The following is a 450,851-nucleotide window of genomic DNA, read 5'->3' as shown; positions in this document are numbered from 1 at the left end:
AATACGCGCGCCGCACCCATCCGATCCGCTTCGGTTCGCTGGCGGCCGCCAATTACCGCGAACGCGCCCGCCAGGAACACTGGGCCATGATCCACGCCCTGCGCGACGGCGACCGCGCCGCGCTGATGACGCTGTGCCGCGAGCACCTGCTGCCCTCGCGCGACGCCTACCTGGCGTCGGAACAGGCGCGCCGCGGCGCCTGACACCATACCCGCCGCGACCTCACCGCGCCTCTTCAGCCAGATACTGCCGCAGCATCGCCACCAGCGCCGCGGCCGCCGGCGGCAGGCTGCGGTTGCGCGCCGTCACCAGCCCGATCGAGCGTTCGGCCACGGGGCCGGTCAGCGGCCGCTGCACGATGCCGTTCTGCGCCACCGCGCCGGCCGCGATTTCCGGCAATGCCGCCACCCCGAAACCGCACTCCACCATCGCCACGATGGTGGTCAGGTGTTCGGCCTCGAAGGCCGGCGTGAAGCGGATGCGGTTCTGCAGGAAGGCCCATTCGGTGTACTGGCGCACGCTGCTCGGATGCACCATCGACACGTGCGCCGCGCCGGCCGTGTCGGCCCAGCGCAGCGGCCCCGTGGATCGCGCCAGCGGATGCGCCTCGGGGATCAGCAGCAGGAAGCTGTCGGACATCAGCGGCTGGTAATGCAGGTCGGCGTGCTGCGGATCGGCGGCGGTCAGCGCGAAGTCCACGTCGCCGGCGCGCACCAGGTCGAAGGCCGGCCCCGACAGCGTGTCGCGCACCTTCAGTGCCACCTGCGGATGCGCCTGGCGGTAGGCCATCAACACCCGCGGCAACAGGCGCGCGGCCAGCGACGGCAGCGCCGCCACCGACACCTGGCCGTGCTCGGCGCTGGCGATGCCGCTGACCGCGGCAATGGCGTCGCGGAAGGCCACCTGCAGGGCGGCGGCCTGCTGCATGAAAACCTCGCCCGCCGCCGTCAACCGCACGGTGCGGGTGGTGCGGTCGAACAGCCGCACGCCCAGCGCCTCCTCGATGCGCTGGATCTGCGTCGACAGGGCCGACTGCGACAGGTGCAACTGCGCCGCCGCCTGGCGGAAGTTGAGGGTGCGGCCCAGCACCAGGGTGGTGTCGATGTCGCGCATCGAAAGATTGATCTGCATGCCGTCCTGCGCCTGGCTCATTGATCCGATTTGTCGATCATTCTATCCAAAAAATCTGATTCATCAATCAAACAAGCTTCTCTACACTCGGCGCCCAATACAGTCATGCGCGCCGACACAAGCGCGGGCACAGACGAGAGATGCAACAGCGGGTTCAGAACAAGGAGCAAACCATGCAGACGGACGCGAAGGCCCTGCCCAATCCGGGCGCGGCGCATGCGGTGGTGGTGGGCGGCGGCACCATGGGCGCCGACGTGGCGGTGGTGCTGACGCGCGCCGCCTGCCGCACGACGGTGATCGAGCCGGACGCGGCGCGCGCGGCCGCATTGCCGGCGCGGGTGGCGGAGAACCTCAAGACCATTGGCCGCGAGGCCCAGGTGGCGCAACTGGCCACGGCGGCCAGCCTGGACCAGGTGGACTGGGCCAGCGTCGACCTGGTGATCGAATGCGTGCCGGAGCGGCTGGACATCAAGCAGGCGCTGTTCGCCGAGCTGGTGCGCCGCGCACGGCCCGACGCCATCCTGGCGAGCAACAGTTCCAGTTTCCCGATCAGCGCCATCGGCCAGGGCCTGGCCACGCGCGAGCGCATGCTGGGCCTGCACTTCTTCATGCCGGCGCACCTGGTGCCGCTGGTCGAGGTGGTGATGGCCGAGACCAGCGACGAGGCCCGCGCCGACGCGCTGATCGCCTTCATGCGCCGCTGCGGCAGCGTGCCGGTGAAGGTGCGGCAGGACCTGCCGGGTTTCCTGGCCAACCGCCTGCAGCACGCGCTGTCGCGCGAGGCCTTCAACCTGATCGACCGCGGCATCGCCTCGCCCGAGGACGTGGACGCGGCGGTGCGCTTCGGTTTCGGTTTCCGCTTCCTGGCGGCCGGCCCGGTGATGCAGCGCGACCACGCCGGCATCGACGTGCACGCGGCGGCGGGCGCGACCATGTACCCGACGTTCTGCAATGACGACCATCCGGCGCGCTGCCTGACCGAGCGCGCCGCCGACGGCCGCCACGGCATGAAGGCGGGCGAAGGCTTCTATGCCTGGACGCCGGAAACCATCGCCGCCGAGCGCGCGCGCTATGACCGCCTGTTGCGCGCGGGCCTGGACCTGATCGCGCCGGAACTGCCGGAGATCCAGCCGTGAACGCCGTGAACATTCCCCGTCCGGCCCTGGCCGAGTCGCCCGTCATCGTGACGGTGGCGCCCAACGGCGCCTACAAGAAAGCCGCCGACCACCCCGCCGTGCCGCTGACGGCCGAGGCCCTGGCGCAGGAAGCCCGCGCCTGCCTGGACGCGGGCGCGGCAATGATGCACATGCACGTGCGCAAGCCGGACGGCAGCCATCTGCTGGACGCGCAGGCCTACCGCGATGCGCTGGCGGCGGTGCGCCGCGCGGTCGGCGACGAGCTGCTGGTGCAGGTGACGAGCGAGGCGGCCGGCGTGTACAAGGCGGCCGAGCAGATGGCGCTGGTGCGCGAGCTGCAGCCGGAAGCGGTGTCGATCGGCCTGCGCGAGATCGCCGTGCCGGAGATTCCGGAAGACGAGCTTGCGGCGTTCCTGGCCTGGGTGGCCGAGCGGCGCATCATGACGCAGATCATTCTGTACGACGAGGGCGATGTGCGGCGCTGGCTATCGCTGCGCGCGCGGGGGCTGGTGCCGCCGGGCGCGTGGTCGGTGCTGTTCGTGCTGGGGCGCTACAGCGTGGGACAGACGTCGTCGGCCTATGACCTGCTGCCGTTCCTGGCGGCCTACGATCATTCGCTGCCGTGGGCGGTGTGCGCGTTCGGGGCGCAGGAGAATGCCTGCGTGACGACGGCAGCGGCGTTCGGGGGGCATATGCGAGTGGGGTTCGAGAATAATCTGAAGCTGCGGGATGGTTCGGTGGCTTCGGGAAATGGCGAGTTGGTGCGGCAGGCGGTGGAAGGGGCGATTGCTTTGGGGCGGCCGGTGGCGGATGCCGCCGAGGCGCGGCGGATCTATGGGGCGATTGGTTAGCGGTTGATTGATACGGCCTGTATTTGATTGCTGGCCATGGACATCTTGCTTGGGCCGCCCTGCGCGGCCTGCATGGACATACGCGATCCGTTCGCGGTCGCGGGTCCGGGGGCTGGGTTCGCGTTCAGTCGCTTATTGAGTGGGGATGAGTGGGGAGTGCGCTGTTCCTCTCGTTATATATATCAGCACATAATGCCACCGCGAATTATTGCGCTGTGGTGCAACATTGACGCGTCTGAAACGCATCTGCTAAAAACTTCGACATCCGCACGTTAAACGCAATACCCCGACTGTCTGGTGAGGTGGTGTGTGTCAAACGAGTCTGATGGCTACACGAAGCCGCAGGAACTGCGAAGTTTTCTGTTCCTGACGGCGGTCATGGCCCCCGTTCTTACGGTGATCATCGTCGCGGGCTACGGTTTCATGGTTTGGTTCTATCAGTTGTTTGCCGGTCCGCCGGGCAGCTGATGCGTACCGACGGAACCGACCCCATGTCCGTGCATCCTTCCCCGGCCGCCGCGCCGGCTTCCCCCGAATTGCATATCGCCAGCCTGGTCGTGCATGCCACGCCGCGGCGGCTGGACGAGGTGCGCCTTGCGGTGCTCGCGATCGCGGGCGCCGAGATCCATGGCGCGTCCGAGACGGGCAAGCTGGTGGTGACGCTGGAAGCCCCCTCCACTGACGACATGATGGCGCGGATCTCGCAGATCCAGCGACTGGATGGCGTGCTGGCGTCGGCGCTGGTGTACCAGCACGCCGACACGCTGGCCGCGATGAACGAGGAGATCGACGATGGCAATGGCCCGTAGGGATTTCATCAAGCAGTCCGCCGCCGCCGCGGCCGCCACGGTGGCGGGGATTCCGGTGGTGGGCTACACGCAGAACATCGTGACCGAGTCGGAGGCGGCCAAGCTCAAGTGGTCCAAGGCGCCCTGTAGGTTCTGCGGGACCGGCTGCGGCGTGAACGTCGCGGTCAAGGACAACCAGGTGGTGGCCACGCATGGCGACTTCAATGCCGAGGTCAACAAGGGGCTGAACTGCGTCAAGGGCTATTTCCTGTCCAAGATCATGTACGGCAACGACCGGCTGACGCAGCCGCTGCTGCGCATGAAGGACGGCAAGTACGCCAAGGATGGCGAGTTCGCGCCGGTGTCGTGGGACCAGGCCTTCGACGTGATGGCCGAGCAGTTCAAGCGCGTGCTCAAGGACAAGGGGCCGGAGGCCGTCGGCATGTTCGGCTCGGGCCAGTGGACGGTGTGGGAAGGCTATGCCGCGCTCAAGCTGATGAAGGCGGGGTTCCGCTCCAACAACCTGGACCCGAACGCGCGCCACTGCATGGCGTCGGCGGCGGTGGGGTTCATGCGGACCTTCGGCGCCGACGAGCCGATGGGCTGTTATGACGATATCGAGAACGCCGACGTGTTCGTCCTGTGGGGCTCGAACATGGCGGAGATGCATCCGATCCTGTGGACCCGCGTCACCGACCGGCGGCTGTCGGCACCCAAGACCAAGGTGGCGGTGCTGTCGACCTTCGAGCACCGCTCCTACGAGCTGGCCGACCTGACGCTGACCTTCACGCCGCAGACCGACCTGGCGATCCTGAACTACATCGCCAACCACATCATCCAGACCAAGCGCGTGAACCGCGAGTTCGTCGACAAGCACACGGTGTTCCGCGAGGGCAATACCGATATCGGCTACGGGCTGCGGCCCGACCATCCGCTGCAGAAGGCGGCCAAGAACGCCAACGACGCGGGCGGCTCCAAGCCGATGACGTTCGACGAGTTCGCCAAGTTCGTGTCGCGCTACGACCTGGACTACACCGCCAAGCTGACGGGCGTGCCGAAGAAGTCGCTGCAGGACCTGGCCGAAATGTACGCCGACCCCAAGCTGCGGGTGACGTCGTTCTGGACCATGGGCTTTAACCAGCACACGCGCGGGGTGTGGGCCAACAACATGGTCTACAACATCCACCTGCTGACCGGCAAGATCTCGACGCCGGGCAACAGCCCGTTCTCGCTGACCGGCCAGCCCTCGGCCTGTGGCACGGCGCGCGAGGTTGGCACGTTCTCGCATCGCCTGCCGGCCGACCTGGTGGTGACCAACCCCAAGCACCGCGCCCACGCCGAGGAAATCTGGCAGCTGCCGGCCGGCACCATCCCGGAGAAGGTCGGGGCGCACGCGGTGCTGCAGAACCGCATGCTGAAAGACGGCAAGATCAACGCCTACTGGGTGATGGTCAACAACAACATGCAGGCGGCCGCCAACCTGATGAACGAGGGGCTGCCGGGCTACCGCAATCCGGACAACTTCATCGTCGTGTCCGACGCCTACCCGACCGTCACCACCATCTCGGCCGACCTGATCCTGCCGGCCGCCATGTGGGTGGAGAAGGAAGGCGCCTACGGCAACGCCGAGCGCCGCACGCAGTTCTGGCACCAGTTGGTCAACGCGCCGGGCCAGGCGCGTTCCGACCTGTGGCAGCTGATGGAGTTTTCCAAGCGCTTCAAGGTCGAGGAAGTCTGGCCGGCCGACCTGCTGGCCAAGAAACCCGAATACCGCGACAAGACCCTGTTCGACGTGCTGTTCGCCAACGGCAAGGTCAACCGCTATCCCAACACCGAGCGCGACAAGGACTACGCCAACCAGGAGGCCGATGCCTTCGGCTTCTATGCGCAGAAGGGGCTGTTCGAGGAATATGCCGAATTCGGCCGCGGCCACGGCCACGACCTGGCGCCCTTCGACACCTACCACGAGGTGCGCGGGTTGCGCTGGCCGGTGGTCAAGGGCAAGGAAACGCTGTGGCGCTACCGCGAGGGCAGCGATCCGTACGTCAAGCCGGGCGCCGGCTTCGAGTTCTACGGCAACCCGGACGGCCGCGCCATCATCTATGCCCTGCCCTACGAGCCGCCCCCCGAATCGCCGGACAAGGAATATCCGTTCTGGCTGTCGACCGGACGGGTGCTGGAACACTGGCACTCCGGCTCGATGACGCGGCGGGTGCCCGAGCTGTACCGGGCCTTTCCCAACGCGGTCTGTTTCATGCACCCGGACGACGCGCAGGCCATGGGCCTGCGGCGCGGGGTCGAGGTCGAGATCATCTCGCGGCGCGGCAAGATGCGCACCCGGCTGGAAACGCGCGGGCGCGACAAGCCGCCGCGCGGCCTGGTGTTCGTGCCGTGGTTCGATGCCGGCCAGCTGATCAACAAGGTCACGCTGGACGCCACCGACCCGATCTCGTTCCAGACCGACTTCAAGAAGTGCGCGGTCAAGATCGTCAAGGTCTGACGCACCGGAGACAGCCATGAATCGACGCGCCCTCGCTTTCGTATTGTGCGCAGCCTGTAGCATCGCGGCCTGGGCCGCGCCGCCGTTCGAGGTACAGGACCCGATGCGCGGCCCCACGCCCATCGCCGACGAGACCGACCCGCCGCTGATCAGCCCGATCGAGAACAAGGACATCAAGCGGATGCGCACCTATTCGATGCAACCGCCCACCATCCCGCACAGCATCGACGGCTACCAGATCGACAAGAACTTCAACCGCTGCCTGGCCTGCCACGCCCGCGTCAACACCGAGGAGACCCAGGCGCCGCCGCTGAGCGTGACCCACTACATGGATCGCGACAGCAACGTGCTGGCCGAGGTGTCGCCGCGGCGCTACTTCTGCGTGCAGTGCCACGTGCCGCAGGCCGAGGCCAAACCGCTGGTGTCCAACACCTACCAGGACATCGACGTGATCCTCAAGCGCCTGACCGCCCCGGCGTCCGACAAGAAGTAAGGCACGGGGAACCGCCATGGTCAAACTCATCAAGCGCTACTGGAACATCATCCGCCGGCCCAGCGTGCACTTCAGCCTGGGTTTCCTGACGGTGGGCGGCTTCATCGGCGGCATCCTGTTCTGGGGCGCCTTCAACACCGCCATGGAATTCACCAACACCGAGAAGTTCTGCACCGGCTGCCACGAGATGCGCGACAACGTCTACGCCGAACTCAAGGGCACCATCCACTTCACCAACCGCTCGGGCGTGCGCGCCCTGTGTTCCGACTGCCACGTGCCGCACAACTGGACCGACAAGATCGCCCGCAAGATGCAAGCGTCCAAGGAGGTCTGGGGCAAGATCTTCGGCACCATCGACACGCGCGAGAAATTCGTCGACAAGCGGCTGGAGCTGGCCAGGCACGAATGGGCCCGCTTCAAGGCCAACGATTCGCTGGAATGCCGCAACTGCCACAACTACGACTACATGGACTTCACGCGCCAGAGCGTGCGGGCGCAGAACATGCACTCGACCTACCTGGCCGACAAGAGCAAGACCTGCATCGACTGCCACAAGGGCATCGCCCACAAGCTGCCCAACATTCCGCCCGGCGAACTATCGTCGGTGCCCGGCCTGAACGGAACGGAAAGCCCGCATGCGGCCCGCTGATCCACCCTTCGCCGCCCTGGCCGGCGCCGGGACGGACAGCGCCAACGCCGCGGCGGACGCCGGCCTGCGCGCGTTCGGCCTGGTCGGCCGGCGCGGCGCGGCGGCCCCTATCGACCTGGCGCTGGCTCCCGGCCAGCTGCTGCGGGTGCGCGGCGCCAACGGCAGCGGCAAGACCAGCCTGTTGCGCATGCTGGCCGGCCTGCTGCGGCCGCTGGCGGGCGGCGTGCAATGGCGCGGCCGCGACATCCGCCGCGATCCGGCCGCCTACTATGCGCAGATGGCGTTCCTGTCGCACGGCAACGGGCTGTGCGGCGAACTGAGCGCGGCCGACAACCTGCGCTATGCGCTGGCGATCGCCGGCGCGCCCGCGGTCGACGCCGGCCCGGCGCTGCGCGCCTGGCGCCTGCAGGCCTGCGCCGACCAGCCGGCGGCGCGCCTGTCGCAAGGCCAGGGCCGACGGCTGGCGCTGGCCGCCACGGTGCTGGCGCGCAAGCCCCTGTGGCTGCTGGACGAGCCCGACGCGGGGCTGGACGCCGCCAGCCTCGCGCTGCTGGACCAGGCGCTGGCCGCGCACCTGGCCGGCGGCGGCCTGGCCGTGGTGGCCTCGCACCGCCCCCCGGACCTGGCCTTGGCCGACACGCAAACCCTGGACATGGACGACTACGCCGATGCTGGCAACGCTGTGGCAGTTGGCGCGCCGTGAACTGCGGCTGGCCTGGAGGCGGCCGGCGGAAACGCTGGGCGCGACGCTGTTCTTCGTGGTGGCGGGTTCGCTGTTCCCGCTGGCCATCGGCCCCGACCCGGCGCTGCTGGCGGCCATTGGCCCGGGCGTGCTGTGGGTCTGCGCCCTGCTCGGCATCCTGCTGACGCTGCAACGCCCCTTCGCCCAGGACTACGACAACGGCGCGCTGGAACAGCTGCTGGTGTCGCCCCATCCCCTGCCCGTGCTGGTGGCCACCAAGCTGGCCGCGCACTGGTTCAGCAGCTGCCTGCCGCTGATCCTGGCCAGCCCGGTGCTGGCGCTGCAATTCGGCCTGACGCCGGGCGCCATCGGCGTGCTGGCGTTGTCGCTGCTGCTGGGCACGCCGACGCTGGCGCTGGTCGGCGGGCTGGGCGCGGCGCTGACGCTGGGCCTGCGCGGCGGCGCGCTGCTGCCGCTGCTGGTGCTGCCGCTGTACGTGCCGGTGCTGATCTTCGGCAGCGGCGCGGTGGCGGCCGTCCACGCCGGCCTGGGCGCCGGCCCGCAATTGTCGTTGCTGGGCGCCGGCCTGTGCCTGGCGCTGCTGCTGTGCCCGTGGAGCGCCTCGGCCGCGCTGCGCGTGGCGTTGGACTGAGGACCGGCCATCATGCATTCGCCCCCGCATCTCACCCTGCTGCCGACCCCGCCCGCGCGTCCCGGCTGGCTGCGCTACGCCGCGCCGCAGCGCTTCTATCCTCTGGCCGGCAAGCTGATCCCGTGGCTGGGGCTGGCCGCGGCGCTGTTCGCCGCCGCCGGCCTCTACGTGGGCCTGGTCAAGGCCCCGGTCGACAGCCAGCAGGGCGAGGTCTACCGCATCCTCTTCATCCACGTGGCGGCGGCCTGGATGTCGATGTTCCTGTACCTGGTGATGGCGCTGTACGCCGCGCTCGGCCTGATCCTGCAGACGCGACTGTCGTTCATGATGATGCGGGCGCTGGCGCCCACCGGCGCCCTGTTCACGTTCCTGACGCTGTGGACCGGCGCGCTGTGGGGCAAGCCGACCTGGGGCGCCTGGTGGGTGTGGGACGCGCGCCTGACCTCGGAACTGATCCTGCTGTTCCTGTACCTGGGCTTCATGGCGCTGCAGGCGGCCAGCGACGATCCGCGCCGCGGCGACCGCGGCGGCGCCATCCTGCTGCTGGCCGGCGTGGTCAACGTGCCCATCATCTATTTCTCGGTGCGCTGGTGGAGCACGCTGCACCAGGGCGCCTCGATCAACCTGACCACCGCCCCCAGCATGGCCCGCGTCATGCTGGCGGCCATGCTGCTGATGGTGGCGGCGTTCTGGCTGTACAGCGCGGCCGCGTCGCTGGCGCGGGTGCGCGGCATCATCGCCGAACGCGAGCCGGCCTCGGCCGAACCGCCCCGGGAGCGCCGATGAGCTGGGACGCGCTGTTCTCGTTGCAGGGCCATGGCCCCTACCTGCTGGGCGCCTACGGCGTCACACTCGCCCTGATCGCCTGGGAAGCCGGCACGCTGTGGCGCCGGGCGCGGGCGCGCCGCCGCGCCGCCCGCCTGCGCGCCGGGGACGGCCGATGAGCCCGCGCCGGCGCCGCGTGCTGGCGCTGCTGGGCGGCCTGGGCCTGCTGGCCGCGGCCGTCGCGCTGGTGCTCAATGCGCTGCAATCGAACCTGGTGTTCTTCTTCACGCCAACCCAGGTGGCGGCGCGCGAGGCGCCCGCCAGCGGCAGTTTCCGCGTCGGCGGCCTGGTGCAGGAAGGCTCGGTTCAACGCGATGGCCTGCGGCTGCGCTTCATCGTCACCGACACCGCGCACGCGGTTCCCGTCACCTACCAGGGCCTGCTGCCCGACCTGTTCCGCGAGGGCAAGGGCGTGGTGGCCGCAGGCAAGCTCGACGCCGACGGTGTGTTCCATGCCTCGGAGGTGCTGGCCAAGCACGACGAGAACTACATGCCGCCCGAGGCCGCCGACGCGCTCAAGCGGGCCGCCGCTGGCGCCACCAGCAACACGGCGCGGGCGGACGCGCGATGATCCCGGAGATCGGCCTTTTCAGCCTGATCCTGGCGCTGCTGGCGGCGCTGGTGCAAGGCACGCTGCCGCTGGTCGGCGCCGCCACGGCCTGGCGGCCGGGCATGGCGGTGGCGCGGCCGGCGGCCGTGGCGCAGTTCGGCCTGGCCACCGTGGCCATGGGCTGCCTGGCCTGGTCGTTCCTGCAAAACGACTATTCGGTGCTGTACGTGGCGGCCAACTCGCACGCCGACCTGCCCGCCGCCTACCGCTTCGCTGCTGTCTGGGGCGGCCACGAAGGCTCGCTGCTGCTGTGGCTGTACCTGCTCAGCGCCTGGACCCTGGCGGTGGCGCTGCGCAGCGCGCGCCTGCCGCCGGCCTTCGTCGCCCGGGTGCTGGCGGTGATGGGCTGGATCAGCGCCGGCTTCCTGCTGTTCCTGCTGTTCCTGTCCAATCCCTTCGAACGCCTGATGCCGCCGGCCATGGCCGGCCGTGATCTCAACCCGCTGCTGCAGGACCCGGGCATGATCGTGCACCCGCCCATGCTGTACATGGGCTATGTCGGCTTCTCGGTGGCGTTCGCCTTCGCCATCGCGGCGCTGCTGTCGGGCGAGCTGGACGCCCTGTGGGCGCGCTGGGTGCGGCCGTGGACGCTGGCGGCCTGGACCTTCCTGACCATCGGCATCCTGCTCGGCAGCGCCTGGGCCTACTACGTGCTGGGCTGGGGCGGCTGGTGGTTCTGGGACCCGGTCGAGAACGCCTCCTTCATGCCGTGGCTGGCGGGCACCGCGCTGATCCATTCGCTCATCGTCACCGAGCGGCGCGGCGCCTTCCGCAGCTGGACGGTGCTGCTGGCCATCTGCGCGTTCTCGCTCAGCCTGCTGGGTACCTTCCTGGTGCGCTCCGGCGTGCTGACCTCGGTGCACGCCTTCGCGGTCGATCCGGGCCGCGGCCTGTACATCCTGGGTTTCATGACCCTGGTGGTCGGCGGCTCGCTCGCGCTGTACGCCTGGCGCGCGCCCAAGGTCGGCCTGGGCGGCGGTTTCGCCCTGCTGTCGCGCGAATCGCTGCTGCTGGCCAACAACGTGGTGCTGACCGTGGCGGCCGCCTCGGTGCTGCTGGGCACGCTGTATCCAGTGGTGCTGGACGTGCTGGACTGGGGCAAGATCTCGATCGGCCCGCCCTACTTCGAGGCCGTGTTCGTGCCGCTGATGACGCCGGCCATCTTCCTGATGGGCGTCGGCCCGGTGGCGCGCTGGAAGCAGGCCAAGGTGCCCGAGCTGGGCCGGCGCCTGGGCATCGCATTCGCGGTCAGCGTGGCCACGGCGGTGCTGCTGCCGCTGGCCATGCCCGGCCCGGCGCGGCTGGGCTCGCCGCTGGTGGTCCTGGGCCTGTGGCTGGCGGCCTGGTCGGTCGCCAGCGCGGCGGCGCACGCCTGGCAGCGCCTGACCGACGGCGACGGCCACTGGCCGCGGCGGCTGGCGCGCCAGCCGCGCGCCTGGTACGGCATGCTGCTGGCCCACGCCGGCATCGGCGTCTTCATCGCCGGCGCCACCCTGGCCAACGGCTACGAGGTCAAGCAGGAACTGCGGCTGGAGCTGGGCGCCGAGCAGGAGGCTGGCGGCTACCGCTTCACCTTCACCGCGCTGGCGCCCGCCAGCGGCCCCAACTACAGCGCGCAGCGCGCCGAGTTCCGCGTCACCCGCGCCGACGGCCAGCCCGTGACCACGCTGTACCCGGAAAAGCGCCACTACACGGTGCAGGACATGCCGCTGAGCCAGGCCGCGATCGACAGCGGCTTCTCCCGCGACCTGTTCGTGGCGCTGGGCGAACCGGCCGGCGCCACGGCCTGGACGGTGCGCATCCAGGTCAAGCCGTTCATGGCGTGGATCTGGTCGGGCTGCCTGCTGATGGCGCTCGGCGGCCTGCTGGCGGCGGGCGACAGGCGCTACCGCCAGGAAACGGTGCGCGCGCCCCATCCCCGCGCCGGCGCCATGCCGGCCGCCTCGCGCGAGGGCTACTGACATGCTGCGCTACCTGGTGCCGCTCGCCGTCTTCCTGGCCATGGCCGTGTTCCTGGCCATGGGCCTGTCGCGCGATCCGCGCGCCGTGCCCTCGGCCATGATCGACAAGCCCGCTCCCGCCATCGGCCTGCCGCTGCTGCAGGCGCCGGGCGAGCGGCTGGAGGTGCAATCGATGCGCGGCAAGGTCTGGCTGCTGAACGTGTGGGCCTCGTGGTGCGCGCCGTGCCGCGAGGAATTGCCGGTGCTGCGGGAAGTTGCGCAGCGCCACGGCGTGCCGCTGTACGGCCTGAACTACAAGGACAAGCCGGAAGACGCGCGTGCCTGGCTGGCACGCCATGGCAATCCGTACCAGGCCTCCGCCAGCGACGTCGACGGCCGCGTCGGCATCGAATACGGTGTGTACGGCGTGCCCGAGACCTTCGTCATCGATGGCGCCGGCCGTATCCGCTACCGGCAACTGGGCCTGATCACGCCGGAGATCTGGCGCACGCGGTTGCAACCGATGATCGAGGCGCTGCAATGAGGCAGCGGCCAACCCCTCGCGCTGGCGCCTGGCGCCCGCCTCGATCTCCCGGCAAGACCGGCGGCCGGGCCGCGGGACGCCCTGGCCGCCACCCGTTGCGCTGGTTGGCCGCGCCCTTGCTGGCGCTGTGGCTGGCGGCGTGGCTGGCCGCGCCGGTCCAGGCCCAGTCGCCATCTCCCCCGCTGCCACCCGCGCTGGAGCAACGCGCCGAACGACTGGCGCACGGCCTGCGCTGCCTGGTGTGCCAGAACCAGTCGCTGGCCGAATCCAACGCGCCGCTGGCGCACGACATGCGCAACCTGATCCGCAGCCAGCTGGCCGAGGGCCGCAGCGACGCCCAGATCATGCGTTTCTTCGAAGACCGCTACGGCGATTTCGTGCGCTACGAGCCGCCCTTCAAGCCGATCACCTGGCTGCTGTGGCTGGGCCCGTTCGCGCTGCTGGCGCTGGGCTTCGCGGTGCTGTGGCGCACCGTGGCGCGACGGCCCCGCAGCCGCGCGCCGCTGACCGCCGATGAACGCGCCCGCGCGGCCCGCTACCTGGATACCGGATCATGACGCCGCTCTGGCTTGCCGTGCTGGGCTTGCTGCTGGCCACCCTGCTGTGCCTGGTGCCGCCGCTGTTGCGGCGCCCGCCACCGACGCGCGACGACGCGGCCGACAGCGGCCTGCGCGCCTTCTATCTGGCGCAGCGCGAACAATTGCGGCGCGACCAGCGCGACGGCGCCCTGAGCGCGGATGCGGCCATGCGCGCCGACGAGGAACTGCAACGCGACCTGCTGCAGGACCTGGCCCAACGCCACCCCGGCCGCGCGGCGGTCGGCGGCCAACGCGCCGGCATCGCCGCCGCCTGCCTGCTGAGCCTGGCGCTGCCGCTGGCGGCGGCCCTGCTCTACAACCACCTGGGCAACCCGCGCGCCGCCGCCAGCGCCGCCACGGCCGTCACCGCCGAACCCCATGCCGGCGACGACGGCGACACCATGGCGCTGGCCATCAACGCGCTGGCCCAGCGCCTGCGCGCCACGCCCGACGACGCCGACGGCTGGTACACGCTGGCGCGCTCCTACGAAACGCTGGGCCGCTACGGCGACGCGGCCGCCGCCTATCGCGAAGTGCTGCGGCTGGTCCCGGCGCAGCCGCAGGTGCTGGCCGACCTGGCGGACGCGCTGCTATCGGCCAACCAGGGCGCGCCGGACGCCGCCTCGATCGCGGCGGTGGCGCAGGCGCTGGCCGCCAATCCGGACCAGCCCAAGGCCCTGGCGCTGGCCGGCATGATGGCCCTGCGCCGTGGCGACGCCGCCCAGGCGCTGGAATACTGGCAACGCCTGCAGGCGCTGCTGCCGCCGGACTCCGAAGCCGCGCGCCAGATCGAATCCAATATCGCGCAGGCGCGCGCGGTCGCATCGGCAGGCGGCGCGCCGCCTGCGACGCCAGGCCGGATGCCCGGCCAGATGCCAGGCCAAACTCAGGCGGCGGCAACGGCAGCCGCGCAATCCTCGCCTCCTCAAACGTCCGCCATCAAGCCGCCCGCGAGCCTGGCCGCCGCCCCGGGCAGCGTCAGCGGCCAGGCGCGCATCGCGCCCGCCTTGATGGCCCAGGTGCAAGCGACCGACACCGTCTTCATCCTGGCGCGCCCCGCCTCGGGGTCGCGCATGCCGCTGGCCGTGTTGCGGCTGCGCGCCGCCGATCTGCCGCGCGCCTTCACGCTCGACGACAGCAATGCCATGTCGCCGCAGGCGCTGCTGTCCAGCGCCGGCCGCGTGCGCGTCGAGATCCGCGTCAGCCGCTCGGGCACGGCCATGCCGCAGCCCGGCGACCTGGGCGGCACGCCGGTGGCAACCGACGTGCCGGCCGGCGGGCTGGAACTGGTGGCCGACACCGTGCTGCGCTAGCGCGCCGGGGCCGCTCGCCGCCGCCAGCGGCGGCGTCGTCCCGGCATCACCGCGCGGCCTCAGGCCCGCTCGATGCGCGCCGGCAACCCTTGCCGCACCGCCGCGCCCGAGACCCAGTCGATCCAGACGTTGGCATGATCGCCGCGCGTCGCGTCGCCGAAGCCCAGGTCGTTCAGGTTCACGCCCGCCGCCAGCGCCGGATCGTGCGGCATCGGCTTGCCATCGACCAGGTGGGCGCGCGCGCCCAGTTCGGTGTGGCCATAGCCGTGCTCGATGCCGACCGCGCCCGGCTGGATGCCGTCGCGCAGCAGCGCCAGCCCGGTCACCGCGCCGCCCGGCGTGACGATGCGCACCCGGTCGCCGTTGCGCAGGCCCAGCCGCTCGCCGTCCTGCCGATTGATCGACACCGGATTGTGCGGATGCACCTGGCGCAGCCGGTCCACGCCGATCGACATCGAACTCATCAGGTTGGACTTGAACGAACTCAACAGGAACGGCCAGTCCGCCCGCGGATACTGCTGGCGCACGTCGCGTCCGTCGGCCAGCCGCGCCGGATACCAGGTGGGGCAGCCGCTGTAGCGCTCGCCCGTCATGGCATGGCGGAACCCGGCCAATTCCTCGCTCCACACCTGCAAGGGCTTGGCCCAGGCCTGGCGGGTCTGGCCGGCATCGGTCCAGGCGTCGCGCACGCGATCGAAACGTCCGCCGCGGCTCATCACCATGGCCACACGGCGCCACTCCTCGGGCTTGAGCTTGCCTTGCAGCGCATCGCGGTAGCGCGCCACGCCGGTCAGCTCAAGATCGTCGTCGCTGGCCTCGGGCACCGGCCGCCCGGCGCCGAAGGCGATGTTGGCGATGCCGCGCAGGAAGAAGTCCTCGGCCGTGTCCAGCGGATAGCGGTTGCCGTCCGCATCGGCGATGGCGTGGGCGCCGAAGCCCGGCATGCCGATGCGCTTGGCGCAGGCGATCAGGAACGACTCCAGGCACACCGGCGCGCCGTCGGCGGTGCGCGCCACGCGGGGTTCGACCGCCGGCCAGCGCACCGTCGACGCCTTGGCCACCACGTCGGCCCACGGCGCCGACACGCCCCAGCTTTCGTAGGTGACGGTGTCGGGAACGATGTAGTCGGCCAGCGCGTTGGTCTCGTTGATGAACGGATTGATCGACACCGCCAGCGGCAGGATCTTCGGATCCTTCAGCTTGTCCAGCAGCACGTTCCTGAACCCGGCAATGCCGTAGATCGGGTTGCTCATGTGGTTGAACCAGACCTTGGCGCGATACGGATAGCCCGCCAGCGCCGACGCCAGCATCTCGGAGCTCAGGCCGCCCGTGGCCGGATACCAGGGCGCGGCGGCCGGATAGACCGGCTGGCCGGCGGCCTGCTTGCGCTTGAACTCGCTCGACTTCTCATACGGAAAGCGGTTGCGCGACAGGGCCACGCCCTTGGGCGTGGCGCGGTTGGCGAAGCCCGCGATGTTGTAGCGCGGCCCGGCGCCATAGGGCGGGAACGGGCCGGCGTCCAGCACCAGGCCGCCCTCGACGTTGAGGTTGCCCACCAGCGTGTTGAGCATGGCGATGGCGTAGGCGGTGTAGAAGCCCGCCCCGCTCATGGTGCCGCCATGCGCATCCGCCACCGCGCGCTTGCCGTGGCTGGTGAAGCGCTCGGCCAGTTCGGCGATCTTGGCCGCCGGCACGCCGCACAGGGCGGCGTATTCGTCCAGCGACTTGCGATGCGCCTCCTGGCGCAGCAGCGACAGCGCGCTGCACACGCGCAGCGCGGCCGGCGCGCCCGCCAGGCCCGGCGCCGCCACCGCCTCGTCCACGAACAGCGTGGCCGGCATGGCGCCGGTATGCGGCGCCAGCTTGCCGTCCTCCAGGCGCACCACGTACACGTCCTCCCACTTTTCACCGGCATCGACCGGCTTGGCCCAGCCCAGGTCCGCGCCGCGCAGGAAACTGCCCTGGCGCGGATGGCCGGGCTCGGCGATCACCAGGTGCGTGGCGTTGGTCCATGCCGCCTCGCCCGCCGCCTTCATGGCCGCCGGGCCGGGCTGCGCCAGCGCGCGCGCGTCGAAGCGCTCGTGGTCCAGGATCCAGCGGATCAGGCCCATCGCCAGCGCCAGGTCGCTGGCCGGATTGACCGGAACCCATTCATTGCCCGAGCCGGCCGACAGGCTGGAGGACGCGGGCAGCATCGGCGACACCACCACATAGGTGAAGCCGGCCTCCTCGGGCCGGGTGCGGGCCTCGGCCAGCTGGCGCGCCTGGCGCTGGAACGGGTTGCCGGCCTGCGCCGGAGCCGCGCCGATGAACAGGCCGAAGCGGGCGTTGTCCCAATCCGGCTTGCCGTGCGGCATGCCCTTCAGGTCGCCCAGCGCCGCGCCCGCGCCGACGCGGAAGCTCTGCCCGCAATAGGAACCATGGTTGCTGAAATTGACGGTGCCGAACGACTGGCCGGCAAAGCGCTGGATGAGCGGCGTGCGGCCTTCGTTGGAGGCATCGGTGAACAGGAACTGGTTGACCTTGGCGCCGTACTCCGGATTGGCCGGATCCAGCGGCGTGTCGCGGTCGAAGATGGCGCGCAGGCCATCGACGTGGCCCTCGCCGAACAGGTCGCCGCCTTCGCACACCTCCTGCACCAACTGCTCGAAGGAAATCGTCTGCCACTTGCCTTCGCCGCGGCCGCCGACGCGCTTGAGCGGCTGGAGCACGCGGTACGGGCTGTGCATCTGCTCCAGCATGGCCGAACCGCGCGCACAGGACGTGGCGCGGCCTTCCAGGCCGTTGTCGCCGCCCAGTTGCGCATAGGTCTCGCGCACCGGCGCGTCCATCGCGGCCGGGCGCGTGGTGGCCAGCGGGTGATACGGGTTGCCGGCCACCCGCAGGATGCGGTTGGCCTTGGTATCGACGCGCAGCCGCACGCCGCACTGCGTCCAGCAGCCCAGGCAGCTGGAGGGGCTGACGGTCTGGCCCGGCTGGGTCGACAGCAGGCCCGTGACCGGGTCGATGCGGAATTCGGGCGTCAGCGAATTGCCGCGCACCGCATGCGCGGTGGGCACGCCGGCGGTGCCCTGCGCCAGGCCCTTGACGGCCTTGGCGACGGTCTCGCCGTAGCCGGCCGCGAAGGCGGCCATGCCGCCGGCGACCACGCCGCCGCGCGCGATCAGCTTGCGGCGCGCGGCGTTGTCGGGTTGATCGGGCCCGTCGGCATGGGCGGGGATATCGTCTTGGTGAGGCTTGTCCATGGTCATCTCGATGCGAATTCTTGTCGGGCCGGCGGCATCAGGCCGCCAGGCCGCGGGTGCGGGCCGGGAACAGTTCCAGCGCATAGGTCACGGCGGCCACCAGCGCGACGCACAGGCCCAGCACGCCGATCATGCCGAGCAGACCGTCGCTGCCCCAGGGCATGTCGTACAGGTACAGGCCGGCGCCGTACTTGGGCACGCCCTGCACGCTCATGAACACGACCCAGCGGAAGATCCACGCAGCCGCCAGCATGGTCAGCGCCAGCGCGGCCGACGGCAACGGCGCCGCCAGGGTGCGCGGCGCGCGCTGCAGCAGCGCGATCATGCAGAACGCGGTGGCCACGGCGCCGGCCAGGCTGGCGCGCCACACGGGGAACTCGCCGAACAGCCGCAACGCCGCGTCGAACGAGGCATCCACGCCCAGCAGTCCCAGCAGGATCCAGGCGCCCGCGCCGATGGCCATCATCACCACCGACGTCACGCCGAGGCGGCGCAGCAGCTCGACGGGCAAGGCCGCCATGCCGCCGGGCAGCCAGCGCCCCACCAGGAACATCGCCCCCAGCGCGCCCAGCCAGGCGGTCAGCGCGAAGTTCAGCGGCAGGAACGGCGTGTGCCACAGCGGACGGGCGCGCAGCACCATGACCTCGGCCCCGGTGTAGACCAGGATCGACACGGCCGACAGCGCCAACGCCAGCGCCAGCAGGCGCACCCAGACCATGCGCCCCCACCACCAGGCGGCGCAGAACAGCACGGCCAGCCCGGTGAAGAGCGGCAGCAGCAGCGCCCCCAGCCACATCCACGACCACGGCGTGAGCCGGGTATAGAAGTGCCAGAAGCGGCCCGGCTGGTGCAGGTCGGCCAGCAGCGAGACCGGCGCGGCAATGGCGCACACCAGCAGCACGGTCACGGCGGCCGGCAGCAACCGGCGGGCCGGCGATCCCGCCTCGCCAAAGGCGGCGCCGGCGGCCGTCAGCGCGGCGGTGGCGGCGATGCCGATAAGAAAGAAATACTGCACCGCCCAGGGCAGCCAGGCGGCGTCGTAGACCGGGGTCAACAATTCGGTGATCTGCATGAGGCTCCCCTTCTCAATGGCCGCCGGCCAGGCGCACGCCGGCCTGGCCGTCGATGTGGTGCACGAAGGCATCGGGCAGGCCGATGTAATAGACGTGGGGATCGGTCTTCATCTCGGGCTTGAGCACCTTGATGTCGGCGCGATGCTCGGCCATCAGCCGCGAGATCGCGCTGTCGGGGTCGTTCAGGTCGCCGATGATGCGCGCGCCGCCCACGCAGCTTTCGACACAGGCCGGCAGCAGGCCGGCTTCGAGCCGGTGCTCGCAGAAGGTGCACTTGTCGGCGGTCTGGGTGTCGTGATTGATGAAACGGGCGTCGTACGGACAGGCCTGCACGCAATAGCCGCAGCCGACGCAGCGCTCGTTGTCGACCAGCACGATGCCGTCCTCGCGCTGGAAGGTGGCCTGCACCGGGCAGACGGGCACGCAGGGCGGGTTGTCGCAGTGGTTGCACAGGCGCGGCAGCATCACCATGGCGCAGGGGCTGCCGTTGTCGGGCTGGACTTCGTATTGCAGGACGGTGGTGCGGAACTGGCCGACGGGCGGCAGGTTTTCCAGCGAACAGCTGACCGTACAGGACTGGCAGCCGATGCATTTGCGCAGGTCGACCAACATGCCGTAGCGCTTGCCGGGAATGCCGGGACGACGGGGAGGTTGCTGGTTGATGCCGGTGCCGGCTTCGGCACGGATGGGGATGATGGTGGCCGCGGCGCTCAGGCCGAGCAGGTTCTTCAGGAAACCGCGTTTGCCCGGGAGGGGGACTTCGGGTGGGGGGTGAGGCACAGACTTCTCCGCGAATTATGTCGTTGTGCCATTAACTTATCGCTTTTGGTTATATAGAGAGTTGATGCCGATCAATAGGGGACGGGTTTATTTAAGACCTTTCTTACCCACCTGCCTCGAAAGACCGCAGATAGTCCCGATCCAGGTGAAGAAACGCGACCAACAGCCCCGCGACCGCCGGATAGAAGCGGAAGGCCAGGGTGTCCACGCCGTCCACCAGGGCCTGCCAGTGCGCGACCCAGGGCATCAGCGCGGCGTCCAGATAGGCCGCCTGCTCCCCCGCGCAGGCGGCGACGTCATTCGCCCGCCCGCCCTCCCGGCTCCAGCGCGCCAGCGCCGCCAGGATGACGGCAATGTGGTCTTCGGGCTCCTTGAACTGCGCATCCAGCCGCAACTGGCTGGACTCCAGGAACGCGCGCATCAGCCGCGCCGGCTCGCCGTACAGCTGCCCACCTTCCTCCAGGTAATGCGAGGCGTAGGGAATGGGCGCCGCCCGCCCCTCCAGCAGGAACAGCGCGGCGAAGTCGGCCGCGTTTTCCAACGGCGCGTCGGGGTGCCCCGCCCATGCCTTGAACACGGCGGCCACGGCATCGGCCTGCCGGCCAAGCCCAAGCGCCTTGAACACCGCCAGCAAATGATCGGCCCCGCCGCCCTGGCACAAGGCCATGGCGGCGGGTTCCATTTCCCTGGCAAAAACCGTGGAAAACCACCCATACAGCTGCGAACGCAGCTGGCAGGCCGCGCCCCAGTCCGGGTCGGATAATGCAAGGTTCAACGCATGCTCCATGAAATCACAGGATCCACACCGGCCGGCGTCCCGCGCCGGCCGAGACCTCAATGCCGGGCCAGCGCCTTGCCATCGATATCCACCTCGGTCGGGCCGCCGAACGCGGTCACCGGTGGCGCCACGCCCTTGTACGGTTCGATTTCCACCAGGCAGGTGTTGGGGCTTGGCCCCTGCGCCAGCTCGGAGGTGCCGACGTCCAGCGTCAGCGTGTTGGGATCGCCATAGGTGTCCAGCGCGCCGATCTCCGGCCCGGTCGGCCCATACCAGGCGCCCTCCTGGATGCGCACCACCCCGGGGGGGAAGTTGGCCGAAAGCGACGCGCCGGCCAGCAATTGCCCACGGTCGTTGAACACCCGCACCAGGTCGCCATGCTTGATGCCGCGCTGACGGGCATCGTCGGGATTGAGGTAGACCGGTTCGCGCCCCTGGATGGTGTAGGTGGCGCGCCGCGAGGGCGATTCGCAGGTTTGTGAATGCAGGCGGGTATCCGGATGCGCCGACTGCAGCCAGAGCGGGAATTTGTCCGATCGCGGACCGTTGTGGGAGCGTTCGGCCTTTTCCATCCAGACCGGATGCCCTTTGCAATCGCGGTAGCCAAAGCCGGCAATCTTGCGGCTGTAGATCTCGATGAACCCGGACGGCGTGCCCAGCGCGTTGACCTCGGGGTCTTCGCGGAAATCGGCGTGGCGCACCCACGGTTTGCCCTCCGGGAACAGCACGTAGCCCTGCTCCCAGAATTGCGCGAACGGCGGCATGTCGAAGCCCTTGCCGGCATTTTCCTTGCGGCAATCCTCGTACAGCGACTCGACCCACTGCATCTCGTTCATGTTGCGCGTGTATTCCACGTCGCGTCCCATGCGCTTGCAGAAGTCCGTCCAGATATCGAAGTCCGAGCGCGAGTGGTACAGCGGATCGACCAGTTTGTGCATGGCGATCACGCCGCGGTTCGAATAGGAACCGTAGGCGTCGATGTCATTGCGCTCGTAGGGGGTGCAGGCCGGCAGCACGATATCGGCAAAGCGGCAGGTGGCGGTCCAGTTGTAGTCGATGGCCACCACCGTTTCCAGCTTCTGGTACGCGCGCTTCATGCGATTGCGGTCCTGTTGCCGGTGCCACTGGTTGCAGCCCGAGAAGATCGCCACCTTGTACGGCGGCAGCTTGACCTTGTGGCCATTGAAGTTGATTTCCTTGCCCGGTTCCAGCAAGGCGTCGATCACCCGCGACACCGGCACGACGGCGCTGTACCCCTGGTAGTCGTCGTTCTCGTGCCGGGGTTTGCGGCCGGTATCCAGGTTCAGCGGAAACGCGCCCGGCATCGACGCGCCCGAGGCCGACACGCCCACCGAACTGTAGTGGTGCGAATAACTGATGCCGCCGCCGGGCAGCCCGATCTGGCCCAGCATCGCGGCCAGGATCGCGCCCATCCAGTAAGGCTGCTCGCCATGCTGCTGGCGCTGGATCGCCCAACCGAACATCAGTTGCGTGCGATTGGCCGCCATCAGGCGCGCCAGCTCGCGGATGCGCTGCGCCGGCACGCCGCAGATCGACGCGGCCCATTCCGGGGTGCGTTCGATCTTGTCCTCGGTCTTGCCCTCGACGTAGGCGATGAACTCGTCGAAGCCGACCGCATAGGTCTCGAGGAACTTGGCGTCGTACAGGTTCTCTTTCCACAAGGTGTGGGCAATGCCCAGCATGAAGGCCACGTCGGTCAGCGGATTGACGTACTGGTGCTCGCAGTCCAGGTAGTTGCGCGTCTTGCTTTTCACCGGATCGACGCAGATCACCGTGATTTCACGCTTCGCGACCTTCTGCCTGAGCTGCTCGAAATAGGCATAGGCCTCGTGCGTTTCGGTGTTCCAGCCGACCTGCAGGTTCTTGATCGGATCGCTGGCCCAGAACACCAGCACCCGCGTTTCCTTGAGGATGATGTCCCAGGACGTGCCCTGCGAATACACCTCGGTCGAACCCAGCACGTAGGGCAGGATGGTCTGGCCGGCCCCGGTCGAGTAGTCGCCCGCGGTGCCGACGCTATAGCCGTGCATGCCCATGGCGCGCAGCATGTGGTTGCCGCAGCTGTGCATCAGCCCCACCGAGCGCCAGCCGACGTTGCCCACATGCAGCGCCCAGGGGCCATGGTCGCGCTGCACCCGCTCGAGCTCGTCGTAGACCAGGTCCAGCGCCTCATCCCAACCGACCCGGATGAAGCGGTTGTCGCCGCGCAGCGCCTGGCCCGCGGCGCCGCGCTTGCGATACCAGTCGAGCCGCACCATCGGATAGCGCACCCGCGAGGCGCTGTACAGCACGTCCAGCGTGCCATCGAGGATCGGCGTCGGATGCTTGTCGAACTCGAAAGGCTTGATTTCCACGACGCGGCCGGCCACGACCCGGGCGCGGAATGCGCCCCAGTGCGCGCCGGAGAACCGCCAGCGGCCCGGGCCGGCGTCCTCATCGCCAAGCGTGGCGGCGCGCAGCACGCGGCCATTGCGCAACAGCGGCGGCACCACCATGGAGCCCAGCGAGGCGGCGACACCACCCAGGAAACGACGACGGGAGAGTTTCATGTCTTTCTCAGTGGGCCGCGGCCACACTGTCCTTTGCAGCAAAATCGGAGGAATGCAGTTGCAGGTATTTCAGGACCAGCTTGGCGGTCTGGTCGTCCATGTTGGTGAAGCCGACCATGCCGCCGAACAGCCCGGGCCATTGGTTGGCGTCGTGCGAGGCCTCGTTCGGCTGCCGGTGGCAGACGCTGCAGCTCTGCGAATAGCTCTTCCTGGCCGCCGTCCAGATCGGCGCGACGTCAGCCACCAGGCCGCCGCCGCGCAGCCAGACCGTGGCGGCGATCTTCTGCCATTGCAGGCCGGTCACATCGTCGATCCGGCTTTCGATGACATGGACCACGCCGTCGTCGCGCGACACCTCCTGGCTCAGCACGGCGCTGGTGATGTTCAGGCCGAACTGGCCGTACAGCACCCGGGCGTAACCCTTGTTCTTCCTCCAGAGTTGCAATTCGACCTGCACCGCGTCCTTTTTCTTCTGCAGCACCTTCACGCCGGTGGCGATCTCGATGGCGCCGATCTCGCGGTCCAGGCCCTCGTCCGCGTAGATCGGCTGCGGCATGACGCTGTAGTACTCGCGGCCGGCGTCGATGGCCGCGCCGCGCGCGTCGGCCGTGAGCGCCGCCAGCGCCGGGTTGCCCTGTGACTTGACCTCGGGCAATCGGTGCGCGATGCCCTTGTGGCAGTCGACGCAACTGGCATTGCGCTCGGCCGCGCCGTGCATGGTGGTCTGCGAGGTCACCCGCATCTTGTCGAAATCCATGCTGGCGTAATCGTGGCAGTTGCGGCATTCCTTGGAATTGTTGGCCTTGAAGCGGGCCCACTCGCGCGTGGCCAGCACGATGCGGTGTTCCTGGAATTTCTCGGGCGTGCCGATCGTGCCCATCAGGTGTCCCAGCACTTCGCGCGAGGCCTGCATCTTGCGCGCGACCTTCGAGGTGAAGTCATGCGGCACGTGGCAGTCCGGACAGTGGGCGCGCACGCCAGAACGGTTTTTCCAATGCACGCTCTGCTGCAGTTCCGGCAGCACGGTGTCGCGCATCGAGTGGCAGGAAATACAGAACGCCTCGGTGTTGGTGGCGTTCATGCCGGTGTTGAACAGCGCCAGGAACGTGACGCCGCCCAGGAACCCGCCGATGACCAGCACGCCCAGGCCGATGCGGGTGGCGGGGCGCAGCAACAGCGCGCCCATCCATTGGATGATGGATTTGGCGATCTTGAAGGGATTTTTCATGTCGGTGGCTCAGGCTGCGTTTTTCTCGGACGGCGCATTCATGTCGGCGGCCCCCAGAACAGGATTTGACCGAACCAGACGATGAATCCGTACACGCAGATCATCAGAAACGCCACGACGGGACACGCTACAAAGGCCAGCGACAGGAACTTTGCCCACTCGGCCCCACCACCATTGCTGCTGTGCTTGGGTTTGCTTTTCACGGAGTACAACTATTTGGATATGAACGGCTACTACGTCGAACCGCGCCGCGGCACAAGCAAGGCCGGCGGTCCCCGCGAGGGCCGTTGGCGGTTCGATGCCTTTTCATGATCGACGCGCGGCCGGCCCCCGCATATTGATCTCCGTCAAGCGCCGCGGGTCACACGCGCCATCGCGCCCATTACTCAGACCGATCTGAAGCCACGGCCCGCCAGCGCTCGAAAACGCATACGGTCGCGTGGCGATCGGCGCCATGATGCGGCCAACGGTAAACGCGTCCGACATAAATCCAAATGCGCCACGGCCACGCAAAACCGCGGCCTGGATTCATTAATATCCCATCCCGTTATCGGCTTCGCGCCGCCCTTGATGCAGCGGGGATTGTTGTCATGAGTATCTGGATGGGCGCCGGCCATGCTTGAAGCGGAAGGGCTCACCTGTTCGAAAGGAACCCGTCTGCTGTTCGAAGACGTGTCGTTCCAGCTGCGCGCCGGGCAATTGCTGCGCGTGACCGCGCCCAACGGCCATGGCAAGACCAGCCTGCTGCGCATCCTGTGCGGCCTGGCGCGCGCCGACGCCGGCACGGTGTGCTGGCGCGGGGCCGACATCCACCGCCTGGGGCCGGCCTACCGCCAGCACCTGCTCTACCTGGGCCATGCCGACGCCCTCGCCGATTCCCTCACCCCCCTCGAGAACCTGCGCTTCCTGTGCCAGGCCCAGGCCGATGCCGTCAGCACGGCAGCCTGTCGCGACGCCCTCTGCCGGATGGACCTGGCGGCGCTGCTGGACCTGCCGGCGCGTGTGCTGTCGCGCGGCCAGCGGCGCCGCGTGATGCTGGCGCGGCTGTCGCTGCGCCCGGCGCGGCCGCTGTGGATCCTGGACGAACCCTTCAACCTGCTCGACGCGACCACGGTGGCGGCGCTGACACGGACGCTGGCAAGCCATTGCGACAACGGCGGACGCGTCCTGCTGACCACGCACCAGGAGGTTGCCTTCGACCGGCCGGTGCGCACCCTCGACCTTGGCCCGCACACGCCATGACGTGGCAGGACAGCCCCTTCTTCGCCGTCCTGCGGCGCGACCTGCTGCTGCTTGGCCGCGGCCGGGCCGACGCCATTGTCTCGCTGCTTTTCTTCGTGCTGGTCGCCTGCCTGTTCCCGCTGGGCGTGGGCGCCGATGCGTCCTTGCTGCGCGCGCTCGGACCCGGCGTTCTATGGGTCGCCGCGCTGCTCGCCACGCTGCTGTCGCAGCATCGACTGTTCGCGCAGGACCACGCCGACGGCACGCTCGAACAACTGCTGCTTTCGCCGGGCGCCGCCACGCTCTGGGTGCTGGCCAAGATCACGGCGCACTGGATCGGAACCGGTCTGCCTTTGGTGGCCGTGGCGCCCCTCATGGGCCTGCTGTTTGACCTGGGTCAGTGTTCGCGCCTGACCCTGTCGCTATCTTTCGCGCTGGGAACGCCGGTACTGGCCCTGGTCGGCGCGATCGGCGCCGCGCTGGCCCTCGGGATGCGCGGCGGCGGCGTGCTGCAGGCCCTGTTGCTGCTGCCCTGGTTCGTGCCGGTGCTGATCTTCGGCGCGGGCTCCGTGTCCGCCTGCGCCACGGGCCAGCCGCCCACGACCGCGTTCCTGCTGCTTGGCGGCGCGCTGCTGGCGGCGCTGGCGCTGGCCCCGCCCGCCTGTGTCCTGGCGCTGCGCTTCGCCGTCGAAGAATGAAGATGCCTTCCATGCCCACTCCCCCCGCCCGCCACGCCACCCGCCTGCTGCGGTTCGCCGCGCCGCAAGCCTTCTATCCGCTGGCGGGCAGGCTGGTTCCCTGGTGCGCCGGAATCGCGATCGTGCTTGGCGCCTGCGCCCTGGCGATCGGCTTTTTCGTCGCGCCCACCGACGCCACGCAGGGCGAGGTCTACCGCATCATTTTCATCCACGTCGCGGCCGCGTGGATGTCGCTGTTCATCTATCTTCTGATGGCGTTCTGGTCCGCGCTCGGCCTGGTCCTGCGCACCCGCCTGTCGTTCATCATGGCGCGCGCGCTGGCTCCCACCGGCACGCTGTTCTGCTTCGTCGCGCTCTGGAGCGGCGCGCTGTGGGGCCGGCCCACCTGGGGCGCCTGGTGGGTCTGGGACGCGCGGCTCACCTCGCAACTGATCCTGGGGTTCCTGTACCTGGGCTACCTGGCTCTGACCGCCCTGACCGTCGATCCCCATCGCGGCGACCGCGCCGGGGCGCTGGTGGCGCTGGTGGGCGCCATCAACGTCCCCATCATCTATTTCTCGGTGTCATGGTGGAGCACGCTGCACCAGGGCGCTTCGGTCAGCCTGACGCGCGCGCCGTCCATGGCGGCGACCATGCTGGCCGCCATGCTGTTGATGGCGCTGGCCGCGTGGGCCTACACCGCCGCCGTCGCGCTGGCGCGCGCGCGCGTCATGGTGCTGGAACGGGAATGGCCGGCCGGCTGGGTGCGCGACCTGGCGCGCCGCGAGGCCGCAACACGCAAGGAGCCGGCATGATGCACTGGGAATCCTGGGCCGCGTTCTGGCACATGGGCGGGCGCGCCGGCTACGTCTGGGGCAGCTATGGCGCGCTGGCCCTGCTGGTGCTGGCCGAATGCGCGTCGCTGGCGCGGCGGCGGCGCCGCGCGCTGCGACGCCTGGCCGCGCTCGATCGCGCCAGCCGCCCGGCGGCCAGGCGGCAACGGCGGGACGCGGAACCGGCATGACGACACCCCGCCGCCGGCGCCTGCTCCTGCTGCTCTGTGCGGTCGCGCTGTTGAGCGCGGCGGCCGCCCTGATCCTGACGGCCATGCGCCAGAACCTGGTGTTCTTCCACACGCCCAGCGAAATCGCGCGCGGCGAGGCGCCGCGACAGCGGCTGTTCCGCGTCGGCGGCATGGTGCTGGCCGGCTCGCTGCAACGCGAGGCCGACGGCCTGGGCGTGCGCTTCATCGTCACCGACACCGCCCACGAGGTGCCCGTGGTGTATCGCGGCGCCCTGCCCGACCTGTTCCGCGAAGGCACGGGCGTGGTGGCCCAGGGCACGCTGGACGCCGACGGCGTGTTCACCGCCACCAGCGTGCTGGCCCGCCATGACGAGAACTACACGCCGATCGAAGCGCGCGACGCCATCGAGCGCGCCCACGATGCCGGCAGGACGGTACAGCCATGATCGCCGAGGTCGGCCACTTTTCCCTGATGCTCGGCTTCGCGCTGGCGCTGGCGCAGGCCATCGTGCCGCTGTATGGCGCCTGGCGCGGCCGCGCGGCGCTGATGGCGGTCGGCCGCGCTGCCGCGCGCGGGCAACTGCTGTTCGTGCTGTTGTCATACGCCTGCCTGCACCTGCTGTTCATCGCCAATGATTTCTCCGTGCGGCTGGTGGCGGACAACAGCCACACCCGCACGCCGCTGATCTACCGCATCACCGCGGTCTGGGGCAACCACGAGGGCTCCATGCTGCTGTGGATCGTCTCGCTGTCGCTCTGGACGGCGGCGGTGACGCGCTGGAGCCGCGGGCTGCCGGAGGCCTTCACGGCGCGGGTCCTGGGCGTGCTGGGCGCGGTCAGCGCGGGATTCACCGCCTTCACGCTGCTGACCTCCAACCCCTTTTCCCGCCTGTTGCCAGCGGCGCCGGAAGGCCGCGACCTCAACCCGCTGTTGCAGGACCCCGGCATGATCATCCACCCGCCCTTGCTGTACCTGGGCTACGTGGGCTTCAGCATCGCCTTCGCCTTCGCCATCGCGGCCCTGATGACGGGGCGCCTGGACGCCGCCTGGGCGCGCTGGTCGCGGCCCTGGACCGTGGCCGCGTGGGTCCTGCTGACCGCCGGCATCGCGGTGGGATCGAGTTGGGCCTATTACGAGCTGGGCTGGGGCGGCTGGTGGTTCTGGGATCCGGTCGAGAACGCCTCGTTCATGCCGTGGCTGCTGGGCACCGCGCTGATCCATTCGCTGGCCGTGACGGAAAAGCGCGGCGCGTTCCGCGGCTGGACCGTGCTGCTGGCGATCGGCACCTTCTCGCTGTCGCTGCTGGGCACGTTCCTGGTGCGGTCCGGCGTCGTCACCTCGGTACATGCCTTCGCCACCGACCCGGCGCGCGGCCTGTTCATCCTGTGCCTGCTGGTGGCGGTGGTCGGCGCATCGCTGCTGCTGTACGCCTGGCGCGCGCCGCGGCTGCAGGGTGGCGGCCGCTTCGAGCTCGTGTCGCGCGACGCCGCCTTGCTGGCCAACAACGCGCTGCTGTCGGTGGCCTGCGCGGCGGTCCTGCTCGGCACCCTGTATCCGTTGTTGCTCGACGCCCTGGGCCTCGGCAAGATTTCGGTCGGCCCGCCCTACTTCGACACCACCTTCGTGCCGTTGATGACGCCAGTGCTCATCCTGCTGGTGCCCGGCGCCCTGGCGCGCTGGAAGGCCGACACCTGGCAACGGCTGGCGCGCCGCCTGCGGCCGGCCACGCTCGCCAGCGTGCTGCTGGGCCCGGCGCTGGGCTACGGGCTCGGACACTTCACCTGGCGCACCTGCCTGGGCCTGTCGCTGGCGGCCTGGATCGTGCTGGGCAGCCTGCAATTGCTGGGCGAGCGCCTGCGCGGCGGCGGCCGGGCCGGCATCGCCACCCGCCTGCGCGGCATTCCCGGAAGCTGGTGGGGCATGTGGCTGGCCCATCTCGGCCTGGGCGTGTTCATCATCGGCGTCACCATGGTCAACAGCTTCCAGTCGCAACTGGACGTGCGCATGCTGCCCGGCCAGACCGCCCGCCTGGCCGGGTACACCTTCACCTTCGGCGGCGTGGAGCAGGTCGCCGGTCCCAACTGGATCGCCGCGCGCGCCACCCTCGATGTCGCGCGCGGCGACAAGCACGTCGCCACGCTGCGACCCGAGACCCGCCGCTACGTGGCGCAGGCAATGCCGATGACGCAGTCGGCCATTGACGTCGGCCCCTTGCGCGACCTCTACACCGCCCTGGGCGAAGGCCTGCCCGACGGCAGCTGGATCGTGAACCTGTTCCACAAACCGTTCATCAGCTGGATCTGGGCCGGCTGCGCGTTGATGATGCTGGGAGGCCTGGCCGCCGCCGGCGACCGCCGTTATCGCAAGCAGACGTCGCGGCGCGACGCCGCGCCCCCGCAACACACCCGGCGACCGCACAGCGAACAGCCATGAAACTCCGATCCCTCCTGCCCCTGCTGTTGTTCATCGGCCTGACGGCCCTGCTCGCCATTGGCCTGGGGCTGGACCCACGCGAGCTGCCCTCGCCCTTGCTGCGTCAGCCCGCGCCGCCTTTCACGCTGGCGCGGCTGGACGCGCCCGGACGCCAGTTCGGGCTGGACGACATGCGCGGCCAGGTCTGGCTGCTCAACGTCTGGGCCAGCTGGTGCGTCGCCTGCCGCGCCGAACACCCCGTGCTGCTGCGCGCCGCCCGCGAAGGCCGCATCGCCATCGTCGGGCTGGACTACAAGGACGAAGACAGCGCCGCCCGCGAATGGCTGGCGCGCCTGGGCGACCCCTACACCGCCACGGTGGTCGACCCCGGCGGCAAACTCGGCATCGACTATGGCGTGTACGGCGTGCCCGAGACCTTTCTCATCGACGCCCAAGGCGTGATCCGCTACAAGCACGTCGGGCCGGTCACGCAGGACGTGCTCGACAACATCCTGATCCCCCGGGCGCGGGAGGCGCTGAATGAACCCTGACATCCTCCGCGCGCCCCGCCCCGCGCCCCGGCGCGCCGCCTTGGCCGCCGGCTTGCGCGCGGCCTGCGGCGGCGTCGCGCTGGCGCTGGCCATCGCGGCCCGCGCCACGGCCGGCGAGGCGCCCGCCGCCGCGCCCGACCCGGCCCTGGAAGCGCGCGTCCAGGCCTTCACGCGCGACCTGCGCTGCCTGGTGTGCCAGAACGAATCGCTGGCGGACTCGCGCGCGCCGCTGGCACGCGACCTGCGCGACGAAGTGCGCCGCCTGTTCCAGGCGGGCCAGGACGACGCCCAGGTGCGCCAGTTCCTGGTGTCGCGGTATGGCGACTACGTGCTCTATCGCCCCCCGCTGAAAACCCGCACCGCGCTGCTCTGGATCGGGCCCGGCGTGCTGCTTGCCGGCGCCATGGGCGGCCTGCTGTGGCGCTTGCGACGCCATGCCCGCACGCCGGAGCCGCCCCTGCCTGCGCCGCAAGCGCAAGCGGCCCGTGCCCTGCTGGCCGACCTCTCGGAAGACGCCGGTCCGTCCGCTGCCGGCGGGGAGCGCGCCCCGTGACCCTGTTCTGGCTCCTCGCGGCCGGCATGATCGCCGTCGCCCTGCTGTTCGTGCTGCCGCCCCTGCTGGCGCCGGGGGCCACCGGCCGCCGCGACGGCCCGCCCCAGGCGCAGGCATCCCTGGCGGTATTGCGCGAACAACTGGCGCAATTGCAGGCCGACCAGGCCTGCGGGCGCATCGCCCCGGACCAGTATGCCCAGGCGCTCGCGGAGATCGAACGGCGCGCCCTGCGCGAAGGCTGCGCAGCGCCGGATCCCCTGGATACCCGGCCCGCGCCGCGCTGGGCCCTGGCCGTGGCCCTGGGACTGGGCGCGATCAGCGTCGGCCTGTATGCCGTGCTTGGCACGCCGTCGGCCCTGGCGCCGGCGCACGCCAGCCTGGACGCGGCGATCCCCGCCAGCGCCGGCCACGACGCCAACGATCCCATGGCCGACCGGCTGGCCGGCTTGATCCAACACCTGCAAGCCCATCCGGACGACGCCGCGGCCTGGACGACATTGGCCCACACCTACGCAACGCTGGGAGATTTCGCCGACGGCGCGGCAACCTGGGCGCGCATCGGCGCCCGGGCGCCGCAAGATCCCGGCGTATTGGCGGAGTGGGCCGACCTCCTGGCCACGGCGGCGGACGGCGATTTTTCCGGCGAACCCGACCGCCTGATCGCCCTGCTGCTGACGCTCGCGCCCGACGACGTGAAAGGCCTGGCCCTGGCCGGCACCAGCGCATTTTTCCGGGGCGACTTCCAGCAGGCCATTGACGACTGGGAGCGCCTGCTGCCCCTGGTCGACCCCGACGGTCCCGTCCACGAGCAGGTCCAGGCCAGCCTGGCGCAGGCCCGCCGGGCGGCCGGTCTTGCGGCGGCGTCCGGCGCCGCAGGCGCCGCCTTCCTGCCAGCCCCCCCGATCGTAGGCGCTGAAGGTCGCGGCCGGCGGGACTGACCGGCCGCCTCGCGCACGGCCAAGCGCCGCTCGTATTCCGCTTTTCACCTTCCGCTTTCCGCGCTTCGTCTCCGGCCGCATGTCGCGGCACCCGCGCCGCCAACGCCCCAACGCGCAGGCTCAGGCCGGCATCGTCAACGCCTCGCGCCAGGCGGCCAGTTTCTTCTCGAACGATGCGGCCGCGTGGGCCGGGCTGGTGGATGGCAGGTCGACATATTGCAACGGTCGCTGCGGCAGGCGCGGCAGCACATGGCGGCGGTAGAGGCTGGCCGCCTTGGCGCCGTTGAAGCAGACCCGCGCCAGGCGTGGATGGGCCCCAAGGAACGCCGCGAAGTCGTTGGGCACCAGGGTGTCGACACGGATGTCCGCATCCAGGCTGCCCGGCCGTTCGCAGGCCTGCAGCACGTCCCAGAGCGCGACGCCGGCGGATCGCAGCGCTTGCAGGCGCCGCGCGTAATCGGCGGCGGGATCGAAGCCGAGCACCTGGGCCGCGATGGGCCAGAAGGCGTTGCGCGGGTGGGCGTAGTAGCGTGCCTGCCGCAGCGACGCCACGCCGGGCATGGAGCCCAGCACCAGGATGCGGGCGTCGGCGGCGGCCACCGGGGCGAAGCCCTGGACTTGGGGAGATCGGTCAGCCACGGCTGTGTCGGCTTGTCGTTGCATGGCGCAAGAATACCCGGGTTTACAGGCCCTTCGTCGCGGGTCGCGCCGGCCGCCGGCACCGCGCCAAGCCCGGAATTCCTCCCCCCGCCCTCGCCGCACTGGCAACGCTGGCCCGCCTTGGGGCCGTCAGCGTCCTATTGCTGGAACGGTGCTTATCAATGGAGGGGACTACCGCAACCGCCGTCCCGCCCTTATCTTGATAGGTATGACGAACGGCCCCGCAGGGGCCGCGCAACAGGAATGACGATCATGAAGAAGATTCTGGGTGTGCATGCCAGTCCCCGTCCCCACTGGGTGGGCGACGGCTTTCCGGTGCGCTCGATGTTCTCGTACAACGACAAGGGCAAGAACGTCAGCCCGTTCCTGCTCCTGGACTACGCCGGCCCGGCGCAATTCACGCCGGCCACGCAACCGCGCGGCGTCGGCCAGCATCCGCACCGCGGCTTCGAAACCGTGACCATCGTCTACAGCGGCGAGGTCGAGCACCGTGACTCCACCGGCAACGGCGGCGTCATCGGGCCCGGCGACGTCCAGTGGATGACGGCCGCCTCGGGCATCCTGCATGAAGAGTTCCACTCCCCCGCGTTCACCCGCAAGGGCGGCGAGCTGGAGATGGTGCAGCTGTGGGTCAACCTGCCGGCCAAGGACAAGAAGGCCCCGGCCGGCTACCAGAGCCTGCTGAACGCGGATATCCCGGTCGTGTCGTTGCCCGACGATGCCGGCTCGCTGCGCGTCATCGCCGGCAGCTATGGCGGCCAGACCGGCCCGGCGCGCACCTTCACGCCGATCGACGTGTGGGACGTGCGCCTGTCCGCGGGCAAGGCCACGACCTTCGCGATCCCGGCGGGCCGCAACAGCATGCTGGTGATGCTGCGCGGCACGGTGCTGGTCAACGGCGAAGCCGTGGCGCGCGACGCGCAGCTGACGCTGTTCTCGCAGGACGGCGACGAGATCACGGTCGAAGCCAACAACGACGCCGTGTTCCTGGTGCTGAGCGGCGAGCCGATCGACGAGCCGGTGGTGGGGTACGGGCCGTTCGTGATGAACTCCCAAGCGGAGATCGTCGAGGCGATCCAGGACTTCAACGCCGGCAAGTACGGGCAGATGCATTGAAGGATGGGACCGGCGTCGACGCGCCGGTCCTGAATGGAGCCGCGTTTCCTGTTGGGGAAGCGCGGCTTTTTGCTTTGATCGGCGGGAAGTGCGAGGGGCTCGTTACGACCCGAAACGGACGGTCGCCGCTGCACGGTTGCGGCCACAGCTTCCGAAATACAGCGGTCATTCAGCATTTCGTCACAGCGAACAAATCATCTAGCGACACACATAGGGCAAGGTACGGGGCGATGTCCGAAGGCCCCCGTGGTCCGCTTGGCAGCTTCGTCGCAGTACAAGGATAGTGCTCCCTTCAGGGAGTGTCCTTTCGATGTCCGGCATGGGCTTCCGCCCAGTACAACGGGTCCGAGAATGAGATGGCCGTTTCCGTGGTCGAACTCCTAGGTAAGCATTCCATCATTTGTAATTTCCCGGTACATTTGTGGTCACTCAAGAATGACACGGCAGAGACGATGGAATATCAACACTACCCGATCCGGAAGATTTTGGATGCAGTTGTCAGCGGGGAAATTCGGATTCCCGCGTTCCAGCGGGGATTCGTTTGGGAGATGGATCGAGTAGCTTACCTGCTGGATAGCATTTATAAGGGCTTCCCGTTTGGCTCCTTGTTGTTCTGGCGTACAAAGCAGAAGCTAGCGACCGAACGCAATTTGGGCACCTTCACGCTACCTGACCCGCAGGCTGACTATCCGATTGACTACGTTCTCGATGGACAGCAGCGGCTTACGTCAATTTTCACCGTCTTCCAGACTGAGTTAAAGCCGGAGCCGAACCCTGAGTGGGCCGACATCTACTTCGATCTGGAGGCGAATCACAACGCCCAAGACAGTGCATTCGTTCCGATTTCGCCTGGAGATGAGTACGACAAGAGCCGATATTTCCCCGTGAGTGTCCTCTTCGATTCGGTCAAGTACCGGGAGAACACTGAACATCTGGGCAAAGAGCAAATCGGACGAATCGACAGGCTTCAGGAAAAGTTCAAAGAAGTACAGATTCCTGTACAAATTCTGAAGAGTGAAGATCGCTCAATTGTTGCTATCGTATTCGAGAGGATCAACCACCTTGGCATTGCTCTCGATACGCTCCAACTTCTCTCGGCATGGACATGGAGTGATGATTTTGACCTTCTCGAAAAATTCAGGGAGCTTCGCGAAGAGCTTTCCGAGTTCGGCTTTGCGGGAGTAGGGGATGACGCCGATCTTTTATTGAGTTGCGTCGCTGGAATTCTGACCAATGAGCCAGGGCCAGAGAAATTACTCGACCTAAACGGTGCGGAGGTCCGCGCGCAGTTTCCGAAGGTTGAAAATGGAATCCGTGGTGCAATTGATTTTTTGAGAACGCAACTCAATGTTGTTCACTTGAAGTTACTTCCGTACCCAGCGATGCTCATTCCGCTGGCGGCATTCTTTGCTGAGCCGGACGGCAAGGAGGTTTTGTATGGAGGTCCGACTTACCAGACGATCAAGCGATGGTTCTGGCGCACGTGCTTTTCTAGCAGATACACGAGCCAAACGCGAAAGACCACGATTCACGATATCGAGCAGATGATTAGGTTGAAGACGGGGCAGGCGAATACGCTAGACGCAATCGAGGTTGTGGTGACGCCGGACTTCTTCAAAGGCACGTTCCGGGTGGGCGCGGCAGCCACCAAGACTTTTGTTCTTCTGCTGGGGAACAATGGCCCCCGCAGCCTTCTGTCTGGAAAGAGTATCGACTTGGACAAGGTGCTGCAACGCTACAACCGTTCTGAGTTCCATCATATCTACCCTCGCGCCTTCCTGCGCGACATCGGCCGCTCCGAAATTGAAATCAATTCGCTTGGGAATTTTTGCTTCCTCAGTGCGGCGGAGAACAAGCACATCGGAAGAAAGAAGCCATCGATCTACATTAATGATCTTGTGGTCGGTCACGAGGAAGAGCAGGCTGCAACCCTCACTTCTGCATTCTGCCGGAAGGACGATTTCAACGATGACTTTAGTGCCTTCCTTACCAACAGATGCAACCGGCTGGCGGAATTCGCCAACGTGCTGATCACGTGAATCCTGTTCTTTGAGCGATTGATAGTCCGCTTGCCGAGTGGAAGTGCCACGTGAAGGTCCCGACGGTGAATCGGGCGGAAGGCCATTCGTGGCCGCATCGCGGCGCTCGGGTTGGCTTGCGAAGGGGAGGATGCTCCAAGCATTTGCAGACGCTTCCGGCTCGTGCTGTTGCCCGTTTGAACACCGGCACATTGCAAATCGGCCTTCCAGTAGTGTGCAGCAGCTCGGGAACCCATAAGACCGCTCCGTGTAGAGCTCGGACAAGCACGAAAATGAATCGCACCGAGAATGTTCGATGTCCCCTCTATGGATCATTTTCGCTCGCCACACGGGCCAATACTCTTCCTCACCGCCCGACAGACGAGGAATCATCTAATTTAGATGCAACCCTGGTGCACTGCGGCAATGAATGCTAACGCTAGACTGTCGCGTGCTTAAAAAGGAATTAGGGATAGGTAGTGGGCATTCTCGCGAAAGCTACACAATTGCGCGGCCACAAAACGATTGCGGCCATCACCGCTGCTGCGGTGGCGAGCGGGCCGGTATTGGCCACCAAAGACGAGGCGAAAGCTGCACTTGACGCTTTTAAGGTCTACTTGGAAAAAAACGACCACCAGTGGTCTGTCGCGGTATTGCTTGCATTGCTTTTGTGGGATGCGGACAGCGCGGTTGCGCGGCTTCGACGCGACGGTCTGTTGCGGGCATCGCGGTACAAGTTCCAGTCTGGTGCGATTATCAAAGCAGTGGAAGCCGGCTTGGCACTCTTGCCAAAGGTCACAATCCGCCCAGACCGGCTGGAGTTCTTGCGCTCAGTTCGGCTACTTCTCAATCTCGCGCCTGCTGCACGGCAGCTTCGTGAAGGCCTGATACTGCGCCTCAGATCTCGGCGCAAGGTCGCTCAGAAGAGCCTGCTGGTTATTGTCAACGAAGCCTTCGCCAATGGGTGGAGGGGAGGCGACCGGCTCCAGGACTCTTCAAAATTCGAACATTGGACGACTGAGGAAATCACGCAGGCCCTGTCCTTCATTTTGCACCTGATGCGTGAGGAAGTTGGCACCGTACCCAAAGACTGGCAACTCGTTGACGAATTGCTCGTATCTCCATACCAGAGCGTCTATCCGGAGTTGCTGATGGACGCAGCTCGGCTCAATGAGCTCTTTGAGGTTGAGGCGATGCTCGATGGCCTGCCCTACAAGATTGAGCAGAGCGGCAAAGAACTCAAGGTGCTGTCCATAGATGAAGCCTTTGAAAAGTCCATTCGCTTGGGCTACATCCAAAGCAGCTTGCAAGGAGAAATTCGCGCCAGCGATGTTGCCAGGGAGTTTCACGAGAACAACGAGCAGCTTCCTACCATGGAGTCGTTCATCGATGCGGCTTTCGCGCATGGGGGGCTGGGTGAGTGCGTCGAGTTGCGCACCGAACCCATCGAGCGGCTTGTTTTTCGAGTGCACCAAGATCCTGGATTCTTTGCACCTATAGCCGCGAACCAATTCTTCGCGGAGGAAGTCGCGGTGCTAATTGGTCTAGGGATCGACAACTTCCGCCAGAGCGATCCGCTGTCGCTTCAGGTCACGGAGACACTCACCGCAGGCGACATCATGAAAGTGCAACGCATGTTCGCATTCTTTAGTGCCGTCTTCCAGCAAGCGCTTAAGGAGATTCAGCCAGACGAGCATCAGCAACGCCTGCGGGCACGTTCCGTCCTACCGGTGATGCGCCTCAAAGATATTGTGACGACAATCGGCCAGATCCTGCCGCCCGCGAAAGCACAAGAGGTTGTCAACATCCTCACATTACGAGCAGACCAGAAGTTCATTGACCTACAGTACCGACCACTCATCGAAGCTGCGGGCTACTTAGTCCTCGCGCCAGCAATGATCGCGCGGTCGAGTCTCGTGCGAAACGTCGTAGTGGCTAACGATCTACGACGTGTTCAGCTTGACGGCAAGGATCCGATGGAGCAGGCCGTAGTGGCCGCTCTGAAAGACGCGGGATTCAAGGTACGAAGCAACTTCAAGTTCGATATCGAAGGAAAGCGAGAGACAGACATAGTCGCGTCGCGAGACGGGCATCTCTTCATTTTCGAGTGTAAGAACTCATTCCTGCCGGTGTCGGCTCACGAATTGCGAACGAGCTACGAGCACCTGAAGAAAGCTCGCGACCAACTGGATCTCCGCTTGCGTTGGATGAAGGTTCCACCAAACCAGGAACGTCTGCTCAAGTGGCTGGGTTGGGATGTTGCCGTCACAACGGATATCCATACCGGCATCATCACTGCCAACCGGGTGTTCAACGGGTACACCATGGGAACACACCCGGTGCGACAAGTGCATGAACTTACCAATGTAGTAGCCCGCGGTTTCGTTCGGCTCTCGTCTGGGGGGGAAATGCGCTTCTGGCGTGATGAAACCTTCCAGGCGCTTGACTTGGTGGATTACCTTCAAGGCGGCAGCATTATCAGGAAGCAGTTTGACCTCCTGCGACCATTTGATCGTCGGGTGCAGTTCGAAGGCATGACGCTTACGTTGCAGAACTACTTTATGGATATGAGGGAAGCCACGGCGCAGTTTCAAGGTGAGGTGACTGGCTTGAACCTTGAGTTTGCAGGCCAAGAAAAACCATAGGACCGCGGGCCTGGTTAGTTCTCAGATTCTATGGGCTTCGGCGGGGCGAGATCATCATATCGAAGTCAGAAGGAATGCCCGTTATTGGCCGGAAGCGGACCTTGGTAGCCGTCCGCTTCCGGCAAGCATTCGTAGCCCCGCGTCAAACGCCTGAAGCGATTGCCCAACCGAAGCTGCACCCGACCACCGAACGGCGCGGCAGCGGCACAAAACCTTTCTTGCAATCAACGACATAGGAATCTGTTCCACGAGGCGCACGCCAACATGCGAGCAAAAACGCCGCGCGCGGCCGAGCTTGTGGCCGCGCCAAAGCCCGGCTAGGATCGGCTCAACCGCATTCCCGTTCCGCCCCCGCATCCGTGATGGAAGCCTCCGTGACCGAATCCAGCGCCATTGAAGTTTCAGCCGACGCCGCATCCCATAAGGGCGAATTTTTCCTGATCGACGCCGGCGTCTTGGAAAACGGCAGGGTTCCCGGCATAGAAATCGCCAACGAAGTGAAGCTGATCGATCCGGGGATGAATGTCGTCTCGCGTCCTGATGGAATGCCAGGCCAGTATCCGGAGCGTCCCCACCTGGTTCATGTACCGGCGAAGGGCGCAATGCCACGCGATCTGGAAGAGCTCGCCGGCATATGGATTGTGTCGGAGCCGTTGAAGCAACTGTTTGAGCAGTTGGACGCCGAGGCGTTTGCATTTGTGGCATGCGACTTCAGCCTTGCCGACGGCAGCCCTGCCCCTCCGTACTATCTGGGCGATGTGCTGCGCAGACTCGATGCCCTGGATGAAGCCTCTTCTCGCGTGAGAATCAAGCTCGACCACAATTATCAGACCGGCGAGAACGAGAAACTTTACAGCCTCGTCGGCGGGGCCAGCTTGGTGTTCAAACAGGATGTTGTGGGAGCTGCCCATATCTTCCGCCAGGATCGCATGGGAGCGCCTCCCATCTGCGACCGCGCCATGTTCGATGCATTGCGCGCGGCCAACTTCTCCGGCGTACGGCTGCGCGATGTCGCCGATATCTAGAGCGGGGCCACCAGGTCCCGAATGTAAGCCTCCAGCGTGGTCGATCCGCGCAGCGGGGTGTCCGACAAGTCGAAGCCGCTATCGACGCTCACCTCGGTCATACGGGCATAGGATTCAGCGGCGGCTTCAGAAAATCCCTGGCTGACGAACGTCTGCCGCCATGCCGCTCGCGGTACGACGCGGACCTCGACAGGCCGGCCCAAGGTCTCGGCGAACGCTCGCGCTACGTCGCTGGGTGTATACCGCCTCGGGCCTTCTACGTAGCGGACGCCGCGGTCGTCGAGAGACGTCATTAAACGGGCGGCCGCGACTTCGCCCAGATCTTTCGGCGCGACCATCGGGATGGCGAGATCCGCCGGGAAAAGACTGGGCAACACGCCGGTGTTGCGCACCGTTTCGAGGAACCCGTCCCAGTTGCTCATGTAGTAAGCAGCACGGTTCACGGCCGCCGGCAACGCCTGGGCCCGTAGCCCTTCTTCCAGCTCCCACAGCACGTTCAAATCGCCAATGCGGCTGCCCGGCCGGGCGCCGCCCGTCGATTCGGCAACGACTTTTTCAAGCCCGGATCCCTCGAGCGCGGAGAGTATGTTCGCAACGGTATGTCTTTCGACGACGTCGGTGTCGGTGGTGGTGTCCGCCGGAGGATTCAGTAGAAAAGCGCGTCGGCCACGCCGGAACGCGGCGCGTAATGACGCCACGTCTTCCACATTGGCCTGGACAATGTCGGCGCCCCGAGCGCGCCAGTGCGCGGCGCGAGCCGCCGAGCGGGTGACTATGGTTACCTCCGCGCCAAGCGCGAGCAAAGCGCGCGCGGTTGCCGCCCCGACGTGGCCGGTCCCCCCCATGATGATGTACATGTGTATGTCCTCCGGTTGATGCGGGTTGCGCGCGTCCCGGCATCCGGGCCGCGCCTCACCGAGTCAAACAGATTTCCCGGCTATCGCTGGCCACATTGTGTAACGGCGGTACCCCTCGGAGTAAAGGACGCCCGCTGAGACTTGGCGCAAAACGCAGTGCGCCGAATGCCGGCCATCGCGCCGACACAGCCAAACCGAAACCGCGAGGCTTGCGAGCGCTCATGCAGACGAACTGGAATATGAAGCCTCGCAATAGCAACGAGGCATCCCTACGTTGCCTTCATCTCCTTCTCTTTCTCCTTCGCCAGCTTTTCCTTGTCCTTTTTTGCCCCGTCGTAATGGGACTTGATGGCCAGAAACATGCCCGTGCCCAACACGAGGATCTTGAACGTACCGAAGATTACAGGGACCCAAAAATTCATCATTTCCTCAAAACGCTACGTCAGCAGCTGCAAGCGGGAGTGGGACGAGTGAGCGCCACGAGTCCCATGGACAGGTCGAATCTTACCGTCACACCCATACACATGGCTGAATTGTACGGCTTTTGTAGCAGGCATAATTCTCATAAAAACCATACATAAGAAGAAGACATGCTTCGGACATTGCCTTAAAAAACCATACACGCGACTACCGGCTGCGTTGCAACAGGCTCTGGTTCACCTCTCGCAGGTCGACGATACCGAGCAGGCCCATGTTGCGCCGGATCTCTTCGACGATCAGCGCGATGGCATGGGCCACGCCGCGCTGGCCGGCCACCGTCGCCGCGTAGTTGAACGGACGGCCCACGAACACGCAGCGCGCGCCAAGCGCCATCGCTTTCAGCGCGTCCGTGCCTCGCCGCACGCCGCTGTCGAGCATGACGTCCATGCCGCCCGCGGCGTCCACGATGGCGGGCAAGGCATGCAAGGGAGAAACGCTGCCATCGAGCTGCCGGCCGCCATGGTTGGACACGATGACCGCGTCCATGCCGTGCGCGCGCGCGGCCCGCGCGTCATCCGGGTGCAGGATGCCCTTCAGGACCATCCTGCCCTTCCAGGTCTTGCGTATGGCGGCCACGTGTTGCCAGTTCAGGTGGCCGCGATCGGAAAAGTCTCGCAGCACATTCCCGGACAGGATGGGCGCGCCGCGCGTCGCATAGTTGTTTTCGAAGTGCGGCATGCCGTGGCGGGCCAGCGTGCGCAGAAAGGTGCCGATCAACCAGCGGGGGTGCGTGACGCCCTGCCAGGCCAGGCCGACGCTGGGCCGCAGCGGCGTGGAAAAGCCCGCCCGCACGTTGTTCTCGCGGTTGGCGGCGACCGGCGTATCGACGGTCAGCACCAGTGTGTCCACCCCGGCTGCGGCGACGCGATCGATCAGCGCGGCGATCTGCGCGCCGTCGCCGGGAAGGTAGGCCTGGAACCAGGTCCCGGGCGCCGCCTCCATCACGGTTTCCAGGCGGATCAGCGAAGATCCGCTCATGATGCAGGGCACGCCCGCCTCGGCCGCGGCGCGGGCCAGCATGACGTCCCCGCGATAGCTGGTCAGCGCGGCAATGCCCATGGGCGCCACGCCAACGGGCGCCGCGTACTCGCGGCCCAGCACCGTGCAGCGCGTGCTGCGGCGGGACACGTCCACCAGCACCTTGGGCCGGAACCCGTAATCGTCGTAGGCCTGCCGATTGCCGCGTTCGGACTGTCCGTCTTCCACCGCGCCCGACACATAGGCATACAGGGGCTTGGGCAGTATCCGCCGGGCGGCGGCTTCGAAGTCGTGCAGGCTGAGCATGCGGCGCAGCGGATCTGACATGATGGGATTCCTGGCGGCGCTCGGCGGCCGATCCGCCGTGCAAGGGTCTTGACGGCGAAAGACTATAGGCCGGGCCGAGAGTTGAATAAAGTGACTTTATTGAAGACCTTTATTACACTTTTCGTCGCCCTCAATCGGTTCGCTGCCGGCCCGATCCTCCGCCCCCATGACGCTCAAGCAACTCGAGGCCTTTTACTGGGCCGCCACCTGCAAGAACTTTGCCATCGCCGCGAATCGGCTGAATATCTCGGTGTCGTCGTTGTCCAAGCGGATCGGCGAGCTGGAATCCTCGATCGGCGCCGCGCTGTTCAGCCGCAGCGCCCGTAGCGCGACCCTGACCGCGCTTGGCGAGCAACTGGTGCCCCATGCCAAGGATTTGCTGCGCAATGCGGACCAGTTCATGCAGCAAGCCAGCAACAACCTCAGCTACTCCGGCCGTTGCCGCTTCGGCGCCGGCGAGCTGACCGCCATGACCTGGATGGCCGGGCTGATCGACGTCATCCAGCAGGCGCACCCCAACCTCCTGGTCGAGCCCTTCGTGGGCGTGGGCGAACTGGTCGAGCGCGGGCTGGAGGAAGGCGAGCTCGACTTCGCGGTGATCGCGGGGCCCTCGTCCCGGTCTTCGCTGGCCTCGCGCGTGATTGGCAGCGCCCATTTCGAATGGGTGGTGTCGGCCAGGGCCGTGCCCGATGCGGCCTCGCTCGAAGTGGCCGACCTGCCTGGCCTGACGCTCATCACCCTGCCGCAAAGCTCGGGCGCGATCCGTATTCTCGACGACTGGCTGACCGAGCAGCGCGTATCGCCAGGCCGCAATCAATGCTGCAACAGCTGGCCCGGCATTGCCGCCATGCTGCGGCAGGGACTGGGGCTGGGTTTCCTGCCCGCCGCCTGGGCCCAGGTTCTCATCCAGCGCGGCGACCTGCGGCGGCTGCCGCGCTTTCCGCCATTGCCGCCCCTGGCCTACACCTTCCAATGGCGCCGCGACGATACGCGGCCCATGCTGGAGAGCCTGCGCTCGCACGCGCAGGCGTGCCTGGATTTCCACGCGCCCGCCGGGATGATCTAGCCCCTCTGCGCGTACGCCCCTGGCGACGCTTTCCAAAAAGCGTTGTTTTCGACATCAAATTATTCGCTTTAAACCGCCGTGAGCCCGGCGTAGAGTCGCCTCGGACAATCCATCCAAGGAGACAAGACGCCATGTCGGAGTTCGGATTCACGCTGCAGGAATGTCCTGCCGGCCCCAGCCGCGAGACACTCGCGGCATATGAAGCATTGGCGGTCGCCAACATCAGCGATGCGATGAGCCGCGCGACCGGAACCTCGGCCTTGCGCCCGATGCATCGCACCCGCCGCATCCTGGGCCGCGCCTACACCGTGCGCACGCGGCCCGGCGACAACCTGATGGTCCACAAGGCGATCGATTCCGCCGAGCCGGGGGATGTGATCGTGGTCGATGCGGGCGGCGACATGAGCAACGCCATCATCGGCGAGATCATGGCGGGATGGGCCGCCAGGCGCGGGCTGGCGGGCTTCGTGATCGACGGCGCCATCCGCGACAGCGAGACGATCGGCGCCGGCGACTTTCCCGTCTACGCGCGCGGCGTCGCCCATCGCGGACCCTACAAGGACGGCCCGGGCGCCATCAACGTGCCGGTGGCGATCGACGGCATGGTGGTGCTGCCGGGCGACCTGCTGGTGGGCGATGCCGACGGACTGCTGGCGATCCGCGCCGACGAAGCGCCCGCCATCGCGGCGCGCGTGCGCGCGATCGCCGCAGCGGAAACCCGCGTGCTGGAGGACATCGCGCGCGGAACGCTGGATCGCGCCTGGGTCGACGCCACGCTCACGGCGCGAGGCGTGCTGTGAGCGTGGCGGCACATTCCAAACCCGCCCGGCTCTGCCGCCTGGACCTCTGGCTCGATCCGGTGTTCGACGAGATCATCGGCGGCACGCCCGGCATCTCGCTGTCGGTGCTGCCGGCAAGGGGCGACGATGCCCGCACGCTGGCCGGCCTGAAGTCGGCCCATGCGTATCACGTTTCCGCGGCCAAGGACGAACTGCCGCGGCAATGGTTCGTCAATGCCGAACTGATCGCGCAATGCCCAGACCTGGTATGCGTTTCGTCCGGCGGCGCGGGCTACGACACAATCGACGTGGCGGCCTGCACCGCGGCGGGCATCGCCGTGGTCAACCAGGCGGGAGGCAACGCGGAGTCGGTGGCCGAGCACACGTACGCGTTGTTGCTGGCCGTGCAGCGGCGGGTGGTGGAATCCCACCATCGCCTGCGCCACGACGCCGGCTTCACGCGCGAAGATCTGATGGGCCACGAAATCCATGGCCGCGTCCTCGGCCTGGTCGGCATCGGCAAGATCGGCACCTGTGTCGCCCGCATCGCGCGCGGCTTCGGCCTGCGCGTGATCGCGCACGATCCGCTGCTGTCCGCCGACGTCATCCGCAGCCGCGGCGCGGAACCGGTGTCGCTGGACGAATTGCTGGCGCGGTCCGACGTGGTGTCGCTGCATTGCCCGCTGGACGCCTCCACGCGCGGCCTGTTCGGCGCAAAGGCCTTCGCGGCCATGAAAGGCGGAGCGGTGTTCATCACGACGGCGCGCGGCGGCATCCATGACGAAGCGGCGCTGCACGACGCGCTGCGCGCGGGGCATCTGCGCGGCGCGGGGCTGGACGTCTGGGACCAGGAGCCGCCCGAGCGCGGCGCGCCGCTGCTGGGCCTGCCCAACGTCGTCGCCACCTTCCATACCGCCGGCGTCACGCACGAAGCCCGGCGCAACGTCGCCCGTTCATCGGCCACGCAGCTCGCCGCGATGCTGCGTGGCGAACGCCCACCACAACTCATCAATCCGCAGGCCTGGCCGCTGGCGGCCAAACGCATCGCAAACCTGACATAACAACGCGGCGGGGCCGCTGCCCGCGCCGCAAGGCGCGACGCAGGCCGGACCCCGCCAAAATACCAAGGAGACAATTCATGCAAAGACAAGACAAACGCTGGACGCGGCGCGCCCTTGCGACCCTGCTGGCGGGCGCCGCCCTGTTGACCGGCGGCGCGCAAGCGGCCGGCTATCCCGAACACCCGATCAACCTGATCGTGTCGTACGGGCCGGGCGGAGGCACCGACCTGGTGGCCCGCATGATGGCGCCCTATCTGCAGAAATACCTGGGCGGCGATGCCCGCATCGTCGTGCTGAACCGCCCAGGCGCGGGCGGCGCGATTGGATTCTCGGAGCTGGCCCGGGCCCAGCCCGACGGCTACACCATCGGCTTCATCAACACGCCGAACCTGTTGACGATTCCCATCGAGCGCAAGACCAGTTTCACCTGGCGCAGCTTCGATCTGCTGGGCAACCTGATCGATGATCCCGGCGCATTCTCGGTGCTGAACGACAACCCGATCAAGACCCTGGCCGACCTGTCCGCCTACGCCAAGAAGAACCCGGGCAAGGTGACGGTAGGCACCACGGGCACGGGCTCCGATGACCACCTGGCCATGCTGCGCTTTGAGCGGGTGTCCGGCAGCAAGCTCAGCCACATCCCCTACAAGGGAGCCGGGGAGGTACGCGGCGCGCTGGCGAGCGGCGAGATCACGATCGGCGCCATCAACGTGGGCGAAGCGCTGCAATACCAGAAAGGCGGAACGCCGCTGAGCATGCTGGGCCAGATGGGCAAGACGCGGTCGGCGGCGCTGCCGGACGTGCCCACCTTCAAGGAACAGGGCTTCGATTTCGAGCTGGCATCGCTGCGCGGCTTGGCCGCGCCCAAGGGCCTGCCCGACGATGTGCGCGCCAAGCTCGTCTCCGCCCTGAAACGCACGGTGGACGATCCAGAGTTCCAGGCCAAGGCCAGGGACATGTTCGCCCCGCTGCGCTATCTGCCGCCCCCGGAGTACGCCAAGGAACTGGCGGCCGGCGAAGCGGAGTTCCAGGCGCTCTGGAAGGAAGCGCCGTGGCTGGATAAGTAGCGGATCAGCGGCGTCCGCGCAGCACGCATGCCAGCGCGCCGCCCGCCAGCGCCAGCACGGCCAGCGTCGTCGCCTGCGGGTGCATCGCGCTGCAGGAATACGCGCTGAACCTGCGTCCGGGGCGCCGCACCGCCGCATGTTCTCCGCCGGCGTCGTACAGCGAATCCTGCCCCATTTCCTCGTAGGTCCGCGGACCTCGCTGGTGGCGAAACAGCCAACCCGCCATACGGTCCGCCAACCCCGGCATGTTCTGGCCAAAGGCCGAAATCGCCCTGGCGGCGCCGCCCACGAAAAGATCACGCACCGGCGTCTGCGCGGCATGCAGGATGGCCTCGGCCACCAGCTCGGGCGCATAGATGGGCGGAGGCAGGTCCGGCTGGGCGTCCATGTAGTTGCGCGCGTGTTCGGTGAACTTGGTGGCGATCGAGGCCGGTTTGATCAGGGTGACCGAAATCGGCGCGCCCAGTTGCCGCAGCTCCATGCGCAAGGCATCGGTGTAGCCCTTGACCGCATGCTTTGCCGCCGAATAGGCGCCCTGCAGCGGAACCGCGCGATCGGACACTTCGCTGCCCAGATTGATGATCGCGCCGCCGGTGGCCTTCATGTGCCGCACGGCGGCCAGCGAGCCATACACCACGCCCCAGTAGTCGGTGTCGAACAACTTGCGCTGGTCTTCGATCGGCACCTGCTCCAGCGTGCCGTAGATCGACACACCGGCGTTGTTCACCCAGGTGTCCACGCGTCCGAACCGCTCCACGGCAAGCGCGAGGATGCGCTCATGATCTTCCTGCACGCCAACGTCGGCCACCACGGTGGCGGCGGCGCCGCCTTCCTGCGTAATGTCCCGCGCCACCTGTTCCAGCGCCGCCTCCTGGCGGCCCGCAAGCACCACCCTGGCCCCCTTGGCGGCCGCCATGCGCGCGGTCACGGCGCCGATGCCGCTGCCGGCGCCCGTGATCACGATGACCTGGTCACGCAACGGTTTCAGATTCACTTTCATGCAATTCTCCCGAGCGAGGCGCCCCATGCGCCTGGTCCGCGGGAGCAGCAAGCGCAATGCCTGGGCGCTCGACCAAGGTGGACACGCTGATCCCTGTTCGCCGAGCAAAACCTGTCCGTCCGCGATAAGTTCACAAGACAAATAAGCGCTCTGTGCAAACCGCCTCGCAGGGAGACCTGGAGGACATCCCTTGGCCCGTCCTGCAACTCAGACGAAAGCCGCCAGAAAACGGAGGCATTGACAATATAAAACATACCCGTATCGGGTATAGTACGGAGGTAGAAATGAAGCGCGTCCTGAAGCGAAAACACTTCGCCCGATGGCAAGCAAGCGAACGGTTACCCGATACTGCCCTTTGCATGGCGGTGAGGGAAATGGAAAGCGGCTTGGTCGACGCCAACCTTGGCGGCCTGCTCTACAAACAACGAGTCGCACGTCCTGGCGGCGGAAAAAGCCATGGCTACCGTACTTTGATTTCCGCCCGAGTAGGCCACTGCTACGTATTCCTGCATGGATTTTCCAAAAACAGCCAGGAAAACATCACACAGGATGAGCAGAAGGCGCTGCGATTCGCCGGGAAGATGTTTCTCGAGCTATCGCCGGAGGCATTGTCGAAGGCGCTGGGGGCCGGCATATTGTTGGAGATTCATTGTGAGCAAGATCATTGAGTCGGTGCGTGGCGACCTGGCGGCGCTGCAGGAAGCGGGCGCCATCACCAAGGTCACCATGCGCGAGTTCGACAGCCTCTGCCCGCCCCCCGTACGGACCTTTGGCGCAGCCGACATCCGCCGGCTGCGTGAAGCCTTGAATTTCAGTCAACCCGTATTCGCGCTGCACCTGCACACCACGGCCTCGACCGTGCGCAAATGGGAACAGGGCGAAACCCGCCCCACCGGCCCTGCGCTCAAGCTGCTCAACCTGATCGCCGACAAGGGACTGCAGGCCATTCTCTGAGCGCAGGCGTCGCCCATTGGCGCCGATGGCGATTTTTCGCAGTCCCCGGACAGGCGCGGCGAAAAACGGATAGTTCCGCGGTCGGCGGGACGGGTTTTCCAGCAGTCCCGTCACAGGCCCGGCGCTTTATTATGAGGACCATCATAAAGGCGCGCCGCAACCGTGCGGCCGCCAGGGGAACCGGTGGCCGCTGCCCGCCGGACATCAGGACAGAGCAAGGAATCCCGGCCATGCTGAACATGACGCAGTCCGATGCCGAGGCATCATGGCACCCCGCCGAGCCGCGCTCGGCGGGAGCGGGAATGGCCGGCGCCGCCGGCTGGCGCGCCGACACCATCCTGGCGACGCCCGCGCACCAGTTGTTCGCCTCGGGCGACCTGGACGAGGCGCGTGCCATGGTGGGCCGGGTGATGCGGCCCCACCACCTGGGGGTGGTGGGTTCGACGCAGCGCCTGAACGCGCGCATGCACCACCAGCCGCTGGGCGAGGTGTCGCTGAACCGGCTGCGCTACGGGGCGCACGTCGAGATCCGGCCGGGACCGCTGGAGGACTTCTTCCTGGTGCAGATGCCGCTGGCGGGCACCGCCCTGATCGAAAGCGGGCCGCAGCGGGTGGATTCGACGCCGGACGTGGCCTCGGTGGTCAGCCCGGACGACGACCTGGCGATGCACTGGGCCGACGACAACGACCAGTTCATGCTGCGCGTGGGCCGCTCGCTGCTGGAGCGCACGCTGGTGGGCCACCTGGGCTGTACCCTGGAGCGGCCGTTGCGCTTCCAGCTGGGGTTCCGCTGGCGCGAGTGTCCGGCCTGGCGCTGCCTGATGGCGTATCTGCTGGACTGTTCCTCGCAGCACGCCGACCTGGCCGAGCACAAGCTGATCGTGCACCAGATGGAACAGCTGGTGGCGGCGACGCTGTTGTCCACCCTGCCCCACAACTACAGCGCCACCCCGGCGGGCCGCCGCGGCGCGGTGCTGCCGCGCCACGTGCGCTGCGTGCAGGATTACCTGCAGGCGCATGCGCACGAACCGGTCAGCGCCGAGCAGCTGGCGCGCATCGCGGGAGTCAGCGTGCGCAGCCTGTATGCCGGCTTCAAGGAATTCCTGGGAATCAGCCCCATGCACTATCTGCGCGACCTGCGCATGGAGCGGGCGCGCGCCGAGCTGGTGTCCGGCGAATGCCAGAACGTCGCCGGCGTGGCGCTGCGCTGGGGCTTTGCCCACCTGGGGCGCTTCAGCGCCAGCTACAAGGCGCGCTACGGCGAAAGCCCCAGCCAGAGCGTGCGCCGGCACGGTTGAAGCGGCAACGTCGACAAGACGGGCGGGGCCTGCCGTTCAGGCTGCCGTGGCGCTGGTCCATCGCACACGGCTCCCTGCCTAGCGTCGCGCGCATCAGCGCGGCTTCCAGGTCAGCCCGTCGGTCGAGCGGTATTCCGGGATGCCGGCGCAGCAGCCGCCAGCGCCGAACGCCTGGCGGCCAATGAACGCCTTCACGAAGCCCTTGCCCGCGGTCAGTTCCTGGCGCACGCAGCGCGTGGGCAACAGGGAGAAATCGCCCTCCAGCACCAACGTCCAGGCGACATTGCCGCCCTCCGCCGAGTCCACCTTGTAAACCTTGCATTCATGCATGAGCAGGTGGATGGGCTTGCCCGCCAGCTCTCCCCTGAACTGGAGTTCGGGTGGCGTTTCCTGGGTGGCCAGGGTTTCGGCCGTGAACCTGGACCCCGCGGGCGGCGGCGGCGGCGACGAATCGCAGCCCGCCAGCGCGACGGCCGCGCACACGGTCAGCAAGGCAAGACGGGCGGCGCGTGCCAATGGCGCGGCTCCGTCAGGCCACGTTCGCGTAGCGTTGTTCAAGGTAGGCGATGATGTCGCTGGACTCGTACATCCAGCGTGTGCCTCCCGCTTCCTCGATGCGCAGGCAAGGCACCTTGACCTTGCCGCCGCCGGCCTGCAATTCGGCGCGCGCCCGGGGATCCCCCTTGGCATCGCGCAGCGCAACCGGCACGTTCAAACGATGGATGGCGCGCCGCGTCTTGACGCAGAACGGGCAGGCATGGAATTGGTAGAGCGACAGCGCGGCCGCCTCGCTATCGACGGCGGCCTGGCCTTGCGCCGAGCGTTGCTGCGGGCGGGGCCGCGTAAGCGCATCGCCCAGCACAATCAGCTGGCCCAAACCGACACGCAAGGCTTTGACAATCATGGATGGCAACTTGAAACGAAAAGGAGCCTTGAGTCTAGCCCATTCGCGGCGACAGGCGGTTTGCGCCCCGCCTTGCCAGCCCCCTTCCTCCTGCCGGGCCGGCGAGGCCACCGCCTTTGGACCAGGCGCTGCATGCCCCCGCTAGAACGGAATGGCCAGCTTGACGTAAAGCTGCGCGCCTTCCGGCCGGTTCTTGACCTGGAATTCCTGCTGCCACTTGGCGGTGAACAGCCAGCCGCGGTCGTTCATGTAGCGCACCGAGGGGCCGACGCCGTAGGCGCGGGCGCGGCCGGCGGCGCTGTTGGGGCCGCTGTCGTCGGTGACCTGCTGGAAGGCGTGGCCGCCCACGCCCAGCACCCAGCCCTTGCCCACGCCCCAGCCGAAGGCGTAGTCGGCGTGGATGGCCTGGCCGGAACGGGTGTCGGTGGCCGAGTTGCGGAAGTTGAAGTCGTACATCAGCTTCAGATCGGCATTGAAGCCGTCCGGGCTGATGCGGCTGAGCGCGAAGACCGGCTGGGCGGTCCAGTAGTTCTTGCCCAGACTGGACGGGTCCTTGCGATCGTATTCGCCGGTGGGCGCGTACATGTCCAGGCCGACCACGTAGTGCAGCGATTCGGACAGGTGATAGCCCAGCGCCACGCCCAGCGTCATGTCGCCCAGGCCGGTGCTGCGGTAGCGCCGGCCGCCGGCCTTGAAGGTCACGTCCAGCAGCGGCGCGATGGCATGGAAGGCCAGCTGGCCGCCCAGCACCTGCTGCGGCGTGACCCAGATCAGGCGCGGGGCCAGCACGTTGACGTCGACCTTGAAGTCCGGCACCGGCAGGCGTTCGCCGTCGTTGCCGCGCAGCTTGTCGTAGCGGGCGCCGCCGGCGTAGACCAGCATATGCACGCCAGGCGGCGGCAGCGCGCCCGACATGAAGTTCTCCAGGCCGTCCGGATAGATGCCCAGGCCGCCGCCTTCGGTGGCTTGCGCCACGCCGCCGGCCAGCGCCAATGCCGCGGCGCAAGCCAGCCGGCGTGTCAGGTGTCTCTTCATGTTCCGCTCCTGCCCCCGCGGGGCGCGAGATGTTGCGCGACAAGATAGCCGGAGCCGCCGCCCAGTCCGGGGCCCGGATGGGTGGCGGCGCCGATGTGGAAAAGGTTGCGCAGCGGCGTGCGGTGGCCGCTCGCGCCATGGCTGCCGGCGAAGGGGCGCAGCCAGAAGAACTGGTCGGGCGAACAGACGCCCGCGTAGGGATCGCCGCCCACCAGGTTGCAGTTCAACGCCTCCAGGTCGGCCGGCGAGTAGCTGCGGCGGCCGACGATGCGTTGCGCCAGGCCGGGCATGACCGGCTCCAGCCGCGCCTGCACGCGGTCGGCCACGGCTTCGCGCAAGGTCTCGGTCCAGCGGCCGTCGGCGGGCGTGTCGATCAGGCCGGCGGCATCGCCCTTGACGCGCGCCGGCAGCTCCTGCATCTGCACCCACAGGATCCAGCCGCCGGCCGGCGCGCGCGACGGATCGACGGCCACAGGCTGGCCGATGGCCAGCGTCGGCCGCGCCGGCAACAGGCCGTTGTCGGCTTCGGTGACCGAGGCGCAGACCTGCTCCATGCTTTCGGTCAGGTGTACCAGCGGCACCTGGCGCAGTTCCGGCGTGCGCCAGTCGGGCGGCGCGTCGAGCGCGAAATGGATCTGCATGCCGCCGCGGCCGTGGCGGTAGCCGGCGGCGCGGCGCCGCACTGGCTCGGGCGCATCGGGCAGCAGCGTGCCGTACAGTTGGCCAGGCGTGACGTTGCAGACCACGGCTTCGGTGGCGTGGTATTCGCGGCCGGCGGCCACGACGCCGACGGCGCGGCGGCGGCGGCCCGCGCCGCGCGTCAGGATGCGTTCGACGGCGTTGCCGGTCAGCAGCCGGCCACCGTGGTGCTCAATCACCTTGGCCAGCGCATCCACCACGCCCTGGCTGCCGCCCTTGACCACCGGCATGCCACCGGCCACCACCGCGGCGAAGGTCAGCTTGCCGATCAGCGCCGAACAGGCGTCGTCGGGTCCCAGGCCGGTGTGCAGCACCCACGGCGCGATCAACGCGCGCACGGCGTCGGATCGCAGTTCACGGTCCGACCAGCGGCGAAAGCTCTCCAGCGAATCGGCGGCGAACGCCATCAGGCCGTCCAGGCCGCGCCGGCGCCACTCGCCGAACAGCAGCTTGAGCATGCCGGCGCCATACGGGTTCTGCCCCAGCAGGCCGAAGGTCAGCGCGGCGTCTTCGCCGAACAGGCGTTGCGCCATGGCGCCGAAGGCCTGGCCGTCGCCGGGCGCCCAGGCGTCCAGGCGCCGCGCGCTGTCCGCGATGTCCTGCCTGAGCGCGATGCCGCTGCCGTCGGGCAGCGCCAGGCCGGTGCTGTAGTCGCACTGGGCGAATTCCAGGCCGGCGGTCTGCAACGCCGGCTTGAGGGCCGCGTAGGCGGGGCCGCCGACGAACAGCGGGTACCAGCTGGACAGCACGTCGTGACGGTAGCCGGGAAACAGTTCCTCGGTGCGGATGCAGCCGCCCAGGCGGTCGTTGCGCTCCAGCACCAGCACCGATTTGCCGCGCTGCGCCAGCAGCGCCGCGCACACCAGCGAATTCATGCCGCTGCCCACCACGATGATCTGGGCGTCGGACGTCGATGAAACAGGCATCACAGGCTCCGGCCGGCCACGCGGACCGGGAAGGTTGATGAAGCGATGGCGCATGCGCCCCCATGCCGGCGCGGGCCGACCTGGCGCCGCGCGCTACGTCAGCGCCGTGAAGCGCCCCGCGTGGAACACCAGCGGCGTGGCCGCCATCGCCGGCGCGGTGGCCACGCGCAACACCCGGCCGAACAGCAGCAGGTGGTCGCCGGCCGGGCTCTGCTGGTCGTTGGCGCAGACCAGCGTGGCCACGGCGCCGGCGATGGCGGGCACGCCCTCGGGCACCTCGTGCAGTTCGGCGCCCTCGAACTTGTCCGGCACGGCCGGGTCGGCGAAGCGGCGCGCCAGCGCTTCCTGGCCGCAGGCCAGCACGCTGATGGTGAAGTGGTCGCAATCGCGGAACGCCGCCAGGTTGGGCGAACGGTTCACCAGGCTCCACAGCACCAGCGGCGGATCGAGCGACAGCGAGGCGAACGAGTTGATGGTCAGCCCGACCTTGCGGCCGTCCGGACAGCGCGTGGCGACGATGGCCACGCCCGTCGGATAGCTGCCCAGCACGCCGCGCAGGACCTTGGGGTGCAGGTCGGTGCTGCCCCAGTCCAGGGCCGCCATCACGCCGCCGCCCGGGTGGATTTGTCGGCGATGAAGGCATCGCAGGCCGTGGCGTCGGTCCACCACGGGAAGAAGTTGGGCGGATGGTTGAAGCCGTTGGCGACGGCGCTGGCCAGCGCGGGCGCGTCGCCGGCGGCCTGCAGCAGCCGCAGCAGGTGCGGCGGCGGCGGCAGCAGCATCGAGTTGGTCCAGTCGACCACGGCGCTGGCGTAGTCCCAGAAGCGCTCGAAGGTCCGCCGCATCCAGTCGGCGGTGAAGGCCTGGTCGCCACGCGCCAGGATCGCTTCCAGGTAGACGGCGCAGGCCTTGGTGGCGTTGTTCGAGCCCTGGCCGGTGATGGGGTCGTTGGTGACCACGGCGTCGCCCAGGCCCAGCACCAGGCGGCCGGATGGCAGCGTCATGATCGGCTTGCGCACGGTGGGCGCGAAGCTGCCGGCCAGGATGCCGTTGGCGTCGGTCAGCTCGACGGCCGCGCAGCGCTCGGCCTCCCAGGGCAGGAAGGTGCGCAGGATGTCCAGGCTCCTGGCCAGGTGATCCTGCGGCGTCCTGATGTCGCGCCAGCAGTCCATCGGGCCGCCCGGCACGCCTTCGAACACCATGATTTCGCAGGGACCGCTGCGAGTCAGCGCGGGGAACACGAAGTATTCGCCGACGCCGGGAATCAGGTTGAAGGCGACCCGCGAGAACACCGGCGCCGGGTGCATGCCGTGCACATACGTCAGCGCCAGCGCGCGCTGCGGCTTGTCGAAGCGCGAGCGCGCCGCGTCGCGTTCGAACAGCTTGACCACGTCGCCCTTGCCGGCGGCCAGCAGCACCAGGTCGTGCGAGGCGGCCAGCAGCTCCAGTTCGGCCACGCCGCCATCCTGGATCAGCAGGCGGCCGCCGCGGGCGGCGAACAATTCCATCCAGGCCGGCATCTTGATGCGCTGGTCCACTGCCTGCGCCGGGCGGTCCAGGCGCGCGGCCCAGTCGATCAGCTTGTGGCCGGGGCGCTCGGGATGCGGCACGGCCAGGCCGATGCCCTCGACCGGCGGACACGCGGCCTCCCACTGGTTCAGCCCCAGGTCGCGCTCGATCCGCAGCGAGGCATCGAACATGCATTGGCTGGACATGACCTTGCCGCGGCGGATGTCGTCCGGCTCGCGGTTGGTGACCACGGTCACCTCGTAGCCCTTGTCCAGCAGGCCCAGTGCCAACGGCAGGCCGGCCTGCCCTCCCCCGACGATTGCGATTCGACGCATGATGGTTCTCCTGTTTGGTGTGCGCGGCCGCCGCATGCGCGGCGGGCCGGGATGCGGCAAGACCGGGCTTATTCGGCCAGGCGCGGGATGGCGGGACGGGCCTGCTCGGGCCCCATGGCGGAATAACCGCCGTCCACGGCGTAGTCGGCGCCGGTAACGAAGCTGGCGTGGTCCGACAGCAGGAAGGCGACCACCTCGGCCACTTCGGCCGGATCCCCGGCGCGGCCCAGCAGGTGGAAGTCGGCCGCGACGCGGTCGGTCTTGGCGCGGTCGCCGTGGGTCAGTTCGTCCATGACGCGCGACCAGGTCCAGCCGGGCGACACGGAATTGACGCGGATGCGGTCGCCGGCATAGTCCATCGCCAGGCTGCGGGTGACCTGCAGCAGCGCGGCCTTGGAGACCGGGTAGAGCCAGCGGCCGGTCTGCGCCACGCGCGACGAGATGCTGGTGAAGTTGACGATGGCGCCGCCGCCCGCGGCCACCAGGTGCGGATGCACGGCGCGGGCCGCCATGACGGCGCTGACGACGTTGATGTCCAGGGCGCGCAGCCAGTCGGCGCGGCCGGAGGCGGCGCCGTCGTCGAGGTAGGTGGCGGCGAGGTTGACCAAGTAGTCGATGCGGCCGAAGTGGGCAGCGACCTCAGTGACGGCGCGGGCCAGCCGGGCGTCGTCGGTGATGTCGAGCGGCCACGCGCGGATGCCGTCGGGGTCGCTGGCGGCGACGCGGGCGGCGCCTTCGGCGTCGATATCGAAGATGGCGACGCGCACGCCCCCGGCGCGCAGCGCGGCGACGACGCCGGCGCCGATCAGCGTGGCGCCGCCGGTGACGATGGCGGTTTTATCGGCCAGTCCCTTCATTTTGTTTGCCTCCTGGGTTGCTGAGATCGTGAGGCGGATGTTGCGGGCGGGCGCTGGCGGGGCGGTAGCCGGATTTGGCGGCGGGTATCCGGGGAGTGCGGGTATTGTGGGGTGGCTTGATGCCCGTCAGGGGGGGATGGCCGGTGGCTGCGGTGGGTATCCGGTTTGTGCTTCGTATGTATGCGGGCGGGGGAGTTGTGGCTTTGGGAGGAGGTGCTTCGTAGGTCGCCCCTCGGGCAGGCGGCCTCCCGATCTGTCGCGCTGCTGGACCCGTGTGCAGGGAATGGAACTTTCAGGGCTGCCAATCTTGGCCGCGCGGGCGGCCAAGATTGGCGTCCAGGCGTTTGATGGGGTGGCGAATGCGCTGCGCGCCGGTGACGCGTGTATCGCGTCGTGCGGTCAGTCCACCCTTCTCCACACACTGGCGAGCCAGGGTTGTTGTTCGCGGGGCAGGCCGTCGGGGCGGTAGTAGTGTTCGAGTTCTTCGAAGCCTGCCGCTTGCAGCAGAGCGCGCCAGCCGTCCAGGTCGTGGTAGGCGCCGTAGCGGCCGCGGTTCCAGCCTTCCTGGTTGCCGCCGCGGGGGTTGGAGCTGAACAGGACGCCGCGGGGTTTGAGGGCGGCGCGCAGGTCACGCAGGACGCGGGGCAGTTCCTGCGTGGGGACGTGGAACAGGACGGCGTTGGCGAAGATGCCGTCGAAGCGGGCGGCGGGCAGTTGCAGGCGCAGGAAGTCCTGGTGCCAGACCTCGCAGCCGCTGGCGGCGCGGGCCATGGCGACGAAGCTGGGGGTGCCGTCCAGGCCGACGGCGCGGTGGCCGAGGGCGGTAAAGGTCTTGAGATCGCGGCCGGGGCCGCAGCCCAGGTCGAGGATGTCGCAGGGCGGCTTGCCCTCGATGTGGCGCAGCAACGCGGCGATGTTCTGGCTGACGTCGTGATCGCGCGTGCCTTCCTCGAAGGACCGGGCGCTTTCTTCGTAGTGGGCCAGCGTCAGCGTGGTGATCTTGGCGAGGTCTTCGGCGTCGAGTTTCATGGGACGATTGTGCCGTAAAAAAAACCCGCGCACGTCACCGTGCACGGGTTTGGGATCGGGCGCGGCCGGCTTAGGCGCGGCCGGCTTGGTCTGCCCAGCCTCAGGCGGCCAGGCGCCCTTCGATCCTGGCCTTGGTGGCGGGCAGGTCTTCCGGCAGGCCCTGGGCCAGCTGGCCGAACAGTTCGTCGTGCAACGCCAGTTCGTCGCGCCAGGCGCCGTCGTCGACCGACATGACCTGTTCGAACTTGTCGGGGCTGAATTCCAGGCCGGTCCAGTCGATGTCCTGGTAGCTGGGCGAGATGCCGAACACCTGGTCCACGCCGCCGGCCTGGCCGTCGATGCGGCCCAGCATCCAGCGCAACACGCGCATGTTCTCGCCGAAGCCGGGCCAGACGAATTTGCCGTCCGGGCCCTTGCGGAACCAGTTGACGCAGTAGATGCGCGGCAGCGTGGCGCCGGCGGCTTCGAGCTGCTTGCCGAGCTTGAGCCAGTGCGTGAAGTAGTCGCTCATGTTGTAGCCGCAGAACGGCAGCATGGCGAACGGATCGCGCCGCACCACGCCCTGCTGGCCGACGGCGGCGGCCGTGGTTTCCGAGCCCATGGTGGCGGCCATGTAGACGCCTTCGACCCAGTTGCGCGCCTCGGTCACCAGCGGCACGGTGGTGGAGCGGCGGCCGCCGAAGATGAAGGCGTCGATCACCACGCCCTGCGGGTTTTCCCATTCGGGGTCGATCGACGGACACTGCGCCGCCGGAGCGGTGAAGCGCGCGTTGGGGTGGGCGGCCTTGCGGCCGGTCTCGCGGGCGATGGCGGGCGTCCAGTCCTGGCCCTGCCAGTCGATCAGGTGCGCGGGCGGCGTGTCGGTCATGCCTTCCCACCAGACGTCGCCGTCGTCGGTCAGGGCGACGTTGGTGAAGATGACGTTGGCCTTGAGCGTGGCCATGGCGTTGAAGTTGGTCTGCTCGCTGGTGCCCGGGGCCACGCCGAAATAGCCGGCCTCGGGGTTGATGGCGTGCAGGCGGCCGTCGGCGCCCGGTTTGATCCAGGCGATATCGTCGCCGATGGTGGTGACCTTCCAGCCGTCCATGCCCTGCGGCGGGATCAGCATGGCGAAGTTGGTCTTGCCGCAGGCCGACGGGAAGGCGGCGGCGACGTGGTACTTGCGGTCCTTGGGCGAGGTCACGCCCAGGATCAGCATGTGTTCGGCCAGCCAGCCCTGGTCGCGGCCCATGGTGGAGGCGATGCGCAGCGCGAAGCACTTCTTGCCCAGCAGCGCGTTGCCGCCGTAGCCCGAGCCGAAACTCCAGATCTCGCGGCTCTTGGGAAAATGCACGATGTACTTGGTGGCGTTGCAGGGCCAGGCCACGTCGGCCTCGCCGGCGGCCAGGGGCTTGCCGACCGAATGCACGCAGGGAACGAAGTCGCCGTCGGCGCCGAGCACGTCGTAGACCTGCTTGCCCATGCGCGTCATGATGCGCATGTTGACCACGACGTAGGGACTGTCGGACAGTTCGACGCCGATGTGGGCGATGTCCGAACCCAGCGGGCCCATCGAGAACGGCACCACGTACAGCGTGCGGCCGCGCATGGCGCCGTCGAACAGGCCGTTCAAGGTCGCGCGCATCTCGGCCGGGTCGGCCCAGTTGTTGGTGGGGCCGGCGTCCTCGGCGCGATCGGAGCAGATGAAGGTGCGGTCCTCGACGCGCGCCACATCGGACGGGTCCGAACAGGCCAGGAATGAATTGGGCCGCTTGGCCGGGTTGAGGCGGCGCATGGTGCCGGCCTGGACCATCTGTTCGCAGAGGCGATCGTATTCCTCCTGCGAACCATCGCACCATTCGACGCGGTCCGGCTTGGCCAGCGCCACGACGCTGGCGACCCAGTCGATCAGGCCGCGGTGCTTGACGTACGCGGGTACGTTCAAGGCCGCCAGGCCCCCGTCCAAGGGCTTATTCATTAGGGTTATCTCCATACTAAGGCTAATGGCGATACGGCCCCGTTTGACTGGGGCCGTATACATGTTTGCGCCATCATACTTGCAGCGCCGGGCAGGCCGTCAACCCGACCAAACGGACGAGTTTGTCACCGGGTTTGTCACTGTTTCATTGGCGCTTGTCGCGTCCGCCGCCCTCATGCGTGGCTACCGTCGCGCAGCGAGCGGCGGATGATCTTGCCGGTGGCCGTGGTCGGCAAACTGGTTACAAAGCGGATGCGGCGCGGGTACTCGTGGGCCGCGAGCCGGGTGCGCACGTGCGCTTGCAACGCCTTGACCAGCGCCTCGTCGCCGGCCACGCCGTCGTGCAGCACCACGTAGGCCATCACCACCTCGGTGCGCTCGGCATCGGGCACGCCCACCACGGCCGCCATGCGCACCGCGGGGTGGCCGAGCAGGCAGTCTTCGATGGGGCCGGGGCCGATGCGGTAGCCGGCGCTGGTGATGACGTCGTCGTTGCGGCCGACGAAGCGGATGAAGCCGTCGGCGTCGCACACGCCCATGTCGCCGGTCAGCAGGTAATCGCCGGCGAATTTCTCGGCGGTGGCCTGCGGGTTGTTCCAGTAGCCCAGGAACATCACCGGATCGGGCCGCAATACGCCGATATTGCCTTCCTGGCCATCGGCCATTTCGGCGCCCTGCTCGTCCACGATGGCGACCCGGTGTCCGGGCGCGGCGCGGCCGATGCTGCCGATGCGCGGCTCGAACAGGGATGAGCACGACGACACCAGCATGTTGCATTCAGTCTGGCCGTAGAACTCGTTGATGGTCACGCCCAGCACGCGGCGGCCCCAGTCGATCAGTTCGGCGCCAAGCGATTCGCCGCCGCTGGCCACCGAGCGCAGCGCCAGCGCATCCGGCGCCGGCGGATTGGCCACGCCGCGCATCATCTTGAGCGCGGTGGGCGGCAGGAAGGTGTGCGTGACGCCATGGCGCGCCATCAGGTCGAAGGCCGCGGCGCCGTCGAATTTCTCGAAGCGCCGCGCCAGCACCGGCACGCCGTGGTGCCAGGCCGGCAGCAGCACGTCCAGCAGGCCGCCGATCCAGGCCCAGTCGGCCGGCGTCCACATCAGCGTGGCGCGCTCGGGGAAGAATTCGTGCGACATCTCCACGCCCGGCAGGTGGCCGAGCAGCACGCGATGGGCGTGCAGCGCGCCCTTGGGCTTGCCGGTGGTGCCCGACGTGTAGATGATGACGGCCGGATCGTCTGCCGCGGTGGGTTCGGCTTCGAACTGCTCGGATTCGGCGTCCAGCGAGGCGTGCAGCGGCAGCGCCTCGCCCTCGCCCGGGCCGTCGATGCAATAGACCGTCTTCAGGGCCGGCAGCGTGGCGCGGATCTCCTGCAGGCGGCGGCAGCCCTCGGCGTCGGTGATGAGGGCGGCGGCGCCGCTGTCGGCCAGGCGGTACTGGATCGCGTCGACGCCGAACAAGGTGAACAGCGGCACCGCCACCGCGCCCATCTTGTAGACGGCGATGTGGGTCACGGCGGTCTCGGGCGCCTGCGGCAGGTACACCGCCACCCGGTCGCCGCGCCGCACGCCCTGGCGCCGCAGCGCGTTGGCCAGCTGGTTGGCGCGCGCCTTGATCTGGTCGAAGCTGTAGCGCGTCTGGCTGCCGTCGCTTTTCTCGTGGATCAGCGCCAGGCGGCCGCTGCCGTCGGCCCACTTGTCGCAGGCGTCCACGCCGATGTTGTAGGCCGCCGGCACCCGCCATTGGAAGGAGGACGCCAACTGCGCGTAGGTTTCGGTTCTGGACAGCATGATGAATCGGTCTCCGTGTCGTTGTTCTTTTGGTCGCGGTCCTGGCCGCTATTTTGGTCGCTATTTTGGTCGGTATGATAGTAAGCCCTGGCCACTTCCCATCGCCCCGCCGTACCCATGGAAAAATCCGCCGCCGTCCCGATGCGCCGCCCGCCGGCCAGCGCCAAGTCCGAGCAACGGATACGGGACATCCTGCGGGTGGCGCGGCAGGTGTTCTCCGAGGCCGGCTTCCAGGCCGCCACCACCACCGAGATCGCGCAGCGGCTGGGCGTGTCCGAAGGCACGGTGTTCACCTACTTCGGCGGCAAGCGCGAGCTGTGCGTGCGCGTCATCAGCGACTGGTACGACGAGATCATCGCCAAGGTCGAGGACTACCTGCCGCACGTGCAGGGCGCGCGGGCCCAACTGCATTACCTGGTGCATGCGCACCTGCGCCACCTGCTGGCCGAGGGCACCGGGCTGTGCGCCTTCATCCTGTCCGAGGGCCGCGCCCGCAATGACGATTTCGGCGAAATCTACGCCGGCCTGCAGCGGCGCTACACCGCGCCGTTGATGCGCATCCTGGCGCAGGGCCAGGCCGACGGCCACGTGCGCCAGGACATGCCGCTGCGCCTGTTGCGATCGGCAGTCTATGGCCCGATGGAGCACGTGCTGTGGGACGCCATCCTGCGCGGCACGCGGGTCGACGTGGCGGCCACCGCCGACCAGTTGGTCGACTTCCTGTGGCAGGCGCTGCAGCCGCCGCGCCGCGACGCGCTGGCGCTGGCGCAATTCCGGGGCGAGGTGCAAGACGCCCTGCATCGGCTTCAGTCCGCCGAGAACAAGGACGGCGGCGCGTACTGAGGAAAGCCGTCGTAGGTCTCGCCGCGCGCGGCCGGCGGCAGGGTCCAGGAGTGGCGCGCGTTGGGCACGCCGCCATCCACGCGGATGACACTGCCGTTGATGAAGGCCGCCGCCGGCGACAGCAGGAACACCACCGCCGCCGCCAGTTCGGCTTCGGTGCCGAAGCGCTGCAACGGCACCTTGGCGGCCAGCCCGCGCAACACCGCGCGGTAGTCCTCGTCGTAGCTGTCCATGCCGCTTGAGGCGATCCAGCCGGGCGCCACCGCGTTCACGCGCACGCCGGCATGGGCCCATTCGCAGGCCGCCGTTTCGGTCAAGTTCCAGACGCCGGCGCGGGCCGCGCCGGAGTGTCCCATGCCGGGCATGCCGCCCCAGATGTCGGCCAGCATGTTGACGATGGCGCCGCCGTGCTGGCGCATGTGCTGGGTGTAGACCTCGCGCGCCATCAGGAAGGTGCCGTGCAGGTTGTTCTGCACCACCGCGTTCCAGCCATTGAAGCTGATCTGCTCCAGCGGCGCCGGAAACTGGCCCCCGGCGCAATTGAACAGGCCGTCGATGGCGCCATGCGCGGCCAGCGCGTCGGCCACCGCGCCGCGCACGCCGGTTTCGCCGCGGATGTCGCAGGCGTGCAGCGTGATGCGGTCGGCGGCCTCGGGATAGATGCGCGCCAGTTCATCGCGCGCGGCCTCCAGCTTTTCCGGCTTGCGGCCCACCAGCGCCAGGCGCGCGCCCAGCGAGGCCAGCTCGTGCGCGGTGCAGCGCCCCAGGCCGCTGCCGCCGCCGGTGACCATGACGGTCTTGCCGTCGAACAGGCCCGGCCGGAAGACCGACGCGTAGCGCGCCGTCGCGGCGGCGCCGTCGGGGGGATGGTGCATGTCTCGCTCCGTTGTCATTTTTTTGAGGATAACTCAATATCCGACCCGAAAACACGCGTGACTCGCGTATTACCCTATGGAAACAATACGCAGTATCAGGTTATTAATTGAGCACCAATCAATAATCTGGAGACCCGCATGAGCACCCCGCCCCCGCTGCTGGTGGACCGCGACGGCCCCATCGCCCGACTGACGCTGAACCGCCCGGACATGCGCAACGCCTTCGACGAGACGCTGATCGCGGCGCTGACCACGGCCGTGCGCGAGGCGGCGGACGATCCGGCCGTGCGGGTGCTGCTGCTGACTGGCGCGGGCAAGGCGTTCTGCGCGGGCGGCGACCTGAACTGGATGCGCAAGATGGCCACGCTGAGCGACGCCGACAATCGCGCCGACGCCGGCCGCCTGGCGCGGATGCTGCGCGCCATCTGGTCCTGCGCCAAGCCCGTGGTGGCGGCGGTCAACGGCGACGCCTACGCGGGCGGCATGGGCCTGGTGGCGGCCTGCGACGTCGCCATCGCCGCCGATCACGCGCAGTTCTGCCTGTCGGAAACCCGCCTGGGCCTGCTGCCGGCCACCATCAGCCCGTACGTGATCCGCGCCATGGGCGAACGCGCGGCCAACCGCTACTTCCTGACGGCTGAACGCTTCGACGCCGCCGCCGCATACCGCATGGGCCTGCTGCACGGCGTCGTGCCGCTGGCGCGGTTGCAGGACGAGGCCGGCGCCGTCTGCCGCGCGCTGTGCGATAACGGCCCGCAGGCGGTGCAGGCCAGCAAACGGCTGGTGCGGGATTTCGCCGGCCAGCCGCTGGATGACGCGCTGGTGGCCGATTCGGTCGAGCGCATCGCCGCGGCGCGCGCCTCCGAGGAAGCGCGCGAAGGCGTGAGCGCCTTCCTGGAAAAGCGCCCGCCGGCCTGGCGCGCGCCCTGACGCGCGGCATGAGCCCCGCGCGTGGACGCGTCAACGCGATGTCCCGCGCGGACCAGGGGAAATATCCGGGTTAACCCCGAACGACGTTTAAGATGCGGGCTTCGTCCACAAGAGAAGCCGCATGCCCGCCCTTCGCCGCGCCGCCTGGAAACGTGAAATCACCGCCACCCTGCTGCTCAGCCTGCCGCTGGTGCTGACCAACCTGGCGCAGATCGCGATGACGGTGACGGACGTGATGTTCATCGGCCACCTGGGCTCGCAGCCGCTGGCGGCCAGCGCGCTGGGCGCCAACCTGTATTCGGCGATCGCGTTCTTCGCGCTGGGCCTGGTCAGCGCCACCGCGCCCATGGCCGCGCATGCCGAGGGCGCGCGCCGCAATTCGGTGCGCGAGGTGCGCCGCACGGTGCGCCAGGGCTTCTGGAGCGCGGTGCTGATCTCGGTGCCGGGCTGCCTGGCGCTGTGGTTCGGCGAGCATATCCTGCTGCTGTTGCGCCAGCCGCCCGAGCTGGCCGCGCCGGCGGGCCAGTACCTGCGGGCGCTGCTGTGGGCGATGCCGCCGTTCCTGGGCTTCCTGGTGCTGCGCTCATTCGTGGCCGCGCTGCAGCAGCCGCGCTGGGCCTTCATCGTGGCAGTGGGCGCGATCCTCTTTAACGTCTTCGGCAACTGGGTGCTGGTGTTCGGCAACCTGGGCGCGCCGGCCCTGGGCCTGATCGGCGCCGGCGTGGCCAGCGCGCTGGCCAGCCTGTCGCTGTTCGTGGGCATGGTGATCGTGGTGCTGCGCGACCGGCGCTTTCGCCGTTACCGGCTGTTCAGCGGCCTGCTCCAACCCGACTGGCAGCGCTTGCGGGCGTTCTGGAAGCTGGGCCTGCCGATCGCCGTGGCGACCGCGTTCGAAGTCACCATCTTCAACGCCGCCGCCTTCCTCATCGGCTGGCTGGGCGAGGCCGAGCTGGCGGCGCACGCCATCGCCATCCAGATCGCCAGCGTGACCTTCATGATCCCCTACGGCGTGGCGCAGGCGGCCACGGTGCGGGTCGGCTATGCCCAGGGCGCGGGCGACGGCGTCGGCGTGACGCGCGCCGGCTGGAGCGCATTCGGCCTGGGCATCGGCTCGATGGTGATCGCCGCGGCCCTGATGGTGACCGTGCCGTACGCGCTGGTGTCGGTGTTCATGGATGTGCACGATCCGGCCAACGCCAAGGTGCTGGCCTTCGCGGTCAGCTACCTGGCGGTGGCGGCGGTGTTCCAGATCGTCGATGGCGCGCAGGTGCTGGGCGCCGGCATGCTGCGCGGCCTGCACGACACCCGCGTGCCGATGATCTACGCGGCGATCGGCTATTGGGGCGTGGGCCTGCCTTGCGGCGCCTGGCTGGCCTTCCAGGCCGGCTGGCGCGGGGTCGGCATCTGGAGCGGACTGGCCATCGGGCTGGCGGTGGTGGCGGTGCTGATGATGCAGCGCTGGGCCCGGCGCGCCTCGCTGGGATTGGTGGGGCGGCGCGTGTCCCACATGCCATAATCGCCGATGCAATTCCTGGAACCTCCATGCCCACCGCCTCACCCGTTTTCCCCCCCCTGAACGCCGCGCGCCTCTGGCAGCGCGTCGAGACCCTGTCACGCTACACCCTGCCCGACCAGCCCTGGACCCGGCGCGCCTTTTCGCCGCTGTTCCTCGAAGCGCGCGACTGGCTGCGCGGTGAATTCGAGGCCGCGGGTTTGACCACCCGCCTGGACGCCGGCGGCAACCTCATCGGCGCCCGCGCCGGCCGCAACGCGCAACGCCAGCCCATCGCCACCGGCTCGCACTGCGACACCGTCATGAGCGGCGGCCGCTTCGACGGCATCATCGGCGTGCTGGCCGGCATCGAGGTCGCCCACACGATGCACGAACACGGCATCGAACTGGAGCATCCCTTCGAGGTCATCGACTTCCTGTCGGAAGAACCCAGCGACTACGGCATCTCCTGCGTCGGCAGCCGCGCCCTGAGCGGCCAACTCAGCGCCGACATGCTGGCCGCGCGCAACGCCGACGGCGAGACGCTGGCGCAGGGCATCGCCCGCATCGGCGGCGATCCGACCGCGCTGACCCAGCCCCTGCGCGGCCCGGACGGCACGGCCGCCTTCGTCGAACTGCACATCGAGCAAGGCCCGGTGCTGGAAAGCCGCCAGCTGCCCATCGGCGTGGTCACCAACATCGTCGGCATCCGCCGCGTGCTGATCACGGTCGAAGGCCAGCCCGACCACGCCGGCACCACGCCCATGGACATCCGCCGCGACGCCCTGGTGGGCGCGGCCCGCATCATCGACGCCGCCAGCCGCCAGGCCAGCGCCGCCAGCGGCAACCCGCACTACGTGGTCGCCACCGTCGGCAAGCTCGCCATGACGCCCAACGCCGCCAACGCCGTGCCCGGCCGCGTCGAACTAACGCTGGAAATGCGCAGCGACAGCAACGCCGTGCTGGACGCTTTCCCCGAAACGCTGATGGCTGGCGTGGCCGCCGACCTGAAGGCGCTGCGCCTGACCGCCGGCTTCGTGCAACTGAGCCGGGCCCAGCCCACCGACTGCACGCCGCTGGTGATGGACGCGGTGCAGGCCGCCGCCGACCAGCTCGGCTACGCCAGCATGCGGCTGCCCAGCGGCGCCGGCCACGACGCCGTCTACATGGCGCCCACCGGCCCCATCGGCATGATCTTCATCCCCTGCCTGAACGGGCGCAGCCACTGCCCCGAGGAGTGGATCGAGCCGGCGCAGCTACTGGACGGCACCCGCGTGCTGTACCAGACCGTGCTGGAACTGGATCGCGTGTTGTCCCGATAACTACCCCGACGCCGCCATGGAAGAAATAGAACTGAACGACAGCACCGCCGACCGCTACCTGCTGGACACGCCTGGCCTCACGCTGCTGGTGTTCCACAGCCGCACCTGCGGCACCTGCCGCATCGCGCGCGAACAACTGCCCAAGCTGGACCTGCCGGTGCAGCGGGTGTGCTGGGTCGACGCCGGCGAGAACGGCGGCCTGGTGGAACGCTACGAAGTCTTCCACCTGCCGGCCATGTTCGTGACCCGTGACGGCGCCTTCTTCGGCCCGGTGCAGGCCAGCCTGGCCGAATGGGATCTGCGCCAGCAGATCGGGCTGGCGCTGGACAGCTACCCGGCCGAACTGCCATGAGCGCCGTCGCCGCCGCCATGGCCCCTTCCCGCCGGGCGTTGGACACGCTGGCCACCAGCGTGATGCTGCTGTTGTGCGTGTGCTGGGGTTTCCAGCAGATCGCCATCAAGCTGGTGGCGGCCGACATCTCGCCCATCATGCAGGTCGGCCTGCGCTCGGCCTTCGCCGCGCTGGTGCTGGGCGCGGTGGTGTGGCGCGCCGAAGGTTCGCGCGCGCTGCGCGACGGCACGCTGGGCGCCGGCGTGCTGGTGGGCCTGCTGTTCGGCTTCGAGTTCCTGGCGATCGCGCAGGGGCTGGTCTACACCACCGCCTCGCACATGTCGGTGTTCCTGTACACCGCGCCGATCTTCACGGCGCTGGGCCTGCATTGGCGCGTTCCCGAGGAACGCATGGCGCCGCTGCAATGGCTGGGCGTGGCGGTGGCCTTTGGCGGCATCGCCGTGGCCTTCCTGGGCAACGGCCAGCCGCAAGCGGCCAACGCCGCCAGCAACATGCTGCTGGGCGACGCGCTCGGGCTGCTGGGCGGGCTGCTGTGGGGCGCCACCACGGTCGCGATCCGCCGCACCGCGCTGTCGGAAGCGGCGCCTTCCAAGACCCTGTTCTACCAGATGGCGATCGCCGCGCTGGTGCTGCTGGTCTATGCGGCGGCCACCGGCAACGCCGGCATCCGCTACACGCCTGCGGCCATGCTGAGCGTGGCGTTCCAGTCGGTGGTGGTGGCGCTGTCGAGCTACCTGGCGTGGTTCTGGCTGCTGCGGCGCTACCTGGCCTCGCGCCTGTCGATCCTGTCGTTCATGACGCCGCTGTTCGGGGTGTCGTTCGGCGTGCTGATCCTGGACGAGCCGCTGGACGGGGCCTTCGTCGTCGGCGCGCTGATGGTGCTGGCCGGCATCTCGCTGGTGAGCGGCGCCGGTCTGCTGCGCGAGAAGCTGCGGCGCGGCAAGCGCGCCTGAATTGCGCGGATCGGCGCGCGGGCTGGCACGCCGGCCGGTGCGCCGGTTGTGGTCCGGGGCATGCCCGGGCCGAAGCGCGGATCGATGCGCCGGCCCTCAGGCCCGGCGCCCGCCGCCCAGGTTCAACACGATCAACGCCGCGCCCGCCAGCACCAGCGCGAAGCCCCACCAGTCGGCGGCATCGGGGCGGTCCCCCACCAGCGCCATCGCGCCCAGCACCCCGACCACCGGCACCATCAACGTGGTCAAGGCCGCCACCGTCGCGCTGACCCGTTCGCTCAGCACGAACCACAGCCAGTACGCCACGGCCGTGCCAAGCACGATGTGGAACGCCAGCGCACCCGCCACGCGCGGGCTCCAGCCCTGCGTCGGAAAGGCTTCGCCCGCCAGCAGTACGCCACCCAGCGCGCAGGCCGCGCCCACCGCCAGCTGCCAGGCCGTCACCACGATGCGATGCCCCATCACCGGCCAGCGCTTCAGGTAGACCGTGCCGGCGGCCCACCCGAAGGCGGCGGTGAGCGGGAACACCAGGCCGCGCGCGGCGGCCAGGTCATGATCGGCAAAGATGGCGCGCAGCACCGGCCAGGCCAGCACCGCCACGCCGGCGGCGCCCAGCAGCAAGGCCAGGCCGCGGCGGCGGTCCAGCCGTTCGCCCAGCACCGCCCAGGCCAGCAATGCCGACATCATCGGCATGGTGAACGTGAGCACGGCGGCGCGCGACGTGCTGGTGCTGAGCTGGGCCCAGGCCACCGCCAGGTTGAACACCGCGACAGCCAGGATGCCGCCGACCACGATGCCCGGCCACGAGGCGCGCGGCGGCAGCAGCGCCAGCCTTTTCATGCGCGCCAGCGCCAGCAGCAGCAAGGCGCCGCTGCCCAGCCCCAGCAGGCGCAGGGTGAACGGCGGGCAGATCGACAACACGATCTTGACCGCCGGCCAGTTCAGGCCCCAGAACAGCGCCAACGCAACCGGGATCAGGCGCACGCGGCCTTTTCCCGGGCGATCAGCTCCGCCAGGCCCTGGCGCTGGTTGCCCTCGGCGTCGAAATTGTCGGGGCTCAACCAGCTCTCGTAGGCCGCGCGCAGGGCCGGCCATTCGCTGTCGATGATCGAGAACCAGGCGGTGTCGCGGCTGCGGCCCTTGTAGACGGTGGCCTGGCGGAAGATGCCTTCGAACTGGAAGCCCAGGCGGGCCGCGGCGGCGCGCGACGGCGCGTTCAGGCTGTCGCACTTCCATTCATAGCGACGGTAGCCCAGCTCGTCGAAGGCGCGGCGCATCAGCAGGAACTGCGCCTCGGTGGCGATGCGGGTGCGCTTGAGCAGCGGCGAGAACGCCACGAAACCGACCTCGATGACGCCGTTGGCGGGGTCGATGCGCATCAGCGACAACGAGCCGATCGCGCGGCCGCTGGCCAGGTCGATGACCGCATGGTGCATGGGATCGCTGGCGGCATGGGCCTGCGCCTGCTCGGCGAACTGGCGGTAGGCGGCCGCGTCGGCGAAGGGGCCGACGCTCATGTAGGTCCAGTCGCGGCCATCGGGCGCCTGGCTGAAGGCGGCGTGCAGGTCCGCCGCGTGGCGTTCGGCCGACAGCGGCTCCAGGCGGCAGTAGCGGCCCTGCGCCGGCGCCACCGGCGGACGCGGGCGCGGCGTCCAGCCGGACAGGTCAGGGCCGATGGGTTGTTGATATGCATTGACGCGCGGTTGCATGCTGCGAGGCCTCTCCAGGTTGGGGGAACGCCGCCGCCAATGGCGGACGCCCGCCAGGGGAATTTCCGTCACGGCGGACCCTGGCACGCTCTCACGATAGCCAAACCGTGGCATGATAAAAAGCACCACGGTCCGTAAATTTAATAGAGCCATGACAGAACCCGCCGCCCTGCTCTCCAGCCCGCTGGCGCGCGGCCCGGGCGCCCTGCCGCGCCAGCGCCAGCTGATCCAGCGGCTCAAGCAGGCCATCCTGGCGGGCCAGTTGCCGGCGGGCGGCAAGCTGCCGGCCTCGCGCGTGCTGGCCGACGAACTGCGCATCTCGCGCAACACCGTGCTGATCGCCTACGAACAGTTGACCGCCGAAGGCTACGTCATCGCCGACCGCCAGGGCACGCGCGTGGCGCCGCTGTCGGCCGCCGCCGCCAGCGCGGCGAAGCAGGCCACCCGGCGCGCCGCCGAGCAGGCGGCCAGACCGGCCCCCGGGCCGGCCGCGGGACAGGCGTCCCGGCCCGAGGCGCCCGTCTTTCGCACCGCCGCCCGCCTGTCGCGCATCATCGCGACGCGCGCCCCCAACGATGGCTCGCTGCCGCTCACGCCCGGCACCCCCGCGCTGACCCAGTTTCCCATCAGCGCGTGGCGCCGGGCCCAGGACCGGGCGCTGCAGGCGGCGCCCGCCGCCACGCTGGGCTACGGCCCGCCGGTGGGCGAACCCGCGCTGCGCGAAGCCATCGCCCAGTACCTGCGGGTGTCGCGCGGGGTCAATTGCGATGCCTCGCGCATCGTCATCACGGAAGGCGCCCAGGGCGCGCTGGCACTGTGCGTGCAACTGCTGACCAATCCCGGCGACACCGCCTGGCTGGAGGAACCCGGCTACCGCGGCGCGAAGTCGGCCTTCCACGCGGGCGACCTGAACGTGGTGGCGATGCGGGTCGACGCAGACGGCCTGGCCATCAGCGAGGACGACTGGCGCACCCGGCCGCCGCGCCTGATCCAGGCCACGCCCACGCACCAGTACCCGACCGGCGCCGTGCTGTCGCTGGCGCGCCGGCTCGACCTGCTGGAACGGGCGCGCCGCGCCGGCGCCTGGATCATCGAGGACGACTACGACAGCGAATTCCGCCACCAGGGCGAGCCGATCGCCGCGATGCAGGGCCTGCTGCCCGACGCGCCGGTGCTGTACGTGGGCACGTTCAGCAAGACCATGTTCCCGGCGCTGCGGCTGGGCTTCCTGGTGCTGCCGCAGGCGATCGCCGGGCCGGCCATGCCTTCGATCGTGGAAATGCTGCGCGGCGGGCATCGGCTGGAACAGCTGACGATGGCCGCCTTCATCGAAAACGGCCAGTTCTCGCGTCACCTGGGCCGCATGCGGCGGCTGTACCGCGAGCGCCAGGCGGCGCTGCGCGAGGCGCTGGCGCAACACCTGGGCATCGACCATGAAGTGCTGGGCGGCCACAGCGGCCTGCACCTAACGGTGCGGCTGCCGCCCGATGTGCCCGACCGCGCCGTCGTCGAGCAGGCGCGCCGGCTGGGCATGAATCCGAACGCGCTGTCGACTTTCGCCATCACGCCGCAGCCGCAGGACAACGGCCTGGTGATCGGCTACGGCAACACCAGCGCCGACCGCTACCCGGCGCTGGTCAGGCAATTGGGCAAGCTGGCGGCGGCGCTGCGCCACTGAAACGCTGAATCTCAGCGGCGCGAATCGAGCGCCATGCGCAGCGCCAGGCCGGCCAGCACCGTGCCCATCAGCCAGCGCTGGATCGCGATCCACAGCGGCCGGCCGGCCAGGAAGCCGGCGATCGAACCCGCCATGATCGCGATGACGGCGTTGACCGACAGGCTGATGGCAACCTGCGTCAATCCCAGCGCGATCGACTGGCTGAACACGCTGCCATGGTCGGGCTGGATGAACTGCGGCAGCAGCGACACGTACAGCACGGCGATCTTGGGATTGAGCAGGTTGGTCAAAAGCCCCATCGTGAACAGCGTGCGCGGGCTGCTGGCCGGCAGCTCGCGCACCTGGAACGGCGAACGCCCGCCCGGGCGCACCGCCTGCCAGGCCAGGTACAGCAGATAGAGCGCGCCGCCGAAGCGCAGCGCGTCGTAGGCGTACGGCACCGACATCAGCAGCACCGTCAGGCCGAATGCCGCGCACAGCACGTAGAAGATGAAGCCCACCGCCACGCCGGACAACGAGATCAGCCCCGCCTTGGGCCCCTGCGAAATCGAGCGGGACACCAGGTAGATCATGTTGGGCCCGGGCGTGAGCACCATGCCCAGGGCGACCAGGGCGAACGTCAGGAGATTGGCGATGTCAGGCATGATGCGCCGGCGCGGGCCGGTCGGTAGTGGGAAGATGAACAGCCACGTTATCTGAAATCTGTATCGGAACAGCGGATTTTTTCGCGCGGCGTGGCGGCCTGGAAACAACACACCGGCGGCGATTAAATGTCGCCGGATGGGCCGCGGCGGCCGCGAGGTATACAGTGATCGGCTAGGGCCTGCTCACACTAAAAGGAGCCTCGCATGAGTACCCAAATGAGTGACTATCAAGGCGCGAAGCGCAGTCGTGGCAGGTCCCCGGCGAGCATTCGCAACGCTGAGAGGCGCTCATTTGGGTACTCACCCTTCGGGCAGGCCGGTAATCGGGCGCCAGGCGTCGTTGCGCTCACCTTGCGTGGCACAGCCACGCGGCGGCGACCGCGCCTAGCCTGGCGCCCGATTACCGGCCTGTGCGAGGCTCCTTTTAGTGTGAACAGGCCCTAAGGCCGCAAGCCCCGGGAGGATCCACGCATGCCACCACGATCATCACCCGCCACGCCCGGCGCCGGCCGTGCCGGCGCCATCCGCGTCGGCGTGGGCGGCTGGACCTACGCGCCCTGGCGCGGCGCCTTCTACCCCGACGACCTGCCGCACGCGCGCGAACTCGAATACGCCAGCCGCCAGCTCACCGCCATCGAGGTCAACGGCACCTACTACAGCAGCCAGAAGCCGGCCACCTTCGCCAAGTGGCGCAACGAGACGCCAGATGATTTCGTGTTCTCGCTCAAGGCCTCGCGCTATGCCACCAACCGACGCGAACTGGCCGGCGCCGGGGAATCGGTGCATCGCTTCGTGCACGGCGGCATCGCCGAGCTGGGCCCCAAGCTGGGGCCGATCGTGTGGCAGTTCGCGCCCACCAAGGTGTTCAACGCCGACGACTTCGGCGCCTTCCTGGCGCTGTTGCCGGACGCGGTGGACGGGCTGCCGCTGCGCCACGTGATGGACGTGCGCCACGCCAGCTTCGCCTGCGAAGAATACTTGGCCCTGGCGCGCCGCCACGCCGTGGCCACGGTCTACACCGACAGCGAAGACTACCCCTCGCTGGCCGATGCCACCGGCGATTTCATCTATGCGCGGCTGATGCGCGCCAGCACCGCCTTCAAGGCCGGCTATGCGCCCAAGGTGCTGGACGCCTGGGCCGACCGCCTGCGCACCTGGGCGCGCGGCGCCGATCCGGACGACCTGCCACGGGTGGGCACGCGCAAGCCGTCGGGCGCGACGCGCCCGCGCGACGTCTTCGCCTTCTTCATCAATGGCGCCAAGGAGCGCGCGCCGGCGGCGGCGCGCGCGATGATCGAGCGGCTGTAGCCGGCGCGGCCGCGCCGGGCCGCCTGGCGCGGCTGTGCTGGCCGTCAAAGGATGCCGGCCCCGGGGACCGGCGACGGCGTCAATTCGCGACCGGCGTGCGCAGCGTCACGAATTCCTCGGCGGCGGTGGGGTGGATGCCGATGGTGTCGTCGAACACGCGCTTGGTGGCGCCTGCCTTGAGCGCGATGGCGATGCCCTGCACGATCTCGCCGGCGTCAGGGCCGACCATGTGCACGCCCAGCACCTTGTCGGTGTCGGCGTCGACGATCAGCTTCATCAGGGTCTTTTCCTGCGATTCGGTCAGCGTCAGCTTCATGGGACGGAAGCGGCTTTCGAACAGCTTGACCGGATGGCCGGCGGCGCGCACCTCTTCGGTGGTCATGCCGACGGTGCCGATGTTGGGCAGGCTGAACACGGCGGTGGGGATCAGCTTGTAGTCGACCTTGCGGTATTCCTCCGGGCGGAACAGGCGGCGCGCCACCGCCATGCCCTCGGCCAGCGCCACCGGCGTCAACGGCACGCGGCCAATGACGTCGCCGATCGCCAGGATCGAGGATTCGCTGGTGCGGTATTCGTCGTCCACCGCGATGAAGCCCTTGTCGTCGAGCTTGACGCCGGTGTTCTCCAGGCCCAGGTTGTCCAGCATCGGCCGGCGGCCGGTGGCGTAGAACACGCAATCGGCCTCGATCACGCCGCCGTCCTTGAGCGTGGCGGCCAGGGTGCCGTCGGCGCGCTTGTCGATGCGCGCCACCTCGGCGTTGAACTTCAGGTCGATGCCCTTCTTGGCGAGTTCGTCGCGCAGGTGCTCGCGCACCGCCTGGTCGAAGCCGCGCAGGAACAGCGGACCGCGGTAGACCTGGGTGGTCTGCGCGCCCATGCCGTTGAAGATCGAGGCGAACTCGACCGCGATGTAGCCGCCGCCCACCACCAGCACCCGGCGCGGCAGCGTCTTCAGGAAGAAGGCCTCGTTCGAGGTGATGGCGTGTTCCTTGCCGGGAATGTCCGGCACCTGGGGCCAGCCGCCGGTGGCCACCAGGATGTTGGCGGCGGTATAGGACTTGCCGTCGACCTCGACGGTGTGCGGGTCCTTGATGCGGGCGTGGGCTTCGAGCAGCGTCACGCCGCTATTGACAAGCAAGTTGCGGTAAATGCCGTTAAGACGCTCGATCTCGCGGTTCTTGTTGGCGATCAGCGTGGGCCAGTCGAAGCTGGGCTGGCCGGCGTTCCAGCCAAAGCCGTGGGCCTGTTCGAAGTCTTCGCTGTAGTGGGCGCCGTAGACCAGCAGCTTCTTGGGCACGCAGCCCACGTTGACGCAGGTGCCGCCCAGGTAGCGGCTTTCGGCCACCGCCACGCGGGCGCCGAAACCGGCCGCGAAGCGGGCCGCGCGCACGCCGCCGGAGCCCGCGCCGATCACAAACAGGTCGAAATCGAATGCCATGGTGTTTCCTTCGCCGTCCCGCTGCCGGGACGCATTTCACTGTCGGGAGAAGCGCTATTTTGCACCAGTGCGGCCCCGTCGGCCGCCATGCCCCCAGCCCCGGCCCGGTCACACCGTCGGAGATCCGGCGCGGATCCGGACCAGCGGCCCGTCACCGCGCCGGCGCGCCCCGGTGACAGGATGCCGGCGTCGCGGCCCGGCCGCCCGCGCGCCCTACGGCAAGGCCGCCGACACCGCCTCCGGATCCAGCCCGTAGCGCCGGATCGCCTCGGCCGCCCGCTCCGCCGGCAGCACGCCGTCGTCGGCCAGCGCCTTGAGCGTGGCCAGCGCGATGTGGTGCCGGTCCACTTCAAAGAACGCCCGCAGCGCCTGGCGCGTATCCGAACGGCCGAAGCCGTCGGTGCCCAGCGTCACGTAGCGGCGCCCCACGAAAGGACGGATCTGCTCGGCCACCGTCTTCATGTAGTCGGTGGCCGCGATCACGGGCCCCGAGGTGTCGGCCAGGCGCGTTTCGACGAACCCCTGGCGCGCCGCGTCCAGCGGATGCAGGCGGTTCCAGCGCTCGGTCTCCTGGCCGTCGCGGCGCAGCTCGGAATAGCTGGTGACGCTCCAGACGTCGGCCGCCACGCCGAAGTCCTGTTGCAGCAAGTCGGCGGCGGCCAGGGTCTCGCCCAGGATGGCGCCGCTGCCCAGCAGTTGCGCGCGGACCTCGCCCGGAGCGCCCTCGCGCAGGCGGTACATGCCCTTCAGGATGCCGGCCTCGGCGCCTTCCGGCATCGGCGGATGGGCGGTCTTCTCGTTGATCAGCGTCAGGTAGTAGAAGACGTCTTCCTGCTCCTGGTACATGCGGCGCATGCCGTCCTGCACGATCACGGCGATCTCGTAGGCGTAGGCCGGGTCGTAGGCGATGCACGACGGGATCACCGAGGCCAGCACGTGGCTGTGGCCGTCGTCATGCTGCAGGCCCTCGCCTTCCAGCGTGGTGCGGCCCGAAGTCGCGCCCAGCAGGAAGCCGCGCGCGCGGATGTCGCCCGCCGCCCAGGCCAGGTCGCCCACGCGCTGGAAACCGAACATCGAATAGAAGATGTAGAACGGGATCGTGGCCACGCCATGGGTGCTGTGGGCGGTGGCGGCGGCGATCCATGAAGCCATGGCGCCCGATTCATTGATGCCTTCCTGCAGGATCTGGCCGCGCCGGTCCTCGCGGTAGACGCTGAGCTGGTCGGCGTCCTGCGGCGTGTACAGCTGGCCCACGTGCGAGTAGATGCCGACCTGGCGGAACATGCCGTCCATGCCGAAGGTGCGCGATTCATCGGGCACGATGGGCACCACGCGCGCGCCGATCTGCGGATCCTTGAGCAACTGCGCCAGGATGCGCACGAACGCCATGGTGGTGGAGAATTCGCGGCCGTCGCTGCCCTTCAGGTGCGCGGCGAAGGCTTCCAGCGCGGGCGTGGCCTGCGGGCCCGGGCCGGCCGGACGCAGCGGCAGGTGGCCGCCGGCGCGCCGGGTGGCGGCTTCCAGGTAGGCCTGTTCCGGGCTGCCGGGTTCCGGCTTGAGGTACGGAATGTCCGCCAGGCGCTCGTCCGGCACCGGCAGGTCGAAGCGATCGCGGTACGCGCGCACCGCCGGGTCGGCCATCTTCTTCTGCTGGTGGTTGGTGTTGGCGGCTTCGCCGGCCGCGCCCATGCCGTAGCCCTTGACGGTCTTGGCCAGGATCACCGTGGGCTGGCCGCGATGCGCCAGGGCCGCGGCGTAGGCCGCGTGCATCTTGACCGGGTCGTGGCCGCCGCGGTTGAGCGCGCCGATCTCGTCGTCGGTCAGGTGCGCCACGCGCTCGAGCAGCACCGGGTCGGCGCCGAAGAAATGTTCGCGCACGTAGGCGCCGCCGCGCGCCTTGAACACCTGGTATTCGCCGTCCACGCATTCCATCATGCGGCGCCGCAGGCGGCCGTCGTGGTCCTGCGCCAGCAGCGCGTCCCAGCCGCCGCCCCAGATCACCTTGATGACGTTCCAGCCGGCGCCGCGATAGACGCTTTCCAGTTCCTGGATGATCTTGGCGTTGCCGCGCACCGGGCCGTCCAGGCGCTGCAGGTTGCAGTTGACCACGAAGATCAGGTTGTCGAGTTTTTCGCGGCCGGCCATGGCGACTGCCGCCAGCGTCTCGGGCTGGTCCTGCTCGCCGTCGCCCAGGAAGCCCCACACGCGCCGGTCCTGCGCCGCGATCAGGCCGCGGTCTTCCAGGTAGCGCATGTAGCGCGCCTGGTAGGCCGCCATCAGCGGCCCCAGGCCCATCGACACGGTCGGGAACTGCCAGAAGCCGGGCATGGTGCGCGGATGCGGATACGACGCCAGCCCGCCGCCGCCGATTTCGCGACGGAAGCGGTCCAGCTCCGCTTCGGACAGGCGCCCTTCCAGGTAGGCGCGGGCGTAGATGCCGGGCGCCGAATGGCCCTGGATGTAGAGCATGTCGCCCAGGTAGTCCGGCGTGGCGGCGCGGAAGAAATGGCGGTAGCCGGTTTCGTACAGGGTGGTGGCCGAGGCATAGGTGGCGATGTGCCCGCCCACGCCGGAATGCTTGCCGGCGCGCAGCACCATGGCCATGGCGTTCCAGCGCAGATAGGCGTCCAGCCGCGCCTCGATGCGGGTGTCGCCGGGGAACGGCGCCTGGGCCGGCAGGCCGATCGTGTTGACGTAGGGCGTGACGCCGGCCGCGGCATAGCCGCCGCTGCGGGCGCGGTCCTGGTCGATCAGGCGGTCCAGCAGGTAATGCGTGCGCGGCAGGCCTTCGTGCGCCAGCACAGCCTGCATCGCGTCCAGCCACTCGCTGGTTTCTTCGGGGTCGATGTCGACGCAGTCGATCTCGGGTTCCATGGGCATCCTCCTTGTGGTGCGCAAGCGGCGCCCGGACACGAAAGGTCGGCGCCATCGTTTCACATCGTGAATTGCATTTGCATAATGTGCAATTGCAATCGTATGGAGGTTTTTGAACAATTGCAAGTGCAACTATTTGAGCGAATGGGCGGCACCCACGGGACCAGGCCCGACGGCGGGAACCTTGGAGGCGGCCGCGCCAACCTGCGGGCGGGACAACGGCGAGGCGGGAAGGAAGGAAGGAAGGAAGGAAGCGGCCCGGCCATCGCGGCCGGGCTCCTGTCCGCGCCTAGCGCGCGGCGTCCATCATGTACGCCACGGCGGCGCGCAGCGTGGCCTCGTCGGCGGCGGTGCCGCCGCGCGGCGGCATGGCGCCCTTGCCCTTGAGCACCGTGGCCAGCAGCGCGTCGGCGCCCTGCGCCAGGAACGGCGCCCAGGCCTGCTTGTCGCCCAGCTTGGGCGCGTTGGCCACGCCGCTGGCGTGGCATACCACACAGGCCGAGCGGTACAGCTTTTCACCGGCCGGGTCGAGCTGCGCCGGCGCGTCGGCCGCGGCATGGGCGAACCCGCCCACGGCCAGGCCGGCCGCCAGTGCCAATCTGATTGCGAGGGACATGGCGGGCTCCTGGTCAGCGCAGAATCGGCGCGGGCGCCTTGATCTGCTTCATCAGGTCGTCGTTCCACTTGCCCTCGACCTTGATGTGGCCGGCCGCGCCCAGTTCGAAGGCCTCGATCAGGTTGTGGTTCAGGTAGGCATACACGCCAGGCTGCTTGAAGGTGTAGAGCGCGGCGCCGGCCGACCCGCCGCGGATGAACCAGGTTTCCAGGTCGCGCTGCGGCGGGTTGGCGAACTTGCCGGTCTCCCAGACCCAGTCGCCATGGCCGCCGATCAGGTGCGGGCGGGTGTCGCGATTGGCCTGCGAGTGGATCAGCAGCACGGTCTCGCCGACCTTGGCGGTGAGCGCGTTGGCGCCGGTCAGCGCGCCGACCTTGCCATTGAAGACGATGTGCGACGGCGTCAGCGTGCGCATCACCTGCACCGTGTCGCCATAGCTTTCGGCCAGCGTGGCGTAGTCCTTGTACTTGCCGTCCGGGCCCTTGGGGATGTACAGGTCGAACTCGCCGATGGTGTAGGCGCGGTCGTAATGCAGCGGCTTGCCCTGCGGATCCTTCAGGCCGTCTCGCGGCAGCACCATCAGCGTGCCGCTCATGCCCGACACCACGTGCCAGGGCACCATGCCTTCGGGCGCGCAGTGGTAGACGAAGGTGCCGCTGCGGTCGGCCTTGAAGCGCAGCGTGGCCTGCTCGCCAGGGTTGACGTTGGTGAGCTTGGCGCCGCCCAGCGCGCCGGTGGCGCCGTGGAAGTCGACGTTGTGCGGCATGGCGTTGGTGGCCGGGTTGACCAGCGTCAGCTGGACGTAGTCGCCCTCGTGCACCACCAGCGTGGGGCCGGGCATGGAGCCGTTGAACGTCATGGCCTGCAGCGTCGTGCCCTTGTCGTCGATCACCATCTTCTTTTCCTCGATGGTCATGGTGAATTCGACGACTTTGGGGCCCGACTTGGTCGCCTGCTCGTGCGGATGCACCTGGGGCGGAGCGACCAGCGTGACCTTGGTATGGGGCAGCTTGTCGGCGTCCTGCGCCCAGGCGGTCCCGGCGGCCATCGTAAAAGCCAGCGCCGCCGCCAGCAAAGTGGGCCGTAATGCGTTCATGTCCAGCTCCTTATCGGGTTTTCAACTGCCGTGTAGGTCGGCAACCCTATTGAATGGCGCATGCCCTTCCCGTTCTTTGCTGTAGCGCAAACTCGGCGCCAGCCTGGCGCCGCGCGCGCATTGCCTCGGCCGGGTGGCGGTGCCACCATGAAAGCGCAATCCCCCCATGCCAGGAGCCCGTGATGCCGTCGCCCCTTTGTCATGCCCTGCTGCGCAATCTGGATCTCTTCAAGCCCTTGTCCGATGCGCAGCTGGAATCCGCGCTGCGCGGCGCGCAGCCCTGCCGGCTCGAAGTTGGCGCCGTGGTCTACCACCAGGGCGCCAGCGCCGCGCATTTCTTCGTGCTGCTCAGCGGCTGCCTGAAAGTGGCGCAGGTCACGCCCGAAGGCGGCCAGGTGGTGGTGCGCTACGTCAATCCCGGCGATCTTTTCGGCCTGGCGTGCGCCATGCGCCAGCCGCGTTATCCCGCCACCGTGCTGGCGGTGCAGGAAAGCGTCTGCCTGGCCTGGCCCGATGCGCTCTGGGAGCATTTCACCAATCACCACCCGCAGCTGGCCGCGCAGGCCCTGCAGACCATGGGCCGGCGGCTGCAGGACGCGCACCTGCGCATCCAGGAACTGTCCAACGACGAGGTCGAGCAGCGCGTGGCCCGCGCCATCCTGCGGCTGGTGGACAGTGCCGGCGAACCCACGGCCGACGGCATCGGCATCGCCTTTCCCATCACGCGCCAGGACATCGCCGAGATGACCGGCACCACCCTGCACACCGTCAGCCGCCTGCTCAGCGGCTGGAAACAGCGCGGCATCGTCGACAGCGGCCGCAAGCGCATCGTGCTGCGCTCGCCCGCCGCGCTGGCGCGGGTGGGCGCGCACGCGGCGGCGCCGACCTGTGCGGGCTGCACATCCTGTATCGACGGGCCGCCGCCTCAGGCCGGGCCGTCCTCCCGCACCAGCCTCAGCCCCAGGTTGGCCGGCGGCACGCCGACCGAGCAGGCGCCGCCCTTGGGGTCGCGGATGAAGTCGGGCAGATAGGCGATGTGCCGCCCCGCCGCGACGCGGATGCCGCAGTTGCGGTCGGCGCCGTCGTCAGGGCCGGCTGTCACGGCCTCGCCGCCCTGCGTGAGCGCCAGGATGCGCCGCGTGTAGCAGTCATCGGTCCATTCCCACACGCTGCCCGCCATGTCCATCAGCCCGGTGGCATTGGTGCCATAGGCGCCGAACGGGCGCACCTCGGTGGCTTCCTGGCCGCGGCGGGTCTGCGCGTCGTACTCGGCCAGCCAGCGCTGCGCCGGATCGGCGTCCGAGGCGGGCAGCGGCGTTTCCTCGCGGTAGGCCTCGCCGGCCGCATAGACCCATTCGGCATACGTCGGCAGGCGCCAGCGCTGCCCGCTGCGGTCCGACAGCCAGGCGGCGTAGGCCGAGGCGTCGCTCCAGCTCAGGCCGATCGCGGGCAGGTCCGGCGCATCCAGGTCCCGGAAGCCGGGATCCAGCGGCTTGCAGGCGCCGGCGCGGACACAGGCCGCATACTCGGCCTGGCTGACCTGGCGCGTCATGATGACGACGCCGCGCGCCAGCTCCGCGCGCAGCGGCGCCGGCGACACCGGATAGCCGTTGCGCAGCGTCTCGCCCGGCGGCAGGTAGGCTACCTGCCCCGGCGGCAGCCGCGACACGTCGGGGGAAAGGGAACGGGCCCGCTCGGCGGGCCCGCAGGCGGTCAACAGGACCAGGAAGACAGCGGCCAGCGGGCGGCGCATGGATGGCGCTCCGGTTGCGCCCGGGGTCACGATGCCCCGGGATACGCTGTCATTGGAACGCCGCCCGGCCTGGTCCTCTTTGCGCTGGCGCAATGAGCGCAATGGACCGGGCGCAAACAGCAGGCCGCCGCCCCGTGGATGCGCCTGCCACGCGCATCCACGCCGGACCCGCAAGCTAGCGGCGCGCGGGCTCGGCCCGCAGCACCGGCTCGGCCGCGGCGGGTTTGCCGCTGAGCAGGCCCAGGATGACCTGCACCACCATCGCCAGCGCCCCCAGCAGGAACACCACGTCGCCGAAGGTGCGGCCCCAGCGCAGGGTCTTGAGGATGTCCTGCTGCATGAAGGCCTCGCTGCGCGCGTACCACATGCCTTCGCTGACGCTGGCATGGAACTGGATCAGGCCGATCGGCAGCAGGCTGGTGAAGATCATCAGCGCCAGGCCCAGGTTCAGGCCCCAGAAGGCCAGCTTCATCAGGCCGGGGCTGAGCGCGTACTGCGGCCGGATGTAGCGCAGCACCAGCAGCGTGAAGCCCAGCGCCAGGAAGCCGTAGACCCCGAACAGCGCGGCGTGCGCGTGCACCGGCGTGGTGTTCAGGCCCTGGATGTAGTACAGCGACACCGGCGGGTTGATCATGAAGCCGAACACGCCCGCGCCCAGCATGTTCCAGAAGGCCACCGCCACGAAGCACATCAGCGGCCACTTCAGGTTTTCCATCCACGGCGCGCGCGTCTTCAGGCGCCAGTTCTCCCAGGCTTCGTGGCCCAGCACGATCAGCGGCACCACTTCCAGCGCCGAGAAGCTGGCGCCCACCGCCATCACCGGCGTGGTGGTGCCGGCGAAGTACAGGTGGTGGAAGGTGCCGGGAATGCCGCCCAACATGAACAGCGAGGCCGAGGCCAGGCTGGCGGTGGTGGCCATGCGGCGCGACACCAGGCCCAGCGTCGAGAAGATGAAGGCCAGCGCGGTGGTGGCGAACACTTCGAAGAAGCCTTCGACCCACAGGTGCACGATCCACCAGCGCCAGTACTCCATCACGGTCAGGTGGGTGCGCTCGCCGTAGAAGAAGCCGGCGCCGTAGAACAGCCCGATGGCGCCGACCGACGCGGTCAGCAGCGCCAGCAGGTTCTTGTCGCCGCCCGGCGTGCGCAGCGCCGGCACGATGCCGCGCAGCATCAGCACCAGCCAGAAGCAGATGCCGGCGAACTTGCCGATCTGCCACAAGCGGCCCAGGTCGACGTATTCATAACCCTGGTGGCCCAGCCAGAAATTCAGGTCCGGCGGCATGATCTGCGCGATCGCCAGGTAGTTGCCGGCGAACGAACCGACCACCACCAGCACCAGCGCCCAGAACAGGATGTCGACCCCGGCCTTCTGGTACTTTGGATCGCGCCCGCCATTGATCAGCGGCGCCAGGAACAGGCCAGCGGCCAGGAAGCCGGTGGCGATCCAGAACAACGCGCTCTGGATGTGCCAGGTGCGCACCAGCGAATAAGGGAACCACTGCGACAGGTCGATGCCATAGAACTTCTGCCCCTCGACCGTGTAGTGCGCGGTGAAGCCGCCCAGCAGCACCTGAAAGCCGAACAGCGCCACCACCAGGAACAGGTATTTGCCCAGCGCCCGCTGCGAGGGCGTGAGCGCGAAGGTGGTGAGCGGGTCGCGCGCGGGGGCCGGCGGCTCGTCCTCTTCCTTGCCGCGCAGGAAGGCCCAGGCCCAGATCAGCAGGCCGATGCCGGCCAGCAGCACCACCACGCTGATGATCGACCACATCACGTTTTCACTGCTGGGGTGGTTGCCGATCAGCGGTTCGTGCGGCCAGTTGTTGGTGTAGGTGACCGAGGTGCCCTCGCGCTCGGTGGCGGCGGCCCAGGCGGTCCAGAAGAAGAAGTGCGTCATCTGCCGGCGACGGTTGGCGTCCGGCAGGGTGTTCTCCTTCATGGCGTAGTTTTCGCGGCTGCGATGCAGCGCCGGCGCGTCCGAGAACAACTGGTCGTAGTAGGCCTCGGTCTGCGCCACGGCCTGCGCCCGGCGCGGGCTGAGCGTGAGCTTGCCGCCGGCCGCGTCCGCGCGGTTGGCGCGGTACTCGGCCTTGAGCTGCTCGCGCAGCGCGGCCTGGGCCGGCGCGTCGAGCTGGCCGTAGTCGCGGCCGTGCGCATCGCGCGCCGCCAGATCGAGCCAGGCCATCAGCTCGCGGTGCAGCCAATCGGCGGTCCAGTCGGGCGCCTGGTAGGCGCCATGGCCCCAGATCGAGCCCAGCTGCATGCCGCCGATGGACTGCCAGGCGGTCTGGCCATCGAGAATGTCGTCGCGGCCGAACAGGCGCGTGCCGTCGGCGCTGGCGACCTCCTCTGGAATGGGCGGCGCCTGTCGGTAGACTTCACCGCCATAGAAGCCGAGCAATGCGAACGTGACCGCCAACACGGCGATCAACGCGAACCATAACCTTCGATACGGGCCCATGATGGGAACACCCTCCTGTGTTGCGTTGTGGGGTATGCCCTCCCATGCGAAATTCGTGCCAGGGAAAAAACCAGGAAAATCAGCAACTTGAAACAAGGCCGGTGCTTTCTACCCGAACCTGGCAGGGTATAAAGAACCGGCATGCGGTGATTTCCACCCTGCCAGCGGCGGTCCGGGCCTCTACAATCCGGGCTGCGAAATCTCTAGACAAAAGGAAGCGACCGCATGGCCACGGGCAAGCCCGACGCGTGGAGCCTCTTCCTGACCGCGCATGCGCTGGTGGTGGAAGAGATCGAGAAACGACTGTCCGCCGCCGGCCTGCCGCCGCTGGCGTGGTATGACGCGCTGTGGGCGCTGGAGCGCGCGCCGCAAGGCACCGCGCGCATGTTCGAGGTGGCCGAGCGCATGGTCATCGCGCGCTACAACCTGACGCGCCTGATGGACCGCATCGAGGCCGCCGGACTGGTCGAGCGCTTCCGTTCCGACGAGGACCGCCGCGCCACCTATGCCCGCATCACGCCGGACGGCCTGGCGCTGCGGCGCAAGATGTGGAAGGTCTACGGCCCGGCCATCGACGAATTGTTCCTGTCGCAACTGCCGCAAGCGCAGCAGGACGCCATGGCCGAACAATTCCGCCAGATCGCCCGCCATGCGCGGGCCTTGTCCAAACCCGCCGCCTGACCCGGCCGCCACGGAGTCCGCATGCCCGCCCGTCCGCCCCTGCACATCGGCATCGTCGCCTGCTCGGCGGAAGGCGCCGCGCTCTGCTACCGCACGATCTGCGCCGAGGGCGCCCAACGCCTGGGGCCGCACGCGCACCCCGAGGTGTCGTTGCACAGCCTGTCGCTGGCGGACTACGTCGCTTGCCTGGAACGCAATGACCTGGCCGGCGTGGGCGCGCTGATGCTGACCTCCGCGAACCGGTTGGCGCTCGCCGGCGCGGATTTCCTGGTCTGCCCCGACAACACCATCCACCAGGCGCTGGACCACGTGCTGCCGCGCTCGCCCCTGCCCTGGCTGCACATCGCCGAGGAAGTCGCCGCCGTGGCGGCCGCGCGCGGCCTGCGCCGCATCGGCCTGCTCGGCACCCGCTGGCTGGTCGACAGCGCGGTCTACCCCGACAAGCTGCGGGCGCGCGGGCTGGACTACGTGCGCCCGGCGCCAGACGACCGCGACCTGCTGGCGCGCGTCATCATGGACGAACTGGTCTACGGCGTCTTCAAGCCCGAATCGGTGGCCTTGCTGCAAGGCGTGGTGGCGCGGCTGCGCGACGCCGGTTGCGACGCGGTGGTGCTGGGCTGCACCGAATTGCCGCTGGTGCTGGACGACGCCAACTGCGCGCTGCCGACGCTGGACTCCACCCGCATCCTGGCGCGCGCGGCCCTGGATCACGCCCTGAACGCGCCTACGCCGCCGCGCGCGGCGGCCTGAGGCGCGCGCGCGTTCAGAGCTGGTCCAGCCCGTACTGGCGCAGACGATCCAGCGCCAGCACCTTGATCTGGTTGTACGACAGCGCCAGCACGCCCTGGTCCGCCAGCGTCTGCAAGGCCTGGTTGACGCGCTGGCGCGACAGGCCCGTCAGGTAGCCCAATTCTTCCTGTGAAATCGCCAGCGTCAGGTCGGTGGACGGATACAGCTGCGGGTTGAACAACTGCGCCAGCGACTGCGCCACGCGCGCATCGGCGTCCAGCAGGCGATGGTTCTGGATCGAGGCGATGAACTCGCCCATGCGGTCGTTCAGCTGGCCGATGACGAAATGCGAGAACGGCAGGCTGGCCGCCAGCAGCGCATGAAAGGTGGCGGCCGGCACCAGCAGCACCAGCGACGGCTGGATCGCCACCACGTCGTACTTGCGCAGCTCGCGCTTGATGACGCTGCCCTCGCCGAACCAGCCGCCCGGCGGCACCCCCGAGAACGTGCAGCTGCGCCCCGACTCGTTGTAGATCGCCAGCTTCAGCAGGCCGCTGTGCACCCCCAGCCAGTAATCCGACGGCGCGTTGCGGCGCGCGATCCAGGCGCCGCTGGCCACGTGTTCGGCGCGCGCCGTGGCCAGCACCAAATCCTGGTGCGGCGCGTCCAGCGCGGTGAACCAGGCGCAGCCGCGCAACAGCGCGGCCAGCTCGGTCCGGGAAACATCGTTTGAAACGTCGGACATGGAAAGAACCGTGTAAAACTGCGGGTTGGGCGCCTGGAAAAAGGTCTGTCATGCAGGCGACAGACACCATTTTCCGGCGGCCGATAAGCTCTAGCAAGCAGCGGGATTCGCATCAGCATCAAACCCGGCGATCCAGATCAAGTTTCCCGCACAAAAGCATATCCGGGCGTCCCCGCGCCCCACAGGAGACAAGCATGAGCAGCATGTTCGACCACGGCCTGGCACGCCGTGACGCCAACTACGAGCCCCTGACCCCGGTCGACTTCATCGCCCGCGCCGCGCAGGTCTATGGCAACCGCCTGGCCGTGGTGCACGGCGCCGTGCGCCGCACCTGGGCCCAGACCTACGAACGCGCGCAACGCCTGGCCGGCGCGCTGGCCGCCGCCGGCATCCAGCGCGGCGACACGGTGGCGGTGATGCTGCCGAACATCCCCGCCATGGTCGAGGCGCATTTCGGCGTGCCGATGCTGGGCGCCGTGCTCAACACCCTCAACACCCGCCTGGACACGCCCAGCGTGCTGTTCATGCTGGGCCACGGCGAAGCCCGCGCGCTGATCGTCGACACCGAATACGCCGAGGTCGCGCAACGCGCCCGCGCCGAATTCCCGCACCTGAAAGTGATCTCGGTGCACGACCTGGACGGCGCCCCGGCCACCCTGCCCGGCGCCACCGACTACGAGGCCTTCCTGGCCGCCGCCCCCGCCACCTTCGACTGGCGCCCGCCGGCCGACGAATGGGACGCGATCGCGCTGAACTACACCTCGGGTACCACCGGCGATCCCAAGGGCGTGGTCTACCACTACCGCGGCGCGTACCTGAACGCCGTCAGCAACATCCTCGAATGGGACATGCCCAAGCACCCGGTCTACCTGTGGACGTTGCCGCTGTTCCACTGCAACGGCTGGTGCTTCGCCTGGACCGTGGCGGCGCGCGCCGGCGTCAACGTCTGCCTGCGCAAGTTCGACCCCAAGACCGTGTTCGACCTGATCCGCGCCGAGGGCGTGACCCACTACTGCGGCGCGCCCATCGTGCAAAGCGCGCTGGCCAACGCGCCGGCCGAGCTGCGCGCCGGCATCACCCATACCGTGCGCACCATGGTGGCCGGCGCCGCGCCCGCGCCGGCGGTGATCGCCAAGATGAAGGAAATCGGCTTCGAACTGACCCACGTCTATGGCCTGACCGAGGTCTACGGCCCGGCCGCCGTGTGCGCCCCGCAGGACGCCTGGAACGACCTGGAAGACGAACAGCGCGCCCTGCTGACCGCGCGCCAGGGCGTGCGCTACCACCTGCAGGCCGGCGTCTCGGTGCGCAACCCCGACACCATGGAGGAAGTGCCGGCCGACGAGCAGACCGTGGGCGAAATCATGTTCCGCGGCAACATCTGCATGAAGGGCTACCTGAAGAACGAGCGCGCCACCGACGAGGCCTTCGGCGGCGGCTGGTTCCACACCGGCGACCTGGGCGTGATGACGCCCGACGGCTACATCCGCATCAAGGACCGCAGCAAGGACATCATCATCTCGGGCGGCGAGAACATCTCCAGCATCGAGGTCGAGGATGCCCTCTACCGCCATCCGGCCGTGGCCGCCGTGGCGGTGGTGGCCATGCCCGACCCGAAATGGGGCGAGACGCCCTGCGCCTTCGTCGAACTCAAGCCCGGCCACAGCGCCACCGCCGAAGAGATCATCGCCCACTGCAAGCTGCTGCTGCCCGGCTTCAAGGTGCCGCGCGCGGTGCGCTTCGGCGAACTGCCCAAGACCTCGACCGGCAAGATCCAGAAATTCGAACTGCGCGCCGCGGTGGGTTCCACCCGCGCCATCGACGCCACCTGATTCCCTCTCATCCAGACCTCGGAGCTCCGACGCCATGACGTACCAAGCCCCCGTGAAAGACATGCTGTTCGTGCTGAACCACCTGGCCGGCCTGCCGCAGGTGGCCGCGTTGCCGCAGTTTGCCGAAGCCACGCCCGACACCGCCCAGGCCGTGCTGGAGGAAGCCGCCACCTTCGCCGCCGACGTGCTGGCGCCGTTGAACCATCCCGCCGACCGCGAGCCCAGCGCCTGGCGCGATGGCGCCGTCACCACCTCGCCCGGCTTCAAGCAGGCCTTCCGCCAGTACGCCGAGGCCGGCTGGCAGGGCATGACGCATCCGGCCGAATACGGCGGCCAGGGCCTGCCCGGCCTCCTGGGCGCGCCCTGCTCCGAAATGCTCAACGCCGCCAACCTGTCGTTCGCCCTGTGTCCGCTGCTGACCAACGGCGCCGTCGAGGCGCTGCTGACGGCCGGTTCGCCCGAACTGCGCGAACGCTTCATCGGCCCGATGCTGTCGGGCCAGTGGACCGGCACCATGAACCTGACCGAGCCGCAGGCCGGCTCCGACCTGGCGCTGCTGCGCAGCCGCGCGCAGCCGGTCGGCGACGGCACCTACCGCATCTCGGGCACCAAGATCTTCATCACCTACGGCGAGCACGACCTGGCCGAGAACATCATCCACCTGGTGCTGGCGCGCCTGCCCGACGCGCCCGAGGGCGTCAAGGGCATCTCGCTGTTCCTGGTGCCCAAGTTCCTGGTCAATGACGATGGCTCGCTGGGCGCGCGCAACGACGTTACCTGCGTGTCGATCGAGCACAAGCTGGGCATCAAGGCCAGCCCCACCGCCACGCTGCAGTTCGGCGACGCGGGCGGCGCCATCGGCTACCTGGTGGGCCAGGAAAACCGCGGCCTGGACGCCATGTTCATCATGATGAACGCGGCCCGCTTCGCTGTCGGCGTGCAGGGCATCGCGGTGGCCGACCGCGCCTACCAGCACGCCCTGGCCTATGCCGCCGAACGCGTGCAGAGCCGCCCGGTGGACGGCTCCTCGCGCGACGCCGTGCCCATCATCCAGCACCCGGATGTGCGCCGCATGCTGGGCACCATGCGCGCCCTGACCGAGGCCGGCCGCGCGCTGGCCTACTACACCGCCGGCCACGCCGACCTGGCCCACGCCAGCGCCGACCCGGCGGCGCGCGCCCGCCACCTGGCGGTGCAGGAATTCCTGGTGCCGATCGTCAAGGGCTGGTGCACCGAAGCCTCCATCGACGTCGCCAGCCTGGGCGTGCAGGTGCACGGCGGCATGGGCTTCATCGAAGAGACCGGCGCGGCCCAGTACTACCGCGACGCCCGCATCCTCACCATCTACGAAGGCACCACCGCGATCCAGGCCAACGACCTGGTCGGCCGCAAGACGCTGCGCGACGGCGGCGCGGTGGCGCAGGCGCTGATCGAGGAAATCCGCAAGACCGAGGAAGCGCTGCAGGCGCGCAGCGAGCCGGCCGCGCGCCTGGTGCTGACGCCGCTGCGCCAGGGCCGCCTGGCGCTGGCCAACACGGTCGACTTCGTGGTGGCCAACGCCGCCGCGCATCCCAACGCGGTGTTCGGCTCGGGCGTGCCCTACCTGCTGCTGGCCGGCACGGTGCTGGCCGGCTGGCAGATGGCGCGCGCGCTGCTCGCGTCGCTGGACCGCCTGGGCGAAGACCCGGCCTTCCACCAGGCCAAGATCGCCACGGCCCAGACCTACGCGCTGCACAAGCTGACCCAGGCGCCGGGGCTGGCGGCGGTGGTGGCCGGCTCGATCGAGTATGCCGTGCAGCCCTGAAGCCGCGCCGGTCGCCGCGACGGCGACCCTGGCCTCCTTTCTGAAAGACCGCCACGGCGGTCTTTTTTCATGGAACACGGCCCCCGTTAAGCATATAACCAGAAAGAATAATGAAAAGACATAAACATATCTAAAATTATTAAGCGGATCCGGGAAACCCGGCCCCGCGGGCAAGCCGCCAGCCGCACCAAGGCGCCGTCGTTCAGGACATTTCCCTCATGCTCCGCAAGCTGTTCACCGCCGCGCTCGTCGCCGCCGCCACATCCTTCGCCCCCGTCCACGCCGCGCCGCCCGCGCTCGAAATCGGCTACCTGCCGATCCTGCCGGACGCGCAATTGTTCGTGGCGCTGGAAGAAGGCAGCTTGCAGGCCAAGGGCGCGCCGGCCCCCAAGCTGGTGTCGTTCCAGAGCGGTCCGGCGCTGACCCAGGCGCTGCTGGCCGGGCAACTGGACGTCGCCTACGTCGGCATCGGCCCGGCGCTGGTGGCCAGCGCCAAGGGCGCCGGCATCAAGGTGGTGGCCTCCAACATCGTCGAGCAGGTCAACGTGGTCGCGCTGGGCGCGCTGGCGCCGTATTTCGCCTCGGGCGATCCGGCCACGGCGTTCGCCCGCTTTGCCAAGGACAAGGGCAGGAAACCCGTCATCGCCAGCTACCCCAAGGGCGCCGTGCCCGAGGCCGCGCTGCAATACTGGCTGCGCAACCGCCTGAAGGCGGACCCCGCCAGCCTGGACCTGATCTACCAGGGCGAGGCGCAGATCCAGCAATCGCTGCTGACCGGCGCCATTGACGGCGCCGCCATCCTCGAACCCACCGTCACCACCGTGCTGACCCGCGCCCCCGAATCGCGCGTGGTGGCGCGCGGCTCCCAACTGTTCCCGAACCAGCCCGGCGCCGTGCTGCTGGTGCGCGACAAGCTGATCGCCGAGCACCCCGAGGCCGTGCAGCAACTGGTCGACGCCCAACTGGCCGCCACCGCCCTGCTGCGCGATGACCCGGCGCGCGCCGCGGCGCACGTGCAGAAATACGTCGGCGGCGGCCGTCTGGACCGCGCGCTGGTGGAAAAGGCCATTCGCAATTCGCATGACCAGTTCGTGGCCGACCCGCACGCCATCGTCGACGCCACCGCCGAGCTGCAGACCTTCCAGGCCAGCCTGGGCACGGTCGAGGCCGCCAAGGTCGACGTCAGGCAGCTGTTCGACACCCGCTTCTACGACAAGGCCAAGAAACAATGAGCCAGACCGCCCCGGCCCTGGCCGCCCCCGCGCCGCGCGCGCGCAAGGGCACGCCGCCCTGGTTCGCCGCCGCGCGCCGGGCGGCGTACGGCATCGGCGGGCTGGCCATCTTCATCGCCATCTGGAAGGCCGCGTTGATCTGGCAATGGGCGCCCCCGGGCACCCTGCCCGACCCATTCGCGCTACCCGCCACGCTGGTCCAGGAATGGCAATCGGGCCGCCTGCTGCCGGCCATCGGCTCGAGCCTCGTGCACTACTTCTGGGGCCTGGCCGCGGGCACCGCGCTGGGTTTTGCCGCCGGCCTGGCGGCCGCCACGCTGCCGCGCTTCGACCTGGCGCAAGCCTACCTGGCGCGCATCCTGCGGCCGATCCCGCCGCTGGCCTGGGTGGTGTTCGCCATCGCCTGGTTCAAGGTCAGCCACGCCGGCGCCGCCTTCGTCATCGCCATCGGCGTGTTCTGGGTCAACTATTTCGCCACCTACGGCGCGGTGCGCAACGTCGACCCGCGCTACTACGAACTGGCGCGCGCCTTCGGCCATGGCGGCTACCTGGCGCGCGCGCTGGGCGTGACGCTGCCGGCCATCGCCCCCGGCGCGCTGGCGGGCGTGCGCACCGGCATCGGCCAGGCCTGGATGACGCTGATCGCGGCCGAACTGCTGGGCGTGCCGGGCATGGGCCAGGAAATGAACGCCGCCGCCGGCGTCGGCGCCTACGACGCGGTGGTGGTCTACATGCTGATCATCTCGCTGGTCTACACGCTCTGCGACCTGGCGTTCTCGGCGGTCGAAAACAAGGTGCTGCAATGGCGTCCGTGATCGAATTCTCGAAACTCTCGTACCGGCATCCGGGCGCCGACGCGCCCGTGATCCAGGGCCTGTCGCTGGCGATCGAGGCGGGCAGCTTCGTGGCCGTGGTGGGCGGTTCGGGCGTGGGCAAGTCCACGCTGCTGCGCGCGGCGGCCGGCCTGGCCGATCCCGCCGGCGGCGAGGTCCGCTTCCAGGCGCCCGCGCGCCCCGGCCGCCGCAGCCGCGCCGTGGTGTTCCAGGACAGCCGCCTGATGCCGTGGCGCACGGTCGGCGGCAACGTCGGCTACGGCCTCGAAGGCCTGGGCCTGGATCGGCAGGAACGGCAGCAGCGCATCGACGCCGCGCTGCAATTGACCGGCCTGGGCGACTACGGCCGCCGCTGGCCGCACCAGTTGTCCGGCGGCCAGGCGCAACGCGTCGGCATCGCCCGCGCGCTGGCGGTCAAGCCCGACCTGCTGCTGATGGACGAGCCCTTCAGCGCCGTCGATGCCATCACGCGGCGCAACCTGCAACAGGAACTGATCCGCGTCTGGCAGGCATCGGGCGCGGCGGTGCTGTTCGTCACCCACGACATCGAGGAAGCCGTGTTCCTGGCCGACAAGGTGGTGGTGCTGGGGGGCCGCCCGGCCAATATCGCCGGCAACTACGACATCGACCTGCCGCGCCCGCGCGACCGGGCGGACCCGGCCTTCGCGCGGCAAGTGGCGGCAATCGCCCACACGCTGGAACATCACTGAACCCGGGGGACGCGCCGGCTCAGGCCCGGCGCGGCGCCACGCCGCCCGGCGCCGTCCTGCGCGGCAGCGTCAAGGCCCAGAACGCCGCCGCCACCAGGCTCAGGCCGGCGCCCAGCGCGCACACGCCCAACCAGCCGGCCCGCGCATACACGAACGTCGAGGCAATCGACCCGAGGCCGCTGCCGGCCGCGTAGAACATCATGTAGCCGCCCACCAGCCGGCTGTGCGCCTGCGCGCCAATGGCGAAAATCATGGTCTGGTTGGTGACGTGCAGCGCCTGCGCGGCGATGTCCAGCAGCAGCACGCCCAGCGCCAGCGCCCACAGGCTCTGGTCCAGGAAGGCGATCGGCACCCAGGCCAGGCACAGCAGCGCCAGCCCCGCCCCCGTGGTGCGCTGGCCATGGCCACGGTCGGCCAGGCGCCCGGCGCGCGCGGCCACCAGCACCCCCGCCACCCCCACCAGGCCGAAGGCCCCCACCGCCGTATGCGTCAGCGAATGCGGCGGCGCGCTCAGCGGCAGCACCAGCGCGGTCCAGAAGGCGCTGAAGACGGCGAACATCAACAGCGCGATCATGCCGCGCACCTGCAATACCCGTTCGGTCGCCAGCAGCGTGAACAGCGAACGCAGCAGCGCGCCATAGCGCAGGTTGGCCGTCGGCAACGCGCGGCGCGGCAGCCACAGGTTCAGCGCCAGCGCCAGCGCCGCCGCCAGGCCGGCGGACACCAGGTAGACCGCGCGCCAGCCCCACAGGTCGGCCACGGCGCCGGCCAGCGTGCGCGCCAGCAGCAGGCCGATCACCACCCCGCCCTGCGCCGCGCCCACCACGCGCCCGCGTTCGGCCGGGGCCGCCAGCGCCGCCGACAGGGCCAGCAGGCCCTGCGTCATGGCGGTGCCGAGCAGGCCCAGCCCCAGCATGCCGGCCAACAGCCAGGGCGCGGCGGACGCCGCCGCCACCACCACCAGCGCCATGACCAGCAGCCCCAACTGCGCCAGCATCAGGCGGCGGCGGTCCAGCAGGTCGCCCAGCGGCACCACCAGCAACAGCGCCAGCGCGCTGCCGAGCTGGGTGGCGGTGACGATGATGCCCACCGCGGCCTCGTCCAGGCCGAACTCGCGCCCCATGGCGTCGAGCAGGGGCTGCGCGTAGTACACGTTGGCCACGCTCACCGCGCAGGCCACGGCCAGCAGCAGCACCACGGCGGTGGGCAGGGGCGCGGCGGATTCGGTTGGAGCAATGGCGGCGGCAGGCGCCGCGGATGAATCGGATCGGTCAGGCATGACGGCCTAAAATGGTTTTATAACGAAACCAGAATGCTAGGCGCACAGGTTTTATAATGCAACCACAAATTCGCAATTTCCCCCCGCCGCGAACGTCGGCAAAGGTCAGGACGATATGGTCAAACGCACCAGTCTCGAAGGCGCCGCCTGCCCGGTGGCGCGCGCCCTGGACGCCATCGGCGACTGGTGGTCGCTATTGATCGTGCGCGACGCGTTCGACGGCGTGCGCCGCTTCGGTGAATTCCAGAAAAGCCTCGGCGTGGCCAAGAACATCCTCAGCGACCGCCTGCGCACCCTGGTGGCGCACGACATCCTGGCGGCCGTGCCGGCGTCCGACGGCAGCGCCTACCAGGAATACGTGCTGACGCAAAAGGGCCAGGCGCTGTTTCCCGTCATCGTCGGCCTGCGCCAGTGGGGCGAAGACCACTACTACGGCCCCGCCGAGCCGCACTCCACGCTCATCGACCGCAAGCGCGGGCAAGCGGTGCAACGCCTGGAAATCCGGGCGCAGGACGGCCGCGTGCTGGCGCCGGACGACACGGTCGTGCGCCGCGTCGGCGGCGACCGCGCCTAGCCCGGCGCCCTATGGCGCGCCTGGGCGCGGCGTCTTTGAATGCCGCTTCGTCCTAGGAACGCCCCTGCCCCGAAGCGCCCGGCCATTGCCCCGTGGCCAGCGCGGTCGGCGCATAGTTGCCGAAGCGCCAGCGCAGGGCCAGCGCCCCCGGCCGCGACCGCACCCGCCGCACGTGTACCCGCCACAGGCGTTCGGCCCCGGCGAACGTCTCGATCTCCGGGCTGTCCAGCACCACTTCGGCGCGGCCCGACACCTGCAGCACGTCGCCGCGCTCGAAGTCGATGAACAGCAGCCCCGCGCGCGGATTGAGCACCATGTTGCCGAGCGTGTTGAAAAAGCGGTTGCCGGAAAAATCCGGGATCGTCAGCGTGTCGCCGTCGATGCGCACGAACCCCGGCATGCCGCCCCGGTGCGAGACGTCGACGCGACGCCCGGCCACGTCCGTGTCGGCGTACGTCGCCACGAACAGCGTATCGGCGCGCGCGATCAACGCCCTGTCGGCCTCGCCCAGTCCCGTGCGCTCGCGCGGCGGCCCGGGAAAACGCAACGCCGGCGATCGCGAAAAATGGAAATCGCGCGCCTGGATGTACTGCGGACAGTTGCCGAACGATTCCGCCACCGCCACGTCGAAGCGCTTGCCATCCCAGGCGGCGATGCGTCCGTTCATGCGGTTGCGCCGGCGCGTGTGCAGTTCGATTCCCAGCAGGCCCAGCGGCCGGTCCGGCCCCAGGCCATCGGCCAGCGGATCGTCGGCGTCCGGCATGGCGGCCACGCGCAGCGTCACGGGGTCCGGCGACAGGGCGAAACCGGGTTCGCCTTCCAGCGCCCCGGCCCAGGGATCGCCGCGCCCGTCGACGGCGCCGACCACCAGGAACGGCAGTTGCGCGAAAAAGAGGCGATGCTGGTCCGGCATGTAGTCGCGGATCACCTTGGCGCCGACCTGCGCCATGCGCTCGGCCATGCCGATGTGCGCCTGCAACTGGCGTTCGCCCGCGTGCCAGGGCGCGGCCGGGGCCGCGGGGGTGTCGAGAGGGGGAAGGCTCATGGCCGGCTCCTTGCGCAGCGTGGCGCCGCGGGCATTCAGGCGGCGCGCAGGCCGACCGGCGACTGGACCATCGGCACGAAGCGCGGCCAGGCCTCGATCCGTGCCAGCCATTCGCGCACTTGCGGATACGCCGCCAGCGACACATTGCCCTCGGGCGCGTGCGCCACGTAGGTGTAGCAGGCCACGTCGGCGATGGTCGGCGCCGCGCCGGCCAGGTAAGCGGTGGCGGCCAGTTCGCGCTCCATCACCGCCAGCAGGGCATGGGCGCGCGCCAGCGTGGCGGGCACGTCGTACGGAGCGCCGAACAGCGTCACCAGCCGCGCCGCGGCCGGGCCGCCGGCCAGCGGACCGGACGCGGCCGACAGCCAGCGCTGCACCGCCGCCGCGCCAACCGCGTCCTCGGGCAGCCAGGCCTGGCCACCGTAACGCTTGCACAGGTACACCAGGATGGCGGTCGAGTCGGCCACCACCACGCCGTTGTCGTCGATGACGGGCACCTGGCCGAAGGCGTTCAGCGCCAGGAATTCAGGCCGCTTCTGCGCGCCGCCGCGCAGGTCGACCTCGACATGGCGGTGCGGCACGTCCAGCAGGGACAGCATCAGGGCCACGCGGTGCGAATGGCCGGACAGGGGAAAACCGTAGAACGTCAGGGGAGCGGCGGACATGGCGGCATCTCGGAAGCGGAAACAGGCCCTCATGTTGGACCCTCGCCGCGCGCCCGTGAACAGCCACGCCGCGCAAGACACCATTGCCGCCGGTGAAAGAATTCACGCCGGCAGCGCGGCCAGGTCGCGGCGCAGCGCCTGGACGCAGAAATCGACGAAGCTGCGCACCTTGGCCGAGCTTTTGCGCCCCTCCGGAAACACCACGTGCACCGGCAGCGGCGGGGTTTCATAGTCGCGCAGCACCACCCGCAGGGCGCCGCTGGCCAGGTCGCGCGCCACCTGGTACGACACCACCTGGGTCAGGCCCCAGCCTTCGCACGCCGCCGCCACCGCGGCCTGGAACGACGTCACGGTCAATTGCGATTCCAGCGGCACGCGCCGCAACTGGCCGTCCTGCAGGAAACGCCATTGGGAGCCGCGCCCCTCCATCGCCGCGGTGATGGTGCAAAAACGGGCCAGGGCGTCGGGGTTGTCGGGCGTGCCGTGGCGCCGCAGGAACTCGGGCGAGGCGCACACCACGCGCCGCACCTGCCCCACCGGCACCGCCGTCAGCGAGGAATCGGGCAGCGCGCCGATGCGCACCGCCACGTCCACGCCTTCGTCCAGCAGGTTCACCACGCGGTCCACCAGCAAGGCGCGCACCGACACCTCGCGATGCTGGCGCAGGTAGCCCAGCACCGCCGGCATCACATGCAGCTCACCAAAGCGCGCCGGCGCGGTAATGTGCAGCGACCCGCGCGGCGCGGCCATCGCGCCTGCGGCGGCATCATCGGCCTGCTCCACGGCCTCGAGGATGCGGCGGCAATCGGCCGCGTAGCGCTCGCCGGCTTCGGTCAGGCGCAGGCTGCGGGTGGTGCGCACCAGCAGCAGCGTGCCCAGCCGCCGCTCCAGCGCCGCGACGCTGCGCGTCACCGTGGGGGCCGACATCGCCAGCCTGCGGGCGGCGGCGGCAAACCCTTGCGCCTCGGCCACCGCCAGGAAAACGCTCATTTCATGGAACCGGTTCACGATGCGCGTCCCTCCGTGTCGCGTATGCCCGCCACGCTCTTCCACATGTCGATACCCCCTATTTGAATTCCTGCCGCAGCCATGCCAGGAACGCCTTGACCGGAGGATGGCGCTCGCGCCCCGGCGCGCACAGGGCAGTGTAGGCCGCGCCCGCCACGCTGACCTCGGGGCGCAGCGGCACCAGCGTGCCGGCCGCGACGCTGTCGGAGACCATCACGGAGCTGGCCAGCACCAGCCCCTGCCCCGCGATGGCCGCCTGCAAGGCGTAGTGTTCTTCCGCATAGGCGTGCACCGCCGCCGGCTTGCGCCAGGCCGGCAACGCCGCCGCCGCGCACCACTGCTGCCAGCCCTCGTCGTAGAGCGCCGAATCGCGCCAGCGCACGGTCACCAGCGCGGGCCGGGCGCGCCGCGCCTGCGCCACCACGGCGGGCGCCCCGTAGACGCCGAAACGCTCGTGCAGGGTGCAGGCCGCGTGCAGCATGGGATAGCGCTGGCGGCTGTAGCGGATCGCCACGTCGACGCTGGCGTCCTGCAACAGGTCGATCGTCTCGGCCTGCGCCTGCAGGCGCAACTGGTACTGCGGATACGCCTGGTAGAAGCGGCCGAGCCGCGGCACCAGCCACAGCGCCGCGAAGGAATGGGTGGTGGACAGGGTCAGGGCCCCGGCCGCGCTGGCCGGCCGCAACGCGTCCAGCGTCTGGGCGATGTCGAGCAAGGCGCCGTGCGCGCTGGCGAACAGCCGGGCGCCGGCGTCGGTCAGGCGCACGCCCTGCGGCACGCGATCGAACAGCGCCACGCCGGCGTGGCGCTCCAGCGCCTTGATCTGGTGCGAAACGGCGGTCGGCGTCACCGACAGTTCGGCCGCGGCCGCCTTGAAGCTTCGCAAGCGCGCGGCCGCCTCGAAGGCACGCAAGGCGGTAACCGGCAGGGAGGCGAACATGGCAGGCCATCCAGATGAATTGAACTCATCTTAGCCAAGAAATCATCGTTTGTCCCGATGCCTATGGGTGCGTAAATTTTCCTTTGTTCGTTCCACATGTTCCACCCACCGAGGCATCCATACATGAATTCAGATCATCAATCCAAGCGCCTGCTGATCCTGGCCGGCAGCCCCCGCCGCGACGGCAACAGCGCCGCGCTCGGCGCGGCGGCCCAACGCGGCGCGCAGGCCGCCGGCAGCAACGCCACCCTGCTGTTCCTGGACGACTACATCAAGGGATTCCTGCCCGACCTGCGCCATGCGTCCGCGCCGGACGACCGCTACGCCGAGCTGTTCCTGGAACACTTCCTGCCGGCCGACGGCGTGCTGTTCTGCACCCCCCTCTACTGGTACGGCATGTCGGCGCAGACCAAGGCGTTCTTCGATCGCTCGTTCACGCATTACGCCGGCAGCGGCCCCGAGCCCGAGGCGGTCAAGGCCCGCATGGCCGGCAAGCGGCTGGCCCTGGCCGTGGCCTCCGAAGAAACCTATCCCGGCGCGATCCTGGGCGTGGTGCACCAGGTGCAGGAATTCGCCCGCTACACCCACGCCGATTTCGTCGGCGTGGTCCATGGCGCCGGCAACAGCCGCGGCGAAATCGCGGCGGATCCGCGCAACCCGCTGCGGGCGGCCGAGACGCTGGGCGCCGAGTTCTTCACGCGGAAATACTCGGACTATCGGCTAGAGACGCCACGCAGTCACAACGTATGGGCGTCGCCCCCGCCAGACGACGCTCGCCGCGACTGAGCCAGCCCAGCGCGATCGGCCACAGCGTGTCGCGAAAACGCTCGTGGAAAAAAGCGAAGTGGCCGATCCCGTCCAATCCCAGCGCAGCCGGCGCCAGGCGCAGATGGGTGCGGGCGCTGCCGGTGAAGTACGCCAGCAGCCGGCCGACGGCGGCCTCGGTGCCGAATTCGTCATCGGTGACGCTGAGCGCCAGGATCGGCGCCGTCACCGCCGCCATGGCGGCCACGCGGTGATCCGGCCCGCCCCGGCCCTCGAAGCGCGGGCCCATGAAGCTCCAGTCGCGCACCACGCCGCGCGGCGTGTCTTCCAGCCACCCCAGCCGGCGCCCCGGAAAATAACCCAGGCACGCCGCCAGCAGCGGCATCACGACATGCCATTTGGCCAGCATGCGCAGGCGCTTCCCGGCGGCGTAGTCGCGCCAGTAGGCGTATTGGGCGCCCATGGTGAAAATGCGGCGCAGCCCGCGCGCCGAGGGCGCCAGGCCGGTGACGAAACCGCCGATGCTGTGCGCCACCACGTCCACCGGCTGGCCGGGGAAATGGCTGCGCACATAACCCAGCACCGCCTCGAAGTCCTTTTCTCCCCAGTCCATCCACGATGCCTGGAAACCGCGCAGGGACGCGGGACGCGATTCGCCGATGCCACGGTAGTCGTAGGTCAGCACGTCGAAGCCGTGCTGGTGCAGGTAGGCCGCGAAACGCGCGTAGTAGCGGCAGCGCACCGACGTGGCGGCGTTGATGACCACCACGGGCCGCGGCCCGGCCGGATCGGGAGCGGCGTGCCGCCATGCATATCCCCCCAGCGCCACCCCGTCCGCGGCGCGCAGCGCGATGCGTTGCGAATCCATTTCACATTCCTCCCGATCAATCAACATGGCGCGAACAGCCGCCGCATGAGTCGATTAAATCCCGCCAAATCGGCCGATTCAACCGATCATTCATCGCCCATTACATGATCCATAGGAATGTCATTGCGCCCGCTTGCGGGCCGCGGACCGGCGCAGCACGCCGGGCGGGCTGCCATACACCTGCTTGAATACCCGCGTCAGGTGGGCCTGGTCGGCAAAGCCTACGGCCAGCGCCGCCTCGGCCAGCGGCAGGCCGCCGCGCAGCAGCGCGCGGGCGCGCGCCACCCGCCAGTTGCGCAGCCACGCCTGCGGCGGCAGGCCATAGCGGCGCGCGAACTGCTTGACCAGCGTGCTGCGATGGCGGCCATCGGCCCGCGCCAGCGCCTCAAGATCAGGCGCGCAGGCGGGATCGGCGCGCATGCGCTGCAGCAACAGCTCGCAGACGTCGGCAACGGCCCGGGCCGGCGGGGCCGCGGGATCGGAGCCGCTCGAGCGGGCCGGCATCGGCCCGGCATCATCGGCTGCTTCGGCCGCCCCGCCCGCCGGCGCGCCATGCGCCGCCAGCAGCCGGAACAGGGCCGCCGACAACTGGGCGCGGCGCACCGCGTCATCGGTGTCGTCGGGGGCCAGCGCCGCCAGCCATTGCGCGCACAAGGCCGCGTCGCCGATGACCGGCCCTGGCAGGCCCAGTCCGTCCTCGCGCAGGGCCAGCGCATGCTGCTGGAACCAGGCCGGCTCGATATATGCCATGCGGTAGGCGAGCAGGCCGGCCGAGGTGCCGCCGGTGTGCACCTGACCCGGGGCGATCACCACCAGGTCGCCCTCTCCCGCCTCGAACGGACGGCCGTGCACCGTGAAGGCGCAGCGCCCGCGCGCGATCGCGCCGATCGACCAGGCGTCGTGGAAATGCGCGTCGTACCGGTAGGCGCGCAGGTCGGCGATCAGCACGTCGCCGGGCAGCTCCGCGCCGCAATGCCAGATATGTTGGGAAACCGCCATGGAAAAACCGCCCGTCCGGAACGCTCGGGGTGCCGCCTCGGCACGCCCGGCCAATACGACAGGCTACCCGAAATACTCGCCGTCCGCGGCCAGCGAGCGCGCCAGCAACCAGGCGTTGCGTGGATTTTCGCCCACGCGGCGGACCGCGTAGGGCCACCAGTCGGCCCCGAACGGCAGGTACACCCTGACCGCGTAGCCCAGGCGCCGCAGCGCCAGCTGCCAATCGGGCCGCACGCCGTAAAGCATCTCGAATTCGAACTCATCGGGGGCCCAACCCTGCTCGCGCGCCAGCGCCATCACGGCACCGGCCAGGCGGTCGTCATGGGTGCCGAACACCGGCAGGAAGCCGGCGTCGCGCGCCCGCGGCGTCAGCATGAGGGTGGCCGCGTCCAGGTAGGCCTGGTCGATACGGGCCCGGCCCGCGTGATCCAGCGCGCGTTCCGGGAACGCCCCCTTGACCAGCCGCAACGAGGTGCGCTGGCCGACGACCTGGGCCAGGTCGACCAGGGTGCGGCGGCGGCGCGCCTGTAGCGTCAGGCCGGCCGGCAGCCCGTCCCGCAGCAGTTCGGCGTGCAGCGCGCAGGTGCGCTCGCGCAGGCCCGAATCCTCCATGTCCAGCACCACCCAGTCACGCCCGCCGCCCGCGGCCTGGCGCGCCGCCGCCGCGATGCGCCGGGCGTTCTCGCGCCCCAGCGCATCGTCGCGCATGTAGCCGATGGCGGTAGGGTCGATCGAGACATGCACGTCCAGCCCCGCGCCGCCCAGCGCGGCGCAGGCCTGCATCGCCTGCCGCGTGTTGTGCTCGATGGCCTCGGGGTCCGCCACGTACTCGCCCAGGTAGAACAGCGACGCGCGGATGCCGTGGACCTCGCGCAGCCGGGTGGCGGTGCGCACCGCCTCGGCGATATCCGCGCCGCCGACGAAGCGGCGCGCCAGCGAGCTGCGCGTGGCCAGGGCGCGCATGGCGCGGCCCGCGCCCGGACTGCGCGCCAGCGCAATGGCGGTTTTCTGGAAAAGGCTCATGGGCTCTCCGGTCAAAGAGAGCCACTATGCGGCGCCGCCCCCGCCCCGTCTTGAACGGGAGTGAACCGCGCCGGCGCCCGTCACGCCTTGCCGCAGGCCTGCGCGGCGGCGCGGCCATGGCCGAACAGCGGCCGCTGCACCGTCTGCGCCAACAGCACGCCCGCCAGTGTCACGGCGCCGCCCAGCAGGTGATACGAACGCAGCTGCTCGCGCAGCAGCACGAACGCGGCCAGCGCGGTGAACAGCGGCAGCAGGTTGATGAAGATGCTGCAGCGGTTCGGCCCCAGGCGATGCACGCCCTCGATCCACAGGAACGACAGCAGCACCGACGAAAAAATGCCGGCGTACAGGATCAGCGGAATCGTCTTCATGTCCAGCGCCGCCTGCGCGGCCGGCACCCGCAGGTACAACGGCAGCATGTACAGCAGCGCGAAGATCGACTGCACGAAGGTCGATTGCCAGGCCGGCACCGGCACCTTCCAGTGGCGCAGCAGCACGCCATAGAGCGCGTAGGAGAAGGCCGCCATCAGCATCAGGCCGTCGCCGACGTGGATGCCATGCTGGAAGACGCTCAGCATGTCGCCCTGCCCCACCAGATACAGCAGGCCCAGGAACGACAGCGCGCCGCCGGCCGCCATGCCCAGGGTCAGCGGATCGCGCAGGATGACCACGCTCAGCAGCATGCTGAGCAGCGGGATCAGCGCGGTCAGGATGGCCATGTTGGTGGCGGTGGTGGTTTCGGCGGCGCGGTACGACAGCGCCTGGAACACCGCCGACGACAGGGCGCCATACAGCGCCAGCTTGGGCCAGTGGCGCAGGATGGTCTTGCGGTTGCGCCACACCGGCACGGCCGTGAGCAGCCCCATGATCGCCAGCGCCAGGATCAGGCGGTAGAACGTGATGGCGGTGGGCGAGATGGCGCTGGCCGCCATCTTGGAAACGATGACATTGCCCGCCCAGAACAGAATGGCGAACAATGGAAACAGGTAGGACATGATGGGGTCACTCGCGGAAATGGGAATCGGCCACCGCCCGCGCGCGGGGCGCAGGGGCGGATGGCCGATATCCTATTGAGCGGTGAAGCGCCCGTCTGCCGATGAACAGGCAGCGACTATCGCAAAAGGGACAGCCCGCGATCAGGGCCGGAAGGGCAGCGCGTCCAGCGGCGCCTCCAGGCCGTCCATCTGCGCGGTCAGGAGCGCGGCGCTGCCGCAGGCCAGCGTGAATCCCAGCGCGCCCTGGCCGATATTGAGCCACAGGTTGTCGGCCGCCGGGCTGGGCCCGATCAGCGGCTTGCCGGTGGGCGTGGCCGGGCGCAGTCCGGCCCAGGGAATGGCCTGCTCCAGGTCCAGCGCCGGAAAGGCCTCGCGCACCTGGCGCTTGAGCAGCGCGATGCGGGCCGGATCGATCTGCGCGCCTTCGCTGCCGATGTCCACCATGGCGGCAATGCGCAACACGCCGCCGACCCGCGCGTAGACGATGCGGCGTTCGTAGTCGGTGACGCTGATGCGCGGCGCCACGGCATCGTCATCGGCCAGCGGCACGGTCAGGCTGTAGCCCTTGAGCGGATAGAGCGGCACATCGTGTCCCAGCGGCCGCAGCAGCGCGCGCGTGCCGATGCCGGTGGCCAGCACCACGGCGTCGGCGCCGATATCGCCCTCTTGCGTGCGCACGGCGACGATGCGGCGGCCTTCGCGTTGCAGGCCGGCGACGGGGTTGGACATGGCGCACTGCACGTTGGACAGGCCGCGCAGCCGCTCGAACAGCGCCTGCGTGAACTGGCGGCAGTCGCCCGCCTCTTCGCTGGGGGTGTAGATGGCGCCGGCCAGGCTGGCGCCCATGCCGGCCAGCGCCGGCTCGCGCGCCAGCGTCTGGGCGGCGTCCAGCACCTGTTGCTCGGCGCCATGGGCGGCCTGGTACGCCACCAGCGCGCGCGCCTTGTCCAGCAAGGCCGGGCTGCGGTAGGCGATCAGCTTGCCGTTCCTGAGATGGCCGAATTCCAGGTTTTCCTGCTCCAGCAACGCATGCATGGCATCGCGGCTGAGGAACGACAGCGCCTGCAATTGCGCGGTGGACTCGCGCGCCACCGATGCGCGGCAGGCCAGCGCGAAACTCAGGCACCAGCGCCATTGGTGGGGATCGAGCCGCGGCCGGAAGCGCAGCGGCGAATCCTCGCGCAGCAGCCAGCCTGGCACGCTGGGCAGCACGCCCGGCCCGGCCAGCGGCGCGACATAGCTGTAGCTGAGCTGGCCGCCATTGGCGTAGCTGGACACCTCGGCCGGATGGGCGTGGCTGTCGACCAGCACGACGTCATGGCCCTGGCGCGCCAGGAAGTACGCGGAGGTGACGCCCACGACTCCGGCACCGATTACGCAAACGCGCATACCCTGCATCCAAATAAGAAAATGGCAACGGTCTTATTCTGAGGCGGGGGACGGATGATCGCAAATCACCAAAGGCCCAGCACCCATAACCCGCCCTCATGGTCCGGCGTCATGGCCCCGACCCTCGGGGGCTGGCGTCACGGCCGGGCTACGCCGGCCGGCGCCGAAGTCGGCGCGGCCGTCAGGCGGCGCGGTGCAGCTTGATGATGGCGGCGGCGGTCGGATCGCGCACCAGGTCGGCCAGGGAATAGCCGTTGAGCGCCTCGTAGAACGCCTGCAGGGTCTGCGCCAGCACCCCCGACAGGCGGCAGGCGCCGTCCAGCGCACAGGGCGGTTCGCGGCAGTCGATCAGCGGCCCCTGCTGCTCCAGTTCACGCACCAGGTCGCCCAGGCGGTAATCAGCGGCCGGGCGCGCCAGCGCCAGCCCGCCGCCCTTGCCGCGCGCCGTGCTGACCCAGCCGCGCTGCGACATGAAGTGCACCACCTTGACTAGGTGGTTGCGCGACAGGTCGAAGCGCGCGGCGATCTCCGGGATGGTGACCGCCGCGGGCCGGTCGCGGCACTGCGTCAGGTACATCAGTACCCGCAGGCCGAAGTCGGTGAATCGGGTCAGTTGCATGGCCGCCAGGATACACCGGTCAGGCCGGCGCGCCGCCGCTGCCGAAGGCCTCGGCGTGGATCCGCTCGGGCGCCACGCCCAGCGCCAGCAGCGTTTCGCGCTGGGCCCGCATGAAGCCCGACGGGCCGCACAGGTAGTAGTCGGCGCCCGGCACGATGGCCTCGTCGCGGATGGCGTTCAGGTCGACGCGGCCGCTGTGGTCGTAATCGTGGCCCTTGCGGTCGCCGCTGCCGACCTCTTCGTAGAACACCGCCTTGCGCACGTTGCCGCGGCTCGCGGCGATGGTGTTGACGTGGTCTTTCATGGCGTGCACCGCGTTGTTGCGACAGCCGTGCACGAAGCGGATCTGGCGGGGATCGTCGGTTGCCACCAGGTGGTTCAGGATGGAAACCATGGGGGTCAGCCCCACTCCGCCGCTGAGCAGCACCACGGGCGCGTCACTGTCCTCGCGCAGGTGGAAATCGCCCTGCGGCGGCGCCACGTCCAGCACCCCGCCTTCCTGCAGATGGTCGTGCAGCGCGTTGGACACGCGCCCGGCCGGGTTCTGCGCGCCGCCCGCCTCGCGCTTGACGGAAATCCGCAGCCGGCCCTGGCCGGGCGCGTCCGACAGGCTGTACTGGCGCGGCTGCATCAGGCCCAGTTCGGGCACGTAGACCCGCACCGACACATATTGGCCGGGGCGATACGCCGGGACCTCGCCGCCATCGGCGGGCGCCAGGTAGAACGAGGTGATCTCGGCGCTTTCGGGCTGCTTGCCGACCACGCGAAAGGCGCGCCAGCCGGTCCAGCCACCCGGCTTGGTGGCCGAGTCCACATACAGGCGCGCCTCTTCGGCTATCAACATGTCGGCCAGCTGTCCATAAGCGGCGGCCCAGGCGTCGACCAGCTCATCGGTGGCGGCCTCGCCCAGCACCTCGCGGATCGACGCCAGCAGGTGCTTGCCCACGATCGGGTAGTGTTCGGGCCGGATGCCCAGGCTGACATGCTTGTGGACGATGCGCGTCACCACCGGCGCCAGCACCGAGGGATCGTCGATGTGCTCGGCGTAGGCCGCGACCGCGCCGGCCAGCGCCTGCTGCTGCTCGCCGCCCGCCTGGTGGCCCTGGTTGAAGACGTGCTTGAGTTCCGGATTGTGCTGGAACATGCGGGCATAGAAATGGCGGGTCAGCGCCACGCCATGGGTTTTCAGGACCGGGGCCGTGGCTTTGACCAGGGCGCGGATTTGCGGGCTCAACATCGACTGCTCCTTGCGCTGCGGATGGCGCCGAAGCCATCCTTTTTTAAACATGCATTAATAATACATGTTTAAGTGCGGCGCACAAAATCCGCCCCGGCATTCAGCCGCCCTGCCCCGTCCATTCACCCACCAGGCGCCGCCCCGGCCAGGTACAACGGGCGGCCGCGCGCCAGCCGATACGGGCCGGTGCCGGACCGGCGCCGCGCCACACCGTGGCCATCACCCAATCGCGGCCCAGCCCCCAGCACATCGCCTGCCAGTAGCCCGCCGGCGGGTGTAGCGCTAGCCGGCCCGAAGCATCCGGCGCCATGCCGATCGACGCCATGTCCGCGGGGAAATCCAGCCCGGCCGCCTTGACGAAGGCTTCCTTGAGCGTCCACAGCATATAGAAACGCTCGAGCCGCGCGGCCGCGCCGGCCGCCCGCAGCAGCCAGTCGCGTTCCGGCTCGCTGCAGACCCAGGCGGCCAAGGCGGCGGTATCGCGCGGTCGCACCCGCTCCAGATCCACGCCCACGGCCCAGTCCGCCGGCGCCTGCGCGCACAGCGCGTGGCCGCCGCTGTGGCTGAGCGAGAGGGTGTGAGCCGCGGGCGCCTCCGCCCGCACCTGCTGCAGCAAGGCGCGGCTGACCTGCCAATCATCGCGCGCCCTGGCCGAGCGCAGCGCCACGGCGCGGCGCCTTTCCGCCGCCGACAGCAGATCCGGCCGATAATCGCCGGCCGCGCGTTGGTCCGCCCACCACAAGGAAAGTTCCCGAAAAATCATGCGTTCACGTAACGATTTGGTAAAACAAAATGTAAAATATCAGGCGTTTTCATTGTTTTAGTAACGTCTAAAAACAATTCATGAATTTGCGATCAGTGTAAGATCGCGCGCTATGCTGACCTTTTCCATTGCGCAATGGCAGGGTTGGACATCGGGTATGCAAGACGCGAGCAGCTGGTCGTATTGGGCTGAACATCCTTATTGTCCCGTTGGAGAACCCAGCCCCCCGCGCCTCGAATTCCTGCCCCCGATGCAGCGCCGCCGTCTCAGCCCGATGGCGCGCGCGGTGTTCGAATGCGCGTGGCCGGTCGCCGAAGGCCAGCCGCCCATGCCCCTGGTATACGCCTCGCGCCATGGCGAAACCACACGCAATTTCGGCCTGCTGCAATCGCTGGCCGCTGGCGAACCGCTGTCACCCACCGCGTTCGGCCTGTCGGTGCACAATGCCGTCGGCGGCCAGTGGTCGATCATACGCCGCGAAACCACCGAATCCATCGCACTATCGGCCGAAGACGACGGCCTGGAGCACGCCTTCCTCGAAGCCGGGCTGCTGCTGGCCGATGGCCACGACAACGTGCTGGTGGTGCTGGCCGAGGAACAGCCGCCCGCGCCCTACTCGCCCTGGATCGACGACGTGCCCTTTACCTACGCGGCGGCATTCCGCCTGCGCGCCGGCGCTGACTGGCGGCTCGAGACCGCGGCCGACACCGGCGTCGCCCCGCAACCCTGGCCCAACGCGCTGAACCTGCTGCGCCACCTGAACCTGCAAACGCCCAGCTGGCGACACGCCAACCGCGCCCGCCAATGGCTCTGGACCCGCTCGACATGACGCCTTCCAGCACCACCCCCGCCGCTCCCCAGGCTCGCCAGGACTTCTGGCTATGGCGCCTGGTCGCCACCGGCATGGCCTTCACCATGTTCGGCGTCGGCGGACTGCTGCTGCGCCTGCTGGTGTTCCCGCCGCAGCGCCTGATCCCCGGCAATGCCGCCGATCGCCAGCGGCGCGCGCGGTGGGCGCTGAACGGCACCTTCCGCTTCTTCATCCGCTTCATGGTGCGCGTCGGCATCCTGACGGTGGACTTCAAAGGCGCCGAACGCCTGGGCCGGCCCGGCCAGATGATCCTGGCCAACCACCCGTCGCTACTGGACGTGGTGTTCCTGGTGGGCCACGTCAAGAACGCCAACTGCATCGTCAAGCATGGCCTGGCGCGCAATCCGTTCACGCGCGGGCCGGTCAGCAACGCCGGCTACATCACCAACGATGAAAGCTTCGACATGTTCGACCGCGCCGCCGAAGTGCTGCGCAAGGGAGAAACCCTGATCGTGTTTCCGGAAGGCACGCGCACCCCACAGGACAGCCTGCCGCGTTTCCATCGCGGCGCTTGCGCCATCGCGCTGCGCGGCGCCCGCGTGGTCACGCCGGTGGTCATCCGCATGAACCCGCGCAGCCTGACCAAAGGCGAACCCTGGTATCGCATTCCGCCGTGCCGCATGCGCTATGTGATCCAGGTCGGCGAGGACATCGATCCCGCGACGTGGTCCAATGCGCACCCGCTGCCGATCGCCGGCCGCCGCATGAACGATTACCTGCATGCCTATTTCGATGCCGAGCTGACGCGCCACGCGCCGGCCGGCACCCCGGCGCCCGTCGCCGGCCCCGACAACGAACAAGCGCGAATCGCGCCGCAAGTGGAGTCCAAGCTGGATGAATCAACTGGAAACTGAGCTCAAGACGCTCGTCATCGAATCCCTTGGCCTGGAAGACATCGCCCCCGACGACATCGATCGCGAGGCCAGCCTGTTCGGCGACGGACTGGGCCTGGACTCTGTAGACGCGCTGGAACTCGGCCTGGCGCTGCAAAAGCGCTACGGCATCACCATCGATCCCGAAACGCGCAACATGCGGGAGCACTTCGCCAGCATCGCCAACCTGGCCGAATTCGTCGCGGCCCAGCGCCGCAACTGAGGCAATGGAGTTGACCATGCAGACCCGCGATGAAATCTTCAATACGCTGCGCGACACGCTGAGCGAATTGTTCGAGATCGAACCCGAACGCATCACCCCCGAGGCCAACCTCTACACCGATCTCGAGATCGACAGCATCGACGCCATCGACCTGATCGACCACGTGCGCCGCCAGACCGGCCGCAAGCTCGACGCCAACGATTTCCGCAGCGTGCGCACCGTCGAGGACGTGGTGCAGGCCATGTGCCAGAAACAGCAGGACATCGGCGCATGAAACGCGGCCTGGCGCCCGCGCTGGCCGTGGCCGGCCTGGCCTACCCCTTCGTCGTCTACGCGACGCTGGGCCGGGTCGGCGCGGCCTGGCTGGCCCTGCCGCTGGCTGTGCTGTGGCTGGCTCGCGGGCTGGCCGAGCGCGACGGGCAGCCCAGCGCGCGCCTGCTGCCGCTGGCTGCAGTGGCGTTCTGCCTGGTCCTGGCCGTCTCCAATTCCACTGATTGGCTGCGCTGGTACCCCGTGATGGTCAACGCCATGCTGCTGGCCATCTTCGGGGCCAGCCTGCATCGCGGCCGCCCGGTCGTCGAACGGCTGGCGCGCCTGCGCAACCCCGATCTGCCGGCCGCCGGCGTGCGCTACACGCGCAACGTCACCCGTGTCTGGTGCGGTTTCTTCGCCATCAACGGCGCGATCGCGACCGCACTGGCCGCGTGGGGCCCGTGGAGCTGGTGGACCGCCTACAACGGCGCCATCAGCTACGTGCTGATGGGCCTGTTGATGGGCGGCGAATGGCTGCTGCGGCCGGCCGCTGCAAAGGCAGCCTGAGCGGTGGCCTGGACCGATCTGACGCATCTGCTGCTGCCGCGCGCCGAGGGCGCCAAAAGCGCGTCCGTTGCCGTCGCCCCCGCGCTGCCGCACGCCGATTTCAGCGCGCACTGCCTGGCTACCGCCAGTGCGCTGCGGGCGCGCGCCACCCGCCGCGCCGCGCTCTGGTTCGACGATGCCGCCGCCCTCGCCATCGCCCTGTTTGCGTGCTGGCGCGCTGGCGTGACCGCGGTCCTGCCGGGCGACGCGCGCCCCGACACCTGCACCCTGCTCGATGCCGACGTCGATGCCTGGCTCACCGACACCGACCTGCCACCCACTATCCGCCCCTGCTGGCGCCTGGACGCGCTGCGCGACGCGCCGCCGCTGGCGCCCGCGGCGCTCGATCCGGACCAGGCTCTGATGCTGTGCACTTCCGGCTCCAGCGGCACACCCAAGCGCATCGCCAAGCGCTGGGGCCAGCTGGCGCGCGAGGTCCAGGCCCTGCAGGCGCAATGGCCCGACGCTACTGGCGCGGTGCTTGGCAGCGTGTCGGCCCAGCACATGTACGGCCTGCCCTTCCGCGTGCTGTGGCCGCTGTGCGCCGGCCGTCCGTTCGACCGGCGCCAGCGGCTCTACCCCGAAGACTTGCAGCAGGCCAGCCTGCATCATCCCGTCTTCACCTGGATCGCCAGCCCGGCGCTGCTGCGCCGCCTGGGCGACCGTCTGGACTGGGCGCAACTGCGCGGCAGGCTCGGCCGCATCTATTCATCGGGCGGCGCGCTGCCGCCCGAGGTATCCGACGACATCGCGCGCCACCTTGGCCTGCGTCCCACGGAAATCTACGGCAGTTCCGAAACCGGTGCAGTAGCCTGGCGCGGTGGGGCAGACCTGTGGCAGCCCCTGCCCGGCGTGGAGGTCAGCCTGAACGCGCTCGGCGCGCTGCGCGTGGATTCTCCCTGGGTCGAAGCCGTCGACGCGCAAACCGCCGACGGCGCCACGCTGTCTGGCGGCCGCTTCCAGCTACTGGGGCGCCAGGACCGCATCGTCAAAATCGAAGAAAAGCGCATCGCGCTGCCCATGTTGGAACAGGCGCTGGCGCGCCATGCCCATGTGGCCGAGGCCCGCGTCGGCCGCGCCGCCAGCGACACCCGCCTGACCGCGCTGGTCGCGCTGAACACGGCCGGCCTGCACGCGCTGCGCAATCAGGGCCGACGCGCCGTGGTGGACGCGTTGCGCCAGCACCTGGCGGCGGGCTTCGAATCGCTGGCGATTCCGCGCGGCTGGCGGCTCTCGCGCCAGCTACCCTGGAACAGCCAGGGCAAGATGACCCAGGCCGATTTCGAGACGGCCGCCGGCCCGCGTCCGCTGCGACCCATGGTCGAACCGCTGCCGGCCGCCAGCGCCGACGAGCGCCGCTACCGCCTGGAGATCCCGTACGACCTGGCCTACTTCGGCGGCCACTTCCCCACCGCCCCGGTCGTGCCCGGCGTGGCTCAGATCGGCTGGGCGCTGGCGCTGGCGCAACGCGACCTGCTGCCGGACCTGCGTTTTGCAGGCATGGAGGCGCTCAAGTTCCAACGCCTGCTGCGTCCCGGCGACGTGGCAGAATTGGCATTGCGCTGGGATGCCGGCAAGCGCAAGCTGTATTTCACCTACACCCTGGGCGACGCGCCCTGCTCGTCCGGCCGCGTGCTGCACGGAGACCGCGATGGCGCCGCATAGGCTGTGCGCGCTCATCCCCGTCTACAACCACGGCGCCACCGTGGCCGCTGTGCATGCGCGGCTGGCGGCCCTGGACCTGCCCTGCGTACTGGTCGACGACGGCTCGGCCGCGGATTGCGCCGCCGTCCTGGACACGCTGGCGGCACTGCCCCGCACCCACCTGGTGCGCCGCGCCGCCAACGGCGGCAAGGGCGCCGCGGTGCAGGACGGGCTGCGCGCCGCGCGCGACCTGGGCTACAGCCATGCCCTGCAGGTCGACGCCGACGGCCAGCACGCCCTGGACGACGTCGCCAGCTTCGCGCAGGCCTCGCTGGCGCGGCCGGAGGCGGTCATCTGCGGCGCGCCGCTATACGGCGACGACGTGCCGCGCAGCCGCCTCTACGGCCGCTGGCTGACGCGCGTGTGGGTCTGGATCAACACGCTGTCGCTCGACATTCCGGATGCCATGTGCGGCTTCCGCGTCTATCCGCTCGCCCCTGTGCTGCGGGTGATCGACGCCACGCAGGTGGGCCGCCGCATGGACTTCGACATCGCCATCCTGGTGCGCCTGCACTGGCTCGGGGTGCCCATGGCCTGGCTGCCCACGCGCGTGGTCTACCCCAAAGACGGCGTCTCGCATTTCAAGGCGCTGCGCGACAACCTGCTGATCAGCCGCATGCACGCGCGCCTGTTCTTCGGCATGCTGGCGCGCTCGCCGGCGCTGCTGCTGCGCCGCATCACCTCGGGCACTCGCTCATGAGCGCGACCGATTCCCATTGGGCCGACCAGCCCGAGCGCGGCAGCCCCCTGCTGCTGCGGCTGACCGCCTGGGCCGCGCGCCGCGTCGGCCGGCGCGCGGTGGCGCCGGTGGTGTGGCTGGTGGTGCTGTATTTCTATGTGTTCGGCCCGCGCGCCAGGCGCGCCATCGGCGCCTACCAGCGCCGGCTGGCGCGCGCCAGCGGCCCGGCCACGCCGCTGCCGCGCTCGTTCCCGGTCTACCGTCAATACCTGGCGTTCGCGCAGGCGTTGCTGGACAAGCTCGACGTCTGGCAGGGCAAGATCACGCTGGCGGACCTGGACATCGACGATCCCGACGGCTTGCACGCGCAGATGGGCAAGGGCCGCGGCCAGATCCTGGTGGGCTCGCACCTGGGCAATATCGAGGTCTGCCGGGCACTGGCGGAACAGTCCGGGCTACTCAAGCTCAACGTGCTGGTGCACACCAAGCACGCGGCGCAGTTCGGCCGCTTGCTCGACGAGGCCGGCGGAGGCCTGCGCATGATCCAGGTCAGCGAACTGGACGCTGGCGTCATGCTCGACCTGGCCCAGCGCCTGGAGCGCGGCGAATGGCTGGCTATCGCCGGCGACCGCGTGCCGCTCAAAGGCGACCGCAGCACCGAGGTAACGCTGCTGGGCGACCCCGCCCCGCTGCCGCAAGGCCCCTGGCTGCTGGCCGGCCTGCTGCGCTGCCCGGTCAACCTGCTGTTCTGCACCCGCCACGGCAAACGCTACCGCGTGTCGATGCAGCGCCTGAGCGACGGCATCGAATGGAGCCGCGCCACGCGCCAGGCGCAGATCGCGCAATGGACGCAGCGCTACGCCGACCGCCTGGGCGCGCACTGCCGCCAGGCGCCGCTGCAATGGTTCAACTTCTACCCTTTCTGGAAAGACGATGCGTAAACGCGGCGCGCTTGGCGCGCAAGTCGAGATCCGCGTGCCCTTCTACGACGTCGATTCGATCAACGTCGTCTGGCACGGCCACTACGTCAAGTACCTGGAAGAAGCCCGCTGCGCGCTGCTCGACAGCCTCGGCTACGGCTATGACGCGATGCGCGCCAGCGGCTACGTCTGGCCGGTGATCGACCTGCAACTGCGCTACGCCCAGGCGGCGCAGTTCGGCCAGCGCCTGGTGGTGCGCGCCGAGCTGGTCGAATGGGAGAACCGCCTCAAGATCAACTACCTCATCCGCGAGGCCACCAGCGGCCAGCGCGTGACGCGGGCCAGTTCCGTGCAGGTGGCGGTCTGCATGCGCACCCGCGAGATGCAGCTGGCCTCGCCGGCCGTGCTGCTGGATGCGGTGCGACGCAAGCTCGACACTCCGGAGGACGCCTCGTGAAACGCCTGCTGATCTGCCTGGCCCTGGCCATCCTGCCCTGGAGCGCGCAGGCCTTCGACCTCGACGACCTGCAACAGCAACTGCGCGCCACGCCGATCGTGCGCGGCCATTTCGTGCAGCAGAAATTCCTGCGCTCATTGCCGCAGCCGCTGACCAGCCGTGGAGACTTCACCCTGGCCGCCGGCCGCGGCCTGCTATGGCTGCTGCGCAGCCCCATCGCCCAGGACCTGCGCATCAGCGCCAACGGCATCGCCCGCCGCGGCCCCGACGGTGCCTGGCAGGCACTGCCGCAGCAAACCGGCGCCGGCCGCGAGAACCGACTGTTCCTGTCGGTGCTGGCGGGCGACACCAGCGGCCTGCGCGAAAACTTCGACCTGAGCCTGTCGGGCGGCCCGGACGCCTGGCAACTGACGCTGCTGCCGCGTTCGGTGTTGCTACGCCAGATTTTTGAGAACATCCAGATCAACGGCGGCAGGCTGGTCGACCGCATCGAGCTGCGCGAGGTCCAGGGCGACCGCAGCGTGCTGCAGATGACCGATGCCGCCGCGGCCGAGGCCCTGACCCCCGAGGAGCAACGTGCCTTCGCCGATTGAACACTGGCTGCCGCGGCTGTTCAAGCTTGGACTGCTGCTGTTGCTGGGCCTGGGCGCCTGGCAGTGCCGCGATGGCTGGCCGGTGTCGGCCAACCTGATGGAGCTGGTGCCACACGCGCGTACCGACGCCACCCGGCAACTTGCCGAAGCCCGCATCCAGGAGCCGCTCAGCCGCCAGCTGGTGGCGCTGGTAGCCGCCCCGGCCGGCGGCGACAGCGCCGCGGCCGCGCGCCAGCTGGCGCGGCGCTGGCAGCACAGCAGCCTGTTCGACACCGCGCAGGTCGACGTCGAGGTCGACCTGGCCGACCTGCGCGCCCGCCTGCTGGCCAACCGCCTGGCGCTGCTGCCTGCCGCGCAGCGCCAGCAGTTGCTGGACGCCCCCGCCGCCTACGCCCAGCGCCGCGCGCGTGAACTGGTCGATCCGTTCTCGTCCTCCAGCGTGGTGCCGGTCGACCAGGACCTGCTCGGCCTGGCCCGCCTGGCCGAGCAAGCCCTGCGCCCCGGCGGCGCGGTGCAATACGACGTGGGCAGCGGCACGCTGCAGGCCGAAAGCGCAGGCCGCGTCTGGGTGCTGGTCCGCGCGACGACCCGCGACGACGCCTTCGACAGCGCCGCGCCGGCGCGCATCGCCGCGCAGATCGACAGCGACCGCCAGGCCTTGGCCGCCAGCGGCGCCGACCTGCTGGTGGCCGGCGGCGCCCTCTACGCGGCGGCCGGCCGCGCCCAGGCCGTCGCCGAAAGCGGCTGGATCGGCGGTATCGCCATGGCCGGCATCGTGCTGGTACTGTTGCTTGCGCTACGCCGCTGGCGCGCACTGCTGGCGCTGGCGCCGGTGGCCGTGGGCCTGCTGGCTGGTACGGTCGCCTGCGTCGCGGTCTTCGGTTCCATCCACGTGCTGACGCTGGTGATCGGCGCCAGCCTGATCGGCGTCGCGGTGGATTTTCCGATGCACTGGCTCGGCAAGAGTTACGGCATGCCCGACTGGCGCGCCTGGCCTGCCCTGCGCCGCGTGCTGCCGGGCCTGACCATCAGCCTGGCGGCCAGCCTGGTCGGCTACGTGGCGCTGGCGTTCACCCCCTTCCCCGCCCTGACGCAGACGGCGGTGTTCTCCGCCGCCGGCCTGCTCGGCGCCTACGCCTGCACGATCTGCCAGTTGCCGGCCTGGATGGAACGCTTCCGGCCGCGTCCGTGGCCGCCACTGCTGCGTTTCGCCGAGGGCGCGCTGCGCGTGCGCGAGCGCCTGGCCGGCCGCAGCGCCATCCTGTGGATGGGCGGCGTGCTGCTGGCGGCCGTCACCGCCGGCGGCATCGGCCGTCTCAGTATCCAGGACGACCTGCGCCAATGGCTGAGCCTGCCCGCGCCGCTGCTGCAACAGGCGCGCCAGATCGGCGAGATCACCGGCTTCATGCCGACCAGCCAATTCTTCCTGGTGCGCGCGCCGGATCCGGACGAGCTGTTGCGCCGCCAGGCACGCATCAGCCAGGCGCTGGACGCGCAGGTCGCCGCCGGCAACCTGCAGGCCTACACTGCCCTGAGCCAGCGCGTGACACCGCAGGCCGATCAGCGTGCCCTGGCCGCCACGCTCGGCGCCCTGGCCGAACGGCCCGAGGCCTGGCGCGCCATGACCAACATCGGCCTGCCATTCGAGGCGCTGCGCCAGGAACTGCGCACGCTGGCGGCCCTGCCGCCCGTCACCCTCGACGCCGCCATGCAGGGCCAGGCCGGCGAGCGCTGGCGTCCGCTGTGGTTGGGGCAGCACGACGGCGAGGCCGCCGGCATGGTCACGCTGCTGGGCCTGCGCGATCCCGCCGCGCTGGCCGCCATCGCCCAGGCCGTGCCCGGCGTCACGCTGGTGGATCGCAGCGGCGAACTGAACCGTATGTTCACCTCCACCCGTGTCGAGGCCGCCGAACTCAAGCTGCTGTCCTACCTGGTGGCGGCGGCGCTGCTGTGCCTGACGCTGGGGCGCGCCGCCACTTGGCGCATCCTGGCGGTGCCGCTGGCGGCCACCGCGTGCAGCCTGGCTGCGTTGGGCTACCTCGGCCAGCCGCTGACCCTGTTCAGCCTCTTCGGCCTGCTGCTGGTGTCGGCCATCGGCGTGGACTACGCCATCTTCATGTACGAACGGGTCGCCGGCGCGGCGGCCAGCCTGGTGGGCATCGTGCTGGGCGCGCTCACCACCCTGCTGTCTTTCGGCCTGCTGGCCGCCAGCCAAACCCCGGCCATCGCCAACTTCGGCATGGCAGTGGCGCTGGGCGTGGGCTTTTCCCTGTTGTGGGCGCCGTGGATCCGGCCCCCGCGCCAGGCCTGATTCTGCAGTCTTGCCATTGATCATCATTCGAGGAAACATCCAGCATGGAATATCGGGAAGTCGTCGTCATCGGGGCGGGCCCCGCCGGAGCCGTGGCCGCGGCGCTGCTCAAGCGCCAGGGGCATGACGTCCTGGTGCTTGAGCGCCAGCAGTTCCCGCGCTTCTCGATCGGTGAAAGCCTGCTGGCCCATTGCCTGGAATTCATCGAAGAGGCCGGCATGATGCCCGCGGTGCGGGCCGCCGGCTTCCAGACCAAGAACGGCGCCGCTTTCGCGCGTGGCGATGAATACACCTACTTCGACTTTCGCGACAAATTCAGCCCCGGCCCCGGCAGCACCTTCCAGGTGCAGCGCGCCCAATTCGACAAGGTGCTGGCCGACGACGCCGCGCGCCAGGGGGTGGAGGTGCGTTACCAGCAGGAAGTCATCGCCGCCGATTTCACCGGCGCGGATGGCCCCTTGCTCACTGTGCGCGGCCCCCAGGGCCAGCCCTACCAGGTGCGCGGCAGGTTCGTGCTGGACGCCAGCGGCTATGGCCGCGTGCTGGCGCGCCTGCTCGACCTGGAACGGCCGTCGTCGATGCCGCCGCGCAAGGCCATCTTCACCCACATCGAGGACCGCATCGACGATGCCGGCTTCGACCGCGACAAGATCCTGATCAGTGTGCATCCGGAGCAAAGCGGCATCTGGTACTGGCTGATCCCGTTCTCCAATGGCCGCAGCTCGTTCGGCGTGGTGGGCGGCCAGGACCTGTTCGGCGGCGCCGACCAAGACTTGATGACCACCCTGCGCGCCATGGCCGACGCCGCCCCCAACCTCAGGCGGGTACTGCGCAACGCCGTCTGGGATACGCCGGCCAACACCATCGGCGGCTATTCCGCCAGCGTCACCCGGTTGCACGGGCCGGGCTACGCGCTGCTGGGCAACGCCGCCGAATTCCTGGACCCGGTGTTCTCTTCCGGCGTCACCATCGCGCTGCGCTCGTCCAAGCTGGCTGCCGACGCCCTGCACCGGCAGCTGGGTGGCGAAACGGTCGACTGGCAACTCGATTTCGCCGACCCGCTGATGCTTGGCGTGGAAACCTTCCGCGCCTATGTGCAGGGCTGGTATAGCGGAGAATTCCAGGATGTGGTCTTCTACCAGAACGCCCAGCCGGATATCCGCCGCATGATCAGTTCGATCCTGGCCGGCTACGCCTGGGACACCGACAACCCGTTCGTCGCCAGTCCGCAGCGCCGCCTGCGCATGCTGAGCGAACTGTGCCGCGCGCCAGCGGCTCAGGCACACCCGGCCCGATGAGCCACTCATGATGTCCGTTCTGCCCTCGCTCCCGCCCGCCCTGCGCGCCGCCTGCGTCGCGCTGGCGCTGGCGGTGCTGGCCGGTTGCGCCAGCGCCCCGCCGGTGCCGGCGCGGCCGGGCGGCTTCGCGCTGCCGCGCCAGTTGCACGTGATCCAGGCCAGCCCCGGTCAGCCGACACAGGACACGCTGTTGGTGGTGCAACGCGAAGCGGCCGCCATGCGCTGGTCGCTGTTCGACCCGATGGGCGTGCCGCAGGCCCGCCAGATGCTGGAAGACGGCCGCTGGCGCAACGACGGCTTCCTGCGACCCAACGGTCAGGCGCGCGACCTGTTCGCGGCGCTGCTGTTCGCCTGGACTGCGCCGGCCGACCTGGATGCGGCCTACGGCGCCGGCGTCTGGCGCGCCACCCGCGCCGCCGACGGCTCGGCGCAGCGCGAGCTGCTGCAACACGGCCAGCCGCGCTGGACCGTGCGCTGGCCGGCGGACGCTCCGGACGGCACGCTGGAAATCCGCGACGCCGCCGGCACCTTGTGGCGCGTTGCGCCATTGAAGGAGCAACCATGACCACCACCTGGCTGAGCCGCCCCGGCATAGTCTGCGCGCTCGGCGCCGGCATCGATGCCGTGGCCGATGCCGCCTTCGCCGGCTCCACCCAGGGCATGCGACCGCTGGCCGGCTGGGTAGCCGACCGCGCGCTCACGCTCGGCGCCGTCGCCGCTCCGCTGCCGGCCATCCCCGACACTTTCGCCGCGCGCCACCGCAGCCGCAACAACCAGCTGCTGCTGGCCGCCGCCAGCCAGATCGAGCCCCAGCTGCGCGGCGCCATCGCCCGCCACGGCGCCCACCGCGTGGCGGTGGTGCTGGGCACCAGCACCTCTGGCGTGAACGACAACGCGACGGCGTTCCGCGCCCTGGCCGCCGATGGCGTCTGGCCCGCCGACTACGACTACCGCCGCCAGGCGCTGTCGGCGCCGGCCCAGTTCCTGGCCGAGTGGCTGGGCGCGACCGGTCCGGCCTACACCCTGTCCACCGCCTGCACCTCCAGCGCCCGCGCGCTGCTGTCCGCGCGCCGCCTGCTGGCGCTGGGGCTGTGCGACGCGGTAGTCTGCGGCGGCGCCGACACGTTGTGCCGCCTGACCATCAACGGCTTCGCCACCCTGGAAGCGGTGGACGAGACCCTTTGCCTGCCGTTCTCGGCCAATCGCCGCGGCATCAACATCGGCGAGGCCGGCGTGCTGTTCCTGATGCAGCGCGAGCCCGCCGACGCGGCCAGTGTGGCCCTGCTGGGTGGGGGCGCCAGTTCCGACGCCTGGCACATGTCGGCGCCCGAGCCGAGCGGCGCCGGCGCCCTGCTGGCGATGCGCGCCGCCCTGCGCGGCGCCGGCCTCGATCCCGCCGACATTGGCTGGATCAACCTGCACGGCACCGGCACCGCGCACAACGACGCCATGGAAAGCCTGGCCGTGCACGCGCTGTTCCCGCGGGGCGTGCCGTGCGCCTCGACCAAGCCGCTGACAGGCCACGCACTGGGCGCGGCCGGCGCGCTAGAGGCGGCGCTCGCCTGGATCACCCTGGCGCCCACCAACGCCGACGGCCGGCTGCTGCCGCACGTGTGGGACGGCCAGCCCGACCCGACCTTGCCTACGCTCGACTTCAGTACCCACGCGCACCGTTATGCCGCGGGCGGCCGCCGCATCGCCATGAGCAATTCGTTCGCCTTCGGCGGCAACAACGCCAGCCTGATCCTCGGGGGGACGACATGAGCCCGTGGCCCATCGCCAGCCTGCTGCCGCACGCCGGCGACATGATCCTGATCGACGACGTGCTGGCGCACGACGCCGACAGCCTGACGGCGCGCGCCGTAGTGCGGCCCGGTCCCTACTCCCTGCCCGACGGCGCGCTGCCGCCCTGGCTCGGCCTGGAACTGATGGCCCAGGCGATCGGTGCCTGGGCCGGCTGCCAGGCGCGCCTGGCCGGCGCCGAGGTCAAGCTCGGCTTCCTGCTGGGCACGCGCCGCTACCACTGCCAGGCCGACGCGCTGCCGGCCGGCGCCGTTCTCACCATCCACGTGCAACGCGGGTTCATCGACGACAGTGGCATGAGCGTATTCGAATGCGAACTGCGCGACGGCGAACGCCAACTGGCCAACGCCCGCCTCAACGTCTACCAACCCAAGGACCCCAACGTTTTCATCCAGGAAGATACGCCCCAATGAGCGCCGCTCCCATTCTCGTCACCGGCTCCAGCCGTGGCATTGGCCGCGCCATCGCGCTGGCCCTGGCCGATGCCGGCCATGACCTGGTGCTGCACTGCCGCCAGCAACGCGCCCAGGCCGAGGCCGTGCAGGCCGACATTTCCGCCCGCGGCCGCCAGGCGCGCGTGCTGCAGTTCGACGTGGCCGACCGCGCGCAATGCGCCGCCGTGCTGCAAGCCGACGTCGAGGCCCACGGCGCCTACTACGGCGTCGTGCTCAACGCCGGCCTGACCCGCGATGGCGCCTTTCCCGCGCTGAGCGGCGACGACTGGGACCAGGTGCTGCGCACCAACCTGGACGGCTTCTACAACGTCCTCGGCCCGCTGGCGATGCCCATGATCCGGCGCCGCGCGCCGGGCCGGGTGGTCTGCATGGCATCGGTCTCGGGGCTGGTCGGCAATCGCGGCCAGGTCAACTACAGCGCCTCCAAGGCCGGTCTGATCGGCGCCGCCAAGGCCCTGGCGGTGGAACTGGCCAAGCGCCAGATCACCGTCAACTGCGTGGCGCCCGGTCTGATCGACACCGACATGATCGACGAGCACGTCCCGGTCCAGGAAATCCTCAAGGCCATCCCGGCCCAGCGCATGGGCCGGCCCGAGGAAGTGGCGGCCACCGTGGCCTTCCTGATGTCGCCCGGCGCCGCCTACATCACGCGCCAGGTCATCGCGGTCAACGGAGGGCTGTGCTGATGCAACGTGTCGTCATTACCGGCATGGCCGGCATCAGCGCGCTCGGCACCGACTGGGCCACCATCCGGCAAGCGTTCGAAGACGGTCGCAGCGCCATCCGCGTCATGCCGGACTGGGCTCGCTACAAGGAACTGAACACGCGCCTGGCCGGACCGATCGAGGACTTCCGCGTCCCCGCGCACTGGACCCGCAAGCAATTGCGCAGCATGGGTCGCGTCTCGCAGCTGAGCGTGCGCGCCGCCGAACTGGCGCTGGACGACGCCGGCCTGCTGGGCGACCCGAGCATCCGCGACGGCCGCATGGGCGTGGCCTGCGGTTCGTCGGTCGGCAGCACCGCCGAGATCCGCGCCTTCGGCAACATGCTGCTCAACGGCGTCACCGACGACCTCAACGCCAATTCGTACGTGCGCATGATGCCGCACACCACCGCGGCCAACGTCGGCATCTTTTTCGAGTTGAAGGGCCGCATCATTCCCACCTCCAGCGCCTGCACCTCGGGCAGCCAGGGCATCGGCTATGCCTACGAGGCCATCCGCTACGGCCGCCAGGCCCTGATGCTGGCCGGCGGCGCCGAGGAACTGTGCCCGAGCGAAGCGCTGGTATTCGACGCCCTGTATGCCACCAGCCAGAAGAACGACACGCCCGAACTGACGCCGCGCCCCTACGACCGCGACCGCGACGGCCTGGTCATCGGCGAAGGCGGCGGTATGCTGGTGCTGGAATCATTGGACCACGCGCAAGCGCGCGGCGCCCGCATCTACGCCGAGATCGTCGGCTTCGGCAGCAACTCGGACGGCACCCACATTACCCGTCCCGAGGCCGCCACCATGCGCATCGCCATGGAAATGGCGCTGGCCGACGCCGGCCTGCCACCCGAGGCCATCGGCTACGTCAACGGCCACGGCACCGCCACGGAACAGGGCGACATCGCCGAGACCCAGGCCACGCACAGCCTGTTCGGCAGCCGCATGCCGATAAGCTCGCAAAAGAGCTACCTCGGTCACACTCTGGGCGCATGCGGGGTGCTGGAGTCATGGTTCAGCATCGAGATGCTGCGCGGCGACTGGTACGCGCCAACGCTCAACCTGGAGCACGTGGACCCGCGCTGCGGCGAACTGGACTACCTGCGCCAAGGCCAGCGCATGAGCCACGAATACGTCATGAACAACAATTTCGCCTTCGGCGGCATCAACACCTCGCTAGTGTTCCGGCGCTGGCCCTGAAGACATTTTCAACCCGTCATTTGGAACGCACCCATGAACGTCTCCCATAAGCTGTTTGGCACCCTGGTCCTTTCGTTCGCCTGCTCGGCCCCAGCCCTGGCCGCGGACCGTACTGTCTACCTGCCTCTGCAGCCGGCCATCGAGGCCGCCCAGGCCGCCGGCAAGATCGACGGCAGCGTCAAGTTCTACCTGGCGGGCACCGGCCCCAAGGGCAAGGTCCTGGAGGCCAGCGTGGTCACGAACCGCAAGACCAATGCCTTCGCCAAGAAGGATGCCGAGGCCTGCCTGTGGGTAGCGCAATCGGCCGTGATCGCCCTGCACGAGGCGGCCAAAAAAGCCGGCGCCAACGCAGTCACTAACATTGTCAGCTACTACCGCAAGAACGAATACAGCAGCAAGACCGATTACGAATGCCACGCCGGCGCCATGGTGGCCGGCGTCGCCCTGCGCGGCGACCTGAGCCTCATCAAGTAAGTCGAGCCGCACGATCGCTCGCCGGGACGGCCGCTGGGCAGGTCGCCCCCGGGAAGGCCCGGCCACGGTTACACTGCCGTTTTGACGCAACAACACAAAGGTTTCCCCATGAGCACCGCTACGCTCAAGACCCGCCTCTCCGACGCCGTCAAGGACGCCATGCGCGCCAAGGCCACCGAGCGTCTCGCCACCCTGCGCTTCCTGCTGGCCGCGGTCAAGCAGAAGGAAGTGGACGAGCGCCGCGACCTGAGCGACGCCGAGATCACCGCCATCATCGAAAAGCAGGTCAAGCAACGCCGCGAGTCCATCGCCGCGTTCGAACAGGCCGGCCGCACCGAAACCGCGGAACAGGAAAAGGCCGAACTGGTGGTGTTGCAGGAGTTCCTGCCGCAGGCCGCCACGCCCGAGGAAGTGGCCGCCGCCATCGACGCGGCGCTGGCCGAAGTGGCCGCCCAGGGCGTCACCGGCGCGCCCGCGATGGGCAAGGTCATGGCCTTGCTCAAGCAGTCGCTGGCCGGCCGCGCCGACATGACCGCGCTGTCGCAGCAGGTCAAGGCCAGGCTCGCCTGAAGTCAGAACGCCCCGCCGAACAGGTCCGGCTGGCGTGATTGTTCCTGGGGATCGGCGAAATTGCTCATGCCGACCCCCGCCAGCCGGTACAGCGTCTGCGCCGGCAGGTCGACCCGCTCGCACAGCAGCCGGGCCATGGTCGCCAGCTCGGCGGCCGAGGCCGGCGGATTGGGATTGGTCTGGCTGCGCGTCAGGATGCGGAAGCGGTCGGTCTTGAGCTTGAGCACCACCGTGCGGCCCAGCGCGCCCTTCTTCAAGGCCTGGCTCCAGACCTTGTCGGCCATGCGGTCCAGGGCCTCGCCGACCGCCTCCAGCCGCACATCTTCCGAAAACGTGGTTTCCGCCGACACCTGCTGCAACGGCTGGTCGGTCTGCACCTCGCGGTCGTCGATGCCGCGCGCCAGCTCGTACAGGCGCCGGCCGTAACGGCCGAAGTAATGCTCCAGTTCCTGCGCGGCGTGCGTGGCCAGGTCGCCCACCGTATGGATACCCAACTGCTCCAGGCGCGCCTGCATCACCTTGCCCACGCCGGGCACCTTGCGCACGGGCAGCGGCTGCAGGAACTCCAGCACCCGTGACGGGCGGATCACATATTGCCCGTCGGGCTTGTTCCAGTCGGACGCGATCTTGGCCAGGAACTTGTTGGGCGCCACGCCGGCCGAGGCGGTCAGGCCGGTTTCGGCGCGGATCTGCTGGCGGATCACCTGCGCCACTTCGGTGGCCGACGGCAGCCCGAGCTTGTTGACGGTCACGTCCAGGTAGGCCTCGTCCAGCGACAGCGGCTCGATCAGGTCCGTATGGCGGCCGAAGATCTGGCGGATCTGGCGCGAAACCTCGCGGTAGCGGTTGAAGTCGGGCGGCACGTAGACCGCCTGCGGACAGAGGCGCTGGGCGCGCACCGCCGACATGGCCGAATGCACGCCGAAGCGGCGCGCCTCGTACGACGCCGCGCACACCACCGAGCGCGGCCCGGTCCACGCCACCACCACCGGCTTGCCGCGCAGCTCGGGGTTGTCGCGCTGTTCCACGGATGCATAGAAGGCATCCATGTCGATGTGTACGATCTTGCGGCTGGCGTCGCTCATGGCGGTGGAAAACGGGTGCCCGGATGGCGCATCGGCGCGCAAGCGGGCGCGAAATGTACGGTCACCGGAAAAATCGCCCTGGCGCGGGGGCCGGGCCCGGCGAACGGCGTAAAAGTGGATATTATGACCGGCAAATCCCCATCTTTCCCCTTCCCCGCGTGACCGCTTCCATGACTGCAACCGCAACTCCCGCTCCGGGCGAGTATTTCGGCCTGGCGATTCCCTTCATGAGTTTCCTGGGCCTGGTGCCCGAACAGATCGCGCCGGCCTATGCCCGCACGTCGCTGCCGTGGCGCCAGGACCTGACCAACAGCCGCGGCGACGTCCACGGCGGCACCCTGATGAGCGTGCTGGACTTCACCCTGAGCGCCGCGGCGCGCGGCTCGGCCGATGCCACCGAGGGCATGGCCACCATCGACATGAACACCACCTTCCTGTCGCCCGGCACCGGCGACCTGGTGATCGAGGCGCGCTGCCTGCGCCGCGGCGCGTCGATCGCCTTCTGTGAAGGCGACATCCGCCGCGCCGACGGCGAACTGGTGGCCCGCGCCACCGCCACCTTCAAGATCATCCGCCGCCGTCCGGGCGGCGACTGAACGGGCGGCGGGCCTTGCGGCCGCCGTCGCCCGATGCGGCCGCAAGGCCCGCCATTGCCCTTACTTGGGCAGATCGCGCGACGGCTTGACCGGCGGCCGCGGGTCCAGCGGCATGTAGCTGGAGCACGAACTCATGCCATAGACGATCGCGTCCTGCATGGCGCGCATCGCCGCTGCGTCCCAGGTGCCCTTGCCCCACATCACGATGCGGGTGTCGGTGGCCTTGGGACCGGCCGCCTTCAGGTCGACCCGGGTCATTTCGCTGTCGCTGTACGGCGCCAGCACCCGCACCACGGCGGACTGGGCGCTTTCGTCCAGGCTCGACACCACGCGATAGGCGTCGTCGGTGCTGCGCAGGCAGGCGTTGGCCTGGCGCAGCGTGGTGGCGTAGGCGTCCTTGAACGCGACGGGCGCCTTGAATTCGCTGTGCGGCGACGAGCCGTTCTGCGAAATACCCAGCGAGCAGCCCGCCAGGCCCAGGGCCAGCGCCGAGGCCGCGACCAGATTCCGAACCATGTGTTTCTCCAGATTGATAGCCGCGATTATCCCGCAAACGGACTACCGGCATAAGTGGCCCGGCCGGTTCGACACCCCGGCCGCGGCTATGGCATTATCGACCGGTAGTCCGGCGGCGCCCGCGGCCGGGTGGAATCGTCGGAGGTATGCCTTGCTCTCATTCATGAAACACACCATCCTGGCCGCCGGTATCGTCGGCGCCTCGCTGGGCGCCAGCGCCGCGGCGCAGCCGCCCCGGGCCTACCCCCTGAAGGACTTTTTCCGCAATCCGGAACGCGGTTTCTTCCGCCTGGCCGACGACGGCAAGACCCTCGGCTTCATGCAGCCCACCAGCGTCGACGGCAAGCCGCCGCGCATGAACATCTACGTCCAGCCCCTGGAAGGCAGCAAGCCGGTGGGCGAACCGCGCAAGCTGACCAGCGAGTCGGCCCGCGACATCAGCAATTTCTTCTGGAAGGGCGCCGACGTGGTGCTCTACCAGAAGGACTTCGGCGGCGACGAGAACTTCCACGTGCTGGCGGTGGACGCCAAGACCGGCAAGGTCACCGACCTGACCCCGTACGACGGCGTGCGCGCCAGCATCGAGGACGACCTCGAAGACGACCCCGACCACATCCTCATCAGCCACAACCAGCGCGACCCGCAGGTGTTCGACGTCTACCGCGTCAACGTGCACACCGGCGCCGGCGTGCTGGTGGCGCAGAACCCCGGCAACATCGTCGGCTGGCAGACCGACCACGCCGGCAAGGTGCGCGCCGCCGTCACCAGCGACGGCCTGAACACCACCCTGCTCTACCGCGACGACGAAGCCTCGGAATTCCGTCCGCTCTTCACCACCGACTACCGCACCAGCGTCAGCCCGGCCTTCTTCACCTTCGACGACAAGAAGTTCTACGCCCTGTCCAACCGCGGCCGCGACAAGCTCGCGCTGGTGGTGATCGACCCGGCCAGCCCCGACAAGGAAGACGAGATCTTCACCCCGGACACGGTCGACCTGGACGCCGCCGGCTTCTCGCGCAAGCGCCGCGTGCTGACGGTGGCCTCGTACCAGACCGACAAGCCGCAATACAAGTTCTTCGACGCCGAGACCGAAACCCTGTTCAAGAAACTGTCAGCCCAGCTCGAGGGCTACCAGTTCGCCATCCAGGGCGCCAACCGCGACGAAGACAAGTTCATCGTCGCCGCCTACAACGACCGCACGCCGGGCTCGCGCTACATCTACGACGCGCGCGCCGACACCCTCAGCAAGCTGGCCGACATCAACCCGGCCATCCCCGAGGCCGACATGTCGCGTGTGCAGCCCATCAGCTACCAGAGCCGCGACGGCCTGACCATCCATGGCTACCTGACGCTGCCGGCCGGGCGCGATCCCAAGAACCTGGCGTGCATCGTCAACCCGCACGGCGGCCCGTGGGCGCGCGACGGCTGGGGCTACAACCCCGAGGTGCAGTTCCTGGCCAACCGCGGCTTCTGCGTGCTGCAGATGAATTTCCGCGGCTCCACCGGCTACGGCCGCGCCTTCTGGGAAGCCAGCTTCGGCCAATGGGGCCTGAAAATGCAGGACGACATCACCGACGGCGTCCAGTGGCTGGTCAAGCAGGGCATCGCCGACCCCAAGCGCATCGGCATCTACGGCGCCAGCTACGGCGGCTACGCCACGCTGGCCGGCGTGACCTTCACGCCCGACCTGTACGCGGCCGCGGTCGACTACGTCGGCGTGTCCAACCTGTTCACGTTCATGAAGTCGATTCCGCCCTACTGGAAGCCGATGCTGGACAAGATGCAGGACATGGTCGGCGACCCGGTGCGCGACAAGGACCGCCTGGCGGCGACCTCGCCGGCCCTGCACGCCGACAGGATCAAGACGCCGCTGTTCATCGCCCAGGGCGCCAAGGACCCGCGCGTCAACAAGGACGAGAGCGACCAGATGGTCAAGGCGTTGAAGGCCCGCGGCGTCGAGGTGGAATACATGGTCAAGGACAACGAAGGCCACGGCTTCCACAACGACGAGAACAAATTCGAGTTCTACGCGGCCATGGAAAAGTTCTTCATCGAACATCTCAAGCCGTAAGCTTGGCGGGTTCGGCGGCCTCGGCGGCCGCCTCTTCCTCCCGGGCCGCCTGCGGGCGGCCCGACGCACGTGCGCTCCAGGCCATTTCGACCCGGTCGCGCCCCAGCTCCTTGGCCTTGTAGAGCGCCAGGTCGGCGCGAGCCAGGATGCCATCGGCCGAATCGCCCGGCTGCAGCGTGGCCACGCCGCCGCTGGTGGTCATGCGCAATTCCTGCCCCTGCAGGTACAGCGGCGAATCGCGCAGGGCGTCGCAGACCCGCTGCGCCTGCACCAGCGCGTGCGCGGCATCACAGCCGTACATCAGCAAGACGAACTCCTCCCCCCCCAGGCGGCCAAAGCGATCGCTGGCCCGCACGGCCTTGGGCACCACCTGCGCGAAATGGCGCAAGGCGGCATCGCCGGCCGCGTGGCCGTGGCGGTCGTTGATGGACTTGAAATGGTCGATGTCCAGCACCAGCACCGCCAGCCTGCCGCCGCTGCGCGCGCAGCGCTGCAGCTCGTGCTCCAGTTCATCCAGGATGCTGCGGCGCGAATAGGCGCCGGTGAGGCTGTCGAAGGTCAGCGCGGCCTGCATCTGTTCGGACAGCGACGTCTGGATCAGCAGCAGCAAAGCCAGGAACAGCGCCGGCACCGTCACCGAGCCGCAGACGATGAAGAACAGGCCCCACGGCGCCGGTTCCAGCAACGACGCGGCCTGCGCCCAGCCGCTGCCATAGACGCCGGCGCGCAAGGCATGCAGCACCACCAGGGCGGACAGCGACAACAGCACATACAGGATCACGCCAGGCGTGCGGATACCGCGGCGCTGGCGGAACACCACGGCGCCGGTGGCCGCCATCAGCACACCGGTGTAGCCCGAAAACAGCATCATGCGGCCCACCAGGTCATGCGTGACGTACAGCATCAGCGCCATCGCCGCGATGCCGACCGCGGCCGCGGCGCCCACGCGCAGGACCTGCGGCCGCAAGCCGAAGAACTGCCGCACGCCCACGTACACCAGGCTCACCGCGACCAGCCACGACGTATTCGACACCATCACATAGACGGCCGGCGGCAGGATCTCGGCCGAGGCGTAGGCCAGCAGCGACAGCACCGCCAACGCGTTGGCGATGGTGAACGCGCGCACGCCCGGCACCCGGCGCGCATTGAACGGCAGCAGCAGGGGCAGCGCCAGGGCCGTGGCCAGGCCCCACACCAGGAAAAATAGTGAAGTCGTCATGTTTTTGCCGGCTTGCGCCCTCCTGGGCGGTCGCCGTCGCTTGGAACAACTGTTGCACCGGATGCGGGCCCGAGGACACGTTACAGACCCGCACTTTTGACGTTTTTTGTTACTTGCACGGCGCACCATCGCGCCATTTCCGTCGCGCGCACAACGTTCCGTACCGGGATCCGTCCCAATGCCGGCCATACCGCCACGACGGTTGTGCGGTACGCCCGCAGAGAATACGCCAAGGCCTGCGGCCGCGGTCCCTCCTTTGCACTAATTGACAGTTGATTTCGCCGAAAAGCCATAAAGTTCGGCCTGTTGACGGCGCCATCAGAAGTGCCGCAACCACGCCCCACGGGCGTGGCGCGTACTAGCCATGCACTCCCTCGCGCGAGTGCGAAGGTCCCCGCAGCGGGCGCCGCGCAGTGAATACCCAAACGCTCTCCCCTTCGCCGCCGGCGCCTTCCCGCGTCCGCGCCGCGCCTTCGGCAACGCCCACCCGCGTCCGGCCGGCGGAGCCACGAGCGCCCTCATCGCAACTGCGGAAGTATTTACAGATGCTGAAAAGAACAACGCCCCCCAGGGGCCGGGCAGGCCGCCAGGCGCCGCCCGCCTTGATGACGGACCCGCGACGGCGGATCACCGGGCCGAGACTGCAGGCCCTCACCGCGTGCGCGCTGCTCGCTCCCGTCCTGGCGCTGGCGGCGCCGGGCGCCGACTATGACGCGCTGATCACGCGCGCCCGCGCCGGCGACTACGAACCGGCGCTGGCCATGCTGCGCCAGCAAGGCGCGGCGGCCGGCCGCCAGGCGGTGTACGACCACATCGTGATCGCCAGCTGGGCCGGCCGCCCCGCCGAAGCCGTGGCCGCCTACGAAACGCTGTCGCCCTCCCTCGCCCTGCCCGCCGATATCCAGCTGGCGGTGGCGCGCGCCTATCGCGACCTGCGCCGCTGGCCCGAGGCCCTGTCGGCCTATCGCGCCGGCCTGCGGCGCCATCCCGACCAGTCCGCCTTTGCCGCGGGCGAAATCATGACCCTGGCCGACGCCGGCCAGACCGAAGCCGCCCTGGCCGCCGGCAGGGCCTGGAGCAGGCGCGCGCCGCGCGATGCCGATGCCCGCCTGGCGCTGAGCTACGTCCACGTCCGCCTGCGCCAGCCCTACGAGGCGTTGCACCAGGCCGACCAGGCGCTGGCGATCGCGCCCGGCACGCCCTACGTGCTGCGCGAATACATCGCCGCGCTGAGCCGCGCCCGGCTGGCGCAGCCGGCGCTGGATCTGGCGCGCCAGCATCCGGACCTGTTCGACGCCGCGCAGTTGCGCCGCCTGGAAGGCGACGCGCTGGCCCAGCAGGTGCGGCTGGCGGCCATGCCGACGCGGACCGAGGCCGAACGCTTCGTCATCGCCGACCGCGCGCTGGCGCGCTACGAGGCGCTGATCCCGGCCTGGGAAGCCCTGGGCGATGCCGCCCGCGACGACGTGCTGCGCGCCCGCATCGACCGCCTGCATGCGCTGCACGCCCGCGCCCGCATGGCCGACGTGGTCAGCGAATACGAGGCCTTGCGGGCGCGGGACGTCACGGTGCCGCGCTACGCGCTCAATGACGTCGCCTCCGCCTATCTGTATCTGCGCCAGCCCGAGAAGGCGCGCGACCTGTATCGCCAGGTCGGCGCCGATGGCGCCAACCGCGACGACGACGCGCAAGACCGCCTCAGCACCGAGACCGGCCTGTACTACGCGCTGGCCGAGGCCGAGGAATTCGACCAGACCGGCGCGGTCACCGACGCCATCGACGCCGGCTACAGCCCCTGGCTGTATTTCAAGGGGCAGGCCACCCGCAACCCCAACGACCTGAAGCTGGAAGGCGCGCAGACGGTGGCGGCCGCGCGCCTGCAGGCCGACGACACCGCCGCCGCCGAGCAGCAACTGCGCGGCATGGTCGAAAACGCCCCCAACAATTCCTCCCTGCGCGCCGACCTGGCCTCGGTCTACCGCCGCCGCGACCTGCCGCGCGCCGCGGAACGCGAACTGAAGATGGCCGAAACCCTGGCGCCGCGCGCGCTGCAGGTCGAAAACGGCCAGGGCTTCACCGCCATGGACCTGCAGGAATGGCGCCAGGCCGAGGCGCTGTCGGCAGACACCCTGGCGCGCGCGCCCGAGAACCTCACCAGCCGCCGCCTGGCGCGCGAATGGGAGGTCCACAACAAGGCCGAGCTGCGCATCAGCGGCTACCGCGGCCTGGCCTCGGACAGCCCGGTCAACGGCAACGGCGACTTCGGCATCGACGCGGTGCTGTATTCGCCGCCCATCGACTACAACTGGCGCGCCTTCGGCGGCGGCGGCTACGCCACCGGCGACTTCGAGGAGGGGCGCGGCAACTACCGCTGGCTGCGCACCGGCGTGCAATGGCGCGGCCGCGACCTGACGGTCGAAGGCGAAGTCTCGACCCACAGCTACGGCCACGGCGTCAAGCCCGGCCTGCGGCTGTCGGCCGCCTATGACATCGACGACCACTGGCAGGTGGGCGGTTCGGGCGAAGTGCTGTCGCGCGAAACCCCGCTGCGGGCGCTGACCAACGACATCAAGGCCAACCGCCTGACCGGCTTCGTGCGCTGGCGCGCCAACGAGCGGCGCGAATGGACCCTGTCGCTGTCGCCGTCGCGCTTTTCCGACGGCAACCAGCGCTGGGAACTGGGGCTGGACGGGCGCGAGCGCGTCTACACCGCGCCGCACCTGAAGGCCGACCTGACGCTGGACCTGTCGACCCAGCGCAACAGCCGCGACGACGCGCCCTACTACAACCCGCGCTCGGACCTGATGGTGCTGCCCGGCGCGCGCGTCACGCACACGCTGTACCGCCGCTACGAAACCGCCTGGGAACAAATCGGCACGATCGGCGCCGGCACCTACACCCAGCAGGGCTACGGCACCGGCGGCGTCATCGCCCTGGGCTATGGCCAGCGCTACCGCGCCAACGACGTGCTGGACTTGGGCGCGATAGTCACCGGCATCAGCCGCCCGTACGACGGCCAGCGCGAGCGCGAACTGCGCATCGTGTTCGACCTTGCCTACCGCTTCTGAGACCGCCATGTTGCTCAAGCTACCCACCCGACTCCTGCTGGCGGCCCTGCTGCTGCTGGCCATCCTGGCTCTGACCGCCTGCGCCAAGGACATCCCGGTCTACACGCCGCCGTCCGAACGGCCCGTGGCGCCCGCCGAACAACCCTGGGCACAGGGAAATTTCCTGGCCCTGGCCTACCACGACGTCGAAGACGAAGACCCCGACCAGGCCTTTCTGAGCGTGCGCACCGACCGCCTGGTCGACCAACTGGCCTGGCTGCGCGAAAACGGCTACCAGGCCGTCTCGGTCGACCAGATCCTGGCCGCGCGCCAGGGCGGCAAGCCGCTGCCCGAACGCGCCGTGCTGCTGTCCTTCGACGACGGCTACCGCAGCTTCTACACCCGCGTCCTGCCGATCCTGAAGGCCTATCGCTGGCCGGCGTTGCTGGCGCCGGTGGGCACCTGGATGGACACCCCCGCCGACAAGCAGGTGGATTTCGGCGGCAGCCCGCAGCCGCGCCAACGCTTCCTGAACTGGGCTGAAGTACGCGCGATTTCGCAGTCCGGCCTGGTCGAGATCGCCGCGCACACCGACGCCTCGCACTACGGCGCGCTGGCCAACCCGCAAGGCAATACCGAACCGGCCGCGGCGATCCGCGCCTACGACGCCAAGACCGGCCGCTACGAAAGCGAAGCGCAGTTCGAAGCCCGCATGGGCGGCGACGTGCGCGCCATCAGCCGCAAGATCGAACAGGTCACCGGTAAAAAGCCGCGCGTCTGGGTCTGGCCCTATGGCGCCGAGGGCGGCAGCACCTTGCGCATCGCCGCCGACAACGGCTACCAGCTGGCGCTCACGCTGGAAGACGGCCCTGGCCGGCTGGCGCGCCTGATGTCCACGCCGCGCATGCTGCTGGCCAGCGATCCGCCGCTCAAGCCGTTCGCCAACAGCGTCGTCGGCATGGAGGCCACGCCCTTCATGCGGATCGCCCACATCGACCTGGACTACGTCTACGACCCCGATCCGGCGCAGACCGACCGCAACCTGGGCGAGCTGGTGCAGCGCATCCTGGACATGCAGATCAACACCGTGTTCCTGCAGGCGTATTCGGATCCCACCGGCGACGGGCTGGTGCGTTCGGTGTACTTCCCCAACCGCTGGCTGCCGGTGCGCGCCGACCTGTTCAACCGCGCCGCCTGGCAGTTGCACAACCGCGCCAACGTCATGGTGTATGCCTGGATGCCGGTGCTGGCCTATGACCTGGACGCCTCGATCCCGCGCGTCACGCGCTGGCAGCCCGGCCAGGCCCAGGCGCGGCCCGATCCGGACCAGTACCGCCGCCTGTCGCCGTTCGACGCCACCGCGCGCGCCCGCATCGGCGACCTGTACGAGGACCTGGCGCGCCATGCCATCTTCGATGGCATCCTGTTCCACGATGACGCCGTGCTGTCCGACTTCGAGGACGCCAGCCCCGGCGCGCTGGCCGCCTACCGCGCCGCCGGCCTGCCCGGCGATATCGGCCAGTTGCGCGCCGACCCGGACACGCTGCAGCGCTGGACGCGCTTGAAGAGCCGCGCCCTGGTCGATTTCACGGCCGAACTGACCGAGCGCGTGCGCGCCGTGCGCGGGCCCCAGATCAAGACCGCCCGCAACATCTTCGCCATGCCGATCCTGGAGCCGCAGTCTGAGACCTGGTTCGCGCAGAACCTGGACGACTTCCTGGCCGCCTACGACTGGACCGCCCCCATGGCCATGCCGCTGATGGAGAACGTGCCCAAGGGCCAGGAAAACGCCTGGCTCGACCGGTTGGTCGACGCCGTGGCGCGGCGCCCCGGCGCGCTCGACCGGACTGTATTCGAACTGCAGGCGCGCGACTGGCGCACCGGCCCCGGCCGCCCCGAGGCCACGCCCGTCGACACCGCGGTACTGGCCGGCTGGATGCAACGCCTGCAACTGCGCGGCGCCCGCAGCTTCGGCTACTACCCCGACGACTTCTCGCAAGACCAGCCCCGGTTGCAAGGCATCCGGCCCGCCATCTCCGAAGCCTGGTATCCCCTCCGATGATCGACCGTCTGATTGCCCTGATTATCCTGCTGGCGGTGCTGGGCGCGCCGTTCGGCTTCACCATGATGCTGACCGGCCAGGCGCTGCTGGGCTTCGTGTTCTTCTACCCGCTGTTCATGTCCGGCATGTGGATGGCCGGCGGCCTGTACTTCTGGTGGCATTGGGAACGGCGCTGGCAGTGGGGCCTCGGATCGGCGCCGCCGGCGCTGGCCGGCGATCCGCTGGTGTCGATCCTGGTGCCCTGCTACAACGAGGCCGACAACGGCGAAGAGACCCTGCTGGCCGCGCTCAACCAGCGCTATCCGAACATCGAGGTCATCGCCATCAACGATGGTTCCAGCGATGGCACCGGGGCCATGCTGGACCGCCTGGCCGAACAGCACCCGCGCCTGCGCGTGGTGCACCTGGCGCAGAACCAGGGCAAGGCCATGGCGCTGCGCATGGGCGCGCTGGCCGCGCGCAGCGAATACCTGGTCTGCATCGACGGCGACGCGGTGCTCGATCCGGACGCCGCCGCCTACCTGGTGGCGCCGCTGATCGACAACCCGCGCGTGGGCGCCGTCACCGGCAACCCGCGCATCCGCACCCGTTCGACCCTGATCGGCCGCGTCCAGGTGGGCGAGTTCTCCTCCATCATCGGCCTGATCAAGCGCACCCAGCGCGTCTACGGCCAGGTCTTCACCGTGTCGGGCGTGGTCGCCGCCTTCCGCCGCGCCGCGCTCGACCGGGTCGGTTACTGGAGCCTGGACATGATCACGGAAGACATCGACATCAGCTGGAAGCTGCAGCGCGACCACTGGTCGATCTTCTACGAGCCACGCGGCCTGTGCTGGATCCTGATGCCCGAGACGCTGCGCGGCATCTGGAAGCAGCGCCTGCGCTGGGCGCAGGGCGGCGCCGAGGTGTTCCTGAAGAACCTGCGCTCGATCTGGAGCTGGCGCCATCGCCGCCTGTGGCCGCTGATGCTGGAGTTCTGCCTGTCCACCGCCTGGGCCTTCGCCTTCGGCGTGTCGGTGCTGTTGTGGGTGATCAGCCAGTTCGTCACGCTGCCCAACAACATGCACATCGCCAGCCTGATGCCGCCCGCCTTCACCGGCATGATGCTGGCGATGGTGTGCCTGCTGCAGTTCGCCATCAGCATCCTGATCGACCGCCGCTACGAGCCGGGCCTGTGGCGCGCGCTCTACTGGGTCATCTGGTATCCCCTGGCCTACTGGATGGTGAGCCTGCTCACCACCCTGGTCAGTTTCCCCAAAGTCATGCTGCGCAAGCAGGCCGAGCGCGCGCGCTGGACCAGCCCCGACCGCGGCATCAAATCACCGGACGCATCATGATCATCACGACCAAACGCTCGCGCGCGGGCTATCTGTTCGACCTGCTGCTGACCGCGGTCGGCTGGCTCGCCTTCGTCTACCTGTTCGGCGCCGGCATCGTCGCCATCCTGCGTGGCGCGGCCAGCGGGCCGCAGGCGCCGCTCTGGCCGACCTTCCTGCCGACGCTGCAGACGCTCGGCAGCTACGCCGTGCTGGCCCTGCTGAATACGGCGGTGCTGGTGCTGTGGGCGGCCTACAACCACCTGCGCTTCGGCGGCAAGGACCGCCGCCAGCCCATCGCGCCGCTGGACGATCACCGGCTGGCGCTGAGCTTCGCCGTCACGCCGCGCCAGATCGCCCAACTGCGCGCCGCCCGCGTCGCCGTCATCCATCATGGCGGCGACGGCGAGATCCAGGCCATCGAGGCGGCCCGCCCGCGCCTGGCCGCCGTGCCGGCGGCCTGAGGGCGGATAGCGCCCGGAGCGCGCGGGCGGCCGTCACGGGCCGTCGCGCGCCCCCGCTCCTCAGGCGCGCTTGCGCTCCACGTCCGGCAGCAGCACCGCGACGATGCCCAACAACGGCAGATAGGCGCAGACCTGGTACACATAGCCGATGCTGGTGGCATCGGCCAGCTTGCCAAGCGCGGCCGCGCCCAGCCCGCCCATGCCGAAGGCGAAACCGAAGAACAGGCCGGCGATCATGCCGACCTTGCCCGGCACCAGTTCCTGCGCATACACCACGATGGCCGAAAACGCGGACGCCAGCACCACACCGATGACCACCACCAGCACGCCGGTCCAGAACAGGTTGGCGTACGGCAACAGCAGCGTGAACGGCGCCACGCCCAGGATCGACACCCAGATCACGATCTTGCGGCCGATGCGGTCGCCCACCGGGCCGCCCACCACCGTGCCCACCGCCACCGCGGCCAGGAACAGGAACAGGTACAACTGCGCCTCGCGCACCGACAGCGCGAACTTGTCGATCAGGTAGAAGGTGAAATAGCTGTTCAGGCTGGCCAGGTAGAAGTACTTGGAAAACACCAGCAGCCCCAGCACGCCCAACGCGCCCAGCACCTGGTTGCGCGTCAGCCCGTTGCCGGCGCCTTCGCGCCTCGCGCGGGGCTTGAGGCGCGCGCGGTTGGCGGCGTACCAGCGGCCGATGCCGGTCAGCACCACCATGCCGAACAGCGCCGCCAGCGAAAACCACGCCACGCTGCGCTGGCCGTGCGGAATGATGAACAGCGCCGCCAGCAGCGGCCCCAGCGCCGAGCCCACGTTGCCGCCCACCTGGAACAGCGACTGCGCCAGCCCATGGCGCCCGCCCGAGGCCATGCGCGCCACCCGCGACGACTCGGGGTGGAACACCGACGATCCCGTGCCCACCAGCACCGCCGCCACCAGCAGCCAGCCGAACGACGGCGCCACCGACAGCAGCAGCAGGCCGGCCAGCGTGAAGCCCATGCCCACCGGCAGCGAATACGGCTTGGGGTTGCGGTCGGTGTAGAAACCGATGAACGGTTGCAGCAGCGAGGCCGCCAGCTGGTACACCAGCGTGATCAGGCCGATCTGCGCGAACGACAGGCTGAACGAATCCTTCAGCATGGGATAGATGGCCAACAGGATCGACTGGATCATGTCGTTCATCAGGTGCGCCACGCTGATGGCGCCCAATACCGCGAACGCGGTCGAAGGGTCGGCAACGGCGGGCTGCGGCGCGGCGGCCGGCGCGGCGTCATCGGGCAGCGCGACAGCGGGGGTCTGGGATGGGTTCATGGCTTGGACGGGACGGGGGAAACAAAGAAAAGCCCGGCGCAGCGCCGGACCTTGCCAGTGTAGGAAGCATGCCCGCCCTCCGACTGACAATTTTCGTCGGGAAAGTGACAAAATAGGGCCATTCCCCCATGAATTCGGCCTCCTCCATTTGTCGGAAGTGACAACATGCCCACCCGGCCCGCGCGCCTCGACCCGGCCCGCAGCATCGACGCCCAGGACTATCAACACCGTCCCCGCGGCGTGACCGCGATGGCCAAGGAATTTCCCGCCGGCGCGCGCACCGGCGCCCACTCGCATCCGCGCGCCCAACTCATCTATGCCATCGAAGGCGTGATGCGCGTCACCACGCCCAGCGGCTTCTGGGCGCTGCCGCCGCTGCGCGCGCTATGGGTCCCGGCGGGCGTGTCGCATGGCGTCGACATGGTCGGCGCGGTCTCGATGCGCTCGCTCTACATCCAGGCCGACGCCGCGCAAGCGTACTGGCCGCAATGCCAGGTGATCGAGGTCAGCGGCCTGTTGCGCGAGCTGATCCTGGCCCTGACCGCCGAGCCCATCGACTATCCGTTGGGCGGCCGCGCCGAACAGGTGGCCGCGCTGATCCTGTCCGAACTGGCCGCCGCGCGGGTCGTGCCCATCCAGATCCCATGGCCGCGCGACCGCCGCCTGCAGATCATCTGCGAGGCGATTCTCGACCGGCCCGGGCTGCAGCGCGGCATCGAGGACTGGGGCAGCGAGGTCGGCGCCAGCGCGCGCACGCTCATCCGTCTGTTCCAGGCTGAATTGGGACTGAATTACCGGCAGTGGGTGCAACAGGTGCGCCTGGCCGACGCCGTCTGCCGCCTGTCGCTGGGCGTGCCGGTGGCGCGCATCGCCGCCGACCTCGGCTACCGCAGCGCCAGCGCCTTCAGCGCCATGTTTCACCGTGCCCTGGGCGCGCCGCCGCAACGGTATCTGCACCGACAGGCCGCATGACACCTGCAACCGGCCTTGCCGTTTGTCACGGCGCGCAATACATTTCAGCGCGCGCTTGCCACGCGGCGCTGCGCGAAACCCGCGTGGCGCGTATCCTCAACCCCGTCCCTAAATCCCCTGCCCCCGATCCGAACCGTCCCTGCGGGCAAGTTTGGTTACTGAAACCTTCCGGCGCGGTGGCCGGTCTATAGCGTTCTGCCCTAGAATCGCCAGCAATGAGCACCCCCCAGCAATCCTCCGCCACCCCGGGCGGCAAATCGGGCTTTCCCTGGAAACGACTCCTGATCAAGGCCGGCGTCGCCGTCGCCGGCCTCGGTGTCTGCGGGGCGCTGTTGGTCGGCCTGGCGCTGGCGATCGCCTGGCCCAGCCTGCCCGACCTGCACGCCATGACCGACTACCGGCCGCGGGTGCCGCTGCGCATCTATACCGCCGACAAGGTCCTGATCGGCGAATACGGCGAAGAACACCGCAACGTGCTGCGCTTCGACGAGATCCCGGCGGTGATGCGCCAGGCGGTGCTGGCGGCCGAGGACGACCGCTTCTATCAGCATGGCGGCGTCGACTGGATGGGCATGGTGCGCGCCGTGCTCGTGAACCTCGTCAAGCAATCCAAGACCCAGGGCGGCAGCACGATCACCATGCAGGTGGCGCGCAACTTCTACCTGTCGTCCGAAAAGACCTATTCGCGCAAGTTCTACGAACTGCTGCTGACCTACAAGATTGAATCCGAGCTCACCAAGGACCAGATCCTCGAGCTCTACATGAACCAGATCTACCTGGGTCACCGCGCCTATGGCTTCGCCGCCGCCTCGCGCACCTACCTGGGCAAGCCGCTGTCCGAAGTCACGCCGGCCGAGGCCGCGATGCTGGCCGGCATTCCCAAGGCGCCTTCGCGCTTCAACCCCATCACCAATTTCCCGCGCGCCGAGATCCGCCAGCACTACGTGCTGGGCCGCATGAAGACGCTGGGCTACCTGACGCCGGAACAGACCGAAGAAGCCCTCAAGCAGCACGTAGTGATCCGCGGCGCCGACGGCGCCAGCCTGCGCGGCTTCGCCATCCACGGCGAATACCCGGCCGAACTGGCGCGCCAGCTGATGTACGGCGTGTTCCAGGAGCAGACCTACTCCAAGGGCATCGACGTCTACACCACGATCGACTCCAAGGACCAGGAAGCGGCCTACCGCGCCGTGCGCGACGGCGTGCTGGACTACACCCGGCGCGCGCCCTACCCCGGCCCGGAAGACCAGATCGACCTGCCCGACGGCGTCGAAAAGGACGCCGCGGCGTTCGACGACATCCTCGACGGCGTGCAGGAAAAGACGCCCGACAGCGAAGACCTGCTGACCGCCGTGGTGCTGGCCGCCAGCCCGCAGGAAGTGACCGTGGCGCGCAGCGCGCGCGAGATCATCACCATCTCCGACAAGAAGGCGCTGGCGGTGGTGGCGCGCGCCCTCAACCCCAAGGCCAGCGACAGCCAGCGCATCCAGCGCGGCTCGGTGGTCTACATCCACAAGAACGGCGACGGCTGGGAAATCATCAACATGCCGGCGCTGCAGGCGGCGCTGGTGTCGATGGTGCCGCAGGACGGCGCCATCCGCGCCATGATCGGCGGCTTCGACTACAACCGCGGCACCTTCAACCGCGTCACGCAGGCCTGGCGCCAGCCGGGCTCGAACATCAAGCCGTTCGTGTACGCCGCGGCCCTCGAACGCGGCCTGACGCCGGCCACCCAGGTGTCCGACCAGCCCTTCATGCTGACCGCCGCGCAGACCGGCTCGAAGGACTGGCAGCCCAAGAACGACGGCAACCGCTATGAGCCCATGCTGACCCTGCGGCAGGGCCTGTACAAGTCCAAGAACATGGTCACCATCCGCATCCTGCAGGCCATCGGCCCGCAGTACGCGCAGGACTACCTGACCCGCTTCGGCTTCGACAAGGCCCGCTGGCCGGCGGTGCTGCCGCTGGGCCTGGGCGCCGGCGGCGCCACGCCGCTGCAGGTGGTCAACGGCTACAGCGTGTTCGCCAACGGCGGCTACCGCGTCACGCCCTACCTGATCGACAAGGTCACCGACCGCTCGGGCAACGTGCTGATGCAGGCGCAGCCGGTGGTGGCGGGCGACGCCGCCGCGCGCGCCATCGACCCGCGCACCGCCTGGGTCATGGATGACATCCTGCGCGGCGTCACCACCAGCGGCACCGCGGCGCGCGCGCACCAGGTGCTCAAGCGCAACGACATCGGCGGCAAGACCGGCACCACCAACGAGGCGGTCGACGTCTGGTTCTCCGGCTTCACCCCCAGCCTGGCCACCACGGTCTGGATGGGCTTTGACCAGCCCAAGTCACTGGGCACCAACGAATTCGGCAGCGGCCTGGCCCTGACCACCTGGCTCGACTACATGCAGCCGGCGCTCAAGGGCGTGCCCGAGGCCAAGCCGGCGCCGCGTCCCGACGGCCTGCTGGTGGACAACGGCGAATACTATTTCAACGAATTCCCGCCGGGCCAGGCGGTGGCCTCGCTCGACCTGTCCAGCGGCGACCCGCTGACCGACTTCCTCAACAACAACCGCTCCACCGACGGCGTCGACAACTCGGTGCGGCCCCTGCCCGCGCCCGGCGCGGCGCTGCCGCCAGCCACCCCACCGCAGGCGGGCGCGCCGCAACCGGCCCGGCAGGTGCCGACGCAACAGGTGCCGGCCCAGCAGGCGCCGGTGGCGCAGCCGATTCCCGTGCCGGCCGCCGGCGGCGGCGCGCTGGGAGGCACGCTGGGCGGCGGCGCCGGCAATGCCCCCCCGATCCCGCCGATTCCGGTGCCACGCGTCGAGGCCGACCCGGTGGCCGGCCCCCGCGCCAACGTCGTCAGCGGCGGCGACGGGCCGTTGGCGGCGCGGCCGCTCTAGCGTGCTGTCCGGCCGATACCCCCGCGAGAAATCCACGGAACGGCACTAGCGGCCTGGCACCGCAATGCAGACGGGGCGCCCATGGGCGCCCCGTTTCATTTTCCCGCTCCGGTCCCGGCCAGCCCGGCTAACCCGGCTCGACCACCGGGGGCTCGGTCACCACCGCGCGCGGCCAGGCCTGCAGCGTTTCCAGGTCGAGGAAGGTGAAGTAGCCATCCTTCCAGCCCTCGGTATCGATGTGATAGACGTTGCCCAGCGCCAGCGGCTCGGCCACCGGCGTGTGGCCCGCCACCACCGCGCGCACCCCGCGCACGCCGGTGCGGTCCAGTTGCCGCAGTCGCTCGCGCGACCACTGGCAGGCGGCGCTGGTGCGCTTGTAGCGGTCCTGCAACGCCGATTCCAGGCGCGGCCAGAACAACACCGGGCAATCGGCATGCAGCAATCCCACCGCGCCCGACGAGGTCTCGACCTCGATCGCGATAGGCAATTGCCCGAAGGCCTCGGCGTAGACCTGCTGGCGCTCGGCCGGCAGGTCCAGGAACCAGCCGCCGCCGTAGCCGCGCCAGTTCACCACGTCCACCTGGCCGGTGCGGACATGGCGCACCGCATAGTCCTCGTGGTTGCCCTGCACCGCGTAGAACCAGGGCTGCGCCAGCCACTCCAGCGCGGCCTCGCTCTCCGGCCCCCGGTCGACCAGGTCGCCGACGGAAAACAGCCGGTCGCGGCTGGCGTCGAAGCCCATCCGCGCCAGGCTGTCGCGCAGGCGCGTAAAACAGCCATGCACGTCGCCCACCGCGAAATCGCGGCCCAGCTCGTTGCGCGGCACTTTCAGAAAACGTTGCTGCATGATGATCCAGCCCGCCCAATCGGGCCCAGGCTTCCTTTTAACCCGCTTTCATCTGCCCCCAATTACACCTCGCTTGCAAGACGCAACACAAATCGCGTGACGAGAATAGCTATTATTCGTGATAATGTTCCGTCCTTTCCCGAATCTCCATTGAAGGGGGCCGCGCGAGCCGCCCCGCCGTCGCCATGACCGCCGCCTCCACCATCAAAACCTGGTACCTGGTCCACAAGTGGACCAGCCTGGTCTGTACGATCTTCCTGCTCATCATCTGCCTGACCGGCTTGCCGCTGGTGTTCCACCACGAGATCGAGCACTGGCTGGACGACGCCAAGCCCCTGTCCGACGTGCCCGCCTCGACCCCGCCGGCCAACCTCGACACGCTGGTCGAGCGCGCCAAGTCCATGTACCCCGGCGAAGTGGTCGACTACCTGTTCTTCGACCCCGACGAGCCCCAGGTCTACGTTGGCATGGCCAAGAAGCCCGGCGACGGCATGGTGTCCGGCCACGCGGTGCGCATGGACGGCCGCACCGGCGACGTGCTGCTCGACGGCCCGCTCTACACCGAAGACAAGTTCTCTTTCATGGGCATCATGCTGGCCCTGCACGTGGATCTGTTCGCCGGCCTGCCGGGCGAGCTGTTCCTGGGCTTCATGGGCCTGCTGTTCTGCGTCGCCATCGTCTCCGGGGTGGTGCTGTACGGGCCCTTCATGAAGAAGCTGGAATTTGGCACCGTGCGCGCCGGCCGCTCCACCCGCCTCAAATGGCTCGACCTGCACAACCTGCTCGGCATCGTGACGCTGGTGTGGGCCTTCGTGGTGGGCGTGACCGGCGTCATCAACGAGCTGTCCACGCCGCTGTTCCGCCTGTGGCAATCGACCGAGCTGGTGCGCATCCTCGAACCCTACAAGGGCCAGGGCGTGCCCGCCGAACTGTCTTCGGCCCAGTCCGCCGCCGATACCGCGCGCAAGGCCCTGCCAGGCAACGAAGTGTCGTTCATCGCCTTCCCCGGCAACGCCTTCGGCAGCCCCCACCACTACATCACCTGGATGCGCGGCGCCACGCCGCTGACCTCCAAGATGAACACGCCCGTCCTGATCGACGGCCGCAGCGGCGAACTGACCACGATCGCGAAAATGCCGTGGTACCTGACCGCGCTGGAACTGTCGCGTCCGCTGCACTTCGGCGACTACGCCGGCCTGCCCCTGAAGATCATCTGGGCCGTGCTCGACCTGATCACCATCGTGGTGCTGGTCAGCGGCCTCTACCTGTGGCTGGCGCGGCGCCGTGCCACCGAAGCCCGCATCGCCGAACTGGTGCGCAAGCACCAGGCCGCCGCCACCGCGCAACGGAGTCCCGCATGAGCAAGCAGAAATCCTCGCGCGGCTTCCTGTTCGTCTGGGGCGTGCCGACCCTGCTGGGCGTGCTCAGCATCTTCGGCCTGCTGGCGGCGCTGCTGGGCACCGGCGCCTGGCACTGGGCCTCATGGACGGCGCTGACCATCCTGCTGGTGGTCATCGTGCGCTACTGGTTCTTCCCGCCCAGGCAACCCGAGGCCTAGAGCCCGGCTGGCACTGAAAGAAGCCTCGCGCAGGCCCTGGGCACGCCGGCGGCGCCCGCCGCTCGCGGGCGCCCTACTTGCCGAACTTTTCCGGATCGGGTCCCAGGCGGGGCCCTTCCTCGATGGCGTCGATCGCCGCCATCTCCGCGCCCGACAGCTCGAAATCGAACACGTCGATGTTCTCGCGGATGCGCGCCGGCGTCACGGACTTCGGGATCACGATCAGGCCATGCTGCAAGTGCCAGCGCAGCGTCACCTGGGCCGGCGACTTGCCATGCTTGCGCGCCAGTTCCAGGATGGTCTTGTCCTGGGTGATCTTGCCCTGCGCCAGCGGACTCCACGACTCGGTGGCGATGCCGTGCTTATCGTGAAAAGCCCGCAGTTCGCGCTGCGCGAAGCCCGGATGCAGCTCGATCTGGTTGACCGCCGGCGTGACGCCGGTGGCGTCGATCAGGCGCTCCAGGTTGGCCTGGGTGAAATTGGACACACCGATCGAGCGGGCACGGCCGTCTTCCTTCATCTCGATCATGGCGCGCCAGGCGTCGACGAACTTCTCGCTGCCCGCCACCGGCCAGTGGATCAGGTACAGATCCACGTAGGCCAGGCCGAGCTTTTCCAGGCTTTCGTCCATGGCCTGGTGGGCCTGGTCGAAACCGTGCCTGTCATTCCACAGCTTGGTGGTGATGAACAGATCCTTGCGCGCCACCCCTGCCGCGCGCAGCCCGGCGCCCACGCCGGATTCATTGCCGTAGATCGCGGCGGTGTCCACCGAACGGTAGCCGGCCGCCAGCGCTTCCTTGACGCTGGCCGCGGCCTGCTCGTCCGGCACCTGCCACACGCCCAGGCCCAATTGCGGAATCTTGCCGCCGTCGTTCAGTTTCACTGTGGGTACCTTCGCCATAACACCCTCCCAAGCTTGCGACGCGACGCTCGCATGGCGAAATCGCGCCAGGTCGCGCAGCCAGGGATGTTGCCGGGCGGTACCCCCTGGCCTACCGTTGATGACGGGCCCGCCCCGCTGCGCCCGTATGGAAAAAACAATGCGAAAACTGGATGGAAAACCCCCGGGAGTGGTGCTTTCATCCCAGGGGTTTTCAACTAGATCATAGCGCTGGTGCCGGATAATGGGCCTTTTCGGGGCCTTTCACCCCCGTGGAACCCTGGGCCGTCCCCCCGCCTGAACAACTTCCGTCCCCATGACCGCACCAGATTCCCGCCCCGCCGGACGCGGTGGTTTCGCCACCCTGCGCACCCTCTTTCCCTACCTCTGGCCGCCCGGCCAGGCGGGGTTGAAGGCCCGGGTGGTGGCCGCCCTGCTGTGCCTGTTCGCCGCCAAGGCGGCCACCGTCTACGTGCCGGTGCTGTACAAGCACGCCATCGACGCCCTGGGCGAAGGCGCGCCGGGCGCGGTGACGGTGCCGCTGGGCCTGATCTTGGCCTACGGCGGCGCGCGGGTCCTGTCGCTGCTGTTCTCCGAATTGCGCGACGCCCTCTTCGCCCGCGTCGGCCAGCACGCCATCCGTTCGGTCGGCCTGCGCATCTTCCGCCACCTGCACGGCCTGGCGCTGCGTTTCCACCTGACACGCCAGACCGGCGGCCTGACCCGCGCCATCGAGCGCGGCACCAAGGGCATCCAGACACTGCTGTCGTTCCTGCTGTTCAACATCCTGCCGACCTTCTTCGAGATCGGCCTGGTCTGCATCGTGCTGTGGCGCATGTTCGACGCCTGGCTGGCGCTGGCCACCGGCGCCACGGTGATCCTGTACATGGCCTACACGCTGGCCGTCACCGAATGGCGCGCCAAGTTCCGCCGGCTCATGAACGAAACCGATTCCGAGGCCAACACCAAGGCCATCGAGAGCCTGCTGAACTACGAAACGGTCAAGTACTTCGGCAACGAAGAACACGAAGCGCGCCGCTACGACGCCTCGCTCACCCGCTACGAACGCGCGGCGGTGCGCAGCCAGGTCAGCCTGTCGATCCTCAACGTCGGCCAGGCCGTCATCATCTCCGCGGGCCTGACGCTGGTGATGTGGATGGCCGCCCGCGGCATCGCCGCGGGCCGCTACACCCTGGGCGACTTCGTGCTGGTCAACACCTACCTGCTGCAGCTGTACTCGCCGCTCAGCTTCTTCGGTTTCATCTACCGCGAGATCAAGCAGGCCATGATCGACATGGAGCGCATGTTCGAGCTGCTCGGCCAGGACCGCGAAGTGGCCGACCGCCCCGAGGCGCAGCCGCTGCGCGTGGCCGGCGGCGCGGTCGAGTTCCGCGACGTGCGCTTCGGCTACGACGAACGCCGGCCCATCCTCAAGGGCGTGAACTTCACCCTGCCGGCCGGCAAGACCCTGGCCGTGGTGGGCACCTCGGGCGCGGGCAAGTCCACCATCGCGCGGCTGCTGTTCCGCTTCTACGATGCCGACGCCGGCGCCATCCTGGTCGACGGCCAGGACATCCGCGACGTCACCCAGGCCAGCCTGCGCGCCGCCATCGGCGTGGTGCCGCAGGACACCGTGCTGTTCAACGACACCATCCGCTACAACATCGGCTACGGCCGTCCCGGCGCCTCGGATGCCGAGATCGAGCACGCGGCCCGGCTGGCGCACATCCACGACCTGATCATGGCCATGCCCGACGGCTACCAGACCATGGTGGGCGAGCGCGGGCTCAAGCTGTCCGGCGGCGAAAAGCAGCGCGTGGCCATCGCCCGCACCCTGCTCAAGGACCCGGCCATCTTCCTGTTCGACGAAGCCACCAGCGCGCTCGACACCCGCACCGAACGGGAGATCCAGGCCAACCTGCGCGAAGTCAGCCGCGGCCGCAGCACGCTCATCATCGCCCACCGCCTGTCCACCGTGGCCGATGCCGACGAGATCCTCGTGCTCGAGGACGGCCGCGTGGCCGAACGCGGGCGCCACGCGCAGCTGCTGGCCGCGGGCGGCCTGTATGCCGCCATGTGGGCGCGGCAGCAGGAAAACACCGCCGCGCCGGCGGATTGACAAGCCCCGCCCCCTGTCCGAAGATCGCACCCTTTGCTTCCAAGGCCATCCATGCAGGATTCCCGCATCGCCCCCGAAGTCCGCGTCTGCGCCGCCACCGACCTGGTCAACGGCGGGCTCGGCGTCAAACTGCCGGTCACCGACAGCGCGGGCCGCACCACCGCCTTCTTCGTGCGCTACCAGGACCGGGTGCACGGCTACCTGAACCGCTGCGCCCACGTCGGCGTCGAACTCGACTGGGAAGGCAGCTTCTTCACCCGCGCGGGCGACCTGATCATGTGCGCCCGCCACGGCGCCACCTACCAGCCCGACACCGGCCTGTGCGTGGGCGGCCCCTGTAAGAACGGCCGTCTCACCGTGCTGGCGGTCGAGGAACGCGACGGCGCCGTCTACTGGCAGCCCAGCGGCAAGATCCAGCCGCTGGCCGCCGAAGGCTGAGGCCTCAGGCGCGGGCCGGCTCGGCCGCCTGCGTCGGCTCGGCCCGGTCGGCGTAGCGGCGCGCCAGCACCGCGCAGACCATCAGCTGCATCTGGTGGAAGATCATCAGCGGCAGCACCACGATGCCCATCTGCGAGGTGCCGAACAGCACCGTGGCCAACGGAATGCCGGATGCCAGCGACTTCTTCGACCCGCAGAACACCAGCGTGATCTCGTTCTCCTTGGACAGCCCGAGCTTGCGGCTGCCCCAGGTCGTGACCAGCAGCACCGACCCCAGCAACAACGCATTGACCAGCACCATGGTCGCCAGGTCGATCGCCGGGAACGCATGCCAGATGCCCTGCGCCACCGCCTCGCTGAACGCGGTGTAGACCGCCAGCAGGATCGAACTGCGATCCACCTTCGACAGCACCCGGCTGTTGCGCTGCGCCCAGGCGCCGATCCACGGCCGCAACAGGCTGCCCACCGCGAACGGCAGCAGCAGTTGCAGCAGGATGCGGCCGGCATCGGCCAGGCCGTGGCCGCCGCCCTGGCGATGCAGCAGCACCGCCACCAGCAGCGGCGTCAGCACGGTGCCCAGCAGGTTGGACGCGGTCGCCGCGCAGATCGCGCCCGGCACATTGCCGCGGGCCATCGACGTGAAGGCGATCGACGACTGCACCGTCGACGACAACGTGCACACGAAGATCACGCCCAGCCACAGCGACGGCGTCAGCAGCCCGGGAAACACGGCCCGCAACGCCAGCCCCAGCGCCGGGAACAGGATGAAGGTGCACCCGAGGATCAGCGCATGCAGCCGCACGTCCTTGACCCCCGCCACGATCGCGTCCGTGGACAAACGCGCGCCGTGCAGGAAGAACAACAGCGAAATCGCCACATTGCTGGCCACCATCATGAACGACGCGCCCTTGCCCACGGCCGGGAAAAAGCTGGCGAACGCCACGGTGGCGATCAGGATGAGGGTGAACTGGTCGGGCAGGAAGCGGCGCATGGCGGGAGGTTTCCAGGAAGGTTGCGGAAACTATAGGCGCGCGGCTTGCTATCGTGAAGGCCACTGGTTACTTTAACTGCTATCGAACTTTCCTATAGGCAGGCCGCCATGCTCAACCCGCTCTGGCTCAAGACCTTCGCCACCGCCGCGGGCGCGCCCAGCTTCAGCGAGGCGGCGCGCCGCCTCGGCCTGACCCAGCCCACCGTCAGCGAACACATCCGCCAGCTGGAGCTGGCACTGGAGCGCCGCCTGTTCCTGCGCGACACCCACTCACTGGCCCTGACCAGCGACGGCCGCAGCCTGCTGGTGCACGCCGAAATCATCCTCGACGCGCACGAACGCGCCGAGCGGCTGTTCGACGCCCCGCGCCTGCGCGGGCGCGTGCGGCTCGGCACCTCCGACGACCTGGCGATGGGCCCGCTGCCCGACGTGCTGGCCGCGTTCCGCCAGGCGCATCCCGAAGTCGAGCTGGACATCACCATCGGCGTCACCAGCGACCTCTACCGGCTGCTCGACGACAACGGGCTGGACGTCATGATCGGCAAGCGCCGCCGCGGCGACCGCCGCGGCCAGACCCTGCACAAGGAAGCGCTCCTGTGGCGCGTCCGCGAAGGCCTGCGCCTGGCGCCCGACGCGCCGCTGCCGCTGATCCTGCTGCGCGAGCCCAGCGTCACCCGGACCCTGGCGCTGGATGCGCTGGCGCGCGCCGGCCGCAGCTGGCAGATCGTCTGTACCAGCACCAGCTACGCCGGCTGCCAGGCGGCCGCCCGCGCCGGCCTGGGCATCACGGTGCAGCCCTCGCACCTGTCCACCGCCGGCCTGGCGGCGCCCGCCGGCGCACTGGCCCTGCCGGCGCTGCCGCAGGTGGAATTCATCGTGATCTCGGCGCCCGCGCCCAACCAGCCGACCCGCGCGCTCACCGAAATCCTGATGCGCAGCTCGTTGACCTGAGACTTTCAACCGGACGACCGCGCGGGCGCGGGCCCCGGCCGCTCAGGCCCGTGACCGCGTGTGCCGCACGCTGCCTTCCAGCGGCTGCGGCTGCTTGAGCAGGTTCAGGATCGGGCACCACTGCTCCACCGCCTCATGCACGGCCCGCACCGCGTCCTCGTCGGCCGGCGACACGATGTGCGCGGTGTAGCGGATGTTGTGCGGAAAGAACGGCACCTGCTCGTAGCCCGGCTTGCCGCCGCGCGGATCCAGGTCGCCTTCGATCTCCACCTGCAGCGATTCCAGCGGCAGTTCCAGCTCGGCCGCCTTGATCAGGAAGATGTGCGTCAGGCAGCTGCCCAGCGATCCCAACAGCAGTTCCGGCGAACTCGGCCCAAGGTCATAACCGGCGAAATCCGCCGGGCTGTCGCTCACCACCTGGTGATCGCGGATGCGGATGCGGCGCACGCCGCTGCGACCTTCCGCGCTGACCTGCGCGCGCAGCTTCACCGGCGTCACCGTGCGCGGGTCTCGCGCAATGCGCGCCAGCACCGCCTCGCGCTTCTGGCCCAGGTATTCATTCAACGTGCTCATCTTGCCTGCCTCGCGTATGTGAAAAGTGGAAGGGAAATGTGCCCGGATGGCGAGTCGCCATGCCGCCCGAACATGCGCTACCGCCTGCGGCGCGAATCCGGAATCCCGATGGGGGCACGATCCATCGCCAGCAGCAGCGCGCCCAACCCCTGCGCCGTGGTGTTCTCCATGCGGCCGCCCGGCCCGCAGACGTTGTCCGCGCTGGTCCAGGCCGGCGCCGCGCCCGGCAGGCGCCGCGCCCGCAGCCAGCCGCGGCGATCGACCATGAACTGCGCGCCCGCCAGCCCCTGCGGCGCCAGCCCGGCGGCCAGCGCATAGGCATTCCAGGCGTCCTCGTCCACCGCCGCGCAATCGGCATCCCCGGGCAGCGGACCGCCGCGCGTCAACGCCACGGTCAACAGGCGCGGATCCTGCGGTTCCGGCGGCGCGCCCGGCATCGCCGCCACCACGCGTAGCGGCAGGCCGCGCAGGCCGGCCAGCGTGACCGCGCGCCCGTCGCGGCACGACAACGCCACCACCGGCGCGGGAACCGCCGGCATGCCCGCGCCACCGTTGACGCCATAGGCGTGCACGCGCAGGTAGTCCAGCACCTGCCAGATCTCGTCGGCCGTCAAGGCCTGCGGCGGACCGGCAACGCGCGCCGCGGCGGACTGCCTGTCGCCAGGCAGTCCGCTGCCGGAGCGACCGTCCCCGCCCTGCGCGCCAACGGCATGCCCGTGGCCGCCTTGCGCCAGGCGCCAGTGCAACTCCCCTTCGAGCCGGTTCTCGAACAACGCCGCGCCCAGCACGCTCGGCCAGGTCGGCAGCCCCGGCGCGAGCGGCCCCCGGCCATCCGCCCGCTCGCCATGGCAGGCCGCGCAGTGGCTCTGGTACAGGCGCGCGCCTTGCAGCAGATTGCGATCCGAAAACACCAGGGGCGAACGCTGGTACGACGTGGCCGTCGCTTCCGTCAGCAGCATGCGCGGCGCGGGCCAGCTGGCGCTGGCCAGCAGGCCCGCGGCGGCCGTCAGCCATACCAGCCGGCCCCGCCGCGCAAACAGCGCGCCCACCAGCAGCGCCAGCGCCGCCGCCGTCAATCCCGCCGCCAGTCCCAGGCGCCGCCAGGTATGCGTGCCGACCGGCAGATCCGGGTCGTAGCGCCAGGTGAACGGCCAGTGCGCGATCGCCAGCGCCTCCTCCGGCTGCCAGGCAATCGCCAACGCCAGCAGCGTCGCCAGCAACGCCAACGCTGCCAATACCGTGGCGCCGGCGCGGCGCCACGCCTGCCCCGCCCGTTCCGGCGCGCGGCTGTGCAGCCAGCAAGCCACCAGCGCCGCCAGCAGCAACACAGCGGCGACGGCCAGGGCCAGGTGCCCCAGCCGCGATCCCAGCAGGCCGGGCGCGCCCTGCACCCGTTGCCAGCCCAGCGCAAGCACGCCGCCCACCGCCGCCAACGCCAGGGCCGCCAGCCACGGCAGCGGCAGGCCGGCCGTGATCGCATCGCCCCGCCGGCGCGCGGCGGCCAGGCACGCCAGCATGCCCGCCGGCGCCACCAGGGCCGCCAGCGCCAATGCCGCGTTGCTCACCACGTTGCATCCAGCCCCAGCAAGGCCAGCGCCTGGCGCCGCAACTCGGCCAGGCGCGGGTCGCCGCGATGGCGCGGATACGGCAGGTCGTTGACGATCTCATCCTTGATCCGCGCCGGCCGTTCGCTCAACACAATGATGCGCGAGGCCATGAACAGGGCCTCCTCGACGTCGTGCGTCACCAGCAAGGCGGTGAAGCCGCTGCGCTGCCACAGCTCCACCAGCTCGGACTGCATCGCGATCCGCGTCAGCGAATCGAGCTTGCCGAGCGGCTCGTCCAGGATCAGGATGCGCGGATCGTTCACCAGCGCGCGTGCCAGCGCGGCGCGCTGCGCCATGCCGCCGGACAGCTGGTGCGGGTAGGCCTGGCCAAAGGCCGCCAGCCCCACGCGCTGCAACGCGTCGTCGACCCGGGCGCGCTGCGTCTTCAACAGTCCGCGCGCCTGCAGGCCCAGCGCCACGTTGTGCCATACGGTCCGCCACGGATACAGCGTCGGATCCTGGAACACCACGATGCGCGATGGCGACGGTCCGTCGATCGGTTCGTCGTCGGCCAGCAGGTCGCCCTGGGCCGGCGGCTCCAGCCCCGCCACCAGCCGCAGCAAAGTCGACTTGCCGCAACCGCTCGGGCCCAGCAGCGCCACGAACTCGCCGGGCCGCACCTCCAGGTCGATATCGTCCAGCACCGGCAACGCCGCGCCGTCCAGCTCGAAGCGGTGGTTCACGCCCCGCACCGCCAGCGCCGCGCCGCGCGCCGCCGCTTCCTGTGCCGCCGCTACCATTTCACCACCCCCTTCTGCCAGGCCAGCAAGCGATCACGCCCCGCGAACAGCAGCGTGATCAGCCCCGAGAACACCAGCGCCATCACGATCAGCGCGCCGTACATATTGGCGTACGACGCCCAGCCCTGCGCCCACGACAGATACCAGCCCAGTCCCGATTTCACGCCCATCATCTCGGCCGCCACCAGCACCGAAAACGAGGCGCCCAGGCCCATGAACAGGCCCACGAACACCTGCGGCAAGGCCGCCGGTATCGCCACCCGCAGCACCAGGAACCACTCGCTCGCCCCCATCGTCCGCGCCACGTCGTAGTAGGCGCGGTTCACGCCCGCCACGCCCGACCAGGTCAGCACCGTGACCGGGAACCAGGTCGCCAGCGCGATCAGGAACACCGCCGCCGACCAGCTCGACGGGAAAAAGAAGAACGCCATCGGCAGCAGCGCCGTCGACGGCACCGGCCCCAGGAAGCGCAGCACCGGATGCACCCAGTAACCCAGGCCGCGCGACCAGCCGATCGCCACGCCGGTCAGGAAACCCGCCGCCGCGCCCAGCCCGAAGCCATTGGCCAGCAGCCAGAGCGAGTTGGCCAGGCTGTCGGCCAACCGCTTGTAGTCGCTGACGTAGACCTCGATCAGCGACTGCGGCGGCGCGAAGAACGGGCTGGGCAGCAGCGCCAGCTTGGCCGTGGCGACCTCCCACAGGCCCACCGCCACGGCCAATGCCAGCAGCCACGGCCCGGCCCGGTGCAGTGCCCGCACCGGACGGCGGTGGGCGGCGCCGGCCACCGCCGCCAGCAGCAGCAAGGCCGCCAGCACCAACGCCGCCACGCCGAATTCACGCGTGTAGCCCCATGACGTGAAGCCCACCTCCACGTTGGGCCAGCGCAGCGTCACCGCGCCCACCGCCGCCCACAGGGCGGCGGCGGCCACGCCGGTCTTCCACAGGCGCCAGGGTTGCGCCGCGGCCGGCGCGCCGCGCAACGCGCCAACCGCCAGCGTGTCAGCCGAGGACATTGGGCACCACCGCTTGCGCGTACTTGTTGATATCGAGATTGGAGCTGAGCACCTTGATGGTCTTCAGATCCTTGGCATAGCCCACGATCTCTTCGCGCAGCGCCCCGCCGGTCGACGCGTGGCCATGGCTGTGGCTGCGCAGGATCGCCGCCACGCGCTCGGCCGGCACCTTGCCCGGCACGTAGGGCGCGAAGATGCGGGCGGTCTCGTCGGGATTGGACGCGGTCCAGCGCTGCGCGTCGATCACCGCCCGGGTGATGGCCGCGGCCGACTCGGGATCGTTGCGCACCAGGTCGCCGCGCAGCCCGAGCACGCAGCAGGTGCGGTTCTCGTAATCGCCTTCGATGTTGGTGGCGATCTCGCGCAGCTTGTTGTCCTCGCGCAGCGTGTAGATCAGCGGATCGTCGCCGGCGATGGCATCGACCTCGCCCTTTCTCAGCACTTCGCCGAACAGGTCCTGCGGATACTGGCGCCAGTCCACCGACTCCGGATCGATGCCCAGCTGAGCCACGCGGATCGCGAAGAAGTTCTTCACCGGGCTGGCCTGGTCGGACACCGCCACGCGGCGGCCCTTCAGGTCCTGCACGCTCTTGATCGGCGAGTCCGCCGCGGTCAGCAGGCGCATGCAGCCACCGTGCGTGCCCACCGCCAGCTTCACGTCAAAGCCCTGCTCCAGCGGCTTGAGCCAGCGCAGCGCCATGCCGATGCCGCCATCGGCATGGCCGGTGGCGATGGCTTCGAGCAACTGGTCGGTCGAGCCGCTGAAATTGATGCGCTCGACCTTGAGGTTGTACTTGTCGAAAAAACCGCGCTCCAGCGCCACCGACACCGGCGACTGGCACACCGCGGTCTGGCTCCACGCGATCTTGTAGGTGCGAGGCGCGCCATTGGCCGCCAGCACGCGCGAACCGAGCATGCCCAGCGGCGCCGCAAGGCCCGCCGCGGTTGCCGCGCGCAGCAATGCGCGTCGCGAAATGCCGCGCGCCGCATGGGCGCGCGTTTGGACGTTCGTATTCATCAACCTTCCTTTTGAGCAGACTGTGAATGGCGATGCTTGCCATGCGGCATCATCGGCCCGCGCTCAGGCGTTCGACAAATACAAAGTGGGGATAACAATATGTGGGCGGCGGCCGCGCCGCCGGATCCCGCGGCAGGCGGCGCGCGGCCCTAGTCCGGCAGGTGGTCGGGAACGCCGTGCTCGTCGACGGACTTGACGCGGTCCAGCGCGTTGCGCGCGGCCGACATCGCTTCGACCGTGCCGCGGAAACGACGCGTCACGAAGATCTCGAACGCCAGGCTTTCGGCTTCTTCCTCGACATCGGGCGTCTCACAGGGCGGCTGCGCGTCCGGGGCGCAGGGGGCCTTGGCCGCCGCATCCGCTTTCACCGGCAAGCGCCGCGTTTCCAGAAAGGCGCGCGCCGGAATGCGCCCCTCGGGTTGCGTCGCGTACGCCACGACGGAAAAACCATTGATGATCTTCTCGGCCATACCGGTTCCCTGTAGGCCGCGCCAATGATCGACGCAGCACGTTGTTAGCGACAACGGCCGCCCGCCGGGAAACTTAAGCGCAAGCACGACGGCCCCGATTGGCTTGCGTCAACCGGGGCCGCGGGATCGCGACGATGAACGCGCGTCTATTTTGTCGATAATATTGCCGGCATGCGCGCGCGCACGTATTGCGCCACCTGCGCCAGCACCTGCGACAGGTCGGCGCGCAGCGATTCGAAGCCCGCGTTGCGCTCGCGGGTCGCCTCGTCCATGTACAGCGGACGCCGGATCTCCACCTGCAGACTGTGCCGGTTCAATGCCGGCTGGCCGATCTGCGCGATCAGCTGCACGCCCTTGTAGGGATCGTTGCGCGCCACGGTATAGCCGCGGTCGCGCAGCGCCGTCTCGATCAGGGCGATGAACTCCGGCTCACAGGTGGTGCCGTCGCGGTCGCCAAGCACGAAATCGGCCAGCGGATGCGCGCTCTCGCGGCCCAGCCGCTCATAGGCATCGTTCGGCATCGAGTGCAGGTTCAAGTGCCAGACCGCGCCGAAATCGCGTTGCGCGCTTTCGATGGCCTGCGCCAGCGCCGCGTGATACGGCTCGTAGTACGCCTGGATGCGGTGGCGCACTTCGGCCAGCGACAGCTTGCGGTCATAGATCGGCGTGGCCTTGTCCATGCGGCGCCAGATCAGGCCCTTGCCCAGCCGGGTCTTCTCGCCGGGATCGAGCGGTTCCGGCCAGGGTTCGGCCAGCAACTCCGGATCCAGGTCGCGCAGCGTGCGGTTGGGATCGATGTAGACGCGCGGAAAGTGCGCCGCCACCAGCGTGGCGCCCAATGCCGGCGCCGCCGACCACAAGGCGTCCACGTGCGTGTCCTCGCCCTGGCGCAACTGCGCCAGGCTGGCCGCGGCGCCGAAATCGGCGGGGTATTGCTCGCCACTGTGCGGCGAGTCACACACCAGCGGCAGGGCCGGCGCGGTCGGGGCATGCACGGAAACGGCTTGGAAGTCGGCGTTCGTCATCGTCAGTCAGCCTGGATGTTGGCGGCCTTGGCGACTTTGGCGTAGCGCGCCAGGGCCTGTTCGATCTGCGTCTTGAATTCCTGCGGCGTGGTCGGCATCAGCGTACCACCGACGTCCTCGGCCTTCTTGCGGAACTCCGGATCCTGCATCGCCGCGCGCACCGCCTGGTTCAGGCGCTCGATCACCGCCGGCGGCGTGCCGGCCGGCGCCACCAGGCCGAACCAGCCGCCCGTGCCCATGTCGGGGTAGCCCAGTTCGATATAGGTCGGCACATCCGGCAGCAGCGGCGAGCGTTCGGCGCCCAGCACCGCCAGCGGCCGCAGCTTGCCGCCCAGCACCTGCGGCAGGGTCGAGGACAGGTTGTCGGTGATGGCGTCCACCTGCCCGCCCATCACGTCATTGAGCGCCGGACCGGCGCCGCGGTACGGCACGTGCAGCAGCTTGATGCCGGCCAGCATCATGAAGTTCTCGATGTTCACGTGGCCCAGCGAGCCCACGCCCGGCGAGGCAAAGCTGTACTTGTCCGCCTGCCCCTTGGCCAGCGCGACGAACTCGGCCATGTTCTTGGCGGGGACCTGCGGATTGATCGCGAAGATACTGGGCACGGCCAGCACGTTGGCCACCGGCTCGAAGTCCTTGAGCGGGTCATAGTTCATCTTGCGATAGACCGCCGGATTCGACCCGTGCGTGCTCATCGTCGCCATGCCGATGGTGTAGCCGTCGGGGGTCGAGCGCGCCACCTGTTCCATGCCAAGCGAACCGCCCGCGCCGGCCTTGTTCTCGACCACGATGGTCTGCTTCAGGTCGCGGCCGGCGTACTCGGCCACCAGGCGCGCCACAATGTCGGTCGAACCGCCCGCGGCGAACGGCACCACCAGCTTGATGGGGCGGGAGGGATAGTCGGCGGCTTGCGCCGGGCCGGCAAAGGACAGCGCGGCGCAGACGCCGGCGAGCGCGATGCGCGCGGAACAGCCGAAAAAGCGGCGGGACATGGAGCGACTCCGGAAAAAGGTGCAGGTCTTGCTGCGAGGCCGCCAGTGTCCGAACTTTACGATCCCCTTTCAAACGACTATATTGCACGCCTTCATTACCAACGCTCATGCTGAGGGGCCTGTCGCCTGGCCCCGGGGACCGCCGCGCCATGCGCCTGCACTCGCCGTCCATGTCCGAGCTGCACGCCTTCATGACGGCCGCGCGGCTGGGCAGTTTCACCCTGGCGGCCGAGACCCTGTGCGTGACCCAGGGCGCCGTCAGCCGCGCCATCGCGCGGCTAGAAGCGCATTTCGGCCAGCCGCTGATGCGCCGCAACGCCCACGGCCTGACCCTGACCGAGACCGGCCGCAAGCTCTATGAAGGCGGCCAGGCGCCGCTACAGGCCATCGAGGCGCTCAGCGCCGAACTGCGCGCCGATGACCGCCGCCTGCGGTTGACCCTGTCCAGCGTGCCGACCCTGGCCAGCGCCTGGCTGGTGCCGCGCCTGCCCGACTTCCACCGGCGCCATCCCGACATCCAGCTGGGCTTCGCGGCCTATCGCCGCAACGAGGATTTTTCCGGTGCCACGCCCGACGCCAGCATCCTTTCCGGAGAAACCGGCCAATGGCCCGGTTGGCAGGCGGACTACGTGATCGGCCGGGAAATGATCGCCATCTGCAGCCCCGCCCGGCTGGCGGCGCGGCGCGCTGCCGGCCTGTGGGACACCCCCGCGGGGCTGCTCGGCGAACCATTGCTGTACCACTCCAACGGCATGGACAACTGGACCCGCTGGTTCGAGGCCGCCGGCGTGCGCCGCGACGGCCTCAAGCTGGCCGGCGGTTTCGACCAGGTCAGCATCCTGGTCCGCGCCGTCATGGCCGACATGGGCATCGCCGTGCTGCAGCGCTGCCTGCTGCAGGACGACCTGCAGAGCGGCCGCGTCGCCGCGCCCTTCCCCGACCTGCGCATCGCCATCTCGCGCGGCTACCATCTGTGCGCGCCGCCCCAGCGTCGCGACCACTACGCACTGGCCTGTTTCCGGCAATGGTTGCTGGACACCGCCCGCCAGGATCCCGACAACACCGCGCCGGCCGCCGGCACAGCCGTGTAACGGCCAGGAAACAAAACGGGCCCCGAAACGGGGCCCGACAGTAACAAGCAATTGCAGCGACCTTGCGGCGCCACCCTATATCGACGCCCTCAGGGCGCCAATTTGAAGCCCAGGTCCACGCCCCACTTGTCCGTTTCGCGCAGCCACTTGGCGCCGCAGTTCAAGCAACGGAAATGGTCTTCGCGGCTTTCCTCGCGGCCTTTCTGTGTCGGGTTGGTGAATCCCTGGTGCCCCAGATGCGAATGCGGCGCGACGCCTGCAAGCCCGGGGTTGATGCGTTGGCAAGCCAAGCACATAACGCTCATTGATGCTTCCCCACAAACATAGTTACTAAATTGTAAGGGATTTCACCAATGTTTTTCTATTAAAACCTATCCTCGATTAAACAAAAATTGTTAACGGCGCAATTAAACAACGCCAGGCAGCGCCGCCAGGCAGGTCGCCAGGTGGTACGGCGAAGTCGACGGCATGTCCGGACGCACCACCGCCCCGGCGGCGTCCAGGCATTCATACCAACCGCCGGGATGCAGGAAACGGGCACGGAACGCCGCCAACGCCTGGTTCAGGGCCGCCTGCTCGCCCAACACCGCCAGCACCCGCAGATGCTCCGTCTGCGCCCATATGCGGCGGGTATCGTCCAGCACCGCGCCCTGCTCGTCCAGCGCCGCCGCCACGCCGCCCGCATCGACGCCATGGCCTCGGGCCCAATGCACGCCGCGTGGCAGGGACTCGGCCAGGTCCAGCCCATCGAACACCTCGGCCGACTCGCGCACCAGAGACAACCACTCGAATTGATGGCCCGGTTCGATACGATTGCCCGGCGTGCCCTGCGGCAGCTCCGCAATGCACTGCGTCGACGCGCTCAGGAACGATTGGGTCATGACCTGCGCCAACCCGCGCAACCGCTTGGCGAACAACGCCGGTTCCGCCACCTGGGCGGCGGCCAGATAGGCCTCGGTCAGATGCATCATGGGGTTCTGCGCGGGGCCGCGCAGCACCTGCTTCCAGTCCGCGCTCAAGGCGGCGTGATAAAGGCCGTCGGCCGATTTGAAGCGCGACTCGATGACCTCCGCCGTGGCCAGCATCAGTTTGCGCGCTTGCGCGTTGCGCGAGCGCCGGAAATGCGCGGCGCAGGCAAACACGATGAAAGCGTGGGTGTACAGATCCTGCGTCAGGTCCAGCGGGCGTCCCTCAGCGTCGACGCTGTAGTGCCAGCCGCCATGCGCCTCGGCGCGAAACACGCGCACCAGCGAATCGAACAGGCGATCGGCGTGCGCGCCCGCCGCGGCGCCCGGCGCGGCGGCATAGACGTACAGCTGGCGCGCGCACGCCATGGCGCGATAACGCTCGGCCGGCAACGGCGCGCCGCTGGCGGCATCCAGGGATTCAAAGGGCAGACCCAGGGTGTCATTGAAGCCCGGCCCCATCCACAGGGGCAGGATGACGGAGTCGAAATGCTCGCGAAATGCGGTGATGTGCTCCGCCAGCGCGGAGTTGGTCTGTGCGGCAGTCATCTTGGAACGACGCAAACCCGATAAGGGCCGCTTGTTATGGAGCAGCGACGATAACCGAAATTTTCGTCGCCATCTCCGGAACGCCATTCTGAGCGTCATGCGCACACAGACCCGTACAGCCGTTCAGCTTCCGTACAGCGCGCGAGCGCCTAGCGGAAGATGTTTTCCTCGACCCAGTTCTGCGCGAATATCTCCGCGCGATCGCGTGCCTCGTCCAACGAAGCGCAGTTGCCCAAGTGGGAAAACGCGGCATCCACTTCGGTGCCGCCCTCGGCCGTTACCGTCAGCAATACGCCATATCCGCCGGTATCCATGGCCGCTGTGGAAACGTCGATCAGTACTTCCTGGTCACGATGCTGCATGTGCTACCTCCCAGTCGGTTACCTAAACGCGTGAACCACGCGTGACGCATGCGGGTGCAGAATTCCCGCGCTATGAATAGACCTGAATCCGTCACGCAAGTTCATCTTACCGGCGGCGCGCGCGCCGCGATACGTCCGGACGCAGCCAAATCGAACAAACCGTCTCAGGAGATTCCCGTAGCCCGCCCGGACAAGCGCGGACATCGTGAAATATCACATGAACATTCGCAAGAAATGGACGGAATCCCCCGCGTCGACGCGTACGTCATGAACCTGTAGCGGAATCGGGGGGGACGAATCATGAGGACGGCCGGAATCGGCCTGGAGATGAACAGCGGCGCCGGCCGGCGCCGCTCCATCCGCCCTAGCGCAAATGGATGGCGCCGGGTTCTTCCATGCGCAGCGCCAGCTTGCCTTTTTCGGTGATCACCCAGGCGCCCCCGGGGCCAGCATCGATGCAACGCAAAGTCTGCAACGCTTCGGCCACGTGCGCGGGCACGCTGGTCTGCACGGCGCCCGGTTCCGAATTGTCGGCAACGATGCGCAGCCAATGTCCCAGTTCGCCTTTCTCGAAACGATGCAATGCCATGCGTGACTCTCAGTTCAATACTGCAACGATAGCATGCCGGCCCTACGACGGCCGCAGCGCCAGGGGACGGCGCGACGCCAGCGCCGACCCCGCCACGCTCAATGCGATCAGCCCCAGCCCCAGGGCCAGGTCCGGCGAAATGCGCTCATGGAACACCAGCGACGATACGATCAGGCCGATGACGGGCACGCACAGCATCGCGATCGAGGTCGCCACCGGCGGCAGTTTCTGCGTCATGCCCAGCACCACGATGAAAGTCAGCGCGGTGGCCAGCGGTCCGGTATACAGGATCACCGGCCAGGCATCGGGCACGGCCAGGAACAGCGGGGCGCCATCGCGCAGCCATGCCAGGGCCGCCAGCGGCACGGTGGCGATCGCCGTCTGCCACGGGATCATGTCGGCCCCCAGCCGCACATGGCGGTTGCCACGCAACTGGATGATGTTGCAGGCCCAGGCGAAAGACGCGCCAAGCAGCATCACCAGGCCGATCACGGTATGCGCCTGCCAGGGGCTGAACGCCGGCGCCACGATCACGCCGATGCCGGCATAACTGAGCGCGGTGGCCAGCCATTGCGCCGCCGACAACCGCTCCTTGAGGACCAGCGAGGACAGCGGAATGACCCAGATCGAGGTGGCGTATGCGATCACCGATGCGCGTCCCGGCGCCACGTATTGCAATGCCCACAGCGCCAGCGCCGTGAACGCGCCCATCTGCAGCAGCGCCACGCCGGCCACCAGCGGCCACTCCTGGCGCGTCGGCCATCGCAGCCGCCGCAGCGCCGCCAGCACCACCACGCTGATCAGCGCCGCCGAGCCAAAGCGGCTGGCCGCCAGCCAGAGCGGACTCATGTGCGCCAGCCCCAGTTTCATGACGGGCCAATTGCCGCCCCAGATCATGACCGCCCCCGCCAGGGGCCAGAACTTGCGCAACGTGCTCTGCTGAATCATTACCGCCACATCTACCGCTTGAATATTCCGTACCTTGGCCAATTCGCCAAAGAAAGGAATAGTCTATAGGGTAAACCCCAGCATATTTCACCTCAATTCACCGCAGGAACGGGCATACTCGGCACAAATGCATTGCCCATCCACGAACGACAGGTCTGTTATGCCGGATATCAACCTGGATGCCACCGACATCCGCATTCTCAACGAACTCCAGCGCGACGCGCGCCTGACCAACGTCGAGCTGGCCGCGCGCGTCAATCTCTCGGCATCGCCTTGCCTGGCGCGCGTGCGCCGCCTGGAAACCGAAGGCCTGATCGACCGCCGCGTCACGCTGCTCAACGCGCGCAAGCTCGGCCTGAAGGTCAATGTGTTCATCCAGATCTCGCTGGACAAGCAGCGCAAGGCGGCGCTCGATGTGTTCGAACGCGAGATCGCCGTGCTGCCGGAAATCATGGAGTGTTACCTGATGTCCGGCGACGCCGACTACCTGATCCGCGCCCTGGTGCCCGACGTCGACGCGCTCGAGCGCCTGATCGTCGAACACATCACGCGCATTCCCGGGGTGGCCAGCATCCGCTCCAGCTTCGCGCTCAAGCAGGTGCTCTACACCACCGCCGTCCCGCTGGGCTAGGCGCCGCGCAAGGCCCGCGCGCTTGCGGGATCGGGCTGCCAGCCCCACAATGAAAAGCGTCCGGCCCCGGAGCGAGGCCGGCGCCCCTTCATCGCTTAGCAAGGAGTCCACCATGCCTGAAACCGACTGGTACCCCGGCAGCACGCTACCCGATCGTCAGGGCTACTTCGAAGTGGCATTCGACACCGGAGAAACCGAAATCACGCGCTACGGCATCCTGGGCTGGGAACCCGCCGAGGAACGCGGCCGCATCCTGCGCTGGCGCGGCCTGGATCCGAAGATCGAAGCCGCCGAAATCGAACGTGAAAGCGCGGTGCGCAACCACGGCGACGACATCCTGCGCTGAAGCGCGCCTTCTCAACGCAAAACGCCGCGGCCTGCGCCGCGGCGTTCTTGTTTGCGTCGGCCGCAGGGCCGGCCGCGACGGTCTTTACATATCGATCTTCGCGATCTTGGTGCCTTCCAGCGACACGCCCGCCATCAGGCCGCCGTTGTTGAGCACGAAACCCACCACCGGTTGCTGCGCCGTATTGGTATCGATACGGCCGTTGGCGCCGATGTTGACCACCGCCACGGTGGCATCGGCGCCCACCGTCCAACCGTTGCTGTTGCGGAATTTGTTCAGGGCTTCATCCGTCATGAACAGCACGAACATCGCCTTGGACTGCGCGCCGGCCTGGAAGCCGATCGAACCCGCCGTGGTGCTGTAGTAACCGGCGTTGGCGCCGCCGACACGCAGCACGCCCTTGCCGTGTTGCGCACCGATGAAGAAGCTGCCGCTCAACACGTCAGGGAAGATCAGCACGCCCTTGGCGCGCGCGACCAGGTCCTTCGATTGCGGCGCGGCTTCGTACAGCTTGCCCAGAGACGCATTGGCCGCGCTGTTGATCGACTGCCGCTGCTCCGTGGCGGAAGCATTCGATTGCGGCGAAGTCGTGGTGCAACCGGCAAACAACAGGCCGGCCACGCTGATGGTCGCGGCGGCCAGACCGACGCGGCGCAGGACAGGAAAAGTGTCGAACATGGAACTCTCCTTTTTTGTTGTCATCCGTTATCCACTCTACCGGCCTCGAGCGCGGGCGCAAGGCACATGATGTGATAAACGAAACCAAAACCTACCGCGCCGGATTTCCGCGGCACGCCATGCCGGGCCGCGGGTGGCGCAAGGCGCCGTGCCCGCTTGCGCGGCCCGCCGGAGCAACATTTGGTAGGGCAATCCGCGTCTCGATACCAGCCTGCAAGCCGAGCGAAACCCGGCCGAAAATGGCATTTTCAGAGAATGCCGTAGCGCGGTTCACCAGTAGCCAGATCCACCGAGACGATGCCGGACAACACCAGTTCGGCATGCCGCCGCGCCACGCCCTCATCGGCGAAGGTCACGAAACGCGGCAGCGACCAACGCCGCCGGAAGGCCGCATCGCCCGCCCGCGCCACGCTGATCTCTATCGCCAACACACCGGCGTCGAGACTGACGACTTCGCACTGCACCTCGAAGCCATCGATGCGACGCTGTGGCCACACATCCATATCCTCCTCTCCTGAAATCCGCTTGATCCGCCCGCAATATGCCAACAAAAAGCGGGCTTGAAAAGCAATGTTTTCAGGGGGTTATGGAGTACTAGGACGCATGGTGCCGACGCATCTGGACAAGCGCGATAAAGCCCTGAATCCAGGCCGCTTCCGCGGCACCGGCGCGCCCTGCTCCGCCGCCACTCAACGCGCCGGCGGATGGATCCATTGCGCGTCCCACAAGGCCTCGCCGCGTTCGAGCGTCGCGGCCAGTTCCTTCTTGCGGCGCAGCGCCACCGCCGCCAGCAAGGCATTGCAGATCGACAATGCCGCCACGTGCGAATCGAATGGCGACGCGCTGGAGGTGCGCGCCAACAGCACATGGTGTGCCTGGGCCGCGGCCGGCGCCGCGGCCGAGTCGGTCACCAGCACCACCTTGCCGCCACGCTCCCTGAAGACCTTGACCGCATTGGCCGCGGCCACCGAGTAGCGCCGGAACGTGAACGCCAGCAGCACATCCTGCTCGTCCAGCCACAACAGCTGGTCTTCCAGGAACAACGGCCCCGATGCCGTCATGGCGCGCACGCCCGGCAGGCACAGGTTCAGGTACAGCGCCATGTGGCTGGCCAGCGGCGCGGCCTGGCGCAGCCCCAGCACGTGCACGCGCGCGCGGCGCTGTGTCAACAACCGCACCGCGGCCTCGAACGCCGCCACGTCGATGGCGGCAAAGGTCGTTTCCAGGTTGTGCTGGTCGTGCAGCAAGGCGTTGCGCAGGCAGGCCTGCGCCGATGGATTGTCGACGCTGACCGCGTCGGCCCGCTCTCCCGGCGAGGCCAGCCGCGCCGTGAGTTCGGCGCGCGCCTGCATCTGCGCCTGGGCGTAGCTGTCATAGCCAAGCTTGGCCAGCAGCCGCACCACGGTTGACGCGCTGGTGCCCACGTTGCGCGCCAGCGCCGTGGCGGACTCGAGCAGGCCCTGGGGATAGCGCGCCTGCATGTCCTCGACCAGGCGCCGTTCGGTCTTGGTCAGTTTCTTGTCGTAGGCGGCGATGCGCTGGTGCAGATTCACGATGCGGGCGGACTCCAAGGTGCCGGGCTCCGGTCGGATCACGGCTTAGGTGATAACCCCAAATTCAACAACGTTCATTGCAGACTATATTTCGTTTTGCAATGCGTATTGCATAATAGATCGAACCGTTATTCCCCACAAGAGAGCTTCATGAAGCACCCGTCCGAGGCCTTGTCGCCCGCCCGCCGCCAACTGCTGATCGCGGGCCTGGCCGCCGCCTTGCTGCCCCTGTCGGCCCGCGCCGACGCCGCCTATCCCTCGCGTCCCATCACCCTGGTGGTGCCCTTTCCCGCCGGCGGTTCCGTCGACCTGGCCGGCCGGCTCTATGCCGAAGTGCTGGGCAAGATCCTCGGCGTCACCATCGTGGTCGAGAACCGCGATGGCGCCGGCGGCGCCATCGGCAGCCAGCGCGTGGCGCGCGCCAAACCCGACGGCTACACGCTGGTGGCCTCGTCGCAAAGCTCGCACCTGGCCAACCCGCTGATGCATCCGAACCTGGGCTATGACCCGATCAAGGATTTCGCCTCGATCTCGCAGCTGGCGCGTTCGCCCAACGTGCTGGTGACCAGCGCCGCCCTGCCCGTCAAGGACTTCGCCGGATTCATCGCCCACCTGAAGGCGCACCCGGACGATGTCCACTTCGCCACCGCCGGCGTCGGCAGCATGGGCCAGCTCAATGCCGAACTGCTCAAGCACACCCTGCAGGTCGGCGCGGTGCACGTGCCTTATCGCGGCGGCGCGCCGCTGCTCAACGCGTTGCTGTCCAACGAGGCCCAGTTCGCGCTGGACAACCTGGCGCCCTTCCTGCCCCACATCCAGGCCGGCAAGATGCGCGCGCTGGCCGTGGCCGCGTCCAATCGCCTTCCCTCGCTGCCCGACGTGCCCACCTTCGCCGAGCTGGGCTACCCCGTGCTCAATTCAATGTCGTGGATCGGACTCGCCGCGCCCGCCGGCACGCCGCCCGTCGTCCTGCAGAAACTGCTGGAGGCGGTGCAGACCGCCGCCCGCCAGGAAGCCACGGTGCAGTCGCTGGAAAAGAGCGGCGCCCTGCCGCCCGAATTGCAGTCCCCCCAACAATTCACCGACATGATGTCGCAGCGCCTGGCCTTGTACAAAGACCTGATCGACCGCGCCGGCATCCGTCCGGAATAGGTTCCCGCCATGTCCAATCCCGCTTTCGCTCCCGACACCGCGCCGCTCGAGGTCCTGCCGCGCGACTTGTCCGCCTATCGCCAGGGCAACACCGGCATCGACTACGTGCACCGCTTTGAATCGGGCAAGCCCGGCCCGCACGTGCTGATCAACGCCCTGACCCACGGCAATGAAATCTGCGGCATGGTGGCCGCCACCCACCTGCTCGATACGGGCGTGCGCCCCAAGGTCGGCACGCTTACCGTCAGCTTCGCCAACATGGAGGCGTACAACGCCTTCGACATCGACAACCCTTACGAAAACCGCCAGCTGGTCCACAACCTGAACCGTATCTGGTCGCCCGAATGGCTCGACGGCAACGAACAGAGCCCGGAACTGCGGCGCGCGCGCGAACTGCGCCCGGTGCTGGATGCCGCCGATTACGTGCTGGACATCCATTCGACGCGGGCGCCGGTGCAGCCGTTCTGGGTCTATCCCGAAATGGCGCGCAACGCCGCGCTGGCCGCCGCCGTCGGCGCCCCCGCGGTGCAACTGGTGATGCCGGCCGGCCGCTTCCCCGGCACCGGCGTGCTGAACTACGGCCGCCATGGCGACCCCGCTTCGGACAGCGGCGGCGCGCTGGTGGTCGAATGCGGCCAGCATTTCGCGCAATCGGCCGCCACGCTCGCCACCGACGTCACGCTGCGCTTCCTGGCGCACCTGGGCCTGGTCGACACGCCGGCCGGCAACGCGCCGCCCGCGCCGGCCCAGCCATTCCGGCTGCTCGAAGTACACATGGTCAAGTCGGAAGACTTCACCTTCACCCGGCCGGTGCTGGGCTTCGAGGTTTTCGACAAGGGCGACCTCATCGCCATCAACGCCGGCGAGGAAATCCGCTCGCCGTGCGACAACTGCACGATCTTCATGCCCACCCGCATGCCCATCGTCGGCCGCGAGGCGGTATACCTGACCGAGCCGATGTAAAGGCCAGGCTTGCGCAATCCGCAAGCCCGGCCGGCGCATCGCCTGGCGGTCAGTCCGGGCGCGAGGCGGCCGCGCCCCCCTCCCCGCATCACAGGTCTGGAATCAGACGCTTGCCCAGGCTGATGACCTCGTCCTGATGGAACCCCAGGCTGGCGTAGAAGTCCTTCACCGCCAGATTGCCCGAACGGATCAACAGGTTGATCTTGGGGCAGCCCATTTCCAGGAACTTGCGTTCCAGCGCCCGCATCAGCGCCGACGCGTAGCCACGGCGCTGATGGGCCGGCGACACCGCCAGGTAGTTGACCCAGCCGCGGTGGCCGTCATAGCCGCCCATCAGCGTGCCGACGATGGCGCCGTCCGCCTCGCCGACCAGGAACAGGTCGGATTGCACGGTCAACTTGCGCGCCACGTCCTTGCGCGGATCGTTCCAGGGCCGCGTCAATCCGCAGTCGGTCCACAGCTGGATGATGGCGGCTTCGTCCGCCGGATGGAAAGACCGGATGGCCAGTTCGGGATGCTTCATGCTTCGTTCCTCTCGATGGAAAAAACGAAGGCCGGGCGCTACGCCTCGATGGCTGGAAAGCAAAGCGCGCATGCCGCGCAAACAAAAAGGCCACGAGGGGTATCGTGGCCTTCTGGATGGAACGCCGGGAGAATCCGGCGCTCGAACACGGCTTGCCACTCAACGCAGGCGTCGAGTGATTCGTCGGTTGTCCGCCCGAGCCGGCGCGGCCGGCGGGGCATGATGGGTGCGGTTCATGGCGACCAGCATACACGACCGCGATGCGCCGCGACAAGCTCGCGCCGGCGCATTCAGGCCGCGGCGGGCGCGGGCAGCGTGCCCTCCATCACCACCACCGCCTGGCCGGCCACGCCAGCCCACACGCCGTCCGGGCGCACCTCGGCGTGCGCCAGCAACAGGCTGGCGCGTCCCATGTCCACCCCCTGGCCCACCCGCAGACGCAGCGCGCCCGCGCCCCGCAGCGCCGCCCGCAATGCCGTCGCCGCGCCCGTCGCGCTGCCCGTGGCAGGGTCTTCGGTCATGCGGCCGGTGAACATGCGCGCCTGGATATCCGTGGGTCCCAGCCCCGTATCGGCGCCGCAATCGGTGGTGTAGGCATAGATGGAGCGGGCGCCATCCAGCGGCAGCAAGGCCGCATAGCCCGCCGGATCCGGCCGGGCGCGACGCAGAGCGTCGCGGCTGGCCAGTTGCACCACCAGGAAGACCAGCCCCACCGACACCACCTGCGGCGCATGTTCGGCCAGCAGGATATCGGCGGGCGCAAGGCCCAATGCGCGCGCCGCGGCCTCGGCCGTCACCTGGCTGGCGCGGGTCAAAGGCTGCGGCGCGGCCAGTTCGGCGCCCAGCAGGCCGCCGTCCTCGCCATAACGCAGGTCGATACGCACCAACCCCGCCTCCTCTTCGAACACGAAGCGGGCCGGCGCCGGCTGGCCGGCCGCGATCATCTCGCGCGCCAGCACTACCGCCGTCCCCACATTCGGATGGCCCGCGAACGGCACCTCGCGGTCGGGCGTGAAAATGCGCACCCAGGCCGTGTGTCCGGCATCGCGCGGCGGTAAAACGAAACTGGTCTCAGAATAATTGAACTCGCGCGCGATGCGCTGCATCTGCCCCGTATCCAGCCCCCCGGCCTCCAGCACCACCGCCAGCGGGTTGCCCTGGTAAGCCTGTTCGGTGAAGACATCGGCGGTGACGTAGCGGTAGCGCATGCGGGGTCCTGGAAGCGGATGGCGGATGCGGGAAATTATGCGCGCCGCCCCCGCCCCGCGACAGGCACAGAGCGGTCCAAATCAAGGCATAACAGGCCGACCGACGCGGGCGCAGGGTCGCGCACGGCGACCGGGTGAAACACGCCGCGCCCGCGCTCAGTCGAACACGGGACGGAAGAAACTGCGTTCGTAGCTGAGGATGCAGCGCGTGTCCTCGGCGTACTTGAACGCCGCCTGGCACTGCGCGTCCGACATCGACTGCTGGCGATAGCGTTCGTACTCGGCCAGGCTAGGAAACGTGAACAGCGCCAGCGCGATATTGTTGGCCCCTTCGGAGGGCAGGAAGTAGCCATGATGCGTGCCGCCGAATTTCTCGACCAGCGGAATCCACATCTTGCCGTAGGCTTCGAATTCCTTGAGACGGCTGGGGTCGATGACGTAACGCAGATAGCAGGTGACCATGAAGACTCCGTAGCGGATGGACGAGGCGCGAACGCGCCGCGGCATCCTAGCGCGCGGGCCGAATTCCGGTCAATCGGCCGAACGCGGCGACGGCAGGCCGAGCATCCGCATGCGATCCGCGAAACGCCGCGCAACGTCGTCCGGCAGGCCGGTGACCGTCGCGACGAACGCGTGATACCAAGGATTGGCATGCGCGGTGTCGAACTCGAAAGCCAGCGGATACTGGTTCTCCCAAGCCGATACGTCACGCAGCGCCTCGGCGACGCGGTCGCCGGCATCATCGAAATTGCCGTGGCCGTATCGCGCCTCGATGTCCTGGCAGGCAAAGCGGTAGTGACGCACGGCGGCATCCGGTTTCGGCGGGTGGGGCATGGCAGGGCTCGCATCGCGGCGGCGCACGGGCGCCGATTTCCTTGCGACAATCCCACAACCCTCGCCGCGCGTCAACGCGGCGCTCCGACACATTTGCCGGTCCGCCCATGAATCTGATCCAGCACGTGGAAATTCCCGCCGCCGACCTCGAACGCGCCATGCGCTTCTACAGCCAGGTCTTGGGCATCGCGTTCGACGGCATCGTCGACCTGCATGACAGCAGGATGGCCTATTTCCCCTTCGAGGAAGGCACAGACGGCGCCAGCGGGGCGTTGGCCCAGGGACCCGCCTATCTTGCCCACCCGGCAAGGCCCCATCGTCTATTTCGGAGTGAGCGATCTCGACGGCGCATTGCGCCGGGCCCAGGCGCTAGGCAGCGAAGTGCTGTTTCCCAAGACCCCGACCGGATCCGGCTGGCAGGTGGCCGAAATCCGCGATAGCGAAGGCAACCGCATCGCGCTGCAATCCCGCCTTCCCTGACATCGGATCGGCTTTCCCCACGCCGGTCATCCGATCCTGGGTTAAAAACGGGCGTGCGCCCGCGCCTGAGCGGGCTTCATCCTCCCGGAGCTCCAGTCGTTGTCATATTTTCTCGCCCAGGCCTTGGACCCCCGCCTGTGGGTTCTCACCCTTGCCGTCCTGCTGGCGCTGCGCTGCGTGCCGCTGCGCGGCTGGCGCGGGACGCTCGCCACGAGCTTCACCGCCGGCATGGTGTTCGACAGCATCCAGTTCCGCGTCGGTCCGCCGCGCCTGTGGGACAACATGGTGCTGGACTCGATGCTGGCGGCGCTTTGCATCGTGACGATCCTGCAGCTGATCCTGACGGCAGTGGCACGGCTGCGTACACGCGGCTGAAACGACACGCCGGGCGTACGGTGCCCCTTGGGGCGCAGCCGCGAACCCCAAGGGGCGGCCCGCCGCTCGATGGCGCCCTTCCGGCGCAGGCGGACCCCGACGCCACTGACGCTGGACGGCGTTGCCGTGGTCGCCCATTCCGGCGTCAAAGCCGCTCCGTAGCCGTCCATGCCCGCCCCGGTTACATCCTGATTGATCGCGGGCAAACGTCATTACATTCGCCCATCAATTCCCCACTATTGCCGGCAGGCCCGCGACGCACAATCTTCCCATTGCACCCTGGCCTCGCCGACGGTGCCAACGTCCATCCGCCGGCGCATCTCCCATGAAGTGGTTGCTGATCTCCCTGCTCTGCCTGTCCTGCGCGGGCTGCGGCCTGGCCGCTGCGCCTTGTCGCGTCACGTCCGCCGTCATCAAGATCGTGCCGGTCGTCGGCGGCGTCGCGGCCGCGCCAACGGATGCGTGCGCGGAGGTTATCGACTGATGGCGCCCGGGCCGGTATCAGTTCTGCAGCGCCCACGCGTTTTTGCGCGGAAAAACCAATCGTTTCCGATGGGCACGACAAATGGGTCCTACAGCGCCTACGTGCCCGAGTACACCGACTTTGCCGTGATCTTCTCTTCTACACCGACAAGGCACGGTGCTGCGCTATGACATGAAGACCAACGGAAAGACCAGCTACAACTCCTGCGGCGAATACATCAGCGGGTTCAGATTCTGACGCTCTGCTTGCGCCGTGCGGGCAATGCCGCACGCCCCCCAAGGGCTGACCTTTAGGCATGATTGCGGATACAGAACAAAAATGGCCAATCGCACGAGGCGACGGCCGGAACGATCGCACACTTAAGCGCAGTCTTTGGCCGCTTGAACGAAATCGGTCGCACGCCAACCGGCGCGACTTCCGATGTGAATACGAGTCACCCCATCCTGCTCGACGGCGCGCAGGAGCAGATCGACAAACATGGGGGCATACACGATCTCTATCCCTTTGGGCACTGGGTAGTAATTCGTCCAGCCGGCGCTGAATTTCGACCACCTTTCCGAGACACACGGGCCGTATTCGGCAACAGGCTTGGAAGTCTCGCCTTCATAGATCGTGCCCCCGGTTCGCAGATCCTCCACCGAAGCACACCCCGTCAATACAACAAGCAGCAGCACTGCGACTGATCTCACCATCCCTCCCTTTCAGATAGCGTATTGAACATGGGAGATAACTATAACGAAAGGGAGAGTGGATCGGCCACGAACCCGTCCCGCTGTTCACAGCTGTTCCAATTGCCGGCAACGCAGCAACCATCACGAAGGGGCAATGAGGACTGAGCGAAATGAGCACTGAACGACATGCCCGTGCATGTGGAAGACTCCACAGGCGCCGCCGATATTCGACGGATTTAGCCCCCATGGGTTTGGCCCCCATGGGTTTGGCCCCATGCATTGGGGCCGCAATGAGAAAGGGGGTTAGTGATTTTCATCACTAACCCCCTAGGGTATTGCTGGTCGGGACGGCGGGATTCGAACTCGCGACCCCTTGCACCCCATGCAAGTGCGCTACCAGGCTGCGCTACGCCCCGAAAGAAAAAGAGTATAGCAGACCTAAAAATTGTTTGCACGCATTGGTGCAAAAAAAGTGCCGAATACTCAAAAAAAATTTGCGTGCCCTACGCAATGCCCGCAACACTCACAGGCAAGGCTCGCGCATGGCACGCAAGGTACTGAATCGCAGACTAACCCACAGGATGAGCTGCACTATGCGACAGGGTGAGCTACAGAAATCAGCGGTCCATGCACGCCGCGTTCAACGACAACGCGCATGGCGCGGGGCCATCAACTCGGATAGACGGCGGTGCAATGCACCGCCATGCTCAGGCCGTGGCGTTGGCGCTCACCGCATTGCCGCTCGAAGCCGTCGCGGCCGAGCCGAGCGCCTCGCCCAGCATCGTCGACACATTGCCCAGCTCGTTGCGCAGGGCCTGCATCTCCGCGCCGCTCAGGCGCACCGCGGCATCCTGGTCGTGTGGCGTGTCGCGCGCATCGCCCAGACGGTTGCGCGCGCCGCTGATGGTGAAGCCTTGCTCGTACAGCAGGGAACGGATGCGGCGGATCAGCAGCACTTCATGGTGCTGGTAATAGCGACGGTTACCGCGCCGCTTCACCGGCTTGAGCTGCGTGAATTCCTGTTCCCAGTACCGCAGGACATGAGGCTTGACGCCACACAGCTCGCTGACTTCACCGATGGTGAAGTAACGCTTGGCGGGAATGGGCGGTAAGGTAACGGTGGATTCGGTACGTGTCATAAGAGAATTCTATGCCGCGATGCGTCGAGAGCCGATAACAATTACCGACAAAGCGTATCACTCCTCGGCGTCTGGCGCCGCGGGCGTGGCCTGTTCGACGACGCTCTTGAGTTTCTGACTCGCGTGGAACGTGACCACGCGGCGCGCGGCGATGGGGATGGTTTCGCCGGTCTTGGGGTTGCGCCCCGGGCGCGGCGGCTTGTCGCGCACCTGGAAATTCCCGAAGCCCGAAAGCTTGACGGAGTCACCGCGCGCAAGGGCGTCGCGGATTTCCTCGAAGAACGTATCGACGATGTCCTTGGCTTCGCGTTTGTTCAGGCCGACCCGCTCGAAGAGCAGTTCGGCCAGCTCGGCCTTGGTCAGGGTGCGCGGCTCGGCAAGCATACTGTTCCCCATGGTTCAAGCGCGCTGGCGCGCGCCGTGGGCACTGACCAAAGCGTCTTTGATGCGTGCCAGGCAGGCGGCCACCCGGGCTTCGTCCAGTGTGACCTCAGTGTCCTGTAGCCAGAAACGGAACGCAAGGCTTTTCTCGGCCACGGGCTGGTCGCCCTGGGGCTTTTCGCGCCAGACGTCGAACAGGCGCACGTCCTGCACCACGGCCAGCTGCGGGTCGGCCTTGACCGTCGCCGCCACCGTGTCCAGCATGGACTGCACGGTCACGGGCGCATCGACCCACAGGGCCAGGTCGCGCACCACCACGGGCTGGCGCGACAGCTCGCGCACCTGCGGCAGCTCGCCTTCGGAGAGCGCCTGCACGTCCAGCTCGAACACCACCGGCGCGTGCGCCAGGTCGGCCTGCTGCGCCCAGCGCGGATGCAGCTCACCGAGCCAGCCAACCTGCGTGCCGTCCAGCGAGATGCGGGCGCTGCGGCCGGGATGCAGCGCGGGGTGGGCGGCGGCCTCGAAACGCAGGCGGGCGCCACGCGCGCCGAACAGCGCCTCGACATCCATCTTCACGTCGTAGAAATCGACCTGGCGCGCCGGCACGCCCCACTGCTCTTCCACCGACGGTCCCCATGCGGCGCCCGCCAGCTTGAGCGGCTGGCGCACGCCGGCCACTTCCAGCGGACCGTCCTTGGCGGCATCGTCGCGCGCGAACACACGACCCAGTTCGAACAGGCGCACGCGGGTCTGCTTGCGGTTGGCGTTGTGGCGGATGTTGGCCACCAGGCCGGCGATCAGGCTCGAACGCATCACCGACAGATGGCTGGCGATCGGGTTGACCAGCTTGACCGGCGTGTCGTTGCCGGCGTAGTCGCGCTCCCACTCGGCTTCGACGAAGCTGTAGTTGACGACTTCCTGGTAGTCCTGCGCCGCGGCCAGGCGGCGCAGCGCATGCGGGCCGCGGCGCACTTCGGGCTGCGAGAACATCTTGGCGCGCGCCAGCGGCGGCACGGTGGGGATGTTCTCGAAACCGTAGATGCGGGCCACTTCCTCGATCAGGTCTTCCTCGATCTCGAGGTCGAAGCGATACGACGGCGGGGTGACGACGAAGTCGTCGCCATCGAGCGTGAATTCCAGGCCCAGGCTGCCGAAGATCTTTGCGACTTCGGCCTGCGTGACCGGCACGCCCAGCACGCGATGGCAGCGCGCCAGGCGCATGCGCACCGGCTCGCGCTTGGGCAGGTTGACGATCTGGTCGTCCAGCGGACCGGCCTGGCCGCCGCAGATGTCGACGATCAGGCGCGTGATGAATTCGATGTGCTGCGGAATCGTGGCGAAGTCCACGCCGCGCTCGCCGCGGTGGCTGGCCTCGGAGCTGAACTTGTAGCGGCGCGCGCGGCCGGCCAGCGACTGCGGCCACCAGAACGCGGCTTCCAGGTAGATGTTCTGCGTGTCGAGCGTGACCGCCGTGGCCTCGCCCCCCATGATGCCGGCCAGGCTTTCGACCTGGTCGCCTGCCACCACCACGCCGACCTTCGAATCCAGCGTGACGGTCTGGCCGTTCAGCAGTTCGAGCGTCTCGCCTTCGCGGGCCCAGCGCACCGACAGGTCGCCGTGGATCTTGTCCAGGTCGAACACGTGCGAGGGCCGGCCCAGTTCCAGCATGACGTAGTTGGAGATGTCCACCAGCGCCGACACCGAACGCTGGCCGGCGCGCTCCAGGCGCGTCTTCATCCAGGCGGGGGTCTGCGCGCGCGCATTCACGCCGCGGATCACGCGGCCGCCAAAGCGGCCGCACAGGTCCGGCGCCTCGATCCTGACAGGACGCAGCTCGTCCAAAGTCACGGGCACGGCCTTGGCGGTCGGCACCGACAGCGGCGCGCCGGTCAGCGCGGCCACTTCGCGCGCCACGCCCAGGATCGACAGGCAGTCGGCGCGGTTGGGAGTCATCTTCAGCGTGAAGAGCGTGTCGTCCAGGTCCAGCGCTTCGCGGATCGACTGGCCCGGCGCCATATCGGCCGGCAGCTCCAGCAGGCCGGCATGGTCCTGCGACAGGCCCAGTTCGCGCGCCGAGCACAGCATGCCCGACGATTGCACGCCGCGCATCTTGGCCACGCCGATCTTCATGCCGCCGGGCAGTTCCGCGCCGACGCGGGCCAGCGGCACCTTCAGGCCTGCGGCCGCGTTGGGCGCGCCGCAGACGATCTGCAGCAGCGCGCCGGAGCCGTCATCGACTTGGCAGACGCGCAGCTTGTCGGCGTCCGGGTGCGGGGCGATCTCGACGATGTGCGCGACCACCACGCCCGTGAACGCGGGCGCGGCCGGCACGGTGTCTTCGACTTCCAGGCCGGCCATGGTGAGCCGGTGCGCGAGTTCATCGGTTGCGATCGGAGGATTGACCAGCGTACGCAGCCAGGATTCGGGAAATTGCATGATCAGCCGTCTGTTATTCGTTGAACTGGCGCAGGAAGCGCAAATCGCCTTCGTAGAACTGGCGCAGGTCGTTGACGCCGTAGCGCAGCATCGTCAAGCGCTCCAGGCCGGAACCGAAGGCGAAGCCGATGTAACGCTCGGGGTCCAGGCCGAAGTTGCGCACCACCTGCGGGTGCACCTGCCCCGAACCGGAGATCTCCAGCCAGCGGCCGCGGTTGGGACCCGACGTGAACATCATGTCGATTTCGGCCGACGGCTCGGTGAACGGGAAGAACGACGGACGGAAACGCACGACGAGATCGTCGCTTTCGAAGAAGCAACGCAGGAAATCGGTATACACGCCCTTCAGGTCGGCGAACGAGATATCCTCGGCGATCCAGAGCCCTTCCACCTGGTGGAACATGGGCGAGTGCGTGGCGTCGCTGTCGACGCGATAGGTGCGCCCCGGCGCGATGACCTTGATGGGCGGCTTGTGCATGCGGGCGTAACGCACCTGCATGGGGCTGGTGTGCGTGCGCAGCAGCAGCGGCAGGCCGTCGGCGTCTTTCATGTCGACGTAGAACGTGTCCTGCATGGAACGCGCCGGATGGTCCAGCGGGTTGTTGAGCGCGGTGAAATTGGTCCAGTCGTTCTCGACTTCGGGGCCGTCGGCCACGTCGAAGCCGATGGAGCGGAAGATCTCTTCGACCCGCTCCCAGGTCCGGATGACCGGATGAATGCCGCCCGGCACGCGACCGCGGCCCGGCAACGATACGTCAATGGTTTCGGAGGCCAGGCGGGCATCCAGCTCCGCTTGCGCCAAGGCGGCGCGGCGCAGATTCAAAAGCTCTTCGACCTTCTGCTTGGCCTGATTGATCCGGGCGCCCATGTCGCGCTTCTGCTCGGGATCGAGCTTGCCCAGCCCCTTGAGCAGGACCGTCAGCGCGCCGTCCTTGCCCAGGAAACGGGCCTTTGCGTTTTCGAGCGCGGCGGCGTCGGTGGCCGCGGCGAACCGTTCTTGCGCCTGGGAAACCAGGTCGTCAACCGATTGAGTCATGAAATCCAGCCTTCAAAACGCAAACGGGGCCATTACAGCCCCGTTTGCAGCGATGCGCGATGAGTTAAAGCGCGCGATCAGGCAGCCAAGGCAGCCTTGGCTTGCTGCACGATGGCGGCAAAGCCGGCCTTGTCGCGCACGGCCAGATCGGCCAGGACCTTGCGGTCGAGTTCGATCGCAGCCTTCTTCAGGCCGGCGATGAACACGCTGTAGCTGACGCCATGTTCGCGGACGGCGGCGTTGATACGCGTGATCCACAGCGCGCGGAACGTGCGCTTCTTGTTGCGGCGGTCGCGGTAGGCGTATTGGCCAGCGCGCATGACCGCTTGCTTGGCGATACGGAACACATTACCGCGGCGGCCACGGTAACCCTTGGCGGCGGAAATGACTTTCTTGTGACGTGCGCGGGCGGTAACGCCGCGTTTGACGCGAGGCATAGTAGATCTCCCTTATATCAAGCGAAAGGCATCATGGCTTTCACGGAAGCCACGTTGGTCTCGTGAACCGCCGCCGAACCGCGCAGCTGGCGCTTGTTCTTGGTGGTCTTCTTGGTCAGGATGTGACGCTTGAACGCCTGACCACGCTTGATGGATCCGCTGCCGCGAACCTGAAAGCGCTTTGCGGCGCTTTTCTTGGTTTTCATCTTGGGCATGATGATTCCCTAAACTGAACGCATTGTTGATTTACATGACGCGAGGTGCTTGTCGCAAGGCGGTTGGCGACGCCCCAAGCCACGAAGGCGGAAACGTTCGACCTACACCATTGCGGCAAAACTTGAGGACCTCTTGCCACTTCTTGGGGGTACTGCTGGGGTACTACTGAGGTACTTCGGGGGTATTACTCGAATACCCCCAGGGCCATGAATCCCGGCTTGCGCCATTCGGCTGCCGCCAGGGCATTTGGCCCGGCCTTCCCCGCACCGCCGGCAAAAAAGTAGCCTGGATCCGGGAAAGCCTTTGATTATATGGTGATTTCCCTGGTTTTGTCGAGCCGGGACACGGCGCCGGACAACATGGCAGCACAACCAGGGACGGACCAGGGGAAACAGAACCACGCACCGAGGCGGACGCCCCAGCCCCGGGGCAGACGATCCGCCATCATACCCCCGGCCGTCGATACTGCACCGCCTGGGCCACATGGCTGGCCTGCAGCGTATCCGCCCCGTCCAGGTCGGCGATGGTCCGCGCCACCCGCAGGGCGCGATGCAGCGCCCGCCCGGATCCCGCCAATCGCCGCATCGCCTGCAACAACAGCGCCTGGGCGGACGGGTCCATGGGGCAATGACGCTCCAGTTCGGCGCCGGCCAGGCCGGCATTGGACTTGCCCTGCCGTGCCAGCTGGCGCTCGCGGCAACGCGCCACTCGCGCCCGCACTGGCGCCGACGCCTCGCCGGGCGGTCCCTGCAGGCTTTCCAGATCGGGCGGCGGCAGGGTCACATACAGGTCGATCCGGTCGAGCAGCGGCCCCGAAACCTTGCCGGCATAACGCGCCACCTGGTCCGGCGTGCACTGGCAGGCCCGGCGCGGGTGGCCGCGCCAGCCGCAGGGGCACGGATTCATCGCCGCCACCAGCTGGAAGCGGGCGGGGAACTGGGCGGTGTGCAGGGCGCGGGCGATCACCACCCTGCCCGTTTCCAGCGGCTCGCGCAGCGCCTCGAGCGTGCGCCGGCTGAACTCGGGCAGCTCGTCCAGGAACAGCACGCCGTGATGGGCCAGGCTGATCTCCCCGGGACGCGGGCGGCCGCCGCCGCCCACCAGCGCGAACGGGGACGCGGAATGATGCGGGGCGCGGAACGGCGGCGTGCCCATGCGCGCGTCCGGCGCGCCGGCCAGCGCGGCAATGGCCGCGACCTCGAGCGCCTGCGTGCGCGCCAGCGGCGGCAGCAGGCCGGGCAGGCGCGCGGCCAGCATGCTCTTGCCGGCCCCGGGCGGCCCCACCATCAAGAGACTGTGGCCGCCCGCGGCCGCCACTTCAAGGGCGCGCCGCGCACCGGGCTGGCCGCGCACGTCCGACAGGCACGGCGCCGGCGGCGCGGCCGGCCAGCTCGCCGCAATGGCGTCCGGCAAGCGGCAGACGCCCGCCACATGAGCCGCCACATCCGCCAGGCTGCGGGCCGACAGCACCCGCAGGCCCTCGACCCAGGCCGCCTGTTCGGCGCTGCCGGCGGGCAGGATGAGCGTGGCGCCGGGCGACTCCCGCGCCACGCTCAGCGCGATCACCAGAGCTGCCGAGACGGGCACCAGCGCGCCCGTCAACGACAATTCGCCCGCCAGCACCAGGCCGGCCAACAGCGGATCGGGCGCGGCGGCATCCGCCGCGCCCGCGCCCCCTTCCCGCGCACCCTCTTCCCGCGCCCCCTCCTCCCGAGGCGCCAATTGTCCGGCGGCCAGCAGCAGGCCCAGCGCGATGGGCAGGTCGAAGCGGCCAGACTCCTTCGGAATGTCGGCCGGCGACAGATTGACCGTGATGCGGCCGGCGGGAAAATTGAAGCCGCTGTTGAGGATCGCCGCGCGCACGCGTTCACGGCTTTCGCGGACTTCGGTGTCGGGCAGGCCGACCACGTTGAAACTCGGCAGGCCCGGCCCCAGGTGCGTCTCGACGCGCACCGCATGGGCGTGCAGGCCACTGAGCGTGCGGCTGGCGATTACGGCAAGGGTCAAGGTGGTCTCCGAGGGCGATCGAAGGCCAGTATGCCGAAAACGAAAACGGCCGCGGATGCGGCCGTGGCAGAAATGTCCGCGCGGATTACTTGTCCAGGGCCGCCAGGCGCGACTCCAGCTGTTCAACCGTGGCGGACAACTGATCGACGCGCGCCCGCGTGCGCGCCAGCAGATCGGCCTGCACGTCGAACTCTTCGCGGGTGACCAGATCGAGCTTGGAGAACGCCTGCGTCATCATGGCGCGCACGTTGCGCTCGACATCCGCCGCCGGGCTGCGGGCGATCAGGTCGGAGATGTTCTTCTGGATGTCTTCCATCCACTGGGTGCGATTGTTCATAGCGGCCTCACGATATTCTTGGTGCCTCAAGTGTAGTGCTTTCCGGCCCCACGCTCCGCCGCTGCGCGGGTCGCTGCCCCCCGAGGGGGCGTTTTTGCCTTGGGGCGGCCCGGCGGCAAAAAAAGGCCCCCACGCTCCGCCGCTGCGCGGGTCGCTGCCCCCCGAGGGGGCGTTTTTACCTTGGGGCGGCCCGGCGGCAAAAAAAGGCCCCCACGCTCCGCCGCTGCGCGGGTCGCTGCCCCCCCGAGGGGGCGTTTTTGCCTTGGGGCGGCCCGGCGGCAAAAAAAGACCCCCACGCTCCGCCGCTGCGCGGGTCGCTGCCCCCCCGAGGGGGCGTTTTTGCCTTGGGGCGGCCCGGCGGCAAAAAAAGAGGGCGGGCCGCATGCGGTGACCGCCCATCAAAGCACAGGAGAAAACCGGGCCGCCTTGGGGGCAGCCCCCTACCAACATCGTTACTTGCAGCCCATCTGCGAAGCGGACTGCGCAAACAGGTCGGCCGACTGTTTGCATTGGGAGGCCAGCTGCGTCTTGTCGCTGATCGTGGCCCATTGAGTCTTGGCGGCGTCGAGCTGCTGCTTGAAGCTGGCCGCGGCGGGATTGGAGGCGCCCAGCTTGTCCATGCACGCGCTGACCTGGGTCAGGTAGGCATCGCACTCGGCAGGCAGGCCGGCGGTGGCGCCGGCGGGGGCGCCCGAGCCGGACGGCGCGGTCGTGGCCGGCGGCGTGGTGGCCGCGGGCGGCGTGCCCGGCGTGGTGGTGGACGGGGCCGGCGTGGTCGAAGCCGCGGGCGGGGCGGCCTTCTCGTCGCTCTTGTTGCAGCCAGCCAGGGCGGCCAGCGCGGCGGCCAGCGCCAGCACGGCAAAGGTCTTGCGTTGGGTATTCATCATTCCTCTTTCCTTTATTGCTTTTCGTATTCAGAGAGCCGCAACGCCGGAACCTCTTGTCGCGGCCCGATCAGGCCCTGCCATCGCAATGAGCCGGACTTGATTCTTCTTCAGCCTACCTTTGGCAACAAGCTTATGCGTGTAAACCCTCGTATCACGCCCCGCCCCCTTTTTAGGCGTGAGCGTGCTCCGCTTTCAAGCTCCTGAAACCGCTTTCACGGACGCGCGAAGCCCGCCCCGCAAGGCCCGGCGGCCAGGCGCGCACGGCCATGGGCGATACGCATCACGCACCGCGAGCGCAACAGAGCGCGATCACACCGGCATCAACTGGCAACAAATGGCGGCGCCAGAACATATTCCGTTGCATTCCTCACCTTGGTGGCGGGATGCACCGGATTGAGGCTGGCAGATGGTGCATGACGCACCATGTTGGTGCGGTTCGGCACAACAAACGCGCCTGCCTCTATGCTTTCCAGGCATCGCCCCACATGGCACGGAATTTGCTTGATTGTCGATGCCAACGTGCAACCATGAGAGGAAATGCCATGAAACTCATCATCGCCATCATCAAGCCCTTCAAGCTCGACGAAGTGCGGGTGGCTCTATCCGGAATCGGCGTCCAGGGCCTCACCGTTACCGAAGTGAAGGGATTCGGGCGCCAGAAGGGCCATACCGAGCTGTACCGCGGCGCGGAATACGCCGTCGACTTCCTGCCCAAGCTGCGGGTCGAGGCCGCCGTGCCCGACCATCTGGTGGACCAGGTCATCGAAGCGATCGAACAGGCCGCCCGCACCGGCAAGATCGGCGACGGCAAGATCTTCGCCGCCCCCCTCGAACAAGTGATCCGCATCCGGACGGGTGAAGCCGGCGAAGCTGCGCTGTAGACAAATAAGAAAGACTCATTGGAGCCTGAAAATGGATAAAGCAGATATCTCCTGGTTGCTCGTCTCTACCCTCCTCGTATTGATGATGGCCGTACCCGGTCTGGCGATGTTCTATGGCGGCCTGGTACGCAGCAAGAACGTGCTGTCGGTGCTGCTGCAAGTGATGTGCACGTTCGTGCTGGGCCTGGTCCTCTGGTTCATCTACGGTTATTCCCTCGCCTTCACCGAAGGCAACGCATTCTTCGGCGGCCTTTCGCGCGCCTTCTTCTCCGGCATGTTCACGCCAGCCGACGGCAAGTACGCCATGTCGAACTCGCTGACCGAGCTGCTGTTCGCCTCCTTCCAGGCCACGTTCGCCGGCATCACCTGCGCGCTGATCGTCGGCAGCTTCGCCGAACGCGCCCGCTTTTCAGCGGTGCTGGTGTTCACGGTGATCTGGTTCACCTTCGCCTACATCCCCATTGCGCACATGGTCTGGTTCGCCTCGGAAACGGCGCCGGGCCTGCTCAATGCCAAGGGCGCGCTGGATTTCGCCGGCGGCACGGTGGTGCACATCAACGCCGGCGTGGCCGGCCTGGTGGGCGCGTATGTGGTCGGCAAGCGCGTCGGCTATGGCCGCGAAGCCATGCAGCCGCACAACCTGCCGATGACCTTCGTGGGCGCCGCGCTGCTGTGGGTGGGCTGGTTCGGCTTTAACGCCGGCTCCGCCCTGGCCGCCAACGAGAACGCCACCCTGGCCTTCTTCAACACCATGATCGCCACCGCTGGCGCCGTGCTGGCCTGGCTGTTCACGGAATGGGCCATCAAGGGCAAGCCTTCGATGCTGGGCGCCGCCTCGGGCGCCGTCGCCGGCCTGGTCGGCATCACCCCGGCCGCCGGCCTGGTGGGCCCGGTGGGCGCGCTGATCATCGGCGTGGTTGCCGGCGTGGTCTGCGTGTGGGGTGTCAATGGCCTGAAGCGCCTGCTGCGCGCCGATGATGCGCTGGACGTGTTCGGCGTGCACGGCGTGGGCGGCATCGTCGGCGCCCTGTTGACCGGCATCTTCAACGCCCAGGCCCTGGGCGGCCCGGGCCTGGCCGAGCCTGGCATGATCCTGGGTCAGCTCTGGGTGCAGCTCGAAGGCGTGCTGCTGACCATCGTCTGGTCGGGCGTGGTCGCCTGGATCGCCTACAAGATCGCCAACGCCCTGTGCGGCCTGCGCGTGCCGGAAGACCAGGAACGCGAAGGGCTGGACGTCACCAGCCACGGCGAATCGGCCTATCACAGCTGATCGTCACCCCCGCCCGCTGCCGGGCGGGGCCACGGGAAGCCCCCTCTTCGCAGGGGGCTTTTTTTCGTCCCGGTGATCCCGTTTCGAAGGCCGGGCCAGACGCAAGCGGCCTGCCCCTCCCAAGGTGCCCCTCCCCCCGCGCCCGTCGGCGCAAAAAAAGCCCGGCGCATGCGCCGGGCTTTCCGTTCGTTGGGGCGAGGCCCCGGCGTCAGCGGCTCTCAGGCCAGATCGAGCGTATCCAGATCCACCGGCAAGGCCCGGTTCAAGGCGCTGGCCACCTTCACGCGCAGCGCGTTGGTGTGCGCTCGCCGCACTTCCCGCTTCACGTCCAGCAGTTGCTGCGGATGCATGGAAAATTCGGTCAACCCCAGCCCCAGCAGCAGCCGCGTCATGCGCGAATCGCCGGCCATTTCGCCGCACACCGCCACCGGCTTGCCGGCCCGCTCGCCGGCATTGATGGTGTGGGCCACCAGCCGCAACACCGCCGGATGCAAAGGATCGTAGAGCGACGCCACGTCGTGGTCGCCGCGGTCGATGGCCAGCGTGTACTGGATCAGGTCGTTGGTGCCGATCGACAGGAAATCCAGCGCCTGCGCGAAGGGCTCGATCGCGATGGCGATGGCCGGCACTTCGACCATGGCGCCCACTTCCATGTGCGCCGCGTAGGCCTGGCCACGCGCATCCAGCTCGCGCCGCGCCGACTCGATGGCGGCCCGCGTCGCCACCACCTCGTGCATGTGGGCGATCATCGGGATCAGCAGCCGCACCGGCCCATGGGCCGAGGCCCGCAGGATGGCGCGCAGCTGGGTCGCGAACATCTCCGGGCGCGCCAGGCAGTAACGGATGGCGCGCTGCCCCAGCGCCGGATTGGTGGCCACCGTGGCTTCGCCGTCCAGCGTCTTGTCCGAGCCGATGTCGAGCGTGCGGATGGTGACGGGACGGCCCGCCATCACCTTCACGACGGACGCGTAGGCCTCGTACTGCTCTTCCTCGCCCGGCAGGTCCGGACGCCCCATGAACAGGAATTCGCTGCGGAACAGGCCGATGCCGTGCGCGCCGGAGGCCAGCGCCAGCGCCGCCTCTTCCGGCAGTTCGATGTTGGCGTGCAGGACGATGTCGATGCCGTCGAGGGTGACGGACGGCTCGTCGCGCAACAGGCCGAGTTCGGCGCGCTCATCGGCGTAGGCGGCCTGGCGGCGGCGGTATTCCTGCAGGATGCGTTCCGACGGATTGACCACCACCGCGCCGGCGGCGCCGTCGATGATCAGCATGTCGCCGTCGCGCACCAGCTCGCGCACGTTGCCCATGGCCACCACGGCCGGCACGCCCATGCTGCGCGCCACGATGGCGGTATGCGAGGTCGGCCCGCCCAGGTCGGTGACAAAGGCGGCGAAGCGTCCGCCGCGCAGGCGCAGCATGTCGGCCGGCGAGATGTCGTGCGCCACCACCACCAGCGCCTCGTCGCCGCCCATGTGCGACATGTCCGGCAGGATGGCCGAGGTGCCGGACAGCACGTGCAGCACCCGCTCGATCACCTGGCGCACGTCCGCGCCGCGCTCGCGCAGGTATTCGTCTTCCATGGCGTCGAACTGCTGGCCCAGGATCTGGCCCTGCGTGGTCAGCGCCCATTCGGCGTTGTAGTGCCGCTCGGCGATCAGCGCCAGCGTCTGCTCGGCCAGCAGCGGGTCGCCCAGCAACAGGCTGTGCACATTGAGCATCGCGCCCAGCTCGCGCGGCGCATCGGCCGGCAGGGTGTCGGCCAGTTGCCGCAATTCCTGCTGGGCCGAGGCCAGCGCCTCGGTCAGGCGGCTGCTCTCGGCCGGCACGTCCTCGGGCGCGATGCGGTAGTGCGCGACTTCCAGCGCCGCCGCCCCCATGACCACCGCGCGGCCGATGGCGTAACCGCGCGCCACGCCCTTGCCGTACAAACAAATAACGGGGCTGGCTGAGCCATCCCCGTCATGTGCAAGAACCGCGGTACCGGCCGCGGACATGCCGGCCCGGACGTCGTCCGGGCCGGCGGATTCGGAAGCGCTGCTATTCCTGTTCACCGAATTTGCTGTCGAACAGAGTTTCAATTTCGGAGAGGGCCTGCTCGGCATCGCTGCCCGAAGCCTCCAGCTTGACGGTCACGCCCAGGCCGGCGGCCAGCATCATGACCCCCATGATGCTCTTGGCATTGACCCGCTGCGCGCCCCGCGAGATGAAGATCTCGCTGGAGAACTTGCTCGCCAGTTGCGTCAGTTTGGCGGCCGCCCGCGCATGCAAACCCAGTTTATTGCTGATGACAATGTCTGTATTAGGCATAGGAGATATTATGACCACGGCATCACGCCGCAGTTGGTGATTGCAGCAAATTGTCGAACCGCTCATCGGCTTGAAATATTAGCCGAAATAATAGGACAAGTTCCTGCCCGTCAGTCTACCCGCAACACCCCCTGCACCCCGCCGGCCAGCGCCTTTTCGCGCGTCTCCGCCAGGGAGAGGTTACGGTAGGTCAAGGCGCGCAGCAGCATGGGGGTATTCAGGCCCGCCAGCACACAGCACTGGATGCCCTGCGCCTGGGCATCGGCCACGGCGCGCTTGGAGATATTGGCGGGCGTGGCGCCGATCAGGTCGGTCAGCACCAGCACCCCGCCGCCATGGTCCTGCTCCAGGATATCCTTGAGCACCGCGGGCGCCAGGTCGTCCGGCAAGTCCTCGGGCTGAATGTCGTGGATCGCCAGCATGCCGTCAAGGTTGCCCATGACATGGCTGGCGCATTCGCGCATGGCGGCGCCCAGCGGCGCGTGCACGACGATGACGATACCCGTGGTCATGGCGGATTCCGGCGCGCTCAGGCGGCAGCGGCCACGGCACCCGTCGCCACGGCCTTTTCCAGCGCCTCGACGAACATGCCCGCGACGTCGAAACCGGTCTGCTCGGCGATTTCCACGAAACAGGTGGGGCTGGTGACGTTGACCTCGGTGACGTAGTCGCCGATGACATCCAGGCCGACCAGCAGCAGGCCGCGCGCGGCCAGCCTGGGGGCCACCGCCTCGGCGATCTCGCGGTCGCGCGGCGACAGCGGCTGCGCCACGCCACGGCCGCCCGCGGCCAAGTTGCCACGGGTTTCGCCGGCCAGCGGAATGCGCGCCAGCGAATACGGCACCGGTTCGCCGCCGATCAGCAGGATGCGCTTGTCGCCCTTGACGATCTCGGGGATGTAACGCTGCGCCATGATGGTGCGCGCGCCGTTGTCGGTCAGCGTTTCCAGGATGGCGTTGAGGTTCGGGTCCTTGGGCTGCAGGCGGAACACGCCGGTGCCGCCCATGCCGTCCAGCGGCTTGACGATGACGTCGTGGTGGGTGTCGTGGAAGGCCTTCAGGCGCGCCATGTTGCGCGTCACCAGCGTCGGCGCGGTGAACTCGCTGATTTCGGTGATGGCCAGCTTCTCGGGATGATTGCGGATCGCCGCGCCACCGTTGAACACCTTGGCGCCTTGCGCCTGGGCGTATTCGAGCAGGTGGGTGGAATACACGTATTCCATGTCGAAAGGCGGGTCTTTGCGCATCACCACCGCGCCGAAATCGGCCAGCGGCAGGTCCTGCGGCGCCGATTCGCGCCACCAGTCATGGCCGTGCAGGTCGGCGCCATCCACCAGCTCGATGGGCGTGGTGACGGCCTTGACCGTGCCGGTCTCGATGTACAGGTCGCCCTGCATGGCCACGCTGAGCGTATGCCCGCGCGCCACCAGGGCACGCATCATGGCGACAGAACTGTCCTTGTACGCCTTCAAGAGCGGCAAGGGATCCAAAACGAACAAAACATGCATCGCGACACCCCGAACGTACACCGCCTTCCCTTTCGGGAAGGCGGCTATCTATGACATCGTAGCGCAGAGCCGCCCAATAAGCGAACCCGCCGAACATGGGCTGGACGGCGGGTCGCGGAGAAGAGCGGCCAGGCCTTCCCGGACGGGAAGGCCGGCAGGAGCTTTATGCCGCCGATTCCGGCTTGCCCGCGGGGGCAGCCTTCTTCTTGGGCGCCAGCACCATGACCATCTGACGGCCTTCGAGCTTCGGCATGGCTTCGACCTGGGCCAATTCCAGCAGATCGTCGCGCACACGCTCAAGTACCCGCATGCCCAGTTCCTGGTGGGCCATTTCACGGCCGCGGAACCGCAGCGTCACCTTGGCCTTGTCGCCTTCCTCGAGGAAGCGGCGCAGGTTGCGCAGCTTGACCTGGTAGTCGCCCTCGTCGGTGGCCGGACGGAATTTGACTTCCTTGACCTGGATGACCTTCTGCTTCGAACGAGCTTCGGCCTGACGCTTCTGCTCTTGGTACTTGAACTTACCGTAGTCCATCAAACGGCAGACCGGCGGCTCGGCGTTCGGCGCGATTTCCACCAGATCCACGTCGTTTTGCTCGGAAAGACGGAACGCATCGGCGATCTTGACGATGCCCAGCTGTTCTCCGTCCAGACCTATCAGGCGCACCTCGGGGACGCGGATTTCACCGTTGATGCGATTGGCTTTTTCAGTGGCGATGTTGAAAGCTCCTAGAAATGTTAAGCAGCGCTGCCATCGGGTTGATTGACGTCGCGGCGGGTGGATACGTCTTCGGACAGGCGGGCGACGAAGTCGTCGAACGCAATGGCGCCGAGGTCCAGACCGCCCAATCCGCGTACGGCGACGGTACCGTTTTGCTTCTCCTTGTCGCCGACGACGAGGATGTACGGCACCTTTTGCAGGCTGTGCTCCCGAATTTTACGAGTGATTTTTTCACCGCGCAAATCGGACTCTACTCTAAAGCCTTGTTTTTTCAGGCTTTGCGTGATTTCAGCCGCATAATCGGCCGAAGGTTCGGAAATGCAGCACACCACGGCCTGCACCGGAGCCAGCCAGGGCGGCATCGCGCCGGCGTGGTTTTCGATCAGCATGCCGATGAAACGCTCCAGCGAACCCAGGATGGCGCGGTGCAGCATCACGGGCGGACGGCGCTGGTCGTTCTGGTCCACGTACTCGGCGCCCAGGCGCACGGGCATGGAGAAGTCTACCTGGATCGTGCCGCACTGCCAGTGGCGGCCGATGGCGTCCTTCAGCGTGTATTCGACCTTGGGGCCGTAGAACGCGCCCTCGCCCGGAGAGATCTCGAATTCGCAGCCGGTGCGGCGCAGGCTTTCCATCAGGGCCTGTTCGGCCGTGTCCCAGACCTCGTCCGAGCCGATGCGCTTTTCCGGGCGCGTGGCGACCTTGTACAGCACTTCGGTGAAGCCGAAGTCGCGGTAGACCTTCTGCAGCAGGGCCGTGAAGTCGGCGCATTCGTCCTGGAGCTGTTCTTCGGTACAGAAGATGTGGCCGTCGTCCTGCGTGAAGCCGCGCACGCGCATCATGCCGTGCAGCGAGCCGGACGGTTCGTTGCGGTGGCACTGGCCGAATTCACCGTAGCGCAACGGCAGTTCGCGGTACGAGTGCAGGCCGGCGTTGAAGATCTGCACGTGGCCCGGGCAGTTCATGGGCTTGAGGCCATAGACGCGGTTCTCGGACTCCGTCGTGAACATGTTTTCACGGTAGTTGTCCCAGTGCCCCGTCTTCTTCCAGAGCGAGATGTCGAGGATCTGCGGCGCCTTCACTTCCTGGTAGCCGTTGTCGCGATAGACGGAGCGCATGTACTGCTCCACCTGCTGCCACAGGGCCCAGCCCTTGGGGTGCCAGAAAATCAGACCAGGCGCTTCGTCCTGGAAGTGGAACAGGTCGAGCTCGCGGCCGATCTTGCGGTGGTCACGGCGCTCGGCCTCTTCCAGCATGTGCAGGTAGGCTTCCTGTTCTTCCTTGGTGGCCCAGGCCGTGCCGTAGATGCGCTGGAGCATCTCGTTCTTGCTGTCGCCGCGCCAGTAGGCGCCGGCCACCTTCATCAGCTTGAAGACCTTCAGCTTGCCCGTGGACGGCACGTGCGGGCCGCGGCACAGGTCGATGAATTCGCCTTCGCGGTACAGGCTGAGCGGTTCGTTCGACGGGATCGAGGCGATGATCTCGGCCTTGTACTTTTCACCGATGCCCTTGAAGAACTCGACGGCGTCGTCGCGCGACCAGACTTCACGCGTCACGACTTCGTCTTTCTTGGCCAGCTCGGCCATCTTCTTCTCGATGGCGGCCAGGTCTTCCGGCGTGAACGGGCGCTTGTACGAGAAGTCGTAGTAGAAGCCGTTGTCGATCACGGGGCCGATGGTGACCTGGGCGTCGGGGAACAGCTCCTTGACGGCATAGGCCAGCAGGTGGGCCGTGGAATGGCGGATCATGTCCAGGCCGTCGGCGTCCTTGGCGGTCACGATGGCCAGGCGGGCGTCGCCCTCGATGCGGTAGCTGGTGTCGACCAGCGTGGAGTCGGCGCCGTCAAAGGTCACGCGGCCGCCCAAGGCGGCTTTGGCCAATCCCGCGCCGATCGACTGCGCCACTTCGGCGACCGTGACCGGCCCCGGGTATTGGCGCTGCGAACCATCGGGCAATGTGATCTGTACCATCGGGAGTGCTTCCTGGGGTTCTTGGGAAAAAGAAACGAAATTCAGAAACGACAAACGCGGCTGGTAGCCGCGTTTATCTGGTTGTCTTGCTGAGTCCTACCGCTGACCTGACACGGTGAAACCCGACGCACGAAAAACTAACGCGACATAGGGCGAAAGTTCCGGGTCGTAGTTCGTGCCAGCGGGAAAAACATGGTATTCGGACCTTGCGGGTGATTTCAGGACAACCTGGCGATGCGCCGCCAGAGAAACTGACGGGCTTTATCGTTGCCGATTGTAGCACCTTTTGCGCCCCCTTTCGTGACATTGGCACGACAGTGCCGGCAAGAAGCGTGTCCGGATCAGGCCAGGTTGCGGCTGTCGGCGATCGCGGCCAGGGCATGGGTCACCCCGTCCTCCCAGTGCGGGGCGCGGATTCCGAAGGTGCGCTCGAGCAGCCGGCTGTCGAGCCGCGAATTCAACGGACGGCGCGCCGTGGTGGGGTATTGATCGGATGGCACTGCCCGGATGTCGGCGGGCGTCAACGTGACCGCCAGGCCGGCGCGCCGGGCCTGCTGGGCGATGAAGCAGGCGTATTCATGCCAACTGGCGTCGCCGGTGGCCGCCAGATGGTACAGGCCGAACGGAAAGGCCTCGTCCGCCGGCCGCGCCAGGTAGCGAGCCAGGACCAGGGCGGTGGCATCGGCGATATAGGCGGCGCCCGTCGGCGCGCCGCGCTGGTCGCTCACCACGCGCAGCGTCTCTGGTTGCCGCAAGGCCATGAGCATGGTCTTCAGGAAACTATTGCCGAACACGCCATAGACCCACGAGGTGCGGAACACCAGATGCGCGGGATTCATGGCGCGCACCGCCTGCTCGCCGGCCAGCTTGCTGCGGCCATAGACGTTCAACGGCGCCGGCGTGTCGCGCTCGTCATAGGCGCCGGGCTTGGCGCCATCGAACACGTAGTCGGACGAATAATGGACGATCAGCGCGCCGCGCTCGGCAGCCAGCGCGGACAGTTCGCCCGCGGCCTCGGCGTTGATGCGCATGGCGCGCACCCCATCCTCTTGCGCCCGTTCGACCGCGGTGAAGGCGGCCGCATTGACGATGACGTCGGGCTTTTCACGCCGCACCAGCCGCGCGATCTGCAGCGGATAGGTCAGGTCGCAATCGGCCCGGCCGACCGCCGTCACCACGCCCAGGGGCGCGAGGCTGCGCCGCAACTCGAAGCCGAGTTGGCCGTCCCTGCCTATCACCAGGATCTTCTTGGGCATCTGCCATCCATCGCCATGCTTGCCTTGCGCCGCGGTCCGGCCACATGCCGGTCCGGAAAACCAGGGAATTCTATTCCCCTCGCGCGGCACCTCGCGAGCGGGCCAGTAACGTCGCACAACGTTATTACGAATGTAGTTTCGTCTTATTCGCGTTTAGTTTTTGGCCAGAACGAGCCGTAAGACCATAAGCTTCGCACTCGAATTTCGGACTGGTTACGGCGAGTACGGAGCCGCCGCCCACGGGCGCGCCCTTTTTACCGGACCGTTGCCATTGCCATTCTGTGGAGCCTTGATGAATACTGCCTCAGCGCCGGACGCCGCCTCCTTTTCCGAGCCGCGACCCAACGATGCAGGTGACCGCCCCAATTCTCGCAAGCACCTGCTGCTGTCGCGGCCGCCGCCCGTCATCCGGGTCGCGATCCTGGACGACCATCCGGTCGTCGCGCTGGGCGTCGGCGCCTACCTCGACTCGCGCCCCGGCTTCCGCGTCATCCACCAGGAAACCTCGGCCCGCAGGCTGCTCGAAAAACTCGCGACCTCGCCTTGCGATGTCGCCCTGATCGACTTCTACCTGCCCCAGGAGCCCTGGGACGGCGTCAACTACCTGCGCAGGCTGCGGCGCTATCACCCGTCCATGGCGATCATCACGTTCTCGGCCGGCAACCGCCAGGAGACCCAGTATGCGGCGTTCCGCGCCGGCGCCAACGGCTACCTGGCCAAGCAATGGGGCATGATCCTGCTGCCCGAGATGATCCACGGCGTCCTCAGCCGCAAGGACCCGTTCCTGTCCGTGCAGGAAGGCAAGATCCGCCCCCTGTCCCCCAGGCCGCCGCATGCCCTGCTGACCACTTCCGAGGTCGAAGTCCTGCGTCATATCAGCCAGGGGATGTCTGTCACGCAGATCGCCATGCGCCTGAAGCGCAGCAAGAAGACCGTCAGCACCCACAAGCGCCGCGCCATGCGCAAGCTGCAGCTGTCCGACGATCTGGCGCTGGCCCTGTTCCTGCGCGAAAAATTCGCGGAATGACCCCCACCCGGCGGCCGGCCGTCATCGCACGACGCCGACGCCCACTCCGGCGCCTCAAATGATGCGCGAGTAGCTGGCGCTCGTGCTGGCGCTGCGCAGATAGCCGTCGAACGCCATGGCGACCGCCCGGACGAAATACCAGCCCAGGCCGGTCACGCGCAGTTCGCCAGCGCCCAGGTTCACCAATCCCAGTTCGGCCAGGTTGGCCATCTGCGTCAGCTCCGGTCCGAAATACGTGCCGAACCGCAGGCCATGGCGCGCCTCCACGCGCGCGAAATCCACGCGCCCCTGGCACATGATGTCCATGATGACCTCACGCCGGACCAGGTCGTCCGCATTGAGCGCCAGTCCCTTTTCGACCGCAAACCGGCCAGATTCGATGGCGGCGTAGTATTCGTCGAGGTCCTTGGCGTTCTGGCTGTAGGTATCGCCGATGCGGCCGATGGCCGATACGCCGAGCGCGACCAGGTCACGATCGGGTTGGGTGCTGTAGCCCTGGAAGTTGCGATGCAATTGGCCGCGCTGCTTGGCGATGGCCAGGGCGTCGGTGTTCAAGGCGAAATGGTCCATGCCGATGTAGGCGTAGCCCTGCTTCAGGAACCCTTCGATGGCCGCGCTGAGCAGCCCGACCCGCGTAACGCGGTCGGGCAGGTCGAGCGGATTGATGCGCCGCTGCGGCTTGAAGCGTTCCGGCAGGTGGGCGTAGGCGTACAGCGCGATGCGGTCGGGCCGCAACGCGCTGACCTGGGCGATGGTGCGCGCGAAGGATTCGGCAGTCTGCAGCGGCAGGCCGTAGATGAGGTCGACGTTGATCGAGGCATAGTCCAGCGCGCGGGCGCTTTGCATCAGGTCGCGCACGTCTTCGAAGGACTGCACGCGATGCACCGCCACTTGCACGCGCGCATCGAAATCCTGCACGCCGAAGCTCAGCCGGTTGAAACCCAGCCGTCGCAATTTCTCCAGCCGCTGCGGGGTGGCCGTGCGGGGATCCACCTCGATGGAGATTTCGGCGTCTGGTTCGAAACGGAATGCGCCGCGCAAGTCCGCCATCAGGCGGTCCAGTTCTTCGTCGGACAGGAAGGTGGGCGTGCCGCCCCCGAAGTGAAGCTGCGAGACCGGCATGCCCGCGCCCAGTTCGGCCACGTGCAACGCGATTTCCCGCGCCAGGGCATCGAGGTAACGCGCGGCGCGATCGTGATGGCGCGTGATGACCTTGTTACAGGCACAGTAGTAACAGACGGAATCACAGAACGGAATGTGTACGTAGAGCGACAGGGGCTCGTTCGTACAGGCCTCGCGCCGTTGCCGCAAGGCCTGGCGGTATTCGGCTTCGGCAAAACCGGGGTGGTAGCGGTCGGCCGTGGGATAGGAGGTGTAGCGAGGGCCGTTCTTGTCCAGCCGGGCCAGCAACTGGGGCGGAAAGAACGGTTCGGCCGCGGTGGCCGGCGGTTCGGCGGAGAGTGGGCGTAGGACGGCTTGCATACCCTTGATTATTCGCCTGAGGCTCCCCCCAGGCCTTGATCTTGCGCAAACGGGCTCGCAGGCAGGCAAAGGGGCGCAACAACCGAAACTGCCGGTCCCGGCGCGTGGCGGCGCCCCGCCCCGTAAAATGCGGGGATTCCCCCTATCACAAGGACCTTCCCCGTGGACACCGAACTCGACGGCCGCCTGCTCGCGCTGCGCCAGGCGCTGGCGATCGCCATCGCCCTTTCCACCCGCGGTAGCCCGCAAGCCACCGATATGGCGCTGGAGCTGCTGGACGACCTGAAGGCCAATCTGGACGACACGCCATCGGACAGCCCTTTCGACAAGCCCGAATGGGCGACCGGCGCGCACGACGAACTGGACGGCATTGCGCGCCTGGTGCGCGCCTTCACGCAGACGCCGGAACCCGATACCGGAACCTGATTCCCCGTTCAGCGAAGCGGGACGGCCGGCCGGGCCGCGGACATGCGCCGCCGCCCGCCCTTCCCGTCCATCGCCACCACCCGGACGATCCCTGTCCGCGCTATTGCGCGGCATCGCCGCCGCAATCCGTGGCTGGCCGCCAGACCCGCCAGTACAGCGACGGAAACGCGGGTCCCACCGGCGCGAAGCCATCGGGCCGCGTCCGGCCCTTGCTCAATTCCAGGGCACCACACGCGGCCAGCAGGTCGGCGCCAACCCACGGGCTGAATCGCAGCTGCCCGTGGATCAATACCAACGGTTGCCCGGGCAGCCTCAACGCCAATGCGCCCGACTCCTCCCACGGCCCCGAGATCACGCGCACCGGACCGCCCAGTTCCGCGACGGCGCGCGGATGCAGCGTGTCCGCCAGGGCTTGCGCGTCGAAGTAACGCCAGTCGGAGGCGCGCCGCATCAGGCCGGCGCCATTGGGGCCGGTCAATTCCACCCGCGCCATCAGCAACAGCTGGATGAGCACGAACACCAGGACCGCCCGGCGCGGCCGGAAAGGCGCCTGCCAGGCCGATCGCGTCAGCTCCATCGCTGCCGGCACGACGAACAGCAGGAACGGCGTGCCCCAGTGCAACTGGATATGCGAACCCGAGATCAACGTCATCACGCTGACGAACAGCAGCGGGATCAGGCCGAACGACAGCAACAGCGCGCGCGCCGCGTCGCCGTCCGCGGCCGGCGCCGCGGCGCGCGCGTTGCGATCTCCACGGCCCACTACCCAGAGCGCCGCAAGGAAAACCCAGGCCGGCAGCGCGCGGTTCAGCAATTGGTCGCCCCACCATCTGGCGATCTCGTGCGCGCGCCCGCTCCATGGCAGGCCGGCGGCCAGTGACGACGACATGGCATAGCGCAGCGGCTCGAAATCGTGGTGGATCAACCAGATCAGGTGCGGCGCGAACACGGCCAGCGCGGTCAGGCCCGCGACCTGCAGGCCGAACCGGTGCATGGGGTCGCGCCAGGCTTTGCGGCGGCACCAGAACGCCAGCACCGCCAGCCCCGCGACAGCGGCCTGGTACTTGGCCAGCGCCCCCAGCCCAAGACAGACGCCAAGCACGACCCACCACCCGATCTTGCGGGTGCTGTAGGCCTGCCAGCACGCCGCCGCGCACCCCGCCACCAATGGAATCAGGACGATCTCGTGGTTGTAGAAGTACAACCTGCCGTTGTAGAACGTGATGCACAGGCCAGCCAACGCGGCCGTCGCGGCATAGGCCTCGCCGCGCATGCCGCGCAGCATGTTCCATAACAGCGCGAACGCCCCCAGCGTGCAAGCCGCGCCCAGGACATAAGTGGCCCAGGCATTCCAGCCCAGCAGGCGCACCACCGGCCACAGCAACCAGGTCGGCAGCGGCGGATGTTTGTAGTAACCCCATTCCAGGCTGCGCACCCAGATCAATTGCTCGATGTTGTCGGTCGGCGGCGCCAGCACGATCCGGTTCGACAACCAGAGCCAGGCCAGGGCGAACACCGCCATGCCGATGCCGGTCCGCCGCAGCCCCGGTTTCCACGCCTCTCTGACGCCCGATTGCACGCCACTCTCCCGTTTCTGGCGTACGCGATGCCCCGCCCTGTCGCCCCGTTTCGAGGCGCAGGAATTATCAGATCCGGTCCGGCTCCAACGCCGGGGGATTTGTTCGGCAATTGTTCTGAAACTGTAAAGCACGCCGCCCGCAGCCGGGCCGCATAGGCGGCTCCAACTGGCCTGACCACCAGATAGGAAGAGGGGAAATCCCTCTGATCGTTTTCCCTCTATTGGACGTTTTTTACTTTTATTTCAAGGGGAAGCTACCTATATTGGTGGCCTGACCACCTGACCAAGATTTGCAGTACCGAGATGAACACCTTCCAAGCCGTCGCCGTGACCCGCCTCTATCGCATGATCGCCGACCAGATCGCCGGGCGTATCCGCGCGGGCGATTTCCCGCGCGGCGGCCGGCTGCCGTCGGAACGGGAACTGGCCGAGCAACTGCAGGTGAGCCGGGCCTCGATCCGGGAAGCGCTGATCGCGCTGGAGATCGAAGGCTATGTGGAAGTGCGCGTGGGCACCGGCGTGTTTGTCACCGCCACGCGCGAGGCCGCCCCCGCCCTCACCGCCGGCGCCCAGGCGGCCACCCAGGACGATATCGGCCCCTTCGACCTGCTCGAAGCGCGCATGCTGATCGAACCCGAGTGCGCCGCGCTGGCCGCGCAGCAGGGTTCGCCGGCGCAGATCGCCGCCATCCGCGCGGCCCACGAAGCCATGTCGCTGACCGACGCGCCGGGCTGGCACGACCGCGAATTCCACAGCGCCATCGCCGCCGCCTGCGGCAATGCGGCGCTGGCGGCGGCGGTGGCGCATTTGTGGAACCTGAGCCTGGCCAGTCCGGTGTTCAGCCGCATGCAGGACTACTTCGTCAACACCAAGGTCTGGGCGGTCGCCCATGCCGAGCACCAGCGCATCCTGACCGCCATCCTGGCGCGGGATCCGATCCGCGCGCGCCATGCCATGCATGCGCACCTGATCGGCATCCTGGCGCGCCTGCGGGAAGACTTCGGCGACGACGACGGGAGCATCCGACCCGACATCTAGGCTTCGCTCGCCATCCCGCCGGCGCCGCCGCGCCGCCTGCCTTGCCATGAAACCAGTCCGCGCCGGACGCGGACAGCACCTCCCCGGGAGTGTTTGCATGACGGTTGTAGCCCCCCTGCCGCGCAATGGCGGCCAGATTTTGATGCAGCAGCTGCGCATCCACGGCACGCGCCGGATCTTCATGATCCCGGGCGAGAGCTACCTGCCCTGCATCGATGCGCTCAATGAACATCGCGGCGCCATCGAACCGGTGGTCTGCCGCCAGGAAAGCGGCGCCGCCTACATGGCCGAGGCGCATGGCAAGCTGACCGGCGAACCGGGCGTCTGCTTCGTCACACGCGGCCCGGGCGCCACCAATGCCAGCATCGGCGTGCATACCGCCTTCCAGGATTCGACGCCGATGATCCTGTTCGTCGGCCAGGTCGGCAACGACTTCTACGAACGCGAGGCCTTCCAGGAGATCGACTACCGCCGCATGTTCGGCCAGATGGCCAAATGGGTGGCGCAGATCGACCGCACCGACCGCATTCCGGAATTCGTGGCGCGCGCCTACGCCACCGCCACCAGCGGCCGCCCTGGCCCGGTGGTGCTGGCGCTGCCGGAAGACACCCTGTGGGGCACCGCGACAGTGGCCGACATGCCGCGCTACCAGCGCGTGGCCGCCAGCCCCGGCCAGTCCGACCTGGAACGCATGCGCCAATTGCTCGACCAGGCCGAACGGCCCGTCATGGTGCTGGGCGGCAGCGGCTGGAATGCCGACGCGATCGGGCAGATCGCCGCCTTCGCCGAACGCTTCGAATTGCCGGTGGCGACCGCATGGCGCCGGCTCGAATGTTTCGACCAGCGCCATCCCAATGCCGCCGGCCAGATGGGCTGGGGCATGACCGAGGCGCTGCGGGCCCGCATCAGGAACGCCGATCTGGTGCTCGCTGTCGGCACGCGGCTGGGCGAGGCCACCACGGAGGGCTACCAGCTGATCGAGAGCCCGCTGCCGCGGCAGGCGCTGATCCATGTCCATCCGGATCCGCAGGAACCGGGCCGCGTCTACGCCCCGACCCATGCCATCGCGGCCAGCGTGGCCGGGTTCGCACAAGCGGTCGCCTCGCTGCGGCCTGCCCACGCCACGCCCCGCGGCGCGGCGGTGCGCGCGGCCCATGCCGAGTACCTGGATTCGCTCACGCCGCTGCCCTCGCCCGGCCCGCTGGGCCTGGACGCCGTGGCCGCGCTGGTCAACCAGCGGCTGGCGCCGGACGCCTGCATCACGGTGGGCGCGGGCAACTACGCGCTGTATCCGCACCGCTATCGCCAGTTCACCGGTCCGGGCACCAGCCTGGCGCCCACCGTGGGATCGATGGGCTACGGCCTGCCGGCGGCGGTCTCGGCCAAACTCGAATACCCCGGCAAGACCGTGGTCTGCTATGCCGGCGACGGCTGCTTCCAGATGAACCTGCAGGAACTGGGCGTGGCCCAGCAGTACCGGCTGGGCATCGTGGTGCTGGTGTTCAACAACGGCATGTGGGGCACCATCCGCGCGCACCAGGAACGCGAGTTTCCCGGACGCCCGATCGCGCTGGACTTCGAGAACCCCGATTTCACACAGATCGTGCGCGGCTACGGCGGCTATGGCGAAGCCGTCGAGCGCACCGAGGATTTCGCCGCGGCGTTCGACCGCGCGCTGGCCTACGCCGAGCGCGAACAGCGGCCCGCGCTGCTGGAAATCCGCTACGACGCCGACGGCATCGCCCCCGGCCAGACCCTCACCGCCATCCGCGACGCGGCGCTGGCCCGCCAGGCCGCCGCCTCCACCCACTAACACCGAACGAGGATCCCCATGACTTCATCCCTGTCCGTCAACGGCAACCGGCTCTGGCAATCCCTGATGGATCTGGCCGAGATCGGCGCCACGCCCAAGGGCGGCAACTGCCGCCTGGCCCTGACCGCGCTCGACGGCCAGGGCCGCGACCTGGTCACCGGCTGGATGCGCGACGCCGGCCTGACGATCCGCGTGGACCAGGTGGGCAACATCTTTGCCCGCCGCGCCGGCCGCAACGACGCGCTGCCCCCGGTGATGACCGGCAGCCACATCGACACGCAGCCCACCGGCGGCAAGTTCGACGGCTGCTTCGGCGTGCTGGCCGGACTGGAAGTGATGCGCACCCTGAACGATGCCGGCGTGCAGACCGAGGCGCCGCTGGAGCTGGCCATCTGGACCAACGAGGAAGGCTCGCGCTTCGTGCCGGTGATGATGGGCTCGGGCGTGTTCGCCGGCAAGTTCTCGCTGGAGACGGCGTTGAGCGCGCGCGACGCCAAGGGCCTGGCGGTGCGCGACGAGTTGCAGGCCATCGGCTACGCCGGCACGGAACCGGTCGGCGGCCGCCCGGTGGATGCCTATTTCGAGGCCCACATCGAGCAGGGTCCGATCCTGGAGCACGAAGAAAAAGTGATCGGCGCGGTGACCGGTTCGCTCGGCCTGCGCTGGTACGACGTCACCGTGACCGGCATGGAGATGCATGCCGGCCCCACGCCCATGGGCATCCGCCGCGACGCGCTGTTCGCCGCCAGCTACCTGGTGCAGGCGGTCATCAACATCGCCAACGCGCACCAGCCGCACGGGCGCGGCACGGTGGGCGAGATCCACGCGCACCCCGGCTCGCGCAACGTGATCCCGGGCCAGGTGCGCTTCACCACCGACCTGCGCCATGAGGACGAGGCCACGCTCACGCGCATGGACCAGCAATGGCGCGAGGCCTGCCGCGAGATCGCCGACAGGCACGGCGTGCAGGTGGAGGTGAAGGACGTGCAGTACTTCCGCCCCACCCCGTTCGATCCCGATCTGGTGGAGAAGGTGCGCCAGGGCGCCGCGCGCCGCGGCCTGCCGGCCATGGACATCGTCACCGGCGCCGGCCACGACGCTGTCTACATGGCCGCCGTGGCGCCCACCGCCATGATTTTCGTGCCGTGCAAGGACGGCATCAGCCACAACGAAATCGAAGACGCGCAGCCCGCGCACCTGGAAGCCGGCTGCAACGTGCTGCTGGACGCCATGGTGGCCCGCGCCAACGCCGCGCGCTGAATCGAGGACACGTCATGACCCAAGCTACCCTCGACTACTGGCAAGCCCGCGCCGCTGCGCTGACGCTGCGCGGCCAGGCCTACATCGATGGCGCCTACGCCGACGCCGCGGACGGCGCCACCTTCGCGGCCACCAGCCCGATCGACGGCCGCAAGCTGGCCGACGTGGCAGCCTGCGGCGCGGCCGACGTCGACCGCGCCGTGGCGGCCGCCCGCCGCGCCTTCGAAGCCGGCGTCTGGTCCCAACTGGCGCCGCGCGAACGCAAGGCGCGCCTGACGCGGCTGGCGCAGCTCATCACCGAACACAGCGAGGAACTGGCGCTGATCGAAACCCTGGACATGGGCAAGCCGATCCGCGACGCGCTGGCCTTCGACCTGCCCGAAACCGCGCATTGCTACGCCTGGTATGGCGAGGCCATCGACAAGCGCTACGACGAGATCGCACCGACGGGCGGCAATGCCCTGGCCACGGTCACGCGCGAACCGCTCGGCGTGGTGGCCGCCGTGGTTCCCTGGAACTATCCGCTGCTGATGGCGGCCTGGAAGGTCGCGCCGGCGCTGGCCGCCGGCAACAGCGTGATCCTCAAGCCGGCCGAGCAGTCGTCGTTGAGCGCGCTGCGGCTGGCGGCGCTGGCCGAGCAGGCCGGCATCCCCGCGGGCGTGTTCAACGTGGTGCCCGGCACGGGCCCGGTCGCGGGCAGCGCACTGGGCCTGCATCCGGACGTGGACTGCGTGGCGTTCACCGGCTCCACCGCCACCGGCAAGCGCTTCATGAGCTATTCGGGCGAATCGAACCTGAAGCGCGTATGGCTGGAATGCGGCGGCAAGTCGCCGCACATCGTCTTCGAGGACTGCCCCGACCTGGACCGCGCCGCGCTGATCGCCGCGCTGGCGATCTTCTCGAACCAGGGCGAAGTGTGCATCGCCGGCTCGCGCCTGTACGTGCATGACGCCATCTACGACGCCTTCATGGAAAAAGTGGCGCACCACGCCGCCGAGATGCGGCCGGGCAATCCGCTGGATCCGGCCACGGCGCTGGGCGCCATGGTCGACGAGCGCCAGACGCGCTCGGTCATGGCGCGCATCGCGGCCGGCCAGGCCGAGGGCGCGACACTGCGCATCGGCGGGCGCCAGTTGCACGCTGAGGGCGGCGGCTTCTACATCGAGCCCACCATCTTCGATTGCGCCGACGCCTCCAGCACGCTGATCCGCGAGGAGATCTTCGGCCCGGTGCTGGCGGCGCAGCGCTTCCATACGGAAGACGAAGCCATCGCATTGGCCAACGATTCCTCGTACGGCCTGGGCGCCGGCCTGTGGACCGCCAACCTGGGCCGCGCGCACCGCCTGTCGCGCCGCCTGCGCGCCGGCCTGGTGTGGGTCAATTGCTACGCCGATGGCGATATCACCGTGCCGTTCGGCGGCGTCAAGCAGTCGGGCTTCGGCCGCGACAAATCGCTGCACGCGCTGGACAAGTACAGCGACCTCAAAACCACCTGGATCGACATCACCCAATAGCGCGCCCGCCGTGCACCTCGTCTGTCGCCGCATTGGTGCGCGGCGCCGTCTCTGCACCCATACGTAGCATTGTTGTAGCAGCTCCACCCCGCAGTTCCCCGAGAAACAGGTGGCACGAGGTTTGCTTGTCATAGCCGGCACACGCCGCGTGACGCGCGGCCACCTGACAACCCTCTTCCAGCCCGGAGGCTCGCAGTGAAATCGAAGACTTGGTTCTCCCTCAGCATCGGCGCCCTGGTCCTGGCGGCCGCCTTGCCCGCCACGCAGGCGCTGGCCCAGACCAAGGGCGGCACGCTCAACATGATCGTCCAGCCCGAGCCGCCCGTGATCGTCACGGCCATCAACCAGCAGGGTCCCACCCAGTTCGTCGCCGGCAAGATCTACGAAAGCCTGTTGACGTACAGCACCGACCTCAAGCCCCAGCCCGGCCTGGCCAAGTCGTGGGAAGCCTCGAGCGACGGCCTGACCTACACCTTCCACCTGCAGGACAACGTCAAGTGGCACGACGGCAAGCCGTTCACCGCCGACGACGTGGTCTTCACGCTGTCGGACATGCTGCCCAAGACCCATGCGCGGGCCCGCGTGATCCTGAACAAGTTCGTCGATTCGGTGCAGGCCAGCGACCCGAAGACGGTGGTCATCAAGCTGAAATCGCCATTCCCGGCCTTCATGCTGATGTTCGAACCCGGCTTCGCGCCGATGATGCCCAAGCACATCTACGCCGGCACCGACTACATGACCAACCCGGCCAACCAGAAACCGATCGGCACCGGCCCGTTCGTGTTCAAGGAATGGAAACGCGGCGAATACATCAAGCTGGCGCGCAACCCCGACTACTGGAAGCCCGGCAAACCCTACCTGGATGAGCTGGTGTTCAACGTGATCCCGGACGCGGCCTCGCGCGCGGTGGCGTTCGAGCGCGGCAGCGTCGACGTATTGCGTGGCGGCGACGTCGACAACGTCGACATCAAGCGCCTGCGCGCCCTGCCCAAGGTGGAATACACCACTGCCGGCTGGGAGATGTTCTCGCCCCAGGCCTACCTGATCTTCAACATGCGCAAGCCGCCCTTCGACAACCTGAAGGTGCGCCAGGCGGTGATGGCCGCGATCAACCGCAACATGGTGGTCAACAACATCTTCTTCGGCCTGGGCAAGGTCTCGACCAGCCCGTTCGTCACCACCGAGATGTTCTACGACAAGAACATGCCGCCGATGCCCTTCGACATGAAGAAGGCGCGCGCGCTGATCAAGGAATCGGGCATCAAGCCTGGCGACTACACCATCCGCCAGTTGAGCTTCCCGTACGGCTCGACCTGGGACCGTCTGGGCGAATACACCAAGCAGGCGCTCGAGCAGCTGGGCTTCAAGGTCAACCTGGAATCGACCGACGCCGGCGGCTGGGCCAGCCGCACCGGCAACTGGGACTTCGACCTGACCACCAACTTCACCTACCAGTACGGCGATCCGGCGCTGGGCGTGCAGCGCCTGTACATCTCCTCCAACATCGTCAAGGGATCGCCGTTCGCCAACGTGCAGGGCTACAGCAACCCCGAGACCGACAAGCAGTGGGAGGCCGCCGCGTCCGAAGTCGATCCGGCCAAGCGCCAGGCGCTCTACACGCAGCTGCAGACCACGCTGGTCAATGAAGTCGCCAATGGCTTCCTGGTGGACATGGAGTTCCCCACGCTGTATCGCGCCAACGTCAAGAACCTGGTCAAGACCGCCATCGGCCTGAACGAATCGTTCGACGACGTCTACATCGAGAAGTAAACGCCGCAAGCCGCAAGCGCAGCCAACCCCGGCTCGCTTGCGGCGCCCGGCCGCGCGACGGACGTCCGCGCCCGTCCACGGAGGACCCTGAGCATGAAATTCCTGTCTTTCCTGGTTTCACGCATCGGCAAGGCCCTGGTGGTCGTGCTGGGCGTGGTGATCATCAATTTCTTCCTGATCCGCCTGGCGCCCGGCGACCCCGCCGCCGTGCTGGCGGGCCAGGCCGGCGCGGGCGATGCCGCCTACGTCGAGCAACTGCGCGTCGCGTTCGGGCTGGACAAGCCGGTGCTGACGCAGTTGTTCCTGTACCTGAAGGGCGTGGTCCAGCTCGATCTGGGCTTTTCCTACCGCAACCACGTGCCGGTGCTGGACCTGATCGTCGAACGCCTGCCCGCCACCTTCCTGCTGATGTCCTGCGCCTTCGTCTTCTCGATCGTGCTGGGCGTGCTGCTGGGCGTGGTCGCGGCCAAGGCGCGCTACCGCAACAAGCGCCGCTGGATCGACAGCTCGGTCATGACCGGCGCGCTGCTGCTGTATGCCACGCCGCTGTTCTGGCTGTCGCTGATGGGCATCCTGCTGTTCTCGGTGGTGCTGGGCTGGCTGCCGGCCTTCGGCATGGAAACCGTGGGCGCCGGCCTGACCGGCTGGGCCCGCGCGGCCGACATCGCGCAGCACCTGATCCTGCCGACGGTGACGCTGGGCTGCTTCTTCATGGCGGTGTACGTACGCCTGACGCGCGCCTCGATGCTGGAAGTGATCGGCATGGACTTCGTCAAGACCGCGCGCGCCAAGGGCGTCAGCCCCGGCCGCGTGATCCGCGCCCACGTGCTGCGCAACGCGCTCTTGCCGGTGATCACCTTCGCCGGCATCCAGCTCGGCCAGATGGCCGGCGGCGCGGTGCTGACCGAGACCGTGTTCGCCTGGCCCGGCATCGGCCGACTGATGTTCGACGCGCTGCTGCAACGCGATTACCAGCTGCTGCTGGGCATTTTCCTGGTGACCTCGATCATGGTTGTGGTGTTCAACCTGTTGACCGACGTGCTGTATCGCCTGATCGATCCACGCATCAGCGCGGGCGCGCAACAAGGAGCCGCGGCATGAAGCAATTCGCCCGACGCTATATGCGCAACTACGGCGCGGTGGCCGGACTGGCCATCGTGCTGGCCGTGGTGATCGTGGCGCTGGCCGCGCCGCTGCTGTACGAGGATTCGCCCTGGATGATGGTGGCCGATCCGCTGATCCCGCCCTTCACCGATGCCGCCTACCCCTTCGGCACCGACATGCTGGGCCGCGACATCACCGCCGGCCTGGTGTGGGGCGCGCGGGTCTCGCTGATGGTGGGCCTGCTGTCGACCGCCGTGGCGCTGGTGTTCGGCATCGTCGTTGGCGCCATCGCCGGCTACTGCGGCGGCCGCGTCGACGACGCGCTGATGCGCTTCACCGAGTTCTTCCAGACCATCCCGCAGCTGGCGATGGCGGTGGTGCTGGTGGCGATCCTCGGGCCGTCGATGTATTCCATCATGGGCGCGATCGCGGTGGTGTCCTGGCCGCCGGCGGCGCGGCTGGTTCGATCCGAGTTCATGACCCTGAAGCAGCGCGAGTTCGTGCAGGCCGCCATCGTCATCGGCCAGACGCCGGCGCGCATCGTCGGCACGCAGATCCTGCCGAACGCCATGTCGCCCATCATTGTCTCGGCCTCGTTCATGGTGGCCACCGCCATCCTGACCGAATCGTCGCTGTCCTTCCTGGGGCTGGGCGACCGCAACGAGATGAGCTGGGGTTTCATGATCGGCGCGGCCCGCACCATGATCCGCGAAGCCTGGTGGATGAGCGTGTGGCCAGGCGTGGCCATCCTGCTGACCGTGCTGGCCATCAACCTGATCGGCGAAGGCCTGAACGACGCCCTCAACCCGCAACTGCGCAAGCGCGGCGAATAGGAGACCGGCATGAACGCTTCCCCGCCCCTGCTGTCCATCCAGAACCTCAGCATCGCCCTGCCCCGCGGCGGCGACCGTCCGTTCGCGGTGCAGGACGTGTCATACGATATCCACGCCGGCGAGATCCTCTGCATCGTCGGCGAGTCCGGCTCGGGCAAGTCCATGAGCGCCAACGCCATCATGGGCCTGCTGCCCGACTACCTGACGCCGCAGCAGGGCCGCATCCTGCTGCGCGGCACCGACCTGCTGCGCCAGGACGAAGCCACCCTGCAAGGCATGCGCGGCAAGGACATGGCCATGATCTTCCAGGAACCGCTGTCGGCGCTGAATCCGCTGATGACGGTGGGCGAACAGATCAACGAGGTCATGCGGGTCCACAACGCCTATCCCGGACCGGAGCGCATGCGGCGCACGCTGGAACTGCTGGCCTTCGTCGGCCTGCCCGATCCGGCCACGCTCTACCATGTCTATCCCTTCCGCCTGTCGGGCGGCCAGCGCCAGCGCGTCATGATCGCCATGGCGCTGGCGCTGGAACCGGCGCTGCTGATCGCCGACGAGCCGACCACGGCGCTGGACGTCACCACCCAGGCCCAGATCCTGGCGCTGATCGCCCGCATCCAGAAGGAAAAGGGCATGGGCGTGATGTTCGTCACCCATGATTTCGGCGTGGTGGCCGAGATCGCGCACCGGGTGGCGGTGATGGAAAAAGGCGTGCTGGTCGAACAGGGCCCGGCCGAGGAGGTGCTGAACCGTCCGCGCCATCCCTACACCCAGCGCCTGATCGCCGCGGTGCCGCACCGCCGCGGCGAGGAACGCGCCGCCGCCACGCCGGAACAGCCGGTGCTGGAGGTGAAGGACCTGAGAAAGACCTACGTCGTCGGCCATGGCTGGCTGGGCGGCAAGCGCGAGGTGCATGCGGTCGACGGCGTCAGCTTCAGCGTGCGGCGCGGCGAGACGCTGGGCATCGTCGGCGAGTCCGGCTCGGGCAAGTCGACCATCGGCAAGTGCCTGCTCAAGCTGGTCGGCATCAACGGCGGCCAGTTGATCTTCAACGGCCAGGACATCGCCGCCATGCCCGAATCGCGCTTCCGGCCGCTGCGCAAGGACATCCAGATGATCTTCCAGGATCCCTTCGCCTCGCTCAACCCGCGCCATACCGTGGGCCGCATCATCAGCGACGGCCCGGTCGCCAACGGCGTGCCGCGCGCCCAGGCCGAGGCCCGCGTGCGCGAGCTGCTGTCGCTGGTGGGATTGGACCCGTCGGCGTTCGACCGCTACCCCAACCAGTTCTCCGGCGGCCAGCGCCAGCGCATCGGCATCGCCCGCGCCCTGGCGCTGGAACCCAAGGTGCTGGTGGCCGACGAATCGGTATCGGCGCTGGACGTGTCGGTGCAGGCGCAGGTGCTGCAACTGCTGCACGACCTGCAGCAGCGGCTGAAGATCGCGCTGGTGTTCATCACCCACGACCTGCGCGTGGCCGCCCAGATCTGCAATTCGGTGCTGGTCATGCACCGGGGCAAGGTGGTGGAATACGGATCGCCCAGCCAGATTTTCGACAACCCGCAGCACGCCTACACGCAACAACTCATCGCCGCCGTGCCCGGCCAGCACTGGGATCCGACCCAGGCGCAGGCCGCGGCCTGAAGCGGCCATCACAACCAGGAGACTCGCATGCAACGCCCGCCCGCCGTGCCCACCGTCCAGATCGACAACGACCAGGTCACCGTCACCGAATGGCGCTTTCCGCCCGGCGGTGAAACCGGCTGGCACCGCCACGGCATGAACTACGTGGTGGTGCCGCAGACGACCGGCCCGCTGCTGCTGGATACGCCCAACGGCCAGGTCACCAGCCAGCTCACCACCGGCGTGTCCTACTACCGGCCGGTGGGCGTCGAACACAACGTCATCAACCCCGGCGACACCGAATTCGTGTTCGTCGAGATCGAGATCAAGCAGCCGGGGCAGGCTCCGGACTCCGGCTGTTCGCACTGACGCGCAAAGGAACACCATGAAGGCGTTTTTCTCGGAAGAACAGCTGCTGCACACGCCGCAGCAGTTCATGCGGCTGGGACGCATCAGCGCTCCCACCGACCTGCCGTCGCGCGCGCACAGCCTGCAAGGCGCGTTGGCGGCCCGTGGCATCGCGGTCGAGGCGCCGCCCGACTACGGCCGCCAGCCGCTCGAGAGCATTCACAGTCCGGACTACCTGGATTACCTGGAAAGCGCGTTTTCGCGCTGGCAGGCGCTCAGGGGGCCGGGCGTGGATCCCGGCCCGGAAGTGCTGCCGAACCTGTCGCCCTACTACAGCGGCCGCATCGAAACGGCTGGCCGTGGCCCCTGCCCGTCGCCGTCGATCGTGGCGCAGACCGGCTACTACCTGAGCGACCTGTCCTGCCCCATCGGCCCGCACACCTGGCGCTCGGCGCTGCGCTCCACCCACAGCGCGGTGGCCGCGGCCGAGCACGTGGCCGCCAGCGGCGGCGCGGCCTATGCCCTGTGCCGGCCATCGGGCCACCACGCCCATCGCGACCGCGCCGGCGGCTTCTGCTACCTGAACAGCAGCGCGGCCGCCGCGGCCCGGCTGTTGCAGAGCTGGTCCAAAGTGGCGGTGCTGGACGTCGACGCGCACCATGGCGACGGCACCCAGAACATCTTCTACCAGCGCGCCGACGTCATGACGGTGTCGCTGCATGCCGATCCCGCCGGCTACTACCCGTTCTACACCGGCTATGCGCACGAGCGCGGCCATGGCGCAGGCGAGGGCTGCAATCTCAACCTGCCGCTGCCGCACGGCGCCGGCAACGACCCGTTCCTGCGGGCGCTGGACACGGCGCTGGCGGCGCTGGCCGGCTACGGGCCACAGGCGCTGGTGCTGGCGCTGGGCTTCGATACCTACAAGGATGATCCCATCAGCGTGCTGCGGCTGGACATCGACGCCTACCGCGACATCGGCGCGCGCGTGGCCGGCCTGGGCGTGCCCACGGTGGTGGTGCAGGAAGGCGGCTACATGGTGCAGGCCATCGGCCCGGCGCTGGACGCATTCCTGCAAGGCCTGGCCCGCGCCTGAACCCTGCCATGAGCAACCCCGCCGCCGTTTCCTCCGTCCCGGCCCGGGCCGCCGGCTCGCGCCAGGCCGGCATCCTGCTGTTCTTCGCGGCGCTGGTGGCCTTTGCCACCTTCGATGCCGGATCCAAGCAGATGCTGGCCCGCTATCCGGCGCCGTTCCTGAACATCGTGCGCTATATCGCCGTGGCGATCCTGGCGCTGGCGCTGCTGTGGCGCCAGCGCTGGCCCGGCCTGCGCGCCGTCCCCCACAAGCCCCTGCTGGTGCTCAGAGGCGTCATGCTGGCAACGGTCGGCACCTGCTTCATGACGGCGCTGATCTGGATGCCGCTGTCCGAGGCCACGGCCATCTACTTCACCTCGCCGCTCATCATGGTGGCGTTGTCGCCCTGGCTGCTGGGCGAACGCGTGCGGCCGGTGCAATGGGCCGCGGTGGCGGCGGGCTTCGTCGGCATGCTGTTGATCGTGCGACCGGGCGGCGACCTGCCCTGGCTGGGCACGCTGCTGATGGCGGTGTCGGCGGTCAGTTACGCGGTCTTCCAGGTGCTGACGCGCAAGCTGTCGGGCAAGGTGGCCGGGCCGGTCCAATACGCCTATACGGCGTTCATCTGCCTGATCGTCACGGCGTTGCCGGCGCCCTTCTTCCTGCCGGATCCCTGGCCGGGCCCGACCGACATGGCGTTGATCGTCGGCCTGGGCGCCTGCAGCGGGCTGGCGCAGATCCTGCTGATCGCGGCATTCCAGCGGGTGGCGGCCGCCACGCTGGCGCCGCTGAACTACTTCCAGCTGCTGCTGGCGGTGGCCTTCAGCACCTTCTGGTTCCAGCGTCCCCCCGACGGGTTGGCGCTGGCCGGCATCGCGATGATCATGGCGTCAGGCATATTCCTGGCGCTGCGCCGCGCCGGCTAGCGGGCAACGGCTTCAGCTGGTTTCGCGCCGCACCAGCGTGAAGCCCAGGTCCACGTGACGCTGCGCGATGGGCTGCCCCGCCAGGTGGCGCATCAGCAGTTGCGCCGCTTCCCGGCCAATGTCGTAGCGCGGCGTGGCGATGGTCGACAGCGGCGGCGTGGTCCAGGCCGTTCCCGCAAAGTCATGGAAACCCACCAGCGCCATCTGGCCGGGCACGCTCACGCCCAGCCGGCCGCACTGGAACACCGCGCCCTGCGCCAGGTCGTCATTGCAGAAGAACACCGCGTCGCAATCGGGATGTTCGGCCAGCAGGGCTTCCAGCAGCGCCGCCCCCAGCGCGATCGAGGACTTCTCGGGCGTCATGATCTCAAGCGCCGGGTCGTGCAGGCCGGCATCGCGCAGGGCCTGGCGGCAGCCTTCACAGCGCCTGAGCGAGCGCGGATCCAGCTGGGCGCCGACGATGCCGATGCGTCGGCAACCGCGCTCGACCAGGTGCCGGCCGGCGGCGTAGCCCGACTCGAACTGCGAGAAGCCGACGCTCATGCCATCGCTGTCCTCCAGGGTTTCGATGGTATGGACCGTGGGCATGCCCTGCGCCCGCAGCAGTTCCCAGACCCCCGGGTTGTGGTCGATGCCGGTCAGGATCAGGCCGTCGGGCAGGTGCTGCAGGTACTTGCGCAACAACGCCTCCTCGGCATCGGGCGAATATCCCGTGACGCCGATCAGCAGGTGATAACCCTGCTCGTCCAGCACCTCCTTGATGCCGCTGATGATGTCCACGAACACCACGTTGCTCAACGACGGAATCAGCACCACGATGGTCTGCGAGCGCGCCGACGCCAGCGCGCTGGCGGCATGGTTGGGCACGTAGCCCAGTTCCTGGCAGACCTGGGTGATGCGCAGGCGCACCGCCTCGGCCACCTTGTCGGGGGTGCGCAAGGCGCGCGACACGGTGATCGCGCTGACCCCGGCGCGGCGCGCGACCTCTTGCATGGTCACGCGGCCGGCGCGGGTGCTGCGGGGCTTTCGGATGGACATCGGCCGTTCTGAGCGGTTGGCGAGTCCGTAGTCTGACGTAAAGATCAGGGCTTGCCAAACCAAAAATGTTAGCGCTAACATCGACACCGCGATACCCATAAAAATTCCGGAAAACGGAACGAGGAGACAAGCATGCATGGTTCCCCCCCGGGGCGGCCCGGTGCCGGCCCGATGGCGCGCGCGGCGGATTGGTGCGCTCGATTGCAGACCTGGCTGATGGCCGGTTGCCTGGCGGTCATGGTGGTGTTGCTGTTCGGCAATGTCGCCATGCGCTACCTGTTCAATTCCGGCATCAACGCCTCCGACGAAATCTCCCGGCTGGCCTTCGTCTGGCTGATCTTCCTGGGCGCGGTGCTGGCGTTGCGCGATCACCAGCACATCGGCGTCACGATGCTGGTGGAACGCTTCGGGCCGGCCGCGCGCCGTGTCTCGCACGTGGTCTGTCAGTTGCTGGTGCTGTGGATGCTGTGGCTGCTGGCCGACGGCAGCTGGGCCCAGACCCTGATCGGCCTGGATACCCGCCTGCCCGTGACCGCGATGCCGCTGGCGGTGTTCAACGCCGCCGCGCTGTACGCCGCCGTCGCAATGGGCCTGCTGACCCTGTTCGACCTGGTTCGCGTGCTGGCCGGCGGCCCGCTGCCCGCGGAATCCAGCCCCGAAGACCCGCTGGTCTGACCCCGGCCCCTTGCCTCCACGTTCGGACCCGCCCCAATGATCCTGACCATTTTCCTGCTGGTGCTGCTGGGCTTCATCGCCCTGGGAATGCCGATCGCGTTCGCGCTGCTGTTGAGCGCGGTCGCCATGATGTTCCAACTCGATTTCTTCGATACCCAGATCCTGGCGCAGAACATGCTGTCGGGCGCCAACAGCTTCACGCTGATGGCGGTGCCGCTGTTCATGCTGGCCGGCGAACTGATGAACGCCGGCGGCATTTCGCGCCGCATCGTCAACCTGGCCAGCATGTTCGTCGGCCACATCCAGGGCGGCCTGGGCTACGTCGCCATCTTCGCCAGCGTGCTGCTGGCGGCCCTGTCCGGCTCGGCCGTGGCCGACGCCGCCGCGCTCGGCTCGCTGCTGATTCCCATGTTGCGCGAGAAAGGCTACGACGCCGGCCAGGCATCCGGCCTGATCGCGGCCGGCGGCATCATCGCGCCGATCATCCCGCCGTCGATCTCGTTCATCATCTTCGGCGTCGCCACCAACGTTTCCATCACCAAGCTGTTCTTCGCCGGCATCGCGCCCGGCCTGATGATGGGCCTGACGCTGGTGGCGGTGTGGACCTGGGTGGCGCGCAAGCACGGCGCCATCAAGCCCGCGCCGCGCCAGCCCTGGAGCGCCCGGCTGCGGGCGCTGCGCGAATCGGCCTGGGCGCTGCTGCTGCCCGTCATCATCATCGGCGGCCTGCGCGGCGGCATCTTCACGCCTACCGAAGCGGCGGTGGTGGCCGCCGTCTACGCGCTGCTGATCAGCCTGTTCGTCTACCGCGAGATCGGCCTGCGCCACCTGCTGCCGCTGTTCATCAACGCCGCCCGCACCACCGCCGTGGTGATGTTCCTGGTGGCCGCCGCCATGGTCTCGTCCTACATGATCACGCTGGCCGACATGCCGCAGGACCTGATCGCCCTGCTGGAACCGGTGCTGGACCACCCCAAGCTGCTGATGTTCGCGCTGCTGGTCCTGTTGACGCTGATCGGCACGGTGATGGACCTGACGCCCACCATCCTGATCCTGGCGCCGGTGCTGATGCCGGTCGTCACGCAGGCCGGCATCGACCCGGTCTACTTCGGCGTGATGTTCGTCATGGTGGGCTGCGTCGGCCTGCTCACGCCGCCCGTCGGCACCGTGCTCAACGTGGTCTGCGGCGTGGCCCGCATCAACATGGAAACCATCTGCAGGGGCGTGTGGCGCTATGTCGCGGCCTACACGCTGCTGCTGGTACTGCTGGTGATCTTCCCCGAGCTGATCACCGTCCCCGCGAGCTGGATGCACTGAGGCCCGTACACAGAGGCGCCGACCCCGCGCCATTCAGAAGAAGCCAAGGAGGAACAACCATGAACATCCGTTTCAAGACCCGTCTCGTCGTGCTGGCGGCCGCGCTGTCCTGCGCCTTCGCCGGCGCCGCCGCGGCCGCCGACGTCAAGCCGCGCCTGATCCGCTTCGGCTACGGCCTGAACGAGGACAGCGTGCAGGGCCGCGCCGCCCGCCACCTGGCGCAGGAACTGGAGAAGATCAGCGGCGGCAAGCTGAAGATGAAGACCTTCGGCTCGGCCAACCTCGGCTCGGACGAGCAGATGCAGGGCGCGCTGGTCGGCGGCGCGCAGGAAATGATGGTCGGCTCCACCGCGCCGCTGGCCGGCATGGTCAAGGAATTCGGCGTGTTCGACCTGCCGTTCCTGTTCAACAGCGAAAAAGAAGCCGACGCGGTGCTCGACGGCCAGCTCGGCCAGGACCTGCTCAAGAAGCTGGAAGCCAAGGGCCTGGTGGGCCTGGTGTACTGGGAAAACGGCTTTCGCAACATGACCAACTCCAAGCACCCCATCGTGCGCGCCGAGGACATGCAGGGCATCAAGCTGCGCGTGATGCAGAACCAGATCGCGCTGGGCGTGTTCAACACCCTGGGCGCGAACGCGGTGCCGATGCCGTTCTCGGAACTGTTCACGGCGCTGGAAACGCGCACGGTCGATGGCCAGGAGAACCCCATCACCACCATCCAGAGCAGCAAGTTCTACGAGGTGCAGCCCTACCTGACGATCACCCGCCACGTCTACACGCCCTGGGTGGTGCTGGCGTCCAAGAAATGGTGGGACAAGCTCTCGCCCGACGAACAAAAGCTGGTGCGCCAGGCCGCCGAGGCCTCGCGCGACTTCGAACGCAAGGACAGCCGCGCCGATTCGCTCAAGGCGATGGGCACGCTGGAAAAGGCGGGCATGAAGATCAACACCGTGTCGCCCGAGGAAGTGGCGCGGATGCGCGAGAAGGTGCAGCCCGTGGTCGACAAGTACACCCAGGAACTCGGCCCGGACCTGGTCCGGCAACTGAACGCCGAGATCAGCAAGGCACGCAATTAGGTCCCCGGCGCGCCCGCCGGCGCGCCACGCATCACCGAAGCACACGAGGCACCCATGACCGACACTCCCCGCAAGCTGCGCAGCCAGAAATGGTTCGACGATCCCGCCCACGCCGACATGACGGCGATCTACGTCGAGCGCTACCTGAACTACGGCCTGACGCGCCAGGAACTGCAATCGGGCCGGCCCATCATCGGCATCGCCCAGACCGGCAGCGACCTGGCGCCCTGCAACCGCCACCACCTGGCGCTGGCCGAACGCATCAAGGCCGGCATCCGCGACGCCGGCGGCATCCCGATGGAGTTCCCGGTGCATCCGCTGGCCGAACAGGGCCGCCGCCCGACCGCGGCGCTGGACCGCAACCTGGCCTACCTGGGCCTGGTGGAGATCCTGCACGGCTATCCGCTGGACGGCGTGGTGCTGACCACCGGCTGCGACAAGACCACGCCCGCCTGCCTGATGGCGGCGGCCACCGTCGACATTCCCGCCATCGTGCTGTCCGGCGGCCCGATGCTGGACGGCTGGCATGACGGCCAGCGCGTCGGGTCCGGCACGGTCATCTGGCATGCCCGCAACCTGATGGCCGCGGGCAAGCTGGACTACGAAGGCTTCATGACGCTGGCCACCGCCTCCTCGCCCTCGATCGGCCACTGCAACACCATGGGCACGGCGCTGTCCATGAATTCGCTGGCCGAGGCGTTGGGCATGTCGCTGCCCACCTGCGCCAGCATCCCCGCGCCCTACCGCGAACGCGGGCAGATGGCCTACGCCACCGGCCTGCGCATCTGCGACATGGTGCGCGAGGACCTGCGCCCGTCCCGCATCCTGACGCGCGAGGCCTTCGAGAACGCCATCGTCGTGGCCTCGGCGCTGGGCGCGTCCAGCAACTGTCCGCCGCACCTGATCGCCATGGCGCGCCATGCCGGCATCGACCTGAGCCTGGACGACTGGCAGCGGCTGGGCGAAGACGTGCCGCTGCTGGTGAACTGCGTGCCCGCCGGCGAACACCTGGGCGAGGGCTTCCACCGCGCCGGCGGCGTGCCGGCCGTGATGCACGAACTGCTGGCCGCCGGCCGCCTGCACGCCGACTGCGCCACCGTGTCCGGCAAGACCATCGGCGAAATCGCGGCCGGCGCCAAGACCCACGACGCCGACGTCATCCGCGGCTGCGACGCGCCGCTCAAGCACCGCGCCGGCTTCATCGTGCTGTCGGGCAATTTCTTCGACAGCGCGGTCATCAAGATGTCGGTGGTGGGCGAGGCGTTCCGCCGCGCCTACCTGTCCGCGCCTGGCGACGAGAATGCCTTCGAGGCGCGGGCCATCGTGTTCGAAGGACCGGAGGACTACCACGCGCGCATCGAAGACCCGGCCCTGAACATCGACGAACACTGCATCCTGGTCATCCGCGGCGCCGGCACGGTCGGCTATCCGGGCAGCGCCGAGGTCGTCAACATGGCGCCGCCATCGCACCTGATCAAGCGCGGCATCGACTCGCTGCCCTGCCTGGGCGACGGCCGCCAGAGCGGCACCTCGGCCAGTCCGTCGATCCTGAACATGTCGCCAGAAGCCGCCGTGGGTGGCGGTCTGGCGCTGCTGCGCACCGGCGACCGCATCCGCGTCGACCTGAACCAGCGCAGCGTCATCGCGCTGGTGGACGAAGCCGAACTGGCGCGGCGGCGGCAGGATCCGCCCTACCAGCCGCCGCCGGCCCAGACGCCGTGGCAGGAGCTGTACCGGCAACTGGTCGGCCAGTTGTCAACCGGCGGCTGCCTGGAACCCGCCACCCTGTACCTCAAGGTGGTCGAAACGCGCGGTGATCCCCGGCATTCGCACTGACGGCGGCGGCAACGCTCCGGCGACGCCCGCAATGTAGAGGAAAAAGATGCGTTGATTTCGGCGCGTCACGCAGGGGCCGGGCTTTCAGTCCGGCCTCAGCGACCGGCCGCCGGGCCGCTCGGCTCGTCGGTGTTTTCCTTTGAGATATCAGGCGCTTGCGGGCTAGGGCGCGTCAGCACGTAGGCGGCGCTTGCCAGGAAAAAAAGGCCGACGCCGGATGCGAGCAAAGGCGACGGATGCGCGCCCCACCAGAACAGGCCGTAGCCCACCGCCATGCCCAGCGAGGCATACAGCTTGCCTTTGCGCGACACCGCCCCCTGCTCGCGCCAGGCGCGCAGCGACGGGCCGTAGGTGGGGCTATCCAGCAGCCAGCGTTCCAGCCGTGGGGACGAACGCGAAAAGCAGGCCACCGCCAGGATCAGGAAAATCGTCGTCGGCATCACCGGCAGGAAGGCGCCGATCACGCCCAGCGCCAGCATCGCGCAACCCAGGATCAGCCAAAGTGCTCTCATCATGATGGGGTGCAGGATAACGCAGTTGCCTGTCCGGAACATTTGCGCCCTCCCTTCGGTCAGATCCCCTCCCGCCGCGACCGGCGCCCCCTCCAGGAGGCCTTCTTGACCACCGAACCGCTCAACGCCAAGACCCGCCGCCCGCGCGCAGCGCCCGCGGTGCCGCCCGCCACCGAGACGGAAGGCACGCCGCTCATGCACATGAAGAAGGCGCTGGCGCAATTGCAGGCCGGCCGCCAGACACCGGAACGGGTACGAGCCGCGGGATTGCTGGCCAGCGCCATCGCCTGGATCAACATCCTGACCTGCAGCTAGCGCGCCTGACCGCCCGCCGGACGCGGGACAGCATGGCCCGGGCATCGCGATGCGGGCCCATCGAACGCGCGGCGCCCCTGCGCGCATTCGTGCCGGGACGCGAAAATGCTCTAGTCATCTAGATGTCACTCTCGAGGCATATCTTCTCCACCGATCCACAGCCTCGAAGGTATCCACCCATGCTTACCCTGTCCATCATCCAGGACCTGTTCGCCCGCCATGGCGCCGCCTACTACGGCGGCGAAGCCATCAGCCAGACCGAACACGCGCTGCAATGCGCGCAACTGGCCGAACAGGCCGGCGAGTCCGAAGCCGTGATCGTCGCCGCGCTGCTGCACGACCTCGGCCACCTGATGCTGGCCGAGAGCATCACCACCGACATGCGCCACCAGGATGTGGCCGCCGAAGCCCTCGCCCCGCTGTTCGGCGACGCGATCACGGCGCCGGTGCGCCTGCACGTTGCCGCCAAGCGCTATCTGGGCGTGATCGAACCCGCCTATCTGGACACCCTGTCGCCCGCCTCGGTGCAGAGCCTGGCGCTGCAGGGCGGCGTGTTCACCCCGGCGCAGGCCGACGCGTTCGCCGCGCAGCCACACGCCCAGGCCGCGGTGCGCCTGCGCCGCTATGACGACCAGGCCAAAGTGGTCGGCCTGTCCACGCCGCCGCTGGAACACTATATGGAAATGGTCGGGCGCTGTTTGCAGGCCCGTTGAATCCGGGCGGAAGATGCCCCGACGCGGAAAGACGCCCACACGTCCCCGCGCTGTTCAGCAGTCCGAGATTTGGCCCGCAGCCCTAGCCGGACACTCCGAAAGAACCAATCATCTGACGCGGCGAAAAATCATTCGCCAACTTGCGGCCGGCGGATACCGCCGGCCAGACCTTTGGTTCTTCCCGGAGATAACGTGAACAGTCCCGCCATGCAAACCATGATGTACGACGCCAATCGCAAAAGCGTCGGCGTGGCCTACCTCCTGTGGTTCTTCCTGGGCAGCGCGGGCGGACATCGCTTCTATACCGGCAGGACCGGATCCGCCATCGCCATGCTCGCGCTCACCATTGTCGGCATCGCCCTCAGCGTCATCGGCGTGGGACTGGTACTGCTGGCGGCCGTGGGGATCTGGGTGATCGTCGACGCCTTCCTGATTCCCGGCTGGATCCGCAATACCAACATGCGGCTGGCGGCGACCCTCTCGACCGGCAACATCCCCCTGCCCTGAAAGCCGGCTCAGCTCCGCAGCCAGCCCGCGGTCTCGGCGCGCTTGCCATGCACGTAATTCCACTCGGCACCGCAGGCCGAGCAGACGAATGCTTCGTGCCGCGCCCCGCCCTGCACCGCGGCAAGGCTGCGCACGTAGCCCAGGCTGATCAACTGGTCATGGCCCGCCGCGCCCGAGGTGGCCCGCACGATCGCCCTGCAATCTTCACAATCCGCCATCGCCCTCACCTTTCATTTTTCTTTCAATTCCTCTTGCGGGGAATCCTACAAAATGAAACGGGGCACAGTTTCATGAATTCTCACGAAACTCCGGGCGCGGCGGTTTGAGCAGCCCCGGGCATCAATCGGACTCGCTCTCCTTCTTGCGCGACCGGAACGCCGCGACCTTCATCCGGTTGCCGCATAGCGCCATGCTGCACCAGCGGCGCCGATGCGACTTGGTCCTGTCATGGAACATGAGCGTGCAGTCATGCGCCTCGCATTGCCGCACAAGCGCCAACGGCGTGTCGGTCAGCAATTCGACGATGGCTCGGGCAACAGGCTCGAGCACGCCGGCCGCGTCGTCCAGGCGGCGCGGCCTGACCGCCTTGAAGGACTGGCTGGCGCCGTCCCACGCCAATTCCGTGGCCGCCCCGCCCGCCTTGAGCACGTGGTTGACCACGCTGGCGTCCGAGTCACCGCCCGACTTGGCGGCCTGCAACAAGGATCGAGCGCTTTCGCGCAATTGCAGGGCCAGCTCCCGCAGGCCCGGGGGCGCCACGCGGGTCCCCCGCGGCAACACATCCGCCAATTTCAACCATGCGAGCACGGCGTCATCGTCGCCGAAACAGTCGTGGCGCGCCGCCCCCACCCCGTATTCAGTGTTGATGAAATCGAGTGCAAGGTCGTCGCCCACGAAAAGCGGGGTTTTTTGATTTTGTGCGGTGTCTGGCATGGGATAAATGTAACCTATAAAAATAAATTTGACCAGTTACTAGAATCCAAAGTAACCTGAAAAACCAAATTCAACGGTTACAAAGGAAATGCATCATGACTTCGAATAGCGCGACGGAAACCAGCGGCCTGCCCTCGACCCCGTTGACCGCGGGCGTATCCGCGGCCGATCTGCAGGTCCATCATCGGTTCGAACAGGTGGGAGACGTGAAGGTGTTCTACCGGGAGGCAGGCCCGCGCGATGCGCCCATCGTGCTTCTGCTGCACGGCTACGCCGCCTCTTCATTCATGTACCGCAATCTCATCCCGCTGCTTGCGGACGGGTACCGCGTCATTGCGCCCGACTTGCCCGGCTTTGGCTTCACCGAAGCCCCCGCGCGCGGACAATATGACTACACCTTCGACCAGCTCGCCAAGACCATTGGACAGTTCACGCGGCAACTGGGGCTGGATCGCTACGCCATGCAGGTGTTCGACTATGGCGCCCCGGTGGGCTGGCGCCTCGCCGCGGAACACCCGGCGCGCATCAGCGCCATCATTTCGCAGAACGGCAACGCGTACGAAGAGGGGCTGGGGGCGGGCTGGGCGCCGATCCAGAAATACTGGAAGGACCCATCGCAGGCCAACCGCGACGCCCTGCGCGAGTTCGCCACGCCGGCCTCGATCCGATGGCAATACCTCGAAGGCGTTCCGGACCAGACCCTTGTGGCCCCCGACGCGATTGCGCTCGAAGGCCACCTGGTTTCCCGGCCCGGCAATGCCGACGTCCAGCTCGACCTGCTGCTGGACTACGCCTCCAACGTCCAGAAGTATCCGGAGTTCCAGGCGTACTTCCGCAAGCACCAGCCGCCGCTGCTGGCCGTGTGGGGCAAGAACGATCCCTTTTTCCTGCCCGCCGGCGCCGAGGCCTGGAAGCGGGATATCCCGGGCGCCGACGTGCGCTTCTACGACACCGGCCATCTGGCGCTGGAAACCCACGGAGCCGAGATCGGCGCGGTCATCCGGCGGTTTCTGGATAAGAACGCGAAGTGAAGCGCGGCCGGTATGTCTCTTTGACATACCGCGCCAATTCCAGCTCCACCACTGACATGGATTGCACTTCGCTTCCAGGATTCAGAAGGCGGTGCGCCGCCTCGAGCGTACGCCGCGCGCATCGCTCGGCGTTGGTGACGGCGGGCGCCGTCGGGGCATGAGTGTCGAACACGACGATGGGCATGGCAGCTTCTCCGGGTAGGGACATCGGGCAGTGGCGGCAACACCAGAGCAAGTCGCGTGCCCGGACGGGCAGGCGCGGGGGTGTACTTCAAGCCCCCGTGGCTCGCCAGCCACGATTCTCCGCATTTCCGAAAGACGTCGTCCTTCCCGTGTCGCAAATCACGCCGTTTGCCGGGCAGAAGCCGTGGCGCTGCGACACCAATCATTTCTCCGAATACAACAGGTTTCCCATAATGAATCCAAGCGGAACCAAGTGCTGGTCCGCTTCAAAAGTGAATCATCGAGAACAGTTGACGGCAATCGCTTCGTAGCCGGCATCAACAACTGAAACGGTGTGCGGCGCCGTCCGAAGAATGGATATGGCGAATCAAACTGTTCGATATACCGGCGGGTGGCAATCATACTGTCAGCGTGATGTTCGCGAGCAATGACGGAAATGTTGCCCGCATCACCGATGGGTCGCTGGTGGTCGAAGAACTCTACTGAAGATTTCACCCGGATTTTCATCACCAAGCAGACGGTTCTGCCCCGCCTGATCTACATCGTGAAAAAGCAAAAAGCCGCGAAGTCCAGGACTGTCGCGGCTTTTCAGGGTGATGCCTGACTAGCTCTATCAGGCATTCACTTTGCAGGAATTTGGTAGGCGGTATTGGAATCGAACCAACGACCTCCACGATGTCAACGTGGCGCTCTAACCAGCTGAGCTAACCGCCTGCAAAGAAGAAGAATTATATAGTGCTTTTTTAAACTGTGCAAATCGTCTTTTCAGATTTTTTGCTGTTTTTATTTCGTTGCTTATCAGGCTTCAGAAAATGCCGCGAATCGTCTGGATCATGCGTTCTTGCCGCATGTTGTGGCACATGCGCATTTGGCAGATACCTTCGATTCACTAAATTCTTCAGCCGCAACGGCCGGGTTCGCGGTTTTCACCTTCCCTGCCAGCACTGCTTTCCCTTCTATTTCTTCGCGTCTGCGGCATGCACCGCAGCAACGAAGAACGAGATTCTATCAGAACTTTTTATTCCTTGCTCGACCTCGACGCCACTGCTCACATCGACCGCCCACGGCCGCACCGATTGCACCGCCGCGGCAACGTTGTCGGGGTTCAGTCCGCCCGACAGGATCAGCGGGCGCGACACGGGATCGGCCGCCACGTCGGCGAGCAAGGCATGGTCGAAACCATGGCCGCTGCCGCCGTAGCCCGCGCTGTAGCTGTCGAACAGCCAGCCGGCGGCTTCGCCGAAGGCGCGGCAGTACGTCGCCAGGTCTTCCGGCGTATCCAGGCCGGGCGCGCCGGCACGGAATGCACGCAGGTAGCGATGGCCATAGCGCGCACAGTCCGGCGGCGTTTCGTCGCCATGGAATTGCAGCAGCTCCGGTCCCACCTCGTCGAGCACCGCCTGCACCTGCGACGGATCCGGGTTCACGAAGAGCGCCACCACGTCCACGAAGGCCGGCACCGCGCGGCGCAGTTGCGCCGCGCGGGTCGGCGTGACGTAGCGCTTGCTCTTGGGATAGAAGACAAAACCGATGGCATCGACGCCGGCCGAGACGGCGGCGTCGATATCTTCTTCGCGGGTCAGGCCGCAGATCTTGATGCGTGTGCGCATGGAATTCACCGCTTGTGTCGCTCGGCGCGACAGGTCCGATCAGTATAAGCGAACGCTCTCCGGCCCCGGCGCGCCGGCCCGGCCAGGCGCGTTCAGGCGGCCGGCTGGCCCAGCGTGGCCATGAGCGAATCGAAGCTGCCCTCGGCCACGCGGAACCAGGGGATTTCCTTGTCGCGAAAGGCGGTCATGCTTTCGTACAGCTTCTTGAACATGGGATCCTTGCCGCTCAACTCCTGGTAGAGCTTGAGCGCGGCCTCGTGGGCGGCTTGCAGCATCGGCCTGGGGAAAGCCTTGAGCTGCGCGCCGCGCTGCACCAGCCGGCGCAGGGCGTCGGGATTGCCGGCGTCGTACTTTGCGATCATGTTGGAAGTGGCCATCCGCGAGGCCAGCTCCAGCGCCGCCTGGTAGGACTTGGGCAATTCGTCGTGCGCGTCCTGATTGACGTACAGCGACAACTGCAACGTGCCCGCCCACCAGCCAGGAAAATAGTAGTTCCGGGCGACCTTGTAGAGCGCGAGGCTCTCGTCATCGTGCGGACCGATCCAGGCCACCGCATCGACGCCGCCCTGCTCCAGCGCCGCATAGGTATCGGCGATCGGCAGGTCCACCGGCGCGGCGCCCATGCGGGCCAGCACCTGGCGGGCGAAACCGCCGGCCTTGACCTTCAGGCCGCGCAGGTCGTCCACCGTCTTGACCTCGCCGCGAAACCAGCCGCCCATCTGGGCGCCGGTAAAGCCGCAGGGAAAGTTGAGGATGTTGTATTTGTCGAACAACACGCGGGTCAGCGCCAGCCCCTCGCCCTGGATCATCCAGGCATTCATCTGCCGGGTATTCAGGCCGAATGGCACGCCGGCATCGAAGCACAATGCGGGATCGGTATCGAAGAACCGGGTCGACGCGGTGTGGCCGCATTCGACGACGCGCTGTTGCACCGCGTCCAACACCTGGCCGGCGTCCACCAGATCACCGGCGGAGAATATCTCGATGCGGAACTTGCCGTCGGTGACGTCGCCGACATAGCGCGCCACGTCCTCGGCGCCGGCGAACAGCGTCGGCGACTCGTTGGGGAAGCTCGATGCCAGCCGCCACGAAACCGCCGGCGCATCCTGCGCATACGCCGGCGCGGCGATCACGGCGCCGCTCGCGGCCCCCAGGGCGGTTCGTTTCAAAAACGCGCGGCGTTGCATGAGACAGGCCTCCATTGGGCGCCGGCCGGCGTCCGGCTAGGGCGGGTTGCCCGACGGTCGGGTGAAGGGCGACAGCAACAGGGCTCCGCCATCCAGCTCGTCTAGGCCGAACTCGTCCGGGTAATCGATGGCCGACAGATACAGGCCATCGGGAGAAAACGTGGGCGCGCCGCGCCGGCGGTCGCGCCATGAAAGCAGTTGCGCCATCCAGTCCACCGACTCGCGCCCCTGCCCAATCTGCAGCAACGCGCCCATGATGTTGCGCACCATGTGATGCAGGAACGCGTTGGCCCGCAGCGTGAACACCAGGAACGGACCGCGCTCGTCGATGTCGAGCTGATGCATGATGCGCACCGGGTGTTTGGCCTGGCACTGCGAGGAACGAAAACTGGAAAAATCGTGCTCGCCCAGCAAGGCGTTCGCTGCGCCGCGCATGGCATCGACATCCAGGGGCTGGTAGCACCACCCGGCGCGGCCGGCCCAAAGAGCGGGACGCACCCGGCCTCGCCACAGCAGGTAGACGTAAGTCCGGGCGCGGGCCGAAAACCGGGCGTGGAACGCGTCCGGCACCGCCTTGGCCCATTGTACGGAAATGCTGGAGGGCAGGAAGGCATTCACGCCGCGCACCCAGGATTCCATGCGGCGATCGAGCGTGGTGTCGAGATGGATAACCTGCATCGCGCCATGCACGCCGGTGTCGGTGCGGCCGGCGCAGATGGTGGGGACGGCGTCCGTCACGCCACAGAACTGCGCCAGCGCGGCCTCCAGTGTGTCCTGCACCGTCTGCCGGTGCGGCTGGGTCTGCCAACCCTGCCAGGCGGAGCCGTCGTATGCCAGCCCCATTGCAACTCTAGGCATCGTTCAAATCCGGGGACCGCCAACCGGGCGCGGTTCGTCCGTGGGCGGTTCGTCCAGGTCGAGGCTGATGGAATCGAGCTTGCGGTTCAGCGCCGCGGTGTCCAGCACCGGCTCGTTATAGGCGTAGGTTTCCTCGTCGTCATCGCCGCGCCGCGCGCCCGCGCGTCGCAGCACCCAGGCGATGGCGAAAGCGATCAGCGCCAGCACGGCGGTGACGATGACGAGAAGGTTGTCGGCCAACCAGGCCGGCATCGAAGAAGTCAAATCCTTATCCTTGTTCTTGTCGGCCGACGCCTGCGCGGCGGCCTTGTCCTGTTGCGCGGCGGCCGTCGACGGACCGGCGGCGCCGGGCGTGCCGGAGAGGCCCGGCGCTCCCGTGGCGCCGACGGCGCCAGGGGTGCCCGATGCGCCTGCGGCACCCGTTGCGCCGGGCGAGCCCGATGCGCCCGCCGCTCCAGTCGCGCCAGGCGTACCCGATGCACCCGCCGCACCAGTCGCGCCAGGCGTACCCGATGCACCCGCCGCGCCAGTCGCGCCAGGCGTGCCCGATGCACCCGCCGCTCCGGTCGAACCAGGCGTACCCGATGCGCCCGCCGCGCCAGTCGCGCCAGGCGTGCCCGATGCACCCGCCGCTCCGGTCGAACCAGGCGTACCCGATGCGCCAGTCGCGCCAGGCGTACCGGATGCACCCGCCGCTCCGGTCGCGCCAGGCGTACCAGATGCACCCGCCGCTCCGGTCGAACCAGGCGTGCCCGATGCCCCCGCCGCTCCAGCGCCTCCCGTGGCGCCGTTCGCGCCCGCAGCCCCCGCAGCGCCAGGAGCGCCAGTGGCGCCCCCCTGCCCCGCGACGGCCTTGTTCAATTCATCGACATTGCTCTGCAACTGATTCACGCGGCCCTGGGCATCCGCCATGGCTCGCGCGTCGGAGGCGCGCTGATCAGCCTGCGCATCGGCCTGGGCCGTCGCGCCGCCTTGGGCCTGGCCGGAGGACAGGCGCACCCGGTCCTGCGGCTGGGACGCCGTGGCCACGCCCGTGTCGCCGGGACGGGCCACCGTGCCGGAAGCGGCATCCTGGCCCTTGACCACCGAGGGGTTGGCGCCGGCCGCCGCGCCCAGACGGGCCCGGTAGCGGGCGAACGCTTCGGCGTGCTCGTTGAAAATACGGCGCGCCTCCGCCGGATCGACGGCGCGCACGGTCGCCGCGTCGGGAATCGCCAGTTTCTGCCCGGCCCGCACCAGATTCATGTTGCCCTGGATGAACGCATCGGGATTGGCGCGCCACAACGCCACCAACATCTGGTAGATCGAGGCGTTCGGCACCGCATTGCGCTGGGCAATCGCAAACAGCGTGTCGCCCGACTTCACGTTGACCGACCCCGCCGTGCCGCTGGCGCGGCTCGGCGTGCCAACGGCCGCGGGCGAAACCTCGGCGCCCGCGCCCCGCAACGGCACCAGGATGCTGACCTGCACCTGCCGCTGGCCCGAGCTGGAGCTGATGTCCAGCAGCAGGTCGACCGCGCCGCCGGACGGCGCCTGCGTCGACCGCACCCGCAGGTTCTTGCGGGTCGGATCCATCCCATCCTCGACCCTCACCACCAGGCTGGCCAGCGGCGCGGGCGGTTTCAGGCCCGCGCGTTGCCACGAAGCCTCGTCGGCCACCGACACCCGCAGCGACGCGATTTCGTCGGGTGTGAGTTCCTGCAATCCCACCAGCGCCTGCAAGGGCGCGCCCGGGGCCGAGACCACCCGCGAATGCCCGACCCGCATGGCCAACGCCGGGCTGCAAGCGCTCGCGCCGATCGCCAGTGCGATCGCCCACTGGAGGGCCTTCAAACGGCGGGCATGCTTCACTTGGCGCGAACGCTGGGTCATAAGCTGGAATTCCGTTCTTGTCGTCGAATGGTCGGGCGGAGGCTGTTCGCGGCGAACGCGTGAGAACAAGCCTCAATTCACCGGAAAAGTGTAATGGATCGAGCGCGTTTCACAAACCTGAAAGGCGCATCGGCGTTGGCTGGCCGGCACATTGCCAGCCGCATCCGATGCGCTGATGACCCGGCGCAAACGACAAAGGCACCCGAAGGTGCCTTTGCGGTACGGCCTCGTCGCGAGCGGGCGGCCAGGCCGGCCGCCCGCCAGGCCTCAGGCTTCGGCCAGCGCGATGCGCAGCATGCGGCGCAGCGGCTCGGCGGCGCCCCACAGCAACTGGTCGCCGACGGTGAAGGCGCTGAGGTATTGCGGGCCCATCGACATCTTGCGCAGGCGGCCCACCGGGATGTCCAGCGTGCCGGTGACCGCGACCGGGGTCAACTCGCGGATGGTCTCTTCCTTGCTGTTGGGGATGACCTTGGCCCACTGCGTGCCCTGGGCGATCAGCGCTTCGATCTCGTCCAGCGGCAGGTCGCGCTTGAGCTTGATGGTCAGCGCCTGGCTGTGGCAGCGCATCGCGCCGATGCGCACGCACAGGCCGTCGATCGGGGTGGCGGCGGTGCCGAAGGCGGCGCCACGGCCGAGGATCTTGTTGGTCTCGACCTCGCCCTTCCACTCTTCCTTGGACATGCCGTTGCCCAGGTCCTTGTCGATCCAGGGAATCAGGCTGCCGCCCAGCGGCACGCCGAAGTGCTCGTGGGGCAGCGCGGCGTCCTTCTGCTTGGCCAGGATGCCGCGGTCGATTTCCAGGATGGCCGAGGCCGGATCGTCCAGCAGCGGCTTGACGGCGTGGTTCAGCTCGCCGAACTGGGTCAGCAGTTCGCGCATGTGCTGCGCGCCGCCGCCGGAAGCGGCCTGGTACGTCATGGTGGTCATCCACTCGACCAGGTCGTTGTTGAACAGGCCGGCCAGGCCCATCAGCATGCAGCTGACCGTGCAGTTGCCGCCGATGAAGTTGCGCACGCCGCGCTTGAGCGCCGCGTCGATCACGGGACGGTTGACCGGGTCCAGCACGATGATGGCGTCATCGGCCATGCGCAGCGTGCTGGCGGCGTCGATCCAGATGCCGTTCCAGCCCGCGCCGCGCAGCTTCGGGTAGACCTCGGAGGTGTAGTCGCCACCTTGCGCCGTCACGATGATCGGCAGTTTTTTCAGAGCGTCAATGTTGTAGGCGTCTTGCAGCGGGCCCGCGCCAGTCGCCCAAGTGGGGGCGGCGCCGCCGGCGTTGCTGGTGGAGAAAAACACCGGTTCGATCAGTGCGAAGTCGTTCTCGTCGCGCATGCGTTGCATGAGCACCGAGCCGACCATACCGCGCCAGCCGACAAGGCCTACTGCTTGATTCATTTCAATCGCTCTTTAAAGGTGGGGACAAGGTGTGGTGAAAAAACGTGCAAGAACCCAACAATTTATCAGAATGCACGCATGGATGTTGCGGCGCAGCTTGAAAAAACGGGGCCGCAATCAAAGCCACCCTGCTTTCGCGGCGCCGCGGCAACATCGACATGAAAAAGGGCCGCCCCTGCGGGCAGCCCCTGGAATCGGGACAGCGCCGCAAGGGCGCGTCCCTTGCAGGCATCAGGCCAGGGCTTTGAGGACGGCGTCGCCCATGCCCGAGGTGCTGACCTTGGTGGTGCCGGGTTCGAAGATGTCGGCGGTGCGCAGGCCATCGGCCAGCACGCGGCGCACCGCGGCTTCGATGCGGTCGGCCTGCGCCGCCAGGTTCAGCGAGTAGCGCAGCAGCATGGCGGCCGACAGGATGGTCGCCAGCGGATTGGCGATGCCTTGGCCGGCGATGTCGGGCGCCGAGCCGTGGCTGGGCTCGTACAGGCCCTGGCCGCCGGCGTTCAGCGAGGCCGACGGCAGCATGCCGATGGAGCCGGTCAGCATGGCGGCCTCGTCCGACAGGATGTCGCCGAACAGGTTGCCGGTGACGATCACGTCGAACTGGCGCGGGTTGCGCACCAGCTGCATGGCGGCGTTGTCGACGTACATGTGCGACAGCTCGACGTCCGGATACTCGCGCGCCACTTCGATGACGATGTCGCGCCAGAACTGCGAGGTCTCGAGCACGTTGGCCTTGTCGACGCTGCACAGCTTCTTGTTGCGCTTCTGGGCGGATTCGAAGCCGATGCGGGCGATGCGGCGCACTTCCGATTCGGCATAGCGCATCGTGTCGTAGCCTTCGCGTTCGCCGGCAAAAGCGCCGTCCGGCGACGAGCGCACGCCGCGCGGCGTGCCGAAATAGATGTCGCCGGTCAGTTCGCGGATGATCAGGATGTCCAGGCCGGACACGATCTCGGGCTTGAGCGAGGAGGCGCTGGCCAGCTCGGGATACAGGATGGCGGGACGCAGGTTGGCGAACAGGCCGAGCGCCTTGCGCAGGCCCAGGATGGCCTGCTCGGGGCGGAATTCGCGCGGCAGGCTGTCGTACTTCCAGTCGCCGACGGCGCCGAACAACACGGCGTGCGATTCCTTGGCCAGCTTCAGCGTGGCCGGGGGCAGCGGGTGCTCGAACTCGTCGAAGGCGGCGCCGCCGACGGCGGCCTGCTTGATGTCGAACGGCACGTCCAGCGCCTTCAGGACGCGCACGGCCTGTTCGACGATTTCGGGGCCGATGCCGTCACCCGGCAAGACTGCGATGTTGTGAGTCATGGAAAAAACGGTCCTGTGGTCGGTATGAAGGGAGCTGTCAGGCGATCGGCCGGCTTTCCAGCCAGGGATGGCGGGCCAGGCGCTCGGCCTCGAAGGCGCGGATCTTGTCGGCGTGGCGCAGGGTCAGGCCGATATCGTCGAAGCCGTTCAGCAGGCAGTACTTGCGGAACGGCTCGATGTCGAACTTCATGGCGCGGCCGTCGGCCGCCACCACTTCCTGGCGCTCCAGGTCGATGTTGAGCTTGTAGCCGGGGAAGGCCTTCACTTCGTCGAACAGGCGCGCCACTTCGAGCTCGGACAGCACGATGGGCAGCAGGCCGTTCTTGAAGCTGTTGTTGAAAAAGATGTCGGCGTACGACGGCGCGATGATGGCGCGGAAACCGAACTGAGTCAGGGCCCAGGGCGCGTGCTCGCGGCTCGAGCCGCAACCGAAGTTCTTGCGCGCCAGCAGCACCGAGGCGCCCTGGTAGCGCGGCTGGTTCAGCACGAAATCGGGGTTGAGCGGGCGCTTGCTGTTGTCCATGCCCGGTTCGCCGTGGTCCAGGTAGCGCAATTCGTCGAACAGGTTCGGGCCGAAGCCGGTGCGCTTGATGGACTTGAGGAACTGCTTGGGGATGATGAGGTCCGTGTCGACGTTTTCGCGGTCGAGCGGAGCCACCAGGCCTTCGTGAGTGGTGAATGCTTGCATGATGTCGGTACTCGGTGGGCGCTTAACGGAACGTGCGGACGTCGACGAAGTGGCCGGCCACGGCGGCGGCCGCGGCCATCGCCGGGCTCACCAGGTGGGTGCGGCCACCCTGGCCCTGGCGGCCTTCGAAGTTGCGGTTCGAGGTCGAGGCACAGCGCTCGCCCGGCTCGAGCCGGTCGGCGTTCATGGCCAGGCACATCGAGCAGCCCGGCTCGCGCCATTCGAAGCCGGCCTCGATGAAGATCTTGTCCAGGCCTTCGCGCTCGGCCTGCTGCTTGACCAGCCCGGAACCCGGCACCACCATGGCCTGGCGCACGTTGGAGGCCACGTGCTTGCCGCGCGCCACGACGGCGGCGGCGCGCAGGTCCTCGATGCGCGAGTTGGTGCAGGAGCCGATGAAGACGCGGTCCACGCGGATGTCGGTCAGCGGCGTATTGGGCTTGAGGCCCATGTATTCGAGCGCGCGTTCCATGCCGCTGCGGCGCACATCGTCTTTTTCGCGGTCGGGGTCCGGCACGCGCGAGTCGACCGGCAGCACCATTTCGGGCGAGGTGCCCCAGGTGACCTGCGGCTTGATGTCGCGGGCGTTGACTTCGACCACGGTGTCGAACTTGGCGCCTGCGTCGGTATGCAGCGTGCGCCAGTAGGCCACGGCGTGGTCCCACAGCACGCCGGACGGCGCGAATGGACGGCCGCGGAAGTATTCGATGGTCTTGTCGTCGACGGCGACCATGCCGGAGCGGGCGCCGGCCTCGATGGCCATGTTGCAGACCGTCATGCGGCCTTCGACCGACAGCGCGCGGATGGTGCTGCCGGCGAATTCGATGGCGTGGCCGGTGCCGCCGGCGGTGCCGATGATGCCGATGACGTGCAGCACGACGTCCTTGGCCGTACAGCCGAACGGCAGTTCACCTTCGACCTTGATCAGCATGCTCTTGGCCTTCTTCATGAGCAGCGTCTGCGTGGCCAGCACGTGTTCGACCTCGGACGTGCCGATGCCGAACGCCAGCGCGCCCAGCGCGCCGTGCGTGCTGGTGTGCGAATCGCCACAGACCACGGTCATGCCCGGCAGGGTGGCGCCCTGCTCCGGCCCGATGACGTGGACGATGCCCTGGCGCAGGTCGTTCATGCGGAATTCGGTGATGCCGTACTTGTCGCAGTTGGCGTCGAGCGTGTCGACCTGCAGGCGCGAGATGGGGTCGTCGATGCCCTGGGCGCGGTTCATCGTCGGCACATTGTGGTCGGCGACCGCCAGGTTGGCGCCGTTGCGCCACGGCTTGCGCTCGGCGATGGCCAGGCCTTCGAACGCCTGCGGGCTGGTCACTTCATGCAGCAGGTGGCGATCGATATAGAGCAGACAGGTGCCGTCTGATTCCTGGTGGACGATGTGGGCGTCCCAGAGTTTGTCGTAAAGGGTTTGGGCCATGGATGCGCTCTGCAAATAGACAATCCGGCTGGTGCCTGGCGCGAAGAAACCAAACGTTCCCGCGCCGGCCGCTGCGGCATGGAAGAATTATGCACAGCGACCAAACCTAGTACAAGCACACCGGCAATACTAGTACATGCAATACCACCATGCCTTGATCCTCGACATCGGTATCACGGTTTCCGCGCGTGGATTCCGGCGAAAAGCGGCAGATAATCGGCGACGAGATATAAAAACAATTTAGATACAAAAGACGCAAGCAGGTATAATCAAGTTTCAATGTGGCAAAGCAGAAACCGAAATAATGCGACATAAAACGCATTAATAGTTTTTGATTAATCCGTCCATGTTGAATTTCGCGAAAATCACGTCAATTGTCGTGATTTACGTGAAACAAATCCCGACGGGCCGGCAAACATCCGTCAAGAATTAACAAATCTTGACTCGTCAATTCTGACATTTGCACACAATATGCCGGCTACTAATCCCAAACTTGACTCGCGAATAATCCCTATGTCTTCGTTTCTGCTTAAGACCTCGGTTTCCGCCCTGGCGTTGGCATTCGTTCCTGTCACCTTTGCCCAGCCCGCCGCGGCGGATTCCAGCACTGCGGCGCCCGCCCCGGGCGTCACGACGTTGAACCAGATTGTTGAACAGACCCTGCTCAGCAACCCCGAAATCCAGGCGAAATACCACGATTTCCAGGCGTCGCTGGAAGGCCAGGCAGTGGCGCGCGGCGCGTTCTTCCCGCAAGTCAACGCGTTGGGCTATGTCGGCCGCGAATACCGCAACAACGTCCCCGGCGTCGGCTCGCAGAACTGGAACCGCCCCGGCTACAACTTCGAACTGCGCCAGCTGATTTTCGACGGTTTCCGCACCAGCAACGACGTCAAGCAGGCCGGGTTCGACAAGCTGGCGCGTTTCTATGACGTGCTGGCCACCAGCGACAGCACCGCCCTGGCCGCCGTGCAGGCCTATATCGACCTGCAGCGCTACCGCGACATGGAACTGCTGGCCCGCCAGAATTATTCGCTGCACGAGGAAACCCTCAAGCAGATCGGCCAGCGCACTGAATCCGGCGTGGGCCGGCGCGTCGACCTGGAACAGGCCGGCGGCCGCCTGGCGCTGGCCCAGACCAACCTGATGACCGAAACCACCAACCTGCTGGACGTGCAGCAGCGCTTCCAGCGCGTGACCGGCGCCCTGCCGCCCGAGTCGATGCAGCCGGTGCCGGACATCTCCGACAAGCTGCCGACCAAGCCCGGCAACTTCAACGAGTCGCTGCGCCGCAACCCCAGCTTCCTGTCCAAGCAGGCCGCCCTGCAGGCGGCGGAAGCGGGCGTGGCCTCCTCCAAGGGCGCGTTCTCGCCCAAGTTCGAATTCGTCGCCGCCACCGGCCGCGACCAGAACGACCCGACGCCGGAAAACCGCAACATCCGCAGCTCCAGCGTCCAGGTGGTCATGAACTACAACCTGTACCGCGGCGGCGCCGATTCGGCCCGGGTGCGCCAGACGGCGGCCCAATCCTACGCGGCCCGCGACGTGCGCGACTACACCTGCCGCAACGTGCAGCAGGACCTGGCCGTGGCCTGGAACAACATCACCAGCCTGCAGGAAAAGCTGCCCTTCCTGCGCGACCACGAAATGGCCACGGCCAAGGTGCGCGATGCCTATCGCCAGCAGTTCCAGATTGGCCAACGCACCCTGCTCGACCTGCTCAACACCGAAAACGAACTGTTCGAATCGCGCCGCGCCCTGACCAACGCGGTCTATGACCTGAGGCTGGCCCAGTATCGCTGGCTGGCGCTTTCGCATAAGCTGCTGCCGGCGCTGACGCTGCAGCCCGCGCGCAACGAAATGCCCGAGGAAAACGGCAAGCTGGTGGTGTCCGACGATGTCATCCGCCTGTGCAATTCCACGGTGCCCGATTCGGCGCGGCTGACGCCAGTGCGTGTGCAATACAACGAAGGCACCCTGCCGCCCACGCTGGTGCCGCTGAACGCGCCCGCCGCCCAGGCCCGTCCCTGACGAGGCGCGCGCAAGGAGGCCATATGGCTACAGAGGACAACGACTTTTCACGGTTGGATGCGGACTTCGTCCGCGTGTTGGAAGACTTGATCGACGCCTTGATCGCCAATGGCACCTTGCGCATGACGGACCTGCCGATACAGGCCCAGCAAAAACTCACCCAGCGCAAGCAACAGCGCGCGCGACTCTCGGAGCATCTGGACCTGCTGGATGACGATGATGGACAAGTTATCTGACGCCGCCGCCCGGGAATGGCGCGCCGACGCGCGCGCCGCGCATGACGACCCGCTGCTGGACTGCCTGGTCGAGATCACCCGGCTGCACGGCGTGGCGGCCACCGCGCAGGCGCTGTCCGCCGGCCTGCCGCTGGAGTCGCATCGCCTGACCCCGGCCCTGCTGCCGCGAGCGGCGGCGCGCGCGCAGTTGTCGGCGCGCGTGGTCAAGCGCCCGCTGGACGGCCTGCCGTCGGACCTGTTGCCGGCCATCCTGCTGCTGAATGGCGAGCGGGCCTGCCTGCTGCTCAAGAGGGATGGCGACAAGTGCGTGATCAGCCATCCCGAGCTCGGCGGCAGCGCGGTCGAGATGAGCGCGGCCGAGCTGGACGCGCAATACACCGGCCTGGTCTGTTTCGTGCGGCCGCAGTTCCGCTTCGATGCGCGCGCGCCGGAAGTGGCCAAGGTGCGCGAACGCCACTGGTTCTGGGCCGCCATCATGGAAAACCGGCGCCTGTACCGCGACGCGCTCATCGCCGCGCTGCTGATCAACATCTTCGCGATGGCGATGCCGCTGTTCACCATGAACGTGTATGACCGCGTGGTGCCCAACAACGCCGTCGAGACGCTCTGGGTGCTGGCGTTGGGCATCACCCTGGTGGTGATCTTCAACATGATCCTGAGCACGGCGCGCTCGCACGTGGTCGACAGCGCCAGCAAGCGCGTCGACGTGCGCCTGTCGGCGCAGATCATGGAACGGGTGCTGGACCTGCGCATGGAAGGCCGCCCGGTGTCGGTCGGCTCGTTCGCCGCCAACCTGCGCTCGTTCGAATCGATCCGCGACTTCATCGCCTCGGCCACCATCACCACGCTGGTGGACCTGCCCTTCATCCTGCTGTTCCTGGCCGCGCTGGCCTGGATCTCGCCATGGATGGTGCTGCCGCCGGTGGTGGCGATCGTGCTGATCCTGGTGGTGTCACTGGCCGCGCAGGCGCGCATGGAAGCGCTGACGATGGCTTCTTTCCAGGCTTCGTCGCAGCGCAATGCCACCCTGGTCGAGGCCCTGACGGGGCTGGAAGCGGTCAAGACCCTCAACGCCCAGGGCGCGATCCAGCGCAACTGGGAGCGTTCCACCGAGTTCATCGCGCAGACGGGCGGCAAGCTCAAGCTGATCTCGTCGTCCACCGTGGGCTTCGTGCAGGCGGTGCAGCAGCTGGTGTCGATCTCGGTCGTGATCATCGGCGTGTACCTGGCGCAGGATTCGGCCCTGTCGATGGGCGGCATCATCGCCGCCTCGATGATCGCCGGCCGCTGCCTGGCCCCGCTGGGCCAGGTGGCCGGCCTGCTGATGCAATACCAGAATGCCCGCACCTCGCTGGGTTCGATCGACAACTACATGAAGCTGCCGATCGAACGCCCGGCCGAGGCCGAGTTCCTGCACCGCCCGGTGTTCCATGGCGGCCTGGAATTCCGCGACGTCAGCTTCACCTACCCGGGCAGCACCCAGCCGGTGCTCAAGAAGGTGTCCTTCAAGCTCAAGCCGGGCGAAAAGGTCGGCATCATCGGCCGCATCGGCTCAGGCAAGACCACGCTGGAAAAGCTGGCCTTGGCGCTGTTCCAGCCGACCGAGGGCGCGGTCCTGCTGGACGGCGTGGACGTGCGCCAGATCGACCCGGCCGACGTGCGCCGCGCCATCGGCCACGTGCCGCAGGACCCGCTGCTGTTCTACGGCAGCCTCAAGCACAACCTGGCGATGGGCGCGCCCTACGCCGACGACGCCAGCATCCTGGCGGCGGCCAACATGGCCGGCGTGACCGAGTTCGCCAACCTGCACCCGAACGGCTTCGACATGCTCATCGGCGAGCGCGGCGAGTCGCTGTCGGGCGGCCAGCGCCAGTCGGTGGCGGTGGCGCGGGCGCTGATCAACGATCCGCCCATCCTGCTGCTGGACGAACCCAGCAGCAACATGGATCACCAGAGCGAGGCCCAGCTGCGCCGCCGCCTGGGCGAAGCCAGCGCCAACAAGACCATCCTGCTGGTGACGCACCGCACCGCCCTGCTGGAACTGGTCGATCGCCTGATCGTCATCGATAACGGCCACATCGTGGCCGATGGCCCCAAGGAACAGGTCGTCGAAGCCCTGCGCCAGGGGCGCGTCGGACGCGGAAGCTGAGAGCCGCATGGACAACACCACCGCCATCCCGAAACCCGCCCTTGCCCGGCCCGGCCTGCTCAAGCGGCTGTGGCTGCGCATACGCGGCGTCTTCATTTACTTCTTCGACCGCCTGCTCGACGGCGCCGAGAAAGGCAAACCCAAGGCGCGCACCGACTACGTCGGCAACGCCGAATGGGTCATCCACGAATCGCAGGCGCGCGGCGCCCGCGTGCTGCTGTGGACCAGCCTGCTGGCCGTCTTCCTGCTGCTGCTGTGGGCGGCCTTCGGCTATATCGACGAAGTCGTGCGCGGCGAAGGCAAGGTCGTGCCCTCGCGCCAGGTACAGATCATCCAGAGCCTGGACGGCGGCATCGTCGAGGAAATCCTGGTCAAGCCCGGCCAGGAGGTCGAGGCCGGCCAGATCCTGCTGAAGATCGATTCCACCCGCTTCGCCTCGTCGCTGGGCGAAAACAATGCCGAATACCTGTCGCTGCTGGCCAAGTCGGCGCGCCTGAAGGCGCTGGCCACGGGCGAACCCTTCGTCGCGCCCGAAGAAGTGCTGAAGCAGGCGCCCGGCCTGGCCGAAATGGAGCGCAACGCCTGGCAGGCCCGCACCACCGAACTGAACGCCACCGTCAACGTCGCCCGCGAACAGCTCAAGCAGCGCCAGGAAGAACTGCGCGAGACCATCGCCAAGCGCGACCAGGCGTCGGCCAGCTGCGGCCTGACCTCGCGCGAATTGCAGGTGACCCGGCCGCTGCTCAAGAGCGGCGCGGTGTCCGAGGTCGACCTGCTGCGCCTGCAACGCGACGTGGCCCGCTACTGCGGCGAACAGAAAGGCGCCGAGGCCCAGATCGACCGCATCCAGGCCTCCATCAAGGAAGCCCAGAGCAAGCTCGAGGAATCCGAGCTGAACATCCGCAACCAGGCCCGCAACGAGTTGTCCGAGACCAACACCAAGCTGTCGACCCTGCGCGAGGGCAAGCTGGCCCTGGCCGACCGCGTCAAGCTGGCCGAAGTGCGCGCCCCGGTGCGCGGCACGGTCAAGACGCTGTTCAACAACACCGTGGGCGGCGTGGTCCAGCCGGGCAAGGACATCATCGAGATCGTGCCCAAGGACGACACCCTGCTGCTGGAGGTGCGCATCCTGCCGCGCGACATCGGCTTCCTGCACCCCGACCAGAAGGCGGAGGTCAAGTTCACCGCCTACGACTTCGCCATCTATGGCGGGCTGGAAGGCAAGGTCGAGCAGATCGGCGCCGACACCGTGACCGACGAGAAAGGCAATTCCTATTACGTGGTGCGGGTCCGCACGGACCGCAGCACGGTGGGCGACAAGAACCTGCCCATCATCCCCGGGATGGTGGCCGAGGTCCACGTCCTGACCGGCAAGCGCACCGTGTTGCAGTACCTGCTCAAGCCGGTGCTGCGCGCGAAGGCCAACGCCTTTACCGAGCGTTAGAGGAGAGCGAGAAGGCTTTATGAAATCCGTTCCCGTCTTGTTGATTACGCACGACGACCTGTTGTGGCAGCACTGGCGCGCCCTGGATCCGGCGCGCTGGCTGGCGGCCCGCGGGCGCGGCCTGGCGGACCTGCAGCGCTGGCGCGAGCAGGGCCGCGCCCTGGCGGTACTGGACACCGACCTGCCGCGACTGCCGTCCTGGCAGGACCCCGCCTGGAATGCCCAGCTCGCCGGGCTACAGGTGGTGGTGGCCAGCGCCAGCCCCAACGACGAACAGGGCGCCCAGGCGCTGGGCGCCGGCGCATTGGGGTATTGCCACAGCTACGCCCCGGCGCCGGCCCTGGCGCAGGCGCTGGAGGTAGTCGCCTCCGGCGGCATCTGGATGGGTCGTTCGTTGGTGACGCGCCTGCTGCGGCTGGTCACGGAGCGCGCGCAGGACAGCCGGTCCTGGGACAACGGCACCCTGACCGAGCGTGAAACCACCGTGGCGCGCTACGCCGCCAGCGGCCAGTCCAACGCCCAGATCGCCGACGCGCTCGGCATCACCGAGCGCACCGTCAAGGCCCACCTGTCGGCGGTCTTCGAAAAACTCGAGGTGACCGACCGCCTGCAACTGGCGCTGCGGGTGCACGGCATCTCGGCGCCGGCCGATACGCGCAGCAAAATCCCCTCGTGAACCTGTCCTCGAGGACAATACCGCCGCGCGGCGGCCCCCTCTAGTATCTAGGCCATCTTGGATAACTCCCTGAAACGGAACCAACATGGCCAACTCCTCCCCCGCAGTCGTCAACGAAATCACCGGTCGCGCGTGGATACGCAATAGCGACGGTTCCCTGACCGAGCTGCACCAAGGCAGCAAGGTGCCCGCCGGCAGCGACATCGTCACGGCATCGGGCGCCACGGTGGCGCTGCAGGTGGAAAATGGCATGCCGATCGTGATCGGCGAAGGCCGGGCGGTGGCGGTCACCGAGGACATGGCCGGCCCGCTGGCCGACCCGACCGAAGCGGCCGTGGCCGCGCCCAAGGGCACCGACTCCGACCGCCTGCTGGCGGCCTTGCAAGCGGGCCAGGATCCGTTCGACGTGCTGGATCCGACCGCCGCCACCCTGACCGGCGGCAGCGGCGACGACGGCGGCGGCAGCTTCGTGCGCCTGGCCCGTATCCTGGAAACCACCAGCCCGCTGGACCTGGCCTACCCCAATCCGGGCCGCGGCGCCGACACGATCGACCGCGCCTCCAGCGGCGCCGGCGGTGACGGCGGTGACGGCGGTGACGGCGGCGCCGGTGGTGACGGCGGCGCCGCGGGCGACAACAACAACGCGCCCCTGGCCATCAATGACGTTGCCCGCACCGATGAAAAGAGCGCCGTGCGCGGCAACCTGCTGATCAACGACAGCGATCCCGACGGCGATCCGTTGAGCCTTGTCTCGATCAACGGCCGCCCCATGACGCCGAATGGCGTCGCTGTCACCGGCTCCAACGGCGGCACCTTCATCGTGCAGCCGGACGGCAGCTATGTGTTCGTGCCTGGCACCAGCTTCCAGCACCTGCCGGAGGGCCAGACCACGACCACCACGATTTCCTACGTGGTCACCGACCCCAGCGGCGCGACCTCCACCGCCACCGTGGAAGTAACCGTGGTCGGCGTCAATGACCCGGCCCAGATCACCGCCGCCAAGCCGGGCGACGACGCCGGCACGGTCAAGGAAGACGAAGTCTCCACCGCGAATGGCAAGCTCAATGTCGTCGACGCGGACGATGGCCAGTCGTTCTTCGTGGCCGTGGCCGACCGCGCGGGTGTGCACGGCACGTTCTCCATCGACGCCAACGGCAACTGGGTCTACAACCTGAACCAGGCCGACCCGCGCGTGCAGGCGCTGGCCGTGGGCGAGAAGCTGACCGAGACCTTCACCGTCACCACCGCCGACGGCACCACCGGCACGGTCACCATCACCATCAATGGCACCAACGACGCCCCGACCATCAGCGGCGAAGCGGCCGGCGACGTCAAGGAAGACGGCGCGCAGGAAGTCTCGGGCCAATTGGCCAAGCAGGACGTCGACACCAGCGACACCCATACCTGGTCCGTCAACGATGGCGGCAAGGGCCAGTACGGCACCCTGACCGTCGACCAGAACGGCAAGTGGACGTACGTGCTGGACAACAACAGCGACAAGGTCCAGGCGCTGGCCGAGGGCCAGAAGGTCACCGATACCATCACGGTGACCGTCGATGACGGCCACGGCGGCAAGGCCACCCAGGTCATCACGGTCACGGTCACGGGCACCAACGACGCCCCGACCATCAGCGGCACCACGGTCGGCGAGATCCGCGAAGACGACACCAGCGACACCGTGTCCGGCCAGTTGACCCAGCACGACGTCGATACCAACGACACCCACACCTGGACCGTCAACGATGGCGGCAAGGGCCAGTACGGCTCGTTCACGGTCGACGGCAGCGGCAAGTGGACCTACACGCTGGACAACGGCAGCGACAAGGTCCAGGCCCTGAAGGAAGGCGAAACGGTCACCGACACCATCACCGTGACTGTCGATGACGGCCATGGCGGCAAGGCGACTGAAACCATCACCGTCACCATCACCGGCACCAACGACACGGCCGTCATCACCCCGAGCAAGCCGGGCGACGATGCCGGCAACGTCAAGGAAGACGGCAACCTCACCACCGGCGGCAAGCTGGACGTGACCGACAAGGACGCCGGCGAAGCCACCTTCAACCCGCAGACCGACGCCAAGGGCGATCACGGCAAGTTCTCGATCGACGCCAACGGCAACTGGAAGTACGAACTCGACAACGACGATCCCAAGGTCCAGGCCCTGGCCGTGGGCGAGAAGCTGGTCGAAACCTTCACCGTCACCACCGCCGACGGCACCAAGAGCACCATCACCGTCACCATCGACGGCACCAACGATGATCCGAAGCTGAGCGGCAAGACCGACGGCGCCGTGGCCGAGGACGGCGCCACCAGCGCCACCGGCAAGCTCGACGTTACCGACGTCGACACTTCCGACACGCACACCTGGACCGTCAGCAACAACGGCGACGGCCAATACGGCAAGTTCACCGTCGATGCCAATGGCAACTGGAAGTACGAGCTGGACAACACCAGCGACAAGGTCCAGGCGCTGAAGGATGGCCAGAAGGTCACCGACACCATCACCGTGACCGTCGACGACGGCCATGGCGGCACCGCCACCAAGACCATCACCGTCGACATCACCGGCACCAACGACGCTGCCGTCATCACCCCGAGCAAGCCGGGCGACGATGCCGGCAACGTCGAGGAGGACGGCAACCTCGTCACCGGCGGCAAGCTGGACGTGACCGACAAGGACGCGGGCGAAGCCACCTTCAACCCGCAGACCGACGCCAAGGGCGAGCACGGCAAGTTCTCCATCGACGCCAACGGCAACTGGAAGTACGAACTCGACAACGACGATCCCAAGGTCCAGGCCCTGGCCGTGGGCGAGAAGCTGGTCGAGACCTTCACCGTCACCACCGCCGACGGCACCAAGAGCACCATCACCGTCACCATCGACGGCACCAACGATGATCCGAAGCTGAGCGGCAAGACCGACGGCGCCGTGGCCGAGGACGGCACCACCAGCGCCACCGGCAAGCTCGACGTCACCGACGTCGACACTTCCGACACGCACACCTGGACCGTCAGCAACAACGGCGACGGCCAATACGGCAAGTTCACCGTCGATGCCAATGGCAACTGGAAGTACGAACTGGACAACACCAGCGACAAGGTCCAGGCCCTCAAGGATGGCGAGAAGGTCACCGACACCATCACCGTGACTGTCGATGACGGCCATGGCGGCAAGGCGACTGAAACCATCACCGTCACCATCACCGGCACCAACGACACGGCCGTCATCACCCCGAGCAAGCCGGGCGACGATGCCGGCAACGTCGAGGAAGACGGCAACCTCACCACCGGCGGCAAGCTGGACGTGACCGACAAGGACGCGGGCGAAGCCACGTTCAACCCGCAGACCGACGCCAAGGGCGACCACGGCAAGTTCTCCATCGACGCCAACGGCAACTGGAAGTACGAACTCGACAACGACGATACCAAGGTCCAGGCCCTGGCCGTGGGCGAAAAGCTGGTCGAGACCTTCACCGTCACCACCGCCGACGGCACCAAGAGCACCATCACCGTCACCATCGACGGCACCAACGATGATCCGAAGCTGAGCGGCAAGACCGACGGCGCCGTGGCCGAGGACGGCACCACCAGCGCCACCGGCAAGCTGGACGTCACTGACGTCGACACCTCCGACACGCACACCTGGACCGTCAGCAACAACGGCGACGGCCAATACGGCAAGTTCACCGTCGATGCCAATGGCAACTGGAAGTACGAACTGGACAACACCAGCGACAAGGTCCAGGCCCTGAAGGATGGCGAGAAGGTCACCGACACCATCACCGTGACCGTCGACGACGGCCATGGCGGCACCGCCACCAAGACCATCACCGTCGACATCACCGGCACCAACGACGCTGCCGTCATCACCCCCAGCAAGGATGGCGATGACCAAGGCAACGTCAAGGAAGACGGCAACCTCGTCACCGGCGGCAAGCTGGACGTGACCGACAAGGACGCAGGCGAAGCCACGTTCAACCCGCAGACCGACGCCAAGGGCGACCACGGCAAGTTCTCGATCGACGCCAACGGCAACTGGAAGTACGAACTCGACAACGACGATCCCAAGGTCCAGGCCCTGGCCGTGGGCGAGAAGCTGGTCGAAACCTTCACCGTCACCACCGCCGACGGCACCAAGAGCACCATCACCGTCACCATCGACGGCACCAACGATGATCCGAAGCTGAGCGGCAAGACCGACGGCGCCGTGGCCGAGGACGGCACCACCAGCGCCACCGGCAAGCTGGACGTCACCGACGTCGACACCTCCGACACGCACACCTGGACCGTCAGCAACAACGGCGACGGCCAATACGGCAAGTTCACCGTCGATGCCAATGGCAATTGGAAGTACGAGCTGGACAACACCAGCGACAAGGTCCAGGCCCTCAAGGATGGCCAGAAGGTCACCGACACCATCACCGTGACCGTCGACGACGGCCATGGCGGCACCGCCACCAAGACCATCACCGTCGACATCACCGGCACCAACGACGCTGCCGTCATCACCCCCAGCAAGGATGGCGATGACCAAGGCAACGTCAAGGAAGACGGCAACCTCACCACCGGCGGCAAGCTGGACGTGACCGACAAGGACGCGGGCGAAGCCACGTTCAACCCGCAGACCGACGCCAAGGGCGACCACGGCAAGTTCTCGATCGACGCCAACGGCAACTGGAAGTACGAACTCGACAACGACGATCCCAAGGTCCAGGCCCTGGCCGTGGGCGAGAAGCTGGTCGAAACCTTCACCGTCACCACCGCCGACGGCACCAAGAGCACCATCACCGTCACCATCGACGGCACCAACGATGATCCGACGCTGAGCGGCAAGACCGACGGCGCCGTGGCCGAGGACGGCACCACCAGCGCCACCGGCAAGCTGGACGTCACTGACGTCGACACCTCCGACACGCACACCTGGACCGTCAGCAACAACGGCGACGGCCAATACGGCAAGTTCACCGTCGATGCCAATGGCAACTGGAAGTACGAACTGGACAACACCAGCGACAAGGTCCAGGCCCTCAAGGATGGCGAGAAGGTCACCGACACCATCACCGTGACTGTCGATGACGGCCATGGCGGCACCGCCACCAAGACCATCACCGTCGACATCACCGGCACCAACGACGCTGCCGTCATCACCCCCAGCAAGCCGGGCGACGACAAGGGCACCGTCCAGGAAGACACCACCCTGACCGCCAACGGCAAGCTGGACATCGTCGACAAGGACGCCGGCGAAGCCACGTTCAACCCGCAGACCGACTTCCAGGGCCAGTACGGCACGTTCTCCATCGATGCCAACGGCAATTGGAGCTTCAAGCTCGACAACGACGCCAAGGCCATCCAGCAGCTGGGCGCCAAGGAGCACCTGACCGAGACCTTCACGGTCACCAGCGCCGACGGCACCACGGGCCAGGTCGTCATCACCATCAACGGCACCAACGACGCCCCGACCATCACGGGCGCGGCCACCGGCGACGTCACGGAAGACGGCGCCAAGGCAGTGTCGGGCCAGTTGACCCAGCACGACGTCGACGTCAACGACAAGCACACCTGGTCGCTGGACAACGACGGCAAGGGACAGTACGGTTCGTTCACGCTCGACCAGAACGGCAAGTGGACCTACACGCTGGACAACGACAGCGCCAAGGTCCAGGCCCTGGCCGAAGGCCAGAAGGCCACTGAAACCATCACCGTGACCGTCGACGACGGCAACGGCGGCAAGGCCACCCAGGTCATTACCGTGACGGTCACCGGCACCAACGACGCCCCGACCATCACCGGCACGGCCACTGGCCAGATCCAGGAAGGCAGCAACCAGGACGTGAGCGGTCAGCTGACCAAGCACGACGTCGACACCAACGACACGCACACCTGGTCGCTGAACAATGACGGCAAGGGCCAGTATGGTTCCTTCACGCTCGACCAGAACGGCAAGTGGACCTACAAGCTCGACAACGCCAATCCGGACGTCAAGGCGCTCAAGGATGGCGAACACCTGACCGACACCATCACCGTGACCGTCGACGACGGCCATGGCGGCAAGGCCACCCAGGTCATCACCATCACCGTCGATGGCACCAGCGACGGCGCCGTGATCACCCCGAGCAAGCCGGGCGACGACAAGGGCACCGTCCAGGAAGACACCACCCTGACCGCCAGCGGCAAGCTCGACGTCGTCGATCCGGATGCCGGCGAGGCCGTATTCCGTCCGCAGACCGACTTCCAGGGCCAGTACGGCAAGTTCTCGATCGACGCCAACGGCAACTGGAGCTTCAAGCTCGACAACGACGCCAAGGCCATCCAGCAACTGGGCGCCAAGGACCATCTGACGGAGACCTTCACCGTCGTGACCGCCGACGGCACCACCGGCCAGGTCACCATTACCATCAACGGCACCAACGACGCCCCGACCATCTCGGGCGTGGCCACGGGCGCGGTCAAGGAAGACGCGGCCGACACCACCGTGTCCGGCCAGTTGGCCAAGCAGGACGTCGATGCCACCGACAAACACACCTGGTCCGTCAACAATGAAGGCAAGGGCCAATACGGCACCTTCACCGTCGACCAGAACGGCAAGTGGACCTATGTGCTCGACAATGACAGCGCCAAGGTCCAGGCGCTGACCGAAGGCCAGAAGGTCACCGACACCATCACCGTAACCGTCGACGACGGCAACGGCGGCACGGCGACCCAGGTCATCACCGTCGATATCACCGGCACCAACGACGCCGCGGTCATCACCCCGAGCAAGCCGGGCGACGACAAAGGCACCGTCCAGGAAGACACCACCCTGACCGCCAACGGCAAGCTGGACATCGTCGACAAGGACGCCGGCCAGGCTTCGTTCAAGCCGCAGACCGACTTCCAGGGCCAGTACGGCAAGTTCTCCATCGACGCCAACGGCAACTGGAGCTTCAAGCTCGACAACGACGCCAAGGCCATCCAGCAACTGGGCGCCAAGGAGCACCTGACCGAGACCTTCACGGTCACCAGCGCCGACGGCACCACGAGCCAGGTCGTCATCACCATCAACGGCACCAACGACGCCCCGACCGTCAGCGGCACGGCCACCGGCGCGGTGGCCGAAGACGGCACCACGACCACGTCCGGCCAGCTGACCAAGACCGATGTCGACGTCAATGACAAGCACACCTGGTCCGTCAACAATGAAGGCAAGGGCCAATACGGCACCTTCACCGTCGACCAGAACGGCAAGTGGACCTATGTGCTCGACAATGACAGCGCCAAGGTCCAGGCGCTGACCGAAGGCCAAAAGGTCACCGACACCATCACCGTGACCGTCGACGACGGCAACGGCGGCACGGCGACCCAGGTCATCACCGTCGACATCACCGGCACCAACGATGCCGCCGTCATCACCCCGAGCAAGCCGGGCGACGACAAGGGCACCGTCCAGGAAGACACCACCCTGACCGCTAACGGCAAGCTGGACATCGTCGACAAGGACGCCGGCCAGGCTTCGTTCAAGCCGCAGACCGACTTCCAGGGCCAGTACGGCAAGTTCTCGATCGACGCCAACGGCAACTGGAGCTTCAAGCTCGACAACGACGCCAAGGCCATCCAGCAGCTGGGCGCCAAGGAGCACCTGACCGAGACCTTCACGGTCACCAGCGCCGACGGCACCACCGGCAAGGTGGTTATCACCATCAATGGCACCAACGACGCCCCGACGATCAGCGGCACGGCCACCGGCGCCGTCAAGGAAGATGGCACCCAGACGGTGACTGGCCAGCTGGCCAAGGCAGACGTCGACGTCAACGACAAGCACACCTGGTCGTTGAACAACGACGGCAAGGGCCAGTACGGCACCTTCACGCTCGACCAGAGCGGCAAGTGGACCTATGTGCTGGACAACAACAGCGCCAAGGTCCAGGCCCTGGCCGAAGGCCAGAAGGCCACTGACTCCATCACGGTGACCGTGGACGACGGCAACGGCGGCAAGGCCACGCAGGTCATCACCATCGACATCACCGGCACCAACGACGCCCCGACCATCGGCGGCACGGCCACCGGCGCCGTCAAGGAAGACGGCACGCTGGTCACCACCGGCCAACTGACCAAGACCGATGTCGACACCAACGACACGCACACCTGGTCCGTCAACAACGAGGGCAAGGGCCAGTACGGCACCTTCACCGTCGACCAGAACGGCAAGTGGACCTATACGCTGGACAACACCAGCACCAAGGTCCAGGCCCTGAAGGAAGGCGAAACCGTGACCGACACCATCAAGGTCACGGTGGACGATGGCCATGGCGGCACGGCGGTCAAGGACATCACCGTTACCGTCACCGGCACCAACGACATCGCCAAGATCACCGGCCAGTCCACCGGCGCCGTGATCGAGGACAAGACGCTGGTCACCACCGGCAAGCTGACGGTCTCGGACGCCGACGCCGGCCAGAGCGCGCTGATCGCCCAGACCAACGTGGCGGGCAAGTACGGCACGTTCTCGATCGACGCCAACGGCAACTGGACCTACACGCTGAACAACAGCCTGAAGGTGGTCCAGGATCTGCCGCCGGGCGCCGTGCTGAAGGAAACCTTCGAGGTCGTCTCGGCCGATGGCACCGGCAAGCAGCTGATCACGGTCGACGTGATCGGCACCAACGACGCGCCGGTGGCCGCCGACAACGCCACCAGCGTCGATGCCGGCAGCAGCCACACATTCACCGCCGCCGAGTTCAACTTCAATGACGGCGCCGAGGGCAACCAGCTCGACAGCGTCATCATCACACGCCTGCCGACGGACGGCACCCTGACGCTCAACGGCCAGGCAGTCTCGGTCAATACCGTGGTTTCGGCCGCGGACATCGCCGCGGGCAAACTGGTCTATACGCCTTCGGCCTCGGGCCAGGACACCTCGTTCGGCTTCCAGGTGCGCGACGATGGCGGCACCGCCAACGGCGGCAAGGACACGTCGGGCGACTACAACTTCGCCATCAAGACCAACAACATGATTACGGGGGAAAACACCGGCAGCGGCACCGGCACCAATCCGCCAATCAGCGGCGGCAGCGGTGACGACATCATCGTCGGCGACAAGGGAGGCACGGTCACCAATGTGGAACCGGGCAAGAACTACAACATCGCGCTGGTGGTGGACACCTCCGGCAGCATGAAGTGGGGCCTGGATGGTGCCCGGGATGCCTCTTACGAGCAATCGCGCATGAAGCTGGTCAAGGATGCGCTGATCAACCTGGCGACGCAACTGAGCAAGCATGATGGCGTGGTCAACGTTGCGTTGATCGGCTTTTCCACGGCGGCCGGGGAACCGCTGACCATCTCCGGACTCACTCCGGCCAAGCTGACCACCCTGTTGAATGCGATCAACGCCCTGTACGCCGATGGCGGCACCAACTATGAATCCGCTTTCAACACCGCAGTACAGTGGTTCAACGGCCAGAACAGCCAGGGCAGTTCGACGGCCGCCGGGTTCGAGAACCTGACATTCTTCCTGACCGATGGCAACCCGACCTACTACATGACCACCGACTGGTGGGGCAATCCGACGGTCGGGGGCAGTGGCAGCAGCACCGACAAGACGACGGTGCAGGAGTCCCTGGCCGGCTTTGGCCCGCTCGCGGACGTCAGCAAGGTGCACGGCATTGGCATCGGCCCGGAAATCAACAAGGACCTGCTGCAACTGTTCGATAATACCGGCGGAAGCGGCGCGACGTCCTATGCCGGTATCGGTTCCGGCAGCAGCGCCACGCTGGCCGACTTCAACAGCAATTCCACGTCCAGCAGCAACTGGAATAATCTGAACATCTGGAGCCGCAGCAACGATGGCAGCGGCAGTTCCATCGGCCGCAGTGGCAATACGCTGCAACTCGTCGACGTCAATGGCGGCGGCCATACGGTGGCGGGCAGCCCGACGTTCACCACGTCCAGCTACGTGAAGTTCTCGTTCGGCGTCAGCACGATCAACTTCGCGACGGGCGACTCGTTCTCGTGGTCCATGCAGCGCTGGGATGGCAGCAAGTGGGTCACCGTGGACAGCGGCAAATACACCGCCGCCCTCTCCGGCTCGCAAACGATCACCACTGGACTGTTCCCGCCGGGTTCGTACCGCCTGGTCTACGACCTCTCCGACAATACGGACAACGGCCAAAGCGCCACAGTCCGCATTGACAACATTGTCCAGACCTCGTTCACCTCGTCCAACGTGGTGAGCTCGAACGGCGGCGACGTCGACATCGTGCTCAAGCCAGGCGACCTCGACGCCGCCTTGCAGGGCGGCAAGGTCAACACAGACCCGGCACCGGTCGGCAACGACATCATCAATGGTGGCGCGGGGCATGACATCATCTTCGGCGATACGATCAACACCGATCACCTCACCTGGGGCGATGTCGCGGCGGGCACGCACGACGGGCAAGGCATGAAGGCGCTGGTGGACTACCTGACCTTCAACCTTGGCCGTCCGGCGACCAGCACCGACGTCTACTCGTACCTGAAGGACCACCACGCCGACTTCAACCTGGCCGACGACCCGCGCGGCGGCGATGACACGATCCACGGCGGCACCGGCGACGACATCATCTACGGCCAGGGCGGCAACGATACCCTGTACGGCGACGATGGCAACGACATCATCTATGGTGGCGCCGGCGACGACAAGCTGTACGGCGGCGAAGGCAACGACGTGCTGCATGGCGGCTCGGGCAACGACACGCTGGAAGGCGGCAACGGCAACGACCTGCTGATCGGCGGCAAGGGCGACGACACGCTGATCGGCGGCGCCGGCAGCGATACCTTCAAGTGGGAACTGGGCGACCAGGGCACGACCGCCAAGCCGGCCGTCGACACCATCAAGGACTTCTCGCTGGACAAGCCCGCCGATGGCGGCGACGTCCTGGACCTGAAGGACCTGCTGGTCGGCGAAAAGGATGGCACCCTGACGCAATACCTGAACTTCCACAAGGAAGGCAACAACACGGTCATCGACGTCAACACCCAGGGCAAGCTTGGCACCCAGGGCGCGGACCAGAAGATCGTGCTGGAGAACGTCGACCTGACGCAGGGCGGCCAGCTGAACAACCAGGCCATCATCAATGACCTGTTGCAGAAGGGCAAACTGAACGTCGACCACAGCTAAGCAGCCGGCGGGCAGGGCCATTGCGCGGCCCTGCCCGTTCGGATGACAAGGTATGGCGACGCGGCGCGCAGGCGGCGCGGGGATTTTTTTCGGATGTCGACTGGATCACCCGGAAAAATGTGAAAATCCGTTTCATGCGATCAACCCGCCGTTTCCGCGCCACGCTGAATCTGTGCCGACTGGTTTTGCTCTGCCTGGCTTGCGGCTGGGGCGGCAGTTCCGCCCTGGAGGTCAACGCCGAGAAGCTGCAAAGCCTGTCGGCCAGCCGCTATGGCGCGCGCGGCGCGAAGGCGGTAACGAACTGGCTGCAATTGCTGCGCGGCGCGGCGCCGCCGCTGGAAAAGGACCGGCTGACGCTGGCCAACGATTTCTGGAACCGCGCACTGCTGTCCGGCGAGGACATCACGATCTGGGGCAAGGATGACTACTGGGCCACCCCGCTCGAATCGCTGGGCAAGGGCGCGGGCGATTGCGAAGACTATGTCATCGGCAAGTATTTCACCCTGCTGTCGATGGGCGTGCCGGCCAACAAACTGCGCTTCATCTATGTCCGCGCGCGCGTGGGCGGCCCGGCCAGCAGCAGCCAGATCGCCCACATGGTGCTGGGCTACTACGAAACACCCAATGCGGTACCGCTGGTGCTGGACAGCCTGGTCTCGACCATCCTGCCGGCGTCGCAACGGCGCGACCTGACGCCGGTCTTCAGCTTCAACGCCGATGGCGTCTACGTCGACGGCAAACCCGCCGCACCGGTTGACCGTCTCAGCCGCTGGCGCGATCTACTCCAACGCATGGAACGGGAAGGCATACGCCCCTGACGTCCGGAACCAAGACTATGTCCATACTTCGACAGCTACTGCTCAGCGTAACCCTCGCGATCGGCGTCATCCTGCTGGGCACCCTGGCGCTCAGCGTCAACGCCGCGCGCGAATACCTGTCCGGGCAATTGCAGGTGCAGGCCACCGACGCCGCCGTGTCGCTGGCACTGTCGCTGTCGCAGCCGGCCAACAATGACCCGGTGGTGCAGGAACTGCTGGTGTCGGCGCTGTACGACGGCGGCCATTTCTCGCTGGTGCGGCTGGCCGACCCGGAAGGCAAGGTCCTGATCGAACGCCAGTCGACCGCCACGGCGGCCTCGGTGCCGGCCTGGTTCCGCGCGCTGGCGCCGCTGGATGCGCGCTCGGCCTCGCACGCGGTCAGCGACGGCTGGCGCCAGATCGGCGAAGTGACGCTGGTGGCCAACGACGCCTACGCCTGGGAAGCCCTGTGGCGCAGCAGCCTGCGCATGATCGCGCTGGTGCTGGGAGCCGGCCTGATCTGGGCGCTGTTCGCCTTCGCGCTGGTGGGATGGATCAAGAACCGCTTGTTGCGCGAGGTCAGCGACCACGTCCGCAGCATCGGCCAGGACTCGCCGCCGCAGCAGATGGAAGCGCGCGTGCCCGAGCTGTCCGGCGTGGTCCAGGCGCTGAACCAGACCCGTGAACGGGTCTACGCCAGCGTCGAGGAACAGAACGCCAAGATCGAATCCCTGGAACTGGAACTGAACCAGGACCCCGTCACGCGCCTGCCGAATCGCAAGTATTTCGTCAACGAATTCCGCCGCGCGCTCGACGCCGGTCCCGCCGCCGGCCCGGCATCGGCCCGCGCCGGCATCGACGGCGGCCACGTGCTGGTGTTCCGCCAGCGCGACCTGGCCGACCTGAACCGCCACATGCCGCGCGAATTCATCGACCAGTGGCTGCGCACCGCCTGCGAACGCATCCAGGCCTCGCTCAAGTCCCTGCACGTGGCCGATCCGCTGCTGGCGCGCCTGAACGGATCGGATTTCGCTTTGCTGCTGCCGGGCTGCGCCGCGCCGCAGGCCATGATGATCGCCGAGCAGTTGCGGGCCGACCTGCACGCCTCGCGCATCCCGGTGGGTGAAGGCCACCTGTGCCGCTGGGCCCAGGCCATGGCCGACTACAGCCGCGGCAACCAGGCCGGCCCGGTGCTGTCACGGCTCGATTTCGGCCTGATGCGGGCCGAGAGCGCGGGCAATGACCAGGTCGTGATCGCCGGCGCGGCGGATGCCCAGTCGCCGTCCGAGTCGGGCGAACGGGCCTGGAAGGATGCCATCCTGTCGGCCCTGGAAGCGCACCGTTTCGAGCTGGCCACCGAGCCGCTGTGCGACGCCAGCGGCGCGCCCATCCGCACGGAAGCCATGCTGATGTTGCGCATCGCCGCCGACCAGGCGCCGATCCCCGCCACGCTTTTCATTCCGCCCGCCGTGCGGCTGGACCTGGTTGCCGACTGCGACCTGGAGGCGGTCGCCCTGGGGCTGGACTGGCTCGCCAGTCACGATGGCGAGTTGACGTTGCGCGTCGCCCTGCCCTCGCTGCGCGGCCAGAAGTACTTCCGCCAGTTGGCCTTGTTGCTGACCGAACGCAAGGCGCTGGCGCGCCGCCTGTTTCTCGAAATCGACGCGCACGGGCTGGTCGAATGCCACGAACAGATCGCCACGCTGGCGCGGGTGGCGACCGAGTTCGGCGCGCATATCGGCGTGCGCCGCCTGGCGCAGCAGTTCGGCGCGGTGGCGCAACTGCACACCCTGCCCCTATCCTATGTGAAGCTGGGCGGCGGTTTCGTCGGCGGCATGTCGCAAAGTCCGGGCAGCCAGCAATTGACTGCCTCGGTGCTGGAAACCGCCCGTAAACTGCGCATCGACGTCTACGCGGAAGACGTGCCGGACAGCGAAACGCGACGCATCCTGGCCGACCTGGGCATCCGCGTGATGCGCGGCCCCGGCGTCAAACTGCCGGCCTCGCCGGCAATGCACTAGTGTGCTGTCCCGCAGATACGCCCGCACGAAATCCACCCCTTGACGCCATGGCGTCGTTGCAAATCCTCGCGATACCTACGGGTAGCACTGCGGTTTGCGCCTAGCCCTGACGCCAAGGGATGAATTTCGTCATACGCACGCATCTACGGGACAGCACACTAGCGCGCCGCGCGCCCCTTCGATTGCTCGTACAGCGGCAGCACCTGCTGGGCCGCCCCTTGCAGGTCGGTGATGCGCGAGGCCGCCGACGGGTGGGTCGACAGGATCTCGGGCGGCGCGCTGCCATTGTCGGCGGCCCCCATCTTCTGCCATAACGTGACCGCCGCGCGCGGATCGAAGCCGGCGCGCGCCGCCAGCTCGACGCCCATGCGGTCGGCCTCGGTTTCATGCGTGCGGCTGTTGGGCAGCGTGAACATCACGTCGCTGAGCTTGCCGCCCAGGTCCGACGCGGCGCTCGAGCCGGTGGCGATGGACAGCACTTGCAGGCCCAGGTTGGTGGCCATCTGCTGCGACACGCGCTCGCGCGCATGTTCACGCAGCGCATGGGATATCTCGTGCCCCAGCACCGCCGCCAGTTCATCATCGGTGGGCTTGATCTTGTTGATCAGGCCGGTATAGACGGCGATCTTGCCGCCCGGCATGCACCAGGCATTGACCTCGTCGCTGGTCAGCACGTGCACTTCCCATTTCCAGGCGGACGCATCGGGGCGGAACACGCCGGTCTGCGCGATCAGGCGCTGCGAGATGGCGCGCACGCGCGCCACCTGCTGCGCATCGCGATCGAGCAGGTTCTTGGCCTGCGCCTGCTTGATGATGTCGGCGTACTGCTGGTTTGCTTCCTGCTCCAGCGCCTGCGACGGCACCATGCTCGACATGTACTGGGTGCGGTTGACGCCGATGGCGCCCGACTGGGTGGTGTTCATCCCCGTGCAGCCCGCCAGGGTCGCCAGGGACAGCGCGGCCACCATGCGGCGCAACGGATAGCGGTCTAGGCTCATGCCAGCCTCCTACAAACGGTCAGGAACTCGGTAATGCGGCCGGTATCAGCCCGGCTCGCCGCACTGGCCGCGATGGCGCAGCGCGTGGTCGATCAGCACCAGGGCCAGCATGGCTTCGGCGATGGGCGTGGCGCGGATGCCGACACAGGGATCGTGACGACCCAGTGTCTGCACCATGACCGGTTCGTTGGCGCGGTTGACCGAGCGGCGCTCGACCCGGATGCTGGAAGTGGGCTTGATGGCCAGCGATACCGTCACCGGCTGGCCGGTCGAAATGCCGCCCAGCACGCCGCCGGCGTGGTTGGTCAGGAAACCGTCCGGCGTGATCTCGTCGCCGTGCTCGGAGCCGCGCTGCGCGATGCAATCAAAGCCGGCGCCGATCGAGACGCCCTTGACCGCGTTCAGGCCCATCATCACGTGGGCGATGTCGGCATCCAGGCGATCGTAGATGGGCTCGCCCCAGCCGGCGGGCAGGTTCTCGGCCACCACTTCGATGCGCGCGCCGACGGAATCGCCATCGCGGCGCAACTGGTCCATGTAGGCTTCCAGTTCGGGCACGACCTCGGCGTTGGGCGCGTAGAACGGGTTGTTCGGAACTTCGTCCCAGGACACGAAGGGAATCGCGATCGGGCCCAGCTGGCTCATGTAGCCGCGCACCTTCACGCCGTACTGCTCGGCCAGCCATTTCTTGGCCACGGCGCCCGCGGCCACCGTGGGCGCCGTCAGGCGCGCCGACGACCGGCCGCCGCCGCGCGGATCGCGCAGGCCGAACTTGCGCCAGTAGGCGTAGTCGGCGTGGCCCGGCCGGAAGGTGTCGGTGATGTTGGAGTAGTCCTTGCTGCGTGCATCGGTGTTGCGGATCAGCAGGCCGATGGGGGTGCCCGTGGTCAGGCCCTCGTACACGCCGGACAGGATCTCGACCTGATCGGCTTCCTGGCGCTGGGTGACGTGGCGCGAGGTGCCGGGGCGGCGGCGGTCCAGTTCGAGCTGGATGTCGGCCGCCTCCAGGGGCATCCCGGGAGGGCAGCCATCGATGACGCAACCGATGGCCGGCCCGTGGGATTCGCCAAAATTCGTGACGGTGAACAGAGTACCGAGGGTATTGCCGGGCATAGGAAGTCAACAGGTGGGTTTGCAAGCAACCCCGATTATGACACCGCCGACGCCAAAGCCTGAATTTCCGCGGCCGGCGCCGGACGCCCCAGCAGGAAACCCTGCATCACGCGGCAGCCGAGCGATTTGAGGATCTCGCGCTGCCCCTCGGTCTCGACGCCTTCGGCCACGACCGGCAGGTGCATCGCCTGGCACAGCCCGAACAACGCCGACACCACTTCGCGGCTGCCGGCGTCGGACTCGAGCGCGGAGATGAAGCTGCGGTCGATCTTGACCCAGTCGATGGGCAGGTGGCGCAGATGGTTCAGGCTGGAATAGCCGCAGCCGAAGTCGTCCAGCGCCACGCCGATGCCCTTGGCACGCAGCGTGTTCAGGATCTTCACGTGCCGCTCGTAATGCAGGATGAAGATCGACTCGGTGATCTCCAGCACCAGCTTGCGCGGCGCCAGCTTGGTCGAGGCCAGCACGTCGGAAACCAGTTGCACCAGGCTGTCTTCGTTCATCTGCTTGACCGACAGATTGACGTGCACGCGCCAGGCGGGCGGCCACAGCGCCGCCTGCGAGCAGGCGCGCTCCAGGATCCAGGCGCCCAGCGGCACGATCAGGCCGCTGCGCTCGGCCAGTTCGATCGTCACGGCGGGCGACACGCTGCCCAGTTCGGGGTGGTGCCAACGCAACAGGGCCTCGCAGCCCTGCACCACGCCGGTGCCGCTGTCACACACCGGCTGGTAGTACAACTCGAACTGGTCCATGGCCGCCGTGGTCAGCGCCAGCCGCAGGTCGTTCTCCAGCCCCTGCTGATCGCGCTGGCGCGCCAACAGGCGGAAATCGAACATGTTCCAGCCCGGCCCGCCGCGCTCCTTGAGCGGCACCATCGCCACCTGCACGCAGCGTTGCAGCTCTTCCACACTGCGACCGTGGTCTGGATACAACGCCGCCCCCACGCGGAACACCGCGATCAGAGGCCGACCGCCCAGTTCGTAGGGCACGGACAGGTCCTCGAGCAGCTTGGCCGACACCTGGGCGGCGCCCACCTCATCCACGTCGGGAATGCACACCGTGAATGCGTCGGTGCCGGTACGCGCCACCATCCCACCGAGCGCGCGCGTCAACAGACTGAGCCGGTCCGCCACCATCATCAACAGCGTCTGGTCCTCGCCCGCGCGCAGCATGGCGCTGATCTCGGCGTACTGGTCGAAGCTGACCAGGAAAAAGGCGCCGATGCCCCGAGAGCCGGCGCGGGCACGCGAAATACCCAGGGATTCGCGCTCATCCTGGGCCGAGCCGCGGGGTCCGAAAATGCCTCGGCCCGACTGCCTTTCGGCCTGGTTCAGCCAGGCGCGCGCGCGGCGCTGCAGCTCCTGCTGGCTCAGGACACCGGTCAATTCGTCACGCGTCAATCGTCCGCGCAGGACGCGTTCCCGGCGGACGAAAAACAAACATATCGCTGCAAGTGCGCCCGCGAGCGTCAGGCACAGTGCGAGCAGGTAACTCTCACGCACGGAGCCCCCTATCTAGAAACCCTTGGCGTTGTGGTCCGGAAAGAAACCCAAGGGCTGTAACATTTTTTAAATTATGCATTATTTTCGCAAAAAAACGCCACACTTCAGGAGCAACGCGCTCCCTTTCCTTCGATTCCTGCCCTGATCTGATTGCTCGCGAGGGGTCATGACGGTCCTTGGATAGCAGTCGCTGGCCGCTCCATTGCGCCATGCCGTGCCCTTACTACGACACCCTGGGCCGGAAAATTAATACGGCCTGTCTCAATAGTTATCATCCGGGCAATTATCACGAACGAAATAATTGCACAGGTTGTCTGATATCGCAGTTGATTTCGTAATATTCTGTATGTTCTGTGACATGCGGAATTACAGCGTATACGGCGACACTGAGGTATTAGTAACGTGTGTCACGTTTCTTATCCAGCATTTTTCCCCATCGGGCACTTGCGTGGCCTGACGTTCCCCCCTTTCATTGGCAGGCCGGCATCGAACGGCACCGGCAACGGTGCAGGCCACGAAGGGAATCCTTGATCCATGTCCACACTACGCCGGCTGATCCTCTGCACCGCCCTCCTGATTGCCTTCATCCTGCTCGGCGCCCAGGCCCTGGGGATGCTGGCCGCCCATCGCTATCTGAACACCCAGCTGGCGCAGCAGGGACAGGCCGGCGCGAGCGCCCTGGCCTGGGCCCTGTCGCACGACGCGGCCGGCGACCAGGACAAGGCCAGGCTGGCCGATGACCTCTTCGCGACCGGCACCTACGCCCTGGTGCGGATCACGGGAGAAAACGGGGACACCCAAGTCGAGCGGCGCGAGCCCGCGCCCGACCGGCCGGACCTGGCGCGCGACTGGCGCAACGGCTGGCTGGCGATGGAAGCGCCAGCGGCCACCCGGCCCTATCAGGCGCCCGACGGCCGCCGGCTCGGCACGGTCACGGTCCAGGCCGACGCCCGGCTGGCGCGCGACACGCTGTGGCAGGGCGGCGTGCGGGTCATCGGCCTGACGTTGGCCGCGGCCGTCTTCTGGGTGCTGTTCGCCGCCAACCTGTTGCGCTGGATCGAAGCGCGCGCCGCCCGGGAGATCCACGACCGGGCACGCGCGCAGGCGCCGGACGGCGGTGCGCCCGGCCGCCCCGGCGAACTGACGGACCAGGCCCTGGTCGACGCGCAGCGGCAGGTCGCCGCGACGGTGCAGGAACAGAACGCACGAATCGAATCGCTGCAGAGCGAAATCCATCGGGACGCCGTCACCCGCCTGCCCAACCGCAAGTACTTCATCGACCATTTCCGCCAGGCCCTGGCGGACCCGGCGCCCGAGGCCGGCGGGCACATCCTGATGTTCCGGCAACGCGACCTGGCGCAGATCAACCGGCATTTGTCGCGCGCCTTCACCGACCAATGGCTGCGCTCATCCTCCGACCGCCTGCGCAAGCTGGTCGACGGCGGCGGTGATGGCGACATGACGCTGGCGCGGATCAGCGGCTCGGACTTCGCACTGTTGATGCCGCGCTCCTCGGCACCCCAGGCCGGCCTGCTGGCCGAGCGCGTGCGGCATGAACTGCGGTCGCTGCGCGTGCCGATGGACAAACACGGCTGGTGCCGCTGGGCCCTGGCGATGGCGGCCTTCACGCCCGGCGACAACATCAGCGACACCTTGGCGCGGCTGGATCATGCGCTGATGTGCGCGGAAAGCGCCGACGATGACCAGATCGCCCCGGCCAGCCAGGCCGCCGACAGTACGCGCATCGGCGAATACAGCTGGCACGACGCGCTGTCCACGGCGCTGGAGCAACATCGTTTCTCGCTGTCGGTCCAACCCTTGGCCGACGTGTCCGGCGCCCTGTTGCACTACGAGGCCAGCCTGACGCTGCACGATGCCGACGGCGCCGACCCGGTGCCGGCCTCGATCTTCATGCCACCCGCGGTGCGATTGGGGCTGTCGGCGGAATGCGACATCCAGGCCATCCGCCTCGGGCTGGACTGGCTCTACACCCATGCCGACGCGCTTACCGTGCATGTCTCGCTGGCCTCGCTGGCGCAGGGCGCTTTCCTGTCGAGGCTGGAACGCATGCTGGCCGACCGGCCGGCCCAGGCGTCACGGCTGATCCTGGAAGTGGATGCCGCGGCGCTGGTGGAGCACGGCGCCGACATGCGCCAGCTGTGCCAGATCGTCAGCCAGGGCGGCGGCCGTATCGGCCTGTCGCGCCTGTCGCAGCAGTTCGGCGCGATGGAACACCTGCACGAATATCCCTTGTCCTACGTGAAGCTCTGCGGCGGCTTCGTCACCGGCATCCTGCACAGCCCGGGCAGCCAGCACCTGGCGGCCACCGTCGTGGCCACCGCGGTATCCCTGCGGATGTCGGTATACGCCGAAGATGTGCCCGACGAAGCCACCCGCGCCATCCTGGAGCAAATCGGTGTCCGCGCGATTCGTGGCGCTGTCGTAAACTTCGCCCGCGCGCACGACCTCGCGCCTGACCAACAATGGGTTTCTAGTTGACGGAAGGATTGTTTCTTCGCACCCGCTGGCGGTCGCGCCAGCGCCGCGCGCCGCGCGCCCGTCCGGCCGGATCCGCCTGGCCGGAATGGCTGGGCGCCGTGCTTTTCTGGCCAGGCACCGCCCTGGCCGCCGGATCCGGCCATTCCCCTCCAGACCTGCAGATCGGCCTTGCCGCAGGCATCGCCGTGGCTTGCGCCGCGGCCTGCGCCGTCGCCTGGATTTATTCGCGCGCGGCGATCTTTGGCGCCGGCCTGGCATTCGCGCTGGTCGAAGGCATATTGCGCGCCCAGCCGGCGCTGTTTCCCGCCGGCGCATTGCAGGCAGGTTCGTACGCCGCGCTGCTGGCCCTGTCCATTCCCCTGATCTCGGGCCGCCCCGTCGCCTCGCGGCTGGCCGCGGCCTGCCACTGGACCTGCATCGCATTGACCGGCGTGGCAGCGCTGGCGCTGATCTTCGTCTATGACGGTGACGGCGGCATGGCGCCTGCGCTGATCGCCGGCGCGGGCGCCGCCGCCAGCGCGGCACTGGCCCTGTGGTTCCTGGCCGCGGCGGCGCGATCCGGCCCGCAAAGGGCCGCGACGGCGGCGCTGGGCCTGGCCTATCTGCTGTCGATCGCGATCCTGGCGCGCGACGCCGGATTCGTGCCCGGCGACGGCTCCCTGGTGTTGCCGCTGGCGCGGCTGCTGCTGGTGCTGGCCGCCCTGCTCCTGGCCGGGTTGGCCCAGCGCGGCACAGGCTCGGCCGCCCCCCACGCCAGGGCCGACGCCGACCAATTGGTACAGGGCGAACTGCGGCTGGTGGAAATGGCAAGCGCGCTGGACACGCAGCGCCAGATGAACGCCCTGATCTCGCACGAACTGCGAGCGCCGCTGGCCACGATCAGCGCGGCCGCCCAGTCGCTCGACATGATCCTGTCCGGCAGCGGCGAAACCGTCGATAGCCGCCTGGCCCGCATTCACCGGTCGGTGAGCCGGATGACCGAGCTGATGGAGCAACTGCTGAACCAGGACCGGCTCGGGGAACAGGCCTGGACGCCGCGCGGCGAACTGACCGACATGTCCGAGCTGGCCAGCGACGTCGTCATGGCCATGCAGCCCGACACCGCCCACGCGCTGCGCCTGCAGACGAGCGGCGATGCGTTGCCGGTGTACTGCGACCGCCCGTTGACCAGCGTGGTGGTCCGCAACCTGATCCACAATGCCGTCAAGTATTCGCCGGCCAGCGAACCGATCCGGATCGAAACCGGCCAGGTCGAGGTAAACGGCGCGCCGATGGCATGGGTAGCGGTGACCGACCGCGGCCCGGGCATCGGCCCGGATGAACAGGCGCGCATCTTCGAGCCGCGCTTTCGTCGCGCCGCACATCGCGAGACCCAGGGGATGGGGATCGGCCTGTACCTGGCGCGGCGCATCTGCCAGAGCCAGGGCGGTTCACTGACGATGCAAAGCGAAGTGGGCGTAGGCACGCGTTTCGTGATTACGCTGCCCGCCCGGGCGCCCGCGCCGGGCGAGCGCGATCAGGCGGCGAATACGTAGCCCTGTCCGCGCACCGACAACACCGGCAGCTTCAGGCCCGCGCTCTGCGCCTTGGCGCGCAAGCGACTCACCAGCACATCGATACGGCGCAGTTCGAAGCCGCCCGGGCTGTCGGGCAGGAACAGCTCGGCCAATGCCTGGCGGCTGACCGCCGAACCCGCCGCATCCATCAAGGCCATGAGAAAAGTGCGCTCCTGGGCGCTCAGGTGCAGCGAGGCGCCGTCCGGCGCCACCAGGATCCAGCCGCCGTCCTGCAACGACCAGGAGGTGTCGGCGGCCGCGCGGGTTTCAGCATCGACCGGCCGCGGCGCCTTGGCCAGGCGCATGCGGCGCGCCAGGCTGCGGATGACCGAACTGAGTTCGAGCAGGTCGACCGGCTTGGTCATGTAGACATCGGCGCCGCCTTCCAGGCCGCGCACCCGGTCTTCGAGCGCGCTGCGGCCCGTCAGCATGACGATGCCGACGGGGCTGAGCGCCCGCAGGCGCGTCGCCACTGAAAAACCGTCCTCTCCGGGAAGATGGGCATCGAGAATGACGATATCGCAGGGTTGCTCCTGCAAACGGCGGTAAAACGCCGCGGCATTGTCACAGGCGAACGCCACACGGAAACCGTACCCGCCCAGGCCCAACGCCAACTCCTCCCGGAAGTCCGCATCATCCTCAAGCAGGCCGATACACAGCAAACCATCTGCGCCAGGCATATTCAGAGTGCTTTATATTGAAAATTGTCGACAAATGCCCCAGTGACAGGCATGCCATCCTGAGTGTCCCGCAGGCGACAATCTTACGACTTTTACAATGGAAACGAATGATTGCAGAGAAAAAAACTGCGATTTTTCGCCTCATTGCGCCAATTTTCCGCATCTTCCGCGCTCAAAAGACGATTTTGTCGTCACCAAACGCGCAAAACGAACATCAAGACGAACAGCTGACTTCGATGCCGTTGGCCCAGTCCGGCGGCAGGCCGGCATACTTTTCGTAGCCAACTCTGGCCGTGAACGGCGCCCGCAACAACGTCATCAGGGTGTCGATCTCGCTGGCGTCGCCGGCCTTGGCGGCGCGGATCGCCTCTTCCGCCAGATGGTTGCGCAATACATATAAGGGATTGACCCGGTTCATGGCCTCGGCCACTTCGGCCGCCGGACGCCCGTCCTGGGCGTGGCGCGCCAGCAGGCGGTCGAGCCAGGCCGACGCGGCGGCGCGGTCTATGAACAGGTCCTGGAACGGGGCCCGGTCGCCCGACACCGCATCGGCCAGGCGGCGCCAGGTCAGGGTGAAGTCGGCCTGGTTGGCGTCCATCAGCTTGAGCAGGTCGTCCAGCAAAGGTTCATCCGCCGGCCTCCACGCCGCCAGGCCCATCTTGGCGCCCATGCGGTCATGGAAAGCGCGCGTGAACACGCCTTCGAATTCGTCCAGCACGGCGCGCAGACCGTCGACGTCCGGGGACAGCGTGTGCAGGCTGCCCCCCAGCCGGTAGAGATTCCACAGGGCCACGGAAGGCTGCCGATTCCAGGAATAACGGCCTTCCGAATCGGAATGGTTGCAGACATGGCCCAACCGGAATCCGTCCATGAAGCCGTAGGGACCATAGTCGAGGGTCAGGCCCAGGATCGACATGTTGTCGGTGTTCATGACCCCGTGGCAGAACCCCACGGCCTGCCAATCCGCCATCAGCAGCGCGGTGCGCCGGGTGACTTCGCGCAGCAGCCCCACATAGGGCGCGGCCTCGTCCTGGGGTTCACCGGCCGGCGCGGCCCGGCATTCGGGGTAATAGCGGTCGATCACGTAGTCGGCCAGCGTCCTGAGCATGTCCGGCTGGCGGCGCGAGGACCAGTGTTCGAATGAACCGAAGCGCACGAAGCTGGGCGACATGCGCGTCACGATGGCGGCGGTTTCCACGGTTTCGCGCCACACCGGATCCTCCGAGGCGACCAGCGCCAGTGCGCGGGTGGTCGGTATGCCCAGGCCGTGCATGGCCTCGCTCGCCAGGTATTCGCGCACCGACGAGCGCAGCACGGCGCGGCCGTCGCCCATGCGTGAATAAGGCGTCAGGCCCGACCCCTTGAGCTGCAGCTCCCAGGCGCCGCCCGGTCCCTGGATTTCGCCCAGCAAATGGGCGCGGCCATCGCCCAGTTGCCCTGCCCAGACGCCGAACTGATGGCCGCTGTAGACCGCGGCCAGCGTATCGCCGCCGGGCAACGGCTCGGCGCCTGAAAACACCCGCAGGAATTCCGGCGTCCGCAGCGCCGACGGGTCCAGCCCGATCAATGCCGCCGCATCCGCATTGGCATGCAGCAGGCGCGGCTGGTTCAGCGGCTGGGGCGCCAGGCGGGTGTAGAACGCGGCCGGCAATGCGGCAAACGAGTTGACGGCCCGCAGGTCGGACAGGGAATGGACGTTCACGCGCGTTGCCTCCTGGCGGCCCGCTTGGCCGGCCGCACATAGAAAATGGCGCTGAAGAAGAAAATCGTCGACAGCGCGATCTCGCCCCACGCCATCAGCACCGACAGCGGCGCCGGGTCCGACATGGCGCGCACCGCCCCCTCCATCAGGTACAGCAGCGACAACATCGCAGCCCACTGGTAGGTGTAGAGATTGCCGCGCACGATGCCGCGCAGCGGCAGCGCCAGCGGCAAGGCCTTGAGCAGCATCCAGGAGCCCCCCGGGCGCAGCGGCGCCACCAGCGTCTCCCAGGTGACGCACAGCACGATCAGGGCGAACAGCGACACCGAGGCCGCCAGGCGCAAGCGAGGGTTGAGTTCAGGGTTCATGCTGCTATTATCGCCTGATGAACCGCCCCGCCGAGCCTGCCGCCGCCGCGCCGGCGGCCACCCAGCCCCTGCCCCCGCGCGCATCGTGGGCCGCGCGGGTCGGACGCGCTTTTGTCTTCACCGCGCAGCGCGCCGACGAGGAAAAGCTGCTGCAGGTCGCGTCCAGCCTCACCTTCACCACGGTGCTGGCAATCGTGCCGATGCTGGCCGTGGTGCTGTCGCTGTTCACCGCGTTCCCCGTATTCCAGGAATTCCGGGTCGCGCTCGAGGACTTCCTGACCAATAGCCTGATGCCACCGTCCGTTTCGGACAACATCATGGACTACCTGAACCAGTTCGCCCGCCAGGCCTCGCGCCTGACCGCGATCGGCGGCGGCTTCCTGCTGGTCACGTCGCTGCTGCTGATCATGACCATCGACAAAGCCTTCAACGACATCTGGCATGTCACGCGGCAGCGTCCGCTGCCGCAGCGCGCCCTGGTCTACTGGGCGGTCATCACCCTGGGCCCGGTGGTGGCCGGCGCCAGCCTGTGGGCCACGTCGTTCGTGGCCCGCGAATCGCTGGGGTTGGTGCGCGACGTGCCCGAAGTGGTCAGCGTCGCCATCTCGTTCATTCCGCTGGTATTGACCGGCCTGGGCTTTGCCGCCCTGTTCGTGGTGGTGCCGAACCGGCAGGTGCTGTGGCGCGACGCGCTCATCGGCGGCTGCGTCACCGCGGTCGCGCTGGAGGTCATGAAATCGGCGTTCGCCTACTATCTGACGCGCTTCCCCACCTATACCGTCATCTACGGCGCCTTCGCCACGCTGCCGATCTTCCTTTTGTGGATCTACCTGTCCTGGCTGGCGGTGCTGCTGGGCGCCACCCTGGCGGCCAGCGCGCCGCTAATCCGGCTGGGCCGCTGGGAGTTCAACCGCTACCCCGGCGCCCCGTTCGTCGACGCACTCGATGTCCTGCGCGCGCTGCGCCGGGCGCAGTCCCTCACCCCGCCCGGCCTGCCCGCCAATGTGCTCGCCTCCCGCCTGAAACTGCACCAGGACGAACTGAACGACGTCCTTGAAACGCTCGGCGACATGGGCCTGGCCACCCGCAGCCCCGACCATCTCTGGGTGCTGACCTGCGATGCCCGCGAGACGTCGCTGGCGCCGGTGGTCGACCGTTTCCTGCTGGATCGCGGTCAACCCCGGGTGCGCAACGACGCCGAAATCCTGCGGGTCGCCGCGGCGGTGATTTCCCGGGAAAATGCGCCCGTGCTGGAAGAACTCTGCAGAGAAGCGCAAAATACCGGAAATGACGTCGCCCCGGTATTGCAGCTGGAAGCGAACAAGAAATAGCAATCAGGGCGTCATCCGCCCAGGAGAAACCGATGTTGAAGGTCAGCGAAATTCTGCGCGTCAAGGGAGACACGCTTTACACCGCATCGCCGGACATGCCCGTGTCCCAGGCCGTGCAAACCATGAGCGAGCAGGATATCGGCTCGCTCGTCATCATGGAATTCGGCACGCTGGTAGGCATGCTGACGTTCCGCGAGATCATCCGCCACATGCATGCGCACGGCGGCGCGGGCGAAACCACCATCCGTTCCATCATGGACGACGCGCCGGTCAGCGTATCGCCCAATACCAGCGCCGACGAAGTGCAGCGCCTGATGCTCGAAAAGCATGCGCGCTACATCCCCGTCATGGACGGCCCGACGCTGATGGGCGTGATTTCGTTCTACGACATGGCCCAGGCCATCGTGGCCGCACAGCAGTTCGAAAACAACATGCTCAAGGCCTATATCCGCGACTGGCCCGCGGAAAGCGCGGAATCGACCCAATCCTGAGCCATCGGCGATCGCCTGGCGGCGGCCTGGTCCGCCGGCCTGCACGGGATATGCGCAAAAACGCCCGGGCGGCCTCGCGGCCGTCCGGGCGTTTTTGCGTTCAAGCCGTTCCGATGGATGCTCAGGCGCTCGCGGGAGCGGCCGTCAACGAAGCGCCGTCGCGTTCGGGCGGCACATGCCGCTGGCTGCGCCAGGCGTCATAGATCAGCGCGGGGTCATTGGCGGCCAGCAGCGCCGGATCCGACAACATGCGGCGCCAGCGCCGCGCGCCCGACTGGCCGTTCACCAGTCCCAGCATCGGCCGGGTCATCACCCGCAGCGGCACGCCCTGCGCCACCTGGCGCGCGGCGTATTCCATCATCGCATCGACCACCTGGGCATCGCCGGGCAGGCGCACCGACGGCCACAATTGCAGCGACACTTCCGACAGCACCCGCGGCGTGTGCCACGCCGCGCGGCCCAGCATGACGCCATCGAAGTCGGCCGCCGCGCGCACCGATTGCGCGGCATCGGCCAATCCGCCATTCAGCACGAACACGCAGTCCGGGAAATCCCGCTTGAGCTGGCTGACCACGTCATAGCGCAGCGGCGGGATCTCGCGGTTGTCCTTGGGCGACAGGCCCTTGAGGACCGCATTGCGCGCGTGGGCGATGAACACCCGGCAGCCGGTGTCGTAGATCTTGCCGACGAAGTCACGCACGAAGGCGTACGACTCGTCATAGTCCAGCCCCAGGCGATGCTTGACCGTCACCGGGATGTCGACCGCGTCCTGCATCGCCTTGATGCAATCGGCCACCAGGTCCGGCTCCGCCATCAGGCAGGCCCCGAATGCGCCCTTCTGCACCCGTTCCGACGGGCAGCCGCAGTTGAGGTTGATTTCGTCGTAACCCCATTGCTGTCCCAGCCTGGCCGACTGCGCCAGCGCGTCCGGTTCGCTGCCACCCAGCTGCAACGCGACAGGGTGCTCGGCTTCGTCGAAATCGAGATGGCGCGCCACGTTGCCATACAGCAGCGCGCCGGTGGTGATCATTTCGGTGTACAGACGCGCGCGCGGCGCCAGCAGCCGGTGGAAATAGCGGCAATGCCGGTCGGTCACGTCGATCATCGGGGCGACGCACAGCCGCCAGTCGGGGGAGTCCAAGAATCACTCAGCAAAACAAGGGGATGCGGTATTTTACGGTGCTTGGCGCGATTCTGCCGGGCGGGTCCCGCGGGCGGGCCGCCAGACCCTGCCGGCCATGTGGTCTAAAATTGCGCCGCCGCCGCGTGCACGCATGTCCAGGCGTCCGTCACCCGCGTTCGTTAACCCCTATTTTCCTGACATCAATGGCCGTTTTCACCCCCGTATCCGATGACGACGCGCGCGCCCTGCTGGCGCATTTCGACCTGGGCGAGTTTGTCTCGCTACGAGGGATCACGGCGGGCATCGAAAACACCAATTACTTCCTGCACACCAGCCGTGGCGAGTACGTGCTGACGCTGTTCGAAGTGCTGACGCACGCGCAATTGCCGTTCTATATCGAGCTGATGTACCACCTGGCCAGCCGCGGCATTCCGGTGCCACAGCCGCAGACCCTGCGCGACGGCACCCGCCTGACCACGCTGCACGGCAAGCCTTGCGCCATTGTTTCGCGCCTGCCCGGCGGCTACGAGCCGGCGCCGGGCGCGGCCCATTGCGCCCTGGCCGGCGCCACGCTGGCCCGCGCCCATGTGGCGGCGCGCGACTTCCCGATCCAGCAGCCCAATCTGCGCGGTCTTTCCTGGTGGATCGAGACGGCGCCCAAGGTCCTGCCCTTCCTGGATCCTGGCCAGGCGCAGTTGCTGCAATCGGAACTGGCCGCCCAGCAGGCCGCCGCGGCCACCCCGTCCTGGCGGACGCTGCCCGCCGGCCCCGCCCATTGCGACCTGTTCCGCGACAACGTGCTGTTCGCCGGCACCTTCGAAAACCCGCTCATGGGCGGCATCATCGATTTCTATTTCGCGGGTTGCGACACCTGGCTGTTCGACGTCGCCGTCAGCGTCAACGACTGGTGCATCGAGCGCGATACCGGTGAATTCATCCCCGAGCTGGTCGACTCCTGGCTGGACGCCTACGCCCGCGTGCGGCCGTTCACCGACGCAGAGCGTGAAGCCTGGCCGCTGATGCTGCGCGCCGCCGCCCTGCGCTTCTGGCTATCGCGCCTGTACGATTTTTTCCTGCCGCGCCCGGCCCAGACGCTCAAGCCGCACGACCCCCGACATTTCGAAAGAGTGTTGCAGGCGCGCCACCGCCCGGGCCTGCCGGTATTGCCGTAATCGTTACGCCCCCCATAATTGGGGGTAGCACGTCCCTTATTGAGAGATCACCCCCAAGAGAGCCATGCAAGCAGCATTCCTACCCGCGTCTTCCGGCTGGCAATGGGTTCGAGACGGCTTCCGTCTGTTCCGCAAGCAACCCTTGGCCATGTACACCTGGGCGCTGGTCAACAGCCTTCTGGTGATTTTCGCCTTCGCCGCGCAGATCGTCGGCCCGATCCTGTTCATCGCGCTGATGCCGTCGGTCACCCTGATGAGCCTGGCTGCCTGCAAGCACGTCGAGGCGGATCGCGTCATGCTGCCTTCGATGTGGGCCAAGCCCTTGAAGCAGCCCGGGGTGCTTCGCAAATTGTTCCTGATGGGCCTGCTGTATGCCGCCGTGAGCCTGACGGCCGGACTGGCCACGTTCCTGCCGTTCTCGTCGGCGTTCGCCGAAGGCATGCGCATCGCCTCCATCGAGAACAGCATGGAACCCATCCTGATGGCGATGCGCGCGCCGCTCATCATTTTCACGATCGTCTATATCGTGATCGCGGCGCTGTTCTGGTATGCGCCGGTCCTGGTGGCCTGGCACGGTCTGCGCCTGACCCAGGCGCTGTTTTTCTCGGGCATCGCTTGCTGGCGCAACAAATGGGCCTTCCTGGTCTACGCGGCCACGTGGGTCCTGATCGCGCTGTTCCTGGACCTGTGCTCGGGGCTGCTGATCGCCATCGGGCTTTCGCCGCAACTGGCCAGCACCCTGCAGATCCCATTCACGATCGCCGCGGCAGGCGTGTTCTATTGCAGCTTCTATCCGTCGTACACCTCCGTGTTCGGCATCAATGGTTCCAGCCCGAACCTCGACAACGGCCACGGCGCCCAGGCATGACGCGATCCGGCGGGGCGGCAACGCCCTGCGCACCTTCACCACGCGCCCGCCACGCGACACGAACGCCACGTCAATGGCGTGCCGCATACCGAAGGTGTGCACCGCCCGGCAAGGGCGCAGCAGGATCCCCGATCTCGGCCCTGGCGCTCGACGGCACAGCAACCCCCGCATCCGTCCCATCCAACCATTGACCCGCAGCAGCCTGAGCCGTGCCTGCGGCAAGCGTCGATGGTCGTTCATCCCAGCCCCCTGGACAGCTGGACCGCGATGGGAAACGCCAGCACCAGGAACGTGCAGGGAAAAATGCAGCCGATCAACGGCAAAAGCATCTTGACCGGAGCCTGCATCGCGAGCCGCTCGGCTCGCATGTGACGCTCGCTGCGGCATTGGGCTGCCTGCGCCCGCAGCAAAGGCCCCAGGCTGATCCCCAGCGCGTCCGCGTGCGCCAGGGCCGTGGCCCAACGATGAACCAGCGGGCTGCCGCAACGATCCGCCATGGCCTGGATGGCTGCCGCCCGGGGGACTCCGGCACGGACCTGCGCCAGCGCGCCGGCCAACGCGTCACGCAACGGTCCGGGTGGACCATTCGCGGCGGCCGCCTGCAACGCTGCATGCGCGCCGAGCCCCGCCTCGACGCACAGCGTCATCATGTCAAGCATGAACGGCAGGCCGCGTTCGATCGCACGGCGCCGTGCCACGCCCTGGGCCCGCAGCCATGCGAACGGCAGCAGCGCCGCCGTGAAAGCGACGGCCCCGCCCGCCATCGCCCAGGCCGGTCCGCTCGCCGCGGGCGGCATCGGCGTCCATGGCGTCTGCATCCACTGCGCCTGCATCCCTATGTCAGCCACCATGCCCGCCACCGGCTGCCGCAGCAACAGGTAAACCACCCCCACCAACCCGACACCGCCGATCAATGCGGCGACGCTCAGGGCCAGGACATGCCCCTCCCTGACTTGCGGCGGCAATCCCGCCCGCATCAGCGCCCCGCTCAGCCAAGCGCGCCAGCGCCTCGGGCAGAACCGGTCCAACGCCGGCGCGACACCCGTGAGCCAGGGCCAGGCCAGACGCCACCACCACGGCACGGCACCGGGAACGGGAGCGAGGTCGGGATTCGGGCGGGGGCCGCCCCGAATGGCAGGACGCAGGACACGCCATGTCCCCCAGCCCGCTCCCAGCCCCGCCGTGATCATTCCAAAATACAGCCACATGGCGCCTCCCGCTTCAAATATCGATCCGGACGATGCGCCGGATCAGCAGCACGCCCGCGGTCTGGAGTCCGCCCAGCACGGCCAGCACCGTCCACCCGGCAGGCGTGTGCCAGAGCGGCATCATGATGTCCGGCTCGAGGCGATCCAGCGCGATCAGCAGCAGCACCGGCAACGCGCCCACGATCCAGGCCTGCATGCGCCCCTGCGCGGTCAAGGTCCGCAGCCTGGCCTGCAACTGCAGCCTGGCAAACAATGTCTGCGCGATGCTGTCGAGCGCTTCGGCCAGGTTGCCACCGGTCTGCGCGGCGGTGCGCATGGCCGCCACCATCAGGGTTGTGGATTCGGCCGTCATTCTCGTGTTCAGGCGCGCCAGGACCTCGTCCCACGGCACGCCGAGCCGCTGTTCCCGCAGCATCAAGCCAAACTCCTGTGCCAGCGGCGCCCCGCCCTGCGCCACCACTTGCCGCAAAGCGGGCATCAAGGCGACACCTGCCCGCAAGGCCGACGCCAGCATCAGCAAGGCCATGGGCAATTGCTGTTCGAAGCGCCGCACCCGCCGACGTCGCAACAGGCCCGCCAGCATGGCCGGCGCCCGCAATGCCGCCACGCCCGTTCCAACGGCGGCCATGCCGCTCGCCGTGAGCGCGAAGGCCGACATTGCCGCCAGCAGCGCCAACGTCACCGCGCAGGCCCAGAGCCTGGTGGGTTCGACGAACAGGAACAGTTCCGTGAACCGCAGGCCCGCATCCCGCGTGTAGCGCTCGCGGTAGCGCCGCAAGGCTGGCGCCAGCCGGCGCGTCGCCCACCACGCCAATGTCGTGACGCAGATCATCGCTCCCGCCGCCGCCAGCCACATCATGGCGAGGCCGCCAGGCCATCCGAGGCCGTGCCGGCCTGTCCGGCCGCAAACCAGGCCATGTCCAAGCCCGCCCCCGCCTGCTGCCATTCCGGCGCAAAACTGGGTATCGTGCCGCAGCCGCTGAATCCGCCGGCGCGCTCGTGCCGGAATAGATCCTGCAGCTGAATCCGGCCGCTCTCCATGCCGGTGACTTCCGCGATCGAAAGCACCACCCGGCGTCCGTCGGGCTGGCGTGCCAGTTGCACGATGATGTCGATGCTCGCCGCGATCTGCTCACGCACCGCCGTCAATGGCAGATCCAGTCCCGCCATCAGGACCATCGATTCCAGGCGCGCCAGCGCGTCGCGCGACGAATTGGCGTGCAATGTGGTCAGGGAACCTTCGTGTCCGCTGTTCATGGCGGTCAGCATGTCGAACGCCTCTGCCCCGCGGCACTCACCCACCACGATCCGGTCCGGCCGCATCCGCAGGGCATTGCGAACCAATTCGCGGATATCGACGCGCCCCCGGCCCTCCTGGTTGGGAGGACGGGCTTCCAGGGCCACCAGATGCGCGTGATTCAAACGCAGCTCCGCGGCGTCCTCGATGGTGACGACGCGCTCACCCTCGGGGATCTCGTTGGACAGGACGTTCAACAGCGTGGTCTTGCCAGAACCCGTGCCTCCCGAGACCAGCAGGTTCTTGCGCAGCCGCACGCAACGGGCCAGGAACCGCGCCATGGCATCGCTGAGCGCTCCCGCGGCAAGCAGGGCCGGCATGTCCGGCCGGCTGCGCGGAAACTTGCGAATGGTCAGGCTGGCGCCCTTGAGCGCGACCGGAGGGATGACGGCATGCACCCGCGCCCCGTCGGGCAGCCGGGCGTCCACCATGGGCGAGCTTTCGTCGATGCGACGCCCCAGCGGCGTCACGATGCGCTCGATGACACGGCGCACGGACTGCTCGCCGGTAAACGCGGCCGCGTGACGCCAGAGCCGGCCCTCGCGCTCGACGTAGATCTCATCGTGCCGGTTGACCATGATCTCGGTGATGTCCGGCGCCGCCAGCAGAGGCTCCAGCGGCCCCAGCCCGACAGCCTCGTCCAGCACCTCACGGCACAAGGCTGCCCGGTCCACCCCTGGCGCCGACACATCCTCATCGGCCACGATCTGTGCCAGCAGGCGCGCGGCTTCGGCGCGCAGCGTGGCGTCGCTCATGCCCGACACATCGCGACGGCGCAGGTCCAGCGCTCCCAGCAAGGCGGCATGCAGCCGGCGACGCAGGTCGAGCGACGGCAGCGAGGATCGCGTCGAATCCGGGATCCGGGCCGGCATCGACGGCAAGGGTACAGGCGGATGAATCCGGGCGAGCGCGTGGCCGCGCGCGTCCGCCTTCACGAATTGCACCCGCAGGCGGCACGGCCCGATCAGGATTTCATCCTGCGGCAGTACCGGCGCATGGTGCGCCACGCGCAAACCATTGACGAATACACCGCCCAGGGCGCCAAGGTCCTCGAGCACAACGGCCGAGGCCTCTTGCCGCAGCCGCGCGTGCTGCCGGCCCACTCGCCAGTTGGCGATACGCACGCCGCAATGGGCGCCGCGGCCGATCAGCGCCGGAGCCGCGGCCCTGATCTTGCGCGTGGCACCGTCGTCAAAGGTCATGTCGATTTCAAGCATGGTGCTACTCCTGATTGGCCGGGGCCGGTTCGCGGGCGGTGCCGGCCCATTGCGAGCCCTTCCCCCCATGGATATTCCACCCCGCCATCACGGGAACCTCCGTGCCCAATCGCGACGGTTCGGGAAAGGCAGCGCGGATCACGTCGCGTCCACGCCGTACGCGATCCGTCATGGCTGGCTCGTTGCGCGATACGATCCGGGGCGTAACGAAAATGGCCAGCTCGGTCTCGCGCAACTGATAGCGTCGCGAGGCAAACAGGGCGCCAAGGATCGGAATGTCTTTCAAGCCGGGCAGGCCGCTGCTGTCGTCGGCGCGTTCGCGAGACAGGAATCCGCCGATGACCAATGTGTCGCCGGAGCGGACATTGAACTCGGTCGAGGCGCGGCGGGTCCGCAGCGCAGGTCCGCTCGCGCCGGTCAACGCCATGTCCACCGAGCTGGCTTCGACCTCGATCAGCGAACGGATGACGCCATTGCGATCGATGCGGGGAGTGATCCGCAGGGACACGCCATAGGGCTTGAACAAGGTGGTGGGATTGCCGCGCGAATCGGTGGAGACGTAAGGCACTTCGCCTCCCGCCAGGAACGTCGCGCTGGCGCCGCTGCGCGCCAGCAGTTGCGGCTGTGCCAGCATGACGGCCTCGCCGCTTTGCGCCAACGCGGCGATACGTGCCGACAACAGCGCATTCACGCCGAAATAGCCCGCGACCGACGACACCGGCGCGGGCGTGTCGATCACCGCCTCACCCGGCCGCGCCATCCGGCCCAGGGAACCGGCATCCCACGCCAATCCGGCGTTGACGCCGCCTTGCGTCAGGCCTTCCCAGCGCACGCCGATCTCGCGCAATCTGGAGCGCGGCATTTCCACCACCTGCACATCCAGCTGCACCATGCTGTCCCACCCCACCCTGCCGGTGAAGTCCATGACCTCGGGGTAGTGTTCCGCCAACGCCGCGATACGGGCGTGGTCGTCATCGGAAAGGTCATCCCCCTCGACGACGACACGGCCACCGACCAGGGAGCTGCGGGCCCCCGGGATGCGTGCCAGCAAGGCATCGACCTCGGCGCGCAGGCGCGTGACACCGGCCGCCGCGACATGCACGTCGTAGGCCTGCACGCCGCCATCGGCCCAGACCTGTATCGACGACACGCCCTCGGTGCGCGCAAAGACCACGACCTCGCGGCTGTCGGTGGCGATGGCACTGAGCACCTGGCTGTCGCCGATGGCCACGCGTGTCACTCCGGACTCCGCCAGCACGCGGCTCTCCCCCACCTGCATTTCGAGTGTCTGGCCTGCCGGCCAGGCCGATCTGGCGGCCAACCCAAGGCATAACGTGGCCAGGACCGCAAAGGATCTGATGTTCATGGATGCTCCGACTCAAAATCCGCCAAGACCGTGCCAGGCGCGCTTGCCGACAGACCTGGCCGGTCGCCATACAGGATGACCACGGCCGGTTCGCGGGACGACTCGGGAGCCAGCCCGATCAACGACGCCAGGTCGCGGGGCGGGTCCTCCGGAATCCTGGCCGTATCGGCGCGATTGCGCACCAAGCCGGTCAGCGTACCGGCCCGCCGCGCTGCGAGATATCGCATGGCCTGGTTCGGCGTGGCGGCCAGCGTGACCTGCGCCGGACCGGTTCCGCCGCTGGCATCGGGCACGGCCAGGACGCGCACGCCCTGCAATAGCGGCGTGGTCACCTCGCGGCCCCGATGCGGGAACGAGACATAGATATCGACGAGGTCCCCCACCCGCAACAGATCCGCCACGGTTCCCAGATCGGCGACCGGAACCTGCAAGGCCCGCTGGCCGGGATCGAGCCGTGCCGCCAGTGCCGGCGGCGAAGCGCTGTCGGTGCGAGCCAGGCACCCGCTCAGCACCGGATCTCCCTGGGCCAGCGCCACCCCCAGGCGGGTCCCCAGGACGCTGTCGCCATCGCGTGGCTCGATGCTGGCGGCCGGGGCCCACTGCGCCGGGATGTCGCGTATCGCCAGATGCGCTGGCGTCAGCTCGGTGCCGGCCGGCAAATCGCGCGCCGCCACTAATCGACTGACCATGGCCTCGCGGTGCTCGCCCGCCAAGGTATCGACCCGCTGCCGCACGTGTTCGCGAACCGCCCAGGCCGCCACCAACCCGGCGGCGAGGGCCAACAAGGGAACCGCCATCTTGCGCAAGGCGCGCAACCCCCATCCGAGCAAGCGCATCATGGTGTCGATCTCCGGATCCAGATGCCACTTCCCGATTCGAGCGGCACCAATAGCCATTGCAGCCGTTCCTGTCGGCGCTGCCATGACTGCCAGCCGCCGTCTCCCGGCCCCGCTTCGATATCGCGCCAGCCGTCGCGCGCCAGGCCACGCCGCAGCAACGGCGCCAGGCGCGACGGCGACAGCTGGTACTGCCAGATGGATTCGGACAACACGCGATCCGCTTGGGCAACGGCGAAATCCAGCCGGAGCCGCGCCCCGGATGGCAGCCATGCGGGCGGCGGGGATGCCGACGTGGCCAAGGCCGACAGCGACGACATGCTGCCAACGCTGCGACCCGCGGTGGGACTGGTGAGCCGCAGCACCCAATAGGCCTCGCCAACGCGGCCCGACAGGATGGCGAACCCGGGCATGATCCGCAGATCTTCCAGCGCCGGCTGTTGCCGCGACAGGGCCTGGATCAGCGTCGCAACGTCGACCGGGGCGTCAAATACCCACACCTGTACCGGCATGCCGTGCAACCACATGCGCTCGGCCACGGATTCGACCCGCGAGCCAGGAGGAAAACGCAGGTCCGCCAAGGACGCAGGCCCTGATGCGGACGGCAACGCGTCGGCCGGCGTCGTCGCCAGGGCCGTCGTCCCCAGCGCCAGGGCCAATGCAGCAAGGGCCGCCAACCCCGCCACGACGACCGTACGCGCGCCCCCACGGCGGACGCCGCGCCAAACGACGAAGTGGGCATGCGTGATCATTGGCCGGCCCCCGCGACGGGCAGCAGCCTGTCGGCCGGCACCACATCCGCCCATGCCGACAGCCAGTCCAGCGCAAGCGGCGCCCGGCGCCATGGTGCATCGGTAGCGGCAGCCACCGGCCCGGCCGCGCGCGCGACAGCCTGTGAGCGATCAGCAAACTGTCTCCATGTCGTCGTCGCCGCCGCGATGCGACGGCCCGCGTCCGCGTCATTGGACGCATGCCCGGCCCCCAAGGCAACGCTTGTGCGGCGCTGCAGTGTCATGACGCTCCAGGGACCTGCACCGGTCACAGCGCCGCGGGCCGTCGCGGACACCAGCCGCGCCTCTCCGCCGAGCCACTCCGCTTGCGGCAGGGTATGGTTGAAGCCATCCGCGCCGGAATGCAATGGGACATGTTCCAGCTGCACCCGGAATCCGGATTGACCGGGATTCGGCGCGCCTGCCGCACTCGCCATCGCGGTCATGCGACTGGCCTGGAGCAGCATTTGCGCGGAAAACTGCAGCCGCCCCAACCAGCCGATTGCCAGGAGAACCAGGGCCAGCCCGGGCAGGACAAGCAGCGCTTCAGCCATGGCCTGGCCTTGCTGCCGGTGGCGAGCGCTCATCATGGCGCAGCCCTGGCCAGCAGCGCTTCCGCGGATGTCACGGGCGACAACCGCGCCTGCCAATACGGGCGAAACAACGTGGCCAGCTCGGTGTGCCCGTCAGCACGCGCCTGTGGCCGCGCGAAGAACGTCTCGGCGGCGCTCGTAACCGTCAATGCCGCATCGGCGCCAGGCAGGAGCAGACCGCCCAGGATCGCCGTCTTTGGCGCCGTGTTGCGGTCGAGCTTGACCGCCACCGCAAACCGCAGCGGCGCCGTCTGGCAGCAGTGGGCCAGCTCGTAGTAATCCGGCAAACCCTGGCCAGGCCAGCGCTGCCCCTGCGCCACCGCGTAGGAATTGGCCAGCGGCGTGCCCGTGCCGTCGTGCAGGTCCCATGTGGTGGACTGCCGTACCCAACGCCAGAAGTCCTGTGCAATGAAATCCGCCGGGGGATTCTCGACGTGCTCCAGGTCGGACGGAGCCCTGGAACCGTCGCCCAGCACCGCACCCCAGCCCATCGCGTACTCGCGCAGATAGCATCCCGCCCAACGGTTGAAGCGCAGCGAATGGAACGACTGCGTATCCACCGCGCCCCAGCGTCCGTCCGCTCCCAACCAGGTCGCGCCCCGGCGGCGCAAGGTGTGGTGTCCTTGTGGGCAATGCGCGACAGCCCGCACGGCGTTGCGGCGCGTACCGTCGCGGCGCCCGACAAAGTCATAGCGCTGCACAGCCTGCTCGACAGCGGAACGCAAGCCAGCGTGGCCCATGGCATCGCGCCGCTCGAGGTATCCCGGCCAGCCATCGCTGAGCATGCGAATGGATGGCACGGGCGCCGTGGGATGGTTGTCTTGCAGCACAAGCCGCATGAGCCGCGCGCGCGTGGCCGGAAGATCGGCCACGGCCGAGGCCATGCCGACCGCAAGCACCTGGTGCACGACACGATCGTGTTCGGCATAGGCTTGCGCCAACCCCGCGGCGGTGCCTGGCTCGGCGCGCGCCGCGCGATAGGCCGCCGCCACGTCGCGACCGAACAGCGTGGCGAGCAGCCGCACCGGTGGGTTGTTGCGACGGCGCTGCCCGGCAAGCGTGCGCGTGAAGGCCATCGATGCCTCCAGGGTCACCAGATGTGCCATCGCGACCTGGTGGGCGACCAGCGTGCGGTTTGCGTAGGCCAGCAGATTCAATCGGCGGGCTTGCGCAAGCGCGCCGCTATACGCGGCCGCGTCCGCCGCGTGCGTCAGGCGCATCCGCGCCTCGACCACGCGTCCCACGCCATGCAGCATTGCCAGCGACGCAACGGCCACGGCAAGCAGCAACAGGCCCGATACCAACGCCTGGCCGCGCTGTGCCTCGGACTTCAGGCGGCCTTTTCGAGCATTCATTTGTCGCCCACGGCATTGCCGGCGAAGGACTTGAGCGTGCGCGTTGAGACCTGGCCCGCCGCCTTTTTGACCGCCGCGGCCGCCGCACGGGTTTGCGCGCTGCCGTCTTCGCCCGCGAGTTCGCGCGCCATGGCCGCGGTCTGCGCCCGCACGACCTGACCAAAATGCTGATAGACCGCGATGGCGGCAATCGCCACCAGCGCCACGATCACGATGTATTCCGTCATGCCCTGCCCCGCCTGACGCTGCAAATATCCCGACACTGCCGTTCTCCGCTCGCGATGAATGAGGGTCACAGTGTCGAGGCTGCCGCAGAGCGCCACAATTCGCGGATACCGAGCTGGATCAAAACATCGCACCATCCGGCCGAGTCGACATCGGCCCAGGACAACGCCCAAAAAAATGTTGTAACCCCTTAATTTCCATCGGGTTTTCCCTATTGCCCAGGCCCCAGGGCGGCAGTAGATTGAAGTTGCCGGGCTGTCTGACACCCATCGCGTGCGAAGCCGGGCAGGAGCGCCTCAGACTCATCGCGAGCTGGGGCGCTCTTCCATTGCGCGGCCCGCAGACAGGACCCGGCGCGCCGGCGGCATTACAAAATCTATACACAGTCGCCCAATCCCCTCACAGGGCCATGGCTAGCATTGCGTCTTTCGTTGCCCGATTCGATTGACGACCTATGCTTGCCTACGCCCCACAGCCCAGGGCCTCGCGCCCCGTGCAGGGCGCCGCCGTCCGCAATCCCGCCATCGACGCCCTGCGTGGCCTGGCGATCCTGTGCGTCGTGCTGCTGCACGTGCAGATCCACATCCCGCAAGAACAGAGCCTGCTGGGAAAAGTGCTGCCGCCCGCCCTCTTCAACCTCGTCTTTCGCAGCGGCTACTACGGCGTCATCATTTTTTTCGTGATCTCGGGCTTTCTCATCACGCGCGCAGCCCTCGAGCGCTGGGGCAGCCTGGAAGCCGTCCCCTGGAAACCGTTCCTGCGACGCCGGATCGCCCGCATCTACCCCTGCCTGGCTTTGCTGGTATTGATACTGGCCGGCCTGCACTGGGCCGAGGTCCCCGGCTTCGTCGTCGACAACACCAGCCTCGCCCGGGCTGCGGCCAGCGCGCTGGCGCTGCATCTGAATTGGCTGGAAGCCCAGGTCGGCTACCTGCCCGCGGCCTGGAACGTGTTGTGGTCGCTGTCCATCGAAGAGGCGTTCTATCTGGCGTTTCCGCTGATCTGCATGCTGGCGCTGGCGGCGGGCCGGCGCGCACTGATCGTGGCGCTGCTGCTGTTCGTGGGGCTGGGTCCCTTCGCCCGGGCTGCCTTCAGCGCCAACGAAATCTGGGCCGACCACGCCTACCTGTCCGGCATGGACGGCATCGCCACCGGCTGCCTCGCGGCCTTGTACGCCGCCTGCCCCGCCCGCTGCGCGCGGCACGGCCGCAGGCTGCTGCTTGCCGGCACCGCGCTGTTCTCACTGGTGTTCCTGTTGCGCAAGACCACCCACATGCTGGGCCTGACGGGCCTGGGGCTGAACGTCACGCTGCTGGAGATCGGCGTGGCCTGCCTGCTGATAGGCTGGAGCCGTCCGCGGCGTGCGCCACGTCCCAACGCCATCGCCGCCGCGCTGCGCTGGGCCGGGCAAAACAGTTACGAGATCTACCTCACCCACATGTTCCCCGTGCTGCTGCTGGCGGCCGCATCGTGCCGCAATTCCGGCGGCGTCGTGTCGACCTGGTGGCGGGCGGGCGCGCTGACCGCGGCCAGCGTGCTGGCGATCCTGCTGTCGGCCATGCTGGGGGGATTGGTGGCGCGCTATTATTCGACGCCCATGCGCCACTGGCTGGCTCGGCCCGCCCCACGATGAAGCGGCAGACGGCTGCTCTGTTCCACGCGGTGCGTCGGGCGCCGCTGGCACCCATCCGGCAAGGCCACCGTGAAAAAGCATACGATCGGTTATCCTCCGCAGCAAAAACCACGAGGATGAATCGAACGTGAGCACCGCTCATTCCTTCCAGACCGGCAAACTGGCGTTGGTCCTGTCCAATCGGCTGGGTGATACGTTATATCAAATGACCCTGGCCAACAATCTGCGCAAGGCCGGCCGCGACCTCACCGTGTATGGCGTGCACGGCCACGCCTTGCGGGAATGGTTTCCCGACTTCGATATCCAGCCCCTACCCGCGGACATCGACGGCCTGGCGGGATACGACACCATCGTGCAAATGGACCCGGACAGCCCATTCGACGGCCTGACCCGAGTCTGCAGGCGTTTTCTCAGCACCAAGGAATGGGGCAAGATCCGGGCGGCGCCGCGCAGGCATGCCTCGCCCAACGGCATCCTGGATGAATTCCGCCGGTTCTCGGTCGACGCCTTCGGCCTGACCGAATGGAGCGACGACAACGGACTGCGCGCGCCCGCGCGCTTCAAGGCCCGCCTGCACGACAAACGCGTAATCCTGCACCCCACCTCGAGCGAAGCGGAACGCTGCTGGACGCCGGGAAAATACGTCCTGGTCGCCCGTCGCCTGCGCGCCATGGGCTATGAACCCACCTTCGTGCTGGCGCCCTCTGAACGCGCGTTCTGGCGCCCGCTGCTGGAGCAGGCCCATGCCGGCCTGGTGGAAGCGCCCTCCATCGACGGTGTCGCCGCGCAAGTCTACGAGTCGGGCTGGTTCATCGGCACCGATTCCGGGATCGGCCACCTGGCCTCCTGTTGCGGCCTGCCGACGGTGACCATCGTCGACCGCCCCCGCAATATGCCGCGCTGGCGGCCGGCCTGGGCCGACAACATCATCGTCAAGCCGTGGTGGCTGCCCCTGCGGACCCTGCGCCGCAAATATTGGCGCGAGGCCACCACGGTGGCCGCGGTGATGCGTTGCTTCGGACGCATGGTGCATCGCCAACGCCGCTGAGCGGGAAAACAAACAAACCGGTTGTCGACATGTCGGCAACCGGCCTGGCTCGGCAAGGCCGATTCCCGCCGCGCACGAGACTCCCGAACGTCGTTATCGCGTCAGGCTGCCAGCGTCCCGCTCCTGACCATCCTCGCCTCGTCCATCGCGGCCTCGTAAGCGCTCAACGTCTCGGCCATCTTCTGAGACAGTACCAGGTGACGGTCGGCGAACGCCCGCGCCTGCTCTGCGATGCGGGCGGCCTGCTCCGGATGCGACCAGATCCACGCCAGTCGTTCGGCAAAACCGGCGATGTCACCCACCGGCGCCAGCCAACCCGTGCTGCCAGGGTGAACGATCTCCGGCAATCCCCCGACCGCGCTGGCGACCACCGGACAACGCGCCGCATAGGCTTCTGGCACGACGCGGGACCAGGCCTCGTTGACGGATGGCACCAGCACCGCGTCGGCGGCATGGATGACACTGGCGATATCCTCGCGATGTCCGGCGAATGTCACGCACCCGCCGATTCCCAGTTCCGCCACCAGCTCTTGCAGTTTCTGGCCATACGCCATGGTGCCGCGTGTCGGCATGCCCACCACCAGGGCGTGCGCCGGCAACCCGCGCTGGCGCAGCAGATGCACCACGCGCAGCAGGTCCTCCTGGCGTTTGTCCGGACGCAGCATGCCGATGGTCGCGACGACGAACGCGGCCGGATCCAGCCCCAACTCGCGCCGGGCCGCCTGGCGCCGCTCCAGCTTGTCCGCGCCCACGAAAAAGCCATGGTCGGCCCACTCCCCAACGACACTGATACGGTCCTGCGCGGCAAAGCCCGCCGTGACAATATCCTGGGCGCCCCCCTGGCTGGTGGTGATGACACGGTGGCAGCCCAGGCGCCATTCCAGCCGTCGCCGCCAGCAGGTGCCCAGAGGGCGGGCGAAGTGCCAGGTCCGTACCAGCGAGCACAGGTCGCGGCATAGCGCGGTCGCCTTGGCGTCCGACGTGCCGTGCGCATCGATGACCTGGATGCGCAGATCCTTGACGAGCCGGCGCAGCTTGAGCATGCCCGACCACGAATACGGCGAACGGAAGTTCATGCCGATGGTCGCCAATCCCCAACTGCGCGCAAGCTTCAGGGTTTCGCTTCCTGGCGGCGCGGCAATCGCCACGGCGTGGCCCTGCTCCCGCAGCCAGCGGGCCTGATCCAGGACGCGGAACTCCAAGCCACCCAGGTTCGAGCCAGAAAGCGTGTGCAGAATTTGCATGAAAATAAAAAGACCGGAAAGCGTGACGCAACTGGCGACGCCCGGTGGCAACTCCGCCCCCGGACCAGCCCGACTCGGTTGGCGCCCAGGCAGGGGCGGCATGAGCGGGATCTCGAATCCGCAGGTCGGCGCTTGGTAAGATGGCCGTCGCGCATCCTTGCGCGGCAGGCTATCGGGTCATCGAAACCAACTGAAACGCCAATTTTGTGAAATTTAGCTATCGGTCAGGAATATAGACAGGCAAAAGGGGACGAATTAGGCGATGCCTTTAACTATTGTTAATTTCTTTGCTAATTTCGTAACATTCTGATTCCACACCTCCCCTCCTGTCCAAGGTGGCGCCGCCGGCATGCGCTGGCACGAAAGGGGCAATACCCAGACAACAAGGGTTGGAACCAGAAGCCGAACGGCCTCTTGCGCCGCGCGGGCCTGTCGGCCGCAACAGCGCCGATGGCGGGAGAATTGAGGGGAAAGCCATAGGGGAATGACGACGGGCGCTCCGCCCTCGCATTGCGCGAGGCATCGTCATCAGCGCTGTCCTACGTGCCGCCCATGCCGGCCCGGTCTGTGCCGACCGGGAATCAGCGCTCAGAAAATACAGGTCTTTTGCGTGCAGGTCTTTCGCGCGCCTTCGACCAGAAAAACCGCCACCCGACGATAAACCGATGCCATGCGGGCGCCTGTCGACATGGCGCGGTGGACCGCCGCTGCATCACGGAAAACAAAGCGGGCCTCGGATTGCTCCGAGACCCGCATTGTTCTTTGGTAGGCCCCCCGAGAGTCGAACTCGGCACCAACGGATTATGAGTCCGCTGCTCTAACCAGGCATGAGCTAGAGGCCCAGGAAACTTACTGCCCTTCCAGGAAGCTCTTCAGCTTGTCGGCCCGGCTCGGGTGACGCAGCTTGCGCAGCGCTTTGGCCTCTATTTGGCGGATGCGCTCACGCGTGACGTCGAACTGCTTGCCCACTTCTTCCAGGGTCTGGTCGGTGCTCATTTCGATACCGAAACGCATGCGCAGCACCTTGGCTTCCCGCGGGGTCAGAGAGTCTAGCACTTCCTTGACCACGTCGCGCATGGAACCATGCAGCGCCGCGTCCGAAGGCGCCAGGGTGGAGGTGTCCTCGATGAAATCGCCCAGGTGCGAATCGTCGTCGTCCCCGATCGGCGTTTCCATGGAGATCGGCTCCTTGGCGATCTTCAGGATCTTGCGGATCTTGTCCTCGGGCATGTCCATCTTCTGCGCCAGGGTCGCGGGATCCGGCTCGGCGCCGGTTTCCTGCAGGATCTGGCGGCTGATCCGGTTCATCTTGTTGATCGTTTCGATCATGTGGACCGGAATACGGATGGTGCGCGCCTGGTCGGCGATGGAACGCGTGATGGCCTGACGGATCCACCACGTCGCGTAGGTCGAGAACTTGTAGCCGCGACGGTACTCGAACTTGTCCACGGCCTTCATCAGGCCGATGTTGCCTTCCTGGATCAGGTCCAGGAACTGCAGGCCGCGGTTCGTGTACTTCTTGGCGATCGAGATCACCAGGCGCAGGTTGGCCTCGGTCATTTCGCGCTTGGCCTTGCGGGCCTTGGCTTCGCCGGTGGCCATGCGCTTGTTGACGTCCTTCAGGTCCTTGAGCGGCAGCACCACGCGGGTCTGCAGGTCGATCAGCTTCTGCTGCAGTTCCTGCACGGCGGGGATCTGGCGCTCCAGCGTTTCGGCGTACGGATGGCCGGCAGCCACTTCGTCGACGACCCACTGCAGGTTGGTTTCGTTGCCCGGGAACACCTTGATGAAATGCGTGCGCGGCATGCCGGCACGGTCCACACACGTGTGCAGGACGGCGCGTTCGAGCTGGCGCACTTCTTCCACCTGGTTGCGCAGCGTGTCGGCCAGCTTCTCGACCATCTTGGCGGTGAAGCGGATGCCCATCAGTTCGTTCTGGATCGACTCCTGCGCGCGCACGTAGATGTCCGACTTGTAGCCGTCCTTCTCGTACGACAGGCGCATCTTGTCGAACTGCTTGCCAACCTCGTCGAACTTGGCCAGCGCCTTCACGCGCAGGTCTTCCAGCTGCTTGCTGGACATGCCGCCGGCGGGGCCGTCGTCGCTCTCGTCTTCGTCGGCCGAGACACCGGCACCCGCGTATTCCTCGCCGTCTTCCGGATCCACCAGGCCGTCGACCACTTCGTCGATCTGCGCCTGGCCTTCACGCACGCGCAGGACGTGGGCGAGGATCTCGTTGATGGTGGTCGGGCAGGCCGAGATGGCCATGACCATGTGCTTCAGGCCGTCTTCGATGCGCTTGGCGATTTCGATTTCGCCTTCGCGCGTCAGCAGTTCCACCGAGCCCATTTCGCGCATGTACATACGCACGGGGTCGGTAGTGCGGCCGAAATCCGAATCCACGGTGGTCAGCGCGGCTTCGGCTTCGTCTTCGACGTCGTCGTCGTTGGACGCGACCGGCGCGTTTTCGCTCATCAGCAACGTTTCGGCGTCGGGGGCCTGGTCGTAGACCGCGATACCCATGTCGCTGAACGTGCTGATGATGCCGTCGATGGCTTCGGCGTCGACCAGGTCGTCAGGCAGATGGTCGTTGATTTCGCCGTACGTCAGGTAGCCGCGGTCCTTGCCCAGCTTGATGAGCTGCTTGAGGCGGTTGCGGCGCGCTTCATATTCCTCGGCCGAGACGGGGCCGCGGGCGATCAGGTCCTTGGGATCGGCCTTGCCGCGCTTGCCGCCACGCTTGGGCGGCTTCAGGTCCGGCAGGACTTCGCCTTCGCCGTCCATGGTGTCGTCGAAACCGTCGGAATCGTTGTTGGCATTCTTGGCCGGGCGGCCCGGGCGGCGGCCGCTGGGGGCCGGGCGCGCGCTGCCGACCAGGTCGGCGAGCTTGTCCTCGGCCTTCTTGGCGCGGGCCTTGGTCACCTTCTCGGGCTTGTCCGCCGCCGCCGTCTTGGCGGCCGCCTTCTTGGCGGCCGTCTTCGCGGCAGGCTTGGCGACCTTCACCGCCGTCTTGGCGGGCGCTTTTTCCGCCGCCATGCTGACGACGCGCTTGGCCTTGGTGGCCAGCGTGTCGGTCGCATCAATTGCAGAGGAGGATTTGCCGGTGGATTTGGTCATAGTCGCTTCCGTGGTCGTCGCAACCCGTTCGGGCATGTTGCACCGCATGAAACCGCCGCCGGGCAAAGGCCCATCGCGGCATCCATGCGGGTAAAACTGGTGAATCGGCGGAAACCCTGCGGCTGCGTTGTTCGCAGCACCGGCTCTTGCGAGCCCGCCTGGCGTCATTGCGGTCCGTGACCGGCTGGGCGCCTGGCGTGCATGGCTTCATCCCGCGACGGACTTCGGGCATCGAGGGGGGCTGTCTGCCTATAAATAGGCGTTGCTTGCCTGTCGGGCCTTGCCCTTGGCAGCTGGATAGACACAGCACCCAAACCTCAGACGCGACGCGAAGATAACCGTCGCCGGACTGCGTGATTCACCACTCAGCTATAGTAATTAACTATGTAACAAATTTGACGCACTCATCCGCTTTTTTTCACGTATCGGCTGGGATTCCCGGCAATCCGGTACCGCCCCCGCCCATCCGCCAAAACTTCGGCCGATCCGCTCGTCAAACCTTAAAACTATTAGATTCAGGCGGCGCAAATAGATTCCGCGCGCCGCATTTTTCCTGCCGTCACTTCGCTTCCTGCGGCCACGCTGTAGTCGCCTCTCAGCTGACCGTATCAGTTGCCTGACTCAGTTGCCCGCCCCAGTTGCCTGACTCAGTTGCCCGACCCAGTTGCCTGCGTCACAGCTACCGCTACCGTCGCCAATTGCTTGCAGCCGCTTGCGCATCTGCTCTTGCCACAACCGCTTTTTCAACCTTTCGCGGCGGAAAACCCTTGATTTTACCGCATTTAGCGTATGCCGGCACCCTTGAGCACCAGCATGCGGCTCGACAGTTCCAGGTAGCGCTTGCGCGCCTCTTCCGTCGCCAGGCCAGATGCCGCCAGCTTGGCCATTTCCACCTTGGCCGAATCGAATTCGATCCGCCGCAGCGCGTCGTCCCACTCGGTCTGCGGGTCGGGCAGGTCCTCCTGGGACAGGATATCGACCCGCAACCCCTTGAGCACCGTCGCCAGATCGGAGTCGGGCTCGGCGGCTTCCAACAGGGCCCCGACATGGCGCGCCCCGCTGGATTGGGCCAGCATGATCAGGTCCCTTACCAATCCTAGATGGGGGCCGTGGTCGATGACTTCAAGCTGCTGGTCCCCCATCGAGTCCACCAGTTCGGGATGGGCCAGCAACAGGCTCAACAGACGCTTGGCCAATGACGGCATGGTGCGGCGCCCTTCGAAACCGCCAACGTCATCGCGCTTGCCCTTCCAGTTGCCCTTGCCGCCCTTCCAGTCACCCTTGCCCTTCCAGTCGCCTTTGCCCTTCCAATCGCCCTTGCCTTTCCAGTCCTGCTTGCCCGCGCCGGCATTCCAGCCGCCGCCCTGCTCCCCGCCTGGCGAGGAAAACTGGCCGTAGTCGACGTATTCGCCATCATCGGCCGGGATGTCGTGGAAGTCATGGCCGCCGAAGTCGTAACCGGCATCCGCGGGCGCGCCATCGTGCAATGCCGCGGCGGCGCCCCCGCCCCCTTCGACAGGCGCCGGCTTGGCCGGCGCGCCGAACGGCTTGGCGGGTTGCTGCGCCAGCACCTGGGCCATTTCCTCGGGCGTCAGTTGCACCAGCTTGGCCATCTCGCGCTCGATCTGCACGCGCAAGGCGCATTCCGGAATCGACGCCAGCAGGGGCTTGGCCTCATGCAGGCAGCTGGCGCGGCCTTCGGCCTCGTCCATGTTGTGACGCGATGCGAGTTCGTCCAGCAGGAAACGCGACAGCGCCACCGCCTCGCCCAGGCAGGCGCGGAAGGCTTCGGCGCCCAGTTCGCGCACATACGAATCGGGATCATGCTCGCTCGGCAGGAACAGGAAGCGGATTGCGATGTCGTCGCGCAACACCGGCAGGCATGCCTGCAAGGCGCGCCACGCGGCGCGGCGGCCCGCGCCGTCGCCGTCGAAACTGAAAATCACCTTGTCGCTGGTGCGCAGCAGCTTCTTGACGTGATCCGGCGTGGTCGCGGTACCCAGCGTGGCGACGGCGTTGGCGATACCTTGCTGCGCCAATCCGACCACGTCCATGTAGCCTTCGACCACGATGACCTGCCCTTCCTGCCGGATCGCCTGGCGGGCTTCCCACAGGCCGTACAGCTCCTGGCCCTTGGAAAACAGCGGGGTTTCCGGCGAATTCAGGTACTTGGGCTCGCCCTTGCCGATGATGCGGCCGCCAAAGCCGATCAGGCTGCCGCGCGCATTGCGGATCGGAAACATGATCCGTTCGCGGAAGCGGTCGTAGCGGCGGCCATCCTCGGATTCGATGACAAGCCCTGATTCCACCAGCGTGGGATCTTCGTAATTGGGAAAAACCTGCGACAGCCCGTGCCGGTCCGTGCCGGACCAGCCCAAGCCGAAATGCGCCGCGATCTCGCCGGTCAGGCCACGTTGCTTCAGATAACGGATCGCCGCGGGCGATGCGCGCAACTGCTTCAGGTAATGGGCCTGGGCGGCGTCCAGCACTTGCGTATGGCGGGACTCCTCGGCCTTGCGGCGCGCGGTTTCCTGCTGCTGGCGCGGACTGCGATTTTCTTCGGGGACCGTCATTCCCGCCGAAGCCGCGAGCGTGCGCACGGCTTCGGGGAAACTGGCGCCCGTGTGTTCCATCAGGAAGGTGATGGCGCTGCCGTGGGCTCCGCAACCGAAGCAGTGATAGAACTGCTTGGTGGGGCTGACAGTGAACGACGGACTTTTTTCGTTATGAAAGGGGCACAGGCCAAGCAGGTTGGCCCCACCCTTTCGCAACTGCACGTATCGCCCGACTACATCGACGACGTCGACCCGGGCGAGTAATTCCTGGATGAATGATTCTGGAATCAATAGATTCTGGAATCAGAAATCAATACAGGCGCGGGGGCAGTTGCTGGCTACGGATGCGCTTGTAGTGGCGCTTCACAGCGGCGGCGTGCTTGCGCTTGCGCTCGGCCGTGGGCTTCTCATAGAACTCGCGCGAACGCAGTTCGGTGAGCAAACCGGTCTTTTCGATGGTGCGCTTGAAGCGGCGCAGAGCGGCTTCAAACGGTTCGTTTTCCTTCAGTCGAACGATAGGCATAAAGTGATTGGCCTGCTTGTAGGGTAACAAAAGTTGATGACAAACCTGGCTTGCTTACCAGCAACGCCACGTGGTTCCGGACGGCGAACCGCCTGTAAGCTCAGGCCGCAGACTACGCACGCGACAATAGTAATCGCGCATGCTGTCCGGACCAAGAGTTCAAGAGCCCCGCGCACAGGATTCCCTGCCCGCTGAACTCCTTGCTTCCAGGCGCCAGCGCCAAGAGCCTTGCAGCGCTAAAGTCCTAAAATCGGCTGGCTCTAGGGCCGGCTGGCTGCTGACTGGCAAGAGTCTCCAGGGCCGGTTGCGTTACCCAAAGACTACCTAAAGAGTAACAAGCCAAGTTCGGTTTAGCGATAACCAGCGATTCTAGCATGGTCATGGCTATTTTGACTACCGGGGGAACAGTCTGGCGCCCTGCCCTCGCACCATCATGCGGCGCATCGACGGCCAGGATTGCCAGACCATCCGTCCCCGTATGACTTCAGCCCTTGGAACCCTTGCGGATCCAGGCTTCCAGCTGGTGCGGACGCAGGCTGTCGTAATCCTCGAACGGCTGGTGGATCCAGGGGTTGGTCGGCAGCTTGTCGACGTAATAGTCGGGCTGCGCCTGGGAATGCCCCTTCCACCACAGCACGGCGCTGCGCAATTCGGTGATGTCGGCGAACTGGCTCTTGAGGTGGTCGTACACCTTCATGAACGTCTTGCCGGTATCCACCATGTCGTCCACCAGCAACACCCGCCCGGACAGCGTGCCGCGCGTGATGGTGATGAACTGCGCGATATCCATATCGCCCTGCTTGGTGCCCGCAGCTTCGCGGTAGCTGCTGGTCGCCAGAATGCCCAACGGCACATCAAAAATGCGGGACATGACGTCGCCCACGCGCATGCCACCACGCGCCAGGCACAGAATCTTATCGAACTCCCAACCGGACTGGTGCACCTGCAAGGCCAGGCGCTCGATCAAGCGGTTGTAGTCGTCCCACGTCACCCACAGATGGCTATCGTCACTGGTTGGCGCGCTCATAGGCAAGGATCTCCTGCGTGAAAATACGAAAAGGCCGCCGCCGGTAGGAGACCGGCGGCGGCCTTGCGAATGATAACCCGATGTCAGCCCTTCAGGGGATGACGCAGCACAATGGTTTCGTTGCGGTCGGGACCGGTCGACACCAGGTCTATCGGCACGCCGCAGACTTCGGCCACGCGCTCCAGGTAGCGACGGGCGGCCTCGGGCAGCTTGTCGTACTCGGTGATGCCGACGGTGGATTCGCTCCAGCCCGGCAGTTCTTCCAGCACCGGCTGGGCTTGCGCCACGGCATGCGCACCGTACGGCAGCACGTCGCGGAATTCGCCGTTGACACGGTAGCCCACGCCCAGCTGGATGGTTTCCAGGCCGTCGAGCACGTCCAGCTTGGTGATGCACAGGCCGGTGATGCCGTTCAGGCGGACCGAGCGCTTGAGCGCGGCGCCGTCGAACCAGCCGCAGCGGCGCGGACGGCCGGTGACCGAACCGAATTCCTTGCCGATGGTGGCCAGGCGGGTGCCGATCTCGTCGACCAGTTCCGTGGGGAACGGGCCCGAGCCGACGCGCGTGGTGTAGGCCTTGGTGATGCCCAGGACGTAGTCCAGCGACTGCGGACCGACGCCGGCGCCCGCCGAGGCGGCGCCAGCGACGCAGTTGCTGCTGGTGACGTACGGGTAGGTGCCGTGGTCGACGTCCAGCAGCGCGCCCTGCGCGCCTTCGAACAGCAGGCGCTTGCCTTCCTGCTGCATGGTGAACAGCGTGCTGGAGACGTCCGCGACCATCGGGGCGATCGCCGGCGCCAGCGCCATGGCCTGATCACGCACTTCGTTGGCCGAAACGGCTTCGGCGCCCAGGTACTGGGTCAGCACGAAGTTGTGGTAATCCAGCACTTCGGCGAGCTTTTCGTCGAACAGCGCGGGGTTGAACAGGTCCTGCACGCGCAGGGCGCGGCGGGCGACCTTGTCTTCGTAGGCCGGGCCGATGCCGCGACCGGTGGTGCCGATCTTGCCATCGCCCTTGCGCGCCTCACGGGCCTTGTCGACGGCCACGTGGTACGGCAGGATCAGCGGGCAGATCTCGGAGATGCGCAGACGCGAACGCACGTCCAGGCCGGCGGCCTCGAGCTCTTCGATTTCCTTGAGCAAGGCTTCCGGCGACAACACCACGCCGTTGCCGATGAAGCAGGTGACGCCGGGATGCATGATGCCCGACGGGATCAGGCGAAGAATCGTCTTCTTGCCATTGATCCACAGCGTGTGGCCGGCATTGTGACCGCCCTGGAAGCGGACCACGCCCTGGACGGATTCCGCCAGCCAATCGACGATCTTGCCCTTGCCCTCGTCACCCCACTGGGTGCCGATTACGACTACGTTCTTGCTCATGTTACGAATCAATATCGAGTTTCTCGGGAAATCCGGAAATCTCCCCGCGGCCCTCTCGTTGCCGAGAGGGAGTTAGTCACAGCGTTCTGACCGTCCAGGCGCCATCCTGCAGCGCCAGCTCGCGATCGCAAACGAATTCGTCCTGATCCTGCTCGTGACCGGGCAATACCTGAACGACGATTTCCCCTGACCGGCGCAGGCGGCGGACCGCCTCGGTCAGGGCGGGGGCTTGCCCCCAGGGCGCGCGAACCGCACGCGCCCGTTCCGCCGGCGGCAAACCCGCCGCCAGCTTGCGTAAATCCAGACTGAAGCCGGTGGCCGGACGCGCGCGTCCGAACGCCAGGCTGACATCGTCATAGCGGCCGCCGCGCACCAGCGCATCGCGCCAGCCTTCGGCGTACAGCGCGAACTTGATGCCGGAGTGGTAGCCGTAGCCATCCACGTCGGCCAGGTCGACGCCCACATCGACATTGGCCATGCCATCCACCAGCACCTGCAGCGCATCCAGCGCCGCGACGACGCCGGGCAGCAGCGGCAAATCGTGACGGGCCCGCTTCAGCACTTCGGGTCCGCCATAGAGCTTGGGCAGCAGTTGCAGCGCCTTGAGCGTTTCGGCCCGCATGCCGGCGGTGCGCGCGGCCAGTTCGGTCAGGCCCGGCACGTCTTTTTCGCGCATCAGCCGGATGACGTCCTGCGACACCGCGGCGGCGGCCGGATCGGATTCGACGATGGCGCGCAGCACGCCCGGATGGCACAACACCAGGCGCGGATTGCGCACACCGGCAATGGCCACGGTTTCCAGCACCAGCTGGACGATTTCGAGGTCGGCCTCGAAGCCCGCATGGCCGTAGATCTCGGCGCCGATCTGCAGCAGCTCGCGGCTGGACAGCAGGTCCGCCGGGCGGGCGTGCAGCACGTTGCCGCAGTAGCACAGGCGGGTCACGCCGGCGCGGTTCAACAAGTGCGCGTCGATGCGCGTGACCTGGGGAGTCATGTCGGCGCGTACCCCCAGCGTGCGGCCCGACAGCTGGTCGACCAGCTTGCAGGTACGCAGATCCAGATCGCTGCCGGTGCCGGACAGCAATGAATCGATGTACTCGACCAGGGGCGGCGCGACCAGCTCGAAGCCGTAAGTACGGTACAGATCGAGAAGTTCGCGGCGCAATTCCTCGATGCGCCGGGCCTCTGCCGGAAGTACGTCGGCAAGGCTCTCGGGCAGCAACCAGTTACCCATGAATGTTTACCTGAATAACGCCTAGAGATGCGTGGGCGTCGCCCAAACGAAAAAGCGGCTGAGGGGGCGTAAGCCCGCTCAGCCGCTGCGGAATGTTTTCTAGCTTACGCGGTATTGTACATGGTTCAGCCAGCAGCGCCAGCCGGACCATCCCCCACCGTGTAACCGTCCCCGATTGCCCTCCCGCCCATCGCGCCGGCGGAAAAAAAGCCCCTTGGAAAACCAAGGGGCCTGGGGCTGGCGCGAGCGCCGCTCGCCTTATTTGGCGGGCACGGTTACCGGAGCCAGCGCCTGTCCGGTGGGGTCCTTCATGAACTGGAAGAAGCTGGAGCTGGGGTCGACCACCAGCACGTCGCCCGGCTTCGAGAACGAGGCACGGTAGGCTTCCAGGCTCTTGTAGTACGTATAGAACTGCGGGTTCTTGCCGTAGGCCTGCGAATAGATCGCGGCGGCCGCGGCATCGCCCTCGCCCATGATCGTCTGGGCCTTGGCGTAGGCCTGGGCCACGATCACTTCGCGCTGGCGGTCGGCTTCGGCGCGGATCTTCTCGCCCTCGGCGGCGCCGATCGAGCGCAGCTCGTTGGCGACGCGGGTACGTTCGGCTTCCATGCGGCGGTACACCGATTCCGAAATCTCGGGCGCGAATTCGATGCGGCGCAGGCGCACGTCGACGATCTGCACGCCCAACGGCTCGGCGCGCTTGGCCACGTTGGTGAGGATCTCGGCCATGATCTTGTCGCGTTCGGTCGAGACCACGTCGCGCACCGTGCGCACGTTGACCGATGCGTTGAGCGCGTCGCGGATCTGCGCTTGCAGGCGTTCCTGCGCGGCGCGTTCGTTGCCGCCGAAGGTCACGTAGTACAGGCGGGGATCCGCGATGCGCCACTTGACGTACGAGTCGATCAGCAGGTTCTTCTTTTCGGAAGTCTGGATGCGCTCGGCTTCGTTGGTTTCGATGGTCAGGATGCGCTTGTCCAGCGTCACCACGTTCTGGAACGGCGGCGGCGCCTTGAAGTACAGGCCGGGCTCGCTGATGACCTTGCGCACTTCACCCAGCGAGAACACCAGGGCGTAGTCGCGCTCGCGCACCACGAACACGCAGGAAGAAAGGGCGGCCAGCACGATGAGCAGGCCGACCAGGATGGGCATAAGACGTTGCATGATCAGAAATCCTCCGGGTTAGCGCGACTGGCGGTCGCGGGGCAGCGCGTTGCTATTGCTGCTGCCGGAGGGTTGCGGAACCGGCGCCACGTTGCCGCGGAGCGGCGGCTGGGCGGGCGGATTGATCAGGGTCGACGAACCGGCGCTGCCGGCCGCGGACTTGCTGGCGTCCTGCGCGGCCAGATGCATGATCTTGTCCAGGGGCAGGTACAACATGTTGTTGTTGCTCTTGGTGTCGACCATGACCTTGCTGGCGCGGGTGAAGATCTCCTGCATGCTTTCGAGGTACATGCGCTGGCGCATGACCTGCGGCGCCTTCTCGTATTCGGCCAGGATGCTGGTGAAGCGCGCGGTATTACCCTGCGCATCGCCCGTCACCTTGGCGCGGTAGCCTTCGGCCTGCTCCATCATGCGCGAAGCCTGGCCGCTGGCCAGCGGCACGACCTGGTTGGCATAGGCCTGGCCTTCGTTGATCTGGCGTTCGCGGTCCTGGCCGGCCTTGACGGCGTCGTCGAACGCGGCCTGCACCTGTTCGGGCGGCTGCACGTTCTGGATGGCGACCGTGCTGACCTGCACGCCGGTCTGGTAGCGGTCGAGGATCTGCTGCATCAGCGCCTGGACCTGGCTGGCGACCGTGGTCCGGCCTTCGTACAGCACGAAGTCCATGGACTGCTTGCCGACCACTTCGCGCATGGCGGTTTCAGACGCCTGGCGCACGGAATCGTCCGGGTCGCGCGTCATGAAGAGGTAGTCGGGCGCGCCATCGGCACGCAGGCGGTACTGCACGACGAACTGCATGTCGACGATGTTCTCGTCCGTCGTGAGCATCAGCGCCTCGGGCAGCACCTTGTTGCGGGCGCCGCCACGGAAACCGACCTCGAACGTGCGCAGTTGCGACACGTTGACCATTTCATGGCTCTGGATGGGGTAAGGCAGGCGCCACTGGAAGCCGGCTTGCGAAGTGCTCTTGTATTTGCCGAACTGCGTGACGACGGCGACCTGGCCTTCCTGCACGATGTAGAAACCGCTGGCCGCCCAGATGCCGACCGCGACCAGGGCGATCACCCCCAGCCCGATGCGCGCACCCCGCGGTGACGGCGGCGTCATGCCGCCGCGATTGCCGCCAGGGCGATTGTTACCGCCCCCGCCCTTGCGGCCGAACAACGATCCGATGCGATTATTGAAATCGCGCCAGACCTCGTCGAGGTCGGGCGGACCGTCTCCGTTGCCTTGGGGCCGCTTGGGCGGCGGCTCGGAGCCATTATTGTTTCCACGACCCCAGCCGGGGTCATTCAGATTGAAGAGTTTGATAATTCGAGGCATTGTTTCCCACAATCTGTCCGGTCTCCGCAATTGCCCCGCGCAACGCGTCCAAACCGGCGCGCTCGGTGGCGCTTACAAATACTCGCGCAATCGTACCATGGGCATCACGCTCCGCCCGGGGTTCCAGGCCAGCGCGGTCGATCTTGTTGTATACCAGAATGGTGGGAATCGCGGCAGCGCCGATTTCGGCCAGGACCTTGTTGACCTCGAAGATCTGTTCATCGCGCTGCGGACTGGCGGCGTCGACCACATGCAGCAGCAGATCCGCGTGCACGGTCTCTTCCAGGGTGGCGCGGAACGCCGCGATCAGGTCATGCGGGAGGTCGCGGATGAAGCCCACTGTGTCCGACACCACCACATTGCCCGCCCCTTCGATCCAGATGCGACGGGTGGTCGTGTCCAGCGTGGCGAACAACTGGTCGGCGGCGTAGGTATCGGCCCGGGTCAAGGCATTGAACAATGTCGACTTGCCGGCGTTGGTGTACCCCACCAGCGACACCGACAAGGCACCGCCGCGGGCCCGCGCGCGCCGCTGCGTGACGCGCTGGCGCTCGACGCGATCGAGGCGTTCGCGCAGCGTCTTGACCTTGGCGCCGATCATGCGGCGGTCCATTTCAAGCTGGGATTCACCAGGGCCGCGCATGCCGATGCCGCCGCGCTGCCGTTCCAGGTGGCTCCACATGCGGGTCAGGCGAGTGGCCAGGTGCTGCAACTGGGCCAGCTCGACCTGCAGCTTGCCTTCGTGGCTCTTGGCGCGCAGCGCGAAGATATCCAGGATCAACGCCACGCGGTCCACCACGCGCAGGTTGAATACCCGTTCCAGGTTGCGCTGCTGGGCGGGCGACAAGGGCTGGTCGAACAGCACGATGTCGGCCAACAGCGCCTGGGCCATGCCCACGCCTTCGTCGGCCTTGCCGGAACCGATGAAGAACTTGGCGTCGGGACGGTCGCGGCGGGCCGTGAGCGTGCCGACGATTTCCGAGCCGGCGCCCTTGGCCAGCATGGCGAATTCCTCGGCGTGGGCCGTGAAGTCGGGATCACCCAGATCCACGCTGATGATCAGTGCGCGCATACATGCACCATTTTGGAGCCAAAGCGAAAATGCCCGCCGACGTCGACCGTCCGGCGGGCAATAAAAGGTACTGCGGGAGCGAGATTACTCAGCAGGGACTTCCACCTGGAAATTCACGGCGCGGGCGGGAACGACGGTGGAAATGGCGTGCTTGTAGACCATTTGCGTGACCGTGTTACGCAGCAGCACCACGTATTGGTCGAAGGATTCGATTTGCCCTTGAAGCTTGATACCGTTCACCAGGTAGATCGACACCGGCACATGATCCTTGCGCAGCGTGTTCAGGAACGGATCTTGCAGAGTTTGCCCTTTATTGCTCATTGGCCAGGCTCCATTTGTTTGTTATTGGGTGATGACGCGCTTTTTACAGGTGGGGCACGCCGAAACATGTACTCTACAGGGTTTTCCCGGCCCGTGCTACTTGTGTCGGATGCAAAAGATGACACCAGAGTTTTCCGCCGGAAAGGCCCTTCAGCCGGGGTTCAGACGACCTCGGCGAGCGCCTTCAGCAGCAACTCGCACTGGGCGTCGGTTCCCACCGTAATACGCAGAAACTGGTCGATGCGCGGCAGGCGGAAATGCCGCACGATGATGCTGCGTTCGCGCAGGCCGGCCGCCAGCTCGGCGGCGTCGCGCGACGCATGCCGGGCGAACACGAAGTTGGCGCTGGACGGCAGCACCTCGAAGCCCAGCGCCTGCAGGCCCGCCGTCATCCGCCCGCGGGTCTGGATCACCGCTTGGCGGGTCTGCTCGAAATACTCGACATCCTCGAGCGCCGCGACCGCGCCGGCCGAGGCCAGCCGATCCACGGGATAGGAGTTGAAGCTGTTCTTGACCCGCTCCAGGCCATCGATGAGTTCCGGGCTGCCCACCGCGAAACCGACCCGCAGGCCCGCCAGCGAACGCGACTTGGACAGCGTCTGGATGACCAGCAGATTGTCGTAGCGTTCGGTCAGCGGAATCACCGATTCGGCGCCGAAATCGACATAGGCCTCGTCCACCACCACCACGGTGTCCGGATTGCCGGCCACCACGCGCTCGATCTCGGCCACGCTCAACGCGCGGCCGGTGGGCGCATTGGGATTGGGGAAGATGATGGCGCCGGCCTGGCCGCGGCGGCCCGGCAGGTAGTCTTCGACGTCGATGCGGAAATCGTCGGTCAGCGGCAGGGTCTCGTAGTCGATGCCGTACAGGCCGCAATAGACCGGATAGAAGCTGTAGGTGATGTCCGGAAAGCGCAGCGGGCGTTCATGCTTGAGCAGCGCCAGAAAGGCGTGCGCCAGCACTTCGTCGGAGCCGTTGCCCACGAACACGCGCGCCGGCGCCACCCCCACCGCCTTCGCCACGGCCTGGCGCAGGTGGTCGGACGACGGATCGGGATAGAGCTTGAGCGTGTCGTCGCACGCCGCGCGGATCGCCTCGAGCACCTTGGGCGATGGCCCGTAGGGGTGCTCGTTGGTGTTCAGCTTGACCAGGTTCTGAAGCTTGGGCTGCTCGCCCGGCACATACGGACTGAGCGTCCCGACCACGGGACTCCAGAAACGGCTCATGGATCAGCTTTCCTGCGCGTAGGGGTTGTGCGAAGACTTGAATTCGATCCGCAGCGGCGTGCCGGCTAGGTCGAACGCGTTGCGGAAACGGGTTTCCAGGTAGCGGCGGTATGAATCCGGCACCGCATCCAGCGCGTTGCCGTGGATGACCACCAGCGGGGGATTCTGGCCGCCCTGGTGCGCATAGCGCATCTTGGGACGGAAGATGCCTTTGCGGGGCGGCGGCTGCTGCTCGACGGCGGCCTGCAGCTCGCGCGTCAGCTTGGGCGTGGACAGCTTGGCGAAGGCGGCGGCGTGGGCGGCATTGACCGACTTGAGCAGCGGCTTGATGCCCTGGCCGCGCAGGGCCGAAATGGTGTGCACGCGAGCGAACGACAGGAAGCGCAGCTTGCGCATGAACTCGCGCTCGATGCGTTCCTTTTCCTCGCCGTCCAGGCCATCCCACTTGTTGACGGCCACGACCACGGCGCGGCCGGTTTCCAGCACGAAGCCGGCGATGTGGGCGTCCTGCTCGGAGATCTCGGTCTGCGCGTCCAGCATCAGCAGCACCACGTTGCTGGCCTCGATGGCCTGCAGCGTCTTGATGACCGAGAACTTTTCAACCGCCTCGAACACCTTGCCGCGCTTGCGCAGGCCGGCGGTGTCGATCAGCGTGTAGCGGCGGCCGTCGCGCTCGAAGTCGATCTCGATGGCGTCGCGCGTGGTGCCGGGCATGTCGAACGCGATCACGCGCTCCTCGCCCATCAGCGTGTTGATCAGCGTGGACTTGCCGACGTTGGGACGGCCCACGATGGCCAGCTTGATGCGGTGGTCGTGCTCGCCCTCTTCGGCCGGCTCTTCTTCCTCGGCCGGCGGCTCGGCCAGGTCCTGCAGGGCCAGTTCGATCAGGTCGACGATGCCGTCGCCGTGCGCCGCCGAGATGGGATAGGGTTGCCCCAGGCCCAGCTCGTGGAATTCGGCGATGGCGGCGCCCGCCCCCATGCCCTCGGCCTTGTTCACCGCCAGCAGCACGCGTTGCTGTCCCGACTTGCGCAGCAATGTGGCGATCTCGTGGTCATGCGCGTTCAGGCCGGCGCGGGCGTCCACCAGGAACACCACGACGTCGGCCTCGGCGATGGCCTGCCGGGTCTGGCGCGCCATCTCCAGCAGGATGCCGTCCTTTGCGACCGGCTCGAAACCGCCCGTGTCGATGACGATGAAGGGGATCTCGCCCACCCTGCCCTCGCCGTAGTGGCGATCGCGGGTCAGGCCGGAAAAATCGGCCACCAGCGCGGCGCGCGATCGCGTCAGGCGATTGAATAGGGTCGATTTCCCCACATTGGGGCGGCCGACCAGGGCAACGACAGGCTTGAAAGACACGGTGTAAGGCTTTGTTCTTGAGGGTTTAGTTGGTGCCGATCAGGACGAGATTGCCATTGCCCGTCTGGACCAGCACACCTTGGGAAGTCGTCTGCGGCGGCGAGACCACGGCGCCACCGCCCACGGACAGGCGCGCCATCAGGCTGCCATCGCTGCGCGACAGGAAATGCACGTAACCGTCCAGGTCGCCGACCGCGAGCGCGCCGCCCAGCAGGGCCGGAGCGGTGAGCTGGCGGTTCTTCAGCGCGGCCTGCTTCCAGACGTTGCCGCCGTTGTCGAGCGCGAAAGCGTTGACCACGCTGTTCTGGTCGGCCGAATAGGCAAAGCGCTGATCCAGGACCATGCCGCTGACGCTGGAGAAGTCCTTGGCCCAGATCGGACGGCCGCCGGCCGTGACGTCAAAGCACACGATACGCCCTTGATAGGCCACCGCGCAAAGCAGGTTGCCCGCAATCTGGGGCGAGCCGACCACGTCGGTCAGGCGCTCCAGGTCGCTGGCGCCGCGCGGGGTGGCGACGGTGCCTTCCCATTGCACGTTGCCGCTGTCGGAGGCAATGGCCATCAATTTGCCGCCCGGCAGGCCGGTGATGACGAGGCCTTCGGCCAGCACCATCTGCGCAGCGCTGCGCAGGGCCAGCGCCGGGCCGGGGCGCTGCACGCTCCAGAGGCGTTCGCCGTTGTTGGCATCGAAGGCCTGGATGCGGTAGTCGCCGCTGCGGACCACGACGATGCCATACCCCACAACCGGCGAGATATTGACGTCGCTGGTGGCGCGCACCTTCCACTTGACCTTGCCGCTGTCGTCGAATGCGACCACGTCGCCATCGGGCGAAGCCACGGCGGTGGTGGTGCCGTCGCTGCCGGCGCCCGCCGTCAGCTTCACGCCCGCCTGCGACTTCCAGATGGGACGGCCGCTTTGCAGGTCGAACTTGCCGACCGAACCATCAGGGGTGGCGGCGTAGATCGCATTGTTCAGCACGGTGGGCGCGAAGCCCAGGCCGGAGCCACTGCCGATCGAGGTCGACCAGACCTGGCGCACCGACATGCCGGCCTTGTATTCAGTCAGGGGAGCGGGGTCGTAACGGCCATCGTCATGGGAAAACAGGCCGCAGCCGCCCAGGGCCAACAGGCCCGTCAGGCATACCGCGCCACGCCACGTCGTACGACCAAAAGCAAATTTACGCATTACAGTCACGCTCCGCTCAGGGCATCCAGTTTCAGTTGCACGACCTGGGTCAGCGGATTCGCCGTGCCCAGGCCATCGATGGCGCTTTGCCACGCGGCACGCGCTTCATCGCGCTTGCCTTGCGCCGCGAGGATATCGCCGCGGCGGTCGGCGAACAAGGCGGCAAAGGCGGCCGGCGCATTGTTCAGCTGTCCCAGCGCGGCGTCGTACTGCTTCTGGTCGAGCAACAGGCCCGCCAGGCGCAGCCGGGCGACGGCCTGCATCGAGGGGTTCTTGGACTGGCCGGCCAGCCATTCAAGCTGCTGGCGCGCGCCGTCGACGTCCTTCTGGGCCTGCAGCGCCTGGGCCGCCACCAGCGCGCCGCGGGTGGCGTAGCCGGTCGAGCCGTATTGCTCGCGCAGGGTCGCCGCGGCGGCCTTGATGCGCACCGACGAATCGGCGCCGCCCAGGCGGGCCGCGTCTTCAAGCGCCTCGAAATAGCCCATGGCCTGGTTGGCCTTGTGCGATTGGTAGGCCTTGGCGCCCCACCAGCCGCCCCAGGCCAGCGCCACAGCGGCCACCAGCAGCATCACCAGGGTGCCGTAGCGGGCCCACCAAGCCTTGATCGCGTCGAGTTTTTCCTGTTCTTCCAGATCGTATGCCATGCTAACCCTTGAGATTCAATACGTCGGCCAAGCCCGCCAACGGGACTTGCTGCTGCGCGCCATCGCCTTGGGCGTCGGCGCGCAGGAACTTGATGCTGGCGGTCTGCGAAGCCACTTCATCGGCGCCAAGGATAACCGCAACCCGGGCGCCGCTGGCGTCCGCGCGCTTGAATTGGGACTTGAAGCTGGCGGCGCCGGCATGCACCACCACCGCCAGGCCGGCGTCGCGCAGGTCTTCGCCGACGCGCGCGGCCAGGCGCTGCGCGTCTTCGCCCTGGTGCACGACATAGACATCGCACTCGGCCGGCGCTTCGACCTGCACGCTCTGTTCCCACAGGTCCAGCAGGCGCTCCATGCCGATGGCGAAGCCCACGGCCGGCGCGGGCTTGCCGCCCAGCAGTTCGATCAGGCCGTCATAGCGGCCGCCGCCGCACACCGTACCCTGGGAACCCAGGCGGTCGGTGACCCATTCGAAGACGGTCAGGTTGTAGTAGTCGAGCCCGCGCACCAGGCGCGGGTTGAGGCGGTATTCGATGCCGGCGTCGGTCAGGCGCTGGCACACGCCGTCGAAGTGCGCGCGCGATTCCTCGCCCAGGAAGTCGAACAGGCGCGGGGCGCTGTCGGCCATTTCCTGCATGGCGGGGTTCTTGGTGTCCAGCACGCGCAGCGGGTTGGTATACAGGCGGCGCTTGCCGTCCTCGTCCAGGATGTCGACGTGCTTTTCCAGGTGCGCGATCAGCGCGGCGCGGTGCGCGGCCCGCTCGGCCGGCTGGCCCAGCGAGTTCAGTTCCAGGCGCACGTCGGTCAGGCCCAGCAGCTTCCACAGGCGGGCCAGCATGACGATCAGTTCGGCGTCCACGTCGGGACCGGCGAAGCCCAGCGCCTCGACGTCGATCTGGTGGAACTGGCGGTAGCGGCCGCGCTGCGGGCGCTCGTGGCGGAACACCGGGCCGATCGAATAGACGCGCTGCGGGCGGTCGTACAGCAGGTTGTGCTCGATTGAGGCGCGCACGATGCCGGCGGTCATCTCGGGCCGCATGGTCAGCGATTCGCCATTGAGCGCATCGGTGAACGTGTACATCTCTTTTTCGACGATGTCGGTCACTTCGCCGATGCCGCGCGTGAACAGGCGCGTATGCTCAAGCACGGGCGTACGCACGTTGCGATAGCCATAGCCGCGCAGCCAGCCGCGCACGATTTCCTCGAATTGCTCCCAGCGGGCGCTGGGCCCTGGCAGCAGGTCGTTCATGCCGCGGATGGCGGCGACTTTCTGGAAAGCTTGAGTCATCTTGATCATGCCGCCCCGCGCGCCGGCAAGCGCGCCTCGCGGCCACACCCTTTCTTTTAATGAGAGGCGAGCGCGCCGTAGCGGCGCGCGACGTAGTCTTCAACGATGGCCTGGAATTCTTCGGCGATATGGTCGCCCTTCAGGGTGACCGTGCGCTCGCCGTCGACGAACACTGGCGCGGCCGGCACCTCGCCGGTGCCCGGCAGGCTGATACCGATGTCCGCGTGGCGGCTTTCGCCAGGCCCGTTGACCACACAGCCCATGACCGCGACGTTCATGCTTTCGACGCCGGGGTACTGGGCGCGCCACACCGGCATCTGCCGGCGCAGGTAGGACTGGATGCTATCGGCCAGTTCCTGGAAGAACGTGCTGCTGGTGCGGCCACAACCGGGGCAGGCCACCACCATGGGCGTGAACGCGCGCAGGCCCATGGTCTGCAGGATTTCCTGCGCCACCACGGCCTCGCGGCCGCGGTCGCCGCCGGGTTCCGGCGTCAGCGAGATACGGATGGTGTCGCCGATGCCCTGCTGCAGCAGCACGGCCAGCGCGGCGGTCGAGGCGACGATGCCCTTGCTGCCCATGCCGGCTTCGGTCAGGCCCAGGTGCAGCGGATAGTCGCAGCGCGCCGACAGGTCGCGGTAGACCGCGATCAGGTCCTGCACGTGGCTGACCTTGCACGACAGGATGATGGCGTCGCGGCGCAGGCCGAGTTCCTCGGCGCGCTGGGCGTTGCTGATGGCGGACACCACCAGCGCGTCGCGCATCACCGCCTGCGCTTCCCAGGGCTGGGCGCGGCGGCTGTTCTCGTCCATCTTGCGCGCCATCAGCTCGTGATCCAGGCTGCCCCAGTTCACGCCGATGCGCACCGGCTTGTCGTAGCGGCAGGCCACCTCGATCATCTGGGCGAAGTTGTCGTCGCGGCGCTTGCCGCCGCCCATGTTGCCGGGATTGATGCGGTACTTGGACAGCGCCTGGGCGCAATCCGGGAATTGCGTCAGCAGCTTGTGGCCGTTGTAGTGGAAGTCGCCCACCAGCGGCACATCCACGCCCATGCGGTCGAGCTGCTCGCGGATCGCCATCACTTCCCTGGCGGCTTCGGGCGTATTGACCGTGATGCGCACCATCTCGGAGCCGGCCTGCGCCAGTTCCTTGACCTGGATCGCCGTGGCGATGGCGTCGGCGGTGTCGGTGTTGGTCATGGACTGCACCACCACCGGCGCATCGCCGCCGATCATGACCGTGCGGTCGCCCCACTTCACCGCCACCGAACGCGTGGCGCGGCGGGGAGCCGCGCCCACGGAGGGCGGCGGCGCATCCTGGCAAGGCAGAGAGGAATCTTGCATCGGCGAAACCGGTATTTACTTGGACAGCTTGGGAAGCCAGTCGAACGCCAGCCATTGCTGCGGCAGCCAGCCCTGCCAGAAGGCATAGGCGACGCCGGCGGCAAGCACCAGCACGATGGCGATCAGCCAGCCCCAGGAGGTCGACGACGCGCGATCGTCGTCGGCGCCGGACTGGGGAATCGAATGCGCCGAATGCAGCGCGCCCGGACTCAGCTTGACCGGGCCGGTGACGCGGGCCTTGGGGTCGAGCGAGTCGACGATCGCCTGGGAATCGGCGCCCAGCATGCGGGCATAGTTGCGGATCAGGCCGCGCAGCGACACACCGGTGGGCAGTTCGCCCCACTGCTCGTTTTCCAGCGCCTCGATCTGCTTGGCCGAAAACTTGATGCGGCTGGACACTTCATCGAGCGACCAGCCCTTGGATTGGCGCAGCGTGCGCAGCGCCGAGCCCACATTGCCCGAACCGCCCGCGCTCGCGGGCGTCTCTGAAACTGCAGAAGCGATATCCTGCGTCATGCATGCACCTGTCTAATTGGTATGGTCTGGCGCTGCGCGGCGTTCCGCTCGGTGATGCGGGTACGGTCGCGCACTTCTCCAGCCAGTTGACCACAAGCGGCGTCGATATCGTCCCCCCGGGTCTTGCGCACCGTCGTGATGATGCCGGCGTCCATCAGACGCTGGGCGAACACCTTGACGCGGGCCGAAGGCGAACGCTTCAGGCCGGAGGCGGGGAAGGGATTGAACGGGATCAGGTTCAGCTTGCAGCGGATCTGGCGGGCAATGTGTATCAGTTCCCTGGCGTGCTGGTCGGTGTCGTTGATGCCATCCAGCATGCAGTATTCAAACGTGATGAAGTCGCGCGGCGCGAAAGCCAGGTAGCGTTCGCACGCGGCCAGCAACTCCTTCAGCGGGTATTTCTTGTTCAGCGGCACCAGCTCGTCGCGCAGCGCGTCGTTGGGCGCATGCAGCGACACGGCCAGCGCCACCGGACAGTCCTGCGACAGGCGGTCCATCATCGGCACGACGCCGGAGGTCGACACCGTGACGCGGCGGCGCGACAGGCCATAGGCGTTGTCGTCGAGCATCAGGCGCAGGGCCGGCAGCACCTGGTCGTAGTTGAGCAGGGGCTCGCCCATGCCCATCATGACGACGTTGCTGATGACGCGGGTATCGTCGGTGGCGCGGGCGCTTTCCAGGCGCGCGGTGCCGATGTCGGCTTCCAGCACGCGCTTGGCCCACCACAGCTGGCCGATGATCTCGCTGGTCTTGAGGTTGCGGTTGAACCCCTGGTGGCCGGTCGAGCAGAAACGGCAGTTCACCACGCAGCCAGCCTGGCTGGAGATGCACAAGGTGCCGCGGTCGTCTTCAGGAATGAAGACGGTTTCGATGGCGTTGCCCTGGCCCACGTCGAACAGCCACTTGCGGGTGCCGTCGGACGAGCGTTGCTCGGTATTGACGGCCAGCGCCTCGATGACGCAACGCGACGCCAGCTGGCCGCGGAAATCGCGGGCCAGGTCGGTCATGGCGTCGAACGAATCGGCGCCGCGCTGGTGCATCCAGCGCTGCAGCTGGCGGGCGCGAAACGGCTTGCCGCCCCACTGCCCGACGAGTTCGGACAGGGCGGAGCCGTCCAGCCCCAGCAGATTGATTCGTTCGACGGATTCCATGACCTGGTATTGCTATGACGCTAAAACGATTTCCTGGAAATCAACGGCTGTGGATGTTGATTTCGGGGAAGAAGAAAGCCACTTCGACAGCGGCCGTTTCCGGCGCGTCCGAGCCGTGCACGGCGTTGGCGTCGATGCTGTCGGCGAAGTCGGCGCGGATGGTGCCCGGGGCGGCCTTCTTGGGGTCGGTGGCGCCCATCAGGTCGCGGTTCTTCTGGATGGCGTCTTCGCCTTCCAGCACTTGCACGAACACGGGGCCCGAGACCATGAAGTCGACCAGGTCCTTGAAGAAGGGGCGCTCTTTGTGCACGGCGTAGAAACGCTCGGCGTCGGCGCGCGACAGCTGGGCCAGGCGGGCGGCGATGACCTTCAGGCCGGCTTGCTCGAAGCGGGCGACGATCTGGCCGATGACGTTCTTGGCGACGGCGTCGGGCTTGATGATCGAGAGGGTGCGTTGGACGGACATGGGAACTCCAAAAACGGATTGCTGACTGGTTTCTATGATTGCCTGGCGTGGCCTGCGCTTGTCGGTGTCACCCTTCAAGCGGCAGCGCGCCATGGGCGCGCAAGCGACTCGGACCCGCTGTGTCACGACAGCGTGTTCCGGGCCGTCCCGGCCGCCTGTGCCAAGGCGGGGATTCGACACTGCCTACCCTTCGGAGTTATCCCGCATTGAATGTTCGCTCGGTCCATTGTGCTGAAATCCTCAGCGTTTTTTCAATGAACTTTTGGCGAAACCTCAATGAATTCAGGGACTTCTAAAAGGTTTACAGTAACCCGGTATTCTAACACGCCGATACGACCGCATTACATCTTAAAATGAGCGGTTTGCTTGCCCGTTTCCATCGACCGGGCGCCCTGTCTGCCGGAACCCTGTAATGACTCAAGCCGCTCCCCCGAACGCCGCGCCCGCCGCGACCGACTCCCCGGAACTCTCCAAGAGCTTCGAACCCGCCGAACTCGAATCCCGCTGGTACGCCGAGTGGGACAAGCGCGGCTACTTCGCCGCCGGGTCGCACGTAAAAACAGGGACGGAAGCGCAACCCTACGTCATCCAGTTCCCGCCGCCCAATGTGACGGGCACGCTGCACATGGGCCACGCGTTCAACCAGACCATCATGGATGGCCTGATCCGCTACCACCGCATGCTGGGCGACGACACCGTCTTCATTCCGGGGACGGACCACGCCGGTATCGCCACGCAGATCGTGGTTGAAAGACAGCTCGACGCCCAGAAGGTTTCGCGCCACGACCTCGGCCGCGAGAAATTCCTCGAGAAAGTGTGGGAATGGAAGGAAAAATCGGGCAGCACCATCACCGGCCAGGTGCGCCGGCTGGGCGCCTCCGCCGACTGGCCGCGCGAATACTTCACCATGGACGAACGCATGTCGCGCGGCGTGGTGGAAACCTTCGTGCGCCTGCACAAACAGGGCCTGATCTACCGCGGCAAGCGCCTGGTCAACTGGGACCCCAAACTGCTGACGGCCGTGTCCGACCTGGAAGTCCTGTCGGAAGAGACCGATGGCCACATGTGGCACATCCTCTACCCCTTCGTCGACGGTCCGCAGACCATCGTCGACAAGGACGGCCAGACGGTCACCCTGCGCGGCATGACCATCGCCACCACCCGCCCCGAGACCATGCTGGCCGACGGCGCGCTGTGCGTGCACCCCGAAGACCCGCGCTACAAGCACCTGGTCGGCAAGGAAGTCGAGCTGCCGCTGTGCGACCGCAACATCCCCATCATCGCGGATGACTTCGTCGACCCTGAATTCGGCACCGGTTGCGTCAAGATCACCGGCGCGCACGACTTCAACGACTACGCCTGCGCGATGCGCCACGACCTGCCGCTGATCGTGATCTTCACGCTCGACGCGCACATCAACGAGAACGGTCCCAAGCAGTTCCAGGGCATGGAGCGCTACGAGGCCCGCAAGGCCGTGGTCGCCCAGCTGGAAGCCGAGGGCTACCTGGTCAAGGTCGAGCCGCACAAGATGATGCAGCCCAAGGGCGACCGCACCGGCGTCGTGCTCGAGCCCATGCTGACCGACCAGTGGTTCGTCGCCATGAGCAAGCCGGCCCCCGAGGGCACGCTCAATCCGGGCAAGAGCATCACCGAAGTGGCGCTGGAAGTCGTGGCCGACGGCCGCATCCAGTTCTACCCGGACAACTGGACCACCATCTACAACCAGTGGCTCAACAACATCCAGGATTGGTGCATTTCGCGCCAGCTGTGGTGGGGCCACCAGATTCCCGCCTGGTACGCGGAAGACGGCCAGGTGTTCGTCGCCCACGACGAAGCCGAAGCCATCCAGCAGGCCCGCGCCGCCGGCGTCACCGGCGAGCTCAAGCGCGATCCGGACGTGCTCGACACGTGGTTCTCCTCGGGCCTGGCGCCCTTCACGACCCTCGGCTGGCCCGACCAGACGCCCGACCTGGAACGCTACCTGCCGTCCAGCGTGCTGGTCACCGGCTTCGACATCATCTTCTTCTGGGTTGCGCGCATGGTCATGCTGACCACGCACCTGACCGGCAAGATCCCGTTCAAGCACGTCTACATGCACGGCCTGATCCGCGACGCCGACGGCCAGAAGATGAGCAAGTCCAAGGGCAACACGCTCGATCCGATCGACCTGATCGACGGCATCGACCTGGATGGCCTGGTGGCCAAGCGCACCTACGGCCTGATGAACCCCAAGCAGGCCGGCGCCATCGAAAAGGCCACGCGCCGCCAGTATCCGGACGGCATCCCCGCCTTCGGCGCCGACGCGCTGCGCTTCACCATGGCCGCCTACGCGACCCTGGGCCGCAACATCAACTTCGACCTGAAGCGCTGCGAGGGCTACCGCAACTTCTGCAACAAGCTCTGGAACGCCACCCGTTTCGTGTTGATGAACACCGAAGGCCACGACCTGACCGGTGCGGACGCTGGCGAAACCTCCTTCGTCGACCGCTGGATCGTCAGCCAGCTGCAGGCGCTGGAAGCCGACGTGGCGCGCGGCTTCGCCGACTACCGCTTCGACAACGTCGCCAACGCGCTGTACCGCTACGTCTGGGACGAATACTGCGACTGGTACCTGGAACTGGCCAAGGTGCAGATCCAGACCGGCACGCCGGCCCAGCAGCTGGGCACGCGCCGCACGCTGATCCGCGTGCTGGAGGGCGTGCTGCGCCTGGCCCACCCGATCATTCCGTTCATCACGGAAGAACTGTGGCAGAAGGTCTCGGTGGTGGCCGGCAAGCGCAAGCAGGGCGTGGCCGACAGCGTCAGCGTGCAGCCGTTCCCGCAGGCCAACCCGGCCGCCGTGGACACCGCCGCCGAAGCGGACGTCGCCGAATTGAAGGCCCAGGTCGAGGCCGTGCGCGCGCTGCGCGGCGAGATGAACCTGTCGCCGGCCCAGAAGGTGCCGCTGTGCGCCCAGGGCGATGCGCCCACGCTGACGCGCAACGCCCCCTACCTGGCCGCGCTGGCCAAGCTCAGCCAGGTCGACGTGCTGGACACCCTGCCCGACGCTGGCGCGCCGGTGCAGGTGGTGGGCGCGAGCCGCCTGATGCTGCACGTCGAGATCGACGTGGCGGCCGAGCGCGTGCGCCTGGACAAGGAAATCGCCCGCCTGGAAGGCGAGATCGCCAAGGCCAACGGCAAACTGTCCAACGCCAGCTTCGTCGAGCGCGCCCCGGCCGCCGTGGTCGAGCAGGAAAAAGCCCGCATGGCGCAATTCGGCGAGACGCTGCAAAAGGTGCGTGAACAGCGCGGCAAGCTGGGCAACTGATCGCCAGACTGGCGCCCATGCAAAGCCCCGGACGGCGTCCGGGGCTTTTTTTCGCCCGCGCGATCCTGCCTGCCTACACCCCGCCGTCGGTCATGCGATACCACGTGACCACCGCGTTGACGTACAGGCGACGCAAACCATACAGCGGGAACGGCTTCACCGGCGACAGCGGCACCGGCAGCGCCTTGGCATCGCCGCTGACCAGGTATTGCGCCATGGCGCGGCCCATGCTGGTCTGCAGGCCCACGCCGCGCCCCTGGCAGCCGATATCCACCAGCAAGCCGGGCTGCGGTTCGTGCAGGTGCGGCAGGTAGTCGCGGGTGATGGCCACGCGGCCGCACCAGCGGTACTCGAACGGCGTGCCCGCCACCTGCGGGAACATCTTCACCATCACCCGCTCCAGGTGGGCCCAGTCCTGCGGGCCCTTGGGCTCGCGGAAGGGTCCGCGCCCGCCCATCAGCAGCCGCCCCTGGTGATCGAGACGGAAATACAGCAGCAGGTTGCGGGTATCGGACGTGACGTGGCCTTCCGGAAAGATGCCCGCGCGCAGCCGCTCCGGCAAGGGCGTGGTGGCCACCTGGAAGGTATTGGCGTCGATGATGGAGGGTTTCAGGCCGGGCAGCAGGTCGGCGCCGTAGGCATTGGTGCACATCACCACCCGATCGGCGGTCACGCTGGGGCCACCAGCGGTGGTGGCGGTCCACTTGCCGCCGTCGCGCTTGAACCCGGTAACGGGCGTGTCGGTATGGATCACGGCGCCGGCGTTCAAGGCGGCGCGCGCCAGTCCGCGGGCATAGCTCAGCGGCTGCACCGCGCCCGCGCGCCGGTCGACCCAGCCGCCCAGGTAGCGATCGGTGCCGATCAGGCGAGCCACCTGCGCCTTGTCCAGCGGTTGCGCGTCGGCGCCATGGCGCGCCCATTGCGCGGCGCGGGCGTGCGCCAGCTCCAGCGCCGCGGGGTTGTGCGCACCCTGGATCCAGCCATTGCGCACGTGCGGCACATCCATCGCGTGCCGCTCGATCAGGTTGAAGACCGAATCGGCGGTGGCGCCGGCGAAGCGCACGAGGCGCTCACCGCGCTCGCCGCCGAACATCGCGATCAGCGCGTCAGGATCGTATTTCAGGCCGGGAATGACCTGGCCGCCGTTGCGCCCCGAGCCGCCAAAGCCGATCTCGCGCGCCTCCAGCAACACCACGCGCACGCCCTGCTCGGCCAGGTGCAGGGCGGTGCTAAGGCCGGCGTAGCCACCGCCCACCACCAGCACATCGGCCTGCGTGGACTGCGCCAGCGGCTGCGTGTCCGGCGGCGCCGCCGCGGTGGCGGCCCAGAGCGACGGGGAAAGCGGAAACGGCGTCTGCGACATGATGGTTCCTCACATGGGATGCAGCACGCGGCGCAGGAAATCCTGCGTGCGCGGGTGCTGCGGGTGATTCAGCACTTCACGGGCGGCGCCCTGCTCCACCATGACGCCGCCGTCAAAGAACATGACGCGATCGGCGACCTCGCGCGCGAAGCTCATCTCGTGCGTCACGACGACCATGGTCATGCCGGCCTCGGCCAGCTTGCGCATCACGCCCAGCACGTCGCCGACCAGCTCGGGATCGAGCGCCGAAGTCGGTTCGTCGAACAGGATCGCCTTGGGCTGCATGGCCAGCGCCCGCGCGATCGCCACGCGCTGCTGCTGGCCGCCGGACAGTTGCGGCGGATGGGCGTCGGCCTTGTCGGCCAGGCCGACGCTGGCCAGCAATTCCCGGCCGCGCGCCAAAGCCTGCGCGCGCGGCTCGCCCTTCACGTAGATCGGCCCTTCCACCACGTTCTCCAGCGCGGTGCGGTGGGGAAACAGATTGAAGCGCTGGAACACCATCGCCACCTGCGTGCGGATGGAGACGATGGACGGCGCATCGCAATCCACCAGTTCGCCATCCACGGTGATGCGGCCGGCGTTGTAGCGCTCCAGCCCGTTGATGCAGCGCAGGATGGTGGACTTGCCCGAGCCGGATGGCCCGATCACGCACACCACCTCGCCCTTGCTGACCTCGGCGTCGATGCCCTTGAGCACCTCCAGCGACCCGAAGCTCTTGCGCACCCCCTTGAGTTCGATCATTTGGCGGCGCTCCTCTTTTCCAGATGCCGCACCAGCAGGATCAGCGGCACGCACATCACCAGGTACATCAGCGCCACCAGCGAGAACACGGTTGCGTTCTTGAAGGTCGACACCGCGATCAGCTTGCCCTGCAGGGCAAGCTCGGCCACCGTGATGGTGGACGCCTGCGACGAGTCCTTGAGCATCATGATCATGATGTTGCCGTAGGGCGGCAGCACGATCTTGACGGCCTGCGGCAGCACCACGCGCCGCATGGTCATGCTCCAGCTCATGCCCATCGCCATGGCCGCCTCGATCTGGCCGCGGTCGATGGCCTCGATGCCGGCGCGGAAGTTCTCGGCCTGGTAGGCCGAGTAGGCGATGCCCAGGCCGATGATGGCGGCCTGCACCGCCGTCAGCGCGATGCCCATGTCCGGCATCACGAAGTAGATGTAGAACAGCAGCACGATGATCGGGATGCCGCGCAGCAGGTTGATCACGCCCGCGCTGAACCTGGACAGGTATTTGTTGCCCGACACCCGCATCAGCGCCCACACCAGCCCCAGCAGGGTGGACAGCACCAGGGAGCCCAGCGTCACCAGGATGGTGAGCTTGGCGCCCTCCAGCAATATCGGCAGGTACTCTGCCGCGTCCTTGAAGAATTCCGTCATGACTCCATCCATCCCGACCAGGACCGGTTGACACGAAAAAAACCGCGCCCGCCGCGGGCCCGCGGCGGGCCGCCGGACGAGCCGCGGCCATCCCTGCGCGAACCCGCCGCGATGCGCGCGGGCGTTCAGTCAGGCGCGTTCCCCAAGGCCGATCGGCGGCCCCTCGGGCATGCGCGCCGACCCGCGACATCAGCCGCCCAGCCCCCACTTCTTCAGGATCCGGTCGATGGCGCCATCGGCCTTGAGCTTGGCCAATGCCTTGTTGATACGTTCGAGCAAGGCGGTGTCGTCCTTGCGCGTGGCCAGCCCCAGGCTGCCCATGACGGTGGGCTGATAGGACTGCGCCATCTTCAGGTTGGGATAGTTGCCCTGGGTCAGGATGTAGGCGGCGATGGGATAGTCCATGAAACCGCCCTGGATGCGGCCGGCGTTGGCGTCGCGCATCATGTCCGGCGGATTGTCGTAGAGCTTCACCTCCTTGAACACGCCGCTCTTCTGGATCGGCTCGACGAAGGCGGTGCCCACCTGCACGCCGACCGTCATGCCCTTCATGTCGGCAAAGGACTTGTATTCCTTGTTGTCGCTCTTGGGCACCATCAGGCCCTCGCCGTAGCGATAGACCGGCTCGGAAAAGCTCACCACCTGCTGGCGTTGCGGCGTGATGAACATGGCCGCCGAGACGATGTCGATGCGCTTGGAGGTCAGCGAACCGATCAGGGCGGAAAACGCCATGGGCTCGATCTGGACCTCGAAGCCGGCCTCCTTGCCGACCGCTTTCACGATATCGACCATCACCCCCTCGATGGAGTTGGTCTTGGTGTCGAGAAAGGTGAACGGACTGCCGGTGGGCGTGGACCCCACTTTCAATACCGTCTGGGCCTGCGCGGCCGTGGCCGTGGACAATGCTGCGAATACAGAGACAACCAGAGTCTTGAATTTCATGACATTTCCTCATCTTGGCAAAGAGTTCCGGGCAGCGCCCGGAAGGCGGATGATCCCCAGTGTCATCGCGCCGATTCACTGCCCGCGCGCTCAGGGCGGCGGTTGCGTCCCATCCCCCGCGGCTTGATTGATATTCGAGATGGCCCAGATGACCTCGGTCACCTGCGACCCGGGATTGCGCCAGCGACGCGGTGTGCTGCTGGCATAACAGAAGCTGTCGCCCTCCTTGAGCAGCACGACCCGGTCGCCCACCCACAACTCCAGCGCCCCCTTGAGCACCACGCCGATCTGCTCGCCCTGCCCGGTCACGAACAGCTCGTTGCCGGTCGAGCCGCCCGGCTCGATGGTGGCGCGGCACAGATCCATGCTGCGGCAGGCCGGCGGCGTGTACATCTCCTTGACGATGCCCTTCTCGCGCAAGTCGATGTAGCGGTGCGTGCCGGCGCGGGCCACGCGCCCGCCATCCTCGCCTTCGGTGTGTTCGGCATTGCGCAGCAGCGTATTGACCGAGACGCCGAACTCGCGCGCCAACTGATGCAGGGTCTTGACCGAGGCCGAGCTCAGGCCGCGCTCGATCTGGCTGAGCAAGCCCAGCGACATGCCGCAGGCCTGCGCCACGTCCGCCAGCGAGCGGCCGTGCTGCTTGCGCAGTTGGCGCAGTTGCTGGCCCAGCCACATGTCGACGGCCGATTCGGGCCGCCCCGGCGCCGGCGCCGGCTTGGACAGCGCCGCATCGTCATGCGCAGCGGAAGATGAGGATCGACTCATATGAAAATTTCATTTTTATGTAATTTTCAATACTAAGGAGCGAGGCGGGCCGCTACAACCTAGGAGCATCCCTAGGCCGATCCAGTCTTGGAAAAAGGGAAAAAGCTTGCGGAGGAAACCTGCCGAAGAACGGCAGAGAGATGCGCCCCGCCGGAACCGGCGGAGGGTACGTCCTGGCACGGGCCCCGGAGATGCCTGCGCCGGCTCAGGAAGCCTTGGGCTTGCCGCCGCGGCGGCGCTTGGCGGGCAGCGGCGGCAACGGCTCGCCGGCCAGCTCGGCCAGGAAGCGTTCGTCGGCCAGCGACAACCATCCCTGGGCGCGGGCCGACTCGATCAGCTCGGGGCGACGCGCAGCGGTCAGCGCCAGCGAGCGCTCCCGGCGCCAGCGCGAGATGTTGGCATGGTGGCCGCTGAGCAGCGGCGCCGGCACGGGCGCGCCCTCGTAGACTTCGGGGCGCGTGTAATGCGGGCTGTCCAGCAGGCCGGACAGCGTGTCGTTGAAGGAGTCCTGCAACGCGGAGTCGCCGTCGTTCAGCACGCCCGGCAACAGGCGCACCGCGGCGTCGATGACGGCGAGCGCGGCGATTTCACCGCCCGACAAGACGAAGTCGCCCAGCGAGATTTCATGCGTGACGCAGCGCTCGATGAAGCGCTGGTCGACGCCTTCGTAGCGACCACAGATCAGGATCAGACCGTCGCTGGCGGCCAGCGCCTCGGCGCCGGCCTGGTCGTAGCGCTTGCCCACGGGCGCGAGCAGCGCCACCGGGGCCGGCCCCAGGCCTTGGGCCGCGCGCGCCGCCTGGGCGGCATTGACGGCGGCCTCCAGCGGGGCCGCCATCATCACCATGCCGGGGCCGCCGCCATAGGGGCGGTCGTCCACGGTACGGTGAGGATCATTGGTGAAATCGCGCGGATTCCACGCATGCAGGGCCCACCGGCCCTGGGCGTGGGCCCGGCCGGTGACGCCCAGGTCACGCACCACCCCGAACATTTCGGGAAAGAGCGTCACGACGTCAATGCGCATCAGAGAAGATCCGCGGGCCAGTCGCTGTCGATGCGGCGCGCGGCCAGATCGACGGCATGGATATGCGCGCGCACGAACGGAACGAGCATTTCGGCGGGCTTTCCCTTGGAGGTCAGGACAGGTTCGGGACCATTGGCCCCGGCCTGCTGGCGCAAGACTTTCAAGACGGCGTGGGCGCCGTTGTCAAAGACTTCATCGACCACGCCAATGAGCGCAGCCTCGCCATCCGCCGTGGTGTACAGCGAACAACCAATGAGATCGACCCAGTAGTATTCGTCTTCTTCGGGCGCAGGGAAGGAGCCCCGCGGCGCCTGCACGGAAAAACCGCGCAGCGCTTCGGCCTGGTCGCGGTCGGCGATGCCCGCCAGCTGGGCCACCACGGTGGCGCCCTGCGAACGGACTTGCACGACCTTGTATGCGACAGGCGCAGACGCGACAGCGCCCCGCGCCAATTCAGGCACAGGGCGAGTCAACCACCATTGAGAAGCTGAGAGCAGCACTTCGGCATTGGCCGAATGCGGCTGCACCTTGACCCAGCCTTTCACACCGTAGGCCGCACTGATGCGACCCAGCTCGATCAAGTCCGCAGGCGCCGCGTTGGAATGTGCGGCATCAGACATGTATCGGGCTATCGGTTTCGTACAGCGTAGCTGGAAACTAGCAGGGTTCAGGCGTACGACGCGGGCATCAAGCCGCGGCGGAAACCTTGGCCGAGTAGTCCTTGACCAGACGCTCGACGGCCGGCGACAGCTGGGCGCCGTTGCTGGTCCAGTGCTGCACGCGATCCAGCGCGATGCGCAGGTTTTCGGCGCCTTCATTGCCGACGGGGTTGTAGAAACCCACGCGCTCGATGAAACGGCCGTCGCGACGGTTACGCGAATCGGTGGCCACCAGGTTGTAGAACGGACGCTTCTTGGACCCACCGCGGGCCAGGCGAATCACCACCATAGGTAATCCCTTGAATTAGTTGTGAAAAACGGGAAATTCTAGCACTTAAACAAGCCAGCTGGCAAATGCCCGTGCTGAATCTCGGAAGTCGCGGCGCGATTCATACGCGAAAACACCACATATGCACCACATACGGTATTCTACAAAATCAAAATACGGGCCGGAGCCCGCCGCAGACAGAGTGTAGCCCGTCACGGGCCGCTGTGCTGCGCGAGGGCGCACGAAAGTGGCCGGGCGGGGTTTCCACCCGGGATGCCCTGCCGGAACGGCGCCCTTTGCAAGTGCGTGTGAAGCATTTCCCCGATTGGAGAGATCGGAATGTCATCCTGCGCCACATCCGCAAGCCCGCCTCCCCCTGCCGCGCCGCAACGGCGCCGCCCTTCTCCGTCCTCGCGCCCCCTGCGCCCGCGCAAACGTCCGCGGTTTCGCAGCGGCTGACCGCGCCCCATTTCTCCCCAGTGTTTTTCCCAAACTTCCTCTACCGGAGGGTGCAACACCATGAAGAACCGTAAAACTGTCTTCACCCCTGTCGCGCGCCTGGCGGCCACAGGTTTGCTGGCGGGCCTGCTGGCGCTGCCGATGGCGGCCCAGGCCCGGGTGGTCGGCGCGGCGCTCACCACCGTCACCGGCAAGGTCACGGCGGTCGACCCCGCCAGCCGCACCATCACCCTGCAAGGCACCAATGGCAATGTAGTGGATGTGCAGGCCGGACCGAACGTGCGTAACTTCAAGCAAATCAAGCCGGGCGATTCGCTTACGCTGGACTATTACGAGTCGGTCGCCATCGACGTGCGCCGGGCAGGCTCCGGCGCACCGGAGGTGGTCACCGAGACCGCCGCCACGCGCAGCGCCAAGGGCGCCAAGCCGGGTGGCGCGATGGGTCGGCAGACCACCATCACCGCGGAAATCTGGCACATCAACAAGAGCGCCAACCTCGTGACATTGAAGGGTCCGCAAGGCGGCCTGCGCACGATCCAGGTGCAGGACCCCGCCCTGCAGGCCCGGCTGGCGCAGCTCAAGGAAGGCGACCTGGTGGACTTCACCATCACGCAAGCGGTGGCGGCGGCGATCCACAAATAAGGCGCAGCGATCGCCAACAAAAAGGCCAGCCCGGGGAGAGGCTGGCCTTTTTCATGAGTCGCGCGGCAGCTGCGTGGCTAGCGGCGGCGCAGGAAATGCACGCCGCGGCCGTCCGCCTCGTGCTGCGCGACCAGCACATTGCCGGTCTGGCGCGAGAACGCCTGGAAGTCGCGGATGGCGTTGCGGTCGGTGGTGACGACGCGCAGCACCTGTCCGCTTTCCATCTGCGCCAGGGCTTTCTTGGCGCGCAGGATGGGCAAGGGGCAGGTCAGGCCGCTGGCATCCACCTCCTGGTCGAAGGACGGCGCTGGCGCGCCGGACGCGTTGTCCATGTCAGAGGCGTTCATCGACCCACTTCTGCACGCTGGCGATCGCGGCGGGCAAGGCCGCGATGTCGGTGCCGCCACCCATGGCCATGTCCGGACGGCCGCCGCCCTTGCCGCCCACCTGGCTGGCGACGAAGCCCACCAGGTCGCCGGCCTTGATGCGGTTGGTCAGGTCGGCCGTGACGCCGCCGACGACGCTGATCTTGCCATCGGCCGAGCCGGTGGCCAGCAGCACCACGGCGGGCTTGAGGCGGTCCTTCAGGTTGTCGACCATGCCGCGCAGGGCCCTGGGATCGACGTCGCCGATGCTGGCGGCCAGCAGCTTGATGCCCTTGACCTCGACGGCCGCGGAGCTGGCCAGGTCGTTGCCGGCGCTGGCGGCGAGCTTGCTGCGCGATTGTTCCAGGTCTTTTTCGAGCTGCTTGACCTGGTCCTGCACCTGCGAGATGCGGGCGGGCAGGTCGGCGGGCGTGCTGCGCAGCATGCCGGCCACCTGGGCCAGCAAGGCGCTCTGGTTCTGTACCCAGGCCAGGGCGTTGTCGCCCGTGATGGCCTCGATACGGCGCACGCCGGCGGCCACGCCGCCTTCGGACACGATCTTGAACAGGCCGATGTCGCCGGTGCGGCCGACGTGGGTGCCGCCGCACAGTTCGCGCGAGAAGCCGATGTCGAGCACGCGCACGGTGTCGCCGTACTTTTCGCCGAACAGCGCCATGGCGCCGCCCTTGACGGCGTCATCGTAGGCCATGACCTGGGCCACGGTGGGCTGGTTGGCGAGGATTTCGGCGTTGACGATGGCCTCGACGCGGGCGATCTGCTCGGCCGTCAGGGGTGCGTCCTGGGCGAAGTCGAAACGGGTCTTGTCGGGGTCGACCAGCGAGCCGCGCTGCTGCACGTGCGCGCCCAGCACCTGGCGCAGGGCCTTGTGCATCAGGTGGGTGGCGGAGTGGTTGCGCACGGTGCGGGCGCGGCGCACCGCGTCCACGCGCGCCAGCACGGTGTCGCCGACCGCCAGCTTGCCCTCTTCCAGCGTGCCGTGATGGCCGAACACGCCGGACTGGATCTTGAGCGTATCGCCCACGGCGAAGCGCACGCCGGCGGCTTCGAGCAGGCCGGTGTCGCCGACCTGGCCGCCGGACTCGGCGTAGAACGGGGTGGCGTCCAGCACCACCACGGCGCTCTGGCCGACCTGGACCTGTTGCACCTGGGTGCCGTCGACATACAGGGCCGTGACCTTGACGTTGTCGAGTTCGAGCTTTTCGTAGCCCTCGAAGCGCGTTTCCGCGCCTTCGTAGCTCAGGCCCTCGGCCATCTTGAACTTGCCGGCCGCGCGGGCCTGGTCGCGCTGGCGTTCCATGGCGACCTCGAAGCCGGCCATGTCGACGTCGACTTCGCGTTCGCGGCAGATGTCGGCGGTCAGGTCCACGGGGAAGCCGTAGGTGTCGTACAGCGTGAACAGCGTGGTGCCGTCCAGCTGGCCGCCCTTGGGCACGTTGGCCAGCGCGCCGTCGAGGATGCGCATGCCGTGTTCCAGCGTTTCGCCGAAGCGTTCTTCTTCCTGCTTGAGCACCTGCGCCACGCGCTCGGCGGTGGCGGCCAGTTCGGGATAGGCTTCGCCCATCTCGGCGACCAGGTCGGGCACCAGGCGGTGGAAGAACGGCCTGGTCTGGCCCAGCTTGTAGCCGTGGCGCAGCGCGCGGCGAACGATGCGGCGCAGCACGTAGCCGCGGCCTTCGTTGCTGGGAATGACGCCGTCGACGATCAGGAACGAGCAGGCGCGGATGTGGTCGGCAATGACCTTGAGGGAATTGTTTTCCAGGTCCTTGACGCCGGTTTCGCGCGCGGCGGCGGCGATCAGGTTCTGGAACAGGTCGATTTCGTAATTGGAGTGGACGTGCTGCAGCACGGCCGCGATGCGCTCCAGGCCCATGCCGGTATCGACACAGGGACGCGGCAGGCGCGGCATGTTGCCGGCGGCGTCGCGCTCGAACTGCATGAACACCAGGTTCCAGATCTCGATGTAGCGGTCGCCGTCTTCCTCGGGCGATCCCGGGGGGCCGCCCCAGATCTCGGGGCCGTGGTCGTAGAAGATTTCCGAGCACGGGCCGCAGGGGCCAGTGTCGGCCATCTGCCAGAAGTTGTCCGACGCGTAGCGCGCGCCCTTGTTGTCGCCGATGCGGATGATGCGCTCGGCCGGCACGCCGACTTCCTTGGCCCAGATGTCATAGGCCTCGTCGTCTTCCTGGTAGACGGTGACCCAGAGCTTCTCGGCCGGCAGCTTGTAGACCTGCGTCAGCAGTTCCCAGGCGTACTGGATGGCATCGCGCTTGAAGTAATCGCCGAAGCTGAAATTGCCCAGCATTTCGAAGAACGTATGGTGGCGGGCGGTGTAGCCCACGTTCTCCAGGTCGTTGTGCTTGCCGCCGGCGCGCACGCTGCGCTGCGACGACGTGGCACGCGTGTACGACCGCGATTCCTTGCCCGTGAAGACGTCCTTGAACTGAACCATGCCCGAATTGGTGAAAAGCAGGGTCGGATCGTTGCCCGGCACGAGCGACGACGAAGGAACGATGGTGTGTCCCTTGGACTTGAAGAATTGCAGGAACTGCTGGCGAATCTCGGAGGATTTCATCGTGGATGAAGCAGGATTTAGGCGAATCGTTGATTATAGAGGGTTGTCGGCGCCTTGCACCCTGGGGGACATCCCGGCCGGCGCATCGCCATCCGCCGCGCCTTGATCGAGCCCCCCTGCCGGGGCGCGCCGCGCCCGGGCAAGCAGCCTGCCGCCACGAAACCACAAGCTATCCCAGTTGCCGGCCAGCACCACGTAGGGATCGCGGCGCACGTAGGGAACGACCCGCTCGCCATCGGCGTCCACGCCGAAGATGGCGGGTATCGCCTGGCCCGGCGCGAACTGCAGCCAGGTCTCCCGGCCATCGTCGAACACCTGCATCGGCGCGACCGCGGGATCGCCCGACAACAGCCAATCGAAACGGAACCCCGGCACGGCGACGCCGGATGCCCGCCAACCGGCCCCTGCCATCGGCGCCGCGCCGGGCGTCCATGCGCAACCGGCCAGGCTCGACAGCGCGCCGGCGAGAAAGAGGATTCGTACCATGTGCCCCACCATCCCAGGAACGGCGACCCGGGAACGGATCGCACCACGCCGGGCATGGTGAACCCCTGCGGGCCGGAAAGGCAGACCGGCATGTACGCATGGATCGAATCGCCCTCCTCCCGACGCGGCAAGGACGCGGGCAAGAAAAAAGCCCGGTTCGAAAACCGGGCTTGCGGGCGCTGCCGGACGGCGCGCGGGCGCCGGGCCGGCTGGCGCGGCCTCAGCGCTGCGTGGCGATGCTGCGCGCCTGGCTGGCGGCGTTGTTCAGGGCCGCCACCGGCGGCGTCTTGCCTTCCAGCGCATCGTTGAGCTGCTGGTTGAATACCGGCTCGATGCGATCGTAGTTGGCCATGCGGAAGCCGCGGCTGTTGGCGACCGGGCGGTTGCTCATGGAAGCCACCACCGCCTGGGCCCCGGGGATGCTCTTGTAGAACGACACGTCGGAGGCGCGGAAAGCGGCCTCGGTCAGCGGCAGGTAGCCGGTGCGCTGGTGCCATTCGGCCGCGATGACGGGCTTGGACAACCAGGCCAGGAATTGCGCCGTGGCCTTTTCCTCGTCCTTGGGACGGCCTTCCAGCGCCCACAGCGCCGAACCGCTCACGAACGGCTGGCCGCCGTTCTGGGTGACCTGGTCATAGTAAGGCAGCGGGGCCACGCCGAACGCCAGCGACTTGGTGTTCAGGAACTGGCCGAACGAACCCGAGGAGCCGGTCAGCACGGCGCACTCGCCCTTGGCGAACAGCTTGTCGGCGCTATTGTCGGCGGTGTGCGCCATGAACAGCAGCGAACGCTTCCAGCTGACCATCAGCGAAATGTGGCGCATGTAGAGCGTGTCGAACTGCATCGCCGGCGCCGCGCTCTTCTTGGTGACCGCGTCCAGGCCGTTGTTGTTGCTGGTGTACTGCTGGTTGTTCACCGGCGCCAGGTTTTCCAGGTGGACCGTGACCTGGTCGCTGGAGGCATAGGGACAGTCGAGGTCGGCCACGTCGCGCAGCTTGAGCAGCTCGCCCTGCAGGGCGGTCCAGGTGCGGGCGGGCTTGTTGGGATCGAGGCCGGCCTTCTTGTAGGCGGCGGTGTTGTAGAACATCACCGGCACTTCGGCCATCCAGGGGAACGCCAGCAGGCGGCCCTTGCCGTCGCGCACGAAGCTGCTGGTGGCCGGCACGAACCAGTTCAGGTCCTTGACCGGATACTTGGCCAGCAGGTCGTACATCGGCAGGATCGCCTTGTGCTCGGCCACCACTTCCGGCGAGTGGTTGTCGTTCAGCTGCACCAGGTTGGGGGCCTTCTTGGCCTTGACCGCGGCGGTGGCTTCCTGCTGCAGCTGCGCCTGCGAGGCGAAGGCGCGCAGGGTCACTTTGACCTGGTCCTGTTCCTTGTTGTACTGCTTGGCCAGTTTCTCGAACTCGGCCTTGTTGACGTCCGGCAGCGTGTGCCAGACCTGGATTTCGACGGGTGCGGCGTGGACCGCGCCCGCGACCGCCATGGCGGCGCCAAACACCCATGTGCGCCGGCTGGCGAACATCGCGCGGGCAATGCCCGCCAATTGCAATTTCTTCATAGGTTCATAGACCAAGAAAAGGGAATTCCGGTTCTGGACGGCGTCCGCTCAGCAGATCGGCCAGTGCCCGGCCCGAGCCGACGCCCATCGTCCAGCCGAGAGTACCGTGTCCGGTATTGATATACAAATTGGGGATACGGCTACGGCCGATGATGGGCACGTTCGAGGGAGTGGACGGGCGCAGGCCCGACCAATAACTGACGCGCTCGAAATCGAGCGCGTCGGGAAAGAGTTCGCGGGCGAGCCGCGTCATGGCTTCGCAGCGGCCGGTGTTCAGGCCGCGCGAATAGCCGGACAGCTCGGCGGTGCCGGCCATGCGCAGGCGGTCGCCGAGCCGCGAAAACACCACCTTGTGGCTGCTGTCGGTCAGGCTGACCGTGGGCGCGGCGCCCGGTTGCAGGACCGGGAAGGTCGCCGAATAGCCCTTGGCCGGATAGACATTGCACGGAATGCCGAGCGGGCGCAGCAGCGAGGGGCTGAAACTGCCCATGGCCACCACGTAGGCGTCGGCGGCCAGGGCGCCGTAGCGGCCATCGGGTTCGATCAGTTCGACGCCGCTGACCGCGCCGGCCTCGGTGATGAGCCGGGTGACGCGGGTGCTGTAGCGGAATTCGACGCCGGCGCGCGCGCAGCGCTCGGCCAGCGCGACGGTGAACAGGTGCACGTCGCCGCTCTCGTCCTCGGGCGTGTAGTCGCCGCCGACGATGGTGTTGCGATGCGGCGCCAAGGCCGGTTCGATGGCGATGACCTCGTCCGTCGACACCACGCGGCGCTCCACGCCGAAGTCGCGCATCAGGCCGGCGGCGCGCTGCGAGTTCTCGAATTCGTGCTGATCGCGGTAGAAATTCAGGATGCCGCGCTCGAGGTGGTCGTATTCGATGCCCAGCTCGGCGCGCATGCCGCGCAGCGTGGCGCGGCTGTATTCGGCCATGCGCACCATGGCGCGGATGTTCGGCGCCAGCCGGCCCGGCAGGCATTCGCGCAGGAAGGCCAGGCCCCACATCCACTGGCGCAGGTCCAGCTGCGGACGGAACAACAGCGGCGCGTCGTCCTGGAACATCCATTTGAGCAGCTTCAGGGGCGCCTGCGGATTGGCCCAGGGCTCCGCATAGGAGACCGAGATCTGCGCGCCGTTGGCAAGGCTGGTCTCCTGGGCGGGTCCGGTGCAGCGGTCGATGACCACGACGTCGTGGCCGGCCTGGTTCAGCCACCAGGCGCTGGAGATTCCGATGATGCCGCTACCCAATACCGCTACTTTCATGCCCGCATTGCTCCCTGCGTACCCGCGGGCCCTGCGGACACGATGTCCGCCCCCCGCGGCAAGCCGCTGCCAAGATGACACCGCAGTTTACCCCGGCGCCCCGCCCTCGCCTACGCCCGCCGCCATCAAAAAAAGGGGAGGAATCCGCCGATGCCGGATCCCTCCCCTTCGCGTTGCGCGCGGCCTGATCTCGGTCAAGTCGCGGCTTTCGCCAGATCGGCCTCGGACGTGAAGGCGTCCGCATAGAATTCCTCGGGCGGCAGGCCGCACTGGGCGCTGAATTCGCGCCGGGCGGCGTCCACCATCGGCGGCGCGCCGCAGGCGTAGACCTGGTGGCCCGACATGTCGGGGATGTCCTGCAGCACGGCCTCGTGGACGAAACCGTCACGGCCGCTCCAGCCGTCTTCCTCGAGCGCGTTCGACACCACCGGCACGTAGCGGAAGTCCGGCAGGTCACGGGCCCACGACTGCGCCAGCGCGTCCATGTACAGATCGCGCGGGCGACGACCGCCCCAGTACAGCGCGACCGGACGGCGGATGTTCTTGTGGATCATGTGCTCGACGATGGCCTTCACGGGCGCAAAGCCCGTGCCGCTGGCCAGCAGGATGATCGGCTTGTCGCTGTCTTCGCGCAGGAAGAACGAACCGAACGGCCCTTCCAGCCGCAGGATCTCGCGTTCTTTCATCTGCGTGTCGCCGGCGCCGAACACGTGGTCGGTGAACACGCCGCCCGGCAGGTGACGGATGTGCAGTTCCAGCGGGCTGCCGGTGTGCGGCGCGCCAGCCATGGAATAGCTCCGGCGGCGGCCGTCCTTGAGGATGATCTCGATGTACTGGCCGGCGTAGTAGCGGAATTGCTCCGAGGCGGGCAATTGCAGCTTGAGCACGGTCACGTCCGGCGCCGCCTTTTCCATCGTCTGCACGCGCGAAGGCAGCTTGCGGATCTGGATGTCGCTGGCCAGGCGCACTTCGGTGGACTCGACCACCATGTCGGAGGCGGGCCGGGCCTGACAGAACAGGGTGTAGCCGTCGGCCAGCTCCTCGGGCGAGAGGATCTGCGCGGGGTACTGGCCGGCGTCGAACTCCCCGGACACCACTTTGCCCTTGCAGGTGGAGCAGGCGCCGTTGCGGCAGCTGTAGGGCAGCACGATGCCCGCGGCCAGGGCGCCGTCGAGCACGGTCTGGCCGGGCTCGACCGGGAATTGATGCTTGCTGGGTTGGATGATGACCTGGAAGCTCATGATGAAACGTATCAGGGGGATCAGGGTTGACGGCGCCCATGGGACACACCCCACGGCACGCCGCCCGGCCCGGCCTCAGGCCGGGAACTTGCGGATTTCCTTGACGCGGTTGGCGTCGTCCACCAGCACGACCTGCGGCTTGTGGGTGGCGGATTGCTCTTCGGACATCGGCCCGTAGGTGCAGATGATCATCAGGTCGCCGACCTGCGCCCGGCGCGCGGCCGCGCCATTGAGCGAAATGATGCCGCTGCCGCGGGCCGCCTTGATGATGTAGGTGTCGAAGCGTTCGCCGTTGTTGATGTTGTAGAGCTCGATGCGTTCGAACTCGCGCATGCCGGCAGCGTCCAGCAGGTCTTCGTCGATGCCACAAGACCCTTCGTAGTGCAGGTCGGCTTCGGTGACCGTGACGCGGTGCAGCTTTGCCCGCAGCATGATGCGTTGCATGATGGAAATATCCTGGTTTCGCGTGCCGGAACGCGAAGTGATGCGATGAATGTGAAACACCCGCGGATGGCGCGCACCTGCGGGCATGCAGCCGAACGGCACCCGGTTTTGCCGTCGGAAGCCGGTATTCTATAATTTTTGCCGCGACGGGACGGCCCGTTGCTGCGCTGGCCGCGACATGGCGGCATTTGCCATCGGCAACGACGGCATTGGCCATTGCCGCAAGCGCATCAATCCGGGGACGACCCCTCTCAAGTAGGAGTCGTCATGACCTGGATCATCCTTGTACTGGCCGGCCTGTTCGAAATCGTCTGGGCCGTCGGCCTCAAATATACCCATGGGTTCACGCGCCTGATGCCGTCGCTCGTCACCGTCGGCGGCATGCTCATCAGCTTCTGGCTGCTGGCGCTGGCCATGAAGACGCTGCCGCTGGGCACCGCCTACGCGGTGTGGGTCGGCATCGGCACCGTCGGCGCCTTCGTGGCCGGCATCATCCTGTTCGATGAATCCATCAGTTGGCTGCGCATCGCCAGCGTGGCGCTGATCGTCGTGGGCCTGATCGGCCTGAAGCTGTCGTCGGCCTGATCGACGGCCGGATACCGCCGCCCCGGCCGCGCGCCGGGGCGCGGCGGGCTAGAAATCCAGTTCGATGTCGACCGCGTCGCCCACCTTCAGGCGGGCGCCGGCCGGCGCATCGACGATGGCGTTCTGGCCAAACACCACCCCGATCTCCAGGTTGCGGTAGCCCGCCAGCGTGCGGCCCGGCTCGTCGTGCTGCACGGCGGTGCGCTGATCGATGTCGGGAATCGAGCAGCGCGTGCACGGCTTGACGAACGCCATGCTGACCGCGCCCGTGGTGATCATGGCGGTATGGTCTTCCTCGAAGGCCTGCCACTCGCCCTGCACCACGATATTGGGCCGGAACCGGTCCATCGGCACCGGCGCCACGCCCTTGGCCCGCAGGCGCGCGTTCAGGTCATCGAGCGATGCCTGGTTCGCCACCAGCAGGGGGAAGCCGTCGGCAAAGCCGAAGAAGTGATCTCCCCCGAACGTCTGCGCCAGATCTGGATGGCTTTCGGCCCACTTGTCCACCCATTCCGGCTTGGCGGGCCGCGTCGCGCCGGCGTCGACCTTGTACAGGCGGCAAGGCGTCTTGAGGAAATCCGAACACCACTGCGCCGCGGCCTCGCTTTCGCGGCGCGCGTCGAGCGTGTCCTTCCAGACGCCCACGCTTTCGACGCCGGGTTGCAGCGCCGAGCCGTCCAGCGGCACGTCCAGGTCCGGCATGCCGGGCGCCGAAAGCCGCAAGGCATCGGCCGTGAGCGCCGTGCGGATCAGGGCCATGGCCGCCCACTGGCGCTGCGTCATGAAATGGCCGTCCGCCCCCACCAGCATCCAGCGACGGTCGTGGGCCAACCCGGCGCGGTCCACCGGCGACTCGGACAGGTCGATACCGGCACAGGATTTGACGGGGTAGATATGCAGGCTGAGGATGCGGGCGGACATGATGCGACTTCCGGCAGGGAAAGACGGCAGAGCATAGCGGAACGACGAAAAAAAGCCCAGGCCGAAAGGCCTGGGCTGCGGCGCATGCAAGCGGCGCGGGCGTTCTTTCCCTCACGGGAAAGCGCGCAGCGGGAACGGCATGGGTCGCCCCCGCGCGCGGCCGGTCAGGCCACGCCCCGACCAGCGCCGGCAAGCATCCGCCGCGGACAAGGTGCCGCGCTAGCTGCCGACCAGCTTCAACGTGTCGAGCGGCGTGACCGCCTTGAACGCCTTGCGGGTGGCGATGTGCTCGGGACGCGGGGTCAGGCCGTACTTGGGCGGCTCCAGCGTGTTTTCCATGCTGTTGTAGACCATGAACACGTTGGCGCGCGGCCACGGCGAGATGTTGCTGTTGGAGCCGTGCATGGTGTTGCAATCGAAGAACACCACCGACCCCGCCTTGGCCGTCATCGTGCGGATGCCGCCCTGCTCGACCAGCAATTGCAGGCTGACCGGATCCGGCACGCCGTACTCCTGCTTCTTGAGCGACTGCTTGTAGTGGTCGTTGGGCGTTTCGCCGACGCACGAGATGAACTGCCGATGCGAGCCCGGCACCAGCATCAGCGGGCCGTTGCAGTCATTGTTCTCGGTCAGCAGCACCGAGCAGCTGAGCGCGCGCATCGACGGCATGCCGTCTTCCACGTGCCAGGTCTCGAAGTCGGAGTGCCAGTAGAACTCCTTGCCCTTGAAGCCGGGCTTCATGTTGGCGCGGGACTGGTGGATGTAGACCTCGGACCCCAGGATCTGGCGCGCCACGTTGACCAGCCGCGGATCGCGCACCAGGCGCGCCAGCACGGGGTTCAGCACGTGCACCATGAAAATGGAGCGCACGGCGTTGCTGCCGGGCTCGGTGATCGACTCCTCGCGGCGCACGATCGACGGGTCGCGCGTCATGCGCTCGACCTCGGCCGACAACGCCCGCACTTCGGCTTCGGAGAACAGGTTCTCCAGCAGCAGGAAACCATCGCGCTCGTAGCTGCCGATCTGCTCGCCGCTCAGGGCGTCGGCGTACTTGCCTTCTCCATAGACCACCGGATCCTGGCGGGAAATGATGGCGGAACTTCGATCCGTACGGGAGGCGTACGGATCCTGCGCAGGTGAGATCATGCGAACCTCCTTGTATCAGGCCGCTTGGGCTTCGGCTTCAGGCAGGGCGTAGACGCCCTCTTTGTCATGCACTTCCTGGCCGGTCAGCGGCGGGTTGAAGACGCAGATGACGCGCAGCGGCTCCTTGCCGCCGCACAGCCAATGCTCGTCGTGCTCGTTCAGCGCGTAGACCACGCCCGGGCCGAGTTCATACTTCTTGCCGTCGGCAATCGTCTCGATGGAGCCGTCGCCCTCGATGCACCACACCGCCTCCAGGTGATTCTTGTAGTGGATGTGGGTGCGACCGCCCGGGAAGATGGTGGTCTCGTGGAAGGAAAAGCCCATGCCGTCCTTCTTGAGCAGCACGCGGCGGCTGACCCAGGTATCGGTGCGGACTTCGTCGGCGGTGCCGATCACATCTTTGACATTGCGTACGATCATTGACGTTTTCCTCCAAATTTCAGGATGCGGGCGGACTGCCCCTCTTCGGCCAGCGCGTCGGCCACGCTGGCCTCGATCACTTCCAGGCCCTTGGACAGCAGTTCTTCCTCGATGGTCAGGGCCGGCAGCAGCTTGAGCACTTCGTCATGCGCACCCGAGGTCTCGATGACCACGCCGCGCTTGAAGGCGTTGGCGGCGATGCGGTTGGACAGCGCCGGGGTGGCGTTGCTCACCAGGCCCTGGATCAGCCCGCGGCCCCGCACCGACAGGCCGGCGTTGGGATAGCTGTGCACCAGGTTCTCCAGCCAGTCGCGCACCAGGCGCTCCTTGCGCTGGATCTCGGCGGTGAACGCGGTGTTGGCCCAGTAGGTCTCCAGCGCCTGGGTGGCGGTGACGAACGCCAGGTTATTGCCGCGGAAAGTGCCGCTGTGGGCGCCGGGTTTCCAGACGTCCAGCTCGGGCTTCATCAGCACCAACGACATCGGCAGGCCGAAGCCCGACAGCGACTTGGACAGCGTGATGATGTCCGGGCGGATGCCGGCGGCCTCGAAGCTGAAGAAGGTGCCGGTGCGGCCGCAGCCGACCTGGATGTCGTCCACGATCAGCAGCATGTCGTGGCGCTTGCAGAGCTTGTCCAGTTCCTTGAGCCAGCGCAGCGTGGCAACGTTGACGCCGCCCTCGCCCTGCACCGTCTCGACGATGACGGCGGCGGGCTTGTCCATGCCGCTGCTGGGATCTTCCAGCATGCGCTCCAGGTAGGCCATGGTGTCCACGTCCGGGCCGAAGTAGCCGTCATAGGGCATGAAGGTGGTGTTGGCCAGCGGGTAGCCGGAGGCGTCGCGGAACTTCATGTTGGCGGTCACCGCCAGCGAGCCGCCGCTGACGCCGTGAAAACCGTGCGTGAAGGAAATCACATTGGGACGCCCCTTCACCTGGCGCGCGATCTTGAGCGCCGCCTCGACCGCATTGGTGCCGGTGGGGCCGGTGAACTGCAGGGTGTATTGCCAGTTGCGCGGCTTGAGCAGCACGCGGTCGACCGCCTCGAGGAAGCTTTTCTTGGCGCTGGTGGCCATGTCCAGGCCATGCACCACGCCATCGGCCTGCACGTATTCGAGCAGTTTTTCCTTAAGGATCGGATTGTTGTGGCCGTAGTTCAAGGTGCCGGCGCCACTGAAGAAGTCGATGTACTCGCTGCCGTCCTCATCGACCAGCGTCGAACCCCTGGCCTGGCTGAAGATCACGGGAAACGACCGGATATAGCCTCGTACTTCCGACTCCATCCGGTCAAAGATTTTCAAGTCCATGTGATTAATCCTCCCTTTCATCTCATAAGTTGACAGACGGCCAGATCCCTTCCGCATGCGCGCCGGGCGCATCCGGATGCGTCAAAGCCATCCCGGTTTTCGACAGAACCGCGTTGCCGCCTAGGGGGCGGGCAGAGTGAACGGGCCTATCCTCAACAACATCTCGTCGTCATGGTCCGCGCCGCCGAAAAGCTGCCGATCGAAGAACGGCTGCTCGGAGACGTGGGCGCCCAGCTCGCTGGCCAGGCCGGCGAACGTGCGGCGCGAGGCCTGGTTGTCAGGCGCCACCGTGGTTTCAAGATGACGAACATGCACGAGCCCCTCGCGTTGCAAGAGCGCCCGGAGCATGGCGCGGCCTAACCGTTGGCCGCGTGCGCGGGTGTGCACGGCGACCTGCCAGACGAACAACACGTCGGGCCTGTCGGCAAGCACGTAAGCGGAGATAAATCCATCGATGCGTCCACCGGCGCTTTCGGCCAGGACGCAGGTGCCGCGGTTGTGCTCGCACAGGAGCAGGTACGCGTACAGGGAATTGAGGTCGAGTGGCGGGCACTCGGAAATGAGCTGGTGGATCGCGGCGCCGTCCTTGCGGCGGGGCTCACGCAACAGATGCGTTTTGCTGCCCGCCGCCGGCGCCACGGCACTTGAGGTCGTAGGGTCGTTCAGTTCGTTTGCTCTCATACAACCAATCCTGATTCGGGAGGCGCGCCACCCGTGGGCACCTCGAGGATGGGCGACGAGACGTCGCCCTGGGTTTCCGTCGCCACCCCGCTCTCTTCTTCCATGAGCGCGACGATGCGCTCGAGCGACAGGGTGATGGTGGCCTGCTCCAGCTCCGGCAACGCGTTGAGCGCGTCGGCCAGGTGCTTCTGCAGCGGCGACGGCGCCTGCTGCGCGACTTCGCGGCCGGCATCGGTGGCCGTCACGAAGACGATGCGGCGATCTTCGCGGCCGCGCTCGCGGCGGATCAGGCCCTTGTCTTCCAGGCGGTCGAGAATGCCGACGACCGTGCTGGGGCTGACGTGGATCTCGCGGCTGATCGCCGTGGCCGTCAGCGGCCCGTTCGCAATGACCGTGCGCAGGCACATCAGCTGCGGCGCGGTAATGTGGCTCACCGCGGACAGCTGGCGCGAATGCAACGCAATGGATCGCGTGATCCGGCGCAGCGCCCGCAGGATGCGCAGGTCGTATTGCTGCGCGGGGTCGGTTACGGTCTGTTTATTCATGACTGAATTAGTTCAGCTAAATTGATTTCTATACGAATGATATGGGTGACCCATCCCCGTGTCAAACCGGATTGACCCTCATTTTGTAATCATTTCCGCGCAATCCGCCGTCAAGTCGCCGGGGGCGCTCCAGGGAAACGCCGGCGTTACGATTTGCCAGAATTGTTCTACATTCCGCAAATAAAACATCTGTTTTTCTTTTTGCCGAGACGGATGTAGCATTTGTTTTATTGCTCCTTCCCTGCTGCCATGATCGCGCCTCTGCAAGACCATCTGCGCCACCTCAGCGCCACGCTGCCCGCCGAGCTGCAGCGCGCCGCCCAATGGGTGCTGGCCAACCCGGCCGAAGTGGGGCTTTGGTCGATGCGCCGGCAGGCGCAGGCGGTGGGCGTGTCGCCCGCCACCATGCTGCGGCTGGCGCGCGCCGCGGGCCACGACAGCTATGAGGCCTTCCGCGCCCCGTTCCAGCGCGCGCTGGCCGGTGCCGCCGAGGGTGGGCTGCGCGAGCGCGCGGCGCGCCTGCAAGCCTCGCACGCCCGGCAGTCCGGCGGCCGCGGGCAGGACGCGCTGACGCAATGGCAGACAGCAGCCCTGGCCTCGATCCGGCAGGTCAACGACGACGCCGCTTTGGACGCCGCCGTCGATGCCCTGCTGCGGGCCCGCCAGGTCGGCTTCCTGGGCACGCGCTCCGCTTTCGGCATCGCCTTCCAGATGCGCTATGCCTACCACCTGCTGCGCCGCAACGGCATCCTGATCGATGGCCTGGGCGGCGCGTCGGCCGAAGATGCCGACAGCCTGCAGGCGGGCGATGCGCTGGTAGTGGTGTCGCAAGCCCCCTATCCCGGCGCCACCGTGCGCCTGACGGCCCAGATCGCCGCCCGCGGTGTCACCGTGCTGGCGCTGACCGACAGCCTCGCCAGCCCGGTGGCCCGGGCCGCTCGCCATGTATTGCATTTTGCCCGCCCCGCCGAGGCCGGCGCGGACGCATCGGCGCCGCGCGGCCCCGCCTCGTTCTTCCACAGCACCGCGGGCCTGCTGGGCCTGGCCGAACACCTGATCGCGCGGCTCGCGGCCCGTGGCGGCGACGAGGTGCTGCAACGACTGACCGAGATCGAAACACGATTGCGGGACGAAGGCGCCTATTGGCAGGAGCCGCCGCCGCGGCGCGGCCGCGACCGCGCTCCGGCCCCTGATTGAACGCGCCCGCGCCCCGCGCTCACGCCAGCCCCGACATTTCACGCCCCTTGCCAACGTTCCCGCCCCGGAGTTCCTCGCCATGACCAGCACCCGAGTCCTTCATCGTTCCCTGCGCAGCACGCCCCCGGTCGCGGTCCGTGGCCAGGGCGTGTGGCTCTATGACCAGCAGGGCCGCGCCTACCTGGATGGATCCGGCGGCGCGGCGGTCTCGTGCCTGGGCCACAACCATCCCGACGTGCAGGCCGCGATGCATGCGCAGATCGACGCGCTGGCCTACGCCCACACCAGTTTCTTCACCACCGAGGTGGCCGAAAGGCTGGCGGCGGCGCTGGTCGCGGACGCGCCCGCCGGCACCTCGCACGCCTACTTCGTCTCTGGCGGCTCGGAAGCCATCGAGGCCGCGCTGAAGATGGCGCGCCAGTACTACGTCGAGATCGGCCAGCCGCAGCGCCGCCATATCGTCGCGCGGCGCCAGAGCTATCACGGCAACACGCTGGGCGCGCTGGCGGTCGGCGGCAACGCCTGGCGCCGGGCGCAGTTCGCGCCATTGCTGATCGACGTGGCCCACGTTGCGCCCTGCTACGCCTATCGCGACCGCCACGACGGCGAAACCGACGACCAGTACGCCGAACGCCTGGTGCAGGAATTGGAGCAGACCTTTCAGCGCCTCGGCCCCGACAGCGTGATGGCCTTCGTCGCCGAGCCGGTGGTGGGCGCGACCTCGGGCGCGGTGACCGCGGTGCCGGGCTACTTCCGCCGCATCCGCGAAGTCTGCGATCGCCATGGCGTGCTCTTGATCGCCGACGAGGTGATGTGCGGCATGGGCCGCACCGGTACGCTCTACGCAGTCGAGCAGGAAGGCATCACGCCCGACCTGATCATCATCGCCAAGGGCCTGGGCGGCGGCTACCAGCCGATTGGCGCGGTCATGGCGCAAGAGCGCATCGTGCAGGCGATGCAGCAAGGCAGCGGCTTCTTCCAGCACGGCCACACCTACCTGGGCCACGCCACCGCGTGCGCGGCCTCGCTGGCGGTACAGGAGGTGATCAAGCGCGACCATCTGCTGGCGCGCGTGCGCACCCAGGGCGACGGCTTGCGCCAGCGCTTGCAGCAAGCCCTGGGCGAGCACCCGCACGTCGGCGACATCCGCGGCCGCGGCCTGTTCATGGGCGTGGAGCTGGTGCGCGACCGCGCCAGCAAGGCGACCTTCGATCCAGCGCTGTCGCTGCATGCGCGCATCAAGCGCGAAGCCATGGCGCGCGGCCTGATGGTCTATCCGATGGGCGGCACCATCGACGGCCGCCACGGCGACCACGTGCTGCTGGCCCCGCCCTTCATCATCTCCGACGACGAACTGGACCAACTGACCGAGCGCCTGGCGGGCGCCATCGACGCCGCCATCGCTGGCGGCGGCGCCATCGCTGGCGGCGGCGCCTGACCCCGCGCTAGCTTCCCTGTTCCGCCGCCACGCGGCGCCAGGCGGGCCAGGCGCCGATGGTCAGCGCGCGCAGCAACCATTCGACCGGGCCGTAGGCATGGCGGCGCAGCCACCATGCCGACAGCGGCAACTGCGCCACGAAGATGGCCACCGCGATCAGCACCCCCGCCCCGGGCGAAACACTGCCCGACAGCCGCAGCCCCCACGCCTTGAAGATCAAGGCGCAAAGCAACGATTGCATCAGGTAATTGGTCAGCGCCATGCGGCCCGCCGGCGCCAGGCAGCGCGCCAGCCAGGCTCCCGGCCGCGTGCGCATCGCCAGCAGGAAGGCGGCGGCGTATGACATGCTCAGCAACGGCGCGGTGAACAGATCCACCGCCAGGCCCGGCGTCTCCCACAGAGCGCTCATCGCAGGCAGCGCGCTGGTCGCATAGGCGGCGGATCCCGCCAGTCCGGGCAAGGCCCCCAGCGCGCACAGCAGCCACAGCACGCGCGGCTGTCGCCATGGATCGGCCAGCGCCTGCCGGCGCCCCAGGGCATATCCGACCAGGAACATCGCGAAAACGAAGGGGCCCTGCACCAGCAGGATGACACCCCAGATACTGGAGGTCAGTTCGTACCAGTGTCGCGCGATAGTGGTGCCGATGGTGCCGCGGTAGGCCGCCAGCGCCGCCTGCGCGTCGGCCACGTACGCGGCGGCGCCAGAACGGCTCAAGGCTTCGGTGCCGGCGGGGTCCAGCAGACTAAGGCCGGCCAATAGCGCCCAGGCCAGCGACACCAGCCCGATCAGCCACAACGCCAGGCGCAAGGCGCGGCCCGGCGCCATGCCGCGAACGGCCATCAGGGCGAGCCCCAGCAGCGCGTAGGTCAACAGGATGTCGCCCTGGTAGAACAGCACGGCGTGCGCCAGGCCCAACGCCGCCAGCCCTGCCAGGCGGCGCAGGAAACGCGGCGCGAAGGCCGCGCCGCCGCGCTCGGCGGCGGCCATCTGCAAGGTGAAGCTATAGCCGAACAGGAACGAGAACAGCAGGTAGAACTTGGTCTCGAACAGCCACGCCACCAGCCACCGCACGGCCAGGTCCGCCCGGCTCGAAAACGCCGGATCGGCGATGCCATTGGCATAGAACGGCGAAGCGAATACGCCGATGTTGACGACCAGGATGCCGAGCAAGGCGAAGCCGCGCAATGCGTCGACCTGCGCCAGCCGCGGCAGCGCCATCGCGACGCCGTTTGCGCCGCCGGTGGCGTCATTGGCGATGCTGCCGTGGGCGGCGCTCATGGCCGCTCTCCCGCCGCGCCGGGCGCCGGCGGCAGGCACCCCTGCAACGCCGCATCAAGCAAGCGGCCGCCCGCCGCCGCGTCGAATTGCGGATCGACCACGGACCGGCTGTAGATCCCATCCAACAGCAGCAACAGCATGTCGGCCATTTCCGCCACGGGCCGCGGCATGGCGGTTTGCGGCAGGTTGCGCCACACGGCCGCCAGCAGCGCCGAAAGCGACGCCTTGCGTTCGTTCTCGTTGGCCATGACCAGCGCGTGCACCCGAGGATTGCGCACCGCCTCCGCCAGGATCTCCATGCCCAGGCGGGCAAAGCCCGGATCACGGTACTGCGCCAGGTTCTCGTCGATCCAGCCGATCAAGGCGGCACGTGCATCGGCCGCCGGAGGATCCGCCTGCCGGCGTTCGCGCAATGTGTCGGTATCCGAGGCGATCAGCGCCTCGATGATCTCGGCCTTGCTGGCGTAGTAGTGGAACAGGTTGCCGGGACTCATCCCGGCGCGTGCGCAGATCTGCGCGGTCGAGGTGGCGTGGAAACCATTTTCGGCGAAGCACTCGGCGGCCGCGGCCAGTATCTGGCGGCGCCGCTCCAGTTGCCGGGCGGGATCGATCTTGCGCATGCGGCTGACGGAGGATTAATTAATAGACTGATTGATCTATCTATTAAATATCACGCCACGGGCGACGGTCAAGCCAAGGGATGAAAAAACGGCGGACCCGAGGGTCCGCCGTTGATGGCCGCGCCCGCCGGCAGGTCAGCCCAGCACCGGCGACAGCAGCGGCTGCTTGGGCCGCACGTCCAGCGCCCGCCCCTTGCGGGCGCGCTTGCCGACGTACACGGCCAGCGCCGCGCCCGCCAGGATGTCCTCGGTGTGCTTGTTGCGGTAGATGCCCGCCGCGCGCAGGCCGAGCGCGCCGATCGGCACGGTCTGGTCCAGCTTGTCGGCGCCGTCCAGCCCCATCAGGATGGTGCCGCGCCCACCGCCGGACAGCGACTTGACTTCGTCCAGCCCGAACACCAGGAACTTGCCCTTCTGCGACAGCAGCGCCAGCTGCGTGGCGCCCTCGAACAGCGGCACCGGACGCAGCAGTTCGTCGCCCGCCTCCAGCGTGATGAACTGCTTGCCCGCGCGCTGGCGGCTGGTCATGTCCGACAGCTTGGCGGCAAAGCCATAGCCGCCGCGCGTGGCCAGCAGCCAGCGGCTGTCGGCCGCCGTCGCGATGGTGTGGACGATGCGGGTGCCGCTTTCCAGGTCGATCATGGTGGTGACCGGCTGGCCATCGCCGCGCGCCGAAGGCAGCCCGGCCACCGGCACCGAGTAGACACGGCCGTTGTCGCCCATGGCGATCAGCGTGTCGGTGGTGCGGCATTCAAAGGCGCCATAGAGATCGTCGCCCTGCTTGAAGCCGAACTGCGAGGCATCGTGGCCGTGGCCCTGGCGGGCGCGCAGCCAGCCCTTCTGCGACACGATCACGGTGACCGGTTCGTCCAGCACCTTGGTTTCGAGCACGGCGCGCTCGGCGGTCTCGATCAGGGTGCGGCGGTCGTCGCCATATTGCTTGGCGTCGGCCTCGATTTCCTTGATGAGCAAGCGCTTGAGGGTGTTGGGATTGTCCAGCAGTTCCTGCAGCGCGACCTGCTCCTTGCGCTTGTCCTCGAGCTCCTGCTCGATCTTGAAGCCTTCCAGGCGCGCCAGCTGGCGCAGGCGCATTTCCAGGATGTCCTCGGCCTGCCGGTCGGACAGGTTGAAGCGCTCCATCAATGCCGCCCGCGGCTCGTCCGACTCGCGGATGGTCTGGATCACTTCGTCCACGTTCAGGTAGACCACCATGCGGCCTTCCAGCACGTGGATGCGGTCGATGACCTTGTCCAGACGGAAGCGGGTGCGGCGCAGCACGGTGTGGGTGCGGAACGCCAGCCATTCGGTCAGGATGTCGCGCAGGCCCTTCTGGCGCGGACGGCCGTCGGTGCCAATGCAGACCAGGTTGACCGAGGCGCTGCTTTCCATGCTGGTCTGCGCCAGCAGGGTGTTGACGAACTCGTCGCGGTCGACGCGCGAGGTCTTGGGTTCGAACACCAGGCGCACGGCGGCGTCCTTGCCGGATTCGTCGCGCACCGCGTCCAGCAGGCTCAGCATCACGGCCTTGGCCTGCGTCTGCTCGGGCGTCAGGCTCTTCTTGCCGCTCTTGACCTTGGGATTGGTGATTTCCTCGATTTCTTCGAGCACCTTCTGGCACGAGGTGCCGGGCGGCAGCTCGGTGACCACCAACTGCCACTGGCCGCGCGCCATCTCCTCGAACTGCCAGCGCGCCCGCACCTTGAGCGAGCCGCGCCCGCCGGCGTAGATCTGGGCGATGTCGGCGGCCGGCGTGATGATCTGGCCGCCGCCAGCGAAGTCCGGGCCGGGGATCATGCCGAACAGCTCGGCGTCCGGCAGTTGCGGCTGCTTGATCAGCGCCACGCAGGCCTGCGCCACTTCGCGCAGGTTGTGCGGCGGGATTTCGGTGGCCATGCCGACCGCGATGCCGGAAGCGCCGTTCAGCAACATCACCGGCAGGCGCGCCGGCAGCATCTGCGGCTCTTGCTGGCTGCCGTCGTAGTTGGGCACGAAATCGACCGTGCCCTCGTCCAGTTCGTCCAGCAGCAGCTTGGCGATCGGCGTCAGGCGCGCTTCCGTGTAGCGCATCGCCGCGGCGTTGTCGCCGTCGCGCGAACCGAAGTTGCCCTGGCCGTCGATCAGCGGATAGCGCAGGGAGAAGTCCTGCGCCATGCGCACCATGGCGTCATAGGCCGCCTGGTCGCCGTGCGGGTGGTATTTGCCCAGCACGTCGCCGACGACGCGCGCGGACTTGACCGGCTTGGCGCCGGCCGCAAGGCCCATGGCCTGCATGGCGAACAGGATACGGCGCTGCACGGGCTTCTGCCCGTCGCCGACGTCGGGCAGGGCCCGGCCCCGCACCACGGACACTGCATAGTCCAGATAGGCCTGTTCGGCATAGCGCGCCAGGGTGATGGCGGCGTCGCCGCCCTCGTCGGGCGCGGCGTCGAACAAACCTTGTTGATTGCTGTCGGTCATGATGGTTTCAGGTAGACAAATTCATTGAAACGGCGTCATTGGGAACGCGCGGCGCCCAGCAGCTGGGAGTCGGCCACGTGCTCGCGCAATTGGGCCCGCACCGCGTCCAGCGTGGCGGCGTCCTGCCCGCGCTTGGGAATGATCACGCCCTGCAGCGTCCCCAGGATGACATACAGATGCTGCGGCGTTTCCTCGACCCGCCGCACGTCGACCCAGTCGATGCGCCCCGAGGCGTCGGCGATGCTGTCCTCGATGCCGTCGGCGCCGAAGACCAGCTGGTGACGTCCCAGGAACATCCCGTCCGGCCGCTTGGCCAGCATGCGGCGCGTGTTCATGCGCACCAGTCCCGGCAGCACGAACTCGTAGGCCAGCGCCAGCAGCGCCAGGATGCCCAGGCCGACCGCCAGCCCCTCGAAGTACACCGGCAGCAGCAGGCCCCAGTTCGGGCCATGCCCGTCCCAGGTCTGCCAGACCAGGTAGCCCAGCAGGACCACCACCATCAACACCGCGAAACGCAGGTGCGACAGGTAGCGGCGGCGGCGCAATTCGGGCCGCTTGTACACATAGGCCGCGAATTCGGCGTAGTCGTCGGCGGTCAGGTCGACCGCCATGGCGGCGGACGGCGGCGGGGACGAGGGCAACGACATCAGATGTCCAGCTCCGCCAGGTTGCCCTTCTCTTCGATCCAGGCGCGGCGCTGCGAGGACTCGCCCTTGCCCATCAGCATGTCGAACATGCGGGTGGTGTCTTCGGGGGTCTGGTCGCCATAGCCCACCGGCAGCAGCCGGCGCGTGTCCGGATTCATGGTGGTTTCCCACAGCTGCTCGGGATTCATTTCGCCCAGGCCCTTGAAGCGGCTGACCGCCCAGCTGCTTTCACGCGAGCCTTCCTTGCGCAGCTTGTCCTGCGCGGCTTCCAGCTCGCCTTCGTCCAGGCAGTAGATCTTGCGCGCGGGGCGCTTGCCCTGCGCCGGCACGTCCAGGCGGAACAGGGGCGGCTTGGCGACGTAGACGTGGCCGGCCTCGACCAGCTTGGGAAAGTGCTTGTAGAACAGCGTCAGCAGCAGCACCTGGATGTGCGAACCGTCGACGTCGGCATCGGACAGGATGCAGATGCGGCCGTAGCGCAGCCCCGACAAGTCGGGCGAGTCGCCCGGGCCGTGCGGGTCGACGCCGATGGCGACCGAAATGTCGTGGATTTCGTTGTTGGCGAACAGGCGGTCGCGGTCGACTTCCCAGGAATTGAGCACTTTGCCGCGCAGCGGCAGGATGGCCTGGAATTCCTTGTCGCGGCCCATCTTGGCCGAGCCGCCGGCCGAATCGCCCTCGACCAGGAAAACCTCGGTGCGGGTGGCATCGCTGGATTCGCAGTCGGTCAGCTTGCCGGGCAGCACCGCCACGCCGGAACTCTTGCGCTTTTCGACCTTCTGCGCCGAACGCTGGCGCGCCTGCGCCTGGCGGATGGCGAGTTCGGCCAGCTTCTTGCCGTATTCGACATTGCTGTGCAGCCACAGGTCGAGCGCGCTCTTGGCGAACCCGCCCACCAGGCGCACGGCGTCGCGGCTGTTCAGGCGTTCCTTGATCTGGCCCTGGAATTGCGGGTCCAGCACCTTGGCAGACAGCACGAAACTGGCGCGCGCGAACACGTCCTCGGGCAGCAGCTTGACGCCCTTGGGCAGCAGGCTGTGCAGCTCGGCAAAGCCCTTGACCGCGCCGAACAGGCCTTCGCGCAGGCCCGACTCGTGGGTGCCGCCGGCCGGCGTCGGGATCAGGTTGACGTACGACTCGCGCACCGCGTTGCCGTCCTCGGTCCAGGCCACCACCCATTGGGCGCCCTCGCCTTCGGCGAAGGTTTCGTGGTCGGCGCCGGCGTATTGCTGGCCTTCGAAGAACGGCACCATCAGCTCGGCGCCCGCCAGCGCCTCGGACAGGTAGCCGCGCAGGCCGTCCTGGTACTGCCAGGTCTTGGTGTCGCCGGTCTTTTCGTTGACCAACGAGACCTTCACGCCCGGCAGCAGCACGGCCTTGCTGCGCAGCAGGTGGGTCAGTTCGCCCAGCGGGATATTGGGGCTGTCGAAATATTTGGCGTCGGGCCAGACCCGCACGCGGGTGCCGGATTTCTTGCGGCCGCCTTGGTCGTAGGGCGCCAGCGGTTCGGCGACGTCGCCGCCCTTGAACACCAGCCGGTTGACGGCGCCATCGCGCCACACCACCACTTCGAGGCGGGTGGCCAGGGCGTTGGTGACGGACACGCCGACACCGTGCAGGCCGCCGGAAAAGGCGTAGGCGCCGCCGCCGGCCTTGTCGAACTTGCCGCCCGCGTGCAGCCGGGTGAAGACCAGCTCGACCACGGGGGCGTTTTCCTCGGGGTGCAGGCCGACGGGAATGCCGCGGCCGTCGTCCTCGACGGAGACGCTGCCATCGATGTGCAGCGTGACCAGGATCTGCTTGCCGTGGCCGGCCAGGGCCTCGTCCGCGGCGTTGTCTATGACTTCCTGCACGATGTGCAGGGGGTTTTCGGTGCGGGTGTACATGCCCGGGCGCTGCCGCACGGGCTCCAGCCCTTTCAGGACGCGGATGGACGCCTCGTTGTAACGTGGAGTGGCCAAGTTATCCCCAACATCTGTGGAAAAAAACCGACATTTTACGGATAAGCCCAGATTCTGCGCGGCTCCGGGTGGGATGCGCACGACCTGACCAGCTCCGAATTCGGTAGGATGACGATAGAGACACAGCCAGCGGATCCGGGTTCAATGCGCCGGATCGCGATAACTGCGCCGCGATATCCTACACAAAAGCGGCGAATACTGTTGTTATAAACAGTGGTATGCCTGTTGTTATTGACAGTGGTATGCTTTAATCCATTCCACAAACAAGAACAACGGCAAGGCGCGTCCCTTTTTACGCGCCTTTTGCTGCCGAACCGAGAAACACCATCATGAGCGACCAAATCAAGAACGTCAGTGACGCCAGCTTCGATGCCGATGTGTTGAAATCCGGCCAGCCGGTGCTGGTGGACTACTGGGCTGCCTGGTGTGGCCCCTGCAAGATGATCGCCCCGATCCTGGAAGAAGTCGCCACCGAATACGCCGGTCGCCTGACGATCGCCAAGCTCAACGTGGACGAGAACCAGGGCACCGCCGCCAAGTACGGTATCCGTGGCATCCCCACCCTCATGCTCTTTAAAGACGGCCAGGCTGCCGCCACCAAGGTTGGCGCGCTGTCGAAGTCGCAACTTACGGCATTCCTGGACGGCGCGTTGTAAACTGCGTGCTGTGAACGAACGCGCCGCCCTGGGGGCGGCGCGCATTCAATACCGCGCGAGCCCGTCCGTGGCGCGCCGCCAGAACCCTCCTTTACTTTTCCCCCAACACTCACCGCGATGCACCTCAACGAACTGAAGGCGCTGCATGTCTCGCAGCTGCTGGAAATGGCCGCTGGCCTGGAAATCGAGAACGCCAACCGCCTGCGCAAGCAGGAGCTGATGTTCGCCATCATGAAACGGCGCGCCAAGCAGGGCGAGCAGATCTTTGGCGACGGCGTGCTGGAAGTCCTGCCCGATGGCTTTGGTTTCCTGCGCTCGCCCGAGACCTCGTATCTGGCCAGCACGGACGATATCTACATCTCGCCGTCCCAGATCCGCCGCTTCAACCTGCACACCGGCGACTCGATCGAAGGCGAAGTGCGCACGCCCAAGGATGGCGAACGCTACTTCGCGCTGGTCAAGGTGGACAAGGTCAACGGCGTGGCGCCCGAGGCGATCAAGCATCGCATCATGTTCGAGAACCTGACGCCGCTGCATCCGAACCAGCCGCTGCGCCTGGAACGCGACATCAAGAGCGAGGAAAACCTCACCGGCCGCATCCTCGACGTCTTCGCCCCCATCGGCAAGGGCCAGCGCGGCCTGATCGTCGCCAGCCCCAAGTCCGGCAAGACGGTGATGATGCAGCACATCGCGCACGCCATCACCACCAACTACCCCGACGCGGTCATGATCGTCCTGCTGGTGGACGAGCGCCCCGAGGAAGTGACCGAAATGCAGCGCACCGTGCGCGGCGAAGTGGTCGCCTCGACCTTCGATGAGCCCGCCACCCGCCACGTGCAGGTCGCCGAAATGGTCATCGAAAAGGCCAAGCGCCTGGTCGAAATGAAGAAGGACGTGGTGATCCTGCTGGACTCGATCACCCGCCTGGCCCGCGCCTACAACACCGTGGTGCCGGCTTCCGGCAAGGTGCTGACCGGCGGTGTCGACGCCAACGCCCTGCAACGTCCCAAGCGCTTCTTCGGCGCCGCGCGCAACCTCGAGGAAGGCGGCTCGCTGACCATCCTGGGCACCGCGCTGATCGAGACCGGCAGCCGCATGGACGAAGTCATCTACGAAGAATTCAAGGGCACCGGCAACTCCGAAGTGCACCTGGAGCGTCGCCTGGCGGAAAAGCGCGTCTACCCGTCCATCAACCTGAACAAGTCGGGCACCCGCCGCGAAGAACTGCTGATCGCGCCGGACCTGCTGCAGAAGGTCTGGGTGCTGCGCAAGTTCATCCACGACATGGACGAAGTCCAGTCCATGGAATTCATCCTGGACAAGATGCGCGCCACCAAGACCAACGCCGAATTCTTCGACATGATGAAGAAGAAGTAAGCCGTCGCCGCCCGCATGCCGGGCGCACGCATCGATTTGGCGAGGATTGCCCCACGGCGGTCCTCGCCAAATGTTTTTTGGGAGTCTGTATCGCCATGCCAGCGATCGCTGGGGCAGCCGGATCAGTGCTCGATGAACTCTTCCAGGCTGCGCGGCTTGGGCGTCTGCTTGGGCGCCGGCTTGCCCGAGGCGTCGATCGGGTCGATCTTGGGATCGTCCCAGCTGCCGGTCACGGCGTATTCCATGGTCATGGCGCGGGCCAGCGGCTGCTTGAGCACCCATTGGGTCACGAAGGCGCCCAGGCCGATCAGCGGATTGACCGCCAACGCCGTCACCATGGCTGCGCCACTGGCGTCGAGATTGGGGATCACGACCGCTTTCAGATCCCAACGCTCCTGCACGATGTTGACGCCCCCCGCCAGCACGATGGCCGCGACCGGGCCATTGATCTTGTAGCCCTCGGTATTCAGCGAACCATCGGCCAGCTTGATCTGGCCGCGCACGGTATCGAAAGGAAAGCCGTCGCGCAGCAGGTTGGTCGGATTCACGTCAAGCCGGGCCAGGCGCTGCAGCGACTGCAGCGACAGCAGCTCGAGCAGGCGCGCCGTACGCGAATTCACGTGCATGAAGCGGCCCTTGTCCAGGCTGATCTCGGCGTCGCCCACCAGGTCGGCGATGTCATGGGTCCATGGCAGGTTGCGCCAGGTCGCCTTGCCCTTGATGCTGCCGGTCCCGCCGGACACGACCCGGTCAAAGCCGATACGATCCATGAAGCTGCCGACGTTCTCGAACTTGGCGGTGGCGTCCACCGTCAAGCCACGCTCCGGACCTTCGAGGCGCCAGGCACCGGTCGCATTCAAGGCCGCGGCGTCATTGGTGATCGACAGTTTATCCAGGCGCCACTGGCGACCACGCTCCAGATTCGTGCCCAGCACCTGCAATTCGCCCAGGTTCTTGCCATAGAGGCGGAATTCCTTGGCCTGCAGGTCGATGGCGGGAATGTCCGACAGGTCGTTGCCGGAGGAAAGCGCCTTGTCGGCCTCGTTGGTGTCGTCGGCGCCGCCCAGCGCAAGATACTTGAAACGGGCGGTGATCTGGCCGGCGATCGCGCCGGACGCTTCGCGCCATGACAGCGAACCGGCTGCCTGGCGCGACTGAATGTCCACGCGCCATTGGGCCGGCGCCGGACGGGTGGCGTACAGGGTCAGGTCGTTCAGCGTGTAGCCGCTGGCGCGCAGCAGGCCCGCGCTCAGGCTGACGCGCTCGGCAACCGGCAGCAGCGGCCGGGCCGCCGCGCGCCCCTTGGCTGGCGGCGGGTTGAAGCCGTTGGACACGGCTTCCCAGGCGTCCATGTCCAGTTCCGGCAGGCTGGCGTTCAGGCTCAAGCCGCGTTCGGGCAGGCTGGCGGGACGCTCGATCCCGAGCGCGCCGCGGGTGAAGTATGACGGCGAGGCATCGGCCGGATCACGTTCGAACAGCGCATTGAGATTGTCGCCCAGGCTGGCGGTGAGCCAGCGCCTGCCCTTGGCTCCCGGATCCTGCGCGGCCCCCCATTGCAACTTCAGGGGCCGGGCCAGCGACGCCGGCTTGCCCACGGGCGCCGGCATATCGATCGCCAGGCCGGTCAGGTCGGACTCCACCGACAACTCGACCGAACCGCCGCGCTGGTAGCCGATCCGGCCCTTGTAGGCGGTCTTCCCGGTAAAACGGCCCATCGACGGCGTATTGCTGATCTGCGTCAGCCCGGATCCCGCCAGCACGCCCTCGAAACGCAAGGCATCGGTCGGTTGCGCCAGGCTGCCGCTGAGCTTGACCGGTCCGCCCAGGAACTGGGCGCGGATCTCCTTGGTGCGCACGCCCTTCTCCGAAAAATCCAGGTCGCCATGCATCTGACTGAGCAAGGGCATTTCCGGCATGAAGGTGAAGGTGTTGTCGGCGAACTGGATCTTGCCTTCCACCTGCGTGTCGTCGGTGTTCATCAACGGCACTTTCAACTTGAGCGGCATGCGCCAGGTGCCGGTGCCGCGCGCCTCGTCCAGCGCGCCATCCAGCAACTGGCCCAGCGGCGAGCTTTCCGAAAGCGCCAGGTAGGCCGGCACCGGACCGCTGGTTTCACCATTGACGGTCAATTGCGCATTGTGTTCCATGTCGGGAATGGAGGCGGTCACCGCGCCCAGCGTCACGGTCTGGCCTGGGCCGGTATGCGCCAGCGCGCCGCCCGGACTGTCGAGCACCAGCCCAACCTTGTCGATGCGGAAGCTGCCCGACAGGTTCTCCAGCATCGGCCAGCCCTTGCGGTGAGGGCGCGCCGGCGCGTAGTCGACCTTGGCGCCGGAATAGGCGCCGGCGATGACGAACTCGCCGCTCGATCCGGCCGCCCCGAAGGGAAATTCGTCCAGGTCGCCCTTGAGCACAATCGACGCCGACTCCATCTGGCCGGCCGGCAATCCGGTCGCGAGCCATTCGCGCGCGTCCGCGTTCACCTCCAGCGGCAGATAACGATGGATCGCGTTCATGGCGCCGCGCACCAGCGTGCCACGCATGTCGACGCTACCCGCCGCGCTCTTGCCTTCCCTGCGCCACTGCCCCTGCAGGCGCACATCCAGATCGTCATTGGCGATCCGCAGTTGGGCCACGTCGATGAACCAGTCGTGTTCGCTGGTTCCCTTGATGCGGGCGTCCAGCGCCACCTCGTCGGCTCCCAGCTCGGGTTGTTCGAATATGCCCGGCAGCGCCACGCGCAATTGCTCGGCATGGCCAATGACCGACAGGTTGGCCGCGCCGGAACTGCGGGCCAGCGGCACCCGCTCGCCGTCGATGAAATCGCCCGGCACGCCCTCGATGCGGACTTGCGCATAGCCGGCGCGCACCGCGGTCGCACCAGGCGCCGCCGACCAGTCCACCCCGCGCGTGGCCACGTCGGCCGTGAGCGTGGTGAACTTGCCATGATCGAGCTGCAGCCAGGCGCGGGTGCTGATGCGTCCCTTGATCGGCGGGGGCGACAGCCAGGGCGCCCAGGCCAGGGGTTCGGCGTCATCCAGCGCGGCGTAGAGCTGCCCGCTCCAGTTGGCCGGGCTGGCGGCATTGGCCGAGAACAGGCTGCGATTGAATTCTCCGCGCAGGTCCACTTTGCGCGCCAACACCGGATCGCCGTCGGCGCGCAGCACGAAGCGATGCGACAAGCTGCCATTGCGCACCAGCAGATCGACATTGTTCAGCACCAGATCCGGCGCCTGGCGCAATTCGTCCTGCCAGCGGATCCGGGCGCCACGGATCTGCACCTCGCGCTGCCCGGTCAGCCAGCGCAGCGCCGGATGATTCAGGTCCGACTGGTGATCGCTGGCATTCAGGTCGATGCCCTGCCCCGCCACCCACAGGCGGTTGGCGGCGTCGCGGCGCAAGGTGAGGTCCGGCCGCTCCACCCGCAGGCGCAGCAACGTGGGCGACAGGGTGAACAGGCTGCGCCAGGCCAGCACCGCCGACACCGAAGGCAGGCTCAGGACCGGCTCCGGCACGTCGTCATAGACTTGCACCGAGCTGAGTTCGAGCTTGGGGTTCAGGCCTTGCCAATCCGCCCGGATGGCCCCGATCGCGACGCGTGCGCCCAGCGCCTGGCTGGCGTAGGCTTCGATCTGGGGGCGCCATTGGTCCACGCGCGGCAAGACCCAATAGCGCACGCCCAGGAGCCCGATGGCCACGACGCCGTACACGGTCAGCGCCACCCAGAACAGGCAGCAGAACACTTTCTTTGAAACAGACACGGATCGGTGGGCAGGAGAATAGTCTTGCGGTATCGTCCCCACTTATACCTGAAACGCGTCCATTCGTCTCCCGTCCGATCGCCATGTCCATGCCCGCCCTGTTCGCCCCCGCCCTTGCCTGGTCCGGCCACCTGCGCCGCCGTCTCGATGCCCATCCGGACCTGGCCGCGTGGCTGGAAGACGCCGTACGGGAACCCGTCACGCGGGAACGGCTGGCGCACTGGCAGGCCGAGCTGGCCGGCCCCGGCGCGCCGGACATCCTGCCGGTGGAATTGTGCCGCCAGGTGCTGCGCAAATTGCGCGAGCGGGTCTTCAGCACGCTGATCGTGCGCGACCTGGCCGGCCAGGCGCCGCTCGAGGAAGTGGTGGGCGCGATGACGGCGCTGGCGGATGCCGCGGTGGCCGCCGCCTATCGCAGCGTGGCCGCCGAATTGGCCGAGGTGCACGGGGTGCCGCGCGACCCGGCCACCGGCCTGCCCCAGGAAATGCTGATCGTGGGCATGGGCAAGCTGGGCGGCGCCGAACTGAACGTTTCCTCCGACATCGACCTGATCATGCTGTACGGCGAGGAAGGCGACACCGATGGCCCGCGCCGCATCAGCCACCACGAGTTCTATGGCCGCCTGACGCGGCGCATGATGCCGGTGCTGTCCGAGGTCGACGCCAACGGCCAGGTGTTCCGCACCGATCTGCGCCTGCGTCCCGACGGCGACGCCGGCCCGCTGGCCTGGAGCCTGGACGCGCTGGAGCACTATCTGATCGGCCAGGGCCGCGAATGGGAACGCTACGCATGGCTCAAGGCGCGCCTGATGCCGGCGCAGGCGTTCGAGGGCAGCAACAACGAGGCCCAGGCCCGCCAGCTGGAAAGCCTGCGCGTGCCCTTCGTCTACCGCAAGTATTTCGACTTCGACGCCTTGGCCGCCCTGCGCGCCCTGCGCGAGCGCATCCGCCAGGACTGGCAGCGGCGGGCCTCGGCCCGCAACGGCATCGACAGCGCCAACAATATCAAGCTGGGCGATGGCGGCATCCGCGAAATCGAATTCGTGGTGCAACTGGCGCAATTGATCCGCGGCGGCCGCATGCCGGCACTGCAACAGCGCGGACTGTTGCCCGCCCTGCACGCCGAATGCGTCGCCGGCCTGGTTCCGGCGCAAGACGCGCGCCGCCTGGAGGATGCCTACCGGTTCCTGCGCCGCACCGAACACGCGCTGCAATACCGGGAAGACGAACAGACCCATCTCCTGCCGGGCGACCCGGCGCTGCGCGCCGGATTGGCCGCCGCCCTCGGCATGAGCGCGCAGGATTTCGAAACCACGCTGGCGGCGCATCGCCAGTTCGTCTCGCAGACCTTCCGCAACGTATTCCGCATGGTCGGCATGGACAAGGCGGACAGCGCCGATGCCACCGAAGAAACCACCGCGGACGAAAGCGACGAGCAATGCGAACTGGCCGAGCAGATCCGCCAGGCCTTCGGCGAGCAGGCCGACGACCTGCTGCGCCGCACCGAAACGCTGCTGGGCAGCCATCGCGTGCGCAGCCTGCCCGAAAGCAGCCGGCGCCGCATGGAAACGCTGCTGCCGGCCGCGCTGCGCGCCGCCCGCCAGACCGACGCGCCGCTGGACGCGGCGGTGCGCCTGTTCGACCTGATCGAGAAAATCGCCCAGCGCAGCGCCTATCTGGCCCTGCTGGCGGAATACCCCGACACCCTGGCGCGGGTCGCGCGCATGGTCGCGGCCAGCCCGTGGGCGGCCCAGTACCTGACGCAGCATCCGCTGCTGCTGGACAGCCTGATCGACTGGCGCACGCTGTTCGAACCGCTGGATTTCGCCCAGATCGCGCGCCAGTTGTCCGCCGACCTCGACGCCTGCCGCCTGCCCGATGGCGATCCCGACATCGAGCGCCAGATGAACCTGATGCGCGACGTGCAGCGCCAGGCCAGCTTCCAGTTGTTGGCGCAGGACCTGGAGGGCGAGCTGACGGTCGAAAAGCTCGCCGACCAGCTATCCGCGCTGGCCGACCTGCTGCTGACGGAAACCATCCGCCGCACCTGGCCGCTGGTGAACAAGGTCGCGGGCGCCGAACCGCGTTTCGCCGTGATCGCCTACGGCAAGCTGGGCGGCAAGGAACTGGGCTACGCCTCCGACCTGGACCTGGTGTTCCTGTATGACGATGCGCGCGAGGACGCCGCCGAGGTCTACGCCAAGCTGGGCCGCCGCATGACCTCCTGGCTGTCGACCATGACCTCGTCGGGCCGGCTGTATGAAGTCGACCTGCGCCTGCGCCCGGACGGCGACGCCGGGCTGCTGGCGGTATCGGTCGAAGCCTTCGAGCAGTACCAGCAAAAGCACGCCTGGGCCTGGGAACACCAGGCCCTGACCCGCGCCCGCTACGCATCCGGCGATGCCGCGGTCGGCCAGCGCTTCGAGCAGATCCGCGAAGCCATCCTGGTAATGCCGCGCGATACCGCCAAGCTGCGCGAGGAAGTGCTGGCGATGCGCCAGAAGATCAACGCCGGCCATCCGAACAGCACCGACCGGTTCGATCTCAAGCACGACGCCGGCGGCATGGTCGACGTGGAATTCGTGACCCAGTACCTGGTGCTGAGCCATGCCGGCACCCACCCGGTGCTGGTGCGCAACCTGGGCAACATCACCCTGCTGCGGCTGGCCGGCGAGGCCGGGCTGATCGATCCGGCGTTGGCCGCGCGCGCGGGCGATGCCTACCGCACGCTGCGGCGCGTGCAGCACCAATTGCGCATGCAGGGGGTGGAAAAGGCGCGCGTGGCGCCGGACCAGTTGCAGGCCGAGCGCACGGCCGTGCGCGAACTGTGGGATGCGGTGCTGGGCTGAACAACGGGGGACGCCCCCTCCCCGTGCCACGCGCCACCCGCCGTCACGGCAACTCGGCGTAAAATAAGGGGTTTTCCGCCTCATTGCCCGCTTTGACCATGTCCGAATTCGTGCGCCCCAAACTCGACCTGCCCGTCGGCCGCAGCAAGGTGCTGTTGCACTCGTGCTGCGCGCCCTGTTCCGGCGAAGTCATGGAAGCCATGACGGCTTCCGGCATCGACTACGCGATCTACTTCTACAACCCGAACATCCATCCGGTCAAGGAATACGAGATCCGCAAGCAGGAGAACATCCGCTTCGCCGAGCAGCACGGCATCGAATTCATCGACGCCGACTACGACATGGACAACTGGTTCGAGCGCGTCAAGGGCATGGAAGACGCGCCCGAGCGCGGCGAGCGCTGCACCGCCTGCTTCGACATGCGCTTCGAGCGCACCGCGCTGTATGCCCACGAGCATGGCTTCGACACCATCACCAGCTCGCTCGGCATTTCGCGCTGGAAGGACATGAACCAGATCAACGGCTGCGGCGAACGCGCGGCCGCGCGCTACGACGACCTGGTCTACTGGACCTACAACTGGCGCAAGGGCGGCGGCTCGTCGCGCATGATCGAGATCAGCAAGCGCGAGAACTTCTACCAGCAGGAATACTGCGGCTGCGTCTATTCGCTGCGCGACACCAACCGCCATCGTCGCGCGCAGGGCCGCGAGCGCATCCACATCGGCGTGAAGTTCTACGGCAAGGAAGACCTGATCAACGCGGAAGAGCTTTAAGGCCTGCGTGGGTCCGCGCCGGCCCCACCCGGCCGCTCAGTCCGGCTCGTCCGTCCGGCGTCCCTGGCGCCGGTATTCCGACGGCGACACCCCATAGCGATTGCGGAACGCGTGGCTGAAGCGCGCCGCGTCCGAGAACCCATGCCGGAAGGCGATCTCGCCGATCTGCCGCGCGGTCTGTGCGGCGTCGGCCAGCATGTCGCGGCAACGCTCCAGCCGCGCGCCGAGAATGAAGTCGGCCGGCGTGGTGGCCGCCTGCGCGAACAGGTTGTACAGATAACGCCGCGACACGCGCAGCGCCTCGGCCGCCGTTGCCGGCGACAGATCGGGGTCATGCAGGTTCTCGATCAGGTACTGCTGCACCCGCCGCAATTGCGCCTGCCGCAATTCAGCGGGGTCTTGCGCCCCGCCCCCGCCCGCCCGCTCACTGATGTCGAGCCCCATCATCTGCATCACCGCGTTGGCGGCGTCGCGCGCGGCGCTTTCGGACAGGTGCGCGTGTTCGCTCAGGGCCACCCGCAGCAGATCCATGGCCATCCGGCCGCAACCATGGCGCGCGCTGAAACTGCGCGCCACGGCGTTGCGCATGGCCGGCAGCCAGGCTTCGGACTGCTTGGCGGGCACCTGCATCACCAGGAAATGCGCATTGTCGTCGACATCGACCTCGTACGGCCGGGTGGTGTCGTAGATGCCCCATTCGCCCGGCATCAGCAAGGCGGTGCGCGCGGCCTGGCGGATTTCACTGCGGCCGTCGAGCTGCAGCGTCACCTTGTAGCCGGACGCTTCGGCCCGCTCGGCCAGCAGCCGGGTGCGCCGCACGCGCTGGGCCCCCGTGCGCATTTCGCAGATCTGCATCCATCCCAGCGCATCCACCGCCACGCTGCTGCGAAAGTGCTTGGGATCGGCGGCCGACACTTCCAGCGGCACGAACGTGTTGCTGATGTTTTCCTTCCAGCTGGCGCAATCCAGGAACTGCTGGGGCGCGCTGCGTACGAGGGGGGGTGACATGGCGACTCCGGCGCGCGGCATGGAACAAGTGGCGGTCTTCTTTCTATCACCGAGCCCCGGGCGCGGAGTATCGGTGACAACCCCTAGGGCGCAACCGCAATCCAGCATGCCGGGCACCCTCCGCGCCGGCGCTCCCGACAATGCGCGCCTCAGGGCTTGCGGGCGCTGCCATACGAATAGTTGGACAGGGCAAAACCCAGCGCCCCCAACTCACGCGCCAGGCCGTGGCGTACCGGCACCACATCGTCGTATCGGCGTGGCCGGGCCGCCGCCACCTCGCTTTCGGTGTACGGGCGGAACCCTGCCGGCAGTTGCGCCGGGCTGAAGGTGTGGAGCAGCCAATTCAGCACGTTCGCCAATTCGGCGTTGTTCAATTGTGAATAGGCGGCGCCCGGCACCCGGATGAGGTATTCGCGGCCCGCGGGCAGGTGCGTGAACGCGCCCACCGAATTGCGGAAATCGGGAATGCCGTGCGGTGTGCTGCCGCGCCCGTCGACCCGATGGCACCCTGCGCATTGCAATATGTAGTCGGCGCGAGCGGCCTGCCACAGCGCACCCGCGCCGGCCGCGCCCGGGGCGTCTGGCGCCGCCGCGGAGACGGCATCGCCGGCGGCCGCGCCGAAGGACATGGCCGCCGCCCCGATGGCCATGGCACAGGCGAACGCAACCCCGGCGCCCCGCCGCCGCGCCCCGCCGCGAGCCCTTGCCGCCGCGACGTTCATGGCTTCTTCTTGGCCAACCCCACGATGACGGAGGTGGTGCAATGGAAGATGGACGATTCGTTCGACATGCACCAGTTGACGTCGTTGTGCAGGAACATCTGGTAGCCGGGCCGCTCGCGCTCGGCCGAGGCGCACATGCACTTGCCGCAGGCGGTCTTGCCGCAGCAGTCGTTGTAGCTGATGAGATAGTCCTTGCCATCGAGCGGGTTGTGGCAGGTTCCCACCCACGATACCGCCGACGGCGAGGTGCCCGGCGGGCATGAGGTCATGCTGCCACCGCAGCATGAGCACAGAAAGCCGTCCACCGCGCAATAGCGCCAGTAGTCGCAAGCGGTCTCGTCGGTCTGCGGCTTCCTGGCCGCCGCGGGCGCCGAGCGGGCCACCGGCAGCACCGGCACCAGGAAGGCGGTGCCGACCAGCACGCGGCCGATGCGGTTGAGCACGCTACGGCGCGAGGTGGTGTGGGCGACGGAGCGCGTGACGCGCTCGCCAAGCTTATCCAGCCAGAGCATTGCCGTTCTCCTTGCGTGAAACACGGGTTTCCTGCAGCGCGCTCCCGGCCAGGAATTCCTGTACCGAGGCCACGCCCAGTTCCTTGGCCGTGAACAGGCTTTCGAGCTGCTCGCGGGAATTGATCAGGCCCTTGGCGCGGATCACGCCGGACTCGTCGATCAGCACGGCATAAGGCAGCTTGCTGATCTGGAACTTCATGCCGAGTTCGGTCGACAGCAGGTAGGGAAAACGCTCCAGGCCGGCCTGGCGGTAGAACGCCAGGTGCTCGGGCATCTCGCCGTCGCTGGCCAGCACGATGCGCAGCCAGGCGCTCTCGGTGCTCGCCACAGACTTCAGGATGGGCAACAGCTTCTTGCACACCGGGCAGGTCGGCGACAGGAAGAACAGCAACTGGCTGTGCTGGCCGCGTTCGCCGATGGTCAGGCGCCGCCCCAGCAGGTCGGCCAGCTCGAACCGCGGCGCGGCCTCGCCCACCGCCGGCCCCTTGTCCATGGTCAGGGCCCCCATCGGCGCCACCCGTTCGTACAGCACGCCGATCTGGCGCGACAGCGCCAGGATGACCAGCAGCAGGCAGAGCACCACGCCCCACAGCAGAAAATTGGAAATGATCAAGGCTTCCATATCGTGTCTCTCCGTTGTTCCTAGATGTGCAGCTGCCGCAGCTTCAGGTGCGAGGCCAGCAGGTGATTGGCGGTGAAGTAAAGGGCCACGGCGCTCATCGCCAGGCCGAACACCGAGGCGGCGTCGGCCCACTGCAGGCTGCGCGACGCGCCCTGCGCCGCGGCGAAAACCGGCAGCGTCCACAACGCCAGCAAGGCGTTGCGCGGCACCATCCACCACGACAGGCCGGCGCCGCGCGCCGCCGCGCCGCGCATGGCGGGACCGCCGCAGCCGCAATCGATGTCGCGGCGGCCGCGTGCCAGGTTCACCGCCACGCCGGCGGTGGCCAGCGCCAGCACCAGCAGCGCCAGCGCCGCCCCCGGCGAACGCAGGCCGGGTACCAGCAGCAAGGCGCCAGCCAGCGCTTCGGCGAGCACATAGCCCCAGGCAAACAGGCCACCGAACGCTGCCGGCACGATCTCATAGGCCTGCACGGCGGCGGCAAACGCGGCCATGTCCTTGAGCTTTTCCAATGCCCCCAACAGCAGCACGCAGGCCAGCGCGGCGCTGGCGGCATAGAGCAGGACGGGATCGGTCATGGCGTGCCTCCCGGTTGCGGTTCGACCTGCAAGGCGGTTTCACCGGCGCCCTGGATGGTGCCCTTGAACACCGGTGCGGCCGGCGCCGCGTCGTAGACGTTGACGTTGCCGCCGTCGATGGTGAACAGGCGCGGCTTGTCGTCCTGCGACACCGACATCGACAACGCGTTCTTGCCCGGGATGCGCGCCAATCGCTTGTGCGTGGCCAGGTCGTAGACCCAGATCTCGGCCGCCGGCGTCTTGTGCGACCCCTCGGCGCCATTCGGATGCATGCCCACGTACAGCCGCTTGCTGGCGCGGTTCACCGCCAGCAGGTTGTAGCCGCCGGGGCGCCAGCCGCGATCCTTGCCGGAAGCGTCCAGCAGCGACCAGCGCTCGCCGAAGCGGGCCTCGGCGCCGCTGAAGTCGGCGCTGTAGACGTTGCCGTTGTACGAGACGAAATAGAAGGTGTCGCCCAACCGGTCGGTATGGGTGAAGATCGGGTCCTTCTCCACCTCGAACATCGGCTTGCTGCGCTGCTGGCCGGATGGCTTGCCGGCGGCATCAAGGTCGACCGTGACGAAAGAGCCGTCGCCGCAGATGCTGGCGAAGCTGCGCGGCCGCGATGGCGGCACGATGATGCTCCAGCAGCCCGCCGCCGCGGTCACTTCGTCGGCGAACTTGCGCGTCTTCAGGTCGACCACCGTCACCGACGACGCGGGCGTGGCGTTCTGCACGAACAGCAGGCCGCCGTCCGAACTCTGCTGCAGGTAATTGCGGTAATTCAACGCCTGCGCGCGCTTCTCCGGGATGGGCACCTCGTACTTGGGCGTCAACGTCTCGGCATCCCAGGCCTCGACCACGTCGGTGCGCTTGCCCCGATTCAGGCGCTCGTAGTAGGTGGTCATGATGTAGATGTCCTTGCCGTCCGCCGACACCGTCATGTGGCCGTTGAACGACGAGGGCACCAGCCCCAGGAATTTCATCGTATCGCCGTCATAGATGTTGATGCGGCTGTCGACCAGGTGGTTGAACACCGCATCCATCACGTACAACCGATGCGGCGTGGCCGGCGGCAGGCGCGTGCCGCCCTTGAGTTCCTCGACCGGCAGGTCGGCGCGGGCAAGCCCGGCCGCGGCGGCCAGCGCCGCGCACAGCGCCCACTTGCCGGCCCGCCCGGCGCTGCCCTTGGCACAAAGCGCAATCATTGGCTCTCTCCTGGTGTCATGTCCATTGCTCCTAGAAGGCGTAGACGTAGCGCATCTGCACGCCCCGCATGCGCGGGCCGTTCTCGACCTTCAGGTCGTGGATGTACTGCATCTGGATCTGGTTGGCGTCGTTGATCTGGTGGGTAAGCTCCAGCGCCAGCTGGTGGTTGCGCGCGCGGCTGGTCACGGTTTCGCCGCTGGAGCGCTCGCGCCCGCCGGTCTCATAGCGGTAGCGTATGCCCGTATAGGTGTCGGGCGTGAGGTTGGTGGAAGCCAGCGCAAAGAAGCGGAAGGACGGATCCTTCTTGAGCGTCTGGCTCATCCAGTCGGTGTTGCGTCCGTAGATTTCCACTTCGGCGATGGCCTCGAGGAAGGTGGACTCGCCCACGCCCTTGACGAACGAAAAGTCCTGGACCGTGGACCAGCGATTCTTGCCTGGCGAGGTGTCGGGGCGCGAACCGTCGTAGCGGCCAAGCGGCACCACCACGAAAGGTTCCCAGGCGAACCAGGTCTTGGTCTGCTCATTGTTGTAAAGCCAGATCGCGGAACCCAGGGTAACGTCGCCGATACCGGTCTGGCGATCACGCGAGGCGCCCGGCATCTCCATGGTGGTGCGCGACATCGGCACGATGAACTCCAACTGCACGGTCTTGCCGAACAGTTCGCGATAGTGCATCTGGCGGTAGATCAGCGCGTCCACGTCCACCGAGGCGCCGTCGACGCGCTTGCCGGCCGAGTACAGCCCGGACGAACGCAGTCCGGACAGGTAGCCGGCGATGATATTGGTGCCCACCGGCGCGGGTATCCAGTCGCGCGCGCTGGGATCTCCGGCCCATGCCGTCTGCGCCATCGCCAGGCACGCCAGCAGCAATGCTGTGCGCGCCCGGGCCCGGCAAATGGTCTTGCCTGCCATGCACTTCCCCTTGGTTGCGCGGCCTGCGCGCGCCGGTATCTCCCGGCTTGTCCCGCGCGGCCGTCAGTCTAATAAGCGATACAAACGGACTTCTTCTCCAGGTACAGATCGAGGACGGCGCGGCCATGTTCACGGCCGACACCGGACTGCTTGAAACCTCCGAACGGCATGTTCGGGTCCAGCATGTTGTGGGTGTTGATCCAGAGCGTGCCCGCGTCGATGCGCGGAATCAGCCGCTGGACCCGCGCCAGGTCGTTGCTCCAGAGACTGGCGCCCAGCCCGAAGGCGCTGTCGTTGGCCAGCCTCACGGCGTCGTCCAGCGTGTCGAAGGACTGGGCCACCACCACCGGCCCGAAGATCTCCTCGCGGGCGATGCGGGCGTCCTGCGGCAGATCCGCGAACACGGTCGGCCGCACGAAATAGCCGCCGCCCTCGCCCGCCTCGCCGCCGGCCAGCACCTTGCCGCCTTCGGCGCGGCCGATACCGATGTAGTCCATCACGCGTTGCTGGTGGCGGGCCGACACCAGCGGGCCGACCTGCGTATCCGGGGCAAAGCCGGAACCCAGCTTCATGCCGCTGGCCAGGTCGGCCAGCCGCTCCACCACCTTGCCGTACAAGCCTTTCTGCACATACAAGCGCGAGCCGGCGGTACAGACCTGTCCCTGGTTGAAGAAGATCGCGGCGGCGGCTCCCTGTGCCGCCACATCCGCATCGCAGTCATCGAGCACGATGACGGGCGATTTGCCGCCCAACTCCAGCGAGACGCGCTTCATGTCGTCCATGGCGGCGCGGCCGATGAGCTTGCCGACTTCGGTGGAGCCGGTGAAGGCGATCTTGTCCACGCCGGGATGCGCAACCAGCGCCGCGCCAGCGGTCTCGCCACGGCCGGTTACCACGTTGACCACGCCCGGCGGGAACCCCGCCTCCAGCACCAGTTCGGCCAGGCGCAAGGCGGTCAGCGGGGTTTCCTCGGCCGGCTTGAGCACCACCGTGCAACCGGCGGCCAGCGCCGGCGCGATCTTCCAGATCGCCATCAGCAGCGAAAAATTCCACGGAATGATCGCGGCCACCACGCCCACCGGCTGCGGCAGTGTGTAGGCGCTGTACTTCACCCCGGGCGGGAACGGGATCGACAGGGCCAGCGTGTCGCCGGTCAGCTTGGTGGCCCAACCCGCCATGTAGCGCAGCCATTGGGCGCCGGAGCCAACCTCCAGGCCCTGCGCCACGCCCAGCAGCTTGCCGTTGTTCAGGGTCTCCAGGCGCGCCAGTTCCTCGCCATGGCGTTCCACCAGGTCCGCCAGGTTCAGCAGCAGGCGCTCGCGTCCGGCCGGCAGCATCTCGTGCCAAGGGCCACCGGCGAACGCCCGGCGCGCGGCCTGCACCGCCAGGTCGACCTGCGCCGCGCCAGCGTCCAGCTGCATGGCGATGATCTCGCCGGTTGCCGGATCGTGGACGGGAATGGGATCGCCCTGCCCCTCGCGCAGCGGCTTGCCGTCGACGATCATGTATTCCCGGATGGCAGCCAATTCCGGACGGCCGGTGGCGGAAACGCTGGCGGAGGGGCGGGCGGACGACATGCGAAAGCTCCAACGGATAGTGTCGGGCCAGCATAGCAACGGCCCATCGCGTTCGCTTGTCCGCCCGTGCATGGCGATTTGTCCCGGTGCGCACGGCCCAAAAAAAAGCGGGGCGCTCGCTGCGCCCCGCCTTGTCAATCGCACGCCCCCCGGGGGGCGCGCCGGATCAATCCAGCATCAGCACGGTGGCGCCGGTGGTCTTGCGCGAGGCCAGCGCGGTCTGCGCTTCGCCCGCCTGTTCCAGGCCGTAGCGCTGGTCGATACGCACCTTGATCTTCTTCTTCAGGACCAGGTCGAACAGCTCATCCGAGGCGGCCTGCAGCTTTTCCAGCGTGTTGACGTGCACGCCCAGCGACGGCCGCGTCACGTACAGGCTGCCCTTCTGGTTCAGGATGCCCAGGTTGACGCCCGCCACCGGACCGGACGCATTGCCGAAGCTGACCATCAGGCCGCGCGGCTCGATGCAGTCCAGCGAGGTTTCCCAGGTGTCCTTGCCGACGCCGTCGTACACCACCGGCACCTTCTTGCCGCCGGTCAGGGCCAGCACGCGCTCGGCGACGTTCTCGCGCGAGTAGTCGATGGTTTCCCAGGCGCCGTTGGCGCGCGCCAGCTCGGCCTTCTCGGGGCTGGAGACGGTGCCGATCAGCTTCACGCCCAGGGCGCGCGCCCATTGGCAGGCGATCAGGCCGACGCCGCCCGCGGCGGCGTGGAACAGGATGGTCTCGTTGCCTTGCAGGCGGTAGGTCTGGCGGAACAGGTACTGCACGGTCAGGCCCTTGAGCATCACCGCCGCCGCTTCGTCGAAGCCGATGCCCTTGGGCACCTTCACGACCTGGTTGGCCGGCACGTTGCGGGCCTTGGCGTAGGCGCCGATGGGGCTCTGGCCATAGGCCACCCGGTCGCCCTTTTTCAGGTGCTTGACGTCGGCGCCCACGGCGGTGACCACGCCAGCGCCTTCGAAGCCCAGGCCATGCGGCAGCGGATGGGGATACAAGCCCGTGCGGAAATAGATATCGATGAAGTTCAGCCCGGCCGCATGCTGGTCGATGGTGACCTCATTGGCGGCCGGCGGCGGCACTTCGACTTCGACCAGTTTCAGGACTTCGGGACCGCCATGCTGCTCGATACGGATTGCCTTGACGAGATTGCTGGCCATGCTGGCCTCCTTTCATTGGATTGTTGCGACGCAAGCTTGAGAATCAAACGGGAAGCCCGGACTTCAACGCGGAGCAGCGTTGCCGCCGGGCGCGGCGGGCGAAGGCCTGGCGGCCCCGCCCCCCATCAATACGAATACACCCGCCAGTACCAGCGCGGTCCCGGCCATCTGCCAGACCGTGATGGGCTCTTGCAGGAACCACGACGCCAGGAACAACACCGACACCGGCCCCAGCATGCCCAGGAGCGAGGCGGTCGGCGCGCCGATCAGCGCCACCGCCCACATCAGCATGAAGACGGGCACCACCGTGTTCAGGGTGGCGTGGATGATCGAGTAGCCGTACACGCCCATCGGCTGGACCAGCACGGAGGCGGGATGGATCACGAAGAACTGCACGATGCAGGCCACGCAGGACACCAGCATGGCATAGGCCACCAGCCGCGTGGGTCCGACGCGCTTGATCAGCTCCCCGGAACAGATCAGGTACACAGAATAGCTGAGCGCCGAACCGAAAACGAACAAAGACCCTGACAACACCTCGGCGGAGCCGCCGAAGCTGAGGTCATGGGCAAAAACCAGCACCACGCCGGCGTATGACAGCGTCATTGCCAGCCACTGGCGGCGCTCGACCGGGCGCTTGAACCAGAACGCCGAAATCAGCACCACCAGCGACGGCGACAGGAACAGGATCAGCCGCTCCAGGCTGGCGGTGATGTAGCGCAGGCCGAGAAAGTCCAGGAAACTGGACAGGTAATACCCGAGCAACCCCAGCAGGCAGACCTGCAGGCGCTCTTTCCAGGTCATGACGACGATCTCGCCGCGCGCCGCCAGGCGCGACTGGTGCCAGGCCACGGCCGCGAAAAACGGCATGGCGAACAACATGCGGAAAGCGATGAGGGTGACCGCGTCGATGCCGTAGCGGTAGGTGAACTTGACGACGATGGCCTTGGCCGAAAACAGGATGGCGCCAAGCGCGGCCATGAAGAACCCGGCCGCGCGGCTGGAGGGGCGGGAGACCGGCAAAAGCTTGGCAATACGATTCATGCGATGATTTTAGATTCAGCACCACGGGATTTGCACGCCCGCGCGCTTTTTTTAGCCACTTGCCCAGCCTTCCCCACGCCCTGCCGTCCCATTGCGAATGACCCGACACCGCGCCCTCACCTACATCCACATCGCCGCCGTCCTGTTCGGCCTGACCGGCGTCTTCGGCGAACTGATCCAGGCCAGCGCGGCGGTCATCACATTGGGCCGGGCGGTCTTCGCGATCATTTCGCTGGGGCTTTTTGCCCGCATGCGGCGGCGCCCGCTGCTCGGCGCCCTGACGCCGGCCCAGTTGTTCGTGCTGGTGATCGCGGGCGCCCTGCTCGCGGCCCACTGGGTCACCTTCTTCATTTCGGTGAAAGTGGGCGGGATCGCCATCGCCACCTTGGGCTTTGCCAGCTTTCCCGCCTTCATCACGCTGTTCGAGGGCCTGATCTTCCGTGAGCGCGTGCGGCTGGCCGAATGGTTGCTGCTGGGGCTGGTCACCGCCGGCCTGGTGCTGGTCACGCCGTCGTTCGACCTCGCCGACCAGGGCACCATCGGCCTGGCCTGGGGCCTGCTGTCGGGCCTGACCTTCGCGCTGCTGGCCCTGAGCAACCGCCGCTCGGCCTCGGGCATGGATCCGATGCAGGTAGCCTGCTGGCAGAACCTGGTGGTGGCACTGGTGATGCTGCCATTCGCCATCGGCCAATTGCCCGCCCTGCCCGCCATGGACTGGTTCTGGCTGGCATTGCTGGGCGTGTTCTGCACCGGCCTGTCGCATTTCCTGTTCGTTTCCAGCCTGACGCGGCTGAACGCGCGCAGCGCCGGCCTGGTGATCGCGCTGGAGCCGGTGTACGCCATCGCCTTCGCCTGGATCCTGTTCAGCCAGCAGCCGACCGTGCGCATGATGGCCGGCGCGGCCCTGATCGTGGCCGCCATCGTCTGGTCCGGCCTGCGCAAGACCTCTGCTCCCCTGACGGAAAGCGAGCCTGGAAAGCAGCCTTGACAATTACTGTCTAGGCAGTAAAATTCGCGGATGAACGCCCCGCCCCGCCCTGATTCCTCCGAAAATCCGATCCATTATCGCGGCGACACGCGCTGCATGATGGAAGAGAACGCCGGCTACCTGATCAAGCTCGTCGCCAACTCCCTGAACCGGATGCTGGACCAGGAAATGGCTCCGCTCGATCTCACCGCCATGCAGTGGCGCCCCATCGCCATGGTCTCCCTGGGCCGTGCCGACACGCCCGCCGAGCTGGCCCGGCTCAACGGGGTGGACACCGGCGCCATGACGCGCACGCTCGATCGGCTCGAGGCCAAGGGCCTGCTGCGCCGCGCCCGCAGCCAGCAAGACCGGCGCGTCGTGAAAATCGAACTGACCGAACTGGGCGAAGCCAAGGCGCGCGAAATCCCGCCCAATATCGCCCATGTGTTGAACCATCATCTGCGCGGCTTTTCCGCTGACGAAGTCACGCAACTGATGCACTTCCTGCGCCGCATGATCGCCAACGGTTCCGCCTCCGCCCCCGAACGCTGACGGCGTCGGCCGGCACCGCCCCACCCCTGTAAAAGGGGTTTTATTTGACGTAATATTTGCCTAGGCAAATACAGATTAATCAATTACTTTCAGCAGATTGTCAGGATGAAACGCCTTCTTTCTACCGCATTAGTGTTGGCGTTGAGCGGTTGCGCCCTGATGGAACCCGGCCCCGAGCCGGTGGCCGCCCTGAATGAAGCCAAGCTGGGATTGACGGGCCAGGCCGTGGCCTGGCCCGAAACGAAATGGTGGCAGCGCTACGGCGACAGCCAGCTCGACACGCTGATGGACGAGGCGCTGGCCAACAGCCCCTCCATGACCGCAGCGCAGGCCCGCCTGGCCAAGGCCAACGCGGCCGTCAGTACCGCCCGCGCCCCGTTGATGCCGCGCGTCGACGCCAACTACACGCTTAACCGCGAGCACCTGTCCGCCGACTACATCTATCCGGCCCCGCTCGGTGGCTCGGTGGTCAGCGAAAACCGCCTGGCGCTGGACTTCAGCTACGAGCTCGATTTCTGGGGCAAGAATCGCTCGCACCTGAAGGCCGCCGTCTCGCAGCAGGCCGCCGCCGAAGCCGACGCCCAGGCCGCGCGCAACGTGCTCGCCAGCGCCACCGTGCGCGCCTACCTCAATCTGCAGGACGCCTTCGCCCAGCGCGACGTCATCAAGCGCGTGCTGGCCCAGCGCGAGGAAGTGCTGTCGCTGACCCGCGGCCGCTATTCCGCCGGCCTGGACACCCAGGTCGAGGTCAAGCAGGCCGAGTCGTCGCTGGCCGCCGGCCAGGTCGAGCTGACCCAGACCGAAACCACGCTGGCGCAACTGCGCAACCAGGTCGCGGCGCTGGCGGGCGCCGGTCCGCAGCGCGGTCAGTCGCTGGTGGCAACGGCGCTGACCGCCCCCGCCGGCGGCGTGCCCGCCAGCGTGCCGCTGGAGCTGCTGGGCCACCGCCCCGACGTGGTCGCGGCGCGCTGGCGCGCCGAAGCTGCCCGGCACCAGATCGACAGCGCCCGCGCCGAGTTCTATCCCAACGTCAATCTGGTGGCTTTCGCCGGCTTCCAGGCGATCGGCACCGGCAACCTGCTCGGCGCCGCCGCCCGCACCGCCGGCATCGGCCCCGCCATCACCCTGCCGATCTTCCACGGCGGCGAATTGAACGCCAACCTGGCCAGCCGCCGCGCCGACGCCGACCTGGCCGTGTCCGACTACAACCAGACCGTGCTCGATGCCGTGCACCAGGTCGCCGACGCGCTCGACGGCCTGCGCCTGCTGGAACAGGAAAGAGCGCAGCAGCGCCAGGCGCGCGAAGCCATCGAGGCGGCCTATGAACTGGCCGTCAATCGCTACAAGGCGGGCATGGGCAACTACCTGACCGTGCTGATCGCGCAGACCGGCGTGCTGACGCAGGCGCGACTCGACACCGACCTGCGCATCCGTGCCTACCAACTCGATGCCAACCTGGCCAACGCGCTGGGCGGCGGCTATGCGCCCGCCCCCGCGACCGACGCCGCGCCCGCCACGAATTCCACTCATTGAACGCTCCGGATTCAGACGTCATGAACGCAGCCACTCCCACGACCAATCCCGCCCGCAAACGCCTGCTGCTGATCGCGACCGGCGTTTTCATCCTCATCGCGATCGCCTACGGCATCTGGTGGGCCCTGTTCGGCGCCCACTTCGAGAGCACCGACGACGCCTACGTGCACGGCAACCTGGTGCAGATTACGCCGCAGGTGCCCGGCACCGTGGTGGCCATCGAGGCCGATGACACCGAGACCGTCGCGGCCGGCCAGCCGCTGGTGCGCCTCGATCCCGCCGACACGCAGGTCGCCCTGCAGCAGGCCGAGGCCAAGCTGGCGCAGACCGTGCGCCAGGTCCGCACCTACTATGTCCAGAACGATGCGCTGGCCGCCGACGTCGACCTGCGCAACGCCGACATCCTGCGCGCCCAGGCCGAACTGACCCGCGCCCAGAGCGACGTCAGCCGCCGCCAGCAGCTGGCCAAGTCGGGCGGCGTCAGCGGCGAGGAAATCCTGCACGCCGAAGCCGCGCTGAAGACCGCGCAATCGGGCCTGGCCCAGGCCCGCGCGGCGCTGGCCGCCTCGCGCGCCAAGCTGGCGACCAACCAGGCACTGACCCAGGGCACCACGGTGGCCGACCACCCCGACGTGCGCCAGGCCGTGGCCGGCCTGCGCAACGCCTGGCTGGCGCAATCGCGCACGGTGCTGCCGGCCCCCGTCGGCGGCGTCGTCGCCCGCCGCAGCGCGCAGGTGGGTCAGCGCGTGGCGCCCGGCGCCGCGCTCGTGACCGTGGTGCCGCTGGACCAGGTCTGGGTCGAAGCCAACTTCAAGGAAGGTCAGCTGCGCAAGATGCGCGTCGGCCAGCCGGTCAAGATGGTCGCCGACCTGTACGGCAGCTCGATCACCTATCACGGCACTGTCGAGGGCCTGGATGCCGGCACCGGCAGCGCCTTTGCCCTGCTGCCGGCCCAGAACGCCACCGGTAACTGGATCAAGGTGGTGCAGCGCGTGCCCGTGCGCATCAAGCTCGATCCCGAAGACCTGAAAACGCACCCGCTGCGCGTGGGCCTGTCGATGGATGTGGAAGTCGACGTCGGCAAACAGGAAGGCGAAGCGCTGACGGCCGCCACCCGCAAGGAACCGGCCTGGTCGACACGCGCCTTCGAACCCGCCCATGACGAGCTCGACGCCATGATCCAGAAAATCATCCAGGCCAACCTCGCCTCCGACGAATTCACCCCGCAGGCGGACGCCTCGCCCGTGGCCAAAGCCGGCTTGGCGCGCGGCGCCAAGTAAGGGAGCGCTCCCATGAGCACCACCGCGCAGCCCGCGGTCGGCGGCGCCCCCGCCGAACCCACCGTACTCCCGCCGGGCACCTACCCGCCGCTGGAGGGCGCCACCCGCATCATCGGGTCGATCGCCCTGTCCACGGCGGTGTTCATGAACGTGCTGGACACCTCGATCGCGAACGTGTCCATTCCCACGATCTCCGGCGACCTGGGCGTCAGTTCCAGCCAGGGCACCTGGGTCATCACCTCGTTCGCCGTGGCCAACGCCATCACCGTGCCGCTGACCGGCTGGCTGACGCAGCGGTTCGGCCAGGTCCGGCTGTTCCTGATCTCCACGCTGCTGTTCGTGCTGGCCTCGTGGCTGTGCGGCTTCTCGCCCTCGCTCGAAGCGCTGATCGCCTTCCGCGTGCTGCAAGGCGCGGTGGCCGGGCCGATGATCCCGCTGTCGCAAACATTGATGCTTGCCAGCTTTCCCAAATCCAAGGCCGGCATGGCATTGGCGGTTTGGTCCATGACGACACTGGTCGCGCCGGTGGCGGGGCCGCTGCTGGGCGGCTGGATCTCCGACAACTACACCTGGCCGTGGATCTTCTACATCAACGTGCCGGTGGGCCTGCTGGCCGCGTGGATCAGCTGGCGCATCTATGGCAATCGCGAATCGCTGACCCGCAAGCTGCCGATCGACAAACTCGGCCTGGTGCTGCTGGTGGTGTGGGTCGGCGCCTTGCAGATCATGCTCGACAAGGGCAAGGAACTGGATTGGTTCGCCAGTCCCACCATCATTGCGCTGGCGGCGATCGCCTTCGTCGCGTTCGTCTTTTTCCTGATCTGGGAACTGACGGATGCGCATCCGGTGGTGGACCTGCGCCTGTTCAAGGTCCGTAACTTCACGGTGGGCGCGCTGACCCTGGCGGTGGCGTACGGCGTGTTCTTCGGCAATGTGGTGCTGCTGCCCCTGTGGCTGCAGAGCTACATGGGCTACACCGCCACCTATGCCGGCCTGGTGACCGCGCCGGTGGGGCTGCTGGCCATCCTGCTCACACCCATGGTGGGCAAGATGCTGGCCACGCGCGACCCGCGCCAGATCGTCACGGTGGCATTCCTGATCTTTGCGCTGGTCTGCTTCATGCGGTCCGGTTTCAATACGCAGACCGATGTGCGCACGCTGATGGTCCCCACCATCATCCAGGGCGCGGCCATGGCGGCGTTCTTCGTGCCGCTGACCTCGATCACGCTGTCCAGCATCGAACCCTGGCGCATACCCGCGGCCTCCGGCCTGTCGAACTTCCTGCGCCTGACGGCCGGCGCATTCGGCACCTCGATCGCCACCACGTTGTGGGAAAACCGCGCCACCCTGCACCACGCACAGCTGACCGAAGTCGCCAAGCCCGGCCAGCAGGCCTTCGACCAGACAGTGAACGTGCTGCAGAACAGCGTCGGCATGTCGCACTCGCAGGCGCTGAGCACCGTGGACCGGATGATCAACTCGCAGGCCTTCACCATGTCGGCGGTCGACGTCTTCTACGCCTCGGCGGTGATCTTCCTGCTGCTGACCGGACTGGTATGGTTCGCACGGCCCCGCTCGGCCAAGGCGGGTGGTGGCGGCGGCGCCGCGGAAGCCGCGGCAGGCGCTCACTGAACGGCGCCACGCCCGCGAAACACGCGAAAAAAAGCCCGGCGAGCGCCGGGCTTTTTTTCAATTCTTGAGAAGCGCCTGCCAATTCTGCCGCTCGATCACCTCCGGCGGCAACGCGCTCACCGGCGACAGGTTGATCACCGACACGCCCCGGCCGCGCCACTGCTGCGCGGCAAAACGGAACGATGGCTCGATCAGGCGGGCGAAGTTGCGCACCAGGCGGCTGGTTTGCGGCGTGGCGCCCTCATCGTAGAAACGCATGCCGTGCTGCAATGTCAGGTCGAGACCATGCAAGTAGACCTTGCGCGCTCCGCCCGAGATCAATACCTGCAACGCCACATAGGCCACCGTATCGGCATCGAACACGCCCAGCGACGCGTCGAAGCTGTAGCCCAACCCTTGCTTGGCATCCAGCAATTGAAGGTCGGGCGATGCCGCCACCATGCGCTTGAGCACCGCCGGCGCGGCGCTGCGCTCGTAGGCGCGCTCCGAGATCAGCTCGATGATGCAGATGCGGCAACGGATGAGATCCTGCGGAATGCCCTGCATGATGTAGCGCAGGACTTCCGGCAACACATACAAGGTCAGGTCGCAAGCGACGATTTCACGCACCAGGTCGATGCGATCACGCACGAAATTCTGGTCGATGATGCAGTAGTACTTGAACGGCAACTTGAACTTGCGAGCCAGCGCGATCGAGCCATTGACGCCCATCGCCGTCCGGATATCCAGGCGGTCGTATGGAATCTGCGCAATGGAGGGTCCGCTCAGGATCAGGTGCACCTCTGCGTCCGCCGGGTCATAGCCCTGCTGCAGCGGGGTAATGGGAAAGGTGCGTCCGAACGCCCGAAAACCGCAGATCACGCCCGCCGGATCGCGCCAGATCCGCACGAACGGCCACAGGTGCTGGTTGTGTCGCTGCGTGCGCGAGCGAAGCATGCGAAACAGCTTGCGGGCGAAGCGGTCGGCCCGGCTCCCGCCCACCGGCGCGGGCGGAGCGGCAATCGAATCGACCACGTTATCGGCCCCTGGCTGATGCATCGCTACGCCGTGGGAATCAGCGACGCGATGGCGTCGCCCACTTCGGCCGTGGACGCGCTGCCCTTCATGTCGCGTGTGCGCGGGCCATCGGCCAGCACGGTTTCGATGGCGCGAACCACCGCCGCCGATGCGTCCGGATAACCCAGGAAATCCAGCATCAGCGCGCCGCTCCAGATCTGGCCGATCGGGTTGGCGATGCCCTTGCCGTAGATGTCGGGCGCGGATCCATGCACCGGTTCGAACAACGACGGAAACTTGCGCTCGGGATTCAGGTTGGCCGACGGGGCGATGCCGATCGTGCCGGTGCAAGCCGGGCCGAGATCGGACAGGATATCGCCGAAAAGATTGGAAGCCACGACCACGTCGAACCAGTCAGGATGCTGCACGAAATGCGCGCACAGAATGTCGATGTGATATTTGTCCCAGCGGACGTCGGGGAAGTTCCCGGCCATGTCGGCCACGCGTTGGTCCCACCACGGCATCGAGATCGAAATGCCGTTGGACTTGGTTGCCGCGGTCAAGTGCTTGCCGCGCTTGCGGGCCAGTTCGAAGGCGAATTTCAGGACCCGCTCGGCGCCGACGCGGGTGAACACGCTTTCCTGGATGACCACCTCGCGCTCGGTGCCGCCGAACAGTACGCCACCGCTGTTCGAATACTCGCCTTCGGTGTTCTCACGGACGATGAAGAAATCGATCTCGCCCGGCTTGCGATCGGCCAGCGGCGACGGCACCCCGGGCATCAGGCGCACCGGGCGCAGATTGATGTACTGGTCGAATTCGCGACGGAACTTGAACAGCGAGCCCCAGAGCGCTTCATGATCGGGCACGGTGGCGGGCCAGCCGATGGCGCCGAAGAAAATCGCCTCGTGCTGGCCGATCTGCTGCTGCCAGTCGTCCGGCATCATCTTGCCGTGCTTGGCGTAATAGTCGCAGCTCCAGTCGAAATGATCCCACTGGAAATCGATGCCGAAGCGCGTCGCGGCGGCCTCAAGCACCTTCAAGCCTTCCGGCACGACCTCCTTGCCGATGCCATCTCCTGGAAGTACTGCAATCTTGTGTTTTGCCACCACGCTTTCCTTTGGATTTCCGGGTTATATCGCCCAGAATCATAGGCATAAATGGTGCCAACGCAACACCCCCAGTTACAAACAACACAATACCTCGGGTTACAACACGCGGGGGCCCGAATTTGTCCTAAAAATGGAATACAGCGTTCAGCGGCGGGATTTGGATCCCAGCAGGGACCCCAGGATGCCCCGGGCCAATTGCGTCGCGATCGAACGGGCCGTGCTCTTGGCGAAGGTCTGCACCACGCCGTCGCGTTTGCCGCCACGCGGTCCGGTCGAGCCAAACAGCACGTCATTCAGGCTGTCCATGAGACCACCGCCCTGCTTCTCGGCCGGCGCGCCCCCCGCCGTTGGCGTGGGCGCGGCCTTCCCGGGCGCCTGATCGGCTGGCGCCGCGGCGCGTCCGGCCAGCACTTCGTAGGCGGATTCGCGGTCGATGGCCTTGTCATATTTGGCCGACATGGGACTGCCCTGGCGCAAGGCCTGGCGCTCGGTGTCGGTGGCCGGCCCGATGCGGCTGGCCGGCGGCACGATCCAGGCGCGCTCGGTCGGCATCGGCCGGCCCTTGGCATCCAGCAGCGACACCAGCGCTTCGCCCACGCCCAGTTCAGTGATGGCCGCCTCGATATCCAGCCCCGGATTGGGCCGCATGGTCTGGGCCGCGGTCTTGACGGCCTTCTGGTCGCGCGGCGTGAAGGCCCGCAGCGCGTGCTGCACCCGGTTGCCCAGCTGGCCCAGCACCGTGTCCGGGATGTCCAGCGGATTCTGCGTGACGAAATACACGCCCACGCCCTTGGAACGGACCAGGCGCACCACCTGCTCGATCTTGTTCAGCAGCGCGGGCGGCGCGTCGTTGAAAAGCAAGTGCGCTTCGTCGAAGAAGAACACCAGCTTGGGCTGGTCGGGATCCCCCACTTCGGGCAGCTTCTCGTACAGGTCGGCCAGCAGCCACAGCAGGAAGATCGCGTACAGCCGCGGCGCCTGCATCAGCTTGTCGGCGGCCAGCACGTTGACGATGCCGCGGCCCTGGGCGTCGGTGCGCATCAGGTCGGCCACGTCCAGCATGGGTTCGCCGAAGAATTTCTCGGCGCCTTGTGACTCCAGCGCCAGCAGGCTGCGCTGGATCGCGCCGACGCTGGCCGCCGACACATTGCCGTAACGGGTCTTCAGTTCGGCGGCGCGATCGGCGACGTTCTGCAGCATGGCGCGCAGGTCTTTCAGGTCCAGCAGCAACTGGCCTTCGTCGTCGGCCACCTTGAAAACCAGGGTCAGCACCCCTTCCTGGGTATCGTTCAGTTCCAGGATGCGCGCCAGCAACAGCGGGCCCATGTCGGTAATGGTGGCCCGCACCGGCGTGCCCTGCTCGCCGAACACGTCCCACAGCGTGACCGGGCTGGCGCCCCACGCCGGCTCCGACAGGCCCAGGTTTTTCAGGCGTTCCTGCAATTTGGGACTGGCCACCCCCGCCTGCGAGATGCCGGTCAGGTCGCCCTTGACGTCGGCCATGAAGACCGGCGTGCCGATGCGGGAAAAGGACTCGGCCAGCACCTGCAGGGTGACGGTCTTGCCCGTCCCCGTGGCGCCGGTGATACAGCCGTGGCGATTGGCCAGGGCCGGCAACAGGGCCAGCTCGGTCTGGGCGTTCTTGGCGATGACGATGGGGTTGGGCATGGACTGCTCTCCGGACCGGAATGACTCAGATGCCCAAGTGTAGAGCCTGCCGCGGCGCTTGTGCGCGTGGCAATATGGACACAGGCGGTCGGCAGCCGGGCGCACCGGCCGCCGGCACGGTAAAATGCCCGTTTTGCAGACAATTTATCCTGGGAAGCCATGGCCGGACACAGCAAATGGGCCAATATTCAGCACCGCAAAGGCCGCCAAGACGCCAAACGCGGAAAGCTCTGGACCAAGATCATTCGTGAAATCACCGTGGCGGCGCGCGCCGGCGGCCCCGACCCGGACAGCAATCCGCGCTTGCGCATGGCCTGGGACAAGGCCACCGACGCCAACATGCCCAAGGACAACATCCAGCGCGCCATCCAGCGCGGCGCGGGCGGCGCGGACGGCGACGCCTACGAGGAAGTCCGCTACGAAGGCTACGGCATCGGTGGCGCGGCGGTCATCGTCGACTGCATGACCGACAACCGCACCCGCACCGTGGCGGAAGTGCGCCACGCCTTCGCCAAGAACGGCGGCAACCTGGGCCAGGAAGGCTCGGTGGCCTTCATGTTCAAGCACTGCGGGCAGTTCGTGTTCGCTCCCGGCACGCCGGAAGACCAGGTCATGGAAGCCGCCCTCGAGGCCGGCGCCGAAGACGTCACCACCGATGAGGAAGGCGTGATCGAAGTGGTCTGCGCCCCGGCCGACTACGCCGCCGTGCGCAAGGCCTTCGACGACGCCGGCCTGAAGGCCGAAGTCGACGGCATCGTCATGAAGGCCCTGAACGAAACCGAACTGGCCGGCGAAGACGCCATCAAGATGCAGAAACTGCTCGACGCCCTCGAAAGCCTGGACGACGTGCAGGAAGTCTATACGACCGTCATTTTCGACGAAGCGCAATAATTTTCCGCAGTCTTGTCGACGCTGCTTTTCCACGCAGTTTTTCCATTACCCGGCGCGCCGCAGGCCTGGCCTTCCCCGCGCCCCGCTGTCACCGGATCCGGGCCCGCCCGGATCCGTGGCCTATTTCTCGGGCAGGTGTCTGACGACACTCGACTGGCAACCTTAAGAATCACGCAACAATGAAACTCCTGGTAATTGGCTCGGGCGGCCGCGAACATGCCCTCGCCTGGCGGTTGGCCCGCTCCCCGCGCGTACACAAGGTGTACGTGGCGCCGGGCAACGGCGGCACGCAACGGGCCGAGCAGATGGAAAACATCCCGCTCACCAATGCCGAGGAACTGGCCGATTTCGTCCAGCGCGAAGGCATCGCCCTGACGGTCGTCGGCCCCGAGGCGCCGCTGGCCGCTGGCGTGGTCGACGTCTTCCGCGCTCGTGGCCTGAAGATCTTCGGCCCCACCAAGGCCGCCGCGCAGCTGGAAAGCTCCAAGGACTACGCCAAGGCCTTCATGGTCCGGCACAACATCCCGACCGCGCGCTACGAGACCTTCACCGATCCGGCCGCCGCCCACGCCTACATCGACCAGGAAGGCGCCCCCATCGTGATCAAGGCCGACGGCCTGGCCGCCGGCAAGGGCGTGGTGGTCGCCGCCACGCTCGAAGAAGCGCACGCAGCCGTCGACGCCATGCTCGGCGACGGCTCCATGGGCGAAGCCGGCGCGCGCGTCGTCATCGAGGAATGCCTGGTCGGCGAGGAAGCCAGCTTCATCGTCATGTGCGACGGCCGCAACGTGCTGGCGCTGGCCACCAGCCAGGACCACAAGCGCCTGCAAGATGGCGACCAGGGCCCGAACACCGGCGGCATGGGCGCCTACTCGCCCGCCCCCATCGTCACGCCCGAGCTGCATCACCGCATCATGCGCGAAATCATCCTGCCGACCGTGCAGGGCATGACGCGCGACGGCATCCCCTACACCGGCTTCCTGTACGCCGGCCTGATGATCGCCCCCGGCGACGATCCCGACCGCGACATCAAGACGCTGGAATTCAACTGCCGCATGGGCGACCCGGAAACCCAGCCCATCATGATGCGCGTCAAGAGCGACCTGCTGGACGCGCTCGAGCACGCCGTCGAAGGCACGCTGGACCAGGCCGACATCACCTGGGACCGCCGCACCGCCCTGGGCGTGGTGCTGGCCTCGCACAACTATCCCAACACCCCGCGTACCGGCGACGTCATCCGCGGCCTGCCCGCAGACGCCGACGACTGCATGGTGTTCCACGCGGCCACCCGCCTGGAAGGCGACGAAACCCAGACCACCGGCGGCCGCGTGCTGTGCGTCACCGCGCTGGGCGACTCGGTCAAGATGGCGCGCGACCGCGTCTACGAAGCCATCGACGGCATCCACTTCGACGGCCGCCAGTACCGCAGCGACATCGGCTGGCGCGCGCTCAAGCCGTCGCAGCAGAAGCCCAAGTCCAACGCGTAACCGGAAGCGCCGATGAACGCATTGCCCGTCGCCGACGTCCGCGGCTACTTCACCGGCCTGCAGGCCCGCATCGTCGGGGCGCTGGAAGCCGCCGAGGGCGGCCCGTTCCGCACCGACGAATGGATCCGGCCCGAAGGCGGCGGCGGCGTGTCGCGCCTGCTCGAAGGCGGCCAGTTGTTCGAACGCGCCGGCGTGCTGTTCAGCCACGTCCAGGGTTCCAAGCTGCCGCCCTCGGCCAGCGCGCACCGGCCCGAACTGGCCGGCCGCTCGTGGCAGGCCATGGGTGTCTCGATGGTGCTGCATCCGCGCAACCCCTACGTGCCCACCACGCACATGAACGTGCGCATGTTCGTCGCCACGGCCCGTCCCGGCCATGACGAAACCGACGTGTTCTGGTTCGGCGGGGGGATCGACCTGACGCCCTACTACCCCTTCGAGGAAGACGCGCGCCACTTCCACGCAGTGTGCCGCGACGCCCTGGCGGGCCACGGCGCCGACTACTACCCGCGCTACAAGCGCTGGTGCGACGAATACTTCTTCCTCAAGCACCGCAACGAAACCCGCGGCATCGGCGGCATCTTCTTCGACGACCTGAACGCCCCCGGTTTCGACGCCTCCTTCGCCTTGACGCGTTCGGTCGGCGACGCCTTCCTCGACAGCTACCTGCCAATCGTCGACCGCCGCCGCCACACGCCGTATGGCGAGCGAGAACGCGACTTCCAGGCCTACCGCCGCGGCCGCTACGTCGAGTTCAACCTGGTGTTCGACCGCGGCACGCTGTTCGGCCTGCAATCGGGCGGCCGCACCGAGTCGATCCTGCTGTCGATGCCGCCGCTGGCGCAATGGCGCTACGACTGGCAGCCCCAGGCAGGGACGCCCGAGGCCGAACTGGCCGCCTACCTGACGCCGCGGGATTGGGTGTGAAGCGTATCGGGCTCCTGGGCGGCAGTTTCGACCCCGTCCACGTCGCGCATGTCGCCCTGGCCGAAAACGCGCTGCGCGCGCTCGATCTGGCGCAGGTGCAATTGATCCCGGCCGCCAACCCGTGGCAACGCGCCGCCCTGCACGCCACCGCGCAACAGCGCCGCGCCATGCTGGAACTGGCCATTGCGGGCCGCGACGGCCTGGCGGTCAACCCGATCGAACTGGAGCGCGGCGGCGCCACCTACACCATCGACACCCTGCGCGCCCTGCCCGCCGATGCGCGCTACGTCTGGCTGCTGGGCGCCGACCAACTGGCCAATTTCTGCACCTGGCAGTCCTGGCGCGACATCGCCAGCCTGGTCGACCTGGCCGTGGCCACGCGCCCCGGCACGCCGCTGACGCCGCCGGCCGAACTGGCCGACTGGCTGCGTGGCCAGGGGCGCGAACTCGAAGAATTGCCTTTTGCCCCGATGCCGGTCTCGGCCTCGCAGATCCGCGAGCGCCTGGCCCGGGGCGAACCGACCCACGGCCTGCTGGCCGCCCCTGTCGCCGCCTATATTGCGGCGCACCATCTTTACCGATAAACCCACCCCCGCCTCGGCGCGCGGCGCCGCGGAACCGGCTCCCACCGCCCGTCAGCGGGTTATATTTGCAGCTATGGATATACAGAAACTCCAACGCGCCGTCATCGACGCCCTCGAAGACGTCAAGGCGCAAGACATCAAGGTCTTCAACACCACGCATCTGACCAGCCTGTTCGATCGCGTCGTGATTGCAAGCGCCACCTCCAACCGGCAGACCCGTGCGCTGGCCTCCAGCGTCTCCGACCGCGGCCGCGCGCTCGGCCTGTCGGGCATCACGATCGAAGGCGAAGACACCGGCGAATGGGTCGTGGTCGACCTGGGCGACGTTGTCGTCCACATCATGCAGCCCGCCATCCGCCAGTACTACAACCTGGAAGAGATCTGGGGCGGCAAGCCGGTGCGCGTCAAACTGCTGCCCGAATCCACCCGGTCCGCGCCGATCGCCGGCGACAGCGGCTACGACAGCACTGACGACTGAGGCGCGTCGTGAAACTGATCGTCGCGGCCGTGGGCACCCGCATGCCGGACTGGGTGCAGACAGCCTGGGACGACTACGCCAAGCGCCTGCCGCCGGACTGCGCGCTGGAACTGCGTGAAATCAAGCCCGAACCGCGCACCACCGGCAAGACCCCGGCACAGATGATGGCGGCCGAAGCCAAGCGCATCGAGGCCGCCCTGCCGGCCGGCGCGTTGCGCTTGGCGCTGGACGAACGCGGCCGCGATCTCACCACCATGGCGTTATCGCAAAAGCTCGAGCAATGGCGCGCCGGCGGCCAGGACGTCGCCTTCCTGGTCGGCGGCCCCGACGGACTCGACGCCGACCTCAAGGCCTCGTGCAGCGGTCAACTGCGCCTGTCATCCCTGACGCTGCCACACCCCATGGTGCGCGTGGTGCTGGCCGAACAGCTCTACCGCGCCTGGGCCATCATGACCAACCATCCCTATCACCGCGCCTGAGGCATGACGCCGGGCGCCAGCCTCGCGCGCCTGCAGCGCGCCGCCTCCCATGACTGACGCCTTGCCCGCACGCCTCTACCTCGCCTCCGCCAGTCCTCGCCGGCGCGAATTGCTGACACAGATCGGCCTGCCGCACGCGGTGCTGCGCGTGCCCGCTCCGCCCGGCGAAGACGAACCGCAACACCCCGGCGAAAGCGCCGCCGACTACGTCCGGCGCACGGCCCGCGACAAGGCCGAACGCGGTCGCGACTGGCTGCGCGCCCAATCCTTGCCCATCATGCCGCTGCTGGCCGCGGACACCACGGTCATCCTGAACGGCCAGGTGCTCGGCAAGCCCGCCGACCGCGACGACGCCATCCGCATCCTGCAGGCGCTGTCGGGCCAGACGCACCAGGTGCACACCGCCGTGGCGCTGTGGAGCGGCGAACGCCTGCTGGAGTCGGTCTCCATCACCGAGGTGCAAATGCGTCCGCTGCAAGCGGACGAAATCGCGCGCTATTGCGACAGCGGCGAACCCTACGGCAAGGCCGGCGCCTACGGCATCCAGGGGCTGGCCGGCACTTTCATCGCGCGCATCGACGGCAGCTACACCGGCGTCATGGGCTTGCCTCTGTTCGAAACCGCCAACCTGCTGCGGGCCGCCGGCATCGCGATTCCCTGATTCGCGCGGCAACATGAAAAAAGCCCCCGGGACCTTGGCGATCCCGGGGGCTTTTTTGTAGCGATCCGCGGCAGCGATCAGCTTTGCGAGGTCGACACCTGCGCCATCGCCTGCGGTTGCACGCCGGGCGCCGGGGCCTCGCCTTCCAGCGCCGCATGCAACTGGTCCTTGTCCAGCTCGCCTTCCCAGCGCGCCACCACCACGGCGGCGGTGGCGTTACCCACCAGGTTGGTCAGCGCGCGGCATTCGGACATGAAGCGGTCCACGCCCAGGATCAGCGCCATGCCGGCCACCGGCACGGTCGGCACCACCGACAGCGTGGCTGCCAGCGTGATGAAGCCGGCGCCCGTCACGCCCGCGGCGCCCTTGGAACTCAGCATCGCCACCAGCAGCAGCAGGATCTGGTCGCCCAACGACAGCGGAATGTCGCAGGCCTGGGCGATGAACAGCGCCGCCATCGTCATGTAGATGTTGGTGCCGTCCAGGTTGAACGAATACCCGGTAGGCACCACCAGGCCGACCACCGACTTCGAGCAGCCGGCGCGCTCCATCTTCTGCATCAGCGTCGGCAGTGCCGCTTCCGACGAGCTCGTGCCCAGCACCAGGAGCAGTTCTTCGCGGATGTAGCGCACCAGCTTCAGGATCGAGAAGCCGTTGTAGCGCGCCACCAGGCCCAGCACCACGACCACGAACAGCACCGAAGTGGCGTAGAACGTGCCCACCAGCATCGCCAGGTTGATGATCGACTTGATGCCGTACTTGCCGATGGTGAACGCCATCGCGCCAAAGGCCCCGATGGGCGCGGCCTTCATCAGGATGGCGACCAGCTTGAAGATGGGCTGGGCCAGCGCCGTCAGGAAGTCCAGCACCGGCTTGCCGCGCTCGCCGACCTGCGCCAGCGCGATGCCGAACAGCACCGCCACGAACAACACCTGCAGGATGTCGCCGCCGACGAAGGGGCTGAAGATCGTGGTGGGGATGACGTTCAGCAGGAAGCCAGTGATGGTCGAGTCATGCGCCTTGGCGACATAGCCCGACACCGCCTTCTGGTCGAGCGTGGCCGGATTGATGTGCATGCCGGCGCCCGGCTGCACGAGGTGGCTCACCAGCATGCCGACGATCAGCGCCAGGGTCGAGAACACCAGGAAGTACAGCATGGCCTTGCCGGCCACGCGGCCGACCTTCTTCAGGTCGCTCATGGCCGCGATGCCGGTCGCCACCGTCAGGAAGATCACCGGCGCGATGATCATCTTCACCAGCTTGATGAAGCCATCGCCCAGGGGCTGCATCGCCTGGCCGAGATCGGGCTTGAAATAGCCCAGCAGAATGCCGACCACAATGGCGAACAGCACCTGCACGTACAGGATTTGATAGAACTTGAGCTTGCGCGCAGGCGCGCCTTGATCCACTTCGATCATTGGGATTTGTCCCCACCAGGGGCCCCTGTTCCCCCGCGTCGTGGCGCAGCGGATATCGGGGCGTTATCTCTTTTAGAGCCTTGCGTATTGGCGCAGGCCGATTTCACCCGGTGTGCGATGTGGCCGGGCTTGGAGGGACATACGCAAACCCCGTGCCAGCAGCAAGCCTCCCTCGCCGCCGCCTCAAGTGTTTGATTCGACTTGGAATTTTTTCCACCCCACGGTACACCGATAAAATATCGAGCGAAATACCGCACAGAAACCGGATAAAATGTGCGAAAAACCGCACAACACCATGCCCCTCCCCTCAGCCTTCCCGCCGACGCAGCCGGATCCGGACGCCATCGGCCCACGCCGCCTTCCCGCCTGGGCCTGGATCCTGCTGGCCTTGGTGGCGGTGGCCGCCGTCTTTGGCATCCTGCACGCCGCCAGTCAATGGGCGCGGGAAGGAGCGCTCAAGGAGGCCTACCAGCAGGCCCGCAGCGCGGGACAGATCAATGCCGCCCTGCTCCGCAACAACCTGGACAAGTTCCGCGCGCTGCCCTTCGTCCTGACGCGCGACGTGGACCTGCGCGCCACGCTGCAGGCGCCCTCGGCAGCGCAGATCGAAGCGCTCGACGAGAAACTCGATACCTTGAGCCGCGGCGTCGGCGCATCCGCAATCTACGTGCTGGACCGCAGCGGCTATGCGATCGCCGCTAGCAACTGGCGCGAGCCGGCCACCTTCGTCGGTGTCGACTACCAGTTCCGGCCGTATTTCCGCGGCGCAGTGGCACATGGCTCGGCCGAACACTTCGCCCTGGGCACGGTCAGCCACGAAGCCGGGCTGTACCTGTCGCGCCGTGTGGACGACGCCAATGGCGCCATGCTGGGCGTGGTGGTATTGAAAGTCGATTTCCGCGATCTCGAGGCCGATTGGCGCCAGTCGAACGCGCCCATCTTCGTCACCGACGAGCATGGCGTGGTGCTCCTGGGAAGCGTGCCCGACTGGCGCTTTCGCGTCGTGGCGCCGCTCGCGCCCGACCTGGCCCAAACCCTGCGCACCAGCCTGCAGTTCGGCGATGCCATGTTCCAGCCACTCCCGTTGCAGCCGCCCCTGCAAACCGTCAGTGGCGGCCAACTGGTGCGGGCCGGCGAAGCCTTGCCGCAAATCCCGGCCAGTGCGCCGCTGCTGCACACCACGCTGCCCATTGTCGAATCGCCGGGCTGGACGTTGCATCTGCTGTCGCCGGTGCAGTCGGCCCTGAACCGCGCCACCGCCAACGCGCAGCTGGGCGCGCTGCTGGCGCAAGGCGTGCTGTCCGCGGTGGTCGGCATCCTGCTGTACCGCCGTCACCGGGGCCGCGAGCGCAGCGCGCAGCAATTGGCCGTACGCCAGCAACTGGCCGCGCAGGTCGAGGAACGCACCGCGCAGTTGCGCGCGGCCAATCAGCAGTTGGTCGCGCAGATGGACGAACGCCAACGCACCGAAGCGCGCCTGCACACCATGCAGGACGAACTGGTGCAGGCCAGCAAGCTCGCGCTATTGGGACAGGTGGCCGCCGGCGTGGCGCATGAAATCAACCAGCCGGTGGCCGCCATCCGCGCCTATGCCGACAACGCCGCCGAATTCCTGCGCCGGCGCGACAATCCCTCGGTCGAGGAAAACCTGGCCACCATCGCCTCGCTTACAGAACGCATCGGCCATATAACCGGCGAACTGCGAGCCTTTTCGCGCAAGGCCGGGGCCTCGGTCGGTCCCACCAGCCTGCAGGAAGCGCTGGACGGCGCGCTGCTGCTGGTCGGCCCGCGCGCCAGGCGGCAGGGCGTGGTCCTGCAGCGGCCTCCCGTCGAACAGGATCATCGGGTGTGGGCCGACCGCATCCGTCTGGAGCAGGTGATGGTGAATCTGCTGCAGAACGGTCTGGATGCGCTTGAAGGCCGGGCCGACGGCCGCATCGTCGTCGCCATGCAGGACATGGGCGCATCGGTGCAGTTGTTCGTCAGCGACAACGGCCCGGGTCTGTCGGCCGAAACCAGCGCCCGGCTGTTCACGCCGTTCCACACGACCAAGGCCGAAGGCCTCGGACTGGGGTTGGTGATCTCGCGCGACATCGTCGCCGAGTTCGGCGGCGACCTGCGTGTCGCCCATCCCGGCGACGCCATTTTCCCCGCGCCCCACGGTCCCGACCGCGGCGCGATGTTCACCCTCACGCTGCGCAAGTCGCCGCCCGCCGATCCATGACCCGCGTTCCTGACTCCCCTTCCCGCCCGCCGACCCGGCCAGATCCGGCGACGCCGGCATCAGACACCAGACACCTGGAACACACCGAGGCCGAGCCGGCCATGGCCGCAATGTTCGAAGCGGCTGCCGGCAACCGGCCGGCGCCCCTGGTGGCTTTCATCGATGACGACGACGAACTGCGTCGCGCCAATGTGCAAACACTCAAGCTGCGCGGCATCGACGTGCAAGCCCACGCCAGCGCGCGCGGTGCGCTGGCCACCTTGAATCGTGATTTCGATGGCGTGGTGGTCACCGACATCCGCATGCCCGATATCGACGGCCTGCAACTGTTCCAGCGCCTGCGCGCCATCGATCCGGAAATTCCCGTCATTCTCATTACCGGCCATGGCGATATCGCCATGGCGGTGCAATGCATGCGCGACGGCGCCTATGATTTCCTGGCCAAGCCCTATCCGCCTGACCGCCTCGTCACCGCCATCACCCACGCCGCCGAAAAGCGCCACCTGGTGCTTGAAAACCGCCGCCTGCGCGAAGCGGCGTTCGCCGTCGAAGCCGATGAAGTGCCCTTTATCGGCACCACACCGGCCATGCAGCGCATCAAGCAGACCTTGCGCCACATCGCCGATGCGGACGTCGATGTCCTGGTGGAGGGCGAGACCGGCACGGGCAAAGAGGTGGTCGCCACCGCCCTGCATCGCCTGAGCCGCCGCCGTCACCGGGCGTTGGTCGCGATCAACTGTGGCGCGCTACCCGAAAGCGTGATCGAAAGTGAGCTATTCGGCCACGAGGCCGGCGCCTTCACCGGCGCACAGAAGCGCCGCATCGGGCGTATCGAGCATGCCAGCGGCGGCACGCTGTTCCTGGACGAAATCGAAAGCATGCCGCTCGCCGTGCAGGTCAAGCTGCTGCGGGTACTGGAATCCCGCCAGATCACGCCGCTGGGCAGCAACGAGGTCCGCAGCCTGGATCTGCGTGTCGTCGCCGCCACCAAGGAAGACCTGGGCAATCCCGCGATCCGCGCCAAATTTCGTGAAGATCTCTTCTACCGGCTCAACGTCGTCACCATCCGTATCCCGCCGCTGCGCGAACGCCGCGAGGACATTCCGCTGCTGCTGGCCCATTATCTGGGTCACGCCTCGCGCCGCTTCCAACGCGACATTCCCGATATGCCGGCCGACATCAAGCGTCACCTGTTGACGCACGACTGGCCCGGCAACGTGCGCGAACTCGCCCACTTCGCCGAGCGCTTCGTGCTGGGCGTGCTCAACACGCCGGCCGCAGTCTCGCCAACCGCGGAAACCGCGCCAGGCACCCTGCCGGAAAAGATGGAACGCTTCGAGGCCCAGCTCATCCGCGACGCCCTCGCCGCCCACCAGGGCGATGTGCGCGCCACGCTGGAAGCGTTGGGCATTCCCCGCAAGACCTTCTACGACAAGCTGCAGCGCCACGGCATCGATCGGCAGGATTACACCGGCGCCACCAACTGAACCGTCCGCGCTGAATTTCCGTGGGATCAAGTAAAAACCCCCATGCGGCGCCAGCCGCACGGGGGTTCTTGTTTCACACGCCACAAAAACAAAACCCCACAGGCGCGAGCCTATGGGGTTTTGAGCAATAAAAGCCTGACGATGACCTACTTTCACAGACGTCCGTCCACTATCATCGGCGCAAAGGCGTTTCACTGTCCTGTTCGGGATGGGAAGGAGTGGTACCACCTTGCTATGGTCGTCAGGCGTAACGGGTTGAGAGATTGTCTTTGGGGACAACCGCTCCAATCTTGGAAGAAGCGCAACGTGTGGGGATCAGAGAGTGTCTCGATGATCCCGCACAGTGGGTGTAATTGGTGTTGGCTGGCTGCTGACGGGGCAGCCAGATTTTGTATTGAACGACACTTGGAACGCTATATCACCAGGTCATAACCATCAGTGTTATAGGATCAAGCCTCACGAGCAATTAGTATCGGTTAGCTTAACGCATTACTGCGCTTCCACACCCGACCTATCAACGTCCTGGTCTCGAACGACTCTTTAGGGGGATCAAGTCCCCGGGATACCTAATCTTCAGACGAGTTTCCCGCTTAGATGCCTTCAGCGGTTATCTCTTCCGTACTTAGCTACCCGGCAATGCCATTGGCATGACAACCGGTACACCAGAGGTACGTCCACTCCGGTCCTCTCGTACTAGGAGCAGGCTCCGTCAAGTATCCAACGCCCACGGCAGATAGGGACCAAACTGTCTCACGACGTTTTAAACCCAGCTCACGTACCTCTTTAAATGGCGAACAGCCATACCCTTGGGACCGGCTACAGCCCCAGGATGAGATGAGCCGACATCGAGGTGCCAAACACCGCCGTCGATATGAACTCTTGGGCGGTATCAGCCTGTTATCCCCAGAGTACCTTTTATCCGTTGAGCGATGGCCCTTCCATTCAGAACCACCGGATCACTATGTCCTGCTTTCGCACCTGTTCGACTTGTCAGTCTCACAGTCAAGCACGCTTATGCCATTGCACTATCAGCACGATTTCCGACCGTACCTAGCGTACCTTCGAACTCCTCCGTTACACTTTGGGAGGAGACCGCCCCAGTCAAACTGCCCACCATGCACTGTCCCCGATCCGGATAACGGACCAAGGTTAGAACCGCAAACAAACCAGGGTGGTATTTCAAGGATGGCTCCACGTGATCTAGCGACCACGCTTCAAAGCCTCCCACCTATCCTACACAGGCCGGTTCACAGTCCAATGCAAAGCTACAGTAAAGGTTCATGGGGTCTTTCCGTCTAGCCGCGGGTAGATTGCATCATCACAAACACTTCAACTTCGCTGAGTCTCAGGAGGAGACAGTGTGGCCATCGTTACGCCATTCGTGCAGGTCGGAACTTACCCGACAAGGAATTTCGCTACCTTAGGACCGTTATAGTTACGGCCGCCGTTTACCGGGGCTTCGATCAAGAGCTTGCACCCCATCACTTAACCTTCCGGCACCGGGCAGGCGTCACACCCTATACGTCGACTTTCGTCTTTGCAGAGTGCTGTGTTTTTAATAAACAGTCGCAGCCACCGATTCTCTGCGACCCCATCATGCTAAGCGCGCAGGCGCTTCACACTACCGGGGTATACCTTCTCCCGAAGTTACGGTATCAATTTGCCGAGTTCCTTCTCCTGAGTTCTCTCAAGCGCCTTGGAATATTCATCCCGTCCACCTGTGTCGGTTTGCGGTACGGTCTCGTACAGCTGAAGCTTAGAGGCTTTTCTTGGAACCACTTCCAATCACTTCGCAAGCAATGCTCGCTCGTGCCGTACCCTTGATTTACGCGCCCGGATTTGCCTAAGCGCCATCTTCGATACGTCAACAGGGACATCCAACACCCTGATGATCTTCCGCGATCCGTCCCCCCATCGCACTGTACGACGGTGCTGGAATATTAACCAGCTTCCCATCAGCTACGCATCTCTGCCTCGCCTTAGGGGCCGACTCACCCTGCGCCGATGAACGTTGCGCAGGAAACCTTGGACTTACGGCGAGGGGGCTTTTCACCCCCTTTATCGCTACTCATGTCAGCATTCGCACTTCTGATACCTCCAGCAGCCTTTACAAGCCACCTTCGCAGGCTTACAGAACGCTCTCCTACCGCGTGTACAAAGTACACACCCGCAGCTTCGGTTTATCGCTTAGCCCCGTTACATCTTCCGCGCAGGACGACTCGATCAGTGAGCTATTACGCTTTCTTTAAAGGATGGCTGCTTCTAAGCCAACCTCCTGACTGTCTATGCCTTCCCACTTCGTTTCCCACTTAGCGATAATTTGGGACCTTAGCTGGCGGTCTGGGTTGTTTCCCTCTTGAGTCCGGACGTTAGCACCCGGTGCTCTGTCTCCCAAGCTGTACTTGCGGGTATTCGGAGTTTGCCATAGTTTGGTAAGTCGCCATGACCCCCTAGCTATAACAGTGCTCTACCCCCCGCAGTAATACTTGAGGCACTACCTAAATAGTTTTCGGAGAGAACCAGCTATTTCCAGATTTGTTTAGCCTTTCACCCCTATCCACAGCTCATCCCCTAATTTTTCAACATTAGTGGGTTCGGTCCTCCAGCACGTGTTACCGTGCCTTCAACCTGGCCATGGATAGATCATCTGGTTTCGGGTCTACACCCAGCGACTGAATCGCCCTATTCGGACTCGCTTTCGCTACGGCTTCCCTATTCGGTTAACCTTGCCACTGAATGTAAGTCGCTGACCCATTATACAAAAGGTACGCAGTCACCCCACAAGGAGGCTCCTACTGTTTGTATGCATACGGTTTCAGGATCTATTTCACTCCCCTTCCGGGGTTCTTTTCGCCTTTCCCTCACGGTACTGGTTCACTATCGGTCGATCACGAGTATTTAGCCTTGGAGGATGGTCCCCCCATCTTCAAACAGGATTTCACGTGTCCCGCCCTACTTTTCTCACGCTTAGTTCCACACACAAAATTTCGTCTACAGGGCTATCACCTGCTACGGCCGGACTTTCCATTCCGTTCGACTATCTTGCATGCTAAAACGTGAAGGCTCTTCCGATTTCGCTCGCCACTACTTTCGGAATCTCGGTTGATTTCTTTTCCTCGAGCTACTGAGATGTTTCAGTTCACCCGGTTCGCTTCCACTGACCTATGTATTCAGTCAGGGATACTCCTTACGGAGTGGGTTTCCCCATTCGGATATCTGCGGATCAAAGCTTGTTTGCCAGCTCCCCGCAGCTTTTCGCAGGCTACTACGTCCTTCATCGCCTGTGATCGCCAAGGCATCCACCATATGCACTTAGTCGCTTGATCCTATAACGCTGTAGGCTATAGGACCTGAGTATTAGCGTTTGTGCCGTTCATAAGTTTCAAAGCAGTCTGAGGTTATTCACCCCAGTCTTGAGAACTTGGAACAAAATTAATGCAATCACAACCCGTACCCATCTTCATCAGCAAGCTGATTACTCGATGAGCACATTTCGTTGTGCTTCTTCCAGATTGTTAAAGAACGAATATAGCTGTTGAGTAAAACCCAACTCATAAGACCGGGCAGATATTATCCGCACGACACTATGAGTTAGCCTCTACATCCCACCAGGCACAGGTCTTGGTGGAGGTGAACGGGATCGAACCGATGACATCCTGCTTGCAAAGCAGGCGCTCTCCCAGCTGAGCTACACCCCCATATCCACGGCATCTCTACCTGCGAATACTTGGTGGGTCTGGTTGGATTCGAACCAACGACCCCCGCCTTATCAAGACGGTGCTCTAACCGACTGAGCTACAGACCCAAAACCTTCTCGGATCAGTAGTCAGAAGTCATGGACACAGGGAGGAGTCCCTCTACCCAAGCCCACAACCGATCCCAGCTATATCAAACAACCGATAAGAGTGGACGCTTAACACGAGCACTAAGCTCTGAAAGGAGGTGATCCAGCCGCACCTTCCGATACGGCTACCTTGTTACGACTTCACCCCAGTCATGAATCCTACCGTGGTAATCGCCCCCCTTGCGGTTAGGCTAACTACTTCTGGTAAAACCCACTCCCATGGTGTGACGGGCGGTGTGTACAAGACCCGGGAACGTATTCACCGCGACATGCTGATCCGCGATTACTAGCGATTCCGACTTCACGCAGTCGAGTTGCAGACTGCGATCCGGACTACGATCGGGTTTCTGGGATTGGCTCCCCCTCGCGGGTTGGCGACCCTCTGTCCCGACCATTGTATGACGTGTGAAGCCCTACCCATAAGGGCCATGAGGACTTGACGTCATCCCCACCTTCCTCCGGTTTGTCACCGGCAGTCTCATTAGAGTGCCCTTTCGTAGCAACTAATGACAAGGGTTGCGCTCGTTGCGGGACTTAACCCAACATCTCACGACACGAGCTGACGACAGCCATGCAGCACCTGTGTTCCGGTTCTCTTGCGAGCACTGCCAAATCTCTTCGGCATTCCAGACATGTCAAGGGTAGGTAAGGTTTTTCGCGTTGCATCGAATTAATCCACATCATCCACCGCTTGTGCGGGTCCCCGTCAATTCCTTTGAGTTTTAATCTTGCGACCGTACTCCCCAGGCGGTCAACTTCACGCGTTAGCTGCGCTACCAAGGCCCGAAGGCCCCAACAGCTAGTTGACATCGTTTAGGGCGTGGACTACCAGGGTATCTAATCCTGTTTGCTCCCCACGCTTTCGTGCATGAGCGTCAGTGTTATCCCAGGAGGCTGCCTTCGCCATCGGTGTTCCTCCGCATATCTACGCATTTCACTGCTACACGCGGAATTCCACCTCCCTCTGACACACTCTAGCCCGGTAGTTAAAAATGCAGTTCCAAAGTTAAGCTCTGGGATTTCACATCTTTCTTTCCGAACCGCCTGCGCACGCTTTACGCCCAGTAATTCCGATTAACGCTTGCACCCTACGTATTACCGCGGCTGCTGGCACGTAGTTAGCCGGTGCTTATTCTGCAGGTACCGTCAGTTTCGCGAGGTATTAACCCGCGACGTTTCTTTCCTGCCAAAAGTGCTTTACAACCCGAAGGCCTTCATCGCACACGCGGGATGGCTGGATCAGGGTTTCCCCCATTGTCCAAAATTCCCCACTGCTGCCTCCCGTAGGAGTCTGGGCCGTGTCTCAGTCCCAGTGTGGCTGGTCGTCCTCTCAAACCAGCTACGGATCGTCGCCTTGGTGAGCCGTTACCCCACCAACTAGCTAATCCGATATCGGCCGCTCCAATAGTGCAAGGTCTTGCGATCCCCTGCTTTCCCCCGTAGGGCGTATGCGGTATTAGCTACGCTTTCGCGTAGTTATCCCCCGCTACTGGGCACGTTCCGATACATTACTCACCCGTTCGCCACTCGCCACCAGACCGAAGTCCGTGCTGCCGTTCGACTTGCATGTGTAAGGCATCCCGCTAGCGTTCAATCTGAGCCAGGATCAAACTCTTCAGTTTAATCTCTGTATTTGTTTCGTATTTCTTAGTTCCGAAGAACCGAGTCATACGTCGCTACTCAAAGGAAGTGAGGTATGTGCTTAGACTTGACATCTAAGGTACTTCACTTCTAGTGAGCACTTGATTTCATTGTGCTTGTGAAAGGGTTTAAAACCCAGTCACTGTGCACCCGCATCAAGCGCCCACACTTATCGGTTGTTTAATTGTTAAAGAGCGGTACTGCCAAATTCTGTACTACCAAACTACTTACTGCATCTTCCGCTTTCTTCGGCGATTTCGCTTTCGCGTCGATCGCTGTGTCAGCAGCAGAGAAACGAGATTATGAAGAAGTTTTTATCGTTTGTCAAGTCAGCGTCGCTTGCTTCACTTCGCTGCCTTGCCTACGACCTCTTCAGGTCTCACCAGGCTCGCACCCGGCTTTCTCTTTAGCAGCTATCGAAATATCAGGGTTAACCCTAAGTTTTCGGTAACTGCCAAGCCTGAAACTATAACACAACTTTTGCAGATTATGCAACCGGCTTTTGCCTAATTTGCACTCTATCTTGCAACCCCGCCGCTTTGTGAATCGCTTCACTTTGCAGCAGCCCCGAATCGCTTCGGAGGTTGGTTACCGCCCCAGCTGACTCGCAACACCGACCAGACCGCCCCTACCGGGTAAACCCTGATTCGCCGCCACCAGCCAAGCCCAAGACTATAGCACAATTTTTGCAGATCGTGCAACTGGCTTCTGCCTGATTCGCACCATCCTATGCAAAACTCGCCGACCGCCGGTTCGAGAGAATCATCGCTGACTCACCGCCTTGCTGCCCTGCGGCAGATCCGTTTGCCGTAGCACTCGGATCCGTTGCACTTGCCTGGCCCCGCCGCTCAACAAAACCGCTTGAACTGCGAAGGAGCGAGACTATAGCACAGAATTTCGGCCTGTCACACGCCGGACGCAAAAAGACTGATGAATTTTGCAGGACATCGGAACGCAAGCCGCCCGCGGGCCGTCCGTTCCCTGCTCGCGCACTTGTCCAACGCCTCGTCTCTCTATATAGATAGCGTTGTGTGCCCGCGTGCCGATGGCGCAGTCTTCCCTATCTATATAGATATATAGGGCGCCTCCCTCGCCCCCTCTTATCCATATGGATAGGCGATCTCGCCAGCAGGGCGCCGCTTGCCCGGCGCGCCGGTACGTTTACTATTCGCCTTGCGCCGCACTGCCCTTAACTTGGAGAAGATGCCCCCATGCCCCCCACCATCGCGTTGAGCGAAGATATCCTGATCAACGTCACGCCTTTCGAGACCCGCGTCGCGCTGGTCGAGCAAGGATCGGTGCAGGAGCTGCACGTGGAACGCAGCATCCAGCGCGGGCACGTCGGCAATATCTACCTGGGACGCGTGGTCCGGGTGCTGCCGGGCATGCAGAGCGCCTTCATCGACATCGGCCTGGAGCGGGCCGCCTTCATCCACATCGCGGACCTGCGCGAGAACCGGGGCGAGCGCAGCCAGGGCCTGACGCCGACGCCCATCGAAAAACTGCTGTTCGAGGGGCAGACCATCATGGTCCAGGTGGTCAAGGATCCCCTGGGCACCAAGGGCGCCCGCCTGTCGACGCAGATCAGCATGGCCGGCCGCATGCTGGTGTACCTGCCGCACGATCCGCACATCGGCATTTCGCAGAAGATCGACTCGGAGTCCGAGCGCATCCAACTGCGCGAGCGGCTGCAGGCGTTGATGCCTAGCGAGGAAAAAGGCGGCTTCATCGTGCGCACCCAGGCCGAAGGCGCCAATGACGAGGAACTGGCGGCCGACCTGGAATACCTGCGCAAGCTCTGGACCAGTGTGCAGGCCGCGGCCCGCACCCAACCGGCGCCGGCGCTGCTGCACCAGGACCTGACACTGGCGCAGAGAGTGCTGCGCGACATGGTGGGGCCGTCGACGGGCGCCATCCTGGTCGACTCGCGCACCACCACCGCGGCGATGCTGGAATGGGCCCGCGTCTATACGCCTTCCGTGGTCGATCGCATCCAGCATTACAGCGGAGAGCGCCCCCTGTTCGATACGGCCAATGTCGACGAGGAGATTGCGCGGGCCCTGTCGCGCCGCGTCGACCTGAAGTCGGGCGGCTACCTGATCATCGACCAGACCGAGGCGTTGACCACGGTCGACGTCAATACCGGCGGCTTCGTCGGCGGCCGCAACTTCGACGACACCATCTTCAAGACCAATCTGGAAGCCGCGCAGGCCATTGCCCGTCAATTGCGGCTGCGCAACCTGGGCGGCATCGTGATCCTGGACTTCATCGACATGGAGGAACAGGAGCACCGCGAGACCGTGCTGGCCGAACTGAAGAAGGCGCTGGCGCGCGACCGCACCCGCATGACGGTCAATGGCTTCACGCAGCTGGGCCTGGTGGAAATGACGCGCAAGCGCACCCGTGATTCGCTGGCGCACCAGCTGTGCGAGCCCTGCCCCATGTGCGAGTCGCGCGGTAACGTGCGCACGCCGCGCACGGTCTGCTACGAGATCCTGCGCGAGATCCTGCGCGAGGCGCGCCAGTTCAATCCCAAGGAATTCCGCATCCTGGCGTCGCAGGACGTGGTGGACCTGTTCCTGGAAGAGGAAAGCCAGCACCTGGCGATGCTGGGCGATTTCGTGGGCAAGCGGGTGTCGCTGGAAGTCGAGAGCACGTATTCGCAGGAAAAGTACGACATCATCCTAGTTTGAAACCCGCAGCCTTGCCGGCCCATGGCCGGTACTCCATGATCTGTGATGCCGGAAAGCCGCGACAGCGGCTTTCTTCTTTCATGGCGACCTTATTCCATCGTGACCATCCTTCATGGCGGCCGTACTCCGCCCTGCCTACGCCCGCTCGCGCGTACCAGCTGCCATGCAAATTTTCACGTCAATGTGTGTGAATTTTGTATCTTGGCACTTCGATTGAAATGAAGTTTGAAACCAATGGCGACGAAGGCCACGACCCGATAAGCTCGCCCCCGGCTGGCCACCCCCGGTTTTAAAAGGGGCGCGCCATTTCCCATGTTTTCCGGAGAATCACGTAATGAAATCCCTATTCCGTCCTTTCGTGCTGCTGGCCCTGGCGTTGCCGCTGGCGCTGACCGCTTGCGGCAACAAGGAGCCTGAGCAACGCGCGGCGTTCACGCAGTTCCTGCAGACCCGCATCGTCGACAAGCCGGGCGTGCGCGTGCCGCAGCTGACGGAAGAAGAGAAGAAGTCCTTCGGCGACTACGCCGCGCAGTATGCGGTGATCACCGATTTCAACGCCGGCATGGACGCTTCGGTCAAGCCGATGGGCAGCCTCATGCAGAAGGGCGCCGTGCGTTCGCTGAACGACGTGGTGGCCCGGCGCGACGACATCAAGACGGTGCAGACCGCGCTCAAGGACATGGGCGAGGCCCTGACCAAGGAGCAGGCCAAGGCGGACGCGGCGCGCGCGCAACTGAAGCAGCCCGACGACCTGAAGGCGGTGTATGACAAGGCCTACGCCAAGACGGTGACGGTGCCGGCCGACACCTTCCGCGAAGTGTTGCCGCAAATCAGCGGCACGCTGGACAGCAGCCTCAAGGTGGCGGAATACGTCGAAACGCACAAGGCGCAGATCGACCTGACGGGCCCGGCGCCGCGGGTGCAGGACCCGGCCGTGCTGGCCGAGCTGAACAAGCTGCTGCAGGAATTGACCGCCCAGGCGCAGAAGGTGCAACAGGCGCAAACCCGCCTGCAGGCCGTCATGCTCGGCCGCTGAGCGCCTCGCTGGCATCTCGACGGGACGGTCCTTGCAACGGCCGTCCCGTTTTTCTTGGCGTCCGCGACGGCGGCGACAGGCCGACGCCCGTCATGGGCCGGCAGCCACGACGCGGTTGCGCCCGGCCTCCTTGGCACGGTAGACGGCCGCATCGGCGGCTTCAACCAGGGCGGCGACTTCGTCGCCCGGCCGGGGCACCACGGTGGCCACGCCGATGCTGACGGTGACAATGCCGCCTTCGTTGTCTTCGTGCTGCGCGTGCAGGCCGACCACGGCCTGGCGTATGCGTTCGGCGATGTCGATCGCATGCTCGAGCGGGGTATTGGGCAACAGTGCCACGAACTCCTCTCCGCCATAGCGCGCCGCCAGGTCGCGAGGGCGCCGCGCCTTGCCGCGCACGGTCAGCGCCAGTATCTTGAGCAGCTCGTCGCCCTCCTGGTGACCATAGCGGTCGTTGTAGAGCTTGAAGCGGTCGGCGTCGAGAAACAGCAGTGACAAGGGTTCGCCGTCGCGGCCCGCGCTGGCCCATTCGCGCGCCAGTGCTTCATCGAAGGTGCGGCGGTTGGCAATACCTGTCAGGCCATCGGTCTGGGCCTCTTTTTCAAGCCTGGTCTCCACTTCCAGGCGCAACCGCGTCTCGCGCCGGTACAGCACGACCTGCGCCACCACCGAGGCGAACAGCGCCAGGGTGATGGGGATGACCAGCATCGCCCGTCGTTCCCATGGCGCCAGGACTTCGTCGACCGCCATCGCGACGTCGATGACCAGCGGCGTGCCGGGCACGCTGTCGAAGGTATAAAGACGGTCGACGCCATCCGGCGCCAGCGCGCCGACGAACACGCCTTCGCGGCGGATCAGGAATTGTTGGAAGTCCGGTTCCTGGCCGATGTCGGCGTCCAGGTCCGCGGAGGAATAAGGGGTGCGCGCGAGCACCGCGCCATCGTTGCGGAAGATGGTGATGGAATCGCGCGGGCCGATCGACACCCCGGCGAAGCGCTCGCGGAAATAGGCCAGGCGCAGCGACCCGGTGACCACGCCGGCGAAGCTGCCGTCGGGCGCGGCAAGCCGGCGGCTGATGCCGATGCTCTCGTCACCGCCGCGCAAGCGGCTGAGGTACGGGCGGCTGACATACATGCCGGCGTCGGGCCTGTCGCGATGGACCTGGAAGAAGTCGCGATCGGCGAAATTGGCGATGGGAGGATCGAGGCTCTGTGAGTCGTAGCGGACGTTTCCGTCGCGGTCCAGGATGAGGATGGTGCCAAGGTACTCGGCGCTGGCGGCGCGGTCGAACAGGAAGCGATGCAGGGTGCCGCGTGGCAGCTCTTCGATACCCGGCTCTTGCAGGCGTTCAATGACGCCTTGCAGCGACAGGTCATAGACGCGAATGGTGCGGCTGATATCGGCCGACAGCACTTCCGTCAGGTTGCCGGCGGCGACGTAGGCGAGGTTCCAGGTGATGCGCCGGTCCGTCCAGAGCAACGCGATCGAGGCGGCGCAAATGCCGATGGCGATCAACCCCGCGAGGGCGTACAGGCTGCGATGTAGAAACCCATGGGACTTCAATACGGCGCTCCTTCGCGATCGCGGCGGGGTGTCATGCCTTTTACGGGTCATGATGCCGCAAGCGCGGGCGACCAGGCAAGATGGCACCCGTTCACAGCCAGGAACGGCGTCGGCGGATCCGCGCCAGGGCGTACCGATCGATATCGAAAGCCGTATCGGCATGGCGCCGACCGGGCATCTTGCCTGGCGGCGCCAGGCCGGCAAGCGCCGCGTGGCGATGGCAGCCAGCCACGCGCCCCCCCACGGCCGCGCGGCCGGGCCAGCGCGTCAGGACAGCGTGGCGGCGATCCGGAAGGGGAAGGCCTTGGCGCCGCGCGCCTTGTCGGTTTCGCGATGGGCGCTGATGGCCCAGGCGGGGCCGGCCCCGCCCGCCGACAGGACGAGTTGGCGCATGGCGCCCGCGGAAAACCCGCAACGCAGGGTCGTGGCTTGACGGCGTGCAAGCTCAAGCGCGACCGCTTGCGGGGTCGTGGAAATCCGATCCGATTGCAGCATGGCAGCCCCCTGGCAGAAACGCTCCGGAAGTGGAGCGCGCTTGAAGCTAAATCTACCTCAGCCGATCGGACTTGCGCGTGAAATGATGCGTAAAGTAATGCAAAGAGGCTGTAATACGCGATACGGGTCGCTTGTCATACGGCGGTCATGCCGGCGCGCCAGGCTCCGCATGCCCGGCCGGCGCCACGGTTTCACGGTCCGGCTGGTCGTTCCTGCCATCCGCCGGGCCGGTCATGTTGCCGTACAGCAGCGAGCGCCCGGCGAACAGGCCGCCGGCCACCTCCAGCTCGAACCGGTCGGTGTCCCGCTTGCGCACGTCCGCCACCACGTCGGCGGCTTCGTCCGGCGGCACGCCGATGGCGCGCAGCGCGGCTTCGCCGAAAACCAGGGCCGATTCCAGGGTCTCGCGCACCTGGTAGTCGACCCCTTCCCTGGCCAGCGCCAGGGAATGGATGCGGTCATAGGCCCGCACCACCAGTTGCACCAGGGGGAATTCCGATTTGATCAGCTTGACCATGTGGTTGACTGACTGCGGATTGTCGATACAGATCAGGATGGCCTTGGCGGTTTCGGCGCCGGCCGTGCGCAGCATGTCGATGCGGGTACCGTCCCCGTAATACACCTTGACGCCCCATTTGGCGGCCGCGCGGATGGCATCGGTGTCGATATCCAGGATCGAGACCTTCATGTCGCGCGCCAGCATTGCCTGCGTCACGATCTGGCCGAACCGGCCGAAACCCACGATCAATGCGCAACCTTCCAGGTCCCGGGCCACGTCCACCCCTTCCATCGAGGGGACGGGTTTGGGCAGCAGCCAGCGCAGCGCCAGTACGCACAAGGGCGTCAAGGCCATGGAAATGATGACCACGGCGATCAGCACGGCGGCCAGGTGCGCATCGAAGATGCCCGCGGCCGCGGCGGCGCCGTAGAGCACGAAGGCGAATTCGCCCCCTTGGGCCAACAACGCCGCGCGGGTCACGGCCTCGGCATGGCTGGCGCGCAACAGCCGGGCGACCAGGTAGACGCCCACCGATTTGACCAGCATGAAGACCAGCACGCCCGCCAGGATCAACTGCCATTCACGCGCCACCGCGGCCAGGTCCAGCGACATGCCGACGCCCAGGAAGAACAGGCCCAGGAGGATGCCGCGGAACGGCTCGACCTCGGCCTCCAGCTGATGGCGGAAGGTGGACTCGGACAGCAGCACGCCGGCCAGGAAGGCGCCCATGGCCATCGACAGGCCGCCCAATTCCATAAGCAGCGCCGCGCCCAGCACCACCAGCAGCGCGGCGGCGGTCATCACTTCGCGGGCATGCGCGGCCGCCAGCAGGCGGAACAAGGGGTTGAGCAACCAGCGCCCGGCCGCCAGCAGCGCCAGGACGCAACCGACGGCGATGGCCGCCTGCAGCCAGGGATCGCCATGCTCGGTGGTGCCTGCCGGCGCCAGCAACGCCACCAGGGCCAACAAGGGCACGATGGCGAGGTCTTCGAGCAGCAGGATGGAAACGATGCGCTGGCCCTGGGCGCTGGCGGTCTCGTCGCGCTCGCCCAGTATCTGCATGACGATGGCGGTGGACGACAGCACGAAACCCATCGCCGCCATGAAGGCCGCCGGCCCCGACAATCCGGCCAACAGGCCGACCGCCGTCAACAGCGCGCCACAGGCCACCACCTGGGCCACGCCCAGGCCGAAGATTTCCCCGCGCAGCTTCCATAGTCGCGACGGCTGCATTTCCAGGCCGATGATGAACAGAAACATCACCACGCCGAGTTCGGCCACATGCAGGATGGAACGGGGGTCGGAGAACCAGCCGATGCCGAACGGGCCGATGGCCAGGCCGGCGGCCAGGTAACCCAGGACGGAACCGAGTCCCAGGCGCTTGAACAAGGGCACCGCCACCACCGCCGCGCCCAGCAGGACGACGACGTTGACCAGCTGGTTGCCTTCTGCGGGCAGGGACATGGGCGGCTCCTGGGTGGCCTGGCGCGGCGCCCCGGGCGCCGCGCACGCGATCAGTCTTCGCGGAACTGCATGTTGTAGAGCGAGGCGTACAGGCCGTCGGCGGCCAGCAGCTCGGCGTGGGCGCCCTGTTCGACGATCTTGCCGGCGTCCAGCACGATGATGCGGTCGGCGTTCTGCACCGTGGACAGGCGATGCGCGATGACCAGCGTCGTGCGCCCCTTCATCAGGCGCTCGAGCGAGGCCTGCACCTGGCGTTCGGACTCGTTGTCGAGGGCGGAGGTGGCCTCGTCGAGGATCAGGATCGGCGCGTTCTTGATCAGGGCGCGGGCGATCGCCAGGCGTTGGCGCTGGCCGCCGGACAGGCGGGCGGCGTTTTCGCCCACCGGCGTGTTGATGCCCTGCGGCAGGCCTTCGACGAAATCGAGCAGGTTGGCGGCGGCCAGCGCGTCACGCACCTGCTGCTCGCTGGCTTCGCCCAGGGCGCCGTAGCCGACGTTGGCGGCGATGGTGTCGTCGAACAGCACCACGTCCTGGCTGACCAGCGACAGGTGCGAACGCAGGCTGCGCAGCTTAAGGTCGTTGATCGGCACGTCGTCGACGTAGATGGCGCCGCTGTCGGCCAGCACGAAGCGCGGCAGCATGTTGACCAGCGTGGTCTTGCCGCTGCCGGAGCGTCCCACCAGCGCCACGGTCTGGCCGGGTTCGACCACGAAGGACACGTCATTGACGGTGTCGCGGTCGGCGTCGGCGAAGCGGTGGGTGACGTTGCGGAACTCCACCTTGCCGCGCACGGGCTCGGGCAGTTCGCGCGTGCCGGTGTCGCTTTCGGGCACCTGGTCGATCAGGGTGAACACGCTTTCGGCCGACACCAGCATCTTCTGCATGCGCGCGGCCAGGTTGGTCAGGCGCTTGATGGGGTCGAAGATCTGCGCCAGCGCGGCCATGAAGGAGGCGAAGCTGCCGACCGTGAGCGAGCCGTTGTTGGCCTGGCCCAAGGCGACGGCGATGACCGCGCCCACCGAGATCGAGATGCACACCTGCGTCAGGGGCGTCAGGGCGGCGTCGGCGGTGGCGGTGCGCATGGCGAAGCGGCGCAGGCGGCTGCTGACGAAATCGAAGCGGCCGCGTTCGACCTCGTAGCCGTCGAACAGCTTGATGACGCGCTGGCCGTCGATGCCCTCGCTGACCACGCGGGTCAGTTCGGCGTTCATGTTGACGGTGTCGCGGTTGATGCGGCGCAGGCGCTTGATGAAGGTGCGCGCGATCAGCACCGAGACGGGCAGCATGATCAGGATGATCAGGGTCAGCACCCACGAGGTGTACAGCAGCACGCAGATCAGGGCGATGACCACCAGGGTTTCACGCACCAGCACCGTGATGACGTCGGTGGCGTAGCCAGTGACGTTGCCCGCGTCGATGGTGAATCGGTTCAGCAGGCGGCCGGTGTCGCCGCGCTTGAAATCGGCGTCGGGCAGGCCCAGCAGGCGTTCGAACATGTCGCGCCGCATGCCCAGCAGAACGTTGTTGGCGACCCAGGCCAGCAGGTAGTCGCTGAAGAAGTTGCAGACGCCGCGCAAGAAGATCAACCCGACCACCGCCAGCGGCAGCGCCCAGACATAGTACGGTTTGGCGCCCGAGAAGCCGTCGTCCAGCAGGGGCTGCATAATGACGGCCAGCGTGGGCTGCGTGGCGGCGGCGCCGGCCATCAGCAGGGTCGCCAGCACCAGCCCCTTCCAGTAGGAACCGACCCGGCTATAGATTCGGCTCCAGAGTTCAGCTTTGACAGGCTGGGAGCCTGCGGGCGCGTTGCGTGCGGCAGAATTCAATGGAATCACTCGCTTTTATACAATTGTGCCCCGGATTGTACTGGCTACGCGTTGCCGCGCGGGGCCGGGCGTCCCCCTTTCAGTTCCTATTGCGCGGTGCGCCTGTCCATGTCCGAAATCAGTTGCCTCTACGTCCGCCTGCCCAATTGGGTGGGCGATGTCTGCATGAGCCTGCCCAGCCTGCGGGCCTTGCAGGCCGCCGGCTTGCCCCTGGTTATCTGTGCCCGCCCCTGGGCGCGGGACCTGTTGGACGGGATCGACAAACGGGAGTTCCTGCCAATGCTGGGAAAAGTGGGGCCGGATAGAGCCACGGTCAGCGCCCATCGCCGCGCCCTGGGCGCCGAGGGGCGGCGCGCCCGCGGCCTGTTGTTGCCGGATTCGCTGTCCAGCGCGCTGGTGTTCCGGCTGGCGGGAGTGCCATCGGCGGGCTATCGCGACGACGGCCGCAGCTTCCTGTTGCGCTGGCCGGTGGCCAAGCCGGACGCCGCCCTGCACGCGGTGCAGTCCTGGCATCACCTGACACGCGAAGCGCTGGCCCGCTGGGGTCTGCCCACCGGCCCCGCCGATCCCGCTCCCACGCTCGACCTGCCCCTGACGCCGACGCACCAGGGCGCCGCCGACCTGGCCCTGGAGGCGGCGGGCCTGGCCGGGCAGCGCTTCGTCCTGATCGCGCCCACGGCCACCGGGCTGCACAAGGGAAAGATCAAGGTGTGGCCAGGATTCGATACACTTACCCGCGCCTTGCAGGCACGGGGCCATACCGTGGTAATGTGCCCCCCTCCGGCGGAAACCGACGAAGCCCGGCGCAATGCCCCGAGCGCGCAGTTGCTGCCTCCCTTGTCCCTGGGCGCGTTCGCCGCGTTGACGACCAAAGCAGCATTGGTGGTGTGCAACGATTCCGGCGTTTCGCACGTCGCCGCGGCGGCCGGCGCGCGGGAACTCACGCTATTCGGCGTCACCCGCCCCGGCCGGACCGGACCGTGGTCGCCCCGGGCGGTGTGCATCGGTTCGGAAACGGCATGGCCATCCGCCGAGGCGGTGCAACAGCAGGCCAACGCCATGCTGGACGATGCGCGGTAAACAGTTTGTCTTGAAATGACCATGTCGAGCTACCTCACGAATCTGATCATTCCCTACAACCTGTGCCTGACCCTGGTGGTGGTCGGCCTGGTGCTGGGCCTGTTCCGGCTGCGCAAGACCGGCGGCGCCCTGATCCTCGCCGGCCTGCTGTGGGCGCTGGCGTGGTCGCTTCCGGTGACCTCGCTCTGGCTCGGCGGCGCGCTGGAAAACCGCTATCCGCACCTGCCGCCCGCCGAGTCTCCCACCGCCGACGCCATCGTGGTGCTGGGTGGCAATACCGCCAATGGCCGCGCCAATTGGTTCCTGCCCTACGACAAGGACACCGCCGTGGTGCGCGTCGACACCGCGGCCCAGCTCTACCTGGCGGGCCGGGCGCCCAAGGTGGTGCTGTCGGGCGGCGCGCTGGAAGGCGACGTCAGCGAGGCGCGCGGCATGGCCCACGCCATCCGCCAACAGGGCGTGCCGGAATCGGCCCTGATCCTGGAAAACGCCAGCCGCACCACTTACGAGAATGCGGCCCTGACCGAAGACCAGCTCAAGACCCGCGGCATCGGCAAGGTGCTGCTGGTCACGTCCGCCCTGCACATGCCGCGCGCCATGGCGGCGTTCTCCAAGCAGGGCGTGATCGCCATCGCCGCGCCCGCGCCCCCGCAGATCGTGGCGCCCGCCGACGGTTCGCTGAACCCGTGGCTGCCCGACCAGCGCACGTTCGACGCCAGCCGCTCCATCATCAAGGAATACGCCGGCCTGTTCGTCTACTGGTTGCGCGGGTGGGTCTGAAGATGCCGGCCTCGCTGGCGTGCCGGCCAGGGTGCGGCGCCTGTTGCATCGCGCCGTCGATCACGCGGCCGATCCCCGGCATGCCCGACGGCAAGCCGGCAGGCGTGCCCTGTATCCAGCTGCTGCCGGACATGCGTTGCGCCCTCTTCGGCCAGCCCGAGCGTCCGGCATTCTGCGGCGGGCTGCAGGCCCAGCCCGAAATGTGCGGATCCGAGCGCGAATATGCGATCCGCTGGCTGGGGGAACTGGAACGGGCCACGGCGCCGACACATTGAAAGCGAAAACGGGACCTTGCGGTCCCGTTTTTTTTGCCTGCGGCCGCGTCTCAGCCGCGCTCGGCCAGCACCCCGTGGTACAGGTCTTCGTAGCGCGACGCTACGGTCTCCCAGCTCTGGTCGCGCGCGATCGCCAGGCCGCGCTCGGACAGCGCCGCGCGCAGTTCGGGTTCGTCGCCCAGGCGCTGCAGGGCCTGCGCCAGCTGCGCGCCATCGCGCGGATCCTGCAGGATGAGGGCATCCTTGCCGGCCGACAGGTATTGCGCGAATCCGCAGTAGGCGGGGGAACTGACCACGACCGGCAAGCCATGCGACATGGCTTCCAGCGGCGCCATGGCGTAGCTGTCGTTGAGCGTCGGATGGGCGTAGATGTCGGCCGCGGCAAAGTACCTGGCGACATCGGGCGTGGGATCGACCAGCGTGACGCGATTGGCCACCGCGCCGGCCGCGCGCACCCGTTCGCGGGTCGCGGCGTCGGCTCCCACCACCAGCAGGCGGTACGGCGCGGGCAGCAGCGCCAGCGCGTCCAGCAGCGCGGGCAGCCCCTTGCGCAGCGGGTTGCGAGCCACCAGCAGGCAGCCGATCGTGTCCGCCTCCCAGCCCAGCGAGGCGCGCGTGGCGGCGCGCGAGTCCGCCGCTTCTGGCGCGGGCAGCTTGACGCCGGGCGCGATGATCTCGACCGGCAACTGCGGACCGTAGCTCCGGTGCAACTGGTCCATGATCAGGCCGGACACCGCCACTACCCGACGGGCGGGCGCGCGGCGCACCCGGAATTTCTCGAGCAACAGATACGTGGCCAGCCGCGGACTGAGCCAGGCGAGTACACGCTTGAGCGGCTTGGCCCGGGTCAGGCGGTTGTAGCGTACCGGCGTGACGTGCATGACCTGGATTTCGCCCGCCCAGCCGTTCATGTGCGAATGGACGATGTCGTAGCGGCCACGGGTCAGGCGATCGGCCTTCCAGGCGAAATACAACACCCGCATCCAGCTGGGCAGCCAGCCGGGAAAGCGCACCGGGTGGAAGGGAAACGGCAGATCGCTGTCGAAGTCGCGCGCCACCACGGAAATATCGTGGCGCTGGCCCAGCACGCGCATGAGTTCGACGCCGTAGGCCTCGGCGCCGCCGAAGCGGTTGCCGAAGCGGTCGACCAGCAGTGCGATGCGCAGCCGCCGCTCAGCGGCGCCCGCGGGTGTCTTCATAGCGCGTCAGGCATTTCTGCAGGAAACGGAAGATGCCGGTCGAACGCGACACGGTCACTCGCGGCAGGCCGAAGGGATCGTCGCTGGCGCGCGCCAGGCCGCGCTTGGTCAACGTGGCGTTGTCGTAGCCCGCCTCGCGCGCCATGACCAGATGTTCCGGGCCATGGTCGCCGTAGGGATAGCAGAAGGCGGTGACCGGCGCGCCGAGAGCCTGCTCCAGCACGTCCTTGGATTCGACCATCTGGCGGCGCGCCTCTTCGGGTGTCATTTCGGGCAGGTGGACGTGATCCAGGGTGTGCGAGCCGACCTCGTGGCCGGAGGCGGCCCACTGGCGCATCTCGTCGACGGTCATCAGGGGCGAAAAGGGAATGCCGATCTTGGCGTCCCAGACATTGCCGCCGTCGAACTGGTTGGCCACCAGGTAGTTGGTGGCCGTGAAGCCGAGCTTGTCCAGCACCGGCATCGCATTCTGGACCACGTTGCGGTAGCCGTCGTCGAAGGTCAGGCCGAATACCTTGCCGTGGCGCTCGCCGCGCACGTACGGCATGATGTCGCGCATCGACAGGCCGCGATAACCCAGGAAGCGCATCCAGCGCATCTGGCGCGCGAAATCGTCCGGGTGCACCGTCAGGCCGCGAAACGGCGTGCCCTTGGGATTGGGTTCGCCGATCTGGTGGTACATGAGAATTGGGATAGACATAGCGCGGATTATAAGGCTCAGTGTCCGCCCAACGTACGCTGGTAGACGTCGACCGTGGCTTGCGCGAAACGCGCCAGGTTGAAGTCGCGCACCGCGGTTTCGCGGGCGTTCGCGCCCATGGCCCGGACCTGGCCGGGATCGTCCAGCATGATGCGCAGGCGCGCCGTCATGGCGGCCACGTCGCGCACCGGCACGATCCAGCCGTCGACGCCGTCATTCACGTTCTCGGGCAGGCCGCCGACGTTGGTGACCAGGGCAGGCAGGCCCAGGCCCATGATCTCGCGGCAGGCGAACGACAACGCCTCGCGGTACGACAGCACGAAACCGGCGTCGCACGCGGCCAGGGCCGCCCGCACGTCGTCGAGCAGGCCGGGAAAACGCAGCTGATCGGTCATGCCCAATTCGCGCACCCGATCCAGCTTGGCTTCGGACGGCGGATCGCCGGCCACGAGCAGCAGCACCCGCTCCTTGTCGCCCGGCGGCAAGGCCGCCACCGCGGCCACCAGGTCGAGCCAGCCCTTGTCGTAGTCGGTGCCGCCGGCGCTGCCCAGCAGCAGCTTGCCGCGCCATTGCGGGCCGAAAAAGAGTTCGCGCAGCTTATCGACGCTCTCGGGCGCCGGCGGCGCGAAGAACTGAGTGTCGATGCCGTGGCGGATGGTGGTGATGGGACGCTTGCGGTACGGTGAATCGGACAGCAGGCCGTGGATGTAGTCGCTGACCGCGATGCTGTGGTCGGTGGCCAGCGCCACCCGCAGCTTGTGGCCGAAACTGGTGAGCGGATGGTCGTTGTGCTTGGTGAACACGATGCGCGGGCGGCGCGCCATCGCCAGCGTGGCCAGCATCACCTGCTTGTGATCGGCCGAGCCGTTGGCATGGATGATGTCGAAGCCGCCGTCCTTGATCAGGCGGCGCAGCCGCGCGCGGTCCTTGAACCAGGACGAGGGCCGCGTGGTGTAGCGCATGTCCGCGACCGTGACGCCCGGGATCGCCTTGGCGTAGCGGTACAGGCGGCTGCTGGCGGGCGCGGCGACCGTGATCTGGTGCTCGGCGGCCAGGGCGCGGCACAGGTTGATGATGTAGGTGACGTGTCCACCGCCGTTGCCGGCGTGGAAATTGGTGTAGAGAATCTTCACTTGTTCTTCTCGGCCAGGAACATCAGCTTCGAGTAACGGAAGAAACTGCCCGCCGCCGCGGTCACCGCCAGCACCAGGCCGTGGCGGCCGTCGAGGAAGCCGCGCCGGATCAGGTAGATGCGCACGAAAGTCCAGAAGCTGTGGCCCAGCGCGCCGAACACGGAAGTGCGGCGCCCCTTGGCGTACATCATGGCGGCGGCGTCCGACGAGTAGCGGTTGATCTTGGTGACCAGCGCGTCCAGGTTGTCGTACGGGTAATGATGGAAGTAGCCCTTGAGCTGCAGCGGCGGCTGGCCATTGGCCGGCACCACGCGCTCGTGCACGGCGGCGTCATTGAAGCGCGCGGCGCCGCGCTTGAACAGGCGCAGCACGTAGTCGGGCCACCAGCCGCTGTGGCGGATGTCGCGGCCGCAGAAATTCGACAGGCGGGCGATCTCGTAGGTGTCGGCGCGCGGCGCGGCCAGGGTGTCCTGGATCTCGCGCGCCAGCTCCGGCGTGACACGCTCGTCGGCGTCGATCGACAACACCCAGTCACCGGTGGCCAGGTCCAGCGCGCGGTTCTTCTGCGGACCGAAGCCGGGCCAGTCGGAGGTCACTTCGACCCGCGCCCCCAGGGCCCTGGCCAGCTCCACCGTGCCGTCGGTGCTGCCCGAATCCACGACGATGAACTCGTCGGCGAAAGCAACCGACTTGAGGCATTCGGCGATGTTGGCCGCCTCGTTCTTGGTGATGACTATGACTGATAACTTCATCCGCGATTCCTAAGACGCTTTTTCCAGGCTTTCCAGGCGTGATAGCGCGGCCCCCAAAAGGGATCGCGCGACAGCCAGAGCCGCCGGTTCAACCAGGTACCACCCTGGTTGCGCACCGCGAAGCGGTAGATGTGGCCGGGGTCGGCGCCAGGCGTGTTCTGGCCGAAAGGGTCGGTAGTGTACAAGTGGCGAAAGCCCGCCTGCCTGGCGGCCGCCACGTAGTCGGCGTCGAAATAGCCCTGCGGCCAGCAAAGATGATCACTGGCCTGCCCCAGGCGCTGGATCAGCGTCTCGCGCGAATCGGACAGTTCCCGCGCGATATGGGCCCGCTTGGCCTCGGTGTCGGCGCCGCAGACCTTGTCCCAGCGCGTGTGGGTGTGGGTATGCGAATGAAACTCGAAAGTGCCGGCGGCGCGCATCGCCTCGATTTCGCTCCAACGCAGCATGGCCTCGTCGCCGCGCCCGGCCGCGATCAGCTTCTTGCAGGCGTCGTGGTCGGGTGTAGCCGGCAGCGGCAGGCCCTGCCCCGCGTGCGGGCGCGCCGGCCCGTCGCCGATCCAGCCGGTAATGGTGAACAGCACGGCGCGCATGCCGTGGCGCGCCAGCACCGGATGGGCATGGACCCAGTTGTTGAGATAGCCGTCGTCGAACGTGATCAGCACCGACCGCTCGGGCGCCGGCGCGCCGGCCAAGTAGGCGGCGAACTGGTCGGTCGACAGCGACTGGTAGCCGGCCCGCGCCAGGCGCGCGATCTGCGCCTCGAAAACCTCGGGGGTGGCGGCGATCATGCCGCCGGCCGGCGTGACGTGGTGATACATCAACACCGGGACGTTGGGCGCGTTCATCCGCGCCGCTCCGCCAGCCAGCGGGTGTAGACGGCTTCGGTGGTTTCGGCCAGGCGGGCGGGCGAGAACACGCCTTCTTCCCAGACCATCTTGCGGCCCGCCTCGCCCATGCGGTGGCGCAGCGCGGCGTCATCGACCAGTCTTTCGAGCGCGGCGGTCAGCGCGGCCGGGTCCTTCGGCGGCACCAGGATGCCGGTTTCGCCGTCGCGGAACATCTCGGAAACCCCGCCGACATCGGTGCCGATGACCGGCAGGCCGCTGGCCTGGGCCTCGACGTAGACGGTGCCGGACGCTTCCTGCTGGGTCGCCAGCGCGAACAGATCACAGCCGGCCAACAGGTTGGGCACGTCGCGCCGCATCCCCATCAGGTGGATGCGATCGGCCAGGCCGCGTTCGGCCACGTAGGCCTGGGTCTGCTCGAACACCGGCGATCCCCCGCCCACGAATACCAGGTGCAGCTTGGGACGGGCGGCCATCAGCGGCGCGATGGCGTCGATCAGGTCCTTGTGGCCCTTGGTGGCGCGCATCACGGCCACACAGCCGACCACCACGTCATCGGCCGCCAGGCCGAGTTCCTCGCGCAGCGTGGAATGCTCGACCGGCGGCGGCAACACGATGGGCGAATAGACCGTGGCGACGTGGTCGGCCGGCACGCCGCGCTCGATCAGATGCTCGCGCACGTGGTCGCTGACGGTGGTGACGCGGTGCGGCAGGCGCGTGTATGACCACAGCGAACCGACCTTGTTGGACAAGTGGCGGGTGCGGACGATCAGCGGCGTGCCCGCCAGCCGGCCGGCCGCCGCGGCGATCACCGTATCGCGCCGGCTGTGGGTATTGAGCACGTCGAAACGCCCTTCGCGCAGGATGCGGCGGATGGCGATGACGCCCTTGACGTAATTGACGGGACCGTCCATTTCCAGCGTGTGCACCGTGAACCCGGCATCCGACAGGCGTTCGGCCAGCAGGGCGGTGGGCTGACAGATGGCTTCGAGGTGATGGCCACGCGCGCGCATGGCGTTCATTTCCTTGAAGATCCGGCCTTCCTGGCCACCGAAACTGGTGGCGGCTTCCGAATGGACGATACGCATCAGTAGGTGACCTCCACGCCGTTGGGCTTGGTCCAGGCATTCAGGTTTTCGAGCAGGGTATCGGCCATGCGGACCCGCCATTCCTCGCCCAGCCGCACCGTGCACAGGAAATTGTTCTTGGTGTAGACGATGTCCACCGGCACGCCGGGGATGCCGTTCTCGGGCTCGGCGCGGAACGGGTTGAGCATCTGGCGCAGGCGCGCGGCGTCGGCGCCGCCGTTGAGCTTGACGCGCAGCGACTTGGCGCGCGCCTCGCGCGCCAGCTGCAGGTCGTAGAGCTGCTCGGCCACGATGCGCATGCCGCCCGAGTAGTCGTCGTTGCTGACCTTGCCCTGGACAATGACCAGTTGGTCTTCGCGCAGGCGGTTGCGGTGCTTTTCGTAGAGCTCGTTGAACACCGAGATCTCGACCTGCGCGGTGCCGTCGTCCAGCACCGCGAACACCATCTTGCCGCGACGGGTCATCATGACGCGCACGCTGGCCAGCACCCCGCACATCCATTGCAGGTCGCGCTGCGGCTCGACCCGCGCCAGCTGCATCGGCACGATCTGGCGCACTTCGTCGCGCCAGGCGTCGAACAGGTGGCCGCTGTAGTAGTAGCCCAGCGCCGATTTTTCCTCGGTCAGCTTCTTGTGCAGGTCCCACGGCGCGACCTTGGCCAGTTCGCCGGCCACCACGTCGCTGCTGTCGTCGCCGAACAGCGAGGACTGGTTGGCGCTGCGCGCGGCCTGCTCGGCCGCTTCCATGGCGGTGGGCACCGAGGCCAGCATGGCGGCGCGATTGGGTTCGATGGTGTCGAACGCGCCGGCCTTGATCAGGGCCTCGATGGTGCGGCGGTTGACCGCGTGCTTGCTGACGCGGCGACAGAAGTCGAACAGGTTCTGGAACGGGCCGCCTTCCTTGCGGGCGCGCAGGATGTCCTCGACCGCGCCCTGCCCCGTGCCCTTGACCGCCCCCAGGCCGTAGCGCATGGTGCGCGGCGGCTTGCCCTTTTCGGTGTGCTTGTCAGCCACGGGTTCGAAGCGGTAGCCCGAGAAATTGACGTCGGGCGGCAGCACCTCGACGCCGTTGTCCTGGGCGTCGCGGCAGAAGATCTGGACCTTGTCGGTGTCGTCCATGTCGGAGGACATGGTGGCGGCCAGGAACTCGGTCGGGTGGTAGGCCTTGAGCCAGGCGGTCTGGTACGAGATCAGCGCGTACGCGGCCGAGTGCGACTTGTTGAAGCCGTAGCCCGCGAACTTCTCCATCAGGTCGAACAGCTTGACCGCGAGGTCGGGGTCGTGGCCCTTTTCCTTGGCGCCCTTCTCGAACAGTTCGCGGTGCTTGGCCATTTCCTCGGGCTTTTTCTTGCCCATGGCGCGGCGCAGCAGGTCGGCGCCGCCCAGCGAGTAGCCGCCGATGATCTGCGAGATCAGCATCACCTGTTCCTGGTAGACGATGACCCCGTAGGTGCTCTTGAGCGTGCTCTCCAGATCGTTGTGGAAGTAGTCCACCGCGGCGCGGCCGTGCTTGCGGTTGACGAAGTCGTCCACCATGCCCGATTCCAGCGGCCCCGGACGGTACAGGGCCAGCATGGCGATGATGTCTTCGAAGGTGTTGGGCCGCAGCTTCTTGAGCAGCTCCTTCATGCCGCGCGATTCCAGCTGGAACACCGCGGTGGTGTTGGCGTCGCACAGGATCTTGTAGGCGGCCGGATCGTCGAGGCTGAGCGCCATGACGTCGAAGTCGCGCTTGTCCTCGTTGAACTGGCGCACGTAGCGCACGGCCCAGTCCAGGATGGTCAGGTTGCGCAGGCCCAGGAAGTCGAACTTGACCAGGCCGGCGGCTTCGACGTCGTCCTTGTCGAACTGCGACACCGCGCTGTTCTCCTGCCCCGGCTGGCAATACAGCGGGCAGAAGTCGGTGAGCTTGCCGGGCGCGATCAGCACGCCGCCGGCGTGCATGCCGATGTTGCGCGTCAGGCCTTCGAGCGGCTTGGCCAGGTCGACCAGCGCGCGCACTTCCTCTTCCTGCTCGTAGCGGTCCTTGAAGGCCGGTTCGTCCTTCAGGGTGCGCTCGAGCGTCCAGGGGTCCATCGGGTTGAACGGGATCAGCTTGGACAGGCCGTCGCAGAACATGTAGGGCATGTCCAGCACCCGGCCGGCGTCGCGCACCACGGCCTTGGCGCCCAGCGTGCCGAAGGTGGCGATCTGGCTCACGGCGGCGCGACCGTATTTTTCCTTGACGTAGTCGATGACGCGTTCGCGGTTGTCCTGGCAGAAGTCGATATCGAAGTCGGGCATCGAGACCCGCTCGGGATTCAGGAAGCGCTCGAACAGCAAGTCGTAGCGGATCGGATCCAGGTCGGTGATGCCGAGCGCGTACGCCACCAGCGAACCGGCGCCCGAACCCCGGCCCGGGCCGACCGGCACGCCGTTGTTCTTGCCCCAGTTGATGAAGTCCTGCACGATCAGGAAGTAGCCGGGGAAGCCCATCTGGATGATGGTCTTGCATTCCCAGCGCAGGCGTTCGTAGTACTGCTCGCGCTTGGACGCGCGCTCGGCTTCATCCGGGAACAGGAAGGCCATGCGCTTTTCCAGGCCCTCTTCGGACAACTGCACCAGGTAGTCGTCCAGCGACACGCCGTCGGGCGTGGGGAAGTTGGGCAGGCGCGGCTTGCCCAGCACCAGGCTGAGGTTGCAGCGCTTGGCGATCTCGACCGTATTGGCCAGCGCCGAGGGCACGTCGGCAAAGCGACGCGCCATTTCCTCGGAACTGAGCAGGTACTGTTCCTTGCTGAAGCGGCGCACGCGGCGCGGGTTGGCCAGGATCTCGCCTTCGGCGATGCAAACACGGGCCTCGTGCGCCTGGAATTCGTATTCGTCCAGGAACTGCACCGGGTGCGTGGCCACAACCGGCAGGCCGGCCTCGGCCGCCAGGCGCATGGCGGCCTGGGTGTAGGCCTCGTCGCCGTCCATGCCGGCGCGTTGCAACTCGATGTAGTAGCTGCCCGGGAACATATGCGCCCACTGGCGCGCCAAGGCCAGCGCCGATACCGCGTTGCCGGCGTCCAGCGCCTGGCCGACGTCGCCGCCGCGGCCACCCGACAGCACGATCAGGCCGTCCTGGCCCTGCAGCCATTCACGGCGGATCTCGGCCCGGCCCTTGCCCTGGTTGGTCAGGAACGCGCGCGACAGCAGTTCGCACAGGTTCAGGTAGCCCTGGTGGTTGCGCACCAGCAGCAACACGCGGAACGGCTTGGCGGGATCGTCGTCGTTGCTCAGCCAGACGTCACAGCCGGCGATGGGCTTGATGCCCGCGCCGCGCGCGCCCTTGTAGAACTTGATCAGGCCGAACAGGTTCGACAGATCGGTCAGCGCGACAGCCGGCTGGCCCAGCTTGGCGACACGCTTGATGAGGTCGGGAATGCGCACGATGCCGTCCACTACCGAGAACTCGGAATGGACGCGCAGGTGGACAAAAGGGGACGGAGTTGTTACGGCTTCGGACATAGGAGGAATTGTACCTAGTCGGAGGGCCTAAAACCGCCCTGCGGACGATTCCTCCACGGCCTGTTCGGCGACGCTGTGTAACAATAGGCGATTGCACCTGACTCACCCGCCGCAGGACGAGATTTACGTATGAAATGGCTGATACCCGGGATCTGGCTTGCCGCCATCCTGTTCGCGCACTTCCGTGGCCGCGTCAAGCTGCCGCTGGGCCGGCAACTGCTGGATCACTCGGTGCTGCTGGCGCCGGTCAACGCCTTCATGGTGCTGACCTCGCGCGTGCCGTCCACCCCTTACCTGACCACCAGCGAGATCGCCGAACTCAAGGTGCTGGACGACAACTGGGAAACGATCCGCGACGAAGCCCTGCAGATGGCCGAGCTGCGCCGCATCAAGGCGGCCGACAGCCACAACGACATCGGCTTCAATTCCTTCTTCAAGTACGGCTGGAAGCGCTTCTACCTGAAGTGGTATGACGCCCGCCACCCCTCGGCCGAGGAACTGTGCCCCAAGACGGTGGCCATCCTGAAGACGCTGCCCAAGGTCAAGGCGGCGATGTTCGCCGAGCTGCCGCCGGGCGGCAAGCTCAACGCCCACCGCGACCCGTTCGCCGGCTCGCTGCGCTACCACCTGGGGCTGACCACGCCCAACGACGACCGCTGCCACATCATCGTCGACGGCGAATCCTACAGCTGGCGCGACGGCGAAAGCGTGGTGTTCGACGAGACCTACGTGCACGAGGCCTACAACCACACCGACCAGAACCGCATCATCCTGTTCTGCGACGTCGAGCGGCCGCTCAAGTGGGGCTGGGCCGAGGCCTTCAACCGCTGGTTCGGCCGCGTGGTGATGTCGGCGGCCAGCTCGCCCAACGACGGCGGCGACCAGACCGGCGCCATCAACAAGCTGACCCATGCGCACTGGGTCATCGACCAGAAGCGCAAGGCCTTCAAGGCCTGGAACCGCAACGTCTACAAGGCCACCAAGTACGGCCTGATCATCCTGGTGATCGCGGGCTTCATCGCCCTGTGATCGGGCCGACCGCGCGGATCGCGCGGTCATCACGCCACCACGGCGGGCCGTCCGGCCCGCCGCTCCCCCACCCTACCCCGCGGCGCGCTCCGGCAAGCTCAACAGGCCGGTGTGGTAGTCGTAGCCATAGATCTCGCCATAGCGGCCCCACTCCACCGCGATCTTCAGCACGCGCTCGGCTTCGTCGGGCTTGAGGAATTCCTCCAGCGAATCCAGGAAATTCCTTTCCGGCAGCTCGCCGGCGGGTTCCTGTTCCAGGCTGTGGCGGATATGCGCGGCCAGCGGCACGTGGGCCAGCAGTTGGCGGCCGAAGATGGCCTGCTTCTGGTCCTGGTCGGCCTGCACGTAGCGCTGGCCCAGCGGCGTCAGGTAGATGTCGCCCTTGTCGATCTGGGCCAGCCCGAACAAGCCCAGCGCTTCGCAGGCCGGCAGCAGGTCGTCGTCGGATATCTCGGCTTCCTCGGCCAGCTTGGGCAGGTCGGCGCGGCCATTGAACGGCGCCTCGGCCAGCACGTCGAGCACGCCTTCCATGCGCTCGACCTCGGTATGCGGAAAGCGGTAGCCCAGGCCCTGCTGGCGCGGCGTCGGCATGTCGTGCGCCGGGCGCTGCGTCATCAGCGCGTAGACCTCGTCGATCAGCGCCCGCACCTGCGGCGAATCGGCGTTGCGCGGCCGCGGCAGGCCGATCTGCACCTGGCTGCGGACGCGGCCGGGGTCGCTGGAGAACACGATGATGCGGTCGGCCATCATGACCGCTTCCTCGATGTTGTGGGACACGATCAGGATGCCCTTGGTCGAGATGCGGCTCTCGTCCCATAGTTCGAGCATGTCGTCGCGCAGCGTTTCGCCGGTCAGCACGTCCAGGGCCGAGAAGGCCTCGTCCATCAGCAGCACGTCGGGATTCATGACCAGGGCGCGGGCGATGCCCACGCGCTGGCGCATGCCGCCGGACAGCTCGCGCGGCAAGGCCCCGCCGAAACCGCCCAGCCCCATCAGGTCCAGCACCGCGTCGGCGCGCCTGGCGCGCTCGGCCGGCGCCACGCCCTGGGCTTCCAGCCCCAGTTCGACGTTCTGCTGCGCGGTCAGCCACGGGAACAGCGCGAACGATTGGAACACCATGGCGATGCCTGCCGCGGGGCCGTACACCGGCTGGCCGCGGTAGGTGACGGTGCCCTGGTCGGCGTTGACCAGCCCCGCCATGATGCGCAGCAGGGTCGACTTGCCCGAACCGGACTTGCCCAGCAGGGCCACGATCTCGCCTTCGCGCAGCGTGAAGTCCACGTGTTCCAGCACGTGCCGGGCAGTGCCATCCGCGGCGCGGAACGATTTGCCGACATCGTGCAGTTCAATCAGGAAATTGGAAGGCATGGAGACTCCTACCGGCCGCGGTCTTCGGCCAGCAAATACAGTTTGCGCCAGAAAAACCGGTTCAGCAGCATGACGAAAATGCTCATGACGCCAATGCCGAGCGCGATGCGGTGGAAATCGCCCTGCTCGGTCATCTGCTTGATGTAACTGCCCAGGCCGTCGGCCACCAGCGAGGTATTGCCCCAGGACACGTACTCGGCCACGATGCTGGCGTTCCAGGAGCCGCCGCTGGCGGTGATGGCGCCGGTGATGAAACTGGGAAACACCGCCGGCAGGTAGACCCGGCGCCACAGCAGCCAGCCCTTCAGGCCCAGGTTGCCGGCCGCCAGGCGCAATTCATTGGGAATGGTCGAGGCGCCCGCCACCACGTTGAACAGGATGTACCACTGGGTGCCGAAGATGATCAGCGGGCTGAGCCAGATGTTCGGATTGAGCTTGAACGCCACCATCACGAACACCACGGCCGGAAACAGCAGGTTGACCGGGAACGCCGCCAGGAACTGCGCCACCGCCTGCACCCGTTGCGAATACCGGGGCCGCAGGCCGATCCAGACCGCGATCGGCACCCAGATCAGCGACGCAAGTCCGATCAGCACCATCACCCGCGCCAGGGTGATGCCGCCCAGGCCGACCACGTGCAGCACCTCGCCCCAGCCCACTTCCTGGTGCACGAACACGACCAGCTTGTAGGTCGCCAGCAGCGCGGCCGCGGCCAGCAGCGAATCCCATATGCGGGTCCAGCGCGGGTCCGGCGCCTTGGCGCGGGCACGGATCGAGGTGCCGTCGTAGGGCACGCTGAACCAGCCCAGCGCGCGCCGCATCCGCGCCCAGAACATGTTCGACAGGGCCTGCATCCAGCGGCTGCGGCGGGTCCAGTCCAGCAACCAGGACTGTTGCGCCACGTCGGCCTGCGATTCCTCGAAGCGGAACTTGTCGGCCCAGGCCAGCAGCGGCCGGAAGAACAACTGGTCGTAGAGCAGGATGCCGGCCATCATGGCGCCGATGGCCCAGGCGATGGCGCGGCCGTTTTCGGCGTCGATGGCCACCGCGATGTAAGAGCCGATGCCGGGCAGCTTGATGTCCTGGCCGGCCACCGAAATGGCCTCGGCCGCCACCAGGAAGAACCAGCCGCCGGACATGGCCATCATCATGTTCCACAACAGGCCCGGGGTGGCGTACGGCAGCTCCAGGCGCCAGAAACGCTGCCAGCCGGACAGCCGGAACACCCGCGCGGCCTCGTTCAGCTCGGCCGGCACGGTGCGCATCGACTGGTACAGGCTGAACGCCATGTTCCAGGCCTGCGAGGTGAAGATGGCGAAGATCGCCGCGCACTCCACGCCCAGCAGGTTGCCGGGAAACAGCGCGATGAAGGGCGCGATGGCGATGGCCTGGAAACCCAGGATGGGCACCGATTGCAGGATGTCCAGCATCGGGATCATGGCTTTTTCGGCGGTGCGGAACTTGGCCGCGATGGCCGCGAAGACGAAGCTGAACAGCAGCGAAAAGGCCAGCGCCGTGAACATCCGCAGGATGGTGCGCAGCAGGTAGTACGGCAGGTAGATCGGATCCAGCGAGATCGGCAGTTCTTCGCCGACGGCGAAGGGGCGGCTCATCTGCGAGGCGCCATAGGCCATCGCGGCCAGCACCACCAGCACCAGGGGCAGGAGCGCCCAGTCCCAGCGATTGGGCGTGGAGCGGGACGACGCGGACGGGCGCGTCCGGGTGCTGAAGAGCTCGAACATGTCGGCAATGCTCCAGGGAGCGGGGGGTGAAGGCCCGCGCATTGAAGCATAACCAGATGACGCGTCACTGAACAGAAAACGACTGAAATCTGGCGGTAATACGGGACGGCTCGCGCCGCCCCGTATTCCTCGGTTGACGGGGCCGCGCCGGCCACGCCTGAACCTGCAAGATCAGCGCTGCAGGGATTCCCAGCTTTTCATCAGGCGCTTGACCGACACCGGCATCGGCGTGCGCAATTCCTGCGCGAACAGGGCTACCCGCAGCTCCTCCAGCAACCAGCGGAACTCGTCCAGGCGCGGGTCGGGCGCCCCCTTCAGGGCCGAGCGGGCCCGCTGGTACTGGGTCACGAGCGGGGCCATCTCGGCCACCAGCTTGGCATCGCGGCCCGGATCGGCGCGCAGCTTGTCGATGCGCGCCACCGCCGCCTTCAGGTAGCGCGGGAAATGCGACAGCTGGGGGTAAGGGGTGTCGCGGATGAACCACTTGGGCATCAGCGCCCCCAGCTGCTGCTGCAGGTCGGCATAGGCCGCGGCGTGCGGCTTGGCCTGCGGCAGCTTGCGCTGCAGGGCCGCGTATTCGGTCAGGATCGTGCCCGCCAGGCGCGCCACCTCCTGCGCCAGCAGGCCCAGCCGGCCCTTGCCCTCGGCCCGGCGCGCCTCGAACTGCTGCTCGTTGACCGGCCAGGGCTCGGCCAGGCAGGCCTGGCCCAGGGCGCAGTCGATGATCTGGTCGCGCAGTTCTTCCTGCGTGCCCAGCGTCATGTAGAGCATGCTGATCCTGGTCAGGTCGGCCAGGTTCTTTTCCAGGAACTTGACCTGCTCGCGCAGGCCCAGCCGGAACAGCTTGAGCAGGCCGGCGCGGTGCGCCTTGCGGGCCTCGTCCGGGTCGTCGAACACGTCCAGGTCGCAATGCGCGCCGCGGTCGACCAGCGCCGGGTAACCGATGACCGACTGGCCACGGCGCTTGATCTCCATGATCTCCGGCAGCGGGCCGAAGGTCCAGGCGGTCAGGTTCTCGTGCGCCAGCGCCTGCGCCACCTGGGTGTCGCTGGCGGCCAACTGCTGGAAGGTGGCCTGGGCCTGCTTGCCGAACTCGGCGCGCAACTGCGCCAGGTTGCGGCCGGCGGCCAGCATGCGGCCGTGCTCGTCGACCACGCGGAAGTTCATGAACAGGTGCGCCGGCAGCGTCTCGAGCTTGAAGTCGGCGGCGGCCGGGCGCACCTGCACCTGGTCCCACATGTCGGCGATCAGAGCGTCCACCAGGCCGGTCTGCGGGTCGCCCAGGCGCTCGAACCAGCGGTCGTAGAAGCCGGCGGCGTAGTCGGGCAGCGGCACACAGTGGCGGCGCAGCTTCTGCGGCAGCGACTTGAGCAGCAGGTGCACCTTCTCCTTGAGCATGCCGGGTACCAGCCATTCGCAGCGCGCCGGATCGATCTGGTTCAGGGCGAACAGCGGCACCGCCAGCGTCACGCCGTCGCGCGGCGAGCCAGGCTCGAAGTGGTAATCGAGCGCCATCGACACGCCCTGCCACTCCACCTTCTTGGGGAAGACGTCGGTGGTGACGCCGGCGGCCTCGTGCCGCATCAGTTCGTCGCGCGTCAGCAGCAGCTTGGCGGCTTCGGCCTTGTCGAGGCCGTTGACCCACTTTTCAAGCGTCGCGGTCTGCGAGATGTCGGCCGGCAGCTGGCGGTCATAGAAGGCGTAGATCAGCTCGTCATCGACCAGGATGTCGGGGCGGCGGGTCTGATGCTCAAGTTTCTCGATGCCGGCGATCAGCTTGCGGTTGTGGGCCACGAAGGCCAGGCGCGTGTCGATCTCGCCCGGCACCAGCGCCTGGCGGATGAACAGCTCGCGCGCCTCGCGCGGATGGACCCGGCCGTACTGGATGCGGCGGCCGGTGTAGATGGTCAGGCCGTAGAGCGTGGCGCGTTCGTTGGCCACCACCTGGCCGGCCTTCTTTTCCCAGCGCGGGTCCGACCAGTTCTTGCGGATCAAATGGGCGCCGACCTTTTCCAGCCAGACCGGATCGATGCGCGCCACGCAGCGCGCATACAGGCGGGTGGTCTCGACCAGCTCGGCGGCGACGATCCAGCGGCCGGCCTTCTTCACCAGGCGCGAGCCCGGATGGATGTGGAAGCGGATCTCGCGGGCGCCCTGGTAGTGGCCGCCCTCGTCGCTCTTGAAGCCGATGTTGCCCAACAGGCCCGACAGCAGCGCCATGTGCAGCTGTTCGTAGGTGGCCTCGACCTGGTTGACGCGCCAGCCCTGCTCGCCCACCAGGGCGGCCAGCTGGGTATGGACGTCGTGCCATTCGCGCAGCCGGATGGGCGACAGGAAGTTCTGCCGCAGCAGGCCCACCAGCTTGCGCTGCGAGGCCTTGTGCTGCACCTGCTCGCCGTACCAGCGCCACAGCTTGAGGAAGGAGATGAATTCGGACTTGTCGTCGGCGAACTTGGCGTGCGCGGCTTCGGCCGCCTCGCGTTCCTGCATGGGCCGGTCGCGCGCGTCCTGCACCGACAGCGCCGAAGCGATGATCAGCATTTCCGCCAGGCACTGGTGCTCGCGCGCGGCCAGGATCATGCGGCCGATGCGCGGGTCCACCGGCAGCTTGGCCAGTTCGTGGCCGGTCTGGGTCAGGACGAACGAGGCGCCGGTGCGGCTGGCGTCGTCGCCATCATCGGCGGCCGCCAGTTCGATCGCGCCCAGTTCCTGCAGCAGGTGGTAGCCGTCGGCCACCGCGCGCCCGGGCGGGGCCTCGACGAACGGGAACTGCTCGATGTCGTCGAGCTTGAGCGACTTCATGCGCAGGATCACGGACGCCAGCGAGGAACGCAGCACCTCGGGGTCGGTGAAGGCGGCGCGGGCGTTGAAGTCGACTTCGTCGTAGAGGCGGATGCAGACACCGGGGCCGACCCGGCCGCAACGGCCGGCGCGCTGGTTGGCCGAGGCGCGGCTGACCGGTTCGATGCGCAGCTGCTCGACCTTGTTGCGCCACGAATAGCGCTTGACGCGCGCCAGGCCGCTGTCGACCACGAAGCGGATGCCGGGCACCGTCAGCGAGGTTTCGGCCACATTGGTGGCCAGCACGATGCGGCGCGCGTTGCCGCGCGGATGGAAGATCTGTTCCTGCTCGGCCTGCGACAGGCGCGCGTACAGCGGCAGTACCTCGGTGCCGGCCGGGTGGCGCTTGCGCAGCGCTTCGGCCGATTCGCGGATCTCGCGCTCGCCCGGCAGGAACACCAGCACGTCGCCGGGGCCGTGGCGGGCGCATTCGTCGACCGCGTCGACGATGGCGTCGATCAGGTCGCGTTCCTCGTCGCCCGACATGCGCTCGCGGTCGCGGCCCGGCCTGGCGGGCGCGGCCTCGTCCTCGGCGGCTTCCTCGCGCACCGGACGGTAGCGCACCTCGACCGGATACAACCGGCCCGAGACCTCGATCACCGGCGCCGGCTTGTCCTCGGACGCGGCGAAATGGCGGGCGAAGCGCTCGGCGTCGATGGTGGCCGACGTGATGATGACTTTCAGGTCGGGACGGCGCGGCAGCAGCTGCTTGAGATAGCCCAGCAGGAAGTCGATGTTCAGGCTGCGTTCGTGCGCCTCGTCGATGATGATGGTGTCGTAGCGGCGCAGGAGCGGGTCGCGCTGCGACTCGGCCAGCAGGATGCCGTCGGTCATCAGCTTGATCGACGCATTGGGGCCGGTGCGGTCGTTGAAACGCACCTGGTAGCCCACCACCTCGCCCATCGGCGTGTTCAGTTCCTCGGCGATGCGCTTGGCCACCGAGGTGGCGGCCAGCCGCCGCGGCTGGGTGTGGCCGATCATCTTCTGGCGGCCGCGGCCCAGTTCCAGGCAGATCTTGGGCAATTGGGTGGTCTTGCCCGAGCCGGTCTCGCCGCTGACGATGACCACCTGATGGCCGGCGATGGCGCGCGCGATTTCCTGGCGCCGCGCGCTGACGGGCAGGTCTTCGGGGTAGGTCACGGCGGGAATGGGCCGCTCGGGGCGGGGCGCCTGGCGGGCCGCCGGGGCCGCGGCATCGGCACGCGGCTTGCGGGGGCCCCGGGTCGGCCCGTCGGCCGGCACGGGCGGCCGCGGGCGGGAAGATTCTGGCATGTACGATTTGTCCGGTTAGCTGCCTATTATATAAACGGCCGCCGGTCATATAATTTCGCCACGCCGTCCCATGACGGCGCGTTGACGCGGCCCCTGGGCCGCGTTGTTGCCACTCTCAGGAATCGCCCCACCCATCATGCCCGACCTGGAACCAGACACCGTCTCCGCCCTTGAAGCCCCCGAATTCGCCCCTGCCCAGTTCGTCCGATGGTTCCGAGACGTCGCGCCCTACGTGCATGCGTTCCGAGGCAAGACCTTCGTGGTGGCGTTTGGCGGTGAATTGGTGCAGGCCGGGGCGCTGAACGCGCTGGTGCAGGACCTGTCGCTGCTGTCGTCGCTGGGCATCCGCCTGGTGCTGGTGCATGGCTCGCGCCCCCAGGTCAACGAACAGCTGCGCCTGAAGGGCTTCACCCAACAGTTCGACCGCGGCCTGGCGCCCACCGACGCGGCCGCGCTGGAATGCGCCAAGGAAGCCGCCGGCGAGATCCGCCTGGACATCGAGGCCGCCTTCAGCCAGGGCCTGCCCAACACGCCGATGTCGCACGCGCACATCCGCGTCATTTCGGGCAACTTCGTCACCGCCCGCCCCACCGGCGTGCTGGACGGCGTGGACTACAAGCACACCGGCCAGGTGCGCAAGATCGACGTCGACGCGCTCAAGTTCGCCATCGAAAAGGGTTCGTCGGTAGTGCTGCTGTCGCCGCTGGGCTTCTCGCCCACCGGCGACGCCTTCAACCTGGCCATGGAAGACCTGGCCACCAGCGTGGCCGTGGCGCTGCGCGCCGAAAAGCTGATCTTCCTGTCCAGCGGCCAGGGCGTGCTCAATGACGACGGCTCGGTCGACACCGAACTGGCCCGCGTCGATGCCGACGCGCTGCTGGCGGGCGGCTCGCTGGACGAGGAAACCGGCGCCTACCTGCAATACGCGTCGCTGGCGGTCAAGCGCGGCGTGGCCCGAGCCCACCTGGTGCCGTTCGCGCTGGACGGCAGCGTGCTGCTGGAGATCTTCACTCACGATGGCGTCGGCACCATGGTGGTGGAGGACACGCTGGACGACCTGCGCCCGGCCACGCTCGATGACGTTGGCGCCATCCTCAGCCTGATCGAGCCGCTGGAAGCCGACGGCACGCTGGTGCCGCGCCCGCGCAGCGTGATCGAGCGCGACGTCGAGAACTTCACCGTGCTCGAGCACGACGGCGTGATCTACGGCTGCGCCACGCTGCACAACTTCCCCGAGGATCACATGGCCGAGATGGCCTGCCTGATCGTGCACCCCGAATGGCAGGGGTCCGGCGAGGGCGAGATCCTGCTGCGCCACATGGAATCGCGCGCCCGCGCCAGCGGCGCCAAGCGGCTGTTCGTGCTGACCACGCGCACCTCGCACTGGTTCATGAAGCGCGGCTTCGTGCAGGGCGGCATCGCCGACCTGCCGCGCGAAAAACAGAACAACTACAACCGTTCGCGCAACAGCCTGGTGTTCATCAAGAAGCTGTGACGCGGCCCCGCCCCGGGCTGGCCCCCGAGGCCTAACCGCAGTGCCCGCAGGGGCTTGGCGGCCTTCCGGCGCCAAGCCCGCTAAAATGGCGCATTACCCATTCTTTCCGGCAGCGAACCATGGCCCGTACCGTCAACTGTGTGAAATTGAAGCGTGAAGCCGAAGGGCTGGATTTTCCGCCCTACCCCGGCGAACTCGGCACCCGCATCTGGCAAAGCATTTCCAAGGAAGCTTGGGAAGAGTGGAAGCAGGTGCAGACCCGCCTGGTCAATGAAAACCGCCTGAACCTGGCCGACGCCCGCGCCCGCAAGTACCTGCAGCAGCAGATGGAACGCTTCCTGTTCGAGGACGGCAGCGTCGAAGCCCAGGGCTACGTTCCGCCCTCGGCCTGATCGCGCCGCGCCGCGCGCGCGGCCCCTCCTGCGAAGCCCCTCGTCCGCGAGGGGCTTCGTGCTTCTGGCCGGTCGATCCGGCCATGCCCGTGGCTGGCTTAAGATTCCATTATTGCTGGCCGTATTAACGCTGTCATGAAAGAAGATCCGAGTTCCGCCTCTTCCTCCGACCTGCCCCCGGCCATCCGGCGCGCGCTGGCGGTGGCTCCCGACCGCAAGCACGGCACGCTCCACGACGTGCGGCACGTCGTCATCCTGATGCAGGAAAACCGGTCCTTCGACCACTATTTCGGCAGCCTGCCCGGCGTGCGCGGCTTTGCCGATCCGCATCCGGTGCCCACCCCGGCCGGCGATGTCCTGACACAAGCCGACGGCGCCGAGCGAGTCCGCCCCTATGCGCTGCAAGGCGAGTACGCCAGCGACACGCCCGTGGGCTACATCACTCCGCATACCTGGGACGACGCCCAGCGCGCCTGGAACGACGGCCGCATGGACCAATGGCTGGCCGCCAAGCGCCGCCTGGGCATGGGCGCCTACCGCCCCGCCGAAGTGCCGTTCCAGACGGCGTTGGCCAATGCCTTCACACTGTGCGATGCCTACCACTGCTCGGTCCAGGCCGGCACCAATCCGAACCGCCTGTTCCTGTGGACCGGCACCAATGACCCACTGGGACGCGCTGGCGGACCGGCGTTGGTCAACACCTTCGACCGGCTCGGCCCGGCCGACCAGGGCTACGGGTGGACCACCTATCCTGAACGCCTGCAGGCCGCCGGCATCGACTGGCGCATCTACCAGGACATGGCGGACAACTTCCACGACAACCCGCTCGCCGGCTTCCGCCAGTACCGGCGCCAGCACGAGGCCGGCGGCGCCGACGCGCCGCTACGCGACCGGGGCCTGTCCACCCACACCCTGGACGACCTGGCGCATGACGTGGAACAGGGTACGCTGCCGCAGGTCTCCTGGATCATCGCTCCCGCCGCCGACTCCGAACATCCCGAGGTCTCGTCGCCGCGCCAGGGCGGCGCCTACACCGAACGCGTGCTCGAGATCCTGACGCGCAACCCCGCCGTCTGGAGTGGCTGTGTATTCCTCGTCACCTACGACGAGAACGATTGCTTTTTCGACCATATGCCACCGCCCGCGCCGCCCACGCGCGAGACCGACGGCCGCTCGGGCGGCTTGTCGACGGTGGAGCTGGATGGCGAATACCACGACACCCGCCACGGCCCCAGCGCCGCCACCCCGGACGACCCCGCCGCCCTGCATGGCCGCGGCTTCGGCATGGGGCCGCGCGTGCCGATGCTGGTGGTGTCGCCGTGGAGCCGCGGCGGCTGGGTCAATTCGCAAGTGTTCGACCACACCTCTGTGATCCGCTTCCTGGAGGCCCGCTTCGGCGTGGCCGAGCCCAACATCAGCGCCTGGCGCCGCGCCGTGGCCGGCGACCTGACCTCGGCCTTCGATTTCGCCGGCGACCGCGCCACGCTGCACGCCGACAGCGCGCGCCACACCTGCGCCCTGCCCTATGCCCTGGAGGCCGTGGGCCGCATGACCGCCGACGGCGAACACTACCGCCTGACCTTCCGCAACCCGGGCACGGCGGGCGCGGTGCTGCACGTCTACGACCGCCGGGCGCTGGAGCGCGCCCCGCGCCGCTACACCGTCGGCGCCGGCGCGCGGCTGGACGACGGCTGGCGTCTCGACGCCGAAGGCGCCTATGACCTGTGGCTGCTGGGTCCGGACGGCTTCCACCGCAGGTTCCGCGGCGACACCCGGGATGCCGGCCTGTTGGAAACGCAGCTGGTGCCGGTGACCTCCGGCATTCGCCTGCGCCTCATCAACCACGGCGACACCCACCTGCCGGTGCAGATCGAATCACGCATGGGCGACGGTTGGCGCGCCATGGCCCATGTGCAGGCCGGCGGCGCGCTGGAACTGAAATACGCCGGTTGCGAAGGCTGGTACGACCTGGACGTCAGCGCCCAGGGCCTGCCGGCCTTCGGCCGGCGGCTGGCCGGGCGCATCAACGCCGGCAAGTCGGGCGTACCGGACCCGCGCCTGTGCCAGGGCGCCGAGTTGCCGCTGTAGGCGGCCGGACACGTAAAAAAACCCCAGCGCGCCGTGGCGCCTGGGGTTTTTTGCCGCCGGGCCGCCCCAAGGCAAAAACGTCCCCTCGGGGGGGCAGCGACCCGCGCAGCGGCGGAGCGTGGGGCTTTTTCTGTTGCCTCCCGGCAGGACGGGCGGCGCGGCCGCCGCGGCGATCAGTCGTCCTGCCCGGGGGTATCCTCTTCGCCGCGCGCCAGGCGCTCGGTGTTCTTGACGCCGGTGTGGCGCACGTCCGCGCCCTTGACCATGTAGATCACGCGCTCGGACATGTTCTTGGCATGGTCGCCGATGCGTTCGAGGGCGCGGGCGATGAAGATCATGTCGATGGCGCCCGAGATGGTGCGCGGGTCTTCGATCATGTAGGTGATCAGGTGGCGCAACGCGCCCTTCCATTCCTTGTCCACTTCCTTGTCGCTGCGCACCACGGCGGCGGCCAGGATGGGGTCGAGGCGGGCGAAGGCGTCCAGCGCCTGGTGCAGCATGGTGCGCACGTTGGCGGCCATGTGGCGCAGTTCGATCACCGGGATGTGGCGGACTTCGGACTCGTGGATGCGGCGGGCCACGGTGGCCACCTTCTCGGCCTCGTCGCCGGAACGCTCCATGTCCGTCAGCATCTTGGACACGGCCATCAGCATGCGCAGGTCGATCGCGGTGGGCTGGTGGCGGGCGAGGATGCGGCTGATGCTTTCGTCGATCTCCACTTCGTGGCGATTGACTTCCTTCTCGCGCTCGCGCACTTTCTCAACCAGCGTCAGATCGCCGCTGGCCAGCGCATCGATGGCCTCCTGGATCATGGCTTCGACCACGCCGCCCATTTGCAAGAATTGCGAACGGACGCTTTCCAGGTCAGCGTCGAACTGCTTGTTTGTATGCTCCGTCATCCGGGCTCCCTGCGTGGTTGATCTCATTGCATTGCCCCGATAAGAAAGCGTTTCGTGTGTGGGCCTGCACAACCCGCAAGGTTATGACCCAAGTGTGACAGGATTATGAATCGCGGCCGGACCGCCCGCAAGGGCGGTCGGCCATGCCCACTCAGGCGCGGCGGTCCAGGCGGCGGATGCCGTTCTGCGTGGCCAGCAGCGCCACGTCGGCGCCGGCGATCGCGAACAGGCCGCAGGTGACCACGCCGGGCAGATTGTTGACGCGGGCTTCCAGGCCGGGCGCATCGGTGATCGACAGGCCGGCCACGTCCAGGATGATGTTGCCGTTGTCGGTCACGAAGCCCTCGCGCAGGCGCGGCTGGCCGCCCATGGCCGTCATGGCGCGGGCCACCGCCTCGCGCGCCATCGGAATGACTTCGATCGGCAGCGGGAACTTGCCCATGACCTCGACCAACTTGGACTCGTCGACGATGCAGACGAAGCGGTCGGCCACCGAGGCAACGATCTTCTCGCGCGTCTGCGCGCCGCCGCCGCCCTTGATCATGTGCAGGTTGGCGTCGATCTCGTCGGCGCCATCGACGTAGATCGGCATCGACGTGACGTCGTTCAGGTCCAGCACTTTCAGGCCATGGCCGGCCAGCCGCGCGGCGCTGCGCTCGGAGCTGGCGACCGTGCCGCCGATCCGACCCTTGAAACGCGCCAGGCCGTCGATGAAGAGATCGGCCGTGGAGCCGGTGCCGACGCCGATGATGACGTCGGGGCCGGCGACCTGTTCAACGAGTTCCAGGGCGGCGTCGGCGGCTTGCTGCTTGAGTTCTTGCTGGGAGAGCATGGCGATGCGGAAAAAAGGTGGTTGAAGCCGGGAAATTTAGCATGCGGCCGCCGCCGGCCAAGCCCGCGCCAGGATCGTCCCGACGTCCAGGCCCCCCCCCAGCTCGCCGAACACGCCGCCCACTCCCCCCAGGCGGCTGCCGACGAACCCCTGCGCCACCGGCCCCGGCGCGTGCCGGATCAGCAGCGCCGCCTGCCACAGGCACGCCAGGCCGCAGGCGATGCGCCTGGCCTGGAACTCCGCCTGCGCCGGGTCCGCCAACAGGGCGCGCCACCGCGCCAGCGCGGCATCGAACTCGCGGTACTGGCCGAGGGCCGGGGCGAACTCGCCTTCCAGCGCGGGCAGCGCCTCGGGCTCGCGCTGCAAGGCACGCAGCACATCCAGCGCCATGACATTGCCGGACCCTTCCCAGATGGAATTGACCGGCGTTTCGCGATACAGCCGCGGCATCGGTCCCTCTTCGACGTAACCGTTGCCGCCCCATGCCTCCATGCATTCGGCCACCGCCGCGATCGCGCGCTTGCAGACCCACAGCTTGGCGGCGGGCGTGCCGACCCGCGCCAGCGCGCGCGCGCCGGCGTCGCCACGCTCGTCCACCGCGCGCGCCAGGCGCAGCGCCAGCGCCTGGGCGGCCTCCGACTCCAGCGCGAGGTCGCCCAGCACATTGCGCATCAGCGGCTGCGCCAGCAACGGCTTGCCGAAAGCCTGGCGGTGGCAGGCATGGTGCAGCGACTGCACCAGGGCCTGGCGCAGCAACGCGGCGCTGCCCAGCACGCAATCGAGGCGGGTGGTGGCGGCCATCTCCAGCAGCACCGCCAGGCCGCGCCCGGGTTCGCCGACCATGACGCCCCACGCGTCCTCGAACTCGACCTCGGCGCTGGCATTGCTGTGATTGCCCAGCTTGTCCTTCAGGCGCCGGATGCGGACCGCGTTGCGCGGGCCTTCCGGAATCCAGCGCGGCACCAGAAAGCAGCCAAGGCCCTCGTCGGTCTGCGCCAGCACCAGATGGGCGTCGGCCTGCGGCACCGAGAAGAACCATTTGTGGCCCACCAGCAAATAGGCGCAACCGCGCCCGATCGCGCCCAGCGGCGCGGCGCGTGTCGTGACCGCGCGCAGGTCGGAACCGCCCTGCTTCTCGGTCAGGCCCATGCCGATCAGCGCGCCGCGCTTGCCGGCCAGCGGCGCGTCGGCGCCGTCGAATTCGCGCGAATAGAGCGCGGGCAGCCAATCGCCGATGTAGTCGATCACGCCCGCCGGCTCGCGTTGCAGCAGAGGCACGGCGGCAAAGGTCATGGTGGTGGGACACAGCGTGCCGGCCTCGACCTGGCCTTGCATCAGGTAGGCCGCCGCCCGCGCCACCTGCGCCCCCGGCACCGGCTGGGCCCAGGCGCGGCTGTGCAGGCCGCGCGCCACGATGCCGCTCATCAACAATTGCCAGGCGGGATGGAAATCGACATGGTCGATGCGATGGCCGGTCCGGTCATAGGCCCGCAGCCGCGGCGGATAGCGGTTGGCGTCGACGCCGGCGGCCAGGGTCTGGGCGCGGCCGAGCCAGGCCCCATGCGCGCCGAGGTCGCCGAGCCAGGCGCCAGCGCCCTCGCGGACCGCCGCCTCGCGCAACGCCGGGTCGGTCTCGAACAGCGAATAGTCTTCCAGGGGCGGGACCTGGTTGAGTACGGTATGGGTCACGAACGACGGCATGCTGGCTCCTCTTCGTTGATGCGCCGTGCTTGCCGGCGCGCCCCGCCCGGCGGCCTATCTGGCGATGGGCGCCACCCGCTGCCAGGGCCGCAGGGCCTCGACCTGGGCGGCCAGTTCCAGCAGCCAGGCCTCGCTGCCCAGCGGGCCCATGACCTGGATGCCGATCGGCAGGCCGTCGGCCGACAGGCCGAACGGAATGGAAATGGCGGGCATGCCCGTCAGGTTGGCCAACGGCGCGAACGGCGAATAGCCGATCACGCCCTTCTTGCCCAGGCGATAGGCCAGGTAATCGGCGTTGTCCATCGCATAGCGGCCGATGGGCGCCGGCAGTTGCGCCAACACCGGCGACAGGAACAGGTCGTGGCCCTGCGTGCCCTCGCGATGCAGGAAGCGGCCGATGCGGCGCGTGATCTCGTGGCAGGTATCGACGCAAGCCACGTACTGCGCGCCGGAAATCGCGCGGGCGTACTCGCGCGCGCCCAGCGTGGTCGGCTGCAATTCGTCTGCGGCAAGACGACGATTGCGCGCGCCGACGAAGCTGTCGATGGCATTGGCGGCGGCGCTGGCGATCAGCGGCAGCATCGGCGACAGCACTTCCTCGGAACCCACCGGCGGCGCGGCCACCACCAGTTCGTGGCCCAGGCCGGCGAACAGGCGCGCGGCCTCGTCGACCGCCGCCGCGACCTCGGGATGGATCGCTTCGCCTTCGTAGGTGGTGTTGATATAGGCAATGCGGCGGCGCGGCGATGAGCGCGGATCCGCCGACACCCGCGCCACGATGTCGCGATAGGATTCGCCTGGCCTGGCCGGCGCCGCATACGGCGCGCCGACGTCGGCGCCGGCGCTGATATCCAGCGCCGCCGCGCAATCGCGCACCGACAGCGTCATCATGTGTTCTGTCGCCAGGCCGCCCCAGCCCTCGCCCTTGAGCGGCCCCAGCGGCATCATGCCGCGCGACGGCTTCAGGCCCAGCACGCCGCAACACGAGGCCGGAATGCGGATCGAGCCGCCGCCGTCGCTGCCATGGGCGATGCGCACCATGCCGCTGGCCAGCGCCGCCCCTGCCCCGCCACTGGAACCGCCGGCGCTGTGGCCGGCCTTCCAGGGGTTCTGGGTCGGCGCGCCGTAGACCGGCGATTCGCTGGTGGGGCTCAGGCCCAGTTCGGCGCTGGTGCTGCGGCCGAAAGGGATCAGGCCGGCGCGGCGATAGCGCTTGACGATTTCAGCGTCGACATTCCATTCAACCTGGCCATACAGCACCGAGCCCATGGCGCTGGGCAACCCCAGCGCGGCGGTGCCCAGGTCCTTGAGCAAGGTCGGCACGCCCAGGAACGGACGCTCGCGCAGCAGCGCCAGCCGCTGCTCGGCCGTCAGCGTCGCCAGCTCATCGTCCAGCGCGCGGGCCAGGTCCAGGCCCAGCTCGGCCTGCACGCCGCACGCCGCGTTGATCGACGGATTGCGCGCCGCCACCCGTTCCACCGCCTGTTGCATCGCGGCCTGCGCCGTGGTGGCCCCCTGGGCGATCTCGGCGCCCAGCGCCATCGCGTCGAAGGAAGAGGAATCAACTCGGTCAGCCGTGCCCATGCTTACGATGCTCCAGATATCGACGGCGGAATGCCGCAAGTATGAGGATATCGGCAGAGCGCCCGGGTCACAAGCTCGGCCCCGGAGGGCGCCACGCCGGGCCGCGGGGGGGAAACGGCGCCCGGGCGATGGCCGCTGATGGCGGCGCGGCGACGCAGGCGCGTAAGGCCGGCAGCCGGGCGCGCCTGTCAGGCGCCGGAAGCGGGCGCCGCGGGCGCGTCGCCCTCGGCCGCGGTCTCGTCGGCGGCGCCTTCGCCGCCCAGCAGGCGCAGCGCCTCGGCTTCGGGCAGCGCTTCGACGCTTTTCAGATTGCGCAGCATGGCGCGCGTGCGCACCTCGGTCTGGCCGATCTTGCTGCTGGCGGTGTCCAGGGTCTTCTTCACGCCGGCCAGCGCGTCACCGAATTTGCCGAATTCGGTCTTGACCGCGCGCAGCACCTGCCAGACCTCGGACGAGCGTTGCTCGATGGCCAGCGTGCGAAAGCCCATCTGCAGGCTGTTGAGCAGCGCCGCCAGGTTGCTGGGCCCGGCCACGTTGATACGCAGGTCGTGCAGTCGATCCAGCAGCCCCGGGCGCCGCAACACTTCGGCATACAGGCTTTCGGTGGGCAGGAACATGATGGCGAAATCCGTGGTGTGCGGCGGCGCCACGTACTTGGTGGCGATCAGGCGCGCCTGCAGTTCGACCGCCTTGGCCAAGGCAGCACCGGCCGCCTTCACGCCCTCGGCGTCGGCCGCCTCCTGCGCATCCATCAGGCGCTCGTACTCTTCCTTGGGAAACTTGGCGTCGATCGGCAGCCAGACGGGCATGCCGCCATCGCCGCGCCCCGGCAGGCGGATGGCGAATTCGACCACCGCGTCGCTGCCCGGCACCGGTTTGATATTGCTGGCGTACTGCTCCGGCGTCATGTTGTCTTCGATCAGGCGCGCCAATTGCACTTCGCCCCAGGTGCCGCGCGACTTGACGTTGGTCAGGACCCGTTTCAGGTCGCCCACGCCCGCGGCCAGCGCCTGCATTTCGCCCAATCCCTTGTGCACCGCTTCAAGGCGGTCGGAAACCTGCTTGAATGATTCCCCCAGGCGCTGCTCCAGGGTGGCGTGGAGCTTCTCGTCGACCGTGCGACGCATATCATCGAGCTTGGCGCTGTTGTCATTCTGCAACGCTTGCAAACGCTGATCGACCGTCTCGCGCACCTCCATCAGGCGCCGCTCGTTGATCTGTATCAGCCCTTGCAACTGCTCGTTGAACCCGGCCGCGAAGCGCGCCAGTGATTCGGCCGATTCCACCCGCGCCGCCTGGGCATCGCGGGTCAGCGCCGCGCGCAGCTCGCCGTGGGATTGCGCCAGTTCCTGCCGCAGGCCGCGGGTCGATTCCGAGAACTCGGCGCGCAGACCGCGCTGGCCCTCGGCGATATCGGCGCGCAGCGCGCGCTCGGTGCGTTCCAGGCCGTCCAGCAAGGCGTCCAGGCGATCATCGCGAGCCGGGCGCGACAGCCAGGCCATCAGGGCCGCCAGGCAGGCCAGTACCGCGCCGCCGGCGGCGACCCAGAGCAGAACTTCGTTTGACAAAACGGACCCTCAACGCTGCGCGCCCACGCCGGGCGCGTGAAATTATAGGGCGGCATACCCGGCCCTCTGTAGCTATCCGAAACGACTTTCCCGGCACGCAGAAAAAACCAAAAGCAAACAACAGCATTAAACTGTTAACAACGTATGTATAAACCTTAAAAACAGTTGAATACAGCTGATTTCCCCACGTACTGTCCGCCTCCCGTCGCCTTCGAATCGATTTTCGGTCCATTGAATCTCAATGACGAAACTCCGGTCGCGGTGGGCGGGGACCGTCATATCTTCCAGCATCCCCATGCCCCTTCCCTGTTGGTCAAGGTCATGGACATGCAGGCGCGCGCGATTTACCTCGAAGCCCGGCCGTTCAAGCGCTGGTACAAGCAATACCAGCGCGAAAGCGCCTATCGCGTCTACCTGAACGAAATCACGGAATACGTCACCACGACCACGCGCCCGTCCGGCGTCTGGCAGGTGCCGATGGCGCGCATTCTGGGCGTGGCCCAGACCACACTGGGCCTGGGCCTGCTGGTCGAGAAAATCACCGATGAAGCGGGCAATATCGCCCCCACCCTGGCGGACCTGGCGCCCCAGGGAACAATGGATGCGGCCCTGTCGGCGCAACTGGATGAGTTCATCGAGGACCTGGCCGACGCGCACGTGGTGCTGCACGACCTGACCGCCAGCAACATCGCCTGTGGCCAGAACGCGGAAGGCCGGTCGGGGCTGTTCCTGATCGACGGGTTCGGTGTCTTGCCGCTGGTGCCCATCTATGCGTGGAGCAAGCGCATCAACCGCCGGCGCATCCAACGCAAATACGCCGAGATGCGGGCCGGCATGGCCGAGCGCGCCCGCAAGGCGGCGCAACAGGCGGGCACGGGCGGCTCCGGCCCCCAGGGCTGAAGGCCGCGGCCCGGCGGCAAGCGCGCCGCACCCGCCTCAGGGCGCCTGCTTGAGCGGCGCCCCCTGCCGGTCGACCCAGTGATAGTCCCGTCCGGCCACTTGCCCGCGACGCAAGGGGTTGCGCGTGCACCAGGCCGCATAGGCCGGATCGACGTAGCGGTATTCCAGGTGTTCGTCGCGCCCGGGCGGGATGCCAAGCCGGGCGGTGCTGATCAATGCCTGCGGCGATTCGCCCACGTCTTCGACGTACAGCGCGTCGGGGTCGAAGCGCCGCGCATCCCAGTCCGGCACCTTCAGGCCCAGCGCGCGGCACAGCAGCGTCTGGCCCGCGCACAGGCGCGCCGGCAGGCGCGGACGGCCCTGGGCATCGGGATTCAAGGCCTGCATGCGGGCCAGCGCCTCGGGGCCCGAGAGCGCGTCGACCCAGGGATAGCCGGACTTGATCAGCACCGCGTTGCCCGGCCCGCCCGCGCTGAAATTGAGCGAGTCGCCGCCGCGCGCGTAATACATGTAGACCACGCCGCCGTCCATGAACAGGGCGCGGCGCTTGTGGGTATAGCCGAGCGAAGCATGGCTGCCCTTCTCTTCCAGGTAGTAGGCCTCGGTCTCGATGATGCGCGCCGACAGCCACAGGCCGTCGACCCGGTGGCGCACCACCTTGCCCAGCAGTTCGCGCGCCAGCTGGCGCGCGTCGCGATTGAAAAAGGCATCGGGCAACGCCTTGCCGGCGCCGCGCGATGCCTTGTCGGGCTTGCCCGCCACGGCGTCAGGCGAAGCGTTCGCCGTAGCGCTTTTCGCTGAAGCCGACGCCGACTTCGCCATCCGGCGTGACCGCTACCGGGCGGCGCACCAGTGCCGGGAACTCGGCGATCAGCTTGGTCCACTGCGCGTCGGTGCTGGCCGTCTTGCGATCGTCCGGCAGGTTGCGCCAGGTCATGGAAGCGCGGTTGACGAGTTTTTCCCAGCCGCCGAGCTGGCCGGCCCATTCCTTCAGGGTGGCGGCCGGCACCGGATGGTCGCGGTAGTCGATGAACTGGTGGTCGACGCCGTGCGCGGTCAGCCACTCGCGCGCCTTGACGCAGGTGCTGCACTTGGTCAGGCCATACAGGGTGGTTTGCTTCATTTGGGTTCGGACTCCTTGCGCCATTGCATGCGGTTGGCCAGGATGACGCAGGTGCCCACCGCCAGGATGAACAGCGTCGCCAACGCATTGATCTCGGGTTTCAGGCCCAGGCGCACGCGCGAGAAGACTTCCATCGGCAGCGTGCTGGAGCTGGGGCCGGACAGGAACGACGCCAGCACCACGTCGTCCAGCGACAACGTGAAGGATAGCAGCCAGGCCGAGGCCAGTGCCGGCGCGATCAGCGGCAGCGTGATCTTGAAGAACACCGTGATGGGCGTGGCGCCCAGGTCCAGCGCGGCTTCTTCCAGCGAACGGTCGAGGTCGCGGATGCGGGTCTGGATCACCACCGCCACGAAGGCCATGCACAGCGTCACGTGGCCGACCCAGATGGTGAAGATGCCGTTCTCGGCCGGCCAGCCCAGATGGCCGCGCAACTCCACGAACATCAGCAGCAGCGAGATGCCCAGCACCACTTCGGGGATCACCAGCGGCGCGCTCAGCATGCCCACGTACAGCGCGAAGCCGCGGAAACGGCCCATGCGTCCCAGCACGTAGCCGGCCCAGGTGCCGATGATGACGGCCGCGGTGGCGGTCATGGCGGCGATGCGGAACGACAGCCAGGCCGCGCGCAGCAACGCGTCGTCGTTGAACAGCGAGTGATACCAGCGGAACGAGAAACCGGTCCAGGAGGTCACGGCGGGCGATTCGTTGAACGAGAACACCATCAGGCTGATGATGGGCACGTACAGGAAGAAGTAGCCCAGCCCCAGCACCACCGCGCGCAAGGTCTTGTTGGGACCGTTCATTTGCGCCCCCCGTTGGCCAGTTCCTGCTGCTTGACCTGGTTGTACTGGAACAGCGCCAGCGGCACCAGCAACAGCAGCACCATCACGCAGGTCACCGCAGAGGCCATCGGCCAGTCGGTATTGTTGAAGAACTCGTTCCACATGACGCGGCCCATCATCAGCGTGTTGGCGCCGCCCAGCATTTCGGGAATGACGTATTCGCCGACCGCCGGGATGAACACCAGCATGGCGCCGGCGATGACGCCCTGCCGCGACAGCGGCACGGTGATCTGCCAGAACGCCTGCCAGGGCCTGGCGCCCAGGTCGTAGGCGGCTTCCAGCAGGCGCAGGTCCATCTTCACCAGCGTGGCATACAGCGGCAGGATGAAGAATGGCAGGTAGGCATAGACCATGCCGATATACACGGCCAGGTCGGTGCGGTAGATCTCCAATGGGCTGGAGATGATGCCGAGCCATTGCAGGAAGTTGTTCAAGAGACCGTCGTTGCGCAGGATGCCGACCCAGGCGTACACGCGCAGCAGCAGCGAGGTCCAGAACGGCAGGATCACGCCCAGCAGCAGCAGGTTGCGCACCCGCGGCGACGATCGCGCGATGTAGTAGGCGATGGGATAGCCGATCAGCACACAGGCCAGCGTGGTGATGGCCGCGATCTTTACCGAACTGAGGTAGGTGGCGAAATACAGGCTGTCGGTGAACAGCAGGATGTAGCCGCGCAGGTGCAGGCTGAACTGCACCGCCTCGTCCTTGAATTCGGCCAGCGAGGTGTACGGCGGAATGCCGAACTTGAGCTCGGCGAAGCTGATCTTGAACACCAGCAGGAACGGCACCAGCAGGAACAGCACCAGCCAGGCGAACGGCGGCACCACCGCCAGCGTCCGGCCCGAGGGCAGCCAGTCGCGGGGCGAGAAGCGGCTCATGACGCCAGCACCGTCGCGCTGTCGGCGTCCCAGCTGACGAAGATCTCTTCGTCGATGCCCGGGGCGTCCAGTTGGGCCAGTTGCAGGCTGGGCACGCTGGCCTCGACCATGGCGCCGGAATCCAGGCGGATCTGGTAGAGCGCGTAGCTGCCCATCCATGCCATGTGGCTGACCATGCCGTGGGCCCAGTTGTATTCGCCCGCCGGCTGTTCGCGCGACACCACCATGCGCTCGGGGCGGATGGAGACGTGCACGTCCATGCCCAGCGGCTCGCTGACGCCGTGGCTCACGTACAGCGGGCGGCTCAGTTCGGGGCTTTCGATGGCGACGTGGTCGGGTTCATCGACCACGATGGTGCCGGTGAACATGTTGGTCGAGCCGATGAAGCTGGCGACGAAGCGCGAGTTCGGGAAGGCATAGACGTCCTGCGGCGTGCCGCACTGCACGATCTGGCCCTCGGTCATGACCGCCAGGCGGTGCGCCATGGTCATGGCCTCTTCCTGGTCGTGGGTGACCATGATGCAGGTCACGCCGACCTGCTCCAGGATCTTGACCAACTCGATCTGGGTCTTCTGGCGGATCTGCTTGTCCAGCGCCGACATCGGCTCGTCCAGCAGCAGCAGCTTGGGCCGCTTGACCAGGCTGCGCGCCAGCGCCACGCGCTGCTGCTGGCCGCCGGACAGCTGGTTGGGCTTGCGGCGCGAATAGCCGGCCATCTGCACCAGGTCGAGCGCCTCGAACACGCGGTCGTGGATTTCGGCGCGGTCCACGCCTTCCTGCTTCAGGCCGAAGGCTACGTTGGCCTCGACCGTCATGTGCGGGAACAGCGCGTACGACTGGAACATCATGTTCACCGGCCGCCGGTACGGCGGCACGTTGGTGATGTCCTCGCCATCGAGCAGGATCTGGCCCGAGGTGGCTTCCTCGAAGCCGGCCAGCATGCGCAGCAAGGTCGACTTGCCGCTGCCGGAGCTGCCCAGCAACGCGAAGATCTCGTTGCGCTTGACCGAGAGGTTGACGGAACGGACGGCGACCACGTCGCCGAAGATCTTGACCACATCGGCGACCCGGACGAACTCGTCCGGGTCGGCCGCATGCTGCGCCGAGTAACGGCTATCGCTCATGATGCTCAGCGTCCCGATTTCAGCTCGGCCCACATGCGCGTCTGCAGGCGCTGGATGTTCAAGGGCTGGGCCTTGATGACATACAGCGACTTGGAGACCTCGGGCGACGGGTAGATCATCGGGTTGTCGGCCACGTCCTTGACCACGTACTTGCGCGCCTCTTTGTTGGCGTTGGGGTAGAACATGGTGTTGGTGATGGCGGCGTGCACCTGCGGCGTCTCGATGTAGTTGATGAACGCCAGGGCCTCTTCCGGATGCGGCGCGTCCTTCGGGATGACCATCAGGTCGAACCAGGCCGGGGCGCCGCCCTTGGGAATGAAGTAGTTCACTTCATAAGGCTTCTTGGCCTCCTGGGCGCGCTTGCGGGCGATCATGACGTCGCCCGAGAAACCGTAGACCATGCACAGATCGCCCACGGCCAGTTCGTCGATGTAGCCCGACGAGCTGAACTGGCGGATGTACGGACGGATCTGCTTGAGCACGTCCAGCGCGGCCTTGTAGTCGTCCGGGTTGGCGCTGTTGGGGTCCTTGCCCAGGTACTTGAGCACGGCCGGGAACACCTGCGCGGCCTCGTCCAGCATCGAGATGCCGCACTCCTTGAGCTTGGCGGCGTTCTCGGGCTTGAAGATCATGTCCCAGTTGGCCAGGTCGGCGTTCTCGCCCATGATCTGCCTGACCTTGGTGACGTTGTAGCCCAGGCCGTTGGTGCCATAGCCCCAGGGAATGGCGTATTCGTTGCCAGGATCGACCGAGGCGACCAGCGCCATGACGTCGGGATCCAGGTACTTCCAGTTGGGGATCTTGGACTTGTCCAGCTTCTGGAACAGGCCGGCCTCGATCTGGCGCGAGGCGTAATGCGTGGACGGGACAACGACGTCGTAACCCGATTTGCCGGCCAGCAGCTTGGCCTGCAGCGTGTCGTTGCTGTCGTAGACGTCATAACGGACCTTGATGCCGGTTTCCTTCTCGAAACCGGGGATCGTGTCCGGGGCCGTGTATTCGGCCCAGTTGTAGACGTTGACGACCTTGTTCTGCGCCACCGCCGCCGACGTGGCTGCCGCGACCAGCATCGTCCCCAGCGCCCAGCGCATTCCCGCCCGTAGTTTCATTACCAGCCCCCCAGCTATATGCCGTAAGTTACAGGAGTACCAAAAGGCGGAATCATAAAGCCTTTTAGCGATGGCCTGCCCAACTTTACCGGCGGATTTAGCGCAATTTGCCGCAATTGGGCCCGGATCGGGCCGCGGGCGCCGCCCGTCTCAGGGCTGTACGCCGATCCCCCAGGCGGTCCAGTAGCTGTCGCGCAATTTGAGCCAGAAACGCTCGCCCTCGTCCCCCGCCACCTTGACCAGCGACCGGCGCAGGCGTTCCAGGTTGCCCTGGCGCTGGCGGTCGGAAAGGCCGCCGTCGGTGCCGCGGTCGAAATCGATCAACCAGACCCGGCCGTCGGACCCGATCAGGATGTTGAAGGCGTTGAGGTCGGCGTGCCAGACGCCGGCCCGGTGCATGCGCACGATGGCCTCGGCCACCGGCTGCCACAACGGCTCGGCCAGCGCCTGGGCCAGCGGCCGCACGCCCGGGATGCGCTCGACCACGATGGCGGCGCGGTAGGTCGGCCCCTGGCGCCAGTAAGCCGCGGCCAGCGGCGCCGGCACCGGCAGGCCCTGGGCGCGCATGGCGGCGAGCAGGCGGAATTCGCGGAAGCTGCGGGTACGCGCCTGGCCCGCCCACAGGTAGGTGTCGCGGCTGAGCTTGGCGATCAGGCCGCCGCGCCGATAACGTCGCAGCACGCCCTGCCAGCCCTGGCCCTGCACGAACCAGGCCGCCTGGCGGCCGCCAGCATCCACCGGCCGGGCCCGGTCGCCATAGTGCGCCGGGTTGAACAGCTCGGGACCGGCATCGCCCAGACGCGGGTCGGCCAGCATGGCGCCGGCCAGCGGCGCCGGCCAGGCATGGCGCCGGGCGCCGCAAGGGTCCCGATCAGCCTTCACGGTTGCGCATCCAGTCGGCCACGCCGAAGAACGATTGCAGCAGGCGCTCGACCAGGGCGGGTTCGACGCCCTCGTCTTCCATGGCGCGGCCCATGCAGGCCACCCATTGGTCGCGCTCGACCTGGCCGATCGAGAACGGCAGGTGCCGCGCCCGCAGGCGCGGATGGCCGAAGCGCTCTATATAGTGATTGGGGCCGCCGAAGTAGCCGCACAGGAACCAGAACAGCTTGTCGCGAGCCTGGTCCAGGCTGGGGCCGTGCGCGGCGCGCAGTTCCTTCAGGTCGGACTCCATGTCCATCAGGTCGTAGAAGCGGTCGACCAGGGCGCGCACGCCGCGTTCGCCGCCCAGGAGATCGAAAATGCTGGAGGAAGTTTCCACGGGTTCGGTAGGGGTTTGGACGGAGGACGTCATCAGGTTTCTCTCAGGGTGACCAGCGGCGGGGTGCGCAGCACGCCGCGCAACGCCAGCGCGCCACCGGCCCAGGCGCCGAGCATACCCGCGCAGACCCCCACCAGCCAGGGCCAGAGGCTGAGGGTAATCGTGAAATCGAACACCTGGGTTGATAAAGCCCAAGCGATCGCGCTGGCGCCGGCCGCGGCCAGCAGGCCGGCCAGGCCGCCCACCGCCCACAGCTCGATGCGCTGCGAGCGCGCCAACTGGCGCCGGGTGGCGCCCAGCGCGCGCAACACCGCGGCTTCGCGCATGCGCTCGTCGCGGGTGGCGGTCAGGGCGGCCGACAGCACCAGCACGCCGGCCGCCAGGGTGAACAGGAACAGCAGCTGCACCGCGCGGCCGACCTCGTTGAGCACCGACTGCAACTGTTGCAGGATGGCGCCCACGTCGAACACCGTCAGGTTCGGGAACTGCCGCACCAGCGCGGGCAGCACCTGGGCCTTTTCCGGCGGCAGGTAGAAGGACGTGATCCAGCTTTGCGGCATGTCGGCCAGGGTTTCGGGCGTCAGGATGGCGAAAAAATTGACGCGCATCGTATCCCAATCCACCCGCCGGGTGCTGGAGACAGCCACCTCGAACTGCTGGCCGGCCACGTCGAAGGTCATCCTGTCGCCCAGCTTGATGCCCAGCGTCTTGGCCAGGCCCGACTCTAGCGACACCTCGGCCGAGCCCGGCTCGAGCCAGCGGCCCTGCTCGATGCGGTTGGACGACGGCATCTGCTCGCCATAGGACAGGTTGAACTCGCGGTCCACCAGGCGCTTTGCGCGCGGCTCCTCGTAGTCGTCCGGCCCCACCGGCTTGCCGTTGACGGCGATCAGGCGGCCGCGCACCATCGGCGACAGCACGATCCGGCCCAGCCCCTCGCGGGTCAGCGCGTCGGTCACGGCCTGGCGCTGGTCGGGCTGCACATTGATGAGGAAACGGTTGGGCGCGTCCGGCGGCAGCGTGCGCTGCCAGCCCTGGATCAGGTCGGTGCGGGTCATGGCCAGCAGCAGCAGGGCCATCAGGCCCACCGCCAGCGCGCACACCTGGGTGATGGTGGCGGCGCGCCGGCGCACCACCCCGGCCAGCGCGAAACGCAGCGCCGGCAGGCCTGCGGCCAGGCCGCGCAGGCGCGCCAGACCCAGGATGCAGAGCCAGGCCACCAGCGCGAACAGCGCAAAGGCCCCCAGGAACCCGCCCGCCACCACGCCGCCCAGCTTCGCGTCGCCGGCGAACCACCAGATCAGCAGGGCGAATCCGACGGCGCCGACGCCGTAGCCGAGCGCGCCGCGGGCGCTGATGACGTCGGCGTCGCGCCGCAGCACCCGCGCCGGCGGCACCTGGCGCAACTGCGCCAGGGCCGGCAGGGCGAAACCCAGCAACAGCAAAAGGCCGGTCAGCAGCCCCTGCAGGGCCGGAATGGCCGAGGGCGCCGGCAAGGCCGTGTCGATCAGCGAACCCAGCACCATCACCAGCACCTGGTGCACCGCGTAGCCCAGCAGGCAGCCGGCGGCCGAGGCGAACAGGCCGACCAGCGCGAATTCCAGGGTCAGCATGCGGGCGATCTGCGACTGCACCGCCCCCAGGCAGCGCATCACGGCAATGCCGTCGCGGTGCCGGGTCATGTAACGGCCGGCCGCCAGCGCCACTGCCACGGCGGAAATCAGCACCGCCAGCAGCGCCACCAGCGACAGGAAGCGCTGCGCCCGGTCGAGGGTGCGGCGCACCTCGGGCCGGCCCGATTCCAGCGTGGCGACCTTCTGGCCGCGCTTGAGGTTCTGGCCCAGCCAGGCGGAGTAGCCGGCCACCGCATCCGGTTCGCCGGCCACCAGCAGGGCATAGCCGATGCGGCTGCCAGGCGCGATCAGCCCGGTGGCCGGCAGATCGCTGGCGCGCAGCATCACCCGCGGCGCGACGTTGACGAACTGCATGCCGCGGTCCGGTTCGTAGGTGATGACCCGGTCGATGCGCAGGTGGGCGTCGCCCACGTTCAGGGTGTCGCCGACCTTCAGGCCCAGCAGCGACAGCAGTTGGCCGTCCACCCAGACCGCGCCCTCGGGCGGGATGTCGCGGGTGGGGCCGTCGGGGTTGAACGGCGCGTCCGTCACCCGCAGGGCGCCGCGCAGCGGGTAGCCGGGCTCGACCGCCTTCAGGGCCGCCAATTGGGCGCCGTCGCCGGCGCTGACCATGGACGGGAACTGCCAGGTACTGGAGACGGACAGGCCGCGCTCGCGGGCCTGATCGAGGAAGGCCGCCGGCACCGGTTCGTCCGCGTCCAGCACCAGGTCGGCGCCCAGCATCTGGCCGGCGTCGCGTTCCAGCGCCCGGCCGACCCGGTCGGCCAGGAAGCCGACGCTGGTGACGGCAGCCACCGCCACCACCAGGGCCAGCACCAGCAGGCGCAGCTCGCCGGCGCGGGCGTCGCGCATCATCATGCGGGCGCCCAGCGCCAGGGTGGTCCAAAAGCCGGGGCGCCTGGCCCGTGAGACATCAGGGAAATCCATCATCTGCCAATGTTAACCAACGGCCGGAATGGGGGCCGAATCCCGCTATCATGCGCGAAGCGCCTTGCGGCGCCGCATACCGACTGCAAAACCCACTGCAAAAAATACTGATATCCCTGGAGAAGACAATGCGTAAATCCTGGCTCGCGGCCACGATCCTGGCTGCCTGCGCGGTCGCCGCGCCCCTGGCCGCCTCGGCCCAGGCTCCCCTGAAGATGGCCTATGCCCTGTCGACGTCGTCGCACTACGGCGCCGGCGCCGACGCCCTGGCCAAGTCGATCGAGGCGTCCAGCAACGGCAAGTACAAGGTACAGCAATTCGCCAACAGCGCGCTGGGCGGCGAACGCGAAGTGATCGAAGGCCTGCAGATCGGCACCATCGACCTGGCCATCGTCTCGACCGGCGCCACCCTGAACTTCGTGCCCGAGACCGGCGTCTTCGACATCCCCTTCCTGCTGCGCGACCTGCAACACGCGCGCAACGTGCTCGACAGCAAGATCGGACAGGATATGCTGGCAAAGTTCCCCAGCCGCGGCATCGTCGCGCTGGCCTGGGGCGAGCAGGGCTTTCGCCACCTGACCAACAACGTGCGCCCGGTCAAGACGCCGGCCGACGCCAAGGGCCTGAAGATCCGCACCACGGAAAACCCGATCCACATCACCGCCTTCCGCCAGATCGGCATCCTGCCGACGCCGATGGCCTGGCCGGAAGTGGCCACCGCCCTGCAGCAGGGCACCATCGACGGCCAGGAAAACCCGCTGTCGGTGATCACCTCGGCCAAGCTGTCGCAAATGCAGAAATACCTGTCGCTGACCGGCCACGTCTACGGCCCGGCGCTGGTGCTGATGTCGGCCAACGTCTATGACGGCCTGTCGGCCGACGACAAGGCCAAGTTCGACAAGGCCGGCAAGGAATCGGCCCAGGCCATGCGCGCCTATGTCGACAACATCGAGAAGACCGGCGTCGAGCAGCTCAAGAAGGAAGGCATGCAGGTGTCCGAAGTCGACCGCGCCGCCTTCGCCGCCGCCGTCGAGCCGGCCTATCCCGAGTACTACAAGAAGTTCGACAAGAAGCTGATCGAGTCGATCCGCGACACCAAGTAAGCGCAAGGCCGGCGCGGCGCGAGGCGCCGGGATGACGGAAGCGAATTTCGTCCCCGGCGGCGCCTGCCGCTCCGCCCTCCGCGCGCTCCGCCATCCGTCCTGGAAACCCCCATGCGTCTGCTCTGCGCCTTCGACCGCATCCTGTTCAAGCTGGTGTCGGTCATCGCCCAACTCCTGCTGGTGGCCGCCGCGGCCGCCGCTTTCTACCAGGTCATCGCCCGCTTCGTGCTGCATTCGCCCGCCGACTGGAGCGAGGTGCTGACCCGCGCCCTGCTGATCTGGACCGTGCTGCTGGGCGTGGCCCTGGCCTTTCGCCACGGCGCCATGATCAGCGTCGAACTGCTGCGCAACCTGCTGGGCGGCATGCGCCGCCGCGTGCTGGAGGCCGTCATCGGCCTGATCTGCGCCGGTTTTCTCGGCTTCATCGCCTGGATCGGCGGCCAGATGACCTACCGCGTGCGTTTCCAGAACGTGCCCAGCCTGGACATCTCGATCTCCTGGATCTACCTGGCGATCCCGGTGGGCGCGACGCTCGCCGCCGTCGCCGTGCTGGCGCGCTGGTGCGCCGGCGAAGAAGAAGACGTCCCCGTGCGCAACGACGCGCAGGGCTGAGTCCCGTCCCGAATCCAAGCAGCCGATATCGCCATGTCCCAATTAATGATTGTCTCGATGCTGATTTTCTTCGGGCTGTCCGTGCCGGTCGCCGTGTCGATCGGGCTGGCCAGCCTGGCGGGGGTCGGCGCCGCCAACCTGCCCTGGCTGGTGGTGGCCCAGCAGCTCTATGCCGCGCTGGACAAGTACCCGCTGGTCGCGATCCCGTTCTTCATCCTGGCGGGCAACCTGATGGAAGCCGGCGGCATCTCCGAACGCATGGTGGAGTTCGCCAAGAGCGTGGTCGGCGGCATCCAGGGCGGCCTGGCCTGCACCTGCGTGCTGACCTGCATGATCTTCGCCGCCGTGGCCGGCTCCAGCGTCGCCACCACCTTCGCGGTGGGCGCCATCCTGATCCCGGCCATGATCCGCCACGGCTATCCCGCCCCCTTCGCCGCGTCATTGCAGGCCAGCGCGGCCGAGCTGGGGGTGATCATCCCGCCGTCGATTCCGATGATCCTGTTCGCGGTGTCCACCGACACCTCCACCGGCGAACTGTTCATCGCCGGCGTCATGCCCGGCATCCTGATCGGCGTGGCGCTGATGTTCTACGTGTGGCTCTACGCCAAGCGCAACAACCTGGGCAAGCGCGACGGCGAAGGCCGCCTGCCGCTGTGGCCGGCCTTCAAACGCGCCTGGCTGGCGCTGATGATGCCGGTCATCATCCTGGGCGGCATCTACGGCGGCGTCTTCACCCCGACCGAGGCCTCGGTGGTAGCGGTGATGTACGCGGTGGTGGTGGGCAAGTTCGTCTACCGCCGCCTGAGCTTCAAACAGCTGTCGGACACGCTGCATAAGTCGGTGGTGTCCACCGCCGTGATCATGTTCGTGATCGCCAATGCCGGCGTCTTCAGCTTCCTGCTGAACCGCGCCGGCATCCCCGATGCGCTGGGCGTGTGGCTGGCGCAGCTGTTCGACACCCAGTTCTCGTTCCTGATGGGCGTGAACCTGGCGCTGTTCGTGATCGGCATGTTCATCGAGACCTCGGCCTCGATCGTGGTGCTGGCCCCGCTGCTGCTGCCGGTGGCGCTGAAGTTCGGATTGGACCCGGTGCACTTCGGCATCATCATGGTGGTCAACCTGGCCCTGGGCATGATCACGCCGCCATTCGGGGTGAATCTGTTCGCGGCGTGCGCAGTGGCCAAATTGCCGCTGGAGCGGTTGATCAAGCCGTTGATTCCGTTCGTGGGAGTGGTGATTGTCTGCCTGATGGTGATTACATATTGGCCGGGGTTGTCGTTGGGACTGCGCGACCTGGTCTACGCCAAGTAGCAACGCGGCCGGCCGCCACGCGGGCGGCCGCGCGCCACCCCGCCCCGGCGAGAGGGGCCCGGCCTGTAGCAAGCCTGAAAGACAAAGCGCCCGATTCGGGCGCTTTGTGGTTTCGGCAAGCCTAGATTTCGCGTTCTTCCGTCTTGAGGTGGTTGTCGCGGGCGAAATCCACCACGAACTTGTACGCCAGCGGTTCGAGGTCGCGCAAGCGCTGGTCGACCACGATGCCACGCACGCCGTCGATGACGACGGGCAGCACGTAGGGCGAGTAGGTGAGGTGGTTACCGGCACAGCCGGCGGGCCGGAACTGTGCCATTACGCCGGCGAGCCGTTCCGCCCAATCGCTGGGGCGAAAGCGGCTACCGCTTTCGGTAACGCCATGAATTACGAATTGTCTGACGCGAGTTGCCATGGATTCTTCACTACGGAACGCCCTTCACGAAGCCGGATCGTCGGCGTGATCAAACTGCGCCCCGCGCCGCGAATTGTATATGATTGATCCTTTGCCCTGTCCCGAAAGGCGATCCGCCCAGGGGAAAAGCCCAGGAGGACCCGTCATGACCTCGCCTCTGGCCAACATCTATGCCCGGCTGCCGGTATCGTTCACCCACGGCCAGGGTGTCTGGCTGTGGGACGCGCAGGGCCGCAAGTACCTGGACGCGCTGGCGGGCATCGGCGTCTCCTGTCTGGGCCATGCCCATCCCCGACTGGTCGCGGCCATCAGCGAGCAGGCCGCGCGCGTCATCCACACCTCCAATATCTACGAAATCCCGCAGCAGACCGAGCTGGCCGCGCGCCTGGCGCGGCTGTCCGGCATGCGCGACGTGGTCTTCAACAACAGCGGCTCCGAGGCCAACGAAGCCGCCATCAAGCTGGCGCGCTACTACGCCTACCGGCACGGCAACAGCCACGCCCACATCGTCACCATGGACTCGTCCTGGCACGGACGCACCCTGGCCACGCTGGCCGCCACCGGCAGCGACAAGGCGCGCAAGGGCTTCGAGCCCCTGCCCTCGGGCTTCATCCAGGTGCCGTACAACGATGCCGCCGCGATCCGCGCCGCCGGCGACGCCGAGCCGCGCGTGGCCGCCGTGCTGCTCGAAGCCCTGCAGGGCGAAGGCGGCATCCGTCCCTCCGATGCCGCCTTCCTCCAAGAGGTACGACAACTGTGCACCGAGCGCGGCTGGCTGCTGATGATCGACGAGGTCCAGTCGGGCATCGGCCGCACCGGCAAGTGGTTCGCCCACCAGTGGGCCGACATCGTGCCGGACGTGATGACCCTGGCCAAGGGCCTGGCCGGCGGCGTGCCGATCGGCGCGATGCTGGCCGCCGGCCCTGCGGCGGGCGTCTTCACCCCCGGCAGCCATGGCACCACCTTCGGCGGCGGCCCGCTGGTCTGCGCGGCCGGCCTGGCGGTGCTGGACGCGCTGGAATCGGAAAACCTGCTGGCCAATGCCCACGACGTGGGCGGACACCTGCAGGCGCGGCTGGCCGCCGAACTGGCCGGCGTGCCCGGCGTGGTCGAGGTGCGCGGCCGCGGCCTGATGCTGGGCATCGAACTGACCCGTCCCTGCGGCGTGCTGGCGTTGCGCGCCCTGGAAGCGGGCCTTTTGATCAACGTCACCCGCGACCGCGTCATCCGCCTGCTGCCGCCGCTGGTCCTGTCGCGCGCCGAAGCCGACCAGATCGTCGGCATCCTGGCGCCGCTGATTCGACAGTTCCAGGCCGAACATCCATAATCAACCTCCCGCCCGGGCCACGAGCCCGTCCGGGCCCAATGACCTGCGACATCACCATGACTCCTCCCACGACTCAAAACGGCCCCTTGCGGCACTTTCTGCAGTTCAAGGACTTCTCGTCCGCCGAGATCGCCTACGTGCTGGACCGCGCGCGGCTGATCAAGGAAAAATTCAAGCGCTACGAACCCCACATGCCGCTGCACGACCGCACGCTGGCGATGGTGTTCGAAAAAGCCAGCACCCGTACCCGCGTCTCGTTCGAGGCCGGCATGTACCAGATGGGCGGCTCGGTCATCAACCTGACCTCCAATGATTCCCAACTGGGCCGCTCCGAGCCCATCGAGGACACCGCGCGCGTCATCTCGCGCATGGTCGACATCGTCATGATCCGCACGTTCGAGCAGACCCGCATCGAGCGCTTCGCCTCGCACTCGCGCGTGCCCGTGATCAACGGCCTGACCAACGAATTCCACCCCTGCCAGATCCTGGCGGACATCTTCACCTACATCGAGCACCGCGGCCCCATCGCCGGCAAGACGGTCGCCTGGGTCGGCGACGCCAACAACATGGCCTACACCTGGCTGCAGGCCGCCGAGATGCTGGGCTTCACGCTGCACGTGTCGACCCCGGCCGGCTACGAGCTCGAAGCCGCCCGCATCGGCTCGCCGTCCGACAAGGTGCTGCGCCAGTTCAAGGACCCGATGCAGGCCTGCCAGGGCGCGCACCTGGTCACCACCGACGTCTGGACCAGCATGGGCTACGAGGCCGAGAACGAAGAGCGCCGCGCCGCCTTCGCCGACTGGTGCGTGGACGCCGAGATGATGGCCGCCGCCGATCCCCAGGCCGTGTTCATGCACTGCCTGCCCGCCCATCGCGGCGAGGAAGTCACCGGCGAAGTCATCGACGGCCCGCAGAGCGTGGTCTGGGACGAGGCCGAGAACCGCCTGCACGTGCAGAAGGCGCTGATGGAGTTCCTGCTGCTGGGCCAGTTGAAGTAAGCAGCTCGCCCATGAAAAAAGCAGCCCCGTGGGGCTGCTTTTTTTATCCGCGCCAGGCGCGGCATTCAGGGTTTGAGCGACTTTTCCCAGCGCACGATGGCGTCGACCACCGCCTGCGGCGCTTCCGGCACCAGCGCGTGGCCGGCGCCCGGGATCACCACCACCGACACGCGCTCGCCGAATTCGTCGCGGATCTCGTTGCGGGTCGATTCCGGCTTGAACAGGTCGGCGCCCGCCTGCAGATCGAGCAGCGGCTTGCTGCCGCCCGACCACCAGTCCGACTGGCGCGTGGCCTTGCCGGCCAGGCGCTGGCTTTCGCTGACCTCGGGGTACCAGCCGTTGAGCCAGACGCTGGCGTCATGGCCCGGCGCGAAGAACGCGTACTGGATGGACTTGAGGCGCTCGGCGTCGGGCAGCGACAGGTCGGCGCTGCGGTCGACGTGCTCGCTCAGGCCGGCGGGATACTTCTTGGCCGCGGCCGCCACGATCACCACGCCGCGCACCAGGTCGGGATGGTCCACGCCCGTGGTGCGCGCCACCCAGTTGCCGAAGGCGTGCCCGATCATCACCACCGGCTGCCTGGCCACGTCGCGGATCACCGCCGCCATGTCGTTGCCGAAGTCATGCAGCGTGATGTCCTTCATCGGCCCGCTGCTGCCGCCGATGCCGCGCGGCTCGGGCCGCAGCACGCGGTAGCCAGCCTGCGCCAGCCGCGCCGCGAGGTCGTCGAAATCCTCCTGGCCGCGGCCGCGCGATGGCAGCAGCACCAGGGCCGGGCCCTGGCCCTGCACCAGCACCTCGATACGGGCGCCGTTGCCCGGCAGCACCGTCACGCGCTCGACCTTGTCCGCAGGCGCCGCCGCGGCAGGCGTCGGCGCGGCCTGCGCGGCCAGCGACACCCCGGCCGCGCTCAGCGCGCCCCACAGCACAGCCCTCGCCCATCGCTTGCCCATCGTTGTCTCCTCGTTCTTCTGTGTCAAAGAATCTTCTGGAACATGGTGCGGCGCGTGTTGCGAAACGACGGCCGCACCCGGCTGCTCCAGTCAGTGGCGCGCACCGCCAGCCACGGCGGGCTGCCGAAGGTCTCGCGCGTTGCCAGGTCATAGCAGGCCAGGTAGCGCGGCCCCTGGTCGCGGCATTCATAGCGCTGCGCGCGCACGGTGCCGGGCACCGCGGCCAGGCCCGGCAGGTGCTCCTGGTCGTACCAGGCATTCAGGTCCGCCTCGGCCTCGGGCAGCACGTCGGTCTCGACGATGTAGTGCCAGGGCGCATCCAAGCCGGCCGAAGCGCCGGCCAGGTCCAGGGTCAGGTGCAGCACGCGCGCCTGCGCCCCGGGGAACAGTTCGGCCAGGCGCGCCTGCACTTCCGGCTGGCCACCGGCATCGCCGTCGACATATACGTAGGTCTCGTCCTCCTCGATCGCGGCGAAGGCGCGCAGCCGCACACCGTCCAGCCCTTCGGTCAGGCGTTGCGCCATATCGGCCGCGCGCGTCGCGTCGAAACGCTCGCCCAGCGACACCAGCAATACCGTCTTGTCCATGCAAAGCTCCTTTCAGTGCCCGACGCGCAGCGCCACCAGGAAGCGCGACACCATGTTGTAAGCGGCTACCGTCGCGGCCAGTTCGACCAGTTCCTGGTCGTTGTAGCGCGAACGCAGCGGCGCGAACAGCGCGTCCGGCACCTCGATGTCGCGGGTCATGGCATCGGTCAGGGCCAGCACGTCGGCCTCGCCCGCCTCCAGCCCCTGCACCGCGTCCGCTTGCGGGCCGCCGCGCAACTGGTCGACCACCGCCTGCGGCATGCCCGCCGCCAGCGCGTGCGGCACGTGCGCGTCGAACTCGTACGGCGCGTTGTTCAGGGTCGCCACGCGCAGGATGATCAGTTCGCGCACCCGTGGCGACAGCGAGGTGTTCAGGCGGATCGCGGTCAGCATCGCCTCCCAGCCCTGCACCACGGCGGGGCTGTTCAGCAGCACCTGGTACAGCGGCGAGATGCGGCCGCGCGCGGCCGCGATGCGCGCTTCCATTTCGGCCAGGGCCGGGCGCGTGCCCGGCACGACCGGCGAGACTCGGCAATCGCTCATGCTCACTCCGGACGAATGTTCTTGCGTTGGATCAGCGAACCCCACTTTTCGCGGTCGGCGGCGATCAGCGCCGCCAGCTCCTGCGGCGAGCTGGGCGCGGCCTGGGCGCCGAACTTCTCCAGCTTGGCGCGCACCGCTTCATTGCCCAGCGCGGCGCGCAGGGCCTGGTTCAGTTTCTCGACCGTGGCCGGCGGCGTGGCGGCGGGCGCAACGATGCCGTACCAGTTGTTCGACTCGACGCCGCTGATGCCCTGCTCGGCCAGCGTCTTGACGTCCGGCAGCAGCGGATGGCGCGTCGGCGCGGCGATGCCCAGCGGCTTGAGCTTGCCGCCCTGGATGTGGCCGATCAGGCCCGGCACGTCGCCGAAGAAGCCAGCCACCTGGTTGCCGAGCACATCGTTGATGACGGGCGCCGCGCCCTTGTACGGCACGTGCAGCACCTTGGCCTTGCTGGCGTCGGCGAACATTTCCAGCGTCAGATGCGGAATGCTGCCGATGCCCGACGAACCGATGGCCACCGATTGCGAAGCCGCCTGCGAACGCTTGACGAAATCCGCCGCGTCGGTCGCCGGATTGGCCGGATTCACCACGAACACGGTGGCGTTGTTGACCACGCGCGACACCGGCGCAAAGTCGCGCACCGGGTCATACGGCAGGTCCTTGTACAAGGCCGGGCTGATGGAGACCGCGCCAACGCTGGTCAGGAACAGCACCGAACCGTCGGCCGGCGCCTTGGCCACGTAGGCCGCGGCGATGTTGCCGTTGGCGCCCGCCTTGTTCTCGACGATGACGGACTGCTTGAGTTCCTTGCCCAGTTGTTCGGCCAGCACGCGGCCCACCAGGTCCACTGGGCCACCGGGCGGGAAGGCGATGATCAGGCGCACCGGGCCATCGGCGTGCGCCGTGGCGCCCAGGCTGGCCAGGCCCAGCAGGCCGGCGAATACGAGTTTCTTGAACATGGATTGTCTCCTCGGGATATCGTGTTTTCTTGTCGCCTGGTAGCAGGCGATGGCGCGGCTACGGAAATCCGTAGAGACGCGCCGGGTTGTCCACCAGGACCTGCCGGCGCGTCTCGGCGTCCGGGCAGGCCAGGAAAAAAGCGTCGGCCAGCTCGCCGTCGTCGGGCATATCGCCCGCCACGTTCGGATGCGGCCAATCCGTGCCCCACAACGTGCGTTCCGGCAGCGCCTGCACCAGGGCGCGCACGAACGGAATGCCTTCGGCAAAGGGGCGCTTGCCCGAGGCGATGCGGTCGATCCCGGACACCTTGACCCAGGCGCGCGGCTCGCGCGCCAGGTCAAGCAGCGCGCGGAACGCCGGCGCGCCCAAACCTTCGGCGGCCTTGACGCGGCCCATGTGGTCGATCACGAACGGCACCGGCAGCGCCCGCAGGCGCGGCAGCAGCTCTGGCAGCATGGCGCCGTCCAGGTGCAGGCAGACGTGCCAGCCCAACGGCGCGATCAGCCCGATGACGTGGTCGAACACGGCCGGATCGGGCGCGCCGCCCAGGTGCGGCACGAAATTGAAGCGCGCGCCGCGCACCCCGCCCTCGTGCAACCGGCGCACGCTGGCCGGCGTGGCGTCCGCGCCCAGCAGCGCCACGCCGCGGTAGCGGCCCTGGCTCTGCGCCAGCGCGTCCAGCAGCGCGGCGTGGTCGCTGCCATGGCAGTTGGCCTGCACCACCACGGCGCGCTGCACGCCAAGGTGCGCATGCAGGGCCGCCATCCTGGCGTAGGGCGCGTCGGGCGGGGTGTAAGAGCGCCCCTCGGCATACGGAAACACATCGGCGGGGCCGAAGACGTGGCAATGCGTATCGCAGGCCCCGGCCGGCAGCGCATGGCGGGGACGGGAAGGCGTGGTTAGCGGGGGACGACAATCGGGCACGGGGCGGGTTCCTGCGGGCAAAACGCCATGCTCATCGATTGCGAGCCGCTTAACAATGCTATATCTTTGATTTCAGATATAGAAAATACAAATATCCACACACCCTTTCCCGCCTCCCGGCCCCACCATGGACCTCAAGCAAATCGAGTATTTCGTGCGCGTCGCCGAACGCCGCAGTTTCTCGCGCGCGGCCGAACTGCTCGACGTGGCTCAGCCCACCCTAAGCCGCCAGGTGCGCCTGCTGGAACTCGAACTGGGCCAGCACCTGCTCTACCGCAACGGCCGCGGCGCCGAACCGACCGAGGCAGGATTGCGTTTCCTGGAGCATGCCCGCGCCCTGCTGGCGCTGGCCGACCGCGCCAAGCAGGACCTGCAGACCCTGCGCGAAACCCCAACGGGCAAGGTGGTGGTCGGCCTGCCACCCCGCATCGCGCGGGTGCTGACGCCGCCGCTGGTGCAGGCGTTCCGGCGCCGCTTTCCCGATGCATCGATCGCCGTGGCCGAAGGACTGAGCGCGCAGATGCGCGAATGGCTGCTGGCCGGACGGGTCGACCTGGCGCTGCTGTACGACCCCGCGCCTTCGCCGCAACTGGGCTATGAATCGCTGTTCCGTGAGAATCTGGTGCTGGTGGCCGCCGCCGACCACCAGCCGCCGCTGCCCGCCCGCATCGCGGTGGCCGGCCTCGGCGCTTATCCCCTGGTCCTGCCGAGCCTGCCCAACGCCATCCGCACCCTGGTCGAGAGCATCTGCCGCGCCCAGGGGGTACGGCTGCAGGTCGCGGCCGAGGTCGACGCGGTGCAGACCATCGTGGAACTGGCCGCCCAGGGCGACGCTTACGCCATCCTGCCGCGGTCGGCCGCGCGGGGCCCGGCGGCCGAGCACGCGCTGTCGCTCAGCGAGATCGAAGCGCCCCGCATCACCAACAACCTGGTGCTCGCCAGCGCCCGCCACCGCCCCGCCACCCGCCTGGCCAGCGCCACCGGCGACCTGATCCGCCAATTGAACCTGGCGGCGCTGTTCGAGCCGGCCGCCCCGCCTGCCCGGCCCCTGCCCTGACCCCAGCCCGGCCCCCTGCCCGGCCCCCTGCCCGCCCCCCTGCCCGGACCGCCCAAACGCGTTAAAATGGCGGGCAGATTTCTTGTTTGGCGGCTCGTTGCTGTCAAAGTCCCGTTGGCGTCTCACCTCAAACAATGACCACTATCCTCCCGAACCTTCCCACCGGCCAGAAGGTCGGCATCGCCTTTTCCGGCGGCCTCGACACCAGCGCTGCGCTGCTCTGGATGCGCAACAACGGCGCCATCCCCTACGCCTACACCGCGAACCTGGGCCAGCCCGACGAATCCGACTACGACGAGATCCCGCGCAAGGCCATGGCCTACGGCGCCGAGAACGCCCGCCTGATCGACTGCCGCGCGCAGCTCGTGGCCGAAGGCATCGCCGCCCTGCAGGCCGGCGCCTTCCACATCTCGACCGCCGGCATCACCTACTTCAACACCACGCCCATCGGCCGCGCCGTCACCGGCACCATGCTGGTGGCCGCCATGAAGGAAGACGACGTCAACATCTGGGGCGACGGCAGCACCTTCAAGGGCAACGACATCGAGCGCTTCTACCGCTACGGCCTGCTGACCAACCCGGACCTGAAGATCTACAAGCCCTGGCTCGACCAGCAGTTCATCGACCAGCTCGGCGGCCGCTCGGAAATGTCCGAGTACATGCGCCAGGCCGGCTTCGACTACAAGATGTCGGCGGAAAAGGCCTACTCCACCGACTCCAACCTGCTCGGCGCCACCCATGAAGCCAAGGACCTGGAACACCTGAACTCCGGCATCCGCATCGTCAAGCCCATCATGGGCGTGGCGTTCTGGCGCGATGACGTCGCCGTCAAGGCCGAGGAAGTCACCGTCCGCTTCGAGGAAGGCCAGCCGGTCGCCCTGAACGGCGTTGAATACAGCGACCCGGTCGAACTGATGCTCGAAGCCAACCGCATCGGCGGCCGCCACGGCCTGGGCATGAGCGACCAGATCGAAAACCGCATCATCGAAGCCAAGAGCCGCGGTATCTACGAAGCCCCGGGCCTGGCCCTGCTGTTCATCGCCTACGAGCGCCTGGTCACCGGCATCCACAACGAAGACACCATCGAGCAGTACCGCGAAAGCGGCCGCAAGCTCGGCCGCCTGCTGTACCAGGGCCGCTGGTTCGACCCGCAAGCCATCATGCTGCGCGAAACCGCCCAGCGCTGGGTCGCCCGCGCCATCACCGGCGAAGTCACCATCGAACTGCGCCGCGGCAACGACTACTCGCTGCTGAACACCGAATCGCCCAACCTGACCTACGCCCCCGAGCGCCTGTCGATGGAAAAGGTCGAGAACGCCCCCTTCACCCCCGCCGACCGCATCGGCCAGCTGACCATGCGCAACCTCGACATCGTCGACACCCGCGCCAAGCTGTTCACCTACACGAAGACCGGCCTGCTCTCCGCCTCCGGCACCTCGCTGCCGCAACTGAAGGACGAGGCCAAGAAGAAGTAATTCTTCCCGCCCAACAAAAAGCCCCTCGGCAACACCGAGGGGCTTTTTTTGTTCAACACGCCACACAACGCGAGCCGTCCCGCCCCACCGCCCAAATGCCAAAAGGTGGCCGCCCGCGCGGCCTCCTTTTGGCGACCCCGAAAGATCCTTCTCACTTCAATAAACCATGGGCAAGAACGTCAAGCAAACCGCCCGCCCCAAAGTCCGCCAAGATGCAGACATTGCAGCCCGCCGGGTTGGCGTTGCGGGGGTGCGGGGCGTGTAGATGCGCCCGACGGAATCCGAAGGAGTCGCCGAAGGCGAGGACGAGGATGAGAAAGGGGCAGTCCGGAGCGAACGCTCCGGACCGCAATCGTAGCCCCGCGCCCCCGCAACGCCAACGCGGCGGGCGCCTCAAGAACTCAACCCCCAGGCCTAAAGTTCGACCTGCATCCCCATCTCCACAACCCGATTCGCCGGAATCTTGAAAAACTTCGTGCTCCGCGTCGAATTGCGCGCCATGAACGAAAACACCGCCCGCCGCCAGCGCCACAAGGCCGGCTTCCTGGCCGCCACCACAGTCTGCCGCGAGAGGAAGTAGGATGTGCGCATCGGCTCCAGATCCAGCTCCGGATACGCCTCCGCCACCAGCCGCAGCGCCTCCGGCACGTCCGGATCTTCCTTGAAACCGTAGTTGATCGTCGCCGCCCAGCTCGACGCGCTCATCTTCTGCACCGTGAAGCGCTCGTCCTCGGACACATAGGGCACGTCGGCCACCCGGATCGTCAGGAACAGCACATGGTCATGCAGCACCTTGTTGTGCTTCAGGTTATGCAGCAGCGCCGGTGGCACATTGCCCGAATTCATCGTCATGAAGATCGCCGTGCCCGGCACCCGTGACGGCGGATAGGCCTCCAACTGCTCCATGAATTCCTTGAGCGGCTGGCGGTCGCGCTGCTGCATGTCGGACAGCAGCCGACGGCCGCGGCGCCAGGTCATCATCAGCGTGAACACCACGATCGCCACCACCAGCGGCAGCCAGCCGCCTTCGTGGATCTTGAAGACGTTGGCCGAGAACAGCAGCACATCGAACAACAGCAGCAGGCCCAGCACCACGAACCACAGCATACGCTTGGCGCCCGTCGTGCCCCGCGGCAGCACCGCGAACGCCAACACCGACGTCGTCAGCATCGTCCCCGTCACCGCGAAACCGTAGGCCGCCGCCAGGTTGTCGGAATTGCGGAACAGCAGCACCAGCACAAGCACCGCGCACAGCAGCAGCGCATTGACCTGCGGCAGGTAGATCTGGCCCTTCTCCACCGCCGACGTGTGCAGGATCTGCATGCGCGGCCAGAACCCCAGCTGCACCGCCTGGCGCGTCACCGAGTAAGCGCCCGAGATCACCGCCTGCGACGCCACGATGGTGGCCACCGTCGCCAGCGCCACCAGCGGCGCCAGGCCCCACTCCGGCGCCATCATGAAGAAAGGATTGCGGATCGCGCTGGGATCGCGCAACAACAGCGCGCCCTGGCCGAAATAGCACAACGTCAACGCCGGCAGCACCATGCTGAACCAGGCGCTGCGGATGGCCGGGCGGCCGAAATGGCCCATGTCGGCATACAGCGCCTCGGCGCCGGTCAGCGCCAGCACCACCGCGCCCAGCAGCACGAAACTGATCCACGGGAATTCGACGATGAAGCGCAGGCCCCACATCGGATTGAGCGCCGCCAGCACCTCGGGCGTCTGCCACACCTGCCAGGCGCCCAGCGCCGCCAGCGTGCCGAACCACAGCAGCATCACCGGCCCGAACAGCTTGCCCATGGCGCCCGTGCCGTGCGACTGGATCGCAAACAGCGCCACCAGCACCACCAGCGCCAACGGCACCACCCACGCATCCAGCGTGTGCGACACGATGCCGATCCCCTCCAGCGCCGACAGCACCGAGATCGCCGGCGTGATCATGCTGTCGCCATAGAACAGCGCCGCGCCGAAAATGCCCAGCACGATCAATACCCAGCGCAGCTTGCCCTCGCGGCTGCGCACCGCCAGCTCCAGCAGGGCCAGCGTGCCGCCTTCACCGCGGTTGTCGGCGCGCAGCACCAGCGTCACGTACTTGAACGACACCACCACCATCAACATCCAGAACAGGATGGACAGCACACCCAGCAAGTGGGCCGGCTCCAGGTCGGTGTGCACGCTCAGCCCGGTGAGGCACGCGCGCAGCGTGTACAGCGGACTGGTGCCGATATCGCCATACACCACGCCCAGCGCCCCCAGGACGAGAGCCGCGCGCGACGAAGGTGCATGCCCGCCGGCGGCGTGGCCGTTGGACGAGGGAGGAACGCTGACCGAGCCCTGGCTCATGATGTGGGTTCTTGCCGAGTGAGTTGAGCCCCCTTGCGAGGGCCGGGAAACACGACCGAAAGCCGCGTTCCGGAAAAATCCGGGCGGCTGGTGAGCTTCCACCAGGCGCCGTGGGCGTGCGCGATCTCGCGCACAATGGCCAATCCCAGGCCCGAACCGCCGGCGCTGGCCGACGGGGAACGATAGAACGCCTCGAAGACGCGGTCGCGTTCTTCGGGAGGAATGCCTGGGCCATCGTCCTCGACCGTCAACGAAGGCGGGTTGGCGCCCACGATCAAGGTGATCCGGCCGGTGGCGTTGCCGTAGCGCAGCGCATTGTCGATCAGGTTGCCCAGTAACTCGGCCAGCAACAACGGATCGGCGTCGATCCAGATCGGCGCATCCGGGGCCACCAGGTCCAGCTCATAGCGCGCCTCGCGCACCCGCGGAAACCACTCCGCGCCGTGCGCCCGCACCCATTCGCACAGGTCGATGCGCACGAAGCTGTCCTGCGGCCGGGCGTTGGGGTCGGCCCGCGCCAGCACCAGCAGTTGCTGGCCCAGGCGGATCATACGATCACTGACCGCCTTGATGCGCTCGGCGCGCGCCCGCACATCGTCGGGCAGGGGCCGGGCCAGCATCAGTTCTGATTCCAGGCGCAGCCCCGACAGGGGCGTGCGCAACTGGTGCGCGGCGTGGCCTATGAAGCGCCGCTGCGCCGCCAGCGAGGCATCGAGCCGCAGCAGCAGGTCGTTGGTATGCGTGACCAGCGGTTCGATCTCGACCGGCACGCCGACCACTTCCAGTGGCTGCATGTCGTCGATGGAACGCTGGCGGATTTCCTCGGACAGGTGGTTGACCGAGCGCAGGCCGGAGCGCACACCCTGCACCACGACCCAGGTGAACAGGCCGATCAGCGCCACCTGCCCCACCACCATCAGCCAGAAAAAGTCCTCCAGCATCCAGAGGGACATGTCGATCTTGTGGGTGATGACCCAGGTGGCGGCCAGGTCCAGCAGCACCAGTAGCAGGATCGGCGGCATCAGCCGGATGACCAGATGCCGCGCGAGCGAACGGGAGGGGAGCAAGGGGCGCGAGGCCGTAGGAGCGGGAGGAGTGCGTTCTAGCGTCATGACGCGGTGCCCTCGCTTAGGCGGGCAGGGATTCCGGCCGCCGCGGGCCGGCTACGCCAGCCGGCGCCAGGCGGCCAGGGAGGCCGTCAGGCCGTTTCCACATCCAGCATGTAGCCGAAGCCACGCACGGTCTGGATGCTGGCGCCGGTGCCTTCCAGGCGCTTGCGCAGGCGGTATACGTAGACTTCCACTGCGTTTTCGCTGAAATCGGCATCCCAGGCGGACAGGGAATTCACGATCTGACGCTTGGTGACCACGCGGCCCACGCGGGCCATCAGCATTTCCAGCACGGACAGCTCGCGCACCGACAGCGACAGGCGCTGGCCATTGGCGCGGACTTCGCGGCCGACGGTGTCGAACACCAGCGGCCCGACTTCGATCAAAGGCTGCGCCTGCCCCGCGCGGCGGCGGCCGAAGGCGCGCACCCGGGCGGCCAGCTCGGGCAGTTCGAAAGGCTTGGTGACGTAGTCATCGGCGCCGGCATCCAGGCCGGCGACGCGGTCCTCGATGCCGTCACGGGCCGTCAGGATCAGCACCGGCACCTGGTTGCCGTCCTGGCGCAGTTGACGCAGCACGTCCAGGCCGCTCATGCCCGGCAGGTTGAGGTCGAGCAGCATCAGGTCATACGGCTGGCCTGCCAGCGCGCCCAGAACCCGGTCGCCGTCGGTGAGCCAGTCGACCGCATAACCCTGGTCGGCCAGAAATTCCTGGAGCGCATGGCCCAGGGTGGTGTCGTCTTCGATTACCAGAACTCGCATGCCGCGATTCTAGCGCGATCCCGGAAAAAACGGGGCGCGAAATGCGCCCCGCTGCCGGGAATCGTTCAACGGGCGGACGGCGCCGGGGCGGCTCCGCCTGCTGCCGGGGCCTCCCCCGCCGGCGCGCCCGAGGGCGGCGTGGTGACGAAGCCGATGCGCGTCATGCCCGACCGGCGCGCCGAAGCCATGACCTTGGCCAGGGTCTCGTAGCGGGTATTCTGGTCGGCGCGGATGCGGATCTCGGGTTGCGGCTTGGTGCCGGCGATCGACTTGAAGCGGTTCGGCAGGTCGTCGATATTGACCGGCTTTTCGTCCCAGAACAGCGCGCCGCCGGCATCGATGGCCAGATCCACGGTCTTGGGTTCTTCCTCGATCTGCTCGGCGGCCACCTGGGGCATGTTGATCTTGATCGAGTGGGCCAGCAACGGCGCCGTGATGATGAAGATCACCAGCAGCACCAGCATGACGTCGATCAACGGCACCATGTTGATCTCGGAAACCGTATGGCTCCCGGATCCCTTGCCCTCGAAGCTGCCAAAAGCCATTATTCGCTCCCGCGTTGAACCGCGGCGCCGTTACCGTGCTGGCGGCGCAGGGCGCGCACCTTGCTGTCCGACAGGGCCACTTGCTGGCCGGTCGTCAGGAAGGCGAACAGGTCGTGCGCAAAGGCATCCAGGCGCGACAGGTAGACGCGGTTGTTGCGCACGAAGGTGTTGTAGGCCAGCACCGCCGGAATGGCGACCGCCAGACCCAGGCCGGTCATGATCAGGGCCTCGCCCACCGGACCGGCGATGCGGTTGATGGTGACGCCATCGGACAGGCCGATACCGACCAGCGCATGGTACACGCCCCACACGGTGCCGAACAGGCCGACGAACGGCGCGGTCGAGCCCACCGAGGCCAGCACCGTCAGGCCGTTTTCGAGCTTGGCGGTTTCCTCGTCGATCACCTTGCGCATGGTGCGGGTGACGAAATCGCCGTTCGAGCCGGCTTCTTCCAGCTTGGTGGCGCCGAACTTGTTGTGATGCGCCTGGGCATGCATGGCGTGGCTGGCCAGGTGCGAGAACGGATCACGCGCCCCGTGCGTGGTGATTTCGTGCTCGACCTGTTCCAGCGAGCTGGAGTTCCAGAACTTGTTCAGGAAGTCGGCCGAGCGGCGGCGCATGCTGATGTTGCTGCCGACCTTGACCAGGATCAGGTACCAGGTCACCAGCGACATCAGGATCAGGATGATGAACAGGGTCTTGCCGACGAAGTCGCTCTGCGCGACGAAGTGCAGGAAGCCCATGTCGGGGACCGGCGCCGGTGCCGGCACCGGCGCGGCCGCGGGCAGCGCGGCGGCGGCGCTGTGCAGCGCCTCCGCGGATTGCTGGACGGCGCCGGTGGCCTGCTGGACGATGCCGCCGGCCGCGGTGGCGGCTTGCTGGGCGGCGGGCGCCGCAGCGGCGGCGGCGGGTGCCGCGGCCGCCGGAGCCGCTGCCGGGCTGGTGGCCGCCTGCGCCACCAGGGTGGCGCTGTGCATTGCGTTGGACATCTCAGTTCCTCATTACGAAATCGAACGGAATCTTTGCTTTGGCGGGATAAGCCACGCCATTGCGGCTATAGGGTTTCATGCGGGCCTTGCGCGCGGCGGCCAATGCCGACTCGTCCAGCCTGGGGAAGCCCGAGGACGAATCGACGGTGGCCCGCTCGACCAGTCCCTGGGTATTGATTTCCACCAGCACCACCACCCGGCCCTCTTCCCGCATGCGGCGCGATGCCATCGGGTAGTTGGGCATGGGCCGCGCCCCCAGGTATTCGATCTGGGTTTCCTGCAGGATCTGGTCGGGCGGCGGACCTTGGCGCGGCGCCTGCGTGGTCTGCGCGCCGTCGGGGGTACCGGTGGGCGGCGTTTCGACGGGCGGCGTCTCGGGCTTGGGCTCGGGTTTGACTTCCTGCTTGGGCTGGGGCTTGGGTTTCGGCTTGGGCTTCGGCTTGGGGGCCGGCATCGGCGGTTTTTCGACCACCGGTTCGGGTTCGGGCTCCGGTTCGGGCTCCACCTTCGGATCCGGCTCGGGTTCGGGCTCGATCTCGGGCTGTGGTTCGGGCGGCGTTTCGGTCACCGGTTGCGGCACTTCCGGCGTGGGGTCGGCTTTGGCGATCTGGGGAGTGGGAGCATCCACCACACTCACCATGATGGCCTCGGGTTCCTCCAGTTCAGGACGGTTCTCGGGAGCCAGGTAAATGGCATAGACCACTGCGGCGTGTAGCGCAACGACCGCCAGGCCAGCGCCTACGCGTATACCAAGGGAAGACGGCGGTGAAGTGTTCAAACCACGTTGAAAGCTAGGCATGAATCAGCCAGGGTGCATTAACTTATCTGGCCAGCCAGGAAAACGCGCGCCACGGACGCGCGCCGGCTGACCGGTACAAGCCGAACATCATATCTTAAATGCGAATGATTCGCACGTCATATTTCGTCTGCAATAGCGTAACACCCAGATGCACCGCCAACCCTGCGCGCGCGCAAACAAGCCCACAACCCGCACAGGAACGAACACACACCACGCGCTCTTTCGCCAGCGCCTGCGCCACGGAGCCTGCGCGCACCGCATCCACACTGCGCATCCCCAGTGCGCATCCACATGACTCGCGTCCGCAAGCCTGCCCAGACGCCCCCCCTACATGCGCACGACAAGCGCAAAAACAAAAAACCCGCCACGGTACCGTGTGCGGGTTTCTGTTTCGGCTTGCTGATGGTGGGTGCTACAGGGGTCGAACCTGTGACCTACGCCTTGTAAGGGCGCCGCTCTACCAACTGAGCTAAGCACCCGTCTTGGTGTCGAATCTGCCGCGAACGTCACGCGGAAAATCGCTGGCCGGGGTACTCAAAAGCAATACGCGGGCCGGAGTATACCGGACCGCGTACCTGTCGGCAAATCAACGGGTGCCGTGCCCGTGCAATCTGCCTGGCCGTCGATCAGTTGACGGCGTCCTTCAGGGCCTTGCCCGGACGGAACTTCGGCACCTTGGCCTTCTTGATCTTGATGGTTTCGCCGGTGCGCGGGTTGCGGCCGGTACGAGCGGCGCGAGCCGACACGGCAAACGTGCCGAAGCCCACCAGCGTGACCGTACCGCCCTTCTTCAGGGTGGTCTTGACGGCACCGATCAGGGCGTCAAGCGAACGACCGGCGGCAGCCTTGGAGATATCGGCCTTGCTGGCAATGTGATCGATGAGTTCGGTTTTGTTCATTCAGGTGTACCCCTCACAAGGTATGGAGTCTGCCGGGAGTGCAGTTCATGGCTGTCATGTTGGACGCCACGACTTGACGCGAAGACCCGACAAACGACGAACAGACTAGTGGATAAACTTTTTCTTGCGCTGCAAAGCACAACTTTTAAACTGCTGCGCCGCCTGGGTTTCAAGGGCTTTGCAGCTCCAGAACCGTCAGCGACGCAGACGTGTATTAGGCCTTGGCGTAGAGCGGCTGTCAAGCGATAACCTCACCACAAGCCGCACCAATACTAGCTTTTAGGCCTTTTCGCAATAAACAAAAACACGCATTTCGGGGTTTGCGCGACAACGCCAAGTGATGTTCCGAATGCGTTCCAAATGCGTTCCAAATGCGCGTCGAGCGCGCCTCGAAGGCGCCTCGAATCACGCTCAGACATCCACCCAGCGGCGCAGCAGGTTGTGATAGATGCCGGTCAGCTGGATGATCGACGGATGCCCCGCCGCGTCCTGGTTCAAACGCTGGATGGCCACGTCCATGTCGAGCAGCAAGGCGCGCTGGCTGTCTTCGCGCACCAGGCTTTGCATCCAGAAGAACGAACTGATCCGGGCGCCGCGCGTCACGGGATTGACCTTGTGCAGGCTGGTTCCCGGATACAGCACCATGTGCCCGGCCGGCAGCTTCACGCTGCGCGGGCCGTAGGTATCGTCGACGACCAGTTCGCCGCCGTCGTAGGAATCAGGCTCGGAAAAGAACAGCGTGGCGGACAGGTCCGTGCGCACGCGTTCGCCGCTGCCGGCAATGCCGCGCACGGCGTTGTCGACGTGGTAGCCGAAAGCCTCGCCGCCTTCGTAGCGGTTGAACAGCGGCGGGAATATCTTGCGCGGCAGGGCGGCGGACATGAACAGGTTGTTGCCCGCCAGGCGCTGCAGGATCAGGCTGCCGAGCTCCTGCGCCAGCGGATGCTGCTCCGGCAATTGGCGATTGTGCTTGACCTCGGCGGACTGGTAGCCCGCCGTGACCTTGCCATCCACCCAGTCGGCAGCCTCGAGGCGATGGCGGATGGCGGCGGCCTCGTCGGCAGTGAAAACTTCGGCGATCTGTATAAGCATGGGTTCCTGCCCGGGTTGCGGCGCGGCGCCCTGCCGCGCGCCATGCCCCGTGAATTATCCCTGCAGGCAGCCGTTGAGCGCCTGATCGAAGTCAAATAGCAGATCGGTCTCATCCTCGATGCCCACCGATACCCGGATCAGGCTGTCGGCGATACCCATCTGCTTGCGGCGCTCGGCGCCCATCTCGTAATAGATGGTGTGCGCGGCGGGCAGCGCCAGGCTGCGCGTGTCGCCCAGGTGCGTCGCCATCAGCACGATGCGCAGGCGGTTCAGGAAATCGAAGCAGTCCACGCCGTCGGCCAGTTCCACGCCCAGCAGCCCGCCGAAGCGCGAACCGAACAGCGCCGCGGCGCGCGCGTGCTGCGGATGGCTGGCCAGGCCGGGGTAATGCACCTTGGCCACGCCGCGGTGCTCTTCCAGAAAGCGCGCCAGCGCCAGCGCATTGGAGCAATGCTTGGCCATGCGCAGCGCCAGCGTCTCGGCGCCCACCGCAATGCGGTGCGCGGGCTCGGCCGCCAGCGTGCCGCCCATGTCGCGCAGGCCCTTCTTCTTGATCTGTGTCAGCCCCCAGCCGGTGGACGGCCCCTTGCGATAGGCATCGTAGATGTTCGAATAATTGGCCCAGTCATACAGGCCCGTGTCGGTAACCGCGCCGCCCAGCGCATTGCCGTGGCCGCCGATGTACTTGGACAGCGAGTTCATCACCAGCGACGCGCCCACCGTCGCCGGCCGGAACATCCACGGCGAGGTCAGCGTGTTGTCCACGACGTAGACCAGCCCTTTCTCGCGGCAGATCTCGCCGATCACCGCGAGGTCGGCGACCTGGGTGCCGGGGTTGGCGATGGTCTCGGTGAACACCATGCGAGTGTTGGGCTGGATCGCCGCGCGCACCTGCGCCGAGTCGGTGGCATCGACGAAGGTGATCTCCACGCCCAGCTCCAGCAGCGTGCCCAGCAGGCTGTTGGTGTTGCCGAACACGTACTGGCTCGACACCAGATGGTCGCCACGGCGCAGCAGCGTGGTGAAGATGGCGGCCAGCGCGGCCATGCCGGTGGCGAAGCTCACCGTACCCTTGCCCGCCTCCATGTGGTTCACCTTGGCTTCCAGCGCCGTGGTGGTCGGCGTGCCCTGGCGGGCATAGGTGAAGCCCGCCTTGCCCTGGAAGACGGCGGCCAGTTCGCGCGCATCGGCGTAGGCGAATTCCGACGAAGGATGCATCGGCTTGTGCACCGCTCCGTGCTCGACGGATTGCTGGCGGTCGGAATGGAGGATCGTGGTGGTAAAGCCGTTCTGGTGCATGATGGGCGACGCGAAAGAGAAAGGGTCTACGAAAAGGAAGGCATGGCCGGCTCAGGCCTGGCGCTGGCGCACGGTTTCATACAGGCACACCGCGCTGGCCACGCTGACGTTCAAGCTCTCGACCGAACCCAGCATGGGAATGTTGACCAGTTGGTCGCAGGTCTCGCGCGTCAGGCGGCGCATGCCCTCGCCTTCGGCGCCCATGACCCAGGCCATCGGCTGGCGCGCGTCGATCCGGTGCATGCTGTCGGTCGCCTGGTCGTCGGTGCCGACCAGCCATACGCCGCGGTCCTTCAGGCTGCGCATGGTGCGCGCCAGGTTGGTGACCATCAGGTACGGCACGGTGTCGGCTGCGCCGCAGGCCACGCGCTGCACGGTGCTGTTCAGGCCCACCGCGCGGTCGCGCGGGGCGATCACGGCGTGCACGCCCGCGGCATCGGCCGTGCGCAGGCAGGCGCCCAGGTTGTGCGGATCGGTCACGCCATCCAGGATCAGCAGCAGCGGCGGGCCCTCGATCACGTCGAGCACTTCGTCCACGTCCACCGCCAGCTGGCGCTCGTCGGCCAGCGCCACCACGCCCTGGTGACGGGTGCCGCGCGCCAGGCCGTCCAGGCGCTCCATGGCGACCGGATGCAGGCGACAGCCGGCCCTCTCGGCCTGCTCGATGAACGTCTGCATGCGCTTGTCGCGGCGCGACGCTTCTACGTAGATTTCCTTGATCGACTCGGGCGCGTGGCGCAGCCGCGCGACAACCGCGTGAAACCCGGCAAGGACTTGGGTCGACGCCATAAATGCAAATACCTTTAGAGAAACGAATGCCCGCCCCGGAACGGAGCGGGCCGCCGGACAGGCCGGCCATAGGCGCAATGTTACCCCTTATGGGGCGGCCGCCCGCCCGGGCCGAAACCCGGGCGGCGCCCTGTCAGTGGCGTTTGCGCGTGGCCTTCTTGGCAGGCGCGGCGCGCTGCTGGGCGACCTTGGACGGCTTGCCGGCCTTCTTGGCCTCGGCGCGCCGCTCCTTGGCGGTCTGGCCCTTGAGCGCGGCCGGCTTGGGCGCGGCCGCCTTCTTCACGCGGCGCGGACCCTCGTCGGGACCACGCGCGGACGCCTTGCGCAAGGCCTCGAAGCTGGTGCCCTGCACCAGGCGGAACTCGATGCGGCGCGCCTCCAGGTCCACGCGCGAGACCTGCACCTGGACCTTGTCGGTCAGGCGGTAGCGCATGCCGGTACGTTCGCCGCGCAGCTCATGCAGCGCATCGTTGAACTGGAAGTACTCGCCGCCCAGCTCGGACACGTGCACCAGCCCTTCGACGTGCAGCGTATCCAGCGTGACGAAGATGCCGAAGCTGGCCACGCCGGTGACGGTGCCGCTGAAGTCCTCGCCCACACGCTCCTTGACGAACCAGCACTTGAGCCAGGCCTCGACGTCGCGCGAGGCCTCGTCGGCGCGGCGCTCGCTGGCCGACAGCACCAGGCCCATCTTTTCCCAGATGGCGTGCTCATGCTCGCGCTGGGTGCGGCCGATGACGACCGGCTGGTCGTCCAGGCTGGGCACGTAGCGCTGCCCCGCCAGCAGGGCCTTGATGACGCGGTGCGTCAGCAGGTCCGGATAGCGCCGGATGGGCGAGGTGAAGTGGCTGTAGCCGGGATACGACAGACCGAAGTGACCCAGGTTGTCCGGACTGTAGATGGCCTGCTGCATCGAGCGCAGGCACATGGTCTGGAGCAACTGGTAATCGGGACGACCGCGCACGGAATCGAGGAAATCGCCGTAGTCCTTGGCCGTGGGCGTATCGCCCCCGCCCAGCGACAGGCCCATGGTGCGCAGGAACTCGCGCAGCGATTGCAGGCGCTCGGGCGTCGGGCCTTCATGGATGCGGTACAGGCCGGGATGCTTGCTGCGCGTCATGAAGTCGGCCGCGCAGGTGTTGGCGGCCAGCATGCATTCCTCGATCAGCTTGTGGGCATCGTTGCGCACCGACGGCACGATCTGCTCGATGCGCCCCAGCTCGTTGCAGACGATCTTGGTCTCGACCGTGTCGAAATCGATCGCGCCGCGCTTCTTGCGGCTCTGAGACAGCAGGTGGAACAGTTCATACAGGCTCTGCACCTGCGGCATGACGGCGCGCATGGCATGGGCCGCCGGGCCGCCGGGCTGCTGCAGCGCCGCCCAGATATTGGTGTAGGTGGTGCGGGCATGCGAGTGCATCACCGCGTTGTAGAACTGGTAGGCGGTGACCGTGCCGGCCTTGGCGCCCGAGGCCGGAATCACCATGTCGCACACCAGCACCAGGCGGTCGACGTCCGGATTCAGCGAGCACAGGCCATTGGACAGCGACTCGGGCAGCATCGGAATGACCCGGCGCGGGAAATACACGCTGGTGCCGCGCTCGAGCGCGTCGTCGTCCAGCGCGTCGCCGGGCCGCACGTAGTGGCTGACGTCGGCAATCGCCACCAGCAGGCGCCAGCCCGGCCGCTTGCGCTGGCCGGTGCCCAGTTCCACCGCCTCGCAGTAGACGGCATCGTCGAAATCGCGCGCGTCTTCGCCGTCGATGGTGATGAGCGGCACGTCGCGCAGGTCGACGCGGTCTTTCAGGTCACTCTTGCGGACCACGTCCGGCAGGCGGGCGGCCTGCTTGCGCGCGGCCTCGGAGAACTCGACGGGCACGTCGAACTTGCGCACCGCGATCTCGATTTCCATGCCGGGATCGTCGATCTCGCCCAACACCTCGGACACACGGCCCAGCGGCTGCGTGTGGCGGGTGGGCTGCTCCATGATCTCGACCGCCACCACCTGCCCATGCTGGGCGCCGTTGGTGTCGCTGGGCGGGATCAGGATGTCGTGCTTGATGCGCTGGTCTTCCGGCACCACGATGGACAGGCCGTGCTCGTGCAGGAAACGGCCCACCAGCTTGTTGGTGCGGCGCTCGATGACTTCGACGATGGTGCCTTCCGGCTTGCCGCGGTATTCACCCGACGGCTTGACCAGCACGCGGTCGCCATGCAGCACCTTGAGCATTTCGCGCGGCGACAGGAACAGGTCCGGCCCGCCATCATCGCGCAGCAGGAAGCCGAAACCGTCGCGGTGGCCCAGCACCTTGCCCGCCACGAAGTCCAGCTTGGTGGCCAGCAGCAGCACGCCCTTGCGATTGGGCATCAATTGGCCATCGCGCTCCATCGCGCCCAGGCGGCGTTCGAATCCCACCATCGTCGCCGGACGCTCCACGCCCATGCGCTCGGCCAGCTCCACCGGAGACAGCGGCGCCCCCGCGGATCGCAGCGCCTTCAGAATGGCTTCACGGGACGGGACATCGGGATCGAAGTCTGGCGGCGCTTCCGGCAACGGAGTGGATCTGTTGTTCGATTCGTTATTCGATCGTTTTGCCAAAGCTAATTTTTCCGTATATAATGCGCAGCTTCTGTGGTTCGCCCAAGGCTGAACACTGAAGCAGAAATGGTCAGACGGATTGTAGAGTGATTTTGCAATTACGCTTTGAATACATGCGCTTTAAATACATGGGAATAAAAACCTCATGCAATCGAAGTGGCAGCGTATCACAAAGTTCTGACTGGAATGTCTCAGTGCCCAGGTGGCGGAATTGGTAGACGCGCATGGT

403 protein-coding genes, 7 tRNA genes, 3 rRNA genes and 1 pseudogene (2 of these 414 only partly in view) are annotated in these 450,851 nt (G+C 67.4%); 176 read left to right on the top strand and 238 right to left on the bottom strand.

From position 1 onward, the window contains the following. Window positions 1-203, top strand: the 3' portion of a protein-coding gene (locus ACVN9Z_RS17905; protein WP_047992859.1) for a GntR family transcriptional regulator. The gene continues 481 nt to the left of window position 1, outside the view; the window shows 203 of its 684 coding nt (coding positions 482-684); the start codon falls outside the window, past its left edge; the stop codon is at window positions 201-203. A gap of 19 nt (window positions 204-222) precedes the next feature. Here ACVN9Z_RS17905 and ACVN9Z_RS17900 read toward each other — a convergent pair whose 3' ends face one another. Next, window positions 223-1,131: a LysR family transcriptional regulator gene (locus ACVN9Z_RS17900; RefSeq protein ID WP_241076417.1), complete on the bottom strand. Its 909-nt coding sequence runs from the start codon at window positions 1,129-1,131 to the stop codon at window positions 223-225. Between the two features lie 173 nt (window positions 1,132-1,304). Here ACVN9Z_RS17900 and ACVN9Z_RS17895 point away from each other — a divergent pair, with 173 nt between their 5' ends. The 16 genes from ACVN9Z_RS17895 (at window position 1,305) to ccmI (ACVN9Z_RS17820) (ending at window position 14,692) form a co-directional block, all read left to right on the top strand. After that, window positions 1,305-2,267: a 3-hydroxyacyl-CoA dehydrogenase family protein gene (locus ACVN9Z_RS17895; RefSeq protein WP_020927187.1), complete on the top strand. Its 963-nt coding sequence runs from the start codon at window positions 1,305-1,307 to the stop codon at window positions 2,265-2,267. After that, a complete protein-coding gene (locus tag ACVN9Z_RS17890) occupies window positions 2,264-3,118 on the top strand; it encodes a beta-keto acid cleavage family enzyme (protein WP_107316517.1) in 855 nt (284 codons plus the stop codon). Before ACVN9Z_RS17895 ends, ACVN9Z_RS17890 begins: the two co-directional genes overlap by 4 nt. 309 nt (window positions 3,119-3,427) lie before the next feature. Continuing rightward, the gene (gene napE, locus ACVN9Z_RS17885) at window positions 3,428-3,586 is read left to right on the top strand and encodes a periplasmic nitrate reductase, NapE protein (RefSeq protein WP_006384993.1); all 159 of its coding nucleotides are present in this window, start codon (window positions 3,428-3,430) and stop codon (window positions 3,584-3,586) included. A gap of 23 nt (window positions 3,587-3,609) precedes the next feature. Further along, window positions 3,610-3,927 (top strand): chaperone NapD, encoded by a 318-nt coding sequence (locus tag ACVN9Z_RS17880; protein ID WP_054508105.1) that lies wholly within the window; start codon window positions 3,610-3,612, stop codon window positions 3,925-3,927. Next, window positions 3,911-6,406, top strand: a complete 2,496-nt coding sequence (gene napA, locus ACVN9Z_RS17875; protein ID WP_006384991.1) for a periplasmic nitrate reductase subunit alpha — start codon at window positions 3,911-3,913, stop codon at window positions 6,404-6,406. The genes ACVN9Z_RS17880 and napA overlap by 17 nt, the downstream gene beginning before the upstream one ends. A 16-nt stretch (window positions 6,407-6,422) precedes the next feature. After that, window positions 6,423-6,899, top strand: a complete 477-nt coding sequence (locus ACVN9Z_RS17870) for a nitrate reductase cytochrome c-type subunit (RefSeq protein ID WP_006384990.1) — start codon at window positions 6,423-6,425, stop codon at window positions 6,897-6,899. Window positions 6,900-6,915: 16 nt separating this feature from the next. Continuing rightward, window positions 6,916-7,548: a cytochrome c3 family protein gene (locus ACVN9Z_RS17865; protein ID WP_006384989.1), complete on the top strand. Its 633-nt coding sequence runs from the start codon at window positions 6,916-6,918 to the stop codon at window positions 7,546-7,548. After that, entirely contained in the window at window positions 7,535-8,251 is a 717-nt protein-coding gene (gene ccmA, locus ACVN9Z_RS17860; protein ID WP_020927184.1) for a heme ABC exporter ATP-binding protein CcmA, read from the top strand. The genes ACVN9Z_RS17865 and ccmA (ACVN9Z_RS17860) overlap by 14 nt, the downstream gene beginning before the upstream one ends. Continuing rightward, window positions 8,217-8,882 carry a heme exporter protein CcmB gene (gene ccmB, locus ACVN9Z_RS17855; protein ID WP_006394227.1) on the top strand — a complete coding sequence of 222 codons (666 nt, stop codon included), beginning with the start codon at window positions 8,217-8,219 and terminating at the stop codon, window positions 8,880-8,882. The genes ccmA (ACVN9Z_RS17860) and ccmB (ACVN9Z_RS17855) overlap by 35 nt, the downstream gene beginning before the upstream one ends. A 12-nt stretch (window positions 8,883-8,894) precedes the next feature. Further along, a complete protein-coding gene (gene ccmC, locus ACVN9Z_RS17850) occupies window positions 8,895-9,668 on the top strand; it encodes a heme ABC transporter permease CcmC (RefSeq protein ID WP_006384724.1) in 774 nt (257 codons plus the stop codon). Continuing rightward, window positions 9,665-9,826: a heme exporter protein CcmD gene (ccmD, locus tag ACVN9Z_RS17845; protein ID WP_020927183.1), complete on the top strand. Its 162-nt coding sequence runs from the start codon at window positions 9,665-9,667 to the stop codon at window positions 9,824-9,826. The genes ccmC (ACVN9Z_RS17850) and ccmD (ACVN9Z_RS17845) overlap by 4 nt, the downstream gene beginning before the upstream one ends. After that, window positions 9,823-10,278, top strand: a complete 456-nt coding sequence (gene ccmE, locus ACVN9Z_RS17840) for a cytochrome c maturation protein CcmE (protein WP_049055634.1) — start codon at window positions 9,823-9,825, stop codon at window positions 10,276-10,278. Before ccmD (ACVN9Z_RS17845) ends, ccmE (ACVN9Z_RS17840) begins: the two co-directional genes overlap by 4 nt. Beyond that, on the top strand, window positions 10,275-12,278 hold the full coding sequence (locus ACVN9Z_RS17835; protein WP_024068523.1) for a heme lyase CcmF/NrfE family subunit: 2,004 nt from the start codon (window positions 10,275-10,277) through the stop codon (window positions 12,276-12,278). The genes ccmE (ACVN9Z_RS17840) and ACVN9Z_RS17835 overlap by 4 nt, the downstream gene beginning before the upstream one ends. Before the next feature lies 1 nt (window position 12,279). Next, complete coding sequence (locus ACVN9Z_RS17830; protein WP_024068522.1) at window positions 12,280-12,801, top strand: DsbE family thiol:disulfide interchange protein; 522 nt, start codon at window positions 12,280-12,282, stop codon at window positions 12,799-12,801. 95 nt (window positions 12,802-12,896) lie between these two features. Further along, window positions 12,897-13,358 (top strand): cytochrome c-type biogenesis protein, encoded by a 462-nt coding sequence (locus ACVN9Z_RS17825; RefSeq protein WP_038503259.1) that lies wholly within the window; start codon window positions 12,897-12,899, stop codon window positions 13,356-13,358. After that, on the top strand, window positions 13,355-14,692 hold the full coding sequence (gene ccmI / locus ACVN9Z_RS17820; RefSeq protein ID WP_238865655.1) for a c-type cytochrome biogenesis protein CcmI: 1,338 nt from the start codon (window positions 13,355-13,357) through the stop codon (window positions 14,690-14,692). The genes ACVN9Z_RS17825 and ccmI (ACVN9Z_RS17820) overlap by 4 nt, the downstream gene beginning before the upstream one ends. Window positions 14,693-14,751: 59 nt before the next feature. On the opposite strand, the gene ACVN9Z_RS17815 is transcribed toward ccmI (ACVN9Z_RS17820), so the two are convergent. From ACVN9Z_RS17815 to ACVN9Z_RS17785, 7 genes are all read right to left on the bottom strand, one after another. Beyond that, the gene (locus ACVN9Z_RS17815; protein WP_458212448.1) at window positions 14,752-17,937 is read right to left on the bottom strand and encodes a molybdopterin dinucleotide binding domain-containing protein; all 3,186 of its coding nucleotides are present in this window, start codon (window positions 17,935-17,937) and stop codon (window positions 14,752-14,754) included. A gap of 37 nt (window positions 17,938-17,974) precedes the next feature. Beyond that, complete coding sequence (gene nrfD / locus ACVN9Z_RS17810) at window positions 17,975-19,009, bottom strand: NrfD/PsrC family molybdoenzyme membrane anchor subunit (protein WP_020927176.1); 1,035 nt, start codon at window positions 19,007-19,009, stop codon at window positions 17,975-17,977. 13 nt (window positions 19,010-19,022) lie between these two features. Then, complete coding sequence (gene dsrO, locus ACVN9Z_RS17805; protein ID WP_006384797.1) at window positions 19,023-19,790, bottom strand: sulfate reduction electron transfer complex DsrMKJOP subunit DsrO; 768 nt, start codon at window positions 19,788-19,790, stop codon at window positions 19,023-19,025. A 103-nt stretch (window positions 19,791-19,893) separates the two neighbouring features. Further along, a complete protein-coding gene (torD, locus tag ACVN9Z_RS17800) occupies window positions 19,894-20,565 on the bottom strand; it encodes a molecular chaperone TorD (protein ID WP_232067114.1) in 672 nt (223 codons plus the stop codon). A gap of 59 nt (window positions 20,566-20,624) precedes the next feature. Further along, window positions 20,625-23,138: a trimethylamine-N-oxide reductase TorA gene (gene torA, locus ACVN9Z_RS17795; protein WP_020927174.1), complete on the bottom strand. Its 2,514-nt coding sequence runs from the start codon at window positions 23,136-23,138 to the stop codon at window positions 20,625-20,627. Between the two features lie 7 nt (window positions 23,139-23,145). Beyond that, a complete protein-coding gene (torC, locus tag ACVN9Z_RS17790) occupies window positions 23,146-24,366 on the bottom strand; it encodes a pentaheme c-type cytochrome TorC (RefSeq protein ID WP_006384800.1) in 1,221 nt (406 codons plus the stop codon). Between the two features lie 38 nt (window positions 24,367-24,404). After that, entirely contained in the window at window positions 24,405-24,569 is a 165-nt protein-coding gene (locus tag ACVN9Z_RS17785; protein ID WP_006384801.1) for a periplasmic nitrate reductase, NapE protein, read from the bottom strand. A gap of 412 nt (window positions 24,570-24,981) precedes the next feature. On the opposite strand from ACVN9Z_RS17785, the gene ccmA (ACVN9Z_RS17780) reads away from it, so the two are divergent. Genes ccmA (ACVN9Z_RS17780) through ccmI (ACVN9Z_RS17740) form a run of 9 tightly spaced genes read left to right on the top strand, consistent with a single transcriptional unit; the run spans window position 24,982 to window position 31,743 of the window. After that, window positions 24,982-25,608 (top strand): cytochrome c biogenesis heme-transporting ATPase CcmA, encoded by a 627-nt coding sequence (gene ccmA, locus ACVN9Z_RS17780; protein ID WP_054485698.1) that lies wholly within the window; start codon window positions 24,982-24,984, stop codon window positions 25,606-25,608. Further along, entirely contained in the window at window positions 25,605-26,285 is a 681-nt protein-coding gene (gene ccmB, locus ACVN9Z_RS17775; RefSeq protein ID WP_054448710.1) for a heme exporter protein CcmB, read from the top strand. Before ccmA (ACVN9Z_RS17780) ends, ccmB (ACVN9Z_RS17775) begins: the two co-directional genes overlap by 4 nt. 11 nt (window positions 26,286-26,296) lie before the next feature. Beyond that, window positions 26,297-27,079, top strand: coding sequence for a heme ABC transporter permease CcmC (ccmC, locus tag ACVN9Z_RS17770; protein ID WP_054485766.1), 783 nt, complete (start codon window positions 26,297-26,299; stop codon window positions 27,077-27,079). Further along, a complete protein-coding gene (ccmD, locus tag ACVN9Z_RS17765) occupies window positions 27,076-27,288 on the top strand; it encodes a heme exporter protein CcmD (RefSeq protein WP_024068513.1) in 213 nt (70 codons plus the stop codon). The genes ccmC (ACVN9Z_RS17770) and ccmD (ACVN9Z_RS17765) overlap by 4 nt, the downstream gene beginning before the upstream one ends. Next, window positions 27,285-27,734 carry a cytochrome c maturation protein CcmE gene (gene ccmE / locus ACVN9Z_RS17760; RefSeq protein ID WP_024068512.1) on the top strand — a complete coding sequence of 150 codons (450 nt, stop codon included), beginning with the start codon at window positions 27,285-27,287 and terminating at the stop codon, window positions 27,732-27,734. The genes ccmD (ACVN9Z_RS17765) and ccmE (ACVN9Z_RS17760) overlap by 4 nt, the downstream gene beginning before the upstream one ends. Beyond that, window positions 27,731-29,722, top strand: coding sequence for a heme lyase CcmF/NrfE family subunit (locus tag ACVN9Z_RS17755; RefSeq protein ID WP_238865647.1), 1,992 nt, complete (start codon window positions 27,731-27,733; stop codon window positions 29,720-29,722). The genes ccmE (ACVN9Z_RS17760) and ACVN9Z_RS17755 overlap by 4 nt, the downstream gene beginning before the upstream one ends. Next, window positions 29,719-30,252 (top strand): DsbE family thiol:disulfide interchange protein, encoded by a 534-nt coding sequence (locus ACVN9Z_RS17750; protein WP_054448712.1) that lies wholly within the window; start codon window positions 29,719-29,721, stop codon window positions 30,250-30,252. The genes ACVN9Z_RS17755 and ACVN9Z_RS17750 overlap by 4 nt, the downstream gene beginning before the upstream one ends. After that, the gene (locus tag ACVN9Z_RS17745) at window positions 30,242-30,805 is read left to right on the top strand and encodes a cytochrome c-type biogenesis protein (RefSeq protein ID WP_238865645.1); all 564 of its coding nucleotides are present in this window, start codon (window positions 30,242-30,244) and stop codon (window positions 30,803-30,805) included. The genes ACVN9Z_RS17750 and ACVN9Z_RS17745 overlap by 11 nt, the downstream gene beginning before the upstream one ends. Next, complete coding sequence (gene ccmI / locus ACVN9Z_RS17740; protein ID WP_049055549.1) at window positions 30,802-31,743, top strand: c-type cytochrome biogenesis protein CcmI; 942 nt, start codon at window positions 30,802-30,804, stop codon at window positions 31,741-31,743. Before ACVN9Z_RS17745 ends, ccmI (ACVN9Z_RS17740) begins: the two co-directional genes overlap by 4 nt. Before the next feature lie 120 nt (window positions 31,744-31,863). Here ccmI (ACVN9Z_RS17740) and ACVN9Z_RS17735 read toward each other — a convergent pair whose 3' ends face one another. Further along, window positions 31,864-32,304, bottom strand: coding sequence for a DNA-deoxyinosine glycosylase (locus tag ACVN9Z_RS17735; RefSeq protein WP_054438967.1), 441 nt, complete (start codon window positions 32,302-32,304; stop codon window positions 31,864-31,866). 351 nt (window positions 32,305-32,655) lie between these two features. Between ACVN9Z_RS17735 and ACVN9Z_RS17730 the strand changes: the two genes are divergently transcribed. From ACVN9Z_RS17730 to ACVN9Z_RS17715, 4 genes are all read left to right on the top strand, one after another. Continuing rightward, entirely contained in the window at window positions 32,656-33,519 is an 864-nt protein-coding gene (locus tag ACVN9Z_RS17730) for a pirin family protein (RefSeq protein ID WP_006384111.1), read from the top strand. Between the two features lie 356 nt (window positions 33,520-33,875). Beyond that, on the top strand, window positions 33,876-35,558 hold the full coding sequence (locus ACVN9Z_RS17725) for a DUF262 domain-containing protein (protein WP_238865643.1): 1,683 nt from the start codon (window positions 33,876-33,878) through the stop codon (window positions 35,556-35,558). A gap of 458 nt (window positions 35,559-36,016) precedes the next feature. Beyond that, window positions 36,017-38,182, top strand: a complete 2,166-nt coding sequence (locus tag ACVN9Z_RS17720; protein ID WP_238865641.1) for an endonuclease — start codon at window positions 36,017-36,019, stop codon at window positions 38,180-38,182. A 374-nt stretch (window positions 38,183-38,556) separates the two neighbouring features. Then, window positions 38,557-39,207 (top strand): imm11 family protein, encoded by a 651-nt coding sequence (locus tag ACVN9Z_RS17715; RefSeq protein WP_238865639.1) that lies wholly within the window; start codon window positions 38,557-38,559, stop codon window positions 39,205-39,207. Here the strand turns inward: ACVN9Z_RS17715 and ACVN9Z_RS17710 are convergent. Next, window positions 39,204-40,064: an NmrA family NAD(P)-binding protein gene (locus ACVN9Z_RS17710; RefSeq protein WP_054438828.1), complete on the bottom strand. Its 861-nt coding sequence runs from the start codon at window positions 40,062-40,064 to the stop codon at window positions 39,204-39,206. The two genes, ACVN9Z_RS17715 and ACVN9Z_RS17710, sit on opposite strands and share 4 nt — an antisense overlap. A 627-nt stretch (window positions 40,065-40,691) precedes the next feature. Then, window positions 40,692-41,849: an alpha-hydroxy acid oxidase gene (locus ACVN9Z_RS17705; protein ID WP_054483692.1), complete on the bottom strand. Its 1,158-nt coding sequence runs from the start codon at window positions 41,847-41,849 to the stop codon at window positions 40,692-40,694. A gap of 166 nt (window positions 41,850-42,015) precedes the next feature. Here ACVN9Z_RS17705 and ACVN9Z_RS17700 point away from each other — a divergent pair, with 166 nt between their 5' ends. From ACVN9Z_RS17700 to ACVN9Z_RS17685, 4 genes are all read left to right on the top strand, one after another. Then, window positions 42,016-42,915, top strand: a complete 900-nt coding sequence (locus ACVN9Z_RS17700) for a LysR family transcriptional regulator (RefSeq protein ID WP_006384100.1) — start codon at window positions 42,016-42,018, stop codon at window positions 42,913-42,915. Between the two features lie 131 nt (window positions 42,916-43,046). Then, the gene (locus ACVN9Z_RS17695; protein WP_006384099.1) at window positions 43,047-43,715 is read left to right on the top strand and encodes an RraA family protein; all 669 of its coding nucleotides are present in this window, start codon (window positions 43,047-43,049) and stop codon (window positions 43,713-43,715) included. Further along, entirely contained in the window at window positions 43,712-44,755 is a 1,044-nt protein-coding gene (locus ACVN9Z_RS17690; RefSeq protein ID WP_054500126.1) for a hydroxyacid dehydrogenase, read from the top strand. The genes ACVN9Z_RS17695 and ACVN9Z_RS17690 overlap by 4 nt, the downstream gene beginning before the upstream one ends. Before the next feature lie 77 nt (window positions 44,756-44,832). Continuing rightward, window positions 44,833-45,822 carry a tripartite tricarboxylate transporter substrate binding protein gene (locus tag ACVN9Z_RS17685; RefSeq protein WP_458212447.1) on the top strand — a complete coding sequence of 330 codons (990 nt, stop codon included), beginning with the start codon at window positions 44,833-44,835 and terminating at the stop codon, window positions 45,820-45,822. 4 nt (window positions 45,823-45,826) lie between these two features. On the opposite strand, the gene ACVN9Z_RS17680 is transcribed toward ACVN9Z_RS17685, so the two are convergent. Then, entirely contained in the window at window positions 45,827-46,822 is a 996-nt protein-coding gene (locus ACVN9Z_RS17680) for an SDR family oxidoreductase (protein WP_006384096.1), read from the bottom strand. A 284-nt stretch (window positions 46,823-47,106) separates the two neighbouring features. Between ACVN9Z_RS17680 and ACVN9Z_RS17675 the strand changes: the two genes are divergently transcribed. From ACVN9Z_RS17675 to ACVN9Z_RS17665, 3 genes are all read left to right on the top strand, one after another. Further along, a complete protein-coding gene (locus tag ACVN9Z_RS17675; RefSeq protein ID WP_045953107.1) occupies window positions 47,107-47,490 on the top strand; it encodes a type II toxin-antitoxin system RelE/ParE family toxin in 384 nt (127 codons plus the stop codon). Further along, a complete protein-coding gene (locus ACVN9Z_RS17670; protein WP_006384094.1) occupies window positions 47,474-47,776 on the top strand; it encodes a helix-turn-helix domain-containing protein in 303 nt (100 codons plus the stop codon). Before ACVN9Z_RS17675 ends, ACVN9Z_RS17670 begins: the two co-directional genes overlap by 17 nt. 230 nt (window positions 47,777-48,006) lie before the next feature. Continuing rightward, window positions 48,007-49,074, top strand: a complete 1,068-nt coding sequence (locus tag ACVN9Z_RS17665; RefSeq protein WP_006384093.1) for an AraC family transcriptional regulator — start codon at window positions 48,007-48,009, stop codon at window positions 49,072-49,074. 93 nt (window positions 49,075-49,167) lie between these two features. On the opposite strand, the gene ACVN9Z_RS17660 is transcribed toward ACVN9Z_RS17665, so the two are convergent. The 10 genes from ACVN9Z_RS17660 to ACVN9Z_RS17615 form a co-directional block, all read right to left on the bottom strand. Continuing rightward, window positions 49,168-49,590, bottom strand: coding sequence for a hypothetical protein (locus tag ACVN9Z_RS17660; protein WP_054472547.1), 423 nt, complete (start codon window positions 49,588-49,590; stop codon window positions 49,168-49,170). A gap of 13 nt (window positions 49,591-49,603) precedes the next feature. Beyond that, window positions 49,604-49,978, bottom strand: a complete 375-nt coding sequence (locus ACVN9Z_RS17655; protein WP_458212446.1) for a glutaredoxin family protein — start codon at window positions 49,976-49,978, stop codon at window positions 49,604-49,606. Window positions 49,979-50,119: 141 nt separating this feature from the next. After that, window positions 50,120-51,013 carry a SphA family protein gene (locus ACVN9Z_RS17650; protein WP_458212445.1) on the bottom strand — a complete coding sequence of 298 codons (894 nt, stop codon included), beginning with the start codon at window positions 51,011-51,013 and terminating at the stop codon, window positions 50,120-50,122. Then, window positions 51,010-52,638 (bottom strand): phytoene desaturase family protein, encoded by a 1,629-nt coding sequence (locus tag ACVN9Z_RS17645; protein WP_458212444.1) that lies wholly within the window; start codon window positions 52,636-52,638, stop codon window positions 51,010-51,012. Before ACVN9Z_RS17645 ends, ACVN9Z_RS17650 begins: the two co-directional genes overlap by 4 nt. Before the next feature lie 93 nt (window positions 52,639-52,731). Continuing rightward, on the bottom strand, window positions 52,732-53,241 hold the full coding sequence (locus ACVN9Z_RS17640) for a flavin reductase family protein (protein ID WP_038503236.1): 510 nt from the start codon (window positions 53,239-53,241) through the stop codon (window positions 52,732-52,734). Continuing rightward, the gene (locus tag ACVN9Z_RS17635; RefSeq protein WP_458212443.1) at window positions 53,241-54,482 is read right to left on the bottom strand and encodes a styrene monooxygenase/indole monooxygenase family protein; all 1,242 of its coding nucleotides are present in this window, start codon (window positions 54,480-54,482) and stop codon (window positions 53,241-53,243) included. Before ACVN9Z_RS17635 ends, ACVN9Z_RS17640 begins: the two co-directional genes overlap by 1 nt. A gap of 68 nt (window positions 54,483-54,550) precedes the next feature. Further along, window positions 54,551-55,339, bottom strand: a complete 789-nt coding sequence (locus tag ACVN9Z_RS17630) for an SDR family oxidoreductase (protein ID WP_024068487.1) — start codon at window positions 55,337-55,339, stop codon at window positions 54,551-54,553. Window positions 55,340-55,738: 399 nt separating this feature from the next. Beyond that, window positions 55,739-56,368 (bottom strand): class I SAM-dependent DNA methyltransferase, encoded by a 630-nt coding sequence (locus ACVN9Z_RS17625; protein WP_458212442.1) that lies wholly within the window; start codon window positions 56,366-56,368, stop codon window positions 55,739-55,741. Window positions 56,369-56,468: 100 nt separating this feature from the next. Continuing rightward, complete coding sequence (locus ACVN9Z_RS17620) at window positions 56,469-58,325, bottom strand: phosphoenolpyruvate carboxykinase (GTP) (protein WP_458212441.1); 1,857 nt, start codon at window positions 58,323-58,325, stop codon at window positions 56,469-56,471. A 173-nt stretch (window positions 58,326-58,498) separates the two neighbouring features. Next, window positions 58,499-60,121, bottom strand: a complete 1,623-nt coding sequence (locus ACVN9Z_RS17615; RefSeq protein WP_054497772.1) for an acyl-CoA synthetase — start codon at window positions 60,119-60,121, stop codon at window positions 58,499-58,501. 117 nt (window positions 60,122-60,238) lie between these two features. Between ACVN9Z_RS17615 and ACVN9Z_RS17610 the strand changes: the two genes are divergently transcribed. After that, window positions 60,239-60,964: a TetR/AcrR family transcriptional regulator gene (locus ACVN9Z_RS17610; protein ID WP_049050773.1), complete on the top strand. Its 726-nt coding sequence runs from the start codon at window positions 60,239-60,241 to the stop codon at window positions 60,962-60,964. Here ACVN9Z_RS17610 and ACVN9Z_RS17605 read toward each other — a convergent pair. Beyond that, window positions 60,928-61,839 carry an SDR family oxidoreductase gene (locus tag ACVN9Z_RS17605; RefSeq protein ID WP_020927138.1) on the bottom strand — a complete coding sequence of 304 codons (912 nt, stop codon included), beginning with the start codon at window positions 61,837-61,839 and terminating at the stop codon, window positions 60,928-60,930. The genes ACVN9Z_RS17610 and ACVN9Z_RS17605 overlap by 37 nt on opposite strands. Window positions 61,840-61,977: 138 nt before the next feature. Between ACVN9Z_RS17605 and ACVN9Z_RS17600 the strand changes: the two genes are divergently transcribed. The 5 genes from ACVN9Z_RS17600 (at window position 61,978) to ACVN9Z_RS17580 (ending at window position 66,888) form a co-directional block, all read left to right on the top strand. After that, window positions 61,978-62,769, top strand: a complete 792-nt coding sequence (locus ACVN9Z_RS17600) for an enoyl-CoA hydratase/isomerase family protein (protein WP_054449369.1) — start codon at window positions 61,978-61,980, stop codon at window positions 62,767-62,769. A gap of 121 nt (window positions 62,770-62,890) precedes the next feature. Then, window positions 62,891-64,285 (top strand): MATE family efflux transporter, encoded by a 1,395-nt coding sequence (locus tag ACVN9Z_RS17595; RefSeq protein ID WP_020927136.1) that lies wholly within the window; start codon window positions 62,891-62,893, stop codon window positions 64,283-64,285. 26 nt (window positions 64,286-64,311) lie between these two features. Then, window positions 64,312-65,583 (top strand): Zn-dependent hydrolase, encoded by a 1,272-nt coding sequence (locus ACVN9Z_RS17590; protein ID WP_054505552.1) that lies wholly within the window; start codon window positions 64,312-64,314, stop codon window positions 65,581-65,583. A gap of 16 nt (window positions 65,584-65,599) precedes the next feature. After that, window positions 65,600-65,935, top strand: a complete 336-nt coding sequence (locus tag ACVN9Z_RS17585; protein WP_006384499.1) for a thioredoxin family protein — start codon at window positions 65,600-65,602, stop codon at window positions 65,933-65,935. Then, on the top strand, window positions 65,932-66,888 hold the full coding sequence (locus tag ACVN9Z_RS17580) for a DMT family transporter (protein ID WP_006384500.1): 957 nt from the start codon (window positions 65,932-65,934) through the stop codon (window positions 66,886-66,888). The genes ACVN9Z_RS17585 and ACVN9Z_RS17580 overlap by 4 nt, the downstream gene beginning before the upstream one ends. A gap of 96 nt (window positions 66,889-66,984) precedes the next feature. Here the strand turns inward: ACVN9Z_RS17580 and ACVN9Z_RS17575 are convergent, their stop codons facing one another. Together ACVN9Z_RS17575 and ACVN9Z_RS17570 are read right to left on the bottom strand one after the other, a co-directional pair. Beyond that, a complete protein-coding gene (locus tag ACVN9Z_RS17575; protein ID WP_006384501.1) occupies window positions 66,985-67,872 on the bottom strand; it encodes a DMT family transporter in 888 nt (295 codons plus the stop codon). Next, window positions 67,863-68,597 carry a GNAT family N-acetyltransferase gene (locus ACVN9Z_RS17570; RefSeq protein WP_049056891.1) on the bottom strand — a complete coding sequence of 245 codons (735 nt, stop codon included), beginning with the start codon at window positions 68,595-68,597 and terminating at the stop codon, window positions 67,863-67,865. The genes ACVN9Z_RS17575 and ACVN9Z_RS17570 overlap by 10 nt, the downstream gene beginning before the upstream one ends. 112 nt (window positions 68,598-68,709) lie before the next feature. Here ACVN9Z_RS17570 and pdxR point away from each other — a divergent pair, with 112 nt between their 5' ends. Beyond that, on the top strand, window positions 68,710-70,275 hold the full coding sequence (gene pdxR / locus ACVN9Z_RS17565; protein WP_190277665.1) for a MocR-like pyridoxine biosynthesis transcription factor PdxR: 1,566 nt from the start codon (window positions 68,710-68,712) through the stop codon (window positions 70,273-70,275). 11 nt (window positions 70,276-70,286) lie between these two features. Here the strand turns inward: pdxR and ACVN9Z_RS17560 are convergent, their stop codons facing one another. Next, window positions 70,287-70,919, bottom strand: coding sequence for a LysE family translocator (locus ACVN9Z_RS17560; protein ID WP_458212440.1), 633 nt, complete (start codon window positions 70,917-70,919; stop codon window positions 70,287-70,289). A 471-nt stretch (window positions 70,920-71,390) separates the two neighbouring features. Here ACVN9Z_RS17560 and ACVN9Z_RS17555 point away from each other — a divergent pair, with 471 nt between their 5' ends. Then, window positions 71,391-72,227 (top strand): DUF72 domain-containing protein, encoded by an 837-nt coding sequence (locus ACVN9Z_RS17555; protein ID WP_458212439.1) that lies wholly within the window; start codon window positions 71,391-71,393, stop codon window positions 72,225-72,227. 79 nt (window positions 72,228-72,306) lie between these two features. On the opposite strand, the gene gorA is transcribed toward ACVN9Z_RS17555, so the two are convergent. The 4 genes from gorA to nirK form a co-directional block, all read right to left on the bottom strand. Beyond that, complete coding sequence (gene gorA, locus ACVN9Z_RS17550; protein ID WP_458212438.1) at window positions 72,307-73,665, bottom strand: glutathione-disulfide reductase; 1,359 nt, start codon at window positions 73,663-73,665, stop codon at window positions 72,307-72,309. A gap of 213 nt (window positions 73,666-73,878) precedes the next feature. Next, entirely contained in the window at window positions 73,879-76,539 is a 2,661-nt protein-coding gene (gene aceE, locus ACVN9Z_RS17545) for a pyruvate dehydrogenase (acetyl-transferring), homodimeric type (RefSeq protein ID WP_054518052.1), read from the bottom strand. Between the two features lie 289 nt (window positions 76,540-76,828). Beyond that, window positions 76,829-77,155: a c-type cytochrome gene (locus tag ACVN9Z_RS17540; protein ID WP_053499478.1), complete on the bottom strand. Its 327-nt coding sequence runs from the start codon at window positions 77,153-77,155 to the stop codon at window positions 76,829-76,831. 13 nt (window positions 77,156-77,168) lie between these two features. Then, window positions 77,169-78,251 (bottom strand): copper-containing nitrite reductase, encoded by a 1,083-nt coding sequence (gene nirK / locus ACVN9Z_RS17535; protein ID WP_458212437.1) that lies wholly within the window; start codon window positions 78,249-78,251, stop codon window positions 77,169-77,171. Window positions 78,252-78,433: 182 nt separating this feature from the next. Between nirK and ACVN9Z_RS17530 the strand changes: the two genes are divergently transcribed. Next, window positions 78,434-79,282, top strand: coding sequence for a Crp/Fnr family transcriptional regulator (locus ACVN9Z_RS17530; RefSeq protein WP_223308641.1), 849 nt, complete (start codon window positions 78,434-78,436; stop codon window positions 79,280-79,282). Here ACVN9Z_RS17530 and ACVN9Z_RS17525 read toward each other — a convergent pair. Both ACVN9Z_RS17525 and ACVN9Z_RS17520 read right to left on the bottom strand, forming a co-directional pair. After that, entirely contained in the window at window positions 79,177-80,004 is an 828-nt protein-coding gene (locus tag ACVN9Z_RS17525; RefSeq protein WP_053499480.1) for a formylglycine-generating enzyme family protein, read from the bottom strand. The genes ACVN9Z_RS17530 and ACVN9Z_RS17525 overlap by 106 nt on opposite strands. Before the next feature lie 175 nt (window positions 80,005-80,179). Beyond that, on the bottom strand, window positions 80,180-82,465 hold the full coding sequence (locus ACVN9Z_RS17520) for a nitric-oxide reductase large subunit (protein WP_458212436.1): 2,286 nt from the start codon (window positions 82,463-82,465) through the stop codon (window positions 80,180-80,182). A gap of 225 nt (window positions 82,466-82,690) precedes the next feature. On the opposite strand from ACVN9Z_RS17520, the gene ACVN9Z_RS17515 reads away from it, so the two are divergent. Both ACVN9Z_RS17515 and ACVN9Z_RS17510 read left to right on the top strand, forming a co-directional pair. Further along, window positions 82,691-83,146, top strand: a complete 456-nt coding sequence (locus tag ACVN9Z_RS17515; protein WP_006384279.1) for a MarR family winged helix-turn-helix transcriptional regulator — start codon at window positions 82,691-82,693, stop codon at window positions 83,144-83,146. A 21-nt stretch (window positions 83,147-83,167) separates the two neighbouring features. Next, entirely contained in the window at window positions 83,168-83,896 is a 729-nt protein-coding gene (locus ACVN9Z_RS17510; protein ID WP_458212435.1) for an aspartate/glutamate racemase family protein, read from the top strand. A 13-nt stretch (window positions 83,897-83,909) separates the two neighbouring features. On the opposite strand, the gene ACVN9Z_RS17505 is transcribed toward ACVN9Z_RS17510, so the two are convergent. Next, window positions 83,910-84,620: a Crp/Fnr family transcriptional regulator gene (locus ACVN9Z_RS17505; RefSeq protein WP_006384277.1), complete on the bottom strand. Its 711-nt coding sequence runs from the start codon at window positions 84,618-84,620 to the stop codon at window positions 83,910-83,912. 194 nt (window positions 84,621-84,814) lie between these two features. Here ACVN9Z_RS17505 and ACVN9Z_RS17500 point away from each other — a divergent pair, with 194 nt between their 5' ends. From ACVN9Z_RS17500 to ACVN9Z_RS17480, 5 genes are all read left to right on the top strand, one after another. Then, the gene (locus ACVN9Z_RS17500) at window positions 84,815-86,452 is read left to right on the top strand and encodes an acyl-CoA synthetase (protein WP_026383827.1); all 1,638 of its coding nucleotides are present in this window, start codon (window positions 84,815-84,817) and stop codon (window positions 86,450-86,452) included. A 34-nt stretch (window positions 86,453-86,486) separates the two neighbouring features. Further along, window positions 86,487-88,256: an acyl-CoA dehydrogenase gene (locus tag ACVN9Z_RS17495; protein ID WP_458212434.1), complete on the top strand. Its 1,770-nt coding sequence runs from the start codon at window positions 86,487-86,489 to the stop codon at window positions 88,254-88,256. Window positions 88,257-88,474: 218 nt separating this feature from the next. Then, the gene (locus ACVN9Z_RS17490; protein WP_241076792.1) at window positions 88,475-89,488 is read left to right on the top strand and encodes an ABC transporter substrate-binding protein; all 1,014 of its coding nucleotides are present in this window, start codon (window positions 88,475-88,477) and stop codon (window positions 89,486-89,488) included. Then, window positions 89,485-90,303: an ABC transporter permease gene (locus tag ACVN9Z_RS17485; RefSeq protein WP_230848811.1), complete on the top strand. Its 819-nt coding sequence runs from the start codon at window positions 89,485-89,487 to the stop codon at window positions 90,301-90,303. Before ACVN9Z_RS17490 ends, ACVN9Z_RS17485 begins: the two co-directional genes overlap by 4 nt. Further along, window positions 90,291-91,031, top strand: a complete 741-nt coding sequence (locus ACVN9Z_RS17480; protein ID WP_024068463.1) for an ABC transporter ATP-binding protein — start codon at window positions 90,291-90,293, stop codon at window positions 91,029-91,031. Before ACVN9Z_RS17485 ends, ACVN9Z_RS17480 begins: the two co-directional genes overlap by 13 nt. A gap of 19 nt (window positions 91,032-91,050) precedes the next feature. Here ACVN9Z_RS17480 and ACVN9Z_RS17475 read toward each other — a convergent pair whose 3' ends face one another. Further along, window positions 91,051-92,310 (bottom strand): MFS transporter, encoded by a 1,260-nt coding sequence (locus ACVN9Z_RS17475; protein WP_054438775.1) that lies wholly within the window; start codon window positions 92,308-92,310, stop codon window positions 91,051-91,053. A gap of 115 nt (window positions 92,311-92,425) precedes the next feature. On the opposite strand from ACVN9Z_RS17475, the gene ACVN9Z_RS17470 reads away from it, so the two are divergent. Further along, window positions 92,426-92,884 (top strand): winged helix-turn-helix transcriptional regulator, encoded by a 459-nt coding sequence (locus tag ACVN9Z_RS17470; RefSeq protein WP_006384392.1) that lies wholly within the window; start codon window positions 92,426-92,428, stop codon window positions 92,882-92,884. 52 nt (window positions 92,885-92,936) lie between these two features. On the opposite strand, the gene ACVN9Z_RS17465 is transcribed toward ACVN9Z_RS17470, so the two are convergent. The 4 genes from ACVN9Z_RS17465 to ACVN9Z_RS17450 form a co-directional block, all read right to left on the bottom strand. Then, complete coding sequence (locus ACVN9Z_RS17465; RefSeq protein ID WP_053498956.1) at window positions 92,937-93,929, bottom strand: pyridoxamine 5'-phosphate oxidase family protein; 993 nt, start codon at window positions 93,927-93,929, stop codon at window positions 92,937-92,939. A gap of 35 nt (window positions 93,930-93,964) precedes the next feature. Beyond that, a complete protein-coding gene (locus tag ACVN9Z_RS17460) occupies window positions 93,965-94,594 on the bottom strand; it encodes a glutathione S-transferase family protein (RefSeq protein ID WP_049052271.1) in 630 nt (209 codons plus the stop codon). 102 nt (window positions 94,595-94,696) lie between these two features. Next, complete coding sequence (locus ACVN9Z_RS17455) at window positions 94,697-95,584, bottom strand: LysR family transcriptional regulator (protein ID WP_409138381.1); 888 nt, start codon at window positions 95,582-95,584, stop codon at window positions 94,697-94,699. 76 nt (window positions 95,585-95,660) lie between these two features. Further along, window positions 95,661-96,542: a LysR substrate-binding domain-containing protein gene (locus ACVN9Z_RS17450; protein WP_024068458.1), complete on the bottom strand. Its 882-nt coding sequence runs from the start codon at window positions 96,540-96,542 to the stop codon at window positions 95,661-95,663. Between the two features lie 123 nt (window positions 96,543-96,665). On the opposite strand from ACVN9Z_RS17450, the gene ACVN9Z_RS17445 reads away from it, so the two are divergent. Beyond that, window positions 96,666-97,328 (top strand): flavodoxin family protein, encoded by a 663-nt coding sequence (locus tag ACVN9Z_RS17445; protein ID WP_006384388.1) that lies wholly within the window; start codon window positions 96,666-96,668, stop codon window positions 97,326-97,328. Here ACVN9Z_RS17445 and ACVN9Z_RS17440 read toward each other — a convergent pair. The 8 genes from ACVN9Z_RS17440 to ACVN9Z_RS17405 all read right to left on the bottom strand — a co-directional run bounded on the left by ACVN9Z_RS17440 (window position 97,237) and on the right by ACVN9Z_RS17405 (window position 105,179). Next, window positions 97,237-98,175: an alpha/beta hydrolase family protein gene (locus ACVN9Z_RS17440; protein WP_054514082.1), complete on the bottom strand. Its 939-nt coding sequence runs from the start codon at window positions 98,173-98,175 to the stop codon at window positions 97,237-97,239. The two genes, ACVN9Z_RS17445 and ACVN9Z_RS17440, sit on opposite strands and share 92 nt — an antisense overlap. A gap of 120 nt (window positions 98,176-98,295) precedes the next feature. Continuing rightward, window positions 98,296-99,174 (bottom strand): AraC family transcriptional regulator, encoded by an 879-nt coding sequence (locus ACVN9Z_RS17435; RefSeq protein WP_026383839.1) that lies wholly within the window; start codon window positions 99,172-99,174, stop codon window positions 98,296-98,298. A 63-nt stretch (window positions 99,175-99,237) separates the two neighbouring features. After that, window positions 99,238-100,197 (bottom strand): proline dehydrogenase family protein, encoded by a 960-nt coding sequence (locus ACVN9Z_RS17430; RefSeq protein ID WP_024068455.1) that lies wholly within the window; start codon window positions 100,195-100,197, stop codon window positions 99,238-99,240. An 80-nt stretch (window positions 100,198-100,277) separates the two neighbouring features. Continuing rightward, window positions 100,278-101,192: a DMT family transporter gene (locus tag ACVN9Z_RS17425; protein ID WP_458212433.1), complete on the bottom strand. Its 915-nt coding sequence runs from the start codon at window positions 101,190-101,192 to the stop codon at window positions 100,278-100,280. A gap of 141 nt (window positions 101,193-101,333) precedes the next feature. Next, the gene (locus ACVN9Z_RS17420) at window positions 101,334-102,581 is read right to left on the bottom strand and encodes a D-amino acid dehydrogenase (protein WP_026383841.1); all 1,248 of its coding nucleotides are present in this window, start codon (window positions 102,579-102,581) and stop codon (window positions 101,334-101,336) included. 181 nt (window positions 102,582-102,762) lie between these two features. Beyond that, a complete protein-coding gene (locus ACVN9Z_RS17415; RefSeq protein ID WP_006384382.1) occupies window positions 102,763-103,200 on the bottom strand; it encodes an Rrf2 family transcriptional regulator in 438 nt (145 codons plus the stop codon). A gap of 19 nt (window positions 103,201-103,219) precedes the next feature. Next, window positions 103,220-104,437 (bottom strand): NO-inducible flavohemoprotein, encoded by a 1,218-nt coding sequence (gene hmpA / locus ACVN9Z_RS17410; RefSeq protein ID WP_035181312.1) that lies wholly within the window; start codon window positions 104,435-104,437, stop codon window positions 103,220-103,222. Between the two features lie 100 nt (window positions 104,438-104,537). Beyond that, on the bottom strand, window positions 104,538-105,179 hold the full coding sequence (locus ACVN9Z_RS17405) for a 4'-phosphopantetheinyl transferase family protein (RefSeq protein ID WP_223821384.1): 642 nt from the start codon (window positions 105,177-105,179) through the stop codon (window positions 104,538-104,540). Window positions 105,180-105,312: 133 nt separating this feature from the next. On the opposite strand from ACVN9Z_RS17405, the gene ACVN9Z_RS17400 reads away from it, so the two are divergent. The 19 genes from ACVN9Z_RS17400 (at window position 105,313) to ACVN9Z_RS17310 (ending at window position 121,197) form a co-directional block, all read left to right on the top strand. Further along, window positions 105,313-106,029 carry a beta-ketoacyl synthase chain length factor gene (locus tag ACVN9Z_RS17400; protein WP_458212432.1) on the top strand — a complete coding sequence of 239 codons (717 nt, stop codon included), beginning with the start codon at window positions 105,313-105,315 and terminating at the stop codon, window positions 106,027-106,029. Continuing rightward, window positions 106,005-106,925, top strand: coding sequence for a lysophospholipid acyltransferase family protein (locus tag ACVN9Z_RS17395; RefSeq protein ID WP_458212431.1), 921 nt, complete (start codon window positions 106,005-106,007; stop codon window positions 106,923-106,925). The genes ACVN9Z_RS17400 and ACVN9Z_RS17395 overlap by 25 nt, the downstream gene beginning before the upstream one ends. Beyond that, on the top strand, window positions 106,906-107,166 hold the full coding sequence (locus tag ACVN9Z_RS17390) for a phosphopantetheine-binding protein (RefSeq protein WP_047992917.1): 261 nt from the start codon (window positions 106,906-106,908) through the stop codon (window positions 107,164-107,166). The genes ACVN9Z_RS17395 and ACVN9Z_RS17390 overlap by 20 nt, the downstream gene beginning before the upstream one ends. A 16-nt stretch (window positions 107,167-107,182) precedes the next feature. Next, the gene (locus ACVN9Z_RS17385) at window positions 107,183-107,440 is read left to right on the top strand and encodes an acyl carrier protein (protein WP_047992983.1); all 258 of its coding nucleotides are present in this window, start codon (window positions 107,183-107,185) and stop codon (window positions 107,438-107,440) included. Beyond that, window positions 107,437-107,985 carry a hypothetical protein gene (locus ACVN9Z_RS17380; RefSeq protein WP_458212430.1) on the top strand — a complete coding sequence of 183 codons (549 nt, stop codon included), beginning with the start codon at window positions 107,437-107,439 and terminating at the stop codon, window positions 107,983-107,985. Before ACVN9Z_RS17385 ends, ACVN9Z_RS17380 begins: the two co-directional genes overlap by 4 nt. Before the next feature lie 3 nt (window positions 107,986-107,988). After that, entirely contained in the window at window positions 107,989-109,689 is a 1,701-nt protein-coding gene (locus ACVN9Z_RS17375) for an AMP-binding protein (RefSeq protein WP_458212429.1), read from the top strand. Then, window positions 109,676-110,428: a glycosyltransferase family 2 protein gene (locus ACVN9Z_RS17370; RefSeq protein WP_458212428.1), complete on the top strand. Its 753-nt coding sequence runs from the start codon at window positions 109,676-109,678 to the stop codon at window positions 110,426-110,428. The genes ACVN9Z_RS17375 and ACVN9Z_RS17370 overlap by 14 nt, the downstream gene beginning before the upstream one ends. Further along, complete coding sequence (locus ACVN9Z_RS17365; RefSeq protein WP_047992921.1) at window positions 110,425-111,348, top strand: LpxL/LpxP family acyltransferase; 924 nt, start codon at window positions 110,425-110,427, stop codon at window positions 111,346-111,348. The genes ACVN9Z_RS17370 and ACVN9Z_RS17365 overlap by 4 nt, the downstream gene beginning before the upstream one ends. Continuing rightward, the gene (locus tag ACVN9Z_RS17360) at window positions 111,341-111,784 is read left to right on the top strand and encodes an acyl-CoA thioesterase (RefSeq protein WP_047992922.1); all 444 of its coding nucleotides are present in this window, start codon (window positions 111,341-111,343) and stop codon (window positions 111,782-111,784) included. The genes ACVN9Z_RS17365 and ACVN9Z_RS17360 overlap by 8 nt, the downstream gene beginning before the upstream one ends. After that, window positions 111,781-112,377, top strand: a complete 597-nt coding sequence (locus ACVN9Z_RS17355) for an outer membrane lipoprotein carrier protein LolA (RefSeq protein ID WP_458212427.1) — start codon at window positions 111,781-111,783, stop codon at window positions 112,375-112,377. The genes ACVN9Z_RS17360 and ACVN9Z_RS17355 overlap by 4 nt, the downstream gene beginning before the upstream one ends. Continuing rightward, on the top strand, window positions 112,361-114,688 hold the full coding sequence (locus ACVN9Z_RS17350) for an MMPL family transporter (protein ID WP_458212426.1): 2,328 nt from the start codon (window positions 112,361-112,363) through the stop codon (window positions 114,686-114,688). Before ACVN9Z_RS17355 ends, ACVN9Z_RS17350 begins: the two co-directional genes overlap by 17 nt. A 44-nt stretch (window positions 114,689-114,732) precedes the next feature. After that, the gene (locus ACVN9Z_RS17345) at window positions 114,733-115,986 is read left to right on the top strand and encodes an NAD(P)/FAD-dependent oxidoreductase (RefSeq protein WP_047992925.1); all 1,254 of its coding nucleotides are present in this window, start codon (window positions 114,733-114,735) and stop codon (window positions 115,984-115,986) included. Between the two features lie 7 nt (window positions 115,987-115,993). Next, the gene (locus tag ACVN9Z_RS17340) at window positions 115,994-116,551 is read left to right on the top strand and encodes a hypothetical protein (RefSeq protein ID WP_054497750.1); all 558 of its coding nucleotides are present in this window, start codon (window positions 115,994-115,996) and stop codon (window positions 116,549-116,551) included. Then, window positions 116,548-117,750: a beta-ketoacyl-ACP synthase gene (locus ACVN9Z_RS17335; protein ID WP_150100197.1), complete on the top strand. Its 1,203-nt coding sequence runs from the start codon at window positions 116,548-116,550 to the stop codon at window positions 117,748-117,750. The genes ACVN9Z_RS17340 and ACVN9Z_RS17335 overlap by 4 nt, the downstream gene beginning before the upstream one ends. Then, window positions 117,747-118,202: an ApeP family dehydratase gene (locus ACVN9Z_RS17330; protein WP_047992928.1), complete on the top strand. Its 456-nt coding sequence runs from the start codon at window positions 117,747-117,749 to the stop codon at window positions 118,200-118,202. The genes ACVN9Z_RS17335 and ACVN9Z_RS17330 overlap by 4 nt, the downstream gene beginning before the upstream one ends. Then, entirely contained in the window at window positions 118,199-118,930 is a 732-nt protein-coding gene (gene fabG, locus ACVN9Z_RS17325; RefSeq protein ID WP_054497748.1) for a 3-oxoacyl-ACP reductase FabG, read from the top strand. Before ACVN9Z_RS17330 ends, fabG begins: the two co-directional genes overlap by 4 nt. Beyond that, a complete protein-coding gene (locus tag ACVN9Z_RS17320; RefSeq protein WP_047992930.1) occupies window positions 118,930-120,153 on the top strand; it encodes a beta-ketoacyl-ACP synthase in 1,224 nt (407 codons plus the stop codon). The genes fabG and ACVN9Z_RS17320 overlap by 1 nt, the downstream gene beginning before the upstream one ends. A gap of 33 nt (window positions 120,154-120,186) precedes the next feature. Beyond that, the gene (locus ACVN9Z_RS17315; RefSeq protein ID WP_047992931.1) at window positions 120,187-120,627 is read left to right on the top strand and encodes a hypothetical protein; all 441 of its coding nucleotides are present in this window, start codon (window positions 120,187-120,189) and stop codon (window positions 120,625-120,627) included. 108 nt (window positions 120,628-120,735) lie between these two features. Continuing rightward, window positions 120,736-121,197: a GatB/YqeY domain-containing protein gene (locus ACVN9Z_RS17310; RefSeq protein WP_006386619.1), complete on the top strand. Its 462-nt coding sequence runs from the start codon at window positions 120,736-120,738 to the stop codon at window positions 121,195-121,197. Between the two features lie 2 nt (window positions 121,198-121,199). Here ACVN9Z_RS17310 and dinB read toward each other — a convergent pair whose 3' ends face one another. Then, window positions 121,200-122,282: a DNA polymerase IV gene (dinB, locus tag ACVN9Z_RS17305; protein ID WP_006386618.1), complete on the bottom strand. Its 1,083-nt coding sequence runs from the start codon at window positions 122,280-122,282 to the stop codon at window positions 121,200-121,202. A gap of 170 nt (window positions 122,283-122,452) precedes the next feature. Here dinB and ACVN9Z_RS17300 point away from each other — a divergent pair, with 170 nt between their 5' ends. Beyond that, entirely contained in the window at window positions 122,453-122,878 is a 426-nt protein-coding gene (locus ACVN9Z_RS17300; RefSeq protein ID WP_006386617.1) for a PaaI family thioesterase, read from the top strand. A gap of 60 nt (window positions 122,879-122,938) precedes the next feature. Here the strand turns inward: ACVN9Z_RS17300 and ACVN9Z_RS17295 are convergent, their stop codons facing one another. Beyond that, window positions 122,939-123,394 carry a BPTD_2524 family lipoprotein gene (locus tag ACVN9Z_RS17295; protein ID WP_006386616.1) on the bottom strand — a complete coding sequence of 152 codons (456 nt, stop codon included), beginning with the start codon at window positions 123,392-123,394 and terminating at the stop codon, window positions 122,939-122,941. 163 nt (window positions 123,395-123,557) lie between these two features. On the opposite strand from ACVN9Z_RS17295, the gene ACVN9Z_RS17290 reads away from it, so the two are divergent. After that, window positions 123,558-125,465 (top strand): S9 family peptidase, encoded by a 1,908-nt coding sequence (locus tag ACVN9Z_RS17290; protein WP_370445616.1) that lies wholly within the window; start codon window positions 123,558-123,560, stop codon window positions 125,463-125,465. Here the strand turns inward: ACVN9Z_RS17290 and ACVN9Z_RS17285 are convergent. Beyond that, window positions 125,455-126,684 carry a sensor domain-containing diguanylate cyclase gene (locus tag ACVN9Z_RS17285; protein ID WP_049054638.1) on the bottom strand — a complete coding sequence of 410 codons (1,230 nt, stop codon included), beginning with the start codon at window positions 126,682-126,684 and terminating at the stop codon, window positions 125,455-125,457. The genes ACVN9Z_RS17290 and ACVN9Z_RS17285 overlap by 11 nt on opposite strands. A gap of 605 nt (window positions 126,685-127,289) precedes the next feature. On the opposite strand from ACVN9Z_RS17285, the gene pgaA reads away from it, so the two are divergent. Genes pgaA through pgaD form a run of 4 tightly spaced genes read left to right on the top strand, consistent with a single transcriptional unit; the run spans window position 127,290 to window position 133,570 of the window. Next, window positions 127,290-129,752, top strand: coding sequence for a poly-beta-1,6 N-acetyl-D-glucosamine export porin PgaA (pgaA, locus tag ACVN9Z_RS17280; RefSeq protein ID WP_458212425.1), 2,463 nt, complete (start codon window positions 127,290-127,292; stop codon window positions 129,750-129,752). 7 nt (window positions 129,753-129,759) lie between these two features. Next, complete coding sequence (pgaB, locus tag ACVN9Z_RS17275) at window positions 129,760-131,793, top strand: poly-beta-1,6-N-acetyl-D-glucosamine N-deacetylase PgaB (protein ID WP_054441545.1); 2,034 nt, start codon at window positions 129,760-129,762, stop codon at window positions 131,791-131,793. After that, window positions 131,790-133,127 (top strand): poly-beta-1,6-N-acetyl-D-glucosamine synthase, encoded by a 1,338-nt coding sequence (pgaC, locus tag ACVN9Z_RS17270; RefSeq protein ID WP_054505534.1) that lies wholly within the window; start codon window positions 131,790-131,792, stop codon window positions 133,125-133,127. The genes pgaB and pgaC overlap by 4 nt, the downstream gene beginning before the upstream one ends. Then, window positions 133,124-133,570, top strand: coding sequence for a poly-beta-1,6-N-acetyl-D-glucosamine biosynthesis protein PgaD (gene pgaD, locus ACVN9Z_RS17265; RefSeq protein ID WP_054505533.1), 447 nt, complete (start codon window positions 133,124-133,126; stop codon window positions 133,568-133,570). Before pgaC ends, pgaD begins: the two co-directional genes overlap by 4 nt. Window positions 133,571-133,630: 60 nt before the next feature. Here the strand turns inward: pgaD and ACVN9Z_RS17260 are convergent, their stop codons facing one another. Beyond that, window positions 133,631-134,881: an MFS transporter gene (locus ACVN9Z_RS17260; RefSeq protein ID WP_020927079.1), complete on the bottom strand. Its 1,251-nt coding sequence runs from the start codon at window positions 134,879-134,881 to the stop codon at window positions 133,631-133,633. 165 nt (window positions 134,882-135,046) lie between these two features. Here ACVN9Z_RS17260 and ACVN9Z_RS17255 point away from each other — a divergent pair, with 165 nt between their 5' ends. Together ACVN9Z_RS17255 and ACVN9Z_RS17250 are read left to right on the top strand one after the other, a co-directional pair. Continuing rightward, window positions 135,047-135,853 (top strand): AraC family transcriptional regulator, encoded by an 807-nt coding sequence (locus ACVN9Z_RS17255; RefSeq protein ID WP_024068433.1) that lies wholly within the window; start codon window positions 135,047-135,049, stop codon window positions 135,851-135,853. Between the two features lie 215 nt (window positions 135,854-136,068). Beyond that, the gene (locus ACVN9Z_RS17250) at window positions 136,069-138,753 is read left to right on the top strand and encodes a penicillin-binding protein 1A (protein WP_458212424.1); all 2,685 of its coding nucleotides are present in this window, start codon (window positions 136,069-136,071) and stop codon (window positions 138,751-138,753) included. A 127-nt stretch (window positions 138,754-138,880) separates the two neighbouring features. On the opposite strand, the gene ACVN9Z_RS17245 is transcribed toward ACVN9Z_RS17250, so the two are convergent. Then, window positions 138,881-139,600, bottom strand: a complete 720-nt coding sequence (locus tag ACVN9Z_RS17245) for a metallophosphoesterase (protein ID WP_006386606.1) — start codon at window positions 139,598-139,600, stop codon at window positions 138,881-138,883. Between the two features lie 185 nt (window positions 139,601-139,785). Here ACVN9Z_RS17245 and ACVN9Z_RS17240 point away from each other — a divergent pair, with 185 nt between their 5' ends. Beyond that, window positions 139,786-140,961: a PepSY-associated TM helix domain-containing protein gene (locus ACVN9Z_RS17240; protein ID WP_070780828.1), complete on the top strand. Its 1,176-nt coding sequence runs from the start codon at window positions 139,786-139,788 to the stop codon at window positions 140,959-140,961. Then, complete coding sequence (locus ACVN9Z_RS17235) at window positions 140,958-141,158, top strand: hypothetical protein (RefSeq protein WP_054449070.1); 201 nt, start codon at window positions 140,958-140,960, stop codon at window positions 141,156-141,158. Before ACVN9Z_RS17240 ends, ACVN9Z_RS17235 begins: the two co-directional genes overlap by 4 nt. A 73-nt stretch (window positions 141,159-141,231) precedes the next feature. Here ACVN9Z_RS17235 and ACVN9Z_RS17230 read toward each other — a convergent pair whose 3' ends face one another. After that, on the bottom strand, window positions 141,232-142,059 hold the full coding sequence (locus ACVN9Z_RS17230) for an aldo/keto reductase (RefSeq protein WP_045953102.1): 828 nt from the start codon (window positions 142,057-142,059) through the stop codon (window positions 141,232-141,234). A 295-nt stretch (window positions 142,060-142,354) separates the two neighbouring features. On the opposite strand from ACVN9Z_RS17230, the gene ACVN9Z_RS17225 reads away from it, so the two are divergent. Beyond that, window positions 142,355-144,157 carry an ABCB family ABC transporter ATP-binding protein/permease gene (locus tag ACVN9Z_RS17225; protein WP_437257707.1) on the top strand — a complete coding sequence of 601 codons (1,803 nt, stop codon included), beginning with the start codon at window positions 142,355-142,357 and terminating at the stop codon, window positions 144,155-144,157. 51 nt (window positions 144,158-144,208) lie between these two features. Continuing rightward, window positions 144,209-144,595 (top strand): Rieske (2Fe-2S) protein, encoded by a 387-nt coding sequence (locus ACVN9Z_RS17220; protein ID WP_006386601.1) that lies wholly within the window; start codon window positions 144,209-144,211, stop codon window positions 144,593-144,595. 4 nt (window positions 144,596-144,599) lie between these two features. On the opposite strand, the gene ACVN9Z_RS17215 is transcribed toward ACVN9Z_RS17220, so the two are convergent. Beyond that, window positions 144,600-145,586 (bottom strand): bile acid:sodium symporter family protein, encoded by a 987-nt coding sequence (locus ACVN9Z_RS17215; protein WP_024068429.1) that lies wholly within the window; start codon window positions 145,584-145,586, stop codon window positions 144,600-144,602. A gap of 108 nt (window positions 145,587-145,694) precedes the next feature. On the opposite strand from ACVN9Z_RS17215, the gene ACVN9Z_RS17210 reads away from it, so the two are divergent. Then, on the top strand, window positions 145,695-146,537 hold the full coding sequence (locus ACVN9Z_RS17210; RefSeq protein ID WP_024068428.1) for a LysR family transcriptional regulator: 843 nt from the start codon (window positions 145,695-145,697) through the stop codon (window positions 146,535-146,537). 42 nt (window positions 146,538-146,579) lie between these two features. Here the strand turns inward: ACVN9Z_RS17210 and ACVN9Z_RS17205 are convergent, their stop codons facing one another. The 8 genes from ACVN9Z_RS17205 to ACVN9Z_RS17170 form a co-directional block, all read right to left on the bottom strand. Continuing rightward, window positions 146,580-147,110, bottom strand: a complete 531-nt coding sequence (locus tag ACVN9Z_RS17205) for an OsmC family protein (protein ID WP_458212423.1) — start codon at window positions 147,108-147,110, stop codon at window positions 146,580-146,582. Between the two features lie 77 nt (window positions 147,111-147,187). Beyond that, entirely contained in the window at window positions 147,188-148,678 is a 1,491-nt protein-coding gene (locus ACVN9Z_RS17200) for a c-type cytochrome (RefSeq protein WP_458212422.1), read from the bottom strand. Continuing rightward, a complete protein-coding gene (locus ACVN9Z_RS17195) occupies window positions 148,672-149,457 on the bottom strand; it encodes an ABC transporter ATP-binding protein (protein WP_006388029.1) in 786 nt (261 codons plus the stop codon). Before ACVN9Z_RS17195 ends, ACVN9Z_RS17200 begins: the two co-directional genes overlap by 7 nt. Next, window positions 149,451-150,470: an ABC transporter permease gene (locus tag ACVN9Z_RS17190; protein WP_006388028.1), complete on the bottom strand. Its 1,020-nt coding sequence runs from the start codon at window positions 150,468-150,470 to the stop codon at window positions 149,451-149,453. Before ACVN9Z_RS17190 ends, ACVN9Z_RS17195 begins: the two co-directional genes overlap by 7 nt. Further along, a complete protein-coding gene (locus tag ACVN9Z_RS17185) occupies window positions 150,457-151,488 on the bottom strand; it encodes an ABC transporter substrate-binding protein (RefSeq protein ID WP_458212421.1) in 1,032 nt (343 codons plus the stop codon). The genes ACVN9Z_RS17190 and ACVN9Z_RS17185 overlap by 14 nt, the downstream gene beginning before the upstream one ends. A gap of 149 nt (window positions 151,489-151,637) precedes the next feature. After that, the gene (locus tag ACVN9Z_RS17180; RefSeq protein ID WP_026385319.1) at window positions 151,638-151,958 is read right to left on the bottom strand and encodes a hypothetical protein; all 321 of its coding nucleotides are present in this window, start codon (window positions 151,956-151,958) and stop codon (window positions 151,638-151,640) included. Between the two features lie 146 nt (window positions 151,959-152,104). After that, window positions 152,105-152,983, bottom strand: a complete 879-nt coding sequence (locus tag ACVN9Z_RS17175; protein ID WP_006388025.1) for an N-formylglutamate amidohydrolase — start codon at window positions 152,981-152,983, stop codon at window positions 152,105-152,107. Between the two features lie 2 nt (window positions 152,984-152,985). Continuing rightward, entirely contained in the window at window positions 152,986-153,975 is a 990-nt protein-coding gene (locus ACVN9Z_RS17170) for a Bug family tripartite tricarboxylate transporter substrate binding protein (protein WP_006388024.1), read from the bottom strand. A 149-nt stretch (window positions 153,976-154,124) separates the two neighbouring features. On the opposite strand from ACVN9Z_RS17170, the gene ACVN9Z_RS17165 reads away from it, so the two are divergent. Then, entirely contained in the window at window positions 154,125-155,066 is a 942-nt protein-coding gene (locus ACVN9Z_RS17165; protein ID WP_006388023.1) for a LysR substrate-binding domain-containing protein, read from the top strand. An 89-nt stretch (window positions 155,067-155,155) separates the two neighbouring features. Here ACVN9Z_RS17165 and ACVN9Z_RS17160 read toward each other — a convergent pair whose 3' ends face one another. The 5 genes from ACVN9Z_RS17160 to ACVN9Z_RS17140 form a co-directional block, all read right to left on the bottom strand. After that, entirely contained in the window at window positions 155,156-155,371 is a 216-nt protein-coding gene (locus ACVN9Z_RS17160; RefSeq protein ID WP_006388022.1) for a hypothetical protein, read from the bottom strand. A 102-nt stretch (window positions 155,372-155,473) separates the two neighbouring features. Continuing rightward, entirely contained in the window at window positions 155,474-156,580 is a 1,107-nt protein-coding gene (locus ACVN9Z_RS17155; protein ID WP_155872659.1) for an AGE family epimerase/isomerase, read from the bottom strand. Window positions 156,581-156,729: 149 nt separating this feature from the next. Then, window positions 156,730-156,942, bottom strand: a complete 213-nt coding sequence (locus tag ACVN9Z_RS17150; protein WP_006218759.1) for a hypothetical protein — start codon at window positions 156,940-156,942, stop codon at window positions 156,730-156,732. Between the two features lie 364 nt (window positions 156,943-157,306). After that, window positions 157,307-157,531 carry a hypothetical protein gene (locus ACVN9Z_RS17145; protein ID WP_006388020.1) on the bottom strand — a complete coding sequence of 75 codons (225 nt, stop codon included), beginning with the start codon at window positions 157,529-157,531 and terminating at the stop codon, window positions 157,307-157,309. Window positions 157,532-157,573: 42 nt separating this feature from the next. Beyond that, window positions 157,574-158,479: a DMT family transporter gene (locus ACVN9Z_RS17140; protein WP_026385316.1), complete on the bottom strand. Its 906-nt coding sequence runs from the start codon at window positions 158,477-158,479 to the stop codon at window positions 157,574-157,576. A 160-nt stretch (window positions 158,480-158,639) separates the two neighbouring features. Between ACVN9Z_RS17140 and ACVN9Z_RS17135 the strand changes: the two genes are divergently transcribed. Continuing rightward, on the top strand, window positions 158,640-159,110 hold the full coding sequence (locus tag ACVN9Z_RS17135; RefSeq protein ID WP_006388018.1) for an Lrp/AsnC family transcriptional regulator: 471 nt from the start codon (window positions 158,640-158,642) through the stop codon (window positions 159,108-159,110). 112 nt (window positions 159,111-159,222) lie between these two features. Then, entirely contained in the window at window positions 159,223-159,456 is a 234-nt protein-coding gene (locus ACVN9Z_RS17130) for a hypothetical protein (RefSeq protein WP_020927062.1), read from the top strand. 84 nt (window positions 159,457-159,540) lie between these two features. Here the strand turns inward: ACVN9Z_RS17130 and ACVN9Z_RS17125 are convergent, their stop codons facing one another. From ACVN9Z_RS17125 to ACVN9Z_RS17115, 3 genes are all read right to left on the bottom strand, one after another. Then, window positions 159,541-160,134, bottom strand: coding sequence for a BPSL1445 family SYLF domain-containing lipoprotein (locus ACVN9Z_RS17125; protein WP_006388016.1), 594 nt, complete (start codon window positions 160,132-160,134; stop codon window positions 159,541-159,543). A 248-nt stretch (window positions 160,135-160,382) separates the two neighbouring features. After that, a complete protein-coding gene (locus ACVN9Z_RS17120; RefSeq protein WP_006388015.1) occupies window positions 160,383-160,637 on the bottom strand; it encodes a hypothetical protein in 255 nt (84 codons plus the stop codon). 186 nt (window positions 160,638-160,823) lie between these two features. Further along, window positions 160,824-161,687 carry a MurR/RpiR family transcriptional regulator gene (locus ACVN9Z_RS17115; protein ID WP_026385315.1) on the bottom strand — a complete coding sequence of 288 codons (864 nt, stop codon included), beginning with the start codon at window positions 161,685-161,687 and terminating at the stop codon, window positions 160,824-160,826. A gap of 150 nt (window positions 161,688-161,837) precedes the next feature. On the opposite strand from ACVN9Z_RS17115, the gene ACVN9Z_RS17110 reads away from it, so the two are divergent. Beyond that, window positions 161,838-162,839 carry a Bug family tripartite tricarboxylate transporter substrate binding protein gene (locus tag ACVN9Z_RS17110; RefSeq protein ID WP_054473003.1) on the top strand — a complete coding sequence of 334 codons (1,002 nt, stop codon included), beginning with the start codon at window positions 161,838-161,840 and terminating at the stop codon, window positions 162,837-162,839. A 9-nt stretch (window positions 162,840-162,848) separates the two neighbouring features. After that, window positions 162,849-163,802: a M14 family metallopeptidase gene (locus ACVN9Z_RS17105; RefSeq protein WP_148316623.1), complete on the top strand. Its 954-nt coding sequence runs from the start codon at window positions 162,849-162,851 to the stop codon at window positions 163,800-163,802. An 88-nt stretch (window positions 163,803-163,890) separates the two neighbouring features. On the opposite strand, the gene ACVN9Z_RS17100 is transcribed toward ACVN9Z_RS17105, so the two are convergent. The 5 genes from ACVN9Z_RS17100 to ACVN9Z_RS17080 form a co-directional block, all read right to left on the bottom strand. After that, window positions 163,891-164,325, bottom strand: a complete 435-nt coding sequence (locus tag ACVN9Z_RS17100; protein ID WP_458212420.1) for a GNAT family acetyltransferase — start codon at window positions 164,323-164,325, stop codon at window positions 163,891-163,893. Window positions 164,326-164,615: 290 nt separating this feature from the next. Beyond that, entirely contained in the window at window positions 164,616-165,533 is a 918-nt protein-coding gene (locus tag ACVN9Z_RS17095; protein ID WP_458212419.1) for a PhzF family phenazine biosynthesis protein, read from the bottom strand. Between the two features lie 156 nt (window positions 165,534-165,689). Continuing rightward, on the bottom strand, window positions 165,690-165,995 hold the full coding sequence (locus ACVN9Z_RS17090; RefSeq protein WP_020927055.1) for an NIPSNAP family protein: 306 nt from the start codon (window positions 165,993-165,995) through the stop codon (window positions 165,690-165,692). Between the two features lie 69 nt (window positions 165,996-166,064). After that, complete coding sequence (locus ACVN9Z_RS17085) at window positions 166,065-166,367, bottom strand: hypothetical protein (RefSeq protein WP_458212418.1); 303 nt, start codon at window positions 166,365-166,367, stop codon at window positions 166,065-166,067. A 71-nt stretch (window positions 166,368-166,438) separates the two neighbouring features. Beyond that, window positions 166,439-166,582 carry a hypothetical protein gene (locus tag ACVN9Z_RS17080; RefSeq protein ID WP_458213530.1) on the bottom strand — a complete coding sequence of 48 codons (144 nt, stop codon included), beginning with the start codon at window positions 166,580-166,582 and terminating at the stop codon, window positions 166,439-166,441. Here ACVN9Z_RS17080 and ACVN9Z_RS17075 point away from each other — a divergent pair. From ACVN9Z_RS17075 to ACVN9Z_RS17065, 3 genes are all read left to right on the top strand, one after another. Next, entirely contained in the window at window positions 166,526-166,807 is a 282-nt protein-coding gene (locus tag ACVN9Z_RS17075; protein WP_458213516.1) for a hypothetical protein, read from the top strand. The two genes, ACVN9Z_RS17080 and ACVN9Z_RS17075, sit on opposite strands and share 57 nt — an antisense overlap. 139 nt (window positions 166,808-166,946) lie before the next feature. After that, window positions 166,947-167,222: a hypothetical protein gene (locus ACVN9Z_RS17070; protein WP_053500251.1), complete on the top strand. Its 276-nt coding sequence runs from the start codon at window positions 166,947-166,949 to the stop codon at window positions 167,220-167,222. Between the two features lie 325 nt (window positions 167,223-167,547). Continuing rightward, window positions 167,548-167,706: a DUF6726 family protein gene (locus ACVN9Z_RS17065; RefSeq protein ID WP_020927051.1), complete on the top strand. Its 159-nt coding sequence runs from the start codon at window positions 167,548-167,550 to the stop codon at window positions 167,704-167,706. Window positions 167,707-168,065: 359 nt separating this feature from the next. On the opposite strand, the gene ACVN9Z_RS17060 is transcribed toward ACVN9Z_RS17065, so the two are convergent. The 11 genes from ACVN9Z_RS17060 to ACVN9Z_RS17010 form a co-directional block, all read right to left on the bottom strand. Beyond that, a complete protein-coding gene (locus ACVN9Z_RS17060; protein ID WP_131727054.1) occupies window positions 168,066-168,380 on the bottom strand; it encodes a hypothetical protein in 315 nt (104 codons plus the stop codon). 336 nt (window positions 168,381-168,716) lie between these two features. Further along, window positions 168,717-168,793 (bottom strand) — tRNA-Pro (locus ACVN9Z_RS17055). 291 nt (window positions 168,794-169,084) lie between these two features. Continuing rightward, a complete protein-coding gene (locus ACVN9Z_RS17050; RefSeq protein ID WP_458212417.1) occupies window positions 169,085-169,516 on the bottom strand; it encodes a MerR family transcriptional regulator in 432 nt (143 codons plus the stop codon). 57 nt (window positions 169,517-169,573) lie between these two features. Next, a complete protein-coding gene (locus ACVN9Z_RS17045; RefSeq protein WP_006388001.1) occupies window positions 169,574-169,912 on the bottom strand; it encodes an integration host factor subunit alpha in 339 nt (112 codons plus the stop codon). A 3-nt stretch (window positions 169,913-169,915) separates the two neighbouring features. Then, window positions 169,916-172,333: a phenylalanine--tRNA ligase subunit beta gene (pheT, locus tag ACVN9Z_RS17040; protein ID WP_053500424.1), complete on the bottom strand. Its 2,418-nt coding sequence runs from the start codon at window positions 172,331-172,333 to the stop codon at window positions 169,916-169,918. A gap of 13 nt (window positions 172,334-172,346) precedes the next feature. Beyond that, window positions 172,347-173,369 (bottom strand): phenylalanine--tRNA ligase subunit alpha, encoded by a 1,023-nt coding sequence (gene pheS / locus ACVN9Z_RS17035; RefSeq protein WP_006387999.1) that lies wholly within the window; start codon window positions 173,367-173,369, stop codon window positions 172,347-172,349. A gap of 77 nt (window positions 173,370-173,446) precedes the next feature. After that, on the bottom strand, window positions 173,447-173,806 hold the full coding sequence (gene rplT / locus ACVN9Z_RS17030) for a 50S ribosomal protein L20 (RefSeq protein WP_006387998.1): 360 nt from the start codon (window positions 173,804-173,806) through the stop codon (window positions 173,447-173,449). A 17-nt stretch (window positions 173,807-173,823) separates the two neighbouring features. Then, a complete protein-coding gene (gene rpmI, locus ACVN9Z_RS17025; RefSeq protein ID WP_006387997.1) occupies window positions 173,824-174,021 on the bottom strand; it encodes a 50S ribosomal protein L35 in 198 nt (65 codons plus the stop codon). A gap of 445 nt (window positions 174,022-174,466) precedes the next feature. Further along, on the bottom strand, window positions 174,467-176,029 hold the full coding sequence (locus tag ACVN9Z_RS17020) for a YifB family Mg chelatase-like AAA ATPase (RefSeq protein ID WP_049051311.1): 1,563 nt from the start codon (window positions 176,027-176,029) through the stop codon (window positions 174,467-174,469). An 85-nt stretch (window positions 176,030-176,114) separates the two neighbouring features. Next, window positions 176,115-176,366: an accessory factor UbiK family protein gene (locus ACVN9Z_RS17015; protein WP_006384618.1), complete on the bottom strand. Its 252-nt coding sequence runs from the start codon at window positions 176,364-176,366 to the stop codon at window positions 176,115-176,117. 452 nt (window positions 176,367-176,818) lie between these two features. Beyond that, on the bottom strand, window positions 176,819-177,253 hold the full coding sequence (locus tag ACVN9Z_RS17010; protein ID WP_024068407.1) for a DUF5339 family protein: 435 nt from the start codon (window positions 177,251-177,253) through the stop codon (window positions 176,819-176,821). A 542-nt stretch (window positions 177,254-177,795) separates the two neighbouring features. Between ACVN9Z_RS17010 and ACVN9Z_RS17005 the strand changes: the two genes are divergently transcribed. Both ACVN9Z_RS17005 and amt read left to right on the top strand, forming a co-directional pair. Continuing rightward, window positions 177,796-178,134 carry a P-II family nitrogen regulator gene (locus ACVN9Z_RS17005; RefSeq protein WP_006218735.1) on the top strand — a complete coding sequence of 113 codons (339 nt, stop codon included), beginning with the start codon at window positions 177,796-177,798 and terminating at the stop codon, window positions 178,132-178,134. 31 nt (window positions 178,135-178,165) lie between these two features. Further along, entirely contained in the window at window positions 178,166-179,404 is a 1,239-nt protein-coding gene (gene amt, locus ACVN9Z_RS17000; RefSeq protein WP_006387995.1) for an ammonium transporter, read from the top strand. A 218-nt stretch (window positions 179,405-179,622) separates the two neighbouring features. Here amt and ptsP read toward each other — a convergent pair whose 3' ends face one another. From ptsP to rfbD, 7 genes are all read right to left on the bottom strand, one after another. Then, a complete protein-coding gene (gene ptsP / locus ACVN9Z_RS16995) occupies window positions 179,623-181,317 on the bottom strand; it encodes a phosphoenolpyruvate--protein phosphotransferase (protein WP_026385254.1) in 1,695 nt (564 codons plus the stop codon). 124 nt (window positions 181,318-181,441) lie between these two features. Beyond that, window positions 181,442-181,711 carry an HPr family phosphocarrier protein gene (locus tag ACVN9Z_RS16990; protein WP_006387993.1) on the bottom strand — a complete coding sequence of 90 codons (270 nt, stop codon included), beginning with the start codon at window positions 181,709-181,711 and terminating at the stop codon, window positions 181,442-181,444. A 110-nt stretch (window positions 181,712-181,821) separates the two neighbouring features. After that, complete coding sequence (locus ACVN9Z_RS16985) at window positions 181,822-182,223, bottom strand: PTS sugar transporter subunit IIA (protein ID WP_006387992.1); 402 nt, start codon at window positions 182,221-182,223, stop codon at window positions 181,822-181,824. 17 nt (window positions 182,224-182,240) lie between these two features. Next, the gene (gshB, locus tag ACVN9Z_RS16980; protein WP_026385253.1) at window positions 182,241-183,218 is read right to left on the bottom strand and encodes a glutathione synthase; all 978 of its coding nucleotides are present in this window, start codon (window positions 183,216-183,218) and stop codon (window positions 182,241-182,243) included. 163 nt (window positions 183,219-183,381) lie between these two features. Then, on the bottom strand, window positions 183,382-183,933 hold the full coding sequence (gene infC / locus ACVN9Z_RS16975; RefSeq protein ID WP_076410237.1) for a translation initiation factor IF-3: 552 nt from the start codon (window positions 183,931-183,933) through the stop codon (window positions 183,382-183,384). A 20-nt stretch (window positions 183,934-183,953) separates the two neighbouring features. Next, the gene (gene thrS / locus ACVN9Z_RS16970; RefSeq protein ID WP_006387989.1) at window positions 183,954-185,906 is read right to left on the bottom strand and encodes a threonine--tRNA ligase; all 1,953 of its coding nucleotides are present in this window, start codon (window positions 185,904-185,906) and stop codon (window positions 183,954-183,956) included. Window positions 185,907-186,247: 341 nt separating this feature from the next. Continuing rightward, on the bottom strand, window positions 186,248-187,162 hold the full coding sequence (gene rfbD, locus ACVN9Z_RS16965) for a dTDP-4-dehydrorhamnose reductase (protein ID WP_006387988.1): 915 nt from the start codon (window positions 187,160-187,162) through the stop codon (window positions 186,248-186,250). A gap of 292 nt (window positions 187,163-187,454) precedes the next feature. Between rfbD and ACVN9Z_RS16960 the strand changes: the two genes are divergently transcribed. Then, window positions 187,455-188,189, top strand: a complete 735-nt coding sequence (locus tag ACVN9Z_RS16960; RefSeq protein ID WP_006387987.1) for a response regulator transcription factor — start codon at window positions 187,455-187,457, stop codon at window positions 188,187-188,189. 54 nt (window positions 188,190-188,243) lie between these two features. On the opposite strand, the gene hemN is transcribed toward ACVN9Z_RS16960, so the two are convergent. Next, entirely contained in the window at window positions 188,244-189,671 is a 1,428-nt protein-coding gene (gene hemN, locus ACVN9Z_RS16955; RefSeq protein WP_053501107.1) for an oxygen-independent coproporphyrinogen III oxidase, read from the bottom strand. A gap of 162 nt (window positions 189,672-189,833) precedes the next feature. Between hemN and ACVN9Z_RS16950 the strand changes: the two genes are divergently transcribed. Beyond that, window positions 189,834-190,097 carry a hypothetical protein gene (locus ACVN9Z_RS16950; protein ID WP_006387985.1) on the top strand — a complete coding sequence of 88 codons (264 nt, stop codon included), beginning with the start codon at window positions 189,834-189,836 and terminating at the stop codon, window positions 190,095-190,097. Window positions 190,098-190,197: 100 nt separating this feature from the next. On the opposite strand, the gene ACVN9Z_RS16945 is transcribed toward ACVN9Z_RS16950, so the two are convergent. Continuing rightward, window positions 190,198-191,676 carry a glycosyltransferase family 39 protein gene (locus ACVN9Z_RS16945; protein ID WP_006387984.1) on the bottom strand — a complete coding sequence of 493 codons (1,479 nt, stop codon included), beginning with the start codon at window positions 191,674-191,676 and terminating at the stop codon, window positions 190,198-190,200. Window positions 191,677-191,979: 303 nt separating this feature from the next. On the opposite strand from ACVN9Z_RS16945, the gene ACVN9Z_RS16940 reads away from it, so the two are divergent. From ACVN9Z_RS16940 to ACVN9Z_RS16890, 11 genes are all read left to right on the top strand, one after another. Continuing rightward, window positions 191,980-192,714, top strand: a complete 735-nt coding sequence (locus tag ACVN9Z_RS16940; RefSeq protein ID WP_054508267.1) for a FadR/GntR family transcriptional regulator — start codon at window positions 191,980-191,982, stop codon at window positions 192,712-192,714. 97 nt (window positions 192,715-192,811) lie between these two features. Further along, window positions 192,812-194,527 (top strand): thiamine pyrophosphate-binding protein, encoded by a 1,716-nt coding sequence (locus tag ACVN9Z_RS16935; protein ID WP_053501180.1) that lies wholly within the window; start codon window positions 192,812-192,814, stop codon window positions 194,525-194,527. A gap of 18 nt (window positions 194,528-194,545) precedes the next feature. After that, the gene (locus tag ACVN9Z_RS16930) at window positions 194,546-195,787 is read left to right on the top strand and encodes a Zn-dependent hydrolase (protein ID WP_020927036.1); all 1,242 of its coding nucleotides are present in this window, start codon (window positions 194,546-194,548) and stop codon (window positions 195,785-195,787) included. Window positions 195,788-195,801: 14 nt separating this feature from the next. Next, the gene (locus ACVN9Z_RS16925) at window positions 195,802-197,301 is read left to right on the top strand and encodes an aldehyde dehydrogenase (protein WP_458212416.1); all 1,500 of its coding nucleotides are present in this window, start codon (window positions 195,802-195,804) and stop codon (window positions 197,299-197,301) included. Between the two features lie 195 nt (window positions 197,302-197,496). After that, window positions 197,497-199,071: an ABC transporter substrate-binding protein gene (locus ACVN9Z_RS16920; RefSeq protein WP_006387979.1), complete on the top strand. Its 1,575-nt coding sequence runs from the start codon at window positions 197,497-197,499 to the stop codon at window positions 199,069-199,071. A 93-nt stretch (window positions 199,072-199,164) separates the two neighbouring features. Beyond that, entirely contained in the window at window positions 199,165-200,172 is a 1,008-nt protein-coding gene (locus ACVN9Z_RS16915) for an ABC transporter permease (protein ID WP_006387978.1), read from the top strand. Further along, complete coding sequence (locus ACVN9Z_RS16910) at window positions 200,169-201,008, top strand: ABC transporter permease (RefSeq protein WP_006387977.1); 840 nt, start codon at window positions 200,169-200,171, stop codon at window positions 201,006-201,008. Before ACVN9Z_RS16915 ends, ACVN9Z_RS16910 begins: the two co-directional genes overlap by 4 nt. Window positions 201,009-201,017: 9 nt before the next feature. Beyond that, window positions 201,018-202,652 carry an ABC transporter ATP-binding protein gene (locus ACVN9Z_RS16905; RefSeq protein ID WP_020927033.1) on the top strand — a complete coding sequence of 545 codons (1,635 nt, stop codon included), beginning with the start codon at window positions 201,018-201,020 and terminating at the stop codon, window positions 202,650-202,652. 27 nt (window positions 202,653-202,679) lie between these two features. Then, window positions 202,680-203,000: a cupin domain-containing protein gene (locus ACVN9Z_RS16900; RefSeq protein ID WP_006387975.1), complete on the top strand. Its 321-nt coding sequence runs from the start codon at window positions 202,680-202,682 to the stop codon at window positions 202,998-203,000. 16 nt (window positions 203,001-203,016) lie between these two features. Beyond that, the gene (locus ACVN9Z_RS16895; RefSeq protein WP_070542268.1) at window positions 203,017-204,075 is read left to right on the top strand and encodes a histone deacetylase family protein; all 1,059 of its coding nucleotides are present in this window, start codon (window positions 203,017-203,019) and stop codon (window positions 204,073-204,075) included. Between the two features lie 8 nt (window positions 204,076-204,083). Continuing rightward, window positions 204,084-204,980, top strand: a complete 897-nt coding sequence (locus ACVN9Z_RS16890; protein ID WP_458212415.1) for a DMT family transporter — start codon at window positions 204,084-204,086, stop codon at window positions 204,978-204,980. A 12-nt stretch (window positions 204,981-204,992) separates the two neighbouring features. Here the strand turns inward: ACVN9Z_RS16890 and gntR are convergent, their stop codons facing one another. Continuing rightward, window positions 204,993-206,018, bottom strand: coding sequence for an HTH-type transcriptional regulator GntR (gntR, locus tag ACVN9Z_RS16885; protein WP_458212414.1), 1,026 nt, complete (start codon window positions 206,016-206,018; stop codon window positions 204,993-204,995). 132 nt (window positions 206,019-206,150) lie between these two features. Between gntR and ACVN9Z_RS16880 the strand changes: the two genes are divergently transcribed. From ACVN9Z_RS16880 to ACVN9Z_RS16865, 4 genes are read left to right on the top strand one after another with little or no spacing between them, the layout of a single operon-like run. Next, a complete protein-coding gene (locus ACVN9Z_RS16880) occupies window positions 206,151-206,693 on the top strand; it encodes a TRAP transporter small permease (RefSeq protein ID WP_047993522.1) in 543 nt (180 codons plus the stop codon). A gap of 36 nt (window positions 206,694-206,729) precedes the next feature. Next, window positions 206,730-208,010, top strand: a complete 1,281-nt coding sequence (locus ACVN9Z_RS16875; protein WP_020927028.1) for a TRAP transporter large permease — start codon at window positions 206,730-206,732, stop codon at window positions 208,008-208,010. Between the two features lie 59 nt (window positions 208,011-208,069). Next, complete coding sequence (locus ACVN9Z_RS16870) at window positions 208,070-209,086, top strand: TRAP transporter substrate-binding protein (protein WP_006387969.1); 1,017 nt, start codon at window positions 208,070-208,072, stop codon at window positions 209,084-209,086. Window positions 209,087-209,140: 54 nt separating this feature from the next. After that, window positions 209,141-210,922 (top strand): IlvD/Edd family dehydratase, encoded by a 1,782-nt coding sequence (locus tag ACVN9Z_RS16865; RefSeq protein ID WP_006387967.1) that lies wholly within the window; start codon window positions 209,141-209,143, stop codon window positions 210,920-210,922. A 95-nt stretch (window positions 210,923-211,017) separates the two neighbouring features. Here ACVN9Z_RS16865 and ACVN9Z_RS16860 read toward each other — a convergent pair whose 3' ends face one another. Then, window positions 211,018-211,437: a YbaN family protein gene (locus ACVN9Z_RS16860; protein ID WP_197742391.1), complete on the bottom strand. Its 420-nt coding sequence runs from the start codon at window positions 211,435-211,437 to the stop codon at window positions 211,018-211,020. Window positions 211,438-211,539: 102 nt separating this feature from the next. On the opposite strand from ACVN9Z_RS16860, the gene ACVN9Z_RS16855 reads away from it, so the two are divergent. The 3 genes from ACVN9Z_RS16855 to ACVN9Z_RS16845 all read left to right on the top strand — a co-directional run bounded on the left by ACVN9Z_RS16855 (window position 211,540) and on the right by ACVN9Z_RS16845 (window position 212,969). Beyond that, window positions 211,540-211,749 (top strand): hypothetical protein, encoded by a 210-nt coding sequence (locus tag ACVN9Z_RS16855; protein WP_157140535.1) that lies wholly within the window; start codon window positions 211,540-211,542, stop codon window positions 211,747-211,749. Window positions 211,750-211,928: 179 nt separating this feature from the next. Further along, window positions 211,929-212,462, top strand: coding sequence for a phosphonate degradation HD-domain oxygenase (locus ACVN9Z_RS16850; protein WP_006387963.1), 534 nt, complete (start codon window positions 211,929-211,931; stop codon window positions 212,460-212,462). A 192-nt stretch (window positions 212,463-212,654) separates the two neighbouring features. After that, entirely contained in the window at window positions 212,655-212,969 is a 315-nt protein-coding gene (locus tag ACVN9Z_RS16845; RefSeq protein WP_006387962.1) for a TM2 domain-containing protein, read from the top strand. A gap of 8 nt (window positions 212,970-212,977) precedes the next feature. Here ACVN9Z_RS16845 and ACVN9Z_RS16840 read toward each other — a convergent pair whose 3' ends face one another. Both ACVN9Z_RS16840 and ACVN9Z_RS16835 read right to left on the bottom strand, forming a co-directional pair. Further along, entirely contained in the window at window positions 212,978-213,187 is a 210-nt protein-coding gene (locus tag ACVN9Z_RS16840) for a hypothetical protein (protein ID WP_241049333.1), read from the bottom strand. Window positions 213,188-213,308: 121 nt separating this feature from the next. Continuing rightward, window positions 213,309-213,902, bottom strand: a complete 594-nt coding sequence (locus ACVN9Z_RS16835; RefSeq protein ID WP_020927021.1) for a CGNR zinc finger domain-containing protein — start codon at window positions 213,900-213,902, stop codon at window positions 213,309-213,311. Window positions 213,903-213,997: 95 nt separating this feature from the next. Here ACVN9Z_RS16835 and ACVN9Z_RS16830 point away from each other — a divergent pair, with 95 nt between their 5' ends. After that, complete coding sequence (locus ACVN9Z_RS16830; RefSeq protein WP_049053794.1) at window positions 213,998-214,933, top strand: alpha/beta fold hydrolase; 936 nt, start codon at window positions 213,998-214,000, stop codon at window positions 214,931-214,933. Here the strand turns inward: ACVN9Z_RS16830 and ACVN9Z_RS16825 are convergent. Continuing rightward, window positions 214,899-215,117, bottom strand: coding sequence for a hypothetical protein (locus tag ACVN9Z_RS16825; RefSeq protein ID WP_131727810.1), 219 nt, complete (start codon window positions 215,115-215,117; stop codon window positions 214,899-214,901). The two genes, ACVN9Z_RS16830 and ACVN9Z_RS16825, sit on opposite strands and share 35 nt — an antisense overlap. A 426-nt stretch (window positions 215,118-215,543) precedes the next feature. Between ACVN9Z_RS16825 and ACVN9Z_RS16820 the strand changes: the two genes are divergently transcribed. Then, window positions 215,544-215,720, top strand: a complete 177-nt coding sequence (locus ACVN9Z_RS16820; protein WP_165596487.1) for a hypothetical protein — start codon at window positions 215,544-215,546, stop codon at window positions 215,718-215,720. A 33-nt stretch (window positions 215,721-215,753) separates the two neighbouring features. On the opposite strand, the gene ACVN9Z_RS16815 is transcribed toward ACVN9Z_RS16820, so the two are convergent. The 9 genes from ACVN9Z_RS16815 to leuC all read right to left on the bottom strand — a co-directional run bounded on the left by ACVN9Z_RS16815 (window position 215,754) and on the right by leuC (window position 225,463). Beyond that, window positions 215,754-215,830: transfer RNA gene (locus ACVN9Z_RS16815), tRNA-Val, on the bottom strand. A 242-nt stretch (window positions 215,831-216,072) separates the two neighbouring features. Further along, window positions 216,073-216,726, bottom strand: a complete 654-nt coding sequence (locus ACVN9Z_RS16810) for a phosphoribosylanthranilate isomerase (RefSeq protein WP_006387957.1) — start codon at window positions 216,724-216,726, stop codon at window positions 216,073-216,075. 92 nt (window positions 216,727-216,818) lie between these two features. Then, window positions 216,819-217,913, bottom strand: coding sequence for a TRAP transporter substrate-binding protein (locus tag ACVN9Z_RS16805; RefSeq protein WP_006387956.1), 1,095 nt, complete (start codon window positions 217,911-217,913; stop codon window positions 216,819-216,821). 36 nt (window positions 217,914-217,949) lie between these two features. After that, window positions 217,950-218,771, bottom strand: a complete 822-nt coding sequence (truA, locus tag ACVN9Z_RS16800) for a tRNA pseudouridine(38-40) synthase TruA (protein WP_238927174.1) — start codon at window positions 218,769-218,771, stop codon at window positions 217,950-217,952. A 3-nt stretch (window positions 218,772-218,774) separates the two neighbouring features. Further along, a complete protein-coding gene (locus ACVN9Z_RS16795) occupies window positions 218,775-220,643 on the bottom strand; it encodes a FimV/HubP family polar landmark protein (RefSeq protein ID WP_458212413.1) in 1,869 nt (622 codons plus the stop codon). A gap of 267 nt (window positions 220,644-220,910) precedes the next feature. Further along, a complete protein-coding gene (gene asd, locus ACVN9Z_RS16790; RefSeq protein ID WP_006387952.1) occupies window positions 220,911-222,041 on the bottom strand; it encodes an aspartate-semialdehyde dehydrogenase in 1,131 nt (376 codons plus the stop codon). Window positions 222,042-222,272: 231 nt separating this feature from the next. After that, the gene (gene leuB / locus ACVN9Z_RS16785) at window positions 222,273-223,349 is read right to left on the bottom strand and encodes a 3-isopropylmalate dehydrogenase (RefSeq protein WP_200221085.1); all 1,077 of its coding nucleotides are present in this window, start codon (window positions 223,347-223,349) and stop codon (window positions 222,273-222,275) included. A gap of 37 nt (window positions 223,350-223,386) precedes the next feature. Next, window positions 223,387-224,037, bottom strand: coding sequence for a 3-isopropylmalate dehydratase small subunit (gene leuD, locus ACVN9Z_RS16780; RefSeq protein WP_006387950.1), 651 nt, complete (start codon window positions 224,035-224,037; stop codon window positions 223,387-223,389). Window positions 224,038-224,059: 22 nt separating this feature from the next. Next, entirely contained in the window at window positions 224,060-225,463 is a 1,404-nt protein-coding gene (gene leuC / locus ACVN9Z_RS16775) for a 3-isopropylmalate dehydratase large subunit (protein WP_006387949.1), read from the bottom strand. Between the two features lie 513 nt (window positions 225,464-225,976). Here leuC and ACVN9Z_RS16770 point away from each other — a divergent pair. The 8 genes from ACVN9Z_RS16770 (at window position 225,977) to ACVN9Z_RS16735 (ending at window position 245,948) form a co-directional block, all read left to right on the top strand. Then, window positions 225,977-227,491, top strand: a complete 1,515-nt coding sequence (locus ACVN9Z_RS16770) for a TolC family outer membrane protein (protein ID WP_024068383.1) — start codon at window positions 225,977-225,979, stop codon at window positions 227,489-227,491. A 23-nt stretch (window positions 227,492-227,514) separates the two neighbouring features. Continuing rightward, entirely contained in the window at window positions 227,515-227,727 is a 213-nt protein-coding gene (locus ACVN9Z_RS16765; RefSeq protein WP_006387947.1) for a hypothetical protein, read from the top strand. After that, window positions 227,711-229,876 carry a type I secretion system permease/ATPase gene (locus tag ACVN9Z_RS16760; protein WP_006387946.1) on the top strand — a complete coding sequence of 722 codons (2,166 nt, stop codon included), beginning with the start codon at window positions 227,711-227,713 and terminating at the stop codon, window positions 229,874-229,876. The genes ACVN9Z_RS16765 and ACVN9Z_RS16760 overlap by 17 nt, the downstream gene beginning before the upstream one ends. Window positions 229,877-229,883: 7 nt before the next feature. Then, window positions 229,884-231,320, top strand: coding sequence for an HlyD family type I secretion periplasmic adaptor subunit (locus ACVN9Z_RS16755; protein ID WP_006387945.1), 1,437 nt, complete (start codon window positions 229,884-229,886; stop codon window positions 231,318-231,320). Between the two features lie 19 nt (window positions 231,321-231,339). After that, window positions 231,340-231,996: a helix-turn-helix transcriptional regulator gene (locus ACVN9Z_RS16750; protein WP_006387944.1), complete on the top strand. Its 657-nt coding sequence runs from the start codon at window positions 231,340-231,342 to the stop codon at window positions 231,994-231,996. Between the two features lie 85 nt (window positions 231,997-232,081). After that, the gene (locus tag ACVN9Z_RS16745) at window positions 232,082-243,130 is read left to right on the top strand and encodes a retention module-containing protein (protein WP_458212412.1); all 11,049 of its coding nucleotides are present in this window, start codon (window positions 232,082-232,084) and stop codon (window positions 243,128-243,130) included. Window positions 243,131-243,264: 134 nt separating this feature from the next. Beyond that, window positions 243,265-243,948, top strand: coding sequence for a transglutaminase-like cysteine peptidase (locus ACVN9Z_RS16740; RefSeq protein ID WP_102949941.1), 684 nt, complete (start codon window positions 243,265-243,267; stop codon window positions 243,946-243,948). A 17-nt stretch (window positions 243,949-243,965) separates the two neighbouring features. Continuing rightward, on the top strand, window positions 243,966-245,948 hold the full coding sequence (locus ACVN9Z_RS16735) for a bifunctional diguanylate cyclase/phosphodiesterase (RefSeq protein WP_458212411.1): 1,983 nt from the start codon (window positions 243,966-243,968) through the stop codon (window positions 245,946-245,948). A 158-nt stretch (window positions 245,949-246,106) separates the two neighbouring features. Here the strand turns inward: ACVN9Z_RS16735 and ACVN9Z_RS16730 are convergent, their stop codons facing one another. The 3 genes from ACVN9Z_RS16730 to ACVN9Z_RS16720 are packed head-to-tail and all read right to left on the bottom strand — an operon-like array spanning window position 246,107 to window position 249,561. Beyond that, window positions 246,107-246,946 carry a M48 family metallopeptidase gene (locus tag ACVN9Z_RS16730; protein WP_006387937.1) on the bottom strand — a complete coding sequence of 280 codons (840 nt, stop codon included), beginning with the start codon at window positions 246,944-246,946 and terminating at the stop codon, window positions 246,107-246,109. A 45-nt stretch (window positions 246,947-246,991) separates the two neighbouring features. Continuing rightward, window positions 246,992-248,059, bottom strand: a complete 1,068-nt coding sequence (aroC, locus tag ACVN9Z_RS16725) for a chorismate synthase (protein WP_006387936.1) — start codon at window positions 248,057-248,059, stop codon at window positions 246,992-246,994. A 35-nt stretch (window positions 248,060-248,094) separates the two neighbouring features. Beyond that, window positions 248,095-249,561: a putative bifunctional diguanylate cyclase/phosphodiesterase gene (locus ACVN9Z_RS16720; RefSeq protein WP_049051363.1), complete on the bottom strand. Its 1,467-nt coding sequence runs from the start codon at window positions 249,559-249,561 to the stop codon at window positions 248,095-248,097. 534 nt (window positions 249,562-250,095) lie between these two features. Between ACVN9Z_RS16720 and ACVN9Z_RS16715 the strand changes: the two genes are divergently transcribed. After that, a complete protein-coding gene (locus tag ACVN9Z_RS16715) occupies window positions 250,096-252,060 on the top strand; it encodes an EAL domain-containing protein (protein WP_458212410.1) in 1,965 nt (654 codons plus the stop codon). A gap of 98 nt (window positions 252,061-252,158) precedes the next feature. After that, complete coding sequence (locus ACVN9Z_RS16710) at window positions 252,159-253,595, top strand: sensor histidine kinase (RefSeq protein WP_049051367.1); 1,437 nt, start codon at window positions 252,159-252,161, stop codon at window positions 253,593-253,595. Here the strand turns inward: ACVN9Z_RS16710 and ACVN9Z_RS16705 are convergent. The 3 genes from ACVN9Z_RS16705 to ACVN9Z_RS16695 form a co-directional block, all read right to left on the bottom strand. Then, window positions 253,577-254,296, bottom strand: a complete 720-nt coding sequence (locus ACVN9Z_RS16705) for a response regulator transcription factor (RefSeq protein ID WP_024068372.1) — start codon at window positions 254,294-254,296, stop codon at window positions 253,577-253,579. The two genes, ACVN9Z_RS16710 and ACVN9Z_RS16705, sit on opposite strands and share 19 nt — an antisense overlap. 214 nt (window positions 254,297-254,510) lie before the next feature. Continuing rightward, on the bottom strand, window positions 254,511-255,998 hold the full coding sequence (locus ACVN9Z_RS16700; protein WP_458212409.1) for a protein adenylyltransferase SelO: 1,488 nt from the start codon (window positions 255,996-255,998) through the stop codon (window positions 254,511-254,513). Then, a complete protein-coding gene (locus ACVN9Z_RS16695; RefSeq protein WP_006387930.1) occupies window positions 255,995-256,366 on the bottom strand; it encodes a DUF2069 domain-containing protein in 372 nt (123 codons plus the stop codon). The genes ACVN9Z_RS16700 and ACVN9Z_RS16695 overlap by 4 nt, the downstream gene beginning before the upstream one ends. Window positions 256,367-256,383: 17 nt before the next feature. Between ACVN9Z_RS16695 and ACVN9Z_RS16690 the strand changes: the two genes are divergently transcribed. Together ACVN9Z_RS16690 and ACVN9Z_RS16685 are read left to right on the top strand one after the other, a co-directional pair. Beyond that, window positions 256,384-257,697: a YihY family inner membrane protein gene (locus ACVN9Z_RS16690; RefSeq protein ID WP_006387929.1), complete on the top strand. Its 1,314-nt coding sequence runs from the start codon at window positions 256,384-256,386 to the stop codon at window positions 257,695-257,697. Between the two features lie 32 nt (window positions 257,698-257,729). Continuing rightward, window positions 257,730-258,188, top strand: coding sequence for a CBS domain-containing protein (locus ACVN9Z_RS16685; RefSeq protein ID WP_006387928.1), 459 nt, complete (start codon window positions 257,730-257,732; stop codon window positions 258,186-258,188). Window positions 258,189-258,309: 121 nt separating this feature from the next. On the opposite strand, the gene dusA is transcribed toward ACVN9Z_RS16685, so the two are convergent. Then, window positions 258,310-259,293: a tRNA dihydrouridine(20/20a) synthase DusA gene (dusA, locus tag ACVN9Z_RS16680; RefSeq protein WP_006387927.1), complete on the bottom strand. Its 984-nt coding sequence runs from the start codon at window positions 259,291-259,293 to the stop codon at window positions 258,310-258,312. 221 nt (window positions 259,294-259,514) lie between these two features. Between dusA and ACVN9Z_RS16675 the strand changes: the two genes are divergently transcribed. Together ACVN9Z_RS16675 and ACVN9Z_RS16670 are read left to right on the top strand one after the other, a co-directional pair. Further along, window positions 259,515-260,483, top strand: a complete 969-nt coding sequence (locus ACVN9Z_RS16675) for a homoserine kinase (RefSeq protein WP_320565229.1) — start codon at window positions 259,515-259,517, stop codon at window positions 260,481-260,483. A 64-nt stretch (window positions 260,484-260,547) separates the two neighbouring features. Further along, window positions 260,548-261,351, top strand: a complete 804-nt coding sequence (locus ACVN9Z_RS16670; RefSeq protein ID WP_006387925.1) for a BPSS1780 family membrane protein — start codon at window positions 260,548-260,550, stop codon at window positions 261,349-261,351. 6 nt (window positions 261,352-261,357) lie between these two features. On the opposite strand, the pseudogene ACVN9Z_RS16665 reads toward ACVN9Z_RS16670, so the two are convergent. From ACVN9Z_RS16665 to ACVN9Z_RS16620, 10 genes and pseudogenes are all read right to left on the bottom strand, one after another. After that, a pseudogene (locus ACVN9Z_RS16665) lies at window positions 261,358-261,522 on the bottom strand (DUF192 domain-containing protein); the annotation flags it as partial. Between the two features lie 65 nt (window positions 261,523-261,587). Next, window positions 261,588-262,559 (bottom strand): type II secretion system F family protein, encoded by a 972-nt coding sequence (locus ACVN9Z_RS16660; RefSeq protein ID WP_070783300.1) that lies wholly within the window; start codon window positions 262,557-262,559, stop codon window positions 261,588-261,590. A gap of 13 nt (window positions 262,560-262,572) precedes the next feature. After that, window positions 262,573-263,418 (bottom strand): type II secretion system F family protein, encoded by an 846-nt coding sequence (locus ACVN9Z_RS16655; protein ID WP_458212408.1) that lies wholly within the window; start codon window positions 263,416-263,418, stop codon window positions 262,573-262,575. Continuing rightward, the gene (locus ACVN9Z_RS16650; protein ID WP_054506628.1) at window positions 263,415-265,073 is read right to left on the bottom strand and encodes an ATPase, T2SS/T4P/T4SS family; all 1,659 of its coding nucleotides are present in this window, start codon (window positions 265,071-265,073) and stop codon (window positions 263,415-263,417) included. The genes ACVN9Z_RS16655 and ACVN9Z_RS16650 overlap by 4 nt, the downstream gene beginning before the upstream one ends. A 4-nt stretch (window positions 265,074-265,077) precedes the next feature. Continuing rightward, entirely contained in the window at window positions 265,078-266,439 is a 1,362-nt protein-coding gene (locus ACVN9Z_RS16645) for a type II and III secretion system protein family protein (RefSeq protein WP_049051344.1), read from the bottom strand. Next, window positions 266,436-267,335 (bottom strand): Flp pilus assembly protein CpaB, encoded by a 900-nt coding sequence (gene cpaB / locus ACVN9Z_RS16640; protein WP_234357381.1) that lies wholly within the window; start codon window positions 267,333-267,335, stop codon window positions 266,436-266,438. The genes ACVN9Z_RS16645 and cpaB overlap by 4 nt, the downstream gene beginning before the upstream one ends. Further along, entirely contained in the window at window positions 267,275-268,027 is a 753-nt protein-coding gene (locus ACVN9Z_RS16635; protein WP_223203304.1) for a hypothetical protein, read from the bottom strand. The genes cpaB and ACVN9Z_RS16635 overlap by 61 nt, the downstream gene beginning before the upstream one ends. Then, window positions 268,024-268,599, bottom strand: a complete 576-nt coding sequence (locus tag ACVN9Z_RS16630; protein ID WP_127913750.1) for a pilus assembly protein — start codon at window positions 268,597-268,599, stop codon at window positions 268,024-268,026. The genes ACVN9Z_RS16635 and ACVN9Z_RS16630 overlap by 4 nt, the downstream gene beginning before the upstream one ends. A 32-nt stretch (window positions 268,600-268,631) precedes the next feature. After that, on the bottom strand, window positions 268,632-269,993 hold the full coding sequence (locus ACVN9Z_RS16625) for a hypothetical protein (protein WP_458212407.1): 1,362 nt from the start codon (window positions 269,991-269,993) through the stop codon (window positions 268,632-268,634). After that, window positions 269,990-270,220 (bottom strand): hypothetical protein, encoded by a 231-nt coding sequence (locus ACVN9Z_RS16620; RefSeq protein WP_085941767.1) that lies wholly within the window; start codon window positions 270,218-270,220, stop codon window positions 269,990-269,992. Before ACVN9Z_RS16620 ends, ACVN9Z_RS16625 begins: the two co-directional genes overlap by 4 nt. A gap of 452 nt (window positions 270,221-270,672) precedes the next feature. Here ACVN9Z_RS16620 and ACVN9Z_RS16615 point away from each other — a divergent pair, with 452 nt between their 5' ends. Both ACVN9Z_RS16615 and ACVN9Z_RS16610 read left to right on the top strand, forming a co-directional pair. Continuing rightward, entirely contained in the window at window positions 270,673-271,851 is a 1,179-nt protein-coding gene (locus ACVN9Z_RS16615; protein ID WP_241059428.1) for an acyltransferase family protein, read from the top strand. A 127-nt stretch (window positions 271,852-271,978) separates the two neighbouring features. Beyond that, entirely contained in the window at window positions 271,979-272,899 is a 921-nt protein-coding gene (locus ACVN9Z_RS16610) for a glycosyltransferase family 9 protein (protein ID WP_006387914.1), read from the top strand. 101 nt (window positions 272,900-273,000) lie between these two features. Here the strand turns inward: ACVN9Z_RS16610 and ACVN9Z_RS16605 are convergent, their stop codons facing one another. The 21 genes from ACVN9Z_RS16605 to ndk form a co-directional block, all read right to left on the bottom strand. After that, on the bottom strand, window positions 273,001-274,143 hold the full coding sequence (locus tag ACVN9Z_RS16605) for a glycosyltransferase family 4 protein (RefSeq protein WP_054483458.1): 1,143 nt from the start codon (window positions 274,141-274,143) through the stop codon (window positions 273,001-273,003). A gap of 763 nt (window positions 274,144-274,906) precedes the next feature. Further along, window positions 274,907-274,985, bottom strand: a tRNA-Ile gene (locus ACVN9Z_RS16600). 7 nt (window positions 274,986-274,992) lie between these two features. Continuing rightward, window positions 274,993-277,260 carry an RNA polymerase sigma factor RpoD gene (rpoD, locus tag ACVN9Z_RS16595; RefSeq protein WP_024068358.1) on the bottom strand — a complete coding sequence of 756 codons (2,268 nt, stop codon included), beginning with the start codon at window positions 277,258-277,260 and terminating at the stop codon, window positions 274,993-274,995. A 782-nt stretch (window positions 277,261-278,042) separates the two neighbouring features. After that, window positions 278,043-280,106: a DNA primase gene (dnaG, locus tag ACVN9Z_RS16590; protein ID WP_054472408.1), complete on the bottom strand. Its 2,064-nt coding sequence runs from the start codon at window positions 280,104-280,106 to the stop codon at window positions 278,043-278,045. Window positions 280,107-280,125: 19 nt separating this feature from the next. Further along, a complete protein-coding gene (rpsU, locus tag ACVN9Z_RS16585) occupies window positions 280,126-280,338 on the bottom strand; it encodes a 30S ribosomal protein S21 (protein WP_006218592.1) in 213 nt (70 codons plus the stop codon). A gap of 484 nt (window positions 280,339-280,822) precedes the next feature. After that, complete coding sequence (locus ACVN9Z_RS16580; protein ID WP_006387865.1) at window positions 280,823-281,365, bottom strand: phosphoribosyltransferase; 543 nt, start codon at window positions 281,363-281,365, stop codon at window positions 280,823-280,825. A gap of 83 nt (window positions 281,366-281,448) precedes the next feature. Next, complete coding sequence (locus ACVN9Z_RS16575; protein WP_006387864.1) at window positions 281,449-282,744, bottom strand: adenylosuccinate synthase; 1,296 nt, start codon at window positions 282,742-282,744, stop codon at window positions 281,449-281,451. Between the two features lie 76 nt (window positions 282,745-282,820). Then, entirely contained in the window at window positions 282,821-283,978 is a 1,158-nt protein-coding gene (locus tag ACVN9Z_RS16570) for an ATP phosphoribosyltransferase regulatory subunit (protein ID WP_024068354.1), read from the bottom strand. Window positions 283,979-284,236: 258 nt separating this feature from the next. After that, complete coding sequence (gene hflC / locus ACVN9Z_RS16565; RefSeq protein WP_024068353.1) at window positions 284,237-285,139, bottom strand: protease modulator HflC; 903 nt, start codon at window positions 285,137-285,139, stop codon at window positions 284,237-284,239. An 18-nt stretch (window positions 285,140-285,157) separates the two neighbouring features. After that, window positions 285,158-286,462: an FtsH protease activity modulator HflK gene (gene hflK, locus ACVN9Z_RS16560; RefSeq protein WP_024068352.1), complete on the bottom strand. Its 1,305-nt coding sequence runs from the start codon at window positions 286,460-286,462 to the stop codon at window positions 285,158-285,160. Next, window positions 286,428-287,534: a GTPase HflX gene (gene hflX, locus ACVN9Z_RS16555; protein ID WP_458212406.1), complete on the bottom strand. Its 1,107-nt coding sequence runs from the start codon at window positions 287,532-287,534 to the stop codon at window positions 286,428-286,430. The genes hflK and hflX overlap by 35 nt, the downstream gene beginning before the upstream one ends. An 84-nt stretch (window positions 287,535-287,618) precedes the next feature. Beyond that, window positions 287,619-287,855, bottom strand: coding sequence for an RNA chaperone Hfq (gene hfq, locus ACVN9Z_RS16550; protein ID WP_006218585.1), 237 nt, complete (start codon window positions 287,853-287,855; stop codon window positions 287,619-287,621). A gap of 161 nt (window positions 287,856-288,016) precedes the next feature. Further along, window positions 288,017-289,084 (bottom strand): histidinol-phosphate transaminase, encoded by a 1,068-nt coding sequence (gene hisC, locus ACVN9Z_RS16545; protein ID WP_026383457.1) that lies wholly within the window; start codon window positions 289,082-289,084, stop codon window positions 288,017-288,019. Window positions 289,085-289,087: 3 nt separating this feature from the next. Continuing rightward, window positions 289,088-290,443 carry a ribosome biogenesis GTPase Der gene (gene der, locus ACVN9Z_RS16540; protein ID WP_006387858.1) on the bottom strand — a complete coding sequence of 452 codons (1,356 nt, stop codon included), beginning with the start codon at window positions 290,441-290,443 and terminating at the stop codon, window positions 289,088-289,090. A gap of 25 nt (window positions 290,444-290,468) precedes the next feature. Continuing rightward, window positions 290,469-291,629 (bottom strand): outer membrane protein assembly factor BamB, encoded by a 1,161-nt coding sequence (bamB, locus tag ACVN9Z_RS16535; protein ID WP_020926930.1) that lies wholly within the window; start codon window positions 291,627-291,629, stop codon window positions 290,469-290,471. Window positions 291,630-291,634: 5 nt separating this feature from the next. Continuing rightward, on the bottom strand, window positions 291,635-292,273 hold the full coding sequence (locus ACVN9Z_RS16530; protein WP_020926929.1) for a YfgM family protein: 639 nt from the start codon (window positions 292,271-292,273) through the stop codon (window positions 291,635-291,637). A gap of 1 nt (window position 292,274) precedes the next feature. After that, complete coding sequence (gene hisS, locus ACVN9Z_RS16525) at window positions 292,275-293,561, bottom strand: histidine--tRNA ligase (RefSeq protein ID WP_026383459.1); 1,287 nt, start codon at window positions 293,559-293,561, stop codon at window positions 292,275-292,277. A 56-nt stretch (window positions 293,562-293,617) separates the two neighbouring features. Beyond that, window positions 293,618-294,904 (bottom strand): flavodoxin-dependent (E)-4-hydroxy-3-methylbut-2-enyl-diphosphate synthase, encoded by a 1,287-nt coding sequence (gene ispG / locus ACVN9Z_RS16520; RefSeq protein ID WP_026383460.1) that lies wholly within the window; start codon window positions 294,902-294,904, stop codon window positions 293,618-293,620. Window positions 294,905-294,919: 15 nt separating this feature from the next. After that, window positions 294,920-295,420, bottom strand: coding sequence for a helix-turn-helix domain-containing protein (locus ACVN9Z_RS16515; protein WP_006387853.1), 501 nt, complete (start codon window positions 295,418-295,420; stop codon window positions 294,920-294,922). Continuing rightward, window positions 295,417-296,571 (bottom strand): 23S rRNA (adenine(2503)-C(2))-methyltransferase RlmN, encoded by a 1,155-nt coding sequence (gene rlmN / locus ACVN9Z_RS16510; protein ID WP_006387852.1) that lies wholly within the window; start codon window positions 296,569-296,571, stop codon window positions 295,417-295,419. The genes ACVN9Z_RS16515 and rlmN overlap by 4 nt, the downstream gene beginning before the upstream one ends. 40 nt (window positions 296,572-296,611) lie before the next feature. Next, window positions 296,612-297,037, bottom strand: coding sequence for a nucleoside-diphosphate kinase (ndk, locus tag ACVN9Z_RS16505; protein WP_006387851.1), 426 nt, complete (start codon window positions 297,035-297,037; stop codon window positions 296,612-296,614). 412 nt (window positions 297,038-297,449) lie between these two features. On the opposite strand from ndk, the gene ACVN9Z_RS16500 reads away from it, so the two are divergent. After that, window positions 297,450-300,344, top strand: coding sequence for a valine--tRNA ligase (locus ACVN9Z_RS16500; protein WP_054449212.1), 2,895 nt, complete (start codon window positions 297,450-297,452; stop codon window positions 300,342-300,344). A gap of 73 nt (window positions 300,345-300,417) precedes the next feature. Here ACVN9Z_RS16500 and ACVN9Z_RS16495 read toward each other — a convergent pair whose 3' ends face one another. From ACVN9Z_RS16495 to rpsP, 8 genes are all read right to left on the bottom strand, one after another. Next, window positions 300,418-301,707: an NAD(P)/FAD-dependent oxidoreductase gene (locus tag ACVN9Z_RS16495; RefSeq protein WP_054499787.1), complete on the bottom strand. Its 1,290-nt coding sequence runs from the start codon at window positions 301,705-301,707 to the stop codon at window positions 300,418-300,420. A gap of 9 nt (window positions 301,708-301,716) precedes the next feature. Beyond that, window positions 301,717-302,448, bottom strand: coding sequence for an amino acid ABC transporter ATP-binding protein (locus ACVN9Z_RS16490; RefSeq protein WP_006387847.1), 732 nt, complete (start codon window positions 302,446-302,448; stop codon window positions 301,717-301,719). Beyond that, on the bottom strand, window positions 302,445-303,098 hold the full coding sequence (locus ACVN9Z_RS16485) for an amino acid ABC transporter permease (protein ID WP_006387846.1): 654 nt from the start codon (window positions 303,096-303,098) through the stop codon (window positions 302,445-302,447). Before ACVN9Z_RS16485 ends, ACVN9Z_RS16490 begins: the two co-directional genes overlap by 4 nt. A gap of 189 nt (window positions 303,099-303,287) precedes the next feature. After that, window positions 303,288-304,040 carry an ABC transporter substrate-binding protein gene (locus ACVN9Z_RS16480; protein WP_006387845.1) on the bottom strand — a complete coding sequence of 251 codons (753 nt, stop codon included), beginning with the start codon at window positions 304,038-304,040 and terminating at the stop codon, window positions 303,288-303,290. A 90-nt stretch (window positions 304,041-304,130) separates the two neighbouring features. Next, window positions 304,131-304,808: a helix-turn-helix domain-containing protein gene (locus tag ACVN9Z_RS16475; RefSeq protein WP_458212405.1), complete on the bottom strand. Its 678-nt coding sequence runs from the start codon at window positions 304,806-304,808 to the stop codon at window positions 304,131-304,133. A 205-nt stretch (window positions 304,809-305,013) separates the two neighbouring features. Beyond that, window positions 305,014-305,832, bottom strand: coding sequence for a tRNA (guanosine(37)-N1)-methyltransferase TrmD (trmD, locus tag ACVN9Z_RS16470; protein WP_006387843.1), 819 nt, complete (start codon window positions 305,830-305,832; stop codon window positions 305,014-305,016). Then, window positions 305,832-306,452 (bottom strand): ribosome maturation factor RimM, encoded by a 621-nt coding sequence (gene rimM / locus ACVN9Z_RS16465; RefSeq protein ID WP_006387842.1) that lies wholly within the window; start codon window positions 306,450-306,452, stop codon window positions 305,832-305,834. The genes trmD and rimM overlap by 1 nt, the downstream gene beginning before the upstream one ends. Window positions 306,453-306,519: 67 nt before the next feature. After that, window positions 306,520-306,780 carry a 30S ribosomal protein S16 gene (rpsP, locus tag ACVN9Z_RS16460; protein ID WP_006387841.1) on the bottom strand — a complete coding sequence of 87 codons (261 nt, stop codon included), beginning with the start codon at window positions 306,778-306,780 and terminating at the stop codon, window positions 306,520-306,522. A gap of 498 nt (window positions 306,781-307,278) precedes the next feature. On the opposite strand from rpsP, the gene ACVN9Z_RS16455 reads away from it, so the two are divergent. Next, the gene (locus ACVN9Z_RS16455; RefSeq protein ID WP_006387840.1) at window positions 307,279-307,860 is read left to right on the top strand and encodes a hypothetical protein; all 582 of its coding nucleotides are present in this window, start codon (window positions 307,279-307,281) and stop codon (window positions 307,858-307,860) included. Between the two features lie 77 nt (window positions 307,861-307,937). Here ACVN9Z_RS16455 and ACVN9Z_RS16450 read toward each other — a convergent pair whose 3' ends face one another. The 7 genes from ACVN9Z_RS16450 to panD form a co-directional block, all read right to left on the bottom strand. After that, window positions 307,938-308,207 carry a sulfurtransferase TusA family protein gene (locus ACVN9Z_RS16450; RefSeq protein ID WP_448684820.1) on the bottom strand — a complete coding sequence of 90 codons (270 nt, stop codon included), beginning with the start codon at window positions 308,205-308,207 and terminating at the stop codon, window positions 307,938-307,940. Further along, entirely contained in the window at window positions 308,194-310,818 is a 2,625-nt protein-coding gene (alaS, locus tag ACVN9Z_RS16445) for an alanine--tRNA ligase (RefSeq protein ID WP_448684819.1), read from the bottom strand. Before alaS ends, ACVN9Z_RS16450 begins: the two co-directional genes overlap by 14 nt. Window positions 310,819-310,851: 33 nt before the next feature. Further along, window positions 310,852-311,304, bottom strand: a complete 453-nt coding sequence (locus tag ACVN9Z_RS16440; protein WP_049053504.1) for a TrbG/VirB9 family P-type conjugative transfer protein — start codon at window positions 311,302-311,304, stop codon at window positions 310,852-310,854. Window positions 311,305-311,524: 220 nt separating this feature from the next. Next, on the bottom strand, window positions 311,525-312,865 hold the full coding sequence (locus ACVN9Z_RS16435; RefSeq protein WP_458212404.1) for an extracellular solute-binding protein: 1,341 nt from the start codon (window positions 312,863-312,865) through the stop codon (window positions 311,525-311,527). A 4-nt stretch (window positions 312,866-312,869) separates the two neighbouring features. Continuing rightward, on the bottom strand, window positions 312,870-314,126 hold the full coding sequence (locus tag ACVN9Z_RS16430) for a D-amino acid dehydrogenase (RefSeq protein WP_054449218.1): 1,257 nt from the start codon (window positions 314,124-314,126) through the stop codon (window positions 312,870-312,872). Between the two features lie 194 nt (window positions 314,127-314,320). Next, window positions 314,321-315,367, bottom strand: a complete 1,047-nt coding sequence (locus tag ACVN9Z_RS16425; protein WP_006387834.1) for a CDP-6-deoxy-delta-3,4-glucoseen reductase — start codon at window positions 315,365-315,367, stop codon at window positions 314,321-314,323. Window positions 315,368-315,442: 75 nt separating this feature from the next. Then, the gene (gene panD, locus ACVN9Z_RS16420) at window positions 315,443-315,811 is read right to left on the bottom strand and encodes an aspartate 1-decarboxylase (RefSeq protein WP_006393954.1); all 369 of its coding nucleotides are present in this window, start codon (window positions 315,809-315,811) and stop codon (window positions 315,443-315,445) included. 267 nt (window positions 315,812-316,078) lie between these two features. On the opposite strand from panD, the gene sugE reads away from it, so the two are divergent. Next, window positions 316,079-316,396: a quaternary ammonium compound efflux SMR transporter SugE gene (gene sugE, locus ACVN9Z_RS16415; RefSeq protein ID WP_006387832.1), complete on the top strand. Its 318-nt coding sequence runs from the start codon at window positions 316,079-316,081 to the stop codon at window positions 316,394-316,396. Window positions 316,397-316,444: 48 nt separating this feature from the next. On the opposite strand, the gene ACVN9Z_RS16410 is transcribed toward sugE, so the two are convergent. The 6 genes from ACVN9Z_RS16410 to ACVN9Z_RS16385 form a co-directional block, all read right to left on the bottom strand. Then, entirely contained in the window at window positions 316,445-317,317 is an 873-nt protein-coding gene (locus tag ACVN9Z_RS16410) for an MOSC domain-containing protein (RefSeq protein WP_049053498.1), read from the bottom strand. A 219-nt stretch (window positions 317,318-317,536) separates the two neighbouring features. Continuing rightward, complete coding sequence (gene thpD / locus ACVN9Z_RS16405; RefSeq protein ID WP_006387830.1) at window positions 317,537-318,463, bottom strand: ectoine hydroxylase; 927 nt, start codon at window positions 318,461-318,463, stop codon at window positions 317,537-317,539. Between the two features lie 15 nt (window positions 318,464-318,478). Next, window positions 318,479-318,883: an ectoine synthase gene (locus tag ACVN9Z_RS16400; protein WP_006387829.1), complete on the bottom strand. Its 405-nt coding sequence runs from the start codon at window positions 318,881-318,883 to the stop codon at window positions 318,479-318,481. After that, window positions 318,880-320,187, bottom strand: coding sequence for a diaminobutyrate--2-oxoglutarate transaminase (gene ectB, locus ACVN9Z_RS16395; protein WP_026383468.1), 1,308 nt, complete (start codon window positions 320,185-320,187; stop codon window positions 318,880-318,882). The genes ACVN9Z_RS16400 and ectB overlap by 4 nt, the downstream gene beginning before the upstream one ends. A 120-nt stretch (window positions 320,188-320,307) precedes the next feature. Then, window positions 320,308-320,868, bottom strand: coding sequence for a diaminobutyrate acetyltransferase (gene ectA, locus ACVN9Z_RS16390; RefSeq protein WP_006387827.1), 561 nt, complete (start codon window positions 320,866-320,868; stop codon window positions 320,308-320,310). Continuing rightward, complete coding sequence (locus tag ACVN9Z_RS16385; protein ID WP_006387826.1) at window positions 320,865-321,413, bottom strand: MarR family winged helix-turn-helix transcriptional regulator; 549 nt, start codon at window positions 321,411-321,413, stop codon at window positions 320,865-320,867. The genes ectA and ACVN9Z_RS16385 overlap by 4 nt, the downstream gene beginning before the upstream one ends. Window positions 321,414-321,662: 249 nt before the next feature. Here ACVN9Z_RS16385 and ACVN9Z_RS16380 point away from each other — a divergent pair, with 249 nt between their 5' ends. Together ACVN9Z_RS16380 and ACVN9Z_RS16375 are read left to right on the top strand one after the other, a co-directional pair. Beyond that, window positions 321,663-322,610, top strand: a complete 948-nt coding sequence (locus ACVN9Z_RS16380) for a MurR/RpiR family transcriptional regulator (RefSeq protein WP_458212403.1) — start codon at window positions 321,663-321,665, stop codon at window positions 322,608-322,610. Between the two features lie 79 nt (window positions 322,611-322,689). After that, on the top strand, window positions 322,690-324,048 hold the full coding sequence (locus tag ACVN9Z_RS16375) for an aspartate aminotransferase family protein (protein WP_458212402.1): 1,359 nt from the start codon (window positions 322,690-322,692) through the stop codon (window positions 324,046-324,048). Between the two features lie 7 nt (window positions 324,049-324,055). Here the strand turns inward: ACVN9Z_RS16375 and ACVN9Z_RS16370 are convergent, their stop codons facing one another. The 5 genes from ACVN9Z_RS16370 to parE form a co-directional block, all read right to left on the bottom strand. Then, window positions 324,056-325,267, bottom strand: coding sequence for a DUF418 domain-containing protein (locus ACVN9Z_RS16370; RefSeq protein WP_458213515.1), 1,212 nt, complete (start codon window positions 325,265-325,267; stop codon window positions 324,056-324,058). A 56-nt stretch (window positions 325,268-325,323) separates the two neighbouring features. Continuing rightward, on the bottom strand, window positions 325,324-325,947 hold the full coding sequence (locus ACVN9Z_RS16365; RefSeq protein WP_006387821.1) for a TetR/AcrR family transcriptional regulator: 624 nt from the start codon (window positions 325,945-325,947) through the stop codon (window positions 325,324-325,326). A 135-nt stretch (window positions 325,948-326,082) separates the two neighbouring features. Then, window positions 326,083-328,404, bottom strand: a complete 2,322-nt coding sequence (parC, locus tag ACVN9Z_RS16360) for a DNA topoisomerase IV subunit A (RefSeq protein ID WP_458212401.1) — start codon at window positions 328,402-328,404, stop codon at window positions 326,083-326,085. A 35-nt stretch (window positions 328,405-328,439) separates the two neighbouring features. Further along, a complete protein-coding gene (locus ACVN9Z_RS16355; protein WP_020926907.1) occupies window positions 328,440-329,051 on the bottom strand; it encodes a YcxB family protein in 612 nt (203 codons plus the stop codon). After that, window positions 329,051-331,012: a DNA topoisomerase IV subunit B gene (parE, locus tag ACVN9Z_RS16350; RefSeq protein ID WP_054449221.1), complete on the bottom strand. Its 1,962-nt coding sequence runs from the start codon at window positions 331,010-331,012 to the stop codon at window positions 329,051-329,053. The genes ACVN9Z_RS16355 and parE overlap by 1 nt, the downstream gene beginning before the upstream one ends. 329 nt (window positions 331,013-331,341) lie before the next feature. On the opposite strand from parE, the gene trxA reads away from it, so the two are divergent. Then, window positions 331,342-331,668, top strand: a complete 327-nt coding sequence (gene trxA, locus ACVN9Z_RS16345; RefSeq protein ID WP_006387817.1) for a thioredoxin TrxA — start codon at window positions 331,342-331,344, stop codon at window positions 331,666-331,668. 117 nt (window positions 331,669-331,785) lie between these two features. Beyond that, complete coding sequence (rho, locus tag ACVN9Z_RS16340; protein WP_006387816.1) at window positions 331,786-333,045, top strand: transcription termination factor Rho; 1,260 nt, start codon at window positions 331,786-331,788, stop codon at window positions 333,043-333,045. A gap of 122 nt (window positions 333,046-333,167) precedes the next feature. Here the strand turns inward: rho and ACVN9Z_RS16335 are convergent, their stop codons facing one another. Beyond that, entirely contained in the window at window positions 333,168-336,806 is a 3,639-nt protein-coding gene (locus ACVN9Z_RS16335; RefSeq protein WP_049053491.1) for a YhdP family protein, read from the bottom strand. 83 nt (window positions 336,807-336,889) lie between these two features. Here ACVN9Z_RS16335 and glnE point away from each other — a divergent pair, with 83 nt between their 5' ends. Further along, window positions 336,890-339,655, top strand: coding sequence for a bifunctional [glutamate--ammonia ligase]-adenylyl-L-tyrosine phosphorylase/[glutamate--ammonia-ligase] adenylyltransferase (glnE, locus tag ACVN9Z_RS16330; protein ID WP_054514803.1), 2,766 nt, complete (start codon window positions 336,890-336,892; stop codon window positions 339,653-339,655). A 98-nt stretch (window positions 339,656-339,753) separates the two neighbouring features. Beyond that, window positions 339,754-340,428 (top strand): epoxyqueuosine reductase QueH, encoded by a 675-nt coding sequence (locus ACVN9Z_RS16325; protein WP_006387813.1) that lies wholly within the window; start codon window positions 339,754-339,756, stop codon window positions 340,426-340,428. A gap of 36 nt (window positions 340,429-340,464) precedes the next feature. Here ACVN9Z_RS16325 and ACVN9Z_RS16320 read toward each other — a convergent pair whose 3' ends face one another. From ACVN9Z_RS16320 to ACVN9Z_RS16275, 10 genes are all read right to left on the bottom strand, one after another. Continuing rightward, window positions 340,465-341,436, bottom strand: coding sequence for an AraC-like ligand-binding domain-containing protein (locus tag ACVN9Z_RS16320; RefSeq protein ID WP_006387812.1), 972 nt, complete (start codon window positions 341,434-341,436; stop codon window positions 340,465-340,467). A gap of 149 nt (window positions 341,437-341,585) precedes the next feature. Further along, complete coding sequence (locus ACVN9Z_RS16315) at window positions 341,586-342,158, bottom strand: c-type cytochrome (protein WP_458212400.1); 573 nt, start codon at window positions 342,156-342,158, stop codon at window positions 341,586-341,588. Then, entirely contained in the window at window positions 342,155-342,670 is a 516-nt protein-coding gene (locus tag ACVN9Z_RS16310) for a methylamine dehydrogenase light chain (RefSeq protein ID WP_006387810.1), read from the bottom strand. Before ACVN9Z_RS16310 ends, ACVN9Z_RS16315 begins: the two co-directional genes overlap by 4 nt. Continuing rightward, on the bottom strand, window positions 342,654-343,292 hold the full coding sequence (gene mauD, locus ACVN9Z_RS16305; protein ID WP_026384884.1) for a methylamine dehydrogenase accessory protein MauD: 639 nt from the start codon (window positions 343,290-343,292) through the stop codon (window positions 342,654-342,656). The genes ACVN9Z_RS16310 and mauD overlap by 17 nt, the downstream gene beginning before the upstream one ends. A gap of 20 nt (window positions 343,293-343,312) precedes the next feature. Continuing rightward, window positions 343,313-343,870, bottom strand: coding sequence for a MauE/DoxX family redox-associated membrane protein (locus ACVN9Z_RS16300; protein WP_020926901.1), 558 nt, complete (start codon window positions 343,868-343,870; stop codon window positions 343,313-343,315). Continuing rightward, window positions 343,867-345,057 carry an amine dehydrogenase large subunit gene (locus ACVN9Z_RS16295; protein ID WP_049054996.1) on the bottom strand — a complete coding sequence of 397 codons (1,191 nt, stop codon included), beginning with the start codon at window positions 345,055-345,057 and terminating at the stop codon, window positions 343,867-343,869. The genes ACVN9Z_RS16300 and ACVN9Z_RS16295 overlap by 4 nt, the downstream gene beginning before the upstream one ends. 31 nt (window positions 345,058-345,088) lie before the next feature. Next, window positions 345,089-345,970, bottom strand: coding sequence for a transporter (locus tag ACVN9Z_RS16290; protein WP_024068328.1), 882 nt, complete (start codon window positions 345,968-345,970; stop codon window positions 345,089-345,091). 68 nt (window positions 345,971-346,038) lie between these two features. Beyond that, a complete protein-coding gene (locus ACVN9Z_RS16285; protein ID WP_458212399.1) occupies window positions 346,039-347,547 on the bottom strand; it encodes an aldehyde dehydrogenase family protein in 1,509 nt (502 codons plus the stop codon). A 166-nt stretch (window positions 347,548-347,713) separates the two neighbouring features. Further along, window positions 347,714-348,703, bottom strand: coding sequence for a quinone oxidoreductase family protein (locus ACVN9Z_RS16280; protein WP_006387805.1), 990 nt, complete (start codon window positions 348,701-348,703; stop codon window positions 347,714-347,716). 63 nt (window positions 348,704-348,766) lie between these two features. After that, a complete protein-coding gene (locus tag ACVN9Z_RS16275) occupies window positions 348,767-349,747 on the bottom strand; it encodes a DMT family transporter (RefSeq protein ID WP_006387804.1) in 981 nt (326 codons plus the stop codon). Between the two features lie 97 nt (window positions 349,748-349,844). On the opposite strand from ACVN9Z_RS16275, the gene ACVN9Z_RS16270 reads away from it, so the two are divergent. From ACVN9Z_RS16270 to ACVN9Z_RS16250, 5 genes are all read left to right on the top strand, one after another. Continuing rightward, the gene (locus tag ACVN9Z_RS16270) at window positions 349,845-350,735 is read left to right on the top strand and encodes a DMT family transporter (protein WP_458212398.1); all 891 of its coding nucleotides are present in this window, start codon (window positions 349,845-349,847) and stop codon (window positions 350,733-350,735) included. A gap of 30 nt (window positions 350,736-350,765) precedes the next feature. After that, window positions 350,766-351,266: a MarR family winged helix-turn-helix transcriptional regulator gene (locus ACVN9Z_RS16265; protein WP_049051813.1), complete on the top strand. Its 501-nt coding sequence runs from the start codon at window positions 350,766-350,768 to the stop codon at window positions 351,264-351,266. A gap of 105 nt (window positions 351,267-351,371) precedes the next feature. Then, window positions 351,372-352,799: an efflux transporter outer membrane subunit gene (locus tag ACVN9Z_RS16260; RefSeq protein ID WP_026384881.1), complete on the top strand. Its 1,428-nt coding sequence runs from the start codon at window positions 351,372-351,374 to the stop codon at window positions 352,797-352,799. Window positions 352,800-352,819: 20 nt separating this feature from the next. Further along, entirely contained in the window at window positions 352,820-354,079 is a 1,260-nt protein-coding gene (locus tag ACVN9Z_RS16255; RefSeq protein ID WP_458212397.1) for an HlyD family secretion protein, read from the top strand. A 12-nt stretch (window positions 354,080-354,091) separates the two neighbouring features. Next, the gene (locus tag ACVN9Z_RS16250; RefSeq protein ID WP_458212396.1) at window positions 354,092-355,711 is read left to right on the top strand and encodes a DHA2 family efflux MFS transporter permease subunit; all 1,620 of its coding nucleotides are present in this window, start codon (window positions 354,092-354,094) and stop codon (window positions 355,709-355,711) included. A 57-nt stretch (window positions 355,712-355,768) separates the two neighbouring features. Here ACVN9Z_RS16250 and ACVN9Z_RS16245 read toward each other — a convergent pair whose 3' ends face one another. The 3 genes from ACVN9Z_RS16245 to ACVN9Z_RS16235 all read right to left on the bottom strand — a co-directional run bounded on the left by ACVN9Z_RS16245 (window position 355,769) and on the right by ACVN9Z_RS16235 (window position 359,487). Then, window positions 355,769-356,749, bottom strand: coding sequence for a hypothetical protein (locus ACVN9Z_RS16245; RefSeq protein ID WP_006387798.1), 981 nt, complete (start codon window positions 356,747-356,749; stop codon window positions 355,769-355,771). Window positions 356,750-356,751: 2 nt separating this feature from the next. Then, a complete protein-coding gene (locus ACVN9Z_RS16240) occupies window positions 356,752-357,819 on the bottom strand; it encodes a tartrate dehydrogenase (RefSeq protein WP_006387797.1) in 1,068 nt (355 codons plus the stop codon). Window positions 357,820-357,963: 144 nt separating this feature from the next. Continuing rightward, window positions 357,964-359,487 (bottom strand): helicase HerA-like C-terminal domain-containing protein, encoded by a 1,524-nt coding sequence (locus ACVN9Z_RS16235; protein ID WP_054508427.1) that lies wholly within the window; start codon window positions 359,485-359,487, stop codon window positions 357,964-357,966. Window positions 359,488-359,646: 159 nt separating this feature from the next. Between ACVN9Z_RS16235 and ACVN9Z_RS16230 the strand changes: the two genes are divergently transcribed. The 7 genes from ACVN9Z_RS16230 to ACVN9Z_RS16200 all read left to right on the top strand — a co-directional run bounded on the left by ACVN9Z_RS16230 (window position 359,647) and on the right by ACVN9Z_RS16200 (window position 364,991). Next, window positions 359,647-360,378, top strand: coding sequence for a YebC/PmpR family DNA-binding transcriptional regulator (locus ACVN9Z_RS16230; RefSeq protein WP_006387795.1), 732 nt, complete (start codon window positions 359,647-359,649; stop codon window positions 360,376-360,378). A gap of 179 nt (window positions 360,379-360,557) precedes the next feature. Beyond that, on the top strand, window positions 360,558-361,865 hold the full coding sequence (purD, locus tag ACVN9Z_RS16225) for a phosphoribosylamine--glycine ligase (protein WP_006387794.1): 1,308 nt from the start codon (window positions 360,558-360,560) through the stop codon (window positions 361,863-361,865). A gap of 12 nt (window positions 361,866-361,877) precedes the next feature. Continuing rightward, window positions 361,878-362,789, top strand: coding sequence for an oxygen-dependent coproporphyrinogen oxidase (gene hemF / locus ACVN9Z_RS16220; protein WP_006387793.1), 912 nt, complete (start codon window positions 361,878-361,880; stop codon window positions 362,787-362,789). Next, window positions 362,786-363,373 carry a nicotinate (nicotinamide) nucleotide adenylyltransferase gene (gene nadD / locus ACVN9Z_RS16215; RefSeq protein ID WP_458212395.1) on the top strand — a complete coding sequence of 196 codons (588 nt, stop codon included), beginning with the start codon at window positions 362,786-362,788 and terminating at the stop codon, window positions 363,371-363,373. Before hemF ends, nadD begins: the two co-directional genes overlap by 4 nt. 73 nt (window positions 363,374-363,446) lie before the next feature. Beyond that, on the top strand, window positions 363,447-363,851 hold the full coding sequence (rsfS, locus tag ACVN9Z_RS16210; RefSeq protein ID WP_006387791.1) for a ribosome silencing factor: 405 nt from the start codon (window positions 363,447-363,449) through the stop codon (window positions 363,849-363,851). 8 nt (window positions 363,852-363,859) lie between these two features. After that, entirely contained in the window at window positions 363,860-364,330 is a 471-nt protein-coding gene (gene rlmH / locus ACVN9Z_RS16205; RefSeq protein ID WP_006387790.1) for a 23S rRNA (pseudouridine(1915)-N(3))-methyltransferase RlmH, read from the top strand. A gap of 49 nt (window positions 364,331-364,379) precedes the next feature. After that, window positions 364,380-364,991 (top strand): Maf family protein, encoded by a 612-nt coding sequence (locus ACVN9Z_RS16200; RefSeq protein WP_107316819.1) that lies wholly within the window; start codon window positions 364,380-364,382, stop codon window positions 364,989-364,991. A 77-nt stretch (window positions 364,992-365,068) separates the two neighbouring features. Here ACVN9Z_RS16200 and ACVN9Z_RS16195 read toward each other — a convergent pair whose 3' ends face one another. Continuing rightward, window positions 365,069-366,409, bottom strand: a complete 1,341-nt coding sequence (locus ACVN9Z_RS16195; RefSeq protein ID WP_006387788.1) for a dicarboxylate/amino acid:cation symporter — start codon at window positions 366,407-366,409, stop codon at window positions 365,069-365,071. 295 nt (window positions 366,410-366,704) lie between these two features. On the opposite strand from ACVN9Z_RS16195, the gene ACVN9Z_RS16190 reads away from it, so the two are divergent. Beyond that, complete coding sequence (locus ACVN9Z_RS16190; RefSeq protein ID WP_458212394.1) at window positions 366,705-368,633, top strand: sensor histidine kinase; 1,929 nt, start codon at window positions 366,705-366,707, stop codon at window positions 368,631-368,633. 101 nt (window positions 368,634-368,734) lie between these two features. Beyond that, complete coding sequence (locus ACVN9Z_RS16185; protein ID WP_020926882.1) at window positions 368,735-370,120, top strand: sigma-54-dependent transcriptional regulator; 1,386 nt, start codon at window positions 368,735-368,737, stop codon at window positions 370,118-370,120. Window positions 370,121-370,253: 133 nt separating this feature from the next. Here ACVN9Z_RS16185 and rrf read toward each other — a convergent pair. From rrf to ACVN9Z_RS16160, 5 genes are all read right to left on the bottom strand, one after another. After that, window positions 370,254-370,366: ribosomal RNA gene (rrf, locus tag ACVN9Z_RS16180) — 5S ribosomal RNA — on the bottom strand. Between the two features lie 199 nt (window positions 370,367-370,565). After that, window positions 370,566-373,446, bottom strand: a 23S ribosomal RNA gene (locus ACVN9Z_RS16175). Window positions 373,447-373,742: 296 nt separating this feature from the next. After that, window positions 373,743-373,818 (bottom strand) — tRNA-Ala (locus ACVN9Z_RS16170). A 30-nt stretch (window positions 373,819-373,848) separates the two neighbouring features. Continuing rightward, window positions 373,849-373,925, bottom strand: a tRNA-Ile gene (locus ACVN9Z_RS16165). 130 nt (window positions 373,926-374,055) lie between these two features. Beyond that, a 16S ribosomal RNA gene (locus tag ACVN9Z_RS16160) occupies window positions 374,056-375,586 on the bottom strand. The 16S, 23S and 5S rRNA genes sit together here with 2 tRNA genes alongside, the layout of an rRNA operon. A gap of 1,248 nt (window positions 375,587-376,834) precedes the next feature. On the opposite strand from ACVN9Z_RS16160, the gene rng reads away from it, so the two are divergent. Together rng and ACVN9Z_RS16150 are read left to right on the top strand one after the other, a co-directional pair. Continuing rightward, window positions 376,835-378,298 (top strand): ribonuclease G, encoded by a 1,464-nt coding sequence (gene rng / locus ACVN9Z_RS16155; RefSeq protein WP_026384722.1) that lies wholly within the window; start codon window positions 376,835-376,837, stop codon window positions 378,296-378,298. 334 nt (window positions 378,299-378,632) lie between these two features. Then, window positions 378,633-379,334, top strand: a complete 702-nt coding sequence (locus tag ACVN9Z_RS16150; RefSeq protein WP_006384024.1) for a DUF3053 domain-containing protein — start codon at window positions 378,633-378,635, stop codon at window positions 379,332-379,334. Window positions 379,335-379,424: 90 nt separating this feature from the next. Here ACVN9Z_RS16150 and ACVN9Z_RS16145 read toward each other — a convergent pair whose 3' ends face one another. The 4 genes from ACVN9Z_RS16145 to msbA form a co-directional block, all read right to left on the bottom strand. Beyond that, window positions 379,425-380,897 (bottom strand): sensor domain-containing diguanylate cyclase, encoded by a 1,473-nt coding sequence (locus ACVN9Z_RS16145; protein WP_458212393.1) that lies wholly within the window; start codon window positions 380,895-380,897, stop codon window positions 379,425-379,427. Between the two features lie 267 nt (window positions 380,898-381,164). Further along, on the bottom strand, window positions 381,165-381,392 hold the full coding sequence (locus ACVN9Z_RS16140) for a hypothetical protein (protein WP_026382737.1): 228 nt from the start codon (window positions 381,390-381,392) through the stop codon (window positions 381,165-381,167). Between the two features lie 145 nt (window positions 381,393-381,537). Beyond that, entirely contained in the window at window positions 381,538-383,355 is a 1,818-nt protein-coding gene (locus ACVN9Z_RS16135; RefSeq protein WP_107316882.1) for a monovalent cation:proton antiporter-2 (CPA2) family protein, read from the bottom strand. A 50-nt stretch (window positions 383,356-383,405) separates the two neighbouring features. Beyond that, window positions 383,406-385,181, bottom strand: coding sequence for a lipid A export permease/ATP-binding protein MsbA (msbA, locus tag ACVN9Z_RS16130; protein ID WP_035181076.1), 1,776 nt, complete (start codon window positions 385,179-385,181; stop codon window positions 383,406-383,408). A 108-nt stretch (window positions 385,182-385,289) separates the two neighbouring features. Between msbA and ACVN9Z_RS16125 the strand changes: the two genes are divergently transcribed. From ACVN9Z_RS16125 to ACVN9Z_RS16115, 3 genes are read left to right on the top strand one after another with little or no spacing between them, the layout of a single operon-like run. Then, window positions 385,290-386,261 carry a glycosyltransferase family 9 protein gene (locus ACVN9Z_RS16125; protein ID WP_026382735.1) on the top strand — a complete coding sequence of 324 codons (972 nt, stop codon included), beginning with the start codon at window positions 385,290-385,292 and terminating at the stop codon, window positions 386,259-386,261. A 15-nt stretch (window positions 386,262-386,276) separates the two neighbouring features. After that, a complete protein-coding gene (locus ACVN9Z_RS16120) occupies window positions 386,277-387,041 on the top strand; it encodes a YdcF family protein (protein WP_006384031.1) in 765 nt (254 codons plus the stop codon). Between the two features lie 2 nt (window positions 387,042-387,043). After that, on the top strand, window positions 387,044-387,316 hold the full coding sequence (locus ACVN9Z_RS16115; protein ID WP_024068310.1) for a YkgJ family cysteine cluster protein: 273 nt from the start codon (window positions 387,044-387,046) through the stop codon (window positions 387,314-387,316). 50 nt (window positions 387,317-387,366) lie between these two features. On the opposite strand, the gene ACVN9Z_RS16110 is transcribed toward ACVN9Z_RS16115, so the two are convergent. Genes ACVN9Z_RS16110 through dnaE form a run of 7 tightly spaced genes read right to left on the bottom strand, consistent with a single transcriptional unit; the run spans window position 387,367 to window position 396,524 of the window. Next, on the bottom strand, window positions 387,367-388,515 hold the full coding sequence (locus ACVN9Z_RS16110; RefSeq protein WP_020924398.1) for a glycosyltransferase family 4 protein: 1,149 nt from the start codon (window positions 388,513-388,515) through the stop codon (window positions 387,367-387,369). Continuing rightward, entirely contained in the window at window positions 388,490-389,215 is a 726-nt protein-coding gene (locus ACVN9Z_RS16105) for a polysaccharide deacetylase family protein (RefSeq protein WP_006384034.1), read from the bottom strand. Before ACVN9Z_RS16105 ends, ACVN9Z_RS16110 begins: the two co-directional genes overlap by 26 nt. A 17-nt stretch (window positions 389,216-389,232) precedes the next feature. Beyond that, the gene (locus ACVN9Z_RS16100; RefSeq protein WP_006384035.1) at window positions 389,233-390,348 is read right to left on the bottom strand and encodes a glycosyltransferase family 4 protein; all 1,116 of its coding nucleotides are present in this window, start codon (window positions 390,346-390,348) and stop codon (window positions 389,233-389,235) included. Beyond that, window positions 390,345-391,100: a glycosyltransferase family 2 protein gene (locus ACVN9Z_RS16095; protein WP_006384036.1), complete on the bottom strand. Its 756-nt coding sequence runs from the start codon at window positions 391,098-391,100 to the stop codon at window positions 390,345-390,347. Before ACVN9Z_RS16095 ends, ACVN9Z_RS16100 begins: the two co-directional genes overlap by 4 nt. Further along, window positions 391,097-391,945, bottom strand: coding sequence for a polysaccharide deacetylase family protein (locus ACVN9Z_RS16090; RefSeq protein WP_006384037.1), 849 nt, complete (start codon window positions 391,943-391,945; stop codon window positions 391,097-391,099). Before ACVN9Z_RS16090 ends, ACVN9Z_RS16095 begins: the two co-directional genes overlap by 4 nt. Next, entirely contained in the window at window positions 391,942-393,033 is a 1,092-nt protein-coding gene (locus ACVN9Z_RS16085; protein ID WP_006384038.1) for a glycosyltransferase family 4 protein, read from the bottom strand. Before ACVN9Z_RS16085 ends, ACVN9Z_RS16090 begins: the two co-directional genes overlap by 4 nt. Continuing rightward, a complete protein-coding gene (gene dnaE / locus ACVN9Z_RS16080) occupies window positions 393,033-396,524 on the bottom strand; it encodes a DNA polymerase III subunit alpha (RefSeq protein WP_006384039.1) in 3,492 nt (1,163 codons plus the stop codon). The genes ACVN9Z_RS16085 and dnaE overlap by 1 nt, the downstream gene beginning before the upstream one ends. 129 nt (window positions 396,525-396,653) lie before the next feature. On the opposite strand from dnaE, the gene lpxO reads away from it, so the two are divergent. Continuing rightward, window positions 396,654-397,553 carry a lipid A hydroxylase LpxO gene (gene lpxO, locus ACVN9Z_RS16075; RefSeq protein ID WP_020924404.1) on the top strand — a complete coding sequence of 300 codons (900 nt, stop codon included), beginning with the start codon at window positions 396,654-396,656 and terminating at the stop codon, window positions 397,551-397,553. Between the two features lie 72 nt (window positions 397,554-397,625). Here the strand turns inward: lpxO and ACVN9Z_RS16070 are convergent, their stop codons facing one another. From ACVN9Z_RS16070 to hrpA, 3 genes are all read right to left on the bottom strand, one after another. Then, complete coding sequence (locus tag ACVN9Z_RS16070; protein ID WP_241117560.1) at window positions 397,626-398,921, bottom strand: ABC transporter ATP-binding protein; 1,296 nt, start codon at window positions 398,919-398,921, stop codon at window positions 397,626-397,628. A gap of 8 nt (window positions 398,922-398,929) precedes the next feature. Then, a complete protein-coding gene (locus ACVN9Z_RS16065; protein ID WP_458212392.1) occupies window positions 398,930-400,663 on the bottom strand; it encodes an ABC transporter permease in 1,734 nt (577 codons plus the stop codon). A 171-nt stretch (window positions 400,664-400,834) separates the two neighbouring features. Continuing rightward, complete coding sequence (gene hrpA / locus ACVN9Z_RS16060; protein ID WP_238879407.1) at window positions 400,835-404,776, bottom strand: ATP-dependent RNA helicase HrpA; 3,942 nt, start codon at window positions 404,774-404,776, stop codon at window positions 400,835-400,837. A 136-nt stretch (window positions 404,777-404,912) separates the two neighbouring features. On the opposite strand from hrpA, the gene argA reads away from it, so the two are divergent. The 3 genes from argA to ACVN9Z_RS16045 all read left to right on the top strand — a co-directional run bounded on the left by argA (window position 404,913) and on the right by ACVN9Z_RS16045 (window position 408,751). Beyond that, the gene (gene argA / locus ACVN9Z_RS16055; RefSeq protein WP_006384044.1) at window positions 404,913-406,271 is read left to right on the top strand and encodes an amino-acid N-acetyltransferase; all 1,359 of its coding nucleotides are present in this window, start codon (window positions 404,913-404,915) and stop codon (window positions 406,269-406,271) included. A 119-nt stretch (window positions 406,272-406,390) separates the two neighbouring features. Beyond that, entirely contained in the window at window positions 406,391-406,663 is a 273-nt protein-coding gene (locus ACVN9Z_RS16050; RefSeq protein ID WP_006384045.1) for an oxidative damage protection protein, read from the top strand. A 135-nt stretch (window positions 406,664-406,798) separates the two neighbouring features. Further along, window positions 406,799-408,751 carry a phosphocholine-specific phospholipase C gene (locus ACVN9Z_RS16045; RefSeq protein WP_054440583.1) on the top strand — a complete coding sequence of 651 codons (1,953 nt, stop codon included), beginning with the start codon at window positions 406,799-406,801 and terminating at the stop codon, window positions 408,749-408,751. A gap of 173 nt (window positions 408,752-408,924) precedes the next feature. On the opposite strand, the gene phoU is transcribed toward ACVN9Z_RS16045, so the two are convergent. The 5 genes from phoU to rmuC all read right to left on the bottom strand — a co-directional run bounded on the left by phoU (window position 408,925) and on the right by rmuC (window position 415,269). After that, a complete protein-coding gene (phoU, locus tag ACVN9Z_RS16040; protein WP_458212391.1) occupies window positions 408,925-409,650 on the bottom strand; it encodes a phosphate signaling complex protein PhoU in 726 nt (241 codons plus the stop codon). Window positions 409,651-409,801: 151 nt separating this feature from the next. Further along, a complete protein-coding gene (gene rpiA / locus ACVN9Z_RS16035; protein ID WP_049055496.1) occupies window positions 409,802-410,482 on the bottom strand; it encodes a ribose-5-phosphate isomerase RpiA in 681 nt (226 codons plus the stop codon). Between the two features lie 36 nt (window positions 410,483-410,518). Then, window positions 410,519-412,183 (bottom strand): isovaleryl-CoA dehydrogenase, encoded by a 1,665-nt coding sequence (locus ACVN9Z_RS16030; protein ID WP_458212390.1) that lies wholly within the window; start codon window positions 412,181-412,183, stop codon window positions 410,519-410,521. 54 nt (window positions 412,184-412,237) lie between these two features. After that, on the bottom strand, window positions 412,238-413,767 hold the full coding sequence (locus ACVN9Z_RS16025) for an amidase (RefSeq protein ID WP_006384050.1): 1,530 nt from the start codon (window positions 413,765-413,767) through the stop codon (window positions 412,238-412,240). Window positions 413,768-413,955: 188 nt separating this feature from the next. Then, window positions 413,956-415,269, bottom strand: coding sequence for a DNA recombination protein RmuC (gene rmuC / locus ACVN9Z_RS16020; protein ID WP_223203341.1), 1,314 nt, complete (start codon window positions 415,267-415,269; stop codon window positions 413,956-413,958). A gap of 231 nt (window positions 415,270-415,500) precedes the next feature. Between rmuC and ACVN9Z_RS16015 the strand changes: the two genes are divergently transcribed. After that, the gene (locus ACVN9Z_RS16015; RefSeq protein WP_049058827.1) at window positions 415,501-416,235 is read left to right on the top strand and encodes a PhoP regulatory network YrbL family protein; all 735 of its coding nucleotides are present in this window, start codon (window positions 415,501-415,503) and stop codon (window positions 416,233-416,235) included. A gap of 36 nt (window positions 416,236-416,271) precedes the next feature. Here ACVN9Z_RS16015 and ACVN9Z_RS16010 read toward each other — a convergent pair whose 3' ends face one another. From ACVN9Z_RS16010 to ACVN9Z_RS15970, 9 genes are all read right to left on the bottom strand, one after another. Then, entirely contained in the window at window positions 416,272-416,952 is a 681-nt protein-coding gene (locus ACVN9Z_RS16010; protein ID WP_035181090.1) for a DNA-3-methyladenine glycosylase, read from the bottom strand. A gap of 49 nt (window positions 416,953-417,001) precedes the next feature. Beyond that, on the bottom strand, window positions 417,002-417,358 hold the full coding sequence (locus ACVN9Z_RS16005) for a Spx/MgsR family RNA polymerase-binding regulatory protein (RefSeq protein WP_006384054.1): 357 nt from the start codon (window positions 417,356-417,358) through the stop codon (window positions 417,002-417,004). Beyond that, complete coding sequence (locus ACVN9Z_RS16000; protein ID WP_006384055.1) at window positions 417,355-418,164, bottom strand: ABC transporter permease subunit; 810 nt, start codon at window positions 418,162-418,164, stop codon at window positions 417,355-417,357. The genes ACVN9Z_RS16005 and ACVN9Z_RS16000 overlap by 4 nt, the downstream gene beginning before the upstream one ends. After that, window positions 418,161-419,081: an ABC transporter permease subunit gene (locus ACVN9Z_RS15995; RefSeq protein ID WP_006384056.1), complete on the bottom strand. Its 921-nt coding sequence runs from the start codon at window positions 419,079-419,081 to the stop codon at window positions 418,161-418,163. Before ACVN9Z_RS15995 ends, ACVN9Z_RS16000 begins: the two co-directional genes overlap by 4 nt. Then, a complete protein-coding gene (locus tag ACVN9Z_RS15990) occupies window positions 419,078-420,205 on the bottom strand; it encodes an ABC transporter ATP-binding protein (RefSeq protein WP_006384057.1) in 1,128 nt (375 codons plus the stop codon). The genes ACVN9Z_RS15995 and ACVN9Z_RS15990 overlap by 4 nt, the downstream gene beginning before the upstream one ends. Before the next feature lie 5 nt (window positions 420,206-420,210). Further along, window positions 420,211-421,314, bottom strand: coding sequence for a polyamine ABC transporter substrate-binding protein (locus ACVN9Z_RS15985; RefSeq protein ID WP_054481112.1), 1,104 nt, complete (start codon window positions 421,312-421,314; stop codon window positions 420,211-420,213). Window positions 421,315-421,464: 150 nt separating this feature from the next. Beyond that, on the bottom strand, window positions 421,465-422,196 hold the full coding sequence (locus ACVN9Z_RS15980) for a 3-deoxy-D-manno-octulosonic acid kinase (RefSeq protein WP_038503137.1): 732 nt from the start codon (window positions 422,194-422,196) through the stop codon (window positions 421,465-421,467). After that, entirely contained in the window at window positions 422,186-422,608 is a 423-nt protein-coding gene (locus ACVN9Z_RS15975; RefSeq protein ID WP_082392015.1) for a group II truncated hemoglobin, read from the bottom strand. The genes ACVN9Z_RS15980 and ACVN9Z_RS15975 overlap by 11 nt, the downstream gene beginning before the upstream one ends. Beyond that, window positions 422,608-425,139: an ABC transporter permease gene (locus tag ACVN9Z_RS15970; protein ID WP_458212389.1), complete on the bottom strand. Its 2,532-nt coding sequence runs from the start codon at window positions 425,137-425,139 to the stop codon at window positions 422,608-422,610. Before ACVN9Z_RS15970 ends, ACVN9Z_RS15975 begins: the two co-directional genes overlap by 1 nt. Window positions 425,140-425,264: 125 nt before the next feature. Between ACVN9Z_RS15970 and ACVN9Z_RS15965 the strand changes: the two genes are divergently transcribed. The 3 genes from ACVN9Z_RS15965 (at window position 425,265) to ACVN9Z_RS15955 (ending at window position 428,162) form a co-directional block, all read left to right on the top strand. Further along, window positions 425,265-426,239, top strand: coding sequence for a TRAP transporter substrate-binding protein (locus tag ACVN9Z_RS15965; protein WP_006388529.1), 975 nt, complete (start codon window positions 425,265-425,267; stop codon window positions 426,237-426,239). A 111-nt stretch (window positions 426,240-426,350) separates the two neighbouring features. Continuing rightward, a complete protein-coding gene (locus tag ACVN9Z_RS15960; protein ID WP_054448388.1) occupies window positions 426,351-426,851 on the top strand; it encodes a TRAP transporter small permease in 501 nt (166 codons plus the stop codon). A gap of 33 nt (window positions 426,852-426,884) precedes the next feature. Then, window positions 426,885-428,162 carry a TRAP transporter large permease gene (locus ACVN9Z_RS15955; RefSeq protein WP_020924420.1) on the top strand — a complete coding sequence of 426 codons (1,278 nt, stop codon included), beginning with the start codon at window positions 426,885-426,887 and terminating at the stop codon, window positions 428,160-428,162. Window positions 428,163-428,283: 121 nt separating this feature from the next. Here the strand turns inward: ACVN9Z_RS15955 and ACVN9Z_RS15950 are convergent, their stop codons facing one another. After that, window positions 428,284-428,574 carry a DUF3579 domain-containing protein gene (locus ACVN9Z_RS15950; protein WP_006388526.1) on the bottom strand — a complete coding sequence of 97 codons (291 nt, stop codon included), beginning with the start codon at window positions 428,572-428,574 and terminating at the stop codon, window positions 428,284-428,286. Window positions 428,575-428,719: 145 nt separating this feature from the next. Between ACVN9Z_RS15950 and ACVN9Z_RS15945 the strand changes: the two genes are divergently transcribed. Then, window positions 428,720-429,901 carry an acetylornithine transaminase gene (locus tag ACVN9Z_RS15945; protein ID WP_458212388.1) on the top strand — a complete coding sequence of 394 codons (1,182 nt, stop codon included), beginning with the start codon at window positions 428,720-428,722 and terminating at the stop codon, window positions 429,899-429,901. 56 nt (window positions 429,902-429,957) lie between these two features. Beyond that, entirely contained in the window at window positions 429,958-430,899 is a 942-nt protein-coding gene (gene argF, locus ACVN9Z_RS15940; protein WP_026382721.1) for an ornithine carbamoyltransferase, read from the top strand. Between the two features lie 65 nt (window positions 430,900-430,964). On the opposite strand, the gene ACVN9Z_RS15935 is transcribed toward argF, so the two are convergent. From ACVN9Z_RS15935 to ACVN9Z_RS15915, 5 genes are read right to left on the bottom strand one after another with little or no spacing between them, the layout of a single operon-like run. Further along, on the bottom strand, window positions 430,965-431,852 hold the full coding sequence (locus ACVN9Z_RS15935; RefSeq protein ID WP_238879413.1) for an alpha/beta fold hydrolase: 888 nt from the start codon (window positions 431,850-431,852) through the stop codon (window positions 430,965-430,967). Between the two features lie 23 nt (window positions 431,853-431,875). Next, window positions 431,876-432,439: a hypothetical protein gene (locus ACVN9Z_RS15930; RefSeq protein ID WP_458212387.1), complete on the bottom strand. Its 564-nt coding sequence runs from the start codon at window positions 432,437-432,439 to the stop codon at window positions 431,876-431,878. A gap of 12 nt (window positions 432,440-432,451) precedes the next feature. Then, window positions 432,452-432,982: a carboxymuconolactone decarboxylase family protein gene (locus ACVN9Z_RS15925; RefSeq protein ID WP_020924425.1), complete on the bottom strand. Its 531-nt coding sequence runs from the start codon at window positions 432,980-432,982 to the stop codon at window positions 432,452-432,454. A 2-nt stretch (window positions 432,983-432,984) separates the two neighbouring features. Further along, entirely contained in the window at window positions 432,985-433,941 is a 957-nt protein-coding gene (locus ACVN9Z_RS15920) for a Bug family tripartite tricarboxylate transporter substrate binding protein (protein WP_020924426.1), read from the bottom strand. A 58-nt stretch (window positions 433,942-433,999) separates the two neighbouring features. Then, window positions 434,000-434,866 carry an amidohydrolase family protein gene (locus tag ACVN9Z_RS15915; RefSeq protein ID WP_006388519.1) on the bottom strand — a complete coding sequence of 289 codons (867 nt, stop codon included), beginning with the start codon at window positions 434,864-434,866 and terminating at the stop codon, window positions 434,000-434,002. 127 nt (window positions 434,867-434,993) lie between these two features. On the opposite strand from ACVN9Z_RS15915, the gene ACVN9Z_RS15910 reads away from it, so the two are divergent. Then, entirely contained in the window at window positions 434,994-435,923 is a 930-nt protein-coding gene (locus ACVN9Z_RS15910; RefSeq protein ID WP_020924428.1) for a LysR substrate-binding domain-containing protein, read from the top strand. A gap of 134 nt (window positions 435,924-436,057) precedes the next feature. Next, complete coding sequence (gene argG, locus ACVN9Z_RS15905) at window positions 436,058-437,398, top strand: argininosuccinate synthase (protein ID WP_238878703.1); 1,341 nt, start codon at window positions 436,058-436,060, stop codon at window positions 437,396-437,398. Between the two features lie 414 nt (window positions 437,399-437,812). Here argG and ACVN9Z_RS15900 read toward each other — a convergent pair whose 3' ends face one another. The 12 genes from ACVN9Z_RS15900 to rnr all read right to left on the bottom strand — a co-directional run bounded on the left by ACVN9Z_RS15900 (window position 437,813) and on the right by rnr (window position 450,622). After that, window positions 437,813-439,741 (bottom strand): potassium transporter Kup, encoded by a 1,929-nt coding sequence (locus ACVN9Z_RS15900; RefSeq protein ID WP_006388516.1) that lies wholly within the window; start codon window positions 439,739-439,741, stop codon window positions 437,813-437,815. After that, window positions 439,738-440,853 carry a sensor histidine kinase gene (locus ACVN9Z_RS15895; protein WP_006388515.1) on the bottom strand — a complete coding sequence of 372 codons (1,116 nt, stop codon included), beginning with the start codon at window positions 440,851-440,853 and terminating at the stop codon, window positions 439,738-439,740. The genes ACVN9Z_RS15900 and ACVN9Z_RS15895 overlap by 4 nt, the downstream gene beginning before the upstream one ends. Window positions 440,854-440,939: 86 nt before the next feature. Further along, the gene (locus tag ACVN9Z_RS15890; RefSeq protein ID WP_024068289.1) at window positions 440,940-441,611 is read right to left on the bottom strand and encodes a response regulator transcription factor; all 672 of its coding nucleotides are present in this window, start codon (window positions 441,609-441,611) and stop codon (window positions 440,940-440,942) included. A gap of 65 nt (window positions 441,612-441,676) precedes the next feature. Further along, window positions 441,677-442,156, bottom strand: coding sequence for an ExbD/TolR family protein (locus ACVN9Z_RS15885; protein WP_006388514.1), 480 nt, complete (start codon window positions 442,154-442,156; stop codon window positions 441,677-441,679). After that, window positions 442,156-443,145, bottom strand: coding sequence for a MotA/TolQ/ExbB proton channel family protein (locus ACVN9Z_RS15880; RefSeq protein ID WP_024068288.1), 990 nt, complete (start codon window positions 443,143-443,145; stop codon window positions 442,156-442,158). Before ACVN9Z_RS15880 ends, ACVN9Z_RS15885 begins: the two co-directional genes overlap by 1 nt. Before the next feature lies 1 nt (window position 443,146). Next, on the bottom strand, window positions 443,147-443,944 hold the full coding sequence (locus tag ACVN9Z_RS15875) for an energy transducer TonB (RefSeq protein ID WP_038503127.1): 798 nt from the start codon (window positions 443,942-443,944) through the stop codon (window positions 443,147-443,149). Window positions 443,945-444,347: 403 nt separating this feature from the next. After that, window positions 444,348-444,423: transfer RNA gene (locus ACVN9Z_RS15870), tRNA-Val, on the bottom strand. 147 nt (window positions 444,424-444,570) lie between these two features. After that, entirely contained in the window at window positions 444,571-444,843 is a 273-nt protein-coding gene (locus ACVN9Z_RS15865; protein WP_003812968.1) for an HU family DNA-binding protein, read from the bottom strand. Between the two features lie 411 nt (window positions 444,844-445,254). After that, window positions 445,255-445,935 (bottom strand): Fe2+-dependent dioxygenase, encoded by a 681-nt coding sequence (locus ACVN9Z_RS15860; RefSeq protein ID WP_006388510.1) that lies wholly within the window; start codon window positions 445,933-445,935, stop codon window positions 445,255-445,257. Window positions 445,936-445,989: 54 nt separating this feature from the next. Further along, window positions 445,990-447,234: a cystathionine gamma-synthase family protein gene (locus tag ACVN9Z_RS15855; RefSeq protein ID WP_006388509.1), complete on the bottom strand. Its 1,245-nt coding sequence runs from the start codon at window positions 447,232-447,234 to the stop codon at window positions 445,990-445,992. A 51-nt stretch (window positions 447,235-447,285) separates the two neighbouring features. Then, window positions 447,286-448,023, bottom strand: coding sequence for a 23S rRNA (guanosine(2251)-2'-O)-methyltransferase RlmB (gene rlmB, locus ACVN9Z_RS15850; protein WP_006388508.1), 738 nt, complete (start codon window positions 448,021-448,023; stop codon window positions 447,286-447,288). Window positions 448,024-448,156: 133 nt separating this feature from the next. After that, on the bottom strand, window positions 448,157-450,622 hold the full coding sequence (rnr, locus tag ACVN9Z_RS15845; RefSeq protein WP_054513316.1) for a ribonuclease R: 2,466 nt from the start codon (window positions 450,620-450,622) through the stop codon (window positions 448,157-448,159). Window positions 450,623-450,818: 196 nt separating this feature from the next. Here rnr and ACVN9Z_RS15840 point away from each other — a divergent pair. Beyond that, window positions 450,819-450,851, top strand: a tRNA-Leu gene (locus ACVN9Z_RS15840); it runs 52 nt beyond the window's last position.

This window comes from Achromobacter sp. KK8, assembly GCF_054188005.1.
This window is presented reverse-complemented; position numbering and strand designations above follow the sequence as displayed.

What these genes read in the sequence shown, in the direction of transcription:
- ACVN9Z_RS16030 (WP_458212390.1), bottom strand. Translation starts at nt 412,183, where the DNA reads ATGCCGTCGTTCGTGACCCATACCGTACTCAACCAGGTCCCGCCCCTG.
- ACVN9Z_RS15920 (WP_020924426.1), bottom strand. Translation starts at nt 433,941, where the DNA reads ATGTTCAAGAAACTCGTATTCGCCGGCCTGCTGGGCCTGGCCAGCCTG.
- ACVN9Z_RS16425 (WP_006387834.1), bottom strand. Translation starts at nt 315,367, where the DNA reads ATGAGCTTCCAGGTCATCATCCAACCCAGCAAGCATCAATTCCCGGTC.
- ACVN9Z_RS17895 (WP_020927187.1), top strand. Translation starts at nt 1,305, where the DNA reads ATGCAGACGGACGCGAAGGCCCTGCCCAATCCGGGCGCGGCGCATGCG.
- ACVN9Z_RS16825 (WP_131727810.1), bottom strand. Translation starts at nt 215,117, where the DNA reads ATGCCCATCGTCGTGTTCGACACTCATGCCCCGACGGCGCCCGCCGTC.
- ACVN9Z_RS17170 (WP_006388024.1), bottom strand. Translation starts at nt 153,975, where the DNA reads ATGTCCCGCCGCTTTTTCGGCTGTTCCGCGCGCATCGCGCTCGCCGGC.
- hfq (WP_006218585.1), bottom strand. Translation starts at nt 287,855, where the DNA reads ATGAGCAATAAAGGGCAAACTCTGCAAGATCCGTTCCTGAACACGCTG.
- ACVN9Z_RS17155 (WP_155872659.1), bottom strand. Translation starts at nt 156,580, where the DNA reads ATGACTGCCGCACAGACCAACTCCGCGCTGGCGGAGCACATCACCGCA.
- ACVN9Z_RS15895 (WP_006388515.1), bottom strand. Translation starts at nt 440,853, where the DNA reads ATGACGCTAGAACGCACTCCTCCCGCTCCTACGGCCTCGCGCCCCTTG.
- ACVN9Z_RS16615 (WP_241059428.1), top strand. Translation starts at nt 270,673, where the DNA reads ATGCTTGCCTACGCCCCACAGCCCAGGGCCTCGCGCCCCGTGCAGGGC.
- ACVN9Z_RS16440 (WP_049053504.1), bottom strand. Translation starts at nt 311,304, where the DNA reads ATGGTACGAATCCTCTTTCTCGCCGGCGCGCTGTCGAGCCTGGCCGGT.
- ACVN9Z_RS16375 (WP_458212402.1), top strand. Translation starts at nt 322,690, where the DNA reads ATGACCAGCACCCGAGTCCTTCATCGTTCCCTGCGCAGCACGCCCCCG.
- ACVN9Z_RS17620 (WP_458212441.1), bottom strand. Translation starts at nt 58,325, where the DNA reads ATGAATAAGCCCTTGGACGGGGGCCTGGCGGCCTTGAACGTACCCGCG.
- ACVN9Z_RS17105 (WP_148316623.1), top strand. Translation starts at nt 162,849, where the DNA reads ATGTCCAATCCCGCTTTCGCTCCCGACACCGCGCCGCTCGAGGTCCTG.
- cpaB (WP_234357381.1), bottom strand. Translation starts at nt 267,335, where the DNA reads ATGGCTATTGGTGCCGCTCGAATCGGGAAGTGGCATCTGGATCCGGAG.
- ccmB (WP_006394227.1), top strand. Translation starts at nt 8,217, where the DNA reads ATGCTGGCAACGCTGTGGCAGTTGGCGCGCCGTGAACTGCGGCTGGCC.
- ACVN9Z_RS16295 (WP_049054996.1), bottom strand. Translation starts at nt 345,057, where the DNA reads ATGATTGCGCTTTGTGCCAAGGGCAGCGCCGGGCGGGCCGGCAAGTGG.
- ACVN9Z_RS17245 (WP_006386606.1), bottom strand. Translation starts at nt 139,600, where the DNA reads ATGCAGCAACGTTTTCTGAAAGTGCCGCGCAACGAGCTGGGCCGCGAT.
- ccmE (WP_024068512.1), top strand. Translation starts at nt 27,285, where the DNA reads ATGACGACACCCCGCCGCCGGCGCCTGCTCCTGCTGCTCTGTGCGGTC.
- ACVN9Z_RS17680 (WP_006384096.1), bottom strand. Translation starts at nt 46,822, where the DNA reads ATGAAAGTGAATCTGAAACCGTTGCGTGACCAGGTCATCGTGATCACG.
- ccmB (WP_054448710.1), top strand. Translation starts at nt 25,605, where the DNA reads ATGACGTGGCAGGACAGCCCCTTCTTCGCCGTCCTGCGGCGCGACCTG.
- ACVN9Z_RS17445 (WP_006384388.1), top strand. Translation starts at nt 96,666, where the DNA reads ATGAATTCAGATCATCAATCCAAGCGCCTGCTGATCCTGGCCGGCAGC.
- ACVN9Z_RS15855 (WP_006388509.1), bottom strand. Translation starts at nt 447,234, where the DNA reads ATGCACCAGAACGGCTTTACCACCACGATCCTCCATTCCGACCGCCAG.
- ACVN9Z_RS17605 (WP_020927138.1), bottom strand. Translation starts at nt 61,839, where the DNA reads ATGCACCATCCCCCCGACGGCGCCGCCGCGACGGCGCGCTACGCGTCG.
- ACVN9Z_RS17450 (WP_024068458.1), bottom strand. Translation starts at nt 96,542, where the DNA reads ATGTTCGCCTCCCTGCCGGTTACCGCCTTGCGTGCCTTCGAGGCGGCC.
- ACVN9Z_RS16500 (WP_054449212.1), top strand. Translation starts at nt 297,450, where the DNA reads ATGACTCAAGCCGCTCCCCCGAACGCCGCGCCCGCCGCGACCGACTCC.
- ACVN9Z_RS17585 (WP_006384499.1), top strand. Translation starts at nt 65,600, where the DNA reads ATGGAAGAAATAGAACTGAACGACAGCACCGCCGACCGCTACCTGCTG.
- ACVN9Z_RS17345 (WP_047992925.1), top strand. Translation starts at nt 114,733, where the DNA reads ATGGAATATCGGGAAGTCGTCGTCATCGGGGCGGGCCCCGCCGGAGCC.
- ACVN9Z_RS17870 (WP_006384990.1), top strand. Translation starts at nt 6,423, where the DNA reads ATGAATCGACGCGCCCTCGCTTTCGTATTGTGCGCAGCCTGTAGCATC.
- ACVN9Z_RS16370 (WP_458213515.1), bottom strand. Translation starts at nt 325,267, where the DNA reads ATGGCGCTGCCGCGGCTGGCGCAGGTCGACGCATTGCGCGGCTTCGCC.
- ACVN9Z_RS16115 (WP_024068310.1), top strand. Translation starts at nt 387,044, where the DNA reads ATGCCGGCCTCGCTGGCGTGCCGGCCAGGGTGCGGCGCCTGTTGCATC.
- ACVN9Z_RS16705 (WP_024068372.1), bottom strand. Translation starts at nt 254,296, where the DNA reads ATGCCTGGCGCAGATGGTTTGCTGTGTATCGGCCTGCTTGAGGATGAT.
- ACVN9Z_RS17625 (WP_458212442.1), bottom strand. Translation starts at nt 56,368, where the DNA reads ATGAAACTCGACGCCGAAGACCTCGCCAAGATCACCACGCTGACGCTG.
- ACVN9Z_RS16410 (WP_049053498.1), bottom strand. Translation starts at nt 317,317, where the DNA reads ATGTCCGCCCGCATCCTCAGCCTGCATATCTACCCCGTCAAATCCTGT.
- ACVN9Z_RS16355 (WP_020926907.1), bottom strand. Translation starts at nt 329,051, where the DNA reads ATGTCGTTGCCCTCGTCCCCGCCGCCGTCCGCCGCCATGGCGGTCGAC.
- ACVN9Z_RS15890 (WP_024068289.1), bottom strand. Translation starts at nt 441,611, where the DNA reads ATGCGAGTTCTGGTAATCGAAGACGACACCACCCTGGGCCATGCGCTC.
- ACVN9Z_RS16290 (WP_024068328.1), bottom strand. Translation starts at nt 345,970, where the DNA reads ATGGCAGGCAAGACCATTTGCCGGGCCCGGGCGCGCACAGCATTGCTG.
- ACVN9Z_RS17360 (WP_047992922.1), top strand. Translation starts at nt 111,341, where the DNA reads ATGCGTAAACGCGGCGCGCTTGGCGCGCAAGTCGAGATCCGCGTGCCC.
- gshB (WP_026385253.1), bottom strand. Translation starts at nt 183,218, where the DNA reads ATGCATGTTTTGTTCGTTTTGGATCCCTTGCCGCTCTTGAAGGCGTAC.
- ACVN9Z_RS17380 (WP_458212430.1), top strand. Translation starts at nt 107,437, where the DNA reads ATGAAACGCGGCCTGGCGCCCGCGCTGGCCGTGGCCGGCCTGGCCTAC.
- hemN (WP_053501107.1), bottom strand. Translation starts at nt 189,671, where the DNA reads ATGCAAGCCGTCCTACGCCCACTCTCCGCCGAACCGCCGGCCACCGCG.
- ndk (WP_006387851.1), bottom strand. Translation starts at nt 297,037, where the DNA reads ATGTCCGTCCAACGCACCCTCTCGATCATCAAGCCCGACGCCGTCGCC.
- ACVN9Z_RS17135 (WP_006388018.1), top strand. Translation starts at nt 158,640, where the DNA reads ATGCCGGATATCAACCTGGATGCCACCGACATCCGCATTCTCAACGAA.
- ACVN9Z_RS17725 (WP_238865643.1), top strand. Translation starts at nt 33,876, where the DNA reads ATGGCCGTTTCCGTGGTCGAACTCCTAGGTAAGCATTCCATCATTTGT.
- ACVN9Z_RS17420 (WP_026383841.1), bottom strand. Translation starts at nt 102,581, where the DNA reads ATGCGCGTTTGCGTAATCGGTGCCGGAGTCGTGGGCGTCACCTCCGCG.
- ACVN9Z_RS15975 (WP_082392015.1), bottom strand. Translation starts at nt 422,608, where the DNA reads ATGACGTCCTCCGTCCAAACCCCTACCGAACCCGTGGAAACTTCCTCC.
- argA (WP_006384044.1), top strand. Translation starts at nt 404,913, where the DNA reads ATGCCCGACCTGGAACCAGACACCGTCTCCGCCCTTGAAGCCCCCGAA.
- panD (WP_006393954.1), bottom strand. Translation starts at nt 315,811, where the DNA reads ATGCAACGCATCATGCTGCGGGCAAAGCTGCACCGCGTCACGGTCACC.
- ACVN9Z_RS17540 (WP_053499478.1), bottom strand. Translation starts at nt 77,155, where the DNA reads ATGTCCCTCGCAATCAGATTGGCACTGGCGGCCGGCCTGGCCGTGGGC.
- ACVN9Z_RS17075 (WP_458213516.1), top strand. Translation starts at nt 166,526, where the DNA reads ATGCGCTTCTACAGCCAGGTCTTGGGCATCGCGTTCGACGGCATCGTC.
- gntR (WP_458212414.1), bottom strand. Translation starts at nt 206,018, where the DNA reads ATGTCCATCCGAAAGCCCCGCAGCACCCGCGCCGGCCGCGTGACCATG.
- ACVN9Z_RS17400 (WP_458212432.1), top strand. Translation starts at nt 105,313, where the DNA reads ATGCTGACCTTTTCCATTGCGCAATGGCAGGGTTGGACATCGGGTATG.
- ACVN9Z_RS16365 (WP_006387821.1), bottom strand. Translation starts at nt 325,947, where the DNA reads ATGCGCAAGATCGATCCCGCCCGGCAACTGGAGCGGCGCCGCCAGATA.
- ACVN9Z_RS17195 (WP_006388029.1), bottom strand. Translation starts at nt 149,457, where the DNA reads ATGGTAGCGGCGGCACAGGAAGCGGCGGCGCGCGGCGCGGCGCTGGCG.
- ACVN9Z_RS16625 (WP_458212407.1), bottom strand. Translation starts at nt 269,993, where the DNA reads ATGAATGCTCGAAAAGGCCGCCTGAAGTCCGAGGCACAGCGCGGCCAG.
- ACVN9Z_RS17100 (WP_458212420.1), bottom strand. Translation starts at nt 164,325, where the DNA reads ATGAAGCATCCCGAACTGGCCATCCGGTCTTTCCATCCGGCGGACGAA.
- ACVN9Z_RS17500 (WP_026383827.1), top strand. Translation starts at nt 84,815, where the DNA reads ATGAGCAGCATGTTCGACCACGGCCTGGCACGCCGTGACGCCAACTAC.
- ACVN9Z_RS15965 (WP_006388529.1), top strand. Translation starts at nt 425,265, where the DNA reads ATGCGTAAATCCTGGCTCGCGGCCACGATCCTGGCTGCCTGCGCGGTC.
- ACVN9Z_RS16925 (WP_458212416.1), top strand. Translation starts at nt 195,802, where the DNA reads ATGACCCAAGCTACCCTCGACTACTGGCAAGCCCGCGCCGCTGCGCTG.
- ACVN9Z_RS16865 (WP_006387967.1), top strand. Translation starts at nt 209,141, where the DNA reads ATGACCGACACTCCCCGCAAGCTGCGCAGCCAGAAATGGTTCGACGAT.
- rplT (WP_006387998.1), bottom strand. Translation starts at nt 173,806, where the DNA reads ATGCCTCGCGTCAAACGCGGCGTTACCGCCCGCGCACGTCACAAGAAA.
- pgaA (WP_458212425.1), top strand. Translation starts at nt 127,290, where the DNA reads ATGACGGACCCGCGACGGCGGATCACCGGGCCGAGACTGCAGGCCCTC.
- ACVN9Z_RS17005 (WP_006218735.1), top strand. Translation starts at nt 177,796, where the DNA reads ATGAAACTCATCATCGCCATCATCAAGCCCTTCAAGCTCGACGAAGTG.
- ACVN9Z_RS17045 (WP_006388001.1), bottom strand. Translation starts at nt 169,912, where the DNA reads ATGGGGAACAGTATGCTTGCCGAGCCGCGCACCCTGACCAAGGCCGAG.
- ACVN9Z_RS16735 (WP_458212411.1), top strand. Translation starts at nt 243,966, where the DNA reads ATGTCCATACTTCGACAGCTACTGCTCAGCGTAACCCTCGCGATCGGC.
- ACVN9Z_RS16905 (WP_020927033.1), top strand. Translation starts at nt 201,018, where the DNA reads ATGAACGCTTCCCCGCCCCTGCTGTCCATCCAGAACCTCAGCATCGCC.
- ectB (WP_026383468.1), bottom strand. Translation starts at nt 320,187, where the DNA reads ATGGACTTGAAAATCTTTGACCGGATGGAGTCGGAAGTACGAGGCTAT.
- ACVN9Z_RS15995 (WP_006384056.1), bottom strand. Translation starts at nt 419,081, where the DNA reads ATGAGCCGCTTCTCGCCCCGCGACTGGCTGCCCTCGGGCCGGACGCTG.
- argF (WP_026382721.1), top strand. Translation starts at nt 429,958, where the DNA reads ATGACTCCTCCCACGACTCAAAACGGCCCCTTGCGGCACTTTCTGCAG.
- ACVN9Z_RS17640 (WP_038503236.1), bottom strand. Translation starts at nt 53,241, where the DNA reads ATGGCGGCCCTGGACTGGGGCAGCACCGACCTGCACCCCAAGGTCCTG.
- ACVN9Z_RS16880 (WP_047993522.1), top strand. Translation starts at nt 206,151, where the DNA reads ATGCATGGTTCCCCCCCGGGGCGGCCCGGTGCCGGCCCGATGGCGCGC.
- ACVN9Z_RS17470 (WP_006384392.1), top strand. Translation starts at nt 92,426, where the DNA reads ATGGTCAAACGCACCAGTCTCGAAGGCGCCGCCTGCCCGGTGGCGCGC.
- leuD (WP_006387950.1), bottom strand. Translation starts at nt 224,037, where the DNA reads ATGCAAGCATTCACCACTCACGAAGGCCTGGTGGCTCCGCTCGACCGC.
- hflX (WP_458212406.1), bottom strand. Translation starts at nt 287,534, where the DNA reads ATGCGCGCACTGATCATCAGCGTGGATCTGGGTGATCCCGACTTCACG.
- ACVN9Z_RS16450 (WP_448684820.1), bottom strand. Translation starts at nt 308,207, where the DNA reads ATGAACGCCTCTGACATGGACAACGCGTCCGGCGCGCCAGCGCCGTCC.
- ACVN9Z_RS17255 (WP_024068433.1), top strand. Translation starts at nt 135,047, where the DNA reads ATGCCCACCCGGCCCGCGCGCCTCGACCCGGCCCGCAGCATCGACGCC.
- hflC (WP_024068353.1), bottom strand. Translation starts at nt 285,139, where the DNA reads ATGCAACGTCTTATGCCCATCCTGGTCGGCCTGCTCATCGTGCTGGCC.
- ACVN9Z_RS16895 (WP_070542268.1), top strand. Translation starts at nt 203,017, where the DNA reads ATGAAGGCGTTTTTCTCGGAAGAACAGCTGCTGCACACGCCGCAGCAG.
- ACVN9Z_RS17370 (WP_458212428.1), top strand. Translation starts at nt 109,676, where the DNA reads ATGGCGCCGCATAGGCTGTGCGCGCTCATCCCCGTCTACAACCACGGC.
- phoU (WP_458212391.1), bottom strand. Translation starts at nt 409,650, where the DNA reads ATGACGGAGCATACAAACAAGCAGTTCGACGCTGACCTGGAAAGCGTC.
- ACVN9Z_RS16660 (WP_070783300.1), bottom strand. Translation starts at nt 262,559, where the DNA reads ATGTGGCTGTATTTTGGAATGATCACGGCGGGGCTGGGAGCGGGCTGG.
- hflK (WP_024068352.1), bottom strand. Translation starts at nt 286,462, where the DNA reads ATGCCTCGAATTATCAAACTCTTCAATCTGAATGACCCCGGCTGGGGT.
- ACVN9Z_RS16910 (WP_006387977.1), top strand. Translation starts at nt 200,169, where the DNA reads ATGAAGCAATTCGCCCGACGCTATATGCGCAACTACGGCGCGGTGGCC.
- ACVN9Z_RS17300 (WP_006386617.1), top strand. Translation starts at nt 122,453, where the DNA reads ATGACTGCAACCGCAACTCCCGCTCCGGGCGAGTATTTCGGCCTGGCG.
- ACVN9Z_RS16125 (WP_026382735.1), top strand. Translation starts at nt 385,290, where the DNA reads ATGTCCGAAATCAGTTGCCTCTACGTCCGCCTGCCCAATTGGGTGGGC.
- ACVN9Z_RS16670 (WP_006387925.1), top strand. Translation starts at nt 260,548, where the DNA reads ATGCAAGCAGCATTCCTACCCGCGTCTTCCGGCTGGCAATGGGTTCGA.
- leuC (WP_006387949.1), bottom strand. Translation starts at nt 225,463, where the DNA reads ATGGCCCAAACCCTTTACGACAAACTCTGGGACGCCCACATCGTCCAC.
- ACVN9Z_RS17145 (WP_006388020.1), bottom strand. Translation starts at nt 157,531, where the DNA reads ATGGCATTGCATCGTTTCGAGAAAGGCGAACTGGGACATTGGCTGCGC.
- trmD (WP_006387843.1), bottom strand. Translation starts at nt 305,832, where the DNA reads ATGCGCATTGACGTCGTGACGCTCTTTCCCGAAATGTTCGGGGTGGTG.
- ACVN9Z_RS16105 (WP_006384034.1), bottom strand. Translation starts at nt 389,215, where the DNA reads ATGTCTATCCCAATTCTCATGTACCACCAGATCGGCGAACCCAATCCC.
- rmuC (WP_223203341.1), bottom strand. Translation starts at nt 415,269, where the DNA reads ATGGCCTGGCTGTCGCGCCCGGCTCGCGATGATCGCCTGGACGCCTTG.
- ACVN9Z_RS17485 (WP_230848811.1), top strand. Translation starts at nt 89,485, where the DNA reads ATGAGCCAGACCGCCCCGGCCCTGGCCGCCCCCGCGCCGCGCGCGCGC.
- ACVN9Z_RS17365 (WP_047992921.1), top strand. Translation starts at nt 110,425, where the DNA reads ATGAGCGCGACCGATTCCCATTGGGCCGACCAGCCCGAGCGCGGCAGC.
- dusA (WP_006387927.1), bottom strand. Translation starts at nt 259,293, where the DNA reads ATGATCGACGTGACCGACCGGCATTGCCGCTATTTCCACCGGCTGCTG.
- ACVN9Z_RS16260 (WP_026384881.1), top strand. Translation starts at nt 351,372, where the DNA reads ATGAAACGCCTTCTTTCTACCGCATTAGTGTTGGCGTTGAGCGGTTGC.
- ACVN9Z_RS17665 (WP_006384093.1), top strand. Translation starts at nt 48,007, where the DNA reads ATGCTGAACATGACGCAGTCCGATGCCGAGGCATCATGGCACCCCGCC.
- hrpA (WP_238879407.1), bottom strand. Translation starts at nt 404,776, where the DNA reads ATGCCAGAATCTTCCCGCCCGCGGCCGCCCGTGCCGGCCGACGGGCCG.
- ACVN9Z_RS17385 (WP_047992983.1), top strand. Translation starts at nt 107,183, where the DNA reads ATGCAGACCCGCGATGAAATCTTCAATACGCTGCGCGACACGCTGAGC.
- ACVN9Z_RS16005 (WP_006384054.1), bottom strand. Translation starts at nt 417,358, where the DNA reads ATGAAGCAAACCACCCTGTATGGCCTGACCAAGTGCAGCACCTGCGTC.
- ccmI (WP_238865655.1), top strand. Translation starts at nt 13,355, where the DNA reads ATGACGCCGCTCTGGCTTGCCGTGCTGGGCTTGCTGCTGGCCACCCTG.
- ACVN9Z_RS16795 (WP_458212413.1), bottom strand. Translation starts at nt 220,643, where the DNA reads ATGACCCAGCGTTCGCGCCAAGTGAAGCATGCCCGCCGTTTGAAGGCC.
- ACVN9Z_RS16200 (WP_107316819.1), top strand. Translation starts at nt 364,380, where the DNA reads ATGACTGACGCCTTGCCCGCACGCCTCTACCTCGCCTCCGCCAGTCCT.
- ccmC (WP_006384724.1), top strand. Translation starts at nt 8,895, where the DNA reads ATGCATTCGCCCCCGCATCTCACCCTGCTGCCGACCCCGCCCGCGCGT.
- ACVN9Z_RS17095 (WP_458212419.1), bottom strand. Translation starts at nt 165,533, where the DNA reads ATGCGCTACCGCTACGTCACCGCCGATGTCTTCACCGAACAGGCTTAC.
- hisC (WP_026383457.1), bottom strand. Translation starts at nt 289,084, where the DNA reads ATGAGCCGTTTCTGGAGTCCCGTGGTCGGGACGCTCAGTCCGTATGTG.
- ACVN9Z_RS17140 (WP_026385316.1), bottom strand. Translation starts at nt 158,479, where the DNA reads ATGATTCAGCAGAGCACGTTGCGCAAGTTCTGGCCCCTGGCGGGGGCG.
- ACVN9Z_RS15885 (WP_006388514.1), bottom strand. Translation starts at nt 442,156, where the DNA reads ATGGCTTTTGGCAGCTTCGAGGGCAAGGGATCCGGGAGCCATACGGTT.
- ACVN9Z_RS17205 (WP_458212423.1), bottom strand. Translation starts at nt 147,110, where the DNA reads ATGAGCACGTTGAATGAATACCTGGGCCAGAAGCGCGAGGCGGTGCTG.
- torC (WP_006384800.1), bottom strand. Translation starts at nt 24,366, where the DNA reads ATGAAAAATCCCTTCAAGATCGCCAAATCCATCATCCAATGGATGGGC.
- ACVN9Z_RS15945 (WP_458212388.1), top strand. Translation starts at nt 428,720, where the DNA reads ATGACCTCGCCTCTGGCCAACATCTATGCCCGGCTGCCGGTATCGTTC.
- ACVN9Z_RS17480 (WP_024068463.1), top strand. Translation starts at nt 90,291, where the DNA reads ATGGCGTCCGTGATCGAATTCTCGAAACTCTCGTACCGGCATCCGGGC.
- ACVN9Z_RS16760 (WP_006387946.1), top strand. Translation starts at nt 227,711, where the DNA reads ATGGACAAGTTATCTGACGCCGCCGCCCGGGAATGGCGCGCCGACGCG.
- bamB (WP_020926930.1), bottom strand. Translation starts at nt 291,629, where the DNA reads ATGCGTAAATTTGCTTTTGGTCGTACGACGTGGCGTGGCGCGGTATGC.
- ACVN9Z_RS17425 (WP_458212433.1), bottom strand. Translation starts at nt 101,192, where the DNA reads ATGTCCTACCTGTTTCCATTGTTCGCCATTCTGTTCTGGGCGGGCAAT.
- ACVN9Z_RS17555 (WP_458212439.1), top strand. Translation starts at nt 71,391, where the DNA reads ATGCCACCACGATCATCACCCGCCACGCCCGGCGCCGGCCGTGCCGGC.
- ACVN9Z_RS17460 (WP_049052271.1), bottom strand. Translation starts at nt 94,594, where the DNA reads ATGTCCGCCGCTCCCCTGACGTTCTACGGTTTTCCCCTGTCCGGCCAT.
- ACVN9Z_RS16090 (WP_006384037.1), bottom strand. Translation starts at nt 391,945, where the DNA reads ATGAACGCGCCCAACGTCCCGGTGTTGATGTATCACCACGTCACGCCG.
- ACVN9Z_RS16770 (WP_024068383.1), top strand. Translation starts at nt 225,977, where the DNA reads ATGTCTTCGTTTCTGCTTAAGACCTCGGTTTCCGCCCTGGCGTTGGCA.
- ACVN9Z_RS16110 (WP_020924398.1), bottom strand. Translation starts at nt 388,515, where the DNA reads ATGAAGACACCCGCGGGCGCCGCTGAGCGGCGGCTGCGCATCGCACTG.
- ACVN9Z_RS16475 (WP_458212405.1), bottom strand. Translation starts at nt 304,808, where the DNA reads ATGAGTCGATCCTCATCTTCCGCTGCGCATGACGATGCGGCGCTGTCC.
- ACVN9Z_RS15950 (WP_006388526.1), bottom strand. Translation starts at nt 428,574, where the DNA reads ATGGCAACTCGCGTCAGACAATTCGTAATTCATGGCGTTACCGAAAGC.
- ACVN9Z_RS17705 (WP_054483692.1), bottom strand. Translation starts at nt 41,849, where the DNA reads ATGTCAGATCCGCTGCGCCGCATGCTCAGCCTGCACGACTTCGAAGCC.
- ACVN9Z_RS17590 (WP_054505552.1), top strand. Translation starts at nt 64,312, where the DNA reads ATGCCCACCGCCTCACCCGTTTTCCCCCCCCTGAACGCCGCGCGCCTC.
- ACVN9Z_RS16580 (WP_006387865.1), bottom strand. Translation starts at nt 281,365, where the DNA reads ATGAGCGCGCCAACCAGTGACGATAGCCATCTGTGGGTGACGTGGGAC.
- rlmN (WP_006387852.1), bottom strand. Translation starts at nt 296,571, where the DNA reads ATGGAATCCGTCGAACGAATCAATCTGCTGGGGCTGGACGGCTCCGCC.
- trxA (WP_006387817.1), top strand. Translation starts at nt 331,342, where the DNA reads ATGAGCGACCAAATCAAGAACGTCAGTGACGCCAGCTTCGATGCCGAT.
- ACVN9Z_RS17320 (WP_047992930.1), top strand. Translation starts at nt 118,930, where the DNA reads ATGCAACGTGTCGTCATTACCGGCATGGCCGGCATCAGCGCGCTCGGC.
- ACVN9Z_RS16235 (WP_054508427.1), bottom strand. Translation starts at nt 359,487, where the DNA reads ATGCCCAACCCCATCGTCATCGCCAAGAACGCCCAGACCGAGCTGGCC.
- ACVN9Z_RS16655 (WP_458212408.1), bottom strand. Translation starts at nt 263,418, where the DNA reads ATGATGTGGCTGGCGGCGGCGGGAGCGATGATCTGCGTCACGACATTG.
- ACVN9Z_RS16870 (WP_006387969.1), top strand. Translation starts at nt 208,070, where the DNA reads ATGAACATCCGTTTCAAGACCCGTCTCGTCGTGCTGGCGGCCGCGCTG.
- ACVN9Z_RS16320 (WP_006387812.1), bottom strand. Translation starts at nt 341,436, where the DNA reads ATGTCACCCCCCCTCGTACGCAGCGCGCCCCAGCAGTTCCTGGATTGC.
- aroC (WP_006387936.1), bottom strand. Translation starts at nt 248,059, where the DNA reads ATGCCCGGCAATACCCTCGGTACTCTGTTCACCGTCACGAATTTTGGC.
- ACVN9Z_RS16575 (WP_006387864.1), bottom strand. Translation starts at nt 282,744, where the DNA reads ATGAGCAAGAACGTAGTCGTAATCGGCACCCAGTGGGGTGACGAGGGC.
- ACVN9Z_RS17010 (WP_024068407.1), bottom strand. Translation starts at nt 177,253, where the DNA reads ATGATGAATACCCAACGCAAGACCTTTGCCGTGCTGGCGCTGGCCGCC.
- alaS (WP_448684819.1), bottom strand. Translation starts at nt 310,818, where the DNA reads ATGAAATCCTCCGAGATTCGCCAGCAGTTCCTGCAATTCTTCAAGTCC.
- ACVN9Z_RS17520 (WP_458212436.1), bottom strand. Translation starts at nt 82,465, where the DNA reads ATGGGCCCGTATCGAAGGTTATGGTTCGCGTTGATCGCCGTGTTGGCG.
- ACVN9Z_RS17525 (WP_053499480.1), bottom strand. Translation starts at nt 80,004, where the DNA reads ATGCGCCGCCCGCTGGCCGCTGTCTTCCTGGTCCTGTTGACCGCCTGC.
- ispG (WP_026383460.1), bottom strand. Translation starts at nt 294,904, where the DNA reads ATGCAAGATTCCTCTCTGCCTTGCCAGGATGCGCCGCCGCCCTCCGTG.
- ACVN9Z_RS17635 (WP_458212443.1), bottom strand. Translation starts at nt 54,482, where the DNA reads ATGCGTCGAATCGCAATCGTCGGGGGAGGGCAGGCCGGCCTGCCGTTG.
- ACVN9Z_RS17160 (WP_006388022.1), bottom strand. Translation starts at nt 155,371, where the DNA reads ATGAGCGTTATGTGCTTGGCTTGCCAACGCATCAACCCCGGGCTTGCA.
- ACVN9Z_RS15875 (WP_038503127.1), bottom strand. Translation starts at nt 443,944, where the DNA reads ATGCCTAGCTTTCAACGTGGTTTGAACACTTCACCGCCGTCTTCCCTT.
- dnaE (WP_006384039.1), bottom strand. Translation starts at nt 396,524, where the DNA reads ATGTCCGAAGCCGTAACAACTCCGTCCCCTTTTGTCCACCTGCGCGTC.
- ACVN9Z_RS16620 (WP_085941767.1), bottom strand. Translation starts at nt 270,220, where the DNA reads ATGACGGAATACATCGTGATCGTGGCGCTGGTGGCGATTGCCGCCATC.
- ACVN9Z_RS17285 (WP_049054638.1), bottom strand. Translation starts at nt 126,684, where the DNA reads ATGACGACTTCACTATTTTTCCTGGTGTGGGGCCTGGCCACGGCCCTG.
- ccmD (WP_024068513.1), top strand. Translation starts at nt 27,076, where the DNA reads ATGATGCACTGGGAATCCTGGGCCGCGTTCTGGCACATGGGCGGGCGC.
- ACVN9Z_RS17260 (WP_020927079.1), bottom strand. Translation starts at nt 134,881, where the DNA reads ATGAACCCATCCCAGACCCCCGCTGTCGCGCTGCCCGATGACGCCGCG.
- ACVN9Z_RS16085 (WP_006384038.1), bottom strand. Translation starts at nt 393,033, where the DNA reads ATGCGTATCGTCCATTCGGAAGCCGCCACCAGTTTCGGTGGCCAGGAA.
- ACVN9Z_RS16135 (WP_107316882.1), bottom strand. Translation starts at nt 383,355, where the DNA reads ATGTCCCTGCCCGCAGAAGGCAACCAGCTGGTCAACGTCGTCGTCCTG.
- rsfS (WP_006387791.1), top strand. Translation starts at nt 363,447, where the DNA reads ATGGATATACAGAAACTCCAACGCGCCGTCATCGACGCCCTCGAAGAC.
- ACVN9Z_RS16315 (WP_458212400.1), bottom strand. Translation starts at nt 342,158, where the DNA reads ATGAACGTCGCGGCGGCAAGGGCTCGCGGCGGGGCGCGGCGGCGGGGC.
- ACVN9Z_RS16930 (WP_020927036.1), top strand. Translation starts at nt 194,546, where the DNA reads ATGACTTCATCCCTGTCCGTCAACGGCAACCGGCTCTGGCAATCCCTG.
- ACVN9Z_RS17600 (WP_054449369.1), top strand. Translation starts at nt 61,978, where the DNA reads ATGAGCACCCCGCCCCCGCTGCTGGTGGACCGCGACGGCCCCATCGCC.
- ACVN9Z_RS16185 (WP_020926882.1), top strand. Translation starts at nt 368,735, where the DNA reads ATGGCCGCAATGTTCGAAGCGGCTGCCGGCAACCGGCCGGCGCCCCTG.
- aceE (WP_054518052.1), bottom strand. Translation starts at nt 76,539, where the DNA reads ATGGAACCCGAGATCGACTGCGTCGACATCGACCCCGAAGAAACCAGC.
- ACVN9Z_RS16285 (WP_458212399.1), bottom strand. Translation starts at nt 347,547, where the DNA reads ATGTCGTCCGCCCGCCCCTCCGCCAGCGTTTCCGCCACCGGCCGTCCG.
- ACVN9Z_RS17490 (WP_241076792.1), top strand. Translation starts at nt 88,475, where the DNA reads ATGCTCCGCAAGCTGTTCACCGCCGCGCTCGTCGCCGCCGCCACATCC.
- ACVN9Z_RS16890 (WP_458212415.1), top strand. Translation starts at nt 204,084, where the DNA reads ATGAGCAACCCCGCCGCCGTTTCCTCCGTCCCGGCCCGGGCCGCCGGC.
- ACVN9Z_RS17735 (WP_054438967.1), bottom strand. Translation starts at nt 32,304, where the DNA reads ATGCCCGGCGTGGCGTCGCTGCGGCAGGCACGCTACTACGCCCACCCG.
- ACVN9Z_RS15860 (WP_006388510.1), bottom strand. Translation starts at nt 445,935, where the DNA reads ATGCTTATACAGATCGCCGAAGTTTTCACTGCCGACGAGGCCGCCGCC.
- nrfD (WP_020927176.1), bottom strand. Translation starts at nt 19,009, where the DNA reads ATGCAGATCACCGAATTGTTGACCCCGGTCTACGACGCCGCCTGGCTG.
- ACVN9Z_RS17125 (WP_006388016.1), bottom strand. Translation starts at nt 160,134, where the DNA reads ATGTTCGACACTTTTCCTGTCCTGCGCCGCGTCGGTCTGGCCGCCGCG.
- ACVN9Z_RS17085 (WP_458212418.1), bottom strand. Translation starts at nt 166,367, where the DNA reads ATGCCCCACCCGCCGAAACCGGATGCCGCCGTGCGTCACTACCGCTTT.
- ACVN9Z_RS17435 (WP_026383839.1), bottom strand. Translation starts at nt 99,174, where the DNA reads ATGGCGGTTTCCCAACATATCTGGCATTGCGGCGCGGAGCTGCCCGGC.
- ACVN9Z_RS16140 (WP_026382737.1), bottom strand. Translation starts at nt 381,392, where the DNA reads ATGCTGCAATCGGATCGGATTTCCACGACCCCGCAAGCGGTCGCGCTT.
- ACVN9Z_RS16960 (WP_006387987.1), top strand. Translation starts at nt 187,455, where the DNA reads ATGAATACTGCCTCAGCGCCGGACGCCGCCTCCTTTTCCGAGCCGCGA.
- ACVN9Z_RS16805 (WP_006387956.1), bottom strand. Translation starts at nt 217,913, where the DNA reads ATGCAACGCCGCGCGTTTTTGAAACGAACCGCCCTGGGGGCCGCGAGC.
- parC (WP_458212401.1), bottom strand. Translation starts at nt 328,404, where the DNA reads ATGACCGACAGCAATCAACAAGGTTTGTTCGACGCCGCGCCCGACGAG.
- ACVN9Z_RS17335 (WP_150100197.1), top strand. Translation starts at nt 116,548, where the DNA reads ATGACCACCACCTGGCTGAGCCGCCCCGGCATAGTCTGCGCGCTCGGC.
- ACVN9Z_RS16230 (WP_006387795.1), top strand. Translation starts at nt 359,647, where the DNA reads ATGGCCGGACACAGCAAATGGGCCAATATTCAGCACCGCAAAGGCCGC.
- ACVN9Z_RS17150 (WP_006218759.1), bottom strand. Translation starts at nt 156,942, where the DNA reads ATGCAGCATCGTGACCAGGAAGTACTGATCGACGTTTCCACAGCGGCC.
- glnE (WP_054514803.1), top strand. Translation starts at nt 336,890, where the DNA reads ATGTCCATGCCCGCCCTGTTCGCCCCCGCCCTTGCCTGGTCCGGCCAC.
- rfbD (WP_006387988.1), bottom strand. Translation starts at nt 187,162, where the DNA reads ATGCCCAAGAAGATCCTGGTGATAGGCAGGGACGGCCAACTCGGCTTC.
- ACVN9Z_RS17110 (WP_054473003.1), top strand. Translation starts at nt 161,838, where the DNA reads ATGAAGCACCCGTCCGAGGCCTTGTCGCCCGCCCGCCGCCAACTGCTG.
- amt (WP_006387995.1), top strand. Translation starts at nt 178,166, where the DNA reads ATGGATAAAGCAGATATCTCCTGGTTGCTCGTCTCTACCCTCCTCGTA.
- mauD (WP_026384884.1), bottom strand. Translation starts at nt 343,292, where the DNA reads ATGGAAGCCTTGATCATTTCCAATTTTCTGCTGTGGGGCGTGGTGCTC.
- ACVN9Z_RS16480 (WP_006387845.1), bottom strand. Translation starts at nt 304,040, where the DNA reads ATGAAATTCAAGACTCTGGTTGTCTCTGTATTCGCAGCATTGTCCACG.
- ACVN9Z_RS17415 (WP_006384382.1), bottom strand. Translation starts at nt 103,200, where the DNA reads ATGCAACTGACCCGATTCACCGACTTCGGCCTGCGGGTACTGATGTAC.
- ACVN9Z_RS17440 (WP_054514082.1), bottom strand. Translation starts at nt 98,175, where the DNA reads ATGGATTCGCAACGCATCGCGCTGCGCGCCGCGGACGGGGTGGCGCTG.
- ACVN9Z_RS15925 (WP_020924425.1), bottom strand. Translation starts at nt 432,982, where the DNA reads ATGAGCGATTGCCGAGTCTCGCCGGTCGTGCCGGGCACGCGCCCGGCC.
- ACVN9Z_RS17235 (WP_054449070.1), top strand. Translation starts at nt 140,958, where the DNA reads ATGAGCAAGCAGAAATCCTCGCGCGGCTTCCTGTTCGTCTGGGGCGTG.
- ACVN9Z_RS17595 (WP_020927136.1), top strand. Translation starts at nt 62,891, where the DNA reads ATGCCCGCCCTTCGCCGCGCCGCCTGGAAACGTGAAATCACCGCCACC.
- thrS (WP_006387989.1), bottom strand. Translation starts at nt 185,906, where the DNA reads ATGGTACAGATCACATTGCCCGATGGTTCGCAGCGCCAATACCCGGGG.
- pheT (WP_053500424.1), bottom strand. Translation starts at nt 172,333, where the DNA reads ATGCAATTTCCCGAATCCTGGCTGCGTACGCTGGTCAATCCTCCGATC.
- ACVN9Z_RS16675 (WP_320565229.1), top strand. Translation starts at nt 259,515, where the DNA reads ATGGCCGTTTTCACCCCCGTATCCGATGACGACGCGCGCGCCCTGCTG.
- ACVN9Z_RS17615 (WP_054497772.1), bottom strand. Translation starts at nt 60,121, where the DNA reads ATGCTGTCCAGAACCGAAACCTACGCGCAGTTGGCGTCCTCCTTCCAA.
- ACVN9Z_RS17515 (WP_006384279.1), top strand. Translation starts at nt 82,691, where the DNA reads ATGGCCACGGGCAAGCCCGACGCGTGGAGCCTCTTCCTGACCGCGCAT.
- asd (WP_006387952.1), bottom strand. Translation starts at nt 222,041, where the DNA reads ATGAATCAAGCAGTAGGCCTTGTCGGCTGGCGCGGTATGGTCGGCTCG.
- ACVN9Z_RS16750 (WP_006387944.1), top strand. Translation starts at nt 231,340, where the DNA reads ATGAAATCCGTTCCCGTCTTGTTGATTACGCACGACGACCTGTTGTGG.
- ACVN9Z_RS16990 (WP_006387993.1), bottom strand. Translation starts at nt 181,711, where the DNA reads ATGCCTAATACAGACATTGTCATCAGCAATAAACTGGGTTTGCATGCG.
- ACVN9Z_RS15955 (WP_020924420.1), top strand. Translation starts at nt 426,885, where the DNA reads ATGTCCCAATTAATGATTGTCTCGATGCTGATTTTCTTCGGGCTGTCC.
- ACVN9Z_RS17830 (WP_024068522.1), top strand. Translation starts at nt 12,280, where the DNA reads ATGCTGCGCTACCTGGTGCCGCTCGCCGTCTTCCTGGCCATGGCCGTG.
- ACVN9Z_RS17695 (WP_006384099.1), top strand. Translation starts at nt 43,047, where the DNA reads ATGTCGGAGTTCGGATTCACGCTGCAGGAATGTCCTGCCGGCCCCAGC.
- ACVN9Z_RS17340 (WP_054497750.1), top strand. Translation starts at nt 115,994, where the DNA reads ATGATGTCCGTTCTGCCCTCGCTCCCGCCCGCCCTGCGCGCCGCCTGC.
- ACVN9Z_RS17065 (WP_020927051.1), top strand. Translation starts at nt 167,548, where the DNA reads ATGAAGTGGTTGCTGATCTCCCTGCTCTGCCTGTCCTGCGCGGGCTGC.
- ACVN9Z_RS16095 (WP_006384036.1), bottom strand. Translation starts at nt 391,100, where the DNA reads ATGAAGTTATCAGTCATAGTCATCACCAAGAACGAGGCGGCCAACATC.
- ACVN9Z_RS17455 (WP_409138381.1), bottom strand. Translation starts at nt 95,584, where the DNA reads ATGAGCGTTTTCCTGGCGGTGGCCGAGGCGCAAGGGTTTGCCGCCGCC.
- ACVN9Z_RS16695 (WP_006387930.1), bottom strand. Translation starts at nt 256,366, where the DNA reads ATGAACCCTGAACTCAACCCTCGCTTGCGCCTGGCGGCCTCGGTGTCG.
- ACVN9Z_RS17685 (WP_458212447.1), top strand. Translation starts at nt 44,833, where the DNA reads ATGCAAAGACAAGACAAACGCTGGACGCGGCGCGCCCTTGCGACCCTG.
- ACVN9Z_RS15930 (WP_458212387.1), bottom strand. Translation starts at nt 432,439, where the DNA reads ATGGACAAGACGGTATTGCTGGTGTCGCTGGGCGAGCGTTTCGACGCG.
- ACVN9Z_RS17505 (WP_006384277.1), bottom strand. Translation starts at nt 84,620, where the DNA reads ATGTCCGACGTTTCAAACGATGTTTCCCGGACCGAGCTGGCCGCGCTG.
- ACVN9Z_RS16820 (WP_165596487.1), top strand. Translation starts at nt 215,544, where the DNA reads ATGACGGAAATGTTGCCCGCATCACCGATGGGTCGCTGGTGGTCGAAG.
- ACVN9Z_RS16150 (WP_006384024.1), top strand. Translation starts at nt 378,633, where the DNA reads ATGAAATCCCTATTCCGTCCTTTCGTGCTGCTGGCCCTGGCGTTGCCG.
- ACVN9Z_RS16605 (WP_054483458.1), bottom strand. Translation starts at nt 274,143, where the DNA reads ATGCAAATTCTGCACACGCTTTCTGGCTCGAACCTGGGTGGCTTGGAG.
- ACVN9Z_RS17290 (WP_370445616.1), top strand. Translation starts at nt 123,558, where the DNA reads ATGAAACACACCATCCTGGCCGCCGGTATCGTCGGCGCCTCGCTGGGC.
- ACVN9Z_RS15960 (WP_054448388.1), top strand. Translation starts at nt 426,351, where the DNA reads ATGCGTCTGCTCTGCGCCTTCGACCGCATCCTGTTCAAGCTGGTGTCG.
- ACVN9Z_RS16255 (WP_458212397.1), top strand. Translation starts at nt 352,820, where the DNA reads ATGAACGCAGCCACTCCCACGACCAATCCCGCCCGCAAACGCCTGCTG.
- truA (WP_238927174.1), bottom strand. Translation starts at nt 218,771, where the DNA reads ATGCCTAGAGTTGCAATGGGGCTGGCATACGACGGCTCCGCCTGGCAG.
- ACVN9Z_RS16730 (WP_006387937.1), bottom strand. Translation starts at nt 246,946, where the DNA reads ATGAGCCTAGACCGCTATCCGTTGCGCCGCATGGTGGCCGCGCTGTCC.
- ACVN9Z_RS17130 (WP_020927062.1), top strand. Translation starts at nt 159,223, where the DNA reads ATGCCTGAAACCGACTGGTACCCCGGCAGCACGCTACCCGATCGTCAG.
- ACVN9Z_RS17755 (WP_238865647.1), top strand. Translation starts at nt 27,731, where the DNA reads ATGATCGCCGAGGTCGGCCACTTTTCCCTGATGCTCGGCTTCGCGCTG.
- ACVN9Z_RS17495 (WP_458212434.1), top strand. Translation starts at nt 86,487, where the DNA reads ATGACGTACCAAGCCCCCGTGAAAGACATGCTGTTCGTGCTGAACCAC.
- torA (WP_020927174.1), bottom strand. Translation starts at nt 23,138, where the DNA reads ATGAAACTCTCCCGTCGTCGTTTCCTGGGTGGTGTCGCCGCCTCGCTG.
- ACVN9Z_RS16065 (WP_458212392.1), bottom strand. Translation starts at nt 400,663, where the DNA reads ATGTTCGAGCTCTTCAGCACCCGGACGCGCCCGTCCGCGTCGTCCCGC.
- ACVN9Z_RS16275 (WP_006387804.1), bottom strand. Translation starts at nt 349,747, where the DNA reads ATGAATCGTATTGCCAAGCTTTTGCCGGTCTCCCGCCCCTCCAGCCGC.
- ACVN9Z_RS17560 (WP_458212440.1), bottom strand. Translation starts at nt 70,919, where the DNA reads ATGCCTGACATCGCCAATCTCCTGACGTTCGCCCTGGTCGCCCTGGGC.
- ACVN9Z_RS17395 (WP_458212431.1), top strand. Translation starts at nt 106,005, where the DNA reads ATGGCTCTGGACCCGCTCGACATGACGCCTTCCAGCACCACCCCCGCC.
- rpoD (WP_024068358.1), bottom strand. Translation starts at nt 277,260, where the DNA reads ATGACCAAATCCACCGGCAAATCCTCCTCTGCAATTGATGCGACCGAC.
- gorA (WP_458212438.1), bottom strand. Translation starts at nt 73,665, where the DNA reads ATGGCATTCGATTTCGACCTGTTTGTGATCGGCGCGGGCTCCGGCGGC.
- ACVN9Z_RS17390 (WP_047992917.1), top strand. Translation starts at nt 106,906, where the DNA reads ATGAATCAACTGGAAACTGAGCTCAAGACGCTCGTCATCGAATCCCTT.
- rimM (WP_006387842.1), bottom strand. Translation starts at nt 306,452, where the DNA reads ATGTCTGATGCCGCACATTCCAACGCGGCGCCTGCGGACTTGATCGAG.
- ACVN9Z_RS16495 (WP_054499787.1), bottom strand. Translation starts at nt 301,707, where the DNA reads ATGTCGCAGACGCCGTTTCCGCTTTCCCCGTCGCTCTGGGCCGCCACC.
- nirK (WP_458212437.1), bottom strand. Translation starts at nt 78,251, where the DNA reads ATGAACGCATTACGGCCCACTTTGCTGGCGGCGGCGCTGGCTTTTACG.
- ACVN9Z_RS15985 (WP_054481112.1), bottom strand. Translation starts at nt 421,314, where the DNA reads ATGAAACTACGGGCGGGAATGCGCTGGGCGCTGGGGACGATGCTGGTC.
- leuB (WP_200221085.1), bottom strand. Translation starts at nt 223,349, where the DNA reads ATGACTCACAACATCGCAGTCTTGCCGGGTGACGGCATCGGCCCCGAA.
- ACVN9Z_RS17220 (WP_006386601.1), top strand. Translation starts at nt 144,209, where the DNA reads ATGCAGGATTCCCGCATCGCCCCCGAAGTCCGCGTCTGCGCCGCCACC.
- ACVN9Z_RS17185 (WP_458212421.1), bottom strand. Translation starts at nt 151,488, where the DNA reads ATGAATACGAACGTCCAAACGCGCGCCCATGCGGCGCGCGGCATTTCG.
- ACVN9Z_RS17475 (WP_054438775.1), bottom strand. Translation starts at nt 92,310, where the DNA reads ATGCCTGACCGATCCGATTCATCCGCGGCGCCTGCCGCCGCCATTGCT.
- ACVN9Z_RS17315 (WP_047992931.1), top strand. Translation starts at nt 120,187, where the DNA reads ATGAACGTCTCCCATAAGCTGTTTGGCACCCTGGTCCTTTCGTTCGCC.
- ACVN9Z_RS16250 (WP_458212396.1), top strand. Translation starts at nt 354,092, where the DNA reads ATGAGCACCACCGCGCAGCCCGCGGTCGGCGGCGCCCCCGCCGAACCC.
- ACVN9Z_RS17050 (WP_458212417.1), bottom strand. Translation starts at nt 169,516, where the DNA reads ATGACACGTACCGAATCCACCGTTACCTTACCGCCCATTCCCGCCAAG.
- rho (WP_006387816.1), top strand. Translation starts at nt 331,786, where the DNA reads ATGCACCTCAACGAACTGAAGGCGCTGCATGTCTCGCAGCTGCTGGAA.
- ACVN9Z_RS16485 (WP_006387846.1), bottom strand. Translation starts at nt 303,098, where the DNA reads ATGACGGAATTCTTCAAGGACGCGGCAGAGTACCTGCCGATATTGCTG.
- ACVN9Z_RS17730 (WP_006384111.1), top strand. Translation starts at nt 32,656, where the DNA reads ATGAAGAAGATTCTGGGTGTGCATGCCAGTCCCCGTCCCCACTGGGTG.
- ACVN9Z_RS16070 (WP_241117560.1), bottom strand. Translation starts at nt 398,921, where the DNA reads ATGCCTTCCAATTTCCTGATTGAACTGCACGATGTCGGCAAATCGTTC.
- ACVN9Z_RS16810 (WP_006387957.1), bottom strand. Translation starts at nt 216,726, where the DNA reads ATGCGCACACGCATCAAGATCTGCGGCCTGACCCGCGAAGAAGATATC.
- thpD (WP_006387830.1), bottom strand. Translation starts at nt 318,463, where the DNA reads ATGATCTCACCTGCGCAGGATCCGTACGCCTCCCGTACGGATCGAAGT.
- hisS (WP_026383459.1), bottom strand. Translation starts at nt 293,561, where the DNA reads ATGACTCAAGCTTTCCAGAAAGTCGCCGCCATCCGCGGCATGAACGAC.
- hmpA (WP_035181312.1), bottom strand. Translation starts at nt 104,437, where the DNA reads ATGTTGAGCCCGCAAATCCGCGCCCTGGTCAAAGCCACGGCCCCGGTC.
- ACVN9Z_RS15900 (WP_006388516.1), bottom strand. Translation starts at nt 439,741, where the DNA reads ATGAGCCAGGGCTCGGTCAGCGTTCCTCCCTCGTCCAACGGCCACGCC.
- ACVN9Z_RS17510 (WP_458212435.1), top strand. Translation starts at nt 83,168, where the DNA reads ATGCCCGCCCGTCCGCCCCTGCACATCGGCATCGTCGCCTGCTCGGCG.
- ccmC (WP_054485766.1), top strand. Translation starts at nt 26,297, where the DNA reads ATGCCCACTCCCCCCGCCCGCCACGCCACCCGCCTGCTGCGGTTCGCC.
- ACVN9Z_RS16435 (WP_458212404.1), bottom strand. Translation starts at nt 312,865, where the DNA reads ATGAAGAAATTGCAATTGGCGGGCATTGCCCGCGCGATGTTCGCCAGC.
- ectA (WP_006387827.1), bottom strand. Translation starts at nt 320,868, where the DNA reads ATGAGAGCAAACGAACTGAACGACCCTACGACCTCAAGTGCCGTGGCG.
- argG (WP_238878703.1), top strand. Translation starts at nt 436,058, where the DNA reads ATGACCACTATCCTCCCGAACCTTCCCACCGGCCAGAAGGTCGGCATC.
- ACVN9Z_RS16900 (WP_006387975.1), top strand. Translation starts at nt 202,680, where the DNA reads ATGCAACGCCCGCCCGCCGTGCCCACCGTCCAGATCGACAACGACCAG.
- pgaC (WP_054505534.1), top strand. Translation starts at nt 131,790, where the DNA reads ATGATCGACCGTCTGATTGCCCTGATTATCCTGCTGGCGGTGCTGGGC.
- ACVN9Z_RS17580 (WP_006384500.1), top strand. Translation starts at nt 65,932, where the DNA reads ATGAGCGCCGTCGCCGCCGCCATGGCCCCTTCCCGCCGGGCGTTGGAC.
- pdxR (WP_190277665.1), top strand. Translation starts at nt 68,710, where the DNA reads ATGATAAAAAGCACCACGGTCCGTAAATTTAATAGAGCCATGACAGAA.
- ACVN9Z_RS17295 (WP_006386616.1), bottom strand. Translation starts at nt 123,394, where the DNA reads ATGGTTCGGAATCTGGTCGCGGCCTCGGCGCTGGCCCTGGGCCTGGCG.
- ACVN9Z_RS16915 (WP_006387978.1), top strand. Translation starts at nt 199,165, where the DNA reads ATGAAATTCCTGTCTTTCCTGGTTTCACGCATCGGCAAGGCCCTGGTG.
- ACVN9Z_RS17750 (WP_054448712.1), top strand. Translation starts at nt 29,719, where the DNA reads ATGAAACTCCGATCCCTCCTGCCCCTGCTGTTGTTCATCGGCCTGACG.
- ACVN9Z_RS17210 (WP_024068428.1), top strand. Translation starts at nt 145,695, where the DNA reads ATGCTCAACCCGCTCTGGCTCAAGACCTTCGCCACCGCCGCGGGCGCG.
- ACVN9Z_RS16270 (WP_458212398.1), top strand. Translation starts at nt 349,845, where the DNA reads ATGACCCGACACCGCGCCCTCACCTACATCCACATCGCCGCCGTCCTG.
- ACVN9Z_RS16645 (WP_049051344.1), bottom strand. Translation starts at nt 266,439, where the DNA reads ATGAACATCAGATCCTTTGCGGTCCTGGCCACGTTATGCCTTGGGTTG.
- ACVN9Z_RS16715 (WP_458212410.1), top strand. Translation starts at nt 250,096, where the DNA reads ATGTCCACACTACGCCGGCTGATCCTCTGCACCGCCCTCCTGATTGCC.
- ACVN9Z_RS17530 (WP_223308641.1), top strand. Translation starts at nt 78,434, where the DNA reads ATGCCGTCGCCCCTTTGTCATGCCCTGCTGCGCAATCTGGATCTCTTC.
- ACVN9Z_RS16840 (WP_241049333.1), bottom strand. Translation starts at nt 213,187, where the DNA reads ATGGCGGATTGTGAAGATTGCAGGGCGATCGTGCGGGCCACCTCGGGC.
- lpxO (WP_020924404.1), top strand. Translation starts at nt 396,654, where the DNA reads ATGAAATGGCTGATACCCGGGATCTGGCTTGCCGCCATCCTGTTCGCG.
- ACVN9Z_RS16830 (WP_049053794.1), top strand. Translation starts at nt 213,998, where the DNA reads ATGACTTCGAATAGCGCGACGGAAACCAGCGGCCTGCCCTCGACCCCG.
- ACVN9Z_RS16380 (WP_458212403.1), top strand. Translation starts at nt 321,663, where the DNA reads ATGATCGCGCCTCTGCAAGACCATCTGCGCCACCTCAGCGCCACGCTG.
- ACVN9Z_RS16325 (WP_006387813.1), top strand. Translation starts at nt 339,754, where the DNA reads ATGTCCGAATTCGTGCGCCCCAAACTCGACCTGCCCGTCGGCCGCAGC.
- ACVN9Z_RS16630 (WP_127913750.1), bottom strand. Translation starts at nt 268,599, where the DNA reads ATGGCTGAAGCGCTGCTTGTCCTGCCCGGGCTGGCCCTGGTTCTCCTG.
- ACVN9Z_RS16850 (WP_006387963.1), top strand. Translation starts at nt 211,929, where the DNA reads ATGCTTACCCTGTCCATCATCCAGGACCTGTTCGCCCGCCATGGCGCC.
- ACVN9Z_RS16875 (WP_020927028.1), top strand. Translation starts at nt 206,730, where the DNA reads ATGATCCTGACCATTTTCCTGCTGGTGCTGCTGGGCTTCATCGCCCTG.
- ACVN9Z_RS16120 (WP_006384031.1), top strand. Translation starts at nt 386,277, where the DNA reads ATGACCATGTCGAGCTACCTCACGAATCTGATCATTCCCTACAACCTG.
- ACVN9Z_RS17645 (WP_458212444.1), bottom strand. Translation starts at nt 52,638, where the DNA reads ATGCCTGTTTCATCGACGTCCGACGCCCAGATCATCGTGGTGGGCAGC.
- purD (WP_006387794.1), top strand. Translation starts at nt 360,558, where the DNA reads ATGAAACTCCTGGTAATTGGCTCGGGCGGCCGCGAACATGCCCTCGCC.
- ACVN9Z_RS17120 (WP_006388015.1), bottom strand. Translation starts at nt 160,637, where the DNA reads ATGGATGTGTGGCCACAGCGTCGCATCGATGGCTTCGAGGTGCAGTGC.
- ACVN9Z_RS17165 (WP_006388023.1), top strand. Translation starts at nt 154,125, where the DNA reads ATGCGCCTGCACTCGCCGTCCATGTCCGAGCTGCACGCCTTCATGACG.
- ccmE (WP_049055634.1), top strand. Translation starts at nt 9,823, where the DNA reads ATGAGCCCGCGCCGGCGCCGCGTGCTGGCGCTGCTGGGCGGCCTGGGC.
- ACVN9Z_RS17610 (WP_049050773.1), top strand. Translation starts at nt 60,239, where the DNA reads ATGGAAAAATCCGCCGCCGTCCCGATGCGCCGCCCGCCGGCCAGCGCC.
- ACVN9Z_RS17745 (WP_238865645.1), top strand. Translation starts at nt 30,242, where the DNA reads ATGAACCCTGACATCCTCCGCGCGCCCCGCCCCGCGCCCCGGCGCGCC.
- ACVN9Z_RS16740 (WP_102949941.1), top strand. Translation starts at nt 243,265, where the DNA reads ATGCGATCAACCCGCCGTTTCCGCGCCACGCTGAATCTGTGCCGACTG.
- ACVN9Z_RS16050 (WP_006384045.1), top strand. Translation starts at nt 406,391, where the DNA reads ATGGCCCGTACCGTCAACTGTGTGAAATTGAAGCGTGAAGCCGAAGGG.
- ACVN9Z_RS16190 (WP_458212394.1), top strand. Translation starts at nt 366,705, where the DNA reads ATGCCCCTCCCCTCAGCCTTCCCGCCGACGCAGCCGGATCCGGACGCC.
- ACVN9Z_RS16940 (WP_054508267.1), top strand. Translation starts at nt 191,980, where the DNA reads ATGAACACCTTCCAAGCCGTCGCCGTGACCCGCCTCTATCGCATGATC.
- rpmI (WP_006387997.1), bottom strand. Translation starts at nt 174,021, where the DNA reads ATGCCCAAGATGAAAACCAAGAAAAGCGCCGCAAAGCGCTTTCAGGTT.
- ACVN9Z_RS16515 (WP_006387853.1), bottom strand. Translation starts at nt 295,420, where the DNA reads ATGACGCAGGATATCGCTTCTGCAGTTTCAGAGACGCCCGCGAGCGCG.
- ccmD (WP_020927183.1), top strand. Translation starts at nt 9,665, where the DNA reads ATGAGCTGGGACGCGCTGTTCTCGTTGCAGGGCCATGGCCCCTACCTG.
- ACVN9Z_RS16280 (WP_006387805.1), bottom strand. Translation starts at nt 348,703, where the DNA reads ATGGCCAGCAATCTCGTCAAGGCAATCCGTATCGAGCAGCATGGCGGT.
- rpiA (WP_049055496.1), bottom strand. Translation starts at nt 410,482, where the DNA reads ATGCTCTCCCAGCAAGAACTCAAGCAGCAAGCCGCCGACGCCGCCCTG.
- ACVN9Z_RS16530 (WP_020926929.1), bottom strand. Translation starts at nt 292,273, where the DNA reads ATGGCATACGATCTGGAAGAACAGGAAAAACTCGACGCGATCAAGGCT.
- fabG (WP_054497748.1), top strand. Translation starts at nt 118,199, where the DNA reads ATGAGCGCCGCTCCCATTCTCGTCACCGGCTCCAGCCGTGGCATTGGC.
- ACVN9Z_RS17190 (WP_006388028.1), bottom strand. Translation starts at nt 150,470, where the DNA reads ATGTCCTCGGCTGACACGCTGGCGGTTGGCGCGTTGCGCGGCGCGCCG.
- ACVN9Z_RS16935 (WP_053501180.1), top strand. Translation starts at nt 192,812, where the DNA reads ATGACGGTTGTAGCCCCCCTGCCGCGCAATGGCGGCCAGATTTTGATG.
- ACVN9Z_RS17650 (WP_458212445.1), bottom strand. Translation starts at nt 51,013, where the DNA reads ATGAAGAGACACCTGACACGCCGGCTGGCTTGCGCCGCGGCATTGGCG.
- ACVN9Z_RS17080 (WP_458213530.1), bottom strand. Translation starts at nt 166,582, where the DNA reads ATGCAGGTCGACGATGCCGTCGAACGCGATGCCCAAGACCTGGCTGTA.
- ACVN9Z_RS17675 (WP_045953107.1), top strand. Translation starts at nt 47,107, where the DNA reads ATGAAGCGCGTCCTGAAGCGAAAACACTTCGCCCGATGGCAAGCAAGC.
- ACVN9Z_RS16765 (WP_006387947.1), top strand. Translation starts at nt 227,515, where the DNA reads ATGGCTACAGAGGACAACGACTTTTCACGGTTGGATGCGGACTTCGTC.
- ACVN9Z_RS16985 (WP_006387992.1), bottom strand. Translation starts at nt 182,223, where the DNA reads ATGACCACGGGTATCGTCATCGTCGTGCACGCGCCGCTGGGCGCCGCC.
- ACVN9Z_RS17900 (WP_241076417.1), bottom strand. Translation starts at nt 1,131, where the DNA reads ATGCAGATCAATCTTTCGATGCGCGACATCGACACCACCCTGGTGCTG.
- ACVN9Z_RS16430 (WP_054449218.1), bottom strand. Translation starts at nt 314,126, where the DNA reads ATGAAAGTAGCGGTATTGGGTAGCGGCATCATCGGAATCTCCAGCGCC.
- ACVN9Z_RS16400 (WP_006387829.1), bottom strand. Translation starts at nt 318,883, where the DNA reads ATGATCGTACGCAATGTCAAAGATGTGATCGGCACCGCCGACGAAGTC.
- ACVN9Z_RS17230 (WP_045953102.1), bottom strand. Translation starts at nt 142,059, where the DNA reads ATGGCGAAGGTACCCACAGTGAAACTGAACGACGGCGGCAAGATTCCG.
- ACVN9Z_RS17700 (WP_006384100.1), top strand. Translation starts at nt 42,016, where the DNA reads ATGACGCTCAAGCAACTCGAGGCCTTTTACTGGGCCGCCACCTGCAAG.
- ACVN9Z_RS16685 (WP_006387928.1), top strand. Translation starts at nt 257,730, where the DNA reads ATGTTGAAGGTCAGCGAAATTCTGCGCGTCAAGGGAGACACGCTTTAC.
- ACVN9Z_RS16025 (WP_006384050.1), bottom strand. Translation starts at nt 413,767, where the DNA reads ATGGGCACGGCTGACCGAGTTGATTCCTCTTCCTTCGACGCGATGGCG.
- dinB (WP_006386618.1), bottom strand. Translation starts at nt 122,282, where the DNA reads ATGAGCGACGCCAGCCGCAAGATCGTACACATCGACATGGATGCCTTC.
- ACVN9Z_RS16000 (WP_006384055.1), bottom strand. Translation starts at nt 418,164, where the DNA reads ATGAACGGTCCCAACAAGACCTTGCGCGCGGTGGTGCTGGGGCTGGGC.
- ACVN9Z_RS16860 (WP_197742391.1), bottom strand. Translation starts at nt 211,437, where the DNA reads ATGATGAGAGCACTTTGGCTGATCCTGGGTTGCGCGATGCTGGCGCTG.
- ACVN9Z_RS16385 (WP_006387826.1), bottom strand. Translation starts at nt 321,413, where the DNA reads ATGAATAAACAGACCGTAACCGACCCCGCGCAGCAATACGACCTGCGC.
- ACVN9Z_RS17215 (WP_024068429.1), bottom strand. Translation starts at nt 145,586, where the DNA reads ATGCGCCGCTTCCTGCCCGACCAGTTCACCCTCATCCTGATCGCCACC.
- rpsU (WP_006218592.1), bottom strand. Translation starts at nt 280,338, where the DNA reads ATGCCTATCGTTCGACTGAAGGAAAACGAACCGTTTGAAGCCGCTCTG.
- ACVN9Z_RS16635 (WP_223203304.1), bottom strand. Translation starts at nt 268,027, where the DNA reads ATGATCACGCATGCCCACTTCGTCGTTTGGCGCGGCGTCCGCCGTGGG.
- ACVN9Z_RS15880 (WP_024068288.1), bottom strand. Translation starts at nt 443,145, where the DNA reads ATGTCCAACGCAATGCACAGCGCCACCCTGGTGGCGCAGGCGGCCACC.
- ACVN9Z_RS16690 (WP_006387929.1), top strand. Translation starts at nt 256,384, where the DNA reads ATGAACCGCCCCGCCGAGCCTGCCGCCGCCGCGCCGGCGGCCACCCAG.
- ACVN9Z_RS17015 (WP_006384618.1), bottom strand. Translation starts at nt 176,366, where the DNA reads ATGAACAATCGCACCCAGTGGATGGAAGACATCCAGAAGAACATCTCC.
- ACVN9Z_RS15865 (WP_003812968.1), bottom strand. Translation starts at nt 444,843, where the DNA reads ATGAACAAAACCGAACTCATCGATCACATTGCCAGCAAGGCCGATATC.
- ACVN9Z_RS17865 (WP_006384989.1), top strand. Translation starts at nt 6,916, where the DNA reads ATGGTCAAACTCATCAAGCGCTACTGGAACATCATCCGCCGGCCCAGC.
- sugE (WP_006387832.1), top strand. Translation starts at nt 316,079, where the DNA reads ATGACCTGGATCATCCTTGTACTGGCCGGCCTGTTCGAAATCGTCTGG.
- ACVN9Z_RS17180 (WP_026385319.1), bottom strand. Translation starts at nt 151,958, where the DNA reads ATGGCCGAGAAGATCATCAATGGTTTTTCCGTCGTGGCGTACGCGACG.
- ACVN9Z_RS17310 (WP_006386619.1), top strand. Translation starts at nt 120,736, where the DNA reads ATGAGCACCGCTACGCTCAAGACCCGCCTCTCCGACGCCGTCAAGGAC.
- ACVN9Z_RS17880 (WP_054508105.1), top strand. Translation starts at nt 3,610, where the DNA reads ATGTCCGTGCATCCTTCCCCGGCCGCCGCGCCGGCTTCCCCCGAATTG.
- ACVN9Z_RS17835 (WP_024068523.1), top strand. Translation starts at nt 10,275, where the DNA reads ATGATCCCGGAGATCGGCCTTTTCAGCCTGATCCTGGCGCTGCTGGCG.
- ACVN9Z_RS16265 (WP_049051813.1), top strand. Translation starts at nt 350,766, where the DNA reads ATGAACGCCCCGCCCCGCCCTGATTCCTCCGAAAATCCGATCCATTAT.
- ACVN9Z_RS15970 (WP_458212389.1), bottom strand. Translation starts at nt 425,139, where the DNA reads ATGATGGATTTCCCTGATGTCTCACGGGCCAGGCGCCCCGGCTTTTGG.
- ACVN9Z_RS16835 (WP_020927021.1), bottom strand. Translation starts at nt 213,902, where the DNA reads ATGCCAGACACCGCACAAAATCAAAAAACCCCGCTTTTCGTGGGCGAC.
- ACVN9Z_RS16045 (WP_054440583.1), top strand. Translation starts at nt 406,799, where the DNA reads ATGAAAGAAGATCCGAGTTCCGCCTCTTCCTCCGACCTGCCCCCGGCC.
- ACVN9Z_RS16195 (WP_006387788.1), bottom strand. Translation starts at nt 366,409, where the DNA reads ATGATCGAAGTGGATCAAGGCGCGCCTGCGCGCAAGCTCAAGTTCTAT.
- hemF (WP_006387793.1), top strand. Translation starts at nt 361,878, where the DNA reads ATGAACGCATTGCCCGTCGCCGACGTCCGCGGCTACTTCACCGGCCTG.
- ACVN9Z_RS15910 (WP_020924428.1), top strand. Translation starts at nt 434,994, where the DNA reads ATGGACCTCAAGCAAATCGAGTATTTCGTGCGCGTCGCCGAACGCCGC.
- rpsP (WP_006387841.1), bottom strand. Translation starts at nt 306,780, where the DNA reads ATGGTGGTGATTCGCCTGGCCCGCGGTGGGTCCAAGAAGCGTCCGTTC.
- napA (WP_006384991.1), top strand. Translation starts at nt 3,911, where the DNA reads ATGGCAATGGCCCGTAGGGATTTCATCAAGCAGTCCGCCGCCGCCGCG.
- ACVN9Z_RS17090 (WP_020927055.1), bottom strand. Translation starts at nt 165,995, where the DNA reads ATGGTCACCTGCTATCTGCGTTACGTCATCGACCCCAGCCGTCTCAAG.
- pgaB (WP_054441545.1), top strand. Translation starts at nt 129,760, where the DNA reads ATGTTGCTCAAGCTACCCACCCGACTCCTGCTGGCGGCCCTGCTGCTG.
- ACVN9Z_RS16650 (WP_054506628.1), bottom strand. Translation starts at nt 265,073, where the DNA reads ATGCTTGAAATCGACATGACCTTTGACGACGGTGCCACGCGCAAGATC.
- ACVN9Z_RS17430 (WP_024068455.1), bottom strand. Translation starts at nt 100,197, where the DNA reads ATGAGCCTTTTCCAGAAAACCGCCATTGCGCTGGCGCGCAGTCCGGGC.
- ccmA (WP_020927184.1), top strand. Translation starts at nt 7,535, where the DNA reads ATGCGGCCCGCTGATCCACCCTTCGCCGCCCTGGCCGGCGCCGGGACG.
- rlmB (WP_006388508.1), bottom strand. Translation starts at nt 448,023, where the DNA reads ATGGCGTCGACCCAAGTCCTTGCCGGGTTTCACGCGGTTGTCGCGCGG.
- ACVN9Z_RS16300 (WP_020926901.1), bottom strand. Translation starts at nt 343,870, where the DNA reads ATGACCGATCCCGTCCTGCTCTATGCCGCCAGCGCCGCGCTGGCCTGC.
- ACVN9Z_RS15990 (WP_006384057.1), bottom strand. Translation starts at nt 420,205, where the DNA reads ATGAGCGATAGCCGTTACTCGGCGCAGCATGCGGCCGACCCGGACGAG.
- ACVN9Z_RS16310 (WP_006387810.1), bottom strand. Translation starts at nt 342,670, where the DNA reads ATGCTCTGGCTGGATAAGCTTGGCGAGCGCGTCACGCGCTCCGTCGCC.
- ACVN9Z_RS17225 (WP_437257707.1), top strand. Translation starts at nt 142,355, where the DNA reads ATGACCGCACCAGATTCCCGCCCCGCCGGACGCGGTGGTTTCGCCACC.
- ccmA (WP_054485698.1), top strand. Translation starts at nt 24,982, where the DNA reads ATGCTTGAAGCGGAAGGGCTCACCTGTTCGAAAGGAACCCGTCTGCTG.
- ACVN9Z_RS17465 (WP_053498956.1), bottom strand. Translation starts at nt 93,929, where the DNA reads ATGAGCCTTCCCCCTCTCGACACCCCCGCGGCCCCGGCCGCGCCCTGG.
- pgaD (WP_054505533.1), top strand. Translation starts at nt 133,124, where the DNA reads ATGATCATCACGACCAAACGCTCGCGCGCGGGCTATCTGTTCGACCTG.
- ACVN9Z_RS17655 (WP_458212446.1), bottom strand. Translation starts at nt 49,978, where the DNA reads ATGATTGTCAAAGCCTTGCGTGTCGGTTTGGGCCAGCTGATTGTGCTG.
- ACVN9Z_RS17175 (WP_006388025.1), bottom strand. Translation starts at nt 152,983, where the DNA reads ATGACGAACGCCGACTTCCAAGCCGTTTCCGTGCATGCCCCGACCGCG.
- ACVN9Z_RS17250 (WP_458212424.1), top strand. Translation starts at nt 136,069, where the DNA reads ATGAGCACCCCCCAGCAATCCTCCGCCACCCCGGGCGGCAAATCGGGC.
- ACVN9Z_RS16570 (WP_024068354.1), bottom strand. Translation starts at nt 283,978, where the DNA reads ATGGGTAACTGGTTGCTGCCCGAGAGCCTTGCCGACGTACTTCCGGCA.
- ACVN9Z_RS15935 (WP_238879413.1), bottom strand. Translation starts at nt 431,852, where the DNA reads ATGGGCAAGCGATGGGCGAGGGCTGTGCTGTGGGGCGCGCTGAGCGCG.
- ACVN9Z_RS16245 (WP_006387798.1), bottom strand. Translation starts at nt 356,749, where the DNA reads ATGCATCAGCCAGGGGCCGATAACGTGGTCGATTCGATTGCCGCTCCG.
- ACVN9Z_RS17630 (WP_024068487.1), bottom strand. Translation starts at nt 55,339, where the DNA reads ATGAAGGGACTGGCCGATAAAACCGCCATCGTCACCGGCGGCGCCACG.
- ACVN9Z_RS16490 (WP_006387847.1), bottom strand. Translation starts at nt 302,448, where the DNA reads ATGATCGAACTCAAGGGGGTGCGCAAGAGCTTCGGGTCGCTGGAGGTG.
- ACVN9Z_RS17815 (WP_458212448.1), bottom strand. Translation starts at nt 17,937, where the DNA reads ATGGACAAGCCTCACCAAGACGATATCCCCGCCCATGCCGACGGGCCC.
- ACVN9Z_RS17710 (WP_054438828.1), bottom strand. Translation starts at nt 40,064, where the DNA reads ATGTACATCATCATGGGGGGGACCGGCCACGTCGGGGCGGCAACCGCG.
- ACVN9Z_RS17330 (WP_047992928.1), top strand. Translation starts at nt 117,747, where the DNA reads ATGAGCCCGTGGCCCATCGCCAGCCTGCTGCCGCACGCCGGCGACATG.
- pheS (WP_006387999.1), bottom strand. Translation starts at nt 173,369, where the DNA reads ATGACTCAATCGGTTGACGACCTGGTTTCCCAGGCGCAAGAACGGTTC.
- ACVN9Z_RS17570 (WP_049056891.1), bottom strand. Translation starts at nt 68,597, where the DNA reads ATGCAACCGCGCGTCAATGCATATCAACAACCCATCGGCCCTGACCTG.
- ACVN9Z_RS16755 (WP_006387945.1), top strand. Translation starts at nt 229,884, where the DNA reads ATGGACAACACCACCGCCATCCCGAAACCCGCCCTTGCCCGGCCCGGC.
- ACVN9Z_RS17240 (WP_070780828.1), top strand. Translation starts at nt 139,786, where the DNA reads ATGACCGCCGCCTCCACCATCAAAACCTGGTACCTGGTCCACAAGTGG.
- ACVN9Z_RS16455 (WP_006387840.1), top strand. Translation starts at nt 307,279, where the DNA reads ATGAAGAACCGTAAAACTGTCTTCACCCCTGTCGCGCGCCTGGCGGCC.
- ACVN9Z_RS16745 (WP_458212412.1), top strand. Translation starts at nt 232,082, where the DNA reads ATGGCCAACTCCTCCCCCGCAGTCGTCAACGAAATCACCGGTCGCGCG.